Source organism: Chitinophaga eiseniae, assembly GCF_012641265.1.
GTDB lineage: Bacteria > Bacteroidota > Bacteroidia > Chitinophagales > Chitinophagaceae > Chitinophaga > Chitinophaga eiseniae_A.
Genome location: NZ_JABAHZ010000003.1, coordinates 346,029 through 807,401 on the forward strand (window position 1 = coordinate 346,029; position 461,373 = coordinate 807,401).

At 46.5% G+C, this 461,373-nt stretch carries 357 protein-coding genes, 7 tRNA genes, 1 pseudogene and 1 riboswitch (1 of these 366 cut by a window edge); of the genes and pseudogenes, 140 read left to right on the forward strand and 225 right to left on the reverse strand.

The annotated features are described in order from the left end of the window. The first annotated feature begins 445 nt into the window (after positions 1–445). Positions 446–2,794 carry a type I DNA topoisomerase gene (gene topA / locus HGH91_RS15230; protein WP_168739536.1) on the forward strand — a complete coding sequence of 783 codons (2,349 nt, stop codon included), beginning with the start codon at positions 446–448 and terminating at the stop codon, positions 2,792–2,794. Positions 2,795–2,921: 127 nt separating this feature from the next. Then, positions 2,922–3,794: a transglutaminase-like domain-containing protein gene (locus tag HGH91_RS15235; protein WP_168739538.1), complete on the forward strand. Its 873-nt coding sequence runs from the start codon at positions 2,922–2,924 to the stop codon at positions 3,792–3,794. Between the two features lie 101 nt (positions 3,795–3,895). On the opposite strand, the gene HGH91_RS15240 is transcribed toward HGH91_RS15235, so the two are convergent. The 5 genes from HGH91_RS15240 to HGH91_RS15260 all read right to left on the reverse strand — a co-directional run bounded on the left by HGH91_RS15240 (position 3,896) and on the right by HGH91_RS15260 (position 7,128). Beyond that, positions 3,896–4,114: a hypothetical protein gene (locus HGH91_RS15240; RefSeq protein ID WP_168739539.1), complete on the reverse strand. Its 219-nt coding sequence runs from the start codon at positions 4,112–4,114 to the stop codon at positions 3,896–3,898. 87 nt (positions 4,115–4,201) lie between these two features. Next, positions 4,202–5,515 (reverse strand): ribosome biogenesis GTPase Der, encoded by a 1,314-nt coding sequence (gene der / locus HGH91_RS15245; protein WP_168739541.1) that lies wholly within the window; start codon positions 5,513–5,515, stop codon positions 4,202–4,204. Between the two features lie 57 nt (positions 5,516–5,572). Continuing rightward, positions 5,573–6,442 (reverse strand): GTPase Era, encoded by an 870-nt coding sequence (era, locus tag HGH91_RS15250; RefSeq protein WP_211092308.1) that lies wholly within the window; start codon positions 6,440–6,442, stop codon positions 5,573–5,575. Positions 6,443–6,541: 99 nt separating this feature from the next. Continuing rightward, positions 6,542–6,613, reverse strand: a tRNA-Met gene (locus HGH91_RS15255). 110 nt (positions 6,614–6,723) lie between these two features. Continuing rightward, on the reverse strand, positions 6,724–7,128 hold the full coding sequence (locus HGH91_RS15260; protein ID WP_168739543.1) for a single-stranded DNA-binding protein: 405 nt from the start codon (positions 7,126–7,128) through the stop codon (positions 6,724–6,726). Between the two features lie 211 nt (positions 7,129–7,339). Continuing rightward, positions 7,340–7,433, forward strand: a riboswitch (TPP riboswitch). Positions 7,434–7,447: 14 nt separating this feature from the next. Between HGH91_RS15260 and HGH91_RS15265 the strand changes: the two genes are divergently transcribed. Then, entirely contained in the window at positions 7,448–9,823 is a 2,376-nt protein-coding gene (locus tag HGH91_RS15265; RefSeq protein ID WP_168739545.1) for a TonB-dependent receptor, read from the forward strand. A 66-nt stretch (positions 9,824–9,889) separates the two neighbouring features. Here HGH91_RS15265 and HGH91_RS15270 read toward each other — a convergent pair whose 3' ends face one another. The 11 genes from HGH91_RS15270 to HGH91_RS15320 form a co-directional block, all read right to left on the reverse strand. Continuing rightward, the gene (locus HGH91_RS15270; protein ID WP_168739547.1) at positions 9,890–11,698 is read right to left on the reverse strand and encodes an alpha-L-fucosidase; all 1,809 of its coding nucleotides are present in this window, start codon (positions 11,696–11,698) and stop codon (positions 9,890–9,892) included. A gap of 261 nt (positions 11,699–11,959) precedes the next feature. After that, on the reverse strand, positions 11,960–13,294 hold the full coding sequence (gene argH / locus HGH91_RS15275) for an argininosuccinate lyase (protein WP_168739548.1): 1,335 nt from the start codon (positions 13,292–13,294) through the stop codon (positions 11,960–11,962). 91 nt (positions 13,295–13,385) lie between these two features. Continuing rightward, positions 13,386–13,967 carry a GNAT family N-acetyltransferase gene (locus HGH91_RS15280; RefSeq protein WP_168739549.1) on the reverse strand — a complete coding sequence of 194 codons (582 nt, stop codon included), beginning with the start codon at positions 13,965–13,967 and terminating at the stop codon, positions 13,386–13,388. Position 13,968: 1 nt separating this feature from the next. Further along, positions 13,969–15,033, reverse strand: a complete 1,065-nt coding sequence (locus HGH91_RS15285) for a M20 family metallo-hydrolase (RefSeq protein ID WP_168739550.1) — start codon at positions 15,031–15,033, stop codon at positions 13,969–13,971. A 3-nt stretch (positions 15,034–15,036) separates the two neighbouring features. After that, positions 15,037–15,825 carry an acetylglutamate kinase gene (argB, locus tag HGH91_RS15290; protein WP_168739551.1) on the reverse strand — a complete coding sequence of 263 codons (789 nt, stop codon included), beginning with the start codon at positions 15,823–15,825 and terminating at the stop codon, positions 15,037–15,039. Beyond that, positions 15,822–16,778, reverse strand: coding sequence for an N-acetylornithine carbamoyltransferase (locus tag HGH91_RS15295; protein WP_168739553.1), 957 nt, complete (start codon positions 16,776–16,778; stop codon positions 15,822–15,824). Before HGH91_RS15295 ends, argB begins: the two co-directional genes overlap by 4 nt. 75 nt (positions 16,779–16,853) lie before the next feature. After that, positions 16,854–17,981, reverse strand: a complete 1,128-nt coding sequence (locus HGH91_RS15300) for an aspartate aminotransferase family protein (protein WP_168739555.1) — start codon at positions 17,979–17,981, stop codon at positions 16,854–16,856. 29 nt (positions 17,982–18,010) lie between these two features. Next, the gene (argC, locus tag HGH91_RS15305; protein ID WP_168739557.1) at positions 18,011–18,994 is read right to left on the reverse strand and encodes an N-acetyl-gamma-glutamyl-phosphate reductase; all 984 of its coding nucleotides are present in this window, start codon (positions 18,992–18,994) and stop codon (positions 18,011–18,013) included. An 11-nt stretch (positions 18,995–19,005) separates the two neighbouring features. Beyond that, positions 19,006–20,196: an argininosuccinate synthase gene (gene argG / locus HGH91_RS15310; RefSeq protein ID WP_211092309.1), complete on the reverse strand. Its 1,191-nt coding sequence runs from the start codon at positions 20,194–20,196 to the stop codon at positions 19,006–19,008. 50 nt (positions 20,197–20,246) lie between these two features. Continuing rightward, positions 20,247–21,026 carry a GNAT family N-acetyltransferase gene (locus HGH91_RS15315; protein ID WP_168739559.1) on the reverse strand — a complete coding sequence of 260 codons (780 nt, stop codon included), beginning with the start codon at positions 21,024–21,026 and terminating at the stop codon, positions 20,247–20,249. Between the two features lie 514 nt (positions 21,027–21,540). Next, a complete protein-coding gene (locus HGH91_RS15320) occupies positions 21,541–23,610 on the reverse strand; it encodes an alpha-L-fucosidase (protein WP_168739560.1) in 2,070 nt (689 codons plus the stop codon). 256 nt (positions 23,611–23,866) lie between these two features. On the opposite strand from HGH91_RS15320, the gene HGH91_RS15325 reads away from it, so the two are divergent. Then, on the forward strand, positions 23,867–25,261 hold the full coding sequence (locus HGH91_RS15325) for a Gfo/Idh/MocA family protein (protein WP_211092310.1): 1,395 nt from the start codon (positions 23,867–23,869) through the stop codon (positions 25,259–25,261). 76 nt (positions 25,262–25,337) lie between these two features. Here HGH91_RS15325 and galK read toward each other — a convergent pair whose 3' ends face one another. Together galK and HGH91_RS15335 are read right to left on the reverse strand one after the other, a co-directional pair. Beyond that, positions 25,338–26,501 carry a galactokinase gene (galK, locus tag HGH91_RS15330; protein WP_168739561.1) on the reverse strand — a complete coding sequence of 388 codons (1,164 nt, stop codon included), beginning with the start codon at positions 26,499–26,501 and terminating at the stop codon, positions 25,338–25,340. Between the two features lie 150 nt (positions 26,502–26,651). After that, a complete protein-coding gene (locus tag HGH91_RS15335) occupies positions 26,652–27,971 on the reverse strand; it encodes a sugar MFS transporter (protein ID WP_145671519.1) in 1,320 nt (439 codons plus the stop codon). Between the two features lie 197 nt (positions 27,972–28,168). On the opposite strand from HGH91_RS15335, the gene HGH91_RS15345 reads away from it, so the two are divergent. From HGH91_RS15345 to HGH91_RS15420, 16 genes and pseudogenes are all read left to right on the forward strand, one after another. Beyond that, entirely contained in the window at positions 28,169–30,085 is a 1,917-nt protein-coding gene (locus HGH91_RS15345) for an MFS transporter (RefSeq protein WP_211092311.1), read from the forward strand. After that, positions 30,057–31,022: an ROK family protein gene (locus tag HGH91_RS15350; protein WP_145671520.1), complete on the forward strand. Its 966-nt coding sequence runs from the start codon at positions 30,057–30,059 to the stop codon at positions 31,020–31,022. The genes HGH91_RS15345 and HGH91_RS15350 overlap by 29 nt, the downstream gene beginning before the upstream one ends. A gap of 45 nt (positions 31,023–31,067) precedes the next feature. Continuing rightward, positions 31,068–32,123, forward strand: a complete 1,056-nt coding sequence (locus HGH91_RS15355) for a N(4)-(beta-N-acetylglucosaminyl)-L-asparaginase (RefSeq protein ID WP_168739562.1) — start codon at positions 31,068–31,070, stop codon at positions 32,121–32,123. Between the two features lie 62 nt (positions 32,124–32,185). After that, positions 32,186–32,941 (forward strand): copper homeostasis protein CutC, encoded by a 756-nt coding sequence (locus HGH91_RS15360; protein ID WP_168739563.1) that lies wholly within the window; start codon positions 32,186–32,188, stop codon positions 32,939–32,941. A gap of 109 nt (positions 32,942–33,050) precedes the next feature. After that, a complete protein-coding gene (locus HGH91_RS15365; protein WP_211092312.1) occupies positions 33,051–33,935 on the forward strand; it encodes an alkaline phosphatase in 885 nt (294 codons plus the stop codon). 7 nt (positions 33,936–33,942) lie between these two features. Then, a complete protein-coding gene (locus HGH91_RS15370) occupies positions 33,943–34,713 on the forward strand; it encodes an endonuclease/exonuclease/phosphatase family protein (RefSeq protein WP_168739565.1) in 771 nt (256 codons plus the stop codon). 26 nt (positions 34,714–34,739) lie between these two features. Next, a complete protein-coding gene (locus HGH91_RS15375; RefSeq protein WP_168739566.1) occupies positions 34,740–37,031 on the forward strand; it encodes a beta-N-acetylhexosaminidase in 2,292 nt (763 codons plus the stop codon). Between the two features lie 238 nt (positions 37,032–37,269). After that, positions 37,270–39,201 (forward strand): annotated as a pseudogene (gene nagB, locus HGH91_RS15380) (glucosamine-6-phosphate deaminase); the annotation flags it as partial. Positions 39,202–39,273: 72 nt separating this feature from the next. Then, a complete protein-coding gene (locus HGH91_RS15385; RefSeq protein WP_168739568.1) occupies positions 39,274–39,705 on the forward strand; it encodes a phosphohydrolase in 432 nt (143 codons plus the stop codon). A 63-nt stretch (positions 39,706–39,768) separates the two neighbouring features. After that, complete coding sequence (locus HGH91_RS15390; protein WP_168739569.1) at positions 39,769–40,344, forward strand: hypothetical protein; 576 nt, start codon at positions 39,769–39,771, stop codon at positions 40,342–40,344. Positions 40,345–40,444: 100 nt separating this feature from the next. Continuing rightward, positions 40,445–40,822 (forward strand): hypothetical protein, encoded by a 378-nt coding sequence (locus HGH91_RS15395; RefSeq protein WP_168739571.1) that lies wholly within the window; start codon positions 40,445–40,447, stop codon positions 40,820–40,822. Between the two features lie 74 nt (positions 40,823–40,896). Further along, the gene (locus HGH91_RS15400; protein ID WP_168739573.1) at positions 40,897–41,739 is read left to right on the forward strand and encodes a hypothetical protein; all 843 of its coding nucleotides are present in this window, start codon (positions 40,897–40,899) and stop codon (positions 41,737–41,739) included. 94 nt (positions 41,740–41,833) lie between these two features. Further along, positions 41,834–42,790, forward strand: coding sequence for a YeiH family protein (locus tag HGH91_RS15405; RefSeq protein ID WP_168739575.1), 957 nt, complete (start codon positions 41,834–41,836; stop codon positions 42,788–42,790). A gap of 165 nt (positions 42,791–42,955) precedes the next feature. Beyond that, positions 42,956–43,801 carry a class I SAM-dependent methyltransferase gene (locus HGH91_RS15410; protein ID WP_168739576.1) on the forward strand — a complete coding sequence of 282 codons (846 nt, stop codon included), beginning with the start codon at positions 42,956–42,958 and terminating at the stop codon, positions 43,799–43,801. 38 nt (positions 43,802–43,839) lie between these two features. Further along, positions 43,840–44,535, forward strand: coding sequence for a type 1 glutamine amidotransferase (locus HGH91_RS15415; protein ID WP_168739578.1), 696 nt, complete (start codon positions 43,840–43,842; stop codon positions 44,533–44,535). 14 nt (positions 44,536–44,549) lie between these two features. Further along, a complete protein-coding gene (locus HGH91_RS15420; protein ID WP_168739580.1) occupies positions 44,550–45,518 on the forward strand; it encodes a YpdA family putative bacillithiol disulfide reductase in 969 nt (322 codons plus the stop codon). A 135-nt stretch (positions 45,519–45,653) separates the two neighbouring features. On the opposite strand, the gene murB is transcribed toward HGH91_RS15420, so the two are convergent. Continuing rightward, complete coding sequence (gene murB, locus HGH91_RS15425) at positions 45,654–46,670, reverse strand: UDP-N-acetylmuramate dehydrogenase (protein WP_168739582.1); 1,017 nt, start codon at positions 46,668–46,670, stop codon at positions 45,654–45,656. Positions 46,671–46,744: 74 nt separating this feature from the next. On the opposite strand from murB, the gene HGH91_RS15430 reads away from it, so the two are divergent. Both HGH91_RS15430 and HGH91_RS15435 read left to right on the forward strand, forming a co-directional pair. After that, positions 46,745–47,407, forward strand: a complete 663-nt coding sequence (locus HGH91_RS15430) for an oxidoreductase (protein ID WP_168739584.1) — start codon at positions 46,745–46,747, stop codon at positions 47,405–47,407. Positions 47,408–47,439: 32 nt separating this feature from the next. Further along, positions 47,440–49,413 carry a DUF3857 domain-containing protein gene (locus HGH91_RS15435; RefSeq protein WP_168739586.1) on the forward strand — a complete coding sequence of 658 codons (1,974 nt, stop codon included), beginning with the start codon at positions 47,440–47,442 and terminating at the stop codon, positions 49,411–49,413. Positions 49,414–49,417: 4 nt separating this feature from the next. On the opposite strand, the gene priA is transcribed toward HGH91_RS15435, so the two are convergent. From priA to HGH91_RS15450, 3 genes are read right to left on the reverse strand one after another with little or no spacing between them, the layout of a single operon-like run. Next, positions 49,418–51,859 (reverse strand): primosomal protein N', encoded by a 2,442-nt coding sequence (priA, locus tag HGH91_RS15440; protein ID WP_168739588.1) that lies wholly within the window; start codon positions 51,857–51,859, stop codon positions 49,418–49,420. Further along, entirely contained in the window at positions 51,856–52,620 is a 765-nt protein-coding gene (locus HGH91_RS15445) for a lysophospholipid acyltransferase family protein (protein ID WP_168739590.1), read from the reverse strand. Before HGH91_RS15445 ends, priA begins: the two co-directional genes overlap by 4 nt. A gap of 54 nt (positions 52,621–52,674) precedes the next feature. Continuing rightward, entirely contained in the window at positions 52,675–53,118 is a 444-nt protein-coding gene (locus tag HGH91_RS15450; RefSeq protein ID WP_168739591.1) for a DUF4258 domain-containing protein, read from the reverse strand. A gap of 69 nt (positions 53,119–53,187) precedes the next feature. On the opposite strand from HGH91_RS15450, the gene mtaB reads away from it, so the two are divergent. Beyond that, complete coding sequence (gene mtaB / locus HGH91_RS15455; RefSeq protein ID WP_247651754.1) at positions 53,188–54,477, forward strand: tRNA (N(6)-L-threonylcarbamoyladenosine(37)-C(2))-methylthiotransferase MtaB; 1,290 nt, start codon at positions 53,188–53,190, stop codon at positions 54,475–54,477. A 10-nt stretch (positions 54,478–54,487) separates the two neighbouring features. On the opposite strand, the gene HGH91_RS15460 is transcribed toward mtaB, so the two are convergent. From HGH91_RS15460 to HGH91_RS15470, 3 genes are read right to left on the reverse strand one after another with little or no spacing between them, the layout of a single operon-like run. Continuing rightward, on the reverse strand, positions 54,488–55,102 hold the full coding sequence (locus HGH91_RS15460; protein WP_168739593.1) for a DinB family protein: 615 nt from the start codon (positions 55,100–55,102) through the stop codon (positions 54,488–54,490). A 59-nt stretch (positions 55,103–55,161) separates the two neighbouring features. Then, positions 55,162–55,758 carry a leucyl/phenylalanyl-tRNA--protein transferase gene (aat, locus tag HGH91_RS15465; RefSeq protein WP_317166832.1) on the reverse strand — a complete coding sequence of 199 codons (597 nt, stop codon included), beginning with the start codon at positions 55,756–55,758 and terminating at the stop codon, positions 55,162–55,164. A 43-nt stretch (positions 55,759–55,801) separates the two neighbouring features. Next, positions 55,802–56,110 carry an ATP-dependent Clp protease adaptor ClpS gene (locus tag HGH91_RS15470; protein ID WP_168739597.1) on the reverse strand — a complete coding sequence of 103 codons (309 nt, stop codon included), beginning with the start codon at positions 56,108–56,110 and terminating at the stop codon, positions 55,802–55,804. 99 nt (positions 56,111–56,209) lie between these two features. Here HGH91_RS15470 and HGH91_RS15475 point away from each other — a divergent pair, with 99 nt between their 5' ends. Next, positions 56,210–58,351, forward strand: a complete 2,142-nt coding sequence (locus tag HGH91_RS15475; protein WP_168739599.1) for a cation:proton antiporter — start codon at positions 56,210–56,212, stop codon at positions 58,349–58,351. A 119-nt stretch (positions 58,352–58,470) separates the two neighbouring features. Here HGH91_RS15475 and HGH91_RS15480 read toward each other — a convergent pair. The 3 genes from HGH91_RS15480 to HGH91_RS15490 all read right to left on the reverse strand — a co-directional run bounded on the left by HGH91_RS15480 (position 58,471) and on the right by HGH91_RS15490 (position 58,764). Continuing rightward, a tRNA-Val gene (locus HGH91_RS15480) sits at positions 58,471–58,545 on the reverse strand. Positions 58,546–58,577: 32 nt separating this feature from the next. After that, positions 58,578–58,652 (reverse strand) — tRNA-Val (locus HGH91_RS15485). Positions 58,653–58,689: 37 nt separating this feature from the next. Then, positions 58,690–58,764 (reverse strand) — tRNA-Val (locus tag HGH91_RS15490). 320 nt (positions 58,765–59,084) lie between these two features. On the opposite strand from HGH91_RS15490, the gene HGH91_RS15495 reads away from it, so the two are divergent. The 5 genes from HGH91_RS15495 to HGH91_RS31515 are packed head-to-tail and all read left to right on the forward strand — an operon-like array spanning position 59,085 to position 62,909. Further along, a complete protein-coding gene (locus HGH91_RS15495; RefSeq protein WP_168739601.1) occupies positions 59,085–59,654 on the forward strand; it encodes a hypothetical protein in 570 nt (189 codons plus the stop codon). 58 nt (positions 59,655–59,712) lie between these two features. Then, on the forward strand, positions 59,713–60,030 hold the full coding sequence (locus tag HGH91_RS15500) for a hypothetical protein (protein ID WP_168739602.1): 318 nt from the start codon (positions 59,713–59,715) through the stop codon (positions 60,028–60,030). Positions 60,031–60,052: 22 nt separating this feature from the next. Next, entirely contained in the window at positions 60,053–60,925 is an 873-nt protein-coding gene (locus tag HGH91_RS15505) for a hypothetical protein (RefSeq protein WP_168739604.1), read from the forward strand. Continuing rightward, the gene (locus HGH91_RS15510; RefSeq protein ID WP_168739605.1) at positions 60,926–61,597 is read left to right on the forward strand and encodes a response regulator transcription factor; all 672 of its coding nucleotides are present in this window, start codon (positions 60,926–60,928) and stop codon (positions 61,595–61,597) included. It abuts the gene before it with no gap. Position 61,598: 1 nt separating this feature from the next. After that, positions 61,599–62,909, forward strand: a complete 1,311-nt coding sequence (locus HGH91_RS31515) for a sensor histidine kinase (protein ID WP_168739607.1) — start codon at positions 61,599–61,601, stop codon at positions 62,907–62,909. 54 nt (positions 62,910–62,963) lie between these two features. Here the strand turns inward: HGH91_RS31515 and HGH91_RS15520 are convergent, their stop codons facing one another. Continuing rightward, a complete protein-coding gene (locus HGH91_RS15520; protein ID WP_168739609.1) occupies positions 62,964–63,905 on the reverse strand; it encodes a hypothetical protein in 942 nt (313 codons plus the stop codon). Between the two features lie 131 nt (positions 63,906–64,036). On the opposite strand from HGH91_RS15520, the gene HGH91_RS15525 reads away from it, so the two are divergent. From HGH91_RS15525 to HGH91_RS15535, 3 genes are read left to right on the forward strand one after another with little or no spacing between them, the layout of a single operon-like run. Next, positions 64,037–64,696 carry a metal-dependent transcriptional regulator gene (locus HGH91_RS15525; RefSeq protein WP_168739611.1) on the forward strand — a complete coding sequence of 220 codons (660 nt, stop codon included), beginning with the start codon at positions 64,037–64,039 and terminating at the stop codon, positions 64,694–64,696. A gap of 36 nt (positions 64,697–64,732) precedes the next feature. Further along, a complete protein-coding gene (locus HGH91_RS15530; RefSeq protein ID WP_168739613.1) occupies positions 64,733–66,607 on the forward strand; it encodes an Nramp family divalent metal transporter in 1,875 nt (624 codons plus the stop codon). A 13-nt stretch (positions 66,608–66,620) separates the two neighbouring features. Beyond that, positions 66,621–67,016, forward strand: a complete 396-nt coding sequence (locus tag HGH91_RS15535; RefSeq protein WP_168739615.1) for a thioesterase family protein — start codon at positions 66,621–66,623, stop codon at positions 67,014–67,016. A gap of 192 nt (positions 67,017–67,208) precedes the next feature. On the opposite strand, the gene HGH91_RS15540 is transcribed toward HGH91_RS15535, so the two are convergent. The 6 genes from HGH91_RS15540 to HGH91_RS15565 all read right to left on the reverse strand — a co-directional run bounded on the left by HGH91_RS15540 (position 67,209) and on the right by HGH91_RS15565 (position 71,651). Further along, on the reverse strand, positions 67,209–67,946 hold the full coding sequence (locus HGH91_RS15540) for a LytR/AlgR family response regulator transcription factor (protein WP_168739617.1): 738 nt from the start codon (positions 67,944–67,946) through the stop codon (positions 67,209–67,211). Beyond that, a complete protein-coding gene (locus HGH91_RS15545; RefSeq protein ID WP_211092313.1) occupies positions 67,924–68,988 on the reverse strand; it encodes a sensor histidine kinase in 1,065 nt (354 codons plus the stop codon). The genes HGH91_RS15540 and HGH91_RS15545 overlap by 23 nt, the downstream gene beginning before the upstream one ends. Before the next feature lie 12 nt (positions 68,989–69,000). After that, positions 69,001–69,354: a DUF4288 domain-containing protein gene (locus HGH91_RS15550; RefSeq protein ID WP_168739619.1), complete on the reverse strand. Its 354-nt coding sequence runs from the start codon at positions 69,352–69,354 to the stop codon at positions 69,001–69,003. Between the two features lie 65 nt (positions 69,355–69,419). After that, a complete protein-coding gene (locus HGH91_RS15555; RefSeq protein ID WP_168739621.1) occupies positions 69,420–70,184 on the reverse strand; it encodes a LiaF transmembrane domain-containing protein in 765 nt (254 codons plus the stop codon). Between the two features lie 151 nt (positions 70,185–70,335). Then, complete coding sequence (locus HGH91_RS15560) at positions 70,336–71,004, reverse strand: FAD-binding oxidoreductase (RefSeq protein WP_168739623.1); 669 nt, start codon at positions 71,002–71,004, stop codon at positions 70,336–70,338. 41 nt (positions 71,005–71,045) lie between these two features. Continuing rightward, the gene (locus tag HGH91_RS15565; RefSeq protein WP_247651755.1) at positions 71,046–71,651 is read right to left on the reverse strand and encodes an SGNH/GDSL hydrolase family protein; all 606 of its coding nucleotides are present in this window, start codon (positions 71,649–71,651) and stop codon (positions 71,046–71,048) included. 191 nt (positions 71,652–71,842) lie between these two features. Between HGH91_RS15565 and icd the strand changes: the two genes are divergently transcribed. Both icd and HGH91_RS15575 read left to right on the forward strand, forming a co-directional pair. Beyond that, positions 71,843–73,114: an NADP-dependent isocitrate dehydrogenase gene (gene icd / locus HGH91_RS15570; RefSeq protein ID WP_145671557.1), complete on the forward strand. Its 1,272-nt coding sequence runs from the start codon at positions 71,843–71,845 to the stop codon at positions 73,112–73,114. A gap of 239 nt (positions 73,115–73,353) precedes the next feature. Next, positions 73,354–74,583, forward strand: coding sequence for an NADP-dependent isocitrate dehydrogenase (locus HGH91_RS15575; RefSeq protein ID WP_168739626.1), 1,230 nt, complete (start codon positions 73,354–73,356; stop codon positions 74,581–74,583). Positions 74,584–74,662: 79 nt separating this feature from the next. Here the strand turns inward: HGH91_RS15575 and HGH91_RS15580 are convergent, their stop codons facing one another. The 7 genes from HGH91_RS15580 to HGH91_RS15610 form a co-directional block, all read right to left on the reverse strand. Then, positions 74,663–76,267, reverse strand: a complete 1,605-nt coding sequence (locus tag HGH91_RS15580; RefSeq protein WP_168739628.1) for a murein L,D-transpeptidase — start codon at positions 76,265–76,267, stop codon at positions 74,663–74,665. A 385-nt stretch (positions 76,268–76,652) separates the two neighbouring features. Beyond that, positions 76,653–77,225, reverse strand: a complete 573-nt coding sequence (locus HGH91_RS15585; RefSeq protein WP_247651757.1) for a helix-turn-helix domain-containing protein — start codon at positions 77,223–77,225, stop codon at positions 76,653–76,655. Positions 77,226–77,228: 3 nt separating this feature from the next. Further along, a complete protein-coding gene (locus tag HGH91_RS15590; protein ID WP_168739629.1) occupies positions 77,229–78,092 on the reverse strand; it encodes a hypothetical protein in 864 nt (287 codons plus the stop codon). Between the two features lie 13 nt (positions 78,093–78,105). Continuing rightward, complete coding sequence (locus HGH91_RS15595) at positions 78,106–78,654, reverse strand: heavy-metal-associated domain-containing protein (protein ID WP_168739631.1); 549 nt, start codon at positions 78,652–78,654, stop codon at positions 78,106–78,108. Positions 78,655–78,736: 82 nt separating this feature from the next. Next, on the reverse strand, positions 78,737–79,129 hold the full coding sequence (locus HGH91_RS15600) for an HYC_CC_PP family protein (protein ID WP_168739633.1): 393 nt from the start codon (positions 79,127–79,129) through the stop codon (positions 78,737–78,739). 144 nt (positions 79,130–79,273) lie between these two features. Next, on the reverse strand, positions 79,274–81,205 hold the full coding sequence (locus HGH91_RS15605; RefSeq protein WP_168739635.1) for a putative porin: 1,932 nt from the start codon (positions 81,203–81,205) through the stop codon (positions 79,274–79,276). Between the two features lie 73 nt (positions 81,206–81,278). Further along, positions 81,279–82,100: a purine-nucleoside phosphorylase gene (locus HGH91_RS15610; protein ID WP_168739637.1), complete on the reverse strand. Its 822-nt coding sequence runs from the start codon at positions 82,098–82,100 to the stop codon at positions 81,279–81,281. Between the two features lie 127 nt (positions 82,101–82,227). Between HGH91_RS15610 and sucC the strand changes: the two genes are divergently transcribed. Beyond that, complete coding sequence (sucC, locus tag HGH91_RS15615) at positions 82,228–83,439, forward strand: ADP-forming succinate--CoA ligase subunit beta (protein ID WP_168739639.1); 1,212 nt, start codon at positions 82,228–82,230, stop codon at positions 83,437–83,439. Between the two features lie 83 nt (positions 83,440–83,522). Here the strand turns inward: sucC and HGH91_RS15620 are convergent, their stop codons facing one another. Both HGH91_RS15620 and HGH91_RS15625 read right to left on the reverse strand, forming a co-directional pair. Next, the gene (locus tag HGH91_RS15620; RefSeq protein ID WP_168739641.1) at positions 83,523–85,904 is read right to left on the reverse strand and encodes a transglycosylase domain-containing protein; all 2,382 of its coding nucleotides are present in this window, start codon (positions 85,902–85,904) and stop codon (positions 83,523–83,525) included. Positions 85,905–86,074: 170 nt separating this feature from the next. Continuing rightward, a complete protein-coding gene (locus HGH91_RS15625; protein ID WP_168739642.1) occupies positions 86,075–88,966 on the reverse strand; it encodes a tetratricopeptide repeat protein in 2,892 nt (963 codons plus the stop codon). A 462-nt stretch (positions 88,967–89,428) separates the two neighbouring features. Between HGH91_RS15625 and HGH91_RS15630 the strand changes: the two genes are divergently transcribed. The 5 genes from HGH91_RS15630 to HGH91_RS15650 all read left to right on the forward strand — a co-directional run bounded on the left by HGH91_RS15630 (position 89,429) and on the right by HGH91_RS15650 (position 91,613). Then, complete coding sequence (locus HGH91_RS15630) at positions 89,429–89,833, forward strand: hypothetical protein (RefSeq protein ID WP_145671568.1); 405 nt, start codon at positions 89,429–89,431, stop codon at positions 89,831–89,833. A 141-nt stretch (positions 89,834–89,974) separates the two neighbouring features. Continuing rightward, positions 89,975–90,397 (forward strand): polymer-forming cytoskeletal protein, encoded by a 423-nt coding sequence (locus HGH91_RS15635; protein ID WP_211092314.1) that lies wholly within the window; start codon positions 89,975–89,977, stop codon positions 90,395–90,397. Continuing rightward, positions 90,366–90,602, forward strand: coding sequence for an AtpZ/AtpI family protein (locus HGH91_RS15640; RefSeq protein WP_145671569.1), 237 nt, complete (start codon positions 90,366–90,368; stop codon positions 90,600–90,602). The genes HGH91_RS15635 and HGH91_RS15640 overlap by 32 nt, the downstream gene beginning before the upstream one ends. After that, positions 90,595–90,981 (forward strand): hypothetical protein, encoded by a 387-nt coding sequence (locus HGH91_RS15645; RefSeq protein ID WP_168739645.1) that lies wholly within the window; start codon positions 90,595–90,597, stop codon positions 90,979–90,981. Before HGH91_RS15640 ends, HGH91_RS15645 begins: the two co-directional genes overlap by 8 nt. A 5-nt stretch (positions 90,982–90,986) precedes the next feature. Beyond that, positions 90,987–91,613, forward strand: a complete 627-nt coding sequence (locus HGH91_RS15650) for a SprT-like domain-containing protein (RefSeq protein WP_168739646.1) — start codon at positions 90,987–90,989, stop codon at positions 91,611–91,613. Here HGH91_RS15650 and HGH91_RS15655 read toward each other — a convergent pair. The 3 genes from HGH91_RS15655 to HGH91_RS15665 form a co-directional block, all read right to left on the reverse strand. Further along, complete coding sequence (locus HGH91_RS15655) at positions 91,608–92,543, reverse strand: M20/M25/M40 family metallo-hydrolase (RefSeq protein WP_168739648.1); 936 nt, start codon at positions 92,541–92,543, stop codon at positions 91,608–91,610. The two genes, HGH91_RS15650 and HGH91_RS15655, sit on opposite strands and share 6 nt — an antisense overlap. 83 nt (positions 92,544–92,626) lie before the next feature. Then, positions 92,627–94,477: a membrane protein insertase YidC gene (gene yidC / locus HGH91_RS15660; RefSeq protein WP_168739650.1), complete on the reverse strand. Its 1,851-nt coding sequence runs from the start codon at positions 94,475–94,477 to the stop codon at positions 92,627–92,629. Between the two features lie 307 nt (positions 94,478–94,784). Further along, a complete protein-coding gene (locus HGH91_RS15665) occupies positions 94,785–96,428 on the reverse strand; it encodes a CTP synthase (protein WP_168739652.1) in 1,644 nt (547 codons plus the stop codon). A 335-nt stretch (positions 96,429–96,763) separates the two neighbouring features. Between HGH91_RS15665 and HGH91_RS15670 the strand changes: the two genes are divergently transcribed. Next, a complete protein-coding gene (locus HGH91_RS15670; protein WP_168739653.1) occupies positions 96,764–97,282 on the forward strand; it encodes an acyl-CoA thioesterase in 519 nt (172 codons plus the stop codon). Positions 97,283–97,381: 99 nt separating this feature from the next. Here HGH91_RS15670 and HGH91_RS15675 read toward each other — a convergent pair whose 3' ends face one another. After that, on the reverse strand, positions 97,382–98,038 hold the full coding sequence (locus HGH91_RS15675) for an HD domain-containing protein (RefSeq protein ID WP_168739654.1): 657 nt from the start codon (positions 98,036–98,038) through the stop codon (positions 97,382–97,384). A gap of 162 nt (positions 98,039–98,200) precedes the next feature. On the opposite strand from HGH91_RS15675, the gene HGH91_RS15680 reads away from it, so the two are divergent. Further along, on the forward strand, positions 98,201–98,542 hold the full coding sequence (locus HGH91_RS15680; RefSeq protein ID WP_168739656.1) for a DUF488 domain-containing protein: 342 nt from the start codon (positions 98,201–98,203) through the stop codon (positions 98,540–98,542). A gap of 4 nt (positions 98,543–98,546) precedes the next feature. Here HGH91_RS15680 and HGH91_RS15685 read toward each other — a convergent pair whose 3' ends face one another. Genes HGH91_RS15685 through HGH91_RS15695 form a run of 3 tightly spaced genes read right to left on the reverse strand, consistent with a single transcriptional unit; the run spans position 98,547 to position 102,055 of the window. Beyond that, on the reverse strand, positions 98,547–99,140 hold the full coding sequence (locus HGH91_RS15685; RefSeq protein WP_168739658.1) for a bifunctional precorrin-2 dehydrogenase/sirohydrochlorin ferrochelatase: 594 nt from the start codon (positions 99,138–99,140) through the stop codon (positions 98,547–98,549). Beyond that, entirely contained in the window at positions 99,140–99,916 is a 777-nt protein-coding gene (cobA, locus tag HGH91_RS15690; protein ID WP_168739660.1) for a uroporphyrinogen-III C-methyltransferase, read from the reverse strand. Before cobA ends, HGH91_RS15685 begins: the two co-directional genes overlap by 1 nt. Positions 99,917–99,943: 27 nt before the next feature. Continuing rightward, a complete protein-coding gene (locus HGH91_RS15695) occupies positions 99,944–102,055 on the reverse strand; it encodes a nitrite/sulfite reductase (protein WP_168739662.1) in 2,112 nt (703 codons plus the stop codon). 441 nt (positions 102,056–102,496) lie between these two features. Here HGH91_RS15695 and hxpB point away from each other — a divergent pair, with 441 nt between their 5' ends. Together hxpB and HGH91_RS15705 are read left to right on the forward strand one after the other, a co-directional pair. Further along, positions 102,497–103,252, forward strand: a complete 756-nt coding sequence (hxpB, locus tag HGH91_RS15700) for a hexitol phosphatase HxpB (protein WP_168739664.1) — start codon at positions 102,497–102,499, stop codon at positions 103,250–103,252. Positions 103,253–103,314: 62 nt separating this feature from the next. Further along, positions 103,315–104,079, forward strand: coding sequence for a cyclase family protein (locus HGH91_RS15705; RefSeq protein WP_168739666.1), 765 nt, complete (start codon positions 103,315–103,317; stop codon positions 104,077–104,079). Between the two features lie 272 nt (positions 104,080–104,351). Here HGH91_RS15705 and rpsA read toward each other — a convergent pair whose 3' ends face one another. Then, complete coding sequence (gene rpsA, locus HGH91_RS15710; protein ID WP_145671583.1) at positions 104,352–106,250, reverse strand: 30S ribosomal protein S1; 1,899 nt, start codon at positions 106,248–106,250, stop codon at positions 104,352–104,354. A 355-nt stretch (positions 106,251–106,605) separates the two neighbouring features. Between rpsA and HGH91_RS15715 the strand changes: the two genes are divergently transcribed. Continuing rightward, positions 106,606–107,484, forward strand: a complete 879-nt coding sequence (locus tag HGH91_RS15715) for a rhomboid family intramembrane serine protease (protein WP_168739668.1) — start codon at positions 106,606–106,608, stop codon at positions 107,482–107,484. A gap of 35 nt (positions 107,485–107,519) precedes the next feature. Beyond that, positions 107,520–108,749 (forward strand): 4-hydroxy-3-methylbut-2-enyl diphosphate reductase, encoded by a 1,230-nt coding sequence (locus HGH91_RS15720; RefSeq protein WP_168739669.1) that lies wholly within the window; start codon positions 107,520–107,522, stop codon positions 108,747–108,749. 260 nt (positions 108,750–109,009) lie between these two features. Here HGH91_RS15720 and HGH91_RS15725 read toward each other — a convergent pair whose 3' ends face one another. The 7 genes from HGH91_RS15725 to HGH91_RS15755 all read right to left on the reverse strand — a co-directional run bounded on the left by HGH91_RS15725 (position 109,010) and on the right by HGH91_RS15755 (position 121,432). Beyond that, positions 109,010–109,780, reverse strand: coding sequence for a LytR/AlgR family response regulator transcription factor (locus HGH91_RS15725; RefSeq protein WP_168739671.1), 771 nt, complete (start codon positions 109,778–109,780; stop codon positions 109,010–109,012). A gap of 60 nt (positions 109,781–109,840) precedes the next feature. Beyond that, positions 109,841–111,793, reverse strand: coding sequence for a tetratricopeptide repeat protein (locus HGH91_RS15730; protein WP_168739673.1), 1,953 nt, complete (start codon positions 111,791–111,793; stop codon positions 109,841–109,843). 641 nt (positions 111,794–112,434) lie between these two features. Then, entirely contained in the window at positions 112,435–113,121 is a 687-nt protein-coding gene (gene cmk / locus HGH91_RS15735) for a (d)CMP kinase (protein WP_168739675.1), read from the reverse strand. A 139-nt stretch (positions 113,122–113,260) separates the two neighbouring features. After that, positions 113,261–114,826 (reverse strand): T9SS type A sorting domain-containing protein, encoded by a 1,566-nt coding sequence (locus HGH91_RS15740; protein ID WP_168739677.1) that lies wholly within the window; start codon positions 114,824–114,826, stop codon positions 113,261–113,263. Positions 114,827–114,835: 9 nt separating this feature from the next. Beyond that, on the reverse strand, positions 114,836–116,491 hold the full coding sequence (locus HGH91_RS15745) for a hypothetical protein (RefSeq protein ID WP_168739679.1): 1,656 nt from the start codon (positions 116,489–116,491) through the stop codon (positions 114,836–114,838). A gap of 79 nt (positions 116,492–116,570) precedes the next feature. Then, positions 116,571–118,418 (reverse strand): hypothetical protein, encoded by a 1,848-nt coding sequence (locus HGH91_RS15750; protein WP_168739680.1) that lies wholly within the window; start codon positions 118,416–118,418, stop codon positions 116,571–116,573. Positions 118,419–118,897: 479 nt separating this feature from the next. Further along, entirely contained in the window at positions 118,898–121,432 is a 2,535-nt protein-coding gene (locus tag HGH91_RS15755; protein ID WP_168739682.1) for an ATP-dependent Clp protease ATP-binding subunit, read from the reverse strand. A 295-nt stretch (positions 121,433–121,727) separates the two neighbouring features. On the opposite strand from HGH91_RS15755, the gene HGH91_RS15760 reads away from it, so the two are divergent. After that, the gene (locus HGH91_RS15760; protein ID WP_168739684.1) at positions 121,728–122,102 is read left to right on the forward strand and encodes a hypothetical protein; all 375 of its coding nucleotides are present in this window, start codon (positions 121,728–121,730) and stop codon (positions 122,100–122,102) included. Between the two features lie 73 nt (positions 122,103–122,175). After that, the gene (locus HGH91_RS15765) at positions 122,176–123,084 is read left to right on the forward strand and encodes a ribonuclease Z (RefSeq protein WP_168739686.1); all 909 of its coding nucleotides are present in this window, start codon (positions 122,176–122,178) and stop codon (positions 123,082–123,084) included. A 91-nt stretch (positions 123,085–123,175) separates the two neighbouring features. Here HGH91_RS15765 and dapA read toward each other — a convergent pair whose 3' ends face one another. Both dapA and HGH91_RS15775 read right to left on the reverse strand, forming a co-directional pair. Continuing rightward, positions 123,176–124,054: a 4-hydroxy-tetrahydrodipicolinate synthase gene (gene dapA, locus HGH91_RS15770; RefSeq protein ID WP_168739688.1), complete on the reverse strand. Its 879-nt coding sequence runs from the start codon at positions 124,052–124,054 to the stop codon at positions 123,176–123,178. Between the two features lie 79 nt (positions 124,055–124,133). Further along, positions 124,134–125,087, reverse strand: coding sequence for an acetyl-CoA carboxylase carboxyltransferase subunit alpha (locus HGH91_RS15775; protein ID WP_211092315.1), 954 nt, complete (start codon positions 125,085–125,087; stop codon positions 124,134–124,136). A gap of 172 nt (positions 125,088–125,259) precedes the next feature. On the opposite strand from HGH91_RS15775, the gene HGH91_RS15780 reads away from it, so the two are divergent. Then, a tRNA-Asp gene (locus HGH91_RS15780) sits at positions 125,260–125,333 on the forward strand. A gap of 134 nt (positions 125,334–125,467) precedes the next feature. Here the strand turns inward: HGH91_RS15780 and HGH91_RS15785 are convergent. From HGH91_RS15785 to HGH91_RS15805, 5 genes are all read right to left on the reverse strand, one after another. Beyond that, positions 125,468–125,656: a hypothetical protein gene (locus HGH91_RS15785; RefSeq protein ID WP_168739690.1), complete on the reverse strand. Its 189-nt coding sequence runs from the start codon at positions 125,654–125,656 to the stop codon at positions 125,468–125,470. Positions 125,657–125,696: 40 nt separating this feature from the next. Beyond that, positions 125,697–126,257: a DUF6934 family protein gene (locus HGH91_RS15790; RefSeq protein ID WP_211092316.1), complete on the reverse strand. Its 561-nt coding sequence runs from the start codon at positions 126,255–126,257 to the stop codon at positions 125,697–125,699. A 434-nt stretch (positions 126,258–126,691) separates the two neighbouring features. Further along, a complete protein-coding gene (locus tag HGH91_RS15795; RefSeq protein WP_168739694.1) occupies positions 126,692–127,222 on the reverse strand; it encodes a hypothetical protein in 531 nt (176 codons plus the stop codon). Between the two features lie 144 nt (positions 127,223–127,366). Continuing rightward, entirely contained in the window at positions 127,367–128,419 is a 1,053-nt protein-coding gene (locus tag HGH91_RS15800; RefSeq protein ID WP_168739696.1) for a YhcG family protein, read from the reverse strand. A gap of 378 nt (positions 128,420–128,797) precedes the next feature. Continuing rightward, positions 128,798–130,165 (reverse strand): DUF4236 domain-containing protein, encoded by a 1,368-nt coding sequence (locus HGH91_RS15805; protein ID WP_168739698.1) that lies wholly within the window; start codon positions 130,163–130,165, stop codon positions 128,798–128,800. A 325-nt stretch (positions 130,166–130,490) separates the two neighbouring features. On the opposite strand from HGH91_RS15805, the gene HGH91_RS15810 reads away from it, so the two are divergent. The 5 genes from HGH91_RS15810 (at position 130,491) to HGH91_RS15830 (ending at position 132,888) form a co-directional block, all read left to right on the forward strand. Then, entirely contained in the window at positions 130,491–130,871 is a 381-nt protein-coding gene (locus tag HGH91_RS15810) for a DoxX family membrane protein (protein WP_168739700.1), read from the forward strand. A 58-nt stretch (positions 130,872–130,929) separates the two neighbouring features. Then, complete coding sequence (locus HGH91_RS15815; protein WP_145671618.1) at positions 130,930–131,247, forward strand: ArsR/SmtB family transcription factor; 318 nt, start codon at positions 130,930–130,932, stop codon at positions 131,245–131,247. Then, positions 131,247–131,750: an SRPBCC family protein gene (locus HGH91_RS15820; protein ID WP_168739702.1), complete on the forward strand. Its 504-nt coding sequence runs from the start codon at positions 131,247–131,249 to the stop codon at positions 131,748–131,750. The genes HGH91_RS15815 and HGH91_RS15820 overlap by 1 nt, the downstream gene beginning before the upstream one ends. Before the next feature lie 3 nt (positions 131,751–131,753). After that, the gene (locus HGH91_RS15825; RefSeq protein WP_168739704.1) at positions 131,754–132,167 is read left to right on the forward strand and encodes an SRPBCC family protein; all 414 of its coding nucleotides are present in this window, start codon (positions 131,754–131,756) and stop codon (positions 132,165–132,167) included. A 94-nt stretch (positions 132,168–132,261) separates the two neighbouring features. Continuing rightward, positions 132,262–132,888 (forward strand): alpha-ketoglutarate-dependent dioxygenase AlkB family protein, encoded by a 627-nt coding sequence (locus tag HGH91_RS15830; protein ID WP_168739705.1) that lies wholly within the window; start codon positions 132,262–132,264, stop codon positions 132,886–132,888. Here HGH91_RS15830 and HGH91_RS15835 read toward each other — a convergent pair. The 9 genes from HGH91_RS15835 to HGH91_RS15875 form a co-directional block, all read right to left on the reverse strand. Beyond that, positions 132,878–133,285, reverse strand: a complete 408-nt coding sequence (locus tag HGH91_RS15835; RefSeq protein WP_168739707.1) for a hypothetical protein — start codon at positions 133,283–133,285, stop codon at positions 132,878–132,880. The genes HGH91_RS15830 and HGH91_RS15835 overlap by 11 nt on opposite strands. Further along, positions 133,269–134,018 (reverse strand): class I SAM-dependent methyltransferase, encoded by a 750-nt coding sequence (locus tag HGH91_RS15840; RefSeq protein ID WP_168739709.1) that lies wholly within the window; start codon positions 134,016–134,018, stop codon positions 133,269–133,271. The genes HGH91_RS15835 and HGH91_RS15840 overlap by 17 nt, the downstream gene beginning before the upstream one ends. Beyond that, positions 134,006–134,746, reverse strand: a complete 741-nt coding sequence (locus HGH91_RS15845) for a DUF2071 domain-containing protein (protein ID WP_168739711.1) — start codon at positions 134,744–134,746, stop codon at positions 134,006–134,008. The genes HGH91_RS15840 and HGH91_RS15845 overlap by 13 nt, the downstream gene beginning before the upstream one ends. Before the next feature lie 7 nt (positions 134,747–134,753). Then, the gene (locus HGH91_RS15850) at positions 134,754–135,128 is read right to left on the reverse strand and encodes a DoxX-like family protein (protein ID WP_168739713.1); all 375 of its coding nucleotides are present in this window, start codon (positions 135,126–135,128) and stop codon (positions 134,754–134,756) included. 192 nt (positions 135,129–135,320) lie between these two features. After that, positions 135,321–136,820 carry a glycoside hydrolase family 32 protein gene (locus tag HGH91_RS15855; protein WP_168739715.1) on the reverse strand — a complete coding sequence of 500 codons (1,500 nt, stop codon included), beginning with the start codon at positions 136,818–136,820 and terminating at the stop codon, positions 135,321–135,323. Positions 136,821–136,857: 37 nt separating this feature from the next. Beyond that, on the reverse strand, positions 136,858–138,576 hold the full coding sequence (locus HGH91_RS15860) for a RagB/SusD family nutrient uptake outer membrane protein (protein WP_168739717.1): 1,719 nt from the start codon (positions 138,574–138,576) through the stop codon (positions 136,858–136,860). 18 nt (positions 138,577–138,594) lie between these two features. Continuing rightward, entirely contained in the window at positions 138,595–141,669 is a 3,075-nt protein-coding gene (locus HGH91_RS15865) for a SusC/RagA family TonB-linked outer membrane protein (protein WP_168739718.1), read from the reverse strand. Positions 141,670–141,700: 31 nt separating this feature from the next. Next, entirely contained in the window at positions 141,701–142,603 is a 903-nt protein-coding gene (locus tag HGH91_RS15870; protein ID WP_168739720.1) for a carbohydrate kinase family protein, read from the reverse strand. Positions 142,604–142,613: 10 nt separating this feature from the next. After that, positions 142,614–143,939, reverse strand: coding sequence for a sugar porter family MFS transporter (locus HGH91_RS15875; protein WP_168739722.1), 1,326 nt, complete (start codon positions 143,937–143,939; stop codon positions 142,614–142,616). A gap of 279 nt (positions 143,940–144,218) precedes the next feature. Here HGH91_RS15875 and HGH91_RS15880 point away from each other — a divergent pair, with 279 nt between their 5' ends. Continuing rightward, positions 144,219–146,999, forward strand: a complete 2,781-nt coding sequence (locus tag HGH91_RS15880) for a substrate-binding domain-containing protein (protein WP_168739724.1) — start codon at positions 144,219–144,221, stop codon at positions 146,997–146,999. A 188-nt stretch (positions 147,000–147,187) separates the two neighbouring features. Here HGH91_RS15880 and HGH91_RS15885 read toward each other — a convergent pair whose 3' ends face one another. Next, on the reverse strand, positions 147,188–148,381 hold the full coding sequence (locus HGH91_RS15885; protein ID WP_168739726.1) for an ROK family protein: 1,194 nt from the start codon (positions 148,379–148,381) through the stop codon (positions 147,188–147,190). A gap of 239 nt (positions 148,382–148,620) precedes the next feature. Here HGH91_RS15885 and HGH91_RS15890 point away from each other — a divergent pair, with 239 nt between their 5' ends. Beyond that, positions 148,621–148,818, forward strand: a complete 198-nt coding sequence (locus HGH91_RS15890) for a KTSC domain-containing protein (protein ID WP_168739728.1) — start codon at positions 148,621–148,623, stop codon at positions 148,816–148,818. Positions 148,819–148,836: 18 nt separating this feature from the next. Here the strand turns inward: HGH91_RS15890 and HGH91_RS15895 are convergent, their stop codons facing one another. Both HGH91_RS15895 and HGH91_RS15900 read right to left on the reverse strand, forming a co-directional pair. Then, entirely contained in the window at positions 148,837–151,740 is a 2,904-nt protein-coding gene (locus HGH91_RS15895) for a triple tyrosine motif-containing protein (RefSeq protein ID WP_168739730.1), read from the reverse strand. A 282-nt stretch (positions 151,741–152,022) separates the two neighbouring features. Beyond that, positions 152,023–152,865 carry a rhomboid family protein gene (locus HGH91_RS15900; protein WP_168739731.1) on the reverse strand — a complete coding sequence of 281 codons (843 nt, stop codon included), beginning with the start codon at positions 152,863–152,865 and terminating at the stop codon, positions 152,023–152,025. Between the two features lie 141 nt (positions 152,866–153,006). On the opposite strand from HGH91_RS15900, the gene HGH91_RS15905 reads away from it, so the two are divergent. The 3 genes from HGH91_RS15905 to HGH91_RS15915 all read left to right on the forward strand — a co-directional run bounded on the left by HGH91_RS15905 (position 153,007) and on the right by HGH91_RS15915 (position 156,583). Continuing rightward, positions 153,007–154,032 carry a hypothetical protein gene (locus tag HGH91_RS15905; protein WP_168739733.1) on the forward strand — a complete coding sequence of 342 codons (1,026 nt, stop codon included), beginning with the start codon at positions 153,007–153,009 and terminating at the stop codon, positions 154,030–154,032. After that, on the forward strand, positions 153,992–156,412 hold the full coding sequence (locus HGH91_RS15910; protein ID WP_168739735.1) for a hypothetical protein: 2,421 nt from the start codon (positions 153,992–153,994) through the stop codon (positions 156,410–156,412). Before HGH91_RS15905 ends, HGH91_RS15910 begins: the two co-directional genes overlap by 41 nt. 97 nt (positions 156,413–156,509) lie before the next feature. Then, positions 156,510–156,583 (forward strand) — tRNA-Asp (locus HGH91_RS15915). 321 nt (positions 156,584–156,904) lie between these two features. On the opposite strand, the gene HGH91_RS15920 is transcribed toward HGH91_RS15915, so the two are convergent. From HGH91_RS15920 to HGH91_RS15960, 9 genes are all read right to left on the reverse strand, one after another. Further along, the gene (locus HGH91_RS15920; RefSeq protein WP_168739744.1) at positions 156,905–158,053 is read right to left on the reverse strand and encodes an AhpC/TSA family protein; all 1,149 of its coding nucleotides are present in this window, start codon (positions 158,051–158,053) and stop codon (positions 156,905–156,907) included. 93 nt (positions 158,054–158,146) lie between these two features. After that, positions 158,147–159,064 (reverse strand): peroxiredoxin family protein, encoded by a 918-nt coding sequence (locus HGH91_RS15925; protein ID WP_168739746.1) that lies wholly within the window; start codon positions 159,062–159,064, stop codon positions 158,147–158,149. Between the two features lie 72 nt (positions 159,065–159,136). After that, complete coding sequence (locus tag HGH91_RS15930; protein ID WP_168739748.1) at positions 159,137–160,423, reverse strand: TlpA family protein disulfide reductase; 1,287 nt, start codon at positions 160,421–160,423, stop codon at positions 159,137–159,139. Positions 160,424–160,531: 108 nt separating this feature from the next. Beyond that, positions 160,532–161,989 (reverse strand): RagB/SusD family nutrient uptake outer membrane protein, encoded by a 1,458-nt coding sequence (locus HGH91_RS15935; RefSeq protein ID WP_168739750.1) that lies wholly within the window; start codon positions 161,987–161,989, stop codon positions 160,532–160,534. A gap of 15 nt (positions 161,990–162,004) precedes the next feature. Further along, entirely contained in the window at positions 162,005–165,598 is a 3,594-nt protein-coding gene (locus HGH91_RS15940) for a SusC/RagA family TonB-linked outer membrane protein (protein WP_168739752.1), read from the reverse strand. Between the two features lie 262 nt (positions 165,599–165,860). Continuing rightward, complete coding sequence (locus HGH91_RS15945; RefSeq protein ID WP_168739753.1) at positions 165,861–167,042, reverse strand: FecR family protein; 1,182 nt, start codon at positions 167,040–167,042, stop codon at positions 165,861–165,863. Between the two features lie 113 nt (positions 167,043–167,155). Further along, a complete protein-coding gene (locus HGH91_RS15950) occupies positions 167,156–167,755 on the reverse strand; it encodes an RNA polymerase sigma factor (protein ID WP_168739755.1) in 600 nt (199 codons plus the stop codon). A 942-nt stretch (positions 167,756–168,697) separates the two neighbouring features. Next, positions 168,698–169,027, reverse strand: coding sequence for a hypothetical protein (locus tag HGH91_RS15955; protein ID WP_168739757.1), 330 nt, complete (start codon positions 169,025–169,027; stop codon positions 168,698–168,700). A gap of 773 nt (positions 169,028–169,800) precedes the next feature. Then, on the reverse strand, positions 169,801–170,172 hold the full coding sequence (locus tag HGH91_RS15960; RefSeq protein WP_168739758.1) for a nuclear transport factor 2 family protein: 372 nt from the start codon (positions 170,170–170,172) through the stop codon (positions 169,801–169,803). Between the two features lie 413 nt (positions 170,173–170,585). Between HGH91_RS15960 and HGH91_RS15965 the strand changes: the two genes are divergently transcribed. After that, a complete protein-coding gene (locus HGH91_RS15965) occupies positions 170,586–171,479 on the forward strand; it encodes a LysR family transcriptional regulator (RefSeq protein WP_168739761.1) in 894 nt (297 codons plus the stop codon). A 109-nt stretch (positions 171,480–171,588) separates the two neighbouring features. Here HGH91_RS15965 and HGH91_RS15970 read toward each other — a convergent pair whose 3' ends face one another. The 10 genes from HGH91_RS15970 to HGH91_RS16015 form a co-directional block, all read right to left on the reverse strand. Continuing rightward, positions 171,589–173,010, reverse strand: a complete 1,422-nt coding sequence (locus HGH91_RS15970; RefSeq protein ID WP_168739763.1) for a M16 family metallopeptidase — start codon at positions 173,008–173,010, stop codon at positions 171,589–171,591. Positions 173,011–173,060: 50 nt separating this feature from the next. Continuing rightward, complete coding sequence (locus HGH91_RS15975) at positions 173,061–174,383, reverse strand: M16 family metallopeptidase (RefSeq protein WP_168739765.1); 1,323 nt, start codon at positions 174,381–174,383, stop codon at positions 173,061–173,063. A 546-nt stretch (positions 174,384–174,929) separates the two neighbouring features. Continuing rightward, entirely contained in the window at positions 174,930–176,054 is a 1,125-nt protein-coding gene (locus HGH91_RS15980; RefSeq protein WP_168739766.1) for a TlpA disulfide reductase family protein, read from the reverse strand. A 41-nt stretch (positions 176,055–176,095) separates the two neighbouring features. Then, positions 176,096–176,707, reverse strand: coding sequence for a peroxiredoxin family protein (locus tag HGH91_RS15985; protein ID WP_168739768.1), 612 nt, complete (start codon positions 176,705–176,707; stop codon positions 176,096–176,098). Continuing rightward, positions 176,704–177,213, reverse strand: a complete 510-nt coding sequence (locus HGH91_RS15990; RefSeq protein WP_168739769.1) for a DUF4369 domain-containing protein — start codon at positions 177,211–177,213, stop codon at positions 176,704–176,706. Before HGH91_RS15990 ends, HGH91_RS15985 begins: the two co-directional genes overlap by 4 nt. Before the next feature lie 74 nt (positions 177,214–177,287). Next, on the reverse strand, positions 177,288–178,724 hold the full coding sequence (locus HGH91_RS15995) for a RagB/SusD family nutrient uptake outer membrane protein (protein WP_247651758.1): 1,437 nt from the start codon (positions 178,722–178,724) through the stop codon (positions 177,288–177,290). Positions 178,725–178,833: 109 nt separating this feature from the next. Continuing rightward, the gene (locus HGH91_RS16000; RefSeq protein ID WP_168739771.1) at positions 178,834–182,493 is read right to left on the reverse strand and encodes a SusC/RagA family TonB-linked outer membrane protein; all 3,660 of its coding nucleotides are present in this window, start codon (positions 182,491–182,493) and stop codon (positions 178,834–178,836) included. 445 nt (positions 182,494–182,938) lie between these two features. Then, on the reverse strand, positions 182,939–184,147 hold the full coding sequence (locus HGH91_RS16005; RefSeq protein WP_168739773.1) for a FecR family protein: 1,209 nt from the start codon (positions 184,145–184,147) through the stop codon (positions 182,939–182,941). Between the two features lie 48 nt (positions 184,148–184,195). After that, positions 184,196–184,801, reverse strand: a complete 606-nt coding sequence (locus tag HGH91_RS16010; RefSeq protein ID WP_168739775.1) for an RNA polymerase sigma factor — start codon at positions 184,799–184,801, stop codon at positions 184,196–184,198. 183 nt (positions 184,802–184,984) lie between these two features. Continuing rightward, entirely contained in the window at positions 184,985–185,314 is a 330-nt protein-coding gene (locus HGH91_RS16015; protein WP_211092317.1) for a hypothetical protein, read from the reverse strand. A gap of 19 nt (positions 185,315–185,333) precedes the next feature. Between HGH91_RS16015 and HGH91_RS16020 the strand changes: the two genes are divergently transcribed. From HGH91_RS16020 to HGH91_RS16030, 3 genes are all read left to right on the forward strand, one after another. Beyond that, positions 185,334–186,611 carry an NfeD family protein gene (locus HGH91_RS16020; protein WP_168739777.1) on the forward strand — a complete coding sequence of 426 codons (1,278 nt, stop codon included), beginning with the start codon at positions 185,334–185,336 and terminating at the stop codon, positions 186,609–186,611. 17 nt (positions 186,612–186,628) lie between these two features. Beyond that, positions 186,629–187,396 carry a slipin family protein gene (locus HGH91_RS16025; protein ID WP_168739779.1) on the forward strand — a complete coding sequence of 256 codons (768 nt, stop codon included), beginning with the start codon at positions 186,629–186,631 and terminating at the stop codon, positions 187,394–187,396. A 79-nt stretch (positions 187,397–187,475) separates the two neighbouring features. Beyond that, entirely contained in the window at positions 187,476–188,339 is an 864-nt protein-coding gene (locus HGH91_RS16030; protein ID WP_168739780.1) for an AraC family transcriptional regulator, read from the forward strand. 33 nt (positions 188,340–188,372) lie between these two features. Here HGH91_RS16030 and HGH91_RS16035 read toward each other — a convergent pair whose 3' ends face one another. The 8 genes from HGH91_RS16035 to HGH91_RS16070 form a co-directional block, all read right to left on the reverse strand. Then, on the reverse strand, positions 188,373–189,176 hold the full coding sequence (locus tag HGH91_RS16035; RefSeq protein ID WP_168739782.1) for a phytanoyl-CoA dioxygenase family protein: 804 nt from the start codon (positions 189,174–189,176) through the stop codon (positions 188,373–188,375). 106 nt (positions 189,177–189,282) lie between these two features. Beyond that, on the reverse strand, positions 189,283–190,458 hold the full coding sequence (locus tag HGH91_RS16040; RefSeq protein ID WP_168739785.1) for an MFS transporter: 1,176 nt from the start codon (positions 190,456–190,458) through the stop codon (positions 189,283–189,285). Between the two features lie 22 nt (positions 190,459–190,480). Continuing rightward, entirely contained in the window at positions 190,481–190,990 is a 510-nt protein-coding gene (locus HGH91_RS16045) for a hypothetical protein (RefSeq protein ID WP_168739787.1), read from the reverse strand. 4 nt (positions 190,991–190,994) lie between these two features. Further along, positions 190,995–191,546 (reverse strand): TMEM175 family protein, encoded by a 552-nt coding sequence (locus HGH91_RS16050; RefSeq protein ID WP_168739789.1) that lies wholly within the window; start codon positions 191,544–191,546, stop codon positions 190,995–190,997. 26 nt (positions 191,547–191,572) lie between these two features. Next, positions 191,573–192,379, reverse strand: a complete 807-nt coding sequence (locus HGH91_RS31640; RefSeq protein WP_168739790.1) for a helix-turn-helix domain-containing protein — start codon at positions 192,377–192,379, stop codon at positions 191,573–191,575. Between the two features lie 19 nt (positions 192,380–192,398). Beyond that, on the reverse strand, positions 192,399–192,800 hold the full coding sequence (locus HGH91_RS16060; RefSeq protein ID WP_168739791.1) for a GlcG/HbpS family heme-binding protein: 402 nt from the start codon (positions 192,798–192,800) through the stop codon (positions 192,399–192,401). 67 nt (positions 192,801–192,867) lie between these two features. Continuing rightward, the gene (locus tag HGH91_RS16065) at positions 192,868–193,659 is read right to left on the reverse strand and encodes an SDR family oxidoreductase (protein WP_168739793.1); all 792 of its coding nucleotides are present in this window, start codon (positions 193,657–193,659) and stop codon (positions 192,868–192,870) included. A gap of 109 nt (positions 193,660–193,768) precedes the next feature. Then, a complete protein-coding gene (locus HGH91_RS16070; protein WP_211092319.1) occupies positions 193,769–194,635 on the reverse strand; it encodes a DMT family transporter in 867 nt (288 codons plus the stop codon). A gap of 205 nt (positions 194,636–194,840) precedes the next feature. Between HGH91_RS16070 and HGH91_RS16075 the strand changes: the two genes are divergently transcribed. Next, positions 194,841–196,922 carry an ATP-binding protein gene (locus tag HGH91_RS16075; RefSeq protein WP_168739796.1) on the forward strand — a complete coding sequence of 694 codons (2,082 nt, stop codon included), beginning with the start codon at positions 194,841–194,843 and terminating at the stop codon, positions 196,920–196,922. A gap of 20 nt (positions 196,923–196,942) precedes the next feature. Here the strand turns inward: HGH91_RS16075 and HGH91_RS16080 are convergent, their stop codons facing one another. After that, positions 196,943–197,461 (reverse strand): GNAT family N-acetyltransferase, encoded by a 519-nt coding sequence (locus HGH91_RS16080; RefSeq protein ID WP_168739798.1) that lies wholly within the window; start codon positions 197,459–197,461, stop codon positions 196,943–196,945. Positions 197,462–198,049: 588 nt separating this feature from the next. Here HGH91_RS16080 and HGH91_RS16085 point away from each other — a divergent pair. The 6 genes from HGH91_RS16085 to HGH91_RS16110 are packed head-to-tail and all read left to right on the forward strand — an operon-like array spanning position 198,050 to position 207,918. After that, on the forward strand, positions 198,050–200,371 hold the full coding sequence (locus HGH91_RS16085) for a TonB-dependent receptor (protein WP_168739800.1): 2,322 nt from the start codon (positions 198,050–198,052) through the stop codon (positions 200,369–200,371). A 2-nt stretch (positions 200,372–200,373) separates the two neighbouring features. Further along, positions 200,374–201,243, forward strand: a complete 870-nt coding sequence (locus HGH91_RS16090) for a hemin ABC transporter substrate-binding protein (RefSeq protein ID WP_168739802.1) — start codon at positions 200,374–200,376, stop codon at positions 201,241–201,243. Next, positions 201,230–202,261, forward strand: coding sequence for a FecCD family ABC transporter permease (locus HGH91_RS16095; RefSeq protein WP_168739804.1), 1,032 nt, complete (start codon positions 201,230–201,232; stop codon positions 202,259–202,261). The genes HGH91_RS16090 and HGH91_RS16095 overlap by 14 nt, the downstream gene beginning before the upstream one ends. Next, positions 202,261–203,034 (forward strand): heme ABC transporter ATP-binding protein, encoded by a 774-nt coding sequence (locus HGH91_RS16100; RefSeq protein ID WP_168739806.1) that lies wholly within the window; start codon positions 202,261–202,263, stop codon positions 203,032–203,034. The genes HGH91_RS16095 and HGH91_RS16100 overlap by 1 nt, the downstream gene beginning before the upstream one ends. Before the next feature lie 35 nt (positions 203,035–203,069). Next, the gene (locus HGH91_RS16105; RefSeq protein WP_168739808.1) at positions 203,070–203,591 is read left to right on the forward strand and encodes a hypothetical protein; all 522 of its coding nucleotides are present in this window, start codon (positions 203,070–203,072) and stop codon (positions 203,589–203,591) included. A 52-nt stretch (positions 203,592–203,643) separates the two neighbouring features. Further along, positions 203,644–207,918, forward strand: a complete 4,275-nt coding sequence (locus HGH91_RS16110; protein ID WP_168739810.1) for a discoidin domain-containing protein — start codon at positions 203,644–203,646, stop codon at positions 207,916–207,918. Between the two features lie 75 nt (positions 207,919–207,993). On the opposite strand, the gene HGH91_RS16115 is transcribed toward HGH91_RS16110, so the two are convergent. The 3 genes from HGH91_RS16115 to HGH91_RS16125 are packed head-to-tail and all read right to left on the reverse strand — an operon-like array spanning position 207,994 to position 214,317. Next, complete coding sequence (locus tag HGH91_RS16115; RefSeq protein ID WP_168739812.1) at positions 207,994–210,645, reverse strand: hypothetical protein; 2,652 nt, start codon at positions 210,643–210,645, stop codon at positions 207,994–207,996. 27 nt (positions 210,646–210,672) lie between these two features. Further along, complete coding sequence (locus HGH91_RS16120) at positions 210,673–212,517, reverse strand: DUF4157 domain-containing protein (protein WP_168739814.1); 1,845 nt, start codon at positions 212,515–212,517, stop codon at positions 210,673–210,675. Positions 212,518–212,532: 15 nt separating this feature from the next. Beyond that, positions 212,533–214,317 (reverse strand): glycosyl hydrolase family 18 protein, encoded by a 1,785-nt coding sequence (locus HGH91_RS16125; RefSeq protein ID WP_168739816.1) that lies wholly within the window; start codon positions 214,315–214,317, stop codon positions 212,533–212,535. A gap of 557 nt (positions 214,318–214,874) precedes the next feature. Here HGH91_RS16125 and HGH91_RS16130 point away from each other — a divergent pair. The 17 genes from HGH91_RS16130 to HGH91_RS16205 all read left to right on the forward strand — a co-directional run bounded on the left by HGH91_RS16130 (position 214,875) and on the right by HGH91_RS16205 (position 236,397). After that, complete coding sequence (locus HGH91_RS16130) at positions 214,875–215,447, forward strand: DUF4255 domain-containing protein (RefSeq protein WP_168739817.1); 573 nt, start codon at positions 214,875–214,877, stop codon at positions 215,445–215,447. 30 nt (positions 215,448–215,477) lie between these two features. Next, a complete protein-coding gene (locus tag HGH91_RS16135) occupies positions 215,478–216,293 on the forward strand; it encodes a hypothetical protein (RefSeq protein WP_168739819.1) in 816 nt (271 codons plus the stop codon). A 17-nt stretch (positions 216,294–216,310) separates the two neighbouring features. Beyond that, positions 216,311–217,813, forward strand: a complete 1,503-nt coding sequence (locus HGH91_RS16140) for a phage tail sheath family protein (protein ID WP_168739821.1) — start codon at positions 216,311–216,313, stop codon at positions 217,811–217,813. 44 nt (positions 217,814–217,857) lie between these two features. Beyond that, positions 217,858–218,313 (forward strand): phage tail protein, encoded by a 456-nt coding sequence (locus HGH91_RS16145; RefSeq protein WP_079467630.1) that lies wholly within the window; start codon positions 217,858–217,860, stop codon positions 218,311–218,313. A gap of 66 nt (positions 218,314–218,379) precedes the next feature. After that, positions 218,380–218,853, forward strand: coding sequence for a phage tail protein (locus HGH91_RS16150; RefSeq protein ID WP_168739823.1), 474 nt, complete (start codon positions 218,380–218,382; stop codon positions 218,851–218,853). 3 nt (positions 218,854–218,856) lie between these two features. Continuing rightward, positions 218,857–219,024 (forward strand): DUF5908 family protein, encoded by a 168-nt coding sequence (locus tag HGH91_RS16155; RefSeq protein ID WP_168739824.1) that lies wholly within the window; start codon positions 218,857–218,859, stop codon positions 219,022–219,024. Further along, positions 219,021–219,692 (forward strand): CIS tube protein, encoded by a 672-nt coding sequence (locus HGH91_RS16160; RefSeq protein ID WP_168739826.1) that lies wholly within the window; start codon positions 219,021–219,023, stop codon positions 219,690–219,692. The genes HGH91_RS16155 and HGH91_RS16160 overlap by 4 nt, the downstream gene beginning before the upstream one ends. A gap of 2 nt (positions 219,693–219,694) precedes the next feature. Then, complete coding sequence (vgrG, locus tag HGH91_RS16165) at positions 219,695–221,503, forward strand: type VI secretion system tip protein VgrG (RefSeq protein WP_168739828.1); 1,809 nt, start codon at positions 219,695–219,697, stop codon at positions 221,501–221,503. A gap of 19 nt (positions 221,504–221,522) precedes the next feature. Further along, entirely contained in the window at positions 221,523–221,825 is a 303-nt protein-coding gene (locus HGH91_RS16170; RefSeq protein ID WP_168739829.1) for a PAAR domain-containing protein, read from the forward strand. Positions 221,826–221,843: 18 nt separating this feature from the next. Continuing rightward, positions 221,844–222,254, forward strand: coding sequence for a GPW/gp25 family protein (locus HGH91_RS16175; RefSeq protein WP_211092320.1), 411 nt, complete (start codon positions 221,844–221,846; stop codon positions 222,252–222,254). Beyond that, complete coding sequence (locus HGH91_RS16180) at positions 222,251–226,048, forward strand: hypothetical protein (RefSeq protein WP_168739832.1); 3,798 nt, start codon at positions 222,251–222,253, stop codon at positions 226,046–226,048. The genes HGH91_RS16175 and HGH91_RS16180 overlap by 4 nt, the downstream gene beginning before the upstream one ends. Positions 226,049–226,071: 23 nt before the next feature. Then, a complete protein-coding gene (locus HGH91_RS16185) occupies positions 226,072–226,851 on the forward strand; it encodes a hypothetical protein (protein WP_168739834.1) in 780 nt (259 codons plus the stop codon). Between the two features lie 11 nt (positions 226,852–226,862). After that, positions 226,863–229,718: a hypothetical protein gene (locus HGH91_RS16190; RefSeq protein ID WP_168739836.1), complete on the forward strand. Its 2,856-nt coding sequence runs from the start codon at positions 226,863–226,865 to the stop codon at positions 229,716–229,718. Then, a complete protein-coding gene (locus HGH91_RS16195; protein ID WP_168739838.1) occupies positions 229,718–233,413 on the forward strand; it encodes a contractile injection system tape measure protein in 3,696 nt (1,231 codons plus the stop codon). Before HGH91_RS16190 ends, HGH91_RS16195 begins: the two co-directional genes overlap by 1 nt. After that, positions 233,398–234,735, forward strand: coding sequence for an ATP-binding protein (locus tag HGH91_RS16200; RefSeq protein ID WP_168739839.1), 1,338 nt, complete (start codon positions 233,398–233,400; stop codon positions 234,733–234,735). Before HGH91_RS16195 ends, HGH91_RS16200 begins: the two co-directional genes overlap by 16 nt. A 28-nt stretch (positions 234,736–234,763) precedes the next feature. After that, entirely contained in the window at positions 234,764–234,970 is a 207-nt protein-coding gene (locus HGH91_RS31520) for a GDCCVxC domain-containing (seleno)protein (protein WP_317166834.1), read from the forward strand. 29 nt (positions 234,971–234,999) lie between these two features. After that, on the forward strand, positions 235,000–236,397 hold the full coding sequence (locus tag HGH91_RS16205; RefSeq protein WP_168739841.1) for a hypothetical protein: 1,398 nt from the start codon (positions 235,000–235,002) through the stop codon (positions 236,395–236,397). A gap of 40 nt (positions 236,398–236,437) precedes the next feature. Here HGH91_RS16205 and HGH91_RS16210 read toward each other — a convergent pair whose 3' ends face one another. From HGH91_RS16210 to HGH91_RS16220, 3 genes are read right to left on the reverse strand one after another with little or no spacing between them, the layout of a single operon-like run. Further along, on the reverse strand, positions 236,438–237,325 hold the full coding sequence (locus tag HGH91_RS16210) for a dienelactone hydrolase family protein (protein WP_168739843.1): 888 nt from the start codon (positions 237,323–237,325) through the stop codon (positions 236,438–236,440). Positions 237,326–237,331: 6 nt separating this feature from the next. Then, positions 237,332–238,075, reverse strand: a complete 744-nt coding sequence (locus HGH91_RS16215; protein WP_168739845.1) for a GNAT family N-acetyltransferase — start codon at positions 238,073–238,075, stop codon at positions 237,332–237,334. Between the two features lie 53 nt (positions 238,076–238,128). Then, positions 238,129–238,728 carry a Crp/Fnr family transcriptional regulator gene (locus HGH91_RS16220; protein ID WP_317166835.1) on the reverse strand — a complete coding sequence of 200 codons (600 nt, stop codon included), beginning with the start codon at positions 238,726–238,728 and terminating at the stop codon, positions 238,129–238,131. A gap of 69 nt (positions 238,729–238,797) precedes the next feature. Here HGH91_RS16220 and HGH91_RS16225 point away from each other — a divergent pair, with 69 nt between their 5' ends. Then, positions 238,798–239,352, forward strand: a complete 555-nt coding sequence (locus tag HGH91_RS16225; protein WP_211092321.1) for a nucleoside triphosphate pyrophosphohydrolase family protein — start codon at positions 238,798–238,800, stop codon at positions 239,350–239,352. A 195-nt stretch (positions 239,353–239,547) separates the two neighbouring features. Here the strand turns inward: HGH91_RS16225 and bglX are convergent, their stop codons facing one another. From bglX to HGH91_RS16275, 10 genes are all read right to left on the reverse strand, one after another. Then, complete coding sequence (bglX, locus tag HGH91_RS16230) at positions 239,548–241,845, reverse strand: beta-glucosidase BglX (protein ID WP_168739847.1); 2,298 nt, start codon at positions 241,843–241,845, stop codon at positions 239,548–239,550. A gap of 17 nt (positions 241,846–241,862) precedes the next feature. Next, on the reverse strand, positions 241,863–243,629 hold the full coding sequence (locus tag HGH91_RS16235) for a family 43 glycosylhydrolase (RefSeq protein ID WP_168739849.1): 1,767 nt from the start codon (positions 243,627–243,629) through the stop codon (positions 241,863–241,865). Positions 243,630–243,634: 5 nt separating this feature from the next. Further along, positions 243,635–244,945 (reverse strand): glucoamylase family protein, encoded by a 1,311-nt coding sequence (locus HGH91_RS16240; RefSeq protein ID WP_168739850.1) that lies wholly within the window; start codon positions 244,943–244,945, stop codon positions 243,635–243,637. An 11-nt stretch (positions 244,946–244,956) separates the two neighbouring features. Continuing rightward, a complete protein-coding gene (locus tag HGH91_RS16245; protein WP_168739852.1) occupies positions 244,957–246,624 on the reverse strand; it encodes a glucoamylase family protein in 1,668 nt (555 codons plus the stop codon). 11 nt (positions 246,625–246,635) lie between these two features. Continuing rightward, a complete protein-coding gene (locus HGH91_RS16250) occupies positions 246,636–247,463 on the reverse strand; it encodes a LamG domain-containing protein (protein WP_168739854.1) in 828 nt (275 codons plus the stop codon). A 17-nt stretch (positions 247,464–247,480) separates the two neighbouring features. Continuing rightward, positions 247,481–248,965 carry a RagB/SusD family nutrient uptake outer membrane protein gene (locus tag HGH91_RS16255; protein ID WP_168739856.1) on the reverse strand — a complete coding sequence of 495 codons (1,485 nt, stop codon included), beginning with the start codon at positions 248,963–248,965 and terminating at the stop codon, positions 247,481–247,483. Between the two features lie 17 nt (positions 248,966–248,982). Beyond that, positions 248,983–252,306 carry a TonB-dependent receptor gene (locus tag HGH91_RS16260; protein WP_211092322.1) on the reverse strand — a complete coding sequence of 1,108 codons (3,324 nt, stop codon included), beginning with the start codon at positions 252,304–252,306 and terminating at the stop codon, positions 248,983–248,985. A gap of 157 nt (positions 252,307–252,463) precedes the next feature. Then, complete coding sequence (locus HGH91_RS16265; protein WP_168739857.1) at positions 252,464–253,546, reverse strand: FecR family protein; 1,083 nt, start codon at positions 253,544–253,546, stop codon at positions 252,464–252,466. A gap of 95 nt (positions 253,547–253,641) precedes the next feature. Continuing rightward, entirely contained in the window at positions 253,642–254,211 is a 570-nt protein-coding gene (locus HGH91_RS16270) for an RNA polymerase sigma-70 factor (protein WP_145675166.1), read from the reverse strand. Between the two features lie 29 nt (positions 254,212–254,240). Then, positions 254,241–255,365, reverse strand: coding sequence for a glycoside hydrolase family 130 protein (locus HGH91_RS16275; RefSeq protein WP_168739859.1), 1,125 nt, complete (start codon positions 255,363–255,365; stop codon positions 254,241–254,243). 161 nt (positions 255,366–255,526) lie between these two features. On the opposite strand from HGH91_RS16275, the gene gap reads away from it, so the two are divergent. The 4 genes from gap (at position 255,527) to HGH91_RS16295 (ending at position 259,305) form a co-directional block, all read left to right on the forward strand. Then, positions 255,527–256,504, forward strand: coding sequence for a type I glyceraldehyde-3-phosphate dehydrogenase (gap, locus tag HGH91_RS16280; protein ID WP_168739860.1), 978 nt, complete (start codon positions 255,527–255,529; stop codon positions 256,502–256,504). 31 nt (positions 256,505–256,535) lie between these two features. Then, positions 256,536–257,546: a GlxA family transcriptional regulator gene (locus HGH91_RS16285; RefSeq protein WP_168739861.1), complete on the forward strand. Its 1,011-nt coding sequence runs from the start codon at positions 256,536–256,538 to the stop codon at positions 257,544–257,546. Positions 257,547–257,609: 63 nt separating this feature from the next. Then, positions 257,610–258,566, forward strand: a complete 957-nt coding sequence (locus tag HGH91_RS16290) for an alpha/beta hydrolase (protein WP_168739862.1) — start codon at positions 257,610–257,612, stop codon at positions 258,564–258,566. 193 nt (positions 258,567–258,759) lie between these two features. After that, the gene (locus HGH91_RS16295) at positions 258,760–259,305 is read left to right on the forward strand and encodes a hypothetical protein (protein WP_168739863.1); all 546 of its coding nucleotides are present in this window, start codon (positions 258,760–258,762) and stop codon (positions 259,303–259,305) included. A gap of 78 nt (positions 259,306–259,383) precedes the next feature. On the opposite strand, the gene HGH91_RS16300 is transcribed toward HGH91_RS16295, so the two are convergent. The 5 genes from HGH91_RS16300 to HGH91_RS16320 form a co-directional block, all read right to left on the reverse strand. Then, positions 259,384–260,820: a hypothetical protein gene (locus tag HGH91_RS16300; protein ID WP_168739864.1), complete on the reverse strand. Its 1,437-nt coding sequence runs from the start codon at positions 260,818–260,820 to the stop codon at positions 259,384–259,386. Positions 260,821–260,935: 115 nt separating this feature from the next. After that, positions 260,936–262,531 (reverse strand): RagB/SusD family nutrient uptake outer membrane protein, encoded by a 1,596-nt coding sequence (locus HGH91_RS16305; protein WP_168739865.1) that lies wholly within the window; start codon positions 262,529–262,531, stop codon positions 260,936–260,938. 17 nt (positions 262,532–262,548) lie between these two features. Beyond that, a complete protein-coding gene (locus HGH91_RS16310; RefSeq protein WP_247651759.1) occupies positions 262,549–265,944 on the reverse strand; it encodes a SusC/RagA family TonB-linked outer membrane protein in 3,396 nt (1,131 codons plus the stop codon). A 32-nt stretch (positions 265,945–265,976) separates the two neighbouring features. After that, the gene (locus HGH91_RS16315; RefSeq protein ID WP_168739866.1) at positions 265,977–266,936 is read right to left on the reverse strand and encodes a FecR family protein; all 960 of its coding nucleotides are present in this window, start codon (positions 266,934–266,936) and stop codon (positions 265,977–265,979) included. Between the two features lie 48 nt (positions 266,937–266,984). Next, entirely contained in the window at positions 266,985–267,584 is a 600-nt protein-coding gene (locus tag HGH91_RS16320) for an RNA polymerase sigma factor (protein WP_168739867.1), read from the reverse strand. Between the two features lie 519 nt (positions 267,585–268,103). Between HGH91_RS16320 and HGH91_RS16325 the strand changes: the two genes are divergently transcribed. After that, a tRNA-Asp gene (locus HGH91_RS16325) sits at positions 268,104–268,177 on the forward strand. A 126-nt stretch (positions 268,178–268,303) separates the two neighbouring features. On the opposite strand, the gene HGH91_RS16330 is transcribed toward HGH91_RS16325, so the two are convergent. Both HGH91_RS16330 and HGH91_RS16335 read right to left on the reverse strand, forming a co-directional pair. Continuing rightward, entirely contained in the window at positions 268,304–269,221 is a 918-nt protein-coding gene (locus HGH91_RS16330; RefSeq protein WP_211092323.1) for a restriction endonuclease, read from the reverse strand. Positions 269,222–269,242: 21 nt separating this feature from the next. Further along, positions 269,243–270,340 carry a Fic family protein gene (locus tag HGH91_RS16335; RefSeq protein ID WP_168739868.1) on the reverse strand — a complete coding sequence of 366 codons (1,098 nt, stop codon included), beginning with the start codon at positions 270,338–270,340 and terminating at the stop codon, positions 269,243–269,245. Between the two features lie 699 nt (positions 270,341–271,039). Between HGH91_RS16335 and HGH91_RS16340 the strand changes: the two genes are divergently transcribed. After that, positions 271,040–271,372: a hypothetical protein gene (locus HGH91_RS16340; RefSeq protein WP_168739869.1), complete on the forward strand. Its 333-nt coding sequence runs from the start codon at positions 271,040–271,042 to the stop codon at positions 271,370–271,372. A gap of 375 nt (positions 271,373–271,747) precedes the next feature. On the opposite strand, the gene HGH91_RS16345 is transcribed toward HGH91_RS16340, so the two are convergent. Next, positions 271,748–273,421, reverse strand: a complete 1,674-nt coding sequence (locus tag HGH91_RS16345; protein ID WP_168739870.1) for a hypothetical protein — start codon at positions 273,419–273,421, stop codon at positions 271,748–271,750. A 186-nt stretch (positions 273,422–273,607) separates the two neighbouring features. On the opposite strand from HGH91_RS16345, the gene HGH91_RS16350 reads away from it, so the two are divergent. After that, the gene (locus HGH91_RS16350; protein ID WP_211092324.1) at positions 273,608–273,979 is read left to right on the forward strand and encodes a hypothetical protein; all 372 of its coding nucleotides are present in this window, start codon (positions 273,608–273,610) and stop codon (positions 273,977–273,979) included. Positions 273,980–274,140: 161 nt separating this feature from the next. Next, positions 274,141–274,689: a hypothetical protein gene (locus tag HGH91_RS16355; RefSeq protein WP_168739871.1), complete on the forward strand. Its 549-nt coding sequence runs from the start codon at positions 274,141–274,143 to the stop codon at positions 274,687–274,689. A 69-nt stretch (positions 274,690–274,758) separates the two neighbouring features. Here HGH91_RS16355 and HGH91_RS16360 read toward each other — a convergent pair whose 3' ends face one another. The 4 genes from HGH91_RS16360 to HGH91_RS16375 form a co-directional block, all read right to left on the reverse strand. Then, positions 274,759–275,448 (reverse strand): hypothetical protein, encoded by a 690-nt coding sequence (locus tag HGH91_RS16360; RefSeq protein ID WP_168739872.1) that lies wholly within the window; start codon positions 275,446–275,448, stop codon positions 274,759–274,761. An 81-nt stretch (positions 275,449–275,529) separates the two neighbouring features. After that, the gene (locus HGH91_RS16365; RefSeq protein ID WP_168739873.1) at positions 275,530–278,685 is read right to left on the reverse strand and encodes a TonB-dependent receptor; all 3,156 of its coding nucleotides are present in this window, start codon (positions 278,683–278,685) and stop codon (positions 275,530–275,532) included. A 94-nt stretch (positions 278,686–278,779) separates the two neighbouring features. After that, positions 278,780–279,709, reverse strand: a complete 930-nt coding sequence (locus HGH91_RS16370) for a FecR family protein (RefSeq protein WP_168739874.1) — start codon at positions 279,707–279,709, stop codon at positions 278,780–278,782. Positions 279,710–279,794: 85 nt separating this feature from the next. Beyond that, the gene (locus HGH91_RS16375) at positions 279,795–280,364 is read right to left on the reverse strand and encodes an RNA polymerase sigma factor (protein WP_168739875.1); all 570 of its coding nucleotides are present in this window, start codon (positions 280,362–280,364) and stop codon (positions 279,795–279,797) included. A gap of 180 nt (positions 280,365–280,544) precedes the next feature. Here HGH91_RS16375 and HGH91_RS16380 point away from each other — a divergent pair, with 180 nt between their 5' ends. Next, positions 280,545–281,894 carry a glycoside hydrolase gene (locus HGH91_RS16380; RefSeq protein WP_168739876.1) on the forward strand — a complete coding sequence of 450 codons (1,350 nt, stop codon included), beginning with the start codon at positions 280,545–280,547 and terminating at the stop codon, positions 281,892–281,894. A 134-nt stretch (positions 281,895–282,028) separates the two neighbouring features. Here HGH91_RS16380 and HGH91_RS16385 read toward each other — a convergent pair whose 3' ends face one another. From HGH91_RS16385 to HGH91_RS16440, 12 genes are all read right to left on the reverse strand, one after another. After that, positions 282,029–284,689 carry a collagen binding domain-containing protein gene (locus HGH91_RS16385; protein ID WP_168739877.1) on the reverse strand — a complete coding sequence of 887 codons (2,661 nt, stop codon included), beginning with the start codon at positions 284,687–284,689 and terminating at the stop codon, positions 282,029–282,031. 15 nt (positions 284,690–284,704) lie between these two features. Continuing rightward, positions 284,705–285,235 carry a DUF4402 domain-containing protein gene (locus HGH91_RS16390; protein ID WP_168739878.1) on the reverse strand — a complete coding sequence of 177 codons (531 nt, stop codon included), beginning with the start codon at positions 285,233–285,235 and terminating at the stop codon, positions 284,705–284,707. Positions 285,236–285,246: 11 nt separating this feature from the next. Further along, positions 285,247–293,310 (reverse strand): hypothetical protein, encoded by an 8,064-nt coding sequence (locus HGH91_RS16395; protein ID WP_168739879.1) that lies wholly within the window; start codon positions 293,308–293,310, stop codon positions 285,247–285,249. A gap of 29 nt (positions 293,311–293,339) precedes the next feature. Beyond that, the gene (locus tag HGH91_RS16400) at positions 293,340–294,200 is read right to left on the reverse strand and encodes a molecular chaperone (RefSeq protein ID WP_168739880.1); all 861 of its coding nucleotides are present in this window, start codon (positions 294,198–294,200) and stop codon (positions 293,340–293,342) included. A gap of 109 nt (positions 294,201–294,309) precedes the next feature. Next, positions 294,310–294,825 (reverse strand): DUF4402 domain-containing protein, encoded by a 516-nt coding sequence (locus HGH91_RS16405; protein ID WP_168739881.1) that lies wholly within the window; start codon positions 294,823–294,825, stop codon positions 294,310–294,312. Positions 294,826–295,182: 357 nt separating this feature from the next. Then, positions 295,183–296,988: a TlpA disulfide reductase family protein gene (locus HGH91_RS16410; protein WP_168739882.1), complete on the reverse strand. Its 1,806-nt coding sequence runs from the start codon at positions 296,986–296,988 to the stop codon at positions 295,183–295,185. 10 nt (positions 296,989–296,998) lie between these two features. Continuing rightward, positions 296,999–298,384 carry a RagB/SusD family nutrient uptake outer membrane protein gene (locus tag HGH91_RS16415; protein WP_168739883.1) on the reverse strand — a complete coding sequence of 462 codons (1,386 nt, stop codon included), beginning with the start codon at positions 298,382–298,384 and terminating at the stop codon, positions 296,999–297,001. Between the two features lie 32 nt (positions 298,385–298,416). After that, complete coding sequence (locus HGH91_RS16420) at positions 298,417–301,623, reverse strand: SusC/RagA family TonB-linked outer membrane protein (protein ID WP_168739884.1); 3,207 nt, start codon at positions 301,621–301,623, stop codon at positions 298,417–298,419. Positions 301,624–301,870: 247 nt separating this feature from the next. Further along, the gene (locus HGH91_RS16425) at positions 301,871–303,049 is read right to left on the reverse strand and encodes a FecR family protein (RefSeq protein ID WP_168739885.1); all 1,179 of its coding nucleotides are present in this window, start codon (positions 303,047–303,049) and stop codon (positions 301,871–301,873) included. 106 nt (positions 303,050–303,155) lie between these two features. Next, positions 303,156–303,758 (reverse strand): RNA polymerase sigma factor, encoded by a 603-nt coding sequence (locus HGH91_RS16430; protein ID WP_168739886.1) that lies wholly within the window; start codon positions 303,756–303,758, stop codon positions 303,156–303,158. 157 nt (positions 303,759–303,915) lie between these two features. Beyond that, positions 303,916–304,533 (reverse strand): hypothetical protein, encoded by a 618-nt coding sequence (locus HGH91_RS16435; protein ID WP_211092325.1) that lies wholly within the window; start codon positions 304,531–304,533, stop codon positions 303,916–303,918. 65 nt (positions 304,534–304,598) lie between these two features. After that, positions 304,599–304,799, reverse strand: coding sequence for a hypothetical protein (locus HGH91_RS16440; RefSeq protein ID WP_168739887.1), 201 nt, complete (start codon positions 304,797–304,799; stop codon positions 304,599–304,601). Between the two features lie 237 nt (positions 304,800–305,036). Between HGH91_RS16440 and HGH91_RS16445 the strand changes: the two genes are divergently transcribed. Beyond that, a complete protein-coding gene (locus tag HGH91_RS16445) occupies positions 305,037–307,406 on the forward strand; it encodes an ABC transporter permease (RefSeq protein WP_168739888.1) in 2,370 nt (789 codons plus the stop codon). A gap of 254 nt (positions 307,407–307,660) precedes the next feature. Here the strand turns inward: HGH91_RS16445 and HGH91_RS16450 are convergent, their stop codons facing one another. The 9 genes from HGH91_RS16450 to HGH91_RS16490 form a co-directional block, all read right to left on the reverse strand. Further along, positions 307,661–308,080, reverse strand: a complete 420-nt coding sequence (locus tag HGH91_RS16450; RefSeq protein ID WP_168739889.1) for a c-type cytochrome — start codon at positions 308,078–308,080, stop codon at positions 307,661–307,663. 11 nt (positions 308,081–308,091) lie between these two features. Further along, positions 308,092–309,375, reverse strand: a complete 1,284-nt coding sequence (locus HGH91_RS16455; protein ID WP_168739890.1) for a PQQ-dependent sugar dehydrogenase — start codon at positions 309,373–309,375, stop codon at positions 308,092–308,094. A 99-nt stretch (positions 309,376–309,474) separates the two neighbouring features. Beyond that, positions 309,475–312,582, reverse strand: coding sequence for a lantibiotic dehydratase (locus HGH91_RS16460; protein WP_168739891.1), 3,108 nt, complete (start codon positions 312,580–312,582; stop codon positions 309,475–309,477). 62 nt (positions 312,583–312,644) lie between these two features. Next, the gene (locus HGH91_RS16465) at positions 312,645–313,019 is read right to left on the reverse strand and encodes a response regulator (RefSeq protein WP_168739892.1); all 375 of its coding nucleotides are present in this window, start codon (positions 313,017–313,019) and stop codon (positions 312,645–312,647) included. A 42-nt stretch (positions 313,020–313,061) separates the two neighbouring features. Further along, complete coding sequence (locus tag HGH91_RS16470; RefSeq protein ID WP_168739893.1) at positions 313,062–313,244, reverse strand: hypothetical protein; 183 nt, start codon at positions 313,242–313,244, stop codon at positions 313,062–313,064. Between the two features lie 116 nt (positions 313,245–313,360). Beyond that, positions 313,361–314,113, reverse strand: coding sequence for a LytR/AlgR family response regulator transcription factor (locus tag HGH91_RS16475; RefSeq protein ID WP_168739894.1), 753 nt, complete (start codon positions 314,111–314,113; stop codon positions 313,361–313,363). 5 nt (positions 314,114–314,118) lie between these two features. Then, a complete protein-coding gene (locus tag HGH91_RS16480) occupies positions 314,119–315,282 on the reverse strand; it encodes a sensor histidine kinase (protein ID WP_168739895.1) in 1,164 nt (387 codons plus the stop codon). Positions 315,283–315,843: 561 nt separating this feature from the next. Next, positions 315,844–316,221 (reverse strand): hypothetical protein, encoded by a 378-nt coding sequence (locus HGH91_RS16485; RefSeq protein WP_168739896.1) that lies wholly within the window; start codon positions 316,219–316,221, stop codon positions 315,844–315,846. Positions 316,222–316,237: 16 nt separating this feature from the next. Next, positions 316,238–316,981, reverse strand: a complete 744-nt coding sequence (locus HGH91_RS16490) for a glycine-rich domain-containing protein (protein ID WP_168739074.1) — start codon at positions 316,979–316,981, stop codon at positions 316,238–316,240. A 103-nt stretch (positions 316,982–317,084) separates the two neighbouring features. On the opposite strand from HGH91_RS16490, the gene HGH91_RS16495 reads away from it, so the two are divergent. Beyond that, positions 317,085–317,978: a hypothetical protein gene (locus HGH91_RS16495; RefSeq protein ID WP_168739897.1), complete on the forward strand. Its 894-nt coding sequence runs from the start codon at positions 317,085–317,087 to the stop codon at positions 317,976–317,978. Between the two features lie 3 nt (positions 317,979–317,981). Here HGH91_RS16495 and HGH91_RS16500 read toward each other — a convergent pair whose 3' ends face one another. After that, on the reverse strand, positions 317,982–318,884 hold the full coding sequence (locus HGH91_RS16500; protein ID WP_168739898.1) for a DUF1266 domain-containing protein: 903 nt from the start codon (positions 318,882–318,884) through the stop codon (positions 317,982–317,984). Positions 318,885–319,173: 289 nt separating this feature from the next. Here HGH91_RS16500 and HGH91_RS16505 point away from each other — a divergent pair, with 289 nt between their 5' ends. Then, positions 319,174–320,520 (forward strand): DUF2252 domain-containing protein, encoded by a 1,347-nt coding sequence (locus HGH91_RS16505; protein WP_168739899.1) that lies wholly within the window; start codon positions 319,174–319,176, stop codon positions 320,518–320,520. A gap of 85 nt (positions 320,521–320,605) precedes the next feature. Here the strand turns inward: HGH91_RS16505 and HGH91_RS16510 are convergent, their stop codons facing one another. From HGH91_RS16510 to HGH91_RS16535, 6 genes are all read right to left on the reverse strand, one after another. Continuing rightward, positions 320,606–321,850, reverse strand: coding sequence for a DEAD/DEAH box helicase (locus tag HGH91_RS16510; protein ID WP_168739900.1), 1,245 nt, complete (start codon positions 321,848–321,850; stop codon positions 320,606–320,608). 274 nt (positions 321,851–322,124) lie between these two features. After that, the gene (locus HGH91_RS16515; protein WP_145665034.1) at positions 322,125–322,532 is read right to left on the reverse strand and encodes a c-type cytochrome; all 408 of its coding nucleotides are present in this window, start codon (positions 322,530–322,532) and stop codon (positions 322,125–322,127) included. 163 nt (positions 322,533–322,695) lie between these two features. Beyond that, entirely contained in the window at positions 322,696–324,456 is a 1,761-nt protein-coding gene (locus tag HGH91_RS16520) for a RagB/SusD family nutrient uptake outer membrane protein (RefSeq protein WP_168739901.1), read from the reverse strand. A gap of 19 nt (positions 324,457–324,475) precedes the next feature. Then, positions 324,476–327,880, reverse strand: a complete 3,405-nt coding sequence (locus HGH91_RS16525) for a TonB-dependent receptor (RefSeq protein ID WP_168739902.1) — start codon at positions 327,878–327,880, stop codon at positions 324,476–324,478. Between the two features lie 487 nt (positions 327,881–328,367). Continuing rightward, positions 328,368–329,492: a FecR family protein gene (locus HGH91_RS31525; protein ID WP_168739903.1), complete on the reverse strand. Its 1,125-nt coding sequence runs from the start codon at positions 329,490–329,492 to the stop codon at positions 328,368–328,370. An 86-nt stretch (positions 329,493–329,578) separates the two neighbouring features. After that, positions 329,579–330,154 (reverse strand): RNA polymerase sigma-70 factor, encoded by a 576-nt coding sequence (locus HGH91_RS16535; RefSeq protein ID WP_168739904.1) that lies wholly within the window; start codon positions 330,152–330,154, stop codon positions 329,579–329,581. Between the two features lie 223 nt (positions 330,155–330,377). On the opposite strand from HGH91_RS16535, the gene HGH91_RS16540 reads away from it, so the two are divergent. From HGH91_RS16540 to HGH91_RS16555, 4 genes are all read left to right on the forward strand, one after another. Next, positions 330,378–331,214: a methylated-DNA--[protein]-cysteine S-methyltransferase gene (locus tag HGH91_RS16540; RefSeq protein WP_247651760.1), complete on the forward strand. Its 837-nt coding sequence runs from the start codon at positions 330,378–330,380 to the stop codon at positions 331,212–331,214. Between the two features lie 429 nt (positions 331,215–331,643). Then, positions 331,644–332,063: an SRPBCC domain-containing protein gene (locus HGH91_RS16545; protein ID WP_168739906.1), complete on the forward strand. Its 420-nt coding sequence runs from the start codon at positions 331,644–331,646 to the stop codon at positions 332,061–332,063. Positions 332,064–332,236: 173 nt separating this feature from the next. Then, positions 332,237–336,193 (forward strand): Pls/PosA family non-ribosomal peptide synthetase, encoded by a 3,957-nt coding sequence (locus HGH91_RS16550; RefSeq protein WP_211092326.1) that lies wholly within the window; start codon positions 332,237–332,239, stop codon positions 336,191–336,193. Between the two features lie 28 nt (positions 336,194–336,221). After that, positions 336,222–336,746, forward strand: coding sequence for a GNAT family N-acetyltransferase (locus tag HGH91_RS16555; protein ID WP_168739907.1), 525 nt, complete (start codon positions 336,222–336,224; stop codon positions 336,744–336,746). An 85-nt stretch (positions 336,747–336,831) separates the two neighbouring features. On the opposite strand, the gene HGH91_RS16560 is transcribed toward HGH91_RS16555, so the two are convergent. From HGH91_RS16560 to HGH91_RS16600, 9 genes are all read right to left on the reverse strand, one after another. Next, positions 336,832–338,028 (reverse strand): glycoside hydrolase family 88 protein, encoded by a 1,197-nt coding sequence (locus HGH91_RS16560; RefSeq protein WP_168739908.1) that lies wholly within the window; start codon positions 338,026–338,028, stop codon positions 336,832–336,834. 20 nt (positions 338,029–338,048) lie between these two features. Beyond that, a complete protein-coding gene (locus HGH91_RS16565; protein WP_168739909.1) occupies positions 338,049–339,104 on the reverse strand; it encodes a LacI family DNA-binding transcriptional regulator in 1,056 nt (351 codons plus the stop codon). 17 nt (positions 339,105–339,121) lie between these two features. Continuing rightward, complete coding sequence (locus HGH91_RS16570; protein ID WP_168739910.1) at positions 339,122–339,883, reverse strand: SDR family oxidoreductase; 762 nt, start codon at positions 339,881–339,883, stop codon at positions 339,122–339,124. Positions 339,884–339,932: 49 nt separating this feature from the next. Beyond that, positions 339,933–342,149 (reverse strand): glycoside hydrolase family 88 protein, encoded by a 2,217-nt coding sequence (locus tag HGH91_RS16575; protein WP_168739911.1) that lies wholly within the window; start codon positions 342,147–342,149, stop codon positions 339,933–339,935. Between the two features lie 18 nt (positions 342,150–342,167). Beyond that, positions 342,168–343,082 (reverse strand): 5-dehydro-4-deoxy-D-glucuronate isomerase, encoded by a 915-nt coding sequence (gene kduI / locus HGH91_RS16580; RefSeq protein ID WP_168739912.1) that lies wholly within the window; start codon positions 343,080–343,082, stop codon positions 342,168–342,170. A gap of 46 nt (positions 343,083–343,128) precedes the next feature. Further along, positions 343,129–344,394, reverse strand: a complete 1,266-nt coding sequence (locus HGH91_RS16585; RefSeq protein ID WP_168739913.1) for a DUF2264 domain-containing protein — start codon at positions 344,392–344,394, stop codon at positions 343,129–343,131. Positions 344,395–344,513: 119 nt separating this feature from the next. Further along, entirely contained in the window at positions 344,514–346,469 is a 1,956-nt protein-coding gene (locus tag HGH91_RS16590) for a heparinase II/III family protein (protein ID WP_168739914.1), read from the reverse strand. 86 nt (positions 346,470–346,555) lie between these two features. Continuing rightward, the gene (locus HGH91_RS16595) at positions 346,556–348,100 is read right to left on the reverse strand and encodes a RagB/SusD family nutrient uptake outer membrane protein (RefSeq protein WP_168739915.1); all 1,545 of its coding nucleotides are present in this window, start codon (positions 348,098–348,100) and stop codon (positions 346,556–346,558) included. 18 nt (positions 348,101–348,118) lie between these two features. Further along, on the reverse strand, positions 348,119–351,178 hold the full coding sequence (locus HGH91_RS16600) for a SusC/RagA family TonB-linked outer membrane protein (protein WP_168739916.1): 3,060 nt from the start codon (positions 351,176–351,178) through the stop codon (positions 348,119–348,121). Positions 351,179–351,625: 447 nt separating this feature from the next. On the opposite strand from HGH91_RS16600, the gene HGH91_RS16605 reads away from it, so the two are divergent. Continuing rightward, a complete protein-coding gene (locus HGH91_RS16605) occupies positions 351,626–353,272 on the forward strand; it encodes a UxaA family hydrolase (protein WP_168739917.1) in 1,647 nt (548 codons plus the stop codon). 85 nt (positions 353,273–353,357) lie between these two features. Here the strand turns inward: HGH91_RS16605 and HGH91_RS16610 are convergent, their stop codons facing one another. From HGH91_RS16610 to HGH91_RS16630, 5 genes are read right to left on the reverse strand one after another with little or no spacing between them, the layout of a single operon-like run. Next, positions 353,358–354,647, reverse strand: a complete 1,290-nt coding sequence (locus tag HGH91_RS16610; protein WP_168739918.1) for an MFS transporter — start codon at positions 354,645–354,647, stop codon at positions 353,358–353,360. Positions 354,648–354,675: 28 nt separating this feature from the next. Continuing rightward, positions 354,676–355,338, reverse strand: coding sequence for a bifunctional 4-hydroxy-2-oxoglutarate aldolase/2-dehydro-3-deoxy-phosphogluconate aldolase (locus tag HGH91_RS16615; protein ID WP_168739919.1), 663 nt, complete (start codon positions 355,336–355,338; stop codon positions 354,676–354,678). 3 nt (positions 355,339–355,341) lie between these two features. Next, on the reverse strand, positions 355,342–356,340 hold the full coding sequence (locus tag HGH91_RS16620) for a sugar kinase (protein ID WP_168739920.1): 999 nt from the start codon (positions 356,338–356,340) through the stop codon (positions 355,342–355,344). After that, positions 356,340–357,734, reverse strand: a complete 1,395-nt coding sequence (gene uxaC, locus HGH91_RS16625) for a glucuronate isomerase (protein WP_168739921.1) — start codon at positions 357,732–357,734, stop codon at positions 356,340–356,342. Before uxaC ends, HGH91_RS16620 begins: the two co-directional genes overlap by 1 nt. Positions 357,735–357,755: 21 nt before the next feature. Then, positions 357,756–359,231 carry a tagaturonate reductase gene (locus HGH91_RS16630; RefSeq protein WP_168739922.1) on the reverse strand — a complete coding sequence of 492 codons (1,476 nt, stop codon included), beginning with the start codon at positions 359,229–359,231 and terminating at the stop codon, positions 357,756–357,758. 199 nt (positions 359,232–359,430) lie between these two features. Here HGH91_RS16630 and mnmA point away from each other — a divergent pair, with 199 nt between their 5' ends. Beyond that, complete coding sequence (gene mnmA, locus HGH91_RS16635; protein ID WP_168739923.1) at positions 359,431–360,540, forward strand: tRNA 2-thiouridine(34) synthase MnmA; 1,110 nt, start codon at positions 359,431–359,433, stop codon at positions 360,538–360,540. A gap of 47 nt (positions 360,541–360,587) precedes the next feature. Here the strand turns inward: mnmA and HGH91_RS16640 are convergent, their stop codons facing one another. The 3 genes from HGH91_RS16640 to HGH91_RS16650 form a co-directional block, all read right to left on the reverse strand. After that, entirely contained in the window at positions 360,588–362,561 is a 1,974-nt protein-coding gene (locus HGH91_RS16640; protein ID WP_168739924.1) for a hypothetical protein, read from the reverse strand. 2 nt (positions 362,562–362,563) lie between these two features. Continuing rightward, the gene (locus HGH91_RS16645) at positions 362,564–363,742 is read right to left on the reverse strand and encodes an AAA family ATPase (RefSeq protein ID WP_168739925.1); all 1,179 of its coding nucleotides are present in this window, start codon (positions 363,740–363,742) and stop codon (positions 362,564–362,566) included. Positions 363,743–363,832: 90 nt separating this feature from the next. Continuing rightward, on the reverse strand, positions 363,833–364,990 hold the full coding sequence (locus HGH91_RS16650) for an RsmB/NOP family class I SAM-dependent RNA methyltransferase (RefSeq protein WP_168739926.1): 1,158 nt from the start codon (positions 364,988–364,990) through the stop codon (positions 363,833–363,835). Positions 364,991–365,084: 94 nt separating this feature from the next. Here HGH91_RS16650 and HGH91_RS16655 point away from each other — a divergent pair, with 94 nt between their 5' ends. Continuing rightward, on the forward strand, positions 365,085–365,918 hold the full coding sequence (locus HGH91_RS16655; RefSeq protein ID WP_168739927.1) for a hypothetical protein: 834 nt from the start codon (positions 365,085–365,087) through the stop codon (positions 365,916–365,918). A 78-nt stretch (positions 365,919–365,996) separates the two neighbouring features. Here the strand turns inward: HGH91_RS16655 and odhB are convergent, their stop codons facing one another. Together odhB and HGH91_RS16665 are read right to left on the reverse strand one after the other, a co-directional pair. Next, on the reverse strand, positions 365,997–367,568 hold the full coding sequence (gene odhB / locus HGH91_RS16660) for a 2-oxoglutarate dehydrogenase complex dihydrolipoyllysine-residue succinyltransferase (protein ID WP_168739928.1): 1,572 nt from the start codon (positions 367,566–367,568) through the stop codon (positions 365,997–365,999). A 93-nt stretch (positions 367,569–367,661) separates the two neighbouring features. Further along, positions 367,662–370,421, reverse strand: a complete 2,760-nt coding sequence (locus HGH91_RS16665) for a 2-oxoglutarate dehydrogenase E1 component (protein WP_168739929.1) — start codon at positions 370,419–370,421, stop codon at positions 367,662–367,664. A gap of 241 nt (positions 370,422–370,662) precedes the next feature. Between HGH91_RS16665 and rpsT the strand changes: the two genes are divergently transcribed. Next, entirely contained in the window at positions 370,663–370,917 is a 255-nt protein-coding gene (rpsT, locus tag HGH91_RS16670) for a 30S ribosomal protein S20 (RefSeq protein WP_145664951.1), read from the forward strand. A 73-nt stretch (positions 370,918–370,990) separates the two neighbouring features. After that, positions 370,991–372,715, forward strand: coding sequence for a M14 family metallopeptidase (locus HGH91_RS16675; RefSeq protein WP_168739930.1), 1,725 nt, complete (start codon positions 370,991–370,993; stop codon positions 372,713–372,715). 3 nt (positions 372,716–372,718) lie between these two features. Here the strand turns inward: HGH91_RS16675 and HGH91_RS16680 are convergent, their stop codons facing one another. The 10 genes from HGH91_RS16680 to HGH91_RS16725 all read right to left on the reverse strand — a co-directional run bounded on the left by HGH91_RS16680 (position 372,719) and on the right by HGH91_RS16725 (position 382,259). Further along, positions 372,719–373,762 carry a beta-ketoacyl synthase chain length factor gene (locus tag HGH91_RS16680; protein WP_211092327.1) on the reverse strand — a complete coding sequence of 348 codons (1,044 nt, stop codon included), beginning with the start codon at positions 373,760–373,762 and terminating at the stop codon, positions 372,719–372,721. Further along, positions 373,752–374,966, reverse strand: coding sequence for a beta-ketoacyl-[acyl-carrier-protein] synthase family protein (locus tag HGH91_RS16685; protein WP_168739932.1), 1,215 nt, complete (start codon positions 374,964–374,966; stop codon positions 373,752–373,754). The genes HGH91_RS16680 and HGH91_RS16685 overlap by 11 nt, the downstream gene beginning before the upstream one ends. Before the next feature lie 13 nt (positions 374,967–374,979). After that, positions 374,980–375,237 carry a phosphopantetheine-binding protein gene (locus HGH91_RS16690; protein WP_145664939.1) on the reverse strand — a complete coding sequence of 86 codons (258 nt, stop codon included), beginning with the start codon at positions 375,235–375,237 and terminating at the stop codon, positions 374,980–374,982. A gap of 91 nt (positions 375,238–375,328) precedes the next feature. Next, complete coding sequence (locus HGH91_RS16695; protein WP_168739933.1) at positions 375,329–376,621, reverse strand: ABC transporter permease; 1,293 nt, start codon at positions 376,619–376,621, stop codon at positions 375,329–375,331. A 46-nt stretch (positions 376,622–376,667) separates the two neighbouring features. Continuing rightward, the gene (locus HGH91_RS16700) at positions 376,668–377,414 is read right to left on the reverse strand and encodes an ABC transporter ATP-binding protein (protein WP_211092328.1); all 747 of its coding nucleotides are present in this window, start codon (positions 377,412–377,414) and stop codon (positions 376,668–376,670) included. 12 nt (positions 377,415–377,426) lie between these two features. Beyond that, positions 377,427–378,431, reverse strand: a complete 1,005-nt coding sequence (locus HGH91_RS16705) for a BtrH N-terminal domain-containing protein (protein WP_168739934.1) — start codon at positions 378,429–378,431, stop codon at positions 377,427–377,429. A 101-nt stretch (positions 378,432–378,532) separates the two neighbouring features. Then, the gene (locus tag HGH91_RS16710) at positions 378,533–378,931 is read right to left on the reverse strand and encodes a hypothetical protein (RefSeq protein ID WP_168739935.1); all 399 of its coding nucleotides are present in this window, start codon (positions 378,929–378,931) and stop codon (positions 378,533–378,535) included. Positions 378,932–378,955: 24 nt separating this feature from the next. Then, on the reverse strand, positions 378,956–380,092 hold the full coding sequence (locus tag HGH91_RS16715; RefSeq protein ID WP_145664927.1) for a beta-ketoacyl-ACP synthase III: 1,137 nt from the start codon (positions 380,090–380,092) through the stop codon (positions 378,956–378,958). 186 nt (positions 380,093–380,278) lie between these two features. Continuing rightward, complete coding sequence (locus tag HGH91_RS16720; protein WP_168739936.1) at positions 380,279–381,199, reverse strand: dialkylrecorsinol condensing enzyme; 921 nt, start codon at positions 381,197–381,199, stop codon at positions 380,279–380,281. A 322-nt stretch (positions 381,200–381,521) separates the two neighbouring features. Beyond that, positions 381,522–382,259: a head GIN domain-containing protein gene (locus HGH91_RS16725; RefSeq protein ID WP_168739937.1), complete on the reverse strand. Its 738-nt coding sequence runs from the start codon at positions 382,257–382,259 to the stop codon at positions 381,522–381,524. A gap of 92 nt (positions 382,260–382,351) precedes the next feature. On the opposite strand from HGH91_RS16725, the gene guaA reads away from it, so the two are divergent. Both guaA and HGH91_RS16735 read left to right on the forward strand, forming a co-directional pair. After that, positions 382,352–383,890: a glutamine-hydrolyzing GMP synthase gene (gene guaA / locus HGH91_RS16730; protein ID WP_168739938.1), complete on the forward strand. Its 1,539-nt coding sequence runs from the start codon at positions 382,352–382,354 to the stop codon at positions 383,888–383,890. A 178-nt stretch (positions 383,891–384,068) separates the two neighbouring features. Beyond that, positions 384,069–385,382: an ABC transporter substrate-binding protein gene (locus HGH91_RS16735; protein ID WP_168739939.1), complete on the forward strand. Its 1,314-nt coding sequence runs from the start codon at positions 384,069–384,071 to the stop codon at positions 385,380–385,382. A 71-nt stretch (positions 385,383–385,453) separates the two neighbouring features. Here the strand turns inward: HGH91_RS16735 and HGH91_RS16740 are convergent, their stop codons facing one another. Then, positions 385,454–386,776 (reverse strand): MFS transporter, encoded by a 1,323-nt coding sequence (locus HGH91_RS16740; RefSeq protein ID WP_211092329.1) that lies wholly within the window; start codon positions 386,774–386,776, stop codon positions 385,454–385,456. Positions 386,777–386,919: 143 nt separating this feature from the next. On the opposite strand from HGH91_RS16740, the gene HGH91_RS16745 reads away from it, so the two are divergent. After that, positions 386,920–387,414 (forward strand): Lrp/AsnC family transcriptional regulator, encoded by a 495-nt coding sequence (locus HGH91_RS16745; protein WP_145664911.1) that lies wholly within the window; start codon positions 386,920–386,922, stop codon positions 387,412–387,414. A gap of 36 nt (positions 387,415–387,450) precedes the next feature. On the opposite strand, the gene HGH91_RS16750 is transcribed toward HGH91_RS16745, so the two are convergent. Then, the gene (locus tag HGH91_RS16750) at positions 387,451–388,035 is read right to left on the reverse strand and encodes a hypothetical protein (protein ID WP_168739941.1); all 585 of its coding nucleotides are present in this window, start codon (positions 388,033–388,035) and stop codon (positions 387,451–387,453) included. Positions 388,036–388,225: 190 nt separating this feature from the next. Here HGH91_RS16750 and HGH91_RS16755 point away from each other — a divergent pair, with 190 nt between their 5' ends. The 4 genes from HGH91_RS16755 to HGH91_RS16770 all read left to right on the forward strand — a co-directional run bounded on the left by HGH91_RS16755 (position 388,226) and on the right by HGH91_RS16770 (position 391,279). Continuing rightward, positions 388,226–388,801, forward strand: coding sequence for a porin family protein (locus tag HGH91_RS16755; protein ID WP_168739942.1), 576 nt, complete (start codon positions 388,226–388,228; stop codon positions 388,799–388,801). A 100-nt stretch (positions 388,802–388,901) separates the two neighbouring features. Beyond that, positions 388,902–389,759: a helix-turn-helix transcriptional regulator gene (locus tag HGH91_RS16760; RefSeq protein ID WP_168739943.1), complete on the forward strand. Its 858-nt coding sequence runs from the start codon at positions 388,902–388,904 to the stop codon at positions 389,757–389,759. 61 nt (positions 389,760–389,820) lie between these two features. Further along, positions 389,821–390,216 (forward strand): ester cyclase, encoded by a 396-nt coding sequence (locus HGH91_RS16765; RefSeq protein WP_168739944.1) that lies wholly within the window; start codon positions 389,821–389,823, stop codon positions 390,214–390,216. Between the two features lie 31 nt (positions 390,217–390,247). After that, the gene (locus HGH91_RS16770; protein WP_168739945.1) at positions 390,248–391,279 is read left to right on the forward strand and encodes an LD-carboxypeptidase; all 1,032 of its coding nucleotides are present in this window, start codon (positions 390,248–390,250) and stop codon (positions 391,277–391,279) included. Here the strand turns inward: HGH91_RS16770 and HGH91_RS16775 are convergent, their stop codons facing one another. Next, on the reverse strand, positions 391,280–392,605 hold the full coding sequence (locus tag HGH91_RS16775) for an NCS2 family permease (protein WP_168739946.1): 1,326 nt from the start codon (positions 392,603–392,605) through the stop codon (positions 391,280–391,282). It lies immediately after the preceding gene. A gap of 51 nt (positions 392,606–392,656) precedes the next feature. On the opposite strand from HGH91_RS16775, the gene HGH91_RS16780 reads away from it, so the two are divergent. Genes HGH91_RS16780 through HGH91_RS16790 form a run of 3 tightly spaced genes read left to right on the forward strand, consistent with a single transcriptional unit; the run spans position 392,657 to position 396,707 of the window. Further along, positions 392,657–395,110 carry a ligase-associated DNA damage response DEXH box helicase gene (locus HGH91_RS16780; protein WP_168739947.1) on the forward strand — a complete coding sequence of 818 codons (2,454 nt, stop codon included), beginning with the start codon at positions 392,657–392,659 and terminating at the stop codon, positions 395,108–395,110. A gap of 28 nt (positions 395,111–395,138) precedes the next feature. Further along, positions 395,139–395,795: a ligase-associated DNA damage response endonuclease PdeM gene (gene pdeM / locus HGH91_RS16785; protein WP_168739948.1), complete on the forward strand. Its 657-nt coding sequence runs from the start codon at positions 395,139–395,141 to the stop codon at positions 395,793–395,795. Positions 395,796–395,804: 9 nt separating this feature from the next. Next, the gene (locus HGH91_RS16790) at positions 395,805–396,707 is read left to right on the forward strand and encodes a histone deacetylase (protein WP_168739949.1); all 903 of its coding nucleotides are present in this window, start codon (positions 395,805–395,807) and stop codon (positions 396,705–396,707) included. Here the strand turns inward: HGH91_RS16790 and HGH91_RS16795 are convergent. Continuing rightward, positions 396,704–397,363, reverse strand: coding sequence for an ABC transporter ATP-binding protein (locus HGH91_RS16795; protein ID WP_145664872.1), 660 nt, complete (start codon positions 397,361–397,363; stop codon positions 396,704–396,706). The genes HGH91_RS16790 and HGH91_RS16795 overlap by 4 nt on opposite strands. A gap of 100 nt (positions 397,364–397,463) precedes the next feature. Here HGH91_RS16795 and HGH91_RS16800 point away from each other — a divergent pair, with 100 nt between their 5' ends. Further along, the gene (locus HGH91_RS16800) at positions 397,464–397,685 is read left to right on the forward strand and encodes a DUF2795 domain-containing protein (protein WP_012794455.1); all 222 of its coding nucleotides are present in this window, start codon (positions 397,464–397,466) and stop codon (positions 397,683–397,685) included. Positions 397,686–397,875: 190 nt separating this feature from the next. On the opposite strand, the gene HGH91_RS16805 is transcribed toward HGH91_RS16800, so the two are convergent. From HGH91_RS16805 to HGH91_RS16825, 5 genes are all read right to left on the reverse strand, one after another. Next, positions 397,876–398,688, reverse strand: coding sequence for an enoyl-ACP reductase (locus tag HGH91_RS16805; RefSeq protein ID WP_168739950.1), 813 nt, complete (start codon positions 398,686–398,688; stop codon positions 397,876–397,878). A 169-nt stretch (positions 398,689–398,857) separates the two neighbouring features. Beyond that, positions 398,858–400,516: a DNA repair protein RecN gene (gene recN, locus HGH91_RS16810; protein WP_168739951.1), complete on the reverse strand. Its 1,659-nt coding sequence runs from the start codon at positions 400,514–400,516 to the stop codon at positions 398,858–398,860. Between the two features lie 32 nt (positions 400,517–400,548). Next, positions 400,549–402,036: a tetratricopeptide repeat protein gene (locus tag HGH91_RS16815; RefSeq protein ID WP_168739952.1), complete on the reverse strand. Its 1,488-nt coding sequence runs from the start codon at positions 402,034–402,036 to the stop codon at positions 400,549–400,551. Between the two features lie 278 nt (positions 402,037–402,314). Continuing rightward, a complete protein-coding gene (locus HGH91_RS16820) occupies positions 402,315–403,067 on the reverse strand; it encodes a zinc ribbon domain-containing protein (RefSeq protein WP_168739953.1) in 753 nt (250 codons plus the stop codon). A gap of 3 nt (positions 403,068–403,070) precedes the next feature. After that, the gene (locus HGH91_RS16825; protein ID WP_168739954.1) at positions 403,071–404,165 is read right to left on the reverse strand and encodes a Nif3-like dinuclear metal center hexameric protein; all 1,095 of its coding nucleotides are present in this window, start codon (positions 404,163–404,165) and stop codon (positions 403,071–403,073) included. 59 nt (positions 404,166–404,224) lie between these two features. On the opposite strand from HGH91_RS16825, the gene HGH91_RS16830 reads away from it, so the two are divergent. Then, entirely contained in the window at positions 404,225–405,736 is a 1,512-nt protein-coding gene (locus HGH91_RS16830; protein ID WP_168739955.1) for a carboxypeptidase M32, read from the forward strand. A 78-nt stretch (positions 405,737–405,814) separates the two neighbouring features. Here HGH91_RS16830 and HGH91_RS16835 read toward each other — a convergent pair whose 3' ends face one another. After that, on the reverse strand, positions 405,815–406,411 hold the full coding sequence (locus HGH91_RS16835) for a methyltransferase domain-containing protein (protein WP_168739956.1): 597 nt from the start codon (positions 406,409–406,411) through the stop codon (positions 405,815–405,817). 203 nt (positions 406,412–406,614) lie between these two features. Here HGH91_RS16835 and HGH91_RS16840 point away from each other — a divergent pair, with 203 nt between their 5' ends. The 4 genes from HGH91_RS16840 (at position 406,615) to HGH91_RS16855 (ending at position 415,996) form a co-directional block, all read left to right on the forward strand. After that, positions 406,615–411,414, forward strand: a complete 4,800-nt coding sequence (locus HGH91_RS16840; protein ID WP_211092330.1) for a PKD domain-containing protein — start codon at positions 406,615–406,617, stop codon at positions 411,412–411,414. A 142-nt stretch (positions 411,415–411,556) separates the two neighbouring features. Then, complete coding sequence (locus HGH91_RS16845) at positions 411,557–414,409, forward strand: PKD domain-containing protein (RefSeq protein WP_168739958.1); 2,853 nt, start codon at positions 411,557–411,559, stop codon at positions 414,407–414,409. 18 nt (positions 414,410–414,427) lie between these two features. Next, positions 414,428–415,459: a PorP/SprF family type IX secretion system membrane protein gene (locus tag HGH91_RS16850; RefSeq protein WP_168739959.1), complete on the forward strand. Its 1,032-nt coding sequence runs from the start codon at positions 414,428–414,430 to the stop codon at positions 415,457–415,459. A gap of 213 nt (positions 415,460–415,672) precedes the next feature. Continuing rightward, positions 415,673–415,996, forward strand: coding sequence for a T9SS type A sorting domain-containing protein (locus HGH91_RS16855; protein WP_168739960.1), 324 nt, complete (start codon positions 415,673–415,675; stop codon positions 415,994–415,996). An 81-nt stretch (positions 415,997–416,077) separates the two neighbouring features. Here the strand turns inward: HGH91_RS16855 and HGH91_RS16860 are convergent, their stop codons facing one another. Further along, on the reverse strand, positions 416,078–417,250 hold the full coding sequence (locus HGH91_RS16860; protein ID WP_168739961.1) for a class I SAM-dependent rRNA methyltransferase: 1,173 nt from the start codon (positions 417,248–417,250) through the stop codon (positions 416,078–416,080). Positions 417,251–417,387: 137 nt separating this feature from the next. On the opposite strand from HGH91_RS16860, the gene HGH91_RS16865 reads away from it, so the two are divergent. The 3 genes from HGH91_RS16865 to HGH91_RS16875 all read left to right on the forward strand — a co-directional run bounded on the left by HGH91_RS16865 (position 417,388) and on the right by HGH91_RS16875 (position 420,246). Next, the gene (locus tag HGH91_RS16865; RefSeq protein ID WP_247651761.1) at positions 417,388–417,963 is read left to right on the forward strand and encodes a nucleotide exchange factor GrpE; all 576 of its coding nucleotides are present in this window, start codon (positions 417,388–417,390) and stop codon (positions 417,961–417,963) included. Between the two features lie 103 nt (positions 417,964–418,066). Then, positions 418,067–419,236, forward strand: coding sequence for a molecular chaperone DnaJ (dnaJ, locus tag HGH91_RS16870; protein ID WP_145664805.1), 1,170 nt, complete (start codon positions 418,067–418,069; stop codon positions 419,234–419,236). A 68-nt stretch (positions 419,237–419,304) separates the two neighbouring features. Next, a complete protein-coding gene (locus HGH91_RS16875; RefSeq protein WP_168739962.1) occupies positions 419,305–420,246 on the forward strand; it encodes a class I SAM-dependent methyltransferase in 942 nt (313 codons plus the stop codon). Between the two features lie 3 nt (positions 420,247–420,249). Here HGH91_RS16875 and HGH91_RS16880 read toward each other — a convergent pair whose 3' ends face one another. The 15 genes from HGH91_RS16880 to tgt form a co-directional block, all read right to left on the reverse strand. Then, on the reverse strand, positions 420,250–421,995 hold the full coding sequence (locus tag HGH91_RS16880; protein ID WP_168739963.1) for a vWA domain-containing protein: 1,746 nt from the start codon (positions 421,993–421,995) through the stop codon (positions 420,250–420,252). Between the two features lie 47 nt (positions 421,996–422,042). Next, positions 422,043–422,585, reverse strand: a complete 543-nt coding sequence (gene hpt, locus HGH91_RS16885) for a hypoxanthine phosphoribosyltransferase (protein ID WP_168739964.1) — start codon at positions 422,583–422,585, stop codon at positions 422,043–422,045. 53 nt (positions 422,586–422,638) lie between these two features. Continuing rightward, positions 422,639–424,102 (reverse strand): glucosaminidase domain-containing protein, encoded by a 1,464-nt coding sequence (locus HGH91_RS16890; RefSeq protein WP_168739965.1) that lies wholly within the window; start codon positions 424,100–424,102, stop codon positions 422,639–422,641. 24 nt (positions 424,103–424,126) lie between these two features. Then, positions 424,127–424,768 (reverse strand): O-methyltransferase, encoded by a 642-nt coding sequence (locus HGH91_RS16895; RefSeq protein ID WP_168739966.1) that lies wholly within the window; start codon positions 424,766–424,768, stop codon positions 424,127–424,129. A 224-nt stretch (positions 424,769–424,992) separates the two neighbouring features. Further along, a complete protein-coding gene (locus HGH91_RS16900) occupies positions 424,993–425,691 on the reverse strand; it encodes a TIGR00730 family Rossman fold protein (protein ID WP_168739967.1) in 699 nt (232 codons plus the stop codon). Between the two features lie 483 nt (positions 425,692–426,174). Next, entirely contained in the window at positions 426,175–427,305 is a 1,131-nt protein-coding gene (locus tag HGH91_RS16905; RefSeq protein WP_168739968.1) for a TIGR03364 family FAD-dependent oxidoreductase, read from the reverse strand. Positions 427,306–427,326: 21 nt separating this feature from the next. Further along, positions 427,327–428,004, reverse strand: coding sequence for a phosphonatase-like hydrolase (locus HGH91_RS16910; protein ID WP_168739969.1), 678 nt, complete (start codon positions 428,002–428,004; stop codon positions 427,327–427,329). Between the two features lie 211 nt (positions 428,005–428,215). Beyond that, positions 428,216–428,809, reverse strand: a complete 594-nt coding sequence (locus HGH91_RS16915; protein ID WP_168739970.1) for a hypothetical protein — start codon at positions 428,807–428,809, stop codon at positions 428,216–428,218. Positions 428,810–428,869: 60 nt separating this feature from the next. Continuing rightward, a complete protein-coding gene (locus HGH91_RS16920) occupies positions 428,870–430,279 on the reverse strand; it encodes an FAD-binding oxidoreductase (protein WP_168739971.1) in 1,410 nt (469 codons plus the stop codon). Positions 430,280–430,325: 46 nt separating this feature from the next. After that, entirely contained in the window at positions 430,326–431,348 is a 1,023-nt protein-coding gene (locus tag HGH91_RS16925; protein ID WP_168739972.1) for a PorP/SprF family type IX secretion system membrane protein, read from the reverse strand. A 6-nt stretch (positions 431,349–431,354) separates the two neighbouring features. Continuing rightward, complete coding sequence (locus tag HGH91_RS16930; protein ID WP_168739973.1) at positions 431,355–435,062, reverse strand: PKD domain-containing protein; 3,708 nt, start codon at positions 435,060–435,062, stop codon at positions 431,355–431,357. A gap of 189 nt (positions 435,063–435,251) precedes the next feature. After that, positions 435,252–437,414, reverse strand: a complete 2,163-nt coding sequence (gene recG / locus HGH91_RS16935) for an ATP-dependent DNA helicase RecG (RefSeq protein ID WP_410493800.1) — start codon at positions 437,412–437,414, stop codon at positions 435,252–435,254. 36 nt (positions 437,415–437,450) lie between these two features. After that, on the reverse strand, positions 437,451–438,776 hold the full coding sequence (locus HGH91_RS16940) for a citrate (Si)-synthase, eukaryotic (protein ID WP_168739974.1): 1,326 nt from the start codon (positions 438,774–438,776) through the stop codon (positions 437,451–437,453). A gap of 439 nt (positions 438,777–439,215) precedes the next feature. After that, positions 439,216–440,295: an LptF/LptG family permease gene (locus HGH91_RS16945; protein WP_168739975.1), complete on the reverse strand. Its 1,080-nt coding sequence runs from the start codon at positions 440,293–440,295 to the stop codon at positions 439,216–439,218. Positions 440,296–440,333: 38 nt separating this feature from the next. Beyond that, a complete protein-coding gene (tgt, locus tag HGH91_RS16950) occupies positions 440,334–441,464 on the reverse strand; it encodes a tRNA guanosine(34) transglycosylase Tgt (protein WP_168739976.1) in 1,131 nt (376 codons plus the stop codon). 139 nt (positions 441,465–441,603) lie between these two features. Here tgt and HGH91_RS16955 point away from each other — a divergent pair, with 139 nt between their 5' ends. After that, a complete protein-coding gene (locus HGH91_RS16955; protein WP_168739977.1) occupies positions 441,604–442,740 on the forward strand; it encodes a glycosyltransferase in 1,137 nt (378 codons plus the stop codon). Positions 442,741–442,767: 27 nt separating this feature from the next. Beyond that, positions 442,768–443,397 carry a 16S rRNA (guanine(527)-N(7))-methyltransferase RsmG gene (gene rsmG / locus HGH91_RS16960; RefSeq protein WP_168739978.1) on the forward strand — a complete coding sequence of 210 codons (630 nt, stop codon included), beginning with the start codon at positions 442,768–442,770 and terminating at the stop codon, positions 443,395–443,397. On the opposite strand, the gene HGH91_RS16965 is transcribed toward rsmG, so the two are convergent. After that, positions 443,394–444,272, reverse strand: a complete 879-nt coding sequence (locus HGH91_RS16965; protein ID WP_168739979.1) for a cation diffusion facilitator family transporter — start codon at positions 444,270–444,272, stop codon at positions 443,394–443,396. The genes rsmG and HGH91_RS16965 overlap by 4 nt on opposite strands. Positions 444,273–444,391: 119 nt before the next feature. On the opposite strand from HGH91_RS16965, the gene HGH91_RS16970 reads away from it, so the two are divergent. The 5 genes from HGH91_RS16970 to HGH91_RS16990 all read left to right on the forward strand — a co-directional run bounded on the left by HGH91_RS16970 (position 444,392) and on the right by HGH91_RS16990 (position 447,453). Continuing rightward, positions 444,392–444,949 (forward strand): RNA polymerase sigma factor, encoded by a 558-nt coding sequence (locus HGH91_RS16970; protein ID WP_168740031.1) that lies wholly within the window; start codon positions 444,392–444,394, stop codon positions 444,947–444,949. Positions 444,950–444,965: 16 nt separating this feature from the next. Continuing rightward, entirely contained in the window at positions 444,966–445,415 is a 450-nt protein-coding gene (locus HGH91_RS16975) for a hypothetical protein (RefSeq protein WP_211092331.1), read from the forward strand. 14 nt (positions 445,416–445,429) lie between these two features. Continuing rightward, positions 445,430–445,639 (forward strand): hypothetical protein, encoded by a 210-nt coding sequence (locus HGH91_RS16980; protein WP_168739980.1) that lies wholly within the window; start codon positions 445,430–445,432, stop codon positions 445,637–445,639. 194 nt (positions 445,640–445,833) lie between these two features. Then, on the forward strand, positions 445,834–446,400 hold the full coding sequence (locus HGH91_RS16985) for a DinB family protein (RefSeq protein ID WP_168739981.1): 567 nt from the start codon (positions 445,834–445,836) through the stop codon (positions 446,398–446,400). A 36-nt stretch (positions 446,401–446,436) separates the two neighbouring features. Next, complete coding sequence (locus tag HGH91_RS16990; protein ID WP_168739982.1) at positions 446,437–447,453, forward strand: patatin-like phospholipase family protein; 1,017 nt, start codon at positions 446,437–446,439, stop codon at positions 447,451–447,453. A 25-nt stretch (positions 447,454–447,478) separates the two neighbouring features. On the opposite strand, the gene HGH91_RS16995 is transcribed toward HGH91_RS16990, so the two are convergent. The 6 genes from HGH91_RS16995 to HGH91_RS17020 form a co-directional block, all read right to left on the reverse strand. Beyond that, the gene (locus HGH91_RS16995) at positions 447,479–449,368 is read right to left on the reverse strand and encodes a M1 family metallopeptidase (protein WP_247651762.1); all 1,890 of its coding nucleotides are present in this window, start codon (positions 449,366–449,368) and stop codon (positions 447,479–447,481) included. An 85-nt stretch (positions 449,369–449,453) separates the two neighbouring features. Continuing rightward, positions 449,454–450,521, reverse strand: a complete 1,068-nt coding sequence (locus HGH91_RS17000) for a winged helix DNA-binding domain-containing protein (protein WP_168739983.1) — start codon at positions 450,519–450,521, stop codon at positions 449,454–449,456. Positions 450,522–450,588: 67 nt separating this feature from the next. Then, positions 450,589–451,257, reverse strand: a complete 669-nt coding sequence (rsmI, locus tag HGH91_RS17005; protein ID WP_168739984.1) for a 16S rRNA (cytidine(1402)-2'-O)-methyltransferase — start codon at positions 451,255–451,257, stop codon at positions 450,589–450,591. Between the two features lie 145 nt (positions 451,258–451,402). Next, positions 451,403–451,648, reverse strand: coding sequence for a phosphoribosylformylglycinamidine synthase subunit PurS (purS, locus tag HGH91_RS17010; RefSeq protein ID WP_145664733.1), 246 nt, complete (start codon positions 451,646–451,648; stop codon positions 451,403–451,405). 46 nt (positions 451,649–451,694) lie between these two features. Beyond that, positions 451,695–452,462 carry a CDP-alcohol phosphatidyltransferase family protein gene (locus HGH91_RS17015; RefSeq protein WP_168739985.1) on the reverse strand — a complete coding sequence of 256 codons (768 nt, stop codon included), beginning with the start codon at positions 452,460–452,462 and terminating at the stop codon, positions 451,695–451,697. A 126-nt stretch (positions 452,463–452,588) separates the two neighbouring features. Further along, entirely contained in the window at positions 452,589–453,881 is a 1,293-nt protein-coding gene (locus tag HGH91_RS17020; protein WP_168739986.1) for an aminopeptidase P N-terminal domain-containing protein, read from the reverse strand. A gap of 325 nt (positions 453,882–454,206) precedes the next feature. Between HGH91_RS17020 and pckA the strand changes: the two genes are divergently transcribed. The 4 genes from pckA (at position 454,207) to HGH91_RS17040 (ending at position 459,607) form a co-directional block, all read left to right on the forward strand. Beyond that, a complete protein-coding gene (gene pckA, locus HGH91_RS17025; RefSeq protein WP_168739987.1) occupies positions 454,207–455,808 on the forward strand; it encodes a phosphoenolpyruvate carboxykinase (ATP) in 1,602 nt (533 codons plus the stop codon). Between the two features lie 238 nt (positions 455,809–456,046). Beyond that, positions 456,047–456,934: a bifunctional methylenetetrahydrofolate dehydrogenase/methenyltetrahydrofolate cyclohydrolase FolD gene (folD, locus tag HGH91_RS17030; protein WP_168739988.1), complete on the forward strand. Its 888-nt coding sequence runs from the start codon at positions 456,047–456,049 to the stop codon at positions 456,932–456,934. 41 nt (positions 456,935–456,975) lie between these two features. After that, entirely contained in the window at positions 456,976–457,602 is a 627-nt protein-coding gene (locus HGH91_RS17035) for a 7-carboxy-7-deazaguanine synthase QueE (protein ID WP_247651763.1), read from the forward strand. 112 nt (positions 457,603–457,714) lie between these two features. Beyond that, positions 457,715–459,607: an OmpA family protein gene (locus HGH91_RS17040; protein WP_168739989.1), complete on the forward strand. Its 1,893-nt coding sequence runs from the start codon at positions 457,715–457,717 to the stop codon at positions 459,605–459,607. 118 nt (positions 459,608–459,725) lie between these two features. Here the strand turns inward: HGH91_RS17040 and HGH91_RS17045 are convergent, their stop codons facing one another. Then, on the reverse strand, positions 459,726–460,532 hold the full coding sequence (locus HGH91_RS17045) for a 5'-nucleotidase, lipoprotein e(P4) family (protein WP_168739990.1): 807 nt from the start codon (positions 460,530–460,532) through the stop codon (positions 459,726–459,728). A gap of 92 nt (positions 460,533–460,624) precedes the next feature. Between HGH91_RS17045 and dprA the strand changes: the two genes are divergently transcribed. Continuing rightward, positions 460,625–461,373, forward strand: the 5' portion of a protein-coding gene (gene dprA, locus HGH91_RS17050) for a DNA-processing protein DprA (RefSeq protein ID WP_168739991.1). 358 nt of this gene lie beyond the right edge of the window; the window shows 749 of its 1,107 coding nt (coding positions 1–749); it begins with the start codon at positions 460,625–460,627; the stop codon falls past the right edge of the window.

Sequence of the window (461,373 nt, forward strand, 5' to 3'; positions counted from 1 at the left end):
TTTTTGCACACGTTCCCAAATATAAAGACTATTGTATCAACGAGGTGGATCTGGCCGCCCGGCAGCTCCCGTTTCCAAAATTGCCAGCCTGCACCGCAACGCCCCAACCTGAAAATCATCTCCCCCAGGTAATGGGCAATTGGCCGTTTTTTTCCAATATTAGCGATATTAATAGTTTCATTATCTTTAACCACCCTCGGGAATAACTGTTATCATATATATTAATGGCCGGTGTTTGATGTCTTTCTATAAGCCTGAATAGTTAATTATTTGATAACGAACCATCATGAATGGTCATCATATTGTACATCCCCGGTGGAAAATATCTGGTGGGAATGGATACCATATCAACCAATATCAATATAATTTTATATCATTGCAGAATTCATTGAAGTAATTATTTCACAGAATTTTGCGTATTTAGCAGCACATTAAAGAAGCATACATGGCAAAAAATTTAGTTATAGTTGAGTCCCCGGCGAAAGCCAAGACCATAGAAAAAATACTGGGCAAAGACTTTGAAGTCAAGTCCTGCTTCGGTCACATACGTGATCTGGAGAAGGATGACATGGGGATAGACATAGAAAATAACTTTAAGCCGAAGTATGTGATCCCGGACGACAAGGAAAAGGTGGTGAAGGAACTGAAGAAGCTGGCGAAAGATACCGATGAGGTATGGTTGGCAACGGATGAGGACCGTGAGGGGGAAGCCATTTCCTGGCATCTGTGTGAGGTGTTGAACCTGGATCCAAAAACTACCAAGCGTATTGTTTTTCACGAAATTACCAAGCCGGCCATCGAAAATGCCGTTCAGCATCCGCGCAAGCTGGATATGGACCGCGTAAATGCGCAGCAGGCCCGCCGTATACTGGACCGTATCGTGGGGTTTGAAATTTCCCCGGTATTGTGGCGCAAAATGAGCATGCGCAACTCCCTTTCTGCCGGCCGTGTGCAGTCGGTAGCGGTGAGGCTGATCGTGGAAAGAGAAAGAGAAATCAATGCATTCCAGACGGTTAGCACCTTTAAAGTAGAAGCGTGGTTTACCGGTAAAGACATCAATGGTAAAAGCATTTCCTTCAAAGCAGAAGGTCCTGGTAAGTTTAAGACCGCAGAAGACGCCGAAAAATTCCTGCAGGAATGCGTTGGCGCCGCTTATACGGTAAAAGATATCCAGGTTAAACCTGGCAAAAAATCGCCGGCAGCACCTTTCACCACTTCTACCCTGCAACAGGAAGCCAGCCGTAAACTAGGCTACAGCGTTTCCAAAACCATGTTGCTGGCCCAGAAGCTGTATGAAAGCGGTAATATCACTTATATGCGTACCGACTCGGTAAACCTCTCCGATACGGCCATCACTGAAATTGAAAAAGCGATCAAGGGCAACTTCGGTGAAAAATATCACCAGCACCGTAAATTCAAAAATAAAAACGAGTCCGCACAGGAAGCGCACGAGGCCATCCGTCCTACCTACATGGAAAACGCCACGGTGGATGACAGCGATACCCGCAAACTGTACGAACTGATCTGGAAACGTACCATCGCCAGCCAGATGGCAGATGCCGAACTGGAAAAAACCATCGCAAAAATCGATATCTCTACCAACCACGATGAGCTCACCGCCAGTGGAGAAGTATTGAAATTTGATGGTTTCCTGAAAGTATACCTGGAAGGCCATGATGACGAAGATGAAACCGAAGAACAGGAAGGATCTTTACCTCCGTTGGCAGTAAAACAATCCCTGGACCTGAAAGAAATGAAGGCCACCGAAAGATTCTCCCGCCCGGCTCCACGCTATACAGAAGCCAGCCTGGTAAAGAAACTGGAAGAACTGGGTATTGGTCGTCCATCTACCTACGCTCCGACGATTACCACTATACAGAAACGTAACTACGTAGAAAAGAGAGATAAAGAAGGCGTAAAAAGAGATTTCCGCATCCTGATACTGAAAGCCGATAAGATCAGTAAACTGACAGAAGCTGAAAATACAGGTGCAGAAAAATCTAAATTATTCCCTACCGACCTGGGTATGATCGTTACCGACTTCCTCAACCAGTACTTTAACAATGTAATGGACTATGGCTTTACCGCCAAAATTGAAGAGGAATTCGATGAAATTGCCAGCGGTAAAAAGGTATGGAATAAGATGCTGAAAGAGTTCTATTCTCCTTTCCATAAAGATGTGGAAAACACCCTGGAAAATGCCGAAAGAGTGAAAGGCGAACGCCCGCTGGGTGTAGACGCCGCCTCCGGCAAACCGGTGGTAGCCCGTATGGGACGCTACGGCCCCATGATCCAGATAGGAAGTGTGGAAGACGAGGAAAAACCACGTTTTGCCAAGTTGAAAGCTACCCAAAGCATCGAAACCATTTCTATGGAAGAAGCCATGGAGTTGTTTAAACTGCCCCGCAACCTGGGACTGTTTGAAGGCACGGATGTGATCATCAATATTGGCCGCTTCGGACCTTATGCGCAACATGATAAAAAGTTCTATTCCCTGAAAAAGGAAATGGATCCATATACCGTGGAGCTGGATGAAGTAGCTCCGCTGATCGCAGAAAAACGTACGGCCAAAGACGAACGCACCATTAAGATATTCGAAAAGGAAAAGATCCAGATACTGAAAGGACCTTATGGCCCTTACATTAAGCAAGGCCTGAAGAATTATAAAATACCGAAAGAAAAAATTGAAACGGCTGCCGACATCACCGTGGAAGAAGCCAAAGCAATCATCGAAGATGTGAAGGCCAATCCACCAAAGAAAAAAGCGCCGCCTCGTAAGAAGAAAGCTGAATAACGCCGTGGTAACAGATGATGAAAAATGAAGGCAAGGAAAATAACTGCAGTGTGAGTGATATGCGTATTATTTAATTTGCCAACAGGATCACATTATTTGATGATTATCACGGGATCATAATAATGGCATGAACGAAAACAGAGAAATAAACGCTTTGTTCCACCTGTTGGATGATCCTGATCTGGAGGTATTTGACACTGTTGCCAGTAAAATATTACTGTACGGTAAAGATATCATTCCCAATCTGGAGAATTTGTGGGAGAATACGGTTGACGAGGCTATTCAGGAAAGGATAGAGCTGCTCATTCATCGGGTACATTACCAGGATTTGCAGGCGGCGGTACGTGCGTGGGGACTTTCAGATTCCCAGGGGTTGCTGCAGGGAGCTATCCTGGCATCCCGGTACCAGTTTCCCGACCTCATAGACACACAGATTTTAACAGAAATAGATCGGATTAAACGTAATATCTGGCTGGAGCTTAATAATTACCTGACGCCACTGGAACAGATCAATGTGCTGAACAGCATGGTCTATAATTACTTTGGATTAAAAGGGGAAGAAGTATCCTACCAGCGTAAAAACCAGTTTTTCGTTAACCAGGTGATAGAATCCAAGAAAGGCAATCCCATTACCAATGGTATCATCTATCAAAGCCTGTGCGCCATGCTGGATTTGCCCGTATATGCCGTTAATATACCCAGGCAGTTTATCCTGGCGTATTTCGATAGTTACATCGATTTTTCTGCGCCGGTAGATCCTGCCGACCATCGCATCCTCTTCTTTATAGATCCTATCCAGGGACAAATTTATACACAGCAGGATGTAGATACTTACCTGAAAAGAGTATCGGTGCCTTCCGTTCCCTCTTATTTTAAACCACAGTCCAACAAACGGATTATCCAGTTCCTGCTGGAAGAATTATCCAAATGTTTCCGGGATGACAAAGATGCATACAAGCAGGATGAACTGATGAACCTGGCGAGCATACTGGAAGACTAAATATATTTTTCCCTTTTTTTATATGCAATTAAAAAGCCCACCGCATAAGCGATGGGCTTCTTAATTTCTTGCAAGAAAGATATATTATACGAAATAATATCTTACTTAGCTTTAGTTGCAGCAGCAGAATCAGCAGCAGGAGCTACAGTTGCAGCAGAATCAACGTGAGCAGCAGAATCAGCTGGAGCTGGAGCTACTGGAGCAGCGTTCATAGTGTCAACAGCTGGAGTTGCAGTAGAATCAGCAGCTGGAGTGCTACCACCGTTACAAGCTACGAAGAACATACCAGCGGCAACTGCGAATACAAATAATTTTTTCATTTTAGTTCGTTTTGTTTTTTAAAACCGGCGCAAAGGTATACAAATTTTATAAAATACAAAACCTGATAGCTTTTTTTAACACGGGTTTTACTTTTTCCTGAAGAATATCTTCACAGGCACCCCTTTAAAGTTAAAGTTTGAGCGGATCTGGTTCTCCAGGTAATTACGATAAGGCGTTTTAACATCATCGGGGAGATTACAGAAAAAGGCAAATGCCGGTGTATGGGTAGGTATTTGCGTTACATACTTGATACGGATAGGCACTCCTCTTACTACCGGTGGGTGATACGATTCGATCGCCTTCAGCATTATTTCATTCAACACGGAAGTCTGTATCCGGCGTAAGCGGTTATCATACACTTCCAGCGCGGTTTCTATTGCTTTGAAAATACGTTGCTTCTCTGTTACGGATGTAAAGATGATGGGCACATCAGAAAATGGCGCCAGGCGTTGCTTCAGTTCCTTTTCGTAATCCCGGGCCGTGTTGGTGCCTTTCTCCATCAGGTCCCATTTATTCACCAGGATCACCACACCCTTACCTTTACGCGCTGCCAGGCTGAAAATACTCAGATCCTGTGCAGTAATTCCCTTCTCTGCATCCAGCAGCAACATCACTACATCCGATTCATCTACGGCCTTGATGGCACGTATCACAGAATAAAATTCCAGGTCTTCCTGCACTTTCGCTTTACGCCGGATACCAGCGGTATCAATCAGCATAAAATCTTTCTGGAACATGTTGTAATGGGTGTGAATCGTATCACGGGTAGTGCCCGCAATATCGGAAACGATGTTGCGTTCTACGCCGATCAACGCGTTCAGCAAAGATGATTTACCTACGTTAGGCTGACCAATAATGGCAATTTTAGGCAAATCTGAGTTTACAGTTGCTTCTCCCATTTCAGGGGTTATGTAATTGACCACTTCATCCAGCAATTCGCCGGTACCGCTTCCGCTCATAGACGAGAGGAAGAAAATATGCTCAAAGCCCAGGCTGTAAAACTCTGTAGCTTCCAGCTGACGCTGACTGTTATCTACCTTGTTAACTACCAGTAATACAGGTTTGGATGCGCGGCGCAGGATATCTGCTACATCCGAATCCAGGTCTGTAATACCTGTGGTTACATCACACATAAAAATAATCAGGTTGGCCTCTTCTATGGCCACTTTCGCCTGCTTGCGGATTTCCCGCTCAAACACATCGTCACTATTGGATACAAATCCCCCCGTATCAATTACGTTGAAAGTTTTACCATTCCAGTCAGCAATACCATACTGACGATCACGGGTTACCCCACTCTGGTCATCCACGATGGCCTTGCGCTGTTCCAATAAACGATTAAACAACGTTGACTTACCAACGTTGGGACGACCTACTATAGCTACTGTAAATCCTGCCATGTTATTATATATTTTGTCGTACTAACCTGGATAATACATCCAGGAATTTTTCACTCTTTAATAGCCGTATTCCTTCAGGAAGGTGTCATTATCCCGCCACTTTCCTCTCACTTTTACAAACAGCTCCAGGAATACTTTTCTCTCTATAAACTTCTCTATATCCTGGCGTGCCAGGGTGCCTATCTCACGGATAGATTTTCCCTTTTCTCCCAGGATAATTCCTTTCTGGGTGTCGCGGGTAACGATAATCTCCGCCGTTATTTTCGTAAGGGTATCCTTCTCCTGGAATTGTGTAACAATTACCGTAGTGTGATAAGGAATTTCCTCTTCGAACAGCTGGAATATTTTTTCACGGATCATCTCTGCTACAAAAAAGCGTGTAGACTTATCCGTTAGTGTATCATCCGGGTAGAAAGCATTTGCCTCGGGCAACAATTTTACGATAGCCGCCAGGAGTTCTTTGATACCTTTTTTCTGCATGGCAGAAATAGCTACCACTTCCGTGGCTTTGCCCCAGGCTTTTGCACGCTCCAATAAAACAGCCATATCTTCTTTCATGATATTATCCATTTTATTGAGGATGAGGATTACCGGTACTTTCAGCTTCAGGGAATCGAACAGCTCCAGGTTTTCCTCCAGCGAATCTTTGGCGTCTGCAATCAATAATGCCACGTCGGCATCTTCCAGGGCAGATTTTACCGCACCCATCATTTTCTCATGCAGCTTGTATTTGGGATCAATGATCCCCGGGGTATCAGAAAACACAATCTGATAACCGGGCTCTGTCAACACCCCTGTAATCCGGTGCCTGGTAGTTTGCACTTTAGGAGATATAATCGCCAGCTTTTCGCCCATAATGGCATTCAGCAATGTGCTCTTTCCCGCATTGGGCTTCCCGAAAATATTTACAAAACCTGCTTTATGCATGATGATATTTAAAAGACTGTTGTGACAACCTGAACTGGTAGCAATAAAAAAAGCCGAATTTCTTCGGCCCTTATTTCTTGGTGCGTTGAACGCTATTTGTAGCGAGGAGCGGATTCGAACCACTGACCTTCGGGTTATGAGCCCGACGAGCTACCTCTGCTCTACCTCGCAATGAGGGTGCAAAGATAAGAATAATTTAATTGTCGCCAAATCTTTTTCAGAGAAACAGGAAAAGCCAACCATAAAAGGTTGGCTTTCATATTGGAATGCTTGATATACATTTAAAATGGAAGATCGTCAGCGGGCTGTTCCTGTACGGGCTCTGCCTCGGGAACGGGTACTTCCGTGAAAGCTTTTCTTCTTTCCTCTTCCCTGCGGCTGAGTAATTGCAAAGAAAAAACTCTCAGTCTTAATGCACCCGATAAAGCGCCGGTGTTGCTGCTTACATACGCTTCCACTTTGGGAGCGCCCTCTACATACACCATCACTCCCTGTGTCAGGTAAGGAGCTACATTGCCCTTGTCCCATAACGAACAGTCTACCCAGGTAGTTCTTTCCTCCAGTATGCCCTGCGCGTTTTTAAAACGCTCATTCACGGCAACCGGGAAATTAAATACCGTGGCCCCGTTGACTTCTTTTTTCACTACATCGCGGCCTAAATGCCCGATTAACTGAAGCTTGATCATCAGAAATAAAGATTTAAATGGTTAAAAATTTATAAAAGATGACTGAGAGAAGTATCCATGGAATTTACACCATTTTCACTCCACCAAAAAATAAATTCTGCTTTTTAATGAATACAGCTATACCTTTGTTATCGCAGGCTCGCAAAGTCGCAAAGAAGCAAAGGAGCAAAGATCCTTACTTTCTTTGTTGCTTATTTACTTTGCGCCTTTGCGTGATCACATGGGGTGCCTTACTTTCAGGCTGAGATCACACCCAATGAACCTGGACCAGGTAATGCTGGTTAGGAATGACGAAAACAGAAAACAGACATATACTTACATGAAACAGCTAATGTTATTAGCGCTGCTATCTATAGCGGGCGCTTTACATGCACAATCGCTGGTAACCGGCACGGTGACCAGCAAAACCAATGGCCAGCCACTGGAAGGCGTTACTATTTCCATCAACCAAACAGGTACATTAACCAATAGCAAAGGTCAATTCAATATACGGCTCCCTAAAAAAGGAAGTTATATCCTCACGGCCAGCTACCTTGGCTTCAGGGCTTTCAGCACCACCATCCAGGCGCATAACAATACCCTGCTACAGGATATTACCCTCGAAGAAACCGGACTGCTGGTAAAACCAGTGGAAATCAGCAGCCTCCGCGCAGGTAAAAACGCACCGTTCGTTAACACCACGATATCGGCTGCTGATATCAAAAAACAAAACCTGGGACAAGACCTGCCCATACTACTGGATCAGCAACCCGGCGTGGTAACCAACTCCGATGCCGGCACCGGTATAGGTTATACGGGTATGCGTGTACGTGGTTCCGATATCACCCGCATCAACGTTACCGTGAATGGTATCCCGGTAAATGACGCGGAATCGCAGGGAACTTTCTTTGTCAACATGCCCGACTTTGCCTCTTCTGTCAGCAGCATTCAATTGCAACGCGGCGTGGGTACATCCACCAACGGCGCAGGCGCTTTTGGCGCTACCCTCAACCTCAGCACCAACGAATTCAATGAAAAAGCTTACGGCGAAATCAGCAACAGCTACGGTTCTTTCAATAGCTGGAAACATACGGTAAAAGCAGGTTCCGGCCTGATCAACGATCACTTCACCATCGATGCACGCCTGTCTAAGATCAGCTCCGATGGTTACATCGACCGTGCTTCTTCCGACCTCCGCTCTTTCTATACCTCCGCGGCATATATCTCTAAAAAGACAGCCATACGGCTTAATGTCTTCTCCGGAAAAGAAAAAACATACCAGGCATGGTATGGTGTGCCTAAAGCATTACTGGCCACAGACAGGACTTACAACATGGCCGGCACCGACAAACCCGGCGCTCCTTATGATAATCAAACCGACAACTACCAACAGGATCATTACCAGTTGTTCCTGAACCAGGAAATCAAATCCAACTTAAACTTCAACGTAGCCTTCCATCTTACCCGTGGAAGAGGCTATTACGAAAATTATAACGGCCACAAAAGCCTCGCTGATTATGGCATTCCCATTATCAACATCAACGGCGTTAAAAGAGATTCGGCTGATTTAATCAACCAGTTATGGCTGGACAACTATTTCTATGGCAGTATATTTTCTGTAAACCGTACCGGCGAAAAGCTCAACTGGAGCCTGGGTGGCGGCTGGAACAGGTATACCGGCGACCACTTCGGTAAAGTGATCTGGGCAGATACCCAGTTTGATAAAGATCATGAATATTACCGCTACCCTGCTGCGAAAAACGACTTCAACGTTTACTGGAAAGGCGAATATAAATTTACCAGCGCGCTCAGTCTCTTTGTGGATCTGCAATACCGTAACATCATGTACAACATGGATGGCTTCGAAGCGGCGCCTGCTTATATTGCACATGTCAACTATAATTTCTTCAATCCCAAAGCAGGTATTTCCTACGCCATCAATCCTACCAACCGCGTGTTTGCCTCCATTGCCATCGCCAACAAAGAGCCCAACCGCGGCGACTTTGAAAACAACTATGGCGTAGCTACTCCCAAACCGGAAGTGCTGCGCGATGTAGAGGCCGGCTATTCCTGGAATAATAACATCGCTGCCGTTCAGGCCAACGTATACTATATGAATTACAAAAATCAGCTGGTACAAACTGGTATGCTCACTGATGTAGGAGCCTATATGCGTACGAATATTCCAAAAAGCTACCGCATGGGTGTTGAAGTAAACGGTACTGTAAAGCTGGCCAGCATAGTAACCCTGGCCGCCAATGCAGCGCTGAGCCAGAATAAAGTACTCGACTATCACGCCGTTACTTACGATTCGCTGGGCGCCACACATACACAGGTATTCAACAAAACCAATATTTCCTTCTCTCCTTCTTTCGTAGGAGGGTTAACATTATCTGTAAAGCCGGTAAAAAACCTTAACGTCGATGTATTGGGTAAATATGTGAGCCGCCAGTATATGGACAACACCTCCAACATAAACGGCAGCCTGGATCCTTACTTTGTGAGCAATCTGCGTATCAACTACGTAGTACCGCAACAGTTATTCCGCGAGCTGGGATTACAGTTTATGCTGAACAATATTTTCAATACCAAATATGAGCCCAATGGTAGTACTTATAGCAGCTACGACCTAAAAGGCAACAGGGTGGCTTACGACAGCTATTACTATCCCATGGCGGGCATTAACTTCTTTGCGGGTGTTACCGTAGGTTTTTAAAGAGATAAACATATAAACGGGGTGTTGATCGCGTAGATCAACACCCCGTTTTGCATAAAAGGTCATTTATTTTTTCACAGGAATGAGACGCACCTTTGTCAGGTTCATTACACCCAAACCAGGTTTGGTGACTGCGTCTATCACTACGTTTTGAGTACCGGCATGTTCAAAGGTAACAGTGCCCAGTGCCCAGTCTTTATAAGCAGCCCAACTATTATCGGTACTCTTTACGGTGCCGCTCAAATCAGTATTACCCGCTGCCACCCCGATCTTAGCACCAGCGGAGGCATCTGTACAGGCCATGTTTAACACCACTTTATACTCACCGGGTTGCTTTACATTTACCCGCCAGGTAACCTTGCCTTCCACATTCATCCAGTTACATAATGCTGGCACTTCCCCCTCTGAATATACAATACCGCCTGTTAGCTGTGCATCGCCGGCTGGCAACATATAGCTGCCATCCTTTTCAGGGAATATACCTTTTGAGAGCAGCGAAGTACCGGTAACATCCAGTTCTACCACGGTGGCATTATTATTTTTAAAGGCGCGGTTACTAACGTCAATGAATATACCGCGTTCATCTGTTTGTACCCGTAACGGCGTATGGGCAGCATCTGCCAGGAAGTAAGCCTGTGGCTGTACACCGGCATCCGGCGCCAGCGGCACATATAAACGGTTATCTGCCGGCCAGCTGAAGATATGCAGGAAATATTTGCCTGGCTTGGTGGTAATACGTCCCCAGTTTACACGGCCAATGGAATTGGCCCGCGTACCATAAATCGCTTCGCTATTTACCCGCATCCAATCGCCAATGCCATGCATCAGCGTGATACTCTGGCCAGGGATAGTACCATCGCCCATAGGGCCTACATTCAGCAGGTAGTTCCCTCCTTTGGATACAATGTCGATCATATTGCGCACCAGCTCTTGCCCGGTATGCCATTTATCGTTGTGCTTACTATATCCCCAGGTACCGTTCATGGTCATGCACGATTCCCAGTCCATGCCTTTAAAACCGGTTTCCGGGATAAATTGCTCCGGCGTTACCAGGTCACCGTTAGCGCGGGTGTATTCATTGTTATTATCGAAGGCATATAAGCGATTATTCATGATGATGTTGGGATGATGCTTCTTCACCATGGCTACCAACGCATTAGCACCCCATTTTTCGCCTTGAATCTCCTTGGAGCTGTAATCCCACCATACTACATCGATAGGCCCGTAATTGGAAAATATCTCTTCCGCCTGTTGATGCATGTAGGCAACATACTTCGCATTATCACGGGTATCATTCTTTACGCCGCCTGGTGCAGGCAAACCATGTTCTACATAAGCATCCGGTTGATGCCAGTCCAGCAGCGAAAAGTAAACGCCTACCCGCAGTCCCTGTTCATGCAGGGCATTCACGATTTCGCGAAACAGGTCGCGGCCGGTCACATCCATCGCATCAAAAGTGGTGGTTTTGCTATCATGAAGCGCAAAGCCTTCATGGTGGCGACTGGTGAAGATCACATAGCGGCAGCCTGCGTCCTTGGCTGTTTTAGCCCATTCCCGGGCGAAATCTTTTTTGGGCTTAAAAAGGGGTGTCAACTTGCTGGCGTATTCTGCTGCCGGTACATTTGCCATATTCTGTAACCATTCTACACAGCCGTCATAATTTTTGCCGTTCCATTCACCGGCAGCAACACTGTATAGGCCCCAGTGTACAAACATACCAAAATGGGCATCCCGGAACCAGCGCATACGTGCATCCCTGATGGCTTCCGGCTCCTGTGCATTGGCCACCAAACCGGCGTCCTGCTGAGCGTAAATAACATTGGTTGATAAAAACAGGGCGCCCGAAAGGCACGCCTGCAGCAATCTCTTTTTCATTTGTTCAAACTGTTAATGTTGTTGAAGATTAATACATGATCATCGTCCATACAGCCCGCCACAATTGAATTAACGAATAATCGGAGATTTACCGTTATCTGGGCGCTAAATTGTCAATATCTATTTATTCTTCGGGAAGATAGCATTACTGGCCTACGGCATTGCCAGGAAAACAACAAGATAGCATGGCTAAAAATAGAGAAACCGTCGCCATTATTCATGGGACGGTTTCTCTAAAAAGAATTATAGTATACTGTATGGTCAGTTATTCAACAACTGCTCCAGCGCCTTGTCTACCGATTCAAAAGGAAATCCTTTTACTACCAGGTCCATCTGCGCTGCAATCTGTTCTGTGCATAAGTTACCGATACTTCCTGCATGGGTATGCGCCACTGTTTTATCAGGAGAGAAAGTACCTTTTTCAATATCCATCCCCACCTGTTTATACGCTTCACGGAAAGGCGTGCCTTGCAACACCAGGTTATTTACCACTTCTACGCTGAACAGGTACTGGTATTTTTCATCTTCCAGGATATTTTCCTTAATACGTATATTTTCCAGCATCAAACGGCTCATACGGATACAATCCTTCAACGTTTGAAATGCGGGGAATAAGTTTTCTTTCAACAGCTGCAAATCGCGGTGGTAGCCGGAAGGCAGGTTAGTGATCATCATTGCAATTTCATTCGGCAATGCCTGTAATTTATTGCCATGCGAGCGAATCAGCTCCCATACATCCGGGTTCTTTTTATGCGGCATGATGCTGGAACCGGTGGTCAGCTCATCTGGGAAGCTGATGAAACCAAAGTTCTGGTTCATGAACAAACAGGCGTCCATGGCCATTTTAGCAATGGTAGCTGCAATGCCTGATAATGCAAATGCAACGATCTTTTCTGTTTTACCACGCCCCATCTGCGCATACACTACGTTGTAGTTCAGCGCTTCGAAGCCCAGCAAGGAAGTAGTCAACTCACGGTTAAGGGGGAACGAAGAACCATAACCGGCCGCAGAGCCCAGCGGGTTTTTATTCACCACCTTATAAGCGCCCTGTAACATAGTCAGGTCATCTACCAGGCTTTCTGCATAAGCGCCAAACCATAATCCGAAAGACGATGGCATAGCAATCTGCAGGTGCGTATATCCTGGTATCAGGTGACCTTTATATTCCTCGCTCTTTTGCTGTAAAAGATGAAACAGCGCTAATACCTCTTCAACCATGGTTTGTAACTCATGGCGCAGGAATAATTTCAGGTCTACAAGCACCTGGTCGTTGCGGGAACGGCCACTGTGGATCTTCTTACCGACTTCGCCCAAACGGCGGGTCAACAGTAATTCTACCTGGGAGTGAATATCTTCTACCCCTTCTTCCAGCTTAAAATTACCTGCCTGTATTTCATGGTAGATATTTCTTAACTCCTGCTTTAATACGGTCAGTTCTTCCGCTTCCAGCAGCCCGATACTTTGCAGCATGGTGATATGTGCCATAGATCCCAGCACATCAAAGGGTGCCAGGTAAGCGTCCATTTCACGATCCTTCCCTACCGTAAATTGTTCTACGGAAGCCAGGGAAACTTTATCTTTTTGCCACAATTTCATAATGCTATAGTTTTTTTCACGCAAAGCAGCAAAGGTGCAAAGGAATACTCCTATAAACTTAGTTCAAAAATCTTTGCGCCTTTGCGTGAACTTAAAAATCATATTTACCAAATACCCGCTGTTTCACGTCAGGCCACTCTTCCCGAAGCATACTGAAATACACGGTATTGCGTATCCTCCCGGTACTGGTGATCATGTGCCGGCGAAAAATGCCTTCCTGTGTGCAGCCGAGGCTCAGGATAGCATTGCGCGATTGTGTATTCAGCTCATCGGTTTTGAATTCTACCCGGTTCAGGTCCAGCTCCTCGAAGGCGTACCGCAGCATGGCATATTTCATGGCCTTGTTCAGCCCGGAGCCATGCAGGGAAGGGGTGATCCAGGTAGCGCCGATTTCCGTGCGTTTGTTGGGCAAAGACAGTCCCATATAACGGGTAGATCCCACCACCCTGTTTTCCTGTTTGTCGATGATTACAAAAGGAACAGATAAACCCGCCGCCCGGTCTGTCAGGGCAACCTGGATATATTTCTCCAAATCCTCCTTACGGTCGATCGTATACAGTTGGATAGCCCACAAGGAAGCATCCGACGCAATTTCCCATAAGGCATCCAGGTGCGATGCCTGTAAAGGCTGCAGCAACACGCGTTTATTCTCCAGTACGGGCTCGAAGTTCATGTTATTGTATCATTTCGAGTAAACGGATATAACTGTCAATACCATCCTTTATCTCCTGCAAATGAATGTACTCATCGGCAGTATGAGAACGGGCGGAATCGCCAGGCCCCATCTTTACAGAAGTGGCTGGAATCAATGCCTGGTCGGAGGTAGTAGGGGAACCGTAACAGGTTTTTCCTATGCTGATACCTGCCTGAACAAATGGGTGATCCATCGGGATAAATGAAGGCCGCATACGGGTAGACCTTGGCTTTACCTCGCAGGATACATTTGCCCGGATGATATCCAGCAACTCTTCCAGGGTATATTGATCTGTAGCGCGTACGTCTACTACAAAGGAGCAGTCGGCAGGCACTACATTATGTGCTTTGTTAGAAGTATTGATAACGGTTACGCTCATTTTCACCGGTCCCAGTGCGTCTGATACTTTCGGGAAGCGGTAATCTTTAAACCAGTTCAGATCAGGTAATGCTTTGTACAGCGCATTTTCTCCTTCTTCCCTGGCAGCGTGACCCGCCTTACCGGTGCTGGTGCAATCGAGCACCATCAGGCCTTTTTCTGCCACCGCCAGTTGTGTTTGGGTAGGCTCTCCCACGATGGCAAAGTCGATAGCAGGTAATCGTGATAAAATACTTTCTATCCCGTTGGGGCCGCTGATTTCTTCTTCTGCCGTGGTAGTGAGAATGATGTTATAGCTAAGATCACTGCGATGGTAAAAATGCAGGAAAGTAGCTACCAGGCTCACTACGCAGCCACCGGCATCATTGCTGCCCAGCCCGTACAGTTTACCATCTTCCACATCCGGACTAAATGGGTCGCGGGTATATTGCGGGTTGGGTTTTACCGTATCATGGTGGGAGTTCAGCAGTATATTACGCTTGGCGGGGTCGTAATGTTTATTGAAAGCCCAGATATTATTGAGATGCCGCTCATGCGGAATATCCATGGCTGTCAGGAAATCACTGATCAGTTGTGCGGTGCCGTCTTCTTCCCGGCTTAATGAAGGAGTAGCGATCATCTGTTTCAACAGCGCCACGGCCACATCATATAATTTTTCGTTCCACATAGGTTAGCATATTAAAGTACCTGCTACTTTCGCTGTTGTATTACTCAGCACATCATCTGCATGTCCTATCAGTACTTCTTTCACGCCATTGCCAATAGCTCCGAAAGCATTTTGCAGCTTGGGTAATATCCCATCTGACAATACTTTCTCTGCTAATAACTGCTGGTAAATTTCCTGGTTGATCAGGTTAATCACCGCTTCATCATCGTTCGGATCACGCAATACGCCTTTCTTTTCAAAGCAATAAATCAACCGCACGCTATAGAAGGCGGATAGGGCAATGGCCAGGGAAGAGGCAATGGTATCTGCATTGGTATTTAAGATCTGTCCGTTACCGTCGTGGGTAAGCGGTGCAAATACTGGCGTAACACCTGCTTCCAGCAAGGTTTGCAGGGGCGCAATGTGCAGTTTTTCGGTATATACATCTCCTACAAAACCGTAATCAATTTCCTTTACAGGTCTTTTTACGGCAGGGATGATGTTAGCATCTGCGCCGGTTAAACCGATCGCATTACAGCCATTGGCCTGCAATTTGGCCACCAGCTGTTTGTTTACCAGTCCACCGTATACCATGGTCACCACATCGATGGTGTCTGCATCGGTGATACGGCGTCCATCTACATATTTAGATTCGATCCCCAGCTTATCACCGATACGGGTAGCGATTTTTCCGCCGCCATGTATCAGGATTTTCTTACCGGGTATTGCTGCAAACTTCTCCAGGAAGGTTTGCAGCAATGCCGGGTTATCGATTACGTTTCCGCCTACTTTAATGATAAATAAGTCAATCATAATGATCCTTTCAGTATTTCACTCAAAACAGCCTGGGCAGCCCATACGCGGTTGCCTGCTTCTTCAATCACAATAGATTGAGGACCATCCAGTACTTCGTCTGCAATGACTACATTCCTTCTTACAGGCAAGCAGTGCATCACTTTAGCGCTATTAGTGAGTGCCAGTTTCTTATTGGTAAATGTCCAGCTGGGATCTGTACAGGTAATTTTACCATAATCATGGTACGACGACCAGTTCTTCACATATACAAAATCCGCATCCTGCAGGGCTTTATCCTGGTCGTATTCAATACGGGCATTACCGGAAAATTTCTCATCCAGCTCATACCCTTTCGGATGAGTAATTACGAAGTCTGCTTCTCCCCAGGCATTCATCCATTGGGCAAATGAGTTGGGAACAGCCTGTGGCAACGCCTTTACATGAGGCGCCCAGGTCATCACCACTTTAGGTTTACGGGCCTGCTGCCAGTTCTCCTTGATGGTAATTACATCCGTTAAACTCTGCAAAGGATGCAGGGTAGCGCTTTCCAGGCTCACCACCGGTACCCCGGCATACTTAATAAACTGGTTGATATACTTCTCTGTATAATCTTCTTCTTTATTCTTTAAACCAGGAAAAGTACGGATAGCCATGATATCGAAGTACTGCCCCATTACGGCGGCCGCTTCTTTAACGTGTTCGGTAGTATTTCCGTTCATCACTACTCCGTCATTCATTTCCAGCGCCCATCCTTCCTTGTCGATGTTAAACACAATAGCTTCCATACCCAGGTTCTTCGCTGCAATCTGTGTACTTAACCGTGTTCGCAAACTGGGATTCAGGAATATCATTCCCACTGTTTTATGCTGACCTAATTCCTTATCCCTGAAAGGATCTTTCTTGTAGTTCAACGCAATGTCCACCAACCGCGGGACACTGGGAACATCTGCTGTAGAAATAAATTGTTTCATTTCGCTTATAGGCTTTAAACAGGTAGTGGAAAGATTTTAAAGGCACACTACCTGCTATATGTACTGTTTGTATGGTTACTTACTTAATTCTTTTCTGAAAGCGGCGAGGAACTCATCGGCATGTGCTTTGGTCAACGCCAGTGATGGCAGCAAACGGATCACATTAGGTTTGGCTTCACCGGTGAATATCTTATGTGTATGCAACAGTTCCTTTCTCACATGCGCCAGTTCTGCAGGTAGCTCAATACCAATCATTAATCCCCGGCCTCTTACTTCTATTACCTTATCAAAAGTGCGCAGTTGCTCCATCAGGTAAGCGCCAACGGCAGCGGCATTTTCAACCAGCTTTTCTTCCTGGATCACTTCCAGTACGGCCAGTGCTGCGGCACAAGCCAGGTGATTACCACCAAAAGTGGTACCCAGCATGCCGTATACCGGCTGGAATTTAGGTGCAATACTGATGGCTCCTATCGGAAAACCATTACCCATTCCTTTAGCCATGCTATAGATATCGGCCTGCACGCCTGCATGATCGTGAGAATAAAACTTACCGCTTCTACCATAACCACACTGTACGGAATCTGCGATAAACACCGCATTATGCTGGTCGCATAAAGTCCGGATTGTCCGCAGGAATGATTCGCTCGCTACATTGATACCGCCTACACCCTGTATCCCTTCAATGATCACAGAAGATACTTCATATTGCTGGAAAGCCTGTTCCAGCGCTGCTTCATCTTCCCATGGCAAAAACACCACGTTGTCGGTTTCATTTACCGGCGCTACAATCTTCGGATTATCGGTGGCGGCTACTGCCAGGGAAGTTCTGCCGTGAAAGGCTTTTCTGAAAGCAATGATCTTCTTTTTACCGTTGTAAAAAGAAGCCAGTTTCAACGCATTTTCATTGGCTTCTGCACCGGAGTTACATAAAAACAGCTGGTAGTCTTCTTTACCGGATACTTTACCCAGCATGGTGGCCAGTTGCTCCTGCAAAGGCATCTTTACTGAGTTGGAATAAAAACCTACTTTATGCAGCTGGTCTGTTAACCGTTTTACATAATGCGGATGCGTATGACCAATGGAAATTACGGCGTGTCCACCGTACAGGTCCAGGTATTGTGTTCCCTTATCGTCCCAAACGTTGGATCCAAGGGCTTTTTCTATAATTATATCATTAATAGGATAAACATCAAAAAGTTTCATGTTGGCGAAAAATTAAAATGGTAAAACATTTAGAATACGATGGACTTCAGTTTCAGTCCCGCCGTTTCATCCAGTCCGCATACCAGGTTCATGTTTTGTACGGCCTGGCCGGAAGCGCCTTTCAGCAGGTTATCTTCAATGGAGTGGATCACCAGTTTATCGCCCACTTTTTCCAGTTGAATTAAGCATTTGTTGGTGTTCACTACCTGCTTCAGGTCTATCTGTTTTTCGCTTACATGGGTAAACGGATGACCGGCGTAAAAATCTTTATACAGCTTTACAGCGGCCTCCAGTGTTAAGTCGGTGTGCAGGTACGATGTTACCCAGATACCTCTTGGGAAATCGCCCCGTACCGGCACAAAATTAACTTCACCATCGAAGCCCGGCTGCAAGAGCTGCAGGCTTCGTCGTATTTCTTTCAGATGTTGGTGGCTCAGCACTTTATAAGTAGAAATGTTATTGGCTCTCCAGGTAAAATGAGAAGTGGACTGGAGGCTTTGTCCCGCGCCGGTAGAACCGGTAATGCCGGTGGTATGTACTGCTGTCAGCAGCCCTGCTTTAGCCAGTGGCAGCAGTCCGAGCTGGATGCCGGTGGCGAAGCAACCGGGATTGGCAATGTTCTGCGCGGTTTTAATTAAGTCGCGCTGCATTTCCGGCAGTCCATATACAAAAGTCCGTCCTTTCACGGTTTCGCCTAAACGAAAATCCTGGCTGAGGTCAATTATTTTCACATGGTCTGCTATATCTGTTGCCTCCACGAATTTCTTAGATTCGCCATGGCCCAGGCAGAGGAACATTACATCAATATCGTTGCTTAGTTCGCCGGTAAATAATTGTTCTGTTTCCCCCAGCAGATCGGCATGTACAGCGTATAGCGGGTTACCTGCATTGCTACGGCTATGTACATACGAAATGGTTACATCCGGGTGGTTCAATAAAAGCCGGATCATCTCACCGCCTGTATATCCTGCGCCACCGATGATACCTACTTTTATTTTTTTATCGTTTGCCATTACCTGCTGATTTAGATAGAATTTTTAACCTGGTGCCAGATCATGGTCTGGTTACCGAAAATTTTGCTGAACCCTCTTACATCTTCTCCGCTCCAGCCGCTGTTCATTTCACCATATTTACCAAACTTGCTGCTCATCAGGTCGTACGGAGAGTTGATACCGGTTACCTGGAAGCGGTAAGGCATCAGGGTAACGAATACTTCACCGGTTACATTTTCCTGGGTGTTTTGCAGGAAGGCTTCAATGTCGCGCATTACCGGGTCCATGATCTGGCCTTCATGCATGTAGTTGCCGTAGAACTGTGCCAGTTGGTCTTTCCAGCTCAGCTGCCATTTGGTGAGTACATGTTTTTCCAGGGCGTGGTGCGCTTTGATGATCACCATTGGTGCAGCAGCTTCAAAGCCTACGCGGCCTTTGATACCGATGATGGTATCACCTACGTGGATATCGCGGCCAATGGCAAACGGACCCGCGAGGGTTTGTAAATATTGAATGGCTTCAGAAGGGTGACCGAATTGCTGATCGTTCACTGCTTTGAGCTCTCCTTTTTCAAAAGTTAATTTTACTTGTTCTTCGCCTTGTTTGGTAAGCTGGGTAGGCCAGGCGGCTTCCGGCAGCATACCATTGGAAGTCAGGGTTTCTTTACCTCCTACGGAAGTTCCCCACATACCTTTGTTGATGGAGTACATGGCTTTCTCGAAGTTCATGTCTACTCCTTTGGACTTCAGGTAGCTGATTTCTTCTTCGCGGCTCAGCCTCATGTCGCGGATCGGGGTGATGATTTCCACACCGGGGATCATGATATGAAATACCATGTCGAAACGTACCTGGTCGTTACCAGCACCGGTGCTACCGTGCGCGACTGCGTCGGCACCTACTTCCTTCACATATTCCGCGATGGCCAGTGCCTGGCTCATACGCTCTGCGCTTACGCTCAGTGGATAAGTATTGTTCTTCAGTACGTTACCAAAGATGAGATATTTGATTACGCCGTCATAATAAGAACGTATCGCATTAACAGTTTTATGACTTTTAACGCCCAGGTTGTAAGCGCGCTTTTCAATTTCCTGCAGCTCTTCTTCAGAAAAACCGCCAGTGTTAACGATCACTGAATGCACTTCATATCCTTTCTCTTGGGTCAGATATTTTACGCAATAGGAAGTATCAAGTCCTCCGCTAAATCCCAGTACTACTTTTTTCATTATGACATCTTTTTTTATAATTCCAGATAACAATATTTACATACCTGTAATCAGAACAGGAAAAATTTCTTTTTAGATCCGGTGGCGCCACCTTCTTTTTTGCTGTTGAGCAAAACAAATCTTTTAAAACGCAACCATCGCTCATACAATCTTATATTTCCTTTAAATCTGCGACGGCGGCGTTCGTGGTGCATGTGCCCGCTGGCGTTGACAGACAGCTGTGGCGTAGCAGGGGTAGCTTCGGCGGCCGCTTTTTCCGCCATTGCCTTTTCTTCTGCTTCCTTCAGCTTTTCCAGCGGATCGTATAACATGGCTGTGCAGAGACAATTCTTCCGCTGCTTGCTGGTGAGGATATCGAAATTCACACAACTGCGGCATCCTTTCCAGAACTCCTCATCATCGGTCAGCTCAGAATACGTTACCGGCTCATAGCCCAGCTCTGAGTTGATTTTCATTACTGCCAACCCAGTCGTTAATCCAAAGATTTTAGCCTCAGGATATTTCTCCCTGGACAGTTCAAATATTTTCTTTTTAATCGATTTAGCTACGCCATGGCCCCTGAAAGCGGGGTTTACAATAAGACCGGAGTTGGCCACGAATTTCTCATGTCCCCAGGCTTCTATATAGCAGAAACCCACCCAGTCACCTTTGTCCGTAACAGCAATCACGGCTTTACCTTCCTGCATTTTCAGCTCTACATAAGCAGGGGAACGTTTTGCAATACCTGTTCCTCTTGCTTTGGCAGATGATTCCATCTCGTCGGTGATGGTATTTGAATAGTGAATATCGTCAGGAGTGGCTACCCTAACGATGATATGTTGATTTTCCAACTTTTTAAATTGAAATCGTGAATCAATAAACTACATTGAAATTCCATTACTGGAAGGCTCACCGGAGGATTGGGGAATCACGGTGCGATAGCGGCCAATATGTTAGACAAGCGCTATCAAATTCTAGGTCGTCGGGAAAGGAATCTAAAGACATTGAACCCAACAGAATATACCCCTTTGTTTAAAGCGGGATGATATGCAGAGATGTTGGTATGAGTTGCGGTTTTTTCCAACTTCAGTTCAGCGTTAAATTGTTATAAATATTGTCTTTAGTTTAGATTATCGGCAAAGTTATAACAATATCTTTTTAAATAGTCGAATTTTTTTTGCCGAAGCAGGAATTTTAACAAACCACCTCCCTGGTGTCCGGGTGACACGCAAAAGCAAGTCTTATATATTATCATTTTTTACGTTGAATATGAAAGAGATGGGCGAAGACAAGCACGGCATAACCCGCTCCTGTCTTCGCCCATCTCTTTTTTCATACTCACTAAATATATGGGTACCGGGCTCCTTACCGGGTAATCACTCCCAGTTCGGCAATTCCGGCCCAATCCTGCGCGGCGTCTGCCGGCGCTACCGCCACAAAACGGATATAGCGGGCTGCTGTAGCCTTGAAAGGCACATTTTGCTGCACAGGACTATTTTTAATATTGGCAAACTGCCCGCTGGCCACTGGCTTACCCCAGTTTTTACCATCGGCGCTGGTGTAAAATTCATATCCATATACTATACCGCCCAGGGATTCGCCCGTAGCTGGTGTATAGGTAAATCCTTTCAGGGAAAGGGTTTCACCCAGGTCTACCTGGAACTCATGCGGATATTTGGCCGTCGCCTGGCGATCCGTCAGATATATGGTAGCCTTGTTACCATCTATCGCAGCTCCCGCTTCATGGTCCTTTGCTGCTGCATCGGCCTGTATTACCTGCCATTTGGCAGGCGCCACATCAAAAGCAGCGGTAGCCAGGTCGCTGGCATTACCATTCTTCAGCAACGCCTTCGCTTTTACAGTACCTCCCTTCGGCAAGGATAATTGGGTATTTTTGTCAAATACGGGCGACTTCACCCCAGGCATGCTGCCATCGGTGGTAAAGTGGATCACCGGATCAGCCGACGCACAGGTAATATTAATATGCCCTGCTTTATCCCGGCTGATCTCCGGAGTAGCCAGCACGCCAGGCGCCTTATACAGCTGCACTTCGCTGATCACCGGCGCTGCCTTGGCATCCAGGATATTGATACGCACCTGCGTGGTGGTATAATCCGGTAACAGTAATATGCGTTTATGGCCAATAGTGGTTTCCCTCGCCACTTCCTTCATCTTCCCATTTTCCAGTATTTCTACACTAAAGGCCTTTACCCGCTGTCCCAGCGCAATGTATTCCTGCAGCACTACACGGTTAAAAGTAACCGGCTTTTTATAGGTCAGGGTAATTGCAGCAGTAGTGGCATCATCACTGGTAGCCCAATAGGTACTGTTAGTTCCATCGTTGAGGTGGGCTACTTTCACCGCCGCGTTATTGCTCCGCGTATGGGTGGCAGTCACCATGGCCTGTTTTGCCAGGTTGTTTTTGAAGGTAGCATCCAGCACGCGGCGCAGCTCCATCAACCGGGTAGAATCGTTTGGATGAATGAGCCCTTCCCGGTCTACCGGCACATTGAGGATCAGGTTACCATTGCGGCCCACGGAACCATAATAGATATCCAGCAGGTGGGATATTGACTTTACTTTATCGTTGGTATCCGGACTATAGAACCATCCTGGGCGGATAGACACATCGCATTCGGCAGGGATCCATTGTTCGCCGTCCTCATTACCTTCGTTCAGCGATTTGGTAGGAGGGCCTCCGGCACCGGGCGTAAAGCCCTTTACATGGAGCGTGCTCCAGTTGGTAGTGCCGGCAATACCATTTTCGTTACCTACCCAGCGGCAACCAGGACCTACATCGCTGAAAATAACGGCATTGGGCTGATTCTTATATACTACGCTGTGAAAAAGGTTCCAATCATATGGTTGTTTGATATTGCCCCCATTGGCGCCATCGAACCATTGCTCAAACACAGGGCCGTAGCCGGATAACACTTCGTTGAGGGTATTGGCAAATACCTGGTTGTAAGTAGCAGTGCCATATTCGGGGTGATTACGATCCCAGGGAGAAAGGTATACACCGAACTTCAACCCGTATTCTTTACAAGCAGCTGAAAGCTCCGCCAGCACATCCCCTTTTCCATCTTTCCAGGCGCTTTCCCGTACGGTATGCGTGCTGTACTTGCTGGGCCACAAGCAAAAGCCATCATGGTGTTTGGCCGTAATTACAATCCCTTTCATACCAGCCAGTTTGGCGGTACGTGCCCATTGACGGGCATCCAGGTGAGTGGGATTAAATACTTTCGGGTCTTCATCTCCATGTCCCCACTCTTTATTGGTGAAGGTATTGGGACCAAAATGTATGAACATGTAATATTCCATGTCATTCCAGGCCACCTGCGCTTTCGACGGCAAGCTGCCATAGGGTTTGATCTCCTGGGCCATTGCGATATTAAAGCCCAGCAAACCTGCAAGGAGTAACGTCTTTTTCTTCATTAACAGCAGTAAATTTCAGATTACGGATGAAAGCGAAGATATACCAGATAATTTTACAGATCCAATCCCAAATTCCCTATTCATAATTCAATTTTCACCTTCGCATGATATGGAGGCCTGGCGCTTTTTCCACCAGTCCTACCGTTTATCACAAAAATGTAAGAATATTGTGGGTAGGGATAGTATAGATAAAGCAATTTTTATAAATTTAGTCCCTCCTTAACGTATTAATGTATACGCTGATAAACTTTGAACAATGATTAAACAACCACTGCATCGCAGAAGCTTTCTGAAGAACACAGTAGCTGCAGGCGTAGGTCTCTCTATGCTCGGCTCTTCAGCCAAATTATTTGCCAATGAGAAGAAACCCAAAGTAAGAATCGGTGTTATTGGCGTGGGCGCACGCGGACTGGGCCACCTGAATTTCTTCCTTCACCGTGAAGATGCGGAAGTAATTGCTTTCGCAGATCCGGATACTGCATTCACTGTTCCGAAGGCAAAAGCCATGATCGAAAAAGCCTACGGCACTAAAAAGAAAGTAGCAGAATACACCAACGGTCCGGAAGATTTCCGCAACCTGCTAAAACGCGATGATATCGATGCAGTGGTGATTGCTACCCCCTGGGAATGGCACTCTATCATGGCTATTGCCGCTATGAAAGCCGGTAAAACACCTGCTGTGGAAGTATGTGGCGCCTCTGATATCCAGGAATGCTGGGAACTGGTAAATACCAGCGAACAAACCGGTATCCCTGTATTTGGTATGGAAAACGTATGCTACCGCAGAGACGTAATGGCCGTACTGAACATGGTACGCCAGGGTTTATTCGGTGAACTGATCCACCTGCAGGGCGGCTACCAGCACGACTTACGCGGCGTGAAATTCAACAACGGCAAGCAATATTATGGCGGTGGTGTAGAATTCGGCGAAAAAGGCCTGTCTGAAGCTAAATGGAGAACTAACCACTCTGTACACCGCAACGGTGACCTGTACCCTTCCCATGGTCTGGGTCCAATCAACAACATGATCAATATTAACCGCGGTAACCGTTTGCTGTCGCTCACTTCCGTAGCTACCAAATCACGCGGCTTACATAAATACATTGTTGACAATGGTGGCGAAAATCATCCTAATGCCAAAGTAGAGTTTAAACTGGGCGATATCGTATCTACCCTGATTAAAACCAACAATGGCGAAACCATCATGTTATCGCACGACACCAACTCCCCGCGCCCTTACTCCCTGAACTTCCGCGTACAGGGTACCAATGGCCTGTGGATGGACGACCAGCAGTCTGTTTACGTTGAGAAAAAAAGTAAATACGACGAATGGGAAAAAACCGGCGATTTCAAAGATGCTGAAAGCTACTTTGGCAAATACGACCACCCGCTGTGGAAGAAATATGCCAACGACGCAGCAGGCGCTGGTCACGGTGGTATGGACTGGTTTGTACTCAACTCCTTCCTGGAATGTGTAAAACGCGGTGCGCCATATCCACTGGACGTATACGACATGGCTACCTGGTACGCCATCACGCCATTGAGCGAACAATCTGTGGCAGAAAGCGGCAGCGTACAATTCATTCCTGACTTCACCCGTGGTCGCTGGATGAACAGAACGCCGATTTTTGCACTGGACGATCAGTACTAAAAACATATACCACATAAAACGAAAGCAGCGAATGAACCAGGTTCATTCGCTGCTTTCGTTTTATATTATCTTATGTTTAGGCTTCTGCTGCCACGGCAGCTCCTACCTTCACGCCATCTTCAATAGTGGTCACATATACCTCCGGTGTTTTGCCATATTGCGTTTCGTAAGCTGATTGCACATAGGCCACGAAATCATCCACCTGGTCGGCTTTTACCAGATTGATGGTACAACCGCCAAAGCCTCCACCCATTACACGCGCGCCGGCTACTTCTTTTCTTTTCTTTGCGAGCGATACCAGGAAGTCGAGTTCCGGGCAGCTTACTTCGTATAATTTGCTCAGTCCTTCGTGGGTAGCGTACATCAGCGTACCAAACTGCTGCAGGTCGCCCTGTTTCAATAAGGTAGTGGCATCCTGTACCCGCTGTATTTCAGCAATCACATAGGCACAGCGATCGTATACTTTAGGCGGCAATTGCCCCTGTACCTCGTTGAGCATAGCCATGGTGGCATCCCGCAGGGATTTTACGTCCGGGTGGCCTGCCTGTATAGCTTTTACACCCTCCTCGCATTGCTGGCGGCGAACGTTGTATTCTGAAGACGCCAGGGAGTGATGTACCATAGAGTTACACAGTACAATTTTATAATCAGGGAAGTTAAACGGGAAATATTCAAAGGAAAGGCTGCGACAGTCCAGGCGCATTACCTGGTTCTTTTTACCGTGCAGGTTGGCAAACTGGTCCATGATACCACATTTCACACCAGGAAAGGTATGTTCTGCCTTCTGACCGATGAGCGCCATATCCATCCTTCCCAGCTCATAACCAAACAGGTGGTCCAGCGCGGCTACCAGGCCACCTTCCACCGCAGCGGAGGAAGACATGCCCGCTCCAACCGGGATATCGCCTGCTACCACGCAGTCAAATCCCTGTACGGGTAATCCACGTTCCTGTAATTGGAATACTACGCCCATGAGATAGTTAATCCATCCCGGCGTAGGCTTTACATCATCCAGCGAAAATGATACGGTTTCATTCATGAATACCGCATGGGCATTACATTGCCGGGTATTATTGAGCGCAATAGCGTAGACTATTTTCTTGTCGATAGCTGCTGGTAAAACAAAACCATCATTGTAATCAGTATGCTCTCCTATCAGATTGATTCTTCCTGGGGAAACAACCATTAACGGCTCTTTTTCAAATAAGTGGATAAACTGCTCCCTGGTGTTCTGTATCATTCAAAAAATATTAAACGTAAAATTTACACCTAAAAATATAAATAATGATTCAGAAAAAAAAGCAAAAAACTATTGAGGCGAATGACCAGGGGATTTTAATATCCGCCAGGGTCATTCGCCTCAATAGCTTTATGTTTTGAGCCTTCGGCTCTATTTTCCAATCTTATCTCCTACTAATGCATAGAAGAGAATGTAGATATAGCAGGGTACCATGCAGTACAGGAAGGCGTGTCTGAAGTCGATGCTGGCGCTGTACAGGAAACTGAACATGCTGTGTTGATCGAACATGCCGCTGTAGATCTGGGGGATCACACCACCACCGGCGATACCCATGATCAGCAGGGCGGAACCGATTTTGGTAAAGCGGCCCAGGCCATCGATCGCCATGGGGAAGATGGCAGGCCACATCAGGGCGTTGGCCAGACCCAGCAAAGCGATAAAGGTTACCGCGGAAAAACCGGTGGTAAAATAAGCAGCAGTGGTAAACAGTACGCCAAGGATGGCGGAAATCTGTAATCCTTTTTTACCGCTGAGGTATTTCGGAATAGTAGCGATACCGATCACATACCCTACCAGCATAGCTACCAGGGTAAAGGTGGTGAAGTATTTAGTATCGTCGACACTCATACCCAGTGATTTACCATATTGACCAATTACGTCACCGGCCATTACTTCCACCCCTACATATACAAAGATGCAAAGCACACCCAGTACCAGCTGCGGAAACTGGAATACGCTGGTTTTGCCGGTAGTAGCGGCTGCAGTGGATTCATCTTCTGTATTGGTATCAATTTCAGGTAAGGAAGAACGTTTGAGCAGGAAAGCCAGGATGGTTAATACGATGGCGATAGCTACGTATGGCCCGATAACGCGGGAAGCCAGGCTATCCAGTAGGGCATTTTTCTGCGCCGCATCTACAGCTGCTTTGATATCAGCTTCCAGTTTTTCAGCTCCTTTTAATACGATAGAACTGAGGATCAATGGCGCTAATGCACCAGCGCTTTTATTACAGATACCCAGAATACTGATACGTTTGGCCGCACTTTCTTTAGGTCCGATGATACTGGCGTAAGGGTTGGAAGCGGTTTGCAGTAAAGATAATCCGGCTCCCTGGATAAATAACCCGGTCAGGAACATACCAAAACTACGGGCATTGGCAGCAGGGATAAACACCAGCGACCCGATGGCTATAATCAGGAGTCCTAAAGCCATCCCGTTCTTAAACCCTGTTTTATTCAGGATCATGGAAGAAGGGATAGAGAGGAAGAAATAGGCCATGTAAAAGGCCATGGTTACCAGGAGCGCCTGCGATACATTCAACTCACACACTATCTGGAAAAACTGGATCAGGGTGCCATTGAGCCAGGTAACAAACCCGAATACGAAGAACAATATGCCGATGATGGCCATTGATTGCGCATACCCGGCCTGCTTGGAAGGTACGTTCATTGTTACTGTTTGGTTGGACATAATCTGTCTGAATTATTTTTTTTGATAAGCGCGAACATAGTCAAACTTCTCCTATATTTCTTGTATATTTCGCAAATATTTTTGCTAAAACGTTTTACCTGAATAGTAAATTGCAAGAATTATTTTACTTTTTAAAAAATTTTAAAAAAATAATTATACATTTATCCGGCAAAATTTCACTGTAACTTAACACGTTTATGACTCAGCAATCAAAACAAACCGCACAAAGCACTCATCCTTCGTTCTTTGTGCTTATTCTGGTTTTCTTTTTCTGGGGATTTCTGGCTGCGTCCAACAGTATCTTTATCCCTTTTTGCAAATCGCACTTTAACCTTACCCAACTGGAGTCTCAACTGATCGACTTCTCTTTTTACAGCGCCTACTTTATCGGCTCCCTGATCCTGTACCTGGCATCTACGGCGAGAAAAGTAGATATCCTGAATAAGATCGGGTATAAAAAAGGTATTATCTACGGTTTATTGATCTCTGTACTGGGATCAGTGATTATGATTCCATGTGTCAACAAAGAAAAGATTGTTCCCATTAAGGAAACCATCGCAGACATCAACGGTTTCCAGGTAGATCAACAGTTACAGACTTCTGACCACCAGGTGAAAATCCGCCGCGAGAAAGAGGCCGGCACTTACGCCCTGCTGATCAGCAACAACGAATCAGCGGAAAAGTATACTTCTAACACCCAGCTGGCTTCCGCAGTTTCCGGAGGCTTTGCCAAAGACGATGAGCATCACCAGTATAAGGCTACCTTCACCAAAGCCAACCTGGAAAAGGTGATTACTGTACTGGATACAGACTATAAACAAACAGTTACTTTCGGTTATTTTGCCCTGATCCTCATGGCCCTGTTTATTGTGGCTTTAGGATTTTCCCTGCAGCAAACAGCTGCCAACCCATTTGCCATCCTGCTCGGCGATCCCGCCAAAGGTGCACACCGTCTGAACCTCGCAGGTGGTATCAACTCATTCGGTACTACTATCGGGCCCATTATCGTGAGCATGCTGCTCTTCGGCAACATTAAAGGAGGAGACGTAAGTACAGATATCAGCAAGATCAACACCTTATACTTCCTGCTGATAGCCCTGTTCCTGATTGCCGCAGCCATCTTTGCTTTTGTGAAGATGCCGGAAAGCCAGGACACTGAAGCGTTTGAGTCTTCGCCTAAAGCTACTAAATCGCTACTGGGTATCACCTTCATGTTCATCCTGATCCTCATGGGATTGGTACTGAAATTTGAACTGCCGCTCTTCATCGCCGGCATCATAGGTATCATCGGTATCCTGTTCTACACTAAAATATCGTCTGCCAATAACAGTGAAGGCTGGGGCGCCATGAAATACCCTCAGCTGATCCTGGGTATGCTGGCCATCTTCATTTATGTAGGGGTAGAAGTAACCATTGCCAGTAACCTCGGCGCCTTGCTGAAACATCCGGGCTTCCTCACGGAAAAAGGATTGGCAGAATCAGAACTGGATCCTTACGTTTCCCTGTTCTGGGGCAGTATGATGATTGGCCGCTGGACCGGCGCCATCAGCGTGTTCAATGTTTCCAAAACCGTACGTAACATATTGTGTGTAATCGTTCCGTTTGTGGCATACGGCGTAATTCTTGGCGCCAACAGCATTAAAGGCAACGACATCACGGTATTATTCCCCTATGCTATCTGTATCGTAGTACAGATTATCGGCTTCTTCGCAGGACAGGATAAACCTGCCAAAACCCTGATGGTCTTCGGTCTGCTGGGTGTGGCCTCTATCCTTATCGGTTTATTCACTTCCGGTCAGCTGGCTACTTTCGCCTTCATCAGTGGCGGATTATTCTGCTCCGTGATGTGGCCCAGCATCTTCGCCCTGTCTATCGCAGGTCTGGGTAAATATACAGGTCAGGGCTCTGCCTTCCTGGTAATGATGATTCTTGGTGGATCACTGGTACCTCCGGTACAGGGTGGTCTGGCAGATATTTCAAGCATTGGTATTCACGCCTCTTACATGATCCCGGCGCTGTGCTTTGCTTATCTCGCGTTCTTCGCATTTAGAGTTAAAACCATTTTAAAATCTCAAGGAATTGATTATGAGTCAGCAGTTAGCGGTGGGCATTGATATTGGAGGCACTAACACCAAATTTGGAATTGTAGATCGCAGGGGAAATATTTTATGTGATGGTCGTATGTTGACCAACCAGCATGAAGAAGTATCTTGCTTTCTCGATGAATTACACGGACACCTGGCTACGCTGATTGAGCAGGTGGGAGGTATTGAAAATATAAAAGGTATCGGCGTAGGCGCCCCCAATGGCAACTACTATACCGGTAATATTGAATATGCGCCAAACCTGCGCTGGAAAGGGGTAGTTCCTTTAGCCAGTTTGCTGGAACAGAAATTTGGCCTGCCTACCGTACTCACCAACGACGCTAATGCCGCTGCCCTGGGAGAACTGATTTATGGCGCTGCGAGGGGCATGAAAGACTTTATCGTGATCACGCTGGGTACCGGCGTAGGCAGTGGTATCGTTGCCAACGGACAGCTGATTTATGGTCATGATGGTTTTGCCGGGGAACTGGGTCACTGTATCGTGCTTCCAGGAGGCCGCTACCATCCGGGTACCGGCGCACACGGCTCGCTGGAAGCCTACGCTTCCGCTACCGGTGTTACCAACACCGCCATCGAGTTCCTGGCTACCCGCCCGGACACTCCCAGCCTGATGCGCGAACATACCAAAGAGGAAATCAATTCCAAGCTCATCTATGAAGCTGCCATGAAAGGCGATCCGCTGGCCATGGAAGTATACGAGTTCACCGGTAAAATACTGGGTGAAGCCCTCGCCAACTTCGTGATGTTCTCCAGCCCCGAAGCCATCGTACTTTTCGGCGGTCTTACCAAAGCGGGCGACCTGATCATGAAACCTGTGCGGGAACATATGGAAAAGAACCTGCTCCCCATATTCCAGAATAAAGTTAAATTGCTGTTCTCTGAACTGAGAGAAAGCGACGCAGCTATCCTGGGCGCCAGCGCACTGGCATGGGAGATGAAAGACTAGCTGCCGCCACGGTGTTGCAAGCTAAACGCATATAAAATGCTTTTTATGAAAGATAGAAGATCATTCCTGAAAACAGCGGCCCTTGGCGCCGCTGTTTTCTCTTTGGATGGAGTAACGGGAACGCCTGCACGTTCACAGGGGAAAAATAAAATCGTAAAGGGAAAGCCCATCGTGGTATCCACCTGGGATTTTGGACGTGCCGCCAACGCCGCTGCCTGGGAAATCCTGAAAAAAGGAGGACGCGCCCTCGACGCCGTGGAAGCAGGGGTTAGAGTACCCGAAGCCGATCCCAATAACCACACCGTAGGCTATTCCGGCTATCCCGACCGCGATGGCCGCGTTACCCTCGATGCCTGTATCATGGACGAACACGGCAACTGCGGCTCCGTAGGCGCCCTCGAACATGTTACCCACGCCATTTCCGTAGCCCGCATGGTGATGGAAAGAACGCCACATGTAATGCTCGTAGGCGATGGCGCCCTGCAGTTTGCACTGGCCAACGGCTTTCAGAAAGAAAACCTGCTCACGCCGGAATCTGAAAAAGCATGGAAGGAATGGCTCAAAACATCGGAATATAAACCGGTTATCAATATAGAAAACAAATCATACACACCCACCAACGGCGCTACCGCATTCAATCCGCTGATGCTGCCAGGGAATGTGTATAACCACGATACCATTGGCATGGTAGCCATGGACGCCGAAGGCAATCTCTCCGGCGCCTGCACCACCAGCGGTATGGCCTTCAAATTACACGGCCGCCTGGGAGATTCTCCTATCATCGGCGCCGGCCTCTATGTGGATAATGAAGTAGGCGCTGCTACCAGCACCGGTGTGGGGGAAGAAGTGATTAAAATTGTAGGCAGCCACCTGGTCGTGGAACTGATGCGCCAGGGTTATCCACCGGAAAAAGCCTGCAAGGAAGCAGTAGAACGTATTGTGAAAAGAAGCCCTTCCAAAGCAAAAGAAATCCAGGTGGGCTTCCTCGCCCTCAATAAAAAAGGCGAACACGGCGCCTATTGCCTGCAAAAAGGATTCAACTACGCCGCTTGCACCAGCGACACCAGCAATATTTTAATTGATGGTAAACATTACTTCTAGCAATTCATTACGGGCCATCAGCCGCTGGTAGCGGCTGATGGCTATCTCCTAAAAACAATCATATGGCTTTTACCCTCGAAATATGCGCCGCATCCCTTGCAAGCTGCATCGCTGCCGTAGAAGGAGGTGCTAACCGCATAGAACTCTGCGACAACCTGCTGGAAGGCGGCACCACACCCAGCTATGCAACCATTGCACTGGCCAGGGAAAAAGTAAAAATAGATCTCTACCCGATTATACGCCCACGTGGCGGCGACTTCCTCTACTCCGACCTGGAGTTTGAAGTCATGAAAAAAGATATTGAGCTATGCAAACAACTGGGCTGTAATGGCGTAGTGATCGGCATCCTGCTACCCAATGGCCGGGTAGACCAGGAAAGATGCCGCATACTCACTCAACTCGCATGGCCCATGGGCGTTACCTTTCACCGCGCATTCGACATGACCGACAACCCGTTTGAAGCACTGGAAGATATTATCTCCATTGGCTGCGAACGTATCCTCACCTCCGGCGCCCGCAATACAGCAGTAGAAGGCGCCGCTCTCCTCAAAGACCTGCTGGAACGCGCCAACGACCGCATCGCCATCATGGCCGGTTCTGGCGTACGCGCTACCAATATTGCACAACTCATCCAAACCACTGGCATTACCGAATTCCACACCACTGCCAAAGCTTACGAAGAAAGTAAAATGGTGTACAGAAATCCCAATGTAAGCATGGGCGGCATTCCCGGCGTTCCCGAATACGGTATCTCTGTCACCCAGGAAAAAGAAGTCGCACTAATCCGTGAAATTGGCGAGAAAACATTATTATCTTAGCCCTCATTGTTTAGCTGACTATCCTGTTTTTAGCTGGTTGTATCTGAAACCCTTATTTATTAATTATAAGCTGGCAGTCACGGGCTGACCACAAAAAGTGAACAACGAAATGAAAAGACTAATCATTGCAACGGGCTTGTTGCTTGGCGGATTTTTTGCGCAAGCCCAAATCAAAGGGGTAAAACATGTCATCCTGATTGGCATGGATGGCTTTGGGGCATACTGTTTTCCCAAGGTCGACAACCCCAACATGAAACAAATGATGCAGGATGGCGCATGGACGCTTCAGGCCCGCAGTGTACTACCTTCTTCCAGTGCGGTGAACTGGGCTTCCATGGTGATGGGCGCTGGCCCCGAATTACACGGCTACACCGAATGGGATAGCAAAAAACCGGAACTGCCCTCCCGGGAACTCGACCAGTATGGGATGTTCCCCTCTATCTACACCCTGCTGCGGGAACAAAAACCCCAATCAGAAATCGGTGTCATATATAGCTGGAGCGGAATCGGGTATCTCTTCCCAAAAGCAGCCGTGAATAAGGAACTGGCCTGTCATGATAACGATAGCCTGGCTACAGCCGCCTCTATTGCTTATATTAAAGAAAAGAAGCCGGACTTCCTGTTCATCCACTTCGATGAACCTGATGGCACCGGGCATAATATCGGGCACAATATTCAGCCTTACTTTGACCAGGTACACAAAAACGATGTGCTGTTGGGACAAATATTACAGGCGGTGAAAGATGCCGGCATGTGGGATAATACTATCATCCTGCTCACCGCAGATCATGGTGGTATCAACAAAGGACATGGTGGTAAAACTATGCAAGAAATGCAGATTCCCTGGATTATCCGCGGACCCGGCATCGCTAAAAATAAAGAAATTAAAAGCAGTGTAATGACCTATGACACTGCGGCTACGCTCGCCTGGATCTTCGGTTTAAAAACACCGCAGGTATGGACGGGCAAACCAGTAAAGGAAGCCTTTAAATAACAATGCTATGAAAAAAATGCTGCTGAGTACCCTGGTATGTTTTACCACCTTGACACTTTTTGCACAGGTACAAAAAGTAAAGGTATTGACCTATAACATTCATCATGCAGAAAACATGAAGCAGGTACTGGACGTACAGGGCATCGCCAACGTAATACTGGCCACCAATCCCGACCTGGTGGCACTACAGGAAGTAGACAGTGTTACCGGCCGTACCCACCAGTCAGATCAGCTCAAGGAGCTGGCATCCATCACGGGCATGTATACCTATTTCGTGAAAGCGATGGACTTCGATGGCGGCGGATATGGCACCGGTATCCTTTCCCGGTATCCCATCAACAGTAGCACTACCCTGCCATTACCTTCCACCAAAGGCAATGAGCCCCGGGCAGCCGGCATTGTTACCGTGAAATTACCCGGCAACGACAGCACCCTGAGCTTCGTCACCACCCACCTCGATGCAGGAAAGCGTGCCACCGATCGTATTGCACAAGCCAATGCGCTGGCCACCTACTTCAAAGAAACTGCTACTCCTGTGATCATGGCGGGCGATTTCAATGCGATCCCTGCTGCTAAGGAGATAGCTGTACTCAAAGAAGTATTTTCCGACGCTACCACCCAGATGGGACCGACCTTCCCATCGGATACGCCGAAGATCAAAATAGATTATATCATGACAGCCCCCAAACACAAATGGACCGTGGTGGCAGCACGTATTATCGAAGAAACCGTGGCTTCCGATCACCGGCCCGTACTCTGTGAACTGGAGCTGAAATAATAGAAAAAACAATCCATTATATGACAATGAAAAACTTATTACACCTATGCCTGGTCGCCGCCTTCGCAGGATTGTGGGGCTGTTCGGGCACGCAAAGTGTTACCGCTCCCAAAGGCAAGGTGAGCATCATTCCTGTGCCGGCAAGCATCAGCGAAAAAGCCGATTCTTTCCTGCTGGATAAGCAAACGATCATTGTAGCCAACAACGAAAGCGACAAAAAAACTGCCGCTTTGTTCAACACATGGCTCAAAGAACTCACCGGTTATGAACTGGCTGTTAAAGACCAGGGCGATAAAAATGCGATTATTCTCCATACCGGCAATGACACCACTAACGCAGAAGGATATACGCTGAACACTGACCACAATAACGTTACCATTAATGGTAACAGTGGCGCCGGTACTTTCTATGGCGTACAGACCTTAATCCAGTTATTACCGGTAGAAAAAGCCCATGCCCTGTACATTCCGGGCGTAAGCATTACAGATGCTCCCCGCTTTGCCTACCGTGGTATGCACCTCGATGTGGGCCGCCATTTCTTCTCTGTTGATTTCATCAAGAAGTATATCGACCTGCTGGCCATGCACAAGATGAATACCTTCCACTGGCACCTGACAGAAGACCAGGGCTGGCGCATTGAAATCAAAAAATATCCCCGCCTCCAGGAAATTGCTTCCAAAAGGAAGGAAACCATGGCTGGCCGTTACGCCGATAATAAATATGATGGCAAGCCTTATGGTGGCTATTATACCCAGGAGCAGGTAAAAGAAGTAGTGAAATATGCGGCTGATCATTTTGTAACCGTTATCCCGGAGATAGAAATGCCAGGCCACTCACTCGCAGCGCTCACTGCCTACCCTAACCTGGGATGTACCGGTGGCCCCTACGAAGTAGGCACCCGCTGGGGCGTATACGACGACGTATACTGCGCCGGCAACGACAGTGTATTCCTGTTCTTACAGGATGTGCTGGATGAAGTAATGGAGCTGTTTCCCAGCAAATACATTCATATCGGTGGCGACGAATGCCCGAAAGTACGTTGGGAGAAATGTCCTAAATGCCAGGCCCGCATGAAACAGGAAGGCCTGAAGGATGAACATGCCCTGCAGAGTTATTTCATTCACCGGATGGAAAAATATCTCAATAGCAAAGGCCGTCAGATCATCGGCTGGGACGAAATCCTGGAAGGCGGCCTGGCCCCCAATGCCACGGTGATGAGCTGGAGAGGCATTGAAGGAGGTATTGCGGCCGCTCAGCAAAAACATGGCGTGATCATGACGCCTGGCGAATATTGCTACTTCGACCACTACCAATCTAAAAGTCCCAACGAACCATTGGCTATTGGCGGCTTCCTGCCGGTAAGCCAGGTATATTCCTATGAGCCAGTGCCAACGGAACTGAGCCCTGAAGAAGGAAAGTATATCAAAGGCGCACAGGCCAACCTGTGGACAGAATACATTGGCAACACCGATTACCTGGAGTACATGGCTTATCCACGCGCCTGCGCACTGGCAGAGGTATTGTGGTCTCCTAAAGACAAGCGTAACTACGACAACTTTGTGGACCGTTTGAAAGTACATGTAAAACGGCTCGATCTGAAAAAGGTAAATTATGCCAAGCATGTATTTGAAGTAACCGGTAAAGCGGTTGATAATGGTAAAGGTGGCGTGGAAGTAGTGCTGGCCGCTAAATTAGACGGTGGCAAAATATTTTTCACGACCGATAGTACCGCTCCTACCCCTCAGGCGACTCCTTATACACAACCTGTACAGATCACCAAATCAGGTACCGTGCGGGCGCAGGTATTCCTGGATGGCAAACCTTTTGGCGGTGAGTATAACCAAACATTCCTCTTCCATAAGGGTATCGCCAAAAAGGTAACACTGGCTACCGCCCCCGACAAGAGCCATAGCCCTGTCAGCAACTTTATACTGGTAAACGGTATTGAAGGTAATGCGGCCTATAACGATGGCGAGTGGTTCGGATTTAAAGGCGGTGATATGCAGGCAATAGTAGAACTGGATAGCTTACAGGATATTCACCTGGTAGGTATTAACACCATCAACGCAAAAGGCGATTGGATTTATCCTCCCAAACAGGTTATCTTCTCTGTTTCGGATGATGGCAAAACCTTTAAGGAAGTGTATAAACAAAATACTTTCGCGCAACAGGGTATTAATAAAGTGCGGGGACAACTGCAGCAGGTGCGCGGCCGTTTTGTGAAAGTGCAAATGCAGAATTTTGGTAAGATTCCTGCTGGTGCAGCAGGAGCTGGAAATGGCGCCTGGCTGTTTGCTGATGAATTTATCATCAACTAGAAAAATAGAAAACCGTTAGTGCAATTACACTAACGGTTTTCATCTTATGACTCCTACACCAAAATATGTGATACGGCTTTCAGCCGCTGTATGCTAAACATACTAACGAGATAAAATATTAAACGGTTTCATACAAGCTAAAGAAATAAAAATTAAATATTGCTAAATAATAATGTGCATTAGCAGTAAATTCTTTAATTTTCCGGCTCGTTTTTAAACCGCATCTAATCAAAAACGTTTACAAATGACGATTAATCATCAGGAAATCGAACTGATCGACAGCTTTGAACAAATTGCTGTGGAAATACATCCTTCTGCCAAAGAGGGTTCCAAAGCAGTGGCGCAGGAAATTGCCGCGTTAATCCGCGAAAAGCAGGCTGCCGGTCAAAAATGTATCTTAGGACTTGCCACAGGCTCTACTCCTAAATACATGTACGCAGAACTCGTACGTATGCACAAGGAAGAAGGATTGAGCTTCAAGAATGTGATTACTTTTAACCTGGATGAATATTATCCCATAGAGCCGGATGCCTTACAGAGCTACAACCGCTTTATGAAAGAACACCTCTTCAATCATGTAGATATCCCGGAAGGCCAGTACTTCATTCCGGATGGTACGATCCCGAAAGATCAGATCAAAAAATACTGCGAAGAATACGACAACCGCATTGAATCTTTAGGTGGTATCGACATCCAGGTGCTGGGTATCGGTAACAATGGTCATATAGGTTTCAACGAACCAGGCGCCAATATCAATTCACACACCCGCCTGGTAACACTGGACAACAGTACCCGTTTGGCGAACGCTTACGAGTTCCCCAACATGAGCCAGGTGCCTCGTCTGGCCATTACAATGGGTCTCAGCAGCATCTTCAAAGCCAAACGCATCTTGCTGATGGCCTGGGGCTCGCACAAAGCCAAAATTGTACGCCGCTCTGTAGAAGGTCACAGTACCGACCAGGTGCCTGCGTCCCTGCTTCAACAGCATCCTAACTGCAAATTCACGATCGATGAGCAGGCTGCAGCAGACCTCACCCGCTTCAATGAACCCTGGCTCACCGGCGATTGCGAATGGACCCCTGGTCTGACCCGCAAAGCAGTAACCAGCCTGGCACTAAAGCTGAACAAACCTATCCTGATGCTCACCGATAAGGACTATAACGAAAATGGTTTGAACGACCTGATCGTACAATATGGTTCTGCTTATGAGCTCAATATCAAAGAATTCAACGCTATCCGCGATACCATTACCGGTTGGCCCGGCGGCAAACCTGGTCCCCAGTTGCCTCACCACCCGGAACGTTCAGAGCCGGCTAAAAAACGCGTCCTGATCTTCTCTCCACACCCGGACGACGATATCATCTCTATGGGTGGTACTTTTATCCGTTTGCATGAGCAAGGCCATGATGTACACGTAGCTTACCAGACTTCCGGTAATATCGCCGTAACAGATGAGTTCCTGCTGCGCTTTATTGACTTTGCCGTAGGTTTCGAAGGCATGTTCGACATTGATAAGAGCAAGAGCTCTATGATCCTGGATGAAGCCAAAGCGTTTATCCGTACCAAGAAACCAAGCCAGAAAGATACCCCGGAAATCCGCGCTATCAAAGGATTGATTCGTCGCTGCGAAGCCAAAGCTACCTGCCGTTACGTAGGTATTCCGGAAGAAAATGCACATTTCCAGAACCTGCCTTTCTATGAAACCGGCCTGGTGGAAAAGAAACCAATGGGACCTGAAGACGTAGCATTGACTGTGGAGCTGCTCCGCAAACTGAAACCACAACAGATCTATTGTGCGGGCGACCTGGCCGATCCACATGGCACCCACAAAGTATGCCTGGATATTATCTTCGCCGCACTGGAAATCGTGAAAACCGAAGACTGGGCGAAAGATTGCTGGGTATGGCTGTATAAAGGTGCATGGCAGGAATGGGATATCCATGAAATTGAAATGGCTGTTCCAATGAGCCCTGACCAGGTACTCCAGAAACGCCTCGGTATCTTCATTCACCAGAGTCAGAAAGACGTAGTGCCTTTCCAGGGTACCGACCTTCGCGAATTCTGGCAGCGTGCAGAAGACCGTAACGCCAACACTGCTGCCCTTTACGACCGCTTAGGTTTGCAGCAATACGCTGCTATGGAAGCCTTTGTACGTCATCATTTTATGTAAATAAATTTTAATTTAGGGATTTTTCCCTGTCCGCTTGAAATCCGGGCAGGGGAAAATCCCTAAATTTATACCATGAACCTGAGCAGAGCGATCGCAATCGCCACCGAAGCACATAAAGACCAGTTAGACAAATACGGACAACCCTACCTCGGACACGTATTCCGGGTAATGCAAATGGGGCGTACCGAAGACGAAAAAATAGTAGGCGTCCTGCACGACCTGGTAGAAGATACCGATTGGACCTTTGAAGCATTGGAAAAAGAAGGCCTGGCGCCACATTTACTGGCTGCTCTGTATTGTGTTACCAAATCCGATGACGACGAAGATTACAACCATTTTATAGACCGCACCCTGCAGAATCGCCTTGCCTGCGTAGTTAAACTAAACGATCTTACCGATAATATGGATATCCGTCGCATGCCAAACGTAAAAGAAACGGATGTTGCCCGGCTGAACAAATACCTGCACGCTTACCGGAGAATTGCCGCCGCTGTTATCCAGTAGAATTTTTTTATAATACCTTCCGATTAAACTATTAAATTACAGTAGAAAACAGAATAACCATCAATGGAAAACGACATCCTCATTGACTTCAGGTTCGCCAAAGAGAAGCCCAGGTTCGGTGAATTATTCTTAATTACCGGAGAAGAACATCCTAAGTTCCCGCCAAGGAATAAAAACTTCGCTACCCTGGCGCCGCTGGGTTTTGAGCAACTCGATGACTTTTTCGGTATCCTCAACGGTGAAGACACCGGAGATGATGTACTGGTATGGCTCTTCCCTATGCTCAACGGAGAAGAGGTGTTTCACAACAGTGGCCCGTTTGACGCCATCAGGCTATCTTACAGCGCCCTCCGGAATGCACCATCCAACATTACCCTGCTCCAGGAATGTTTCAACGCCATTAAAGGCATGCCCGATGTGGAAGTACAGTTCGAAGATAATACCATCCGCGACTTTACACCCATACAACAGAAAGCCGATGAAATTGTAGCCTACTGGCGCGAAAATGATATAGAACCCGGCTCCGAACAAAGTCTCCTGGTAGAAGAAGAGGAAGATGAAGACTGGGAGGACGATAACTGGGATGAAAACGACGACTGGGAAGAAGAGGAAGATGCCGGAAATAAAAAAGGAAAATAATGACAACATATAAGCAGGCCCTCAACGCCTGCTTTTTTTATTCATATATTTCGTAATTTGAGTCCACACTGTACCTGACCTATAACGCCAACAACCATTCATGAAAAAACAAGCCAACAAAAGAGGTCTCGCTGCTTTATTGCTCGTAGCCACGTTAATACTTGTATTGCTTATTTCCGGCATTCCCTCTATCAGCAAGGCCAATAAAAAAAATTGCCTTCCCACCAGCGGCGTGGTACAGGAAATTAAAAATGGCTCCCCTGGCATTGTTATTCATTTGAAGAATGATCCGAAAATTTATTACATCTCCAAAAAAGCTACCGGCCACCTGAGTTCCGACCAACTCGACCAGCAACTACGTGGTAAAACCATTCAGCTGTTTACGGCACAGGACTGGTCTCCCCTCGACCCTTTTTCCAGCATGAAACAAATTCATCGCCTTCAAACAGCCGATACAGTTATCTTTTCTGAATTCTAGGCCTAATCTTTGTGCGGATGCAGCCCAGATGGAGGCCAGAGTCCCTCCCATCTCATAAAACAGTAACTGGACATATGCATCTCAACAAAATTTCATCCTGCCTTGGATTGGCGGTATTGCTGGCTTCCTGCAACCTGACAGATAAGCACAGCAAATACGATAATGAAGAAAATGCGCACATCAGCACTAAAATACCTGCTCCTGCTAAAAAGAATATAGCCAAAACAACTACCAGCGCCCCTATACTGGGTGAAAGAATCAGCGGCAGTGCGGTAATACGCAATAGCCCCGGGGGAGATCCCATCGTTTCACTGGAAGATTATATCCCGCTGCGATGCGCCCCGTTGAAAAAAGACTGGTACCCTGTAAGCGTAGATTTTGATATCACTCCACAGGAATACAGCAAGCCTTTGTTCCGTAAAGGCCGTAAAATAAAGGTCAATGGCGTAGCCGCCGGCGTATTGGAACGCGATATCAAATTACCCGTGGCTACCAATGGCGAAAAAATGTGGGCTACCGTTAACGGCTATACGGAAAAGAAAAATATCCGGGGCGGCAGCATCATCGAAACGGCGCTCGCCAGTTATCTGAAACAGCATACTGGTCGCAGCATCGCCGATATGCAATCCTTCATCCGCAACTTTGGTCTCGAAGAAGAAAAGACCCTTACACCCTATATACTTTACTTCAATTACGAAAGTGGTATCGATGATCCCAGCCCACTATACCGGCTGGCGCTCGTATTCCAGGGTCAGCAACTGATTGGCGTGCTGCACTCCCGGCCACTGCAGGTAGACGGCAGTAGCGCCCGCCGCCTACAACGGGGTTTTACCGTCAACTATCTCAGCGGGATAGACAACAGCCTGAAAGAAGATTTTGCGCAGAAATTCAACAAGTTCATTCTCGCTGTTGATTAAGGTCATAACTAACGGTTATCACCCATTACAGATCATCATTTGACTCCGGCCGCCACTATACGGAACTTTGTACCTCATTACAATCGTTTCGTGTATGCAACATCATCAAGTAAGTGAGCACTGGTTAACGGCTTTTACACCCAAAATAATCTTTGTTACAGCAGCCGCCATCACGCTGTTGCCGGTGGTTCCGCCCCCCGTAGCATTGCTGATGGGCTTTGCCCTCGCACAAACCACCGGTAATCCTTTTGCCGCGGTCACTCCCCGGATTACCCACTGGCTGTTACAGCTGTCTATTATCGGGATGGGGTTTGGCATGAATGTACACAGCGCACTGAAAGCCGGCCAGGAAGGTTTCCTGTTTACCGTGGCAGCCATTGCCGCCACCTTACTGACTGGCGCCTTGTTAGGTAAATTGCTGGGCGTAGATAAACACACCACCCACCTGGTTTCCTGTGGTACCGCTATCTGCGGCGGTAGTGCTATCGTCGCTATTGCACCTGTGATGAAGGCAGGAGAAAAACAAATTTCCGTGGCCCTGGGTATTATATTCCTGCTAAATGCCCTGGCTCTTTTTATATTTCCGGCGATAGGTCATGCGCTGCATCTTACCCAGCAACAATTTGGGCTATGGAGTGCCATCGCTATCCATGATACCAGCTCTGTGATAGGTGCGGCCAACAAATATGGGGAGGAAGCCCTGCAAATAGCAACTACTGTAAAACTATCCCGCGCCCTCTGGATCATCCCGGTAGCCTTTATTACCACGCTGCTGTTTAAAACAGATACAGGTAAAATAAAAATCCCCTGGTTCATCGGCATTTTCATTATCGCGATGCTGCTCAACACCTGGGTTCCCCTGGTGCAATCCCTGGCATCCCTGATGGTCAAAGGAGCTAAAACAGGGCTCTCCCTGACGCTGTTTCTCATAGGCACCAACCTTACCCGGGAAGCACTCCGCGGGATAGGCAGGAAGCCTTTACTGCTCGGTATATTGCTGTGGGTATTGATCAGCACCGGCACCCTGATCGCTATCCGCTGCCTGGTATAGCATACCGAGGAAAATCCCGTGATAACCCTATTCTCATTTTACATATATTTGTTTCCGACAGCTCGAAAGCCAAATCAAAACAACCAACAGGATGTAATTCTCAGTAACCTTAATGACTACACGTTATTCATGAGCCGGTCACCCGCCAACAAATCTGGCATTTATATGGCCACCTTCAGAGCCATTGAAAGCTCCGGGCCAGAAAAAGAAAGACTTTTTCACGATCCGTTTGCTACTGCCTTTCTTTCCAAATCCTGGCAAATCATTATTGCCTGTTGCAGCATTCAGTTGATCCGGAGTATGGTAGCCGCCAGTATACAGATACGCTGGCCAGGAACCTTTACTGCGGCGGCTGCCCGGACAAAACTGATTGATGAGATGATCTGTCACGCCATCAAAAACGAGGGTATTAACCAGGTCATTATCCTCAACGCCACTTACGACACCAGGCCTCACCGGTTAAGTCCCGGCCTGCCGGTACATTATGTGGAACTGGACCATCCGGATATACAACGCCGCAAACGCAGTATCATCAATTCACTAGGAGGATTACCTGCCGTACATGTCGATTATATTCCGCTGGACATGAATACCGAAAGCATCTCCGATGTTATTCCCCAGCTCTTTCACCGCGAACATTACAAAAGCCTGTTTCTCTGGGAAGGTGTTACTTCCAGCCAGGAAGCGCGGCAGGCGGAAATGATCTTTCACTATATCAAACAATTACGTTCCGGAACACAGATCATCTTTACCTATGCAGACCGCGCTGTGCTGGAAAATCCGAAGGCATTTTATGGTTTCCCGCGGATAGACCGGTTGCTGAAACGGGCCGGCGAAAACTGGGATTTCGGCATGTGCCCCAACGAGCTGCGCACCTACCTGGATAGTTACAACATGGTACTCCACTATGAAGGCGGCGCCGCAGATTACCGTGCGCAATACTTCGGCGAAAAGAGTAAGGGCATGAAAGGATATGAATATTTCCGGCTGGCGAGAGCAGAAGTAAAATAGCGGGTGTATCTTCGTATACCAATTTTACCATGCCGCATATGCATATTCACTACTTTCAACATGTGCCGTTTGAAGGCCCGGGCTGCATTACCAATTGGGCAGCCAGCCACCAGCATCAGCTCACCCATACCCGCTGGTATGAAAGCACAGATGCGACCGCCCTCGCATCCGCCGACTGGCTGGTTGTACTGGGAGGCCCTATGGCAGTGTACGAACAGGACCAGCTCCCCTGGATGACCACAGAAATAGCGCTGATCCGCGATGCCATACAACAAAATAAAAAGGTACTGGGCGTTTGCCTGGGTGCACAGCTCATCGCTGCCGCCATGGGCGCCAATGTGTATCCACATACGCTAAAGGAAATTGGCTGGTTCCCGCTGGATCTCAGTTTCCAGGCGCAGGCCGCACCACTGGAAAACGTACTTCCACATCATTTCAATACCTTCCATTTCCATGGCGATACCTTCGATGTGCCCACCGGAGCTACCCGCTTTGCCGCATCGGCCGCCTGTAGCCACCAGGCCTTCATTTACGGCGACCGGGTCATCGGTCTGCAATTTCACATGGAATTTACCCCCGAAATCATCGATAGCCTGTTGCACCATTGTGCCAGCGATATCAGCGCCGGTGGCGCCTTTGTTCAAAGTGAAGAAAAAATACGCCAGCACATGAACCTGCTGGAAGCCAATAATGAAACCATGTATCGCCTGCTGGATTATATAGCGGCGTTATAACAAAATATGATTGTATGAATGCTGCGTTTGATGTTTTGATTGTAGGCGGAGGCCCTATCGGCCTGGCTTGCGCACTGGAAGCCAAGAAAGCAGGTCTTTCTTATGTGATTATAGAAAAAGGCTGTGTGGTCAATTCTCTCTATAACTACCCGTTGTACATGACCTTCTTTTCTACTTCCGAAAGACTGGAAATCGGGAATGTGCCATTTGTATCCATCAACCCCAAGCCTACCCGGCCGGAAGCGCTGGAATACTATCGCCGGGTAGCCACTTCACATGAACTGAATATAAAACTGTTTGAAGAAGTACAACAGATCACACCTAACGCCAACGAATATACGGTAATTACCAGTCACCGTACCTGGCACGCCCGGCACATCATCATCGCTACCGGCTTTTATGATATTCCCAACCTGCTTAATGTACCAGGTGAGCAGCTGCCAAAAGTAACCCATTACTATAAAGATCCGCACTTTTACGCTACCCAGGATGTATTGGTGATCGGTGCTCACAACTCCGCCGTAGATGCTGCCTTGGAAACGTATCGCAAAGGCGCGCGCGTAACCATGGTAATCCGCGAAGATGCCATTGGATCGAGAGTGAAATACTGGGTAAAACCGGATATAGAAAACCGTATCAAGGAGGGATCTATCAAGGCCTGCTTTAAATCGTCGGTACTGGCCATCCGTGAAAAAGAAGTAGATATTGCCACACCTGATGGCAATATCACCATCGCCAACGACTTTGTTATTGCCATGACCGGATACCAACCGAATTTTGCTTTCCTGGAAAATGCCGGGATCACCTTATCAGATGATGCGATAAAAATGCCGGTATATAATCCGCTCACCATGGAAACCAATATGCCCCGCATGTATCTTGCCGGAGTGGTATGTGGCGGTATGAACACACATGTGTGGTTCATAGAAAACTCAAGGGAACATGCAGGAAAAATCATTGCCCATATAAAAGGGAGAGCATAAAGCAGAAAGCTTAAAGCAAAAAGCTATTGTGGAGAATGACTAACGCTATTTTTAAAATATTCGCTAAACCCACTCTCCACAATAGCTTTTTGCTTTAAGCTTTCTGCTTTATGCTCCTCAAAACAGCCCTTCCATTTAAGCAATATTCACTTCCCTTTCCAGCTCCACGCCAAACTTCGCCTGTACACTGTCTACCACTTTCTGCGACAACCGGTAAATTTCTTTACCGGTAGCGCCCCCGTAATTTACCAGTACCAGCGCTTGTTTGGCATGTACGCCTGCGTCGCCTTTGCGGTAACCTTTCCAGCCACATTGTTCTATTAGCCAGCCTGCAGCCAGCTTGAAAGCATGATTGGCTACCGGGTAAGCCACCAGTTGCGGAAAAGCAGCATGTAAAGCCTCATATTGTTCTTTAGGGATAGTGGGGTTCTTAAAGAAGCTGCCGGCATTGCCTATTTCTGCCGGGTTGGGCAGTTTAGAAGAACGAATGTTGATCACCGCCTGGCTGATAGCCTGTATAGACAGTGTTTGCACATCCATGCGTTGCAGTTCTTCGTTGATAGCGCCGTAGCTGGTGTTGAAATGCGGCTTTTTACTGAGCCGGTAGGTAACCGACAGGATGGCAAACTGGTTACGGTATTGTCTTTTAAAAACACTTTCCCGGTAACCAAACTGGCAATCAGCATTGTTGAAAGTAACAATGCGGTTATCATCCAGGTGCAGGGCCTCCAGCTCATGAAAAACGTCTTTTATTTCTACTCCATAAGCGCCGATATTTTGCATAGGACTGGCGCCTACATTACCTGGGATCAGCGACAGGTTTTCCACGCCTCCCAGCTGCAGGGCGATACAATGCTGTACGAAGCCATGCCAGTTTTCACCAGCGCCCGCTTTCACATATACGTAGTCGTTATCTTCCTTCACTACCGTGATGCCTTTTAATTCATTCTTCAGCATCCAGCCGTTAAAGTCGCCGGTAAACAGGATATTGCTGCCGCCCCCCAGTATCATCCGGGGTAAATTGCTCCGCTGTTGTTGCGCTGTTAAATCCATCAGGTCTTCCACAGATGCAAAAGTTGCAAAATACCGCGCATGGGCGCCGATACCGAATGTATTATAGGATTTGAGCAGAACATTTTCTGATACCTGCATAATAACTTAAATTTATGGTCAGCAAAGATAGCCGCAAATCATTTAGAAATTTCCAAATCCATTAATCCATTTTCATGAACAAGACTGCGATTGTCATAGGAGCTACCGGACTTACAGGCACCCACCTGGTGGCGGCCCTGTTGCAAGACCCTGCCTTTGACAAAGTAAAAGTATTGATCCGCAGGCCCTGGGCACATTCCAGGCCCAGGCTGGAAAACGTGATCGTGGATTTTGAAGATGACGAAAATCTCGCTGCCGCTTTACAGGGCGATGTGTTGTTTTGTTGTATCGGCACCACCATCAAAAAAGCGGGATCGCAGGAGCGATTTAAGGGAGTAGATTACGGCATCCCGGTAAAATGCGCCAGGATAGCGCATGAGCAGGGCGTGTCGCAAATACTGGTGATGTCGTCTATCGGCGCCAATGCTCATTCCCGCAATTTTTATCTCCGTACCAAAGGAGAAATGGAAGAAGCCATACAACGAGCCGGCTTCCACAGCATTGCCATTTTTCGCCCCTCCGTGCTGATAGGCTCCCGAAAAGAATTCCGCCTGGGCGAATGGCTGGGAAAATACCTTATCCAGCTATTTTATTTCCTGTTACAAGGGAGATGGAAAAAATACCGGCCCATTAAAGCAGCCACGGTGGCCAACGCCATGATAGCAGCTGCTAAAGAAATGGAAACCGGCATCAGCGTCTATGAATCCGATGCCATTCAGCAGATGGGCGCTTCATGAAATCCGGGATTTGAGTCTTATCTTTATCCCGTATGAAAAAATGGGTCCTTTTACTGGCTGTGGCAGGCATTGCAATACTGCCAACATATATACAGGCACAGGTAAACAGCTACTTCCCTGAAATATGGAAGGAAAAACCTCAGCTGCACACAGTGCCCGCTACCAATGAACCTTATGCTGTAATTGACTATAGGATCGTCAGGGATTTCAATGTCAGCGCGGGCGACAGGGCCGCAGGATGTACACAGTACAAAACCATCTACAAAATTGTAAAAATCAATACCCAGGCAGGCGCCGACAGTCTCACCCAGCTCATCATGGATTTTGAGGCCAATGAAACCCTGAGAGGGTTGCATCTGCGAGCCCTGCATCCCAATGGAGCAATAGCCGATCTGGCCGACCAGGTACGTATGATACACCTCAGCGATGATCGCAGTGCCGTGGTAGTAACTCAGCTGGCCCTGCAACCAGGTAGCGAAATTGAATATGAACTAAACCTGAAAGTGGGCTTTAGCTACGCCGGCTCAGATTTTCTGCAATCCTCCCTCCCCTGCAACCACATCAGCTTTACGCTGGTAGCACCGAAGGGAATGTCTTTCAAACTCAAAACCACCCAGGGATTACCTCCCATCAGCGACAGTACCGGCGCCGACAGCAAACATTATTATTGGCTGAACGTACCGCATATGCCGGCGCTCAAAAACAATGACCTGTATTACATGCTGCCCCAGCTGCAACGTGTGGACTTTGCCCTGCACCAGGCTATCTATGGTAAAGATACCAGCCGTATGACCTGGCAACAGTTTGGTGAAGATAACTATATCCCTTTCGTAGCCGTTTCCAAAGCAGAATATAAACAGCTGGAGAAAGAAATACAGAAATGGCCTTTTACCCAGCAACGGATGCCCGCCACACAAATGATTTACCTGGTTGAGCAATACGTAAAATCAAATATAAAACTGGTACCACCGGAAGAAACCGGCGAAACAGTAGACCTGATCAGCATTTTACGTAACCGGCGCGCAGAAAAAGCCGGCTTCACCCGGCTGTTAAATGCAGTGTACTATGTGCTGAATATTCCTACTCAAATACTGTTTACATCCTCCAGGGACAGTTTACTGATCGATAGCCAGCTGGTGGTACGGCAACTACCGTCAAATGTACTCCTGTACTTCCCTACGGTACAACAGGCGCTTGCCCCCACAGAAATGAATACGCGCTTTCCCTGCTATCCGGCCATCTGGGCCAATATTCCCGCGATACGCTGCCGCGATACCCTCGTAGGGCAGGAAAGCAAGGTGCTGACAGATATCATTACTACGCCACAACCACCTTATACCCTTAGCAATATTACCACAGATGCTACCCTCACCTCTTTTGCCGATGCAGAATGGACGGTAAAACAATCTTTTGGCGGCTACCCCGCTGAGAATATTAAAACGGCCTTTACCATTAATGGAGGCTCCACAGAAGGGAAATTCAAAATTTACAATGCCATTTTACCTTTTCAGCCAGGGGTAAGGAAACCAACGGCGGTGACCACAGAAAACGAAATATTCAACGGTTGCATGCTGGATAAACCTGTACTGGTAAACAGTACCCTGCGTACGCCATCTCTCATAGAAAATAAAAACAATGAAATACACCTCTTCCTGGGGCAACTCCTGGGTGGCACGGTGCCTGTCGACTTAACTATGCCGGAAGGCAATCTTCCTGTACAGATCACTTTTCCATACTACCAGGAAAAGCGCGTGCATATTACGCTACCTGCCGGTTATAAAGTAGCCAACAAAGCCGCCTTCCAGGCCGATATCAGCGACACTGGCACTCAACCTGCGCTGGGGCTTAAAATGCGCTGCGAGCAGGATGGCAATCAACTCAACATCTTTGTACTGGAATGGTACCGCCAAACCGATTTTACCGGCAACAACAAACAACTGTTTTCGCAGCTGGTACACAAAGTACACGCACTGCAACAACAACACCTGGTATTGATAAAGGAGTAGTAGTTTAAACGCCGTCTACATCAGGAGTGATCACTACCGAACGGAATTTTTTCTCTGTTCTGAGCTGTATGATAAACTCCTGGAGTACCCGTTTAATATGCGCGATAAGCCGGGCTTCGCGGGGTAACTTAATCAGCATTTCCTGTAAGTAATTGTTGCGCACCTTCGCTACCAATGGAGCCGCCGGGCCTACCAATTGAGCGCCTATATGGGGTTGCAGCCAGCTGGCCAGTATCATGGCCGCCTGTTCTGCTACCTGCTGATTTTTATGCCGGATGGTTAATTTCAATAAACGGAAAAACGGGGGATAACCAAATACCTGCCGCTCAGCAATTTCCGATTCATACATCGCCTTATAATCATGCGTAGTTACATAATGTAATATAGGGTGCCGCGTATTGCTGGCTTGAATCAACACCTTACCCATGCCGTGTTTGCGGCCTGCACGACCACTCACCTGTTCCATCAGCTGGAAGGCGCGCTCATTTACCCTGAAATCGGGAAAACCCAGCAAATTATCGGCGCTGAGGATGCCTACCAGGTTTACATTTTCAAAATCCAGGCCCTTCACTACCATCTGTGTGCCCACCAATATATCGATACTACGTTCTTCCAGCAGTTGAATCAACTTGTTGTGGCTGTCTTTATTACGTACCGCATCCACGTCCATGCGCGCAATACGGGCTTCGGGGAAAATTACCTGCAGGTCGTCTTCTATCTTCTCTGTACCAAAACTCTTAGGCTCCAGCGTTTGAGAACCACAGGCAGTACAGGTGTGTACATAAGGATAACGGGTGCCACAATAATGGCAGTGCAGCTTATCCTGGTTACGGTGATAGGTGAGCGATACATCGCATTGCTTGCAGTGAGGAATCCAGCCGCAGGTGGTACAGAGCAGGAAAGGCGCATATCCCCGGCGGTTTTGAAACAGGATCACCTGTTTACCATCCGCAATACTTTGGGTGATGGCATTTCTCAATGCCTCGGTGAAATGGCCGTCCATCGTTTTCTCCGCCATTTCCTTCTTGATATCTACGATTTCAATGGCTGGCATCTCTACGCCGCCAAAGCGCTCGTTGAGCTCTACCAGTCCGTATTTCCCCTGCTGGGCATTGAAATACGATTCCAGTGAAGGGGTAGCCGATCCCAGTAGCACTTTGGCTTTAAAGAGACTGGCATAATAAATAGCCGCATCCCGGGCATGATAACGAGGCGCCGGGTCTTGTTGTTTATAGGAGGAATCATGCTCTTCATCGAGAATGATCAGCCCCAGGTCTTTAAAAGGTAATAAAAGGCTGGAACGTGCGCCCAGTATAATTTGTATCTCTCCCGACTTTACCTTGTTCCATATTTCCACCCGCTCATTGTTATTAAAACGGGAATGGTAGATACCGATGCTGCTGCCAAAATGCTTCTGCAAACGACGGATGATCTGTGCCGTAAGTCCTATTTCAGGCAACAGGTACAATACCTGTTTTCCGTTGGCCAGGCATTCTTCCATCATCTTCACATACACCTGTGTTTTTCCGCTGGAAGTAACGCCATGCAGCAGGGTTACCTGTTTATCGGTAAAGTGGCGGCGTACGGCTTCCAGCGCAGTTTCCTGGGCGGGGCTCAGTACAAAATCGATCTGGGCATCTACTTTACCGGTGGCAATACGATCCACCGTACGTTTTTCTACCCAGAGAATATTTTTATCGATCAGTCCTTTTAGTTGTGCAGTGGTAGCGCCAGATTTTTTCAGCAGTTCGGTTTGCTTTACGCTACCGGCTGTTTTCAGTAAATGCAGGTAGGCCAGCAGCAGCTCCATTTGTTTGGGAGCACGGCCCATTTCATCGAAGAGTGCCGCCAGCCGGGATTCTTCCTGGTATTCGGCGTGCAGTTGTACGTAGTTTTCTTTCTTCTCTTTATATACTTCCTTCAGTTCTTCATAAACTAGCAGTACTTTTTTCTCCAGTAATTTTTTAATCACTGAATACACTTCCGATTTATCAAGGATCAGCTGTACTTCTTCTACGCGCAGTTCTTTGCGGATCAACAGGGCTTCTGCGATGAGGTACTCGTCGTCGTCGAGTGCGGTGAAATCATCACCATATTCGTCGTTGAAGAGCAGCAGTGTTTCGCTCGACAGTTTGAGATGGGCGGGCAGGGCGGCATTGAGCACCTCCCCTTCCGTACACATGTAATAGGCGGCAATCCAGGTCCAGAAATCTAACTGTACAGGGTATACGACAGGAGCAGCATCCAGCATATCCAGCAGTGGCTTGGTTTTATATGGAGGTGCCTGTTCATGTATTGCTTTCACAATACCTGCATATTTTTTCTGTTTCCCTAACTGTACTGCTACCCGGCTTCCTGGTTGCAGGGATGCTTCCATATTTTCCGGGACCGCATAAGTATAGTTTCTGGGCAACGCCAATGGCAATATTACATCTGCGTACTTCATCCTATGGGCTGCAGGGTTGGATATTGACGGTGTTTACGTAATTCGGTGTCCATGATGTCGTGTACCTTTTGTTTCAGGGTATTGATGTCATCCATGGTGAGACCAGCCACGGGCACGGGCGGTAAAAATACCACGCGGCATTTGCCCGGGTTGATGCGCATAAAATTATGCGGCAGGCGGTCGCCCGCATCCAGGTATAATACAGGTTTGATAGGCATTTGTAATTCTATCGCCATACGGAATGCGCCGTTGTGAAACGGGCGTAATGGCTGTTCGCTTTCATTGGTGGTGCCTTCGGGGAATACCAGAATAGAAATACCAGCCCGGAGTGCAGTCATCATTTCGCGTACGCTTCTGGCCCTGGCGGCAGCGTTGGAGCGGTCGACCGCTACTACGGAATTTCTATAGATAAATCCAAAGAAAGGCACTTTCGACAGCTCCACCTTACCCAGCGGGCGAAAAGGCAGGCGCATTACTTTTACGGCGATGGCGGCATCCAGGTAAGAACGGTGGTTGACCACATAGATACAAGGATCATTGTCGCGTTCACATTCATACTTACGGGTTACCCACATTCCCACCAGCGGGAACCAGGCATGCGCCCAAAAGCGCAGGAAATAAAATATAATATTTCCCCCTTTCTGCCGTCCCAGCAAGGATGCCAGGAATATAGGGGGCAATATCAAAAACATAATGCCCAGGAAAACGGCAGCGGCGTATATCACATAAATAACACGCAACGGCTTCAAAACAAAATTCATAGACGCCTCTGTAAAGTTTTTTAAATATGCTGGAAAACTACGACAAAATCCGCGTTAATCGCAATGGCACGTCCAGTCTTTATCCAGGTCGATGCAGGTGATCACCTTTGCATTTTCTTCATCGCAGGGAGCAAAGACAATCCGCAGGTGCTGTCCTTCGCTGGAATAGCCTTCCAGGGCATAGGTAGGGCAAGGTTTATCGGCTGGGTTCGATTTCTCCGGGTTAATTTTTCCTTCGGCCAGGATTTCTTCCACCTCAGCCTTTGTTACATGACGGCAACCCATACGACAAATGGCATGGCTGGTATACTCCAGGTGAGCATGCCGGTTAAGCACTTCGTTGGTGATGGGCGGGTTAGCAGTGGCATTGCGTACCACTACAGGCCTGGCTCCGGGGCCGGGCGGCGTAGACGTACTCTTCCACCAGCGTTGCTGCCAGCCTGCCAGCAATAAAACGGATAAGAGTATAACCGGAAGATATTTTTGTATGGATTTCATATAACAACAGAACGCCGCGCAAATTACTCAAAATTCCTTACCTAACTATGACATAAAAAGTTCCTACCTTTGCCTCCCTTTATGGAACAGGTAAAAACAGTAGCATTTCATACACTCGGCTGTAAGCTGAATTTTTCAGAAACCTCCACCTTGAGCAGGTTGCTGGAACAGGATGGGTTTGTAAAAACGGATTTTGAAGATACCGCAGATGTATATGTGATCAATACCTGTTCGGTAACCGATAATGCCGATAAAGAATGCCGTATGCTGGTACGCCGCATACAACGCCGCGCTCCGGGCAGCATGGTAGTCATCACCGGCTGTTATGCCCAGCTGAAACCACAGGAAATCGCTTCTATTGAAGGAGTGGACCTGGTATTGGGCGCTGCAGAAAAATTCAATATTGCCGAGCACCTCAAAACATTGACCAAGGGCGACAGCACCAAAATCTGCTCTTGTGATATCGAGGAGGTGAATAGTTTCCATGCCTCTTACTCTCTCAACGACCGCACCCGCACTTTCCTGAAAGTACAGGATGGTTGCGACTATACCTGCGCTTTCTGTACCATCCCGATGGCCAGGGGTAAAAGCCGCAGCGACAGTGTGGCCAACGTGGTAGCACACGCCCACACCCTTGCTGCTACCGGCGTAAAAGAAATCGTACTCACCGGCGTAAACCTGGGCGATTTCGGAAAAGGCTTTGAAGGTGGTAAAAAAAGAGAAGAATCATTTTTTGAACTGGCGCAGGAACTGGATAAGGTAGAAGGTATTTCCCGCTACCGCATTTCCTCCATAGAACCGAACCTGCTCACTAACGAGATCATCGAATTTGTAGCCAACAGCCGCAAGTTCATGCCGCATTTTCATATTCCCCTGCAAAGTGGCAGTAACGAAATCCTGGGATTGATGCGCCGCCGTTATCGCCGGGAGCTCTATGCAGAAAAAGTAGCGCTGATCAAACAATTTATGCCACATTGCGCCATCGGTGTCGACGTAATCGTAGGCTTCCCCGCTGAAAGTGATGTCCACTTCCAGGAAACATACGACTTCCTCCACGCACTGGATGTTACCTACCTGCACGTATTTACCTACTCAGAACGGGCCAATACCCATGCATTGGATATCAAACCGGTAGTGCCGGTACATATCCGCAACGAACGCAACAAAATACTCCGTAACCTCAGTCATAAAAAACAACAGTTTTTCAACGAACAGCACCTGCACCAAACCAGGAAAGTATTGTTTGAATCGTTGGGTAAAGATGGCATGATGGAGGGCTACACCGATAACTACATCAAAGTAACCACTCCTTTCCGCCAGGAGTGGCATAATCAACTGATCGACTGGGAACTGAGATAATCAGTACCGCTTACTTGGGAAACCCGGCGTCTGCTTTCACTTCCTCCAGCTGCTGGGTATGCCTGTTTGTATGTGCCGCATCCAGCAGCAGTAACTGGTAGGCATCAATTGTGCCCAGGAAAGGATGATCCATCACATGATTACGCAGATCATCATTGGTATTAGTCACATACTCAATCAGCTTATTTCTTTGTTCTGTAAAGTTTTTGATCGCTTCCGCATCAGAAGAATAACCATGTTTAGGTATAGCAAAATCCGGAGCTTTCGCTTTGTGGCTGCGATCCTCTACCGATTTAATGAGTTGTTCATCAGTGATCTTGATCTCCTTTCTTTTATCAGGGTTCAATGGCTGCTGTACCAGTTGTTGTTCTCCTTCCATAATAGACTTTTCGACCAGGGTAATATGTTCTACACAGTCTATTATAGACCAGCGATCCGGAGCTGTTTTATATTCCAGTTGTGCATCGCTGAGTCCTTCTACATCTTTCAGGAGGTTGTCCCTGGTTTGCTGCAACTGGGAAATCAGCAGCGTTTTATCATCGCGTACCACCTTTTTTACAGGCGGCCTGAATGCGGCAATACCTGCACCTACAACAATAAACAGCAATAACCATAACTTTTTCATGTGAGTAAGTTTAAGTGCCAGAAAATTGGAGTTAATAAGTAAGATTGTGAAGAAGTAAGTTACGAAAAACCGATGATCTCCAGAAATTCTTCCCGGCTAATAAAAGCCGCGCCCAGCGAAGCCAGATGGGTAGTATGTACCTGGCAGTCGATCATTTTCAGCTCACTCGCATAAGTTTGTACAAAGGTAATGAAGGCCGCCTTGGAAGCATTGCTCACATCCGCAAACATCGATTCCCCGAAGAAGAAAGGGCCCGTTCTAACGCCATAGAGGCCGCCAACCAGCTGGTTGTCCTGCCAGCATTCCACCGACATCGCATAACCGGCCTTATGTAAACGGATATAGGCTTCCTGCATTTCCGGTGTAATCCAGGTACCGCTTTGCCCGGGCCTTGGAATGGTGCTGCAGCGTTGAATCACTGCTGCAAAATCTTCGTTATAGGAAATACGGAATTGTTGGCGCCGCAGTACCTGTTTCATACTGGCCGACACCTTCAGTTCATCCGGAAATAATACAAAGCGGGGATCGGGGCTCCACCAGAGGATAGGTGGTTCATCATACCAGGGGAAAATACCCGACCGGTAGGCCAGTAACAGCCGTTCTACGGAGAGATCGCCTCCTACCGCCAGTAAGCCATCCGGCTCGGCAAGCTGCACAGGAGGAAAGATTAATTTTTTATTAAGACGAAAAATGGACATATCAGGTGCCGGCCATTTCTTCAATAGTAGCACTTAGGCCTCTTTCCTGGAGGGCTTCACACAAAGGACGCAGCTTAGTATATTCTCCCTGTTTTACGGCGTATTTGCCGTTAAAATGAATAATCAGGGCACATTGCTCTGCCTGTTCATGTGTATGCCCACAAACTTCCATGAGGGAAGCAATCACCCAATCAAATGTATTTACCTCATCATTCCATACCACCAGACTAAACGGAAACTGTTCATCTTCCGCTATCAGTACGTCTACTTCTTCCTCCGGTAGTACTTTTGTACTTGTACGATCGCTCATCTTTGAAAAAAGCTTTACGCAAAATTACATGGATTATTCGTTAATTTATCCATATTTAGGACCGATACCCTGATTTTAGAGATATAAAAATGGTAATTAATGAAAGGACTGGTTTTACTCATGGACACAAATTTACCACTGAAAGATCCCGTACCGATCTTCTCGCTGGTATTGTTTATTATACTGCTGGCCCCTATCATCCTGCGTAAATTCAGGATACCCAGTATTATAGGACTCATCATAGCCGGCATGCTGATCGGGGATCACGGGTTTAAAATAGTAGAAAAAGGAAGTATTAACCTGTTTGCCAACGCAGGGTTGCTCTATATTATGTTCCTGGCAGGCCTGGAACTGGACATGACCGAATTTCGCAAAAACCGCTACCGTAGCATGGTATTCGGCGCTTTTACCTTTTTTATTCCGCTGATCATGGGATTTGTGGTATGTACCTACGTACTGCATTTCAACTTTATGGCTACCCTGCTGGTATCCAGCATGTTTGCCACCCATACCCTGGTGGCTTATCCACTGGCCAGCCGGCTGGGCATTACTAAAAATGAGGCGGTTACCGTAGCGGTGGGAGGAACTATCATCACCGACACCGCCGTATTGCTCATTCTCGCCATCATCACGGGGGCTCAGGCGGGTAACCTGAACACCTATTTCTGGGTACGTTTGGGCATTTCCCTGACCATTTTTGCTGTGATTATCCTCTGGCTGATGCCTATGCTGGGCAGATGGTTTTTCAAGAAAATAAAAGACGATAAAACGTCCCATTTCATATTTGTGCTGGCACTGGTATTTGCCGCCGCCTTCCTGGCAGAACTGGCAGGGGTGGAAGGAATTATCGGGGCTTTCCTGGCCGGATTGGCCCTCAACCAGCTGATTCCGCATACTTCCCCCCTGATGAACCGGATCGAATTTGTGGGAAATGCCCTGTTTATTCCGTTTTTCCTCATCAGCGTAGGAATGCTGGTAGATTTACGAGTATTACTCAAAGGTCCTGAAGCCCTGATCATCGCCGGGGCGCTCACCCTCATGGCCCTGTGCAGTAAATGGCTCGCCGCCTTCTTTACCCAGCTGTCGTTCAGGTACAGCAATACCCAGCGGAATGTGATCTTCGGCCTCAGCAGCGCCCATGCTGCTGCTACGATTGCCGTTATCCTCATTGGGTATAATATGGGCATTGTAGATGAAAATGTGTTGAACGGAACGGTGATCCTGATCCTCATCACCTGCCTTACCGGGTCTTTTGTAACGGAAAACGCCGGCCGCCGGCTGGCCATCCAGGAAGCAGAAAACAAACCGGAAAATCCGGAACAACCAGAACGGATCCTGGTACCGGTATCCAACCCGGAACGAATCGAATCCCTACTCGATTTTGCAGTGATGATCAAAGACACCAGCGCCCCCACGCCCATTTACCCGTTGGCAGTAGTACAGGATAACGACGAAGCCAAAGAAAAGATACACCTCACCAATAAAATGCTGGAAAAAGCAGTGATACATGCTGCTGCCACAGAAAGCCCGGTGCAGGTAGTTACCCGCATAGACCTTAACGTGTCTGATGGTATTACCCGCGCTACCAAGGAATTGCTGATCAGCGATGTTATCCTGGGCTGGACAGACAGAACCAGTACTACCGACCGCTGGCTGGGGAATATCTTCGGTACTACGCTCGACAACGTTTTACAACGGGTATGGGAAACAGTATATGTATGTAATTTCCATTCCCCATTGAATACCACCAAGAAAATGGTGCTGGTCATACCTCCCAACGCGGAGTATGAACTGGGATTCCTGCACTACCTGCAAAAAATGTTCATGCTCGCCAAACAGGCAGGCGCACGGCTGCTGGTGTTCTGTAATGCAAAAACACAGGTCATTACCGAAGCTTTTTCTGAGAAATCAAAACTCAGCGTAGACCTTAGTTTTAAACAATTTGATACGCTCGAAGATTTCCTGATCCTTTCCCGCGAAATTACCCGCGACGACCTGGTAGTAGTGGTAACGGCGCGCAAGAGTACTCTTTCCTATCATGCATATATGGATAACATTCCGGCGAAACTGGAACGTCATTTTAAAGATAATAATGTGATCCTGCTGTATCCCGAACAAAGAGAGTTTAACTCGCTGGAAGCCGGCCTGCAGCCGGAAGACCTCACGCTGGCGCCTATACAGGAACAAATTGCCAACCTGAATAAACTGGGTAAGGCGGTAAGACGAATATTTAAGAAATAACCAGATTAATATAAGAAAGGAGCAACATGGTTGCTCCTTTCTTATATTAATCTTATGATAGTGCACAAATTAAAAAGGTCCTGCAAAAACTGCAGGACCTTTTTAATTTGTGTGTAGTGTGGGAGCTACTGGATTCGAACCAGTGACCCTCTGCTTGTAAGGCAGATGCTCTGAACCAGCTGAGCTAAGCTCCCGAAAGATCTTTATGACGGAATGTTGATGGTAGTGGGAGCTACTGGATTCGAACCAGTGACCCTCTGCTTGTAAGGCAGATGCTCTGAACCAGCTGAGCTAAGCTCCCGCTAAAGATCTTTAGTAAATATGTCAAAAAATTGAAGTGGGAGCTACTGGATTCGAACCAGTGACCCTCTGCTTGTAAGGCAGATGCTCTGAACCAGCTGAGCTAAGCTCCCTTTTTATTTGTAACCATCATTCCTTTTGTTCGATGGGATTGCAAAGGTATAAACTAATTTTATTCTACCAAATATTTTTTGAAAAAAGCAGGTAAAAAAATAAACACATTCTCACAAAACCATCTCCCATAGCACATCTTCCGGAGAACAAATTTACATTTCAATTTTATAAATCATCCACTACTCTTTTTCATTTATATATATGTAGCATCAATAATGTGCATTTTTTTCGAAGATTTCCTGTTTTTCATTTTCGCTTCATCTTCGGCGGCTAGCTTTGTTCCTGATATAATTATTGAACAACCGAAAAAATCTTTGTCATGAAATCTACCACATTAATGATCGCGGCTATGCTTTTGTCCGGTGCCGCCTTTGCGCAACAAGCCAGTGTAAGCACCAATGCCAGCACCAACGTCAATGCTACGGCAGCTCCGCAACAGGGCAAGGTAACCACCGCCTCCAACAGCAATACCAACGCCACCGTATCTACTCCGCATAGCGAGGGAACAATCAACGCTTCTCATAGCAGTGCAGGTACCATCAATGCCGGCAACACCATCGCCAACAGCGCGAGTGCGGGCCAGCAAGGGGCTGTACAGGCACAAAACAGCATCGCCACCACCGTGAATAATACTGCGCAGGCAGGCCATCAAACAGCCGTGCAGGCGCATGGCATCGTTACCTCAGCTACCAATACTACAGTACAGGCAGGCCAACAGGCCGCTGTGCAATCCCATGCTGCGGTAAAAGCCACTACCAACAATTCAGTCAAAGCTACTAACCATATCATCCAAACCGGTGCAGCGGCTTCACAAAGCGTGAAAGTACACCCTGCTCCTATTAAGGTGAATACCAGCGTTGTAGGAAATGCCGGCCTTCACATCTTGTAATTCCAAAATAAAAACAGAATTTTGTTGGGATATCTCAACAAAATTCTGTTCTCTTTCTGTGATGGTAAAAGTGCTGACATCTGCTTCCGTGTTGTTGTTCGCAATAGCATTACTCCAGCCCTCCAAAGGCTATGGACGTGATAAAGCCATTGCACTTTCTACCCGTTACTTATTACCGGTGGCCGACAGCGTGCCGCTTACCAATCACCCGGCAGATAAGCCTGCTGAAAAACCAGTGGATCCATCCTCATTACCTGTTATTAAAGAAGTGCCTAAAACAAGGCGCATGGTAAAACCGATGGCCCTTCCTTCTCCATTGCCTGTCCAACCAATTAAGATCATAAAACCAAAAATCGTCATCAAAAAGCTGATCTGACGGGACACTAAAAAAACGAATCATGAGATATGCAATCATATTAACCTTGCTGGCAGGGTTATGCTACCAGTCTGTAATGGCACAAACCGACAGTACTGCCCGCACTGACACCACCCTACAGGGTGAGAAAAAGAAAACGACGTTTACCCTGGGCGCTCTTTACGCCAATAATGCCAGTTATTACGGGCAAACCGCCGCTTCACCCATGCCATACGTAGCCGCCAGCGGTGTAGTGCAGTTCCCCTGCGGCATTTACCTGAGCAGCACTGCTTACCGCCTGCTGAAAGATTCCAGTCACGCTGTATCCGCTACCAGTGCCACTGCCGGCTTCTCTTTTCCAATAGGTAAAAAACTGACCGCCGATATTGCGTATAGCCATACTTTTTATCCATCTAATTCTGCCTTCTTACAAGCCGCCAACCCGGATAACGCCACCGCCTCGCTGAAATATAAATACTGGATGACCACTGGTATCAGCGGCGACTACGCCTTCGGCAAACAACAAGACATATTTGTTACCGCCAGCACTGAAAAACTTATCCAACTGGGAAGCTTTTCCAAAAAAGACCTGATCACGCTTACACCGTCTGTCGATGTGGTTGCAGGCACCCAGCATTTCTATGAATCGTATGTAACGCAACGCTACCTGCAGTTCAAAGACCTGGGACTACCGCTGCCCTTCCTGCCAGGCGTACCAGCCGGTAGCCAAACAGTTAATAAAGAAGCTACCAGCTTCGATGTACTTTCGTATAACCTGCATATACCACTGGCCTATAATCGCGCTCACTATATGATTGAAGCCGCCTACCAGTTGTCTGTGCTCAGTGATAAAGCCCTGACCGGCGCCGGGGAAACCCATTCTTTTGTGAATTGCAGCTTTTATTACCAGTTTTAAATGAATGTACTGATTATAGAAGATGAAAGGTCGATGGCGACCGAAATGGAGGCCTTCCTGAAGAAGGCCTACCGCTGCGAGCTGGCAGCCAACGCCGCACAAGCAATCGTGAAGCTGGAAGACAACCAGTACGACTTCGTATTACTCGACCTGGGACTTCCGGATTTGGACGGCCTTCAGCTACTGCAAAAGGCACGCAAACTATGCCCGGAAGCAGCTTATATTATTCTCACCGCCCGCGGGCAACTGGAAGACCGTATCAAAGGGCTCGACCTGGGTGCAGATGACTATCTCCCCAAACCCTTTTCCCTGCTGGAACTCCAGTCACGCATGCAGGCCATTGCCAGGAGGAGATTTGGCTTGCAGGAAGCCCTGTTGCCACTCGGCGATTTTAACCTGGACCTGCAAAAAAGAAATGTATATTTCGAACAGGTAGAAATAGCGCTTTCCCGCAAGGAATTTGACCTGCTGAGTTATATGCTCCTGCACAAAAACAGGCCGCTCACCCGCATGCAACTCAGCGAACATATCTGGGGCAACCTGGCAGATGAAGATTATGATTCTAATTACATTGATGTACATATCAAAAATATCAGGAGAAAATTGTCGGCCTACGGATCGGTAGAATGGCTGCAAACCATCCGCCATGTAGGATATAAAATAAAAATCTAGCGTGAAACTTTTTACCAAGCTTACACTGTTTATCACACTGTCGAAAATGGCCGTGGCAGGGCTCTTCATTCTTATACTCCCCCTGCTGGTGGAAGACATCGCTTATAAATACAACGATTTTTATCTCCGGGAACAAAAGAAAAAAGTACTACAGGTGATACAGAAAAATGGCATCGATGCCTACCTGCAGGGAGAAGAAAATTATGGTAGTTATACCATGCTGAAAGAGGAATATATTTCCCTGGAACCCGCTACACCCCTATCTTTCCACGATACCATTGCCACCATGCGGCGTTTAGTGGAAGGCGATACCCTCACCTACCGGGTACTCAGTCACCAGCTACAGGCCAACCAGCGCACCTTCCTGCTGGAAATAGGTAAAAAAACCGCCACCATCAGCCAATATAATAAACCCTTACAACGGGTGGCGTTATATGTACTCGGGGGACTGATCATCATCACCATCGTGATTGACCTCATCTTTACCCGGCTATTGCTGCATCCATTAGGAAAAATTATCAGTACCCGGCTGCTCAACCGGCGCTTCCCCTTCAAAACGCAGGCGCCACCTATAAAAACCAGCACCACCGATTTCCGGTATCTCGATGATTCACTGGTAGAACTCATGACCCGGATCAATGCCGCTTTCGAAAAAGAAAAAGAGTTTACCTCCAACGCTTCTCATGAACTGATGACGCCCATCAGCATCCTCCAAAGTAAAATGGAAAATATGCTCGTGGATACAGCAACAGACGAAGAGCAACAAAAGAGGATCCTGGGCATGATGAAAACGCTTAACCGGCTCAAAAAAATTGTTCGTGCCCTCCTACTCATTTCACGCATTGAAAACGATCAGTTCCCAAAAAATGATACAATAGTGCCTTCAACGCTGGTAGCAGAAGTGATGGAAGAATTGGAACACCGGTTAGATGAAAAAAATCTGCACTTTTCATCGCAGCTTACACCGGATGTAGCACTGCCCCATCTCAACCATGACCTGGTTTTCCAGTTGATCTATAACCTGCTCAACAATGCTATCAAATACAACAAAACAGGAGGCAGCATCCGGGTTACCGATGAGCGGCTGCCAGGCGCTTACCGCTTAACGATTGCCGATACCGGGGTAGGCATCGATCCCCGGGATATTCCTGTTATTTTTGATCGTTTCCGGAAGGCGCCCCGTGATACGGAGGAAGGATACGGCCTGGGGCTATCTATCGTTAGCACCATTGCCCGGTATTATCACATACAAATTACCGTAGATGCAGCCATAGATCAGGGTAGTGCGTTTACCTTAACTTTTCCCCTGTAAATAAAACAGCCGCCCGTGATACACGGAGCGGCTGCATACTTTATCAGTAATATTCTATTTCTTTTTCTTCTTTTCTGCTTTCTTCACAAATCCTCCTTCAAAGAAACATTTAATTCCTCTATAGGCGCCACAGCCGCCAATCTCCCGGATATTTACCCTGCCGGCAGAAAACTGGAAGGCAATACCACAGGAAGATTCTTTGTCTTTGTATTCACCACGGTTACCAGCCAGGTAATGTCCTTTACCGCTGATTTCTCCTTTGCAGGCGCCATTATCTTTGGAGAAGGTAATAAAGAACTGGAATGTTTTATTATCCTCACCATCACGGATAGATACAATACTCATATCGCCGGCTGTATAATCACCGGAAAATTTCTGTTTCCGGGGCAGGGTATCTATGGGATTAAATATTTGTCCGGCGTTGGCAGGTCCGTTGGAGTTAGTCATAATCAGCGTGGTAGCACCTTTCGCATCTACCATGTAAAAATCTTCTTTCAACGCGCTGCGGTTACCATCCAGCTTTTTCTCACTAGTGATCTTAATTACGTTCTTGTTATCTATCAACAGGGAAGAAGTAGTACCGTCTGTGCTACCGGTACTGGCTACACGTATACGGCTCAGGTATTTACCCTTTTTGTCGAAGAAGCAGAGATAACCTACAGATTGGGAGCGGCCGTCGCCTCTTACTACCATATAGTTCACTACGCCACCGGGAATCCGTTGCAGCGGGAAATAATCAACCTGCTCGCGTTTACCAAAATCGCCCTTGCCCAGAGTATCTGTTAGAAAGTGCATGGCGGCGGTGTCTAATGCCAGCGAGTCAGCCAGCTTCAGCTGCAACGTGTCAGGAGTAAGCTTGTAGGGCAGCGTACCAGGTGTGAACAGTGTCTGAAAATCTTCAAATGTCATTGGTTCATCACCCCTGCCTGTTTTCTTCTTGGATTTGCAGGCTGCCAATACGCCAATGGCCAGTAATAATAAAAGGATACGCTTCATTCGAAAAGTTAGTTCTGTGCGAAAAGTTAGATATAATTTTTATATGTGCGCGCTAAAAATCAAAAAACATACCGGATAGATAAAAGTTCGGATTTATTATTTAGATTTGCCTAAATAATATTTTAGGCAACATGAATTTATCGATCGCGGAGGAAAACTACGTAAAATCCATTTATAAGTTGCAGGAAGGCGACGCAGTGGTGACTACCAACGCGCTGGCCTATGAACTGGAAACCAAGCCAGCATCGGTAACAGACATGGCTAAAAAGCTGAAAGAAAAAAAACTGATTGACTACGAAAAATACAAAGGTATCACCCTCACATCCGAAGGCAGAAGGGTAGCCTTACAGATTATCAGGCGCCATCGCCTGTGGGAGTGTTTCCTGGTAGACAAGCTGGCTTTCAGCTGGGAAGAGATACATGAACTGGCAGAAGAGCTGGAGCATGTACGCAGTGAAAAGTTAATCAGCCGCCTCAGCGACTATCTCGGCAACCCGGTCATAGATCCGCATGGCGACCCTATACCCGACGCCCACGGTAAAATGGCCAAGCCGCGCCCGCAAACTTCGCTGGACCAGGCCAATGCCCGGCGCCTGGTGGTGACCGCCGTTACCGATCAATCAACCGCCTTGCTGGCCTTCCTGAATGCCAAAAGCATTAAGCTGGGCACTCAATTGGAGGTAATTGCCCATTATGAATACGATAACTCTATTGAAATAAAACTGAAACAACATCCGGCCATCACGATCAGTGAACAGGTAGCCAAAAACATTATGGTAAGACCCGTATAATCCTTCGTGCAGCCCGAATTATTATCTACTATGAGCATGGAACATATACATTCAGCCACATCGCTAAGTGAGGTACATCAGAGCGTAGAAACCAACGGAAAATCCAGGTGGAAGAAAATCTTTGCTTTCTTTGGCCCCGCCTACCTGGTCAGCGTAGGTTATATGGACCCGGGCAACTGGGCTACCGACCTGGCCGGCGGCAGCCAATACGGCTATAAGCTGCTCTGGGTACTGCTGATGAGCAACCTGATGGCGCTCCTGCTGCAAAGCCTGAGTGCCCGCCTCGGTATTGTGCGCGGACGCGATCTGGCCCAGGCCAACCGGGAAACCTATCCCCCCGTTGTAAATTTCATCCTCTACATACTGGCAGAAATTGCCATTGCCGCCACCGACCTGGCCGAAGTACTGGGAATGGCCATCGGTATCCAGCTGCTTACCGGGCTTCCCCTCATCTGGGGCGTAAGCTTAACCGTACTGGATACCTTCCTGCTGTTGATATTACAACGCTATGGTATTCGTAAAATGGAGGGATTTATTATTTCGCTGGTAGCCATTGTGGGTACTTCCTTCCTGGTAGAACTGATATTGGTAAAACCGGAAATGGGCGAAGTAGTCAAAGGATTCGTCCCCACTATACCTGATAATACCGCGCTATATATTGCCATCGGTATTATTGGCGCCACCGTGATGCCGCATAATCTCTATCTCCACTCAGCCCTGGTACAAACCAGGAAGATTAAGCGGGATGATGCCGGCATCAGGCAGGCCATCAAGATGAACTTTCTCGACAGTACCATCGCCCTGAACCTGGCCTTCCTGGTCAACGCCGCTATCCTTATCCTGGCTGCCGCCGTATTCTTTAAAAGCGGCCGTACCGACGTAGCTGAGATACAGGATGCCCATAAACTGCTGGATCAGCTGTTGGGCAGCAAACTAGCCCCCATTCTCTTTGCCGTGGCATTAATCGCCGCCGGGCAGAGTTCTACCGTGACCGGTACCCTGGCAGGGCAAATAGTGATGGAAGGCTACCTGCGCCTGCGTATCAATCCCTGGCTGCGCAGGCTCATCACCCGCCTGCTGGCTATTATTCCCGCATTGCTGGTAATACTCATTGCCGGCGATGATGAAGTAGGCGCCCTGCTGGTATTCAGCCAGGTATTACTCAGCCTGCAACTCGGCTTTGCAATCATCCCGCTGATACACTTTGTGAGCGACCGGAAAACAATGGGCAATTTTGCCATCTCCCTACCCACAAAAATTATCAGTTGGGCAGTCACCATTTTATTGGTGTACCTTAACATGCGGATGGTATTCACAGAAGCCATCGGGTATATGTCAGGCACCGGAAACATATTTGTAGACGGGCTCATTATTGCCGGCTGCGCCGGCTTTGTGGTGATGCTGCTCATTACCATCCTTTATCCCCTGCGCAGACGCTACCGCGAAGATGCTGCCGCCGGTATACACACCACCCAGGTATCATTGGGCGAAATGGAAAAACCCACTTACCACCGTATCGCCATGGCGCTGGATTTCACAGCCAAAGACCGGGAAATCATTACCAACGCTATTGCTCACGGCAACGAACATACGCAGTATATCCTGATCCATATCGTGGAAAGCGCTTCCGCCAAATACTTCGGGAAAGATTCAGATGACCTGGAAACACGCAGGGATCAGGCCCAGCTCGACACTTACCTGGCCTTGTTAAAAAGCCGCGACATCAACGCCAAAGGCGTGCTCGGTTTCCGCCGGCGCCCCCGCGAAATTGCCCGCATCGTACACGAAGAAAACGCCGATTTCCTTGTGCTGGGCGGACATGGACACCGCGGCTTCAAAGACTGGCTATACGGCGAAACCACCAACCAGGTAAGACACCGCGTAAAAATACCGGTACTGGTAGTACAGTGATAATATTTTTTACATGCAGCAACGTTTTCAACCTGGCGACGCTAAAGAATTCCGCCGCATGGTACGGCCGGAAGACTGTGCCGCCTTCGACAGCGGGAACGTACATCCCGTTTATGCCACCTTCGCACTGGCCCGCGATGCGGAATGGTGCTGCCGCCTGTTTGTACTCGACATGAAAGACGATACAGAAGAAGGCATTGGGGTACAACTCACCATCGATCATATGTCGCCTGCCTTAATAGGCAGTGAGGTGCTGTTTACAGCTACAGTCAGCCATTTACGCCAGCATGAAATTTCCTGCACGTACACGGCTACTGTAAATGGCCGGCTCATTGCCAGTGGTACGCAGGTACAGAAGATTTTAAAAAAGGAAAAACTGGAGCGGTTGTTCGTAGGATTGAGCGGATAGGATTTTTCACGCAGAGGCGCAAAGCAGCAAAGATAGAAGCGAATTTTAAGCCGCAGAGCGCGAAGATTATATTAGTTCAGTAACATAACGCTGACCTACATAATCTTCGCGCTCTGCGGCTTAAAATTCGCTTTTATCTCCTCTGTCAGTCCTTTGCTGCTTTGCGCCTCTGCGTGAAAAAAAAATTTGCTATTACAGCCCCAGGGCAGATTTCAGGCGGGGATACCCTGTTTTACTCACCAACACTTTCGCCCCGCTGCGCAGGATAGCCAGGTGGTTTTCTTTTTCATACGGATCAATACGGGTTACCTGGTTTACATTCAGGATATAGGACCGGTGTACCCGCGTAAACTGTTGCGGGTCCAGCATCTTCTCAAAAAAAGACATAGTCTTGTTTTTTAGAAAACTTCCTTCCTGGGTAAAAATTTTCACATAATCATCAGCGGCTTCGATATAGTGAATATCCTGTACCGGGATGATCTTGATTTTACCATTGATCTTGATCACCACGCGGTTACTCTGTACCGGGTTAGCCGCGGCCGTTTCCAGCAAAGCAGCCGTGCTGGCGGGCGTTACCTGATATTGATCCAGCCACTTCTGGACAGCTTTATCAAAACGTTCACTGGAAAACGGTTTTAGCAGGTAATCTACCGCATGTACCTCAAAAGCCCTGATAGCATGCTCTTCGAAGGCCGTGGTAAAGATAACCGCCGGCATATTTTCTACCAGTTCCAACATCTCGAAACCGGTAATTTTCGGCATTTGTATATCGAGGAAAATAATATCCGGTTGCTGCTGCTGTATTGCTTTCAACCCTTCAAATCCATCATTGCATTCCTGCACTACCTGTATCTGCGGGAAGTTCAACAAGTATTCCTTTACTACTTCACGGGCCAATGGTTCATCATCAATTATTACTGCTTTTATCATGGGTTTGTGGTACTTTAATGATTGTCGTAAAAATGTGTTCAACGGCGGTAGTTTCCAGCAGATCCTGTCGTGCAAACAACAGGTAAAGCCTTCGCCGTATAGAATTCAGGCCAAATCCGGTGCCTTTATTAGGCTGTTGTAACTCGTTATCAAATGGGTTTTGTATAGATATATACAGCATATTGTCGGCTATCCATGACCGTATGCTGATGGTAATTTCGCCGGTAGTATCATACAGTCCATACTTAATAGCGTTTTCCACTACTGGTTGCAATAACATGGGTGGCATCCGCATCTTCTCGGTATTTTCATCGGAAACAACCTCAGTACTTAAGCGGTGCCCGAAACGTACCTTCTCAATATCAAGATACAATTGCAGGTAGTTCAACTCTTCTTCTAAGGTAATCCATTCCTCATCTTCCCGCTTAATAGAGCCCCGTAAAAAATCAGACAGCTTCAACACCATTTCCCGGGCCTCTTTCGGACGAAGCATAATCAATGCATTGATAGAGTTAAGGCTATTGAACAGGAAATGCGGTTGTAATTGCTGGCGCAGCTTAAACAACTCCGCTTCTCTCACTATTTTTTCGTTGGCCTCTTTCCGTTGCAACATTTCCTGCACATCCTCTGCATCGTACCACATCTGGCTTCTCAACCCAATACCAGTAATGATCATCCAGCCCACCAGCCCATGAATGGGGATGGCGTTGTTAAGCCAATGCAGGTAAACCGTATCCGAAACAAACACTGATTTAAGTATCCATCTGCTTAAACATACCCATAATACCGACAGCGAAAAACTTACTACGTTTACGTAACCAAACTTCATGCTTTCTACCGTTGGCCGGTAATAAGCTACGTTCTGGCTGATGATCATACTGGCCGCGCCCAGTAATATTACGTGCACGGCGCTGTCGGTAACTGCCTGCCATAGAGGAATATCAAACCAGAAGTAGAGAAGTCCTCCATATAACAACAGCCATACTCCGAAAGACATGATAAACATCCACCATGCCTTGCCTTTCATGATTTGTTTTGCCAATAGCGCGTTTTTTTATACGTTAAGCTCAAAATATTGCTGGCCCTGCAGTTGTGCAGATTTCATCTGCAGCCAGGCGATATAGGAATTAGGATCTCCCGGTTCTTCAATGCGGGAATACAATTCCATACCATCTGTCAACTGGTCCAGTGTATACACTTCCGGTACATTGATGAATTTCCATTGTACCAGCTCCTGCTGTTGATTTTTAAATGCATATTGCTCCTGCATACCAATTTCACGGGCTTTGTCACATGCATCTTTCTTGGTAACAGCGCTGATTAATCTTAATTGTTCGTCGAATTGCGGGGTATGATTTCCGTCGCCGCAAATAATCTGATATACTACTTTCGCAACAAACCAATGCATAAGAAAAGATTTTAAAGTTGGAATGAGATAGAGTCGATTGATAGGGAGCCAGGGCCTGGTAATGATCAGGAGTAGCTCTTGATTTCAAGTCCGCCGAAAATGCAGGAGCCTTTCAGGATCAGCATTTTTTCAGGACCGTTATCGGTTAACAATTCAGGATAGCGTTTATCGTCTACACCGCCCATGATGCTGGTTACATCTACTTTCAGTTTCCAGTTGGAAGGCACAATGATTTCACAGCCACCAAATATGGCGGTAACATCCAGTACAGCGGTGCCTTGTATATCGGCTTTCATAAAGTTAAGTACGGTGCCGCCGAAGATGGAAGTTACGTCTCCTCCTTTGAAGTTTTTAGACATCACCACTTTATCAACACTGCCGAAAATAGCGGTGGCATTCAAAACATCGTCACTATCGGCGCCGCTGGCGGATACTTCGCCCAGGTTGCTGGCAAAATCGGAAGCGAAATTTGCTTTTTTATCTTTCCATTGTTTAGTGGAATAACTCCGTTTTGCAATGACCGATACACCTACTGCTATCAGCACCACCGGCCAGATAAACTCTGCGCTGCTATAGGGCCAGTCAAAAATATCTCCTGCAAGGAAAATACCGCCTACCAATACCATGATGAACCATCCTATCCCTCTGAAATTATGACTAACGCCGATAGCAATACCAACAACCATCAGGATAGTTTGCCAGGAAAACAACCAATACGGCAAGTTCAGGTTTAAGCGTTGCAACAGCAGGCATACACCCACAATGATCAAAATAACGCCACCCATGCCGCGGCTTTTCCTTCTTGATGCTTCGATATCTTCGTTTTTCATTTGTTTAAATGTTTATGATACAAATGTAGAACGGCCCTCCCGCTTTTAAAACAGCGTTTAGGCTAATAAAGCACCGCTACCGGTAAACGGCAGGAAATTACCGGTGAAAATGCCCGGCCTGACTTCCCCTGTTGGGGAGATACCGGTGAAACTAGATCTCCACTGTTACCAGGGCCTCACTGCCGGCTAATTTTACCAGGATGGCCTTTAATTGCTGTACCATGGGATCGGGGCCACAGATGTAGAAATGCTGATTGAAATCACTGACTTTTTCCCTCAGATAAGCTTCATCGATAGTCCGGTGGTCGTACCCCGGTACATTGTCGGCGGTAAGGGTGTTGATAAACCGGTTGCCCAGCATGTGTTCAAATTCGTCTTTCAGGATAATGTCCTCCCGGGTTTTATTGGAGAAGATGAGCTGATTATGCCCCAGCTGCCCTTTGTGCTGTAAATCGCGTAAAATGGCGATGAAAGGCGTTACACCGGCGCCTCCGGCTATAAACACGCCTTCTCCTTTATAGTGAATGGTTCCCCATACATCGTGCAGGATCAGTTCATCGCCGGCTTTGAGCTGGCCCAGCTCGTGGGTAACGCTGTTGTGATCATCATATATTTTAATGGTAAACTCCAGGTTTTCCCAGGAAGTGAGGCTGGTAAATGTGAAAGGACGTCTTTCTTCCTCCCATCCGGGCTTATTCACGGATACTTCCGTAGCCTGGCCAGGTATATAGTTATATCCATGGGGCTTTTCCACAGTAAACCTGCGGACATTATGTGTTACGGGGGTAACATCGAGGATTTTTACGATATGGCTTTCCATTGGTTTAGGTTTACTATGATGAATGTAGCGTACGTCGGTATTTACCGTAAAGCCTGTTCCAGCCGTGGTTCCAGGGCGAGGGCCCAGCGGTGGTAATCTTTTCCTGATGGGTGCAGACCATCGGGGGCTACCAGGGAAAGGTCTTTCGATGCCTCCCGGGTAAATGGGGTAATATCTACGTATTGTACCTGCTGCTCCACGGCAATGGCTTTGTTCACGGCATTGTAAGCGTCTATTTCCCGGGCTATCTGCTCCCGGTCACGATCGGCCGCAAAGGGTGTAACACCCCAATCAGGAATAGACAGCACTACCACGTGAGCCGGGCGATGGCCTGCAAAGGCGATAGCCTGTTGTAGCAGGGTGGTAAATTCCTGTCGGTACTCTTCTACAGAACGGCCACGGTATTGATTATTCACCCCTATGAGCAATGTTACTATATCATAAGTATGCGTAATATGTGCTGCCGCAATACCGGCCGACAGTTCATCGGTAGTCCACCCGGTAGTAGCAATAATTACAGGTTTGTCCACCTGGTATCCTTTTTCACGGAGCAGGACGGCGGCTTGTACAGGAAAACATTCCGGGTAGGCAACTTGTTCACCAATAGTATAACTATCGCCCAGGGCGAGATATGTGATGGGAGTCATGCTGGTGTCTGCGATTTTGTTGTTGCAAAAAAATGTGCAGCAAAATAACATTAATACTAACATAAGCAAAAAGTTATATACCGGTGGAAAATTTGCCTGATGACGATAGAAACTTGACCGGGCTTTAAGTGGAAAAGCGTTACCTTTGCACGCGATTACAACAATTACGTAACGCATAAAGAAACCGTTTTATGCCGGCAGAAAAAATATCGATGAACAATGGCCTGTTACAGGTCCCTGCAAACCCCATCATCCCATTTATAGAAGGAGACGGAATAGGTCCCGACATCTGGAAAGCCAGTGTTCGTGTATTCGACGCAGCTGTGGAAAAAGCCTATGGTGGTGATCGGAAAATTGAATGGAAAGAAGTACTGGCAGGTGAAAAAGCCTTCCAGCAAACAGGAGAATGGCTGCCAAAGGCAACATTAGACGCGCTGAAAGAATACCTCGTGTCTATCAAAGGTCCGCTTTCTACTCCGGTAGGCGGTGGGATCCGTTCCCTGAACGTGGCCATGCGCCAGGAACTGGATCTGTACGCCTGTGTAAGGCCTGTACGTTGGTTCAACAAAGTACCTTCTCCGGTTAAACACCCGGAGAAAGTGGACATGGTGATCTTCCGTGAAAACACAGAAGACATCTATGCCGGCATAGAATACATGACAGGCACGCCTGAAGCTAAAAAACTGCTCGATTTCCTGCAAAATGAAATGGGCGTTAAAAAGATCAGGTTCCCGGAAACGTCTTCCCTCGGTATCAAACCGGTATCTATTGAAGGTACAGACAGACTGGTAAGGGCTGCTATTATCTATGCACTGGAACACAAACGTCCTTCTGTTACCCTCGTTCACAAGGGTAACATCATGAAATTCACCGAAGGCGGTTTCAAAAACTGGGGCTATGCACTGGCAGAAAGAGAATTCGGCGATAAGGTGTATACCTGGGAACATTGGGAAAAAACCAAGAAAGACCTCGGTGAAGAAGAAGCCAACAAAGAGCTGAAAGTAGCCATGGCAAAAGGTAAACTGTTGATTAAAGACGTTATTGCAGATAACTTCCTCCAACAGATCCTGCTGGCACCGCAAGACTACTCTGTGGTAGCTACCCTGAACCTGAACGGCGACTATATCTCCGATGCGCTGGCTGCAGCGGTAGGTGGTATCGGTATCGCTCCGGGCGCCAATATCAACTACAACACCGGCTACGCCGTATTTGAAGCCACACATGGTACTGCACCCCGCTTTGCCAACACCAACACCATGAACCCATCCTCCGTAATCCTGAGCGGTGTAATGATGCTGGAATACATGGGCTGGAAAGAAGCGGCAGAAACCATTGTACACGGCCTCAGCACCGCTATCATGCGCAAACGCGTAACCATCGACTTCTACAACCTGATGGACGATGCTACCCTGGTTAAAACCAGCGAGTTTGCCGATGAAGTCATCAAACAAATGCACCTGTAATAAGCATAACGCTTACAGCATATAGCAAAAAGCTACTGTAGCGAATAAACAAGGCGAAATATGATATAAAATTCGCTTTGTTTATTCGCTACAGTAGCTTTTTGCTGTAGGCTTCTTTCTTTATGCTTTCTTAATTTTGTTTTTTTCTCAGCTATTTGTATTTTTCGTGATTATCCCGCAAGGGATCGCTTAAATATTTGTTGAGAATTGCTTTTAATCTAATTTTTAAAAAACCCGAAATGGCAGAAAAAATTAAAGTTGCTAATCCGGTGGTAGAACTGGACGGTGATGAGATGACACGCATCATCTGGAAATTCATCAAGGACAAACTGATACTTCCATACCTGGACGTTGAAATTAAATATTATGACCTGGGCATGGAGCATCGCGATGCTACCAACGACCAGGTAACCATTGATGCTGCCAACGCTATCAGAGAAGTAGGCGTAGGTATCAAATGCGCTACTATTACTCCGGATGAAGCCCGCGTAAAGGAATTCAGCCTGAAACAAATGTGGAAATCACCTAACGGAACTATCCGCAACATCCTGGATGGTACCGTATTCCGTGAGCCTATCGTTATGAAAAATGTACCACGCCTGGTGCCTAACTGGACAGCGCCGATCTGTATTGGTCGTCATGCTTTCGGTGACCAGTACCGTGCTACCGATTTCGTGACCAAAGGAAAAGGTAAACTCACGATCAAATTTGAAGGTGAAAATGGTGAAGTAATCGAACATGAAGTATATAACTTCAAAGGTGATGGCGTAGCACTGGCTATGTACAATACCGACGAATCTATCAAAGGCTTTGCACGTGCATGTTTCAACCAGGCACTGATGAAAAAATGGCCTTTGTACCTGAGTACTAAAAATACCATTCTGAAAAAATATGATGGCCGCTTCAAAGATATCTTCGAAGACATCTATCAACAGGAATTCAAAGCTCAATTCGATGCTGCCGGCTTAACTTATGAGCACCGCCTCATCGATGACATGGTGGCCAGCGCGCTGAAATGGCATGGCAACTTTGTATGGGCTTGTAAAAACTATGATGGCGACGTACAGTCTGACACCGTAGCGCAAGGTTTTGGTTCCCTCGGCCTGATGACGTCTACCCTCATCACTCCTGATGGTAAAACCATGGAAGCAGAAGCAGCACATGGTACTGTAACCCGCCACTACCGCGATCACCAGGCTGGTAAACCAACTTCTACCAACCCAATCGCTTCCATCTTCGCATGGACACGCGGCCTGGAATTCCGCGGTAAACTGGACAACAACCAATCACTGATCAACTTCTGTCATGCACTGGAACAGGTTTGTATCGAAACTGTAGAAAGTGGTAAAATGACAAAAGACCTGGCTGTTTGTATCCATGGCAACAAAGTAGAACATGGTAAACACTACCTGTATACAGAAGAATTCCTGGATGCGCTGGACACTGCACTGAAAGCAAAACTGGCATAAGCGATACTTCACATTTCCAATAAAAAAAGCAGCGAAAATTTCGCTGCTTTTTTATTTAGACTTCATCGCTGAAGCCTTATTATAACTTCATTTTCTTTCTCATTACTTTATCCTCTCCATAGATATCATCATAGAAGACCAGCTCCCCGTTCTGCCCTTCTGCGGTGAAATAGCGCAGGTAAATAGGAATATGCTTAGGCAGATCTACCTGCTTCTTTTCTTCCCTGGCCAACCATACCCGTACACTATCGCCACTATGCCTTATACTATCAGCCCGTACCAGGAACTGCGCCAGGCTATCCCATTGCTGTACCCTTACGCAACCATGGCTCATGGCACGCATAGCATTCTTGAATAACCCGCGGTTGTTGGTATCATGCAGGTATACGCTGTACTTATTGCGGAAGTTAAACTTCATAATGCCCAGGGAGTTGTCAATACCATCCATTTGCCGCAATACATAAGGGAAATGCCCTTTGCTCAGCTTCGACCAATCGATAGAAGCCGGATCTACGGCATTGCCATCTTTATCTATTACTTCCAGGTTTTTAGACGCCAGGTAGTTGATATTTTTCTTGATCGCCGGTAACATCTCCTTAAACACAATGCTGTAAGGCACGCGCCAGTAGGGATACATCATGAAATTGGTCATGTAGGAGTTCAGCAACGGCGTACGGGTACGCGGCGCGCCCACAATTACACGCGATTCCAGCTTCACTTCCCCGCTATCTACCACCCGCAGCAAATAGCCAGGTACATTTACCATAATGTATTGTGTGGGCAGCGTATCCGGCAACTTCCGCCACCGGTCCATGTTTACAGCTGCCTGCATCACCCAGTCGTGCATAGAACGGTTCATCGCAACAACCGTGCGCCTGCCGGCTACGCCATCGGGATAGATGTTAAACGCTTTCTGGAATGCTTTCACACCGGCTTTCAGCAACGAGGTATCTGCGCCCCGGCCGGTAGTATCCAGGTGGCCGCTTTGTACCAGGCGGTTAATCACCAGCTGCTTGAATGCCAGCGTATCGGTATAATTTAGCGGCAAGGTGTCCCAGTGGTAATGCTCATACTTCGACTTGAATGCCTGTATTCCTTCTTTCAATGCCAGGTAACCGGCATGCGTAGGCTCCAGCGTATGAAGGGAGCCGGTAATACTGTTGTCGCTCAATGCCTGTTTTAACCTGGAGACCAGCTGTGCATCCGTAAAGGTGGAGTCTTTTCGAAGGGTAATACTATCCCTCGGCGCTACGCCAAACTTCAGGTCTGACGCCATCCGCATAAAAGCGTCTGTCATCAATACGTCTACCTTTGCCCACAGCGCAGCATCCTTTTGGGCAGCTGCATCATTGTGCAATTGCGTCCAGGCAGCCGTGAGCGCAGGCTCATGGTACTGGGCCGGTAAAAGTCCCGCATCCTCTGCCTGTTGAATCATCATCAACATAGAATCGGCAGCAGGGCTGGCCACACCATTCTTCGACCATTGGCCGGAAGGCTTGTCTTGTCCGTAAAATTCCTGAATAGCAGCGGGGTGGAAAGCTTGTAAACTGTCTTCCAGCTCTCCATCATTGTCTTTCAGGGCCGACAACCGTTCTGTGATATTATCGCTGATCACTTCGTCGAGTTGTCTGATGTTTGCTACAATTTGTTTTTGTTTTGGGGCAGTATGCTTTTTTTTATTCACACAAGAGGCTAACAACAAGCACACTCCAGATCCGCACAACAAACTAATAATTAAAATTTTGTTCTTCATCTGCAGTAAATCGCTATGGTAAAGGTAAGGGGTTTTACAAATACTGTGCTGAAAATTTTTGTAACTGCCGTGCTTTTCCCGGGATGGGCCTGATTAAAAAAGAACGGGAAACAAATGTAAAATATTCACATTCGTTTCCCGTTCGCTACTGGTTACACTGCTACTCCGGTTATTTACAGCAATCCTTCTTCATAAACAAGGATTGTAAAATCCGAAGTAAACCGGTTAATATTTTTTTCATGTCAGATTTTTTTAAAAAGAGGCTGCGATGTGCAGCAGCCTCTTTTACACTAAAACTAAAACAACTAACTTCTCGCTATATCTTGTCTAACGGTATACGCCCCGGCGCTTTTAACTGCTTAAACTGGCTGGGCGTGAGACCTGTAACTTTCTTGAATTGAGCCGAAAGATGCGCTACGCTGCTATATCCGAGCTTATAACTGATTTCGCTTAAACTTAACTCATTATATACCAGCAGTTCTTTAACCCGTTCTATCTTCTGTTGAATAATATATTGTTCAATCGTAGTGCCCTCTGTTTCAGAAAAGAGATTGCTGAGATAATGATAATCCTTTTGCAACTTCCCTGCCAGTAAAGTAGAAAAATTTTCTCTCATTTCATCCAATTCAGAATGATGCACTGCCTGCACAATAATGCTCTTTATACCGGCTATCAATTGCTGCTTCCTGTCGTCGATCAGTACAAATCCTTCCTGTTGTAATAACCCCGATAATTTTTCCTGTTGCGGCTCTGTTACTATTCCCTTCACCGTTACCTTTCCCAGCTGAATATCAAGGATATCCAACTGCTGTTCCGTGAGTATATTCGTGACCACCTTGATACAACGTGGGCAAACCATATTTTTTATATACAGATCTGTTGTAGGCATCGACTACTTTTTGATATTAAAGATGTTGTGTTCCACCCTGATTAAAAAAGAGTTGAACGTATTTCTTGGCATATCGCCGGCCACCTGCGCCCGGTACGACAAATCCAGCCGGGTGGTGCTATTGAAAATAAACTGTACAGCAGGGGCAATATCCAGGTAGGAGCCACGGCCTGCTCCATCGGTATTCGTTTTTCCCAACAGCTCCAGGTACAGGTTTAAGTTGGTTTGCTGGAAGCTTTTATACTTCACCGGCAATACCAGGTAACCTGCCGAAAGACTGTAGTTGATGGCATTCCGAGAGAAGTCGTCCGGGATATTATCTTTCACGTTATTCATATAACGGGAATATCCCAACGTGGTAGACAATGCCAGCTTATGCAGTAACTGGGTAGCAATAATCCCACCGTTTACCCCTGAGGTAGCGCCTTCCAGGTCGAGCTCCTTGTTATTATAGGGCCGCATGGGATGAGTGCCGGCAGCCATCACCGGGTAGTAAGGGTTGTCGATCACAGCTCCCCGTACATAAGCCGCCATGCGGAAATGCGCATGCTGCTGATCCAGCGACAGGAAGCGATACTTTGCATAAACGCTTCCTCCTTCCGCCCGAACCGACGACTGCATCATATTAGACGCATATCCCTGCAGGTGTAACATCAACTTCTTGTTGACGCCCCACATGATTTCAGGCTCAAAACGCATCCCGTTTTCCCCGGAATGCTCCATATTAAAAAACTTATTGGTCAGCCGTATGCCAAGAGAGTGGGCGGGCATATTGCTCGCCGGCTCCGTATTTACGTATAATTCCTGGGCAGATAGGATGCCGTTGCCAGCCATGATTGCCACTGCTATCATCAAAAATTTCTTCATATGCCGGCAAGTATTAAATGGTAACGTGATATACCCGCTTGGAAGCAACCGTTGCATCTGTTTTGCAGCAATCGCCTGTCATCATTCCCGTCTTATAGCAGGGCATACTTGTTTCGGTACTGAATTTTTTGAACTGTTTGGCAGACACAAAGTCCTTATCGATCACCGTAATATCTTTATCGCCTGTTAATACCTGGTTTTTCACATCCATGAAATGCAGGGTATTACCAGCAAAAGCCACATGGGCATCGTTTTTAATGCTTACTCCTTCAAAATTTGCGGTCATCACCAGCTTACCAACAGAAAAACCGGCGTCTTCCACTTTTGCTTTGATAGCATCGATATTCACCGGTACATTGGATTTGAAAGTGAGTACGAAAGTGGTATTATCCAGGTCGGTATCTATCTTATCTACAAAAGGCAGTGATTCCAGGGCTTCATAGGTTGCTTTTGAACACATGGCGCAGGTAAGACCCGTAGCATGTACGCTGGCTTTTTTAAATTGGGCATTGGCGCCAAAAGTCAGGCCCAGTGCGAGCAATATAATGGATATTGTTTTCATGATAAATGATCTGATTAAATAAATAAAATGAATAGAAACGTCATAACTGTACAGCTCCGTAGTAAACGGAATACAGTATGCATCAGATCAGGAAAGTGCAGTTGCGGAGGAAAATAGGGGTGGTAATGAGATCCGGCGGGTCATGCCGATCACCGCTGATCCAGGTGGCGGCAACAGCTAATGCAGGAACAGGCAGTATTCTTACTGGTAACTGCATATCTGTAGTAGTAACATTCAATGTTTGTTGCACCGCTTTGGCTGCCTGGTGCGATGCTGTTACCTTACAAAACTTGAATTCATTCTTGCAACAATCCATGCCTTTCGATGGCTTATGACATTGCTGGCAAAAATCTGCCGGCGTATCCAGCCACTCCACCGATGCCAGTTTCCCCATACAATAGTGCACGTTTACCGCAAATCCGCTGGTAAGCGTCACATACAGGATGGCAAATAATATGGTAAAAAAGCGTTTCATGTTGAACAACAAAGATAGTCGAAAAAGGCGAAAGCGTAAAGCATAATGCAAAAAGCTATTATGTAACATGATCATTGCGATGTTAAATATTTGCAAAAACCAGGTTACATAATAGCTTTTTACTTTATGCTTTATGTCTTTATACTAATTAATAAACCACCATCTTAAACCAACCCTGAAGGCGAAATTGTTGTAAGGGTATAGTGGTGCTGCAAAATTGTTGTTACCGATAAAAGTATTCAGGTTCTCCGCCCGGATATAGGCTGAAAATGATTTGATCCGGAAGTTGGCGAAAGCGGCAATATCCGGCAGATCGTTACTGATTTTTACCTTGTTCTGGTAAATAAACTGTCCGCTCAGCGGGGAATAATCATCCGCATAATAGCCGGTGTTATAACGCAGCTCAATACCCGTTACCAGGTTCAGGTTAGTATATAGCCTCTTTTCAAAGGCAAAGCGATGACGGGTCCAGATAGCAGGGACGTTTAACGGGCCATTGCCATGTAGTTGCTGGAAGGCAACATCCGCATACCAGGCAAAAGGCTTAATAGCGAATTTCTTACTGAACGTTATCTGCAGCAGGTTGAACAGCGAATTATACTGGGCGCTGTGCGTATAGTCCTTAAAATAAGTGTAGTTGGTAAACAGGAAATAGTTCACCGCCAGTGTATAGTTCAGCTTACGGTTGTCGGTGGCAAACTGCAGCTGGGTAATATTTTCCTTGGATAAGGAGGTGTTATACCAGGCATCCTTATTACTGTTGAAATACTTGTATACGTAGGATGGTTCCTTATTTACGTTGTTGACCGACAGGCGTACATCTCCCAAAAGATCATTGATATGGCGTCTGAGCATCCCGGAAACAGCATAATCGCCAATATTCTGGCCCATCAGGTAAAACTCGCCTTTGGCAGAAAAGTCCCATTGCTGGTTACGGGTTTTATTACGGTACTCTCCATGCAAAGCCAGGTTGCCGAAGTTGATATCAGCGTCCAGGAAGGTACCGGAAATAGATTCAAACCTGGCTCCTACATTAATAAAATGCGCCAGGTTGCCACGCATCGGGAACTGTATGAGCGACAAATCGTTAGAAATCATTTTCCACGTGTGTTTTGCTGTCACAGTGTCCTGGTTGCTCTGAGGATAAAAATTATAATGGGAGAAGTAAAAGGTAGAATCCGGAGAACTGTCTATAAACTGGTAACTATCGTTCTGATAGTTAAAAGTATACTGGACGCGGAATACCGGGTCGTACTTATATATATCCAGCGTATCGTTCACATGAATACTATCGCCCCTTCCCCAGTCGTATTGCTGCTGGATCAGGAAGCCTGTTTCCCGGTAACTGGATTTCACCGGCAAGCTACCGCCGCCAAAGAACGCATAGGCCTGTGACGTATTGTTGCCAAGGTTTACCGGGATGGTTTTCCGTTGCCCATACCCTCCTGCATTCAGAAACGTATCGCTCCTGATACCGCCATTTTCGCCCCCGTTAATTTTGTTGTAGTAGAAGCTCATGTAGGTATTAGCGCGCTTATTCTTGCTCTGATAACGGGCAGTAAACCGGTAAATATCGTGATTGGTATTCTGTGTACGGTAATATCCCGGTGCATTGATTTTGCGGTAGTCGAAGGCAAAATTAAAGCGTTCGGTGCGGTCCTGCGTATGCGACAGTCCTATTACCTGTTCCTGCTTACTGCCTACCAGGTATTGCAATTCCGTGTAGGGCTTGGTGGTATGATAAAAGCGGGCATCTGCATGGGAATTGGAATATATATCATAGGAATGAAAGCCCGCATCAAATCCGGGTTTCATCAGCGGGGTGTATATCATGTTATACGCGGCGCTACCGGTATTTCCCAGGGTGGTATAGGAAGATGGTATCCGCAGGTATTTTGTCTGGAAATCGTTCACAGAGGAGTCTATCCTATAATCGGTAGGCTCACCGAGTACACGGTAGGTCACTGTGATGGTATCCGGTTCGTGTGTATGCTTTGCCGTGTCCCGCTGCATTTTACTGTTGCCGCCTCCACCACCGCCCATATTACCGAAGCGGCCAGTGTTGTACTGCGCCATCAATTGATTCCCGCAAAAAAACAGCAGGGCTATGAAAATGAAAAGTTGCCTCATCCGAAAGTAACAAAAGCTTTTATAGTTGCCGGATTAATTCACTAAAGATAAGCGTAAGCTTTGGTTCTGCCTCTTTGGCAGCAGCCAGTACTTCTTCGTGGGTGATCACGTTTTCCTCTTCCCGGATACCAATATCGGTGATCACGCTCATGGCAAATACTTTCAAACCAGCATGCGCTGCTACAATCACTTCGGGTACCGTACTCATTCCTACGGCATCGCCGCCGATAATGTGCATGTATTTATACTCTGCCCTGGTTTCGAAGGTAGGTCCCTGTACCCCTACATACACGCCACTATGTAAAAATATATTGTTACCGGCTGCAATTTTATTGGCCGCCGTAATCAGCGCTCTGCTATAGGGTTCGCTCATATCCGGAAAACGGGGTCCCAGCGTATCCTCATTCTTGCCCCTGAGCGGATGTTCCGGCTGCAGGTTAATATGATCCCGGATGATCATCAGATCGCCCACTTTAAAAGCAGGGTTCATACCTCCGGCGGCATTGGATATAAATAAAGTATGGATTCCCAGGGCTTTCATAACTCTCACAGGGAAAGTGACTTCCTTCATGGAAAATCCTTCATAAAAGTGAAAACGCCCTGCCATAGCTACTACAGGCTTTCCCTGCATGTATCCCAGGATCAATTTACCCGAATGTCCCTCTACGGTCGATTCAGGAAAATGGGGTATATCGCTGTATTTGATTTCTATGCTGCGCTCTATTTCCTGGATCAGATTTCCCAACCCGCTGCCCAGTATAATGCCTGCTACTGGCTCTTCTTGCCAGAATTTACTGATATATTCCTTCGCCGCGGTGATCTTTGCTGTTAGTTCACTCATCTGTTTATACATTAGTTAAAAGTCGGATTTAAAAATCAACCCGCGCAAAGTTATTTTTTAATTCACAAATGACTGCAGTTTTATATTTAAATCATAATGACCTATTTTAGCGGCAAATTTTATTCCGATGAACTTACACGAGTACCAGGCTAAAGAACTGTTGAAAAAATATAATGTACCGGTACAGGAAGGTATCCCGGTAGATACCCCTGAAGCGGCTGCGGAAGCATATAAGCAGCTGAAAGTGCAATTTGGTAATGAATTTGCCGTTGTTAAGGCTCAAATACATGCTGGTGGACGCGGAAAGGGTAAGATCCGTGGTACAGAACAAAGAGGTGTGGCAGTAGGAAAAAATGCTGAAGATATCAAAACCATAGCTGGTAATATACTGGGCGGTACACTGGTAACCATCCAGACCGGCGAAGCAGGTAAACTGGTAAATAAGGTACTGGTAGCACAGGACGTTTACTATCCGGGCGCCAACCCTGTAAAGGAATTCTACCTGTCTATCCTGCTGGATCGCGCTAAAAGCCAAAATGTTATCATGTATTCTACCGAAGGTGGTATGGATATCGAAGAGGTAGCACACAGCACGCCTGAAAAAATATTTAAAGAGTGGGTAAAACCAAATATGACCCTGCAGCCCTTCCAGGCACGCAACATCGCGTTCAACTTCGGGTTGACCGGCGAAGCGTTCAAAAACATGGTGAAATTTGTAACCAACCTCTATAACGCATACGTAGGACTGGATTGCAGCATGCTGGAAATCAACCCGCTGTTCAAAACCAGTGATGATAAGATCATTGCCGTAGATGCTAAAGTAAACCTGGACGACAACTCCCTGATGCGTCATCCTGACCTGGAAGCACTCCGCGATATTTCTGAAGAAGATCCTACCGAGGTAGAAGCCAGCAAGTTTAACCTGAACTTCGTAAAACTGGATGGTAACGTAGGTTGTATGGTAAACGGCGCCGGTTTGGCCATGGCTACCATGGATATGATTAAACTGAGCGGTGGTGAGCCGGCTAACTTCCTGGACGTAGGTGGTACTGCCAACGCACAAACTGTAGAAGCAGGTTTCCGTATCATCCTGAAAGATCCTAAGGTAAAAGCTATCCTGATCAATATCTTCGGTGGTATCGTTCGTTGCGACAGGGTAGCGCAGGGTGTAATTGATGCTTACAAATCCATCGGTAACATCACTGTACCTATCATTGTACGTTTGCAGGGTACTAACGCTGCTGAAGCAAAAGCACTGATCGAAGAAAGCGGACTGAAAGTACAATCAGCAATCCTCCTCAGCGAAGCAGCTGCCCTGGTAAACAAAGCAGTAGCTTAATATCAGGCATACAAAAATCCTTTAAAATAAGAGAGGGCTGACTACCGGTGTAGTCAGCCCTCTTTCTTGATATATCTTTTCGTTTAGTCGTTCTTTTTAGGAGCTGGTGCAGGCATGGTTGCCTTAGGCTTATCCTTTTGTTCTTCTTTAGCTTTGGCCGGTGCAGTGGTTTCTGCCTTTTCAGGTTTGTCAGCGCCCGGCGTAGCATAGTCATTGGTATCACCGGAGCCATAATCATCTGCTGAGCCATTACCTACATTTTCTGATTCCGCACCTGGTTTTACGTTGGAATCATAATTCATATAGATATCATCTTCACTCATGTTTCTCGGTACCGGGAAATGATCGCTGGCACTAACTTTCAATGTTGGATCTGCATATACTTTTTGCATGAAATAAGCCCAGATCGGGAGACCGGTATTGGCACCCTGCCCGATGGCGGTGGTGCTGAAATGGATAAAGTTATTTTCGCAACCTACCCAGGCGCCAGCCAGCAATTTGGGGGTATATCCCATAAACCAGCCATCCGTGTTATCATTGGTGGTACCGGTTTTACCGGCAATCTCGCCCTGGATATTATAACGGGAACGCATACGCGCACCAGTACCGCCGGGAGCTATCACCCCTTCCATCATTTTCACCATGGTGTAGGATTCTTTTTCACTGATCACCTCACGTTTCACCGGTGCAAATGTTTCCAGGATATTACCGTTCCTGTCCTCAATACGGGTAATATAAATAGGTTTGGTATTGATACCCCTGGCCGGGAACATGGTGTACCCCTGCATCAGCTCATACAGCGATATTTCCACCGCCCCCAGCGCGATGGCCGGGTAAGCTGGAATATCACTGCTGAAGCCCACTTTATTCTTCGCGAAATCCGCAAATGACTTGGCTCCGATCTGTTTGATCAGGTAGGCTGCCACCAGGTTCAATGACTTCGCCAGTGCGCCCGCCATGGTAATGGAGCCACCAGTGCTACCTTCAGAGTTATGCGGCGTCCATCCATTGATATTGATCGGTTCATTAGGTAATACCGTATTAGGCGAAAAACCATTCATGATCGCAAAGCAATACAGGAAGGGCTTGAAAGTAGATCCCACCTGGCGGCGTGTTTTAGCCACGTGGTCGTTCTTGAAATAACGGAAATCTGGTCCGCCCACCCAGGCTTTTACCTCTCCGCTTTCAGGATCCATGGCCATAAAGCCTGCCTGCAAAACTGCACGCATATACTTGATAGAGTCCATCGGTGTCATGACCGTATCTGTTTCGTTCAAATCCGGTTCTGTAGAGCTCTTCCAGGCAAATACCTTCATACGGGTAGGCGTATTGAAAACGCGGGCAATGGTAGAATCATCCTCCTCGTCGTCTTTCATAGCCTTGTACCGGTCAGATTCTTTCATGTACTGATCCAGGTACTTAGGCCATTTCTTCCAGATGTTGCCGGTTTTGACATCGTTTTGTGCAGACAGGGATTTCTGCAGTACTGCCAGGTGTTTGGCCACCGCTTCTTCCGCGTACAGCTGCATTCTTGGGTTAATTGTCGTATATATTTTCAGGCCATCGCGATAGAGATTATATTCTGATCCGTCTGCCTTCTTATGCTGTTTACACCAGCCTTTCAGCTCATCGCGCAGTACTTCTCTGAAATAAGGCGCCAATCCTTTGTTATGGTCTATCTTATTATAGTGCAGTACAATAGGCTTACTTTTAGCAGATGCCGCTTCTGCCGGGGTAATAAATCCGGCATCCTGCATATTGTCGATCACCGTATTACGGCGATTTAGCGCATTTTGAGGATTACGCCGTGGGTTGTAGATGGTATTACCTTTCAGCATACCTACCAGGATGGCTGCTTCTTCAATGGATAAGTGCCCTGCATCTTTGCTGAAGAAGGTCCGGGCGCCATTTTCGATACCATATACGTTATCTCCGAAGGCTACGGTATTCAGGTAGAGTGTGAGGATTTCCTGTTTGGTAAAGTTACGTTCCAGTTTTACCGCCATAATCCATTCCTGTATCTTCTGGAAAGCTCTCCCAACAGGATTACCGGAACGTTGTTTGCCCAGGGCATCCGTTTGCAGGTTTAGTGCCAGCTGTTGGGTAATGGTGCTGGAACCGCGTTTTTTACCAATGAGCAGGTAAAAAGGAATGGCCAGGGTACCCTTGGGGTCAATACCGGAGTTATCGTAAAACCTGGTTTCTTCCGTTGCTATGAGCGCGTTGATCACATTTTTGGATATCTCGTTGTAATCACTGCTGGAACGATCTACCTGGTAATATTTACCGAGGATAGTTCCATCATCGGCGATCACCTCGGCAGCCAGGGCTGCCCTTGGGTTTTCCAGCTCCTCCATGGGAGGCATACTGCCTATCACGCGGAAGTTGATGAGTAAAACGAAGAGAACAAGTAATGCTAAGATACCAAAAGCCACCCGCCACAATATTTTCACCGATTTTTTCATGCGCTTATATAATTTGTTTTATGGCCAAACTGCCTCATTCTTCCGAATTTCCGGCAATTTATTACTATCCGTTGGCTATATATATAAATTTTTCAATAAAGTTCAACTGCAATAAACACGCCTGTTTAGGGCAGTTTGACCGACAAAGCTATTTAAAATTATAACATTACTTACTGCGTTACATAATTATCTGTAAAAAACTTACGATATCCTGTCAGGTCTTTGGTGCTGTTGAGCAGGATAAAATTATCCCGGGAAATCACAAAGAAGTTATATTCTGTGGGCCTGATCTTAGGAATAATGTTAGCAGCGGCTTCATCACGGATTTCATCGAAATAAGCCAGCGCCTTATCCTCGTTCGGGAACAACCGGAAGATCAGCATCACGTCATTAGGGGTGAGCACGAAGCTGCCCACCTCAATTTTATCGGCGGCATGTTTGGTGGCATTATACCGGGTAAACTGCGCTAACCCTTCATCCATCAGCTCCTTCGACACCCGCTGGAAGGAAAGCACCACGAAAAATGGATTATCAGGCGTGATTTTATAAGGGGTAACCGGTTTAGACGGCGCCACTGTGGCTATAGGCCCCGGAATAGGGGCTGTAATACCGGCTTTAATAGCCGAAGAATCTACTGGTGCCTTGGCGGTGGCCACATTCACTTTATCAGCCAATACCGGCTGTGGATTTTGCCAGGGATACCGCATGGTAATGTTTTCATCCAGCAATTGCCCATTGGCATCTTTCTTCCGTACTTCCAGTTTGGCCAGGTAAGCGGTCAATTCAGCCCGGTGGTCCAGTGCATCCATCAGCGCCTGGGCCTGGGTGTGGATAGGCTCATCTGCCGCATATTTGGTTAGCACAGCCTGCACTGCCTTGCGCGAACGCTGCAGGGAATCAGTAGCAAAGGCGGTATCTGTTTTTACGATCAACATAGCTTCCAGCAGATCGAATTTCGGTTTCAGGAAGCTAAAGCCATACGAACTGTCGGACTGCTGCTTCAACGCCATTGCGGTGTCATAATTACCATTCAGGAAGGCAGTATAGGCCGAATCATAAAGGGCGCTGATCTGTTTTTTCCTGGGCCCGTCGGCATCATTCAGGCCACCGGAGCGGATAATATCGGCAAAGTTGGTGTTGCCGTATTGGTTAAGCACCAATGTTTTATATTGATTTGCCTGTGCAGTGTGATTCAGTTTATTATGCCAAACATACAATGAATACAATACTTCCGGCTTACGCGGATGATCTGGGAAAAGGATAAGTAATGAATCGTAGGTCTCTATGGCCAGCGGGTAGTTCTCCAGTTTATCATGGTACAGTTTGCCCAGGTCGAACCAGGCCTCTTTTACCGACTTCTGGGAAGCAGCCAGTTTTTCCGGCGTAAGCGGCAGATCGGCGCTTAGCATATCTGTAGTTAAACTATCCGGAGAAATGCTTTTGGTGGCTGTTTTATGATCTTCGGTTATTTCAATAGGTGCATTACCATTGACCGCGTTGACAACGCCGTTTTGGCTGCGGCGCCAGTTATCGCCAGGCTGGCGGTTTCCCCACCTGCGCTTAAATTCGGAATAACCGGCCGATTTGCTGGCAGCGTTGTAAAAATACCATTCGCCTTTCTCGTCTTTGGGAGAGTAAGCCCCACCCACATTCATACCAAGTGATGCGGCATCCAGGCCATGTGCCGCTTCCTCTGATGCTTTCTTCTTCTCTTCTGCTGCCTTGGTTTTGATGCCAGCCACCATTTTGGTCAGGAAGATATTCCTGTCGGAGGGCGACATGGCGGCAATTTTCTGCAGACTGTCTTCCCTGTGAATGATTTCCAGTTTGGCTACCACATCGCTAAGTACTTCTTTACGTGTTTTCACAGTAGCGGCATCTGCAAAGTCCTGGGTCATCACTCCGGCCGTGCTGTCATAATATTTTTTTGCGTCCGGGTAATTGCGTTGTTGGTAGTAGATATCTGCAATGCCCTTATAGTTGAGTGTGCGCTGCATCAGGTTGTCGCTTGGCATTTTAAGCCCCTGCTTCATATAACCGATGGCTGTTTCCGGGTCTTTGGGCGCTACCAGGGTCCCCATGGTATAGTAAATACCATCGCGGAATTTCTGGAACCTTTCTTTCCGGAGCATATGATGGAGGCCTGCAATACTTTTAGCGATATCGCCCGTGGTTTGGGCGTTGGTTTTAGCGATTTGTACCCTGGCCTGGAAATCCATCATGGGATCGGGTTTCATGCCAATTACGTTCCTGAATTGTTCCAGGGCGGAATCCGGACGATTCAGCTGTACGTATAGCTGTCCCAGGATAAAAGACATCCTGGCGCGGGAAACCCGGTTGCGGCTCAGGTCAATGGCTTCCTGTAAAGGCGCAATCGTTTCGGGATATCTTTTCTGGATATAGTTGCTATAGGCGCGTACTTCTGCCAGTTCGCCGTCGAGCCGGTGAGGAAAGTTAGGATCGGTGTGCAGGATATTGAGCAGGGCCTGTACTTCGTCATATTCCTTTTGTTCCAGCAGGGTTCTGGCCCTCCACAAAAAGGCGTCATTACGTGCTTTGGTGTGTTTGAGCCTTCCGAAGAAGCCTTTCCTTTTTTCGTTGGTAGCGATAGAAATCTGGTCATTTTCCCGGGCGCCTACCACCGTTTTATATTCTGATTTGCTTTTAGGCGCGAATGTAATGTTGACGTACTGGAATGTTTTATTGGCGTTATCCAGGTCGCCTTCGTAAAAATAGGCCCGTCCCATCAGCAGAAAGCAGTCATCTATCCATTTTCCGCGAGGATCATGCAGTTGAACGGCCATGGTGGTTTTATCGATTACGGAGTCCAGCTCCCCTTTGTTAAAGCCCTGGCTTTGGAGGCTATAGGGGTAAAACGGGAGCAGCAGGTTGTAATTATCCTGTCCATCGCGGTTAGCCGACTTTACCACGCGGTCCAGCTTCACTTTAGCGTGAAAGTAATAGTTAAACCGGGTAGCCATATTCTGGAAAAATCGTCTTTTCCAGGTCCATTTCTTTTTCTCCAGCATTACTTCTGAAGGGGGGCGTCGATCCTGTACCACATGATTTTCCCGGGGTTTAAAAAGGGGTTTGGCAGCAGGCCTTTGTTGCTGATTGCCGGGACTTGGAGTCTGATTCTGGTAGTTTGTTTGCGATGGTCTATTTTGGGGTCTGTTCTGTGCCCAGACCGCCGGCAAACCCAGGCAAAATGACAATACAATTATTCCCAGATATTTAAGAAGCAGTTTGATGCAATTCATGGATGCCAGGGTGTATAGGCTAAATATATATAACTTATAGTTTGAAAAAATATTTTAAAGATAGTATAAAATAGTTGATTGAACGAGCGTTGGGAAGAAGTGGTCCGTACTTTTTCCACGGTGTATAATTTTTTAAGCCGCTGGTTCTCAAAGAAAAATGTTCATTTCACGGCACAATCCACAAAACACTATTTTGAGTTTTACAATAATGATTAACTTTAGCCCGCCTTAAAAGGATCGATTTCTTTAAGTAGTAACACAAACATGGCCAAGAAGGGGAATAAAAACAACAGAAGAAACCTGGAAAAACTCAGTCATAAGTACCGTTTGGTAATTATGAATGACGACACCTATGAAGAAGTGACCTCGTTCAAACTCTCCCGTATGAGTGTGTACATTGCCTTCAGTACCCTTTTTGTACTCCTGGTGGCTATTACCGTAGCAACGGTTGTATTTACCCCTTTGCGCTATTATATTCCCGGCTATGGAGACCTGAAGCAGCGCAAGGAATTTATTCATTTAAAAATGCGTGCCGACTCACTGGAAACGGCGATTAATGCCCGGGACCAGTATCTGAACAATATCAAGCAGGTGATCAACGGTGAATTTACCGGAAAACTGGACACCACTATGCTGAAAGTCCCTACTGTAGACAACAGTACCTACTAGTCACTATTTGGTTGTTTTATTATTTAATATGCGAGGATGAGCGTGCGGGAATGTGTGCATAAAGTGTCTAAACACATAAATATCAAAATATTTCATATTTTATTTATATTACATCACTAAACTTGAAAAACCTGACTCCCTATGTTTAACAGCAATCAAAAATCAAAAGGCGACAATAAGACCATGTTGCCTACCTCTACGGTTAACATTATCGGTAATGGTACTACTATCCAGGGTGATATAGTATGCGAAGGAGACATTAGAATTGACGGCCAGGTAAATGGCCTGGTATCTACCAAAGCTAAAATAGTGGTAGGTCCGGAAGGCGATATTACCGGCGACCTGGTATGCCAGAGCGCTGACATCCTGGGTAAAGTGACAGGCATTATCAAAGTAGAAGAGCTGTTGTTTTTAAAGGGCAATGCTTTAGTGAAAGGCGATGTGTATACTGCACATTTTGAAATGGAGCCTACTGCGAAGTTCAATGGCCGTTGCTATATGGACGATCAGCAGCCAGCAGATAATCTGAAACATGGAAAATCCGTCCTCCAGGAAGCAGAATAATAACGATGATAGCCGTAAAACGCTATTACGCTATGCCGGCCTGGCCTTCCAAATGATGGCTACGCTGGGATTAGGGGTGTTTGTGGGATATAAAATTGACCAGCGTATAGGCTGGCGGTTTCCTGTGTTCCTTATCATTTTTTCTTTAATTGCATTAGCCATACTTTTGTGGCAAATTATAAAAGACACCCGCAGGCATGAGTGATAGATTTTTTATTCGATTATTCGCAGTTTTTGGAATTTTAAACGGACTTCTCATCATATTTAAACCCAGGTTGCTGGATATCGGTACACATGTAAACGTACTGATGGCTGGTAACCTGATTATGGCCATTATATCCCTGGTGTCTTACCTGATAAGTCGCCAGGGACTCGCTTCTTCCAATCACAACGCATTTATCCGGGCCGTTTACGGTGCCACCCTTGCCAAACTTTTCCTTTGTGTCATCGGCGTTGCGGTGTATGTGCTGATGTATCGGCCCAACGTCAGCAAGCTGACCGTTTTCGCATTGTTATTCCTTTACCTGGTATATACTGTTTTTGAAACACTCAGCCTCTTCCGGCTAACCAGGCTTAAAAAATAATCCATTTGAAAAAAGAGGCGCCATTAAATACTTTAGCGTCCTACTTACCCGAAGGTACTTTCGGACAGGTAATGGAGTTTCTCACTACCTATAAGGTACACCTCACCATTACCCGGGAAAGGTCCAGCATCCTGGGCGACTACCGCCACCCGGATGGACAGGGCAAAGGACATCGGATCAGCGTAAACGGTTCGCTGAACAAGTATTCCTTTCTCCTTACTTTACTGCATGAAATTGCCCACCTGACCACTTTTAATAAATATGCGAACCGCGTAGCCGCACATGGTAAAGAGTGGAAACAGGAATTCAGTTATATCTTACATGGATTTGTAGGCAAAAGCCTGCTGCCTACCGATGTGGAAAAAGCCGTGCGTCAAAGTATGGCTAATCCGGCCGCCAGTTCCTGCGCAGATGAAAACCTGCTACGGGTACTCAAAAACTACGATCGCCAGAAAGAAAATCACTTTTTTGTAGAACAGGTACCGCTCGGTGGTCTCTTCAAAACGAAAGACGGACGCGTATTCCGCCGGGGAGCCCGGATCCGGAAAAGATATCGCTGCGAAGAAGTAGCCTCGCAGCGATGGTATCTTTTTAGCCCCGTATACGAGGTAGAATTAGTGGAAGTACTATGATTGCTTCTCCCCTACGTAATGTAACTCCGGGAAAGTCATAGCGCGATTAATCAATTGTATTTCCAACCGGATAATATTTGCTTCCGCGGCAGCCTGTAACTTAGGCGCATCATCGGTTGGCTTGTGATAGTCATCATGACCACCTGTATGGAAAAACATCACCGGCACCCCATTCACATAAAAGTTATGATGGTCTGAAGCTCCTTTTCCTGCTGCATCTGTGAAGAATTTAATACCAGGCTGCTGTACGTCTTTAAAAACAGCTGGCCATTCCTGTGCGCTGCCATGACCGCCAATACCGATACCTCTTTCGGGGTTGTAGCGTCCAATCATATCCATATTCAGCATAAAATGTACTTTATCCAGGGGCATCAACGGATGCGCGGTATAATACTTAGACCCCTGTAAGCCCAGCTCCTCGCCGCCAAAGGCAATAAAGAGAAAATTAAATGGCTCCCGGGTATGGTTATTCACATAGTAACGGGCCAGCTCCAGCAATCCCGCTACACCGGAGGCATTGTCGTCGGCCCCGTTATGGATCTGGCCAACGGGATATTTACCATCAAACAAAGCAGCCGTACCGAGGTGATCGTAGTGAGCACCAATGATAATCGTACGGGCAGCGCCGTTATCCAGGAATCCAATCACATTCCGGCTCGGGATGTCCTTATGGGCGTTTTTATTAAATGTAAAATCCTGGAAATAACTGTTGCCATTTACGGCTTTCAGCCCCAGCTCTTTAAACTGTTTTGCTACAAAGCGACTAGCTTTCAGTCCACCTTTTTCCGCAGTACCCCTGCCTTTGAGCTTATCGGATGCCAGGTAATTTACAATTCCCTGGATACGTTTGGCATCAGGAATCGTGTCCTGCGCCAGGGCGCTGGTATATAAACCTACCGCGCAGACTAATAGTAACCAACTCTTCTTCATATCTGGTCAAAAATAGAGAAGGCCTCCTGAAAAGGAAGCCTTCTGCTAAAAATTATGTTTGAATTGTTCAGATTGTATTAATCCTATTTCTTCTTCTGTTGTATTTCCTGCTGGCGTTTCTGTACTTCTTCCAGTCGTTCCTGCCATTTGGATTTGCTCTTCGGTTTCTTCTTATTTTCCTGGATCTGGGCGTGGATCTTATCATGGTTGATGATAAATTTCTGAATCACCCATTGCAACAGGATACTGATTACGTTAGACAGGAAGTAATAGAAGGTTAATGCTGCTGCCAAACGGTTGAAGATACCCAACAGCATGATAGGCATGATATAAGGCATGTACTTCATTACCGGGTTGCTCTGATCGGTCATTCCACGGTTGTAGAAAGCCAGGATCAAGCTGGTGATGGTCATCAGGATGGTGAACAGGCTCACGTGGTTGCCGTAGAAAGGTATGTTGAACGGCAGGTTCAGGATAGAGTCGTAGGTCGACAAATCCTTGGCCCACAGGAAGCTTTCCTGGCGCAGCTCAATGGAAGATGGGAAGAAGCTGTACATCGCTACCAGGATAGGCAGCTGCAGTAAAGCCGGTAAACAACCTCCCAGTGGGTTCACCCCGGCGCTCTTGAACAGTTTCATCTGTTCTACACCAAATCCCTGCTGATCATCGCCGAATTTAGCTTTCAGCTCATCAATTTCCGGTTTCAGGACCTTCATTTTAGCCTGGGATACATAGCTCTGGTAAGTAAATGGAGCAATGAGCAAGCGAATGAAGATGGTGAGCAGGATGATGATGATACCATAGTTCTTGATAAATCCGCTGAGGAAGTTAAATACCGGGATAATGATGCCGATGTTAACATACTTCACAAAAGCAAAAATACCAGTACCCAATGGGATGATCTTCTGCAAACCGATATCGAAAGATTTCAGTGTTTTGTAGTGGTTAGGACCGTAGTAAATTTCAACCGGGAAAGAGTAATCGTTCGCGCGGTTGTACGGAATCTGGATGGTGGTGAATGTTTGTCCTACGATATTCGGGCTTTCCGGCACCTTGGTATTTACATCCGCGTTATTGAAAAGCTCGTTTTTAGCAATCAGCGTGGTGCTAAAGAACTGCTGTTTTACACTCACCCATTTCAGTTTATTTTCCAGTTTTTCGTGGCTGGTACGGTTCAGGGTAAAGTAATCATGTTTATCGTGCTCGAACATGTAGTGTACCTGGTTGTTCAGGCGTTCGTTCTGCATGTCGTGTTCCTGTTTATCGTCCTGTGCATTCCACTGCAGGTTCAGGTAGTTCTGGTTGCCTGGCAGAATGTTTTGCAGTCCTACAGCATGGATAGTATAATCTACCACATAGCTGCCTGGTTTCAGGGAATAAATGAACTCGAGATAAGATGCCGGATTGTTGGTGTTAAGACGGTAAGCAATGGATTTAACACCTCCTGCCAGCTCCTGTGGCTGTCCGGCAGTAAAGAAGAGGTCAGCACTGTTCAACACTTTGGTTAAACTGGCCGGCACTTCTACGGATAAACGGTTGAAAGAACCCTGTACCAGCATTAATGGCGCGCCATCATATGTTTTATAGTCTTTCAGCTGTACAGTTGACGGTTGACCACCTTTGTTGCTAAAAGTGATTTTTACCACGTCATTTTCCAGTACGGTATTTTGAACATTGCCGGTAGCGGCAGTGGCAAATACGCCAAACTCTCCACTTAATAATGCCTGGTGAGCCGAGTCCAGCGGACCACCTGCTGCGGCAGCAGCGAGACTTGCGGTATCTGTAACGGGTGTTTTAGGCTTGTTAAGCTCTGCGATGGAATCTTGCCTGGCTTTTTCCCTTGCGGCTCCTGCCTGTTGTTTCTGATTATAGAATATGTATCCTACCAATAAAACGCCCAACAGTAAAAACCCAATGACCGAATTTCTATCCATGAAATGCAATTAAAATTTAGGCAGCAAAGGTAAGCATGATTTTATGAAATGACCACGCTTTTTAGGTGAAACCCCTGTTAAATGCGGCTAAAATAATAGATAAGCAATCAGAATGTGTATTCTATTGATAATCAAACCATATTTACACATAGAAGCGATGCTATTCTGAGCGGGTTGTTAATAATATAATATTTACGCTTAATATAAATCCGGGGTTCAACAAAAAACCGCCTGATAACTCATCAGGCGGTTTTTCTGCTTTTATAACGTAATGATTTTTTCTTTGTTAGTTAGTACACAACGTTGGTTATGCTAACTTTTCTTCCATTTTCGCTTTACCATTTTTGGCTTCAGCATATTGCTTAGCCGCTTTGATAAAGGATACGAAAATAGGCGCCGGGTTTTCTACGGTACTTTTCAATTCGGGGTGGAATTGAACGCCCACGAAGAAGGGATGTTCAGACAGCTCCACGATTTCCACCAGTCCGCTCTCCGGGTTTTTACCGGAAAGGCGGAGGCCTGCGGCTTCAAACTGCTGTACATAATCGTTGTTAAATTCATAGCGGTGGCGGTGTCTTTCGCTAATGGAAGTGCTACCGTATATTTCTTCCGCTTTGGTGCCGGGAGTAATTTCACACGCATAGGCGCCCAAACGCATGGTACCACCCTTAGCAGTTACTTTCTTCTGTTCTTCCATGAGATTGATAACCGGATGAGCCGTATCAGGGTTCATTTCCACGGAATGCGCATCTTTCCATCCGAGCACGTTACGGGCATATTCCACTACGCTCATTTGCATACCCAGGCAGATACCGAAGAATGGCAGCTGATTTTCACGGGCATACTGGATAGCGGTAATTTTTCCTTCAATGCCGCGATGACCGAAGCCCGGCGCTACCAGGAGCCCGTCGAGGTTCTTTAGTTTTTCGCATACATTTTCAGGAGTGAGGTGTTCTGAATGTATATTTTGTACAACTACCTTGCATTCGTTGAGCGAACCGGCATGTATAAAGGATTCCAGGATAGATTTGTAAGCATCCTGTAATTCCACATACTTACCGATCAAACCGATGGTTACCTTGGATTTCGGATATTTCAGCTTATCCAGGAACTCGCGCCACTTGGTCAGCTCCGGCTCTTTTTCCACTGGCAATCCCAGTCTCTTCAGTACGGATACATCCAGTTTCTCACGCATCATTTCCAGCGGTACTTCGTAAATAGTAGGTACGTCATTGGCTTCAATCACCGCGTCGACCTGTACATTACAGAAGAGGGCGATTTTCTTTTTCAGATCGCGGTACAGCGGTTCTTCTGTACGGCAAACGATGATATCGGGATGCACACCATATTCGCTCAGCAGGCGAACAGAGTGTTGTGTAGGCTTGGTTTTCAGCTCTTTAGCTGCACGCAGGTACGGGATCAGGGTCAGGTGTACCACCAGGCAGTCTTCTTCTCCCAGCTCCCACTGTAACTGACGAACGGCCTCAATATAAGGGAGGGATTCAATATCCCCTACCGTTCCACCCAATTCGGTGATCACGATATCGAACTTGCCATCTTTACCCAACAGGAGGATACGACGTTTGATTTCATCGGTGATGTGAGGGATTACCTGCACGGTTTTACCCAGGTAGGCGCCTTCTCTTTCCTTGTTGATCACTGTTTGATAAATGCGGCCTGTAGTAACATTATTGGCCTGAGACGTAGGCGTGTTCAGGAAACGCTCATAGTGTCCAAGATCCAGATCGGTTTCTGCTCCATCTTCCGTTACATAACATTCACCATGTTCATAAGGGTTTAATGTTCCCGGATCCACATTGATATATGGATCAAATTTCTGAATAGTCACTCTAAAGCCGCGCGCCTGCAATAGCTTTGCAAGCGAAGCCGCTATAATTCCTTTACCCAAAGAGGAAGTAACACCTCCCGTAACGAAGATATATTTTGCCATAAAAACTAAAATTCAGCTAAATGTACTTGACCTATAAACGGGGAAGTGCCGGACTGCGTTTGGTGTAATACCGATCAAGTAAACTACTTCCGAAGGTCATGCAAAGTTACACAAATTTGCGTCGCTCCCAAGTTTTTTACCAGCCGGCTTTATTTGTTTGTTAATTTTTCGGAGAATATCTTCAGCGCTCATTACTGATCTGGCGGGCGTTTTAAAGAATTTTCAAGTACAGGAAATTATTTATTAAAAACCTTTATCCGACGTCTCCCTTCATTTAAATGCTTTCGCTACTATAAATATATATACTGTAAATTTGCGTCCGAAATACATAAAAGATGACATTAACGCCAAAGAGAGCTCAAGACTCGCTGATACAAATGACCGAACTGGTTTTACCGAATGATACCAACACATTCGGCAACCTGATGGGAGGTCGTTTGATGTACTGGATGGATATTGCCGCCGCGCTGGCCTGCATGAAACACTGCAGCGCCCCTGTGGTAACTGCTTCCGTGGATAATATTTCTTTTGAAAATCCCATTAAGCTGGGCAACGTAGTACATATCGAATCTAAAGTGAGCCGCGCTTTCAACACCTCCATGGAAGTACATATGAAAGTATGGGGAGAAGATCCGGTTCAGCAATACCGCTACAAATCCAATGAAGCCTTCATGACGTTTGTGGCGCTGGATCCTAATGGTAATTCCCGCCCCGTACCCGGCATCATCACCGACACAGAAGAAGAAAAAAGATTATATGAAGGCGCTTTGCGTCGTCGCCAGCTACGCCTCATCCTGGGAGGAAAAATGAAACCGGAAGATGCTGATGAACTGAAAGCACTGTTTTCTATATAAATTATGCTCATTAGTTATTTAGATATTTATTTTTCACTCAGGGTGATAAATATCTAAATAACTAATTTCTCTCCCCATTATCTATATTAAGATAATCAACTATATCTCCCCTTCCCATTCTTTGTAAAACCGGTCCAGGAACTGCTCCATAAATGTATGCCGCGCTATCGCCAACTGCTTTCCGGTAGGGGTATTCATCCGGTCTTTCAGCAACAATAGCTTTTCGTAGAAATGTGTAATGGTAGGCGCCGTGCTGTTCTTATACTCCTCTTTCGTCATCTGCATATTAGGTTGCACTGCCGGATCATGCAGCAGCCGGTTTTTAAACCCGCCATAATTAAATGCCCTGGCAATACCAATGGCGCCCATGGCATCCAGTCGGTCGGCATCCTGTACCACGCCTAACTCAGGCGAGTAAAACGATTTTTCCTGGTTCCCCCCTTTAAAGGAAATATGCCGGATTATGTTTTCAACATGTGTGATCACGGCCTCCGGCACTACCTGCGTTTGCAGGAAGGCCACCGCTTTAGCGGGACCAATATTTTCATCTCCGTGATGGAACTTGGAATCTGCGATATCATGCAATAACGCGCCCAACTCTACCACCAGTAAGTTAACCGTTTCGGTGGCTGCAATATGTTTTGCCTGCTGCCATACCCGGTAAATATGCCACCAGTCGTGGCCTCCTTCTGCGTCGGCTAATTCCTGTTTTACGTAACTGACTGTTGCTGCTATAATCGATGAATGATCTGTCATAGCTACAATAATATTAATTTTCAGGGAGTTTTGTCACGCAAAGGGGCTAAGGAGCAAAGAAGCAAAGGAATTTATAAGATAGAAAATACCTTTGCTTCTTTGCTCCTTAGCGTCTTCGCGTGAAACGGGAACAAAATAATTCACCGGGTTGTTAATTTAGTCATGATACAGATTAAACGCGTATACGAAGATTATGCAGACACCGATGGCTACCGCATCCTGGTGGACCGGTTATGGCCCAGGGGGCTTACAAAAGAGCGGGCCCATGTAGATGAATGGGTCAAAGAAATAGCGCCCAGCAACGAACTGCGGGAATGGTTTCACCATGACCCAACAAGATTTGCTGAATTCAAAACAAAATATCTGAAGGAATTACAGGAGAAAAAAGATTTGCTGGCAGCTATCAAAAAGAAAGCACAACACCATCGGGTAACACTATTGTATGGGGCTAAAGACGAAACGCACAACCAGGCGCAGATACTGTTAACACTACTGAAAAAGTAAACTACTACAACGGATCATTTTCAGACTTTACCAATACGTCGGTAAGACTGTTCAGCTTTTTTACTTTGGCGCTGAAGTCGCCGGTTAACTTGTCGCGGATCAACGATAACTTATTCAATACTTCATCGATGGTATCCGGAATAGCTTCCTGCAGCACCTGTTTCAGGCGTTTAGCAACGGTGGGCGATTTCCCATTGGTAGAAATGGCAATTTTCAGGTTGCCTTTACGGACGATAGAACCGAGATAGAAATCGCACAGGTCGGGGGTGTCGGCTACATTGATCAACACCTTGCTGCACTTGGCAGTTTCCCATACATGATAATTCAGCTCCCGGTTGTTAGTAGCTGCAATTACCAGGTCTTTCCCCAGCAAATCTCCACAGGAAAACGATTTCTGCACGAGGGTAATATTAGGATATTGATGCGTGAGCGAAGTCAGCTCAGGCAAAAAATCCAATGACACGATGGTAACATTTGCCTGGGGGCAATTTTCCAGCATGGCATTGGCTTTTTCTAATCCGATATTACCACCGCCTACAACGAGTACCTGCAAGCGGTGCAATTTGAAAAACACCGGGAATAAATGATTTTCTTCCATTATACGGCAATTTTAAGTTCGGCTGACACTTTGGTCTGCAGTGCCTGGAACGCTTCATGGAAGCGCACCACCTCTCCTATCACCAGGATAGCAGGGTTATGCAGATCGTGTGTAGCGGCTATTTCCACGAGGTCGGCCACATTTCCCAATCCCATTTTCTGGGTGGGCAGCGTACCGTTCTGGATAATAGCAGCGGGCGTTTTGCCTCTTCCTGCATCGTTGTAGATACCAGCAATTTCCGCCAGTTTGCTCATTCCCATGAGAATGACAACGGTGGTATTGGCCTTGATGGCATGTTCCAGGTCGCGGGACAAGTTACCATTCCGGGTATTACCGGTAATCACCCAAAAGCCTTCACTCACGTGGCGGCTGGTTACCGGGATTTTGTTAACGCCAGGCACCGCAATGGCGCTGGAAATACCGGGAATCACTTCGGCAGTAACACCAAACTGTTGAGCAAAAGCTATTTCTTCCTGGCCACGGCCAAACACAAATGAGTCTCCTCCTTTCAGCCGCACTACACTGCCATAAGTTAAGGCATATTTTACAATCATCCTGTTTATTTCATCCTGCGAATAAACATGCATACCTGCACGCTTACCTACAAAACGGCGGAGGCAATTGGCCGGCGCATAGTCCAGCAGTTCGTTGCTGGACAATGCGTCATAAAGGATGACCCGGGCATTTTGAATGGCCTTTAACCCCTTAACAGTAATCAGCTCCGGATCGCCTGGGCCAGCACCTATCAATGTGAGTTTGGGTTGTATATCTTGCATGATAATAATGTTGAGATGAATGAATAATTAAGCCTGCACCAGTTCGTTTACCCGTTGACGGTATACCTGCGCTGCGGTATAAAAAGACTGCGCCTGCTCGAAATAAGACTTCGCAAAGCTCTCCGTAGGCTCGTTCGCGTTAATCTGTAACACCACCGTTTTAAAGTCAGGTTCGAAGCTGAATTTACCGGTAGCTACAAAGTGTTTGTCGAAATCATTAATGATACCTATCTGCGTATTACCACTGATCGCTTCGCTCAGCAACAATGCTTTGGCGCCCTGAACAAAGGAAGAGTACGCGTGGTAAATACCGTCGGCATAAGCGCCGCCGGCCAGTGCCGTGCTACTCAGTTCCAGCTTTTCTTCTGCTTCGAGCAGCAGGGTGGCTACCAGGTCGATAATAACGCCTGCGCACTCTCCTACACCAATGGCAGTAGCATAGTCCTGTGCCTGACCCCAGTCGATGAAATCGGCCGCAGTGAGGGTGCTCAGGTCTGCTAATGGTTTCAGCAGCTCGTAGAAATATTTTTCTGTTTTACGATCGTAGTATTGGTTAAACAGTTCATGCTCCTCTCCGTTGATTTCAAAATCGTGCAACAGGCTGCGCAGCACGTCCGGACCACGGCGGCTAGGTACTTTAATCACTTTATCTGCTACACGTCCATCGCCATTACCTACGATGCCACCACCCAGGAGTACCTGGAGAGCCGGCAATACTTTACCGCCGCTCTTCATGGAAGAACCATGGAAGCCAATGCTGGCGATGCCGTGTTGGCCGCAAGAGTTCATACAGCCGCTGATTTTGATCTTAATATCCTTATTATAGATCAGGTCGGGGAATTCTTCTGTGATCACATCTTCCAATACTTTAGCTATGCCTGTGCTGCTGGAAATACCTAGGTTACAAGTATCGGTTCCAGGGCAAGCCGTAATGTCAGCAATACTGTCGAAACCGGCATTTGCAAAGCCCGCTGTTTCCAGTACGCTGAATACATAGGGCAGATTTTCCGGGAGAATGTATTTCAACAGGAGTCCCTGGTTGGCAGTTACCCGCACGTCGTCTGCGATCACGGGCCGCAGTGCTTCAATCAGCTGGCGGCTGATGGCGGAGCCGATGTTACCGAGGGTTATTTTAACGTAGGCGCCATAGTAACCCTTTTGTTTCTGTTCAAAAACGTTGGTGATTTTCCAGGCCTCGTACTTTTTAGGGTCCTTAATGGAATATGCGGGAACAGTGCCTACCGGAGCAGGTTGGGTAGCTACCCAGGCATCAGCGTCGATAGGTACGCTTTTCAGTTTTACTGCTTTATATTCTTCTTTCACCAAACGTTCAAATTCTTCCATCCCAATTTTCTGGATGAGGAATTTCATGCGGGCTTTGTTCCGGCTGGTTCTTTCGCCATAGCGGTCAAATACGCGCAACACGTTTTCTATATAAGGAATGAGCTGATCTGTTTCCAGGAATTCATACACTGGTTTAGCCAGGAAGGGTTGTGCGCCCAAACCTCCGCCTACCAATACTTTGAAGCCACGTACTTCTTTGCCGTCGATGATTTTCACCTTGGGGATCATACCGAAATCGTGCATGAAAGACCAGGCGGTATCTTTATCTGACGAGGAAAAAGAGATTTTTATTTTACGGCCCATTTCCTGGCTCACCGGGTTACGCAGAAAATAACGGAATACCGCGTCTGCATAAGGTGTTACATCAAATGGTTCTTCCGGATCGATACCGGCGCGGTCGGAGGCGGTTACGTTACGCACCGTGTTACCACAGGCTTCGCGGATGGTGATCCCATCCTGCTCCAGTTTAGTCCATAGTTCCGGTGTTCTGTCGAGGCTAACGTAGTGGATCTGTACATCCTGGCGGGTTGTCAGGTGCAAGTTGCTGGTAGCATATTCATCAGATACTTCAGTAATACGGTGCCATTGTTGCAAAGTCATTTTACCATAGGGCAGTTTGATGCGTATCATTTGTACACCTGGCTGGCGTTGCCCATATATCCCTCTTGCCAGACGAAGACTGCGGAATTTCTCGTCCGATATATTGCCTTCGCGGAACTGGCGAATCTTTTTCTCCAGGTTTATAATGTCCTGTTCAACAATTGGATTTTCGAGTTCTGTTCTGAAGCTTTGCATAAAAAGTATTTTCAGGTGGTGGTAAAAAGCTATTTTCTGACGGGGTATGGTTGTTTTCTATAACATCAAAAAGCCCCCGGGATACTTTCGGAGGCTCGTATAATGATTTACAGTAAGCTGATCACTGGAATTTTCTATTACACGCGCCTCGCAGGTGTTGTATTACAACAGCTACATCCATTATTTCTGCGATATGACACTTCATTACCCATATTCCCTATAATTTTAGTAGAGTAATACAAAGATAGAAATGCAGTCCATCTTTCCAAAACTTTTTTGGGAATTGAATAAGCCCCCAAAAAGGGGTGGAATTAGCGATGGGCCGGGTCCTGGATGAAAAAAACAGTGAAAACACCCTACAGTAGCCGGATCTGGCAACCGGCGGAGGCATAAACCTGCAGGGAGGCAATAACCAAAATTTATCCGGTATAACTTTTTGTTATGGGAGAAGGACATAGCAGCGTCCCTTTCGCTCCTTCCCACTGCGATCTGCCGGCATATCTTCTTATCTTTGCCGCGCATAAAAAAGGGAATTTCATGATAGATACGGTAATATTTGATATGGATGGCCTGTTGATCGACTCTGAACCGCTGTGGGGCATTGCGATGCGGGAAGTATTTTCCACAGTGGGCGTTCACCTGTCGCCCGAACTGACGCACCTTACCACCGGTTTACGCACCAAAGAAGTAGTAAGCTACTGGTATAACTATTATAAATGGGAGGGCAAGTCCCCCGAACAGGTTGTCAATGAGATCATTGACAGCGTAATTGCCAAAATCGTCGCCAGCGGGCAAGCAATGGAAGGATTACATTACATTCTCGGGTATTTTAAGGAGAAAGGGTTTAAAATGGGGCTGGCCTCCTCCTCTCCGCTGCGCCTGATCAATGCGGTGTTAGATCATTTACAGGTAAAAGACCGCTTCCAGGCCGTATATTCTGCCGAGTTTGAAGATTACGGTAAACCTCACCCTGCCGTGTACCTGGCCTGTGCCCAAGCCCTGGGTAGCGACCCGCTGGATTGCCTTGCATTTGAAGATTCGGTGACCGGTATGATTGCCGCCAAGGCCGCCCGTATGACCACCGTAGTGGTACCGGAAGCCCATAACAGGAAAGATCCCCGGTATGCCCTGGCTAATATGCAGCTGGACTCCCTGCTGGAATTTAATGATGCCAAACTGGCCCTGCTCACGAAATAGTTTTTGGAAGATGATATTTTGTTGATCATCTTTACGCGCGCAATTGACGCCAAAAAACCAATATGAAAATCATAGATCTATCCAAAACCATCGCCTACAACAAACAGGATCCCTGGTTTATGCGTATCAAAATCAAACATAAAACGCATCGACAAAGTAAAGGGCTGATCCGTTTTTTCCTGGGCCTCCCTGCAAAGCTCTTCCCTAAAGGGTTTGAAGGCTGGGCGGATGATAAAATTATCGGCATGGGCGTACACGCCGCCACCCACATCGATGCCCCCTGGCACTATGCTCCCACTGTAAATGGCGCACCGGCCAAAACCATTGATGAAATTCCACTGGAATGGTGCTATGGCAATGGGGTGGTATTGGATATGACCCACAAAGCAGATTTTGAGCAGATAATGGTGGCGGATATACGTGCCGACCTTGAAAAGAGCGGCGCCGTCATTACTCCCGGCACCATTGTACTCATTCATACCGGTCGCGATAAATACGTGGGTACCAAAGAATACGCCATGCGGGGTACCGGCATGAGCGCTGAAGCCACCCATTGGCTGATAGACCAGGGCGTGAAAGTAATGGGAATAGATCAGTGGGGATTCGACCTGCCTCTAAAATATATGGCGCAGCAAGCCAAACAACTTCAACGGGACGATTATTTCTGGCAGGCTCACCTGGTGGGGCAACAAAAGGAATATTGCCATATGGAGCAGCTGGTTAACCTGGGCGCATTACCGGCTTTCGGGTTTAAAGTGAGTGTATTTCCGCTGAAGATAAAAGGGGCCAGCGCAGCGCCTGCGAGAGTAGTGGCGATATTTGAGTAAGGAAACCATCACTCATAACATTAAATCTTCTGTTGCACAAACCATTCAATATACCGGGGCATAATAGCAAGGTTCGCGGTGTATGTAACAGAATAAGGGCATATTTACGTTTTATTTGTAACAAAATAAAGGCAATAACAAAAACGCAGCATCATTCCCAATCCGGGCAGCAGCTGTCTGGAGATTTTGTACTATTTCTCCAACCTACTCAACAAAAAAATCCCGCCCCGAATTACTCGGAGCGGGATTCATTATTTAACTAAACTTAAACCTTATTGTGCGCTTTTTTCTTCGCCACCTTCAGATTGTTTCAGTTTTTCTCTCAGTTCAGCTAAAGCACCCAGATCACCTAAAGTAGCTTTTTCAACTTTACCCTGGATGTTTTTCACAGCCTTACGGGTTTTGTCAGCTTCATCTCTCTTCTCTTTCACGATAGCTTGCTTTTCTTCCGCCTGAGCTTTTTCCCAAACGCGGGTGTGAGAAACCAGGATACGTTTTTCGCTGCGATCGAATTCGATGATCATGAATTCTTTCACGTCTTCAACGTTGATTGGTTTTTCGTCTTCTGTTCTCAGGTGACGTGCAGGAGCGTAAGCTTCCAGGCCGTATTGCAGTTGAACAGTAGCACCTTTGTCATCTTTCTTCACAACAGTACCTTCGTGTACAGAGTTGATCGGGAAGATAGTTTCGAAAGTGTTCCAAGGATCTTCTTCGATCTGTTTGTGACCGAGGCTCAGTTTGCGGTTTTCCTTGTCGATACCCAGGATAACTACATCTATTTCGCTACCTACTTTAGTGTATTCAGATGGGTGGTTGAAGCGCTTGATCCAGCTCAGGTCAGAGATGTGGATCATGCCACCGATACCGGTTTCCAGTTCAACGAATACGCCATAAGGAGTGATGTTTTTCACGATACCTTTGTGACGGCTGTCAACAGGGAATTTAGTTTCGATAGTAGACCATGGATCTTCTGTCAGTTGTTTGATAGACAGAGACATTTTACGCTCTTCTTTGCTCAGGGTAACTACCACTGCTTCGTATTCTTCGCCTAATTTGAAGAATTCTTTAGCGTTGATTGGGGTAGAAGCCCAGGAGATTTCAGATACGTGTACCAGACCTTCCACACCTGGCATGATTTCCAGGAATGCACCGTAATCTTCGATGTTTACTACTTTACCTTTTACTTTAGCACCTTCAGTGATGGTAGCTGGTAAAGTATCCCACGGATGTGGAGTCAGTTGTTTGTAGCCCAGGCTTATGCGACGTTTTTCGTCATCGAAGTCAAGCACAACAACGTTGATTTTCTGATCCATCTGCAGTACTTCGCTCGGATGGGAGATACGGCCCCAGCTGATATCGGTGATATACAGCAAACCGTCCAGACCACCCAGGTCGATGAACGCACCGAAGTCGGTGATATTTTTGATGGTACCTTCCAGCACCTGGCCTTTCTCCAGTTTGCTGATGATATCCACTCTTTGTTGTTCGATATCGCTTTCGATCAGCGCTTTGTGGGAAACAACGGCGTTGCGGATGGTTTCGTTTACTTTCACCACCTTGAACTCCATAGTTTTGCCTACAAACTGGTCGTAGTCGGTAACTGGTTTCACATCGATCTGAGAACCTGGCAGGAATGTTTCCATACCGTATACGTCTACGATCAAGCCGCCTTTGGTTTTGCTGGTAACAGTACCAGTAACCACTTCGCCTGTTTTGTAAACTTCCACGATTTTTTCCCAAGCACGTTTTTGACGAGCCTGTTTACGGCTCAGGTGCAGGTTACCATCGCGGTCTTCTTTTTCTACTACCAGCACTTCCACTTCATCACCGATCTTCAGACCTGGTAAATCACGGAATTCGTTCAGAGAAATCAAACCATCAGATTTGAAACCGATGTTGATTACTACGTCTGTGTTGGTTAAACCTACTACAGTACCAGTCAGCAGGCTGTTTTCTTCAAACACCTTGAAAGTACCATCGTAAGTAGCATCGTACTTAGCTTTTTCTTCTTTGCTGTAAGAAGAAACATTACGTTTGTCAACGCTCCAGTCGAAATCGTCGTGTGCAGTTTCAACTTTCGCTACAGGCGCCTTTGGTGTCGCTGTTTCTACTGCTGGTGCAGCAGCCTGTTGTTCAGCGTTTTGTTCGTTAGGAATGATGTTTTCGCTCATAAAAAATTGAAATTTTAGCCCGGAATACCCGGACTCCCTGTTTTATGGGACGGCAAAAATACGAAAAATTACCCGTTTACCGACATATTTATTGAAGAAATAGCCGATTGACGGTAGAACAGACCGCAGTTTTCAGATATTTTTTAATTGTATTATTAAAAAATATACTACAACAATATTTTACCCTGCGTTTTCCTGGTAATTTTTTCTAAAAAAAGCAACCAGACCGCCAATTAATTGTTGATAAATATAGGGAGAAAGCTGCTGTCAACCCGCGGTCATGCGGCTTATTTTTCTATCATCCAAAATGTTAATTTGTATACCGAAATCCCGGATTTTATTTTAATTTGTGTATATGAACGGGACCTCTTTTCAATCGGATATTCGCTATTGGCTCAGGCAAGGTAACACAGTGAACCATTTGCTTTTCTGGAATATTATCGTTTTCCTGGGCATCAATATTATACACCTCATTGCTTTTCTGACCAAACAACCCGGTCCTTTTATCTGGACGTATGATCAGCTGGCCATTCACGCTCCGGTGAGCGCTTTCATATTAAAGCCATGGGGGCTTATCACCTACATGTTTACCCATGAACAGATATTTCATGTGCTGTTTAACATGATTAACCTCTATTGGTTTGGCAACTTATTCCGCGATTTCCTGGGCAACAAACGGGTGCTCCCCTTATACCTGCTGGGCGGAATTGCCGGAGGTTTGTTGTACCTGCTGAGCGCCAGCCTGTTTCCCGGTTATATGGGCTATACCATGATAGGCGCCTCTGCTGCTATTATGTGCATATTGGTGGCTGCCGCTACCCTGATGCCCAACTATGAAATAGGCCTGATGTTCCTGGGAAGCGTACGGTTAAAGTGGCTGGCCCTGGCATTGGTATTACTGGGATTGATTTCCATTCCCAATGGCAACATTGGCGGTCTTATCTCCCATATGGGCGGCGCCCTGCTGGGTTTTTTCTATATCCGCATCCTGCAGGCCGGTACCGACCTCTGTAAACCTTTAATCTGGGTATTTGACGCCAACACCCGCCAGGAACAAAGGCAGGCGGCCAGGAAGTTTAAGCCCAAAAAATCGCCACTGAAAGTAGTCCGGAAAACAGATGATAGCAGCCAGTCCCGGCTGGATCAGCTGCTGGATAAAATAAATGAAAAAGGTTATAACAGCCTGAGTGCCGAAGAAAAAGCCTGGTTAGACAAAGTGAGCAAAGAAAACTGATTAACTTTGTCGCTCAATTTTCCGTCATTTAACACATGAAAACATTTAACGTTCCGGTGATATATCGCAGTCCGCTGATCAGCGCCATTAAAAACCAGCGCAAACAGCAGGACCGCATGAAAAAGGACTTTACTCCTACTGAGCTGAATTTTGGCCCCATCAGGATTCTGCTGGCCCGCCATTTCGGCTTTTGCTACGGTGTAGAAAATGCCATTGAAATCGCCTTCAAAACAGTAGACGAAAACCCCGGCAAACGCATCTTCCTGTTGAGTGAAATGATTCATAATCCACATGTCAACAGCGACCTGCTGGACCGGGGTGTACAATTCATCATGGATACTGCCGGCAAACAGCTGGTACCCTGGGAAAGCTTGCAGGCAGATGATATCGTTATCATTCCCGCTTTCGGTACTACCCTGGAAACGGAGAAACAACTCGCCTCCCTGGGTATAGAACCACTGAAATACAACACCACCTGCCCTTTTGTCGAAAGAGTATGGAATAAAGCAGAACAGATCGGTCAGAAAAACTACACGGTAATTGTACATGGTAAGCCCAAACATGAAGAAACCCGGGCTACTTTTTCCCATAGCCAGGCTGGTACTCCGACTGTAGTCGTGAAAGACATTAAGGAAGCCGCCCTACTGGCCGGCTTCATCAGCGGGAAAAGAAATCCTGAAGAATTTTACACCCTGTTTGAGGGCCAGTATTCTGCCGGATTTGATGTTACGAAAGACCTGCAGCGGGTGGGCGTTGTGAACCAGACCACCATGCTGGCCACAGAAACCCAAGCCATTGCAGACCACATCAAACAGGTTATGATCAGTACCTTTCAGCTGACAGATGCTAACGTAGGCGAAAGATTTGCAGATACCCGGGATACCCTCTGTTATGCTACCAATGATAACCAGACCGCCGTTACCGGTATGTTGCAGGAAACTGCCGATCTGGCCATCGTAGTGGGTGGTTATAATAGTTCCAATACTTCCCACCTCGTGGAATTATGCGAAGAAAAATTGCCTACCTATTTCATCTCTTCTCCCGAACATATATTATCGGCAGATGCAATTCAGCACTGGGATTTTCACCATAAACAAACAATCCACAGTGATCAGTTTCTTCCCAAAAAAGACCAGGTAACTATCCTGCTGACCAGTGGCGCTTCCTGTCCGGACGCGCTCGTAGAAGGGGTGATTCGCCGGTTGTTATCTTTCTTCCAACTGGAGCATAAGGCAGATGAACTGGCAACAGCCAGCCAATCATAAATATATCTAACTGACTATATATCAATACATAAAACAAAAAAGACACCAGAACGGTGTCTTTTTTCTTTGGGGCTAATCACGCTAGTAATGCAGAGTATAAAATCTTTATATGGTGTTAATATTGAAATCGTAATTCAAAAGTAGCTTATCTGTCATATGCCCGCAATAGCCATTTATTATATGGTAGTTAATTTCCTGTAACTGGCATAAAAACGAATAAAATCGGAGGCCTGCTCGCTAAATCCCTTGTAAATCACCACTTAAAATTGCATGGCCTTCTTTAAAAAGTCAGCTTTACGCCGGCGGGATACTTCTACCTGGGTACCATCGCTCATCAGTGCAAACCCGCCTTCTCCCTGGATATAGGACTGCATTTGCTGCATATTGATGAGATGAGAATTATGCACCCGGAAGAAATCCACGTCAGACAATAATTCCTCAAATTCTTTCAGGGGACGGGAAACCATCAGGTTTTTCTTGTCGGTAAAGAAAATGCGGGTATAGTTGCCGGTAGATTCACACCGCACAATGTTCTGTACCGGCATAAACACCAGACCATTGATAGTAGGTAAAGCTATTTTCTTATGGGTTTGTTGCAATGTTTTCATGTTCTGTAAAAACACATCCATGGGTGATACCCCGCCCGTTTCCTTCATCCCGCGATTGTTTTTCTTCTCCTTACATTTTTCCAGGGCATCCTGTAGTTCTTTAACACTAAAGGGTTTCAGCAGATAATCCAATGCATTGAACTTAATAGCTTTCAACGCATACTGCTCATATGCGGTAGTGAATATGACATCAAAATGAACTTTTTCAAATAGTTTCAGGAGTTCGAACCCGTTCTGATAGGGCATTTCCACATCAAGGAATACAAGATCCGGCTGCAGCTCATCTATCAGCCCTTTGGCTTCTGCTACACTTTTGGCCCAGCCTACCACATTCACACCGGGACATTTTTTTTGTAGCATTGTTTGCAGTGCATCTATACAATGTTGCTCATCATCTACGATGATAGCTTTTAGTTCGCTCATATAAGTAGCTTTTAGCTATTTAGCGTTTTACAGTTATGGTTAGTGTTAGTTGTCGGTATCCTAAAATATAAATTCTGCAGGCAAAACGATGGTTACCCGGGTGCCGGTTGCCTTTCCTGACTCATCTTCCAGGTCGGTTACAGTTACTGTTGCCTCTTTATTATTGATTTTTCGTATCAGGTCTATCCTTCCTTCTGTTACTTTCATGCCCACCGAATTGTGCATACGCCCTTTCCGGTCTTTTATTTCCATTGCTTTCTTTCGTCCAATACCGTTGTCGGTGATGGTACATACCAGGCTACGCTTTTGCAAGATAATACTGATATCCAGTAATCCCTTCTCGTCCGGCAATTTATGTACAAGGCCGTGCCAGATAGCATTTTCCACATAGGGTTGTAAAATCATTGGCGGGATCAGTACTTCGTCGTCATTTATCTCTGTATCTATCTGAAATCTATATTCAAAAATACCATTACAACGCAGGGACTCCAGGTCGAGGTAAAGTCTTAACGACTCCAGTTCCTTATTGAGGGTTACAAAGGTATGTTGCGTATTATCCAGGATCAGGCGCATGAGCCGGGAAAACTTGGTGAGGTAGTCAGATGCTTCTTCCTGGTTATTACTCCATATATACCGGTGGATGGAGCTGAGGGAGTTAAAGATAAAGTGAGGGTTCATCTGGGAACGCAGCGAGCGCAGTTCCAGCTGTAAAGTTTGTTTATTTGCCTTCAGGTTACGGTGACGGATATAGAAAAAGCCGCCAACGATGGCCATCAGGAGAAAAGCCGCCAGGAAGAAAGAAATCACCACATTCCGTTTAGTACGGAGTGCTCCCAGCACTTTATCATGTTCCAGGGCACGGATCTGGTTATCCTTCCGGTCTACCTCATAGATGGTTTGCATCTGGGTCAGGGCCATGGCCGACTTTTCATCGAGGATACTGTCTTTATACAACAGGGATTTATCTACCGCCTCCAATGATTTTTTAAAATCCCCGCTTTCCTTATAATCTTCTGCGAGGGCCTTGTAGGCATCCATCAGCATTGATTTGAATCCCCAGAAAGTACTTACATCGATGGATTGCTGGATATATTTCCGGGCATCTTCATGTTTTGCCTGTGCGCCCAATAGTTTGCCTATACTGAGATAACTCTCTGCCACATGCACTTTATCCTCTACCTGGTCATTTACTTCCAGCGCTTTTTCCAGGTAATACATGGCGGCGGCATAATCTTTTTTCTCTTTATAGGCCGCTCCCAGCGCGTTGTAGCAAATGGCGATCCCAATAGGCCGGTCCATTTTCAGGTTCATATTCAGGGAGCGTTTATAATATTGGATGGCCAGGTCCAGCTTCCCCTGTCCCTGGTAGGCATAGCCCAGGTTTCCCAGGTTGATGGCCACTCCCAGGTCGTTGTGGCTTTTTTCTTCCAGTCCCAGTGCGTGGTTAAAGTGTTGAATGGCATCCTCATATTTCTCCATGGTGAGCTGGATATTGCCGATGCTGTTGGTAGCCACGCAAATATTCCTGATATCATTGATCTGCTCGGCCAATACCAGGGCTCTCATATGGTAATCGAATCCTTTCTGGAGTTTGTCGAGCCGGCGGCAATCCACCCCGGCATTGTTAAGAGAGAAAACGATCAACGAGGTGTCTTTCGCTTCTTCCGCGGCTTTCAGGGCTTTCTCGTGGTAGTCTTCTGCAACAATATAGAGAGACTTATTTCTTTTGCTGGTACCGATTTCGTTATAGGCACGGGATATTCCCTGGAAAAACCTGAGTTGCTGGGATAGGGTAAGCGCCTCCTGCCAGAAGGGGTTGTCCAGTTTATGATTATCGAAGTAACGGGCATTTTCCCCGCCCTTTTTAATCAGCAGCGACACTTTTGCCGTGTCTGCGTGGAGCTGGCGAACAGAATCCAGCAACCGGTATGTACGCAGAGAGTCCTGGGCTCTCGCTCCCAAACAGGCTCCCAGCAGGAGCCAGCATAAAAAACATACACCTTTAATAGACATTGGCTGGTCTGTGTGACTACACAATTTAAAAAAGAATTATGAATAACCGGCGGCGATTTCAGGACATACGGGAGTGATCACCTGCTACCTGCCGTTAGTAAGTTCGGATGACTATCCAGGCTGAATAAAAAAGCGAAAGGGCGAAAGAATTCGCCCCTTCTTCCTATTAACCGAATACACCTACTGAAAATATGGAACGGTCATGGCAAGCCATGCCATCCCACATTAACTTTAATGTTTGTATGCAGCACCTACGCTGCCACAAACCGGATTTTTATAATATACGCTATCAGCTAGTCGGTTAATAGCAAAGGCTCCTTGTGGATATAGCTAGGATAAGACTTTCCCGGGTACGATATATACTAACGCGTCTTACGCACTATTTCAATTTGTCTTATTCAGTTCACAACAACACGCGTCAATAGCACGACTGACTCCATTCAAAAATTACCTAAGCAGCATTTCTCAGGGAGGATAAGGTTGGTTATGCGCATAGCATCTTAAAAAGACACTTGCCGGGTATGCAAATAAAAACTATTGGAAATTCGGGAGGATGTGGAAAAAAATTATTGGGATGTTGGCGATGTTGCGCCGTACAGCAAATGTATAAAAGAGTTTTAATAAAAGAAAATAATATTTTGTCAGGAGTGCGCCATGATAGCATCTTCTACCCACTGCATCACTAAATCGAGTTGATCTTCGAGGTTTAAGTGGCTGTTATCCAGGATAATAGCATCCTCTGCCTTACGAAGCGGGCTAATTTCGCGGTTGGCATCGATATAGTCCCGGAGTTCAAGGTTGTGTTTTACTTCGTCCAGGGTAATATGTTTATTTTTCTCGTATAACTCTTTAAACCTGCGCTGAACACGGATTTCGATATCAGCTGTCATGAAAATTTTGAGTTCGCCATGCGGGAATACTACTGTACCAATATCGCGGCCATCCATCACAATGCCTTTGCGGACACCCATTTTCTTTTGCTGGGCTACCGCAAAATCGCGTACTTCCTTTACAGCTGCTACTTCGCTCACTTTTTCAGCCACCACCATTTCCCGGATCAGGTGTTCTACATTTTCATTGTTCAGGTACATTTCGCCTAAACCGGTAAGGGAATTGATCACAAAGTCCAGGTGGATATCTTTAAGGGCTGTCGCCACCGCTTCGTGGGAAAGCCAGTCGATACGGTTTTGAATAAAATAAAGGGTCACTGCACGATACATAGCGCCGCTATCAATGTAGGTATAGCCCAGCTTCTTAGCCAATTGCTTAGCTAATGTACTTTTGCCACATGATGAGTAGCCATCTATCGTGATGATTATTTTTTTCAAAACTATCTATTTAAATAAGAACCTGTTAATAGGGAAGAACGCTACAAAATTGAGGGAAATCTCTGAGAATAGCAAACCAATAACATTTGGGCACCCCATTTTGACATAGCTGCCAGCATGAGATACCCAAATTGAATGGTTACCGGGTTACAATTACTTTACAGGTGTAGGCCAACTTCATGGTGTCTTTATTGTAAATGACCAGGAAGTAGACGCCGGAAGGCAGATCTCTGATATCGATATCCATATCAGACTTCACTTCATACTGACGCATTACCTGGCTCCATACATCGCGCATCTGCAGCAGCATAGCTCCCCGAATGCCGCGAAGCTGCACCTTAAATGTACCATTGTTCGGGTTCGGGAATACATTGATCTGCACGAACGGTGGTACCGCGCGTACTTCAGAATACACTACTTTACCATTTAGGCCTATTGCTTTTATACGATAGTAAGTCCAATCGTCGTAGTCGTTAGGATCCTGCCAGGTATAGCTGAGCGGTACACTGCTATTGCCATTGACCGCCTTCGTAAGCACCACACCGATTTTTTGGAAAGCTTCCTCTCTTTCATAACGGCGTTCCACCTCAAAGGCCATATTGCGCACTTCCCGGAGGGTGGTCCAGTCCAGCTGCACCATTACCGGCGCAATCCTAAAGGCTTCAAAGTTGAGGAAGGTAACTGGTTTCACACTACCTATCAGGGCTGTCTTCGCAAAAAACTCGCTGGAGCCCAACGCGTCAAAATGCCGCAGGTGCATGGTGGCGGGGGCCAGCATAGGACTGGTGGTTAACGTACCAGCCAAAGGTTTATTGGAAATGACCGGCAACTGATCCCATACGCCTGCAACAAAGCGGGTAATAAAGCTACTGTCGCGGGAAGAGGCGTATGCAGGTAATTCGCTCGCATCCATATGCTGCAGGATAACATCCACTTCTCCCCCACTATTATCCTCCCGGCGTATATTCCAGGTTTTGTTTACAAAGCTGTCTTTATAAGCTGCACCGCCCGCTGCTACTGTAAATACGCTATCATATACCCGCGCGCCTATCATATCTTTGGCGCCGGTGATCAACACTGCTGCGGGAGCATAGCTGTTTTCGTCGGTGCCTATCGGGAATACCACTTTACCCGCGGCATTGTTGATGGCTGCACGATAGAGTAAGCCACCGGCAATACCGCTGCCAGTAACTACATATTGTTTGTCGCTGTAACCGGTAATAGTACCGGGTGATTTATCGCCGACCTGTAAATTCCATCCATTGAGATAAATATGCCCACTGGCGAAATGGAGATTATTCCTGATTTTCAGGTCACTCAGGTCATCCAGCAACAAGCCGGATATATTGTTCAGTTGCAGGTTAGGAAAGCTGGGCCCCACTTTGGTGATAAAGCTATAGCCGCCGAAAATCTTTTGCTGTGTAGTATTAGAGAAGATAAAAGTACCGCCGGTGCCTGAGTTACCATCGGCGCTTTCATCAGGCAACGTAGCTCCGTTGCCGTTAGTCCATAATTTGCTGAGGAAATAAAAGATGCTGTTAGGATTAGAGCCGAGCCTGCCGTTGTTGGTCATATCGGAGAAGATACCCACATTGGTATTACCGGAGAGCCACACAGTGGCACCGGTAGGGATGTATACGCCTTGTTGGGCGGAGCTGTTTCCCGCCAACAATAAAAGAGCCGATATGATAAATAACTTCTTCAACAACATTTTTTATTGGATAACAGTAACATCGAAGCGTTTACCTGTTCCGGTTAAAGAGTATGTGCTGCCGGTTGTATTAACGAAAATAGCCGTCACAGTATCATCGGCACTCACTCTTGAGGAAATTAGCCGAAGATTAAATGGAAAGTCAAATCTTGGATTTATTATAACATTCCCCCCCAATGTTCCGTCTATGCCTGTGACTGTGAATGTTACGGCAGTGGTTACGGTAGCACTGTTGGGGATGCTCGTAGTTACAGCATTAACATTTACCGCTCTATATACACCATTTAATACAGTTCCGCCAGTTCCTATCTTAGCCGTACCTGCTACATCCAACAAGGCTGCCGGCGTATTTGTCCCGACCCCTACGTTTCCTCCGTTCTGCAAAAACAAGCGGTAATCCTTTACATTTGTTTCCACGAAATTTAATCCGCCACCCAATATATTCCAGTGCCATTTGGGCGTGCCTGTTGCATCTTCAAATGCCAACACATCATTACCATTTGCGCGTATAATCAATGGGTGGCCATTAAACTTTGTAGCACCATTCATGAGGGTCAGAGTATAGGCAGAAAAATCTGATCCACCGCTTTCTGCAGCGGTTTGACCTCTTGATCCCCTGAAAAGCTCTTTGCTATTATATTTCACTACCATATCGACAGCGTTCGTTGTTCCCAGGAACTGTGTGCTGGTAGCGGCGTTACCTCCCGTTAACCAATTGGTGGTTGCAGGGTTATCTGTTAAAATAACGTCGCCGAAGCTATTGATTGAAAGTACTTTAGAAGTTGCTGATGTCGGTGTGGCTGTTGCCAGGTTTGTTAAACGCAGGCCGGAAGTACTGGTAGAGAAAGGTGCTGTTGTGGACGGAGGCCCCGCAATTTCCACTTTATTCACGGGAGTGTTAGTACCTACTCCCAACAATGATTTTGTACCGTCCCAGAACAACTGTGTATTATTTTCGGAGATCACATCGCCTGTTCCCACATAAGGTACTGAACCAGGTGTCAATCCTTTTACCGTTAATGTACCGCCGATGACGCCGTTTCCTGATATATTAAAATTGGAAGCAGTTTGAGTGGCAGTCGTATTTTGAATATAGGCGGTGGAGCCAGTAGGCAGATCTGCTGCTACTAACGGCCGGAAAGTGGGCGCCGCGTTAGCTGTACCACTTGCTGGTCCGGCCAGAAAAGAGTTAGGGGCTTGGGTATTTAGCGTGGCAGTTAAAGTGCCGGAGGTAGTAACCGGTGAATTGGTTACTGTAAAAATACCAGCGGTATTGGGCATCGACAATCCAATGGAAGTGACCGTACCCCCGGTGTTCCCAATAGTATTTCCGGTAATACTGATACCGGTACCGGCTGTCAGGATGGAAAAGTCTATTTTTTCCCAACCGGTTGTTTTCTTCAGATATAGTGCATTATCGTCTGTTATATATACCAGCATGCCTGCGGAAGCACTATATAAAGCACCGCCGGAGAGGATTTGCGCTTTTACAATGCGGGGGAGTAAGAATCCTTGTTTATCACTTTTCAGTTCCAGCAACGCATTTTTATCAAGCAGGGAAGGATTAGTTCCCAGTTTTAATTGCTGTGCCAGCAAACGCTGATTGACCAGGCAAAACAACATTACAGCACATACTTTTACAAGCCCTTGCAGCTTCATACATCATCCATTTAAATAAGCACGAAAGAGGGAGGAAACGGCTACGGTTATACGTAGCCGTTTCAAATACGGTCCAACCTTATTTCTTAATAATATACCAGGTATCGGTACCGTTTGATTGCACGGTGATAAAGGTCCAGTCGTTGTAGATGTCGATAGAGTTGCCATCTTCAATAAACTGTCCGGCCTGGGCTTTCACGGTTACCGCGTTGGTAAGATTGTTAGTAGCATCAAATGCGGCTTTCTTGATGGTATAGATGCGGCCTTTTGCGCCTGCGGCGGTGGGCAGGTTAACAGTAACTGCGCTACCACTTTTTACGACTACGGTATAATCGGTGGCATCAACGGTATATGGACCGGATGCAATTTCCTTAATAGCCATAGATACGGAACCCGCTACCTGTAAGGTAGAATTGGCGATGGAGGTAGTATCACCGATTTTTACATATTTCTGAACAGATACGTTGTCGGCATATCTCTTATCGCCCGCGAAAGACTGGGATACATTACTTACCAAACCGCCTACAACAGATGGATCGGCCTGTGGGATGCTCACTGTTACTTTATTGGTAGCGTCTTTTACTACTTTCAGATCCGTACCGGTGTGATCTGACGCAAAGGTCACGTCGGTGAATGCTGATTCCGGCAGGTCTCTGGTGATGATTTCCTTGCTGGCATTGAGCAATAATACTTTATGGTCGGAAGTAGTTCCCGCGGCAGTGCTACCGAGTGTAACGGTATTATCGAGCGCTGATTTACCGGTTACATGTAAGTCGCCGGTGATGCCGGTGTTACCAGTTACATCTGCGCCACCAGTGGTGATGGTTAATTTATTGTCGAGTGTGGAAGTACCGGTTACATGGAGGTTTCCGCCTGCTTCGGTATTACCGGTGATGGTGGTAAGACCGGTAATGTTAGTAGCACCGGTGATATTTGTTACGCCGGTGATGTTGGCGCCACCTGCTGTTACATCGAGCCCGTTTTTACCGGTAATTTTTCCGGCAAAGGTTTTAGCTCCACCAAAAGTTTGGGCGGCAATGTTTACACCACCTGGAGTGAATTCTGTGGCGGCATTTAATGCGATGGTAGGATTCTTGGCGGGAGTAGCATCAACACCGACAGTCAAGCCATTAGGAGCTGCAGCATCGATAAAGTTGGCTACCTGCAGTGCTTTGTTGGCCGCATTATTAAACGTATTCCAATCAGCCAGGGTCAGCAAACCTACTCCCGGCCCGGTTGTTCCACCGGTTTGGGTGGCGATACTCAGTTGATGGGTAGTAGTGGTACCGGAAGTAGTGGTAGTAAATTTATAATCGCCGGCTGCGTTGTCGGTGTTGATCTTCTGATCCAGCTCTGCTTTGCCGTTGATCATGAAGTTGGAGAAGGCAGCATTGGTGAGGGTACGTTTGTATATTTTACCGGTTGGATCCACGATCACCGCATCCATCAGGGTGTTGGCACCGGCGGTGATACCGCTGAGGGTGAGGTCATTTTTCACAATTACGTTACCATCGTCGATACGGAGCCCTTCTTTATTGTTACCTCTCAGGACGAAGGGTACGTTGTTGGTGCTTCCGACGAACTGGGTAGTAGCATCTGTAATGAAGTTACCCAGCAGATCCCAGGAGGAGGCTTTGGTGGCCATCCTTTCCCACTTGTAATTGTGTCTTACGTAGAATCCTTCTACCCCGGTTGCTGTCCAATAGATGATCATACCGTCGGGTGGATTGAGAGCTGTCATCAGCGTGGTGTCGGCCACACGTGGTAACAGTAAACCCTGTTTGTCTGATTCCAGTTCAAGGATTGCTGATTTCTGAATAGAGGTAGGATTTTTACCTACTTTCAACTGTGCATGTACCTGGGTAGCGATAAGACTTACACCACCTATTAGCATAACGCGAGCTGCGATGCGTAAAGATTTTTGCATAGATATAAGGATAAATAATTAATATTCAATTTCTTCGGCGCATATAATGCCGAAGGGTTAATTACAAGGATCTAAAGGTGTTATTCGGAGGTTATAGGAAAACCCATTCGGTTCGGTCTGTTTGTTCTAAATAATACTTAAAAAAGCATAATTTATTTATCTTTCATAAGCACCTACTTATATAGGTTATATAGAATACATACTGCAAATGTGACATATTAAATGTTTTTAAAAAATGACATGATCATACCATTTTAGTTTGGAATATTTGCCTTGGGATGCTCAAAAGCTACCCAATGAGTGTGATGACATCGATTTAAATGAGGAGAAGTAGGCATGGAAGAGGTTGTTAGGGAGGGAAAATGCTGGTAAAAACTATTAATATGTAAGGGTATTAACATGAAGATGTTATAAAACAAAACGCCCATCAAAGGTTTTATACCTTGATGGGCGTTGTTTATTGATTTATTTAGCGTGGTTTACGCTTCTGATTTTTCAGATTTACTCTTGGAAGAGTTGTTTTGCAGCGTAAAGATCAGCTTCTGGTTTTCTTTATCCAGGTCGGCTACTAATATATCTCCATCATGAATATTCATGTTGAGGATTTCCTCTGCCAGTGGATCTTCCAGGTATTTCTGGATGGCCCTGTGCAATGGTCTGGCGCCGAATTGCTGGTCGTAGCCTTTATCAGCCAGGAAGCCTTTGGCTTCGTCTGTCAGTTCGAGGCTGAAACCGAGGTTATTCAGGCGTTTCAACACGCTCTTCATCGTGATATCGATGATATTATAGATATGTTCTTTTGCCAGGGAGTTGAAGATGATTACATCGTCAATTCTGTTCAGGAACTCGGGGGAGAAGGTACGTTTCAGTGCTTTTTCGATCACTGATTTGGTATTTTCTTCTTCGCCACCGGATCTTGCGCTGGTAGTGAACCCTACCCCTGCACCGAAATCTTTCAGTTGACGGGCTCCGATATTGGAGGTCATGATGATGAGGGTATTTTTGAAGTCTACCTTACGACCGAGGCCGTCGGTGAGGATACCATCATCCAGTACCTGCAACAGGAGGTTATAAATATCCGGGTGTGCCTTTTCGATTTCATCGAGGAGGATGACGGAGTAAGGTTTACGGCGTACCTTTTCGGTCAGCTGACCACCTTCTTCGTAGCCTACATATCCTGGAGGCGCACCAATGAGACGGCTTACAGAGAATTTCTCCATGTATTCGCTCATATCGATGCGGATGAGGGCTTCATCGGAGTCGAACATGTAGCGGGCCAATGATTTGGCGAGCTCTGTTTTACCCACCCCGGTAGGTCCGAGGAATATGAAGGTACCGATTGGTTTTTTAGGATCTTTCAGCCCTACGCGGTTACGCTGTATAGCTTTGGTGACTTTGCTGATGGCATCGTCTTGTCCCACTACGGCTCCTTTCAGGTCTTCGCCCATGCGGCGTAGCTTTTCAGTTTCTGCCTGTACCATCCTTTTAACGGGGATACCAGTCATCATGCTGACTACTTCTGCGATGGCTTCTTCATCGATAGGATAGCGTTTGTGCTTCACTTCTTCTTCCCACATGGCTTTCGCGCGTTCCAGGTCTTCGCCCAGTTTCTTTTCGGTATCGCGGAGCGCAGCGGCTTCTTCGAAGCGTTGGCTTTTCACCACCTTATTTTTTTCCTGCTTAATATCTTCGATCTGTTTTTCCAGGTCGAGGATATTTTGCGGCACGTTGATGTTTTTCAGGTGTACACGGGCGCCTACTTCATCGAGTACGTCGATTGCCTTGTCGGGCAGGAGACGGTCGGTCATGTAGCGGTCGCTCAGTTTTACACAGGCATCAATGGCTGCGTCTGTATAGCTAACGTTATGGTATTCTTCATAACGCGGCTTGATATTGTTAAGGATCATAATGGTTTCTTCCACGGAAGGTGGTTCCACCATTACTTTCTGGAAACGACGGTCGAGTGCGCCATCTTTTTCGATGTACATGCGGTACTCGTCGAGGGTAGAAGCGCCAATGCATTGGAGTTCTCCCCTGGCCAGGGCTGGTTTAAAGATATTGGAGGCATCGAGTGAGCCGGAAGCGCCACCTGCACCAACGATGGTATGGATTTCATCGATGAAGAGGATAACGTCCCTGTTTTTCTCGAGTTCATTCATGATGGCCTTCATTCTTTCTTCAAACTGGCCGCGGTATTTAGTACCGGCCACCAGGGCGGCGAGGTCGAGGCTTACCACGCGTTTGTCGAACAATACGCGAGAAACTTTGCGCTGCACAATACGGAGCGCAAGACCTTCCACGATGGCGGTTTTACCCACACCGGGTTCACCAATAAGAATCGGATTGTTCTTTTTGCGGCGGGAAAGTATCTGGGAAACCCTTTCAATTTCCTGCTCGCGGCCAACAATCGGATCTAAGCTGCCGCTTTCGGCCAGCTTGGTAATATCTCTACCAAAGTTATCCAGTACGGGCGTTTTGGATTTGGTATTTGTCTGTTTGGCTTTGGATGCGTAACTCTTTCTTTCGTCCTCAAACTCTTCTTCGCCCGGATCGTCAAATTCTGACTTAGGGTCCGCAGATTTTACAAAGCCCAGTTCGTTTTTAAAAGTATCGTAGTCCACGTCAAATTGTTGTAAGATTTGTGTACAAACGTTTTCCTTATTCTTGAGTATAGAAAGCATGAGGTGTTCTGTTTCTACCGTTGCACTTTTGAGCGCTTTGGCTTCCAATACAGTAACACGTATCACTTTTTCTGCCTGTCTGGTAAGCGGGAGGCTATTAATGTTAGCAATATTCTTTCCGGTCTTATCTTTTACAGCCAGCTCTACTTCTTTGCGTAACTCGTACAGATCTACGTTCAAAGCCTGCAGAATCTTTACGGCCGTGCCCTCGCCTTCTCGAATAATACCTAACAGCAGGTGTTCAGTACCTATGAAGTCATTTCCCAGTCGTAAAGCTTCCTCTCTGCTGAACGAAATGATCTCCTTAACTTGCGGTGAAAAATTCTGGTCCATTGTGAGATTATTAAATTATAAAAACCCTTACGGGGGCTTGTCTATACAATAATAACGAATAATTCTGATTTAAGATTATCACGTTATGTGTTGTAATGAAGTTATTCCTTTTTTCAACTTAAACAACTTACACTTTAATAGTATAAGAATTATTTTTGCGTTGATGCGGGTACGTTCGTTTAAAAATATCTACGAAGAAACGGAGGTTTATGTTTCGATCTCTTGCGGTTATATTTTATAGGCGGATTCCCTCTGTTCAACATTCAATTACCAAGTATAAAACAACGTCCAACGCATGAAATTCAAAATTGATACCAAAGAAAAAATAGTCGTTTTTTGTCCGGAAATATCCGCCCTGGATGCTAATTTGGCAGAAGACTTCATTCACACGGCGACTTCCATGCCGGAGTTGGTAGGACGTAATCTCATACTGGATCTGGCATTGGTGGAAAAAACGGACGATAAAGGTATAGAAGCCATTTTAACAGTCTACCGGTGTATGTATGACAATCATTTTTCCTGCGCCATTACCGGAGTTAACAACATTTTAACAGCCAGCCTGAAGGCGGCGGGTGATGATATGTTTAATCTTGCTCCTACGATGGCGGAAGCGATTGACCTTATCATGATGGAGGAGCTGGAGCGGGAATTACTGGACGGTATGGAATAAAGCAGGGCCAGGGCGCTATGAGGGCAAATTTTGGCCAGGCGCCGGCTAACCACAGAAAGATAAAGCTATTTAAATGTTTGCAGTCACAATATTAGGTAACAATTCCGCGATCCCCACCCTGACGCGGCATCCCACCGCTCAGATAGTTACCTGCAACGACCAGTTGCTGCTGGTCGACTGCGGAGAAGGCACCCAGATACAGATGGCCAAGTACGGCATCCGGCGCAGTAAGCTGAGGTATATATTCATCAGTCACCTGCACGGCGATCATTATTTCGGGCTAATTGGTTTGCTGAATACCCTGAGCCTGATGGGTCGTACGGAGCCTCTCAGTGTATATGCGCCGCCAGAATTGGAGCAGATTATCCAGCTACAGCTGGATTGTTCCGCTACGGTACTGAAGTTTGAGTTGTCTTTTGTACCGCTGCAGCCGGGCTATAGTGGCCTTATTCTCGAGGACCGGGAGTTACAGGTACGTTGTTTCCCTACCCAGCACCGGATTTCCTGCTTTGGCTTTTCCTTTGAATGGCGGAAGCGCAAGCGGAAACTGTTGCCCGACCAGGCCAGGGCATATGAGATCCCGGCAGCGTATTACTCAAAGCTCCAGGATGGCGCTGATTATCAGCGAAAAGACGGGAGTATCGTTAAAAACGATTGGGTAACACTCCCCCCGCCGGCCGGCAAACGATATGTATACTGTGCCGACACCATTTACGATACCGGGTTATTACCCTGGTTACAGGGCGCTGAGATGATTTACCATGAAACCACTTACCTGCATGATTTGCAGGAAAGGGCAGCAGAACGTTACCACAGCACCTCTATACAGGCGGCCAGCCTTGCGGCGGCAGCCGGGGCCGGGAAGCTGCTGATCGGGCATTTCTCTTCCAAATACACAGAATTACAGCCTTTCCTGGACGAATCCAGGTCTGTTTTTGAGACTACGGAGATTGCAGAGGAAGGAGTAACGTACCTTATATAGCACGGAAAGTATAAAGCGTAAAGCCAAAAGCTATTGTGGGGATGCCCTACAATAGCTTTTGGCTTTACGCTTTATACTTTTTGCTTCCTGCTTACTTGTATTGCTCCAGGTACGCAGCAATTTTGGCGTACAGCGGATCAGAAACGGGTAATACGGGGAGACGGAAATTATTTCCGACAATGCCATCGTGGTGCAGGAATGCTTTGATGCCGGCCGGATTATTTTCGGAGAACATCAGGTCAAATCCTTCCAGCATTTTGTTGTTGAGGGAGCGGGCTGCCGGGAAATCATTTACCAGTGCGGCATGTACCATACTGGAAAAATCGGTGGCAAAGTAGTTGGCAGCCACGGAAATAACACCGTCCATACCACAGGCCAGCTGTGCGAGGGCCAGGGCATCATCGCCGCTGATCACGAGGAAGTCTTTCGGTTTATCGCGGATAATCTGCATACACTGCATCATATCGCCGGAGGCTTCCTTCATGGCCACGATGTTTTCCACGTCATGCGCGAGGCGCAGGGTGGTTTCGGCGGTCATATTGCGGCCGGTACGACCGGGCACATTATACAGGATAATGGGCTTAGGAGAGGCCGCTGCAATTGTTTTATAGTGCTGGTATATCCCTTCCTGGGTAGGTTTGCTGTAGTATGGCGCTACGCTGAGAACGGCTGCAGCTTCATCCAGCGGGCATTTCTCCAGTCTTTTTACCACATCCCGGGTATTGTAATCGCCAATACCAACCACTACAGGCACCCGCTTCGACACCTTTTCGAAAGTGAATTTTATCAAATCCAGCTTTTCATCTGCAGAAAGCGTAGGTGTTTCACCAGTTGTACCAAGGGTTACAACGTAGTTAACGCCGCCATCGATCACGTAGTTGATCAATTTTTCCAAAGCATTCCAATCTATGCTTTCATCTGCTTTAAAGGGTGTTACCAATGCCACCCCGGTGCCTTTTAGTTGTTCCATATTGCGTTTACGGGAAAATAAAAATTTCGAATTCCGAAGGCCGAAATTCGAAATTTTTATTGTGATCTCTAAATATTTTTTATTTCTCTTCGTAAAAACCCATGCGGGAGAACTTGTCGATACGTTGTTCTATGCGGGTATCGGGATCGATTTGCTTTAGTTCTGCCAATGTTTCCTTAATTCTTTTTTTCAGGATATTGGCCATTTCATCGGGATTTACGTGGGCGCCACCGAGGGGCTCCCGTACAATACCGTCTACCAGGCCGAACTGGCTCATGTAATCGGAAGTAAGTTTGAGTTCTTCGGCGGCTTTTTCTTTAAAGTTCCAGCTACGCCAGAGGATTGTGGAGCAGTTTTCCGGAGAAATAACGGTGTACCAGCTATTTTCCAGCATAAATACCCTGTCGCCGATACCGATGCCCAAAGCGCCACCGGAGGCGCCTTCGCCGATAATAATGCAGATAACGGGCACGCGGAGTTTTACCATTTCGAAGAGATTGCGGGCGATGGCTTCCGCCTGACCTCTTTCTTCGGCTTCCAGGCCGGGATAAGCGCCGGGCGTATCGATCAACGTTACGATGGGCTTGTTGAATCTTTCAGCCAGTTTCATCAGGCGGAGGGCCTTGCGATATCCTTCCGGGTTGGCCATCCCGAAGTTTCTGAGCTGGCGCATTTTGGTGTTGATACCTTTCTGTTGGCCGATAAACATCACTGTTTCGCCATCGAGGTCGGCGAAACCGCCTACCATTGCCTTATCATCTTTTACATTCCGGTCGCCATGCAGTTCCGTAAAGTTGGTGCACATTTTTTCGATATACGCCAGAGTATAGGGCCTATCTGGGTGACGGCTCAGCTGTACGCGCTGCCAGGCGGTGAGGTGGTCATAGATATGTTCACGGGTAGCCGCAATTTTTTGTTCATATTCATTTACGGTAGCCGATACATCTACGCCAGATTTTGCACCATTCTCTTTCAGCTTATCCAACTGCTCATATAAGTCAGCGATAGGTTTCTCGAAATCCAGGAATTGCATAATTTGATTAAATTGGTTAAAGATCGGGTGTAAAGATAATGCTGAAAATATTTTTTAAAAAAGATTTGCTTAATTGGGAACTTTGTTACTATCTTTGCAATCCCAAAACGGAGGAATACAACGAGTTGGGAGACAGAAAGATAGGGATATTTTATCCTTTGATTTCAGTAACGGATCGGTAGTTCAGTTGGTTAGAATGCCGCCCTGTCACGGCGGAGGTCGCGGGTTCGAGTCCCGTCCGGTCCGCAAATAAAAGTCACATCTTAAAAGGTGTGGCTTTTTTGCTTTGTGGAGATGAGGGGGGACGGTAGCCGTTTCAGGATCTAAAAAGGGATGACATAAGTCATCCCTTTTTAGATCAAAATTGAAAATATTATTATTTATCGGGCCCGTTTAACAATACTGTTAAGTTCAGCCATGAAGTTTTCAGCATCCTTTTGAGAACGAATTACCTGCGCTAAACTATCAACACGAACTGATTTAGACCGTACAGGCTTGGGATTGCTACCCAGACTCGTCTGGGCAGCTTTTTTATACTGATCTATCTTCTGTTGAATATTTTGATTCATACCACAAATATAGTTAAATAGTTTGGTCAATATCCCTGTCTTACTTCAATTGAAACATGTAGTATCGATAAAGATCATGCCTGGTTCGCTCGTAATTAAATAATTCCGGTTTAGGTTTAGATAGAATATTCCCGGTGTTATCCACCTCATAGCTCCAATCTCTATATACACGAACGTACCAGTCTACGCCTATACCCACAAAAAAATCACTCAAATATTCACGATTTGATTTAAACATAAGATGGTACATCGTAGCTCTAACATCATCAGAACCATCAATACCCAGAGTTAAGTCAGGGTTTACCTGCAAAAAGGTTAACCCGTGAAATAAAACGGTAGAAAAGACCTTACCATTTTCGGTATGCTTTAAGCGTATATCATCATGAAAGTTACCGGTTTCATCGGGTGGGCCAAAACCAAGATTAAACACATTTGGCAAGTACAGATCCGGATGCGGATCGATTTTCACTAAAATCTGTCTGATTGTTCCATCAACCTGAGGTGAATTAAAAATCATTTGAGAAAAATCATTTTCAATGCTTACCGGATCAAAAGTTTCTTCAAAATTTATTGTAACCATAGCGTATTCTTTATTATACATGATAACGTTATCATGTATAAAATATACACGTGGCAAAACGACGTAGTACTTTAAAAAGGCGGATGTTAAACTAAAAAATCTCAAACAGGATCGAACATTGCCATATACTGTCTGTAAATAAAATTACATACTAAAGAGTATGTTTTTTACTTTATAGCTTACGCAACTCGCCCCCGTCTCTGCTAAGTAGAAACGGGGGCGAGTCGTATATGGTTCGCCAATAAAAGTCACATAAAAAAAGGGGGCTTTTTTGCTTTTATGGCGATGACGTCAGATCAAGTCTTCAACTTGATCCATAAAGGCTCCGGGACAGGATACAGCGTATCCGGCATGGCTTTTCCCTACCCACCGAAAAACCAGGCATAATTAACCTCTATTTGGTTGCGCTATTTCATCTTGCAACCAAATTTGGGGAAAATGGACCTCAAACAAGGCTACTTTGTACCCGTAGCTGGCTTTTGACCTACAACAGGACACCAGTAAACTTCGTTTGTCATGTTCAGCGTAATTTCCGGATGAGTTCCCGAAGCCGCAGCCAATACCTCATTATCACTGAACAATTGGCGTGGGGTGAATCCCGCATTAAATACGATCTGCACCTCTCTCCAAATAGGATTGAAACCATCTCCAGGTATAGCATCTATCACGCTAACAAAAGGCTGGTTGTTAGGCAATCCCGGGTCGGATTGATAAATGAAATTAATGCTCTTGTTGTGTGCAATCTGGCTTGCTTCAGCCTGGGCTGAAAACTCTACAAAATGGATATTGAAAATGGAGGAATCGTAGTACGCTTGTATAGTACTTTTACTCCCCGATGTCGTGTTGCCTTGAGCAACCATTTCCGTTGAATTAGCAGTGGCAAGCTTTGAATCAGTTGTTAATTTGGCTTGGTTATCAATTTCTGTTTTACTGCAAGAAATAAATAGCAGCATAATGGCGGGAATAAGTGTGGTCACCTTTTTCATTATCTATATTTTTAAACTGTGGAAAAAAATACAATAAAAGGTCCGACAGTTTAAAGCTGCAATTTTTATTCCAGACTCCTGTTAATACTGGTATTTGGGCGGGTATATGTGCTCTTTTTCTTTACAGTGTTTCATCAGTAGTCGCTACGACCTCACTTCATTATGCTGCGCTTCAAACCGTTGCTTTGCCAAGTGTATCGCCAAATGTAACTTTTGTTGCAATACTTCCTTTGGAGGCAGTTCGAGAAGATACTGGGCAACATGTATACCTGCTGCGTCAAGTTCTAATAGTTCGACCAATTCATCATTCTTATCAGCACAAAGTATCAATCCGATCGGAGATAACTCATATGGTTGCTGCTCGTATTTAGCGAGCCAGCGAAGATATAATTCCATCTGGCTTTTATGGCTATGCTCAAATTTACCTAGTTTCAGATCTATAGCGACCAGACGCCTTAACTTACGATGATAAAATAAAAGATCAATGTAATAGTCGTTATCATCGATAGCAATTCGTTTTTGCCTGGCTAAAAATGCAAAATCATTACCTAGTTCTAAAATAAATAACTGTAATTGATATATAATGCTTTGTTCCAGATCTCTTTCATTATAGGTATCATGTAAACCTAAAAAATCCAAAATGTATGGATCTTTGAATGTAAGATCCGTTGTCATTTCTTTGCCGTTCCGTAAAAGTTTAAGATCATTTTGAATGACTAGTTCCGGCTTCTTACTAATTGCAGTCCGCTCATAAAGCATAGAGTTTATTCGCTCCTGCAATTGACGGCTACTCCATCGTTCATTGGACGCCATTGTCAGGTAAAATTCACGTTGCAGCTCATCTTTTAAATAGACAATTGTTTTTATATGTGTCCAACTTAATTGTCTCTGCACCGCGGAGACAATTTGTGCTTCGGAGAAAATCTCTGCACTGCGGAGACAATGCCGTAAAGTCTTTTCATCCCATCCCTTGCCAAAGATCTCTATCAATCGGTTGGATAATTTCTTTACAACTTGTTTCCCATAGTCAGCCCTTTGATGCCCCAAAACATGCTTATTTAATTTGGCACCCACACTCCAATATAATAATACCAGTTCCGTATTTACTCTCATCAGCGCCTTCTGCCTGCTACTTTCAATTAAATCTTTTATTTCATCAAATAACAATTGTTCTTCCTTTATCCGGGTATTCCTCATTTCAGAATAATTTAAATGGAAAATTGGGCAGCTTTCCTATACCGCCTATTCTTTCAAGTCGCTGATATAAAAGGATTATAACCGACGTAGGTATCGTACAGCAATAAGCGACTCTCTTTACACAACAACACTATCGTGTATAAAATATACACGTGGTAAAATGATGAAGTACTTAAAAAAATGGGAATTAAATTAATCAACTCAAACAGGATCAAACATTGTTCCACGCAGTCCGTAAATAAAATTCATACTTTAAAAGCGTATAGCTTTTCACTTTACGCCAGACGCGGCTTGAACCTGTAGATAGGATCGAGCCGCGCCCAGATTCAGTTAGGTAGCCGATTAAATTTTTAAAGGCTGGCCACTGTGCCCTGCCCTTTATTGATAACAATCTTCCATCCTGGATTGTAACGTACCTATCTTGCCGATAAAACCCATAAAATCATCCATGGCAGAAAGTTTCGAGGTAGCAATCATCTCAAAAATACCGGTGCCTGATGTAAACGTATATTCTGAATAGGCACATATCGGAAGCCTGCGATTATTATTGAAGCGCATGTCTGGTCCACCAGCTTTATTTACATATTGCCAGGTATAATCGAGTACCCTCGCATCCCAGGGTAGCGTTTCTGATTCAATGAACTGCGTTGCAAGGCCAGTTACGCGTAAGTTTTTATAGAATACGGCTGCAAAAGTACTTCCACGTTTTATCAGTAGACGTTCAGGTAAGAAATATAATTCCATTTTATGGAGCGAGATACATGGAATCGCCACATTGGCAATAAAATAAGGAACCGGCATTTTGTTCCCGGATAGACCTGGTATCCTTACCCTTCTTATCAGCTTACCTGCTCCTCCATTTCGCTTATAGTCCGTTGTACCTTGAGCATTCAGGTATTGCCAGATTCTTGAAGACTGGGAAAACGTAACAAAATGAGCCTGGAATTGCTGGTACACCTGTTGGTATTTATCATCCATGTCATAATGTAATTCGATGCTGAGTCTTTTCTTATCCATTTTTTTCAACCAACGGATAAATGGAACTAAGCAAAGCATATACAATACCATTTCATATCCCAGGTACTTGTTTACCAGGTATGTTTCTTCCGCTCTCACTTCTTCAGAAGACAGGTGGCTAATTTCCGACAACTCACGGCTTACGTAGCCAGAAGAATCCGACAGTCTTACTTTCAACCATTGCTGATTGGAGCTGTCCTGCAATGAAAATTTTTGATCATAATCGGCCGTTCGTAAAACCTGGGCTTTCAGATTAGGCTCCTTTCGAATATTAGCACCCTTAAATGCCAATATTCTCACAATAGTGCTGTCTACCGCCGGTTGAACTATTCTATCCCGCTTGCCAAAAGAAAAAAAAGTCAACGCCAGGACGATTAATACCAGCGGTAATTTAGCCGCTTTTACATATGAAATTTTTGCACACTTCTGATTCAATTCAGTAATAAATGCCAGCGAATCTGTATCAGTCAGTTCTTCCACTGCCGCGGAAGTTATATTATCAGATGCATCATTTGGTTGTACCTGATAGGTAGGACGCGGTAAGTGCGAAGCGGGGCCGGATATTTTCTGCCGATAGCTGATACCATGCGTACTTAAGTTGACGTATGTTCCACCCAGCCCCATATTGATGCGTGCACCTTTCACTCCCACTGAATAACTAATACCTTTTTTAGAAAAGTTCATTCTGAATGGTCCGGCACTAAAAGATTTACGGTATGACCAACCCATAACTAATGGTTAATAAATGACGAAAGGAAAAGCGTTGTTATTAATTGCGAATCAAAATTAAAAGATGAAAAATGTCGAATCTTACGGGAAACCGTATAGGACCATTACTACGTAGTAAAGTGGCTTTAAATATTCATTTCAGTCACCTTGCTAAAATCATAAGGTGCGGCTATCCTTCTTTTTAAACATATAAAAAATTGATTTTTAACACTTTATATTATTACAAGCATTCACTTCCCGAAATTTCTCTCAAATAAATTTGCGAAACTGATCAGTTGCATATATATTTGCAACCAATTGGTTTCACTACTATAATTACATCATTATGAAAAACAAAATCCTTTTTGTGTTATGCCTGCTGACAGGCCTGATGTTCATGAATGCAGGGTTAGACAAATTCTTTCACTATATGCCGATCCCTAAAGACATGCCGGAGAAAATGGTAAAAGCCGGGATGGCATTTATGGAAATAGGCTGGCTCATGCCATTGGTAGGCGCCACAGAAGTGCTTGGTGGCCTGCTGTTAATGATCCCCAGAACCAGGGCGCTGGGAGCGATTGTTATTCTACCGGTTTTAATAGGTATTTTGCTGGCCAATATCAGTATGGCCCCATCAGGGTTGCCTATTGTATTGGTGCTCATCGCCATCATTGCCTGGGTAATGATCGACAACAGGGAAAAGTACCTGCCCATGATCAGGCAATAACCGGTGGCAGGATAGCGGAGCACTTATCCTGATCTACTAAAAACGAAATGATACCTGTATGAGAAGAGATATTTTCCAGGCCATTGCCGATCCAACGAGAAGAGCGATTATCGCTTTAATTGCCATACAGGCTATGACCCCCAATGCCATTGCTGAGCATTTCGACACCACCCGGCAAGCTATTTCCAAGCACCTGAAGATATTAACAGAGTGTGAGCTGGTGAAACAGGAACACCAGGGCCGGGAGATATTTTATCAACTTGAAATTGATAAAATGAAAGAAATAGATAAATGGCTGGAACAATTCAGGAAAATATGGGAAAGCCGCTTTGACCAACTCGATCAACTTTTAGCCACTATTAAAAAGAAAAAATAATGAAACCTAATTTGCAATTCGACTTCATCGCAGATAAAAAAAATAATACGCTGACCATCCGGCGTGAGTTCCTGGCCGACAGGCAACTGGTATGGAATTGTTATACCAAAAGTGAATTGCTGGACCGCTGGTTTGCACCCGCTCCATTAACCACCAAAACAAAATCGATGGACTTCCGCGAAGGGGGTCACTGGCACTATGCCATGGTAGAACCCAACGGCACTGAGTACTGGGGCTATACCGCCTACCTCAAGATCGAAGCCATTGACTTCTACACCGCCCTGGATGCTTTTAGTAATGAAGCAGCTGAAATCAACGAAGCCCTTCCCCGCGCAGAATGGTTAGTTACTTTTACCGATAAAGGAGAAAATGCCCTGGTAGAAACTATCGTTACCTATAAATCGCTGGCAGACCTGGAACAGGTCATCCAAATGGGCATGGAACAAGGAATGACCGCTACCCTGAACAAACTCGATGAATTATTACTCACTTTAAAGTCATAAAAAATGAGCAACAAAGTTACTGTAACCGCCACTATACATGCGGACCAGAAAAAAGTATGGGACTATTACAATCGCCCCGAGCACATTACAAAGTGGAACTTCGCTGATCCCTCCTGGCATTGCCCCTCCGCCTCCAACGATCTGCGCGTAGGCGGAAAATACGCCGCCCGGATGGAAGCCAAGGACGGAAGTTTTGGTTTCGACTTTGAAGCCATATATGATGAAGTGGTTGACGGCGAAAAATTTACTTATACAATGCCTAACGGCCGACAGGCATCCGTATCGTTCAAAAAGAACGGCGACCAAACCGAGGTAGATGTAACATTTGATCCTGAAACAGAGCACCCCATTGAAATGCAGAAAAACGGCTGGCAGGCGATCCTAAACAACTTTAAAAGTTATACGGAAGCAAATTAACGATAGCGAATAAATGTATATTGGGAGGGAGATGTGATGACATCTCCCTTTTTTATTCTTATTTACACCTCCCACGATTTCCCTACCTTTAACCATGAGCCAATTAGATTTATTTGAAGATGCCACCCATCACCCTGCATCACCGGGACTACATACCATTCGCGATGGCGCCTACTATTTCCAGCCTGACTTTTTCACCAAAGCGGAAAGTGAGGCTCTCTTTACTTCGTTGAAAGAACAGATCCAGTGGAAGCAGGAGTCGATGCAGCTCTATGGCAAACAGGTGAATTTTCCCCGGCTAAGTGCCTGGTACGGCGAAAAGGGAACCACGTATACTTTTTCCGGCGTTACGCACCATCCGCATCCATGGACAGCGGCCTTAATTGATATCAATAAACGCATCAGCCCACTGGCTGGAGTTGTATTCAACAGTGTGTTATTGAATTTATACCGCGATGGAAATGACTCGATTGCCTGGCATACCGACGCAGAACCGGAACTGGGGGAGCATCCTGTGATTGCTTCCGTGAATTTTGGTGCTACCAGGAAATTTCAATTGCGGCATATGCAAACAAAAGAAAAAATAGAGATCCTTTTAACCCATGGCAGTTTACTCATCATGCAGGGCGCATTGCAACATCATTGGCAACACCAGGTACCTAAAACCAGTAAACCGGTAAAAGAGCGGATTAACCTTACCTTCCGGGTGATTAAATATTGATATCGGCCTTAAAAATCATAAAAAAGACTACACTAAAATAACTCCAGAGGCAAGAAAATATAATATGCATAGTGGTTTCAAAACGCTTGCCTTTCCATAACGAGGGAGCATATACAAAAAACTGGAAGAACAAACGACAAATCCAGAAAATGAACAAACCCAATGACAACAAGTGTCCCAGGCGGGTATGTAAAATGTCTTCTGCTGCGTAAATGCATCCTATTCCCATCAGGAGTACCACCAAGGCAATAAAGAAAGTATGCACATACATGATTTGCCGGCTTAAAAGCGTCAACGGCGCAAATTCTTTTCTCCAGTTAAAATACTTTGGAAAAAAAGCGTGTAACAGTGCCAGCAGCACAAGTATGTAACCGGTTGCTTTAAGATGCCATTCCATTTTTCTCTAATAAAAAGGCTGATAAAAAAGGAGTTATTTTAACTTCACTGACCATGTCCAAACCGGCAGTGAGAAAAGTGCGTTGCCAGGTTGACCTGGAAAAAAAGTGCAGGAATCCCAGGTTATACACCATGAAATTGCGGATATCCCTGAGATGCTCTACCACTATAATCCTTCCCTGGTCTTGTAAACTACGGCGCAACTCCCGGAAAAAAATATGCCTTTCAACCTCGTCACGGATCTCATGGGCTGCCATAAAGACCAGGATCATATCGGCCGATGCCGTAGCCACAGGCATGTTAGCCGTGGTAATGGTTTGGGTACCGGGATAAGCTGCGTATACCCTGCGTGCCCGTTCAATAGAGACTTCGGTGTGTTTTACCGGGTCATAAAAATCGAATACCGTTAGTTTACTTCCCGGGTACTTTTGTGACAGCAGGTAGCTGGTTTCATCAAATCCTGCATGTATATTCATCAGTTGTTTTCCTGGCGATGTAATCAGGTCATCTAACCAATGCAGGCTATACAACGCCGATCTGTCGTAGATATACCAGGAAGCAGCGAGCGACAACAACACACTTCCTGCGAGTAGCCAGCAAGCTATCTGCAGGAGCAGGTATTCACTGAAATAACCTAACAATCCCAACAGCAATGCCGCTATGACGTAAAAGTGCCAGTTGAAACGGATGATGTTTAAAACTCCTTGAAATGGTTTCCTTTCTATCTTTTCCATACCTCTGTTTTTCCTTTCTTCCAATAGTAGGGAATTTGCCGGATGAGAAAAGCATTGGCCAGCCGCGCCTCCCGAAAAGCTGGCTGACGCAGGAAACCGATTGCTGCGTGATTAACTTTCACTGGCTGTGGCGTCCAATGTTCTCTTACCCCTTCAATGATCAATACCCTATCAGATCCTGGTTCACAGGTAAATGTAAACGGTAGCGGGCCTGCAAATCGCCGTGCTTCTTTCCAGCTGCCAAACGGCGAAGTGGCTGGCAGCGCAGTATCGGGTTGCGCAGTATCCACCGATATTTGTATGCCTGATTGTACTGATGTTACCTCCAGCAAATTATCGGCAGTTACCACCTTCATATCGGTAGTGGTGTATTGGTAGTGTGTAAACAAATTCCCCAGGTACTGCATTTTTTTCTTATTTGTTTCTGATTTAAGGATAAACAATCCTCTTAGCCTTTTCCCCTGGCTGTTAGTATATTTTACAAAAACCCGGTAGCCAGCTAAAATAAAATCATTGCCCATAAAAGCCGGAAATCCTTTCGGCCGTAGCCCCGTTGTTTTTACCACTGCCAATGCCACAAAAGCCCATTTATCCTGGAACAACTCCAATTGAAGCGGGGCGGGAACAAGCGGCTGCAGTGCTTCGGCAGGAAGTGCATAGGTGAGCACCAGTGAATTTTCAAAAAATGCCTGTACCGCAAAGGGATGATTCTTTAGTTGGGACCACATAACCAGCTCATTTTTCTACAGACAGCCTATAGCCGTGTATATACAGTAAGATAATAAATATTGCTGCGATGACGATGTTCAGCGAGCCAAAAAGCAAGAGATCTCTCGCCATAAAAAATTCAAGAATATTCATGACACCCACCAACACTATTTGCGATAAGGTACACCATCGTGGCTTGATGCCCGATAATACCCACACCGCCATCAACACTTCCAGGAAGCCAATAATACGGGTGAGAGGCGAGGCATACGTTAGGCCCAGGATCCGTGATACTATCAGCTCGTGGCGGGGTACTCCGTTCAACAATTTGCAAAACAGCCCGTTTACCATCCAAACAATGGCTATCGCTATATTTCCGAACTTATACATTCGTTCCTTCATCTTTTTGAACCTTTATGGAAACAGCACCGGATTAACCTACACCAAGATATGATGAATAACGATACGCTCCATAGAAATTTCGGGGAATTAAGCTATGGCGCATGCAGCAAATTTATCCGGTGGCGAATTATTACAAAAAAATACGGGGCGCCGCCCGTGTAAGCAACGCCCCGTTTTGATCTTCTTCTCGTTCTATTTATCCATATTCCATACCTTCAGGGTATTCAACTGTACCCCACCATTTTCTGCAAATGCCGCACATCCAGTAGCATCTTTAGCCGGAAATATCAGGGTAGTCATTACCTTTTCGCCATCATTTACAAATACTTCCAGCGAAGATTTATCCAGCAATACCTGCAGGCGGATTTTTCCATTGACCGGCTGCACCGGCATATGCTGGGTATCTTTACCGTCGTTGATATACAATTCCTGACGTTGTACGTTGTAGCCTACTACTACCCCGCTGCCACTACTATGCTGCGCTACTTTTACGCCAAAATCGCTGGCTGTGCCCAGGGTAAATGTGGCATCTATCCAGTTAGCATTAGTATTGAACTGCCGGCCATTGCTGATAGACAATACTTTACTATTCAATGAAACATTGCGCTGCTGCCATTTTTTAGCAGCTGGCAATTTATCGAGGTAACCGTTCAATACTGCCGCCGGTTGTTGAAATAAACGTATACCCGCAGACGTAGTTTTCAGTTGCAGGTCGCGGGGAATAGACATTTGTCCACGCCAGGGCCAGGTGGCCGTTTCGAAAGGCATCAGCCATCCGATCATCATCTGGCGGTTAGCAGGCAGATGATTGTAGGGAATAGCGGCGTAAAATGTTTTGCCATAGTCTACAAAGAGCTGCGTTTCGGGAGTATGACCATTGGTAAAGGTTTTACCATCGAAGTCGCCGATAAAGTATTGCATACCCGTAGCGGCATCCTGGTTGCCAGAGGAAACCATCAGCAACCATTTCTTTTTGGCCGGATTACCATCTACGTATAGGGGTGTGAGTGAGGGACATTCCCAGATCTTTCGGGCATCACCCTGTGGCCCGAATTCACTCAGCAGCTCCCAATCCTTCAGGTTTACTGAACCGTAAAATTGCACTTTATGCTCAGCGGGTACGGCCACCGTCATCAGCCATTTATGCTGGTCTTCCAGCCAGATCACGCTGGGGTCACGGAAGTCCTTCTTGTGGATATCTACCACCGGGTTATTGGCGTAGTTCGTATAAGTAAGCCCTCCATCATTGCTGTATGCGATAAACTGGGATTCCTTTTGCTGTTTAGGCTGATCGGCGGTATAAATGGCTACAATGGGCGCTTTGCCATTCTTTCCAAAGCCGCTGCTGTTGTGTTGATCCAGCACTGCCGACCCCGAAAATATCCAGGTAGTAGTATCCCTGGTTTCTAACTCCGGAATGGCTACTGGCAGGTGTTTCCAGTTTACCAGGTCGGTGCTGGTAGCATGCCCCCAGCTCATATGTCCCCATTTATTTTCGAAGGGATTATGTTGATAATACAAGTGATAAACGCCATCCAGGTAAATCAATCCATTGGGATCGTTGGTCCAGTTTTTAGCGGGTGTAAAATGATATACGGGGCGCCATTGCGGCGTGGGTACCGTACTTTCCTGCGCCTGGAGTAGCCCGGGCAACAGTGCTGCCAACAGTAGTGAAAATAGTTTTCTTTTCATAACAAGATGAATATATTAATGAAATCGGTTTTACTTATTACCAGCCGGTATTTTGTTTATACAGCCCTTTGCTGTAATTGATCTGATTTAAGGGTACCGGCAGGTATTCATCTCTCCCCTTTTTAAAAGCCGCATCATTTAAATGCGCGCTGCGTGTTTTTTCAACAGCAAAATAAGCATTGAGATAATCGGCTGCAATACCCCAGCGTACGAGGTCAAAAAACCGGCTGCCTTCCATGGCAAATTCCAGCCGGCGTTCCCAGCGCAGGGCCTTGCGGGCAAAGTCCTGCGTCCAGGTACAGTTTACGCCAGGCTGGTAGATGCCTATTTTATAATTAGAGGTAAAGCTGCCATTGGCCTGTTTTAACAGGGCTGTACTGGCCCCGGCTCTTTCCCGGATGCGGTTTATCAGCGGCAGGGCTTCTGCCGGGCGTCCCAGCTCTATCAATGCTTCCGCTTTAAACAATAACACATCGGCAAAGCGGATGATTGTCCAGTTTTTGGAACTCGACATAAATGGCGGCACTTTCTGGAAGGACGGATCGGTAGGTAATACCACTTCTTTCAGGCTGAGATAACTGCCGTATACTTCTGGTGCACGTGCCCAGGAACGCTGATAAATAAACGCCGGATCGTATTTATATGGATGCCCGGGAATGGCCACGGTATGATCTAAACGCGGATCAAAGGTGTTGGTAAGAAAATCACTTTCCTTACTCACATTCACATTGTTGTAAGTATCGAACAGGGGCAACCCGTTGTTGTCGGTCTTGAAGGCATTGACCAGGTTGTAGCTGGGCGAATGAAAGCCGCAGCAGCCATAGTCCTGGTTCATGGGATAATTGAGCGCATGCCCATAGTCCAGGCGACCTTTGGGCGTACCATCATCTTTTGAATACTGGATGGCAAATACCGATTCGGGACCGTTTTCTGTTTTAGAGAGAAAGTTATTGGCGTAGTCGGTCGATAACTGGTATTTACCTGCGTTGATCACTTCATCACAGAGGCTGTTTACCTGTTGCAGCATAGTAGCGTCAATGCTGGCTACGTTGTTATTGTCGTCTTGCTTATAAGCCTGGTACAACAAGGTTTTAGCCAGGTAAGCTTTGGCTGCAAATTTATTGGTCCTTCCTGCTTCCGGTTGTATATCGGGGAGATGGGCAGCGGCAAAAGTAAAGTCGTCTGCGATCTTTGTCCAAAGCTGATCACTGGTATAAGTCCTGTTGGAAATAGTGTCGTAGCTTGCCTTTGGCACATACTCATCGATATAAGGCACGTATTTAAACAATTCTTTCAACAAAAAATAGTAATGCCCTCTCAGGAATCTCATTTCTGCCTGGCGTACTGTCTTCTGCGGGAAAGTGCTTTCTGTAGCTTTATCCAAACGTGCCAGTGCATCGTTTACGCGGCCAATACCCACGTATAAACGAAACCATAGCAGGTCGGACGAGCCATTATCGACCCGGTTGAGCGAAAACGTTTCATAGAAATGGAAGTCGCTGATATCGCCGGCGCCGTCGCCACCTTTGTAGGCATCGCCACTACGAATATTACCATAAGGCCACATGTTGGAATAAGGAGCGGTGTAGTGATCGTTTCCTAAAGATGCATAGGCCGCGACCACCATTTTCTCCAGGTTTTGCGGTGTGTCCAGGTCATCGCCAGAGATAACGCCCTGCGGCGCCTGGTCCAGGAATTTGCTGCATGCGCCGAGCAGCAGGCAGCTCAATAAAAGAATATATCTTGTGTACTTCATGATAGCGGTGTTAGCATGTTAGAATGACAGGTTCAGACCGATGGTACCTATCACCGGGATAGGATACGCGTTGTTTGGATTTTCAGGATCTGTAGCGGTGAACTTCCGGCTCTTGAATGTGAGCAGGTTGCTACCCTGGATATATACCCGCGCTGTTTGCAAACGCTTGCTGAATAAGTGCTGGAAGCTGTAGCCTAATTGCAGGTTCCTCAATTTCAGGTAAGATCCAGGCTCCAGGAAATAGGTAGAGGTCCTGTTTTCGTTGTTGCGGTCTACCAGCGTGAGCGCCGGGATAGTGGCATCCGGATGCTGCGGCGTCCAGGCGCTCAGCGTGCGTTGTCCCCAGTTAGTACCAGGCCATAGCGAGGAGAAGTCGGTATATGTTTTATAGGTATTATATACCTGTAAGCCCTGAATACCTTGCAGGAAGAAGCTCAGGTCAAAATGTTTGTATTCCAGCGATACATTTAAACCATAGGTAAATTCAGGATCTCCTTTACCGATATAGTCGCGGTCTTTGTCATCAATGACGCCATCGTTGTTGAGATCTTTATAACGGATACGGCCCAGGCCCTTCCCGATTTGATTGGCATAGTCGTCGACTTCTTTCTGGGAGCGAAACAGTCCATCGGCTACATAACCGAAGGTAGAGTTGATAGAGCGTCCCAGGATGGTTTTATCCTGACCGTTGCCGGGATAAGAAGTGAGTACTTCAGCAGGCAGTTTGGTTACCTTGTTGCGATAGGTGGCTACGTTGCCCGTTACAGTGAGCGATAAGCCAGGGGCTATATTGCCGTTGTAAGAAAGCAATACTTCCAGGCCTTTGTTCTGCATAGAGGCGCCGTTTACGAACTTAGTGCCACCCTCTCCTATTACCGCCAGGTACGCAGGACTGATAAGGATATCGGAAGTATTTTTCACGAAATAATCAACAGAACCGGTCAACCGGTTATTGAATAAGCCGAAATCAATTCCACCATTCGACTCCGTGGTGCTTTCCCATTTCAAGGAGGGATTGCCTTGCTGAATGAGCGTATACCCGGAAGGCAGCTGCCCCGAGCCTGCGCCATTGAGGTCATACGCGCTACCGGAATCGAAATCCCAGGTAGGATCAATGCCATAGATGGCGGAGTACAGGGTGTAAGTAGCGTTGTTGGCAATTTCCTGGTTACCGGTTTTACCCCAGCCGAAACGCAGTTTCAGGTCAGATAAAAAAGGAACATTGTCTTTCAGGAAATTTTCCTGGCTTACGCGCCATCCCAGCGATACGGCGGGGAACATACCGAAGCGGTTGTCTTTCCCGAAGCGGGAAGAACCATCGCGGCGCAGGGTTACAGAAGCCAGGTATTTATTATCGTAGGCATAGTTGGCCTTACCGAAGTAAGATAACAACGTATAGCCGCTACCGATACCTCCATTGTCTTTATTGGAGGAACCTGCATTCAGGTAAGCATAGTCGATATTTTCCAGTGCGTAGCCCTGCCTGCTGGCATAGAAATTCTGCGCCATGTATTTGATCTGTTCTGCACCCAGCAGGAAATCGAACCGGTGCCGCTGCATGGCCAGGTTGTATGTCAGCGTATTTTGCCATACCCAGTTTCCATTATAATCCTGTGAGGTTTGGGAGAAGTTGGAATTATCTGACAAAAATCCGGAGGTATAGGATTTACGCAGTACCCGCTGGTAGGTGCCGTTGTAGTCGATTCCATAACTGCTTTTAAAATGCAGGTTAGGAATAATTTCCAGGTCGGCGTAGGCATTACCGAAGATGCGCACAAAATTGCTTTTATTCTGGCGGTTGTCTTCAATCAGCCGTACTGGATTCTGGCGATCGGTCATTCCGGGTGCAGGGCCGCCCCAGCCTCCAGACACGGTATGTACCGGTACAACGGGTTGTTGTACAAGCGCAGCAAAGAGCACATCGCCGGAAGGGATTAATACATCCCGGGTGTAGGTAGCCGACAGGTTTTCACCGATTTTCAAACGTCCTTTGAAGAAAGAATAATCGGTGTTAAAGCGGGCGTTGAGCTTTTGCTGGTTGGTGGCTTTTACAATGCCTTTGTTGTTATACATGCCAACCGAAAAATAGGAGTTCCCTTTTTCGCTGCCATTGGCAATGGCCACGTTGTAAGTTTGCAGCAGGGAGGTTTGCGCGATCTGGTCGTACCAGTAAGTATCCGCCGGCTTCATGGTTTTGGCGGCATCGATATATTCGGGCAGCAATACCTTGTTGAGTACCGGGTTGTTGTAATCGCCGTTCCAGTCGTATTGATAAATCTGATTGTTGTCAGGATCGGTATGATCGTTGACCGCCGCCTGCCAGTAGGCACGGCCACGGCCTTGGGTATTCAGTGTTTTCAGCTTGGTGGTATAGTCCTGGAGGGAGGCGGAAATGTCGGCGGAGATGCGGCTATATCCTTTCTTTGCTCTCTTTGTGGTAACAATGATCACCCCGTTTGCTGCCCTGGAACCGTAGATAGTGGCGGCCGAGGCGTCTTTCAGCACTTGTATGGATTCGATATCGTTCTGGTTGAGCTCCTGCAAACCTCTTTTGGTGGGAATACCATCAATTACGTACAGGGGATCATTATTGCCCAGGGTACCGATACCGCGTATCCTGACAGTAGCGCTGGCATTGGGATCTCCGCTGGTAGTAATGAATACACCGGGTACGCGGCCCTGCAGCGATTTAACCGGGTTACCCGACGGGATGTCTTTTATTTCACTGACATTTACTACTGATACGGCGCCGGTAAGGTCGGCCTTCTTTTGTGTCTGGTAGCCCGTTACCACGATCTGATTCAGATCGGTGGCATTGTCTTCCATCTCTACCTGCATATTCCCCGTGGTGGCTTTCTGCGACAGGGGTTTCATACCGATATAGGAGAAGTTGAGTACATCGCCGGGAGCGACCGACAAGGCAAATTGTCCGCTGCCGTTTGTAATGGCGTGTTGATTGCCTGATTGCACCGTAACGCCGGGCAGGGGCGTGTGGCTTTGTTTACTGATAACAGTGCCGGTAATGCTTTTTTGCTGTGCCAGTGTACACAGGCCAAACAGCAGCATGGGTAGCAGGTAAAATAATTTTTTCATAACGGAATTTGTGGATTTGTGTTACAGATGATTAACTGTATTGTGGCGCGTTCATTAACGTGATAATTTCCGATGGATCATAGGCAGGGCAACCACCGGGGCGGGAAGCCACCAGGGCGCCGAGGGCGTTGGCAAAAGCCAGGCTGTAAGCAGGGCTTTGGCGCTGGAGCTGGCATACGAGGAATCCCGCCAGGAAAGCATCTCCGCTGCCGATGGTATCGGCTACGGTAATGGGTTGCCCTTCCTGGTAATGGAACTGCCCGTTGATATATCCCATGCAGCCTTTACTTCCCAACGTAACAACCATCACCGGGATATCGAAGCGGGTCGATAACGCCTGGATACGTTCTTCCTGTGTAGTATAGTGTCCGTACCAGGAGCTGATTAATTCCAGCTCGGCTACATTGAGTTTCAACAGATCGCAGACCTGCATCAGCCATTCCAGGTTGCTACGGGAGTAGTAAGGCGCCCGGAGGTTGATATCCAGTACCTTTTTAGTAGGCGATTCCAAAGCCTTCAGCAGCGTAGCTTTCGATACATCGTGGCGGGCCATGAGGCTACCGAACACGATATATTGTAAGGCGTCGCTCTCTAATAACTCCGCCAGTTCGGGATTCCAGGAAATAAAATCCCAGGCTACCGGGTATAGGATGTCGTATTGCATATCGTTGTGGGCGTCCATCCAGGCGTTTACTTTACCGGTGGCATATTCCAGGTCCGTTTGCACATAAGTAGCCGACAGTCCCATTTTTTCCATGAGCTGCAGGAGCCGCCGGCCATGCTCATCTGTTCCCGTGCGGGATACCATAGCTACCTGCTGCGATAGCTGCTGCAGATGGTACGCTACGTTCATTGGTGCGCCGCCTGGCAGCTCTTTATCCGGTAAAATGTCCCACAATATTTCTCCCAGGCAGGCGATGTTATACTTTATCATAGCAAAAAAATTAATGTACCATCATGGTCGTTTCTATTTCCTCCAGCGTTTGCCCTTTTGTTTCCGGCATCCAGCGCCATACGAACAGCAGCTGCAATACCATCATGAGACAGAAGAAGAGGAAAATATGTCCGCCGCCTATATGGCTGGCGAGATAAGGAAAAGTAAAGGCAATGAGGGCAGCCATGATCCAGTGGGTGAAGCTCCCCAGGGTTTGTCCCTTTGCCCGTACCTGGTTAGGAAAAATTTCCGAGATAAATACCCAGATCACCGCTCCCTGTGAAAAGGCAAAGAAGGCCATATATACCAACAGGTAGGAGATAACAGCCATACCGCCGGTGTGCATATAAAAAGAGATGGCCACCAGTCCCAGTGTAGCGATTAGTCCCCCGGTACCTATGAGCATCAGCTGCCGGCGCCCTATCCGGTCTATAAAGCGTATAGCCGTGAGGGTGAATACAAAGTTGACGATGCCCAGTCCTACGGTAGACAAAAGCGAAGACCCGGTACCCATGCCGGACATTTCAAAAATCCGGGGTGCATAATAAATGATGGCATTGATGCCCGACACCTGGTTAAAGACAGCAAACAATACCGCCAGCATTACCGGGGTGCGGTATTTACCGGAGAAGAGGCGTTCCGCCGGCACACCGGCTACAGATTGCTGTGATTGGCGGATGGTAGTGATATCGTCCTGGTAGCCATCGGGACTGATAATTTTAAGCGTGTTAATAGCGGCGGCTTCGTTCTTCCGATGCAGTAGCAGCCAGCGGGGGCTTTCAGGCACCCAGCGTAGCAGTACCAGGAATAGGGCGGCGGGTATGGCTTGTATTCCTAACATGAGTCGCCATGCGTTTTCGCCTCCATAGCCGCCAATGAAGTAATTAGACAGGTAAGAGATGAGAATGCCAAATACCACATTGAACTGGAAAAGCGCCACCATGCGTCCGCGGTAGGCTGCGGGCGATACCTCCGATATATATACCGGGGCGGTTACAGAAGAAGCGCCTACGCCGAGGCCACCAACGAAGCGGCAAATGAGAAAGAAATACCAGTTGGTAGACATGGCGGTACCCACCGCCGATACGAGGTAAATCAGTGCTACCAGCAGGAGGGTATTACGGCGTCCCAGCTTATCGGAGGGAAGGCTGCCGCCCAGGGCGCCGAAAACAGTGCCGATGAGGGCAATAGAAACGGTAAAGCCATGTTGCACTTCCGTTAGCTGCCAGTACTGTTGAATGTGTTGTTCCGCTCCGGAGATAACGGCTGTATCGAAGCCGAAAAGAAAACCGCCAAGCGCTACTACAAAAGCCCAGAAAAAAACAATGTTGTTCATCCGTTAGTCGTTTAGTTTTTTGGTAGGATGGAACCTCGCAGGCCTGTTTTAGCTTGTCCGGTTTCATAACGTGATGGGTCAAACTTACAACCTGGAGCGGGGCTGCTGTTGTGCTATTGCATCCATTTCTTTCAAAATAGTAACAAGGCTCAAAATGCAATTAATTAATTTAATTTTAATTAATTACACATTAATTAAAATATATTACGAATAGATGTCTTTCAATTTTGTATCATTGTTTTTAGAAAAAGGAACATACTGCATCAACTAAAATCAGCCATGTTGTCTGTCATAGGGAAGAGATATTTCATTTTATTATTGTTTGGGGTGTTGATATATGCCAGTGGGTGTCGTCAGGAGACGATACCGCAGCATCGTATCGGGTTTTCCCAATGTACGGGTAATGACGACTGGCGGAGGAACATGCTCACAGAAATGAAAAGGGAGCTTTTCTACCATCCGGAGATGCAGTTATTATATAAAGATGCAGCAAGCGACAGCCGGCGGCAGGTAGCCCAGATCAGGGAACTGCTGGCGCAGCAGATAGACATACTGGTGGTATCGCCCAATGAAGCAGCGCCGCTGGCGCCGGTTATTGCCGAAGTGTATAGCAAAGGTATCCCGGTAATCATATTAGATCGTAAGGCGGCTACCGACTCTTTCACCGCTTATATTGGCGGCGATAATTATAACATCGGGAAATTGGCGGCCGCCTATATTGCATCTACGCTCAAAGGCAAAGGACGTATTGTTGAGGTAACAGGGCTCAGGGGATCCTCTCCTACCGTAGAACGGCACCAGGGCTTCCGCGATGCCCTGGCACATTATCCCGGCCTGCAGGTGATTGCCACCCTGGAAGGCGGCTGGGTAGCCGACAAAACACAGGCTGCCGCAGCCGGCAATGATTCCGCTGTAGAAAAAGCAGATATCATCTTTGCCCAGAACGATGTGATGGCGTATAGTATGTACCGTTATTGTCATGATAAGGGCATTACCCATACCCGGTTTATCGGGGTAGATGCCTCGCCTTACCCTGACGCAGGCATCGACCTGGTATCGAGGGGGGTGTTGAGCGCCTCCCTCCTGTATCCGAGCGGTGGCAAGGAAGCCATCAGCATGGCCGCCGATATCCTGGCCGGTAAAAAGGTGCCCCGCAATACCCTGCTGCAAACCGTGTTGATAGACAGCAGCAACGTAAAGCTGATGCGGCTGCAGATAGATAAGATACAAGCCCAGCACCAGGAAATTGAAAAACAGCAGTCGCTGTTACAGGAACAACGCTCGCTGTACCAGGACCAGCAACACTTACTCCGCATCGTGGTAACAACGCTGTGCATTGCCTTCCTGCTGGGGATTGTGCTGTTTTTTATTTTACGGACCAACCGGCGTATTAACCGGCAGCTGAAACAACAGCGGGATGAAATACTACAGCAACGGGATCAGCTGGTGGAAATGACTGCCAAAGCGCAGGAAGCCACAGAGGCCAAGTTCAGCTTTTTCACCAACCTTTCGCACGAATTCCGTACGCCACTTACCCTCATACAGGCGCCACTGGAAAGCCTGATGGACAGCCGGCAGTTATCGGCCGCACAGAAGCAACAGCTGGAGCTGATGCGCCGGAATGTAACCCACCTGATGCGCATGGTGAACCAGCTATTGGAATTCCGCCGGATAGAGAGTGGTAAGCTACCACTGATAGTATCGGAAAATGACCTGCCCTCGTTTATGACAGATATTATGGAAGCCTATAAGGGCATTGCCATGAAGAAGCATATCGACTTCCGGCTCATTAGCCGGCAGCCGGGCATTAAAGCCTGGTTCGACCAGCACCTGTTTGACCGGGTGTTATATAACCTGCTTTCCAATGCCTTTAAGTTCACCACCGACTATGGGAAAATACATATATACCTGGAAAAGCCGGAGCATCATAGCGACGTATTGATACGCATAGAAGATGATGGAACAGGCATGGACGAGCATACGCTGGCACATGCCTTTGAACTGTTTTATCAAAGCCGCAACAACGAACATAAAGGCACAGGCATAGGCCTGGCGCTGACCCGTGAAATCATTGCCCTGCACCACGGCTCCATCGAAGTAAAGAGCAGCAAAGGAACCGGTACCACCTTCAGTATTACGCTGCCCGGCACTGCTGCGCCATTTGCACCGGAAGAAATTCAGGCGGAAGCGCCCAGCACCAATGTGATCCACGATGCGCTGCATAGTTATATTGAAGATACGGAGCATCCATTGCCACTGACGACGGGCGAGAACGGGGGAAGAGAAAATGAATGGTCGTTGCTGATCATAGAAGACCATCCCGACCTGAATAATTTCCTGGCCGATTACCTGCGGGAACAATACGAAGTTTTTCATGCTGCCAGCGGTGAAGAAGGACTGCAAGCCGCATTCCGGCATATTCCCGACCTGATTCTGTGCGATATTATGATGCCGGGCATGGATGGCATACAGGTATTGCAAACCCTCAAAAAAGATATCCGGACCTCTCATATACCGGTTATTTTATTGAGCGCCAACAATAGCGAAGAACAACGGATCAAAGGGATGCAACATAACGCCGACGCCTATATCAGTAAACCCTTTAACCTGCAATATCTCTCCCAAAGTATCAGCAGTATACTCAACAACCGGGCATTGCTGAAAGACCATTATATTGCCGCGCCAGACACGCGTGTACACAGCCCGCAGTCCAATAAAACTGACCGGAAATTTGTCAATGATTTTACAGCAATTGTAGAAGACAACCTGGGCAACGACCAGTTTACCGTAGAAGACATTGCCCAACAGCTGAACATTTCCAAGATGCAGCTATACCGAAAGGTAAAGCAATTGCTGAATGCTAACGTAAACGACTATATCCTGGAAGCCAGGATACGGAAAGGCCGTTACCTGCTGGTGAACTCTAAGTTTTCTATTGCTGAAATTGCCTATGCCTGCGGTTTTTCTTCTCCCGCCTATTTCTCTACCGTGTTTAAATCCAGGGCAGGACAAACTCCCAAAGCATTCAGGGACCAGGGAAGTAAAAAGGCCGGAGAGTAACTGAGCATATTCCAGCCGATGGGGCTTCTCTTTTGAAAATATTTTTCCGTTTCCACTACGTAGTCCTTCTTTCACAAACGTATACTTAAATGGGCATTCTCTTTAGCTGATGTCTTCTCACTAAGCAAGCAGCTACTTCAGGTTTTGAAGCAGCTGCTTGTTTTTATTGATACAGTAAGTAGTTGTGATTATACTTTATACAGTTGGGGGGAATCGAAATGTTCCATTACCAGGGCGGCAGCGCCGAGTCGTTCTGCTGCATATCCGAGTGGCGATACCATTAGTTCTATACTTTCCGCTATTTTAGGTATGCAATTTTCATTCAGTGCATGCTGAACGGGGGCCAGCCATAGTTTTCCGGCCAGGGTTCCTCTTCCGCTCAATATGATCCGGTTCGGATTCAATACGTGTATCAGTATAGCGATCCCTCTTCCGATATGGTAGCCTGCCTGCGACAATAATTCCACGGCATATTTATCTCCTTTGTTGGCGGCGGCCATTATTTTCCGGAAGGCTTCATCGCGGTTGTCCATCGACAATCCTTTCATCACTGTAGGTCTGCCTTCCTGTATGCCTGCCACTGCTTTTTCTGCGATTACAGAAAGGGAGGTTTCTGTTTCCAGGCATCCCATTTTACCGCAACTACAAATTTTGTTATTGGTGAATAGGGGGATGTGGCTGAATTCACCGGCAAATCCGTTTTCACCGCGGAAAAGGCGGCCATCGAGCACCATGCCGAGGCCGATTCCCCAGCCGATGTTGATGACCAGCGCGTTTTGTTTGCCGCGCGCAGCACCAAGTTTCCATTCGGCCAATGCCACCAGGCTGGAGTCGTTGTCGATAATCACCGGTAAGCCGGTCTGTGCCTGGAGGTATTTGTTGATGCTGGAAAAATCGGTATTAAAAAATGAATAGTTAATGCCTTTCTTCACATCTACAAATCCAGGCATTCCTATACCAATACCTGCAAATTGTTCTTTAGGGATTGCTGAGCGGTCGATGAATGCTTTCAGCTCCTCGCCCAGGATATTGATAGCCTTCGGATGTGCTGACAGATCGAGTTGTACCAGGTGTTCTTCTCCGATCATGTTATTGTGCATATCCATGATGCTGATGCTGGTAACAAACTGGTCCATCGCTACCGCGAGGATATACATGAAATCCGGTTTTATGGAATACATCTGCGGGCGGCGGCCGCCTGTAGACATGGCATAGCCGGATTCGAGCACTAGCCCGCTTTCCACCAGTTCATACAATGCCCTGGTAGTATGCGGCAGGCTTTTACCGGTGAGTACGCTCAAATCGGCACAAGAGAGCTCTCTCTTGAAATACAGCTGCTTTAATAACGTCTTTTTGTAAACTTCCTGGCGATCAGGCACCATCTGGATTTTAGTGTTTGCTTTGGCTTAAATCTACATCAAATAATAACAAGTGAAACAGCAATATCAAATGACTGTACATACAAGATAACTAAACTTCCTTAAATTCTACGATACTTCTATGAAAATTTTAATTAGTCTGATATAATTATCATATAAATGGGTAGATATTTAAAACAACTGTTAATTTTGCATTATAAAAGAGAAGAAGCTAAAGGTATGGTAATTGTGGTCTGCCAGGTATGCCTTCTACCGTTGTAGCCCATATGGATTATCATGCAGCAGCGCATATCCTGCGGATAGTATTTGTATCCGGGATGATATATGATTATAAAGAAGTACCGGAAGCCGTGTACCAGGCCATGAAATCCGCCACCTCCAAAGGTACCTTTCTCAATAAATATATAAAAGGGCATTATGCGTTTACCAAAGTCAAATAACGGAGGAGATGTTCATGATCAATCAGCTTTTGCTTCTCCAAATTCATTCAGGAAATCCGATATCGATAATGCAGTGTGTAAGTTGAGTTTCTTTCTTAAGCGGTACCGCTTAATTTCCACGCCACGTACTGAAATAGCCATCAGCTGGGCAATTTCCTTACTGGATAGCTTCAGTTGCAGGTAAGCGCATACTTTAAGGTCGGTAGGAGTCAGCGCCGGGAATGCGGCTTTTAGCTTCTTCAGGAAGTTGTTGTTGATAGCGTCGAAATGAGCGGCAAACTGTTCCCAGTTATCATTATTCTTCTCCACATCATTTAATAATCCCAGTGCATTTTTTATCTCGGGGTTATTGCCATTTTTCTTATAAACCGCTGCCAGGATATCTTTTACTTTTACCAGTGCATCGCCTCTTTCTACCAGGTGCATGGAAGCATCTGCCAGGGCATTGTTTTTAAAGTGTATTTCGCTGGCCAATTTCTCGTTTTGTAGTTTAATGATTTCTTTTTCATTCTTTTCCAGCTCCAGCTGGTGAATATATTTCAGGCGTTGCTGTTCTTCGTCGAACCGTTGTTGTTGCCTGCGCAGGCTTCTTTCCTGCCAGCGGTTCAGCAGGTAAAGTACTCCCAGGAACAACGCTATGTATAACAGGTAGGCCCAGGTTGTTTTGTACCAGGCGGGCCTTACTACAAAGCTATAGCTCACCATTGCCGATTCATGGCCGAGATTATCATGTGCTTTTACTTTGAAAATATATTTCCCATCCGGCAAATTGGTATAGTCCTTTTCTGATTTCGCCGACCAGGCCGACCACTGGTGATCATATCCTTCCAGCTGGTAACTGTATTCAATGTTGTTTTGCAGTCCGTAGGCGGGGGAACTATATTCAAAGTGAAAGGAGTTATAATTTTTTGGCAGGGAAAAAATTTCCTGCTCATCCTGGTAATAGCCCGTTGCATTGCGTTGGTGGAAGTAGCCGCCAAAAAGAATACTGTCAGATTTTCCGATGGCCTTCACCTGGCCCAGTAATACTTTTATTACTTGCTTATTGGTGGTATATTTTTCATAGTTCAGGTGGATCATTCCTTTTTCAGAACTGATGAAAATATTCTCTTTATTAAAGGGATAAATACTTTCGAAGCCCAGCAAAATTTTGCCTGTCAGTTCTGGTATCCAGGTAATGGTAAAGGGCTTACTCCCAGAGGGCTGGTGAAAGTTGACCACCCCGATGGTTTTACCGCTGCAAAACCAGATATTGCCTTCCGCATCTTCATTCAGGTAGCGTATTTCCATATCGCCAAATATGGGCGAGAGGAAAGCAGAGGGGATAAACCGGCCGGTAGCGGCATCAAACTCATATACCCCCTTGCTGGTAGCAAATACTACCCGGTTTTTGATTTTGAATACATAATTGCCGAGGGCAGAAGGCAGGCCGGCGCTATCCGTGAGGAGCCGGGAGCTGATGGCCTTACCATCTGGCGACAGCTGCAATTTATACACGCCGCGGTAGGGGTGTGAGGCCCAGATAGTGTTGTTATTATCGATTTCCAGGAAACGCAGCGATTCTGAATTACCTTCCAGTTGTCCCGCGTCGGTGAACTTGTTTTGGTTAGCTGTCAACATCCGGAGGCCGGTATAAGTGCCTACCAGGACATTATGGGCAGGAAACACCGATGAAACAGGTTTAAACAACCAGGCTCCGGTGCTATCGGACAAGGTAACGCTGCTATGGTCCTGAAGCAGGGCAGCGCCGCCATGTTGTCCCATCAGGATATGGTTATTCACTTCATCGAGGCGCCATACTTCTGATTTGCTGTTTTTAACATGGATAAAATCTCCTTTGGAAAAACTGAGATCGCCGGAAGTAGTTGCCAGCGGCACATACCAGGCTCCATCGGTAGTACCGATATACAGTTCATTATTAAATATACGGGTACTGTGTCCGGATACCTCATTGCTTTTATTGGGGGCAATGAATTTAATTGCTGCATTATAGGCGATAAAGCTGATGCCGTTATTAAGTCCTACCCACAGGTTTTGATTTTTATCGAGAAAAACGCTGATGACATCATTATTCTGTAATCCTTCTGCACGGGAAATCTTTTGTATGATCTGTCCATTGAGGTCAAAAATTATACAGCCGTCGGCCAGGGTGCCAGCTACCAACCCCATAGCATTAATCCGGGCGGTAGTATTAATATTGCTACCAGCAATAAATGGTTGATGCTTCACGATAACATCGCGATATAAAAAAAATAGGCCATTCCTCTGGGTGCTGATCAACAGGCTGTCGTTCCCTATATCCACCATCCCTGATATCAGCAGGTTATTCATTTTAGGGCTGGTATTTACAGGTAACCATTCCTGTTGCTTAAACAGCATGAGTCCATTATGCTTATCCTGCGCGTATAACTTATCGCCCACCCGTTTGAGGTACATCCATTCATTGGGATATACCCGGATGGTATTGTTACGGTATTCAAAGATGCGGTCCGATGCCTGGAAAAAGACGGACTCTTTATAGATTTCAATCTTCCAGATATCGGCAAACTTACTATGGGCTGCCGGCACCAGGTTTCTAAGGGAAGTATAAACAAGATTGCCATTGGCGCCGGGGGCAAAATAGCCGATTTCCCCCTGTCCCCCGGCATAAATGCGGTCGGTACTATCTATGGCCAGGGCACGTACAATCGTTTTGTTGGGCAGTGGATAGGCTTTCCAGTGGCTGCCATCATAGGTGAGCATCCCCTCGTTGTTGGCGAAGTACATCATACCCCTGTTATCCTGTTTGATATCCCAGGTTTGGGTACCTGCGTGGTAATCGCTTTTGCTGTAGTTGATCATCTGGGGCAATCCAATCGTGTTTTGCCCGGCTACTGGCAAACAAGCGACGACCCATAAAAAAAACAACCACAAAGGCTTCATAAAACAGGCATTAGGTGTGGTGATGTAGTAATGATGTAGTTTAAATTTATTAATAATCAATCATGTATGCAAATATGATGAAGTATAGATGTAGTCAGAAAGTTGGCTGTACCTTGCTGACTGCGTAATTTTAGCATCATCCGGCTTTCACCATTGCTTTCATAGAAACAGATGATGTGGGTTCATATACCGTGAGCCTCCGGCATTTGCCTGACCAGGAGATCCTGCCTGTACCGATGCGGGTACTGGCAGTATTTTGACCAGGTAAAGGCCGGAGGTTTTTTATTTTATCTGTTGTGAATATCTCTCAAGTTTCTCTCTTTCAGCTTTAGACAGGCTGTTGATCCCCTTTTGATGAATTTTCTCTAAAATAGCATCGAGTTCCTTCTGCCGGTTGGCTCTTTCAAAAACATACCTGTCGTCGATATCTCCCACTGCGTGATGTTGTTTGTAGAAGAAATTATCCACCAGGAGTATATGTGGTTTGGAGATGATGACATACATAAAAAAAATGCAGGGCACCATAATGGTGATACAGGTGGCCAGGTTGGCCAGCATAGCCTGTGGCGCTATGATTGCCGCCAGGCCCATGCCTATCAAAGCTCCGCCGAGATGGGCATCATGGCCTATATTATCGCGGTGGGAGGTAATGCCGTAGATCGCGTAACCCGTGTACAAAATACCATAGAGCCAGCCAGGTATAGCGAGGAGGCCAAAGAAGCTCACTTCCATACCCGGGAACAACGCAATGCAAGCGAAGATGACCCCGCAGATAGCCCCGGAGGCCCCAACGGAACTATAATCGCCCGTATGCCGGTGTATCAGCAGCGACAGTAAGTCGCCCCCGATCAGGCTTCCGAAATAGATCAGCAAAAAAGCGCCTGCTCCCAGGTCGGCCTCCAGCAACCAGCTAAAGGCCAGTAATGACAACATATTAAAGATCAGGTGTTGCCAGTTGACGTGAAGGAAGCCGGAAGTCACCAGCCTGTGATATTCCTTAAACAATAATATCCTTTCTACCCTGAAAGCGTATTTATCGAAGAAAGCGCGGTCGTTAAATCCTTTTATGGAGAAAATGAAGTTGGCGATGGTAATGGCCAGGCTTATCATTCCGGTGTTATTCATGGATCAGGGAATTTTTTATGGGTCTGATGTCGGGTATATAAGTGACATGTAAAATACTTAAAATACATCAGAATTTGCGCTAGATAACAAGGAGGTTATGTCGAAAAAACCACCTAGCTTTAAGGTACACTTCTTTACTTCATGTATCCCAAGCGATATTGCCTGTACCTCTTACTGTTGCTGCTTTTTTCCTGCAAGCCCGGGAAGAAGCACCAGAATAGTCATTCCTTTTATTACTGGAAGCCCCGGTTTGAAATGGCTTCCGAAGAGATAGAACAAATAAAGCGCTGGCAAACGGGCCGCATCTATCTTCATTATTTTGATGTTGACTGGAGCGAGTCGCTTCATATGGCAGTACCACGGGCGGCGCTGAATGGCGGCTATCCCGGAAACGACTTTTATGGCATTGACATTACTCCCGTGGTGTTTATCACCAATCGTACTTTTGAGATGCAGCCGGAAGCGGATGGCCCTTTGTTGGCTGGAAAAATGGCGCGGAAGATCAAGGCGATGAATACCCAAAATGGACCCTTCTCTCCCAAAGAAATACAGATCGACTGTGACTGGACAACGAGTACCCGGAAAAAATATTTTGAGTTCCTGGAAGCGTTCAAAAAGCAGTTTCCCGGGACCCGCCTGTCTGCCACGATTCGTTTATATCCCTACCGTTACCCGGAAAAAATGGGGATACCGCCGGTAGATAAGGGAATGCTGATGTGCTATAATCTCGGTAAAGTCAGTGCCGACGGCACCCGTAACTCCATCTTCGACCTAAAAGAATTACGTGCTTATCTCAATGGGAAAAAATATCCGCTACCGTTAGACCTGGCCTTCCCTGTATTCGGCTGGTATGCCTGGTTCCGTGATGACCAGTTTAAAAGCATTGTACACCAGGAGGAACAGTTTGTGACCGATACTACTTTGCTGACTACATCGGCGCCACATCGCTACCGCTTTCAGCGGGATACGGTGATTGACAACACCTATTTCCGCGAAGGCGATCAACTACGTATGGAATACCCCGACTCCGCTGAGCTGAAGGCCGCCATTGCGCTGATGACCCGGCGCATCCCAGATTATCAATTCATTGCTTTCTATCATTGGCATCTCCCTACAATCAATAAATATGAAAAAGTTATCCAAGAAACTTTTGATCGCTACCAGTAGCCTGTTGCTGATCTGCCTTTCTGCGACCCGCACTAATAGCTGTGGTCCGGAGTATATGCTTGATGAATGCAGGGTGATGCTGTTCCGCAGTTACCTGGCCAACATGGATAACCTGCAGCCTTATTACTACACCCCGGCCCTTACTTCGGCCGCTGACACCGATCCTTTGAGAGTGGACAATCATCGTAACTGTGAGGAATGGCGGCAGTTTACCGGCAAACAGGTGAGCGAGAAAGATGTTTATGAAGTACAGTATGCCATGACCACAGACGATTTCCTGTATGCGATTAAACACCCCTCATCGGTAGAAAGTCCTTTTATAAAATGGCTGCTACTACCCCAAAATAAAAGAGCGCTGGACTATTTTTCGTTTGCCAAAACAATAGAATTTACACAATCGGATGCCACCGATCCCTGGCAGGAACATAGCGAATCCTATAACACGGCCTTTTATGATTCACTGGCCAGTGCTGCTATCCAACAATGCGAACAGCTGCCCCCCTCTTTCCTGCAGGAGCGTTATGCTTTCCAGGCCATTAAGCTGGGCTTTTATGCTTCCTTTGCTGCCACCCGGTCAGAAACACCGGTCAGCATGCCGAAAGTGGTGTTATGGTATGAAAAATACCTGCTCCATAAAAACACCATTGTGGCCGACTGGGGATTGACCTACTATGCGCAGGCGCTGCACTCAACCCGTGACGCACAGCTGGCCATACTGCAAGCCTTTGACCGCAGCGAGGAAAAAAAGCCATTCGCCCTCCGGTACCTGACAAGAAAGGAGCTGTTGCAGTTAAAGCCAACGGTATCGGAAACGGCTACACGCAACCTGGTGAATGTGATACTGAGCATTAAAAACCCGGGCAGGGCGTTACCGGAAATCCAGGAAATCAGTAAAACAGATCCCCATAATAAATACCTGCCACTGCTGATTTGCCGGGAAGTGAACAAGCTGGAAGACTGGCTCCTGACGCCGCGGCTGCTGCAATTTCCGGCAGCACCATCGGATTATCGTGCCACACAATATGCCACGATAAACCGGGAAAAAGACCGTCAATATATGCGGGCAGTCCGGGAGCATTTCATATCCATGCAATCTACCCCCGGTCCTTATAAAGACTTGCTTACCCTGGCTATTGTGCATTTGTACCAGTTAGACCGTCAATACCATGAAGCAGCGACCTTGCTGCGCACCATGCATACCACGCAGCCCCGCTATATCCGGCAACAGGCCATTGCCCACGTCATCAACCAGGTATATGCTTCAGACATTACAAAGGCAGCAGTACAGGATACGCTTTTTCAGCAGCTCAGCAGGGTTACCCGGTACGGGGAAGAGACGTATGATTTCCAAACGGTAGGATACGAAAGTACGCCCGCCTCCAGCATCTCCCAGTTGTACCAGGCGTTAGGCTGGCAAATGAAAGCAAAAGGAGAAATAGTGAAAGCCGGGTTATTGTTCCTGAAAGCGCATATGTTGATCAATGATTACTACGGGTACTGGAGTAGTTATTATGATGAAAATGATGCAGATCCCGATCCTTACCGGCAAATTGCTTTTTTTGATAAATATGCGGGCCCTGAAACGATGGATTCCTTGCTGGCGTTTAAACACAATGCCCACAAAACCCGCTTCGAGCAATTGATTACACCGAAAGCATGGGCCGATGACAACTATTACCTGGACCTGAAAGGCACCATACAATTGCGGCAGAAAAAATACCGCGATGCGCTGGCCACCTTCAACAGGGTAGATGAGTGCTTCTGGGAAGACAACTTTGCTTACCCGGATTATATCAGCAATCGCTATATCGGTAAAGCACGCCCCCTGCTGCATATTGACAATACTCCCTACCCTGATTATCCTTATTGCAGCAAAAAGCTGGTGCTCCGGGATATGATAGCATTGATGGATACCCTGGCATTGGCGCAGCATAATGAAGATAAAGCACGGCTATCCTTATTACTGGGCAACGCATTTTATAATATTTCCCGGCCCGGGCAGGCCTGGATGATGTTTAGCTACGGTAAATGGTATTCGGAGCGTCCTTTCATGAGTCAATATGATGATTACTATCGTTGGGATGGGTTCAGGTTTTCGCCCAATGATATGACTTATTATCACAGCTACTATGAATGCGCGGATGCTATTCGCCTCTACCATCAGGCCCTGGCGCTGGCAGGCAGCAATAAAGAGATGGCTGCCCAGGCTACCATCATGCTGGCCACCTGCGACGAGGCCGTGCAGTTGTTTAAAACGGATAACGATCACTATTATTCTCCCTACCGGAAGCTGTTGAAAGCCCGCTATGAGCGCACCGAATCCTTTGCGGCAGCGGTAAGCCACTGTCCCGACATCGCTGAATGGAACAAGAAATTTTAATTTTTTTGTAAATTTATTTGGTTGATTAAAAATAATGTTGCTACATTTGCAATCCCAATCGGGGATATAGATCGGCTGAAAGGCTTATCTGTAGCAAGGATCGGTAGTTCAGTTGGTTAGAATGCCGCCCTGTCACGGCGGAGGTCGCGGGTTCGAGTCCCGTCCGGTCCGCAAATAAAAGTCACATCTCAAAAGGGTGTGGCTTTTTTGCTTGTAGCAGTAGTAGCGGTCTTTAGCCTTTTGGGTAATTTCAACCGCCGAACATTTTAATGTCAGGATAATGTTCTTCCTGATTTCTTTTGAAGGACGCCCACCTTTATTCCTCTGCTTCATTTCACTCTGCGTCATATTTCAGTTCATTTTACTTTTTGAATCCGCTGGTCAGCGGTTGAAAAAACCAGCCCACCAATGCGATAGCATGCAGTGGGTCGGGAGTTTTGGTATTACCAAAACATAGCTGGTTCTCCATAACCATCTTTTTCCATGTCAGCGTTAGTTAGCCGTGTGCGTCGGATAAAATATTTTGCTTAATGTTTCCTCCAACGCTTTTCCTGATAATGTTTTTCCAACTATAATTCCATCAGGATCGACCAAAAAATTCTGAGGAATTGCCTGGACACCATATGATTTCGCAGCCGTACTATCCCAAAATTTCAGATCAGAAAGCTGAAGCCACAGAAGTCCGTCATTTTTAACTGCCGCCAACCACAACGCCTTGCTGTCAGATTTATCGAGAGAAATACCGACAATTGTGAAGTTCTGATCCTTGAATTTATTATAGACTTTAACCAGGTTTGGGTTCTCTGCCCTGCACGGCCCGCACCAGGAAGCCCAAAAGTCGACCAATACATACTTACCACGAAATGACGAGAGTTTAACCAGCTTCCCTTCTGCATCGGGTACTTCAAAGTCCGGCGCTGGTTGCCCTATTGCAGTTACTCTCATTTTATCCAGGTTAGCGGCAACCTTTTTACCTTCCTTACTATTTTTAATTTTGAATGATAAACCGTCGAACAAGGGCTTCACTACGTCATAGCGTTGCTCATAAGCGATTTTAGGAAACAATTCTAGGCTAAGCATTGATGCAGGATGGGACCTGACGAACTTAATATAGGCATCTTTGGTCATGTCACTAAACCGCTTTCGAAAGCCTTCCACTTTTGTCTCGTAATCCTGCGTGACCTGTGGCGACAACTTCCCTTCCATGAATTGCCTGTCTTCATCGGTCATTTGTGAAACGCCGGAATCAACCAGGCTATTAAGATCATTATAATCATTATTCATGGGCGTTCCGGTTACCTGCGCTCCTGCTACCGCAGCTCCATTCGTTTTAATATGAATACTACCCGGCTCAAGATAAACGGATATCTGTTCAAGGCTGTTAGCTCTCCCAACACCTTTCGTATCAAAGGTTAATGTAGCGGATACCGGCGGAGTGGACACCGCACCGGCAAATTTGAAAACGCCATCCTTTAACCCGACGGAATCAATGATGGACTTACCTTTCATCGTATACTCCAGGTATGCCATTTCAGGAGCGTTGCCTGTACCATATTTGCCATTGATAGTAAATTTATTATTACTCTGGGCGAAAGCTGTCAACGGCATTATTGACAAACCGGCTATAATTAACTTTTTCAATTTAAATAGGATTAATTTGTATTCAGAAATCGAATTCCGGTATGAACGGCCACCGGCGACTACTGCGTTGCCCTAAGGAAAAACGCCTTTCATTTAGTTAAACAATTCCATCAGCTTTTCTTCCAACTCTTTTCCATGCAGATCCCTGGCAACAATTACACCTTTATTATCGATCAGAAAATTCCTGGGAATAGCTTTAATCTGATATCTTTTTGTAACAGGAGAATCAAATCCTTTTAGGTCTGCCAGGTTTGTCCAGGTATAACCATCCTTCTCTATGGCCTTTTTCCAGGCAGCAGCATCCGTATCAAGGGAAACGCCAATTACACCCAGCCCCTTGGTCCTATACCTGGCATAAAGCGGAACAAGCGCTTTTGCCTGCATTCTGCATGGCGAACACCAACTGGCCCAGAAATCAATAACTGTATACCTGTTCCCGGAGATGATTGTTTTGGTGGAGATTTTTTTTCCTTCTACATCCGGCAGCGAAAAATCCTCATACTGTACTGCTTCCTGCATACCCGGCACCTGTACATTTTTTTCATTTTCAGCAATAACAGTAGTACCGTTAGCATCATTTACAATCAGCACATATTCCTTTGATGAAGGAGGAAGACACATTTGATTATTACATGCCATGTACCTGATCCGGAAATGCAATACTGTCTTCTCATCTGCCCTGAGTTTGATAGTTTGTGAAAACGTAACCCCCTTCGCATAATAAGCCACCGTTTCCCCGGCAGAAGATGCTGCTCCTTTTTCCTCCATCTCTCCCATCAACTGGACATTCGGATTTTCTCCCCATGTAATAGTAGTAGGCATTCCCATTCCACCATCATAAGATGGTGGATAAATATGAAACGGTTCGTTGATAGATGCCACGAAGGCAATCTTAAAAGTAAGTGGTGCTATTGAGTCACTGCGGAACTTCCACGAAACCGGGTGGTTGTCCTGCGCAATGCCGGATAAAACTGCCAGACTGGTCAATATCAAAAAAAACAATCTTCTCATAAATACATTTTGCAGGGCAAAAGCCACATTCGTTTAAATTCAGTTATTATCATCTAACAGGCGCAAATTGCATTACCCTTTATACCTGGATTTTGTGATCTCTACCATAGACTTCAGTTTATAATACTCCCTGTCTGTGGAACCGGCGTAACCAGAACTAAAGAATCTTATATTACCTAATGGGTCAAATATGATTTTAGTAGGTGTTCCCTGGACATCAAAGAACTTGTTTTCTTCATCCTGTAAAACATCGAGGGTAATCCCTTTTTTCTTCACGAAGGTTTTCACGGTAGCCCTGTCTTCAAACAGGCTTACCACAAACATTTGAAATACATCTTTTTTATAGTCTGCCACCACGCGCTCAAATCCGCTGAAGGCAGCAACGCATGGGGTACATCCTGTAGACCAGAAATCAAGGGCCAGCACCTTGTTCTTATAGTCCCTCAGATGAACGATTTTTCCGTCCAGGTCCGGCAGCGATACCTCTTTTACAGGTTTCGTGGCGTGAAAAAGCGTAAACATTTTACCATCTCCTCCCTGGCTGGGTATTGCACCGTCGAGCGTTGTTTTAGGTGATGCTATGTACAATTTTTCCACTTCCTTATAACAGTGATGGTATGCTTCCTCCTTCAGGGATTTAAGATAGTCCTCAAATCCATTTTCGGTACCCTTTACCTTTTTATATACCAACCTGAATGTATTAACCATAAGCGGGTTTGACTCAGCATCCCTGAATGCTTTACTTAAGGTATCGAATGCCACCTGATACTTACCGGCAGCAAACATCACTACTCCATACCGGTTCAGGTAATTGGATTTTGCATCTTTGAAATAGCGCATTTCGCGCATACCGTCTTTTACTTCCGAAGATTTCGCCAATAACTGTAAGGCAGTATCTGTATTTCCCAGTTGAGCATTAGTGGCAGCATTTATCTCCAAAACGGTCTGCGTTCTGCCAATTCCATCTTTCAGTGCTCCTGTGTTCAGATCTTCCAATATCCCGGCCGACACCTTTTCCACTTCGCCCGGATTGGTATTTGCATCAAAGAGGTTGTCCAGTGCATAAGTCAGATACAGGAATTGAAGTACGTTGAATTTCGGTCTGGTGTTTTTATAATACCAATAACGTTCAAAGTTTCCTTTGGTAAGCCATCCCATAGCCAGCTGCGCGCGGTATTCCTCATACATGGAGGGTTTGGCAGGGTTTATTGGATTTGCTTTCAACATTTCATTGTATTGCTTCTCCTGGTCTTCCACGTTTACTATTGAAGTAAAATCCTGAAAGTTATACTTCGCAGAGGGCGATTGCTGCGCGAAGACGGACCCCGAAATCAGCAACAGCAGGATTAACTTTTTCATTTTCATCAGATTCAGATTAAACGGTATTAAAAATTTTGAATTATTACGATTGAAATTTCCTGCCAGGTAAATGTGGCACAACTGCATACTGCCATTAACTTACCAGGTCTATTCATTTTCCACTAATCCCTTGTTCGCGGCCAGCATCTTTTCCCCGAACTTCAGGGCAAATCTCGCGGGACTGAGCGTATAGGTTGCCACTACGTTGCCGGCATCATCATAAAGTTTATGTGTGTACTTAACCGTATTGCTGTAAACCGGGTCAACTGAAAGCCGGCGCATATCCCACCAGCGCATGCCGGAGGTGGCGAATTCACGAATACGTTCATCAAGGATATAGCGAACCAACGCGTCTTTGCTTGCCGCTATATTTGCAGGTACAGTTGCGATATTCGCAGGCATTCTTTTGGACCGCAGCGCTTCGAGATCGCTCTTTGCCCCTGCAAGGTCACCTGCCCTTGCTTTAAGCTCTGAGCGCATCAGGTAGAGATCAGGCAATGAGGGGCCGATTTCCAGTCCGGAAAAAAGTGATGCAGAGTAGCGCCTCATTCCTCCCGGAAAGGTTTTGTCGGGATTGAACATTTCAATTCCTGAGAACAGTTCCAGGCGTTTATCTGCCGGATCATATAAGGCAGCCGTTTCCGGGGAAAACACATAGGTATTGGCTTGTTGCAGCTGAAAATTAATCATACTGAGATTGTATATCACCTGTGTATTATTGGCAGCCAATGGATAATTTGAAAGTCCGAAACCGAAGTCAGGAAACCATGAATTATCGTTATTGGGATCAAGCACTATGTTATAATCGTATAACGCGAGAGGTATTGCAGCTTTGCCAAGCTCCGCGAATGCAGCATCCACATGTGTGCTGGCCTCATTAAACTTGGCCATATACAGATAAACACGGCCCAATATAAATTCTGCCGCCAGCCTGGAAAATTTCCGCCTGTGTGTTAATGGGCCAAGGTCTGGCAAGGCATCTGTTAAATCCTTTATGATAAAATCATAACATTCCTGTACAGAGGCCCGTACAAATGTTGTTTGCGTTACATCTGCCTTTGTAAGCAGCGGCACCCCCAAATCCGTAGCAGCAGTAGCCGCATTATAGGGCAACGAAAAATCATTTAGAAAATAAAGATGGCAAAGCGCCCGTCCAACTTTAGCCTCCGCGAGGATGGCACGTTTTTGCTGATCGGTTCCTCCCTCTGATTGCATTACTTCGTTTATGACCTTATTAAAGGTATAAATGTTGGTTAGTGGCCATGTTTCATTGGGAAGCTGATCTTCATCATATATCCTTGCTTCAAACCTGAACAGCCTTTGTGTTCTGATCTGGGCCGCATCCATGTAGGTTGCCTGGGCTGCCATTTCATCACCCATATACAAAGATGGGGGATAGGAAACCTGCAGGCTCACTGCATTCATTAATTGCTCGTAGTCCAGCGTTATTTTTGCCACACGGGAGCCTTTAGGTTCAATTTCCAAAAAGCCTTTGGAGCATGAAGTCTGCAGCATCAACGATATAAACAGGATGGGTAATAATGCCCTATGAATGAATTTCATCATCTTAAGCAGGTTTAATTAAAGAGTAATGTGTGCGCCAACTGTGAATGTACCTTGTCCTATACGGATATTTCTGACACCTGCAGGCGATTGAAACTCCGGATCGATGCCGAGGTGGTTCTGCTTCCAGAGCATGAGATTCGATACCTGTGCCCTGAAAGTCAATCCTTCCGCATGCAGTCTCCGAACCAACGTCTTACCCACATCATAGGAAAGTGTGATCTCCCTGATCTTTGCATAAGACGCATCGAATGAATTCAGGTTGGAGTAGGTGTAGTAATAGATATTTCTGCCGTTATCGATGGTAGTGTTATAGGCATACCTGGGGATATTGGTTTTGTTTTCATCTCCCGGCGCCTTCCAGCGATTAGCAAATTCAGGTTGAACGGTGTTCTGATAAAGGGGATCTTGCCAGAAATTATTAAAATCACGGAACAATACATGTCCTAAGTTAAAGCTGATATTAATTCCCAATTGAAACCGCTTGTAATAAAATGTATTGAATAATCCGCCTGTCGCGATAGGTTGAGAAGTTCCCGCCAAATGAACGTCTTCTGGCTTGGAGCCATTTTTATCCGACAGTATTTTTCCGTCGGCCTGGATGATCTGTGGATCTCCCACGGCGTTAAGTCCGCCGTTGATGAATTCAAATACAGCGTATGCAGGTTTGCCTTCCACGAAGGAAGTTCCAATCATTCCAGTACCGGTGGTGATGGCAGTTGCTGTTGCCATTCTTGTTATCTTATTTTTGTTATACGACAGGTTTAGGACAGTATTCCAGTTAAAATCCCGGGAAATGACATTAAGTGAGGTCAAACTAAACTCAAACCCTTTATTTTCAAGGTCTCCATAATTACCTATAACGGTGGCATATCCAGTCAACGGCGCCGTCATTAATGAGCCGATCAGGTTACTTGTCTTTTTTATATACCCGTCTATAGAACCGCCCAATCTTCCCCCCAGTACTGTAAAATCCAGCCCTGCATTATAGACAGTGGTTCCCTCCCAGGTAAGCTTATCGTTGCCGGGAGTTCCGATAACCAAACCAACTCCTGTTACATAGTTTACGTTCGATGAGGATTGCAGGATATCGAATGATGCTGCCTGAGCAGGCTTGGGTGCATTACCTGTTATGCCATAGGTAAATCTCAGGTGGAGCCGGTCCAGCCATGTAAATGATTTCATAAAGTCTTCCCTGTTCAGCAACCATTTACCACCTATGCTATAAACGGGCCTGTTTTGAGCGGATTTGGCAAGGCCAAATAAATTGCTCTCATCAATCCTCCAACTCGCATTCAGTGCATACTTCCATTGGTACATATATCCCAATGTAGAATAGTAAGAGGTGGTTCTTGTAATAGCCCCTTCTCCTCCACCCACATTATTTGATGGCAACACTCGTCCCAGCTGACCGGATACCGTTCCTGTAATCCCTTTCATGAGTGTATCAATATTTACCGGACGGGAAACCTGCAACTGATCATCCCATCCATAGTAGGTAGCGGATGATGTCAATGGTGTGGAACTTGTAGCTTCCTGTCCTGCCATTACAGTCAGCTGGTGTGGATCCCAATTCCGATCAAATATCAGCTGATTTCTTACCGTCCAGTTTTTCTGAGACGCATTATTTACGTTGAGCATCCCTCCATCCTTTGGCAACCAATACCGGGGCGTGCTGTTTACCGTTGGCGCCTGTGTAAATCCTACCAGCTGGTCTCTTACTGCGTAACTTTCCTGGTACTGAACTGTCCGGTTGTTTCTTGCAAATGTCTGGTAGCCATAAGTACCCTCAAAGCGAAGTCCTTTCAACAATTGTAATTTCGCGCTTCCCACCACTCTTGCAGATATACTGCTACTCTTTGAATATCCCCTGTTAAACTCATCAAGCGGAACGTAGTCCAGGTTAACCCGGCTCCTGGCAGCATAATCAAGTCGCAGAGAATCGCTGTAATTTCCCAGAAAATTCACTGCCAGCGGATTTCCTGCATTATCGCGAAACCGCTGATAAGGTACGAAGGAAACATCCGGGGCCCGCACTCCTATACCCGGATTTGAAGTATCCGGGGCCAGTCCTCCTATACCCAGATTTGAAGTACTTGCTACGGTATTGGTAAGATCAGTGATCACCGAGAACTGCAATTTTTTATTGAAATTGAAATCCTGTCTGACATTCACCTTATACGAATTGTTCCGTTGACCTGGTGTGCTGCTTTGAATACCGGTATAGCTCAGCGATCCATAAAAACTGTAAATGTCGCCGCCCCCTGAAAGCGAGACCGTATGATTAGTAGAGGCTGCATTTCTGTAAAAAATGCTGGAAATTTCACCCCTGTTATCGATGGCAGCCAGACTATCCAGCGCCTTATTCGCCTGTGCACCGCTGATTAGCCCCCGATATTCATCATATTGAATTTGCAGGTGCGGAGCAACCGGAGCAAAGGCCTGTACTGCATTCCAGCTATAATAAGGCGCAAATTGAGGAAAGATTTCCTTTGCGGTAGCAATAAAATCCCTGCTGTTCATTTTCGGGATATAGGACCGATCCGGTTTACCCTGAAAATTATAATAACCGTCGTAATCGACCCGTAATTTTTGTCCTGTTTTGCCTTTTTTAGTAGTAATAACAATTACCCCGTTCGCCGCTTTTGCGCCCCAGATAGACGCTGCAGAGGCATCTTTCAGAACAGTTATATCCTCAATATCCTGCGGATTGATGTTGGCGATGGGGTTAGAGGTGTTCATAATATTATTACGGGATGCCTCACTGGTATTATCACCCGGTAATTCTACGCCGTCTACCACGATCAATGGCGACCTGGTAGCGTTGAGGGAAGTCAACCCCCGAACCAGTAACGGCTCTCCACCCGGTGCATTATTTACCGCCAGGCCGGGTACAAGCCCATCCAGTCTTTGGAGAATATTGGTACTGCTGGATCTGCTGGCAACAGTGCCCATGTCCACTTTTGCTACCGCCCCCGTATTTCGTTCCCTGGTAATATTCTGATAACCCGTAGAAACAATTTCAATAGATCCCAGCTTTTGTTCCGAAGGCGCCAGAATAACCGAAATCATTTCTGCATCGGTCACCTTCACCTCTTTTTCATTGAATCCTATGAAGCTTATTATTAGCACTGCGCCTTTTTCCGCTTCTATATGAAACATCCCCTTTTCATCGCTCACAGCTGCTACCTGGCTACCTTTAATACGGATAGTAGCCCCGGGCAAAGGATTTTTATCAGAGTCAGTAATTGATCCCGACACTTTTGTTTTGGGCTCCGTAGCAGCAGATAAACTTCCATTTTTCCCGGATGCGTCAATATCTTTACGCATCACTACTACATTACCCTGCTTTATCTCGAAAGTAAGTTTCTCCGGCTTCAAAATGGCGGTAAGGAAATCATCCAATGGCATCTGCTGTGCCTCAATAGTCACAGGATGTGCATTCTTAATATGTTCATCATTGTAGAAAACAGTTACTCCCGTCTGTTTCTCAATAATTTTAAACACATTACGCAAAGGCTCTTTATGTAGTTTGGCAGTGATAGATTGCGCCAATCCTATGGCTTGTGCCTGAACTAAGACGACAGTTAATAATACAAATGTTAGTTTCATCGCGAACCTTATTTTGGTTGATACTAGACGACAGGAGAAGCCACGCCAGGCTAATCCTAGCCTCCACGGCTGGTTTAAAGCAGAAAAACGCATACTTTCTGAATAATTTTGGTTGGTTTCTGATGATCCTGAACAAGACACTTTATTGGCATACCAGGTCATTACCGGAAAGATTTCCGACATCTTTGATTTTTACCAATTGGCCTGCTCAGTGCATTATTTTGTTATCAATGACACTTGCTGAATGGCTGGTCAACCGCCATCAGGGAAGTATAATTAATGTCCTGTTTCCCTCCAGTTTGTAATGAAGTCCCACATTGCTCAGAAAATACAGCACATCAGTAAAGGGAAGGCTTCTTTTAATGGTACCTCCCAACTGTACCTTCGGAATTGTTTGCTGATAAACTACTTCAATATCATACCACCTTGCAAGTTGCCGCATAGCCTCCTCCAGCGGAACATCCTCAAAGTCAAAGACACCATTTTTCCAGGCAACAACCGAAACAGCATTTACATCGTCTAAAACCTGAACAGGCTTGTTTCTGGTGGTTGTGAGTGCCTGTTGTCCGGGCTTAAGCAGTTTGTGGGCTGCCCCTTTCATTGCAACCCGTATCGCTCCAGCCAGCAGCGTAGTTCGAACGGATTGCTCATTGTCATATGCATTCACATTAAAATTTGTTCCGAGTACTTCAACAGAAGTCCCCCCGCTAACCTCCACCCTGAAAGGAATGGAAGGGTTTTGAGCAACTTCCATGTACACTTCTCCTGTAACACTAATAAGTCTTTCCTTTCCTGTAAATACTACCGGGTACTTAATGGAACTTTCCGCGTTCAACCACACGCTGGTTCCATCAGATAACCTAAGCTGAAACTGCTTTCCCTTCGGGGTAGATATGGTGTTATACTGTACTTCCGAACCTGTTCTTTCGTACTCTAATGTCCCATTGGTGACTTTGGCAATTGTGCCCCCCTGTAATGTTATCCGGCCATTTTTAACAGTATCCAAAAGTACCTGTGATCCGTCTGATAAGGTAAGTAAAACGCTACTTTTCCCCTGTTGCCTATTTGTTATCGACTGCACAACACCAGTTGGCGTTTCCGCGTGTTTTTTCTGATATAAATAATAAATACCAACCCCAATTATCAATGCCACAGAAGATGCTACAGCCCAACGCCATTTCCGTATGAACGAATTCCTGTAACCAACATGCATACCCTTTCCTGTTTCCTTATCAACAGGGAACTCTCTGCCGGGATAGCGATCCAGGATGTTTTTGATCATCGTTTGCTGCTGAGCTTCACTAAAGAGGCCTTCATCCTGTATTTTTTCCCACATATCCTCCAGTACGGGAATAATTTCCTGTTCAGTAGAAGCCGATTGCAACATATCAATAAGCTCCCGTCTTTCTGCTTCTGTAAACCGGTCATCGGACCATCGTTCCAATAGGTGCTGTAGTCTGCTATTCACAGTCAATCAATTTATATCAACGGATTTGATCCACCTTTATCTTAGGAGAAGGCTTTTGCAAAAAAGGGGGTATTCCAATGGAAAAAAATTTACAACTTTATAATCAGGAAGGAAATTACGATTGGCAGGCCATTATTCCTGATGTAGTCAACGATAGATGAAGAGGAAATCTGGAGGTATTTTTTTACGGTTTCCCGGCTAATCTGCATTTCGGCTGCTATTTCTGCATATTTTTTCCCTTCTAACCGGGCAAGCATCCAAACCTTCTTTTGCTGCGGCGGGAGCCGATCTACTGCATTTTTCACCAATATATCGTACGCCTCCTTTAAAGAGGCTTCGTCCTGTGCCTCCAGGCCGTCGGCCGCAGCTTGTGTAATTTGATGCCACTCCTCCCGTTTTTTGTACTCTCTGTCGATGTTCTTCAGCATCCTGACTGCATGATGCCTCGAGATTACGAATAACCAGGAACGAAAGCTTTCCACTTCTCTCAGAGATTCCCTTGTTAGCCATAGCTGGGTGAAAATTTCCTGTACCACATCGGAAGCTATATCCTGATCTTTGGTAATTTTGACCAGGTATGTAAAAAGAAGGCCGGAATACGCTTTCACAAGCATAGCAAACGCCTGCTCATCCCCTTCAGAGACCTGCAGTAGCAGTTGACGGTCACTGTTATGTTTAATACCTGACAATTAATAAGTTGATTGATCCGAATTAGCCACAATGTTATTAAAAAAATCACACAGTTAGTATTAGTTTTTGGCTCATATCATAATATCTTTCTTCGACAGATCAGACCTGTGATCTTAAAAAAAATAGTGATTTTTCCGGGCTTCTTCTCACTCAGCTATCAATTGGGTTGCTGGATTCAAGATGGTATCAACCTTAATTTCAGAAAATTTTGAATGCTGCATTTTTTCAGCTTTAGAATGTTATCAATATAAGTGCAAAGTGAAAATAATAGATTTAATTTATAATGGAATCCTGAAATTCTATTTAAATGTCAAAATAACATTTTTTATCCTTATATCGTAATCTGTACAATCAGATATGCTTGGGTAATACCGAAACTTCCAACCCCTCATATTATGATCATTTCGTCGGCTTGTCTTTGTTATTCTTTCCCCGAAACATCTATAATTCCATTAGGCTTTTCGCTACCACGGTAATCAAGCTGTAAGGGCAAGTCTATCACAATCAAATCCAATAGTACTAACTGTATCAATAGTCTGCTGAAAATTCACTGATCCGCCGTGCGGGTCACTATTGACTGATGCGGAAGTAGGCATAGCTTTCGAAAAAGCATTAAAAAATATATTCATCAAGCATTCCTCAGCTTTCGACTTCTAAAACGAGCTTAAGAGAACTCCAACAATCTGGGCTAGAAATAGAATATTTTATTATTCCCGCAATTTAAATATCGTAAATTGGTATTGACAAGTCAACCCGCGTAAAACTAATTAAACCGAAACGGCAAATCCGCATTTTGATGGACTAACAAATAAACCCAAAAGATTGAAGCCCGCACTAGCGCAGGCTTCAATCTTTTCCCATGATCTCCTTGGGAAGATAATCTTGTAGAATAGGCATCAAAATGCACTATACTTTTTGAAACATAGCTTTATCAATCTTCTCTAAATCATTTCTTTGCTGCCAGATTTCTTTAATTTCACGGCCTGCTCCTCTGGAGTTATCCTTATATACTTATAAAAATCACGCAAACTTTTATGCCCACTTATTTTCATAATTAATTCAACTGGCGTACCAGCAAGAAATTCATTCGTACAAAAAGAACGGCGACATGTATGAGAAGTAATCCAGCAATATTTCGGTTTAATTACTTCAACATCATTATTTCCTTTCTTGTAAGAAAATCTAATCATCTCTTTTATTTCCGAAAAACGACCAATCTGTTTAATATTAACATTAAAATCAGGATTATTAATAATAGGTACTAGTGGCAAGTTTCAAGCCTTTTGTTACTTTCTTTCTCCTGATTTGTTGATACTTATTAGTAAGAAAATCCACAAATTGTTCATAAAAGTTGAAATCCAGGCTTTCAAACACTATAGACTTACCCCGGTAAATCTAAAATGCAGCCAACTGATCAGACATGCACCTATAGATATTTAATGACATTTTATGTAATCATCTATCGGCGGCAATACTGAATAAAAATAATACAGGTACCATCCCGGCGCACCTTGTTCTTGGGGCAAATTAGTTTAACTGGCAACAACATAATTAGTCGAGTTTTTAGCCGAGTTCAATGTTGTTAACCCTAATAAAGGTACTTTTAAAAATCCGAGGACATTGTTATAGAATACTGAAATTCAACGACTTAAAATAAGAGTAGGTAAAAAGCCATATGGTTAGTTACCTGGCTTGCAGTCCCGTCCGGTCCGCAAGTAAAAGTCACATCTTAAAAAGGTGTGGCTTTTTTGCTTTGTGCTGGTCTCTACGGATCCAGTTGGGCCACAGTATGAATGTAGACTCCCCGAAACTTCGTTGAAGACGAGTTGGATTAAAAATGCGTTACCTTCTGTTTATGAGCCGGTCTCGGGTTATTCACTTGTTCAAGTAAAACTGTGAAAAAAGTTCCTGCTGCAAAAAGGCAAGGGAAAACATTGTAACAATTACAAATTATTCAATGCTTTTCTACCAAGTTCGGCACCAACCCAAACTTGCCTAAAAATCAAACCCGGCTTCGTTTCTCCCCAAAAGGGCGTACTCAACATTAATTAGCGCTACCCACCCTGTAAAAATGTTTAGCGAAAATTTGCCAGCCATTTTCAGTTTTCATCACATTTAATTGATCCTCCATAATATTGTCGAAAAGGCGAAGTCGTACTTTTATCATAGCCATCGTTGGAGATAAAACATCAATCATCAATACCTCATCATGAAACGGATATCCGCCTTCACGTGGCGATTTTCTACCTTGTACTATCAAACGATATTCAGCAAAAGGCCTTACAATAGTTGCACCATCTTGCTGGGAATACAAGACACATGAAGAATTAAACACCTTATCAAATAGTGCTAAATCTTGTCCTTGCAATGTTTCAAAATAGTCTTTTATAAAATCGTTAAGTTCATTGATAATCATAATCTTTATTTATTTAGAATTACTGATTTCAAAGTTATTTTAAATAGCTTTCTAAATAAAATGAAATGTTCTCATCAAAACAAATAGAAATTCTCATCGAAAAATGTAAATGAATAATCTTAGCACCCATTTAAATTTTGTCCAATAATGATCAATTTTATCGCGGCGAGTTTAAGCATTCGCCACTGGCGCCCCGTTTTCACCAGGTAAGAATAGCATTCCAAATCGTTTTTTTTTCATAAATTGCCACTTGTTATCGCTTAACTCGGTCGAATATTTTTCATATTAACTGCATTTGTTGTTACCTCATAATTAGTATTTATTTAATCGGTTGGCGATGCCCTTTTTACTCACTTTCAGCACTTAACAATTTTATTCAGCCCTTTTTAAACTGGCTTTAACCAAGGTGAAAAATGGAAATAAGACATTTAAAGCTCGTAAAAGCTATTGTAGAAGAAGGTAGCATGGCGAAAGCTATTAATAAGCTATATTTAACATCTTCCGCCTTAAGCCATCAGCTCAGAGAAGCAGAATATCAACTTGGAACGCCCATTTTTAACCGTGAAGGAAAAAAAATGACGCTAACCGCAGCCGGGGAAAAACTATATGAAAGCGCCAAGGTAATTTTAGAGAAAATAGAAGTTACAGAAAAAGAAATCAAACAGATAATCAGCGGTCAAATCGGCAAAATCAGAATAACAACAGAATGTTATACAGGTTACAGCTGGCTGGCCTTAATCTTACAACAATTTCAAGCTGTTTTTCCCGATATTGATGTACAAATAGTAACCGAAGCTGCTAACCAGTCAATTAAAAATTTGCTCGACGGCACATTAGATATTGCTGTTGTTAGCGATGTGGAGAAACACGAAAAGGTTAAATATATAGATCTGTTTCAGGATGAAATAGTGATGGTGGTTTCTGAGAACCATCCCTGGACAGATAAAAAATATGTGATCGCAGAGGATTTCGCAAATGAACATTTGTATATTCATTCACTTCCTGTAAATAAAGTTAGTCTTTTTCAGTTTCTATTAACCCCAGCAAATATTACTCCCAAAAAGGTAACGCCACTGCCACTAACGGAAGCTTCACTTACAATGGTAGAATGCGGCATGGGCGTCATGTCAATGGCAAAATGGGCAGTACAACCTTTCATTAAAAATCATTCAATAAAAACCGTAAAAATTGGAAGAACGGGGTTGAAGAGAAAACATTATATCGCCATACTAAAGGACCAAAGTTATCCTGAATATTTTTACAGTTTTATAGAGTTTTGTCAAAAAAAGTTAGCGATAAAAAGTTAGAACTGGCAATAACCGAATGAAAATCCCCCGCCTCATTTAGGCGGGGGACAAATACAATCCTAAAAAGAACAATTATTTCGGAATTCTTATAATCATAGTGATCAAATAATTACTGTCCACTATGTACCGGCTTTGCATAAGGGTCATATTCTTTAATCGTAAAGGGTAACTTCTTCAGGTTATCCATGATCTGACTGGCATTACCAACAATTATCACGCGCGTGTTATCATAGCCAAAATACTTTTCTGCGACCTGCTGCACCTCTGCTACCGATACCGCGTTCATTTTCTGAAGATAAGTACGGTAATAATCCTTTGGCAGGTTATTAATTAGAATACTACGGGCGTATGTGGCAGTTACCTCCGGATTTTCCATACTTAATGCGAACATGCCATTATAAAGCGCCTTGGCATTTTTAAGTTCTTCATCAGAAACCCTTTGTGAGCGGATTCTTTTGATCTGTTCAAGGAATTCAATTACTGCGCTGTCTGTTTTCGCGGTTCGCACAGCAGCACTTGCCTTAAAAGTTTGTTGAAAATGACCGCTGCCCAGGGATGAATAGGCACCATAAGTAAATCCCCGTTTCTCACGTAGGGATTTAAATAGATAACCGTCAGCGCCACCACCTAAAATAGCATTGGCTAGTCTGGCTGCGAACACGTCAGGGGCGTTCGACTTCAGATTAACCAGGTTTGCAATCGTAATTTCAGATTGCACAGCATTCGGCAGGTCAATCAGGTCGATTTCCGTTTTAACCGGATTATTCACATTTGGAATGACTGGTTGAGTTAAATTACTTCCCTTCCAGGATGCAAATAATTTCTCTGCCAACTGTTTGGCCAATACCGGTTTAATGTCTCCTACTATAGTTAAATATGATTTTGCAGGCGTAATGTATTTGGTGTAAAAAGATTTAATGTCATCCAGTGTGAGGGCTTTTATCGTTGCTTCTGTTGAGAACTCGCCCATTGGATTATCTGTTCCATAAAGCAAAGCATTAACCACCCGGCCAGAAACCGCATTAATGTCCCTGGAGCTGTTCTGCATGGCTGTTAATGTTTGTGAACGTAGTTTTTCAAACGCATCATTTCCCAAAGCTGGTTTTTGCAATGCCTGGCTCATCAATTCAAGCGCCTGAGGAAAATAGCGGGTGAGGGCTCTAACACCGCCACCCGTTGAATTTAAGCTGACGTCGGCTCCAAGTCTGTCAACTGCTTCACCAAACTGCGCTTTGGACATTGCCTTCGTACCTTCATTAAGCATTTGTCCCATCAAACTGTATACTCCGGCCTTATTGCCTTCGGGTACCGGGCCGGCGTTTATATAAAAATCTGCCGATACGCGAGGCAGCCGGTGATCTTCCACAACTAATATGGTCATGCCATTGGAAAGCTTATATATGACAGGATCTTTAAAAGAGATCACCGGGGCCGGGCCTGCTTCAGGTTGACGTGAACGATCAACAGGGCTTTGTGCTGCAGCGTGCTGATAGCAGAATGCCGCTAATAGAATTATGATAATTTTTCTCATTTTTTTTTGCTTAAACAGTCTTTAAATACAGACCTATTAATATTGATTAATTATTTCTTCGCGGGTAGGTAATACAACACCAGGCGGGATGAAGGCTGAAGATACTTAACAGCGGCATTGCGGATATCCTCCCGTGTGATACCCCTTATCAGTTTCAGCTCCTCATTAGTGTAGTCTGTGTTTTTATGATGAAAAGTATATCCGGAAGCGAGATTCTGCGCAACACCCAAAGCTCCTTGGTTAGCTGATATGTAACTATTCTCTAACTGGTTCTGAATCTTACGATAATCCTCTTCGCTGACCAGATTAGTCTGCAATTTGGCTATTTCTTCATCAATATCCTGCAACAGCGTATCTAACGGTGTGCTATTATTGGGTATAGCATAAGTTATATAAGCTCCATAATCTTCCAGCGCACTATTGAATGAACCGATTTGTAACGCTTCTTTTTTATCATCAACCAGTTTCTTATATAATTTGGAACTTCCCCCATTTGACAAAATCGTGGAGATCATTTCCATTATTTTAGATTCCCGGCTATCCATGCCAGGCGCCCTATACGCAGTCGCTATCATCGGCAATTGTATATTGGCATCAAAAGTCGTATCCACCAGTTGACGGGTTATAGGAGCTTCTTCCACTTTTGTATAGGTTACAGGCTGGCCTTGGGGCACTTCCCCAAAATAACTACTGATCAACACCTTAGCCTGAGGAATACTGATATCTCCAGAGATGGATAAAACAGCGTTATTGGGTACATAATATTTTTTAAAGAATGCCTGAAACTCAGAGAGCTTTGCCGCATCCAGATCAGCCATAGACCCAATTACAGACCAATTATAGGGGTGCGTCGGGAACAAATTTTTAAAAATATCGGCGAGCAGATTACCATACGGCTGATTATCTACGTGCAAGCGTTTCTCTTCCTTAACCACTTCATTTTGTGTTTTAACGCCAATTTCGTTAATAACAGGATGCAGCATACGTTCACTTTCAAGCCATAACCCAAGCTTAAATTGGTTAGACGGAAAAACTTCATAGAAAAAGGTCCGGTCCTGTGAGGTATTGGCATTATTTTGTCCGCCATTAGCTGCCACAATTTTCAAAAATTCTCCGCGCTTGATATTCTCGGTTCCCTCAAACAGCAAATGCTCAAAAAAATGTGCGAACCCCGTACGACCCGGTACTTCGTTTTTTGAACCTACATGGTACATCACGCTTACCGCTACTACCGGTGCTGCATGATCTTCATGTAATATAACGTGCAGTCCGTTCGGCATATCATATTCTGTGAATTCTACCTTTTGGGCAATGGACTGATGACACAAAAATATGCCCACTGTCCAGCAAATAATCTTTTTTAATTTAAACATATAATTTACTTTTAATATAAATATAGATTGATAATTCATCTATTCATCTTCCTTCCGAATCCGTTTGAGCATGACCTGTTGTCGCCAAACCATTGCTGTATCGCCTTATAGTCCAGAAGTAAGCCCCATTCCACAAATCAAAAGAACAGTGGCAGCATAGTTGAGCCAGCTAGTTTTGTCGCCTTGTCAGCAAGAAACTTCTTCCAGAAATCTTCAATATGATTTCTTGTTGTTTCCATGGACTCGTACTATAAATAACGAAGAAATAGAAGAATGGGACTAGTTGATTACAAAAAAAGTGAAGAATGAAATTATTTTCAGACAAAAAGCCACTCAAAGATTTGAGCGGCTGATAATTTATCTCTATCATTTACCCATTCTACGCTTGTCAGGAAGGTATTAAAAAAAACCTCTCTTTCTATCAATTTTTAACTGGGTAGTAATTGCCTGGTTTTTTCAAAGGAAGGAAAAATGATGTGCGCTGAATATTTTCTGCATAAATCTTTTTCATCTTTTTTATTATACCTCACGCTCTTTGTCCCCGTATCATTGATTCGGGAACAGTTCACTCAGCTTCTTTTCCAGCGCTTCACCACGAAGGTTTTGAGCAATGATGATCCCATTGGGATCTATTAAAAAGTTCTGCGGAACAGCGCCTACACCGTATTCAACGGCAACTGCATTTTTCCAGCCCTTCAGGTCACTGACCTGTGTCCAGAGTAAACCATCTTTCTCAATCGCCTTCAGCCACGCCTCTTTCTTCTCATCAAGCGAAACGCCCACGATCTCGAAATTCTTGCCCTTAAACTTGTTATAGGCCTTCACCACATTCGGGTTCTCTGCGCGGCAGGGAACACACCAGCTTGCCCAGAAATCGATCAACACATATTTCCCTTTTAATGAGGCCAGCGAAAACGGTTTGCCTTCCGTATTGTTTTGTGTAAAAAGAACAGCCGGTTGGCCTATGCCTGTCTTTTTCGCAACATGGATCATATCAGCCAGTATTTTGCCTTTCTCCGAATGGCGCAATTCTTTAGAGAGGCCCATAAACAAAGGCTCGAATGTTGGCAGATCTAATTGGGGGCCTGCCCACATACACAGCTGGTCCAGGCTCACCCAGGCATCCGGATGCTTGCGCACAAAACCTTCTTCTGCTTTATTCATTTTCAACCGGATGGTATCCTGCCTGGATGCCACTTCTTCTACACCCGCTTCATTTTTTTCTGCAGCCAGTTTTTTCCTTTCTTCATTCAAAGCCTTTATCTGGTCCAGATAAGGCTTTTTAAAATCCACAAGCGCGAGGTAATCGGCTTGCGCTTTCCCTCCTTTTATCAGTGCCGTTCCAATTTTATCAGTGCCGCTCACCCGCGTAGTGCCTTTGTCGAGGTAAAACATCTGCATATCTCCCAGGTTGGCACCTTTCTCTCCGTTCTGTAACGATTTCAATTCAATAAAAGCCTGGCACGGATAGTCGATCTTGCCTTTTAGTATAAATGCGCCATCTTTTACAATGGCGGTATCGCTTACTCCTTTTTTATCGGAAGTATAAGACAATATTACGATAGCGTCTTTTTTAACGGCACTCAGTTTTCCTTTGATAACAAATGGCTGCTGCGCCTGCACAACCAGGATTGTTAGCACTGAAAGAACGCTCAACATCATTTTTTTCATCTGTTCCCTGTTTTTGGATCATATAATAAATGCTTGTACAATTATTTCGACAGCACCTCCGTTAACTTTTTGATGACCTCTTCACCACGCAGGTCCTTAGCAATGATGAGCCCATTGGGATCCAGCAAAAAGTTTTGCGGAATGCCAGTGATACCATATGCACGGGCCGCCGCATTGTTTGGCCCCTGCAGATCACTTAGCTGTATCCAGGGCATGCCGTCCTCTTTTACTGCTTTCAGCCAGAACGCTTTGTTATGGTCCAATGAAACACCGATTATCTCGAAGTTTTTATCCTTAAACTGGTTATACGCCTTTAGCAGATTTGGATTTTCTGCACGGCAAGGGCTGCACCAGCTCGCCCAGAAGTCAACCAGCACATATTTCCCCTTGAATGAGGCCAGTGAAACAGGCTTGCCTTCCGTATCGTTTTGAGTAAAAGGGATCGCCGGCTGGCCTATGCCCGTTTTTTTCTCGGATGCCAACCGTGTTGCCAGGTATTTGCCGATGGCTGAATTACGTAACTTCCTGGAAAGGCCCATCAGTAACGGTTCGATTATTTCCGGTTTGAGATTGACGGAGTGACTCTCCACCAAATCCAGGCTTACCCAGGAATCAGGATGGCTGCGTATAAAATCTTCTTCTACCTTATTCATTTGTAACCGTATGGCCGCAGTTGAGGGAAAAGCGCTTTCTGCGCCGCTTCATCCTTATCCTTGAACAGTTTCATCATTTGCGCGGTTAATGGCCGCATCCGGTCATTATAGGGCTTCAAACTATCCTGTAACAGCAGATAATCAGCCTGTGCCTGTCCTCCTTTTATAACGGCCGTTTCAAGCCTGTCAGTCCCTTTCAGTTGAGTAATGCCTTTTTCAATGAAAAACTCCTGTCCATCCGTCCCGGCCGTTTGCCCGTCATTGTGTAAAGGCGTTAATAATTTAACGAAGGCCTTGCCGGGCTCCTTGATGGTTCCTTTAATCACAAAGACCCCATTTTTCACGTCGACAGTATCCGGCTTTTCGCCGGAATTGAAATAACCCAGGATTACTTTCGCATCCTCTTTCAGGTTGGTTAATTCTCCTTTGATAACGAATGAACCCTGCGCCTGAGCAGCTGCTATGGTTACAAACATTGATAGAAAACAGCACATTATCTTTTGCATACTACTATTATTCTTTTACGCCTGTTGATGGCTTTTAAAAATCTGTTGACATATGGCTTCAATATTCATGGATATTAATCGTTGTTCGTCATTCCCGGGTTTTGAGCCATTATTTTGGGAGAGAATCGTAGCACGAGTCGTTGCGGCTTAAGTGTAAAGGAGTCTGTTACACCGGAGGCGTCATATACCCTGTGGGTATAGCCCACTGTAGATTTATAAGCATCGTCAATAGACAGTCTCCGCATATCAAACCAGCGGTAGCCTTCCGACGCAAACTCACGAATACGTTCCTCCAGTATAAATTTGGTCAGTGCTACCTGGTCAGCCGCAATAGCTGCGGGCACTGGTGCATCTGCCGCAGGCATCCTGTTCCCGCGCAGCGTTTCCACGTCCGTTTTAGCGCCAGCCAGGTCGTTTAACCGGGCCTTACACTCCGCCCGCAACAGGTACAGATCAGGTAATACTACACCCAATTGTATAACAGTGGGGCCAACCCTTCTTAACATGCCATCGGGATAAACACTGCTACCGCCAAAGGGATAGGGAGAATAAAAATTAAGTCGCAGATCGGAAGCGCCATACAGGGCTACTGTTTCAGGAGTAATGGTCACTGCCGATGAGAATGCAAAAGCATTAAAGATCTGCTTTGCGTAAATATTTTCCTCAATTTTAGGAGTAGTAGGATATGGAGGGCCAAAAAATCCTATGGGCGTGAAAGCGCCACCGGGGGCAAAGGTGCTGTTATAATCATATAAGCGCACCGGTATAGCCGAAGAAGCCGCATCTGTTATCGCAGCATTAAACTGAGGTATAGCATCGGCATACTTACCCATGAAAACGTACACTTTCCCCAACAAGGCTTCTGCAGCAGGCTTAGACATACGTAACCGGCTCGTTACCTGCAAGGGCAGATCGGGTATGGCCGTAACAAGATCATTCACAATAAAATCATATACTTCTTTTACGGAAGCTCTCGTAAATTTTGTTTCAGTGGCATCGGCGGTCCTCACAATCGGAAATCCCAAGTCTGTAGCAGCTGTAGCGGCACTATAAGGCTTTCCAAAATAGTTGATAAGTAAGAAATAGGTCCAGGCTCTTCCGGCAACTGCTTCTCCCCTTATACTTTTTTTCTGTTGCTCAGTGCCTTCAGCGGCGTCCATCACGTTATTGATGATCATGTTATAGGTATAGATATTCCGCATGGGTACCGTCAACTCGGCAGCATCATCTCCGGGCTCATACAGTACATCATCCCAATGGAAGCACCTTTGTGTCAGCACAGACAATGCTCCGAAATCGGGCTGTGAGGCAGCTATTTCATCCCCCATCAGGATATGGTTACCAGCGCTGGTATTCAACAGATCGAGATTATTCAACAACATATCGTAATCCGCCACTTTCTGCGCTATCAGCTTACCTTTGGGCGTAACTTCCAGAAAGCTCTTTTTACATGCCGCCAGGATAACCATGCTGGCAACGATGCTGATGATATATGAAAAGTACTTTTTCATCTGTATTTTTTTATTTTAATACTATAATAAAATGAAATGCCCATTGAAATATTCATTGTTGGTTAGTTGGTTTTTGACCATGGGCACTTCATTCATTATTTTAAAATTGTTAGAAGGTAACGTGTGCCCCAAAGGTGAGGGCGCCCTGATTAACCGGCATCGTTGTAAATCCCGTTACCGCATTCTGGAATTCGGGATCAATGCCATAATGATTCGCCTTCCACAACATCAGGTTAGACACCTGTACGCGAAAAGTGATGTTCTCTGTCTTGATCCTGTTAACCAGCATCCGGGGCAAGCTATACGAAAGCGTGATATCCCTTAACTTGATATAGGAAGCACTGACCACATTTTCCTTACCAAGGATGTAGTAGTTAAGATCTCTCCGCGTGCCGCTAACATAGGAGGAAGAAACATACGATGGGATATTGGTAAAAGCTTCATCTCCCGGCTTCTTCCATCGGTTTTCAAAATCTGAATTGATATTGCCTGTAAAAGAGCCAGGGCCACCTGTTAACCTTCCGGTGTATAAACCGTATCCATTTCTGCGCATTACATGCCCCAGGTTATAAATGGCATTGATGCTTAAACTAAAGCCCTTATATGAAAACAGGTTGGACATCCCTCCGCTCCAGATCGGCTGGTAGGTTCCTGCAAACTGAATATCTTGCGGTTTCGTCGCATTCCTGGCTTTGGTAGTCGTCTTGTCTGCCAGTGCCACCAAGGGATCTCCCATATTATCGAGCCCGGCAAAATCATAGGCAAAAACAGCAAAAGCGGGATACCCGGCAAGATATTGCTGAGCCACCTGGTCCGCGCCGGTTACGATAGGCTGCGTATTCGTGAGCTCAGTAATCTTATTTTTATTATAGCCCATCGTGAACATGGTTGTCCACCTGAAATCTTTCTTTTGAATGTTGGCTGAAGTAAGCTGTAATTCAACGCCTTTATTTTCCAGTGTACCAAAATTCCCTACCATGAATGGATAACCACTGAAACCATTTTCGGTTACCGAACCCAGGAGATCACGGGTCTTCTTTTGATACACGTCTACCGAACCGTTCAACCGGTTTTTCAATACGGAAAAATCGAGGCCCAGGTTGATCGTTTTAGTACTTTCCCAGGTCAGCTTACGATTGGCCGGCGTTGAAATCGACAACCCAGGACCCTGGTAAAAAGGGCTGTTTAATCCACTCAAAATATCAAAGGATGATGCTGTGCCCGGCGCCGGTGAATTACCGGTGATACCATAAGTGGCTCTCAAGGCAAGATTGTCAACCCATGTCAGCCCACGCATAAAATCCTCCTGGCTCATACGCCATTTACCCCCCACGCTCCATACCGGCCTGTTTTGCGCAGACCTGTCCAGGCCAAATAAGTTACTCCGGTCAATACGCCAGCTTCCGTTAATGGAATACTTCATCAGATAGGTATATGCAGCATTAGCATAGAAAGAGGTAAAACGGGTTTGCATCTCATTTTTTGAAAATGCATCGTCATGCAAAGTGCTTGCACCAAAAGAGGGTACAACCGGCGACGTAACACCAGTGGTGCCGAGGGTCTTGTAATCTACCGGGCCGTAGGTCTGCAACAATTCATTATATCCCCTCACCGTGCTACCTGTGCCCACCACCAGCTGCTCCTGGGCCTCCTGGCCCGCCAACAGCGTTAGCTGATGCACGTTATTATTCCACGACTGATCAAACACCAATTGATTCCTTACCGTCCAATTCCGTTGAGCAATATCCAGCAGGCTGTACTTTCCCCCAGTAGAAGGTAAATAATAAACAGGTGTGGACGATGCTGTAGGAGCCGACGTAAACTTTAGCAACTCGGTTCTCACCGGGTAACTTTTGGCATCATCATAGCTGGTTGTTTTGTTACTTCCCTTCACATAGCCATATACGCCCTCAAATCTCAACCCCTTCCATAATTTAACCGTAAGCCCGGCTACCAGGCGGGCCATCAAAGCATCACTTTTCGTATAGCCATAATTCAATTCATCCAGGGGGTTATAATCTAAATTGATACGGCTCCTGTTCTGAAAATCGATCCTGGAAGAGTCAGGAAAACTTTGCATGTAAGGCATAGAAATATTATTGCCCCTGGCATCCCTGAACAACTGGTAAGGATAAAATGACGGGGTAATATCTATACTCCTGGCGGCAGCAGTAATCGTATTGGTAAGATCAGATACCAGGTACAGTTTGATGTTTTTATTAAAGTTCATATCCTGCCGCAGGTTCACTTTATACTGATTGTTCTTGTCACCCGGGCGATTGCTTTGCATGTTGGTATAAGCCAGCGAGCCATAAAACGAATAACTGTTTCCGCCGCCGGATACAGCAATACTGTGATTCATCAACGTGGCATTGCGATACCACAGGTTCTTGATCTGCGACCCGTTATTAATATTGGCAAGGCTGTCTAAACTTTTATTGGCCTGCTCGGCAGAGATGATCCCCCTGTATTGATTATACAGGATCAATTCATGGGGAGGCAATGGGTTAACATTTCCCGGATTATAGGTAGATACCGTATTCCATGGATAGGTAACAGGGTCAAAAACATCTTTGGCCGCCTGTATATACTGCTGACTATTTAAAACATGTATAGCGCTGAAATCCGGCTTCCCCTGTAAACTGATAAAGCCATCGTAATTAATTCTCAATTTTTCATTGGCGTGGCCCTTTTTTGTTGTAATAACAATAACGCCATTCGCCGCCCTTGCACCCCAGATAGAAGCTGATGTCGCATCTTTTAAAACCGTAATATCCGCCACATCCTGCGGGTTAATGGAAGACAGGTCGTCCATCGCAATTCCATCCACCACATATAAAGGATTACGGCTGGTTCCCCCGTAAATACCAATAGTCGACAAGCCCCGCACCAGGAAAGGATTCTGGGAAGAACTGGGCGCATTGTTAACAGTAAGACCGGGAATCAATCCATCGAGCCGCTGCAGGATATTCATACTGGTAGACCGGTTGTTAACGATGGTCATATCCGGCTTGGAAAATGAGCCCGCACTCCGTTCTTTTGAGATAGTTTGATAACCGGTGCTTACAACGATGATACTGGTATCCAATTTAAAACTAGATCTGGCAAGCGTAATGATCAAACCTCCGGTTTGCCCATCAGCACTCGCAACAGTACCTGTCGTAACAACCGGGCGGGAACGCGATGCTTTATCGTCATTACTGGAGGGAGACAAAGCAACCGCTGTCGTGGCGGATGTCAGCTTTATGGTTGTTGTGCTGAATCCCACAAAAGATATGACTAAAACATCCCCCACATTCGCGTCAATAGTGAACCTGCCTGCGGCATCTGTAATCGTTACAACCTTACCGCTTTTTTTGGAAATAGATGCTCCCACCAACGGCTGACCGTCCTGGTCAAAGACCTGGCCCCGAACGAGTGTCAAAGGCGCTTCGGTTCCCGATATGCCCTGACGCCCAGCAGGCTCGCCCACAGCAGGTTTGGCTTCAATAAAAATACTTTTGCCTTCTATTTTGTATTCAAGCGGTTGATTTTTGAAAACCTCTTTAAGGAATTTCTCCAGCGGGAGATTTTCAGCCGTAACAGATACCGGCTTGGCGGCACGAAGAAGACGATCGGTGTACAGAAAAAGGTACCCCGTCTGTTGCTTAACTGATGAAAAAACCGTTTCTAACGAAACATTTCTCCCTGAGAAACTTACATTTTGTGACAGACTTTTGGCTGATACACTCAAAAAACCAACTGTCAGCAGGATCATACTTAATTTCATAACTAACAGGACATTAGTGAAGCGGCGGTTGCTCCCGCGAGCTGACCAGCCACAAATCGTAGTTTTTGGCATACATTTGTGATGTTTGGGTGCTTAATAAGCAGTCTTCGACGACTATTTTGTTTCTGTTGCCCATACTTGCCCCGGCAGATGCCTGAGGTAACTGGTCAGAGATGCTGCAAACGTCTCTGGCCTTTTATTTTGAGCAATATTTTTAATTCCTAATCTTTTTAAGTCTCTCCCCAGGCGGGGATTTTCGAAAGAGCCACGGTATTGGTAAGGCATAAGACGCCCTCGTCAATAATGGTCAAAAGATTTTAACCTTTACTGATATTATATACGTCCTGTATCCTGGCCGGGTTTATTCCTGGTGTTCTCTCGTGGTGATAATGATTTTTTACTGGTTGATTTTCTATATCTTTTGCAGTTTCTATCCTATATTTTCTTAATTCGTTACTATTAACGTTTTGCCATCCATCCGGAATTTAACTCCCATATTCTGAAGAAACTCCAATACAACAGAAAGATTCACATTCCTATACATTCCTCCCCGGAAAGTAATGTCCGGTGGTGTTCCCTGGTACCGGACACTGATGCCGTACCACCTTTCCAATTGCCTCATCACAGTTTGCAGATCAACCCCATCAAAATTAAATTCGCCATTCTTCCAGGCTAAAGTCTTTGTTATATCTGCGTTTGACAGGACAGCTATACCTGTGGTGTTTCCGATAGCGGCCTGCTGACCAGGACGCAGTTTCACTACTTTATCCCCTGCTTTCACATTCACAGCACCGTCTACCAAAGTGGTTTTTACTGTTGCCTCATTCCTGTATGAGTTGACATTAAAACTGGTACCCAGTACTTCAACTACCGATTTCCCGTCTACATCCACCGTAAATGGCTTCTCTCTATTCTGCGCCACTTCAAAATAAGCCTCTCCGCTAACCTTCACATGCCGTTCTTTTCCAACAAATGCTACCGGATAGGTAATAGAGCTGGCAGCGTTAAGCCAAACCCTGGTGCCATCAGGAAGCGTAACCTGGTATTGGCCGCCGTTTGGAGTGCTCATGGTATTCCATAAAATGTCTTTTTCAGATAAGCCCTTTACTTCATAGGCGATCTGACCATTGGCAAGTTTTACTACCTGAGCATCACCCTGTTTCGCAAGATTACCATTGGATGCGCTGTCGAGGGTAATTTTTGTACCATCGGCCAGCGTTAAAACGGCCTTTTCACCACCAGGCGCGATATCCGTTTGCAAGAGCTTCTTCCTGCTTGTTGTCGCCAAATCATTACGGTGGCGATTTATAGTCCAGAAGTAAGCACCCACTCCACAAATTAAAAGAACAGCAGCAGCATATTTGAGCCAACTGGTTCTAAGGAAATGTACCCGATGAACCGGAGGATCACTATTTACTGACGTAGTTTTCCGAAGGTTTCTTAACAGATTTTCCCTCTGATCGTCATCCATGCCAACAAAACCATGCTGAAGAACATCTTCTTTCAAAAACCCCTCATTAATAATGTTCCAGTCTGGATCGCCATCTGAAGCTGTATCAATATATTCCAATAGCATTTCCACCTCAGCTTTTGTTGCCTCGTTGGAAAGAAACTTCTTCCAGAGATGCTCTATATGATCTTTTGTTGTTTCCATGTACCTCTACTATATATAGCGAACAAATTAAAGGGAAGGACTATTCAGTTATAAAAAAAAGTAACAAAAAAATAAAAAAAGGCCAACCTCATGCTGCTTAAGGTATTCCCGCAGTGTACAAAGGGCGCTTACCATTTGGTTGCGGACCGTATTCTTGGATATTTTCAATTGAGTAGCTATTTCCTCATAGCTCAGGCCGGACTGCTTGAGTTCAAAGATCCTCCTGCGCTGAGGAGGCAGCTGGGTAATGGACTGGTGGAGCAGCTGCGTAATGTTATCATAATCCACCTTTTCAATGATTGGATTTACCAGATCAGTATTAAGCTGTTGCTGAAGGAAGTATTGAATCTTCAGGTCACGTTTATTTCGCCGGATCCAGTCCAGCGCCCTGTTCTGAGCCATCCTATGCAAATAGCCCAACGGATTTTCCAACAGGGCAAAATCTTTCCTCGCAAGCCATACCTGCATCCAAACATCCTGCACCAGCTCTTCTGCCCATTGTTCCGACTTAGTAATCTTTAAAATATAAGAATACAGCCTATCGGTGTGCCGAAGGACAAAATCAGCGAATGCATTTTCATTATTTTGGGCAATCCGCAAAAGCAGTTCCCTTTCATTATTTAGACTATCCGGCTGCAAATTATTAATAATCAATTAATTATAATAAAATACTAATATCACTTTATAAAGGATGTAGCCCAGGCAGGCAATATTTAATCCACAATAAGCAATGCTTTCACTTTAACATCCAGGACTTTCTGCAATATTAAACAACATTTTGGAGTTGATTGGCCATTATCCCTAAATCACCTCTCTGCTCCCATATTTCCTTGATTTTCAACCGGCTTCTTCCCGAGTAATTCTAATGCTATAGAAATCCCTTAGACTTTTATGACCGCTTATTTTCATCATCAACACAACTGGTGTACCGGCTAAAAATTCATTGGGACAAAAGAACGGCGGCAAGTATGGGAGGTTATCCATGCGTACTTCGGTTAAAATCTCAATATCTTTATTACCCTTTTTGTGTGAAAATTTGATAGGCTCATAAATACCCGCAAGTTTTGCAACTTCTTTTATATGCCCGTTAAACGCCGCATTATGTTCTTTAAAGCAAAATAGACCTAAAAAGGCGTAACTTTGACCAGTAATACCACTTCGCTTCATCCGGGTTATACTTTACTTTATGAAGCAGGCTCTTATCTCTTTCGCATTGTTTTTCCTGGTTCCGTCAATGCTTTTGGCACAAAAGGTATTTGTGATAAAGATCGACGGGAGCATCAATCCTGTATCTGCAGATTTTATTCGTCATAGCATCGACAAGGCCAATAGCGGGAAGGCCACCTGTTTGGTAATTTATCTTAACACTCCGGGTGGATTATTGGAATCCACCCGCCGCATTGTACATGACCTGCTGGAAGCTCCTCTGCCTGTTGTGGTATATGTGGCACCCAGCGGCTCACATGCAGGCTCTGCAGGCGTTTTTGTGACCATGGCAGCACATATAGCGGCGATGGCACCCGGCACCAATATCGGAGCAGCGCATCCGGTGGGATTGCAGGCCCTGGATACGGTGATGAGCGAAAAAGTGACCAATGATGCAGCGGCATTTATCCGGTCAATAGCCTCCCGGCGAAACAGGAACCTGGAGTGGGCAGAAGAGTCGGTTCGAAAGAGCCTTTCACTTACAGAAAATGAAGCCCTGAAAAAAAATGTGATAGACCTGGTAGCCGCCAACCAGGAAGAATTGTTAAACAGTATCGATGGCAAAAGTGTTACCACAGCAGCCGGTGTAAAGATATTACATACCATGCATGCGCAAACACAGGAATTGGAAATGGGCCTGACGGAAAAAATTTTAGCAGTGCTTACTGACCCCAATGTTATCTATATCCTGATGTTACTGGGTTTCTACGGCATACTATTCGAGCTGTATAGCCCCGGCGCTATATTACCAGGTATCGTAGGGGTAATAGCATTGGTGATAGCCTTCTACGCTATGCAGGCCCTTCCTGTGAATTATGCTGGTCTGGCGCTGATTATATTCGCTATTGTACTCTTTGTGCTGGAAGTAAAGATTGTCAGTCATGGTATGCTCACGATCGGTGGTATCGTTTCCCTATCGGTTGGTTCCCTCATGCTGATACATTCCGACTCTGCATTGGAATCCGTCAAAATATCGCTCAACGTGATCATTGCGGCGGTAACTGTTACCACGCTTTTCTTCCTGTTTATAATCGGCGCCGGGATAAGGGCTCAGCGGGCCAAACCAGCTACAGGAGTAGAATCCATGCTGGGTGAGACCGGCGAGGCTTTGGAAATATTGAATCCATCCGGAAATGTAATGATACGTGGTGAAATATGGAAAGCAGAATCTGTTGAGGGACAAATAGCACAGGGAGAAAGAATACGGATCATTGCGGTGAAGCATCTTAAATTGGTTGTTGGACACTTAATTACCTGATATAAAACAGTAGTGCTATGTTACCATATTACTCTACATGGATAATTGTTCTCGTTTTCTTTGCAGTCATCCTGCTTGCCAATGCCGTCCGCATTCTGCGGGAATACGAACGTGGTGTTGTATTCCGCCTGGGGCGACTGGTGGCGCCGGATGGTGTACGGGGCCCCGGATTAGTTCTTTTAATACCCATCATCGATAAGATGGTAAAGGTAAGTCTACGTACGGTAGTCATGGATGTACCCTCGCAGGATATTATCACCCAGGATAACGTATCTGTGAAGGTAAATGCCGTTGTATATTTCCGCGTAATCCAACCCAACAAGTCCGTTATAGAAGTAGAAAATCACCTGATAGCTACGTCCCAGCTCTCGCAAACCACGCTGCGTAGTGTATTGGGGCAATCGGACCTTGATGATCTTCTTTCTCAAAGGGAAAAGATCAACCTGAAACTGCAGCAAATCATCGATAAACACACGGAGCCATGGGGTGTAAAAGTTTCCAATGTGGAAGTAAAGCAGATAGATCTCCCGCAGGAAATGCAACGGGCCATGGCCAAGCAGGCGGAAGCCGAAAGAGAACGGCGTTCCAAAATTATAGCCGCGGAAGGCGAGTTCCAGGCCTCTCAACGCCTCTCCGATGCCGCCAAAGTACTGAGCGAACAGCCCAGCGCGCTCACCTTACGTTACCTGCAAACACTCCGGGAAATTGCTACAGAGAAAAACTCTACTACCATTTTCCCGATACCGATAGACCTGCTGAAACCATTTTTAAATAAGCCGGAATAACCATTTATCGTTGTCTAAAATGGTAACCTTTCTATTAAAAAATAGATACTTTCGTGGTAAGACCTGAAAACTACGATACATGAAGGCCACGTTTGAATCCATTACTGCTCCTGGTGATCAGTCATTCTTTGTGCGAAAATTTGAAACAAAGCAATTTTCAGCGCCCTATCATTTTCATCCGGAGTACGAACTAACGTTGATACTCAGCGGTATCGGCAAACGCTATGTAGGTAGTCATATTGGCGATTTTACTGCAGGCGACCTGGTATTGCTTGGGCCGAACTTACCACATTGTTGGAAAACAGACCTCTCCTCAACACAAGAACTATCCAGTTCTATAGTAATTCAATTCAGGGATGATTGTATGGGAAAAGATTTTTTCAACAAACCTGAACTAAGCCAGATAGCAGCGCTGCTAAAGAAAAGTGCCTTTGGATTGCAGTTTACCGGCAACATACCGGATTTGAAACAGGCGCTCACGGCCTTGCAACAAGAGCCTTCCTCTTTCCAGCGGTTGCTGATGCTCTTAGCCCTACTGCATACAATGGCTACCAATACTCCGCACCTGCTACTGGACGGGCAATCAGTCTATGCATCTATGTCCGCAGTAGAAAAGGCACGATTAACAAGCGTTGTAGGCTATATTGTTGACAATTTCCAACAGGAAGTATCATTAAACGAGGCTGCTAAAAAAGCCAATATGACCCCTAACGCATTTTGCAAGTATTTCAAAAAAGTGAATCGTAAAACATTTATGGAAGTAGTGAACGATTACCGGATTGACTTTGCAAAAAAACAACTGTTAAATACCAATAAAAGTATTGCTGATATTGGATTTGAAAGTGGATTCAATGATATTTCCAATTTTCATAAAACCTTTAAACAGCGCCTGAAGATAGCGCCTCTCAGCTATAGAAATCAATTCAGATCAATAGCAGAATAGCGCGGAGTGCCTGCTTTCCGTGAGAAACTACTGTCAGAGTACCAAGGGATTCAGCTCCGACGCAGCCAGCGAACCGGGTTCCAGCCCCAGCAGCCAGCGGTTCCTGTCGTTTTCCTGGTGTTTATTCTGAGGCGCTGTTACAGATGCTCCATCTGCAAAATAAATAACCGTCATCACTTCCCTGGTGACCTCGCTTTTATTACCCGGCGCAGCATGTAAGGTCCATCCATAGTGCCAGGTAGCATCCCCGGCGCTCATATAGGGAGGCCGGCTGATGGCAAACCCTTTCTCTTTAATAAACTGTTCCAGGATGGCCTCCGACTCGTCAGATATGGGTATATTTTCCGTAAAGCCCTCTTTATGTGATCCCGATGCAAACGTCAACATACCCATTTCCTCAGAAATATTAATCAAAGGCATCCACATGGTAACGGTATTCTGCGTATCCAGCGGCCAGTAATACTGATCCTGGTGCCAGGGGGTAAACCCGCCGCCAGGCTCCTTATATAGTGCCTGGTCATGATAAATACGTACATTGGGCACGCCGAGTAAAGTTGCTGCTACATGGGCAAAGCGTTTGGCCAGTGTGAATTGCCGTACCGCGTCATCTACCTCCCAAAGGTTCATTATCTGCAAAAATGCCTTACCATAGGTATCCCTTTCTGCCAATGGGCGTTTTTCAGTATTATACCTATAAGCAGCATTATTGATTATTTTTCTGCATTCAGCTACTTCATCGGCTGACAGGAGATGAGGAGTAAGCAGATGTCCGTTGTTTCGGAATTGTTGCACCTGGTCGTCAGTGATGGCTGCTTTGTCATTTAGGCTGGTAAGCATGTTATTAATTTTTAGCCCTACAAAACAACAACCCAAACGAGGCAAAAAAAAGGGCTGGAATAGTGAGAATATTGCAAATATTATCCAATAGTTGGAGAAAAAGGTGCTACATGCTTTCAGGTTCAGGAATGGTAATTAAAATGTAAATCACCACCATGACTGCAATCACCGTTGTAGTCAAAAGTGCGCTACCTGCACCAAACTTAAACCATATTAAACCGGTAAGGGAACTTGCCAACATCGTACAAACACTTTGGAATGCAGCATAAGTGCCAATAGCGGTGGCAGTATCATTTTTACTGGTTATATTGCTGATCCACGCTTTGGATATGCCTTCAGTTGCCGCGGCATATAGTCCATACAGGAAGAACAACAACCCATACCAATACCAGTCATGGGCAACAGTCATGCCGGCGTATACTATAGCGAATAACAATAACCCCGCAACAAATATCTTCTTTAATCCTATTTGATCCGCCAGCACTCCAAGCGGAAATGAGGCAATGGCATATACCATATTGTAAAAAATATATACGCCGATTGTAGCTGTATCGCTTAATCCTTCTTGTTTCATTTTCAGTAGCAGGAACACATCTGAACTATTGCACAAGGTAAATATCAGTAATCCCGCCACCAGCTGGCGATAAACAACAGGGCTACTTTTCCAGTAATGCAGGAAGGAAAAAAAACTGACCTGTGTGCCGTTCGCTGTTTTGGGTCTTATTTTGTCTTTCAGCAAAAAAGAGCAGGTAATGGCCAGCACTCCGGGAAAAAAAGCCAGTAGAAACAGTACACGATACTCAGCCGGATAAAAACATAGGTACAACAAGGCCAATGCCGGTCCAATTACAGCTCCCAGCGTGTCCATGGAACGGTGAAAGCCAAAAACGCGGCCCTTAGTTGCTGGTGTTGCTTCATCTGATAACATTGCATCTCTTGCCCCTGTACGAATACCCTTACCCGCACGATCAACTGTACGTGCAAGAAATATCCATAATGGATATACGGTTAAGGCCATCATAGGTTTCGATAAGGCGCTAAACGTATATCCCAATCGAACAAACGGCGCACGCCTGCCGGCATGATCAGATAATTTTCCGAAATATCCCTTACTTAACCCGGCGGTTGCCTCTGCCACCCCTTCTAAAATGCCAATCAGCAGTACCGAAAAGCCAATACTTTTTAAATAAATGGGCATAATGGGATAAAGCATTTCGCTGGCTATGTCTGTCAGTAAACTGATGATGGAGAGTATCCAGACAGTGCGCGTTAGATATTTCATTTGCGGAGACAATAAAGTAATTTTAAATCTGTGGAAGTACCTGCCGTAATCCATCCAATAAATGAATGACCCGGTTATGAAGGAAAGTATCAATTACCAACAGTCCGGCAAACAATACCACAAAACCAAGACACAGCCCCCTGGGGTATTCCCTTATAAGAAATACGGACAACAAAGCGCAAATCCCTGCCATCACTGCCCATATAGATCTCAGTATTATATAAGTACTATTGTCTGCTTTGGCTTTTTCATATTCCTGCGTTATGACCTGTTCTCCCTGCTTTTCAAACCATTCCGCCATTTTGTCTGCACGACTCGCCCTAGTTGATACCAGGTAGCCTCCATATCCCAGGTTGACAGCCAGCAGTAAACATACTGGAATCAACATACCCCGGGACAATCCTCCACTACCTCTAAATAAGGATATTACAACGGGAACCAGCAACAATGAAATGGCCAGCATCCATTTTCCCTGCGATATTTCTCCCTTTGTCCAGGCTTGCAATTGTTGTACAAATACCATTCTGTCCATATTGCTAAAAATTTACCCCTTTTTTTGTTTGAATAAAATACAAAACTGGTACAAATAGAAAAATACCTCCTGATATGTAAACACTCAGGTAGCTCATAGGAATACTTAAAAAATATAATACCATCACCGACCAACTCATTTTTTTGTCAATACGAACCCCTTTCCCCTTTTCCGATCTTGTGATACGCTGCTGAAAAACAGCATAAAAAAACACAATTAGGGTTGTAATGATACCATAAAATATATGATTCGACCTGTCAGAAAACGACTCGCTCAGGTGAGCCGTTGCAGTAGGAATAAATGAGATCATGAAAAGCAGGCCAAAGTTGATCCAAACGGAATTAATATCTATATTCTCTTTATGCAAAGTAATACGATGATGATTGAGCCATATGATGACGACCGTAACAAAACTCAATGCATAAATAAGGACCTGATATAAAATACCTGGTAAATGGTCAAGAGACAATTCCGGTATTTTAATTTCCATGAGCATCAACGTACTGATAATAGCCAGGATACCGTCAGTAATCGCATCTAATCTTTCTTTCTTCATCAACTACTAATGTGTAAAAAATTAATTTATTTCATTTCTGAAGTAGTTAACCCGAATTTCCTTTTAAAGGAAGAGTAAAAATGAGACAGGTTTTCAAAACCCAGGTCTAAATAAAAGTCAGCTGGTTTCTGCTGCTTATGCTTAATTAAATAGTACGCTTCCTCAAGACGTTTTTCCCGCAGCCATTGTTTTGGCGCGCAATTAAAAGTTTTGGAAAAGTCCCGCTTGAATGCTGAAACACTACGCCCGGTAAGCTTGGCAAACGATTCAACCGGAACATTAAACATGTAGTTATGATTCATAAATTCCTCTAAATTTATTTTATAAGGCTGCGTGAAATCAAACAAGATATATTTAAAATCAGGGTTGCTTTGCAGCAGCAGCTCAATAGCCTCCCTGATTTTTAAATCTGCCAGCCTGGGCGTTGCTTCTTTTGTTTTATTGATGTATGGAGCCAGGGAAATAAAATAACTATGCAAAAAATCATTGGGTTCAAAAAACAACTGCTGCTTTCCTTCATACCCGTTTTTCACAACAATTTTATTTTCCAGGGCGTATTGCTGCAATGTTTCTTCATCCAGCGTAATAGAAAGAAATTTATATTCTCCGGATTTTGAAGGATATTTTATTGTCCGGATCAGCTGGTTCTTCTTAACCAATACGACCGTATTTTCCCTAATCACGGTACTACCCTGATCATGGAAAACATGTGTTTCCCCGGACAATTGAAATCCTAAGAAATGGTCAGGATAGAATTCTTCGTACCCTCTTTGTTTTTCAAATACACAGGAGTACACTAACCTGTCAAATATTATTTCCCGTTTTGCTTCCATACTACAAATATCCTGAATTCTAATGGATGGCAGTAGCACCGGCTATTGCAATTTCCTTGTCTTGTGCTATTGTTCCCCCGGATGAGCCAATAGCCCCGACAATATTACCGTCTTTATTTTTAATAACAACGCCGCCGGCAATTGTCAGCAGGCCTTCGTTGGAATTAATCATGCCATATCCATGCATATCTGCACCAGCAATAATGGATCCCATCACTTCGCTGTCAACACCGAACATAACCGCTGTTCTTGCTTTTTTTATGGCAAACTCCACCACGCCAAAGACACTGTCTATTCTTGCAAAAGCAACCAAATGCCCGCCTGTATCTACTACTGCTATACTAACGGGCACCCCTAATGTTTTTGCTTTCGCTATTGCAGCACTCAATACACCGGATGCTTCGTTATAAGTGATATTCATCTTATTCCATTTTAATTTATGTGGGAGAAAAAACACAGATTTCCACCTCTGCTTTTTGGGTATAATGTTAGCTCTTTGCGGTCCAGGCATCTATTTGCAGCTGTTTTATAAAATCTGCTGTTTCTTTTGGATGTACGTTTCTAAAATTGGCGTTATCATCTAATACAACATTCACAATACACTCAGCCATCGACTGCGGATCGAGCTGGTTGGCCAGTGATTCTTTAGCGCCATCAAAAACGGATAAATGCGTAAAGTTGACGGCAGGATCATACCAGCGGAAAATACTGTCTACACCGCGGTCATTAAACCCGGTACCAAATACGCCGGGGTTACAGGTAGCAATTTTGATATTAAAAGCGGCCAATTCTGTTTTCAGTCCTTCTGCAATGGCTTCCATTGCGTGTTTCGAAGCACAGTAAGCGGCCACATAAGGAACTGTCCATAGACCTCCCATAGAAGTAGTGAATACAATTTTTCCCGGTTTCTTCTGCTGAACAAATTTCCTGATGAAGCCCTGTGCCAGTTCTAATCCGCCAAATACATTCACATCAAACATGGAACGAATCAATTCTATTGGCTGCTCTGCAATGGGGCCCCCTTCCATAATACCGGCGTTGCTGATTAAAATATCGATATCGTACTTTTGATGGATATAGGCAATATCACGGGAATTAGTTACATCAAGTTTATCAACAATAAGATCAACTCCCTGCTCTTTTGCTTCGCGTATCAAATCGCTCACCTGTGGATAAACCTGCGCGGTAGCAATCACTTGGTGTCCTTTTCCGGCCAAATCAAATGCTGCGATCTTTCCAAATCCGCTGGCTGCCCCTGTAATTAAAATTGTTTTGCTCATTGTAATTTTATTTAAGGTTACAATGCAAAACTACCGGGAATAAACATCATTTTTTATTTCTGTGCAGCCCAATTTTATATTGCTGTAAAGCTCTGCCCGGGTCAGGTAATCAGTTCCGGAGCAGCTTTTTCCGCTGCCCGATATACAACCCGGCAATCACCATCAGGGTACCAGCCACGGTATATAAGGTAATAGGTTCATCCAGCAGCCACCAGGCATAAAAGAAACCAAAAAGCGGGCAAAGGAAAAGCCATAGGGAAGCTCTGACCGTATCTATCTTCAGTAAATAAAACCAGCAGATCAAACCAGTTACGGATACCGCCAGGCTTAACCATAGCACTGAATAAATAAACCTGCCATCTAAATGTACTGACGAAAAATCGCTGAACACCAGGGTAAACGGCAGCAGAAAAAGGCCACCCAATGTTACCTGCCAGCCATTGATCAAAAGATTAGGCAGCGCCCATGGTACCCTGGCATAGTACACGCTGGCAAAGGACACTGCCACCATACTGGTCATTAATACTGCCACCCCTGGTAAACTGGTACCTCCGCCGTTGAGCAAAGGATAGGTGGCCAGCCCGATACCAGCCATCCCGATGACAATACTCCATATCTCCCCTTTTGCGGGCCTACGCCCCATCAGCCAGGAGGAGAGCAATACGATCAGCAGCGGGTTAGTGGAGGTGGCCAGGCTACCGATTCCGGCGGCAATGTATTTCATCGCATACACATACAGTCCCAGGTAAACCGTAGTATTTAAAGCCCCAAAAATAGCCAGCTGCCGCCATTCAACCCCATTGGGCATACGATACCGCTTATCCCGGCCTACCAGGTAACAGTAACCCAATAGGACAAAGCCTGCGATAAAAAAACGAACATTGCCAAGAACCAATGGAGGAGCCGAGTGGATCCCTATTTTTGTTGCTACAGACGCCGATGCCCATAACATCGCGAACAGTAAGCCGATCATCATATTTTTCACGCAGCAAAGATAAACGAGAATATTTCGAAAACTATACCTGCGGGGAATTGCCAGGGCCTCAAAAATCCCTCCATAGCCTCCCTGAACAGCCCAAGGTTTCCTTTATAAATTGTGAACTTAGGAACGCTAACATTTATTATATTTATACATCAACCCAATTTTTACACTTATTTTACTCCAAATGGCCGTACCAGGTATGAGCACCATATCCGCCAAACTTTCTAAATACCGGTCTGTATGCCTGGTGGCGTTTTTTTTCCTTTTGATGGCCGCCTGTAAACAACAAAAGGATAATCCTGACCATCCCCAGATTGTTGATTTCATTTCATCAACTACGGATAGTATGCTTGTTGCCGGGCAAATGGACGACGTTCCGCATTTCCTGGACTCCGCATACGCAAGGCTGAAGGATCCGGGCCCTCATGATCGCTGGATAAAATACAACCACCTGGCTGACCTTTATATCTTTTACACCAAAAACATTCCACTGGCAAAGGCAAACCTCGACAGCATGTTCCTGGTACTGAAAGGCAAGGAAGAGATGTATCCTATGGAATATGCCAGCACCTTGTACGTAGAGGGCGATCTGAGTATCGTGGACAAACAATATGCCGAGGCATATAAGAGCTATTTCAGTGGCAGGCAATTTGTCCAAAAGCACCTCGATACCTGCAACTACGGCCGGTTCAGCAGTAAACTCGGATTTACTGAATACAACCAGGAAAAATACCTGGAAGCCATTGTTCATTTCAAACAGGCTTTTTCAGAGTTCCAGCACTGTAAAGCAGGTGCAGCACGCGATTTCGACAATCGCTTTCTCCATCCCCAGTCAGCCCTGAACTCCATCGCACTCTGTTTTGAAAGAGCCAGCATGCCGGATAGCGCTATTTTCTATTATAAAAAAGCAGAACAATTCATCCAGGATGCGCTCATTCAATTCCCCCATAAAAAACAATTCGCGGAAACCGCGCTGGGAGTGGTATACGGCAACCTGGGAGGCACCTATGCCAGGACAGGAAATTTTGAGATGGCAGAACAGTATCTTAAAGAAAGTATCCGGCTCAACGACCGCGATGGCGGCGCTGTTGAAGATGCACAAACTGCCAAAATCAAATTGATCCGGCTCTACCTCGATTATCGCCGTCTGCCCGCTGCCTCTGCATTGCTCGACCAGGTTGAGCAAGACCTTCGCGCTGAACGTGGCAAAAGCATCTCAAACGATAACGTCAGATTGAGATGGCATGAATTGAAATGGCGCTACAATGACGCCATCAGCGACCTGGCCGGCGCCTATCGCTATAGTCAACGCTACTACCAGCTCCGGGATTCCCTGAATAACGTAAAGGCCGGATTAAAAGCAGCTGACCTGGAGGCAGGTATCAGGGATGCAGGACAACAGTACCAGATAACCCTCCTCCATAAAAACAATCAGCTCAAAACTGTATATCTTCTGGCAGCCATCATATTCTCTATATTAACTATCCTGATCCTCTTTTTACTCTGGAAAAATCTCCAGCGCTCCCGCAGGAATGTAGCCGAACTGATTACCCTTAACCAACAGGTAGAGGAAAAAAACCGCCAGACCATGGAAACACTCAAAGCACTGGAAGAGAGCTATGAAGAAAATACACGGATCATGAAAGTAGTGGCCCATGACCTCAGAAATCCAATAGGTGCCATTACCGGCCTTTGTTCCATTATGCTTGCCGACAAGCATCACCAGGAAAAAGACCGGAACATGCTGAAAATGATTGAATCGTCGGGACATAGCTCACTGCACCTCATCAATGACCTCTTGTATTATAGCGTACAGTACGAACTACAAAAAGAACCCGTAGACCTCAGCGAGCTGCTGCGCTATTCGGTTGACATGGTGCGACTCAAAGCCCTGGAAAAACAACAGCGTATTGAATTACAAACCATGCGGCTGATACTTAACATCAACCGGGAAAAAATGTGGCGGGTATTCAGCAACCTGCTCTCCAATGCCATTAAATTCAGTCCACACAACAGCAACATAGATATCTTTACCAGAACCGAATCGGACCACGTTACCGTATCCGTGCAGGATCAGGGAATTGGCATCCCTCCCACCATGGAAAGCAAGATCTTTGATCTGTTTACAGAAGCCAAAAGAACCGGCACCAGCGGGGAACGACCGTTTGGAATGGGACTGGCCATCTCTAAACAAATTACCGAAGCCCATGGCGGCGCTATCTGGTTTGAAAGCATCCCCGGTGAAGGAACCACGTTTTATGTTAAGCTGCCGCTTGACTGATAACAATCAAAAGCAACCGGTTATTTTCCGATACGCTTAAAATAGATGATCGTGCCGGTGAGGCCACCATGCGGCTTTAGCGCAAAATCAGGAATAAAGCCGGCCCGTTGATACTGCATGCTGTCATAAAGGAAAGCGGCGCCTTCCTCTTCTGCAGTATCGAGCGTAAGTAGTGTACGTCCCTTTTCTACCGCCATCTTTTCTGCGGCTTCCAATAACGCACGTGCAATGCCCCTACCCCGGTGGCTCACACGGGTCATCATTTTTGCGATCTCTGCCCGGTGGGGCTGATTGGGCGGGCAATCCAGCAGTAGGGAAACTGTACCTACCAGGAGCTGTTGATCAAAAGCACCGAGTATAACCCTTTCTCCACGACTAGCCGCAGCCAGCGCATTATCCCAGAATGTCGACGCTACTTCCGGCGCCAGCGGATGCATAAAGCTCACAGATCCACCATGGGACACTGTTTCAATAATCAGATCCGACAAGGCCGCTACCGTTGGAACATCTCGTGTAAGCGGAGCAATAATATATCCCATGGCATCAAGTTAAAAAAATCCCTTTGCACCACCTCATTATTTCTTCATAGTCAAAATAACCTGGCGTGCTACAGACTTCAGCTAAATATCGGTTACAGTTACATGATAATCGCTTTTTCAAAACCACGCATTATTGTCATAAAAAATAAACAAAGAATAAAAGAGGATATTCAGATAATTTTTTTTATTAACTTTATCTAGATACGAACGACCAATTTCTGAAGCGAGTTTAAGCAATCAACGTAAAAATCCTGTTTAAAATACCTGAGTACCACGGGAAAAGTAACCCTATAACAGGCCAGAACCATCAGCACAACGAGAAGAAAGACTTGAGCACTAATGTAATGGTGACATGCCAGCACACAGCAAGATATTTCTATAAATCAAAGACTCCGTGAACCTGACTTTACTGTGAACAAATGAACTGGTACAAGTTGCCTTTATCAACTTTTAATTTTGTTATCCATGTAATTAATCAAATCGCATATAAACAATGAAAAAATTTACTCCCCGGCTATAGCGTGGCTATGCCTAACGGCATTGTATACACGGTAAAACCCTTACACAAAAACCCAAATTAATACCCTGATGAAAATCCTGGTCTATTCCTTACTGGCAACAGTATGGTCACTCCATATCTATGCCCGGCAGTCAACGCATGGTAGCGTATATGATCTGTACACACAAACGCCGGTCAAAGGCGCCAGCCTGTATTCCAATGGCAAACTATTGTCTTCCACAGACATAAGCGGCCGTTTCACTGTAGACTGTCCCAACTGCATGTTAACAATAACTGCCATGGGATACGAATCCCAAACAGTGGCCGTTAAAAACAGCAGTACACAGCTGATGATCGGGCTTACCGCAGCATCGTACAACCTGAATGAAGTAAAGGTTTATGCCGGCAAGTCGGGCAATAACCTGCAACAGGCTAAATCGGTGGCCGTACTCACCCGGCAGGACCTGCACCGCAACGATGGCCTCTTTCTTGAAAATTCGTTGAACCTGGTGCCCGGTGTACGCATGGAAAAAAGAACCATGTCCGGCGGACAGCGCATTACCATCCGTGGATATGGTAACGGTACCAATTTCAATGGCACCGGCTATAAGGCTTACCTGAACGGCATTCCCGTTACCGATGCAGAAGGCACCACCATCCTGGATGATATTGATTTCTCCATACTGGGGAAAGTGGAAGTCATTAAAGGATCCGCTTCCAGCTTATATGGCAGCGGTATTGGTGGTGTATTAAAAATGTATACCCTGAAACCAGCCACCTACGGCACCCGTATCTCGCAGGAAGCGCTGGCCGGGAGCTATGGCCTCTTTAGAACCAACACCCGGGTAGAATATGCCAATGAAAAATCGGCCGTGATGCTCAACTATGGCCATCAAAACTACGACAGCTACCGCATACAAAGCGGCTCTAAAAAAGACTTTGTTTCCTTCATCGGCGACTTTCACAGCAATGATAAACAAACATTCTCTGTGTATGCAGCCTATAACAATTCCAACGATCAGCTGGCCGGGCAACTGGACAGCATACAGTTTGCACAGCGAAAAGATACCGGGGAAGTACCTTATCTGAAAAACAAAGGCTATGTAGCCTTCGAATCTTACCGCGCCGGGCTTTCTCATCACTACCAGTTTTCCACACATGTTAACAACCTGACCAGCGCCTGGTTTACGGGGTATAAACAATCGCAGGCATTTGCCGTGGGTCTGTCCAGCAACCTGGCCCAGAACATAGGCGTCCGCACCGCATTCGGACTCAATTTCACCGGCAAAACTATTACCCTCAGCGGCAGCATAGGCGCCGAACTACAGAAAACAAACTCCTTCAAAAAAAGCTATGGGCTGTCTAATAATGTCACCGGTGCCCTCACAGGAGACATCGAACTGTCGGCCATGCAGTACAACATTTTCACACAATGGGAATTGAAACTGCCGCAGGGATTTATGATCACCGCCGGCATAAGCAATAACTACATTGAATACGGCATCACCGACCGTCTCACCAACAGTGCCAATCCTGCACATAAGGACCAGTCGGGCCATAAAACATTTACCCCGGTACTTACACCGCAGATCAGCGTACTGAAATCGCTCAATGAAAATGTATCGGTATATGCTGGTATCAGCAAAGGCTACTCCCCGCCCACATCCGGACAGGTAGTTATTCCGCAGATCAGCCAGGTAAATACAGGCCTGCGGCCCGAACAATCCATACAATATGAAGCCGGCGCCAAAGGCACGCTGTTGCATAAGCACCTGTCGTTCCAGGTAGCAATATTTGATATGGAGATAACAGATAAGCTGACCTCACAGGCAGTAACAGACAATACCGGCACCGTTCTGTATACTATGACCACCAATGCCGGAGGGCAACAAAACCGTGGTATAGAAGCGGAAGCAGCCTACACGATACAGCCTGTACAAACGGGGGTATTCTCCCTCATACGGCCATTTGTAAGTTATACCTACTCCAGTTTTACCTATAAACAGTTCCGGAGCGATAATAACAACAATACCAAAACTATTGACTACAGCGGCAACAAGGCCTCCGGCGTACCTCCTCAACTCCTGAATGCAGGGGTGGACTTCATCTCCAAATGGGGCGTTTACCTGAACACTACCTGGCAGTTTGTAGACAAGATGCCGATTACTTACGACAATCAGCATTATGCAGACGCCTATACGTTATTGCAGGCCAAACTAGGCTACCGTCATGCTATCGGTCAGCATTTCCAGCTGGATGTATTTGCTGGCGGCAACAACCTCACCAGCAGCCGGTACTACACCATGGTATTTTTGAATGCCAACTTCAGCGGTGCGGCTCCCAATATTTATTTACCCGGTCCCTATAAAGCCAATTGGTATGGCGGGTTTAATCTCAACTATAAATTCTAGCCATGAAAAAAACTATACTTCTTCCATGGGTGATGATACTGCTTACTTCCTGCGGAAGATTTGGTCATCAGACCCGACAGCATAACGACAGCACCCGCATTGTTTGTTTATCCAAACAATACAATGAAGTGATCTATGCCCTGGGAGCCGAAAAGAACCTGGTAGCAGTAGACCTGTCCAGCACCTACCCTCCTGCTATCAAAGCATTACCCACCGTAGGTTATCACCGCGCCTTAAGTGCAGAAGGACTACTGGCGCAAAATCCAACGCTGGTGATACACGACAATAACATAGGGCCGGAAAATGTGATGCGCCAGCTGGAACAAATGAAAGTCCCTATGAAAACTTTTATGGACAGCGTATTTACCATTGCACAGACTAAAGCCATGATACAGCAGCTGGGCACTTATTTCCATAAAGAACCACAGGCCGACAGTCTCTGTAAAAAACTGGATGCAGAAATGAACCAGGCATTAACGAACGTGCATCAATATACCGATACCCCCAAGGTAGTCATCATTCATTTTGGACGTGCCATGAATATCTACCTGGCGCTTACGCAAAAAAGCACGGCCGCTAAGCTGATAGGATGGGCTGGCGGACGTATTCCCATCGATGGCGACAAAGGCATGCAACAGGTATCAGCAGAGCTCATTGCGCAGGCAGATCCTGATGTAATCCTGCTAACTGACTTCGGTTATGACAGGCTGGGTACGTTCGAAAAAATAAAAGAACTGCCAGGCGTTTCAGGCACCAAAGCAGCATTGCATCATCGCATCTACAGGATAGAAGAACACGACATTGTATACCTGGGGCCACGTACAGGCGCCAATGTGCTGGGTTTTCAAAAACTGATACATGCAGGTAAATAAACAATATCATGGCGTGTATCCGATCCTGATAGCATTATTGATAGTAACGGTATTGTTATCTGCCTGCTACGGCGCTGTTAACATCAGTACCGGTGAAATAGTTGATGCTATCAGTAAAACCATCTCCGGGTACGGCGATCTCTCTTTACATGAACGCATTTTTATGGAGATACGTTTACCGAGAGTACTTTTCTGCTTGCTGGCCGGATCGGCATTGTCTGTAGGCGGGGTGTTGCTACAGGCGCTTTTCAGAAATCCCATTGTGGAACCAGGACTGATAGGCACTTCCAGTGGCGCTGCTTTTGGAGCAGCGCTCTATTTCGTATTAGGGGCATCGCTGCATTTTAATGCCGGAGAATGGACACTGCCTATTGCAGCAGCGGTTGGCGCTATGGTAGCCACTTTCCTGGTGTTGGGCTTATCAGAAAAAAAACAGACAGGGAAAGCAGCCATCGGAACCCTGTTGCTGATGGGAATTGCGGTAAATGCGTTATTTCTCAGTGGCACCGGCTTTCTTTCTTATTTAGCGCGCGATCCGCAGGCCCGCTCCATTACTTTCTGGAACCTGGGTACGCTTTCCGGCGCCAACTGGCATGCGGTGACGATTACTGCTATAGTACTGGTGATCTGCTTTTGGCGCTCCCTTTCCTATGCCAAACAATTGAACCTGCTGATACTGGGTGAGGATGAAGCCATGCTGGCAGGTGTGGCTGTTCAACGGCTCAAAAGAGAGATACTGGTTATCAACGTTATCATGGTGGCCGTGGTCACTTCCTTCTCTGGCGTGATCAGCTTTGTAGGATTGGTAGTTCCTCATTTGATGCGGATCTGGAAAGGGGCCGATAATCGTTACCTGCTTATTGGCAGCGCACTGGCTGGCGCCATCCTGTTAAGCCTGGCCGATATTGCTGCGAGAGTACTGTTGCGCCCCGCCGAACTGCCGATTGGTATTGTTACTTCCGTTACCGGTGTACCTGTTTTCATCTATCTCTTAAGGAGAAAAAAATATTATTACTGATGTTGGTAGTATCTGATCTGACCTATGTAGCAGGCAACCATCCCTTGTTGCAATCTGTCAATATGCAACTGGATGCCGGCAAACTGCACCTGGTAATAGGTCCTAACGGGGCAGGAAAATCTACTTTATTAAAAGCGATAGGCGGGCAAATCCCGCCTTCTTCCGGTACGATCCGGTATGCTGATAAAAACATTTCCACATTTGGATGCAAGGAGCTGGCCCGTATACGCGCGTCGCTTTCTCAGCACCAGGAATTGTCGTTTCCATTAAAGGTATGGGAGGTAGTGATCATGGGGAGATACCCCCATGTACGGGAAAACCCCGGCCACAAGGATATCCAATACTGCCGGGAAGCGATGCAGCTTTTCGACCTGGAAGCATTGGCCAACCGGGACTATATGAGCCTTTCCGGAGGAGAAAAACAGCGGGTACACTTTGCCCGTATCCTCTCACAGATATGGGAGCCCATTCCTGATACCTGCCGTTATTTATTTCTCGACGAACCACTCACTTTCCTGGATGTGCATTACCAGTTTCAGCTGATGGAACTGCTGAAGCGGTTATTGCAACAACCCAACCTGCTGATCGTTGGCGTAGTGCATGACTTAAATATCGCTGCCCGGTTTGCCGACAACCTCCTGTTGTTACATCAGGGGAAACTAATAGCGAAGGGAAGCCGGGAAGAAGTACTTACCACAAAAAACATTCAAACTGTTTACCAGCTGGAGCCGGTGATCTATGAAAAAGACGACCGGTATTTTCTGGCCTTTTGAAAATTGTATTTATCCACTCACAACAACCAATACAAATGAAAACAAAATCCGTAAAAAGGCCGCTGTGGCGCTATGTTTTACTGGTGGCGCTTTTGCTTCCCGGTATAGCATCGCCTGCGCAGCAACATGCCCGCCAAAGTACCAAAGCTCCTGACTGGATCAAAATGATGGATGATCCGAATGTCAATTTTTTTGTCATTGAAAAATCCTTTAATGACTACTGGAAAGGAAAAGAATTGCCAGTGGAAGAAGATGAGATACTGGATGTAAAAAATAATTCCGAAAGAAAGCGGGGCTTCCTTGGCTTATTTAAACGAAAAGAATCTGAAGAAAGAAAAGAAGGGCAGCAATATGCATTTGAATATAAAAAATACCAGTGGTGGCGAAGGCAGGTACTTCCCTATGTACAACCCGATGGTACTATTCTCACCAAAGATCAGCAGATACGGATCTGGCAGCAGCAAAAAGAATTGAAAACCAATATCAACGCCAAACAGGCCAAAGACAGGATGGAAAAAGAGAAAAAAGATACGGGTAATTCCCAGCAGCGCTATTAAACATAGTCGAGGCACGAAACAATATTTTTCCCATCAACCAGAAATAACTGAAATGTATATACGTAAATACCTGTTATTACTTTTATCCGCCTGCCTGTTGTTATCATCAGCAGCACTTGCCCAAAACTATGGCAGCTGGCGGAATATAGGGCCGGTGCTTTTCCCGGTCAACTCTTCCGGCCAGATCAATGGTATCGGCCGCGTTACACAGATGAAGTTTCACCCTATTACCTCCGGTACGCTTTATGCGACCAGCGTATGGGGATTGTGGAAAAGTACCGACACCGCCAATACCTGGCAGTTACTGGGCACTGATGATCTGCCGAAAGCCACCTGCGCTTCCGTGTGTATCGACAATACCAACGACCAGGTTATTTACCTGGGCACCGGAGATCCCAACTATTACGGCACCTCCCTGGGCGTTTATAAAACAACAGATGGCGGACAGTCGTGGTTACCGGCCAACAGCAGCATCGGTACCCGTATGGCGGTGGAATTACTGATGTCGCCCACCGACCACAATGTACTGGTGGCCGCTACCAATGATGGTATCTGGAAAACAACGGATGGCGGTATTTCCTGGTCGCAGCAACTGGTCGGTGGCCAGTTTACCGACATGGTATTCAAAGCCGTTACCAATACTACCACCCTGTTTGCTGTTACCATGGACGGTAGTTTTTATACTTCCAATAATATGGGAGATACCTGGACCGCTACCACCCTCACGCTACCGGCAAATGGCGCCAAGGGCACCCGGCTGGGCGTTACCCGTGCCGATTCCAACCGCGTATATGTGGGCATGGTAGGCTCCAATAACGGTTCCGCAGGAGGCGTTATCTACCAATCAACCAATGGCGGCGCCTCCTTCACGCAGGTAAAAGGTGATGTTTCTCCCAACCTCAATGGCTACTCCAGTACCACTACCGGTCAGGGCAACTACAACTGGTCCATGTGCGGCGATCCCACCAATGCCAATACCGTATATGTGGTTGGTCACCTGATATGGAAAAGTACCAATGGCGGCAGCACCTGGACACAAATGGAACCCAACTGGGCTTCTGTCATCCATACAGATATGCATGGTATTAAAGTAGATCCCTATAACAACAGCCGGCTGTTTAACTATAACGATGGCGGCGTATGGCTCTGCACCGACGGTGGCACCACCTGGACCCCTAAAAGCAACGGACTTTCCTCCACAGAGGTGTACCATGCCTCCAATAGTCCTATCAGAAGAGATATGATCAGCATCGGCACCCAGGACAATGGCGAGCTATATTATAAATATGCCACCAATCCCTGGTTTACCAACAGGGGCGGCGACTGGGGCGCACGCTCCAACTTCGACTACAATAACAATAGCCAGGTATATTATTACAACGGGAAAAGAAGGTCCGTTACCGGCAGCGATGCCTCCTACAACCTGCCCTTTACCGGTACCAACAATATGCAACTGGAATTCACCCCGCAAAATGTCAACATAGCTTTTGCCGCAGATACCGGTTTATGGCGCAGTGCCAACATTACTGCTGCCTCACCAACATGGACTAACGTAGCCAATGCAGCGGAGAAGATTAATGCGGTACAGATCAGTAATGTTAATGCCAATGTAGTATTCTATGTAACTACCAATCAGAAAGTATACAGCTCCCGCAATGCTACGGCCACCACGCCCACATTTACCAGCGTAGCTGCGCCGTCAGCTACCAACGTATCCGCCAGCGTTACTACTATCTCCAGCGATACCAATGTTGTATACCTTGCCTGCGGCAGCCGTGTATATCGTTCCGGCGACAAAGGCAACACCTATACTGATATCAGTGGTACCCTCCCATCGGTAAACGTCATCCGCCTGCTGGAGGACCGTTATGCCACCAATGAAACCGTATACCTGGCTACCGCACGTGGCGTGTATTACCGCAATAAAACCATGAGCGACTGGGGACTATACTCCATAGGACTTCCTACGGTAGCAGATATTACAGACCTTTTCGTTTATAATAATGGTAACGCCGATAGCAGCGAATTAAGAGTGAGCTTTTATGGAAGGGGCGTTTTTGGCACCAAACTAAACAATGCCATCACGCCGTTGATCTCCTTCGCTGCTACCTCCATTGGCACTACTGCTGCCGGCACCAGCATATCCGGATGTAAACCGTATACCGATTATCCCGTGAACCTGACCATCAGCCCTGCGCCCACCGGCAATGCCAACGTGCAGCTGGTAGTAGGCTCCACCTCCTCTGCCAAAAGGGGAATTGATTTTGATGTAACTACCAACGGCAACTTCACCACGCCCAGCGATACGGTAATTTTTGCTTCGGGACAAACAGCGCCGCGAACGGTTACGATCAGGGTGTATGGCAGCAAAACAGATCCTTCCAGCAAATATGCCCTGCTTACCTTCAGCGTTAATGGCACTACCAATGCGATGGCTAATCCATCTGCGCAAACAGCGCGTGTGGATATCACCTATCCGGATGCATCGCCGGTGGGAGATACGGCTCTCGTGAACCTGACCTACGGCAACGGTACCACCGGCGGAAGTGCCTCCAGTCCGTTCAACGGCACCCAATCAGATAAGAAAGCGCAAACCATTTATCCTGCCAGTGAGTTAAGAGCCGCAGGCATACAGAAAGGATATATCAATGCCATCTCTTACCATGTTAGCTCCCGGACCGTCACCACTACCAGCACGTTCCAGAATTTCAACGTAGCGGTGGGACTCACACCACAGGTAGCCTTCACCAATACAGTATTTGACAGCAGTCCGCTGACCAGTGTATACTCCGGCACTATCAGCGTATCAGACACCGGCTGGGTGCAGGTGCCTTTCTCACAACCTTTTTATTGGGATGGTTATTCGAACCTGCTCATCCAATCCTGCTACAACAATACAGATGGTAATGACCAGGGCGATAACCTGGTAGCTTCCTTATCTGTTAGCGGAGCTAATCCTACCGCCTTCCAGCGTCAGACCAGCGGCGCCGGCTGTAGCTTTAATGCGCCGGGTTACGGATCTACCAGGCCTAACCTGATCATTAATACCAAACCCAGTGTTACACCGGTGGCCAGCGTGTTAAACCGCAGTACTACCCAGTATCTCGGCCCTAATGCCACCGTGTACTTCTCAGATACCAGCGGAGCGATCATCGCGAAAATACAGAACCTGAGCAGCTTCGATTATGGATGTACCACCGTGAAGATAGACAGGGCCGGCAGCAGTGCCGCACCATTCTGGGATAGTACGGCCGCACATTACCTGGCTTCTAAAACAGTTAAAATAACACCTGCCAACAACAATGCTTCCGGCAGGGTGAGTGTAACGCTTTATTACAACCAAACAGAAAAACAAGGTTGGGCAGCGGCTACCGCACAATCATGGGATACCATAAAGATGGTGAAAGTGCCCAGTAACATCAGCAATGTAACACCGGCCAATCCATACCCGGATGGCGCCGGCGCCTTTGAAATAAGCCGTGATTCCAGCGGTAAAAAAGGTGCTACCATTTATTATGTTTCCGCTACGTTTAATACCGGCCTCGGTGGCTTTGGCGTAGGTATTCCAGGTACACCACCTGCAACATCTGCCTGCAATACACCGATCCCACGTACGCAATTGAGAATATCGACGTTCGACAGCCAGGAAACCGTTGGGGAAAACGCGCCGGTTGCCAATGCCATTGATGGCGATATCAATACCTTCTGGCATACGCAATGGTATAACAGTACGGCGCCCATGCCACACTATGTATCCATCTACCTGGGCGGCTCCTACAACCTGAGCAAGCTTACCTACGTACCACGACAGGCAGCGGTAAATGGCCGGATTAACGCCTATAAAGTGGAAGTAAGCGCGGATAGCATTAACTGGACACAGGTAGCCACCGGCAACTTCGTGAACAGCACAGCCGCGCAGGATGTAGTTTTTAACCCTACGGTAAAAGCGAAATACGTGAAGCTTACTGCTACTTCGGAAGTAAATGGTAATCCCTGGACTTCAGTAGGAGAGCTCTCCTTTACCGGTTGTCCAGACACCAGTCCTATGCTGAGTAAGCAAAGTACCTTGTCTGTCGGCAATGTCAAAGTATATCCTACTTTAGTGCGCAGAGGAGAAACCGTTAATATCCGGAACAGTAGTACGGGCGCTATCATGATACAACTGTACGATGTGAATGGAAAAATGCTGAAGCGGGAACTGTTTAACAACAGCGGTACTATTCAAACCGGTGACCTGCCAGCGGGCATATACATCTATAGTATCTACAGTAATAAAACGAGTACGCACAAACAGATCATGAGTGGAAAGATCATTATAGCGGAATAGTATTTCACCTTTTATAATGATGAGGAGTAAGCAGCTGTATCAGAAAATGATACAGCTGCTTTTATTTTTATTGGTTTAGTGTGGTTTGATGCTATCCCATAATATAATCGACTTTTTGAGTGGCTCATTGAGATGATCTATGTCTTTCAGTTTCATTAAGAGCTCGAATACTTTTACCCAGCCTGGGAGGTCTGGCTGGTGCTTGAATTGTTGTATAGATTGCTGCAAAATGGCCAGCTGTCCCTGGGTAGCCTGATCTCCATTAAACTGCTGATGTAAATTGTCGATCCAACCGGATATGGTATTGACGGTCACATTTTGCTGTACAACATCTGTTGGCGGCAACTGCGGCTGAAAAAAAGGAATTTGAAACGATGGAGATTGCGGAGCGCCTGAAACATTTGTTTGAAGTGTAAATGCACTGGGAGCTCTTTTAACCTTCTTTCGCTCGCCTCCACTTTCTTCCTCCGAGTCTTCTTCTTCCATTTTATCTACCCGCAGGTCCACTTTCTTTTCCGAAGGCTCAAACTTGCGTTTAACAAGTTCCGTTTGTGAGGACGGTACTTTTACCTGTGGGATTGTTTGCGGGGCAAATACTTTTGCAGGAGAAACAGATGGCGGCGTAACAGCTTTTGCCTTTGTCTGCAAATCTTTTACTTTTTTCCGCGCTGACGCTAGCAATTCCTGGCGCTGGCTTTTATCAAACCTGTTCTGGGGGTTTTTCCAATACTGTTTGTAGAGACTAAAAATATCAGTCGCTCCCCTGTCGAATTCATCTTTCTGCCAACGCTCTGTTAAAGTGTTACGTTCCTCATTCATGATTTTTCCCAAGTCCTCTAAAAGCCCTTTGACAAGGTCTTCTCTTTCCCGGAGTGCCCGTGCCTTAGCGGCCTCCATAGATTGTTCCTGTACCAATTGCTCCTTCTTCTGCCGTAATTCTGTTACAAAAGGGCTTAATTGAACCTCAATGATTTTTGTATACAGTTGGTCGTCACTTTTCCACGCCGCATTTGCATGAGTGAGAATGCTCTCGCTTACCGCTTTAAATCGTTCCTTAAATGTAACCGTTGTAAATAAGTGTTCGTACTGCTCAACTTCTTTATTAAATTCGATTTCAAGTTTTGTAATGCTGTGGCTATTCCGGCTCACCTTCCAACTCGAGGCAGATTCAGCCTGGCGTTTGGCCAACTCTTGTTGTTCCTGTTGCTTTTTCTTCAATGCCAGCTGCTCCTGTTGTTGCTGCATCTGCTTTGTATTTTCTACCAATCCTGCATAAATAGTCAGGTTATTAGCCCGTACGCTGGCATCTGCTATCACAAAGGATTTTCCCTCGGGTGTACGATTTTTGATCACCTTACCATTATAGACGATCTCTATGTCTCCTTGTGGGATAGGCGTCAGTGTAAGGCCCGGCGGCAACTGGAATTCAGTAGTGACATTGAGGGGCAGATTTTCACTGGTTAACGTTGTCGGGTCCAACCCGAAAGCTTCAAAATAATGCGAGAACGAAGGGTTATTAACAGTATACGTACCGGAAAGATGGTAATTTAAATTGGCCGCCTGTTCTAACTTACCATCATGGGAGCGATAGTACCCGGGCTTAAATGTTTGTACAATAGGGGCTACTGTTCCTTGTACCACATCTGCGGCGGATGGAATGGTATGTGTTTCTGTTTTGGTGTAAATAACCGGGCCATCCTGCCAGTGAGTAATATCGCTGCCATCTGTTCCGGGAACACGCTTCATTTGCCTCACCAGGAAACGAAACCTGTTGGGTAGCTTTTGCTCATCGGGAAAGGCGCCATTATAAAATCCAGGATAAAGCCCCCAGTCGAGTGGCTCAGCCTCAAACCTGATTACTTTATTCTTGGCATTTACCGCTTCTTTAGCCGCCTTCTCCACACCTGTTTTCATCACACTATTGAATGCAGTGGAAATGGGGACCAGGTTATTGCCTGTACCCGGTCCGTGCAGGTGTTCATTCAACATATGCCCCCGCTTATAACTAATCCGCTTTGTGAGCTTTGTAAATAAGCTGGAGACAGCTGAAGGGGGAGAACCTGGCACATTATCGTCCCTGGGCAAGAGGCTGAGTGGTGCCATGATTACTTTAGCACAGAAAAGGTCGCCATCTATACTTTTGGTATCTACCTGTACCTTATGAGAAGGAGGGCGTTGTTTTTTCATCACTACTGCCGACGCTGTATTTAACTGTTGCAGCAAGTTACCGATTAACTGTAATTGTGCCAGCGCTGTTTGTCGTTGTGCTACAGTGGGAGCAACCCTTTGTGACGTTTTTTTGACGCCTTTGGAATTAATCCTGTTGGTGGCCTGGACGGTGCCATACCTTCCAATATGTACAAGCTTTGCTGCATCCTCAATATCCTTCAACAGATTCAGGAGGATAGCTGAACTTTGTACAACGGGCTTTTTACGTTTACGCTGTAAAAATACTTCCAATGTTTGCTTGTCTGAATGCAGCCATACACCCCCATCGTCGAGATCAATGAACAGGGTATGCCCTTCATCCACTTCATCGTCGTTCATATCCAGTGTTACTGGTACCTCCACTGGTGCTGCTACAGGCGTTCCCTCGGCTGTCGGCGCAGTTTCTTCCTGCGATTGCGGCCGCGAGGTAACATCCGGTATTGCCACTCCCCCGGTAGCGGGTTGGTTGGCTACGGCGCGGGAATCGGCCAGATGATCGGGCGTAACGGTTTCTTTCATCAGCTAACTATTAAATACAATACTATGCTACATCAGCAGGCATGGTTTGTCATCCCCGTTAGCAGCTTGTTGTGGCCGCGGTTGTGGGCGGGGTGCTTGTTCCGCCGCCACCTGTCTCTTTACATCGTTAAAAACATTGTCCATCCGCTGCAGGGATGTAAGCAAGTCGATATATATCCTCGGCATTTCTGACAATAACAATCTTTTCGCCGACCTGCTTTCGAAAATAATTCCCGCTTCCCCCCTCATCATTTCGCTGGCGGCATTCAGCTTAAATTTCTCAATAGCTTCCTGCGACCGGGGATTAATTTCACTGATACCGGCCAGACCATTGTGGGAAAATACATCCCCTCCCCCAGCATTATCCCCTTCTACTAATTCGCCGGAAAGATCACTTTTCTTTTTGTTGATGATGCTGAGCAGCATTTGCTCAATAGTAATGCTGTGCGCTTGTTCTTCTTTACTGGTATCCGGTGTAAACACCCTGTCGGTAGGCGCTTTACCGAAGGTTTTAGTGAGTTGGTTACCTGGCTTGGCCGACAAATACTCTTCTACCATCACAATGAAATATTGTTTTACATTGGCGCTAAGCTGACTGTATGCCATATCTAGGGAAGTCCTGCTCATGAAAGAGAGGTATTCTTTCGCATAACGTTTCGTCTCACTCCCCGTTGCGGTAACATAGTTCTTCAAAATAAACAGTAAGCCACTTAAGGCTGTCGCGGCCGGTTTCAACACTTCGTTCTTTCGTTGATCAGCAAGTACACCTCCTGTCCAGAAATCCTCATCCGGAGCTTCACCTTTGGCAAGGATCTGGTGAGTAATATGGAAGGCTTCTATGAGCGAACCCAGCGAACTTCCGGCTGTTGCCTGTGCAGATACCGCCGGATCCTCCTTATTCACCGTGATATAACTGGTAAATGCATGATGCCGCCAATCAAACTCAAACTCCTTATCATTACCATCTCCTTTGCTCGTTACACCGGGATGCGGCTGCTGATCACCGGCATCAAACTGTCCGCCTTTCCAGGTCGGATTCAGTGTATACCAATCTGGCGATACCCTGCCATGCAACAGGTCTCTGTTGTTACCTACGGCTGCCCGCCAGAAATCACCAGCCTTCTTCCAGGCGTCCGCTACTTTTAAAAACTCGCCCGGATCGGTGGACTGTGGATCCACTGCCTTTTGCACAAACTCAATCACGTATTTCCGGTAAGCAAATTTTTCATTATCTGCCTTGACCTCATTGTCGAGCGTTACATCTATCTTTCCATCTATTTCACCCAAACTGAATTCCTCCAGCGTGATATCCTCGCTCTCAATCAGGTTTTGCCCCTCTGTCCCCTTCATAGCCCCGATTAAAAAGACCCCATCCACCACTTCTGCCTCTATGCCAAACAGTCCCGTTCTCCTGGCAAATTGGGCTACACTACCGGAAACGGACATACGTTGCAGCGGCGTCATACCCGGATTTGTTTGCAATGCTTTTGCTCCCATTACATCCGCTTCGTGTTCCAGCATGGCATCATCGTTGATAGCCATACTTTTCATTTGCCGGGTGGCCTGTACCCTTCCCTGCTTTTGCTGCACCACATGCCAGGCTTCGTGCGGCAAGTGTTTTTCCTGGCCGGGCGCCACATGAATGTCGGTCCCCTGCGTATAAGCAAAGGCCTTCATTTGCGCGGGCTTATCGGAATTATAATGTACAGATACATCGTCCAGCGATATGCCGGATAATGCTTCCACCCCCGCTTTTAACTGCGCCGGCAAACCATTGGCAGCCGGGATGCTCACTCCTCCTGCAGCAACGTTGTTGGCGATCGCCTTACCGGCGGGCGTCTGCTGCTGTATCTTCCCAAATTTTTCAGCCATACAAAGCAGTATTAATTAAGGAATATCATCGTTCTTAAAAAGAGGTTGCAACAGGAAATGCATGATCGCCAGGCCCAGCATCAACCCTATACCCAGTATAATCAATATACTCATGAGCGGCACACTATGGCATTGACCGGGTATACTGCTGATGCCTACAAAAGACATCTCTTTATTCAGGAAAAAAGCCATGAAGGTGCTGACCACAGTTAGTAGTACCAGCACGATCAGTACAATCAATAATTTTTTCCTCCATTTCCAATCATCTCCCTGTGTTTTTATAAAATAAAAATAGGCTGCACTGCCGATGACCAGGAGCAAACCAAAACCAATAGCGAAATAAATAAAGTAAGTATCTCCTTCGTACTGCGATGCATCCACGCTACAGGGATCCTTGAATAAAACAACATAGATAGCCAGCTCCCGCTTAATCCGTTGCCACCACGTCAGATGCAGGGGAGGGAGCGGGCGTAGCGGAATGGTATCGAGGAAGAGCGTGTCTGTTACCACAAATTTATCTACCAGGGCATCCCATAGTTCTGTCCGGCCATCGTCGGCACCCAGCGTCCAGAGCGCTACGCCGCCAATACCATTTTTCAAAACATAATCGTATTTCATACCCATACTGATGCCATCATCAAACCAGATCTCTTCTCTTACATCGCCATATTGATCCCTTACTTCAATAAAGAAAGTGGCACTTGTTTCATCGAAGATGGGAACCGTATCAGACGGATATTGTTTACGGAGATCACTATAACTCACGTAATGACTGAATGCATCCGGGCTCCCCTTCTTTCCTTTCTTCCATACCGCGCCATAATAGGGAAGCAGCAAGGACAGTTGCGCTGGCGGAATATCTCCCTGCAGGTACCTGGAAACTGCACCCTCTATAGATCTTGCGGCATTACCGCCAAGCGGTGCAAGCGCCATGGCAGTTTCCCCGCCGGCTTGTGTAAAATCGATAATGAAATAATCGACCGAGGTACGCAGGGCACGCAGATCATAATTATAAAACTGATCGTATACAGGTACTACCACGTTTACCTTAAAATTCTTATTCGCATTCTTCAGCGTTGCTGAGAGGAAAGTAATGAAACTGCTAAAGGCAGTACGCTGATGATCCGGCAACCCCTGGAAGTAAATAGTAACCCCATCTGCCTGTTGACGCGAGAGCAAACGGGCAAGGCTATCCGCAAATACCGTTTGTGCACTTTTATTCTTCAGCAACGCGAGTATATTATCGCTTTTCTTCTCCAGGAAAAGTAACTGCAGACTACATCCGGCAGACTTTGCGGTAGCGGTTGAATGTACGTCGCTCTCCTGGAAGGCAGGCTGTATTACTCCGCTCTGGCCGTTGACCAGGTAGCCGAGGAAGCTGAAAGTACCCAATGCGTTGTAATTATAGCTGGTGTAACCTTTCTCCATCCAGTAGGGTTGAATACCCATTACATCTATTTTCTGCGAGAGCCGTAACTGGTACCTGGCGCCGATACTGTCGTTAAGCTTTAAAGTATCCATCTGCCCCGGCGGGCGGCCATAAAGGGAACGAACTGCTTTGAGATGCGCCGCTTTCGCTTCTTCCGCTTGCTGCTCCTCGCTTTTTTTCTGAAGAATGGGCATCATCTTATCTACCAACGCATCGAGGTCGGTGCCTTTAACAGATTTATCCGGCTCCTGGACAGGCACTTTCTCCGTAGTCGTATTTTTTGCGCTGGTAGCAGTATCGGCCGCATGACTTAATGCAATCTGGTTAAGTAATGCCATCAGAGAATCAAATTGCTGATTCTCTTTTTTCATTAATGCGGCATTCAATTTACGTATGTCATCCTTACTAACCACCAGCGAATCGGACAAAGTTTGATTGATGATATATAAAACGCGTGCGCGCTCGCGCGCGAGAGCATTATGTCGGAAACGGAAGAATTTTAAAACCCGCTGGATCAGTTTTAAGTTAGCAGCAGTATCTGCCGGCATTTTTGGAGGATTCGGCAACTTTGGCTCCTGTGGAGGCTTTGGTGGCTTCGGCATTTTCAACTTAGGCTCCTGAAAATTAACGGCCGCAGCAGCACGAATAGTACTGCCATTGCTAAAAACAAGGTGATTGCAATGAAACAGGATAAGGAAAGCAACTATCCGCGCGGCTATTTTCTGGGAGGGATTCATGAGGAAACTTAAGGTAATAAAAGGTAGAAAAATATTTTTTCAAATAAAAATATTTAAATCGCTTTTTTGATTTTATATTGTGATAACAATATGAAAACTCAATTCATTCTCAAAATAACGAACGTCTTTTAAGCCCGGATTTTTTTCACAACAGATATATATCACACGGTAAGCTTTAAATACTAAAGGAAATGATCTATGAGGCCCTTAGCTGTGTCACAGAAGACATTAACAATAACCTGAAGCGAAAATTACAGATCAACGAAGACAAGATGATACTCTCTGGTATTGTAAACCAGGATGGATCTATTGCTGTACCTGGCGAAAATAAAATGTTGGTAACGCTGGTGAATGTTGAAAAAGAAACAGCGAGAACATCCGTTTCTCATACAGGCGCCGGCACGTACAATACCGCATCACCAGTGGTTTGTATCAATTTATACGTATTATTTTCTGCTTATTTCAGCAGCAACAACTATGCGCAGGCATTAAGGTTTCTTTCCTACACAATTGCTTTCTTTCAGTCGAAAAATACGTTTACAGCACAGAACACACCTGCATTAGACAATGGTATCAACAAGTTGTCTTTCGAATTGGAGAGCCTGGGGCCAGAGCGGCAAAATAACATGTGGGCCACGCTGGGCACCAAGTACATGCCATCTGTATTGTACAAAGTCCGTATGCTTACTTTCGACGATTCGATCATTAAAGAATACAGGCCTGCAATTGCAGGAACAGCCGGAGATACCCTACCGGCACGGTAAATATTATCCTTGGCCAGTTGAAAATTAAAAATGAAACAGCGATATGAAACATTGACTGCTATCCGTTACTGTCATGATTTTTTCCGGGCGTTATCCTATGAGGGCATCAGCATCCGTATATCTCCTTCCACCAGCAAACAACTGCTGGATGCAGATCTTGTATTGAAGCAACAGCCGGCGGGATGCACGCTGCTGTATAACACGCTGACCACGGGGAAACGCAACAGGACCGATCTTTTACAAGATAACATCACACTTATCTTCGACCTGGTATTAAAAGATCCTTTATTTTATAACTATACAGCCATCAATGCTGGCGACATCAGCAAACAATACTTTTTTTTCAGCAATGATCCCGGCAATGCGCCGGGCGTGTTACATAAGGAATCTTATGCAGGCGTGAAAGACCTGCAAAACGGATCCGCCTTTTTTACAAAGCCCTTCGGGCAACTGGTATTGCAGCTCAACGAATCGTTACAGGTTTCTTATGACATCCGGTTTTCCGCCAAAAGTACGTACTGGTGCTACTTCCTGATGAGCGACCATCTTGCCGCGCTGGCCAACCCGGTGATCCTGGACAATAACGGCGTTTCCTGTTTCGATAAGCCAGTATTATCCGAGCTTCCCGAAAGAGGCAAAGTACCTGTGCTGGTATCCAATCATCCAATCTCTTTATCAGACAGGACTGCTAACCAATTCAGGTTAACCAACAAATCCGAAGATCAAACAGACAGGCATAACATTATCATCTCCCCGCTCCCTGTACCGGAAACCAACCGGATATCCGCAGCAGGACGATCGTGGCAGACAGGCGATAAAGTATACTCAGAAATTTTTTTATACTAAACTAAAAAACACCTGATATGGCTTCAACCTTCATGACCCCGGGGGTCTATATTGAGGAAAAAAATGCGTTCCCCAGTTCCATCACTGCTGTGGAAACTGCCGTGCCTGTATTCATAGGCTACACCCAAAAAGCAGAAAGGAATGGCAAATCCCTTGTACACAAGCCCACCCGGATCACCTCCTTCGCAGAATACCTGTCTTTTTTCGGTGCTGAGTTCAAACCTAAATTCACACTGGCGGATGCCGACCCCAAGGTGAAGCAGGAAACATTTAACATCAACGGGAAACCCACCGTGGTAAAGATCAAGGACAATAATACCGCCTACTTCTACAATAGTATCCGCCTGTTTTTCGGCAACAGTGGAAGCCTTTGCTATATCTTGTCGGTGGGTACCTACGATACACAACCCGATGGCTTTACCATTGCTGCAGACGATTTCATTGGCTCTGATACCAAGCCTAATGTATTTAAGCTGCTCGAAAAGGAATCAGAGCCTACCCTCATTGTAATGCCCGACATCATTGCATTAGGCGCGGCGGCCTATACCACCGTATATACGCAGGTATTACAGCATTGTTCCGACATGCAAAGCCGCTTCGGCCTCTTTGACCTCGCAAAGCAGCAACCATCGGATGTACTGGAAGATGTGGTGAATGCGTTCCGGGAACAGGTGGGCGTAAACTCACTCAACTACGGCGCGGCTTACCATCCCTGGCTGAAGACTACCATCGTACAACCCGATGAAATAGATTTCGAAAACCTGGATGCTACAGTAGATCTGGAGAAACTATTACCTGAACCTGCAGCTGCACAAATCACGGCCAAATATAAAACACACGCCACACCTGATAAGAATACCAAAAAGAATTATCACCAGTCGCTCAAAGCTGCCAGCCCCACGTACGTGAGTATCCTCGAGGAAGTACGCGCGCAACTGAATGAGCTGCCGCCCAGCGGCGCCATTGCAGGTATTTACACCCTTGTCGATAATTCACGGGGCGTTTGGAAGGCCCCTGCCAATGTATCGGTAAGCATGGTAACAGCCCCCACGGTCAACATCTCCAGTGAAGAACAACAAAACCTCAACATCGATATCATTGCAGGAAAGTCGATCAACGTAATCCGCCCGTTTGCCGGCGTTGGCACACTGGTATGGGGCGCCAGGACCCTGGATGGCAATAGCCTCGACTGGCAGTACATCAACGTAAGGCGCACACTCATCATGATTGAGCAATCCATTAAACTGGCTACACGCGCCTATGTGTTCGAACCCAATGATGCCACTACCTGGATTACTGTAAAAAGCATGATCAACAACTTCCTGCAGAACCTCTGGAAACAGGGAGCCCTGGCCGGCGCCACCCCGGAGGTAGCATATGATGTGCAGGTAGGCATTGGTACTACGATGACGCCGCAGGACATCCTGGAAGGTAAAATGCTGATCACCGTGAAGCTCGCACTTACCCGTCCGGCTGAATTCATCATCATCACTTTCCAGCAGCAGATGCAGCAATCTTAATGCACCACTAATTTTCATTCAATAACTTTTAAAAACTTACAATTATGGCAGATGACGGCTCCACCCAATCACAGGCCACCTGGCCAATGGTAAAGTTTTCTTTCAAGGTAATGTGGGATGGTAAAGAGATCATATTCCAGGAAGTAACAGGACTTACTTCCGAAACACAGGTCATAGAATACCGTGGCGGCAGCAACCCCGTATACTCCGTAGTAAAAATGCCCGGAATAGCGAAGTTCAATAATATCACGTTGAAGAAAGGCATCTTCAAAGGAGATACTACGCTGTGGGACAATTATGACCTGATCAAAATGAATACCATCAAGCGTTCTACTATCGTGATCAGCCTGCTCGATGAAACCGGGCAAACAGCGATGAACTGGACCCTTACCAATGCATTCCCCTGCAAGATGACCGTTACCGATATGAAATCCGACGCCAATGAAGTGGCAGTGGAAACCATGGAAGTAGCCCATGAAGGATTGCACTTAACCAAATAAAAAAGAATTACGGATTACGCGTCGTAATCCGTAATTCCTTTTGTTCACCGCCGTAAAAATATTGTCATGGCCATTCCGCCACCACCACCATCGCAGGCCCAGACACCCTATTACCCGCCGGTAGGATTTTACTTCCGGGTAATGGTACCTGGGATTAGCGGCGCCAATGAAGGTAACTTCCAGGAAGTAAGCGGAATATCTGCCACTATTACGCCACTGGAAGTAAAAGAAGGCGGAGAAAACAGGTTTACGCATCGCCTTCCCCAACCGCCCAAATATGGCAACCTGGTATTGAAAAGAGGTATGGTGACCGGTTCTTCGCTGATAAAGTGGGCACAACAAGGCATCAACCTGTTCACCTTCAAACCCGTAGCAGTAGTAGTAAGCCTGATGACCGCCAACCGTGGGCTGGTAGCCTCCTGGCAATTTGTAAACGCTTATCCCGTTGCCCTCAAAGTATCAGATTTTAAAGCACAGGAAAATGTGATTGCCCTGGAAACACTCGAGCTGTGCTATGATTATTCTCAACAAATTTCGTAAGTCATGCCGCTTGAAATAAGGGAACTGGTGATTAAAGTCACCATAGAAGAGCATTCGCCGCAGGCAACCGCCCAAACAGGCCTCAAAGATATCCAGGCGCTGAAGGACAAAATTGTTCGCGAATGCATGGATAAATTAATGACCACTATAGAAAACTTACCCACAAGATGAGCTCACCAGGCGCACCTACCAAATTGCTGTTAGCCGGCTACACAGACCCTGAAGCCACCGACCTGATCGACAGCGTTGATGCAGTGATCAATCCCGATAACTATACCCTTAACTATACGATCAACTATAAAAATACGAATGAACAGGGGGCTGTAGCACCTACCCAGATCTTCAGCAGCATGGAGTCCGGCAATTTCGACCTGGAGCTGATGGTGGATGGAACGGGCGTAATCCCTATTCCCGGCGGCCTTACCGTAGATGCCTACATCGCTAAAGTGATGAACATTGCCTACAACTACCAGGGGGTAGATCACCGGCCAAATTACCTGCGGATTTCATGGGGTAATACCAGCTTTACGGGGGTATGTAAAAACATCAGTATCAAGTATACACTGTTCAATACCAGCGGCGCCGCCTTGCGTGCCCTGATTAAACTAACGGTGATAGAATCTGTGGCCTTTGCCACGAAAATAAAGGAGTCCGGCGTATCCTCTCCCGACCTTACACACGTGCGTACCGTACTGGCCGGCGATACCCTGCCATTGATGACTTACCGCATTTACGGCGAACCCGGTTATTACATGGAAGTGGCCAGGGTAAATGGCCTGAACAGCATACACGATATTAAACCGGGAGATGACCTCTATTTTCCCCCGCTAAAGAAATAATCATGGCAACAGTTGTACCTATCAATATAGCAGATCCTACCCTGCAGTTTTCCGTGTCGGCAAACGGTTCGGAAATACAATATACCTATCCGGTAGTGGCAATCACTATCCACCATGAGCTGAACAGGATTTCTTATGCAGAAATTACCTTGTCTGATGGCACTACGTCTAAAGCAGCTACTGGCGTGATCGGAGATTTCCCCGCGAGCGACAGTGAAAGTTTTTTACCCGGCGTGGCAGTCACCATTACCGCCGGCTACGGCAATACCGGCGAAACGATGATATTTACCGGTATCGTGGTAAAACAAACCATCCAGGCTTCTGACCAGGGCTTTCACCTGGTAGTTACCTGTAAACACAATGCCGTACAGATGACCATCGGCAAAAAAGAGGCAGTGTTTATGAACCAGGTCGACAGTGATATCATGTCTACGGTAGTGAGCAACAATGGGCTGAGTGCCGACATACAAAGTACCAGCGCGGTCAATGAGCTAGTGTTTCAGAAATTTTGCAGCGACTGGGATTTCTTTTTGTCCCGCGCAGAATTCAACGGCTATGTAGTATCGCTGGTAGGCGAAAAAATAGTGGCGGCACCACCGGTAGTAAGTGGCGAACCGGTAGTATTGGTGGCTTTCGGCGAATCGTTGATCCATTTCAATGCGTCGGTGAGCGCCGAAAAACAAGTACCTTCTATTTCCGCGGCTGCGTGGGATCCACAATCGCAGGCCCTGATCAGCGCCTCGGCAACAGAGCCGGGGCTGAACGCGCAAGGCAATCTCACGGCAGATACACTGTCGGCAGCCCTGCATCAAACACCGCTGCAACTGATCTCTAATTCACCGATGGCGCAGGAAAACCTGCAATCCTGGGCCAACAGTACCCTGCTACGCATGCGCCTGGAATCTATCAGCGGCAACGTATCCTTCATGGGCAACGCCACCGTATGGCCCAATACCCTCATCACCTTAGAAGGCGTAGGATCGAGGTTTAACGGCAACGCCTATGTGTGGGGGGTAACACATACACTCAAAGAAGGCGTATGGACCACCGATGTAAGATTTGGATTAAACGGTAAGCCCATTTATGAAAGGGAAAACTTCTCCTATTCACCGGCTAACGGGCAACTGCCGGCCATACAGGGGCTCCAGCTTGCAACCGTGGTGGCTATTTCAGAAGATCCCGGCACAGAGTACCGCGTGCAGGTAATGCTGGCCTCTACTGCCACCGGGCAGCAGGGCACCTGGGCACGGCTTTCTACCTTCTACGCTACCAGCAGTGCAGGCGCCGTATTCTTCCCGGAAGTAGGCGACGAAGTAGTGGTGGCTTTCCTGGAAAATGATCCCCGTTACCCCATCATCCTGGGATCCCTGTACAGTAAGGCAAAAGTGCCGCCGGTAGTACCGGCAGATAATAATAACTACATCAAAGCACTGTACACTAAAAGCCAGCTGCAAATCAGCTTCGACGACGAAAATAAAATTATTACGGTGCTTACGCCCGGAGGAAATAGCATTACGATGAACGATACTACGCAGGAAATTGTAGTAAAGGACCAGAGCAGTAATAGCATTACCATGGCGCCCGCCGGCGTTACTATTAACAGTGCGAGCGACATGACCCTGCAGGCAACAGGACAGCTCAACCTCAATGCCATGGCGGTGAGCATTGCTGCCACTACCAGTATGGAAACTTCCGGTCTGTCTATTTCCCTGACTGCCGACACATCATTCAGCGCTACCGGTAATGCGTCGGCCAGCCTTTCCTCTTCTGCATCCACGATGATCCAGGGGGGAATAGTGATGATTAACTAAACCATAAAAACGAACGATCATGGGACAACCCGCTGCAAGGCTAACAGATATACATACCTGCCCGATGATAACTCCCGGGCTTCCGCCAGTTCCCCATGTCGGCGGACCTATTGCAGGTCCTGGCATGCCTACGGTATTAATAGGCGGTATGCCGGCTTCCGTCATGGGAGACCTCTGCACCTGCGTAGGGCCGCCGGATGCAGCGGTAATGGGTTCTGCCACCGTGTTGATTGGCGGTCGCCCTGCAGTGCGCATGGGCGATACCACTGCACATGGTGGCGTTGTTATGATGGGATGTCCCACAGTACTAATAGGAGGATAACAAACGATGACAAAAGATATGAAGTCCTTTTTAGGAACGGGTTGGAGCTTTCCCCCTTCCTTTGATAAACCCAACGCATCGGTGCTCATGGTATCAGATGCCAATGATATTGAAGAAAGCATCCGCATTATTCTCAGCACCCTTCCGGGCGAACGCATCATGTTGCCGGATTTTGGTTGTAATATCCATAAGCTGGTATTTGAAGTAGCAGATGCCCGGCTATCATCAGAACTCCATCATGTCATTTACCACGCCTTGCTGGAATATGAACCCCGCATTAAACTGGTGGAATGCGTGATAAGCGACCAAACCATGGAAAGCGGTGTGTTATATGTACAAATCAACTATACCATTATTGCCACCAACACCCGGCATAATATGGTATATCCGTTCTACTACCTGGAAGGCACGAACATCGCTACCCGATGAGTAATTATTTTGAAAATATGCAGGATGGGCTCAGCCAGTTCGAAAGACAACTGGATGCGCTAAACCCTGAATATGTGAAAGTGGATAACCGGAGCAATTTTGATCTGCTGGCGCAACTGACGGCATTGTCGACTGAGTTTAATTACTATAATTTCCAGGACCAACGGGATGGCGACTGGCAGGAGTTTTTTCATTCCGACCTGGTGATCATGTTGATCCTTGCAGCCAATATCCAGTTTACCGAATACGAAGAAAAATATCTTTTCCTTCGGGATGCACTGGGTAAGTCCGGTACAGAAGCTACGCTCTTCCGCCATACGGCCGCCTTCTTTTCCCTGCTATATGATATTGCTATTGTACTGATGGATCTGTTACAAAAGCTAACCGGCGCCGATAAGCAGCAGTCACTCCAGTATTATATACAGCAGGTGATCCACACTGTAGCAGAGGAAACGGCGAAATTATACCGTTACGAATTACAGGTAAAGGAACTATTCCCTCTCGATAATGCCCGGCACCATACGCTGCGTACGGCAGACACCTCGCGGCAACTTCAGCTGTTATTTCCCGGCCTCTTCAGTCCAACCGTTACAGGAGATGAAAGCTTCAGCGGGTTTTACTCATTGAATGAAATTTATGATACCCTGCGCACCAAATTCTACCAGATCTCCAGCGCATCCGCCTATTACCTGAAGAACCAGTTGCATCACCAGCAACATTCGCCGCATATGGGGTTGCTGATGACGTTTACAGAGCTGTACAAACACCTGCAGGATCAGATCAACGAAATTCCCCGTCGCCACCTGGACTATTACTACCACACTGTATTGAGCATGCCACAGGTAGCCGCGGTACCAGACAAGGTACATATCCTGATCAACCCGGCACCGCAGGTCGACAACCTGTCGCTCGACAAAGGAGAAGTCGTACTCGCGCCTCACAGCGCCCGCAAAGAGCCGCTGCAATACGAATTGCTGGAATCTTTCCGGACGCACAATACCAACATTATAGCGCTGCATACCCTGTATGTAAGTAACTACCTGCAGATTGCTTCCAATAACCTGCAAACCAATGATATCCGCGAAGCGGCCCTCTACCAGGCAGTTCACCCGGTAATACCTCCACCCGCTTTTGCAAAGCTCACTATACCACCGGTTACCTGGCCTTTGCTGGGAGAAGACCAGCACGACTTATCCCCATCTACCCGTACCATGGAAAACAGCTCGCTGGGATTTCTCGTAGGGTCGCCGGCGTTATATCTTACAGAAGGCGTGCGCTCCGTACAGGTAAAACTTCATTTCAATGAAGCATCCTTTGCGCAACTAATGAAGTATTTAAAGAATTTCTCCGACGTTACCCGCCGGAGCTTCACCATTATCACCAATGAGCTGATGTCTGGCGCCTTTCTATTATCGTATACAACGCTAAAAGGCTGGACTAAGATACAGCACTACAATGTACGATGCAGCGCTGTAGAGCAGGCAGACAATGCCATTGTGATCAACTTCCTGTTACGCACCCACGAAGAAGCCTTTTGTGTGTACAACCCGGAAGTACATGGCGCGCATATCTCCTCAAAATTACCGCTGTTAAAGGTATTGCTCAACAACAACAGCTTCCATCACCCTTACTCTTTTCTCCGTAGCCTGGCGCTGGAAAGAGTCACCGTTACGGCCAACGTAACAGGCTACCGCTCTGTGAAGCTGGATAACAATGTGGGAGAACTGAATGCCAGCCATTCTTTCCGGATGTTTGGCTCGCTGCCTGCGGTAGGGTCTTTCCTGGATATCTGCAATACCAATGTGTTTAATAAGTACACGACAGATTTCAGCGTGAAACTGGAGTGGCTGGATCTTCCTAAAAATATCAATGGCTTCGACAGCTACTTTTCCGCCTACGAGGCCGGCATGAATAACAATGCTTATAAAGTAGGTATCGGTAGCATCAACAACGGCGTCTGTTTGCCGGAACGGGGTAACCAGGAAGAGTTTCAGCTATTCCATACCACACGCAATAAGGAAGGAGATTTGTACCTGGCAGATATTTCCATCATCAAAAGCCCCGACTTTACCAGGATTAGTTTTCCCAATGCCATGAAAATGGACAAGGAGTCAAAACATAGCAGCAACGTGTATAAGCAGGGCGCTATCAGGCTGGAACTCACCAGCCCTTCGGAAGCTTTCGGGCATCAGCTGTATGGGATTATCTTCCCGGAAATCATTTTATATAATGCGCGGCACCCCAACCGGAAGAAGCCGTTGCCTGCGCCGCCCTATGTGCCGATGGTAAAATCCATTTCGATAGATTATACCCTGGAACATTCTGAATCATTGAAGCCGGTAAAGACCGCTCCCCGGGGCGAATGCCTGGAAGTGCACCATATCGGCATCTTTGGTCATGAGGAAATATATCCCGGTCCCGGTGTCAATTATTTTCCCTTGCTACCCGTCATTAATGAAGCCGGGTATCTCTATATCGGTTTCGACCAGCTGCAGGCGGGAGAAGAGCTATCATTGCTGTTCCAGCTGGAAGATAAATATTTCACTGATACCACTACCAAGCTCACCCCACTCAACTGGAGCTACCTGGCAGATAACAAATGGTACCCTTTTGAAAGCAAATGCCTGTTATCAGACAACACCAACAACCTGGCGCGGAGCGGCATTGTAAAGATCCGTGTGCCGGCCGGGATCAATAACCACAACAGCGTGATGACGCCCGGCACCTGGTGGATCAGGATCTCCACGCCTTCGCATGAATGTATTACCCCCAGGGTAATCGGCATTTTTCCCAATGCCGTGGCCGCAGGAAGAATACTGGATGAAGGCGGCTATTCGCTGGAAAGAGTAGTATCCATTCCCCCGTTAACGATAAAAAAAACCAGGAAAGATATCCGCACTATCCAGGCTATCTGGCAGTTATTTCCCTCCTTCGGCGGGCGCAAAACAGAGTCGGAAGATAAATACTATACCCGGGTAAGTGAACGGTTGCGGCATAAACAGCGGCCTGTTACTTCCATGGATATTGCCCAGGTGTTGCTGGAAGCTTTCCCGGAAATCCTGATTATTAAATGTGTGACAGCAGCGCCTACTCCCGGGGGAGAAGATATATGCATTATCGTAGTACCGCGGCAATCGGACAGCGGACTATTTATCAGCACTGAGCCCAAAGTTAACCTGGATACGCTTTGCCGCATCCAGGCGTTTATGCAGGAACATATCTCTCCCTTTGTCGCTATCTCTATCCGCAACCCTGTATATGAAAGTGTGAAAGTGGTATGCAGTATCCAGTTCCAGGATCCCTCGGATAATAACCAGAACAGCCATTTACAGCAGTTGCAGCTGGATATCCAGAAATATCTTTGTCCCTGGCTGTTCGATCCTGCCTCTCATTTGAAGATAGGTAGTACCCTGTATAAATCGGAGTTATTGAACTTCATCAACCGCCAGCCTTATGTAGCCTATATTACCGGTTTTTCACTCGTGCATTTTTATTTTTCGAAAGATGAGGTCACCGGCACCATGGTGGCGATGGCTACAGATACCGCCATAGGCGATCTGCAGGAAATCAGGCCCTCCCTGTCGCAGTCGGTATTGATTCCATCTACAGAACATCTCATTACCGTATTGCATGCACCGGAATACAAAGAACCGCAAGCGCTGGGCATCGATGCGCTGAAGATCAGCAACGAACTAATTATTGGCAACCACCCGGTAAACTTTACACCCGTGGATGACCGGCCGGATCACTCGCCCGACGAGGAAATGCTGACCATCTCCATTACACCACCATAAATGATCACATTAATATCTTTCACATGGATACACAAAATAAAAAAGTATACGGGCGCGATGAGCTCAAACAATATTTCAGGAACGGCGTAATGCCAACGGAAAATCACTTCGGTTACCTGATCGATTCTACCATCAACAAACAGGAAGATGGTTTTTCGAAAGATGAAGACAATGGCCTGCGGGTAGCTACCCTGGGCGATTCCAAGCGCCTGGTATCTTTTTATCGTGCTACCGACGACCTGGAACCTTTCTTCTGTATGGAAAAAGACGAACAAGACTCTCCCGGCCTGCGCATAAAGCCTGGCGCCAGCAAAGACGATCCGGCTGAACAGGAAAAAAGTTTCTTTTTCCATATGAATGGAAATTTGGGTATCGGTAAAAAAAGTGATCCCCGGTTTAAAGTAGACATCAACGGCTTCACCGGCATGCAAGGCCGCATGGGCACCTTCAAAACCGGTACAGTGCCCGCCGATGGCAAGTGGCATCCAATATTGGAGCAGTTGGATAATTGCCAGGCATTTGAAGTAATGGCCCGAACCGGCAGGAAAGGAGCTGGCAGAGTAGCTATTCTGCATGCTACTGCTTTAGCGGCATATGGCGGGGCACATAACCGCGTGAGCCAGCGCTGCGCCCACTACGGCTTTTTCTGGAACAAAATTAAACTACGCTGGAAAGGCGGTACCCATAACTATGCCCTTCAGCTCCGCTCCAACAGCAATTATGGCGAAGGCGTGGAAATCTTCTACCACATTACCCGGCTCTGGAGCGATGACCTCTTTATGCCCAACGAATACTACTATTAATTGTGTAAGATATGCCCGGTACCCCCCTTCAAATCGACAAAGATAAAGCCGTTGCCACGGCCATGGATTTTGATGCGTTAATGACAGAGGCAATTGCCCGTGTGCAGGAGCTGTCGGGCGCCGAGTGGACCGACTATAACCTGCACGACCCCGGCGTCACCATCCTGCAACAGCTGTGTTATGCCATCACCGACCTGGCCTATCGCACCTCTTTTCCCATTGAGGATATACTGGCAGATAAGAAAAATAATATCGAGCCGCTGGACCACTCCTTTTTCCGGCAGGCAGAAATGCTCACTTCTTCACCGGTAACGGTGAATGACTATCGTAAAATGGTGCTGGATGAAATAGATGCCATAGAAAATATCTGGATAGAGCCGGTGCAAACGTGGCAGTCCTCCGGTTGTACGAAAGGCGTATACCGCGTATTTATCCAGGTGGAAGATAATATCGCTCAAAACATGAAAGCCAATGAAGCGCTGGTGCAGCAATTGGCAGAGCAGGTGGATAACCTGCTGCACACTTACCGCAACATCGGGGAAGACTTTGAGCGGGCGGTGATCCTACAACCACAATATTTTTACATCAAAGCAGAAATATTTGTCGACAGCCGGCAGGATCCACAGCAAATCCTGGCGCTGATGTGTAACTCATTTGAGATGACGCTGCACCCCCCGGTGAGATTTGTATCTGCTGCTGAAATGTATATCAATGGCTATACTGCAGCAGATATATATGCAGGACCGTTGTTGAAAAAAGGCTTCGTGGTAGATAGCGACCTGCACAACAGGAAAACGGCGGTAGATCCGGCAGACCTGATGAAAAGCGTATCGGAAGTGCCGGGCGTCATAAAGGTAAAAGCAATTTACCTGGCTGATGAGGATGGCGCCTTCCAGCCCAAACCTGTAAGGATCAAAGAAGGCTGTTATCCTTTCCTGGAAATGGTGAACGACAAACATGAGATAAAGATTTCCAGCGACCGCTTTGAATATAACCTGCGTGACGCAGGCTTCCTCAACATGTACGAACAGGTGAAAACAGTGGCCCGCAGGAAATTTGCCGGGCATAAGAATGCAGAAGCTTCCAAGCCGTTGAAAGGCACCTATCGTAACTTAGGAAAATACTTTTCCATCCAGGAACAGTTCCCTGCCGTTTATGGCATTGGCAGCGAAGGCCTGGAAAAGGAGGCGCCAGCGCTGCGCAAGGCGCAGGCCAGGCAACTGAAAGGTTACCTGCTATTCTTTGAACAACTGCTGGCCAACTACCTGGCGCAGCTGAATAATATAGGACCGCTCTTCTCTCCTTATCTCCGTCAAACGCCGGCAGCTACCTATGCTACACAACCGCTATATGACGCACCACAGGTGGCTGCGCTGCTGAAGGCATTCACAGGCGGACAGCCCGGCGTTTCCTGGGACCATTTCCGGGAAGATACCGGGAACGCCTATATGAAAAAATTACAGGCAGCTATTGAACCTGACAAGATATTCCAGGACCGGAAAAACAGGATCCTCGACCATCTGCTGGCCAGGTTTAACCTCGTACTGCTGAAATACCCGGTTAACTTTTATGAGCAGGTGTATGGTCACGACACACCACCGCAAAGGATTAGCCACGAGCTGGAATGGAAAGCAGACATACTCCGTAATCTACCAACACTTAGTGCTAACAGGAACCGGTCTTTCAACTACCGGGAAGATATTTACGCAGGATCGGAGCTTTCTGGCTATGAAAATCTCCTGCATAAACTATTGCATATCAGGGTGGAGAAAAGGAAGCGTTTAACGGCAGCCTTCGATACCGGTAGCTGGAAAGTATCAGCAGGCAAGCATTCAGATACCGGGTTGCATGTACACCTGGTAAAAGAATTCAAAGTAAAAGACGAACTTATTAAGGTAAATATGGCCGAAAGCGAGTCTGGCGAGGTGATTACAGGGAAAAAATTTGACTACGGGCGGCAGTCGGTATCATTGCTCCGCTATGGCCTGGACATTAAAAACTACCGGGTGATACTCGACGACGAAGCCAATAGCTACCTGGTGGTATACCGCCAGTCGCCGCATGCCTTATGGCAGGTGGTGAGCCGGGAAAAAACCCATAAAGAAGCATTGAATTCACTGCTGGAGATGATGGACCATCTGAAAAAAATCAGTATTGATTCGGAAGGATGCTATCTGCTGGAACACCTGTTGCTAAAGCCCGCTTACGGGGACCAAAGCTTTGGTTACCGCATCTGCAGCGGCTACGATACCCTGAGGCTACAGCATGCCCGTTGGCTTACACTGGAAGAGCGGGACGAACAACTCCGGAAGCTGCTGGCTATGGTATCTTCTATGCAGGAACCAGCCCCCTATAAGCACTGGCAGCTGTTGACAGAGGATCATCGCATTTATTTTTATCCGGGCAACTCACCGGAGCTCTTAACGGCGGAACATTTCAGGCAGGATGCGTACCGGGCAGCTGCCGAACGTGCCATGACGGATCTGCTGCTGTTGCTACGGCAAATGAAAACCAATCAGCCCCGGCGTATACGCATGGAACCCTATGTAAAATACGGCGCTTCACAAATGTTGCAGGAAGACTTCTTCAAATTCGGTATCAGCATCATCCTTCCCTCCTGGCCTGCCCGCTTTCAATATAAAGAGTTCAGGAGCTTTGCAGAAGAATTATTCCGGGAGCACACCGCGGTACAATTCCGGATGCATTATAAATGGCTGGGTATTGCAGATATGCAGGCGTTTGAGTCGCTTTATTTTAACTGGCTGAAAACCATGCGGGGCGAAGGCGACCGGCCGGCGGCGGGCGAAGGGCTCATTAAATTATTGCTGAAAGACCCGGCATTTGCTCACTATGTAGTAGACGAATAATGGAAGAACACATCATCCGGAGATACAGCTTTGATATCACCTATGATTCCCGCCCCAGGGCCTTTGCCCTGCAGGATAAGGTGAGCATGCTTTTCAGGCAAAGCATCAGCACCGGCATGGATGAACTGCTGCAACAACTGATTCCTGCCGATATGATGGCGTCGATAGATGAACTGGTACTCGACATCGGGCATATTCCTTTTAACGACCTGGAAGCGGAACTGCCTTCCCGTATCCTGTCGGCCTTGCGGCAGGCATTATCAGACCTGCTACACCACAACCACGCCGGCACCCAACATAGCATTAACGGCGAAATTACCATCCGCAAGGGGGACGAACGGTTGCTGGAGCTATTGACATTCTTCCTGTTACAGGGCGTCATGCCCTGGTGGGCAACTGCTGCCGAGCGTGCACAACCCGGCGATATGGCTTTACAGTTGTCCAAAATGTCGCCGGGTAAGCTGGCAGATTTCCTCCGCAATATTGGCCGGAACAGCGCCGTACGCGAACGGATCGTGTGGCAGTTTCCGGTAGTGGTGTTACAGGCCATCGTGGAAGTACTGGAACCTGCAGAAGCGCTATTTATTATTGCCGGCAACCGGGAAATCTTACTCCTGCAACAGCAGCAACAGCTGTTACACACCGAAACCAGTGAACTGGAAAAAGCATTGTGGCTGTTCATGCTCACCTATCTCATTATGGAGCGGGGCAGCAATTTTAACAGGAAAGAATTTGTGCGCAGTAATCTCCTGAAACTGGCAGGGCATTTTAACCTGTCGTACGATACGGTGCTGGAATTATTCTTCGAGGCGCTGTCGCGCTACAGTACCGGCTTACCGGATACCGGCCTGGCTGCCTACATCAGGCAGCTATACGAAGAGCTCACCAGGAAACCCCTGCGAAAATCCATCTTCGGAAATGATCCTGCCTACAAAAAAATAATGACCGACACGGAAGACCAGATTACCATCCTGCGGTATTACCTGCTGTATGGCGCTATACCGTGGTGGGCGCCCGGCATCACAGAAGCTTCGTTACAACAGATGCTGGTGCATACAGGCTACCAGGCATCGGCAGCATTAAAACAGTTATTGCAGCAAGTACTGCAACAACAACCGGCCGTACACAGGTGGAAAAAGCTGATGCATACTCATGCAGCAACAGTACAAAAAGAAAAGTATTTACTGGAGATAAAAACATGGGCCGATGCCACGATGGCAAGCGCCCCACTTGACGCAGACACGACACCAAAACAACTGTTACTCCGCGACGTGATCCTGCATTTGCTGACCTATGGGAGTATATCATGGTGGGGCAAAGACTATGCACATTTTTCACTGAATAGCTTGCTCGAACAGCTGGCTGGCCAGCATCCGGAGCAAACAGTCAGCATCCTGGAATATGCAGGCACCTTGCCCGATGCCATGTACCGGTTGATCACCGGCGTAAGGCCCGAAATATTTTTCCGTTTGCTGAAGCACAACGGTATGGATACCACTATGGAAGAAGTATACAACAACGTATATACGTTGTTATTGACGGCACAGCAGCTGGTAACTATTACCAGCCTTCCATTAGAGCAGTTTGTATTACAGGCGCTATGGCAATCACTGGCGGCAGCGCGTTATAAACGGATCAGCAAAACGGCGTTGCTCCAACACCTGCTCACTCCGGCATGGTCGGCTACACCGGTGGCATCGCCGCATATGATCCGGTTTTTATTGCAACAGCTATTGCCCGTAATTCATCATCTCCCGGGTAATGCTTTGCTGGCAAATGACTTACAGGAATGGGATATGGCGCCACCACCACAGCAAACATTCCACTTACCAGCGGAAATACATGCGCCGCCAGCCATGGTAGCCAGCTGGCTGCAACAATTCCTGACCACGGGACAATTACCGCCCGCAGCGCATCATACAGATATTGCTTACGCCGCGCAATTACTCCAATGGCTATACGAATACCACCGGGAATATCTCAAAATACTACAGGACAACATCACCTTATCTCCACTCCTGTTCCGGCAGCTGGAGGAAATATTCCTGCAACTGGAACCGGAGGTGGCGCCCATACAGGCTTTGCTGCAACCCTGGCTGGAGAAAACGATGCAGACAGATCTCTCCTTTACCGGGAGCAGCAACAGTCAGCTTTACCAGCCATCAGTGGCATTCCGGTCTTTGTTGCAGCGCATGCAGCGCTACCATGCCATTACAACAGAGCGCCAGCAACAAACGTTGCTGGAAGAAGCGCAGCAACTGGTCGTAGCATTCCTTACCAGGCACCGGCTGCCGGAACAACTGGGAAACCTTTCGTTATCTGCCACCAATGATATCCTCAAAGCAGCGGTAATATTGCTGTTTAGAGCAGCTCCCGCAACGCTTCAGCAATTATTTACCGGTTACCGCCAACAACTGGCAGCAAGATTACAGATCTACAGTTTATTTTCCTTTTATGGGGGCTTGCCCGACAGCGATATCCGTCAAAGCCTGGACCTATACGCCGTACAGGACAGCCTGCTGTTATTCCAGGAAACAGCCGGCGCCGCGATCGCCGACAGCATCACCGATCTACGGAAAGCCATCCGTTTTTACAAGCAACGCAGTCAACAGGAAAGGAAGGTCTTCTACAGCAAAATATTACAGCACTCAGCACTCATTGAGCAAATGGCCCGGCACCTCGACGACGACTCCTTCCTGGATATTATGCAGGACACGCCCACCGGCTGGGCCGGCAATACACCCGATGCGCTCCATGAGTTACAACAGCTGTTGGCAGGTTTGCTACCAGGCAGTCTCGAAAAAGCAGCACTGCAACAGGTATTCCGGCGCTTCCACCTGATGTTGCTGGGCGCACATATACATGTGTATGACGCCAGGAGCTATGCTACCCGCTTCCTGGATTTTATAACCATGTCTGCTCCTGCCATTGCTAACTTACTTATATTGCAACTGGCTAAAACACCACAGCAGGTCACCGTATTGTCACATACACATATACGTGGTATACTACCGGTATTACAGCAACAGGCGCTGAGCCATATTACGGCCAGGCAACACCAATTGTTGTTACGGGAAAGCCTGTATGAAAAAGAACAGGCGCCACTGCGGCAGCAACCAGTCGTTCCCGGAGTGGAGATAGCAGAAAAGGAACCAGACAGTTGGTCCAGGGTAAAAAAGCCCCCGCTGGATACCATCTATACCGGAAATGCAGGATTAATCCTGTTACATCCTTTTCTTCCATTTGGCTTTAAGCGGGTAGGACTGGTGAATGATGAAGGATTTGTAAACCGGGAAGCGCAACATCGCGCCGTACACCTGTTACAATACATGGTGAATGGAAAAGAAATACACGCCGAACATGAGCTGGCATTGAACAAATTACTCTGTGCCGTGCCCCTCGAAGAACCGGTACCGGCCGAAATATTACTAACAGACGAAGAAAAACAGCTTTGCCGGGAACTGCTTACAGTCGTGATCCAGCGTTGGGAGAAAATGAACAACTCTTCGATAGAAGGCTTCCAGGCAGCTTTCCTGCAACGCGAAGGTGCACTATGGCAAAAAGAAGACGACTGGTGGTTACGGGTGGAAGAAAGAGGCTATGATTTAATTTTACAAACGTTACCCTGGGGTATTGGTATGATCAGAACGCCCTGGATGGAAAAAACAATTTATACCGAATGGGCATACAGTTAATAGCATCCAATGCAACCGTCCTGGAACAAGAGCTGGAGTGGTTCCAGTTGATGGCGACAGCACGCATGCAACAATATTTTCAGCAAACAACAGTGGATCCACCTGCTCCACCGGACCTCTCGAATGATCCATCGGTATATGCACAGGTGGTACGGCATTACGGCATGACCACCGCAGAACGTATCATTTTATTGCTGGCACTCATTCCGCATATACAACCACAGCTGCTCGATATCTTTTTCGTAAAGAACGCTACCTACGACCGCGGTTTTACAGAATTCGGCGGCATTAAAGGACAATCACACGGCGGCTTTCTGCCTACCGGCGAAACAGCCGCTTTCCTGTTGGCTACAGATGGCTTGCAGCAACGTTTTCAATTAATCCGCTATTTCAGCCCGGATCATTTTTTTGCCAGGCTCCAGGTACTAAAATTAACACCCGCCGGCGATGAACCGTTACTGAGCGGTACGCTGAACCTGTATCCTGAATACCTCAACTTATTCACCCAGGGCCAGCCACATCGCCCGGATTACAATGTACAGTTTCCGGCCAAACGGATAGAAACCGGCATGGAATGGGACGACCTGGTACTGGAGCCTCATGCCATGGAAGAAGTGGAAGACATCCGCACCTGGATACAACATGGCGGCACTTTATTGAAGGACTGGGGTATGAGCCACAAAATAAAACCGGGATACCGCAGCCTGTTCTATGGCCCTCCCGGAACAGGAAAATCGCTGACCGCCTGCCTGCTGGGCAAGACTTTCAACATGGACGTATACCGCATCGATTTATCGCTGGTGGTATCCAAATATATCGGTGAAACGGAAAAGAACCTGTCGCAGGTATTCGATAGAGCTATCCATCAGCAGTGGATCTTATTCTTTGATGAGGCAGATGCGCTATTCGGAAAACGCACACCCACATCATCGTCAAACGACCGCTATGCTAACCAGGAAGTAGCCTACCTGTTGCAACGGGTCGAAGATTTCCCCGGGGTAGTAATATTGGCCACCAACCTGAAAGCTAACATTGATGAGGCCTTCGCACGCCGTTTCCAGTCAATGGTCTATTTTTCCATGCCGGGCCCCGAACAGCGGTTACGCATCTGGCAACAGTCATTCCCTGAGCATATTACACTGGAAGACAAACTGGACCTGGAAGACATAGCGCGCAAGTATGAAATGGCCGGAGGAACTATTATCAATGTGGTACGCTACAGCTGTCTGATGGCGTTGAAACGCGGCGACAACACCATCCGCCAGAAAGATGTAATGGCGGGTATCCGCAAAGAATTCGGAAAAGATGGGAAGATTGTATAAACAGCGACGAATTATTTAAAAGCATGCCATGGACATTCAATTAACAAGTGTTATCACCTGCCCCTTCTGCGGACATCAACAAGCAGAAGAAATGCCGGTAAATGCCTGCCAGTATTTTTATGAATGTAAAAATTGCCACCAGCGGCTCACGCCTAAGCCAGGCGATTGTTGCGTATTCTGCAGCTATGGATCGGTAAAGTGTCCTCCTGTTCAACAAGGGGATTGCCATTGCTGATTCATATAGTATATTTGGTAAAAAAACCGATGAAAACAATCTGCCTTCTTCTTGTATTGTTAATCCCGTGTACCAGGGCGTCGGCACAACAGGTGGCATTTGAAGTAAAATATTCAGAACCATTGGCTGTTTTAAATTTTGTGGAAAACCTATCCAACAACGCGCCTGACAACCCTTATAAAACAGCTTTTACCAACTCCGCGTTCCACCAGGAAAAGTATACCAACCTTATTGCTGCATTTGATACGCTGAATATAGATTACAGCTACGAATTCACAGAGTATCCCTATGCACAGAAAATAGGCGGATCAACCGCCTCCCTGCTAAAGCGAAATTTAATCACTACTGATGATCTTGATAATTTCAAACACCAGTCTGTCGGCATTATTCCCAACAGCAGCTTGATAACGTTGACGGCTATCCTACGCGAATTTACCCCGGTATACCGGGAGGTAATATATACGCCCAATAAAGCGCTGTTTGAAAAACAACTAAAAGATATAACTGCGCTGATAGATTCAAATCAACTGGCCAACTATTTCAACATAGGACTGAAATTCTATGACTCGGACTGGGATCGGTCTATTCCACTGGTATTTTCGTTTTATCCGCTGCCGGCTTCAAAAAAAGGATTTACCGCTACCGCATTTTATAACCATGCCGTGAGTGCTATCCCGAGTACCTTAACGGACTACCAGCAGTTGCTGAGCGTACTGCTGCATGAAACTTTTCATATCCTGTATGATGAACAATCGCTGGCCCATAAAAGAGCCATTGAAAGCTGGTTTAATACCCATCCGTCTAAAAACAGCCGGTATGCATTTTTATTATTAAATGAGGGACTAGCCACCGCGCTGGGCAATGGATATGTATACGGACAGCTAAAGGGCAAGGAAGATACAGCATCGTGGTATAAACGCAAATACACGAATCTCATCGCTAAAAAAATATACCCGGATGTTAAAGCCTACGTTGAACAAAAGAAGCCCATGGACAAGGCATTCATTGATCGTTACATCACCCTTTACGACGAAAACTTTTCCAGCTGGCCACAGGAGCCAGACAACCTGATGACAGACCGCTATGTACTAACGGATAATGCCGCCGACTTCAATGTGATTGATGGAAAATTCCGCTACCGGTCTATGTCGCAATACGAAGACCATATATCAGAAAGTACGATTGATAAAATGAGCCAGGCGCCAATTACTAAGATCGTCATTATTTCCCGGGATCATAAAAAGAAGCTCCAGCTGGTAAAAAATAAATTCCCTGAATTGCAGCGCTGGCAGCCCAGGGAGCAGGCTGATTTTAGCTATGCGGTATTTCTGAAAGACAAGACTTATTTACTCGTGATCAACCTGGTGAAAAATACGCTGGAACAGGCGCTTGACACCTTATCGGTAAAGGAACAGCCTATACCATAAAGGCATGCCCGTACCTTGGGTACGGGCATACATTGCACCCTTACTTACCTAATTTCTCTTTAAAGAAATCAATGGTACGCTTCCAGGCTAATTCCGCCGCGGCATTATCATATCGGGGAGTGGTATCATTGTGAAAACCATGATGCGTTCCGGGGTAATGATATGCCACGTATGCTTTGTGGTACTGCTTTAAAGCCCGCTCATATGCTTCCCATCCACTGTTAATGTGTGCATCTGTTGCTGCATAGTGTAGTTGAAGCGCGGCCTGTATATTCGGTACTTCTTCCAGTGGCGCCTGTCCTCCATAAAAAGGAACGGCAGCCAGCAAGCCAGGTATCCTGGCTGCCATCATGTTGGCAATCCAGCCGCCGAAACAAAACCCTACTACACCCACTTTCCCGTTACAATATTCACTATGGCGGAGGTATTCAAACCCGGCAATAAAGTCTTCCAGCATTTCCGGCGGATTCCTTTTGCTGTGTAATTCGCGCCCGGCATCATCGTTGCCGGGATAGCCGCCGAGCGGACTAAGCGCATCCGGCGCCAGGCTTACAAAGCCGGCTAAAGCAGTACGCCTGGCCACATCTTCAATATGCGGATTCAGTCCCCTGTTTTCGTGCACCACCACGATACCCGGCAAGGGCAACTCAACACCCGCAGGTATACACAACAAGGCTTTTATAGTACCTCCGCCTTGGGGAGAAGGATAACTGATATATTTTGTAATGATGCGGGGATCGTCGGCCCGCACCTGTATCCCGCCCTGGTAATCCGGCATCAGGAAGGCAAGCAGGGAGGCTACGGTCCACCCATTTACTGCATAGGCAGATAGTTGCGCAGTGAACTCCTCCTTGCTCAGGCGGTTGTGCGCATAGTCGTTGTATAATTCAAAAACAGCGGGTTTGATATCTTCTTTTCTGAGCTCCATATCAGGCTATTTTAGTTGGTAGTTCGTCATTTTAAAATCTTCTGCAAACCCCAGCTTCAGATAAATATTTTTCCCCATGGCAGATGACTGCAAGGTAGCCATCTCCTTTTGTTGCGCAAGCGCACTATTCAGTAACATGGCCATCACTTCTTCTGCAAATCCCTGCTTCCGGTATGCCGGAACAATGCCCACTCCATGTATGCCCACCAGGTTGCCGGTTTCATGTACGATAGCAGTACCCATAGCTTCCTGCTGGTGATAAACCAGGTAATACTGTACATCTTCCCTGGTCTTGTTCAATATATCGGCGGCAATGCGATATCCAAAACTCAATGGATACAGTGCTTCCCATGTTGCTGCCTGCTCCCCTGTGTTTACGTGTACCAGGTTCAACCGGTTTGATTGCTCAAAAGCCTTATCCAATTTCAGCGACATCCCGGTTTGTTCGGATTTTATGGAAAACCCCAGCTGTTCGAAAACAGGGCGCAAGTCTTGCTGTATATGCCCCCAATAGCTGACGGTTAAAGGCACTGGCGCATTTTTGATCACATCGGCTACTGTTCTTATGGTGGCGGCATCTGCATGGCTGTTCAGCCAAATCCTGTTGGGCCATTCGGAGCCAGGCACCAGGCAATAATTAAAACCGGTCTGTTGAAAGTACTGCCCTGCCGCACTGCCGGCCAGGGTCCACAAAGAAGTTAAGTTGTGTATGTTTTTTTCCGTTACGAGGGAAACAAAATGCTGGTTCATCTGGCAAAATTACCGCCAAATCGCCTCATTACACTTTACATATGTTGATTCAGCTATTTTTTCTCCAGCTCTTTACGGATCCGGCTTAGCTGGGTAGGGGTTACCCCCAGGTGTGAAGCGATATGCTGTAGTGGAATACGTTTCTCTATATTCGGATATTCGGCCAGCAGTTGCTGGTACCGGATGCCGGCGTTTTCCATCACCAGGGAAATTTCCCTTCGCTCTTTGTCAATGATCCAGTTTTTTTCGAGATAGGCGATGTAAAAATTTTTCAGTTCCTCATGCTGGTAAATCAATGCCTTGTATTCGCTGTAATCCATCCTGATGAGGGTGGTATCTTCAATGGCCTGCAGGGTAAATTCGGAGGGTGTTCTCAAAAGCGCTGACACAGTAGATCCGGCAAACTGTCTTTCTAAAAATATATTCTTATTGTAAGTACTCCCATCCCTCCCGGTAAAATAAGCGATCACGGCTCCTTTACAAACAAAGTGAAGATGCCTGGATACCTGCCCGATATTTAACAGGATCGTTCCCCTTTCCAGCTGGTGAAAGCTCACAATATCTTTCAGCAACTGAAACGACTTGGTTGAAACTGGATAATAGCTGAGGATCTTCTCTTTAAATGCTGTTAAATATTGGGCTTCGGCTGTCACTGTTGTTATTTTATCGGTATCAAATATCCGAAAATAAACAAAAAAGGCCCTTAAAAGCCACATCATAAGATGGATACGGCTTTTAAGGGCATGGCCACCAAAGCATCGGCCATTTTCAAAACAATGCTTATTTTCGGGGCTATTAAATCTTATTCTATCATGGAAGATGTAAAGGCATTAAATAGTGTGGCGGAGTTTCACTCCACTTTCAAACACCCCATTGAAAAATCGCCCGTTATCCCCAGCCAGCAAAGATGTGATTTGCGGGTATCCCTGCTCCAGGAAGAGCTGAATGAACTGAAAGCTGCTATTGCCGACAATAATATCACCGAGGTGGCCGATGCGCTCTGCGACCTGCAATACGTATTATCCGGCGCCATCCTGGAATTTGGCCTGGGCGAAAAATTTAATGCCCTTTTCAGTGAAGTGCACCGGTCTAATATGAGCAAAGCCTGCAAGTCGCAGGAAGAAGCAGAAAAAACGATTGCCCATTATAACAACGCAGAAAATACCGAGTGTTATTACAAAAAAGTAGAAGATCTGTACCTGGTATACCGGACCTCCGACAATAAAACACTGAAGTCAGTGAATTATGCGGCGGCCCAGTTACAGGAGTTACTGTAAAGTGCGGACCGCGATTTTTTTTCTCGCAGAGGCGCAAAGCAGCAAAGATTGAAGCGAATTTTAAGCCCGCAGAGCGAGACGCTATATTGCCTCCCCGCTCTGCGGGCTTAAAATTCGCGCTCTTCTTCTTTTAAATTCTTTGCTGCTTTGCGCCTCTGCGAGAAAAAAAAATCGCGGTCTGACCAATAAACAAATTTACTGCAATTCCAGTTTCGCCTTTAAGCGTATGTCTGCAGACGAAGCGCCGATCATCACATCAAAGCTGCCTGGCTCTGCTTCCCATTGCAACTTGCTGTTGAAGAACGACAACTTCTCTTTGTCGATCGTAAAATGCAGTTGCTTACTTTCCCCCGGTTGCAACAGCACCTTTTGAAAATCCTTCAACTCTTTTACCGGCCGCGTCACAGAAGCTACGGGGTCTCTCAGGTACAACTGTACCACTTCTTCCCCGGCATAGCTGCCGGTATTGGTCAGTGTGAAAGCCACATCGACAGATTGCTGGCTGCTCATGCGAACAGCGCTGAGCGTAAGATGATCATATTTAAAGGTGGTATAGCTTAGCCCATAACCAAAGGGAAACAGCGGATCGTTTTCTACATCCAGGTAGTTGGAGCGAAACTTCTGCGTAGGCCCTTCCGGCTGAGGGCGGCCCGTATTTTTGTGATTGTAGTAAATAGGGATCTGCCCAACATTCCGGGGAAAGCTCATGGTCAGCTTACCTGATGGATTGTAGGCGCCGAAAAGCACGTCTGCTATTGCATTGCCGGCTTCCTGCCCGGGGAACCACGCTTGCAGCATGGCAGCAGCCACTTCGTTTTCCATATTCAAGGTGAGCGGGCGACCACTCATCACCACCAATACCAGTGGCTTACCTGTTTGGGCCAGCGCCTGTATTAATTTACGCTGACTCTCCGGAATACCGATATCAGACCTACTGGCTGCTTCCCCACTCATTTCCGACGCTTCTCCCACTACTGCTACCACCACATCTGCTTTGGCGGCCGTATTCACTGCTTCAGACAACATGTCGGCTGGTGACCTGCTATCAATATCTATCCTTTCACCAAATACATTTACCTTCTTTGCAAAGCTGGTATCATCGCTGATATTAGCGCCTTTGGCATACAATATATTCACCGCATTGCCTGCGGCCTGTTTCATTCCTGTCAGCACCGGCACCGATAACTGCGGATCGCCATTAACTGCCCAGGTACCCAGCATATTATTTTTATTGTTGGCCAGTGGGCCAATCAGCGCAATAGTGCCTGTTTTCTTCAGGGGTAATACCTGCTTTTCATTTTTCAGCAGCACACAGGCGCGGGCGCCAAATTCCCGGGCAGCCTGTAGCTGCTCATTGCTACGAATTTCAGTCGCTGCTGCGGCTTTGTTACAATACCGGTAGGGGTCCTCAAATAATCCCAGCTTATATTTGGCTTCCAATATCCGGCGACAGGCAGCATCAATATCCGCTATAGATACCCGGTGTGTTTTCAGCGATCGTTCCAGGGTGGTGAGAAATCCCTCTCCTACCATGTCCATGTCTACGCCCGCCTTTAGCGCCAATGCGGACACTGTTGCCAGATCCCCCAGGCCATGATCTATCATTTCATTGATGGAAGTATAATCGGTTACTACCATTCCTTTAAAACCCCATTGCTTCCTGAGCAGGTCTGTCAACAGCCACCTATTGGCGCTGGCCGGAATACCATCTATTTCATTGAAGGAAGTCATTATACTACCCGCGCCGGCATCCACGGCTGCTTTATAAGGAGGCAGGTAATATTCATACATTTTGATACGGCTCATATCGGTGGTGTTATAGTCGCGACCCGCTTCTGCGGCGCCATACAACGCAAAATGTTTCACACAGGCCATTACGCTATTCCCATCTCCCAAATGATTTCCCTGGTACCCCTTTACCATGGCTGCGGCGATCTTAGCGCCCAGGTAAGTATCTTCTCCCGAACCTTCTGCTACCCGCCCCCAACGTGGGTCCCGGGCAATATCCACCATCGGCGAAAAAACCCAGCTGAGTCCATCTGCTGCCGATTCCCGCGCCGCCAGCCTGGCACTGCGCGTTATCAGTCCCATATCCCAGCTACAGGACAGTCCCAACGGAATAGGAAAGGAAGTTTTATATCCATGGATCACATCAGATCCGAATAACAGCGGAATTTTAAGCCGGCTATGGGTCACCGCCAGTTCCTGCGCCTGGCGGATCTTATCCACGCCAATTACGCCAAACAAACCACCTACTTTACCACTGCTGATCTTTGCTTCTACATCGGTGCTCACCACCGCGCCGGTGGCTACGCCGCCGCCGGGCGTTAATAAGTTTAACTGCCCTATCTTTTCGGTCAACGTCATTTTACCCATCAACGCGGTGATAAAAGCATTCATCTTCGCCTCTTCCGGCAACGCCTTCTTTTGCGCGGTTACGCGCAGACAAGCGCAGGATAACAGTAAAGCAAAAGAAAAAAATATTCTTTTCATATAAAATCAGTTAGTGATCAATCTACTTTCATTACCGCCGTGCGGGCTGATACCCCGTTCTCATTAATCGCTTCTATGCAGAAATAATAAGGCCGGTCTTTATCCATTCCCTTGTAATAATAATCATTGTTGTTGTGCACCATGATGCAGCTATATAGCTTATCCGGTGCGATACCGGTGTAAATATTATAGGCATAGGCATTGTCTGCCGGCGACCATTTAATCCACGCACTTCGTTTGTCCTTTTCCGTACGAAGCACCAGGAAATCCTTTACCGTATCCGGCAAGGCGCCGTTACCATGGCCAAATACCCGGAGTCCGCTCAGGGCAAATTTTCCACCAGGCATATGTATATTTTCCATTTTTATGTAGCGGGCCTGTACCGGCTGCGATAACTCAATGTAGTCATGGGGCACATCTTTCTTTTGCCGGCTCTTGTCTGCCAATACTTTCCAATGCTTACCATCGGTAGAATACCAGAGTATATACTGGTGATAGATATCCGTTTGCTTGCCCATAAAGGGAGCGTCCTGGTCGGCATAGTTCACCTGTACGGCATTTACCCGGCAAATATTACCCAGGTCCGTCTGTATCCATTCGCCCTTGTTACCGGTTGCAGCGCTCCAGTAGGTTTTAATATTTTCATCCACCGCATTATTCGGAAGATAGCCGCCCAGCACAGAAGATACAGCCACCGGCTTATTGTAATTCAACAGCATCCAGCCAGTAAAGCCCGCGTTGCTGAAGCCTGCGCTGTCGGCAGCTTCCCGGGAACCACGGGAAACATAATGTGGATAATCGCCAAACACCGTGTTACAATACATAATATCATCTTTATCGAAGCCGGCCGGCCAGTACCCGATACGCCGTTCAAAGCTGTTCTTTACAGCAATAACCATGGTAGATACATGCCACCAATAGCCTTCATTATCCTGGAAAGTACTGCCATGTCCTGCTCCCCGGGCATATCCTCCCGGTTTATACGAAACAGGATTATGGGCTTGCGGAGTGAAAGGTCCCAACGGATGATCGCTCACCACTACACCATCGGCATATCCGCTGAATTCTGTTCCCGGCGCACCATATTGCAGGTAGTATTTGCCATGGTGTTTGGTCATCCACGCTCCTTCAATAAAAGGATCGAGAAAGGTATTATCCTGGTATTCGCCAAACCGCTGCCATCCATACTTGTCTGGTTCCAGCAGGTACATTTCTTTCCGCGTGCCCTTCGGCTGGAAGGTAGTGCGGTCCATCTCCACACCATAAAGAGGATAACGGTTGCTGCTCCCGTTGTACATGTACAACCGTCCATCGTCATCGGCAAAAAAGTCGGGGTCCCAGCCGCCTATCTGTAGTGAATCAATGGCTTCTTTCCATTCATTGCCTTTGGGATTGGTGCTCATCCAGATAGGAAAATCGCTGGTATAGGTAGACCCAAATACCAGCAAGGTATCGCCCATTACCCACACTGCCGGTGCGCACAACTCGTCATACACATGGTGGAACGACTTCAAAAACTTCCGGGATACAAAATGCCAGTTCAGCAAATCAGGGCTCCACCAGTATCCCCATTGGTTGGTGGAAAAGAGATAGTAGTCGCCTTTATAATTAACGATCACCGGATCGGCAGTAGCCCGGTGCTTTCCCCAGGTGGTAAAGTTGGGAATGGGACAATAACCATAATCAATATTCACCGGGTTGCAATAAGTCGTTTGTGCATTTACATTAGTAACACCGGGCATTATACTTATCCACATCAAAACGATATACAGGCATCTTTTCATGATCATCAATTTTTGGTGGCAGCTACCGTTTCAAAACCTAATTTATTCAGCCCCTGCTTAATTTCCGGGCAACTCATAAACAACTTCCAGAGCAGGCCGCTGCGGTAGTTTTCTATCATTACAATAATAGGGCCCTGGTCAATCGCCAGGTGCGAAGTAGCATACCATTCCTTCGTTTCGTTAAACGCGTCTGTAAAACCGTACTGGCTCCAGATCTTATCTCCAAGGGTATAATAAAAATGCTTCAGCGCCTGCATGGAATATTCCGGTGTATAAGGGAATGCTGATAAAGCAGCCGTTGGCGAAATAGTACCCCAGTCGTTTTCCGGCGAATGTGCATTATATCCGTCATAGGTATCGCTGGCAGTTAATCCCCAACAGTCGGCGCTGTATCCCTTAAACCCTTTAGGGTTGCGAATACAGTGCTCCCGGTTAATCAGGGTATGACGCACGTTTTGTTCCCAATAATTTGCGTAGCGGTCTTTCAGTCCACGCGGATCGAGCCCCAGGAAAGAATATTGCGAGAAAAAGAGGGGACCGCCATAATCAAGTCCCAGTGGCAGTTTGATGCCATAAAATTCCCGGTCGTTCCGGAAATAAATGTTATTCACCCAACCATGATGGTATACTTCCGGGCTAACGGCATAACGGGGAGCAGCCGCCGCCAGCACATAGGTAATCAGGCATTCGTTCCATCCCCTGATTTCATGGTTCATACTCCAGCCGTTATTGGGGCTCCAATGCCAGTATAGTACGTTCTGGCCACCTTGTGTAAACCAGTTCCATTCAGTTTCCTGCCAGGTGGCATTGATTTTATCACGCAGCTCCTTTTCCAAAGGGTTGTTGGCATCAAAATACTGCCGGGCACACAACAAGCCCTGAAGCAGAAAAGAAGTTTCTACCAGGTCGGCTCCATCATCTTTACGACTGAAGGGAATCGTTTTACCGGTATTGCCATTCAGCCAATGTGGAAAAGCACCATGATAACTATCGGCCTTCCGTAAGAAATTGACCATTTTCAGCAACCGTTCTGCTGCCGCCGTCCGGGTGATCCACTTATGTTCCGTTGCTACAACAATGGCCATTACACCGAACCCGGTGCCGCCGGTGGTCACTACCTCATCACCATATGCAGCCTGATTGCTACGTTCGCGTGCCATGCCCGATACCGGGTGTGCAAAATCCCAGAAGTAGCGGAAGGTCTGTTGCTGCACCAGGTCTAATAACTGTTCATCGGAAAGTTTTGCTTTCTTCTGCGCGTTGACAGGCATAGACGACAAGAGCAGGCAAAAGCCCATCAGTATAATATATCTCATGATTTATTTTTTTAAAGATGTGGACTGGTAAATCCCAAACGTTGCATACCAGTCTTTACTTCGGGACAGCTCATAAACAGGTTCCACAACAATCCTGTGCGGTAATTTTCTATCATCACAATGATGGGACCCTGGTCGATGGCCAGGAAAGAGTCGGCAAACCAGTTATGTTGCAGGGAGAAAGCATCGGTAAATCCATACTCTTTCCAGAGTTTATCTCCCAGCTTATAGTAAAAGAATTTCAACGCCTGCATGGATGCTTCAGGCGTATAAGGGAACGACGACAATGCCGCCGTGGGTGCAATCACGCCTACATCGTTTGTGGGTGAGCTGGCATTATACCCATTGGGCACATCGCTGGCGGTAAGTCCCCAGCAATCTGCTCCATAGCCGTAGTGGCGGTCGCGATTAGCTACACAATACGCGTAATTGATGCGCGTATGGTTAGTTACCTGTTGCTCGTAATCGGCATATGCATCTTTCAATCCACGCGGGTTAATGCCCAGGAAAGAGTAGTGCGAAAAAAACAGGGGGCCGCCATAGGCGGGGCCTAATGGCAAAAGAATACCTTCGTAAGATTGATTATTACGCATGGTACCATTCCCTGCCCAGCCATTGTCATACACACTCCGGGGAATAGGATCGGGCGAAGATGCGGCCAGTACATAGGTGATCAGGCATTCGTTCCAGCCTTTGATGGGCATGTTCATATCCCATTGGTAGTTGCTGCTCCAGTGCCAGTACAAGGTTTGTTCGCCACCTTTGCGAAACCAGGTCCACTCTACCCCATTACAAATGGTATTGATATCATTTCGTAGCTGCGTTTCCGTTATATCTGTTTTATTAAAATACTGCCGCGCAGTGAGCAGGCCTTGTACCAGGTAAGATGTTTCCACCAGGTCGGCGCCGTTATCTTTGGTACTGAATGGCACTACCGCGCCGGTGCTGCCATGGAGCCAATGCGGGAAAGCGCCGTGAAAGCGGGCAGCTTTCGTGAGCAGGAAGCTCGTCATTTGTTGCAGGCGATGCACTGCATCGGTACGTGAAACAAAACCCCGCTCTACGGCTACTACCGTGGCCATGATGCCGAAGCCAGAGCCACCTGAAGTTACCGTCTCTCCACTGGTATTCCTTTCCCGGGCCAATCCACTCACCGGGTGTCCGAAATCCCAGAAATATTTAAAGGTTTGCTGCTGTACTAAAGTGAGCAGGGCCTCATCGGTAATGCGGGGAAATTTATCGGTGGTATCTATCCCGGTAAAAACAGACAGGGTGACCGCCGATAATAACTTCGACTGCCGGGTAGACTGCAGGGAAATGCCGGCCGTAATCGTATAGGCAGTAAGGTTAGCCAATGCGGTGGTAGGCTGTAACACCAGTGTACTATCTCTATTTTCCCAGGAAATATTAAAAGGTACGTTCGTTCCATTTCCGCTGAAGGAACAAGCTGCCGCAGCAGTACTACGCTGTACCGCATCGCTGAAGGAAATCCGGATAACGGGGTGGGTACCGGTACCCATATACGAAAATCCATCGGCCTTACCATCCACACTCAAAGCCGCAAAGTTTAATGGCAGGGGGGTAACAGGCGGAGGCAACGGTTTGTCGCCCCCGCTTTTACCACAACCCACTGCCATCAGCAGTAAAGCACTATATATGATACGAGACAATCCTGTCATAAATAGCGGTATTATTTACCCCGGCCCTCCAGTTTTACCAGGGCGCCCACTTCTTTATCGCTCAATGCTTTGTTGTAGATCCTTACTTCATCTAAAGCGCCGGTAAGATAGCTGGCCCAGGGCTGTGCATCTGTTGCGGAAGTAAGGCTGGGCACCGTTTGAAACTGTGAAGTGCCAAACACCATTTTACCCGGGTTAGCAAATGCCAACTGGCCAAATCCGCTATTCACCTTGGTATCAATCTTCTGGCCGTTTACATATACCCGGAAGGTGTCTACACCGTTATACGACACGGCGATATTGGTCCATATTTTCCAGATGTTCATCACCTCATAGTTGCCCAGCCAGCCATCGCCATGCTGACCGGTGACATGTGCTTTCAAAACGGCTTTGGAATCCGTACTGCCATTTTCAAAGAAGATATCTATGTTACCCCAGAAAGACTTGGTATTACTCAGACTTATCAGTCCTACCATCCCATCGGTATTCTGCGGGGCATTTACCCACATGGTGAGGGTAAATGCTTTAAGACCGGTAATGCTGCTACCGGGCGAAAACAATGCATATGATTTGTCGGCGCCTTTGAGTGCGCCGCCTTTGATGCCCTGGGCAAAGCTGGTACCGCTGTTGTCGCAGGCGGTTTTAGAAATGCTGTCTACCAGGTTGCCATTAAATCCCCAGTAGGCCACCAGGCTGCCAGGGGCAATTTCGCTGGTGCTGGAGTATCCGTCGATAGATAATGCAGGCGCATAACTGCCGGCATCAAACTTTTTATAGCAGGCCGACAATAAGAGTGCAGCTGCTGCCAGTATTGCATATGATGAATATCTGAATTGCATGATCGTAGTATTTGAAATTAGTAGCCAGGGTTTTGTACCAGTGTGCCGGCGCTGATGTCTATTTCATCCTGCGGTACCGGCCATACTTCATTTTTGCCAGTTTTAAATCCCTTAGGACCAAATACAGTTGCAGCCCTACCCTGGCGGATTACGTCGAAATAACGGTCATTTTCCATGGCCAGTTCCACCCTTCTTTCATGCCAGATGGCTTTGCGTACGGCTTCTTTATCGGTAGCCGTAACATCCGGGAGGATAGCCGGGTTGCCCTGGCGGGCGCGTGCTCTCACTGCATTCAGTGATTGTAGTGCCTGCGCATTATTGCCGGTTTCATTGGCCGCTTCTGCATTCATCAGCAATACTTCCGCATAGCGCATTACCCGTACGTTCTGGTCGGCGCCTTCGTTATAGCCGGTTACATACAAACGGAAAGGCACATACGATTTCTGGTTAAACATGGGATTGTCGCCGCCTACCGGGATCACATCTCCCTCTGGGGTTGTTTCTCCCCTGAAAATGATAGTGCCATCTTTGCGGGGATCGCCGGGTTCGTACTCGCTTACCAGGTCGACGGTAGGCACGTTGAAGCCCCAGCCGCCGCCTACTACACCTTTTACGCCCTGCACCTGGGAGTATTGGGAGTTGGAAGCGTCTTTACTATCCAGGATAAGCTGGCATTGAATTTCAAATACAGACTCTGATGAATTTTCATTGGGAATACGGAACATTTGCTCATAGTTGGCAAAGAGCGTATATCCTAATCCCATTACCTGGTTGGTATAGCTGAGCACATCAGCCCATTTCTGCTGGTACATAGCCACCTTGGCATGCAGCGCTAAGGCAGCACCTTTGGTAGCACGTCCCTTGTCGGCAGCGGGATAGTTGGGCGGTAATACTGCGGCAGCTTCTGCCAGGTCTTTTTCAATAGCTGCCCATACCTGCGCTTTGGGCGTTCTGGCCAGGTTGTATTCGCTGGCTTCCGTAGGTACTTTCAGGCGCAGGGGCACATCGCCGTAAGCGCGTACCAGCCTGAAATATGCATAGGCGCGTACAAACTTTGCTTCTGCCAGGTAACGTGCTTTCAGTGCCTCATCCATCGTGATGGCTGGTACATGGTCGAGCACCTGGTTACAGAAATTAATTTCCTGGTATTGGCCTTTCCAGAAATCCAGTATTTGTCCTTCGGTAGCGGTAACGGAAAAGTCGTCGTACTTATTCAGGAAGCTGGCATCTGCCGTATTACTTCCTTTTTCTGCATCATCGGAGCCCAGGCTCTCAATGGCAATAGCGGCAAAGGCTACCTGCTTCCATTCCCGGAGGTTGGCATATATAGCATTCACCGCTTTGGTAGCATCGGCTTCATTTTTCCAGAACTGTTCGTTGGGTTGTTGGCCCTGTGGCGGTACATCCAGGAATGACTTGCTGCAACCTGCCAGGAGGACGGGGGCAGTCAATATAACGCTAACAGATATACGCTGTATATAAAATTGGATTAATCGTTTCATAAAAAAGCTGCTTTAGATCAGAAAGTAACATTTACACCAAAATTGTAGGTGGCATACAGCGGGTATACATTGTTATCCACACCTGCTTCCTTGGGTTTACCGCCAATTTCAGGGGTAAAGCCCCTATAGCGGAAGAAGTTGAAGGCATTTTGTGCATTGGCATATACACGCAGGTTTTTCATTCCCCACCTGTTCGCCATCGCTGCCGGGAAATTATATCCCAGCTGTATATTCCGTATCCTGAAGTAACTGCCGTTTTCTACGAAGAAAGAATTGGGTAAATAGTTATCGCGGCCACCGATGAAAGCGGAAGGATAGGTATTGGAAGTACCTTCTCCATGCCAGCGGTGATCATAGAAATCTTTGGTAAAGTTTTCATTACCAAAACGGGCGCCGAGGTTAGCATTATATACTTCCATACCGGCCACTCCCTGGAAGTCGAGCGCCAGGTCAAATTGTTTCCAGGAAAAGAAGGTATTGATACCGTAAGTGTAACGGGGATTGGGATTACCCAGCGGTACCCGGTCGTTGGCATCAATAACGCCATCAGGAACGCCTTTGGGGCCGCTTACATCCCGGTATTTGAAATCGCCTGCACGGGCTTTGGGTTGTGCGGAAGCTGCAGCTTCTGCATCTGTCTGGAAAATACCATCTACCAGGTAACCTACAAATTCACCGATAGGACGGCCATTCATGGTACGGGTGCTAAGGGCTCCGCTGGTGAGACCACCGCCACCACCGTAAATGGGATTGTTACCGGAAATTACATTCTCTACTTTGTTTTGATTATATCCCACATTTCCGCCCACAGACCAGGTAAAGTCTTTGCCTATCTTGCTTTTCCAACTCGCGGCTATTTCTACACCACGGTTCAGCAGATCGGCCTGGTTGGCGATAATACCGCCGGAATTAGTTCCCACAGAACCAGGAATCCGGATCTCAAAAATGGCAGCTTCTGTTCTCCGGTTATAATAACCTGCTTCTATATACAGGCGGTTGTCCAGCATACTGGCTTCCACACCCACATCTGTACCTACGCCTCTTTCCCAATAAGTAGTGGGTGGTACTACAGAGTTCACACTGGCGCCGGTGTTGACAATACCGCCGAAGATGGCTGTTAAATAAGGGTCCTGTGCTACCCGCAATACCGATACATCAGAAGGAATAGTGGCATTCCCCACTTTACCCCAGCTACCGCGAATTTTAAGGTTATCGAAGAAATGCTGGTGCTTCATGAAGCTTTCTTCGGTTACTATCCAGCCTATTCCCACTGAGGGAAAATATCCCCAGCGATGATCGCCAAAGAATTTGGAAGATCCATCGGAACGGAGGGAAGCATTCAACAAGTACCTGTTTTTAAATGAGTAGTTGATCCTTCCAAAATAAGAAGCCACGGTGTACAGTGTACCTTCATCTTTTACTTCACGGCCATTGGTGCTGCCCAGTTTCAGGTACATATCGCCTTCACTGTTGTTGGGTACATCAGGCGCCAGCGCCGTCAGTTTATAGGTTTGATTGCTTTGAGCGCCCTGCCCTATCATTACGCGTACGCTATGTTCATTGAATTTATTCTCATAGGTCAACGTATTCTCCACAATCCAGTTACGGGTATCCGTATTTTCGCGGGTAAGCTTGCTGTTGGTAGCGCGTTGTGCAAGGGTAGCCGCAAATACCGGTACATAGTTGCGCATCAGGTTTTCCCCATATTCGCCACCCAGGCTGGAATGGAATACAAAATGTTTGGCAAATCGCAGGTCGGCATATACATTACCGGTAACGGTTTGCTTTTTAGTGAACTGGTTGAAAAAGTCGAGCGTAGCCTGGGGATTGAAGTTAGCGCCTTCTCCCAGGTTAAAATCGTTAGGATCGCCATAGCTTCCATCTGCATAACGTACCGGCACTACAGGAGCAGCTGCGTACAGCTGGCGCCAGATAAAGTCTGGTACATCGTTGGATTTGCTGGCAGCAGCGGTAATGCTATACCCGATTTTCAGCGGTTCAAATACCTGTATATCATTTTGGAGGCGAGCGGTAAAACGGGTATAGTCGTTGGTTTCCACCAATCCCTGTTGACGGAGATATCCCACGGAGAAATTATAGGTCGATTTTTCAGAACCGCCGCTTACGGATACCTGGTGGTTCGTGATCATGGCATTGCGTAACGCCAGGTGATACCAGTCGGTTCCTTTTCCGAATTGCGCAGGGTCCAGCAATGGTGGCTTGCTGTTCCTATCCTGTAACTCATTCACCAGGGTAGCATACTGGTTGGCATCGGCCATCTTTACTTCGTTGGTTACTTTCTGATAGCCTACGTAACCATTGTAGTTCACCGCCGGTTTGCCTGATTTTCCTTTTTTAGTGGTGATCAATACTACGCCGTTGGCGGCACGTATCCCGTAAATCGCCTCGCTGGAAGCGTCTTTCAGGATACTCATATTTTCGATATCTGCCGGGTTCAGGAAGCTGATATCATCGTACCATACGCCATCTACTACATAGAGCGGACTGTTGCTGCCATATACGGTACCCATACCGCGGATCTTTATTTCCGGGGCGGCGCCGGGCTTCCCGATATTGGTGATCTGTACACCAGGCACTTTACCTTGCAAGGCGCTTACGGGGTTGGCAATGGGTTGTTTATTAATTTCTTCTGATTTCAGCTGACCAATAGCACCGGTAACATCCACTTTACGCTGTACACCGTAACCTACTACTACCACCTGTTCTACCTGGCTGATGGCTTCTTCCATTTCTATGTTCACCACCGATTGACTGTTCACGGGTATTTCCTGGTTGGAGTAGCCAATGAAAGATACCACCAGTGTGGAATTTTCAGGCACAGTGAGACTATAGGAACCATCGGGGCTGGTTACCGTCCCCCGGGAAGTCCCTTTAATACTGATGGTTACACCGGGCAACGCTGTTTTGGTTTTCCTGTCGGTGACCTTACCAGTGATCTTTATATCCTGTAGTTCAGGAGAATTCGACATGATGACCACCAGGTTATTTTCAATGACCTTATATTTCAGGCTGGTGTTAGCGAGAATATTGCTCATAAGGTCGGCCAGGCGGGTGTTGGTCACATCCACATCTACTTTCTTCCGGATATCTTTTAACGCGTTGTTGTACAGAAAACGATACTCGCCCTGTTTCTCGATGTTGTGAAGTACTTTGGCGATCTCCGCTTCTTTCAGCCGGAGTGTAATAGTTCCTTGTCCCCTCGCGTTGGCAGATACCTGGAGCACACCTGCCAATAGCAGTACGGCGGTCCAGTTCATAATTAATAGCACTTTTTTGAAGGCATGGGAGGGTCGCTTCGCAGTTGTTAGCGATTTTTTCATACATTTAGATTCAGAGGTAATAAAATGGAAGCCAGCTGCTATTTGGATCGGCGAAGCTTCCTGTTATGCTTCAGAGGGAAATGTTGACGCATTTCCCTTTTTATTACCAGTAGCTCATGACGTGTTATACCTGCTCCTTTTTTTCATAACGGAAATATTACTGGTTTATAATGATATCAGTACCGTGGATGCTATAGTTAAATACAGCGGTCATTTGTAAGGCTTTTAAGGCCTGTTGTATCGTTTCCTGGGCAAATACGCCGGTAAATCTTAGTTGTTCGAGTTGCGGGTCGCTAAAGCGGATGGTAACGCCATACCAGCGCTCCATGCGGGCAGCCAGTGAAACGAAGGACTCGTCCCGGAAAACGAGCTTATTTTCCATCCAGGAGGTTTCTACAATGGCAGCTTTATTTTCCTCGTAGTAAGTGAGGTGGCGGACCTCCATCACCGGCTCATTGCCTTTGGTGTTTTCCTGTTGGATTTTCTCATCAGTAACCACAATTTTCTCTGCGGGCCGGAGAATAATCCGCTCTCCGGGCCGGTTATGCAGCGACGCTTCTATGCTTCCCTGTATCAGTGCCGCTTCCGTCACTTTTTCGCCCGGGTAAGCACGTACATTAAAACGGGTACCCAATACCTTCACATCCATCCGGGTAGTGTGGATAACAAAGGGATGCTCTGCATTTTTTGCCACTTCGAAAAAAGCCTCCCCGGTCAGCGTGATATCCCGGTTACCATTACCAAAATCTTTATTATAAGTGAGTTTACTGCCGGCATTCAGCCATACCTGGGAGCCATCGGGCAAATGTACTGCCGTGCGCGAACCATTCTTTGTCACCACTTCATTGAGTGCCAAAGGCGAGGCTGGTTTGCCCACCGGCCGCCACCACCAGGCAGCTGCTATCAGTCCGCCGGCCACTACGGCCGCTGCTGCATATCGCCACCATGACTTTCTTTCCTGTGCCTCCAGCTGGAAAATAGCTGTTTGTTGTTCTTCGAAGGATAATCCTATGTCAATACCTTTTTCCTGCATGCGGCTAATCAGCCGCCTGTGCGCATCTTCTCCCGCAGCCTGGTCATCGGCCCCAGGGTCTGTTTTCCAGATATCCATAATGGCTTCCACCGGAAAATGCAAATCGGGATGGGCCCGCAACAAGCTGCCGAGCTCCTGCAGCTCCTCTGCAGATGCTTCCCCGGCCAGTTTACGCCCCATCAATTCCCAGATACGCTTGTGATTCATAACGTTTTGATAGCTACTTCCTATACAGGTACCTGTTTTTACAAAAATCTACTAAAGGGAAATAAAAAAAATTTCCGGCGCGGGTAAAACCGGTGTTAACGAACGGGTTTCTTTAGCTGTACATTCAATGCCCTGGCTATTTTGGCTAACGCTACAGCCAGCTGGTTATCTATTGTTTTCACAGAAATATTTAAAATCTCTGCTATCTCTTTATATTTCAATCCATCTTCCCGGATCAGCTTAAAAATAACCTTACACCGGGGCGGTAATCCTTCAATGGCAGCAGTAATACGTTCCATCATCTCCGTGGTAAGCAGCTGCTGTTCGGGGTTCTGATGCGGACTGGCCAGCTCTACAGATAAGTCATCGATGGTAATGGATACCTGCTTCTTTTGTTTGAAGAGATACTTCAAAGCAGTATTCTTCACGCTTACATACAGGTATACCTGCAGGTTATTCACTTCTTCCAGCTGGCGCCGGCGCTCCCATAAGCTAATGAATACATCGGATACTACTTCTTCAGCTACTTCGGCTACTTTCACAAAAGACACGGCAAACTTCAGCAGCGGCGGATAACAATGAAGAAATAACTCCTTGTAGGCCAACTCATCATCGTATAAACTTATACGACGTTGCCATTCTTTTATTTCATTACCGTGGGCCATATTAATGGCTCAAAGTAAAGGAAAAAAAACTATTTGGGATCATACACTGCCACGGACACTCTCGAATCAGCACAACCGTAATATAAAAACCATTGATGCTTAAAGTATACCATGCCTTCTATAAACACGGTGCCGTCTTTGTACTGACCACTTTTTTCATACGGCTGTTGTGGATACAAAAAGGGAGTATCCAACCGCGTGATCATTTTAGCCGGATCATGCTTATCAAATAAAAATTGTCCCGCGCAATAAGCGCCGGCAGCATAACGGTGATCGCCTTTATCGCCGGTAGCATTCTTTCCATTGTACAACAGTACTATGCCTTTATCGGTATAAACGGCCGGTGGCCCGCATTCCGTCAGGTCGCTATCGAAATAACCTTTCCGGGGAGATGCCAGCTCGCGCAGGTTCCCTTTTTCATCCACGAGCGGCGTCCAGTCTGTGAGATTAACAGAGGTAGCCGCATATACATGGTGTTCGCCCCAATACATCCAGTATAACCCGTTTATTTTTTTGATGACCTGCCGTCCGTTTTTCAACGCTGTTAAAATAGAAGCAGACTTACTCGGAATGTTTAAAAATTTTCCCACATAGGCTTTAGCGAAAACAGGCCCGGTTTTTTGCCACTTTCTCAGATCCCGGGAAGTGGCAGCGCCGAGACGCGGTACCTGCCGGTTCCATTGCGTATACAACATCACATAGGTGCCCTCTTCCGTTACGGCCACCCGCGGATCTTCACATCCTCCCGGCCACTCATAAGGTCTTTGCGCATCATTGCCCGGGTATAATACCGGTTTTTGCTCTCGCCGGAAATGAATACCATCAGCACTTTCGGCATAACCTATCCTGGACGTCCTGGTACCGATACGGTCGCCGGTTAAATCTTCTGCCCGGTATAATACCACCACTCTATTATTCAGTACTGCCGCAGCGGGATTAAAAGTATAATTCCCCTCCCAGCTCACCAGCTGGTTACTCATGGGGTCCAGGAAGCGGGTACTGGTATCGGGAGAAATAACAGGATTGACTGCATCTGCTCTCACAAACGGCGGGAACGCCCACTGGGTCTTAACAGGAGCCGTTGTTGTTTGCGCAAACACGGCATTAAAGGTTAATAAACAATTGGCTACCAGCGTAAAAAAAATAGGCTTCATATTGGTGGAGGCATTTAGTACGCTTTAAAGATGAAATCTTTTTCCTTTAAACGCAATAGGGATATGGCAGGAATTATCCAAATGGCAGGAATTGTATATTTTTTGTCATTGCTGCCACCCTGTTGGTTATCTATTTTTGTATTAAATAAAAACAGAAACACATGAAAGTTGCCATCAATGGATTTGGAAGAATTGGCCGGATGACCTTACGCGCCTTACAGAACAAAACCGCCGTAGAAGTAGTGGCGATCAACGATCTGACAGATGCTGCCACCCTGGCTCACCTGTTTAAATACGACAGCGCACATGGGCATTTCCCTGGCACCGTGGAAGCTGGATCCGATACGATTACGGTGAATGGTAAAACCATTGCCCTGCTCAATGAAAAAGATCCCGCACAACTGCCCTGGAAAAAATTAGGTATCGACGTAGTCATTGAATCTACCGGGCGTTTTACCGACAGGGCCAAAGCGCAGGCACATATTGACGCAGGTGCACAAAAAGTGCTGATCACTGCACCCGCGAGCGGAGGTGTAAAAACGATCGTGCATGGTGTTAACAACGAATTAATCGGCAACGATAATATTTACTCCACCGCCTCCTGCACTACCGGGAGCATTGCACCGGTGCTGCTGATCCTCGATAAAGAATTTGGTATTACTTCCGGCTTTATGAGCACCGTACACGCCTTTACGGCCGACCAGCAATTACAGGATGCGCCTCACCGGGACCTGCGCAGGGCCAGGGCTGCTACACATTCCATCATCCCCACAACTACCGGCGCCGCCAAAGCCATCGGTGAAGTATTACCCAACCTGAAAGGTAAAATGGACGGATACTCTTACCGCGTGCCTGTCATAGATGGATCTATTGTGGATATCACCGTTAATCTCAGCCGGGAAGTATCCGTTGATGAGCTGAATACGCTGTTTAAACAATATGCCGCCAGTTCGCTGAAAGGCATCCTGGCCTATACAGAAGAACAATTTGTATCTGCCGATATTATTGGTAATACACATTCCTCTATCATTGATGGCAACCTGACCAAGAGCCTTGGCAAAACTGTTAAAGTGGTGGCCTGGTATGATAATGAAACAGGTATCTCCAACCGTATTTCAGAGCTGATATCACTGCTGTAAAACGTGATTGTTTTTGTTATTTTTGTTACTTATGTCCAGATCCCGCTCTTCTGCTAAAAAAACGGTGGTCATCGTTGCCACACCAGGTATCCTGCTATTGGATATTGCAGGCCCTGCTGATGTATTTTCCATGGCATCCAAAGAGATGGCCAACCAGGAAAAGGGATATGAAATTATACTGGCATCGGTGACTAAAAACAAACATATTGCCACTAAATCCGGTATCCGTATCGCCTGCGATATTTGTGTAACGGATATCAATTTTCCCATAGATACCCTGTTGATTGCCGGTGTTTCCCTGAGTGCCCTGGATAAAATCCCCGCCTCGTTTTTCACCTGGCTCACAGCACACTACCCGGGAATCAGAAGAATGGGCTCCGTGTGCGTAGGTGCTTTTGTGCTGGCAAAAGCCGGGTTATTACACAACAAGCGCGCTACCACGCATTGGGAACATTGTACCCGGTTGCAAGCGGCGTATCCTTCGTTAACGGTAGACAGTACTCCCTTTTTTGTGCGGGACGGAAATATCTATACCTCTGGTGGTGTTACCTCCGGTATGGATCTTTCCCTGGCATTAGTAGAAGAAGATTTTGGCAGGGAAGTAGCGTTGCAGGTATCGCGCCAGCTGGTACTTCACCTGCGGCGTGCCGGCAATCAATCACAGTTCAGTAACCTATTACCTTCTTTTGAACTTAAAAGTCCACTGATCAGAAGTATCCGCGAATGGCTGCTCAAAAACCTGGATCGCGAAATCCGGGTGGAGTATATGGCCGACCATGTAAACATGAGTCCCCGTAACTTTGCCCGGGTTTTTCTAAAAGAAACCCAGCTTACCCCGGCAAAATTTGTAGAAAAATTACGGGTAGAAGTGGCCCGTCAATACCTGGAAGACACCAATCTGAGTGCAGAACAAATTGCGGAAAAATGTGGGCTCGGTAACTTAGTTTCCATGCGACGGGTATTTATCAGGCACCTGCAAATATCTCCCAGCTTTTACCGGCACGCGTTCCGCACCACCCTGGCCACTGAAATGGCCTCCTAAACATTTGGTGCTTCTTAGCGAATGTTTTATGTTGGAGAGATAATTACCGGAAAACCTGATTATATGATGCGTATTTTTTTGAAGAAGTATAGCGCACTAACGATGCTCTTTTTGCTGGGCTGCCTGGCTAATGGAATGGCGCAAACCACCCAGACCATCTATCTCTCCAAATCCGATACTACTAAAAACAAGTTTATTGCGGTACTGCCTCCTGCTGCTGTAAAAACAACCGGCTACCTGTTCCTCGTACCAGGTGCTTTTGAGCAACCGCAAGATGTGCTGGCGCAATCCGGCATTCCTGCTGATGCAGCACAAAAAGGCATACTGGTAATTATCCCGGTGCTGGAAAATGGTAATGCAGGCCTGGCCATTGATGACGCCACTCAGCAATCGCTTAAAAAGATACTGGAGTATTGCATACAGCAATACCAGTTATCTGGCAAAAGTCTCTACCTGGGCGGGTTCTCAGCCGGTGGCGCCTGCGTGATGAAGTTTGCAGAATCGCTCGTAAAAAACAATACACCTGTTCAACCAAAAGCCGTTTTCACGATTGACGCACCGCTGGATTTTGAACGGATGTATCATTCCGCGCAACGTAACCTGCGGCTCGCACCCGGAGGCCGGGTAAATCCCGAACAAAAAATGATTGCAGGCTGGCTGGAACAGTATATGCAGGCCACCGCTAAAACCGGTACTGCCTTCTTTCATGAGGTTTCGCCCTATAGCTTTTCAGACACCACACAAGCAGCGGTAAAATTATTGCGCAACATCCCGGTTACTATTTACAGCGAGCCTGATATTGAATGGTGGATGCAAAACCGGGCATTCGATTACAGTACGCTCAACGCAGTAGATGGCGCTGCCATGATCAATGAATTACATTTACTGGGCAACAACAATGCACGGTTTATTGCCACGCGCGATAAAGGTTACCGGCTCCCCAATCATAATAAACATCCTCATTCCTGGAGCATTGCCAATCCAGCCGAAGTGGTTAGCTGGTTGCTGTCATTTCAATAACCGTGTCTAAATCTCATTACTATTCATTCATATATAAATCATCTTTTCCGCGTACAACCCCGATAACAGTAATTAACAATCCCCTGAAAGCGCCGTGCAGCCTGATCCGGGAAGGATCGCTATGGTACTGTACCTGGCAATTAACAAACTGGCATTTTATTTGGCTTAGTACCTATATCTAAATCATTGTATTATGAAAAAGATAGCATTTATTGCCTGTTTGTGGATGGTTGCCGGAATATTTTACACGAATAAAGCCAGCGCCCAGGTTCGGGCAAATATCAACATCAATATTGGCAATCAACCGATATGGGGTCCCGTAGGATATGACGATGCAGAATACTATTACTTCCCGGATATAGATGCCTACTACAATATACCACAACGACAATTCATTTATTTAGACGGTGGCAGATGGGTGTTTGGTGGGGCACTTCCCGGCAGGTACCACTACGATTTATACAGGGGCTACAAGGTGGTAGTGAATGATCCCCGGCCTTACCTTCATCCTGATATATATCGCGAACGATATGGCCGGTACAAAGGATGGTATGGAAAGCAAACCATCATCAGGGATAGCCGCGACGAAAGATATTACGAAATCAAAGACCACCCGATGCACTACAAATGGAAAGGCGACAATGGTAATCATAACGGATGGAGAAAAGGCAGAGGAAATGACCAGGGAGAAGATCATGGAAATGGCCGGGGCCACGGACGTGGACATGACAAGGACTAATACCTAACATTGCAGGCAACAATTACAAAGCCGTATAAATCGTTGGATTTATGCGGCTTCGTGTTTTATTTGTTTACTTTATTTTCCGGGCATACTTATATATACCGGGCTCTCACCTATGGTGAGCGTGATGGCCGCAGGGCCGGCAGAGGTAAAGCTTGCAGCCGGCGCAACACCATCGGTGGTGGCCATCCCGGTAACGCTGACCGGCAGTCCGGGTAAGTTATCCAGTGTTACGGATATTGATTTGGGTTGATACCCCTCTTTTTTATTGGTAGGCGTGCCGGTGGGCGACCAGGCTACCCAGATGCGGGCGCTGGGATTATCGCCCCGTTCAAACTCGTATACGTATAACTGGCCTTCCTGCTGTTTTACAATGCGGCGAAAGCGGTAGGTTCCCAGTGTTGCGTACAATTGTTTCACCGCCCAAAACGACATTTTGGGAACGAAGTGGCGGGTAAGCCCGGAAGACGCATGAAAGGAGGCTTCATCCTCATCGTTGTAATAATACAGGTAAGCCCGCTGCACATCGCGGGCGGCAAACGCCATAAACGAACGTACCAGGTATTGGGCCTGCTGTAAATCGGTAGCACCCTGCCAGTTTAATTTCAATGCCCAGTCTTTCCGCAGCTTCATGGCTTCCGGCGTACAGGCATCATAACCAAATTCGGTAATCCAAACTTCTTTCTGCGGTGCGTGCTGGTTGCGCCAGGCAATGGCATCGTCGATTACTTTGAGGTATTGTAAAGACTTATCTTCCGGGTAACTCCTGTTCCAGCTGTTTTCATTGGTAGCCGACTTTTCCATCGTGGGATACGTATGCAAATTGATAACATCATACAGGGGCAGTACAGACGTATCCTGGTACCGGTCATCTAAACCCTGTGAGTAATCATCTCCCTTACCTGCCACTACTGCCGGCGTTACTATTTTAGCCTGGGAATCGGCATCCCGGATACCCTGCGCCATTTTCTTAAAAAGCGTACTAAAAAGGGTGCGGTCGAATCGATTGCCCGGTTCATTATCGATTTCGAAAGAAGTACATAGTTTTTCTTTTCCCGACGGACCAAAGTAGGCGGCCATGGCCCTGGCATAATCATAGCCCCACTGTTCCTTACCGGCCCAAAGTGTTTTGTACTGCGGATTACCTACACCGAGGCTGAGAAACTGCAAACAGATATCCGTTTCAAACCCATCCTGCTTCCAGGGGCCGTATACATCGTCTTTCCAGTTGATATGATTAAGTGTATGGGGGATATTAAGCGCGTCGCCCGGGGCTTTGGCATCCCAGTCAATGTTATGATACATGCGCACCAGGCGGCATACCTGCCCGTATAAACCGGGTTTAAAGGTAACGTGCCCGTTAAGGCCCATGAAGTCTTTAAACAGGGGTTTATTGGCGACTATAGTGGTATCATCGAATACAGGTATCTTTTTACTGGCGGAATGAGAACAGCTAATGCCCACGCTCATCATACCGATCATCATTACCGCGAATATGTATTTCTTTTGCATAGGAATTTATTCTCCCATAAAATACTTAAAATTCCGGGGAATACCATGCCCTGAAAAAAGGAATGCGGCAGGAGTTCCTGCCGCATTCGCTGTTAAACATATCGTTCACTGTATATTACCAGCCTGGTGTTTGCTTATAAGCGCCATTACTATTGGTTACTTCAGCCGGGTTCATAGGCCATGCCATGTGTTTGTTAGGATCGAAGTTACGCTTTGGCCATACTTCCTGGATGGTATAGGGAGAAGCAGGATCTTTTTTGTTAGCGTGAATACGACCATGCAGTGGTGCATTGATCTTAGCATAATCTCCCCATCTCTTCAGGTCATGAAAGCGGTCTGTCCACTCGCAGGCCAGTTCTACCCTGCGCTCATGTTTCAGATCGTCCATAGTAGGATTTGCGATAGGCGCCAATCCTACACGGGCGCGGATTTCATTCAGCGGGCTGGCAGCTTCGCCACTTCTACCCTGCTGAATCAATGCTTCCGCTTTGAACAACAGTATTTCTGCGTATCTCATCAGCGGGAGGTTGAGCATAGTGGTAGGGTAATCCGGACTCGGATTGATATATGAGTTAGTACTGCTATTCCCATCCTGACCATAAGAATACGGCTCCATATACTTATTCATCTGGAAACCAGATAAGCTGTTGGTAGAGTAGTAACTAAAAGGTAGTCCGAAATAGGTGAACTTATCATTGAATTTCAAGATAGTAGCCTCACGACGAGGGTCATTGGCTTCATATTCTTCATATAATTCTTCGGTTGGTTGAAAATATCCCCAACCATTGAACAGGTTCCATCCTGTATTTTCCAGTACTACACCGGGGAATTCAGATCCTCCCTGTACACCAGAAGTAACAGACCACATGTATTCAGAGCTCCAATTATTAGCAATGGTAAAAACCGCTTTGTAATTCTGCAGGCCAGTCCCTTTATTGTTGATAAGCGCGCGGTGCCCTTCTGTTTTGATTTTATCGCAAAGCGCCGGAATCAGTCCCCATTTGCTGTTGTCGAACTGTGCCCAATAAGCGTAAGTCTTTACCATATATCCCCAGGCAGCTGCCTTGTGTGCTCTACCCTGATCATTTGCACCATAAGTTTCGAACAAAGGCAACAGATCTGCGGCTTTCTGCATATCGCTGATTACCTGTGCATAGTTATCTTTCACCGAAGGTAACTGTGGAGGTATACGTTTTCCGAATTGGGCATTTTCCGGGCCATCAAAAGGTACGCCTTGATCTTTGTGTCCCCACATATAAGCTACCCAGAAGTGTGCAAATCCCCTGATAAAGTAGGCTTCACCAAGTGCCTGGTTACGGGCCGCTTCCGTGGTATTTTTAGAAGCAGGTACATTTTGAATTACCTGGTTGGCACGATTGATCATGGTGTACAGATCATTCCAACCACCGGTCAGGTAACCTTCTCTACCGCTGGGGATAAAGTTTTTGATGTTGGCAGCATCGGCTTTGGAGCGGCCTACAATCAGGTCATCGCTCGCATCTTGTACCCAAAAGAGGTTTCTTCCCCAGGTAGACTCGTTACGCATGATCACATACATGTCTGCGGTAGCCTTTTTCAGATCATTATCACTTTGCCAGAAGTAGGCGGTGGTAGGCGCCCCGTTAGGTTTGGTATCTACCCATTTGTTACAGGCGCTGGAGCCCACCAGCATAGCTGCCAGTATAACTATATGATTGAATTTCGTTTTCATAATACTGTTTGCTTTGATCAGAATTTAACATTTGCACCCACAGAAAATACACGGGAAACCGGGAACTGTCCACCATCCAGACCTACGCCACCTACCTCAGGATCCATACCGGAGTATTTGGTGAAGGTGAGCAGGTTATCGCCACTGAAGTATACGCGTAATCCCTGGTTCCAGCTCATTTTCTTAAACGTATAACCTATCAGCAGGTTTTTCAGTCTCAGGTAGTTACCGTTTTCGAGATACCAGTCAGAGTTTGTCTGGAAGTTTTTGTTGTTATCGTTAGCGTTGATACGGGGGATATCAGATCCTTTGTTTTCAGGAGACCAGGCATCCAGTATTTTATTCCAACGGTTGTATCCTTGTTCAGAACCACTGAGGGTAGTCATTTTAAAGGCGTTGAACAGCTTCACACCACTTACGCCCTGGAAGAACATAGTGAGGTCGAAGTTTTTCCAGGTAACACCAGCGGTAAATCCGTAGGTGAGTTTAGGGAAAGCACTACCCATATAAACACGGTCAGCATCATTGATAACGCCATCACCGTTTTGATCTACGAACTTCAGGTCACCGGCCTTTGCATTTGGCTGGATCATTTTACCCGTCTTATCGGTATAAGCCTTTGCTTCATCATCAGACTGGAATATACCGGCAGTTTTCACCAACCAGTAAGCGTTGATAGGCTGGCCTACGGTATAGCTGAAAGGTCTTAATACATCGCGGTATGAGTTGTCATTATCTACGGAAGCAGAGTTGGGATTACCATCTATGTAAGTTACCCTGTTCTTTAAAGTAGCAATATTACCGCCGATGTTGTATCCTACAGCACCGATATTGTCATGCCAGTTAACAGCTACTTCGAAGCCTTTGTTGCTGATTTTACCCTGGTTGATGTAAGGAGCTCCCTGACCAAATGTGTTGGTCCATCCCAGGTTTTGTTGTTTAATCAGGTCGTAGGTCAGTTTATCAAAGTAATCGACAGTGATGTTCAGGCGTTGTTTCAGCAGGGCGATATCGATACCGATGTCTGTCTGTTGGGAAGTTTCCCAGGAAAGGGTGGGATTAAAGGCGTTGGCTATTGCCAGTGAGTTTACGCGTGGTGCTCCGTTCCCGATCTGGTAAGTGTAGTCAGGATTGAGTTTGGCGTAACCATAGTAGTAAGGAAGAGAACCAATATTACCTATTCTACCCCAGCTGGCTCTTACTTTCAGCAAGTCCACTCCTTTCACGTTAAAGAAAGGCTCAGAGCTGATTTTCCAGGCGGCTGTTAAACCGGGAAATCCTTTACCGCGGTATCCTTCTGTTAATCTACCGGCAACATCATAGCGGTAGCTTCCAGTAACGAAATAGCGGTCGGCCCAGCTGTAGGACAATCTACCTACATAAGAAACGTTCCTGTCTTTCCACTCATCGTCGGAAGGGAAAGTGCGGTCAAAAATGCTGGCATTGGTAAAAAACTGTGCCCAATCGGCTTCATTTTCGAAGCCCATAGCAGAAGCTTTAAAATTACGGTGCGAGCTTTCCTGGGCAGTCATGGATACCATAGCGCCAATGCTGTGGCGTTTGATCAGCTTATTGTAGTTCAGGGTATTTTCCCAGATCCAGTTGTAATCTTTGTCGGTAGAATAATCTAACTGGTTTTGGTTATTAGGCTTTCCGGGTTCAGTTCTTTTTGGCGTAAAACTTTTCCAAAATCCATTTTGCTGGCGATAAGAAAAGCGGTTGATATAAGTCAACCCGGGGATGATGTCTGAAATAGTTAATTCAGTAACTGACTGCAGATCATTTCTCTTGTTATAAGGTCTGTTTCTGAGCAGGGTAGCTACGGGGTTTACCACGTCGCCGTAGATACCGTTATAAGCACCATCTCTTGGACCAGTACCTCCAAATGTTCCGTCTGCATAATAAGGGGTAGCAGAGCGGGGCATGTAGATCGCGGAAGTGATTACACCGGTGTAGCCACTGGCTGTTTCAGCATCTCTGTTATCATTGTTATTCCAGAAGATATCCTGGCGCAATTTCACATGTTTATTAAACTGGTAGTTGGCATTTAATCTTAAGGAAATATTTTTGTTGTAGGTATTTAACAGGGTACCTTCTTCATTTTCATAGCGGGCCTGGAAGAGGGTAGAAAATTTATCGGTACCGGCATTTACGCTGATGTTATGTCTTTGTACGATACCTGTGCGGAAAATTTCGCCCATCCAGTCGGTGCGTGTTACCGCGCCATATGGATTTTTAGCAGGGTCCCATCCTTCCAAAGGCTGGTTGCCGGCGGTAGTTTGTGCCAGGTTGGATACTTTGGCTTCTTCCTCTGCCGTGAGTGATTGCAAAGTACGCCAAGCATTCTTCGCACCTACAAAACCAGTGTATTGTACAGAAGGCATTCCTTTAGTGGCCTGGCGGGTAGTAACGAGGATTACGCCTGCCGAACCGGCAAAAGCACCGTAAATAGCCGCGGAAGCTGCATCTTTCAGCACTGTTACAGATTCTACATCGGCGGGATTGAAGGGAGCACCGGGTACACCGTCAACTACGTACAATACGTTTTCTCCATTTTTGGATCCCACCCCGCGGATAACGATGTTATTCGCATTGCTGGTATGACCTCCATTGCTGGTTACCGTTACGCCTGGAACTTGTCCCTGCAACATATTAGGTACGTCCATTACGGGGCGTTCTTTCAGCTTCTTCATATCTGAGATCACAGATACGGCGGCGGAGAGGTCACCTTTTTTGGCAGTACCATAACCTACTACCACTACTTCATTGAGGCCGCTGCTGCTGATTTTCATGACAGCATTGAGTACATCGGAAGTACCGATAGCGACTTCAGTCATTTCGTATCCTACAGAGCTGAAGTTCAGCACTGCTTTATCATTATCTACCGTTACTTCATATCTTCCGTCTGCATCAGTAACTGTTCTGATTTTAGTTCCTTTTACCCAAACAGAAACGCCAGGAATAGGCTCTTTATTCTCTGTAGTAATTCTACCAGAAATTTTGCGTGTGGTGATGGCCTGCGTACTTTTTATTCCACCGTCTTTTTCTGCTTTTCTCAACAGGATGGCTTTATCGCTCACGCTGTATTCGATACCGGATTTGTTCCGGAGCAGGTTCAGGGCTTCATTCAACGTGATGTTATCAGGTTTGAAGTCGTTGACCATAATCTTGTCGAAGTCCTGCTTTACATAGTTGAAAGTAAAGCTGCTCTGAGAGCCTAGCGCACTTAGCACCTGGGAAAGGGAAGCCCTGGAGATATCCAGTTTCACTTTTTCATTCAATGCATTTTGCCGGGCAAAACCCATGGTAGCGGGCAATAACGCGCATCCTACCAGGAGGAATTGTTTGAGCCGGGATACAGCAGGCCCGCCGCCACGGGTGTGCTGATCTGCAGTGGTAAATTTCATTTTCATGATTTGATTGTTTCAGGAGTGATCACGCTTTTTTAAAAAATGGTAACCTGTCTGTTGGAAATACGGTATTGTTTACGACTGATATAACATAGGTTGTTGAGCATTTTCCCGAAGCTTTCCTTTTTAAAGCTGGCAGAAATGTATTTGTCGATGCCCTGGGTATTTTCCCATTTCACGCTGTAGCCATAATCAGCACAGAGGCGGGTTACCGCGTCTTTGAAAGGGAGGTCAATAGCATTGAAGGCGCCATTTCTCCAGGCAGCAACATCTGTTACCAGGGTGGAAGCCACGCCCAGTACTTTGTCTTCATTAAAATAAGTGGCTGTAGTACCCGGCTTCAGTACCGCTGCAGTTGCATCGGATTTACTCGCCTGTACCTTTACTTTTCCCTTTACCAATGATACGCGGCTGATTCCTTCGGCCGCATAGGCTTCTACGTTGAATTGGGTACCCAATACCTGGATGGCCAGGTCGCGGGTGTGAATTACAAAAGGCTTCCCGGTTTGTCCCTGTACGTCGAAGAAGCCTTCGCCGGTGAGTTGTACGCTGCGATTCTCTTGATTGAAATCAGATCTCCAGCGCAGGGTAGCGGCGGTGTTGAGCCATATATGTGAACTATCCGGTAATACCACCAGTTTAGCCACATTGGTTTTATTGGTCACCATATTATAATGGCAGGCCAACTGGGAGGTATGTCTTGCCGTTTTCCTCCAGAGATACCCGGCGCCCGCCATTAATAATATACTGGCGGCGGCAGTCCATCGAACCACCGGCCTTTTCCACCAAACGATCCTGGCGGAGGGCAAGTTATTGCGGAAATTTTCCAGGAACTGTTGCTGGTAATGGCTGGCATCTGCCGGCAGGATATCTTCCGGCATATCGCCCAGCCCATCGTACCAGCTATCTAATAAGGCCAGTTCTTCGGGAGTACATTTCCCTTCGTAAAATTTCTTTAAAAGGGCCTGGGCCCTGGGATAATTTTTTGGTGCCATCTCAGAGTTGAATACCCGGAGATCAAAAAATGTTAACTAAGCGGTATGTTAAGGAATTGTAACCAACACAAAAGAGGTTACTAAGGTAGCTGTCAGGGCGGGATTAGCCTTAATATGCGCCTTTACCTGTTTGAGGGCACGGCTGTATAAAACCCTTGCGGAGCCTGGGTCTATGCTAAGTTGTTGCGCTATTTTCTGATAGGAATAATGATACTTTACCCGTAATACAAATAGTTGCCGCTGGCTGGGAGAAAGCACCTCCAGCGCTTCTTCCATAATTGTTTCCTTTAGCCCATGCAGGCTTTCCTGTGCCAGGGCGTCCGGTGTTTCCAGGGTATCGTTGAGCAATACTTCCAGTTTCTTCAGATGCGCCTGATAGCGGCCATTGGTGCGGTAATACTTAAATATGCGGAATTTAAGTGCGTTCAACAGGTAATATTCCAATGTTTCATCCTTGGGTACCTCCTCCCACTTCTGCCATAATGATAACAACACATCCTGTACAATATCAAATGCATCGTGCGGATTGGTTTTAGCTGCGGCAATGCCCAGCAGCTTATTCCAGTAAATCGTTACCGATGCCTCAAATGCCGCCTGTTGTGACGTGCCGGATATATTATGGAAAGATATTTTCTTCTGCCCTGACATAAATGGAATATAACAGTCCCTGCAAATGTACTTGCCTAATATTAAGTAGATATTAATTCTATAAATTCCTGGTTGATGTATTACCCGTTCACCTCCTGTTAAAAATCGATTTAGCTAAATCCTATATTAAAAATCCTGTGCGATAGTTGATCTGAAAAAATTGAATGGTATTAATTGCTGCTATTCTATGGTTGATATTCACACGTGGACAGTTGGTATGCAAATAAGTGGCATCCTCTTGTCATTTATAACAGCAATATAAAATTACTTTTTGAATATGAGCATCCTTTGTTGATATTTTATAATTTTTAAGGTGATAAAAAATAACCTATGTTATGACATGGATGCTAAATGGAATTATGGCAACAAGTCATCATCATTGACGAGTTACTATTAGGGGCAAAATATCCGCTGTCACACCAGGGGGAATAGAAATATTTGGTGATTTGGAATTATTATCTATATATTTGCAACCCCGAAAGGGGGATACCCAATGGCTGAAATGCTGATGGGTAGCAAGGATCGGTAGTTCAGTTGGTTAGAATGCCGCCCTGTCACGGCGGAGGTCGCGGGTTCGAGTCCCGTCCGGTCCGCGGAAATCTCGAAGAAGCCTGCTCAGTGAGCGGGCTTTTCTTTTTTAGTCGATTTCAGTTTAATTTTCCCCGATTTATTTTAGGACTTTAACTAAATTCTTTCTCTGTCAAGATCTTATAGCTTCTTTACACCTCCTCAAAATAATCCGTATCCAGGCGTTTAACCTCGTACATTTTTTTGGATGCCACTCCAATATTATATTCAATCATTAGCTCCGTGAGTTCCTTTCCGTCTATTAAAGCAACCTTTGGTTCAATTGAAGAAACAAACTCTTTTGCACTGGCTGGATAATTCGAAGTAGTAATAAAAATACCTTTCTTTGCTTTCTTACTCAATAATGAACCTGCAAAGTCTCTCACATGATGTATAGGAACAGTATTTTCCCATCTCTTTGCCTGAACATATATGGTATCAAGCCCTAATTTATCTTCCTTAATCAGTCCGTCAATACCACCATCCCCAGATTTACCCATTACCTGACCGGCTTCTCTCTTTGAACCGCCATATCCCATTTTAATGAGTAGATCAATGACCAATACTTCAAAAAAAGAAAAAGGGCAGCTCTTTATTTTCTCCAATAATTCTGATGCCAGTTGCTCTTTAATTGATACAAATGAATATTCTAACAACTCCTCAGGCGTTTTTCCTGTCTCATTTTCTACTTTCTCAATAACAGGAGTGATTCCATCATCTTTTGAGGAAGAAGATTCGTGCCATTCCTTGAAACCTGGCAAAGTTTTAAGGAATTTCACATCGATCCTGGATGGTTTACTTTCAAGCAACTCTCTTCCTGCCTGATTGATTCTCAGAACTCCTCTCCGTGGGTTTTCAAGTAACTGAGCTTTTTTTAAATAAGTCCTTGCCCACCCCACTCTATTATCAATAATAGGCTGATTCCCACTTGGCAATAATTCAATTTTCTCTTCTTCCGTTAAATGAAACTGGTCGCAAATTTTATTAATAACATCACGTAGCAAATATTCGTTACCATCAGATAATATCTGCAATAAAGGCAACATTATTGTTTGAAAATCCGGTATCATAATTCAGCGATTAATGAGGGATTAATTTTTCAATAGATGAAATAACCTGCTATTTATATACAATGTTTCCTTCCAGACACGTTTTGATTCCAGTACGCCGATTGCTTCCAATTCCTTAAGGTATTTAGAAGCAGTAACTCTTGATACATTCAGACGATCAATTACATAATCAATTTTACAATAGGGGTATTCAAACAGAAGCTCTACTAATTCTTTATTATATGATTTTTCCGCCTCTTTTTTAACCTTTTCCTGTATACTGGAAAATAGCTTATTAATTTCCTGGATTTGATTAATAGTTTCTTTTGCGGTCTGCTCTATTCCTTTTAAAATATATAAGATCCATTCCTCCCAATTATTTTCCATACGCACTTCCTGCAATAGACGATAGTAATCTGATTTGTTTTTTATCACAAAAGAACTCAGGTATAATATAGGGCTTTCTAAAAGTCCATGAATTATCAGGTAAAGTACATTAATGATTCTTCCAGTACGACCATTTCCGTCATAAAATGGATGTATACTTTCAAATTGATAATGCTGCACAGCCAGTTTAATCAGAGGAGAAAGATCATCCTCTGCATTTAAATACTCTTCCAGATTTTTCATCAGCTTTAATATTGTCTTGTGATCATCTGGAGGGGTATAAATGACATCTCCGGTTGCCGCATTCCGCAGAGCAGTTCCAGGTAGTTTACGTATCCCTGCATTATTTCCCTCTAATACTTGCTGGATATCAATAATAGCGTTGGTGCTTAGAAACCCCTTTTGCTTAATAAAATGAAATCCGTGCAAGGCAGCTTCTCTATAACGAAGTACTTCCTTTGTAGCTGAATCTATTTGAGTTCCGGTGGTAGATAACGCCTGGTATAATTTATCCTGAGTCGTGATTACATTTTCAATTTCCGAGCTTGCTGTTGCTTCTTTCAGGATAACCGCATTAAGTAGTATGTTTTGATTGGGCAAAGTATTGGCTAATCCCTTTAGCTCCGCTAATGCTACTGAAGAGTTTACCAATTGACGTAATATTTTTATAGATTCAATTGCTTCCCTTGGTGGTGGTAGTAACGAAAGGTCATTAAATGGCTTCTCAATCTCCTGTTCTTTCAACTTATTCATGTAAAAGGATTATACCTGAGACGTTTATCATGTAAAAATAAATAACTTTTCTTTACATGACAAGTCTGTCATGTACAAAATATACACATGATAAAATGATTTAGTACTTAAAAAGGTTGATTTTCAATAAATCTACCTCAAATTGGTTCGAACATTGTCCCGTCCGGTCCGCAAATAAAAGTCACATCTCTAAAGGGTGTGACTTTTTTGCTTTATGCTGGTCTCTACTTAATAGGTATGAATGCTTATTGTGCTCAGGAAGGGATCCCTATAAGTAGTTTGAAATATCCTGTATCCAGAATCAACAACCTACTTCCCCATAATTGGATACTGCAGCAAAAGTAAATAATGCTACCTTGTCATAAAATATGTACGTGCTCGGTTGTATACGTTAGGATAGCTAATAATAATTTTTTATTTCTAACATTCTCCTTATTTTCATGCAGATATTAATCGATAATATAGACCTCGAAATAAAAAATAACCATGGTATAAAATCCTAAAAACCTTATTTATATCTCACTATTTATTGACTATCACCATTGTAAACTGCAAAGCGTACCCGTTTGGTGGTAATGTTGATGGTTTCCTTTGTTAATCATAAAAGTAAGCTAAGGCGCTGCTGTTGGCTGCTAAACTTATATCCTGCAGGATTGTCTGTTAATTATATTTCTTCACTCTCTCAAAATTTAATCTATTATGGGTATTATCGTTTTTTATGAAGGCAACAATGGCACTCAAAACATTGTGCAGACCGTGGAAGATACACCTGGACAGAATTTCCGCCCGGTAAAGAATGACGAGATCAGATCTTGCAAATTATATGGCGTAAGGCCAGGTTGCGAGATTATGGCATATGATTCTCCCGACGGCTCCACATCAGATGATTTCACTATCATCAATGTAAAAAGGATCTCTCCTGAGTATACCGTCGACACCTTCGAACGGAGTTATGAAGACGAGTATGTAGTGGTTTCCTTTATCCGGAATAATGGCCTTGATGGTAAGATCTCCCGTATAAAGATCAACTAAGACATCCACAACAGGTAACAAGAACAGCCGGCTCCCCGGGGCTGGTTGTTCTTATATAAAGTTTTTTCCCCTGGTTGTAGCCCCGTCGCCATATCCGTGGCGCAGCCAGACTCATGATGTCTGATTGCCACATGCCTGCTTATACTTTACTGTATTGATTTTATAATGATGTGCCTGTTTTCATAGTCAACAGGAGGGCCATCGAAAATATATGCCCACAGGTTTATTCTTCTCGTTATCTTTTGCTGTGCCAACCAATACGGTAGTAGTGGAGAAATTATTGGCATTCAAAAAGAACAAATTTTCCTTCCAATAATGGATTTTCATATTTGAGTTGTTGTAACAACTTATGGCAAAGTATAAACTAAGTGCTACCTACAGCTTTTTCCCCCTAAGAAATGAAATCAAGATATTTTCTTTGTAAAACCAGCCCCGTTTTTGAACATTGTGAATCACCTGTTGTAATTCAATTTTGCTGTAATTATTCTCTAAAATTTTTGCCAGTGCTGAGATATCTGCGGAAATTTCATCGCTCTCGATATCAATAAAGTCATCAATTTTGTGGAAAAGCTCATTCAGGAAACCATTCCTATCAGCGAGTATCATCTTGTTTGCATACTTACCAATAATGCTATAAGGAGTAGAGGAATTAATATACTCAATCATTTTTTTATATTTTCCCTCATAGTCCATTAACCTGAAAGGAAATATAACTGCGGCTTTATAAAAAGAAGGCATTTGTCTGGCTCTTGCCAGCATCCTGGTTCGCCATTTCTTCCTTTCCTCTTCAATTTCCATCTGTTTACAGATGAATAGGTAATCATCGAAATCAAAGGTAAATGGAAAAAGTTCCTTTAAAACCTCCGCTAACTTCTTTTCATTCTTCTCAATCGTATATATTTCTTTCAGGAATTGCAGGTAAAGTTCATTGTATTCGTCGCGAACGTTCGCTTTTATCTGTTCCTGGCAATATTTTTCCGCCAACCTAAGATGACCGGATTCCACTAACTGTCCAATGAGTTCCCCGTTATAGTCGTTATCAAAACGGATCGGTTTAAACACGTTATAATAAGTTTTGAATAAATCACTATCCTGCACGAGACCAAAGACTGTTTTCGTATATATGTTGTTGTAATCTATCTGTGATAAATTACATTTTGTATATTGCTTCACTAGCTTGTCTGTCACCATAATCTTTCTTGTTTGACTGCTGCCATTAAGCACACTCACCACGAAAGACAAATAGTAAGTTCTGAGAGCAAAATTCATTCCGATGATCCGGTCTGCAAAATAGCCGATGGCCACCAACCAGCCTTCGTCTGTTGGCAATTGTTGTAAAGAAGTAAGCACTTTGAGCAATTGACTTTCAACATACTTACTGAACCTGTTACTGGCTGTAGCGATTTTTGCCTGTGTGTCCTCTACCGCTTCTATTAATGCGTCAAAATTCTGAAATGCGGCTTCATCTACTACATTTGAGCAATAGTCATTCACAATGGTATCATGTATATCCGTCCATAACTCAACAATCTTTTTTACCTCATTTGCTTCTGCCCTCCCTCTGCTTTTAATAACGGCTTTAACAGCATTCCGTGTATAATCCTTTACCTCTGGAGGAGTATACTTTTTTTGTTGACTGGTAAACTGATGTATAAACGCCAATTCAAGATCCTTATTCTTTACCAGCACATCTTTAATCCATAGCTTCAGTTTTGCAGGATCTATCTCTTCAATTAAAATCTCAAGTTGATTGATCCTTCTGCCTCCTTTTGCGAAACGGTCTTTCGGCTTACTTTTCAGTAAATGTAATAGTAAAGCTGTCTTATGCTGACAGAAACCAGCTTTGCTATTACAATCACAGGAATGATGGATGATTTCTTTTTCATTATTCAATGAGATAGCCACGTCAAAACTCACCTCATTTTCATCTACATAAGCCTGAAAGCTGTCCTTTTCAACTTCATCGCATTCTCTGACAATATTTTTTCCTGCCTTCTTTACAAGTTCTTTAGTTAGTACTTCCTTATAATTTCTTAGCGAAAGCTTCATAATTTAATCATATTTTCAAAAGACAACAGCCCTTCATGATTGTTTACACAGTGTTTCCCGGTTGGTGATTGTAGTTTCCACCCTATATACCCATAAAACTACCAAATTTTAATTTACACAACTTAAAAAAGCTCCTTCAGAAAATTCGTTTTAATTAACTGGGGCTATAACAACAGGAAGCTCGCTGTGGCCTTTGCTATCGGCGTTTTGTCGCATGTTATGATCGACATGCTCTTCCACGAAAAGGACATTCAGTTATCGCCGTTCTCCGTTACCCCGGTTTTGGGATTTGGAATTATCGATTACCCCATCGTCAATTTCATCATTGAATTTGCATATGGAATATTTTGCTGGTGGTATTTTAAAGGAAGCAGGGCATTACTTTGGGTCATCATTGTGTTCAATGTAATTGACCTGCCGATCATGTTAGCACACGGCGCTACGCTGACTCCTTTTATGCATTATCCATTTCTTTTGCCATCGGTTATATTATTCCAGATACTTATTACCTGGTATTTCGTTTACCGTTATGCAAATTCGAAAATAATTGAAATTTAGTTGTCACCAGGTATATCTGATTTCAGCAACGGTATAAAATGAGACAAACCAAGCCTGTCAAGGCTGAAATACAATTCAATAACCAAAATCTCCAATTCATACAATAGCGCCTAACAGAACCGATTAAAGGAAGATAGCTTTGCCTGCTAAACACCAATAACATGAATAAGATCATTGTAGTAACGGTAATGCTATTTTCTGGTCTGCTGGGCGCTTGTAAAAAAGATAAACCAGTTGCGGAAAATGTTTACGGTAACGGCCCCAAAACAACTGTTCCTGCCAGCATGCAGGGTAATTGGATGTACGGTAGCTTTTCTATGACCGAATATTGGAACCAAAACCCCATGGAGTATATTGGGAACGGACTTGAAATGGCGCTCGCTTTTAAACTAAACGCCAACGGCACTTATGATCAGTATTTTACTTACAGCACTGTAAGCGGAGGAGTGGCTACTTATCACCAATCACTTACCAAAGGTACTATTGAGATTAATGAAGGAACAAAAACACTCATTACCCACGCAAACTGGTCGCATTACAAAGAAACGAAAAAGGGTCAAACAACGGCAGACCGGGACCTTACAGCAAGTGAGATTACCAAAGTAACCAACTACACCTACGAAGAAAAGACGGAGCCTAACGGCACCAAAGCGATTTACATGACGATGAACGGCACACCCGAAGCCTTGCCTTTTTTGCAGCGATTTTAAATCGCTGCCCGACGAGCTAAGTTATACGAGGGGAGATCGGGAAGTCTACTTCCTGATCTCCCCTATAGTTTAAAGCGCTATAAAACTCGCCGCAAAAGTATATCTCCCCCTGCTAAACCTGGCCGCCGTAGCAATAATCCCATATTTCCCCTCATACGAACTAAGGCCAGCTCCCAATAACTCATTATTAAATTCGTCTTTCAGAAACTCCCCTGTAGCAATATTCCTGAATTTAAATGTATACTGGATGTAAGCTCCTGTAGCATCTTTTATGGGCACCGTTACCACATCAGGGTGTAATTTCTTTTTTGTAAACCCATGGAACACGATACCGGTTTCTACCTGTTCACCACTGGTCATATCATAATAACAAAGGTGAGCATCTATATTTACTCCGTCTGGCTGTAATACTTCCGGAAAATTGTTGAACAGCTGAAACCTGCAGGAATCAGTACTGATAGATACCGGCCCTCCCAGAAAGCCCCGTAAGCCCAATTCTTCGCTATATCCGATCCTGAAAGCAACAGCCCCGCTAAGCGGGGTAGTGATCAAAGTGTCTACGATCAAAGTATCTGTTCCCGCTTTATAAACTGCCAGCTTTGCAGTGATCCCTCCCGGTGTCATAAAGCTGAAGGAGACATCCGCCCCAAGGGAGTCTGCTACTTTTTTACTGTTAAAATATATATCCATGGGCAAAGTACCAGATAATGGAACAGTAGCTACCTCCACTTTACTATAATGAAACTTTTCATCCTGCATAGTCTTTTTTGAACAAGCAGCTAAAACAAGTAAAACAAACGAAAATAGTATGATTAATCTCATGATGGTCTGTTTTAAAACTTAAAAATTATAACTGATAGTGGTACTGAATGTGCGGCCGGGACTTGCCTCATAATCTATCAAATCGCCTTTCTGATATAGCAGTTGTTTGGTAGACGGTGTTTTGGTACCGGCGCCTATTGCCGGATCAACGTAAAAATTCCTGTATACGAGTGACCGGCTATTTAATAGATTGGAAGCATTGATGCGCAATTGCATTTTCTGTTTCAGCAGTTTAATAGAAAGCTGGGCATCCAGGCCTTCCAATGGACGCTCAAACAAGGATTCCCTGTAATACAGGGCAGGCCTGAACATGCGGTTGGAAACATAGTTATAGCTGAAACTAAGGGATACCGGTCGCGCATCATAATAAACCCCTGCATTTACGATATAGTTGCTGGCGCCAGTCTGAGGCCTATTCTCTTCTGGCCCGGTTGTTTCAACTGGCTGTATCTTTAGCGGGTTTGTGGGATCCAGCAGATTATAGTTAACACTCATCGGCACCACCTTGGCATCCAGCCAGGTGAAATTGCCATATAACGTGATATTCCTAAGCACCGACACCTTCGTAAAGGCCAATGATTTTCTTACCTCTGCTTCTATTCCCTTATTATCGGCAGATCTATTGTTCCTTAGCTCATAGATCCTGTTATCGCCTTGCTTATAGATCTCCATCGGGTAATTCAACTTTTTATAGAAGAACGATACAGATATTACTTCCCCAGGCCCAGGGTACCACTCATAACGAAAATCATAATGGTGCAGCAAAGTGGAACGCACAGGCGTTACGCTCAGGTAAGTACCTCCCAATTCAAAATCGTATTCCCTGAAGAAAGACATTTCCCGCAAATCCGGCCGTATAATGCTTTTTGAATAGGCAAGGCGTAAATTCATACCAGAATTGAGATTGTAAGTAAGGTTAGCAGACGGGAAAAAATTCAGATTCGGTTCCCGGTTCTTCAGTTCGCTGTAATCGAACTTATTATTTCCTCCCCTGCCCTTGTTGATGCCGGCAAACAGCGAATCCAACACCTGGTTCACACCATTCAGGTTATAATATTCCGCCCTTATACCCCATACCAGTCGCAGCTTATTCCCAATCCTATTGTCCATCATGACATATCCTGCGTGCAGACTGGCCGTTTTGTGCAAATCATCGCCAAATTCATCATAGCTGATATGCTTGCCATCAGGATGCAGCGTTGGTTCAAAATATTCGGTCAGCGGCTGATACTGCCCGGTATTATAACCTGAGCCTGTATTTAATACCCAAAACAAACGATCTTTATTCCAACCAGCATAACCCACTTTTAAACTGTTCTGGAAATTGAGCGCTTTGATATTGAAACGAAAAGGGGTTATCAGGTCTATGTTCCAGTTATAATTCTTTTCAAAAGCCCTGCTCCAGGTGCGCAAAGCCCCATCTCCTTCTGCTCCCTGTGCATCCTTTATACTGAAATCCACCAGTTCAAAGGGACTATCCTTTCCGCTATTTAAATAATTGGCATTCATTACATGATTATCCGGCCGCTGTTTGTCCAGTGTGGTAAAACTTCCGTTCCATCGCAGGGTGATGCCGTTCCTGGTCAACAAATGCTCCCCTTTTAATTGTTGCTGCCATAAGCTGGTTTGCGTGAAGAGATCGAAATACCCCACCGCATCTCCTACCGGCTCATTTCTCCCGGTTCCAAATATCAGCTGCTGGTCCAGCGTACGGAGGAAAAGCGTTTGCCAGGAAATTTTGTGCCTCGCTGTACTATATCCAATGCCGGCAAGCGCTCCCAGGTTAGTAGTAAATCCATATCGCTGCCCGTGAAACGCGGCCCATTCTCCCGAGGTGCTATCCTTGCCTTCATACCCACCCCTCGACATCCGAACATCTTGCGTCTGCCAGGTATTACGATAGGTTAAAGATGCCATCAGTCCCAGTTTTTGTCCGTTTTTAAACGGGATCACCCTTCCTCCCGCTACCTGGTAATTTTGAGAAGGGTTCGGTGTATAGTTATATAATGCCCAGTTATTGGAAAATGAGGCGGGGCTAAAAGCTGCTTCTATATCGCTTCTACTCTTCCAGTCCGTACGGCCCATCAGCTTACGGTCACCAGGAATGCCACCGCCATATTGTTTATTGCCGATTAGCAGCCCCTTAAAATCTCTCCCGGTTGTTTTATCATTAAAACTTCCACCGGCCGAAACAGACAAAAAATTCTCCGAAGGAATAGCGGCCGTATTTACCGTCACCAATCCCCCTCCAAACTCCGCGCTCATATCAGGCGTAATTGTTTTATACACCACCACATTATCCACCAGGTTGGACGGAATAATATCAAAGGAAAATTGTTTCCTGTTCAGTTCTGTGGAAGGCATCAACTGGCCATTCAGCATAGAGCCGTTATACCGTTCACTTAACCCGCGCACTACCACATTTTTATTATCCACCATGGCAACACCACTTACCCTTTTCAATACTTCGCCAATATTCTTGTCTGGCGTTCTGGCGATCTGCTCTGCGCTGATACCATCTGATAATGCAGCGCTATTCTTTTGCCGGGCATATAAGGCAGCTACCCCTTCTTTGTTTGCGGCAGCAGTGACAGTGACCACCTGCAATTGCCCTTTTGCCCTTTTCAGGGTTGTGTTCAATTCAACGTGGTCTTTCACCTCAAAGTCTGTAATGCGTTTTCTATCATACCCTACAGAGCTGATTTCCACTGTATATTTCCCTGCTGGTACTTTCAGGGTAAAAGCCCCGTCAATACCCGCTGTTATGCCCAGGTTGTCGATGCGAACAGTGGCTCCGATGATCGGCTCGTTATTCTGTTCGTCTATGATCCTTCCGGTAATACTGCTTTCATGTCCCTGTTTTTTCTGATAGAGTACAATAGCCCCTCCTGCTTCCTTATAGCCAACGGAGGTGTGCTGTAGCAGGAAATCAAGGACCTCCGTTAATGGGACCTGGTTAAAACTCCGGGCCTGGATAGCCCATTGCTGCAGGTTCAGGCTGCGCCCATCATACACAATGTTCACCGGGCAGGCCTCTTTAAGTTGTTGCATAGCTGCATCCGTTCTCATGGCAGCAAAGCGGATCGATAATTTCATTTTACCGGGCGATTGCGCGTAAACGCCGGCAGTGCATACTAATACCAAAAGGTATAGCAGCATTTGTTTTTTGTTCATATCTTCATGTTTAGTTTTAAATGGTAATGCTCCATAGTCCAAAACAGGCATTACCAAAACGTTTAGCAAATCCCGTTACCAGCGGGATTTGCTGTTAATAGAAAATAATGTTATTAGCTTCCTTTTTATACCGGATGTGATGCACTTCTATCAGTGCTTTGATAATATCCTCTACCGGCGTGCGGATAAAGAATTTGGCGTCATAGCGTTGTTGAAGGATATGCTGATTATCTGAAGTGAGTGTTACACCGTAAATTTCCTGCAACTCATCCGCCAGTTCGGCAAAACTGGCCGACTCCAGCAATAACACGCCCTTCCGCCAAGCCAGTGCCTGGCGCCAATAAAGGCTGTCTGAAACAAAGCGGTGATTTGTACGGTTCCATTGCAGCCGCATATGCTGCGTAAGTTCCTGCAAGACTTTATCCTTATCGCTTACCTGTACACGGCCCTGTTCTACCCATACCTGTACCTCCTGGTTTTGTGCATACGAGCGTACCGTGAAAACGGTACCCAATACTTTTGTTTGCAGTTGATCAGTATTGACGACAAAGGGATAGGTAGTATTTTTTTGCACTTCAAAACAGGCCTCACCGTTCAATAGCTCCAGCTCCCTGTCCTTTACTCCGTAATTAGCGCTGTAGCGCACGGTAGTACCTGGTTTGAGCCATACGATAGAGCTATCCGGTAACAATACCTGTTTTACTGTTCCATGGGGCGCAGCGATGGTATAATAAACAGGCGGCCGCTGCTGATGCCGCACTAACCATAAACCGGCGAGCAGGAGCACTGTTATGCTCGCCGCGGCCATCCACCGGATTTCCACAATCCCTCTCCGGGTGGTCCGGTTAACATGCGCCAATACGTATGCCTGTAAGCTGCTTTTAATGGCCTCTTTTTTACCTTGCTCATTCCAGAGATCAAGCGGCGCTGTATCATCTATTGAATGATACCATTTGTCGATGACTGCATCTTCTCGGTCGCTCGTTTTTCCCCGTAAAAAGCGGCGTAATAATTTTAATGACATCCGGTCTGTTCCTCCTTTGATGTATACATACCGAAAGGAACAGGCAGTACTATATGTTCAATGTTACCAAATTGTGAATTGATTATCACATGAAAGGAAGGAAGAAAGCCCGGTGCTGTAAACGGCTTCGTAAACGCTTCAAAGCCGTATGGAGCTGATTCTTTACGGTTTGTTCCGAGAGGGAAAGGCGCATGGCAATTTCCCTGATGGATAGTTCCTGTTCCCGGCTGAGGATAAAAATTTCCCGCATCCTGCCGGGCATGTTAGCCACTTCAAGACGTATGGTTTGTTGTAGCTGATCAAATTCCTGCCAGTCCTGCTCATAATTTTTCTCCTCATCAGGTATGTTGAATACCGATAACGGAAGTTCCATTACACCTTTTTTAGCAGAACGGTAAAGATGGCGGACAATACTGTATTTCAGCGCAGTTAACAAATAAGGGGCCAGGTTTTGGGTAACCTGTATATGATGACGGTGATCCCAGCAATGAATAAAAATGTTCTGGACAATTTCTTTTGCCTGGGATTCATCTTTCAGCCTGCGGTAAGCAATACTGAACATTTCTTCCCAATACTTTTCAAATAAGGGGGTAAACGCAGCCGGATCGTCTTGTGTAACTTTATCCCAAAATTCCTTATCTGATACTATTGACATGGAGTGGTGAAGTGATTGGCGCGAAAGTATAGTAAATATATTAAGAGGATGTTAACGATAGATGAAAAAGAAGACCATTACCTCCAACTATCGCCAGCTAACAGCATCCTGTTTGCAGAAAAGATATTGCGTATATTAGGTAATTAGCGATAATGTTATCAAGTTCACATCTTCAATGATATGACCATACCGCAAAAGACAAAAATTCTTGTTACACTATATGTGATGGCAATTATTACGCTGTCTTTGATGTTACTTACGATGATGTTCCTGAAATTCCCGATAAATGGAACAACTGCTGGAAAAACTATCCTGACCCTGAATGGTCCCTGGAAATTTAAAACGGGAGATAATCAACAATGGGCGCAGTCTGACTTTAATGATACAGACTGGGAAACCATTGATCTTACTGCACCTGCGGGAGCCCATGATGGCGATGTAGGCCTCTCCGGCTATGTACCGGGATGGACCGCCAGGGGGTATCCCACCTATTCAGGTTACGCCTGGTACCGCATGAAAGTTTCGTTGGATAGTGTAAAAAAAAACAACATCGCGTTAGCTGGACCACCCGCTATTGATGATGCCTATCAACTATTCATTAATGGAACACTATCAGGCAATGCAGGAGATTTCTCCGGTAAAGTTCCCATAACCTTTAGTATACAACCCCGCATGTTCCTGTTGCCGGAAAGTGTAAAAGCAGACAGCAATATTACCATTGCTTTCCGGGTGTGGATGAGTGCTGCTACCTTGTCACAGGCCACTGATGCGGGAGGCATTCACATTGCACCGGAGCTTGGAGAAAAAAGTAGCATCGAATCGAAATACAGGTTCCAATGGAAACAAACCATCAAAGGCTATATCGTAGAGATAGTGGAGCCTGTAATATTTATCCTGCTGGCCATATCCCTGTTTTTGCTGTTTAGGGACCAAAAACCCCGCTCCTGTAAATGGTTTATTTTGGCGTTAGTCCTGCTGGCATTAGTACGTGCCAATCAAGCTATTTACTTCTGGCTACAAATAGAAAGTACGCGTCAATACGATATCCTGACAACTGTTCTCCTGCGACCGTTGATACTTGGCAGTTGGCTGATGGCCTGGTGGGAATGGTATGAACTGCGCCAGCCAAAATGGATACCTCCAATGATTGCTGTCCTTACTTTGATCTACATAGGAACTCAACTGCTGGGACTTCCATGGATATCAGGTTCAATTGATGATACACTTTTTCAAAAACTGGCCGACTATACACGCCTGTTATTTGTTCCTTTGATGCTATTTATTATCTGCCGGGGAATCCTTCGTCAGGAGCGGAAAGAATGGTTAGTCTTATTGGCGATATTATCGGTATCAATAGGTCTCTTCTCACAGGAATTCGCTAAGCTGCATATTATTCCCGGCATTTGGTTTCCCTATGGAGTGGGGGTATCAACAACACAATACGCCTATGCCGCTTTCGCATTAGTGATGTACATAATATTAATTCAAAGAAATCGAAAAGTATTTGCCGCTGTTTATCGGGAACGATAGACCGATTTATATTTCCTTCTTTTCTACTCCCTCAAATTGAATCTGGAAAAATTTTGCATAAATCTCCATTTGTTCCTGCGAAGCCTACCACCGCCGCTACGGAATAAGCAAGACGGTGCCTTCTATACTCACCATCACTCCGTTACCACCTTCCTCACCCGGAAATTAAGCCCTTCCACCACATCGCCTTCCATCCGAAACCTGATATTAAACGGCAATTTCACCACATCCGCTTTCATACCCTGCTTTTGCAGTTGAACGGCATCAATCCTGGCAGTATAAGCTCCCGGCGGCAACCCCATATAATCAAAATAACCATCGGATTCCGTTTGCGTGCGCGCTACCAGCGTAGTATCGTTTTTATAGAAGCTAACAGTTAGCCGGCCCATTCCATTCTGGCTATCCTGACCCTCCAACAACAATTTACCGGAAACTTCCCCCATGATGCTGATGGGTACTTCTATCAGCTTCATCTGGTTAGGATCGATGGCCACACTGATAGCAGGTTTTTTAATTTGCCATGCCACATTTTCGAAACTATTTTTTGCCAGCTCTATAAAATAATATTCATACGGGTCCAAATTCACAATCCGGATGGTGGTATCATGCAGATTTTGCAATATCCTTCCTGCGTTACAGTTTACCTTCAGTCCATATGCTTTGGGCTCTCCCGGATCGCGGCGATCATTGCCATTAAGGTCCAGGAAAGGCACCAGTACTACCCCTCCTGTGCCTATGCTGGTCCGGTTGCTAAATCCAACGGACCGGGTCTTATCATCATATATCAGGCTGCCCCGGGCAGATTCTACAAGGGTACTCATATTGGTTCCCTTCCACGCGGCAAATCCGATCTGTGAAAATGCAAAATCATAACGCAACCCTACTCCCACATTGGTAATATCACTTTTATAATTGTGCTCATAAGAAACATTCACATAACCGTGTCTGAAAAGATACTTTCCCAGCTCACATCTCATCGCCATCACGCTATTGGTATTGTACTGATATTGCAACTGCGGCGTTGCAATGATAGCTCCCGGCAGGCGGAAGGTGAGTGCCAGGTTGCTATATATAAAAGCGGGTTCCGGTTTCAGGAAGATAGCATAGGTACTTAAATTAACGCCCACACGGGCAACAGCGCCGGAAATCAGCCATTCTGCCGTGGTATACCTGGTGTCGGGCATGATGATCTGGTTAAGCGTAAGGCGGTTGTAGAAAGAAAATCCTTTGGTAATAAAAGGTTTTGAAATAATAAACTTCCTTTCTTCCACATAGTTATAAATGATGGCCTGCTGCCCTTTTTTATACCGGGTATAGTATAATTCAAACTGCAGATTGGAAGGCATACGATAGGTCAGAATACCCCGCCCTCTTACACCATAGGTATAGTCTGTCGACAGCAGAAGATTAGGTGTCATGCGCAGAGATGCCATCACAAAAGGCATCAATTTACCTTTGGTGATAGATGACAGGTACTCTACGCCACCACCCAGGGTGAGCTTCCGGCTGGCGCCATAATTCATTTGCAGGCGGGAAAAAAAACTGTTATTACCATCCTCTACAACGCCGGCACTGGCAGTATACTCAAACTCATGTAAGGGTAAAAAATTGAAAGGGATGCTTATATTTTCTTCTCTCGATCTTTCCTCGCCCCAGGGGCCATAGAAACGGAGCTTTACGATTGAATTGCCATATACCAATGGTACCTGGAAAGTATAAAAACCTGCTGCATCGGCAGTGGTATAATCTACCAACGCATTGTTAACATACAGCTCTACGGTCCATCCCGGATCGGTATAATTACTCAGTGTATAGGAGCCATAGGAACGCCGGTAGGAAGTGGGTGAATTGGTAAACTGTACCCCTACTATCGGATCAAAAATAGATGCTATCGATGGTACAAATATCTTTCCGGCTATCACCTGACGCAGCAGGCTATTGTCGTTGTTAACATACCGCCACCGGTAATATTGCTGCCGCTGATCGAATGGTTTTACGGCAGATAAGGTATCATGGCTGAAAGGTAGCTGGCTTTGTGCATAGTTGTTATAGTTCAGCGATACATTGGTTTCACCGCCCAGCACCATGCCTCCCAATGCCAGGTTCACCCAGGTATCGTTCGCTTTGGTTTCCGGGCGCTGGGTAGCGATCACCGACCAGTCGGCCGTACCTATACTAAACATCGGGTGCCGGGGGCCTATGATGGTATCTGCTTTCAGCTCTCCTTTCAGGCGGCTGATATTTTTACGCATCATTTCCTGCCGCATTTCCCGGATAGCGGGTAGTTCCTGCCTTGTTTCCAGTTTCACCGAAAGAGAGCGGAAACTAAACTGGCAGGTAAGGCCAAATACAGTAGACAGGCAACCGGTACTCAGGTAGATGCTGGTTTCCGTGCCCACCATATCATTCTTATTCAGTGGCGTCAGCTTTTCCCCGTAGCGGATAACACCATTCTTTTTGTCGATCAGGAACGGCGCTTTTTCAGTAATAAAAAAGCCATATACCGAATCCATATGAGGAGTAGCAATGTTCTTTATCTTCAGAAAATTGAACAGATCTGTAACAGATAAGTAAGCTGAATCATTGTTGATCACTGCCGAAATTTCTGCGCCACCAATTCCTTGTACCACCACAAACACGGAGGTTTCATAGAAAACCGGTTCTGGTTCAGGGCCAATCGCCAGGGCCTTTTGGGGTACAGTCAGTGATAGCATGCCCAATATAACCGGGATGACTATCATCCGGGTTATACGCCACAAACGGCCGAAGGTGCTATTTTCATACGCTGCTATCATTTGACCTGCCTGGAATTATTCCTGTATAAAAGTGACATTAAACACGCCGCTATAAGCGCCTGATGGATTAGAAAGCGGGGGCCCTATCGTAAGCGTTCCCCCGATTTTCACCAGGTTCGTTGCCGGCGGTGTTGCCGTAGTGATGAAAGTACTGCCTGTACTGGCAGCTCCTATATGTAAACTGATAACACCCCCATTACTACCGGTGAGCGTTACATCCGGACCATTTAATATCGAAATAAGCGTTCCCCTATTGGCCGTTATTTCAAATATAGCCGGTGAAAAAGGATACCCCAGGTTCGCCTGGATAACACTACCGGTAACCGCGCGTGAACCATCAGGATATATGATCACGGTGCCTCCTGACATACCCTGGAAAAAAGCGCCGAATATAAGTCCCTGTGCAGGGTTCACATACACGGAAATTGGCTTTGGCGGCGGCTCCTGCGCATACCCTGTTGTATGGCCTATCAACAGGTATATGCCGGCAATTGCCAACCGGTATAGCCAATTTGCAGATATAATTTCTCTAAGCCCAAAGCCCATCTCAAAAAAAATTACTGGTTAACGATAAACACTTTCCTGGAAACCACTTTATCATTTGCATGGAAAGAAATAATATAAATACCACTACTGTATTGCTTCCCTATCACATGCTGCTGTCCATTACCCACCACCTCTTTCGACCACACCACCTGACCCAGTAAATTAGCAATGGTGATATGACATTTTTCTCCTGTTACTTTATCAAAATATCCATAAAGTGTTTTTCCGTTGAAATAAGCGCGGAATACGGGCTCCGAAGCAGGGGATATTATTTCCCCATCTTTCCGGAATACCAGGGAGAAACGCCTGTCATAGCTGCCTGCCTCCAGGTATACCCTGTACTTTGAGTCCTGCAACAGCTCTTCTATTTTACCGGTACCTTCATCCTTCAGATAAATATGTAATCCGTCGGGGATACGCACCATCTCTATGGTATTGAAAGTGATCCATCCGGTTTTTTCCGTTTTTAATCCTATTGGAATGACGGTATTGGAATCCGGGTTCGCCGGCCACGCATTGATGGAAAGATGTTGATTATCCGCCGACAAGGTATACATGTTAGGAACGGTAGGATCAGTATTCATCAGCTTCAACGCGTCCATGTCCTTTTCAAAAGACGGTGTAGCCGCTGCATCGAAATAAACCACCAGCGGATCCGCTGCCAATCCATCGTCAGCAAAGACAGCCCCCAGCCTGAGTAGCGGCATTGTTTGCGGAACCCGGTGAAAAACAGGAGAAAGATTAGTCGTTCTCACATTGTTGTTAGCAGACAAAGTACCGGATACAGGGAACGTGCCGTTGGTAACATGTATGAAAAATCCCTGCATGGAAGCAATGATATTTCCTGCGATACCATCACTGGAAACCCCATTTATATAAGAACTGTAAGTACCGGTATACTGGTCGGTGGTACCGGTATTAAAATAGTAAACGGCGTTATCAACATTGGTACGGGTCCATCCGGTAGCGGCATCCCAATCAATCGGTGAAGGATACGGATTACCTACCAGGTTAAATCCCTGTGTATACGGCTGATTATTATTGGTAACAGTAGGCGCCGTCACTGTACCGTTATTCACGGTCCCTGTCATATCTACTGTTACCGGTGAAGTAGAGGTTCCCATCTGTGCAGCATATCCCACCATGGGAGTGAGGATATTAGAAGTAGTGGTATAAGCTACCCACCCGGTAGATGTACGATTTTCCACGTATTGATAAAAAGAAGGGAACGTAGCATTGAGATTAATGTCATTGGCAAACTCATTCACTGTTGAAGCCTGGAAGGGAGAACTGAAATACCGGTATCCAAAGCCGGTAGGAAGATATCGCCGCATGGTAACGTTCCCTGACACCTGCCCGGCGCCGCTGCCATCAATCAACGCTGTTTGGCTGGCAGTGGAAAGCAGGGTTAAAAAGCCCCCGGTAGTTAACTGCCCGGCAGTGATCTTTAATATGCCACTGAGGTTCAATACGCCGCCCAGTGTTACCCCCGCGGTATTATTAACCGTAAGATGCTGTATAGTATTTGAAGAGAAAGTAGACGCTGGTATTGCCTGGGCAGACAAACCGTTTAACACGATGGTACCGCTTGTGGCAGTAAAAGTACCGCTGTTGGCGATTACGCCGCCTATCTGCAGGATGCCTCCGTTCACAGTTACGCTCGCACCACTTTGAATGGTAATATTATTGGTAATCGCTGTTCCGGTATTGATCAGCGGATAATTAACGAGACCTATAGGTATCGTTACATTCGTAACACTTACCGGTATTGCTGCCGGCGACCAGTTGCCTGTAACATACCAGCTGGTGCTGACAGCCCCGGTCCAGACGGCACCTATCGACAACTCTCCCACTGCCAGATCGCCAAAGGCAGTCAAACCAGTTGTTTGTATGGAAGTAGCCAGGGGCGCAGTCACCGACGGTTGTGTCCAGGTACCGCCACTATACCTGGCCACTTTAAAATTGGCCGTATTGGCCCCCGCATCCACATCGGCGGCGGTCCAGTTGAGCGTAGCGGTGGCAGTGGTAAACGCGGTGCCATTGTTGGTAACAGTCCAATAACGATTTACTTTTTTACTGGTATTTAAGCCGGAAGTAGCCAGGTTGGGATGACTACCCGGAGTTACCAGAGCGGTTGCATTTCCGCTGGTACCCACACTGGCAAATACCAGGGTGGCCGGTGTATAATTCAGGCTGTCGCCCACTTCATAAAGCCGGTTGATATTGGTTCCGGTGGCAATATTTTTTTGCAGCAAACCGTAAACCCATCCGGTGCTTTGTCCACCGCCTACTACACTTCCGGTGGAAGCGATGATCATGGTATTACTACCCGTCCGTATCCCTTTTGCGGTAAACGTTAAGTTACCATTGGCGGTTACATTGGAAGACAATACCACTGCTCCTGCCGTCTTATTAATAGTGATATGATTAAATGCCCCTGTGGAACTAACATTTTGATCTACGCTCCCCGAAAAATAAATAGTGGAACCAGTATTGGTAAATGCTCCACTCGTCATTGTCCAGTGTCGCCTGAGCGTATCCGTAAAACTACCTGGTACAAAGGTGCCATTGCTCAACGTAAAATCATTCAGGATCGTTAATGCAGCGATGGCCGTTTTTGTGCCTGCTGTAGAAATAGTGAGATTCCCATAGGCAGTGGCTGCAGATACCGTTTGCGTACTGCCGCCATATTCCACCGTACTTAAAGTATCCAATAGATAATTGTCAAATGCAGGGAGACTGTAAACGCCTCTCACAATCAGCCGGGTACTGTCATCGATCGTCAGCAGGCCCCCGCCGGCAGGATCTTGTACAATAGTAGAATCTCCTGTATCGAGCGTTCCGCCCACTATCGAAAGGGTTGACATTAAACTGAGCGTTCTTGTCTGTGTTACGGTGGCAGTAGCCGATTTTTGTACCTCCAGCTGCGCCAGGTTAAACGGGCTGGCCGTACCGCCAATAACAGAAGGTCCGCTGCCTGTCATAGTTGGCATACCAATAGATGCATCCAAAGCACCGTTGATCGTCAAATTATTTTGTATGTTGAAATTCGATTCTGTCTGTATGGTCCCGTTGATCACAAGATTATAGAACGTTGTACCCAGGCTGCCTGTCAACGTCCCGGAGGATGAGGTCATTGTAAAAGTAGAGGTTCCTCCATTCAAGGTCCCATTACTTTCAATATTACCATTTGCAGTAAATGTATTACCGCCCGCGTTAAAGATGGCATTTCCCGCAATATGCAGATCTGCGTTCAGGGTCCAGTTAGCGGTAGGAGTAACTCCTGCGGTATTGGTGATGTTGACGATATTCAGACTGTTGGGGGTACCATTCACCGTTATGGCAGCCGTACCACCAAATATCACTGTACCTGTACTGGAAAAAGAAGTGCCGGTGAGCTGTATGTTCTGAGGAGAGGAAGGATTAAAATTCAGGGTACCACTGCTGGTTACCGTGCCATTGTTAGTAAAACTGCCGTGAATAGTATGCGTAGGCAGCCCTCCATTGAAAATAGCGCCATTGCTTATATTAAATGCTACCAGCACGGTCCACCCTACGCTGGGATTGATACCCGCCGTATTATTTACGTTCAGTGTGGCATATGTAGGAGAACTGGTAGAATTTAAAACCGGGGAAACATTCCCGTTAAAATTGATAACCCCTGTTGAGTTAGATACCAGGGCATTGATAAAACGGATCGTTTGTAAAGCCGTACCGGTAAACGTGGTAACGCCATTGCTGGTAAGTGATCCGCTGTTAATCAGATCTCCGCTTACAGTGGCTGACCCACTGCCCCCATCGTATGATCCTCCCGTGATTATTTGTAGTAACCCATTATATGTAATATCACTTCCAGCTACGGCATAGCTGCCATACACGGTAAGCCGGTTGAAGGTAGTATTGCCAGTGATTGTTTTACTACTTCCGTTTAGAGTAACCGTTCCCGTGCCTCCCGAAAAAGTGCCGCTGTTAATCCAGTTACCATACAGATTAGTAGTAAAGGCACCTGCACTATAGGTAACGCCACTGCCAATTGTCAGGTCGTTATTAACGGTAAAATTTGCTGCCTGGGTCTTGGTACCACTTCCACCTAACGTCAGGAATCCATATGAAACACCGCCGGCAACCGTTTGTGCACCGGCGGCATTATAATTGACCGTACTCGTATTACCTAACTGGTATTGGGAGTAGTTAGCCGGAAAATTGGCTGTACCTCCCACTGTTAATAAGCTGCCATTTGCCACCGTCAATATCCCGCCTTGTGTAGCACGGTTGGCTGCAAAGGTGGCTAGTCCAAGGGTACCGGCATTCACGGAAATATTTCCGTTTACCACAATGTTCCCGGTGAGCGACGCTGTTCCCCCCGTTTTGTTGACCACCAGGTTATTAAAGGTAGTACTGCTGATATTCTGCGCATTACTGCCGGTAAAATTAACTGTCCCCGTCGACGGTGTAAACGTGCCGCTATTGTTCCAATTGCCGCTGAGCGAAATAGCAGCGCTGCCTCCGTTTGCAGTCGCTCCTGCACTGAGTGCTATATCACCGGTTACCGTGGTAGCGGCATTCACACTCAAATCGCCACTACTTACTGTGAGGTTGCCGTTCACCGTGGTACTGCTATTGATTTGAGCGCTGTTGGCCGATTTATTAACGGTAAGGTGATTATAGGTAAGACCTGCCACCGACTGCAATGCGGCGCCATTATATATCACCGTGCCGCTGCCGGCGGTAAAGGTGCCACTGGTATAATTAAAATTGCCACCAATGCTGAGAGAACCTGTACCGGAACAGGCAATTCCTGCTCCGCCTGACTGCGTAACGGATCCTCCCACGGTAACACTACCATTACCAACGTTTAACTGGATGGTATGCCCGGTAGTGCCGTCGCTTAATCCCAGGTTGCCATTTACGGTCATTGTTTGATTATTCACATTAATGGTATGCGCGGCACTACCCGACCATACCCCGCCAATATTTCCCTGGGTTGTCAACGATCCTCCCGACGCCAAGGTAAGCGTAGCCGCCTGTACACCGCCAAAGGAAATACTTTTCACATTCACACTGTTGCTGATCGTCGGCTGGTTGGTAAATGCAATAGTCCCTATTTCCGCGATATCGTTAACGCCTGGCGGGCGGGACGGGCTACCCTGTGCAATTGTCCAGTTGCCAGCAGTGTTCCAGTCAGTGCTCACACTACCATTCCACCGCACCACATTGGCCGTTGAGGAAAGTGTGTAACGTCCGTCAAAAGCCGCCAGCGGATTAATGTTCGTAAATTCTACATAGTTAGCTGTAGTGCTGCTGGCAGAGTTACCATATGCCCCCCAGCTGGAACCGGCATTGCGCCAGATAGTGAGGGCCGACTCTGTATTACCGTTCAACTCCGCATCCTCATAATGAAAACGCAGAGTGGTAGCTGCAAGTGTGATCCCTCCGCCAACAGTGATATCATATTCCCGGTTAATAGCCGCGCCGGATGGAAAATCTGCTACCGGCTGCGGAAGCACCGTGATCGTAATAGAGCCGCTGGTGGTAAGGCCCGTAAGTGTAACGGTATTATTGGGCCCTTCAAAAGCATAGGCAGTACCTAAATTAAAGGTATGGGAATGTTGAATGGTGCCCAATATAATGCCGTTGCCACTTCTGTTACCAGTAATGCTTACAGTATTAGCCCCTGTATTCATGGTCCCGCTGGTCATCGTGAGCGTTGTCACAGAAATATTATTTACCAGCGTTACCTGGGTAGCTGAAGTCGATTTATTTAAAACGAGTGTACTGAAAGTTGTAGCCCCCGTGATAGAAGTATTGGTACCACCTGCAAGCGTTACGGTACTCGTAGCCTGTGTAAACGTACCGTTATTGATCCAGTTACCTGATATCGAAATAGATTGACTCGAACCACCAAATGTAGTACTGGAAGCTATGGTAAAGTCACCATTCACCGTTACCGTTCCCCCCAGTGTTTTGGTATTGCCCCCGCTAACTGTCAGGTTGTTAAAGGTACCTGTGGGTATCGTTTGAGCTCCTGCGTTATTAAAATTAACCGTATTAGGTACAAAAGAAGTAACATTCAGCGTGCCCGCGGTAACGGTATAGGTACCGGCAATGCCCAGTATTGAATTGGCCGATAACTGTAAGGAGGTCCCATTCAGGGTAACGTTAAGAAGATTGGCAGTGCCATTGAGCACGCTGGTGCCGGTAAAGGTGGCAGTGCCAGCACTGGCCGAAAAACTACCGGATATATTCAGCGAATTATTAACAGAAAAACTCGCAGTCGATGTAATGGTACCTGTTGGTATCAGGCTTCCGAAGGTGAGCGTACCTGCGCCGGAAATAGTCTTTCCCGTACCGCTCATAGTAACGCTGCCGGATGTGTTGGTAAAGGTGCCGCTGGCAGAAATATTACCCGTTAAAATAATATCCACCGCCGCTGTCACGGTTCCTGATATGGCCAGGTTTTCGAAAGAAAAGCCGGTACCGGTAATACTGGTGCCGGTACCACTCATGGTAACCGTGCCACCAGTTTGATGGGTAAATGTTCCCGGCGCAGTGCTGGCAAAATTACCGGAAAGGTTAAGTGATGTACTGGCCGCTGCCGTAATATTAGTGGCAGCTACCGTCAGGCTGTTAAAATTATGCGTCCCCGACCCACTGATAGAAGTACCTCCTCCTGTCATCACCACGGTGCTGGTACCTCCACTGAAAGTACCATTGTTGACCCAGTTGCCTCCGGTAGTTATTGTAAAGCTGCCTCCACTAAACGTAGTACTCGCGCCTATATTAACACTGCCACTCACGATAATATTGGAAGCGGCGGTATAGGAAACAGCGCTGCCACTGCCAATGGTCGAAGTCAGGTTGCCCGCAACCGTAAAAGCAGTAGATGCCATCGTTTTCACGGAGGCACCGCTACCGGAAGACAAAGTAAGATTACCATAAGTTTCTGCCGCCACGGTCTGGGTAGTACCGTTGTACTCTACAGTACTGGTCAAACCAAGGGATACGGTGCCATAATTAGCAGGAAAGGTATTAGTCCCACCTATTTTCAGCGACGTGGTATTGGCTAGGGATATGCCTCCACCAGCCACAGTAGTTCCCCGGCTGGCAGTAAACGTCGATAGGTCGAGCGTACCAGCCAGCACTTCTATAGTGCCTGCTGTTGCTGTAGTGGAGTTGAGCGGGTTCAGGTTACCACCCAGTGTTTTTATGCCGCTGCCACTAGTTCTCAGCGTGGAATAAGTCAGGTTATTTTTAATCGTTTGATTTACCAGGGCGCCGCCATAGTTGACTACGCTACCGGCAGCCAGTGTAATAGTCCCCGTCGAGGCATAGTTGCCGGCAAATGTGGAGGCATTCACCTGCAAAATACCACCCGCACTCACAGTAATATTGCCACCTCCTGAAGTAGTAACAGGCGTGGCAACATCTGCAGGAATAAATGTACCATTGACCGTCAATGTACCGGCAATCGTCATGTTCGTGTTCTGGGTGGTAGTACCTCCTACTCCAATGGTCAGACTACGGAAAGCGGTAGTAGTAGTCCCTCCGATGCTCTGGGTTACGCCCGCAAATGTTACTTTAGCATTGTTGGCGGTAGTAGTATAGGTCCCGTTATTTGTCCAGTTCCCATTAACAGTAAGCGTAACCCCCTTTTGGCTAATGGTGCTGCCGGCAGCAATCACCAGGTTACCAGCAACGGTGAGGTTCTTACTAACCGTAAGCGTCACGTTCACCCCGGCCCCTACGGTAAGTGATTTACAACTGGCAGCGCTGCTGATAGTTGGACTGAAGGCTCCTGTAAAATTGGCATCGCCAATCACCGCATCCAGTGTAGCGCTGGGCACACCAGCCGTCCAGTTGGCACTAGTAGACCAGGAAGTGCTGGCATGCCCCGTCCAGCTGGTTTGCGCCAATGATAATATGGGCAATAGAAAAAGCCCGGTTATCATGAGCCAACCAGTGATGAATAGGATACGGCGCGGGCCCATAGCAATATAGGGGCGGCCTATGTGGGAAATCCGGAAATATTTATCGATACCAAACTGATGAATTAACCAATGTATAATCACTTCCATAGGAGCGTTATTTGGTTGATGCTTCCCCGCTACAGTACCAGCTCAGCCGCGGCAAGTTGCTGCGTGGCCGTCTTTAATTTCGTAGTATATGCTACCCGTAACTTTCCTGCGTGATAATTAATTCCTGGCTTGTTTTCGAGGGGGAGGCGGAGATAACGTTGTTTATTGGGGGTATATACTGCTAATCCTCTGGCCACGGCCACTTCCGTCACTTTTCCCTGGGGAGAAATATGTTCTACGGTTATATCACCATACACGGAGGCATTCCCTGACCGGTTGAGCAAAATGCTAAGCATGGGTGACGCAGCCTTGGAAAGTTCTACAGAAAGATCTGACAACTGCACATTAGCCGTAGTTTCCCCCACTCTTATGATAACCGGGATCGTAATACCAAAGATCGGCGTAAGCTTTACATTAATGCTGTTACTGTCTGATGCTGGCCTGTTTTCGCTGGAAGCCTGCTCACCGGGTACTGCTCTGAAATAAAGATGAGAGCGGTATTCGCCCGTTGTAAGCTCGCCGTTACCGGTTAGCTGCAGCTTTATTACCTGTGCTTCATTGGGGCCCAGGACAACGCTTCGGGGGAAAAAACGAAGGTACTTACTGGCAAATTGTTGCCCTGAATCCGGTTCATTAATCTGGTCAAAAGTGCCGTTTTGATTCATCCGGATTTCCACGAATGAAATAAGGTACCTCGCGGTATCTGTACCGGCGTTTGCCAGGTTCAATTCCTCCGCGCGCTTCTGTCCTTCGAAAACAACTCTTACAGGCGTCACCAGGAGGTTACCCTGTGCGTTTGCCAGGAGTCCGCAACAACATAAAATAGCAGTAAAAACAAAACGGAAAGTATATCCGATATTTAAAATATCCGGTCTTACCGATATCCTCATGGGTTCATACTTTAAATAAAAGCGTATAGCCGCAGGCATACCACGTACTACACAGGAGGTTAATTAAGTTTACCTGGGGAAAATCAGACGGCTTTATCCAATCCCTGCGTCAGTTATAATTAACAGTTACATTAAAAGGAGTGCCTGACACATAAGTACCGGCTGGTTGAGCAGCGGTAACATTCAGCGTGGCGCCCACATTGAGTGTTTGCGTACCGGCAGTGAGCGTTCCCGTGCCTGAGGGGGTACTGGTAAAATTGGTTACTGTCATCGTATTCGATCCACTGGTAATGGTCAGCGCCGAAGATGGCAGGGTAATAGCGTAAGTATAATTGCCTGTTCCATTCACGGTAAAGGAGGCGGCTGTAACCGTTCCGGTAGCCGTTGAGGGCAGCGTTACTCCTGCTGTGGAGGAACGGACACCGGCCGGGGTAAGCACGACTGTACCTCCGGTGGTAGACTGAACAGCTACATTACCGAAGTTCATGTCAACGGTCTTGGTAATACTTATGGGAGTTACAATAGTGGCCGTAGCAGTGGCGGAGGCTGTTTCCTGTGCTACAGCGTGGGCGCCCACAGCAAGAAACACCAACGTAATGAGTGCTGTAATTTTAGTCCTTTTCATTTTGCGGTTATTTTAATTTTGAAGGTATATTCGTTAAACCACCAGCAAATAATAATTAAAGATAGTTTTGGCTATATCACATGCCTGCTTTCTGATTATGGTTGTTCATTCATAGATTTTCATTCTCTCGTCACCGTTAGGCTGGTCGTTTCTATAATGAAGATAATATAAATATTACATGCCGGGCAAATATTTATACCCGCCAATCAGGATAAGTTAAGCCTTTATATATCAAATCTTAACGGTAGAGCAGTCCCTTCTTCTCTCCTCCTTTAAATACGTTAAAATGAACAAAATGTTCATCACCAGCGCCTACCCATAAAAAAGCCCCCGCCTGGGCGGGAGCTCGACAACCATCTATTTACTGCTTTCCTGCAATAACAACTCCAACTGCCCTTCCAGCCTGGGCAGTACCTCCGGTCCCTCAAACCCAATATTGCTAAAGCGGATATTCCCTTTTTTATCGATCATATAAGAGGCAGGAATGATATTAAACCGGAACTTTTCTCCTATTTCCGGATCCGTATTGTAATATACCGGGAAGGAATATTTTTTACGACCACTCCATCTCTGTGCATCGGCCAACGTATTCCTGGCGCCGCTGTTGGTGATCATAAACACCACCTCAGGATGATTTTTATATTGGTCGTATAACTGCTGCAGGTAGGGCATTTCCTGCATACACGGAACACACCAGGTGGCCCAGAAATCAATGACAATAATTTTCCCACGAAGCGAAGCTGCAGACACCGGTTTTCCCTCCATATCCACAAAGCTGTTGAGCACAGGCGCCGGCTTGCTGATCTGTTGTTGCAGGATCTTCTCCAATTGTATTTTCTTCCTGAACTGTGCCAGCTTCGCTAGTTTTTCAGTGTTACCTGTTTGCTGGTAAAAAGTGGCGGCATCATCCAGGGTGGCTTTATCAGCATCGGCGTGTACGGCCAGCTCCATATGCCTACCGGCATCTTCCAGGCGGTGTTGTTGCAGGTCTATCAGTCCCAGCAGGGCGTGCAGGCGGTAACTCGCCTTACGGTATACAGCCCGTTTGGTACTATCATCTGCATAGGGATAGATATAACCTGTTTCCGGAAAATAACGGATCACGCCCACCGGGTAGGTACGTACACTATCCAGGGCACGTTGCGCATAAGCCCGGGCGCTGTCAGGTACAATACCACCTTCCAGCAGGGTTTGCGCTATTTCTTGCCAGGTCGTTGCTTTGTAAGGATCGGGTTGCTGCGAAGTCAGGAACCGGGCATGGTACAAGGCCTTGTCGCTATTTTTACGGGCAGCGTAATAATGGAATAATTTATCATGCATCTCTACAAAGGATTCCCGGTTGTCAGCAGTCTCCTTTTGCAGCTCTTTCTCAAAAAAAGCTATTTGCGCGGTCGTATCTTTTCCTTTGGCCCGGGCGGCGGTATTGAGTTCCCGGCCAGGAGCCGATTCCGGATAACGTTCCATCACCACTTTCCGAATGGAGTCCAACCGTGAGTTTTCACCGATAATAAGATATCCCATCGTTACCTTATTAAGATTCCCGCTGTTGCCGGGATCAGCATTAAAGCGATCAGCAATCACCTGGTGTGCCTGTTCCCTCAACTGTAACTGTTGTGCGGGAGATGTGGACTTTTTGATTTCATAAGTGAGCAACCGGAGCTTCGCCTCGTAGTTCCCCGGGTACAACGTTAACTCCTGTTTATAAAGCGTCTCCTGCTTATCTGCCAGCAGCGGGGATTTGCCCATTTGGGCACTCAGACTGTAGGCTTTATAAAGGTACCCGTTTTCCACGGGCACCTTGTTTTTATAAACAGGAACTTCATAATGTTGATCTTTAGCTGGCTTATCCACCGCTTCACCGCTTTCGAGGTAAAAAGTGGCAAAAACGGTATAATCTGCCAACACAAAGGAAGTAGTCCATTTACCATCCTTTGGGTGCATTTTCACGCGCCAGGGCAGGTTGTAAAAGTTGGAATAGGAAAACACCAGCGTGATATCCGTACTGCTGGCCGGTATGCCACTGCCGGACGCCGATGGATCGTAAGTAACGGTAACCGTTTGCCCACGTTCGGGGTAGGCAGGCGTGATCGTTACCCGCTGCTGCGCATAAACGCCGGTAATAGCCAGGAGGATAAACCCCATCATAGCAATCATCTTCTTCATCTGGCTGGCTTTAATTATAACCTGGATTTTGTGTCAGGTGCTGGTTAGTGCTGATAGCATCTGTCGGAATGGGATACAGGGTGTCGGTCGGTTGCCAGTTGGCGCCTTTCAACGGCCCCAGTACCGCATCGGATCTTTTGGTACGTTTCAGGTCAAACCAGCGGTGGCCCCATTCTACAAACAGCTCCGACCGGCGTTCGCGTTCTACTGCCAGCAGCAATGCTGCCTGGTCCAGGTTAGCAGGCAAATCAGCCAGACCGGCTCTTTCCCGTATGGCATCCAGGTCACTGCGGCCTTCATCGCGTTTATTTTGCCGGATACGCGCTTCGGCGCGGATCAGATACTGCTCTGCCAGGCGCATCACCATGGAATACTCCGTTAATGCAGCGGAAGGAGCGGTACGTATTTTATACTTATAAGGGAAATAATACACGCCGGAAGCAGTGGTCCTGAAATCTGTCCATTTAGCTGCACGCTGATCACCGCTTTCAAAAGCAGCCACCAGGCTGGGATGCAGCCGGAATACAGCAGTACCGGTGGCCGTAGCTGGCGTGGAGGTAAAACCTTCCCAGGTATTGCGGCCTCCCAGCACATTCAACGGCTGTAACTGGAAAAGCGCTTCCTTGCTATTGGCCAGGAATACGGTATTCAGGTCTTTCAACAACGTATAGTCGTTATTGTTAATCACCAGGGAAGCAGTGGCTTCTGCCTGTGACCAGTTTTCCGTATAGAGATATACCCTTGCCAGCAGTGCATTAGCAACGGCCCTATTGGGGCGGTTACGCTGCGCAGCGGGGTATTGATCGCCCATCAGCTGCACAGCTGTTTTGAGGTTGCTGATAATGGAATCGTATACTGCTGCACGTGGCGCCCTTGGCAGTTGCCCATTTACCTGGTAATCGGTGCCTGTCACCATAGGTATATCTCCATACATATTTACTAAGTAAAAGTAAAAGAAGGAACGCATAAAATAGGATTCTCCCAGCAACTGGTTCTTTACAGCAGGAGTAAGCGTGGTAGCGCCGGACAGGCCTTCAATACAGGCATTCATCTGGTAGATATAACTATATACATCGGCAAACATGCTCTGTACATATTGACTGCCCGGCAGCAGCCTGTTTTCCCGGAACACATCGTAGTTGGCAAAGCTGGCGAAATAGTATAAGTCATCGGCCTGCATGGCGGTGAGGTAATTCATCAGCACATTGGCAAACTGGTAGTTGAAGGAATACATGTTGCCATATACGCCGGTTACCGCAGCTGTAGCCGTTTTATCATCTTTAAAAACAAGACCGGATACCAATTCATTCTTTGGCAAAGGCGTATCCACATACTTGTTACAGGACGTGGCCGTGAAAAGGAGAATACCGGTTAATAATATATGAATGCGTTTCATGTGATATCTTTTATCTGACGTCAGAAAATTTATTAGAACCCAAACTGTACCCCGATGGTATATGACTTCAATGGCGGCATCACAATGCCCTGCGTTTCAGGATCCAATCCTTTATAGTTGGTGAAGGTGAGCAGGTTCTGTCCAAGTGCATACACGCTGGCGCTGGTGATTTTCCATTTTTGGGTATACCTGGAGAGGTCATATCTCAGGGAAACATTCTTTAACCGGATATAGGAAGCGTCGCCCCAGTTGGCGGAAGACAAACTATAGTTACGGTAAGCAGAAGAACCATCGGTGGTGGTAGCGCCGGGAACAGTGGTGATATCTCCTTGCCGATGCCAGCGGTCTAATGCCCTGGTATCCTGGTTGCTGAAAGCCCCAATGGTGGTAGTGCTGTAACCGTAGTTGATGCCCGGTCCATCCTGTTTCACAAACTGCCACAGGAAATCCAGGCTAATACCTTTCCAGGTAAAGCTGTTCAGCAGCCCTCCGTAAAAGTCGGGCGCCCGTTTACCTAATATCACATAGTCATCAAACTCAGTAGGTGTGCCACTCTTGCTTAAAAATTGAGGTACGCCGGTATTGGGATCTATCCCCAGGAACTGGTAACCTTTTACGATAGACAGCGGTTGTCCTACTACATAAGTGTTTTTGTAAGTAGATGACTCAATGCCAGGGAATGATTTTAGTTTATTCTTGTTTACAGAAAAATTGAGTGAAGACTGCCAGGTAAATATTTTGCGCTTTACATTGGTAGAGGATACTTCAAACTCCCAACCGCTGTTCATCACGCTGGCAGGGAGATTGGCCGTAATAGAGCCGAAACCTACCTGCGGTGTGAGCTGGTAAGGCACCAGCTGGTTATTGGAAATATTGTAATAGTAATTAGTATTAAAGAGAATGCGGTTTTTCAGGAAGCCCAGTTCCAGTCCAACTTCTTTCTTATGATTTTCTTCCCATCTGAAATTCGGGTTAGGCAGGCGGGAAGGTGTTAATCCCGGGATACCTGCATAGGGATAAGGATTGGAGCTCCATGCATCGAGATATTGGTAATCGCTGATATTATCATTACCAGCATTACCGATGCTTGCACGCAGCTTACCAAAGCTCAGGAAGCCCTCTTCCCCGATAAAACGTTCCTTACTGAAAATCCACGCTGCACCTACGGCACCGAAGTTGCCAAAGCGATTACCCGGCCCGAAGCGGGTAGATCCATCGCGACGGAAAGACGCATTGATGATATACTTTTCTTCCCAGTTATAATTTACCCTACCGAATATGGAAGTGTACCGATAAAAAATATATTGGGAAGGGCGCGGCACTACCAGGCTGGCAGCTTGCTGGTCTTCCAGCAATGCATCGCTGGAAAACCCGGAAGCAATCACCGATTGGCCTTGTGTAATGCTCTGCTGGAAGGTGGCGCCGGCCATTACCTGCAGGTTGCCTTTGGCAATAGCCCGGCTATAATCCAGTTGTGGTTCTATGATGTAAGACCCCATACTCGACGACCCAAAATAAGATTCACTGCCGGCAGAAGTAAGTGGATTAAGGCTGGCATCCGGCGTGATCCGCATTTGTTTCATATCAGTGCGGGTATAGCCCAGGCTGGCCTTTGCATTTAAACCAGGTAAAATGGTATACCGGATCACGGAATTAGCCAGCAACATGTTGGTGGTCAGTTCCGATTTTCTTAACAGGTAAGCCTGCGGATTCTGGGCATTGGAGAACCAATACAGTTTACCGGTGGAGTCGTACAACGGGTAGTTGGGTGGCAGGTTATAAAACATCGTCAGATCCACCGGCAAAGAATTGTCCTTGCTGCTGGTATAGTTAACGGATGCGGTAATATTGAATTTGCTATCCTGGCTGGTATGGTTCACATTGAGATGTCCGGCGCCGCGCTGGTAGCCCAGGCTGCCGGGCATTACGGTGGTTTCTTTATGGTAGGTACCGCTCAGGAGGAACTGCGTTTGTGCCGAACCACCGGATACAGCTCCCTGCGCTTCGGTGATATGCGCGGTATTCCCCATGATAAAACGATGCCAGTTGCTCGTTTGCTGCTGATCCCAGATGGTCAGGTCCGGCGCGATGTCCCTGTCATAGGGCTTATTATCATGCGCATAAGCCTCTTTACGCATGGCAATGTATTGCGGCGTATTCAGCATAGGCATGGTATTTACCACTTTCCCTGCACCCGTATATACGTTGAAGTTAGTTTGTGTTTTACCGGCCTTTCCTTTTTTGGTGGTAATCAGGATCACGCCATTACCGCCCCTGGAGCCATAGATAGAAGTAGCATCGGCATCTTTGAGTACGTCGATACGTTCTATGTCGGCGGGGTTAATTGATGCCATGGGGCTTTGTTTGCCATTGGCCGAGGTAAATTGGTTGAGGGGTTCCGAATAAAATGGAACCCCATCTATTACATACAATGGATCATTCGGGCCGGATAAAGAGCTTTGTCCGCGTAATACTACGCTGTAGCTGGCGCCAGGCAAACCGCTGGAAGAATTCACAAATACACCGGATACCCTGCCCTGCAATGCAGCAAGGGCATCGAGTACCGGTTGGGAGGCAATATCGCTGGCTTTCACGCTGGATACTGAACCGGTGTTAAATCGTTTACTGGTGGTACCATAGCCAATTACCACGGCCTCATCGAGTCCGCTCGCCTGTTGTTTCAGCACGATATACAGCTGACTTTTTAAATTTACAGGCATCTGCCTGGTTTCATACCCCACATAGGAAAAAACCAATGTTTCGCCGGGATTAGCAGCAATGGAGAAATAGCCGTTCTCGTTAGTGACCGTACCGGCAGCGCCATTCAATACTTTCACCGTTACCCCGATCAGGGCAGTGCCGGCGGCATCCTTTACTATGCCGGTTTGCATTTGCTGTGCCGCCTCGGGGCTTACGATCTCCGTTTCCTTCTTTTCCACCGGCAATATCTTCTTCCGGATAAAAATTGTTTTGTCTTTGATCGTAAAATCCAGCAAGCGGTCTTTAAACACATCGGTTAAAAAGGTAGCGAGCGCAGTATGTTCCGCATGAACGGTGACCGGCTTCACATGGCGCAACATTTCCCTGTCGTAGAAGAACAGGTAACCTGTTTGTGCTTTTACGGCGTCGAATACTTCCTCCATGGGCGCATTCTTTACATGAACGGTGACCGCCTGCGCAAATGCGCCGGCAGATACTTTGAGTGTAGCCACCATCATGAGAATAATTGTCAATCTCATAGTGAGTGCAATTTTGGTTGAGATAAGCCCGGGCATAGAAAGGGCTTTACCATGAAAATTCAATTGCATAGATTTGCATTTGTCTGGTTGGATAATCGGTATTAAGTATTTGCGTGCTTATGGCGAATGACAGCCGGACTTTATGCCGGGGGTGGCTCCAATCACCTCCGGTTTTTCACGGCTGTCCTTTCACACATCTAAAATTGGCGGTACATAATGTTTTGTTGACTATAGCTATAAAAAATGATTATGGCTCCACGATGATATTGCGTCCTTGTACGCGAAAATGTACGCCGGTGGTTTCCAACCCCTCCAATACATCTGAAAGTGGTAACCGTCGCTGGATCTCTCCCTGGAACCTCCTGACCGGGATGTTGCCGGCATATATAATGTTCACATCATACCACCGGGCCAACTGGCGCATCACAGCAGGAATGTCGGCATCGTGAAAATAGAAGGCTTCCCTTTTCCAGGCCAGGATGGCGGTGGTGTCGGCATGAGCAATAATGCCGATTTGATCCGGGCTGGTTATCCTTGCCTGCTGGCCGGGTAATAATACCCTGGAGGCATGTCCGTTGTTCACCTTTACTGCGCCGCGGATAAGGGTGGTGGCGATTCCCTGTTCATCCGGGTAGGCGTTTACGTTAAAGCTGGTTCCTAAAACATCAATGGTGGATTGATGATCGGTGTTGACGCGGAAAGGCCCCTGCGGCTCTCCGGCTACTTCAAAATAGGCTTCGCCTTTTACAGATACTTCGCGTTTATCCTGGCTGAAAGCAGTGGGATATGTGATTGCAGAAGCGGCGTTGAGCCACACCCGGGTGCCATCCGGCAGGGTAAGACGGAATTGCCCGCCCCTGGGCGTAGTCAGCGTATTGAGACTATAAGCGCCACCAGGTTGGGCAGCGCTATACTGCAACTGGCCATTGTTGAGTTTTACGATACTACCCTGTTGGGTAATTACCTGGCTGGCATTACTATCGAGCGGCATGGTGGAACCGTCGGCCAGTGTGAGTATGGCTTTGGTGGAGCCGGGCAATATCGGCGATGTGTTTACCGCCACCGGGTGTACCGGCCTGGTAGTGCTGCGCCGGGATAAATAAATGCCGGTTCCCAGCAATAATAATAGGGCGGCAGCGGCAGCCCACCTGTAGTATATATGGCGAAGACGGCCTTTTGCCGCAGCAGGATAATGCCGGTCACGAAAAATTTCCCAGCCGGCATTTGCATCAAAATGGCGGTATTGCTGCAATCTCCTCTGCAGTATAGCCGTATCGGTTAATTGGTCAAAGAATACACGGTTCTCCGGGGCAGCCTCCAGCCATGCTCCCAGCTCTGCCTGTTCTGTTTCCGTTAATGATTGCTGCTGGTATCCATATACCAGGTATGCGATCCGCTGTAAAAAAATAGTATCCTTATGCTCCATATTCTTTGGCACTCCCTACCCCGCTTTTCTATGAAAACAAGAAAATTATATTTTCGATTAAAGATTCGGTTAACTTTTTTGAAAAAAAATTCAGGCCGGCTATCAATTAGTGATGGTAGTAATATTTAAGCAGGGAAATATATACCCCCAGCAAGGGTAAAATGTTCTTTTTGATCAGGCTGCTTCTGATTAACTTCAAAGCACGCAGCTTCTGTGCCCTGACGGTATTGTAGGAAATCCGGAGCGCAACAGCAATGTCCTCGTTTTTCCTCCCTTCCAGGTAGCTCATCTTAAAGATCTTCCTGCACTGGGTGGGTAATGCCTCAATTTCGTTATATAGCTGCTGGATGACTTCTGTTTCTGTTAATAGTGGATCAAAGCCTGTATCAACTGTTTGCAGGTAAGAAAACTCCTTCTCTTTGATGGTGAGCCTTTCCCGGCTTTTCAGGAAATTGAGGCAGGCATTCTTGGTAGCAATAAACAGGAAGGCTTTTATATTAGCGGCGGTCTTAAAGTCGGTCCTTTTGTTCCATAATTTGGAAAAAGATTCCTGTACCAGGTCTTCCGCCTCCTGGTCATTAGCTACAATACTGTTGGCGAAATAGCATAACGCCTTGTAGTGTTGATTAAATAAAAACTGAAATGCGGACTGTTCCCCGGCAGCGAGTTTTTGTAATAATAAATGTTCGGCTTGTAAATACTCCTCCATTATCTACGGAAAACACCCCCTTATATAAAATGACATATCGGTATAAAAATACCCAAAAAAGATGATTTATTATGGAACTGTTCCCCCGTGATATGCAGGCAGGAAAATATTACATCCGCGTTGAGAAAATGTTTTCGCCACCACTATAATGACCTTACTAAGGCCACTTGACTGTTTTACGGGGGACAAAGAATGCCTTAATCAGATTAGGATTTCTTATACAAATCTGAACATGGGTTTTATCCAGAAAGCCCGCGCCCTCATAGAGTTCTGCGCCTTCAAAGAATACCGCCCGAACAGATTCAAATGGAGCTTCATTACCTTTTTCCATTAAGGAATGAATATTGTTTATTACTGCACAATCAAGCCTTCTAATAATTTTATCCTTTGAATCCTTACTCCCCTTAGGATTGGCATTACGTGGCAATTCTTTTTTTTCTTGTCCCGCTGATTTACTTAAACTTTCATGAGAGAGCTTTACCAGGTCAATTCCTTGTTTATCAGTAAGGTCCAGGCAGTGACCCAGATTAAAAATTGCCCCAAGTACTGCAGGGGTTTCTATTGCAGATTTTGCAGGAGGGTTCTGCGCATAATGTAACGCTCTCTCATAATTATTTTGCCAGAAATACATACCCTCTCCTAGCCAATCCCACTTATTTTTACTTGGTCTAAGTGTAGATTGGCCTGATATAATATTATCTCTAACACCTTGGTCACAGCCATGAAAGCCGACTATTAATCCGGGATCGGATGAATAGATATATTGGTACGCCATAAATGGTTGGTAAATTGTGGAATTACTTGGGGAAGTTTTTGGGGAATTGCTTGGGGTAAGAAATGTTATCTTACAACAACTTTTTTAGGAGCAGCTTTCTTTCCACCAGCTTTTTCAGGGGCAGCCTTTGTAGCCGGAACATTTACTAAGATATCCCTTATACCCAAATCTGTAATCAGCTGGGATGCAACCTCAGATGAACTGGTCACCTGGCGCCTTTGCTCTATTAATAAAGCTCTTATTCTGTTGTAAGCGGAAATTGTCATAAGCGAATTTATGAATTTTTAGACAATTTTAACCTCGTTACAATTTGAGATTGATTATTAATAATTATAAAACTACCATACGTATTATTCCATAGCTGGTTTGCAGCCCTGCACATATCCGAACAACCCCTGTATTAAAACCGAACAAATTATAAAAATCAATATATGTATATATTTCACAAACAAATCACACCCCCGTGGCACTTCCTTTGTCCGCAAAAGCAAAATTCCTAAGCTATGTTTGTCACCTATCTTAAAACAGCCTGGCGCAACCTGTTAAAAGACCGCAAATTTGCATTCCTGAATCTCATAGGATTGGCCACAGGGTTAGCTTGCGCTCTGCTGATTTATATCTGGGTGATGGATGAACTAAGCATGAACAAATTTAATCGGCAAGATGCACAACTCTACCAGGTACTGGAAAACCGCGTGCAAGCCAGTGGTATATGGACCGCCAAGTCCTCTCCCATGCCCATGGCCGACGCTCTCGCCAAAGAAATGCCCGAAGTAGCCTATACCACCCAAACTACTTTTATAGACGACGTTGTACTCTCCACCGCTAAAGAACTAAATATCACCAGCGATGGAAAATATGCCGGCAAGGATTTTTTCCACCTGTTTTCATACCAGCTCATTGCGGGCAATCCCGACCAGGTACTGGCCGACAACAATGCTATCGTGCTCTCTGAAGCCACGGCTATCAAACTGTTTGGCACTACACAAAATATAGTAGGCAAAACGGTGGAGTTTCAACATGAAAAATTCTATACTGTATCAGGTGTTTTCCGTTTACCCGAACAACATAACAGTGACCTGTTCGACTTCCTGTTACCCATGATGACCATGAAATGGGCACAGAATAATAAAGACAATTGGGGAAATACCGCAGCACATACCTTTGCATTACTGAAACCCGGTACCAATGTAGATAAATTGAATGCCAAGCTGGCAGGCCTTATCAAACAAAAAACAAATGGGGATATCACCCATCGTACCCCATTCCTGCAACGATATTCCGACAACTACCTGTACGGCCGCTTCGAAAATGGCATTCAGGTGGGAGGCCGTATCGAATATGTGCGCTTGTTTTCCATTATTGCCATTTTCATTCTCCTCATTGCCTGTATCAACTTCATGAACCTTTCTACTGCAAAAGCGGCCAGCCGGGCCAAAGAGGTAGGAGTTAAGAAAGCCCTGGGCGCGGGCAGAAGTACCCTGGTTTTGCAATACCTGGGCGAATCGGTATTAATGGCCTTCGCTGCCCTGCTCCTGGCTATATTACTAGTATACTGTTTATTGCCTGCTTTTAATCATATCACACAAAAACAATTATCCTTATCGGATCTCAATATCAATTTCATTTTATCAGCAATCGGCATCACCCTATTCACCGGCCTGGTGGCCGGCAGTTACCCGGCCTTCCTGCTATCAGGCTTTAAACCGGTAATTGCCCTGAAAGGAAAGTTCAGCAACTCCATTGGCGAATTACTGATCCGCAAAGGGTTGGTCGTTTTTCAATTTACCCTGTCTATCGTATTAATTGTGGCCGTACTGGTGATATACCGGCAGATCAGTTTTATACAAACAAAGAACCTGGGCTATAATAAAGATCACATTGTTAGTATATACAAACAAGGCAAACTGGAAGATACCCACACACAAGATGCCTTCCTGGCGGAAGCCAGGAATATTCCCGGTATCACCAGCGCATCAGGTATAGGTCATGAACTGAGCGGCCATAGCAGCGGCACCTCCGGCGTATATTGGCCCGGGAAAAATCTTAAAGACAGAACAGAATTTGAGTACGTTCCGGTCGATTACGATATGCTGCAAACGCTCAACATCCAGCTTAAAGAGGGAAGGGCCTTCTCCCGCAGCTTCGGCGCCGACAGCAGTGCTATCATCTTCAATGAAGCGGCCATTAAATTCATGGGATTGAAAGACCCCATCGGGAAACAAGTGAGGTTATGGGACAACGATGTCACTATTGTAGGCGTGGTAAAAGACTTTAATTTCCAGTCGCTTCATGAAAAAGTAAAACCGCTCCTGCTCAAACTGGAACCGGGAGGCACTTATCGTTTTATGATGAAAATTGAAACAGGCAAGGAAAAATCAGTGATGGCCGCATTAGAGAAACTGTATCAACAGTTCAATCCCGGATTTCCTTTTAAATATGCCTTCCTGGATAAAAACTATGAAAAGCTGTATGCCGCCGAAAACCAGGTATCGCTGCTATCCCGCTACTTCGCCGGATTAGCCATCCTGATATCCTGCCTCGGATTATTTGGACTGGCTGCTTTTACCGCACAAAAAAGAAATAAGGAAATAGGTATCCGGAAAGTGCTGGGTGCTACTGTTAGCGGTATTGTGATGCTGCTGTCGAAAGATTTTCTTCGCCTCATTCTGTTGGCCATTCTCATTGCGGTGCCATTTGCCTGGTGGGCTACCCAGCAATGGCTAAAGGGATTTGCTTATAGCGTGCATATAGGCCCGGGCGTATTTATCACTGCCGGCATCACCGTGATCGTACTCACCTTCATCACCATCAGCTTCCAGTCTATAAAAGCTGCATTGGCTGATCCAGCCAAAAGCCTCAAAACAGAATAACTACGCTGACATATGTTAAACTGATGGAAAGGACTATATATCCTGCAAGTGAAGAAACCAACAACGGCAAAAACTTCCTGGCAGTGAAACCATTTAATAATTATACCTCCCCTGTTTGGTGGACCGGTTGAAAGTAATACCCGACCCCAAATTACAACGCTGCCTCGCATTAACCGTAACGCTGATCTCCAGGAGTTATGGTTAATACGAGGCAACTGCTTTTAGTGTATATATCGCCGTTATATACGTAATTATCAGTTCTTTGCTCTCGCTGTTTTTACCTCGGCAGCAGTTACAGCACTGGCTTTATTACCGAAATTACGGCGCACATAAGTCAGCACATCGGCAATCTCCTGGTCTTTCAGGAAATTATGCGGCGGCATATTATTGGAGTAATATTCGTCGTCAATAGGCTCAGACGCCTGCATCCCCTTTAAAATAACCTGTATCAGTTTGGCTTTATCACCCAGTACAAACGATGTTTTAATCAACGGAGGATTCAAATGCGGTACACCGCTGCCATCTACCTGGTGACAGGTCAGACAATACTGCTCATATACTTTCTTTCCCCGGGCGGCCGACGATTGGCTAGCAGCAGGCTTCTTCGGCGTTTGCGCCGACAAAAAAGAAAGTGTTGCACAAAGTGCAACACCTATCATAGTTATTTTCTTCATACGAAATTCCATTATTTACCGCTGTAAGAAATCTTATACACCGTGCCCTTCACATCATCCGTTACATACAACGCGCCGTCAGGACCCTGAGCTAATCCGCAGGGACGATGCTGTGCCTGGCCGGGTGACTGGATATTTTCCACGCCGGTAAAATTGTCGGCAAATACTTCCCAGTTGCCGGAAGGCTTGCCATCTTTAAATGGTACAAATACAACATAATATCCCTTCTGCCCTTTCTGCCGGTTCCAGGAGCCATGAAAAGCAATGAAGGCGCCGTTCTTATAACGTTCCGGGAACTGGTTACCCGTATAAAACAATAACCCATTAGGCGCCATATGCGCCGGGAAGGCAACTACCGGATCAATCGCATCGTCGCCACCGGTTTTCTTACCATCGCCGCCATACTCCGGCGACAGCATCTTCTTATGCTGTATACCGTCATAGTAAATATAAGGCCAGCCGGCGTTGTCGCCTTTCTTCAGGGCATACATACATTCAGCAGGTAATTCATTTCCTTGCTGTAAATCATAGTATTCCGGGAACATGTCAAACAATCCATCACGGCCGTGCTGCATCACAAATAACTGGTTCTGTGCTGTATTCCAATCCAGGCCTACTACATTGCGCAAACCAGTGGCATAACGAACACCATCGCCGTAGGTTTGGTTCAGCTTATCCGCTTTAAATTGCCAGATCCCCGCCGCAGAATCCAGTATAGGACAACCAGGTATTCCTTTGGAACCTTTGGCCCTGTCCTGCTGCTGGCAGGAATTGGAATAAGCGCCAATATTCACATAGATGTTACCCGCATTATCCAACGCAATAGATTTCGACTCATGTTGGTGACGGTTAATTAAACCGGTCACTATCTTTTCCGGCTGATCCGGATACATCACCTCAAATTTATCATCTAGTTGGTAACGATAAACGTCTTCATCGGAAGAAGTATACAGGTAATGATCTTTGATCACCATACCCGTACCCCGGTAAGCGCCAAAAGTTTTTACGGCGTCAGTCTTTCCGCTGCCGGTGGGATGTAAAACAGCAATGGCTTTACCGGGTTTGGAACTTTGTATTTTTACATAGATGTCGCCCAACGGGGTCACCGCTATGTGACGGGCAGCACCCAGGTTTTCCGCTACTACCTGTGCTTTAAAACCAGCAGGCAGCTTCAGTCCTGCATTTGCCTGATCTGCTCCCGCAGAACGATGAATGGCGCTGCTGTCGCCATTATCTGCCAAACAGGATGCAGACAACAGTGATAAGCATCCCAGCAAAACTACATTTGTTTTCATGCTACTAAGTTTTTCAATGATTTTATACGGATTTTCACGCTCTATGCTGTAAAAATAATAAGGTTTTAATGGAATCTGTAATTATTAAGATGAACGGTATCATCCCCGCCTCGCCACCTCTGAAGTATAATATTTCATGAGATAATGGTAAATCACCAGTTCATGCAACCGGGCGTTGGCAGCAAACATCCGGTTCAGGAACATATGCAGGTAATGTGGAGGCAACGCTATAACCGCATCGGCCTGCTGCACCTTTAACTCCGCCACCAGCTTCCGGGTGGCGACAGAGCGGCGGTTAAAAATATCCCGGCTCTTTTCTACCAGCGTAGGTACATGCTCGTTATCCCGTAATATGGCCGTTACTAAAGGGGTATCCTGCCGGTATTTATTATTCAGCTGTTGCAAAAGATCAGCATCCCCCTTATGCTCTGTAAAAAACTGTTGCTGCAAATGCCGTAGCAGCTGTAATTTCATAGCAGGCGTATAGCCAAAATCGTCGAGCAACACATCGGCCCCCTTCAATGCCAGTAACCACCACTCGATAGCGGCTGTGCCGGTATCGATAGCCAGCAAACGGGTAACCGCCTGGCTGTCATGGAAAAATATCTTTTCGCTGATCATTATTTGCTGGGGCCCATATCGCTCCAGCTCCCGTATATAAGTGTCAAACTGTACTTTCTGTACTACATCATTGTCCAGGTAAGGTGTCAGGACTTTATTCAATAACCCGATTACCTCACTGGTATGCTGCGCGGGCTGTGGCAGGTGAAACCGGATCCGGATATGATGATCGGGGTCCTGGAAACGGATAAAAAACCAGCGATCCACCATTCCCTCTTCCTCTAATTGGGCGGTGAGGGGCATCAGCTCCCTTAGCAACAGCCGGTCCATCCATTTGGGACCGCAATAGATCTTTGCATATAACCACTCGCTGCCGGGCGAAAAGCTACGTTGCACATGCGTGGCAGCGGGCGCTCCAGGCCGGCCGGCAACGGGCCGATAATCGGTGTTATGCAACGGGATAATCACCTCATTACAAAATGCACCGCTATCGCTGGCCAGCAAGCGGGTATCTGCACTAAACAAATGCTCGTATAACACAATATCTCCTTTCTTCAGTTTTTCAGCGAGTATACCTATTGCAAAAACGCTGGAAAAATCTATCAGCAGCTCATTATCCCCCTCCGATAGTAATACCCTATCCGGGATCTCATACTGGTCTTTCAACAACTGCAGCGCTGTCACCGCGGTATGCAACAGCTGCAACTCCTGAAAGGCTGCCTGGGTAATCTTCCACCGGGCCCGTTCTATAATAATCTGCTTATATACCACCCGGGGTAAAAAAGGTTGATCCAACAGCAAGCCCCAATTCCATTGTATCGACACTGCCTCCTGCTGCTGCAGATCACATAAAAATTTATAAACCGACAACCCGCGGGTATAGTTATGTGCGCTGGTGAGCCGGGGCACCACTTCTTTCCCCAATCGCACAGAACGTAATATCACCCGGTTACCACGTACCGTAACATACAGGTCATTGACCGGCAGCTGGTACACCTCCGGTTTGTTGCTTTTCCCCAGGAAGGGTATTTCATATTCGTACAGGTCAGGACGTAGCAAGACATTGCCCGTACGCCCTTCCGGCAAATGCACGATTTCAGCAAATACCTTATCGGGTTCCATTAGCTGTTCCTGTTGCACCATCGCTTTCAATTTGACTTTCAGAGCATCATCTCCTGCCGCAAAACGTCCCAGCAACGCAATAGCATTGGGGCCATAGCAGGATTTAAACAAAAAGCGAAAGTCGCCCTTATCGAGGGCATCAGCATCTGCAGCCAGCAGCGCCCCCATCAGGCAAAGGTTAGCCGGCAGCGAGGGTACCTCCGTGGCGGCCGATAACTCGTCCAGGTCAGCATCCGTAAGCGTTATTTCCTTATGACGGCCACTTTGGGCAAGCAGGAAATGCTTCAATACAAATTTCGTATGCTCGTTCCAGTTAGCTGTGCCTTTTTTCTCTCCTGCTGGCATCACCAGGTCGTCAATCAACGGGGTATAGCTGGCATTATCACCGGATACAATACCATAACCGATACCCGATTCACTGTCCAGTGCCGTCATCAGCGGGATTTCCCTTTGTTCATACATTTGCAGGAAACGTTCCTTAAAAGTTTGCAGGTCGGTCGGCGTACTGTGGCTACCCAGCACCAGCAAACGCTCCAGTTGCGGTAGCAGCAGCTCCACTGCCCTTGCCGACAAGTGGTGCCGGAACGACGGAAAGAAGAGATCCACCTGCACCGGGTCTTTGACGGCAATGTTGGGGAACTGTACCTGCAGCAGGGACTGTATCTCAAGATACCGTTGCGCCCCATCTGTTTGCTCCTGCAAAAGCTGCCGAACCCGCTGCAGGGTGGCCACCGCAGCATGGCCTTCCGGCAACTGCCGGATCAGGTGTGCCAGGTTATCTTCCCCACTCACCACCGGGGCCAGGTGCGCCACCAGTATCTGGTTATGTATCAGGGTTTCGATGAAAGCGGCAACTTCCTTCTCCGGAATGTCATATTGATGCAACACTTCCACCAGGTAAGCGATACGGGCTCCCTGCCGGGCAACGGCCAATATCTCGCGGATATAGTCCCGCTGCAAAAATTCACTGAGAAAATAATGTCTTTTGTCATTCCGTAGCTGGTATTCGTAGTAGCGGCTGGACGGCCCCGCGTTGTAGAGGCTGTTGTTAGGGTAAAAATCCAGCTGTGACCGGATTTCCGGCCATGTTACCAGCTCGTCCATAAGTGCAGAGAGGTATTCCATATCCAGGCGGGCTACCTTGTAACGGTGATCCGCATCGGGAGGCGTTAAATGAGTTCCTCCCGGGCCAATAGTACCGGTAGCGCAGCCGGCAAACAGCCCATAGGGCGTACAGCGCGCGCTCATTCTCAACAGGTAACGGTAAAGTGCCAACGGCAATTTCAGGGAGCTGTCGGGTTCCTGCAGCCATTTCAGCATTTCAGAGTAGAGGGCAGGACTGGCCAGGAAAACAGCTTCCTGTAGCAACGGGAGCGTGAAGAGCTGCCGGATGGCCGCAACAAAAGACACCGGGTCATTAAAGGTACTGCGATGTAAGCGGAGTACTTCTTCACATGACAACAGTGGCATTCTGAGGAGGTAGAAATCGTGAGCTTTTAGCGGGCGTATGAGCGATGAACCCATTATCACGTATAGTGTTAAGCCGCTAAGATACTATATAATTTGAAAGCAAACTGGACCTGCTTTCAGGTCATGGCCAATTTAACAGCCGGAATCACTCTCTCCATTTCATTCACAAATTTTTTATAACTCGCAGGTTTACCGAGGTATCCTTGCTGCTCTTTCCAGTAGAGATTTTGTATTTCCCGGCTGGAGTAGGCAGTAACAAGAATAAAAACGCAGTCCTGCCGAAGGAACTGCGCTATAATGTCCCTGGTGTTACCTCTCAGGTTTACATCGAGGAAAACGAGGTCCACTTTTCTTTCGGCGATCAGGTTTTCTACTGTTGCCAGTTCTGATGCCTTCTTTACGAGTTTCAAATAGGAAGTTCGTTGGATATAGTTTTCCAGTATGTCTAATGCCAAGGGCTCGTCATCTACTATGGCACATCTGTATTGCATTGCTGACGGGGGTTAATCATGAAGAATAGTAAACAAATTGGGTTAAGCTTCGGCACCTAAGATGCCCCATGTAGTGGGAATAGTGGGTACGCTGGAATGCAGCTTTCCTTTTCCGGACCTGTCAGATGTACGCATGTTTTCAATCGCATAAACATCTGCTTTGGAAATAATTTCCTTTTCCAATAATAGTCTCGGACGGCTGTTCATAGATTTTTTGTCTACCATAAAACAGTATTTTAGATGAACAGATAAGTATATCTGCTATCTAAGCTCGCCCATTCATAGTATATGGCATATTTTATTAGACGTAATTACCCTAATTTTCGACCAACGATAATATTTCACTCATCATCTTCTCCATAGTTGGCAATCCCAAGTAATCGCTTCAGCTCTTGCCGGGAGGACTTTGAGATAATTACTGTTTGCCCGTTTATTACCTCCACCGTATTGCCCATAAGGGATTTGACAGCCTGGAGGCGGATAATGTAGGATTTGTGAATCCGCATAAATTGATCGGCCGGCAACACATCTTCCATTACTTTCATGCGCATGTAGGTGATCACCGTTTTATCCCCGCATACGATTTTTATATAATCTTTCATCCCTTCCACGTAGTAAATATCATCGAAGAGGATCTTGGTTAACTTATTATTATCTTTTACAAAAAGGTGATTCGTATTGCTGATTTTGGGTTTGGCAGCTTCCACGGGTACGGCTTGTTGCTGCCGCTGGCCAATATGGACCCTGGCCTTGTTCACCGCTTTCAGGAATCGTTCAAAGGAAATCGGTTTCACCAGGTAATCCACAGCATCCAGCTCAAAACCCGCTATGGCATGCTCCCGGGAGGCCGTCGTAAAAATCACGAATGGTGGATTGCTCAAGGAACGTATCATTTCAATACCGTTGATATTGGGCATTTGTATGTCTGAAAAAAGCAGGTCTACCGGTTGGCGCTGTAACTCATTAATAGCGTCAAATGCGCTCTCACAGAAGGCCACAGGTTGCAGGTAAGGCACCCGTCCAATGTAATTTTCCATCAGATCCCGTGCAAAAGGCTCATCATCAACTACCAGACAGGTAATTATTTGATCCATAGTTTTTAATTCAACGTTAATGTCAAGACAACTTTGTAATATTCGGGATTATTTTCAATATGTAAGGTATGCTGGTCGGGATATAGCAAAATAAGCCGCTTACGGGTATTGCTCAATCCTATTCCTCCGGCCACTTTTTTGCCTGCCGGCTGTTCCCCCTTGCTATTGGCAATTTCAAACCGCAACTGCCGCTCCACTACTTCCATAGATGCATGTATCCAGCACTTATCGTTGGTGGTGCTATGGGAATACTTAAAGGCATTTTCCACAAAAGGGAACATCAGTAGCGGCGCTACCAGGTGATCACCTATTTTGTCAGTATCGCAGTTAAACTGGATACTGGCGTTTTTGCCATACCGCACGCTCTCCAGCTCCACATAATTTTTCAGAAACTCTGCCTCCATATCCAATGGCACCTTGTCGGTATTGGAGTCATAGAGGGTATAACGCATCATTTCTGATAAGTGCATAATCAAATCCGAGGCCAATGCGTCATTTCTGATCGACAAAGAGTAAATATTATTCAGGGTATTAAATAAAAAGTGTGGATTCAGCTGAGATCTCAGAAAGCTTACTTCCAGGTTAAGGTTATCTCTTTCCAGCCGCAACGTACGGGTGGAAGAGCGGATAATATCCAATACCAGCTTCAGGGATACCGGCGGCGCAATGACCATTAACACCGGCAGGAAGATTTTTATCATATGATGCAGCCCAAAAGTATCCGACCAGCCGGCATCTACCACCCGCTTCAGGAATTCCCGCAGCGAAGTGTCATTGATTTCCAGGAAAGCCACTGCATACAGGGAGCATAGGTAGTTGATGACCGACCAAAAGAAAAAGGGAACACAGAAACATAGCAGGGCCAGGAAAAAATACCCCTTCTGCAATACTTTGGGGATAATAAAATAAAACGCAGTGTAAAAGAAAAACATAGCCCCCAGTATGTTCCGCAGCATAAATAGCACACTCACCCCAATGGATATAGTGAAATTAGACGCCATCATCAGCCCGTACAGCACCGACAGGATAGCCCACATGAGTATATGTGCCCATACCCTGATATTGGTCTTATAATATTTATCAGATAAAAAGAAAGAAATCCACTCCATCAGCTTCCGGCTAACATCAAGTGGCTTTCCATTGGTCTTGTCCCTGAAAAAAGCTAGCATCGTACCCTATATATAAAATGACAGTAAGCAAAAGGCAAGTAAGATAAAAATACTTTATCAATCCGAAATTTCTTTTATCTTATAATAAATAAAAATTATATAAATTCACCTTTCCAACTGCAACTTACACATTATGAATGAATTCCAGCTCCATGAATGATATACAATGTTGGAAACAACCGCATTTTCATCGCGTTTATGGGTCAATTCATCTAATAAGTTTAAATGGCTCCCGCTTTTTGTAGACTTTTGATATAGATCAGTGAATCAGACCACAGATACTAAGTTCTTTGTTACTAACATATTGAAAACAAGGATGAAGTCGCGCAAAGCTCCAGAAAGCAGCCTTTCATCCATTGTTGTTACCATTGTCATACTATTACAGTTGATAATTTCGTCATCGAATAATATTTATACCAATCTGGTCAGAAAACCTAGCACATTTTATCCAGCAGTTACTCCAAAAAAGAATATATAGCTGAGCGTAAGAACATCTACCTGCTAACACTATTCTATTCTATGTAAACACTATGAAACCCAAAGCTCCTCAAGAGATGGACGTCAGTCTGTCTCTTTTTTTATAAGGGAAGCCTTACTCAGTCTCCAACATAAAAATTGTCCCAGTAATATCAGCAACAGGTAACCCACAGGTTTTGCATGATACATGCCCTGGCACCATCTTGCCAATCCCAATACCCATATGCCGGCCAACCACCACCGTATAAAAACCGGGAAAATAACCGGGCGGTGTATATAACCCGCCAACAACAGTATGAAGTAACTCCCACCGGTGCAGAGCAGGTAAAACCAGGTAAAATGTTGGCCGTTCATGGCAAAAGGATTCCACTGAGCGGTTACCAGGTTCACATATAATAAGGGAAGCAGCCCCCCGGGGAAAAATAATATCAACAGCCAGTAATATGGAATTTTGTTGTGCATAAAGTGAGTTTTATCGTCAGGAACCACTGCAACCACCGCAACCGCTGCCGCAACCTCCTCCACAACCGCTGCTGCAACTGCTGCTATCACTACCGCAGTTACTGGAACAGCTGCTGCCACCGCCGTCATTAGAGGACTTACCGGGTTTGCTGGTGGCTGTTCGCACCGCCCAAAATACCAGGAAGCCAAACAGTATGAAATTCGTAGGGCTGGCGCCGTTACACCCGGGAAATAGTAAAAGGAGAAGAAAGAAGAAAAGGATGGTTAACACACGCCGGAATAACCCGGATAAAGTAGCTAATACAGCAGAGGGGAAATTAACTTTTTCATCCAGCCAGAAGGCCGCGGGAGGATCTTCACCAAAACATCGCCGGTACTCCTTCCAGGTACTTTCCTGCCATGCCTCATGCCGCTTTTTTTCTGCCGGCCCGCCCAACGAGGGGTAGTGGTGAATGTACCGGCCCAGTGTTTGCTCACAGAATGCGATCCAATAATTTTCGGTATAAAGCAAATGCTGGTGCCATACCTTGTCTACAATGGCCGAAGGCGATGCACCGCCGGGAGAAATACAACAGAGGTAAATGAATCGCTTATACTCCTGTATGGCCCGCTGGGTAAAGGCCTGATCCCATCGTTGCTCCCTGGCCAATTTCCTGGAGAACGGTAACGCTGCCTGGGGATCATCCAGCCGGAAAGCGCTGATTTGCTGCCAGAGCAGCGAGCCCGTCGACAGGGCCGCAAATGATGCCTGTTTCTTCATATATCGATCTTTTGTTCATATACGAAAGATGGAAAAAAAAGACAAGACTCGCGTATTCTTTGTATCTTATACCGACCTATAATCGTATTACAATCGTATTATTATGAGTAAAGAAGAGTTGCTTAACCTGGAACGATTAATGAACTACATTGCGCATCAATATCTCAAAAAAACAAGCTGGGAAGATGTTTCAAAGGCAGAGTGGACCTATGTTGTCCAGGAGTTTAACATACAGATAGAGAAACAGCACCGCCGCAAAAAAATAACTGCGCCACGGGTATTATTCGGAGATAATTATTTATACGAACATCTCATCATAAAAAAATTAAAGTCCGCCCGCGTCAAATCCGCGCAAACAATCAGCAGTCCTAACTTCTCTAAATTAAATATCATTGCCACTACCCTGGGATTCAGCAGCTACATCGACTTTATTAATAACGCCACCACACAGTTTCCTTTCCACGAACTTAAAATCAATATTCCTATTACCGGCAGTAACCGCTTATTACTCGACAACCTGGTCGGATACTGGTATTGCTATAACCGTAACCTCCCCTTCAAGCCCGGTAAGAAAGCCCATGAACGTATCTGGCGATCGGCCCTGGAAATATATAAATCAGGAGATGAATACCTGGTAGAGCGCTCCGGAAGAGACAATCATATGTACTATGGCAAAGTAACCGCGTTTGCCAACTATATCTTTATTATTATGAATAGTACTACGTTTATCCGTCAACGTCATTTTATCGGGCGACTCCCCGACATAGAAGATAACATCGGTAAAGCGGGATACCAGATCAGGGAAATGAGCTTTGTAAGCACCTGCGTGGGCTTCAATGAAGAACCCATTGCACTCTACGAAATATTTCATCGCGTACCCAGGGCAAAAGACTTCCAGAAAAAATCGGTCGACCTGGCCTTCGACAGTCCGCTCCTGCCCAAGCATATCCTGCTGCACCTGAAAGACAGCGAGCAAAACAGGATCCGGCAACATTAAGACTTATCTGAAAGACAACCGCTTCCAGGGACTTTCCGGCGCCAGCAGCAAGTATTCCATATTGGCATGTAGTGTTTCAAAACTTCCCATTTCCACGCCGTTCCATACGCAGCGGGCAAACTGGTAAGAAAGAGAAAGGTGCCGCCAGGAAGTATAACTCCGCTTAATCAGCGGCACACACTGCATCATATAATCCAACGCCGCTTCATAGGTAAGATAACCCGCATCGTAGCCGGCCCGGCTAAGATTAATAATACGGGCAAAATCCCATATCAGCATATCCGGTTGCAATGATTTATCAATCAGCTTCCGTTCTTTAAACAGTTCCAGGGCATCGCGGGTATTGCGCAAACGCTCCATTACCACGGCTTCTTCCAACTCATTGCTGGCAATATATTCTCTTAAAAAGGCCTTGCTTTCCTTCATGGATACCATGTTGATAGCCTGCCAGATAATATCATATTCAATCCTATGACCGCTTTCCCGAAGCCAGTTCAACATATCTACCAATTCGGCGGTACTGTCAATATCCCACCATTCAGACAACTGCTCCCGGCAGTCAGCCTTGCTCATCCCCGTAGTAATATCATTCAGGTATTGTTGATTTACGAACGCTATGTCGGCCCCACAAGCAATGGCCCATTGCTGCTCCGGCATTAAACGACTGCCGGCATGCAGGCGAATAACGGGTGGCTGATCATCCATGTCACATACGTCAGCATCATCGCCACCAAACATCTGGTTGAACTGCTTAATATTTTCCGTAAATACGCTCATTTGTGCATTCCAGCTGTCAGCCTGACTCATCGACTGCTCTACCTGCTGCTTGTAGAGGTTAATCATATCTTCGCTAAATCCCATGTTACGCAATTGCTCCCAGTACTTGTCCATGTATTGCTGGTCCATAGTATATGGTTAAGGTTAAGGATATATGGTTTATATTGGTGGTTATGGTCTGGTTAAAATGACTGGTACACTGTTACTTACGTATAAAATTAGCGAAAAGTTTTCTAAAAATAATTTTACATATCAAATATAATTAATGTTTATAGAAATTTATAATATTAATATTTAATGAGATAATCGCGATCTCATTGCCAGAAATCAGCGTTGGCCTACCAGCGAAAGATGTAACTTCCGGGTATAAATAAAACAAGTCGTGTAGTCCTAACGTTTAGTTATTAACAAAATCCCAATGAACACGAATACCACTACCACCCTATCTAATCCGGGTAAACAAATCAGGGACAGCATTCCCCGCACTTCCCAGGGAATATTTAAACTACCGAAACAACGCCCTACTATTTTACAGGCCATACAGGCATCCAATGCGGGCCGGGTGGAAGAACTGATTCCCATCCGTTGCGGCAGAATGAGCACTTCGCCATTTGCCTTTTACAGGGGCACCGCCGATATTATGGCGCGCGATCTGGCCGGACTTCCGCATACAGAGCTACAGGTACAGGCGATGGGCGACTGCCACCTGATGAACTTCGGCGGCTTTGCTACTCCCGAGCGGAACCTCATCTTCGATGCCAACGATTTCGATGAAACACTACCCGCACCCTGGGAATGGGATATCAAACGGCTGGCCACCAGCTTTGTGCTGGCTGCCCGGCATAACAGCATGCGCGAAGCCGATGCCCGGCAAATGGCCATAGACGTAGCCAGTGCCTATCGAAATGCCATCGCCGAATATGCACAGATGAACACACTCGATCTGTGGTATATGAAGTTTGATATACCCGGCCTGTTAAACAACAGCAAAAGTGAAAAGGTGAAAACCATGCTGAGAACCGCCATAGACAAAGCAGAAAAAAGCACGCCTGAAAAGGTGTTATATAAAATTACAACAGGTGTTTTAGGCAACTTCGAAATAGCGGATCAACATCCGCTGGTATATCATACGATCGACCTGGTTAAACAAAAGGAAATGGTACACCACTTCCTGGAATCATATCTCAATACCCTCCAGGACGACCGGCGCTACCTGATGAGTCAATACCGGATAGTAGACCTGGCCCTGAAGGTAGTAGGAGTAGGTAGCGTAGGCACCCGCTGCTATGTGGCCCTGATGATGAACGATAAAAATGAGCCGCTCTTTATGCAGGTGAAAGAGGCCCGCAACAGTGTACTGGAAGCCTATACAGCCAAGTCCAGATACAAACACAATGGAGAGCGCGTAGTACAGGGGCAACGCCTCGTGCAGGCAGCCAGCGATATTTTCCTGGGATGGAGCACCGGACTGGAAAATCGCCATTACTACCTGCGACAGCTGAGAGACCGTAAAATAGCCCCGGATGTAGAACATTTCGATAAAGAGGTATTGGGCGCCTATGCAGGCCTCTGTGGAAGGGTGCTGGCCAGGGCCCATGCCAAAACAGGCAAAGGCAATATGATCAGTGGCTACCTGGGAAAAGCCGATATCATGGATGAAGCCATTGGCAAATTTGCGGTAGCCTATGCCGATCAAACGGAAAAAGACTATGCCGACTTCCTGAAAGCCATCAAAGCCGGTAAACTACCCGTAAAAAGGGAATAAGTTTCACGCAAAGGATTATAAGAAGCAAAGGCGCAAAGAGATGTTATACTCTTTGCGCCTTTGCTTCTTATAATCCTTTGCGTGACTAGAAGGTTCTGTCGCGCTTATCGATCTTACCTCTTCTGTTCTTCGGCTTAGGTCTCCGGGGTTCTGCCTTGGGCAAATCCGGGTTAGTATTGTGGGCCTCTATGAGCGCAGCCTCTTCAAAGGGGTGCGAAACAGAAGGAATCGTTTGCCGGGTCAGTTTATTAATACTGTGGAGATACGGTCTTTCTTCGGTATCACAGAAAGAAAGCGCATATCCTACGGCGCCTGCCCTACCGGTTCTGCCTATACGATGTACATAGGTTTCAGAAACATTCGGCAGGTCATAGTTGATCACGTGTTCCAGTGCATCCACATCTATTCCACGGGCGGCAATATCCGTAGCCACCAATACGCGCAAACGTCCGTTCTTAAAATTGCTGAGCGTATTCTGACGGGAAGCCTGTGATTTATCGCCATGCAACGCATCAGCGTTGATATTGCGCTTCTTCAGGTTTTTAGCAATCCTGTCGGCGCCATGCTTGGTTTGTGTAAATACAATCGTACGCTCTATCCGTTTATCTTTCAACAGGTGATCCAGCAATTGCTGTTTATCTTTCTTCTTCACAAAATATACGGATTGTTCAATCCTTTCCGCAGTAGTAGATACCGGTGTAATGGTTACCTTTTCCGGCTTGTACAGCAGGGAGTTGGCCAGTTGTGCAATGCTTGGCGGCATGGTAGCAGAAAAGAACAGGGTTTGACGCTGCTGCGGCAATTCCCGGATTACCTTCTTGATATCATTGATAAAGCCCATGTCCAGCATACGGTCTGCTTCATCCAGCACAAAAATCTCGAGGTGGTTCAGGTAAATATAGCCCTGGTTCATCAGGTCGAGCAGGCGGCCGGGTGTAGCAATCAGTACATCGGTGCCATTACGCAGGGCAATGGTTTGCCGGTGCTGCGGTACGCCACCAAAAATAACATCGTGCTTCAGCCCTGTATATTTCCCGTAGGCAGCAAAGCTTTCATCGATCTGTAAGGCCAGTTCCCGGGTAGGGGTCAATATTAAGGTACGTATATGCTTATACCCCTGTGTAGCCGGGGTGCTGTTGTACAATAACTGTAAAATCGGAATAGCAAACGCGGCCGTTTTACCAGTGCCCGTTTGTGCGCAGCCCAGCAGGTCTTTACCTTCCAGTACAATAGGAATAGATTGTTGTTGTATAGGGGTAGGTGTGGTATAACCTTCGTTTTTAACAGCTTTTAAAATGGGCGCAATAAGCCCTAATTGCTCAAATAACATATTGATATATCTGATGTAATAAATATTAAATAACGCTTCTTCGTCTTTAGCGTTATCACAATTGAGGGAGAGCAGTAAAGAAAAGATTTCCGGACTGGAGAGAGTGAATAACTGTGCTTTATGCTTTTAACTCAACAGACGGATGCAAAGATACTGATTTTCCCGCCAGGATAGCCATAAATTAATAAAATAACATATGAATCCCCAAAAACGGGGCTCAAAACAGGCTAAATGGTATAAAAAAAGCCGCTTTGCAGCGGCTCCTTTTAAAAATCTACTTGGCAGCTTCGGGAGCTGCATCTGGTTTGGTTTTCGGTTCTTCATTACCATGGTGACAGGTATAGCAGCTTACTGCCATTACCTCCGAACCCTTGAAGAACTTCTTGTTGATCCTTTTGGTCATCTTCATCATATCCCGTGCAGTGCCCTTGTGAGGATTGGCATCGCTGGCAAAATCCAGTTTCTTGGGATCATCTTTGCTTGGCTCGTGACAGAAATTACATTTTACACCCAGGGCGGCATTGAAACCGCGCATGGTTGCAATCAGCTCTTCGTGGCTGATATCCTTAGGCAATACCTTCAGATTCTTTGCCTTTTCAGGCTGCTGAGGCAATGCGAGAGAACATAGGGTGCCGACAGCCACCAGTGCCGCCACCACTACAAAACTTTTCCTGATTTTCATGACCATGGGTTTAAATAGTATTAAAAGCTTCCTTCTGAACGGGAATCTACAAAAAAGAATCATATGTTGTAATGATCCCTGCCTGATTTTTCGCTACCACTAACGAAAAATGACAGGCATGATGCCTGTCATTTTTCGTATAAACGTTGAGGTTATTTAACACTTACCAGTTGGGATTCTGTTCCATCACACTGTTCGGCACCTGTAACTCCGACAGTGGAAGCGGGGAAAGATAATCCCTGTTTATATTAAACTTATAGCCGGAAGCCATCGCCGGAGAGTTCTTATACAGCTGGATATAACCCGCTGCATTGGCAGGATAGCCAGACAATTGAGAGGCCGGAACTACCGTTGCCCATTGATTCAATTTGGCGCCCAATGGCTGCCATCCCACAAATAATCTGCCTGCAGCGCCCCATCTCAACACGTCGTCATGCCGGAAACCTTCGCAGGCCAATTCCACCCGTCTTTCCCGGCGTACCTCGTTAATAACCGGGCTGAGATTAGGAAATATCCAGTTAGGATCTGTAGGCAGCGCCCCGATATTCATATCGGGCATACCTACCCGTTGCCGGAGTTTATTAATCGACATATCTACATCGCCCTGCGTCAGCGTACCCAGTTCAGCTTTAGCCTCTGCATAGTTGAGTAATACTTCTGCATAACGGAACAGGATTAAACCGGTAGTGCCAATTTCGGCAGCATACTGTTGATAGTAATCCGGGTTGTTGCCTTTGTATACCTGGTAACCGGTAGCAGGCTTATTTTCATTGGCTGAGCCAAAAGTGGGCAGCGTGAAAATCAGGTTTGGTACACCTCCAGGTTGATTGCTGGTAACAATGTGGTTACCATCGTTTACATACATCGTTTGCGCCAGGCGGGGATCCCGGCCACGTACTACGGTAGTCAGCGAGTCATCGCCCTGGTAAAGTGGGCTGAGGGCAATAGGATTGCCATCCATACACAGGTAATCGTCCACCAGGCTCTTGGTCAATCCACGTCCTGCCCCGGAATTCGTATATCTATGCCAGTTATGAGCCGGCCCGGTAGTGGCATTATACTGGCGCCAGAACATCACCTCCTTGCTGCCGGCGTAATCTGTTTGGTTAAACAGCGACCAGTAACCATAATTTTTCCCCACATTGTCCAATGAAAAAATACCGGTACTCATTACCTTATTGGCTGCATCTGCCGCTTTCTGCAGGTATTTACCACCATTACCACCGGTTACACCAAAGGGGGTACCGGCCAGGTATTTTTCCCAGGTGCCTTCAAACAAGGCTACGCGCGACTGAAAAGCCATCACGTATTCTTTATATACCCTGCCTGCCGGCGAGGCCGTTTTGGAAGGCAGATAGCTGATAGCGCTATCCAGGTCGGCCAGGATGGAATCGGCTATGATATTGCGCGCCAGCCTTTTACTGTATAGTTCCGGCGACGTGGATGTTAATGGCTTGGTTACCCAAGGCAATGCACCGAAACGCTTCATCATGCCAAAATAAAAGTAAGCCCTGAAAAATAATGCTTCTCCTACATAGGGCTTCATATTACTCCAGGAATCTCTCACCTTCCCGTAATTCGCCAGCAGGTAGTTGATATTACGCAGGGTGCCCCATGACGACCATCCACCACCAGTGGAGGGCACAATCGTTTCCCCGTTCATCCAGGTATTGTAATTGATGTAAATCATATTATCGCTCCCCTGGTCGGCATCATCACCATATATACCAATGGTACCAAAACCAGTATAGGAAGGCAACGCAGTATAGAAACCATTGGCGTACAATTTCAGATCATTGGCACTTTGCCAGTATTGAGCATCACTGATCACACTTTCCGGCGATCTCTCCAGGAAGTCTTTCTTACAGGAAAATAACGTAAAGCCAATGATCACGCAGGCCAGCAATATTTTAAACGAACGCATATCTCTGATATTAATTGAATTAAAGAATAACATTGATGCCACAAGAGAAAGTCCTTTGTAATGGATAAATTTTAGCATCGCTGATAGATAGTTCCGGATCTATAGTCTTAATCAGCTTCGTGAACGTAGCCAGGTTTTCCACATTGAAGTATACCCTTACCTTTTGCATACGAATAGGAGACAGCATACTGGCGGGTAAGGTATATCCCAGCTGTACACTTTTAATACGGAGATAGGCCGCATTCTGCAGGTATCTTGACTGTACCTGTGTGTTCTTGCCATTTTCACTGCTCATATAATATTTAGGGAAATAGCCATTCGGCGTACTGGCAGTATAACGGTTATTGGCCTGTACAGTAAATGGAGAGCTTTGCCATTCATCGCCGGTAATTCCCCAGAAATAGTTAGATCCTACCCAGGCATCGCGTTTGGCAATACCCTGCAGGAAAATACCCAGGTCAAATCCTTTATAATCGAAATTCAGATTCAGGCTGTATTGATAGCGGGGCGTGTTGTTACCGATCACACGCAAGTCGCCGCTGCTATCTACGGTATTCTTTCCGTTGTTAATCTGTCCGTCTCCATTGAGGTCGGCGTAGCTTACATCTCCTGCACGCCATCCGTTTTTCCAGAAGCTGGCCACCGGCGCTTTGGCAGCATCCGCATCTGACTGGTACAATCCATTGGTCGTATATCCCCAGATCTCTCCCATCTGCTGACCTACATACCAGGTACTGAGTGAGCGGGGAGGATTATTGTAGGCAACCACTTTACCACGGTAATCAGACAAAGAAGCACGGGCACTGTAATGCAGTTTACCGATCCTGTCAGACCATTGGGCCGTTACTTCAAAGCCCTTTGTCTGAATAGCGGCATTGTTTACGCTGGGAAGGCCTGTTCCAAGTAATACAGGCACTACTGCAGCGGGGCCGGCAAAATCGTTGGCCTTGCGGATATAGTAATCGTAAGAAACAGTTAACCGGTTATTCAACAAAGACATATCAGTTCCAATACCATAAGACGTAGTGGTAACCCAGGTAAGATCAGGATTTACCAGCGGTGGCTGGCTTACAGATGCCTGCTTGTTACCACCAAATAACCAGGAGGTATTATTAGGACTGGTAGTTCCCAGCAACGGGTAAAAAGGATAGTAACTACCAATGCTTGGATCACCCAGGAACATCTGGTCAGGAGACGATCCGTAGGAAGCCCTCAGCTTAAACGCATTGATGACTGGGCTGATGGACTTCCAGAAATTTTCGCGGTCAAGGTTCCATCCGGCAGAAACACCAGGAGATAATTTCCAGCGACGACCTGCCAGGAACCGGGAGGTACCATCATAACGGCCATTGATTTCCAGGAGATATTTACCGGCAAAGTTGTAGTTAAACCGGCCAAAATAACCTTCCACTGCTAATCTCCGTACCTGATCGCCCACAGAAGGAGTAGGATTATAAGTAAGGTTTAAAGCAGGAATATCATTAGAATACAACTGGGTGTTGGAAGCAGAATACGACGCATAGCTGGTCAGCTCACTCGTAAAACCGCCCATAATCCTGAAGTGATGGCGATTGAAATCCTTTTCGTAAGAAGTAAAGGCATTTACGATATGGTGTTCATTGCGATAATTATTCCGGGTAAAAGAGTTGGGCGATGTACCGGAAGAAGGCGCTGTAGTACCATCCGGCAAAAACACATATACGGTTTTGAGTTGATTTTGCCGGTCGTATATATCACCGTCAAAAGTATAGTTCATGGTAATATCCCATCCTTTCAGCGGCTTAATCTGGAATTCACCGGTCAGCATAGGCTGATCTTCTGTACTCTTATCTCTTCCTCCCTGCAGGTGTAGCAACACATTGCTTTCATCTGAATAATGACCATCCGGGTTAATCAAAGCCACGGTGGGATACTTCCTGGCAATCTGGTGCATGTAGTTGCCGCCGGTCTGGCCAGAATATACGTTGGGCGTATTATACAGCGAACGTGACATTGTACTTCTGAAGTTGAAGGTGAGCCAGTTGGTGACATTAGACGTCAGGTTGGCGCGGATATTAAAACGTTTAAAGTCGTCTTTACCGAAATTGTACATACCTGACCGGTCATTGTAACCTACGCTGATATAATAATTACTTTTCTCGGAGGCGCCACTAACGCTAATATTATGCTGCTGGCTGAAAGCAAAATCCTTAAAGTATATTTTAAACCAGTCGTTATTCGCATTGCTGCTGGCCCAGCTATTCCAGCCATTGGGCGTATTGGGGTTTTTGATCGTTTGCGTGGCCAATGTGCCGTCCTGGTAGGCTTTGATACGCGCAATGGTTTCATCGTTAAAGTCGGGAGCTTTACCGGCATTCACAAAGGCTTCATTATACAGGTTAGCAAAGTCGAGTGAATTGAGCATCTTAGGCAAATTAATCGCCTGCGCCCAGGAAAGATTGTTATTATAGGCAATCTTTGTAGGCTGGCCCAGCTTACCTTTCTTAGTGGTAATTAAGATAACGCCGTAGGGCGCGCTGGAACCATAGATGGCCGTAGAGGCAGCATCTTTCAGTACAGAAATACTTTCTACATCATTGGGGTTAATGGCATTGATATCGCCACCCTGTATACCGTCAATTACTACCAATGGTCCGCCGGTAGTACCTAAACCAGTATACCCGCGGATATTGATATTTTGTGTGGCATTAGGTGCACCACCTCCGGTGTTGGTAACGATATTCAATCCCGCTACCATACCTTGCAGCCCTTGGCTGATACGGGTTATCGGGCGATTGTCCAGCACCTCGCCGGACACCTGTGTTACAGCGCCGGTGAGGTTTACTTTTTTCTGCGTGCCATATCCCACTACTACCACATTTTCCAACATAGATACTTCAGGCACAATTTTAATATCCAGGTGACTTCTACCGCCGGTAGCTATTTCCTGGCGTTGAAAACCAATATTGGAAACAATAATGGTCACCTCTCCGGAAATACCTGGTAACCGGTAATAGCCATCTGCATTGGAGATAGCGGCTACCTTGGAACCCTTCACCAGGATAGTGGCGCCGGGAACGGGGTTGCCGGTATTATCCACGATACGCCCGCGTAAGGTATCAGCCAGTGGCACGGCGGCGGGCGCCGGCGTAATAACACGATTCAATACAATCGTTTCCTTAATAATTTTCCAGGAAAGTCCCTGGCCATTGAAACACATGTCCAGTACCTGCGACAACGGCAGGTTACGGGCTTCAATGTTTATAGAATGCGTATCATCCAGATCACCGGAATGATACCAAAACTTGTAGCCGCTTTGTTGCTCTATTTTGTGCAGCACCTCGCCGATAGGCTTATCCCGCTCTACCAGGGTAATTTTTTGTGCTAATCCTTTTGCACTGATTTGAAGGAATGAAATCAGGAGAATAAAAGCCGTGAGTTTCATGATTTTCCAGATTTTGGTCAATAGGCGTACACGCCTGCCATTGTTGATTAAACAAGCAGTTAGATACATAGATAGATAATTAAGGATGCTTAACAGATAGTCATGAGCGTAGCCTGGCGATATCGGGCATATTAGCGTATGCCGGAAGTGCTATGCTCATGTGTTGATCATAACATAAGTAGTAATTACATGTGTGCTTTTAGCCGTTGAATGTTCACTGTTGATGGTTCACTGTCGAATGCCGTCGTTATGCCATAGCATATCTGCCGGTAATAAAATAATGATCTGGAGATGGATGAACGGAAAATACTCCGCCGTGGCAGGCTTGGAAACGAGAATTTAATAACATAAATTTGATTTAGGTAATGAAAAATGCTTAACAGATGTATGTTTTATTGCCTTTTACAACCGGGAAATGTTAGCGCATTCCCGGTTTTTTTTAGCGATTTTGGTGTCGATCATTTGTCCTGGATAATTTCAATAACGCTTAAGCGGGCAAAACAATAATTTTTCTGCCATCTATTTTAAAATGAATCCCACTTTCTTCTAATATAGCCAGTACATCGGCCAGTTCATAACTTCTCTTAATACTGCCTTCAAATTTCAGATCTGGTACTTTACCTGCATATACTATTTCCGCATTATACCACCTGGCCAGCTGCCGCATCACCACTTCGGTACCTTCTCCTTTCAATGAAAAGAATCCATTCTTCCAGGCAACAATTTTTTCGGTATCGGCATGCGGCACCAGCTGTATCTGCCGGGTGTCCGCCAGTTTGGCCTGTTGGCCCGGCTTCAGCAAAGCCGTATCTGCTCTGTGTATCACTTTTACCGCGCCTTCCAGCAACGTTACATCTGTACTCGGTTCCTCCTGGTAGGCCATCAGGTTAAAATGGGTGCCCAATACCTGCACCTGATTATCGCCCGATTGTACAACGAAAGGCGTCTTAGTATCCTGGGCCACCTCAAAATAGGCTTCCCCACTGAGTTCCACCCTTCTCTCTTTTCCATCAAATCCTGCCGGAAAACGTAAAGAAGAAGCGGCATTGAGCCATACTTTAGTACCATCCGGTAATACCAGCTGATACTGTCCTCCTGCCGGCGTAGTTAATACGTTAAATGCCTGCTGTTGCGAAGTGGTATTATTATACACCACCTCTCCATTACGCAGATGGATGGTAGCGCCTCCCTGCTGCATTACCCGGTTGCCAATGCTATCCAGCACCACGCTTTCTCCATTGGCCAATGTCAATACCGCCCTGTTACTCCCCGGCACCATTGCTTTTCCTGCCAGCAGCTGATCACCCTCTTTTTGCCGGTTACCTGTTTTCCAGAATTTAATACCGGTAAATACCACCAGCGCCGCTACTGCTGCAGCTACCGATGTTTTCACCAACATGCTCCGCAGCATGTTCCTGCGGATACCGGCACGTTGATAAATACGCTGACGTAATAGTTTTTCTGTTGCCGTTCTGTCACCCAGTTCCGCTTCATCCCAGTCCGCTCCAGTATCCACTTTGCTCAACAATTCATTATACAGCGAAATATCCGCTGCTGTTGCTGTCCCATCGGCAATGCGTTGGGCTAATTGTGCCAGTTGATCATGATTCACGTGAAATGGACGTTTATATACCAAGGCACCTGAAAAAAGGTTTCCCCCCAAAGTCCCGGTACTTTTTTTTAAAAAAATAAGATCGCCTATAAATGAGAAAGCAAGCAGGAGATAATAATCATGGAATGCCCAATGAATAAGCGTATCCGCTTCAGGGCAATGGTGATCTGGTTTTCCACCGTTTTAACGGTAATATTCATTCGGGAGGCAATTTCGGCATGCGACAATTGCTCGTTCCTGCTCAGACTATATACTTTGCGGCACTTATCAGGCAAAGCATCTACCGCCTGTGCAATAACGGACGTCAGTTCCCGCACTGCCAGCTCATCTGGTGTGGTACTGCTGTCACTGGTGTATTGCAGATCGTGGATAAATATTTGCCGCGTCTTGCTGGCCCGTAGCAGATTGGCCATTTTAAAACGTGTGGCCGCTTTGAGGTAATGTTTTAAAGAGGTAATGACCACCGTTTCCCGGTGCAGCCATAGCCACGTAAATACTTCCTGTACTACATCCATGGCCAGGTCGCGGCTCTTCAGCGTATAATAAGCATGTTTAAATAAATCAGACCAGTAGCGGTCATAAATAGTATCAAATGCACGTACTTCCCCCTTCCTAAGGTGGCTCAAAAGTTCACTGTCTTCCATAATGGCCCAACCAGACATTATATGCTATTTAATCAGCAGTTGCCGCTGCCAGGATAAAGGATGATAAAACGCGTTGTTTGCGCAAGCTAGTGTTTATTCATTTAAATTTATCCTATTTTTTAATCAAAAAACAGTTGTATTTTAACTAGTCTTTCTCCCACCAACCCATTTACTGATTCCGCAATAACCGGGTTTTTTGCCGACATTCATGGAACTAACTTTGTCTTCAAATGATAAAGCCATGAACAATTACGATAAAATAGCCACTGCAATAGATTACATAAAAAGTAATTTCAAAACGCAACCCGATTTACAGGAAATAGCGGCCGCCGTACATATGAGCCCATTTCATTTTCAACGGGTGTTTTCGGAATGGGCGGGTGTAACGCCTAAAAAGTTCCTGCAATATCTCACGCTGGACTACGCCAAAGGCATTCTACGTGAAGAGAAAACCACCGTATTTGACGCTGCTTTTGAAGCAGGCCTTTCCGGCACCGGCCGTTTACACGATTTGTTTATTAACATTGAGAGTATGACACCCGGAGAATATAAAAATGGTGGCAAAGCCCTGCATATCAACTATAGCTTCGCGGAAAGTCCCTTCGGCAATATCCTGGTGGCGTCTACGGCCAAAGGCATCTGTCATATGGCTTTCGCCGATCAGCCGGAAGCAGCCCTGCAGGCGCTGAAAGAACAATTCCCCCACGCGGAGTTTACGCAAATGGTAGATGTTATACAACAAAATACCCTCTATATATTTACCCAGGACTGGAGCCGGCTGTCTGAGATAAAACTGCATCTCCGGGGCACCGACTTTCAGCTGAAAGTATGGGAAGCCCTACTGAAAATCCCAATGGGTAATCTCACCACCTATTCCCGGTTGGCGGAAGAAATCAACCATCCCCGCGCCTCCCGCGCGGTGGGTACGGCAGTGGCCCAAAACCCGGTAGCTTTCCTGATCCCTTGTCATCGCGTGATTAAAGCGTCGGGCGAAGCCGGCCAATACCATTGGGGAATCTCCCGTAAAAACGCCATGATAGGCTGGGAAGCAGCTCGTACGCAATCCACCGGGTCATAAACAAAAGGGCTGCCCGCTTGTGAAGGACAGCCCCGTTTTTGCTTATGAAAAAAAAGACTGGCACTGAAAAATGCCTGCCGGTTAGACGAGGAAAAAAAGAAGTTATTATGGGCACAGGGAAATAAAAGATAATAACGACATGCCGCACGGCATGAGTAGTGATTTTCTCATGGAATCAGATTTTGGTCTTTCGTACTAATTAATCAACTCAATTAATGCGCTGGAAATATTGTTCAGAATTTTGGTCGTTTCGTTTTATCCCGCCGAAGTTGAACTTTAGCGTTACTTAAAAGTAAAAAAATATTTTACATTTTCAAGTATTAATATGCTTGTTTTATTTCTTTCTCGCTATCCTGGCAGCATACCACACATTATCAATAGTTTATACATCTCAATATCTCCCGCTTTTCGTAACTTCCTGTAAAAAGAATGACCACAACGAAAAACCCGGTAGGCCGCACTACCTCCCAGGGCTGGGAAATAGGGATCAGGCGCACTTTTTCCATTGAGCCCCATCAGGCATGGGAGCTGCTGTTTACACAACCCCTGCTCAGCTCCTGGCTGGATGACAAAGCGGACCTTCCATTTGAAAAAGGGAATACCTATACTACCCAAACGGGTATCACGATCATGGTATCTTCTGTGACAATAGGGAAAGTAATTCGCATAAAATGGCAACAGCCCGGCGATCCGCAAACTTCTACCCTGCAAATACGTATTATCCCCGCCAAAGAAAAGACGACGATCAGTTTCCATCATGAGTGGTTGAAAAATGAGCAGGAAAGGGAATTGATGAAAAACTACTGGAGCCGTGTGCTGGATGAGATCAGCCGGCAGCTCAACGCATAAATACCCTGCTGCGTTTATAACGGTAATACCTATACGACCGCCTGGGTTGCTGACAAGAGCCGTCGGCATATCACTTATTATAAGAAATTTTTAGCAAATAATCTATTATTTTTAAGGATATTATAAGACTATACACCGATTCTTACCAGTAACTTTGCGCATACGTAATACCAATGAACCTACGGGAACGCGAATTTATGAATGTTTATAGTATAGTTAAGGGGCCCCAGTTGCCAGATTTGCTCCACCATGAAACCCTGGCAGATATATTCTCTGGTACTGTGCAAGCTCACGCCCATCATACGGCGTTGATCTTCCAACAACAAACGCTCACCTACAAAGAACTCGATCACTGGAGTGATGCGGTAGCCGCCTTCCTGCAATCAAACGGGATAGGGCCTGGTAGCGTAGTAGGGGTATGGTGGTCGCGGGGACTGGAATTACATGCCGCCATACTGGGCATTATCAAGGCCGGCGCCGCCTACGTGCCGCTGGACCGGGAGATGCCGGCAGAACGTGTAGAAGGTGTACTCACAGAAGTGAAAGCAGCTGCCTGCTTCAGCGAAGAACCCCTTCAGCTGGAGGCAGCTGTACTGAAAGTTCCCCCCGTTCCCGATAGTACAGAAGTGTTTACCCTCAGCCAGGGCCCTTCTCCCGATAACTTCGCCTACGTATTATACACTTCCGGCAGTACCGGCAAACCCAAGGGCATCCCCATCAGTCACCGGCAGATATGCCACCTGATCCGGGCAGAACAAACGGTGTTGAACATCCGTAGCAACGATAAGGTATACCAGGGCTTCTCTGTATCATTCGACATGTGGTGCGAAGAAACCTGGCTCAGTTACTTCGTGGGCGCTACCCTCTGGGTAGCCGATGCCACTACCGCCAAAGCCATTGACGAACTGGGAGATGTGCTGCACCGCGAGAAAATTACGGTACTCCATGCTGTGCCCAGCTTACTGGCCATCATGGACGATAACGTCCCATCCCTGCGCCTGATCAATGCCGGCGGAGAAGCCTGTACCCCGCAGGTACTGGCCAGATGGGCCGCTCCTCCGCGCCATTTCTTCAATAGCTATGGCCCCACAGAAACAACGGTAAGCGCCACTTTCGCCGCACTTAAACCCGGCGATTATATCACCATCGGCCAGCCGTTACCTAACTATAACATGGCTGTAGTCAATGAAAAACTGGATATCCTGCCCGTTGGAGAACGGGGAGAACTGGTGATTTCAGGACCAGGCGTAGGCGCCGGTTATATCGACAGACCCGAACTTACCCGGGAAAAATTTGTGGATAAGCCAAGCTCCATGACCGAATTACCCGGCGATCGCCTGTACCGCACCGGCGATGCCGCTATCATACTGCCCGACGGCAGCATCGATTTCCAGGGCCGGCTCGACGACCAGATCAAACTACGCGGTTACCGCATAGAACTGGGAGAAATAGAAAACCAGCTGCATGCTGTAGACGGCGTTGCCGCTGCGGCCGTTGCCGTTAAAAAAGACGGTAACGACCAGGATCAACTGGTCGGATATATCGTAAGAGAAGATAATCAACCGGTAGATGAATCGATGCTGAGAAGCCACCTGGCCAAAGTATTACCTACCTACATGGTACCCGGTATCATTATGGTGCTCGACGATATGCCCAGGCTCCCAAGCGGTAAAATAAACCGGAAGGCACTGCCGGTCCCCCCTGCCTTTACCCAGGTAACCAGCCACGAAGCCATCGATCCAAATGCGCCATTGCAGGACCGGGTGATGCTGATCCTGGCTAAAGTATTCCCTGATCGTAATATTGATCTGCAACAGGACTTCTTTACCGACCTGGGAGGCCACTCCTTGTTGGCCGCCGCCTTTGTATCCCGCTTACGCAAGGAAGCCAATATACCACAGGCATCTCTGAAAGATATTTATATACACCGGCCTTTACAGGAGCTGGTAAATGTATGGTCTGCCCAACCACAGGCTGGTCAACGCAAAGAGAAAGTATTCAATAAAGTGCCCTGGTGGCGCCACCTTACCTGCTGGTTCTTCCAAACGATCGCCATCCTGGTGATCTTCGGTTTATTTGCCATGCAGATATTCCTGCCCTACCTGGGCTACTACTACGTAGAACAAGCCACCAGCAGCCTGGGATATGCCATCCTTACTGCCCTGGCGATGTTCTGCCTGCTGCCGCCTGTATTTTCTGCACTTATCATCACCACCAAATGGCTGGCCATTGGTAAAATGAAAGCAGGCGACTACCCGGTATGGGGCAACTACTATTTCCGCTGGTGGCTGGTAAAAACAAGTCAGCGCCTGATGCCTTCACAGTTCCTGAACGGTACGCCCCTATATCCGGCCTACCTGCGTATGCTGGGAGTAAAAATAGCTTCTGATGCACAACTCGGCGCAGTAACCATTGGCGCGGAAGACCTGGTCACCATTGGCAGTGATGTAAGCATCAGCTCCCAGGCGGTGATCAACAATGCCTTTATTGAAGACGGGTTCCTGAAACTCCGTGCGGTACACCTGGGCGATCACGCCTACGTTGGCAGTAGCGCCATTATTGGAGGCGACACCGTTATGGAAGCCTGGAGCGAACTCCAGGACCTCAGTTATCTATCTCCCGGTACTACCGCTAAAAGCGGGGAAGTGTGGCAGGGAAGTCCCGCTACCCTGAAAACCACCAAAAGCATCAGTGAGTTGCCGCAACCACTTCCGGTATCCGATGCTACCCGCTTCAAATACAGCATCATTTTCTCTTTATTCCTGCTGGTGTTTCCTTTCACCGTGTTATTACCGTTATTACCCACCATCATTACCCTCAACCAGATGGATAATGCGGCGCCGGATTATAACTTCAACTACATGGTGATTACACCCGCGCTGGCACTGAGCTATATCATACTGTTTACCGCTCAAACGGTATTGCTCACCCGCTTGCTGCAATGGGGTATAAAACCGGGCACCTATCCTGTGTACAGCATTTTTTATGTACGCAAATGGTTTGCAGATCAACTGATGTCCCTCACACTGATTGTGATACATCCCATTTTTGCTACAGTATATATCTCCTCTTTGTTCCGTGCATTGGGCGCCAAAATTGGAAAAAATACCGAAGTATCTACTGCCAGCAGCGTTACCCATCCGCTCCTGGAAATAGGCGACGGCGCTTTTATTGCGGATGCCGTTACCCTCGGCGAATCGGATGTACGCGGTCAGCAACTCATCCTGGAAAAAACAGTTATTCATAATACCAGCTTTGTGGGCAACAGCGCCCTTATTCCACAGGGATATGTGCTGCCGGAAAACATGCTGATCGGTGTGTTGTCTACCCCGCCTTCTAAGGAACAAATGGCAGGCGACAAGGCCCGCGATTGGTTTGGTTCACCTGCCATCGCACTGCCCCGCAGGCAGGAAAGCCATTTCTTTCCACCGGAACTCACTACCACGCCTTCGCCACAACGCCGGCTGGCCAGGGCTTTCGTGGAGTTTGTACGTATACTCATTCCTGAAACCGTAGTGATCTGCTGCAGCATCCTGTTCATCGCCTATGCGCACGACCTGGTAACAGATAAGCCCTGGTGGATGATCCTACTGCAGTTCCCCTTCTATTACCTGTTCTTCCTCGGGCTCCCTGCCTTCCTCTTCACCGTGATACTGAAGTGGGTGTTAACAGGCGTGTATAAACCATTGCAAAGCCCGATGTGGACATCTAAAGTATGGCGCAGTGAAGCGATCACTTCTACCTACGAAGCGCTCTCTATTCCCTTCCTGCTGGAATACCTGAAAGGGACTCCCTGGCTGCCGGTTTTACTGCGGCTGCTGGGCGTAAAAACAGGCTACCGCGTTATACTCAACACCGCCGATATCACCGAATTTGATATGGTGGAAATCGGATCAGACAGCGTATTGAATGAAGACAGCGGACCGCAAACCCACCTGTTTGAAGACAGGGTCATGAAAATAGGCGCCATCAAAATAGGCCGCAGAAGCAGCATAGGCGCCAGGTCTATCATTTTATACGATAGCGAAATCGGGGATGACGTAAACATTACCCCGCTATCGCTGGTGATGAAGGGAGAAAAATTACAACCTGGTACCAACTGGACAGGCAGCCCTGTAAAACCAGAATAATTGATATAACGATGACGGGTAAACGAAAATGATCACCATCCAACCCATACAAATCCGCGAACATTATGCGCTTATCAACAGCATGATGGAACAGCTGCATATCTCGGAAAAAGAATTTTTCCTGAAAACAGCTGCCTGGGAAAGTATTGCGTCCGGCTACATGCAGCATGTAATAGACACCCAGGAAGCCTGCGATGGTACCTGCCTGCTGGCATACGTCGATAATACACCGGCAGGCTTTATCTTTGCTTACCTGGAAGAAACAGATGAAAGCCGTATTGAGGATTATACCAATGATACGCTGTATGTTTCTGATGGTTATGTAGACAAAGCCTTCCGTCGCCAGGGCCTCTACCGCCTGATGAATGAAGAGCTGGAGAAAATCTATATCGCGAAAGGCATACGCAGGATCGTCAGGTATACCCTTACCAATAATCACCGCATGCAGCAATTCCTGTCTACCCAACAATATACTCCCGTAAGACTGGTGTACGAGAAATGGTTAACCGACGATGGGAAAAATACGCTGCCACTGTTTCCGGAGCAACCTTAAATCTTTAGACCTCATCCCAAAAAATACAGCGGGAGAAGATATATTTACCTATATCTTCTCCCGCTATAAAAATTTATTACAATAGTTACTTTGCCCATTGCTTATACCGCAGCAACGCCTCTACAAAGTAATAGTCGGCATAAGTCAGCGGCACATCCACTTCCGATTTATGCGGCAGGGAACCTACGCTATGCATTAATATAAAGTCGTTGTTCTCTCCTTCCTTAGCCAGGTAAGCCGGGCTGCAAAGACTGTTCAGCATCTTTTCTGCTGCATTCCAGTAACGTTTACCATCAGCTTTATTGGTGTAGCCACTCAGTTCCAGTAATGCAGATGCGGCTACTGCTGCAGCAGATACATCGCGGGGCGCATTCGGAATACCGGGTGCATCATAATCCCAGTAAGGCACCCCGTCTGCCGGCATCTTCGGATTGTTGAGGATATAATTTGCTATATGGCGGGCTTGTTCCAGGTAAGTTTTGTCTTTAGTGTCCCGGTACATCATGGTATAACCATAAAGTCCCCAGGCCTGACCACGTGACCAGGCAGAGCTGTCGGCCGCTCCCTGGTGGGTTTTACGCTCATGTACAGCACCGGTGGCCGGATCGTAATCCACTACGTGATACGAGCTATAATCCGGGCGGAAATGATTTTTGATAGTGGTGTTGGCATGTATGCGGGCAATCTTTGCAAACTGTGGATCGCCGCTTTCACGCGTAGCCCAGTTCAGCAGCTCCAGGTTCATCATATTATCGATGATCACCGGGAACTTCCAGCTGCCATGGTCCCATGATTTGATACAGCCCACTGTAGGGTTAAAGCGGGAAGATAAAGACCTGGCACTGGTGAGCAATATGCTTTTATAGGCGGTATCTTTCGTGATGCTTAACGCGTTGCCAAAAGGGCAATACATCATAAATCCCAGGTCGTGTGTATGGGTATTAAATTGCTCTTTTTTTACCAGCTCCATACGCTTCAATGCTTCTGCTTTGAATGCCGGGTCTTTCGTGTATTCATACAGGTACCAGGTAGTACCGGGATAAAACCCGGATGTCCACCAACCGGAATTGGAAGTCATTAAGCTACCATCTTTGCTGTCGGTAGTGCGGGGCAATACGCTATCCGGCACATGGGTCATCATCAGTTTATATTGCCGTGCGGCAAATTGCAGGGTGGCATCGGCTTTTGCCAATAGGGCTTTGTCCGCTTTACCGGATTGTGCATACGTTTGCAATATCAGTACCGGCAATAGTAATACCGTAAAGAACAGGTTCTTTTTCATAACCGTTGATTGTAAGATGATCATTTCTTTTTTCCGCCAGCCTTTACCATTCCGGCAGTAGACTCGCGGGCTATCAGTTGAATAGGTATTATTTCCTGTGAATAACGGGGTGCTGTAGCAGAAGCCTGGCTGGTGATCAGCTCCATTAAAGCAGCTACCACCCGCTCGCCCATCATAGTCGGGTACTGGTCTACGCTGGTAACGGGAGGCGTTACTATTTCCGTACGCGGATCATTGGAATACCCTACAATTTTCAGGTCTTCCGGCACCCGCACATTTATTTTACGGCAATACTCCATAATGGTAATAGCAGTAGTATCATTGGAAGCAAAAATACCGTCGGGGTAAGGCGTTTGAGCGAATATCTTTTCGCAGGCCTGCCAGGCATTATCACGGGTTAGCTCCTGGTAAAAAACACGTGTCTTTTTGAAGGGCAGTTTATTCTCCTGCAAAGCGTGCTTATAGCCTGATACCCGCTCTACATACAGGTTACAGGTAAGCGGCCCGGAAATATGTACAATATCTTTACATCCCCTTTCTATCAGGTGGGTAGTAGCGGTGTATCCTCCTACGTAATCATCTCCCTTAATTACTTTCACATTGTAATCTTTGGGTACCCGGTCGAAAAATATCAGGGGAATATTGTTATCCTTAAATACATCAAAATGCGAAAAGTCGGTGGTATATAAAGTGGTAGACACTACCAAACCATCCACCCTGGCGGAGTACAGGGTATTTACCAGCGCCACCTCCTGGTCATAGGAATCGTTCGACTGGCAGATGATCAGGTTATACCCGTACTCCTGCAGTTTATTCTGAATAATGGTACTGATCGTCGCCGGGAAGAACATGGAAATACGGGGTACGATAAGACCGATGGTCTTACTTTTGTTATTGCGCAACCCCGCTGCCAGCGCATTGGGGCGATACCCCAGTTTGCGGGCCATTTTCTTCACCTTATCCTTCGTACGTGCGCTGATGTTAGGATTATCATTCAGGGCACGTGACACCGTAGATACAGAAAGCTTTAACTCTTCTGCAATATCTACTATCGTTTTTTCAGTACGCTTGCTCATGTGTGGAATATAAATTTTTATCTTCCCATCCAGCCGCCATCAACGGTGAGAATGGTACCATGTACATAGTCTGCCGCCTTGGAAGCCAGGAAAATAACTGGTCCTGCAAAATCTTCCGGCTCTCCCCAGCGCCCTGCCGGAATACGCTCCAGGATGGAGGTGCTCCGCTGCTGGTCAGCCCGCAATGCCGCGGTGTTATCCGTAGCAATATATCCCGGGGCAATGGCGTTCACGTTCACTCCCTTTGAAGCCCACTCATTGGCAAATGCCTTTACCAGCGATCCTACAGCACCCTTACTGGCTGCATAACCCGGTACGTTAATACCTCCCTGGAAAGTGAGCAAAGAGGCTGTAAAGATAACTTTTCCGCTTCCACGTGCAATCATTCCTTTTCCAATTTCACGGGTCAGGATAAATTGGGCGTTCAGGTTAATGTTAATCACCTCGTCCCAGTATTCATCCGGGTGCTCTGCTGCCGGCTTCCGGAGAATAGTACCCGCATTGTTCACCAAAATATCTATTACAGGCGCTTCCTGCCCTAGTTGCCTGATAAAAGTATAAAGGGCTTCCCGGCTGGAGAAATCGCACTGGTATGCCTTAAAATTACGCCCCAGGGCCTTTACTTCGTTTTCCACCTCACTGCCGCTCAGCTCCAGGGAAGCGGAAACGCCTATAATATCAGCACCTGCCGATGCCAGCGCCACCGCCATCGCTTTACCAATACCCCGTTTACATCCTGTTACCAGCGCCGTTTTTCCTTTTAACTGAAATAAGTCCATAAAAATAGGTTAAGCTCTTCCTCCCACGTGTGGCGGGAGAAAGAGAATATTATTGAATATTCACCTGCAAAGGTTGTTTGATCTTCTGTGAAAATGCCTCCAGGTAGCTGAACCAGGCATCAGCCGAGGTAATCCGGCCTCCCTTACTCCAGGCTGCTCCGAAATAATATACATACGGCTGCTGACTACTGGCAGTACCAGGACTAAACAGGTGTACATTATCTGTCTTCATACCAGGTACTTCACGGGCAAATACACAGCCCGTACCAATGGTACCATCTTCGCCATGTACCGGCTCCCAATAACCCATCACCCCATTTTTCTCGTCCAGCAACATAGCACCCGGATCTTTACGCTTCACCAACCCTGTTACTACCGGGAGCTCATTTCCCTTGAAATGATACTGCACCGACATTTTATTGAGCTGCGAACCCGCATCCAGCGAAATTGTTTTGGTAACGGTAACGGGTATACTACCAGCCTGCCAGCTATCGTAAGTCAGTGCAAACGTAGTACGCAACGGCCCATTGTCAAGCGATTTCCACTGACGGTAATTCTTTGGATAGTAAATGGTATCCTTCCCGGCAGGCGCGGTGTCACCCGCTCCCAATGTCAGGCCCACACTGAAATAATCCAATCCCTGGCCGTTGTCGTGATGATAATTATCCAGTTTATACCAGGTATCTATCACCATATCTGTAGTCCGCTTCGCCCATACATCAATACCATAAGCCATTTCCTTCGGAACCTGCTCCAATGCCTTACCGTACATGCGATAAGCCATCCGGTCGTTCTCCCAGGCATAGTCATCTTTACGCTCCGGTACATAACGGCCATAGGTGGCTGTTTTCACAGGTGCGGGACTACCCTTTTCCAAATGTGCATATACATGCGATGCCGCCGGTACGGTTACCTGCAACAACAGCTGCCTGGCCGTTTTACCACCTTCATAGATCAGCTGGTAAGGAATTTCCTGTCCGCTCAACGCATCCACTACCTTAAAAGGCGATGGTAAAGACTTTCCCATCTTAGCTGTCAGCGAAGCATAAGGAATCTCCACAAGATCCCCTTCCCGGTTAATACCAGTATTATTGGAGATGGTAAGCGCCGCAGGGTTTTTCTTTAAATCATATTTAATCAACTCTGACCCGGCCAACAGGAACGCACCTACGCCATATACCTCTGTATCATCTGCGGTGGCCTTTCCCGGGGCAGCGCCTATTTCCTGTACAAAACCCAGTTTGCCGTTGGGATGCACGCAACCCACCAGTCCCTGCCATCCTTTTTGTATTACCGGCATAAATTCCTTCTCCGGCAACAATCCGTTATTCACCCCCCACATCAACGCATATACGTAAAAGCCTGTACCGCTTGTTTCCTTGGCAGGGTAGTTAGCCGGATCCAGCAGGCTCGCATGCCAGGTGCCATCTGCGGTTTGCAATGCAGCAATACGATACGCCAGCTGCTTGTACAGCTCCTGGAAACGCGCTTTGCCGGCGTATCCGGCAGGCATATTATCCAGCATACGGACCAGTCCACCCATTACCCATCCGTTACCGCGACTCCAATACACATTGGTACCATTCTTTTCTTTCTTACCGATATAGCTACCATCGCGGTAGTACAAACTATCCTGCTTGTTGTATAGAAAATCGGTCGTCTTCCACCATAGTTTATCGGCAGTTTCCAGGTACCGGGGATCGCCTGTGGCAGTGGACAAATAAGCCAGTGCGGGCGGGCCCATAAACAAGGCATCGCACCAGGCCCATTCGCGGTGATGAATCCCATTCTTCCATTCGAGCGACTCGGTGTGCGGCTGCGCCACAATACTATCCGCCAGCTTACGGAAGCGATCTATCATCACCGGGTCTTTATATACGCTGTACAACTGCGCATACAACTGCCCTACGCAGTATTCGTCTGCAAAAAAGCGATCAGGCCCGGTATTCCATTCATTATCCCTTCCTACCTGTAACAGCCGGTCTACAAAAAATGAACGGCCGGTTACCTGTGCCAGCGACATCATACCGGCATACATAGCGCCGTTGGTCCAGTCGGTGGGTGCGTGATTCCAGCCCTGTTCCGTAATATGACGCCACTGCCAGGAAGCTACTTTCTCCATCTGTGCTTTTACAACAGGCGCTGTAAACACATCTTCGAATACCGTGGCATGCTTTACTGTAGCCGGACCGGTGGCATATACCGGTAAGCCGGCCTGCAGAAAAGACAAGCCCAGCAAGCTTCCTGCGATAATTTTTTTCATCATGATAACAACTATTATCAGTTAACGTAAATCCGTGATCTTGCAATGATCCATATCCCCGTAGTCCAGGTTTTCACCAGCCATCCCCCAGATAAAGGTATAGTTGCTGGTGCCTGCGCCGGAGTGTACCGACCAGGGGGGTGAAATCACCGCCTGCTCATTCTGCATCCAGATATGGCGGGTTTCATGTGGCTGCCCCATAAAGTGACATACCGATTGCCCTTCCGGTACTTCAAAATAAAAATATACTTCCATTCTCCGGTCGTGCGTATGCGCCGGCATAGTATTCCACACGCTGCCAGGTTGCAGCTCTGTCATACCCATCTGCAGCTGGCAGGTTTCCAGTACACTGTTCACCAGCAGCTTATTGATAGTACGGTGATTGGAAGTTTCTAAAGCGCCCAGCGTTACCACTTCTCCTTCTTTTTTCGATACTTTACGGGTAGGGTAAGTATGATGTGCCGGGGTAGAGTTCAGGTAAAATTTAGCCGGACTTTGTGCATGCTTGCTATGGAAGACGATGTCCTTACTTCCTTTCCCGATATACAACGCTTCTTTAAATGCCAGCTCATATTTTACACCGTCTACTTCTACCCAACCATCGCCGCCTACATTGATCATGCCCAGCTCCCTTCTTTCGAGGAAATAGCTGGCTTTCAGCAGGTCGATGGTTTCCAGTACCACCGGGCCTTTCACCGGCATAACACCGCCAAACAGGTAACGGTCATAATGTGTATGTGTCCAGTGAATATGATCTGCTTCAAAAAGTTTCTCCATTAGAAAAGCCTGTCTCAGCTGTGCAGTATCCATGTGCTTCACTTCTGTGGGACTACTGGCATACCTGGATACTAACGTGAGGCTCGTATGCTGTGCAGTATCTGCATGTTTTACTTCTGCCGGACTACTGCCGTACTTTGAATCTATCGTGGTGCTCATATAGTTAGTATTATATGTTTTATTTCAGAAAGCCTACTGCTTTCTGCTAATAATTTACGTGATAATCTTTCTTTATTTTCTTTCCTGACCATACCTTTTGCGCGGTCCATTCTGCCGCAGGATCTGTCCAGAAAGGGTCTGTGGCGGGCAATCCCAATGCCAGGAAGCCATTGGTGCAGATATATAAACTACCGGTGGAAGTATATACATCCGCTACTTCCGGCTGATGCCCGCAAATGCCCAGTTGTAGCCATCCCTGCTTATCGAAGGTGCCTTCCATTTCGAAAATGTTTTTCATGATGGCGGTCATGGCGCAACGCACCTGTGCAGGCGTAACGCCTTCGGGCAACTGGTGCTGAAGCGCCAGCTGCACCAGTGGCTGAAATGCAGCCGTGCGGTAGGTCATGGATCTTCCCAATGCGGGGTAAGTACCATCCGGCGCAATCATGCGTTCCTGTAATTCGGCATAACGCTGCATCCGTTTGATACCTTGTTCTAAATCAGCCTTGGCCCATTGTCCTTTATCTACCAATACTTTTAGCATATCGGTAAACATAGGATGCATCACATACCCGTTGTAGTAGTCTAACGAAAACTGCGGACCATCGCTATAAAAGCCATCCCCTGCATACCATTCCTGTATTTTTTTAGTAGCTACCATGGTGCGCATCGGTTCCCATTCTTCGTTGATCGACAACAGGAAAGCCTCTACCATGGCAGCAAACAACAACCAGTTATTATAAGCCGGGCGTATACGTCTCAGTTCTTTCAGCTCTTTCACCACATTGGCTTTGGTGGTATTGTCGAGCGGTTGCCATAACGCTTCCGGCGCCCGCATAAATGTCTGGCACAGGTAAGCGGCATCCACCAGTGGCTGGCCTTCTGAGCGGAAATTAAGATAGTCGGGAGAAGAAGGATTTACGGCGTTTACAATGCCCTGCAATACCTGCCCACGTACTTCCTGCCGCAGCTTGCCTTCCGCCGTAGTATCGTCGGGCAATGCCAGCCAGGGCGCCAGGCCGGATATACAACGGGCAAATGCTTCGAGGTAAGTCACCTTTTCGACTGCCAGCCCATATCCCGGGCCTTTCTCTAAAGGCATATTTTTCTTCAACGTGCCTTTACTCATATTTTCTACCACCGGCCGGGCAATACGATGTAATAAATTTACCTGGTACTGCCGGTCAGGTATAGCGGCTCCCATGGCGGAAGCGCTACGCTCATTCATGGCGGAGGCCAGTACGCCGGCCGGCGCGATGGCCCCGGCTAAACCAGCCAGCGGCGCTATTTTGATAAAGTTTCTGCGTTCCAATGTAGAATTACTTTGACGTGGTTAATGTGACTCTTTCGCGGATATACGGCTGTAACGGCACTAATGTAATGCAAACGTTTGCAAAAATCAAGCTTTTTTATAAAAAAAGCGGAAATACACTAGGACCGGCGCATCACAAAACTAACGCTGTGCTGCCCCGATAAAGCCTGTTTACGCGCTTTTAAACTGATACGGGTAACATGATCGCCCCATACCGGAGATAGCCGCCCATCGGTAACTTCCTGCCGTTCCGTGATCACCTCAAATAATGCAGGATCATAAGTCATCTCCAGGTTGGCCGTACTACCTTGCAGGACCACCTTACCGAGAGTATGGGCATCCGCTGGTAAGCAAGTCATAAAGTGCAGTAAGAACGGTTCTTTCCAGGCGGTCAACTGGTAAGTCTCCTCCAGCAGCAAAGATTGCTTCGCCGGAGCAAAAGTGAAAGTGCGCTTCCACGACTGTATCATAGCCGTTTCAGGATACGCCGCGCCAATGTCCATGCTGAGTTTATTATTACTGTAATGTACATCCCTGGCCTGGAACCGGCGCCCATCGTGCTGCTGCACACCGTTTATAGTAGGACAGTTATGCCATTGCGATTGCATAAACCACAATTGATAACGGTCAGCACTAAACGTTTGCTTCGTATAAGTACCCACACCCACATCTATCAACGCCGGTGCTCCATCCATATACAATACAAAATTGCCTACATCATTATGGTTATGGCTCTCCGCGTTATGGCCACCCTGCGCCGCAAAGAACAGGCCCTTAGCCGTACCTTGTTTTGAACGGAGCGATAATACCTGTAAATCAGGTAACCAGTTTTCGGTGGTATAAGGGGCTACTGGCTGTTCTCCTTTCAACTTATCCCGCAACAACAGGTTATAAAGAAAGAAGGCCAGCGAAGGCGCCTTTATTCTTGTAGTATCCGCATTATCCAGCTGTGCCAGGTAGGCAGAAAAACTTTTCAGGGAAGGATCATCAAAAGCTTTTCCATATAAATATACGGTATGTGGCGGAGGAATGGTGCTGGCAGAAGCATCTGCAAAATTCACAAACCGGCTGCTGTCAACATGCATCTTATAAATATAGGCGCCTATGCGGTGGATCAGCTCATTCCTTTTCCAGTTTAACATACCGCCGGAAGCATCTGTGAGCCAGGTAGTAAACTCTGCCAGCTTACCGCCTGCATGTCCCCAATAGGTAGGTCCTTCATCACATCCTCCATCTTCCGGATAACCATTGAGAAAATTATCGGCGCTATGAATTGCCTTTTCAATCACCTTATTACGTATATCCGTTTCATTTATACTCAGCAAGGCCGTCTGCAAAACGTTCGTATTAATCCAGATATTCCAGTTATTCACCGTCTGGCCTTTGAAGCCCATCCACCAGAAATCATTGCGTTGCAGGTAAGGCTCCACAATACGATGTTGCAGCTCATACGTGATCCGCTTGTTCACAATGGGAGAGAATTTGTCCAGCTGGTCATGCAGTAAAAACTGCGCCCAGCTAAGGGTAGCAGATGTTTCGCCGGCAAACAGATCTACCACCGGCTCTGTAGGGTCGGGCAAATCGGTACCCGCCTTTTGGGCGCCCACATGTGCCGGCAATACCCAGGTACTCTCTTCCAGGATAACCCATAAGCCATTTGCAATCTGTGGTATATACTTACCATTACCACCCGCCAGCTCTCCCGCTACCAGGGCTGCCAATACCTTACGCCGTTCAAATTGCGCATTCTCAAAATTGACCCGGTTACCATTATCCCGGTATTGCAGGTATAACGTAGCCGGCAGGGAAGGCCAGGTAAAAGACATCGCTTTGTCGGCCTCCTTTAACAGGTTCGCCTTTACAGACGCCGGTAAATTGTTCATTTTCCCAACAATACCCTGTAAACATTGTGCTCTCCATGCGGCGATATTCTTGAAAGCAGCAGCGCCGCCTTCCTGCTGATATTCGTTATACAGGTAGTTTCGTTCTTTCGCATGTTCCTGCGCCATTGCACCGGTAAACACCCCGGAACTTACGGTCAGTAACAATGCACCAACAATATTTTTAATGTACATAGGACATTTATTTTCAGAAAGATAAAAAATACATGCCACCGCTAATAGCGGTGGCACGATATATTTATTGTTCCCTGCTATTTTCCTTACTTAACATAGTTCGGGTTTTGTACCAGGTTGCTGTTCAGATCTATTTCCACCTGCGGAATAGGCCATAAATTAAAGGCATCTACAAAATTAATCTTGTCAATCTGCTGACCGGCAATATTAGTCACCACCAGGCCGTTCATCAGCTGTGTGGCAATGCCCCAGCGGCGAATATCTGAATAGTAGGTTCCTTCCATGGCAAATTCTATCATCCTTTCATGACGGATAATGTCCCGCATCTCTTCTTTTGATTTACCGGCAGGAATAGGTGGCATATCCACCCCTTTACGTGCCCTTACCCGGTTAATGGCAGTGTATACGGCAGCATCCGGGCCAGCGGTTTCGTTTTCTGCTTCTGCCAGCATCAGCAATACATCGGCATAACGAAAAATGATAAAGTTCAGCGGTGAATCACCCGCACCAAAGCCATCTACTTCCAATACATATTTCCTGGTAAGATAACCGGTAAAAGTAGCCGCGTTATCGAGTCTCAGGTTGGCATAAGGAATATTCTTCCAGGTAGCCCCAGGTCTTACTACGGTATAGTCTAAACGTGGATCACGGTTGTTGTACGGGTTGGCAGGATCATAACCAGAGCTGGGATCTGTAATCATCTTACCGTTCTTCATCTCATAGTTATTCACCAGGTTCACAGAAGGATACACGTTGCTCCAGCCACTGGAAAAGGAACTACGGGTAGATAAACGTTTATCCAGCAAGCTACCCTGCCCTAATCCCGGCGCCAGGTATTGTATATCAAAAATCACTTCCACATTATTTTCTGCCGCAGTAGAAATAAACATGCTCCTATAATCGGCATATAAATCATATCCTAATCCGGCAATCGTTTGACAGGTAGCGGCGGCATCCGCATATTGTTTAGCCAGCAACTGGGCCTTGGCTTTCAACGTTAAAGCAGCGCCCTGCGTAGCGTGGCCTACCTGTGCGGCCGGATAGCTTTTAGGCAGTGAATCGGCCGCTGCCCCTGCTTCTTTGATGATAAATGCCAGCAGGTTTGCCCTGGTTTCTTTGGCCAGCAACGGCGCTCCCAACGGCAGGGTTTTAGTGATCAACGGTACGTCACCATAAAAATCTGTTAGCTGATAGTAATACAATGCCCTTAAAAAAGTGGCCTCCGCTATCAGGCGGTGATTAACAGAAGTACTCATATTACTGATACCCGGCAGTTTTTCCAGCGCCAGGTTAGCCCGGAAAACACCATTGTACAGCGCTTTGAATTTATTCACCACGGCGCTGGTAAACGGATTCATATTACCCTTTGTAATAGGTCCCATACCAGTGCCTCCATCATCCCAGATATAAGCAGAAGGTGTTAGTCCATCATTGTATACATACAATCCAAAAATATCGTTGTTCTGGAGATCATTGTAAATGGCGCTCACACCCGCATTCGCATCCTTTTCTGTTTTCCAGAAATTTGCATCAGATACTTTATCAGAAGGAGTAGTATTCAGAAAATCTTTTTTGCAGGCACCCAGCGCTAATAAACTGCATGCACATATTGCGGTTAATATCTTGTTCATTACTTACCCTTTAAATAGTTAGAAGATCACGTTTACACCACCTGTTATCACCCGCACGTTAGGATACTGTATTCCCGGCTGCGTATAGTCGCTTACTTCCGGATCCAGCCCCTTGAATTTAGTCCAGGTAAATGCGTTCTGTGCATTCACATATACGCGGACGCTGGAAATAGTGCTGGTAAACATTTTCTTTGGCAGGGTATAGGATAACTGGATATTCTTCAGTCGCACGAAAGAAGCATTCTGTACCCAGAAAGTATTAGCCTGCGTGTTGTCTGTATTGGCAGCAGCGGTCAACCGCGGTATATTGGTGTTGGGATTGTCCGGCGTCCACGCGTTCAGGAAGTCGGCATTAATTTCACGGCCTGCACGGATACCGGTGGTATACCAGTTATCCTGGTAGTAACGGTTTACGCCACCCACACCCTGGAATAACAAGGCCAGGTCAAATCCTTTGTAACCTGCATTCAGGTTCAAGCCATAGTACCATTTAGGAATGGTATTACCCATGTTGATGCGATCATTACCATCCACCACGTGATCTCCGGTCATATCCACAAATTTCAGGTCACCCGGTTTGTTTGTTCCGGCAGTACGTTGTTTAGCCCAGGCTTTCACTTCATCATCGTTCTGGAAAATACCTGCTGTCTGTAAACCATACAGGGTGCCGATAGACCAGCCTTCTTTCAGTACTGAAGCACCATTGAGCGTACCAATGGCATTGCCCTGGTATTTCACCACTTTGTTGTTGATGTTGCTAACATTACCGGATATGCCGTATCTAAAGTCACCGGCTTTATTGTTGTAGCCTAAGGTCAGCTCCCATCCTTTGTTATCTACAATACCTACGTTCTGGAAAGGAGGCGTAAGGCCGCCATACAGCGACGACAGGTTCAAACGTACCAGGATATCGGAAGTACGGCGATTAAATACATCGAAAGTAAGGTTGAAATGATCGTTAAACAGGTTGGCGTCTAACCCCAGGTTGGAGGTCGTTGTTTTCTCCCACGTGATGTTGGGATTGGCCATCACCAAAGGCGCCAGGCCTGCGGAGATGGTACCGCCATAGTTATAGTTTACACCGGCAGAATACAGGCTCATGAAGGCATTCAGCGGGATACGGTCGTTACCCAGTTTTCCCCAGGAAGCACGCAGCTTTAAATTATTCACCCATCCCGGTATCGCGTTCTTGATAAAGGGTTCTTCTATTAAGCGCCATGCAGCAGAGAAGGAAGGATAAACGCCGTATTGCAGGCCGGAGCGGAATTTAGAAGACCCATCTCTACGGAGATTGGCTTCCAGCAGGTATTTACCTTTATAGTCGTAGTTGATACGTCCGAAGTAGGAAACAATTTTATAGATGTCGGAGGTCCCGCCAACTTTCGGTTGTTCCAATCCAGCGCCCAGTTCCCAGGTATTGTTGGTAGGGAAATTCTGTATGCTACCGGTAAACAGCGTCCCCCTGATAGATTCCGTGCTCATACCGGCCAGTACATTGATATGATGATCGGCGCCAAAATTCTTATTGTAGTTCAGTGTAGCGAAGTAGGTCAGGTGCAGGTTGGTACTATCCAGTTGTGCCAGGGTAGCGGGTTGCTGATCGAGCTGTTGTGCCACTGCATTCTTCTGAAAGTTCCACCTGTTCTGAATAGCGCCGGCTAAGGCATAACTTTTCTGGCCCATATTGAAATAGTCGCCGGCTCCGTTTACCTGTAATTTCAGGCCATCAATGATATTCCATTCGCCCCATACTTTGGCAAACGCACGTTGCTGGCGGTTGGGACGGGACCAGGTTTCCACGTATTGCAGAGGGTTATCCAGCTGTCCGTTTTCATCATCGGTATTGCGGCCACCGTAGCGGGTACCACTGGCATCCACCACTTTGGGTGTCATACCGGGTGTAGTACTGCCTGCAAGCGACAGTATGCTACCTACGTCCTGTGGTTCGCGACGTTCTTTCCAGGTTAAGGCGATGTTGGCGCCTACCTTAATTTTTTTGCTGATCTCCTGGTCTGCATTCAGGCGCATCATATACCTGTCCTGGCTGGTATTTTTAACGATACCATCATTATGCAGGTAGTCGAGCGACATATAATAGCTATTCTTTTCAGAACCGCCGGATACTGATACCGTATGGCCTGTCAGTTTTCCCTGTCCAAAAAGCACGTCCATCCAGTCGGTGTTGGGATACAGGGTTCTGTCGGTGGCATTTTTCCAGGCATCAATAGTAGCCTGTTTAAAAGGCATGGTATTGCTTGGATTATCTGCCGTGGCAACGCGGTTCATGAGTTGCATGTAGGTGGCATAGTCACTGACTACATTAAACAACCTGGTGGCTTTTTGTACGCCATAGTAGCCATTGTAGGATACCGTTGCTTTGCCTTTCCTTCCTTTTTTAGTGGTAATGAGCACTACGCCGTTCGCTGCCCGGGAACCGTAGATGGCTGCAGCGGAGGCATCTTTCAGTACCGAAATGCTTTCCACATCGGCCATGTTTACGTCGCTCATGCTGCTTTCAATACCATCTACCAGGATAAAGGGATCTGCATTATTCAGCGTACCTACGCCCCTGATGCGGATGGTAGCGTTTTCACGGCCCGGTTGTCCGGACGCCTGTGATACGCTTACGCCGGGCGCCATACCGCTGAGCGCGGTGCTCAGGTCAGTTACCGGGCGGCTTTGCATGGTTTTATCAAAATTTACGCTGGTAACAGCGCCGGATAGGTTTATTTTCTTTTGCACACCATACCCTACTACTACGGTTTCATTGAGACTGGTGGCGCTGGATTCCAGCTTTATTTTCAGATCTGTTTGATTATTAATGGCTATTTCCTTTTTATTATACCCTACGAAGCTGAATACCAGGGTATCTTTTTCCGCGGCATTGAGATGGAAGGAGCCATCGGGCCCTGTTACCGTACCGGTGCCGCTATGCTTAATTCCCACGGTTACGCCGGGAACGGTAGCGCCTTGTTCATCTCTGACAATTCCTTTGATTGATTTTTTTTCCTGGGCAATGGCTGTCTGAACTACACATATTCCCCATATGCATAGCGATGCCCCTAGCAGTTTTTTCATAAACGTGTTTTTATGTAAACGTTTGCATTAAAATGAATGAGACTACAAAATTCTGTTCACCTGATTGTTCACTGATCCTGCGTATTTCTCTAAAATGGAATTAAATTTAGATTTGGCTTTAAAAAGTTATAAATACCTGTTTGTAAATTACTTACGAAGCTATAAACACCGTTTTTCTCTCGTTATCTGCCCTAATAGATGGCCTGTTGAAATCAAAAATATCGAATTATTTGAGAATTACAAACGTTTGCATAAATATTTTCTGCCAGCGCAGATAACTTTGGCCGGAACAAGGCTATACAGATGATAGCGATTTAACATTTTATAATCCTTTCCTAACATGCCACCAACTGCCCTTTCAGCAGTATCAGCAAATAGTCAAAATCTCATCAAGGATTAATATTTTAGTATCACCAGCCAGAGCGCATATTTACTACTTTAGCTGTTATGAACACGTACTTACAAATTCATCCGAGTGACAACGTGCTGGTAGCTCTTCAGGATATACCGGCTGGAACCAGCATTTTATTCAACGGACACGACATTCAAACGCAGCAAAATATTTCCGCCAAACATAAATTTCTCATAGAAGACATACAGGCAGGTGATCCTATCACCATGTATGGTGTGCTGGTTGGTAAGGCCAATAAAACCATTTTGCAGGGAGAAAGCATCACCACCGAAAACGTGGTACACGATGCCAATGCTTTCCATGAAAAAGACGGCTCCCTGGAATGGCAGGCGCCCGATGTAAGCAAATGGAAAGACCGCAGCTTTATGGGCTACCACCGTAACGACGGACAGGTAGGCACCCGTAACTACTGGCTGGTTATTCCGCTGGTATTCTGTGAAAACAGGAATGTAAGCGTTATTAAAACCGCCTTCGAAAAAGGACTGGGCTTCGCTCCCGCAGAAGTATACAACGAACAGGTAACCGACCTGGTAAACCTCTACAAGGGCGGCAACCTGGATGCGGTAAAAAATTACGAAGCAGGGTCACTAACGGAAACGGATAAACGTAACCCGGTATTTCCTAACATAGATGGTATTAAATTCCTCACCCACGAAGGTGGTTGCGGCGGTACCCGCCAGGACTCAGACGCGCTATGCGCCCTGCTGGCAGGCTATATCCACCACTCCAACGTCGCGGGCGCTACTATCCTCAGCCTGGGTTGCCAGCACGCACAAGTGTCGATATTACAGGAATCCCTGAAAAAGCTGAATCCAAATTTTAATAAACCGGTACTGGTATACGAGCAACAAAAGAGCCCTTCTGAATTTGCGATGTTATCAGCCGCTATCAAAGATACGTTCCTCGCCCTGGTGGAAACCAACAAGCAAACCCGTCAGCCTGCCCCCCTTTCCAAACTGGTAATAGGACTGGAATGCGGCGGTTCTGATGGTTTTTCCGGCATTTCTGCCAACCCTGCGGTAGGCCATACCTCTGATCTGATCGTGGCACTGGGTGGTACTTCTATTCTCTCTGAGTTCCCCGAACTCTGTGGCGTAGAACAGGAGCTGATCAACCGCTGCCAGAACGATACCACTTCTGATAAATTTATCCGCATCATGCGGGCATATGAAAGCCAGGCCCAATCTGTAGGTTCCGGCTTCTATATGAACCCTTCCCCGGGAAATATCAAAGATGGTCTTATCACCGATGCAATCAAATCTGCCGGCGCAGCTAAAAAAGGTGGTACCTCCCCGGTTACAGACGTGCTCGATTATACTGAGTACGTTACCAAACCAGGGCTCAACCTCCTCTGCACCCCCGGCAACGATGTGGAATCTACCTCCGCAGAAGTAGGATCCGGCGCCAACGTAGTACTGTTTACCACCGGCCTGGGTACCCCTACCGGCAACCCAATTTCCCCGGTGGTGAAACTCGCTACCAATACCAAACTGGCTACCCGGATGAAAGATATCATCGATATCAATACCGGTACCATCATCAGTGGCGAACAAAGCATTGCTGAAATGGGTGAAGATATCCTGGAATTCGTCATCCGCACCGCCAGCGGCGAGGTGCACACCAAAGCAGAACAACTGCACCAGGACGACTTTATTCCATGGAAAAGAGGTGTTTCTCTCTAAACAAAACAAAAACTAATCATAATAAAAACGTCCGCGCAGCTGCACGGACGTTTTTTTGTTTTAGTAGTTGTGTTATAAAAAGTTATTAATCCAGTTTTACCTGCTCCATTTTAGGCGCAAACAGGTGCATTACCCCCCAGGCCAATAGGTAAGCCACGCCACACATAGTAAACAAAATATTATAGCCGATACCAATATTGCCGATCACCTTATAATGGTCCAGCATAGTACCAATAACTATCGGGAATAAAGTGCCTCCAATAGACCCCGCCATACCACCAATGCCTACCACAGAGCTCACCGCCCGCTTAGGGAACATATCAGAGGCTGTGGTGAAAATAGTGGCAGACCAGGCCTGATGCGCAGCGGTAGCCAGGCTAATTAAGCCGATAGCCAGCCATAGGCTGTTGGTATACTGTATCAACATAATAGGCACCACACAAAGCGCAAAAATCAGCATAGATACTTTACGCGCCCTGAACACCGGCCAGCCGGATTTAATCAGGTGGGACGACAGCCAGCCCCCGCCAATACTACCGAAACTGGTGATTGAATAAATGATAATAATTGGTAACCCAAGATTGGTTTTCATATTTACATGGAAGATAGATTCCAGGTATCCCGGCAACCAGAAAAGGAAAAACCACCATACCGGGTCAGTAAGCAACTTACCGAATACAAATGCCCAGGTTTGCCGGATACCCAGCAAATGGCCCCATTTCACCGGCTTAGGTTTTTCTACTTCTACTTCCTGGTCAGAGTGAATATGGTCGAATTCTGCCTTGGATAATTTTTTATGGCGACTCGGCACCTCATAGTAAAACCACCACAATATCAACCAGATAAAACCAATAGCACCGGTCCATACAAAAGCACTTCTCCAGCCATGATTCCTGGCCAGCCAGTATACCATCACCGGACCTACCACAGCTGCAATATTAGATCCCGAATTGAAAATACCCGTCGCTAACGCACGCTCTTTCTTGGGAAACCACTCCGCTGTAGCTTTGATAGCCGCAGGGAAATTACCCGCCTCACTTACTCCCAGTATCGATCTTACAAAGCCAAACCCCAATGTAGTGCGCACCAGTCCGTGTGCCATGGCAGATAAACTCCATACCACAATAGAAACACTGTATCCCAACTTGGAACCAATCTTGTCTACCAACGCACCGAAAAAAAGCAGCCCGATAGAATAGGCTGCAGAAAACACCATGACCAGGTTACTGAAATCTTTCTCCGTCCAGTTAAACTCCGACGACAAATCAGTTTTTAATAACCCCAGTACCTGCCTGTCTATATAATTGATGGTAGTGGCTACGAATAACAGTGCACACACCCGCCACCGATACTTACCTAAAGTTGTGGAATTCATTGTTGATGGAATTTATAAAATGCTTAAGTTACTTCATGGCACGGAGAATTGCAAACGTTTGCATTATTTTCTCTTTCAGCCCTTGCCAGTCCTTACTTTCAATGAGGGATTTAGACAGCAGGTTAGATCCCATACCTACGCATACCACGCCCGCATCAAACCAGGCGTCCATGCTTACCTGTGTGGGTTCTACTCCCCCGGTAGGCATAAATTTCAGGTTAGGGAATAATGGCATAATAGATCTTACATATCCCGGTCCCAGCACATTTCCCGGGAATAATTTCACCAGTTGCGCCCCATTTTTTTCCGCGACACTTATTTCGGTAGGCGTCATACAACCAGGTATCCACACAATATTTGCTTTTTTGCACCAGGCGGCTGTTTCCGGGTCTGTTACCGGGCATACAATAAAGTCGGCGCCCAGCGCTGCATAAGCCGCTGCATCTGAGGCCTGCTTGATAGTACCGATCCCCAGGTATAAATCAGGCATGGTGACTTGTTTACGGTCGCGCAGGATCTCAAAGTTTTTACGGGCATTCGCTCCCCGGCTGGTAAACTCAAATACACGCAAACCGCCATCATAACAGGCTTGCAATACCTCCAGGCAAATGTCTGCATCATCGTGGTAGAAAACAGGAATAATCCCGCTTTGCTCAAACGCAGCAATAATTACGTCAGGACTCGGTGCCATATGTTATATCAGTTTTATAATGTCTTCAGCGGAAGTGGTATTGAAATCCCCCTTCACAAAAAATTTAGAATAAGCAGCGGCGGCAGCATAGGAAATGATCTGCTGATCATCCAAACCCGCCAGCTGTGCATGTATCAATCCCGCCATGAAGCAATCGCCGCTTCCTACACGGTCCACCACATCATGGGTATCGTATTCACGGGAAATGCTTACCTGTCCGGCATGATAATAAAATGCGTAATAACGGTTATGCGTAGGGGCATCGCTGAAACGGAAGGTAAAGGCAATCCGCTTACAACGTGGAAAACGTTGGCTGATTTCTGCGGCTACCTTCTCTGCCTGTTCCAGGTATACCGCTTTGGTATTGGCTTCCAGCGCAACGGTATCCAGGGTGGTATCCAGCATATTGTTGGCCGCCCAGATATTCCCCATCACCACATCACAATATTGCACCAGCTCCGGCATTACGTCAACCGGTTTCTTGCCATATTGCCATAGCTTGCTGCGGTAATTAAGATCGGTGGAAATAATCAGTCCTTTCCTGCTGGCTGCCTGTAATATCTCCCGGCAAATGTCTACCGCATCAGGATTCAATGCAGGCGTAATAGCGCTCCAGTGAAACCATTCGGCATCGCCCAGCAAGGCCTCCCAGTTGACAGTGCCCGGAGTGATCCGGCTAAATGCCGACCAGGCCCGGTCGTATACCACCTCTGCATGCTTCAGGTCACTGCCCTGCGCCAGGTAATAAATACCTATGCGCTCGCCTCCCCACAGCATCCGGTCGGTATGAATACCTAAATGGCTCAACTGCTGCAATACATCTCTTGATAAGCCATTTTCAGGCACTTTACTGATATAGGCTACGTCGGTACCCCAATTGGCCAGCGCCGCGGCTACATTTGCTTCTGCCCCGCCTACATAGATAGCAGCAGTATGCTGTGACAGCTCAGGCGACAAGCGTAATAATATTTCCCCGAATGTGATGACTTTTACCGGTTTCATTAAAATCCAAAATATGCTTTTGCGTTATTGTAACAAATATCCTGTACCATCTTTCCCAACCAGGCAACATCATTCGGTAGCTCTCCCTGCTCCACATCATTGCCCAACAGGTTGCACAAAATACGGCGAAAATATTCATGCCGGGAATAAGATAGAAAACTTCTGGAATCCGTGAGCATTCCCACAAAACGGCTCAACAATCCCATATTGCTCAATGTGTTCATTTGTTTTTCCATGCCATCTTTCTGGTCCAGGAACCACCAGCCCGACCCGTATTGGATTTTACCGGGTATGGTGCCGTCCTGGAAATTGCCGGCCATGGTAGCAAATACTTCGTTATAAGCCGGGTTCAGGTTATATACAATGGTTTTAGCCAGTTGATCGGATTTATCCAGCGTATCAAAAAAACTGCTCATCGCGTCGGCCACATTCCAGTCGCCAATGGAGTCTACGCCGGCATCTGCACCAATACGCTGCAGTAGACGGGAGTTGTTGTTGCGGATGGCGCCCACATGAAACTGCTGGGCCCAGCCCCTGGCATGATTCCAGCGGCAAACCGCCAATAGTACGGCCGTTTTAAATTGTGCATTTTCATGCGGCGTGACAGCCTGTTGCTGGCGCGCCCGCTGGAAAATGGTATCCAGTTCGGTAACGCTGGCAGGCGTGAAGTAGAAGGTGTTCAACCCATGATCACTCAATCTGCCACCTGCTTCATGAAAATAAGTATGCCGGCTTTCCAGCGCTTCCAGCAGCTCATCGAACTTGTGGATGTCTTTATTAGTTACGGCCGACAGCTGATCTACAAACTGGTTGAAGGTAGCTGGATTATCTACTGCCATGGCCCGGTCGGGGCGGAAAGTAGGCAGCACACGGGTACCAAAAGGCTGTTTAGCAATAGCTCGGTGATGCTCCAATGAATCTACCGGGTCATCGGTAGTACACAAAGCCTCTACTTTATAGTGCTGCAACAAAGACTGGGTGCTTAATTGCGGTAATTGTGCATTACAATCCCGGTAAATTTTCTCCGCGGTTTGCTCGCTTAGCAGGTCAGTCACCCCAAACGGATTTTTCAGCTCCATATGCGACCAGTGGTACAACGGATTCCGTATGGTATACGGCGCTGTAGCGGCCCAGTGGCGGAATTTGGTATAGTCATCGGCGCTTCCCGTAATAAATTCTTCCGAAACACCATTGGCGCGCATGGCCCTCCATTTATAGTGATCTCCTTTCAGCCAGATCGCGTACAGGTTATCAAATGTTTTATTGCTGGCTATTTCATCCGGTGGCAGGTGGTTGTGGTAGTCGATAATGGGCATGGAGGCCGCGTAATCGAAATACAACCGTTTAGCCGTTTCTGTTTGTAGTAAAAAATCCGCTGATAAGAACGCTCTCATAACGATGAATATTTATCTATGCTACAATTGAATAAATGCTTTTACACCTTTGCTTTTTAACGCTATCAGCAAATCCGTTACCTGCTCTGCAAAACCCGGGATCGTGGTCAGATCGACCTCCCACAGGCGCTTGTCGCTGCAAATACCGTTTACCATGGTGGCCGTATGCTGTTCCTGCCACCACGCCGCAAAGATAGCGGCATTGTCGTCTGTAATGGTATAGCTTTCTCCATCTCTGGCGCCAATATACTTCCCGTCTTCCTGCTTTTCTGGTCGCAAAAACAGCAGCATCGCAGCAAATCCCAGGCAGAGGTAAGGCGGTAAGGACTGGAATTGCTCGTGATAGCGCAACAATGTACGCACATTGCGTGCATTCATCTTCGAGCTCTCCTGGAAGGTGATGCTGATCAGTTTATGTGCAATAAAGGGGTTGGCAAAACGATCCAGCACTTCCGGCGCAAAGGCAGTAGCAGTAGGACAATCGGCGGCAATGGTAGGCAGGATTTCGCGCAATACTACTTCCTGGAAGAAATGCTGCATATAATTATCCTGCATGGCTTCATACACGGTATTTAAGCCCGACAGGAAAGCCAGTGGCACGGCGGCCGTATGGCTGCCATTCAGGAGCCGGAGCTTTTGCTCCCGGTAAGGCGTAATACTGTCAGCAATCAACATCCGGTTGTCGGCCTGATAGAAAGATAATGCGGTACGGATATCATCGCCGCCTTCTATGGCCCACAACAAGTAAGGCTCTACTTCTATCCACAGCTGGTCGGTATAACCGGCTTTCTCGTTGATTTCGGCCAGGTTACGGGGCTTGCCCGGTACAATACGGTCTACCAGTGAATTACAGAACTGATTTTCGTGTTGTATCCAGTCGGTAAACGCCTTTGGCATCTCGTTGTAGGCTGCCAGCTGTAATACAATGTCTTTTAACAACCGGCCGTTGTCTACCACCAGTTCCGTAGGTACAATCACAAAGCCGGTGTGGGCTTTTCCCTGGAAGTGGTTGTACCGCTCCCATAGTACGGCCAGCAGCTTGCCCGGGTAAGATTCAGGTACCCCGGTAGCTATCTTTTCGGGGACATATTGAATGCCCACTTCTGTGGTATTGGAGACAATTATTTGCATGGCAGGCTCATGCACTGCCAGCAAAATCTCCTGCCATTGTGCATTCGATTGCAAAACCCGGCTAACAGAAGCATTAATCAGTACCTTATCTACCAATTCCCCCTGGGAAACACCTTTGATATGCGTGGTATACAAATTATCCTGGCTGGAAAAATCATGGGTATCGCCATCGGTGGATTTCACCACTACGACCCTTCCCTCGAAAATGCCCTGCTTATTGGCCTGATCTACCAGGTAATCGACCAGTCCACGCAATAGCACGCCGGTGCCAAATTGCAGGATCTTTTCCGGGTAGCTGAATATCGCTGCTGTAACGCCGTACTCCGGTCGTTTTAATATAAAATCTTTGTTTAATATAGGAAGCATCATAACGGATTTATGCCCAAAAGGTGGCTAAAACTAATAAATATATTATTCACAATTAAGAAATTATAGCTCCCGGTGAAATAATCACCCATCCGGGTCATTATATAGTCAGAATCAATCACCACATTGTCAGGATCAATACCCGGTAGCTGGTCGATGACCGGAATTTAAGTAATTTTGCATCCTTAAACTATTTCAAATGAGCAAGCATGGTAAAGTACTGGTAGCCATGAGCGGTGGTATAGACAGTACTGTTACAGCGCTGATGTTGCATGAGCAAGGGTATGAAGTGGTGGGTATCACCATGAAGACCTGGGACTATGCATCTGCAGGTTCCAGTAAAAAGGAAACCGGCTGCTGTAACCTGGATTCTTTTAACGATGCCCGCGCGGCGGCGGTACATCACGGTTTTCCACACTTTGTGCTGGACATCCGCGATGAGTTCGGTGATTTTGTGATCAATAACTTTGTCGATGAATATATTGCAGGACGTACACCTAATCCCTGTGTGCTTTGCAATACCCATATAAAATGGCGCGCCCTCATGAAACGCGCCGATGCCATGGACTGCGAATTTATTGCAACAGGTCACTATGCCCAGATCCGCCAGCACGACAACGGCCGTTATGTGATCAGCAAAGGTATCGATGAAACCAAAGACCAGAGCTACGTGCTCTGGGGCATCCAGCAAGACGTACTGTCACGTACCCTCCTGCCACTCGGCACCTACCGCAAAACCGCCATCCGGCAAATGGCCTTCGATTTCGGCTACCCCGAACTCGCCAAAAAAGCAGAAAGCTATGAGATCTGCTTCGTACCGGACAACGACTACCGCGGATTCCTGAAACGTAAAGTAGACGGACTGGAAGAAAAGGTAAATGGTGGTAACTTTGTATTAGCAGATGGCACTATTGTTGGTCATCATAAAGGGTATCCTTTTTATACAGTAGGACAACGGAAAGGACTCGATATTGCGCTCGGCCGCCCGGTATTCGTTACCGAAATTATCCCCGAAACCAATACCGTAGTACTGGGAAACGAAGATGAACTGCAAAAAAGCGAAATGTTTGTAAGCGGTATCAACATGGGTAAATACGAAACCATCCCCGACGGCATGGAATCCATTACCAAAATCCGCTACAAAGACAAAGGCGCACTCAGCAACCTTTACAACGAAAACGGACAGGTGAAAGTGAGCTTTTATGAAAATGTAAAAGGCATCGCCCCCGGGCAATCAGCCGTTTTCTACGAAGGCGATGATGTAATAGCCGGAGGAATTATCCAACGCGGTGCGTCGATTTTAAAGTGATTAATTTCATAAGATAGATAAAGAAAAAGGTGGGGAGAGGGATCTTCTCACCTTTTTTGTTGGGTGCGCTCTTCTTCTATTAATTTTCTTACCAGCGAGATAAAATCAACTTTTGTTAAAATTAATGAGGCTTGTTCCTCTCCTAAATCAAAGATTACATCTTGTTGATTGGATTCCATATAGGCATTTACTCGACGCCACGTACTAACTTCCTCTTTAGAGAATGGCATCTTCTCAAATAGCATATTGGCTAGCGAATGGAATTTCCCTGCATGTAAGAAAACGATGATTCTTTCGAAACTAGCTCGTTCTTCTGTTGAAAGTTCTAACCCCTTAAAATACGGTAATAAACGAACCAACACTGATACGAAATATTCAATTTTGTCCTGATAGTTTTTTGCGATTGCTGCAACTAAACTTAACGCAACTAAACGAAATGCCACTATCGTTAGAAAATATGAATTGTTTAATTTCACATTTTTATCAGATGTAGTAATCTTTTTTGCAGTTTGACTCCAAAAGGCTTCTGAAAGTAGTTCCAAATTTGTTTCAATAAACAACCAAAGCCTATCTTTTTCAGCAATGCTTACAAATCTGCGCGACGATGCTATTTTTTGAAGAACATCGAGTTTTTTTTCTCTTAATGTCTCACGTAATAGCTGATAAAACTCATCCTCTGTTAAATCAATATTCGAGGCAACATAATCTGGAGTACTCTCTTTCAATAGGAATTTAGTCTCAGGATCGAGATCTTTAAAAAACGTATAAACGTGCCCGTATGTCTCCAATACATTATTCGCCAACATCCCCTTCTTCGCTTTCTCAATATAATCCTTCACTCGCCGCTCTATTTCATCTTTATCACACCATGCCTCCAAAAACTTAACCAGCCATACAACCCGATTCCTATCCTGCTTTCTCCCATATCTCATCAAATACCAGATATTAAAGAATCTTTCCCGCAACAGGTAAATATGATTCTTGGTTTTGGTAGCTCGTTTCTCAATTACCTGGTTCTTCTCTAACTGTCGTAACTGTGCAGACACCAGTTTACTATCCAGCCTGGTTTGTTTCGCCAGGTCCTTTACGCTCACCGCTTCCCAATGCAGGGCCACTGCATCCACGATCTTTTGTTGCTGTGCGGGCAGGTCATCCATGCGATGCTTGTATAAAGGCGTTACTGCATCCAGCACCTGTTCCAGGTCGCTCAGTGCGGTGCCGTGTTCATGATCTACAAACACCTGGAATAATAATACCATGGTTCTGGGTACGCCACCAGACAAGGTGCGCAGCGTAGTAATGCGTGACGGGCTATTTTTAATAATCCTTTCAATCTTAGCTTCTTCATGATGCAGTACAGCCAGCTGCCTTAGTAACGCAATACTTTCCTCATCTGTCAAGCCTTTCAGCTGGATCACTTTGAAAAACTCAAACAGTGGTTGCTGGTAGTCCAATATACTTTCCAGTACCACCGGCGATCCGGCTATTAACCGGAAATGAGGAATAGTTTGCAGTATTTCTCTTAACCGCCGTACTTCCAGGTCATCGAACTTGGCCAGCAGCTGGCCAATATTGTCAATAAATAGAATGACCTTCTTCTTATGCCGATCCAGGTGATGGATCAGTACTTTTAATGCTGCTTCTTCGTAGTTGTCTTGCTGTATGAACGGGATTATTTCATTCGTGATACCATCAAAGCCATGGTAATCTTCCAGGTATTCGGCTATTCTTTCCCATAGATTCCCTAATTCCCCGATATTATATTGCTCTTCGCTGAATATAACAGGGATCAGCCATTTAGATAATTTCGCATCATCCTCTACGGCATACTTTAATCTTAGTAACATGGTAGTTTTTCCGGCTCCGCGCTGTCCCAGTAACAGGTAATGCTGTTCTGGAGTGGTCATTTTACCTGTTTTGATATCCGCCATAATCTCGTCAAAAATCTTGGTACGGATTACAAATTCAGCAATAAAATCAGCCTTGTTCTTTCGGTCCGGATTATACAATAGAATGCTCATAACTAACAAATAAATCGCTCCCACCATCGTTTTAGGATGGGCGAGTTAAAAAGGTAGACGCCTTGCGCGGTATTAAAATGGATGTACCCGTCGTACATCAGGTTCTCTATGATTTTCCTGTACTCAACTTCCTGCTCGTACTGCGCCGCCAGTTCCAGGCAATCTCTTTTGTTCAGGAGATGCTTTTCTGCTAACGCTTTGAGCAATGCATCCGCATACTTAAACGCCCCATTCTTGAAATGTGTTCTTAAACGGGAGTAATAGTGATCAAAATGATTCTTATGCCTCAAACTTAATAATTCTTCGATAGCATTTTCCACAATTTCTGCTGTCACCTCCGTATGCGCCTGGGTGGCCTGGATAATCTCCTGTACAATCAACTGAATGTGAAAGGGGATGTACCATTGCAGGATATCCTTCAATGCGCTGATAGCGCCTGGATGCAGCGTCCGGCTATTATAGGCCAGCAACTTGCCAAACAGGTCAATCGCCTCCTGTTCTGACAACGGCTCCACTTCAATAGACGCCAGGTCGTTGATAGTAGCAGTAGCATTAATGGAAGAAACGGTCTGATTAAGTCCAATCGAACCGGTATATATAAATCTTACTTTCCTGGAAATCACCGGGTCTATCCTCAATTCGCGCTTCCGTTGAAGAAAATTAACAGCGGCTTCAGTATCCTTGTTCCGGATATTTTCTATTGTCTGTGGAAACTCGTCGATCAATAATACCAGTTCAGATTCTTCCACGCTGGCATACGCCGTTAAAAAATGCAGGAACTCTTCGTAATAATCACGCACAGCAGCTTCCTGGTTGAATTCCAGGGCAGCATTAAAAAGTTTGATGCTTTTTATTTTCTGGAAAATACGGTTGGTCTTATCTTCCAGGCCTGATTTTAATTTAAGGGATCTGGAAATTTTGGGATCGTTAACTATTCCTTCCAGGATCTTCTTATAAAAGTGTGAGGCATCAGCCACGCTCTCTGTATCTACATATACATAGTGCCTTTCTTCAATACTATTGTCTAGCAAAAACCATAAGATAGAGGTTTTTCCTACCCTACGGGGAGCTGTGATCTGTATATTATTTCCATTAGATAGCGCCCTGGTAACTTTCTCTACCTCACGGCTACGCTGATAAAAATTTTCTCCCCGGGCTGGAAGTCCAATAACGTTTTTCATGACAATAGAATTTTTGTCAAAGTAAATGACAAAAATTCTATTGTCAAAATTTTTGACAATAATTTTATTGTTAAACTAGCAACCTGCTGATTACGAAAGCCTTACCGCATACATCGTATCCGCTCCCTTGTCATACCCTGCAATCACCCCACCGGCCTGCCGGCGTAAATCACTCATACTTTCTATATAGCTCACCACTTCTTCATTCTCCTGTTTAAATACGGAACAGGTAATGTAAATCAAACTACCTCCTTTTTTCAGGAACGGCACTACATTATGAGCAATCTTTTGCTGTAGTTGCTGGTACTTCCCGATCTCTTCAGTTTTAAAAAAACTAATGCTTTCGGGAGTACGTCCCCAGGTACCGGAGCCACTGCAGGGCGCATCCAGTATAATGCCATCAAATTGCTGATGCCCCATAGACGCAGCGAAGCCGGGCGCGGTAAGGTCAGCAACCCGGGCATCATAGTGTTTGATACCCGCTGCGGCGAAGCGCTGCTGCAGGTTTTCCAGGATAGAGCGCCTTACATCAGATACCATTAATTGTACGCCTGGCTGCTGATCTTTCAGGAGAATAGACTTTCCCCCACTGGCAGCACAGCAATCCCACCAACGCTGCCCGGCAGCGGGCAAAAAGAGCGCCCCGGTTTGCTGGCTCGAAGCATCCTGTACCTCGTACCAGCTCTTCTCTGTTACAATGGTTTCTATCTTAGTGCCATTGGGTAAAGCAATGGTAGTATTGTTGGCAAACACCTCATATGCTATACCCGCCTTATCCAGCAGTGCTTTTACCTTATCCAGCTTCTGCTGACGCACCCGTATAAATAAGCGGGGCTGGGTCAGCATCGTATAAGCGTAAGCGTTAGCATCAATGGAATCAGACAAGGAAGTGATCAGCGGAAAGAGGGCATCGGGCGTTAGTGGCACCGGTAATAATACTGCCTTTTCAGATAATGGCAACGAAGCCCGCTCATTCCAATCGGGTTGCAATGCCGCGAGAAAATCGTTGGGCGCGGTTTCACACAAAAATGTTCCTGCAATAATACGTTCCTTTAAGGGAAGCGCTTTTCCCCAATGTCCTAACCGGAAATAATGATATACCAACTGTGATATCCAGCGCCGGTCGCGCCCACCCATATAAGGATGTTCCTTGAAAAAAGATTTCAGGAAGTGATGTAATGGCAGGCTGCCGGTATAGGCGCCAATAATTTTTTCTGCGGATGCTAAATAATTTTCCCAACGGGTCATACGCGAAGATACAGCTTCTGTCAACGCCAGCCCATAGCAGTCACATGCCCTATTTTCAATCACTGTTATTTAACTTCCTAAACTATACCCAATCATGAAACGATTCCACCCCTTTCTGTCACTGGCAGCAACTACTTATTTACTGTTCACATTTTCCTGTAGCAAGATACCACCACAATATGCCTGTAATACGCCGGTCAAACGCGTAACGGTATACGACACGGCTACCGGCATTATTAGTTTTGTAAGGCACTATACGTACACGTCACAACTCCAGGTAGACAGTATCATCGATACTGAAAACAGCCATCATCCCACTGTGCCCACTATCTATGTCATGCAGTATAACGTGCAACATCAGCTGACTAATGTACAATTCAGCGGCCCCGGCGGCGTGTATAATATCCAATACAACTATGCCAATGGCAATATATCCGGTATTGCTTCCCCACTGTTTGTGGCCACTAACTATGCCTATTCGTTTATAAGAAATATTCCCTGGTATAATGGGTCTACGCCTACACTGCTGGTAAGCAATGGTCATTCCAAGCTAAGAGAAATTGCCTGGTTCATGAATGCCAACACGCCCGCCAATGCGGATTCTATCATCACTTCCTCCCGGTATCAAAATTCTGTACAGGAAAGCAGGTATTACTATACATACAGCCAGCAGCTCAATCCGGAATATGAGGCCTTTCGTGCAGGATGGTTTTATGCGTACAGCATTAATCAGCATTTCCCACTGCAATCGGACCCGGCAGCTACCAGCCTGCATTTACCGGCATCCAGCAGCAATTTACTATGGAGTATGCCACCATCAAGCATTACTACCTATAGTTTTGTAAAAGATCACTGTGGCAGGGTGATAAAAGTATACGCCCAGCAAAATGGCGCTACCAGGTTGTGGAAAAGCTATCAATATTATTGATGGGTAAAAACGAAGGCGGAGATAAAAGCAATCCCTGCTTTCATCTCCGCCTTCAAAAACATTAGTCTTATGTAACGGTTACAGTTTCAGTAACGCTTTCAGTGGATCTTTACCGAACAGCAGCTGCTCAGGATTTTCCAGCATTTCTTTCACTCTTACCAGGAAGCTTACAGACTCGCGACCATCAATGATACGGTGATCGTAACTCAGCGCCACATACATCATTGGACGAATCACTACCTGTCCATTAATAGCCATCGGGCGTTCCTGTATTTTGTGCATACCCAGGATAGCAGATTGCGGGATATTAATGATAGGGGTGCTCATCAGGGAACCAAATACGCCACCGTTAGTGATCGTAAAGGTACCACCGGTCATTTCCGGTACGGTTAATTTGTTGTCGCGGGCTTTGGTAGCCAGTTCCAACACTGCTTTTTCGATGCCGGCCATATCCAGGCTTTCCGCATTGCGGATAACCGGTACTACCAGGCCCTTAGGTGCAGAAACAGCAATGGAAATATCACAGAAGTCGTGGTATACCAGTTCATCGCCATCAATGTACGCATTTACAGAAGGGAACTCCTGTAAAGCGAAGCAGCAAGCTTTGGTAAAGAAGCTCATAAAGCCCAGGTTTACCTCATGCTGTTTTTTGAAGACATCTTTGTATTTAGCACGCAATGCCATAATCTCTGTCATGTCTACCTCATTGAAGGTAGTGAGCATGGCAGTAGTATTTTTAGCTTCCACCAGGCGGCGGGAAACAGTTTTACGCAGGTTGCTCATCTTCTCACGGCGTTCCTGGCGGGTAAACATTTCCTGTCCGATGGCTACACCCGGATTTTTCAGGGCAGCATATACATCGTCCTTCATGATTTTACCGTGCGCACCGGAACCTTTGATGCTGGACGGATCTACTTGTTTGTCCGCAATAACGGCTGCAGCTACTGGTGTAGTTTTAATATCATTCGGGATGCTGGTAACAGGCGCCTGCTGTGGTTGTGGAGCAGCGGTTGGCTGGGCTGCCGGAGTGGCTGCCACCGGGGCTGCTTTACCTGCTGGTCTTGCTACACTGGTATCAATCTTACAGGCCACATCACCAATTTTTAAGGTATCTCCTTCTTTAGCTACGGTAATCAGGGCGCCAGCTTCTTCTGCGTTCAGTTCGAAGGTAGCTTTCTCTGATTCCAGTTCACATACCACTTCATCACGCTCTACATAATCACCATCTTTCCGTATCCATTTTACCAGGGTTACTTCACTGATAGACTCTCCTACTGTAGGCACTTTCATATCAATCGTCCCTTTATTCACTGCCGGAGCTACTGGAGCGGATGATGCTTCCGCTACAGGCGCAGCTGTAGCTGCCGGTGCTGCGGCTGCTGGTGCTGTTGTGGAAGCTGGCGCAGCGGCGTCTGTATCGATCGTACAGGCTACCTCACCAATCTTCAAAGTAGCGCCTTCCTGGGCTGCGGCTGCAATCTTCAGAATACCCGCTTTTTCTGCATTCAGTTCAAAGGTTGCCTTCTCAGATTCCATTTCACATAATACCTCGTCCTGCTGCACATAATCTCCGTCTTTCTTCAACCACTTTGCAATTGTTACCTCGCTAATAGATTCTCCTACCGTAGGGACTTTGATTTCGATAACCATATTTAATCAGTTGATGGTGATACCGGGCTTCCTGCTTTCGGCGCTAGCTTGTCAACACAAACCCCGGTTATTCTGTTTATTCGTTTAATTTTTTTAGATGTTAAAAGCCGTATCAATAATCTGTTGCTGCTCGCGTGCATGCACTTTCGCATAACCGGTAGCAGTGGAAGCGCTCGGATTACGGCTGATAACGCCGTAATTGATCTGTTTCAGATTCATTTGCAGATACGCTGCTGCTCCCATATTCAACGGCTCTTCCTGTACCCAGAAGAAAGTGGCACCCTTATATTTCTGCGCAATCACTTCCAGCTGTTTTACCGGCAATGGATACAGTTGTTCCATGCGAACGATGGCCACATCTTTACGGTCATCCTTAGCTTGTTTATCACTCAGGTCGAAATACATTTTACCAGTACATAACAACACTTTCTTCACCACCGCTGCATCATCGATAAACGGATCATCCAGCACCTCTTTAAATCCACCCTGCGTAAATTCAGCCATGGTAGAGTAAGCACCTACGTGACGCAGGTTAGCTTTGGGCGAGAAGTTAATCAGTGGTTTGCGGAACTGCCAGGTTAGCTGACGACGCAACGCATGGAAGAAGTTGGCAGCCGTAGTGATATTGGTAATCACCATGTTTTCCTCAGCACATTGTTGTAAGAAACGCTCCGGACGGGCATTAGAGTGATCTGGTCCACCTCCTTCATATCCGTGAGGCAACAACATCACCAAACCATTCTGGGTAGTCCATTTCTGCTCTGCACTGCTGATATATTGGTCAATCACTGTTTGCGCACCGTTTACAAAGTCGCCATACTGTGCTTCCCACAATACCAGGTTGTTAGGGTTGGCCATGGCATAACCATATTCAAAGCCCAACACACCATATTCGCTCAACAATGAGTTATAAATTCTGAATTTGCCCTGGTTTTCCTGGAAATGACTAAGACGGTTATACGTTTCGTTGGTATTCTCATCAAACAAAACCGCATGACGGTGAGAGAAAGTACCACGCTTCACATCTTCCCCGCTCATTCTTACGTCTTTTCCTTCGATCAGGAGACTGGCGTAGGCCAACAGTTCACCGGTGGCCCAATCTACCTTACCTTCTTCTTCGTACAGTTTTATTTTATCCTGCAGCAGTTTGCTCACTTTCCGCAGTGGTACGAAGTTTTCCGGCCATTTCATCAATCCGTCGAACAGGCGTTTGAAATCCTCTTCCTTGATGGCAGTTACCGGGGAAGCGTCAAAGTCCTGTGACGTGGCTTTACGGAGGGCCAGCCACCATTGTTCCGGTTTCTGGTTGGCGTAAGGCAGCGGATGCTGCTTCACTTCATCCAAACGAGCCTGCAAATCGGCCCAGAACACGGTTTCCATTTCCTTTGCCAATGCCTGTGCATCAGACTCGCCATTCTTCAGCAGGAACTGGGTATATACTTCACGCGGATTGGCGTGTTTTTCAATCAGTGCATACAGGCTTGGTTGCGTGAACTTAGGCTCATCGCCCTCATTGTGTCCATGCTTACGGTAACACACCATGTCGATGAACACATCTTCATTGAATTCCTGGCGGTAACGGGCAGCCAGCTGTGATACTTTTACCACGGCTTCCGCATCATCGCCATTTACGTGAAATACCGGCGCCTGTACGATAGAAGCCACGCTGGTGCAATAGTCTGAGGAGCGGGCATCATCGAAATCGGTCGTAAAACCGATCTGGTTATTGATTACAAAATGAATGGAACCACCTACGTAGTAGCCTTTCAGTTTGCTCATCTGCTCTACTTCATACACAATGCCCTGACCAGCTACGGCAGCATCACCGTGAATAAGGATAGGCAGTATTTTATCGTAATCGCTGTTATAGATCACATCGGCTTTACTGCGGGCAAAACCTACTACAATCGGATCTACCACTTCCAGGTGGGAAGGGTTAGGCATCAGTTGCAGGTTTACCTGGCTGCCGGCAGGAGTAGTTACCTGTGACCGGAAACCCAGGTGATATTTCACGTCGCCGCTACCCATGGTCATATCCGGGGTAGCCAGTCCTTCAAATTCGTTGAAGATCTGTTCGTATGTTTTTCCGAGGATGTTGGCCAATACGTTCAAACGGCCGCGGTGAGCCATACCGATCACAGATTCCTGTACGCCATATTCTGCGGCCACGTTGATGATCGCATCCAGCGCAGGAATGGTGGACTCGCCTCCTTCCAGGCCAAAACGTTTTTGCCCGATATATTTTGTGTGAAGGAATTTTTCGAAGATAACACCCTGGTTCAGCTTCTGCAGGATGCGGCGGCGCTGTTCAAGCGACAGGGGCTGGGTCATCACAGTTTCAAACTCCTTTTCCAGCCATTTCGCTTTCGTGCGGTCGTTAATGTAAGTGTATTGCAAGCCTACGGAAGCAGCATAGATCTGGTTCAGGTAAGCAACGATTTTTTCCAGCGTAGCCTTGCCTACACCGATGGTAGTGCCGGCAAAGAACTCAGTTTTCAGATCAGCGTCCCCTAATCCAAAACTGGCGAGGTCCAGGTTGGCTTTCCGGTCTTTTCTCTCACGGATGGGGTTGGTTTTAGCAATCAAATGGCCCTTTTTGCGATACGCCTGTATCAGGCGGTATACACCCAGTTCTTTCGCCAACTGGTCATCACTCACCGGCAATGAAGTGCTGCCCCCTGCTACGGGCGCTGCTGCCCCTGCATGACCGTTTACATTGGATACTGCAAAATCAAATCCTTCGAAAAATTTAACCCAATCCGGGTCTACAGAGTTGGGATCTTTGCGGAAATCCTGGTATAACGATTCTATGTAAGCAGGATGTGAGTTAGTGACGAATGAGAAGTCCTTCATTTACAACGAGTTTTGCTGATCTTCAGTTCAAATACTTTTCTGTTGGTCCCAATACATTAATATATGGGATTGCAAATATCGCTCGTTTTTCGATACGCTGGTTGGAAAAAATGAGAAAAAATCAAGTGATTATCTGTGATAAATCAGCCTTATATTTGCACTTTGACGGAAAAACTACATTTAGTTTGTTTTGTAAATGGAATATAGTTACCTTTGCCGTCCGAAACTTGAAATTTGAAAAATGGCAAACCATAAAGCAACAAAAAAAGACGTACGTCAAAGCAGAAAGCGTAATGAGCGTAATCGTTACTATGGTAAAACTACCCGTAACGCCATCCGTGACCTGAAAGCAGTGACTGACAAGGCAACAGCGGAGAAAGATTTAGCTGAGGTAGCTTCCATGATCGATAAGCTGGCTAAACGTAACGTTATTCACAAAAACAAAGCTGCAAATCTGAAAAGCAAGCTGGCTAAGAGAGTTCTGACCCTCGCTTAATTGTTTCAGTAACAATATTTATAGCTCTTCCTCCAAAAGGAAGGGCTTTTTGTTTTTCCTCTCACGATCGTATATGAAAAAGATACTTATCCTCCTCGCCTCCCTGTTGCCATATTGCGGCTTCGCCCAGGACCTGGCCACCCGGTACGAAAAAACCAACGGCCGCGAAACAGCTACCTACCCGGAAGTGATTCAATACTACCAGCTGCTGGCCAAAAGATTCCCGCAAATCAACCTCCGAACCATCGGTACCACCGATGCCGGGTTCCCCCTTCACCTGGTTACCTATTCCCCCAAACGGGATTTCGACTTTAAAAGCCTGCATAAGAAAAATAAACGCATTATACTTATTAACAATGGCATACATCCCGGCGAACCCGACGGCATAGACGCCAGCATGATGTTGCTCCGTGACCTGGCCCTGGGAAAAACCAAGCTGCCCGATAACGTAATCCTGGCGGTGATCCCGGTGTATAATATCGGTGGCATGCTCAACCGTTCGCCCTGGTACCGGGTTGACCAAAATGGCCCCGATGCCTTCGGTTCACGCGGTAACGCACAAAACCTCGACCTGAACCGCGACTTTATCAAGGCCGACTCCAAGAACGCTTTAGCGTTCCAGCAAATCTATCACCTGACCGACCCCGATGTATTTGTGGATAACCATGTGAGCAACGGCGCCGACTACCAGCATATTATGACCCTGCTCACCACCCAGCATAATAAACTGGGCGGCCCTATGGGCGAATTCATGAACAAAACATTTGAACCTGGTCTCTATAGCCTCATGAAAGAAAAGGGCTACGACCTCGTTCCCTATGTTAATCATTTTGGCGAAACACCCGATAGCGGATGGGTAGAATTTGCCGACGGCCCCCGCTACTCCACCGGCTACACCACCCTCTTTCATACCTTCGGGTTTGTGCCGGAAACACATATGCTCAAACCTTATCCACAGCGTGTAAAAGCTACTTATGCCCTGATGGAATGCTTTATACAGTTTACTTCTACCCACAGTGAAAACATCCGGCAGTTAAGAGACGAGGCTAAACAAACTTCTCTTACCCAGTCCAGCTTCCCGCTGGCCTGGCAGTTTGATATGAAGCAATACACGAATATTACGTTCCGTGGCTTCGCTGCCGGGCACAAGCCCAGTGCCATTTCCGGCCTGCCGAGGTTATATTACGACAGAACCCAACCCTATGTCAGGCAGGTAAAATTCTATAACCAGGCCGTAGCCGCCAATTTTGTGGAAAAGCCCGTGGCATATATCATCCCACAGGGGTGGTGGGCCGTTATTCATCTCCTTAAAAATAACAACGTACAAATGCAACCGCTAGCCAGGGATACCACCCTGTATGTGGAAGTATATCATATAGCCGACTTCCAGACCTATAACAAACCGTTCGAAAAGCACTACGTGCACACCAACATCAAAGTCAACAGCACCCGGGATTCCATTCGCTTCCGGAAAGGCGATTGGTATATTCCGATGAATCAGGCGGCCAACCGCTTCCTCATGGAAACGCTGGAACCTACCGGCAGCGATTCGTTCTTCGCCTGGAACTTCTTCGACGCAATACTCGGGCAAAAAGAAGGCTATTCACCCTATGTGTTTGAAGATACCGGGGCAGCGTATCTGAAAGAGCACCCGGAATTACAGGAGCAGCTAAACAGGAAAAAAGCGGCTGATACCGCCTTTGCCAATAATGGCAGCGAGCAGCTGGAGTTTGTTTTTAAAAACTCGCCTTATGCAGAACCGGAGTACATGCGCTACCCCGTGTACAGGGTGCGGTAAGCGCTATACCCGCTCCAGCCGCAGCATCACGTGCTGCTCTCCAAAAAAGTGATTGTAAAATAAAATGGAATGGACCGGCGCAGTCAATTGCTCCTGCATGGGAAACCAGGAAGCTGGCAGTTGCTGCGCTCTCAATATCCGGGCCCCCAACCAGAGACCAAATGCACCTGCCGTATCATATTCGCCACATAAATGCTTGAAGGGCAACTGGGGTACACCGGGGAAACAGGCATCCAGTACCTCGTAGTAATGTTCGTGGTTGCTGTCGCCATTACGGCCACAAATAATCAAATCTGCACCCTCACTAAAATCCCGCAAGGCGGTTGCCAGCTTTTCTTCACTGGGCTTATACAACATCCTAAACCCGGAAATAGCCGCATAACTCTGTGGAGTAGCAGCACCGGTAAGCGTAAAGAAAGTGGCACCCTCGCCTGCTATGGTACCGGGAGATAAATGCTGGTATACCTCCTGGCTGTTGACGGATGTCGACTTCCAGCAGCCAATCCGGCTCTTGATATAGAAATGTTCTTTGGTAATTTCTTCAAAAGCGCCGGTAAGCGTATGGGATGCTCCCTCCTGTATCATCATGATACTGTCGAGCAACGCATTTTCAAAGGAGAAACCGCGATGTACAAACGTATTGTTATAGGCCGTGCATTTTTGCTGGAGGGCAATCAGACCATTCACGGAATTGTAGGTAGATTGAATAAATGGCGTAGGATTTAAAGCAGTTTCTTTATACTCGACAATTTCTTTAATGAACTTTTCGGTATCCTGTAAACTGCCTTTCCCGGTGCCAGTGATAATCGGACCAGGTGTGGAGATTCCGCTATCCTGTATACATTTCAGTGCGGCGGTGAGTCCCATTTTCAGCGTACGCGTCATACGACGCAGGCTGTTGCCGGGAATAAACGGTTTGTAGTCAGGTTCTATACAGGCAAGCAGGTTACTATCTGTATGCACCAGTGGCGCCTGAAAAATATCTCCCTCAAAAGTTGGCTGAGGAGAAATGGCTGCCATTCCTTGTATATAACACTTACCCTTCATATTTACTGATCACCAGGGAAGCATTGTTGCCCCCAAAGCCGAATGAATTTGAAATAACATTGTTGACGGGGTATCCCTCCAGTAATTGTGTTACCGGCGTAATGCTCAATTCTTCCATTTTTTCCGAAAAATTGAGATTTGGGAATATTAACCCGTGTTGTATCGCTAATATGGAATAAATGGCTTCGATTGCACCTGCTGCCGCCAAAGTGTGCCCGGTAAAGGGTTTGGTGGAACTGAACAGGGGTACTTTGTCGCCAAATAATCGTTCCAGCGCTTTTCCTTCTGATACATCGTTGTTGAGCGTGGCGGTACCATGCACATTGATATATTCCACCTGTTCCAGGGAGTGGCCACTCATGGCCAACGCGGTTTTCATGGCTTCATAAGCGCCATCTCCATCCGGCGAAGGAGACGTGGGGTGGAAAGCTTCATTGGTATTACAATATCCGCTCAATTCTGCGAGGATGCGACTATTGTTGGCTTTAGCAAAAGATTCGCTCTCCAGTACCAGGTAGGCCGCGCCTTCTCCCAGGTTCAACCCGGTACGTTGCTGATCAAAGGGACGGCAAAACTGCTTATCCACATTTTTCAGGGAGTTGAAACCATTCAGCGTAAAGCGGGTCAGCGCTTCTGTGCCCCCGCATACCACACGGGGTAACATGCCCTGCCTGATCATACGCGCGCCAAACATCAATGCATTGGCGGAAGAAGAGCAGGCCGTGCTGATGGTGGCAATATGTTCGCTGAATCCAACAACATCAGCTATACGTTGTGTACAGTCGGCGCAATCCAGCGTATCAATGTATTGTAAAAAGGCGCCGTTTTTTTCGGGATCTATGATATCGAAATATACTTTTTCGGTATCACACATTCCACCAACAGTACTGGCATTGATAAAGCCGGTAGGGACAGATTGCACCTCCTCAATCCCAGCATGCTGCAAAGCTTCCCGCATAGCGATCAATCCCAGCAAGGTAGTACGGGTATAACCGTCTTTCACCGGTACCCCAGCCAATGCAAACAGCGATTCGCTGGGATGTTTTACTTCCGCCACCGGCAGCACCTGCCGGTAAATGGTATCGATATATTCGGTATAGCCCAGGCCACTGTGCTGAGACCGCAGACTGTGCAGGTTTCCGACCACATCATCACCAATGGCGGTGATCATTCCTACCCCTGTTATAAAAACTCTTTCCGCCATGCCGCCAATTTACCTACGCGGGTTGTTTGGATGTAATAAATTCTGCCATTGACTGAACAGACTGTAAGATCTTACGACCTTCACGGGGATCTTCTACCTTTATGTGGTATTGTCTTTCCAGTAATACCATCAATTCAAGGGAATCAATACTATCGAGTCCTAAACCTTCGCCAAACAGGGGTGCATTGTCATCAATGTCTTCTGGTTTGGTATCCTGCAGGTTCAGCGCCTCAATGATTTGTTCTTTCAGTTTCTTTTTTAATTCTTCCATAATGTTGTAGGTTTATCACCTGCTGTTCACACAGGCGAACGCCCTTGTGGGGGGTAAAAATACAGTTTTACTATTGTTTTGAAAACATTTATCAGTTCAATCTTCGTTTTTCCATCCACCCGGCTACGGCCAGCATAGCCAGTCCTGTGAGTATCAGTTTTACTACATTCTTCCACACATAATCAATATCTCCATTACGCAGGTAAATATCGTTAATTGCATCCAGTCCCCAGCTCAGGGGAGATAAATGCCCCAGCAGCTGCATTTTTGCCGGCATCACTTCTAACGGAATCCATATACCACCAATGGCCGATAAAATGACAATGGAGATAGCCCCGAAGTTAAGCGCCTGGTTAGGCGTTTTAAATATCGTGCCCACCAGGATGCCATAGGCCGTAGCTGCCAGTCCGATACCTGTCGCTACCAGCAAAGTAGCCCCGTGATGCTGACCCATTTGCAGGGTAGGCAGATCCAGTAAAGGCATCACATAAATACCTACCAGCATCATCAGGTAAAATTGTAATACACAGATGCCTACGAAAAAAAGCATTTTTCCCGCCAATATCGCCAGGTAAGATCCTGGAATCAACTTCATCCGCAGCAGGCTGCCATCTTCCCGTTCCCGGATCATATTCCCTGCAATGGGAATAACGATAAAAAACATCGCGAAAATGCTCCAGGCCGGCACATTGTGCTGTACCGAATTGGAAATAACATCCAGCTGTTTGCCTGTACCGGTGCTGTGCTCCTGTAATCCAACGGCCTGCAAACGAATAGGCAGCGTATCTGTGGCGTTGGCCACCGAATCTTTACTTTTCAATTGCTGTTTGATACGACCCAACAACATATCGGTTTCCACCTGCGTCAGGAAATTATCCAATGCCTGGTGAATAGCCCCTTTGAAGGCTTTCTTCGCAGCCGGATCAAAGTAAATGATCACGTTCAGCGAGTCGGCCTGCCGTTTTACCGGCAAAGAAGCCGACATGCCCATCCGCTTTGTAATATCATTTACAATATGGTTGGCATTGCTCACAATAGCCGCTGTAGCCCCTTCCGGTACAATGATGCTGATCTTGTATTTACCTTCGTTGACCAGTTGCCGGGCCCGCTCTGCCGTGATAGGCTTACCTTCCAGCGAATCAATAATATTGAATTGCCCGCCAGATTCCAACCCTTCCCTGATATAACGGCCCAAACGGCCATGGTCATTATCTACCGTTAATATGTCAAACTTGATATCCTGGTAATCTTTGAACGGCGCATCCTGTATCAGCGCCATCACCGTAATTAATACTACAGGCATTACAAACAGCAATATCAATCCTGTTTTATCGCGCAACAACAGCTGCCATTCTTTTCTTATTGTTGCCAGTAATCTTAACATAGCTGTTACAGCGCTTTTTGTATTCGTTTAATGTAAATGCCAAAAGCTAGTCTCTCACCGCATGTCCTGTGAAATGCAGGAACACATCTTCCAGGTTATTACATGCTGCATGTTCGCGGATCAGGGTAAGGGGATGGCCATGTACAATCATTTTGCCGGCATCCATAATCACCACTTCTTCACATAAAGACTGGGCTTCTTCCAGCAGATGGGAGGTATAAAGTATACTGGCTCCCTGCCGGTTATAGTCGCGCAGAAACTGTAATATCATGCTACGGGACTGCACGTCCACCCCTGCGGTGGGTTCATCCAGTACCAGCAATTGGGGGTCGTGCAAAATAGCGGCAATAATATTTGCCCGCCGCTTCATACCACCGGAATATTTATAAATTTCTTTATGCGCACTCGCTTCCAATCCAAACAGCTCCAGGTAGTGCATAATTTTCTGCTGTAATGCCTTGCCTTTGAAGCCATAGAGGTTGCCAAAGTAGGTGAGGTTTTCCACAGCAGATAATTGTGGATACAGGGCAATCTGCTGGGGCACTATCCCGATGAGCCGCTTAATGGCTTCCCGGTGTGCTGCATCCTGTTTTAAACCATGGATGAACACATCTCCGGTATCACTCTTCACAATACCACATAAGATAGAAATAGTGGTGGTTTTTCCTGCGCCATTAGGTCCTAATAAACCGGCAATTTTTCCCTTTTCAAACTGAAACGTCAACCCTTTCAGGGTAGGCTCTGCGCTTCCTTTGTAGGTTTTATATAGTTCGTTGACAGTTATGCCGGACATGCTTATTCGTATTTAAAACTTCACCTGTGCCAGCTTCCGGAAGAAAGCCTCCTCGGAGGCAGCACAAGCCATCAACATCTCACTTAATTCTTTATAAGATACATCGCTGGTAGACCGGCTTTTACAAACCCGCCCTGCTGCAAATGCAAAATTACGCCACAAATCCCCGGTTTGCGTAAGCTCTCCGGCCAGCTTGCTCAGCTGGTTGTTTTTCAATACGACCGACGCTTCCTGTAAAAAAGCGGCATACAGGAAGCGGAAACCTGCACCTCCGGTGCCTATTTCTTCCTGCATACGGATAATATTTCCCAGGTACAACGTGGCTTTACGGTCGCCCGGGTTGGTAGCATAGTTGGCTACCCTCTTAGCCAGAAACCGTATTCCTTTTACGCCAAACATAGGCAGCGGTACCTTCAGCATAAAGTGGCAGGCCTGCGCAATACCTTCCTGGATTGGTTTTTCCAGGGATACTTTCGCCGGTACATGCACGGGATAATACATCTTTCCTTTGGGGGCAGGAAATCCTTTGGCAAAGCGCGCCTGGGAAAGGCTTTCCGGATCTATGGTCGTCACCGTATCCATTACCGGGTCGCTCACCAGGTATTGATCTTCCTGCTTACCATATACCACCAGGTTATGCGCGTTAAAATGAAAACGGTAGGAAGGCGGGAAATAGGGCAGATAATACACGCTGGACTGCAATCCCACCGGGATACCTGCTGCCACTACTTTGTCGAGCGCCAGCATCCCCTTCTCCGGTGTGGAAAACTTTTCAGACTCCATTTTCACCCCCAGGCGTTTACATACCCGCTGGAAAATAGCGCCCGGCCAGATACGATAGGTAGTTCCGGGCACACCATTCACCTTTACGAAGGGCAGGTGTCCGAAAAATATACCGGCGCCTATACCAAATGCCATTGGTTCGCTGATCTGCAAACCCTGGTGTCCCAGCAGGTTTGATATTACTCCACTCTCACAATGAGCTGTCTGTTTGTGTTGGAAAATAGAATTACTCATATTATTATTGGTCGTAAAGACACAAAGCAGCAAAACGCACAAAGAAAATATAAACAATCTGTTCTTTGCGCGTTTCGCTGCTTTGCGCCCCTGCGTGATATTTATTTTATCTGTAACAGCTCCGTTACACTCACTTTGAAGGCATCGGCATACCGTTGCAGCATTTTAGGCGAGAGTTTTTTAAAGACGCCGGGCTTCATATGCTTTTTTACCTGCCACTGGAATTTTCCCACATAATTGGCCAGTAGCGCGAGGTCCATCAGGTTCTTTTCCATGTAGTAGGCTACGGGGCTGATTTCCCCTGCTTCCACACGGGCGCGGGCAGCCTTTACCTTTTCATTTACTTCTTCCCAGGCCTGGTCCAGTGCAATGTTTTCCGGCTCCCAGCCTGCACTTTGCACCTGCACATAATTGCCGGAATTATCCACCGCATACATAATCTGTTTGAATGTACCTTCATGCAGGTTGTCGCTGTCTTGTGGTACTTCCTCTTTTTTCATGATAGCAGTTTTTAGAAGTGATCCTTATACTACAGTAATATGCGCGTAGGCATAAGAGAAACGTGCGCTCTCCGGTACCATCAGCACTACTTTCTGTCCTTTCTTCAGCCGACCGGTATTCATCAGCTCTTCCAGCATCAGGTAAGGCGATGCCGTACCTACGTTACCTACATTGGCCAGGTTGGTAAACCATTTGTCCAATGGAATAGGCACACCCAGGCGGGTAATTTCCTCATCGATCTTTAATCTGAAGAACTCGGAAGATAAATGCGGCAGGAAGAAATCTATTTCATCCAGGTTGATCTGGTGACGTTCTACCAGCTCTTTCCACATTTTTGCTCCCGAAGGAACTATATTCTTACCCAGTAAACGGGTATCCTGTTTAAAAGAAAAAACGCTATGCTGTGCCCACTCTTCCGGTGTCATATCTATCCAGCCGGTTGTGTTACCATCCGGTTGCTTAATAGCACCTGCATACATACAGGTTTCCAGCTCGTTGGCGTAAGACAGTATTTCTACCCAGTCAACCCGCAGGGATAATCCTTCTTCATTAGGCTTATCCTGGAACAGCGCGGCACTGGCGCCATCGGACAGCATCCAGCGGAGGAAGTCTTTTTCAAAAGCGATGATAGGATTTTCGTCCAGGCTTTTCAGGTTTTCTGCTTCCGGCTGAAATTTCTGTGCCAGCATCCAGGCGGAAAATTTTTCTGAACCAGTACTTACCGCGTTGGAAGTATTGCCACAACGAACAGACATCCAGGCATATTTGAAAGCCTGCATACCGGCTGCGCAAGCGCCTGTAGCAGCAATCAGTTCTACCGGCTGACATCTTAAAATACCATGTACCATCGCGGCATGATTGGGGAGCAGCTGGTCGGGAGAAGTGGTACCACAGGCCAGCAACTCTAATTTGTTGATGGGGAATTTCTCATCGAACAACTGTTCTACTGCTGTTGCCGTCATTTCGGCATTGGAATGCGTTGATTTGCCATCCTTGTCTAAAGAGTAGTAACGCGTCTTAATTTTATTGTTACCTAAAATCTTTAAACGTGCACGAGAAGGTTTTCCGTCTACCATGCCGAGAATGCTCTCCATTTCATCATTTTCAACAGGCTTGTTAGGTAAAAATTTCGACAGCCTGGTAATATAAACTTCCTTCATTTGAATATTATTCGTCTTTAAAGGCTACATGTAATAACCTGATCAACACTGACTTGCCTTACCAGACAGCGCTCAGAGATAAATATGTTTTTTATTTAAAATGCGTTATACACCGGACGTAAATATAGAACTCTAATCGGAATTACAACTATCACGCCGTAGCGTAAAGCTACCTAATAAAGCAGGTTACCGCAAAGAAATACCTTTATAGTAGTCCACTTCCCTGCGTAGCTGGTTCTTCTTCAAATTGAGCTTTATAATAGAAGTAATCAGGCTAATGGGTGTTAATACAAAGATACCGGCTAACAGTAATCCTCTGTACATACTTACCCGGCCCTGGCGGGAAGCCGCTCCTGGTCCGCCTTTGGCGCTAATGAACTTTGCCCAGAAACGGAAAGCCCTGATCCCTTTGGCTTCCAATACCACCAGGTTAGGTTTCAGTTCTACGGCATCGAGCGCCAACAACTGCGGATGTAAATCATTCCATTGTTGTTGCAATAGCGCTTTTTCCAGCGGCGCGGCAAAACGGTTGGAGGTAATGATTTCGTTTTCCTGTATACCTGCCTGTGGTAAAAAGCGGGTGGCCTCCTTCTTTCCCTTGAATGCCCAACGGAGGATGGTAATTACAGAGATAAGATTAGGAGATTTATCTACCAGTACAATATTGCCGACCAGCTGAGCGCCGGCCTGCTGCAAATACCCTTTTACTTTTTCCTGTGCATTGAGCCACATATTCCTGCTGCCCAATAATGTCACTACGTTCTTCCCTTTCAATAACTGCCTGCCTGCATCGCTTTGCAGAAAAGCGGCTGTAGGCTGGGAAGGCGACAGGAACCAGGGCTGGTATGCCATGATCACCAGGTCGAAATGAGCATTCACATCCACTTTCAGCGGTTGTATGGCACGCGGGGTCAACTGCACCGTTTCCGGCATAGTATCATAAAATTGCTGTTTCCCCCATGGAAAAGGGAACGGCGTTACTGGTACCAGCTGCTCAAATGTAATATCGGCTTTGCCTTCCAACGGAGCCAGCACATGATCAATAACCCTTTTCAATTGCCCTGTCTGGGTATAATATACCACCAGGATCCTCGGTCTTTCGTTCATAAAAGGAATAGGAGTTCAACAATTCAAAACGTAATTCCAACAACTTAATTGGCGAAAACTACAAATCAAACCGTAAACATACAAAAAAACGGTCATCATTCATGTGATTTAATGATAATTTGATGCGAATCGTTGATGGGGTGGGGTATTTTTAATTGAGGTAACTGCTTGTGCCCCAGCCAGGTACAGCATCAGCCGGCATAAAATTGCGAATGCTGTACCTGGACTCAAGGACTTGTTATGTTTGTAAAACTTCCCCTATAAACATCGAAAGGGTGCGAATTATGATATTCGAAGTGTTAAAAATTTGCAAATGTTGATTTTATTTCTTCTGTACGGTACCTGAACCGGTAACGGAAGAATTAACGGAAGGGGCGCCTCCGTAGTTTACATTTCCGGAGCCTGTAATCTTTGCATCCAGTTTCACGCTGGCATATACATCTGCATCGCCGCTACCCGCAATTTTAACGCTGGCATTTTCCGCCAGGAGCTTATCTCCTTCAAAATTGCCGCTGCCGGCAATCACCAGGTCCATATCCCGGGTTTCACCTTTCAGCTGGATGTTACCAGAACCGGCAATAGATGCTTTTACAGCCGGGGCATTGATTTCACCACTGAGGTTACCAGAACCGCTCAGGCTGAACTTCACGTTGGACTTGGTGTTAAATCTATCCGTTAATTTCAGATCACCCGCTCCGGCCAGACTGGCCTCGTCTACCTCCGGGGTGGTTAAATATACATTGATGTCTCTATGTGTGCTGACAGAAATACCTCTTTTAAAACGTACTATTAACCGGTCACCCTCCCGGGCAAATTCTATCAACGGTATAATGTTATCTTCTGCCTCAATAACGGCAGGCTTAGCCTCGCCCTGGGACAAGAATACATTCATACTACCTTCTACCTTGAGTTGATGGAAAGCTGCTGACTGTCTTTCTTCTTTAGTGACATGCCCGTTTCCTTTTACCCGGTTCTGGCCGATTACATCGCAGGAATTTAACAGTAAAACAGTAGAAAGAGCCACAGTGGCCTGACATAGGAGAGATTTTGTTGATATCATGGGTCAAGATTATTGCAGAAAGATACGCCAGATTTCTGAATTTCGAATTTCAAAATCTGAAATTGACCGAAGGGCTTTATCTTTGCACCACCATGACAGAAAAGATACTTATCCTCGATTTCGGTTCCCAGTATACACAGCTGATTGCACGCAGCATCCGTGAACTGAATGTTTATTGCGAAATTAAGCCTTGCCTTCAGCCCATCGCCTGGGATGAAACGATCAAAGGTGTTATATTATCAGGCAGTCCTTTCTCCGTAAATGATGAAAAAGCGCCCAACATCGACATTGCAGCCATTGCAGCAAAAGTACCTGTACTGGGCATCTGCTACGGCGCCCAGATGATGGCCAAAAATTTCGGCGGAGAAGTAGCTAAAAGCAACATCCGCGAGTATGGCCGCGCTTTTATGGAACACCAGGACAGGGAAGAGAAATTATTATATGATATCTCCCCCAAAAGCCAGGTATGGATGAGCCACTCCGATACCATCAAACGTATTCCGGAAAATTTCGATATCATCGCCACTACAGAAAATATCCCGGTAGCTGCCTTCAAAAGCACCACTGCTGCGGCTAATCCTATATTCGGTTTACAATTCCACCCGGAAGTAACCCACTCCCTGGAAGGCAAACAAATTTTACGCAACTTCCTGGTACATATCTGTAACTGTCAACAGGACTGGACACCAGCTGCTTTTGTACACGAAACAGTAGAAAAGATCAAAGCACAGGTAGGCGAAAAGAGAGTGGTAATGGCCCTCAGCGGTGGCGTAGATTCTACTGTAGCGGCAGAACTGATCCACAAAGCCATTGGCAAAAACCTCTTCTGCATCTTTGTAGACAACGGTCTCCTGAGAAAAGATGAGTTTGAAACCGTACTTGAATCCTATAAACATATGGGATTGAATGTAAAGGGAGTAGATGCGAAAGCACTGTTTTATGGTCAGCTCAACGGCGTTTCCGACCCTGAGCAAAAACGCAAGATCATTGGTCGCCTCTTCATAGAAGTCTTCCAGCAGGAGGCTACCCAGCTAACAGACATTTCCTTCCTGGGCCAGGGTACTATCTATCCTGACGTGATTGAATCCGTTTCCGTGAATGGTCCTTCAGTAACGATCAAATCGCACCACAACGTAGGTGGATTACCGGAAAAGATGAACATGCAACTGGTAGAGCCCCTGCGCTTCCTCTTCAAAGATGAAGTACGCCGCGTAGGCCGTGAAATCGGTATCAGCGAAATATTCCTGGGCCGTCATCCTTTCCCGGGTCCAGGTCTTGCCATCCGTATCCTGGGCGCTATCACTCCAGAAAAGGTACATATGCTGCAGGAAGCAGATGCTGTATATATTGAAGGCCTGAGAGAAGCCGGCCTGTACGACAAAGTATGGCAGGCAGGCACCATCCTGTTGCCAGTGCAAAGCGTAGGCGTAATGGGAGATGAACGCACCTACGAATTTACGGTAGCGTTACGTGCAGTAACCTCGGTAGACGGCATGACCGCCGATTGGGCGCATCTGCCTTACGAATTCCTCGCTAAAATGTCTAACGACATCATTAACAAGGTAAAAGGCATTAACCGCGTGGTATACGACATCAGCTCCAAACCACCGGCCACCATAGAGTGGGAATAATTTATTTTTGATATAGCTTAAAGCAAAAAGCTATTGAAGCGGAGATAGATGCGGGTATTGTTAAGGTATTGCGCTGGTTGTTCGCTTCAATGGCTTTTTGCTTTTTTACGTTAAGCTTTCTGCATTTTACCGGTAGCTTTCAGCTACTAGGAATGATTTTTGTAAATTAGCGGCCATTATGAACCATTTAGTTTCCATAAAGAACCTGTTATCCGGCTTCGTACTCCTGGCATTGATCAGCTCCTGTTCTTCTTCCAGGAAAAGCACTTCCCGGGTAGACGGGCCACCGCCATCATTGAGTAAACCTACCCCGGCCAAAAAGCCGGAAGAGAAAAAAGAAACCGCCAAAGCAGCTCCCTTCAACGTGCCAGCGTTTGCGAAGGAAGTAAAAAAAGGTACTTACAACATTGCCTTCTTTGCACCGCTCTACCTGGATTCTGCTTTCGCCAACTCCACTGATATTCCCGGCCGCACTATTCCAAGATATGTATTACCCGGACTCGAGTTTTACGAAGGCGCCCAACTGGCACTGGATTCATTGCAACAGCAGGGATATAACCTGAAAGTAAACGTATACGACAGCAAAGCCAGGCAAAGTGTATCCTCCCTCATCCGGAGTAAAGCACTGGATGCAACAGACCTCATCATAGGTGCGGTCAATAACCCCGAACTGAAGGAGCTGGCCGATTTTGCCAAAGAAAAAGAAATCAATTTCGTGTCGGGTACCTTCCCGAATGATGCAGGTATCACTGATAACCCATTTTTATATATCTCCAACAGCACACTCAAAACACACTGTGACGCCCTCCAGAACTATGTACAGGATGCTTTTGCCAATAAAAACATTGTGCTGCTTCGCAGGAACACCGCTTTCGAAGCCCGCCTCGCCGCCGATTTCAAAGCATCCTACGAAAAAATGCAGAGCGCTAAAAAAGTAAGGATCAAAGAAGTAATATGGAGCGACGCTACGACTACGGATGAAATTTCCAAGTACCTGCTCACCGACCGTACCAACGTAATATTGGTAACAGCGCTCGATGAAGCCGGCGCCAAAAGCCTGCTGCGTAAGCTAAGCGTTTCTGCGGCTACCTATCCCCTGCAGATATTTGGTATGCCCACCTGGGATGTATTTAAACTAAAAGAGCCGGAATTCAAAGGGCTGCAGATCTATTACTCTTCGCCGTATTTCAACGATAAAACAGATGCTTACAGCAAATATATAAACGACTATTTCCGCAGAACCTACAAAGCCCGTCCGTCAGACATGGCCTATAAGGGATTTGACCTGACCTATTACTTTGTAAGGCTGCTGCACAATAACGGCGTTTATTTTAATGGTATGGTAGAAACGGCGCCTAAAGTAATTACCAGCTATAATTTCCAGCCGGTTTACCTGAAAGAAGGTGAGCAAATGCCCTCCTACTTTGAAAACAAAAATATCTTTATCATCCAGAAAGGAGATAGCTCGGATATTAAAATGAATAAACAGTAGGCGCAATACCTGCGTACTTTATAAATGAAAGCGCCTCCCATGCTATAGCGTGGGAGGCGCTTTCATTTATGTTAACCTATTCTCCGGTAAAACCATAATAGCTGCCCGATGGCCAATAAACCAATTGCCACCAGGATACTCAAACCAGCACCATAAGCGCTCCATCCTTTCAACGTAGCCATTTCCATGGCCAATCCTACCAACGATAAACCCAAACCACCACCCAGCGCATTGGCCGTACCATTAATGCCTGATGCCAGTCCCTGCTGCCGCTCGGGTACACTTTGCACTGCCAGGATAGTTACACAAGGGAAAGTGATAGCCATTCCGAATGAATTGATACAAGCTACTGCTCCTAAGATGAGTAATAAAGGATAGGCAGTGAAATAACTGGCAACAAAAAACAAGATGCCTCCCAGCATACACGCATAGCCTAAAATGCCCGTTTTCGCCACTCCCAGCCGGGTAAACAATCGCGGTAATACAAATTTTGAAATGATACCGGATAAAATACTGAAAGGAAAGAGCAGCAATCCTGCCTGCGACGGGCTGAAGTGAAGATCGTGCTGCAGGTATAGCGTCAGCATAAATATATAGCTCAGGAACATACTGCCCAACAGCGCGGCGCCAGCATTACCGGTAATGACTCCCCGCAGCCTGAATAAACGGAAATCGACCAACGGAGATACATGAGCAAGTTCCCGGCGTACAAAAAAAATAGCGCCGCCAATAAACAACAACAGCCACGCGCCATATTTCGTATAGTGCTGGCCAATGTTTACCAGGTCGTGGATCAACCAGGCTGCCAGCATCATCAGCATAGTAATCAGCAAGGCACTGACAGCGTTGTTCGGCATTTTTACCACCGGCGTTTCATCGGCAGGGATATATATTACCGCCAGGAGAATGACCACACCAATCACCGGTACATTGATGAAAAATACCCATTGCCATCCCAGGTAATTGCTGATGAGTCCTCCTATAGCCAGGCCGGTAGCAAATCCAATTCCCGCCATCGCACCAAAAATTCCCAGTGCCCGGTTCCTGGCAGTGGCCTCGGTAAAAGTGTTGGTAATAATCGCCATGGCTGCTGGAATGGCCAATGCCACACCGGCCCCCTGCAAGCCCCGGCATACCAGCAGCCAGGCAAAACCTGGAGAAAATCCCGCCGCCAGCGATGCCAGCACAAAAACGAATGCACCAATAATAAAAATGCGCTTCCTGCCACGGGTATCAGCCAGGCGCCCGCCCAGCAACACCAACCCCGCATAGAACAATACATATACTGTTTGCACCCACTGGATAGCATCCGGCCCAAAATGAAAGAACGCTTCCATCTGGGGAATAGCCATGTTTAATACAGATACGTCTAATGCTTCGAAAAAAATAGCCATACAGGCCACCGTTAAAATAATACGTTGTTTCATCAGGTGCAAACCTAGTAAATCATATCACATGTAATTTTTTTGCAAAAAATTTAGAACAAACACCTATTATTAGCATAAAAAATAGAATTTTGTCTTAAATAGAAAATAAGATGGTCAACAAAAAAGAAAATACTACCGACGCCCCACTTTCCCTCGACGAAAAAGACATGGGCATCCTGAAGCTGTTGCAGAAAGATGCCAAGATGACCATCCGCGATATTGCAGCGCAGCTCAACCTGAGCACCACACCAGTGTATGAACGCATCCGCAAAATGGAGCAGGCTGGGGTCATTAAGCAATACGCTGCTATTGTAGATCCCCGGAAAATAAATAAAAGCCTGACCGTGTTATGTTATATTACACTCAAGGAGCATAATAAAAAATGTGGTAAGAAGTTTATCCAGGAAATCCTGAATTTCACAGAAGTAACGGAGTGTCTGAATATCTCCGGTGAATTTGACTTCATGATAAAAGTACAGGTAAAGGATATGGATGAATACCGTGAATTTTATGTAAATAAATTGGGAGAGCTAGACAACCTGAGTCATACGCAAAGTATATTTGTGATTTCAGTGATCAAAGCTACCCACCAGGTAGTTTTTTAGCCGCATGTGCTACACTTCCAGATACCGATGTTCAAACTAAGGTTCCACCGGGTTCATCAGGTCGAAGCCAACGTGAAAATCGAGGTAGCCCGCGGCCGATTCTCCCGGATCAAATACTACTACCATAGAGCAAACTGGCTTCCTGCTACGGGAATTAGCCGTTTCAAAAGCAATACCCTGCTGGGTATCTTCATATACTGCAATACGCCTTGCCTTATTGGCTGTTTCGTATAGCCGTACCAGTTTAATACCCGGATAAGCTTTTTTGATGGTCGACAAAGTACTGCCGGCCCCTACTCCTTTTGCCGTTTTGAATTTGGGTGAATTAACCCGGATCTGCTTTACATACTGCGTATCCTGTGTACGCATGGCAGTGAATACCGCCAGCATATGCGTTGAATCAATGCTGTTATCTTTCTTCCGGCTATACCAGATACGCCAGGCTTTCATCATAGCGGCATCTCCTCCATCCGGCTTACCTAATACTGCCAGGCTCTGTGCCGGCGCTTCCAGCTTTATTTGCCCGATACGCTGTCCGGGAACAATCGTCCAGGCGCTTTGCTGTGCACTGCTTTCCAGTGTAAACAACAGAGTAGATAAGAATAAGGTAAGATATCGCATAACAAGAGTATTTAATAAAGTAAGACAAAAACACTGCCATCCTTACATGAAAATTTTGGTAGTTAAAGTGATGCAAAAAAAAGAAAGTAAGGATTTTCTTAACATTTACAACTCTAATTTTATCCCTGTAAGGCCTTACTGTAGCAACTTTTAATTAAACCACTCAACTATCACCTGAGAACTTACAGACATGAAGAAAATTCTATTGCTCCTGCTTCCGTTCGTAGCAGCAGCGCTGATTACCCGTGCCCAAACCATTCACTATGGCGTTAAAGGGGGACTTGGACTTTCGTCTAAAACCTCCAAGGTATTTCCATCTTTTTACGGAGGTGGCTTTGCCAACTTCAAATTGAATGACCATTGGTCCCTGCAACCCGAAGTACTATATTCCTATAATGGTCAAAACCAAAAATTTACGATACTTGATCCGGGAGAACCACTTCACACCGTGACATTCAAAACCAGAGAAAAATATCTCAGCGTACCCCTAATGGTACAATATCATATCACGTCAAAGCTATACGTGGAGGCCGGTCCGGAAGTAAGCATGTTGTTGGATGCCAAACAGGGCTCCGCAGGCAACTGGCAGCACTATACCAGCTATTATCACCGGTTTTCCCTGGCTGGATCTGCCGGCGTTGGTTATAAACTACCCTTCGGGCTTGGTGTTTCCGCCAGGTATATGTATGGCATTACGAAATCAATCGGCGCCGAATACAACTCAAATCTAAGAGTTGGTATCGACTATACCTTCGGAAAAAAATAAGCCGGCCGCATCCATTTAACCTGTTACTGTCACCCGGTGGTATAGCCATTTTTGGTTATACCACCGCTTATAGAATCCAGGGAATACTTACATTTGAAACATGTTACTCAAATTCCCGAAAGATCAGGACGGACAGCAAATACTCAAAGCAGGCAATACCCATTTTGCCATGCTGAAACAACGCAGCATGGCCAATAAACGTACCATCTTCCTGAAAGAAAATGTGATCATTTTTGTACTCTCCGGGTATAAACTGCTACATTTTGACCAGCAAACCGTAAAAGTAGAAGCCGGCTCCCTGTTGTTGATGAAACGTGGCTTTTACGTGATGTCTGACTTCGTGGAAGAAGGGTTGCAATTCAAAAGCCTGTTGCTTTACTTTTCTGACGAACTGCTACGCCGGTTCCTTCATAAATTCAACTATATCACTCCTCAGAAAGCTGCGGCAACAGATCATTTAGTTATACCGATTAATCCGTTGATGGAAGCATTCCGGGAACAATACATCCACTATTTCCACCAGGAACCAGCTACCTTACCGGCGCTTTTACCGGTAAAATTATATGAGCTGTTCCTGCTGTTGTTAGCTACTCCGCAACACGCTACCATACTTGCTTTCCTGCAACAAATCGTCCATGCCCAGCCCCAGGACCTGGCCTTTATGGTACGGCAACATTTATTTCAACCCCTGACACTGGAAGAAATGGCCAGGCTTTCCGGTCGCAGCCTCGCTTCTTTTAAACGGGATTTTCAGCAACAGTTTCATACTTCTCCCCGCAAATGGATTAATGAACAACGGCTTTCCTACGCCTACACGTTGTTGCAAACCACTCCATTGCAGGTGGCGGAAATAGCCTTGTCATGCGGATTCGAAAGCACCTCACACTTTATCCGGATCTTCAAACAAACCTACGGTATTACACCTAATCATACCAGAGCCAAAAAAGCAATGATCTGAGCTTTTTGCGTTACCCACGGGTATGACTTCCACAGTAGCTTTGCTGTTATAAAATGATAACATGCAAACGACACAGGAAAAAAACAAAGCCGTAGTAAGACGCTTCAATGAAGAATTTATTATTAGAGGTAACCTCGATGCCTTCGAAGAGATAGTGGCACCCGGATTCATTAACCACACCGGCGTACCCGGCTACAACGATCGCATAGGTACCCGCAATTTTATCACCCAACTCCTGCACCCTGCGCTCCCCGATATCCAGCTGGAGATTTTTGATATGATCGCGGAAGATGATAAAGTAGTTACCCACAAAGCTTTTACAGGCACCCTGCAGGCAGTGTTCATGGGACAAGCACCTACTGGCCGTAAGACTACCCTGCGTATCATTGATATTATCCAATTGAAAGACGAACAATATATTGCCCATTGGTCGATACGTGAATTGATCACCACCTGATTGTTTGCCAAATTATGCTTACTTTAAGCGTATGAACCGCAAGCATTTTTTATCCTCTCTTGTTACCTCCGGCGTGGCGCTTTCGTCGCTGCAAACATTGGCCGGCATGAGCTTACCCGCAGTTTCAGATAAAAAGGAACCACTTGTTCCTCCTTACCTGAAACCCGGCGACATTATCGGTATTACCTGCCCCGCAGGATATATCAAAAGAGAAGAGATACAACCCGCCATCCGTATTATGGAAAGCTGGGGATTTAATATTCGTATAGGCAAAACCGTAGGAACACGCGACTTCAGCTTTGGCGGCACCGACACGGAGCGACTGGCCGACCTGCAAGCCATGCTGAATGATGATAACATCAAAGCTATTATGTGCGGGCGTGGCGGATACGGTACCGCGCGTATTATCGACCAGCTCGACTTTTCCCGGTATCAACGCAAACCTAAATGGTTGATTGGTTTCAGCGACGCCACCGTATTACATTGTCACATTAACCGGCACTTCGGAATTGCTTCCCTGCATTCCAAAATGTGCAACAGTTTCCCTGATGAATTCAGTAAAGCGGAGCCTATTGTGCAGGATACCATCATGTCTATCTACCAGGCATTAACCGGTAAAAAAATGCAATACAACGCCCCTCCAGATACCCAAAACAGGAAAGGGAAATCCAGGGGCGTAATTATTGGCGGCAACCTGTCTATCATCCAGAGTATGTGTGGCACCGATTCTGAAATAGATACCAACGGTAAAATATTGTTTCTCGAAGAAGTAGGAGAATACCTGTATAGCCTGGATCGTATGCTGGGCACCCTGCAACGGTCACATAAACTGGACAACCTCGCAGGCCTTGTCATTGGCGGATTTAACCGGATCAAACCAGACGATCCCGGCGAAGAATTCGGAAGAACCATTTATGATATGGTTTTCGAAAAAGTAAAAAATACCAACTACCCGGTTTGCTTCAATTTTCCTGTAGGACATCAGAAGAATAACTATGCACTCAAGTGTGGTATGATGCATACGCTCAACGTTACCGACAACGGAACTACATTGGCGGAATAATTATTTTACGAGAAAAGTAATGATAAACAGTACGGCCAGTACATACATCACCGGGCTGATACTTTTATACTGCCCGGTTAATACCTTCAGTAGTACATAAGACAACATACCAAATACAATCCCTTCTGCAATACTATAGCTGTAAGGCATCATTACAATGGCGAGGAAAGCAGGAATAGCTTCCGTTACATCGTTAAAGTCTATTTTGGTGACAGCGCCCATCATCAGCATACCTACTATGATCAAAGCCGGCGCTGTAGCGGCTTGTGGGATCATGGCAAACACCGGCGCAAAAAACAGGGATAACAAAAACATGATGGCTACGGTAAACGAGGTTAATCCCGTTTTGCCACCAGCAGCAATACCGCTGGCACTTTCTACGTAAGCCGTTACCACACTGGTACCCAGCAACCCGGCGGCGGTGGTGCCGATGGCATCGGCCATCAGCGCCTGCTTGGCACGGGGCAAACGTCCCTGTTCATCCAGCAAACCCGCCTTATTGCAAAGTCCTATCAGGGTACCTACGGTGTCAAACAAATTTACCATCAACAGGGTAAACAGGATCATCACCATGTCCAGCGAAAATATTTTATCAAATTGCAGCTTAAAAGCTATAGGCGCCAGGGATGGCGGTAAGCTTACCAGGTGTCCGTTTTCGGGGAGATGGGTAATACCCAGGGGTATACCAATTATGGTCGCCGCCAGGATGCCTATCAACAAGGCAGCATTCACCCCCTTGTACATCAGCACCGCGCTGATGATCAGTCCTATCAACGCAATGAGCGGCCCTACGCTGGTGATATTTCCCATTTTCAGGATCACGCCGCCCAGCTTACCATCTCCCACATGATGCATGCCCGTTTCAATAATACCCGCATTGGCCATGCCTATCAGCGCAATCAATAACCCGATACCCACTGATATAGCATGTTTCAGGTTGCCCGGGATACTGTTGATAATAGCCTCCCGTATCCGGAACATAGATAGTACAATAAAAATAAGTCCTTCCAGGAAAACAGCTGTTAGCGCAAACTGCCAGCTATAGCCCATCGCCGATACAATCGTATAGGCAAAGAAAGCATTGAGGCCCATGCCGGGCGCCACGCCAATGGGCAGCCTGGCATACAAGGCCATCACGAGGGTACCAATGGCAGCCGCCAGGGCGGTAGCCGTGATCAGTGCCTGGAAGTCCATCCCTGTCTGAGAAAGGATACTGGGGTTTACCGCCAGTATATACGCCATCGTGGAAAAGGTGGTTAACCCTGCCAGTACTTCTTTCTTAACGGTTGTATTATTTTCGGAAAGCCGGAAAAATTTTGCGAGCATGCTGCAAAAATAGCGTTTCGCCATTTAGCATTTTATCCTAATTTCATTGTCATGCAACAACGTTCGGGAGGCTGGAAAGTGATCCATCAATGGCTGGAGGGAAATGAATTTAAACCCTTTAAATTCCAGGAAGATGCCTGGAAGGCTTACCTGCAGGGTAAGTCGGGTATCGTAAACGCACCCACCGGTTTTGGCAAAACCTTTTCCCTGTTCCTCGGTGTACTGATTGCCTGGATAGATGCCCATCCAAAAGATTATACCCACAAAACCAAAAATGGCTTACAGTTGCTGTGGATAACCCCGCTGCGGGCACTGGCCAAAGATATAGCCCGGGCCATGGAAGCCGTGCTCCAGGAACTGAACATTCCCTGGCAAGTGGGCATACGCAGTGGAGATACCTCCCTGGCCACCCGCGCCGCACAGAAAAAGCAAATGCCGGAAATACTCCTCATCACCCCGGAAAGCCTCCACCTGCTGCTCGCTCAAAAGGAATATCCCAACTTGTTTAAACACCTGCATACGGTGGTGGTAGACGAATGGCACGAACTCATTGGCAGCAAACGCGGCGTGATGGTGGAGCTGGGACTCAGCCGACTGAAAGGTTTGCGTAAGGAGCAGCTGAAGGTATGGGGCATATCGGCCACCATCGGCAACCTCGATGAAGCGCTGGAAGTATTGCTGGGGCCATATCACAACGATGGATTGATTATCCGCGCCAAACTGAAAAAAAATATTGCGCTGAAAAGCGTGATCCCCCAAGAAATCGAAAACTATCCCTGGGCCGGGCACCTGGGCATTAAGATGCTGCCACAAGCGCTGCCGGTGATTCATGACAGTCAAACTACCCTCATATTTACCAATACCCGCTCCCAGTCGGAAATCTGGTACCAGGCGCTGCTAAAGGAAGATCCCATGCTGGCAGGCGCCCTGGCATTGCATCATGGTTCTATCGACATGGAGCTGCGTATCTGGGTGGAAGAGGCATTGCACAATGGTATCCTCAAAGCGGTGGTATGCACCGCCAGCCTGGACCTGGGCGTGGACTTCCGCCCGGTTGACAGTGTTATCCAGGTGGGCAGTCCAAAGGGGGTAGCCCGCTTCCTCCAAAGGGCCGGGCGTAGCGGACATCAGCCGGGCGCTGTGAGTAAGATTTTCTTCCTGCCCACCCATGCCCTGGAGCTGGTGGAGGCCGCAGCGCTGAAAGCAGCCATGGAAGAAGAGTTGATAGAAAGTCGCATGCCGGTGCTCCTCGCCTACGATGTATTGTTGCAATACCTGATGACACTGGCTGTTTCCGACGGCTTTCATGCGGCGGAAATATGGGAGGAAATAAGTCGAACCTTCTGTTATCAGCATATTACAGAAGATGAATGGCTGTGGCTACTCTCCTTCCTCACCACCGGCGGCGATGCCCTGGGTAGTTATGATGAGTTCCGCAAAGTGGAGCGTGAGGGCGACTTCTTTATCTGCCGCAGCCGCATGATGGCCATGCGCCATCGTTTACATATCGGAACAATTGTCAGCGATGCCATGCTTAAAGTAAAGTTTATGACGGGCGGTTATATCGGCGTCATTGAAGAAAGCTTCATTTCCCGCCTGCAACCCGGCGACTCATTTACCCTGGCCGGTCGCAACCTGGAATTCACGCTCATCAAAGATATGACCGTACTGGTACGTAAATCAAATTCCAAAAGATCTATCGTACCCAGCTACCAGGGCGGACGTATTCCGCTGTCGTCCAACCTGGGACGCATGCTCCGGCAGAAATTCAACGAAGCCCTGTCGGGGAAATCCCGCGATCCGGAACTGATAGCGCTGCAGCCCTTGTTCCAGTTGCAGGAAACATTATCACATATTCCGAAAGATAATGAGCTGCTGATCGAAAAAATAAACACCAAAGATGGTTACCATCTCTTCGTATATCCTTTCGAGGGCCGGCTGGTACATGAAGTAATGGCGGCATTGCTGGCTTATCGCCTCAGTCTCATTCAACCTATTACCTTTTCCATTGCCATGAATGACTATGGGTTTGAATTGTTGTCAGATCAACCGATTCCACTTACCCTGGAAAATGCCAAACAATTATTTTCCACCGACAACCTGTTGATAGAACTGCAAACCAGTGTTAATGCTACAGAAATGGCACGGCGCAAGTTCAGGGATATCGCCGTGATAGCCGGGCTTATCTTCCAGGGATATCCCGGGAAACATAAGGCCAACCGGCACCTGCAGTCATCGGCCTCTTTGCTGTTCAATGTGTTTAAAGATTACGATCCGCAAAACCTGCTGCTGAAGCAGGCCTTCAATGAGGCCTTTTTTTACCAGATGGAAGAAGCCCGCCTGCGGGAAACGCTGGAGCGCATTGCGGTGAGTAAAATTGTGATCACCACCCCACAGCGACTCACGCCTTTCTGCTTTCCTATTAAGGTAGACAGCCTGCGGGATACGATGACCAGCGAAAAGCTGGAAGACCGTATCAAAAAATTGATCACCACAAACGATTAAGAAATCTATAATTTGCAGCTCATAAAAAATGGATTCAGTGGTCGGGGAAATTTTTCATTTTCAACAACAGCATTGGCATTTACTGCCCCAACGGGCTATTTTTTGGGAGGAAGAGAAAACGCTGATTGTGTCAGATATGCATCTGGGCAAGGCAACGCATTTCCGGAAGGCCGGTATTGCTGTACCTGCGGGGATAGAACAGGAAGATCTTTTCCGCCTGCAACAGCTGATTACCCGTTATCTGCCGCAACGCATCATCATCGTGGGAGATATGTTTCATAGTACCGAAAACAACGACGTACAATATTTCCGCGTATGGCGGCAGCAATTTGCCAACATCTCTATTAACCTGGTAAAAGGAAATCATGATATTATGCCGGATGCTGTTTATGAACAGCTGCAAATCCAGGTAAATACGACGCTGACCATTTCAGGTATTCATTTTATTCATGAGCCTTGTGACGATCACAACGGTTTTCAATATACTTTTTCCGGGCATTTCCATCCCGCTTTTGTGATGCAGGGCGCCGGCAAACAACGCCTGCGTTTACCCTGCTTCTATTTTGGCCCGCATTGCGGCATTTTACCGGCTTTTGGACACTTTACCGGCTCTGCAACACTTGACCCTGCCGCCCATGATCCCGTGTTTGTAATCGCCGGAAAATCGATTATCCGGGCACAATGAACCATCCTCATGAAAATTGCTTATCACGATAGCTATACACATCCCTTACCGGCCGATCATCGCTTTCCGATGCTCAAATACGAGCTCATACCTGCGCAACTGCTCCGGGAGGGCGTTATTACCCATGAACAACTATTTGAGCCGCAACCGGCTACTGAGGAGGTGATCCTGCTCACCCACACGGCCAACTACTGGCAGAAGCTGGAAGGCCAGACACTGACGCCCAGAGAGCAGCGGAAAATAGGTTTTCCGCAATCCCCTGCCCTTACTTACCGGGAAATCGTTATTGCCCGGGGTACGATCGATATAGCCCTTCATGCCCTGGATCATGGCATCGGCTTCAACGTAGCCGGTGGCACTCATCACGCATTTGCCGATCATGGGGAAGGGTTCTGTTTATTGAACGATTTTGCCATAGCCGCCAACTACCTGTTGCACCGGCAGCACATCAAACAAGCGCTGGTACTGGACCTGGACGTACACCAGGGCAACGGCACCGCAGCCATATTTGCGGATACCCCTCAAGTATACACGTTTAGTATGCATGGAGCGCATAACTATCCTTTTCATAAAGAAACATCCGACTGGGACATCCCGTTGGCCGATGGCATGGACACAGCTACTTACCTGCAACTGCTGGAACCGGCATTACCCCGGCTCATTAATCGGGTAAAACCCGATATTGTTTTTTACCTATCGGGCGTGGATATACTGGATACTGATAAGTTCGGGAAACTGAAAGTAACGCCGCAGGGTTGCCGCGAGCGGGATGAGATGGTATTCCATGCGCTGAAAAAGCATGATATCCCCTGCGCCGTAGCCATGGGCGGCGGCTATTCCACGCATATAAAGGACATTGTGAATGCACACTGTAATACCTTCAAGGCAGGTATCAGCATTTACGGGTATTAATCACCGGAAATAATTTTGCCGTCTTTCATCACCAGCTGCCGGTCGCTCAACGGCGCCAGTTCTTCATTGTGGGTAACGATAATGAAAGTTTGCTGCAGCTTATCCCGGAGTTCCAGGAACAGGTTATGTAATTCGCGGGCGTTGCGGGAGTCGAGGTTACCGGTAGGTTCATCGGCCATCACCACATCGGGGTTATTAATCAGGGCCCGCGCGACGGCTACTCTTTGCTGTTCTCCTCCTGAGAGGGCGTTGGGCTTGTGATCAAGCCGGTCTTTCAATCCCAGTGTTTCCAGGAGGAACTCCGCTCTTTTCCTGACATCCTGTTTACGGGTACCGGCAATATAAGCAGGGATACATACATTCTCCAGGGCGGTAAACTCGGGCAACAGGTGATGGAACTGGAAAATAAAGCCAATATGACGGTTCCTGAAATCAGCCAGGGCGTTTCCCTTCAAACCGGTCAGATTGACATTATTCAGCCACACCTCACCACCAGTGGGTGTATCCAGGGTTCCCAGTATATGCAAAAGGGTACTTTTACCGGCTCCGGAAGACCCTACTATGGTAACAATCTCTCCTTTACTGACAGTAATATCTACCCCCTTTAATATGGGTAAATTGGAATAATTTTTGGTAACATTGCGAGCGGTTAGCATAACCCAAAGAAAAGTAATTAACCGATAAAATAGTAAAAGTTGTTTATTTCAAATTAAATAATACTTTTGCGAAAAATTAAAAAGTAAAAATTTTAATACGATGTACTGGACCTTAGAATTAGCTTCATACCTGGAGGACGCTCCATGGCCAGCTACTAAAGACGAACTTATCGACTACGCCATTCGTTCCGGTGCACCGATCGAAGTAATCGAGAACCTCCAGGAGCTGGAGGATGAGGGAGAAATTTACGAGGGGATTGAAGATATCTGGTCTGATTATCCGTCGCAAGACGACTTCTTCTTTAACGAAGATGAATATTAACCAGCGCTGCTGATAGCGACTCCCGTTCACACTATGACACATAATTTTTAAGCCGCTCCCGGACAGGGTGCGGCTTTTTCTTATAGCAGAAGGCTAAAAGCAAAAAGCTATTGTGGGGAATGATTAGAGCGAATTTTAAATACTCGCTAAGATCATTCCCCACAATAGCTTTTTGCTTTTAGCTTTACGCTTATTTTTCCATTTGATCAATCACCGGCTTGGAAACACCAGTGAAAGAGAAACCACCGTCGTGGAACAGGTTCTGCATGGTCACCATCCGGGTAAGGTCGGAGAACATGGCTACTGCGTAATTAGCGCATTCATCGGCGGTAGCATTACCCAGCGGGCTCATATTTTCCGCATAGGCGATAAAGCCGTCAAAACCTTTTACACCAGCACCTGCGGTTGTTTTTACAGGAGATTGTGAAATAGTGTTAACACGTACTTTTTTATGTGTACCATAGTGGTAGCCAAAGCTGCGGGCAATAGATTCCAGCAACGCTTTAGCATCCGCCATTTCGCCATAGTCAGGGAATACCCGCTGTGCAGCGATATAAGACAATGCAATTACAGAGGCCCATTCGTTCAATGCATCCAGTTTGTAGGCTGTTTGCAGTACGCGGTGCAATGACATCGCAGAGATATCAAATGTTTTGTGATTAAAGTCGTAATCCAGGTCGGTATAGCTTCTGCCTTTACGGATATTCATACCCATGGCTACAGAGTGGAGGATAAAGTCCACTTTACCACCAAAGTGCTCCATAGATTTGTTGAACAGGTTGGTCAGATCATCCATGTTGGTAACATCAGCCGGAATAACAGGTGCTTTGCAGGTTTCGGCCAGTTTGTTGATCTCTCCCATACGCAGGGCAATAGGGGCATTGGTAAGCACAATTTCAGCGCCTTCTTCCACGCAACGCAGGGCAGTTCTCCATGCAATAGACTTTTCATCCAGTGCGCCGAAGATGATACCTTTTTTCCCTTTTAATAAGTTATGAGCCATTTGGTCAAAAATTAATTTCGGCAAAAATAGTCGTTATAGTTGAAAAAAAAAGCTGTTAACTCCCGGTGAAACGGTTTTAGCCGGGCGCCTACCCGCTAAAGCCGCATTACCAGTGGTTAACAGCTAAATATGCCTTCAAAGCCAGCAACGGCTTTTTTGCTATTATACCTTAAGAGGGAATCGCCAGCATCTCCCGCGCATTCTCCAGGGCCGCTGCTGTAGGCTTTTCCCCACTCAGCATCTGGGCAATCTTGTTCACCCGCTCCTCTTTCGATAATAAGCGCACGCTGGTAGTTACTTTCTCCGCTTTGGCTTCCTTGTATACAAAGTAATGAGCATCTGCCTTTCCAGCTATTTGCGGCTGATGGGTGATACAGATAATCTGGTGCGATTTGGCCAGGTCTTTCAAAATGATACCTACCTGGCGGGCAGCTTCTCCCGAAATACCGGTGTCTATTTCATCAAAAATAAGCGTAGGTAAGGAAACAGATTGCGCTACCAATGATTTAATGCACAACATCAGGCGGCTTAACTCACCACCGGAAGCTACTTTCCCTACCGGCGCAAACTGGTTACTCTTATTGGCATCAAATAAAAAGTCGATGGTGTCCTGTCCATATGGATTCAATTCGCCGGCCACCATATCCACTTTCAACCGGGCATTAGGCATACCTACCTGTGCCAGCAACACATTCACCTGTTTTTCAAACGGACTGGCCTGTTCCTGGCGATAGGCACTGATCACACCTGCGAGCTGCAGGAGTTGCTCCTTTAAACGGGTTTGCTCCTGCTCCAGGCTAGCCAGTTGTTCATCGAGATTTAATACATTATCCACTTTTACCGTCAGCTCGGCTTTGATAGCCAGCAACTCATCGGTGGTTTGTACAGCATGCTTTTTAAACAGGCGATATCCCAATGCCATTCTTTCATTTACCAGCTCAATACGTTGTGCGTCGTATTGCACCTGGTCGTTGATTTGCTCTACCTCGCCTGCAATATCCTGCAGTTCCAGGTAGGACGACAACAAGCGCTCAGCAATGGCTGGCATCTCTTTATGAAAAGCAGCCAATCCCTGTAAGGAAGACTGCAGCTGTTTCAATTGTTGCAGGATAGGCTGTTCATCTTCCTTCAGCTGAAAATATACCCGGTTCAGCGTATTCTTTATTTCTTCTGCATGGCTCAGCGTTTGCAACTCTGACTCCAGGTCTTCTATTTCATGTGTGCTGAAACCCGCATCTGTTAACTCTTCCAGCAGGAAGCGATTATAGTCGAGTTCTTTATTGGCGCTATCGCGGCTGTCAAACAGCTGCTTGTATTTCTTTTGTACCTGTACGTACTGCACAAACACCTGGTGATATTGCTGCATTTCTGCCGGTTTATTCACCAGGGCATCAATCACTTCCTGTTGGAAATCGGCGTTACCCAGCGCCAGGGTATCAAATTGCTGGTGCAGGTCTACCAGGTAGCTGCTCAGTTCCGATAATTGGGAGATATTAACGGGGGTATCATTTACAAAAGCTCTAGACTTACCGGTAGCACTAATCTCTCTTCTTATGATCAACTGGTCTTCCAGGTCCAGTTCATGTTCCTGGAAGAAGGCGGCCACCTGGGATTTCTTTACTTTAAAGAAGCCTTCGATAATGCATTTCCCGGTTTTATCAAACAATACTCCGGGGTCGGCCCGCTCGCCCAGGATGAGGGAGAGTGCGCCCAGTAATATTGATTTACCAGCACCGGTTTCCCCGGTGATCACATTCAGGTTTCCTGAAAAGTCTACTTCCAGGTGATCGATAATGGCGTAGTTCGTAATGGTTAATCGCTGTAACATAAGTAAGGAAATTCCTTTATGATGTTGAAAGCTCAGGTTCCGTTCACCCGCTGAATGCCTGCTTTGGCCCGCTGGTCAAGGGAATTTTTATAATCATGCCCTTTCATGCTCAGGCAACGCTGATAACATTCCAGTGCTTTGGCTTTTTCATTTCTTTTTTCATAAATGTAACCCATCTGTAGGGAGGCCCTGGCCGCATAATATTCCGGCCGGTTAGCGCCCACTTTCACGGTTACATCATACATGGCAATGGCCTGGTCGTCCTGTCCACTCTCATCGTATATCCTTCCCAACCGGTAGGCATATTCCAGTTTATCTTCCATGGCAGGAAAATCGGCTGCTTTCTTTGTCAGCAACATTCCTAACGCTTTGCTGAAATATCCGCCATCGCTCAACAGCCGTACCCTCAGCAGGAACGGATTCGGCCATTTACCTGCTTTGGCTTCTTTCAGCGCCTGTTTATCTGCATCGGTTTCCACACCTCCTTTCGTCAGGATCATAGCCCGGTACTTATCCGCTGCTGCCTGGTTGCCTTCCAGGTAATAATACCAGCTGAGTCGCTGTAAACACTCCTTCACATAAAACTTACCCTTGAAGTTATTAACAAACCGCTCCAGGTAAACATGTGCATCGGGATCCAGCCTGGTTAATTTCAACAATCCCATTACATAATTGTAGTACTGGATATCTTCATACTCCGGCGTGTCATTTCTCTCCTGTAATACTTTAATCCCCATGGCAGCTTTCTGGTTGTTAAGCGCCAGGTTAGCCACCATTAACGCAAACAGGTAATTATTTTTGGTATCCAGTTGTTTACGTTGCAGGAAATCCCAGGTATCTTCCGGTTTATTCACAATAAAGAGTGTCAGGTAGCAATAATAGTAGTAGGATTCCTCCCTGAACATTTTTGCTTCCGGGCTATTGCTTTCAATGAACTTATTTACATTGGCCATGCCTTCCTTCATGCTGCCTTTCAGGCCAAGGATATTGGTGATCCACCGGTATCCTTCCGGGATAGTGCCAAATACCGTTTGCATGGCGCCCATCAACAGGTTGTTGGGGACAAAGTCGGGGAAAAGCCGTTGATTCTCTTTCAGCATCATATATGCTTTCCGGATTTCCCAGGTAGCATCCCACTTTTCATCGAACTTTATCTTGATCATGGCCCACTGAAACTTTACGGCCGCCTGTGTATACAAAAAATAAGGAGAGTCTGAAGGGCCTTCCGACAGCTTATTGAGCCGGAACGACCTTAAACTTCTTTTCTTCGCATATTCCCCTGCATCTTCATTAAAGAAAAGGGGAAAGAAGTCTGCGTAATTTTCCAGGAAATAAGGCGCCAGGTTGTCCGGGTGCTCTTTTTTTTCCGCTTCCAGCAAAGCTCTTCCCGTACTTATGCGTAATTGCATAATCGCATCATACGCCTGTTCGCAACGGGTATTAAAATCATATACTTTCTGCCTGGCACTTACATTCAACCCTACACCCAACAGTAACAACAAAGAAAAAATAATACGCATATGGGGAAAATTCCGGAATTAAAGGCCAAATCTCACATATCATCTCTCAAATCCCAAATAAACAATTCATTTTTTTAAAGTTGCATTGCTTCATCCAATTCCCTGCCACAAAATAAAAGAACTACTACGCAAGGTACCTGCGCAACCGCAGTGATTACAAAGCTAATATAATTAGTAAAACAAAACTAAATAAATTAGTATATTTTTTACGGAGAGGGCTATACGAAAAAAGGGCATCCATGGATGCCCTTTTAATTTCTTATGACAAGTGTTACCGGTTAGATCGTTACGGTAGCTTCCAGGTCGTTGTCTACCAGGATACGGCCGCAGTGTTCACAAACGATAATTTTCTTGTGCTGACGGATTTCTGCCTGACGTTGAGGAGGAATAGCGTTGAAGCAACCACCGCATGAATCGCGTTCTACGGTTACCACCGCCAGACCGTTACGGTAGTTCTTACGGATTTTTTCGTAAGCCTGCAGTAAACGTGGGTCTACCTTTGATTTCGCGTCTTCGCTGTCTTTACGGTAAGCTCTCTCTTCTTTATCAGTTTCAGCAATGATCTTTTCCAGTTCGCCTTTCTTGTGCTTCAGGTTAGCTTCTTTATCAGCTACTGCTTTCTTAGCCATTTCAAGAACGCGACTCTTGTCTTTTACTTCTTCATTCGCATCCTTGATATGCTTTTCAGCCAGCTTGATTTCCAGCGCCTGCATCTCCATTTCCTTGGTGATGGCTTCAAACTCACGGTTATTCTTCACATTATCCTGCTGCTTCTCATACTTCTTGATCAACGCTTCAGCCTCTTTGATGGCGTTCTTCTTGCTGGCCACGAAGTCCTGGATACCTTTTACCTCGTTCTCGATGTGAGACTGACGGGTGTTCAATCCTTCGATTTCGTCTTCCAGGTCCTTTACCTCCATCGGCAACTCCCCTTTCAGCACCTGGATTCCATCCAGTTTGGAATCAATCTTCTGTAATCTGAGTACAGACGCTAATTTTTCTTCAACGGAGTATTCTTTTACGGTTGCCATGTATTATAAATAATTTACCGGGTTTGTTTTAATCGTAGATTTAAGAGGCGCAAAATTACGGAATTTTTCGGTCAATATATGATAAAATAATTCCACTGTAAACTGCTCGCTCTCAAAATGTCCGATATCTGCTATAATTAATTGATTTTCAGCATCAAAAAATTCGTGATATTTAAAATCTGATGATATGTAGGCATCTGCCCCCGCCGCAATCGCCTGCTTCAACAGGAAACTTCCCGCTCCTCCACATAAAGCTACCTTTCTTACGGATTTGCCCCGCAAAGGGGTATATTTCACACAACCTGCCTTGAACTGCTGCTTCACATATTGCAAAAATTGCATCTCTTCCATCGCCTCTGACAACTCTCCTATTAACCCCGAACCTACCTCCTGGTAAGCATTATCCAGGCTTACCACATCATGGGCCACCTCTTCATAAGGGTGACTTGCCTGCAGGGCCTGCAAAATTTTGCCTTCCAAATATACCGGAAAAATTACTTCCAACTTTATTTCTGCCTCAAAATGTCTTTTTCCCGGGATACCTACATAGGGATAAGTCCCTTCGCCCCCCAAAAATGTGCCCTGCCCCATACCGTTAAAGCTGCACTCGCTGTAATTACCAATATGCCCGGCACCCGCAGCAAATAAAGCGTTCCTCACTGCCTCCACATCTGCCGATGGTACAAATGTGAATAACTTCTTCAGCAGTCCCCGTTTGGGCTGTATTACCCGGCAATGTTCCAGCCTCAGCCGGTCTGCCATCTGCATACATACACCATTCCGCACATTATCCAGGTTGGTATGAGCAGCATATACTGCGATATCATGCTTAATCGCCTTGATGGCCACCCGCTCGACATAATTTTTCCCATTAATCTTCTTAAGCCCTCCAAAAACAATCGGGTGGTGGGCTATCACCAGGTTACACCCGTTGGCAATAGCTTCGTCTATCACCTCTTCTGTGGCATCCAACGTCAGTAATGCATTGGTGACCTCCCGGTCTGCATTCCCCAAAATAAGCCCCGCATTATCATAGCTCTCCTGGTACTGCAAAGGAGCAAACTGCTCAATGACTTGTATGAGTTCTTTTATTTTCATATCCACAAAATTTAATGGTTCATAGCCGGCATCAACTAAATTTGCAAAAATTATACTTTATGCCTGGAAGCAAATCTACAGCAGAACTATATGCCGATTACAAAATAAAGTTGCAAAAAATTGCAGATGTCAGAAATGCCCTGGCTGTCCTGGGCTGGGACCAGGAAACTTATCTCCCGGAAAAAGGCGCCGGATTCCGTGGCCAGCAAATTACCACCCTCAGCACCATCGCACACGAATTGTTTACCTCCCCCGAACTTGACGCGGTGCTGCAAGCCCTCAAAGGCCAGTCATCGCTCGACGCCGTGGCACAAAAAAATATCCTGCTCTCCACGGAAGATTTTGAGAAAAATAAAAAATATCCGCCCGCCTTTGTAGCCGAAATGTCTAAGGTTACCAACGAAAGCTATCATGCCTGGATAAAAGCCCGCAAAGCCAATGATTACAATCTCTTTGCCCCGGCACTTTCTAAAATGATTGCCCTTAAAAAGCAGGAGGCCGACCTCCTCGGATATGAGCACCACCCATACAATGCACTTCTCAACGAATACGAAAAAGGTGCAAACACAGCGATGATCGATACCATCTTCGAAGAAGTAAAAACAGCCTTATCTCCCCTGCTGGCACAAATAGAGCAGCAACCTGCCATCCATAAAGATTTCCTCCATAGTCACTACCAGCGCGACACACAGTGGCAATTCGGTATCTCCCTGCTGGAAAATATGGGATATGATATGCAGGCAGGCAGACAGGATATTTCCGAACATCCGTTTACCACCAGCTTCAACCCGCATGATGTAAGAGTTACCACCCGCATCGATGAAAACGACTTCGGTAACATGACCTGGAGCTGTATCCATGAAGGCGGACATGCCCTGTATGAACAGGGACTCCCCACCGAACAATACGGGCTCCCCTGCGGTGAAGCCACCAGCCTGGGCATCCACGAATCGCAATCACGCCTTTGGGAAAACAACGTAGGACGCAGCCTTATTTTCTGGCAGTATCATTACCCCCGTTTACAGCAACTATTCCCGGAAAACCTCGGCAACATTACGCTGGAGGCGTTTTACCGTGCTATCAACAAAGTACAGCCATCCCTGATCCGTACGGAAGCCGATGAACTGACCTATCACTTCCATATTATGATCCGGTATGAAATTGAAAAAGGATTGATAGACGGTAGCATACCAGTGAAAGACCTGAAACATACCTGGAATGAATACTACCGCCGATACCTGCACGTAACAGTACCCGATGATGCACAGGGAGTATTGCAGGATATCCACTGGTCGCACGGCAGCTTTGGCTATTTCCCTACCTATTCCCTGGGCAGCTTTTATGCCGCACAATTCTTTACTGCTGCACAACAACAGGTACCCGGACTGGATAACAGCATAGCCACTGGTAACTATCAGCCCTTACTTGATTGGTTGCGTACTAATATTCATCCTTTCGGCAGGTTCTATACTTCTAACGAATTGTGTAAAAAGGTAACCGGAAAACCACTGGCATTCGGCGATTTCCTGGCCTATGCCCAAAAGAAATACAGCGGTATCTATCAGTTTTGATGATATAATATTTATATAAAAAAAGGGGAGAGATGCATATGATCTCTCCCCTTTTTTATCGGTTATCGGTAAGATATACTAGTAGTCGCCGAACATTTTCTTCAGTTTCGGCATAAAATTAATAAACACTTCGGATCCCTGCCGGGCAGGATGAGAATTATAACAGGCCTGTAATACCTTAATATCGAAAACAGGTGCAAACAATTCCTCGTATTCCGCAGCTGATCCTCCATATGGCGGTCCTTCCTGTGGGAAACTACGGTCAAACAATACACCCACCAGGTGCCCTCCGGGACGGATCAGCGAATGCATATGCCTTACATAGTCCAACCGGCGGGACGGGTCTATGGCACAAAAGAAAGTTTGCTCCAATACCAGGTCATAGGTACCGGTATGTGCAAAAAAATCCTCCTCCAGCACCTTTACCCGGGTACGGTTAAACGTTGTACGCAGTTTTTCTATCAACACCGGGGCAATATCCAATACCGTTACATCACTGAATGCCTGCCCTGCCAGGTAGGCGGCTTCATAACTGTTGCCTCCACCGGGAATGAGTATACGAATATCCCGGTTATGTACCTGGTCGATATACGCCTTCAACGGTGGCGATACTTCTCCCATATCCCACCCCGTAGTGCCACTGATATACCTGTCATTCCAGTACTGACTATCCATATTCAATTTTCTTTTATGCTAAGTTACGGCCATTCAACAACATACATAAAACCCAAGGTTTTCCAAACATTATTACTATTTTTATACTTTATAAATATACCTATGAACCGGCCTTAATGCCAACCTATGCCATGAAAAGCCTACATCGTCATCTGCGGATTGTCACCAGACACATTGCCCTTTGTCTGCTCCCCATATTTATCATGGCTGTTGCCGTCCATGCACAATCTGTTTCCATCAGCGCAGATAAAACAGCCGGCTGCCCCCCGTTCCTGGTTAACTTTTCTGCCACACTGGATCCTGGTTATCAACATATTGAATGGGATTTCGGCCTGGGCGCCAATGTTACCAATGAACTGACCCCTTCCAAAACTTTTCAGAACCCGGGAGTTTACCATGTGAAAATGATGGCCACCTATGGCGCCAACATCATCACCAGGCAGGTAGATATCCAGGTATATAATAAGCCGGTGGTGAATTTCACTACCGTAAACCTCAGCGGATGTGCCCCATTTATGGCCGCTTTCAAAGACCAGTCCACACCCGGAGATGGTACCATCACCGATATTACCTGGGATTTTGGAGATGGTGGTGGCGGTAATGGGGCCAACGTTACACATACCTTTACGCAACCGGCCACTTACAACGTAGTGAGCGTAGTGACCAACTCCAAAGGGTGTTCCAGCGCAGGCGGGCCAGTAGCAGTAAAAGTACAGAGCGCCCCTGCACCCTCCTTTACGGCCGACAAAACACAAAGCTGTACCGCCCCGTTGACCGTCAACTTTTTCAATACAACAGTTAATAACTCGCCCGATCCGGTTACCTATGCCTGGGACTACGGCGACGGCAGTACGGGAACTGCTAACCAACATATTTATACGAAACCAGGCAGGTACACCGTAAAGCTTACCGCCACTACCAATGCCGGCTGCGCAGCCCCGCTGATCAAAACCGACTATATCGTTATAGAACAGGTGAAACCGTCTTTCACGGCTTCACTGGCATGTGCCGGGCAAGCAGTCAATTTTAAAAATACTACCCAGCCGGTACCAGACAAGGTTACCTGGGCATTTCCAGATGGCACTACGCAAACTACTACGGATGCGGCAAAACAATTTTCTACACCCGGCGATTACCTCGTTAAAATGCAGGCCTCCCTGGGCGCCTGTATGGAAGAAGTACAGCAGACCATCCACGTAAATCCCATACCACAGATCGACCCGGTAGCAACGCCTGTCAGTGCCTGTAATACGCCCTTTACCACCCAGTTTAACGCTACCTCTTCCAACGCTACTTCCTGGAACTGGAATTTTGGAGACGGCACCAGTGCTACATTGGAAAATCCATCGCATACTTATACGAAAGAGGGTACCTATTCCATTAGCCTGACCGCTACCAATACCCTGGGATGTAGCAATACCGTGAGTAAACGCAATTATATCAGCATTGTAAAACCTAATCTCAGTGTATACCGCAGCGCCGCAGAAGGATGTATTCCCCTGCCGGTAGACTTCTATGCAGAAATTGACCTTCCCGATCCTATCACCAGCTATCAATGGAATTTCGGAGATGGTTCGACTTCTACGGATGCCAAACCTCATCATATTTTTACGAAAGAAGGTATCTTCTTTGTGACCTTAACTATTAAAACAGCGGGCGGTTGTACCGCCAGCGGCCAAACCGTCATCAGCGCCGGTCAAAAGCCAGTAGTAGACTTTGTAGCTACCCCGCTGAAATCGTGTGCAAAAGACCCTATACAGTTTACCAATCTCTCCACCCCCCGCGGTACATCCTGGAACTGGACCTTCGTACAGGACCAAAGCACCAGCACCGATGAAAATCCCAACCACCGCTTCAGTGAAATCGGGAGCCATGATATCATACTAGAAGTGAATAACTACGGTTGCCGCGTGCAGTTAATGAAAAAAGACTACATACAGATCATTCCGCCTATAGCCCGTTTTAATACTGCACCGGATTGCGTAAACCCCTATCATCGCAAGTTTACAGACAATTCTACCTTTGGTCCTATTCCTACTGCCGTAAAAACATGGCTCTGGGAATTTGGCGAAAATGGCGCTACGTCTACCGATCAAAGCCCAGACTTCACCTACAAGACCACCGGTATCAAACAGGTAAAACTCACCATCGACAACGGCATCTGTACTTCAACTACCACCCAGTCGGTCAATATCATTGATGAACATCCAGTCATCACGCCCAACAAACCGCGCATCTGCCGGGGCGAAAATATCAGCATGACCCTGGGCCCGATCAATAATGACAATATCAATGAATACAGCTGGGACTGGGGCGACGGCACTGCCCCCCAAACCATTCCGGCGTTTAGTTTTGATCCCAGCCAACCGGTAACGCATCCATATAACAAAACAGGTACGTTTACCATTCAACTGACTATTACTGATAAAAACAGCTGTACCAGGACGTCGGCCCCGGTTAGCATCGACGTCAACGGATCAGATCCCGACTTTGACTATGTGGGTAAAAAATGTAAGGACGAGATTTTCACCTTCACCGATAAATCCACTGCCAATGCCGGCAACCAGATACTGAGCTGGCAATGGGACTTTGGAGACCAGAGCGCCAAAGAAACCTATACCACTCAGCCGGTAGGTATTAAACATACTTATACTAACGCCAACGATTATACGGTGATACTCACCGCAACGGATAAATTCAGTTGTGTGGTGAAAGCGCAGAAAGTGATCGCGTTTGAAAAAGTAAAGGCCGATTTCATGGTCCCCACCAACATCGCCTGCCTGGATAAAGCTTTTACTTTTGTTGACCAGTCGCAAGGCAACATACAACAGTATGCCTGGGATTTTGGTGACAATACCACAGGTAGCGGCAGCAATCCCAGCAAAATATACAGCGCTCCCGGCACGTACCCGGTAACACTTAAAGTAACTACCGGAGGCGGATGTACAGACCAAATCACCAAACCTAACTTTATTACGGTTCCTGATCCAAAGGCGTCTTTTAAAATCCCCGATAACCTCGACTTATGTCCACCAGTGAAAGTATTGTTTACCAATACTTCCACCGGTTATAAAAATGCCAACTGGGATTTTGGAGATAACGGCACTTCTACGAAAAATGATCCGGATGTGCATATTTACGCCCGTGCCAAAACATACAACGTGGTGCTTACTGTTTATTCCGAAGGAGGATGTGCCAGCTCTGCTACTTTACCTATTACCATAAAAGGCCCTGATGGCACCATGAAAACTACGCCTACCCAGGGTTGTGTACCGTTAGATATCAGCATCAGCGCCACCTCGGTAAAAACGGACAGCTATATGTGGGACTTTGACGATGGTACCGTATTAACGTCAAAAACACCTGTTTCTCCCGCTCACACCTATACAAAACCGGGTATTTATTATCCCAGGGTATCACTGCAGGATGACCAGGGTTGTGTGGTAAAAGCAGATGGGAATGATAAAATTATTGTAGATAAAGCAACCGCTGATTTTACCACGGATGATTTTAAAGTGTGCGGTGGCGGCAAGGTTACTTTTACCAATAAAAGTAAAACCCTTACCAAAGATTCACTGGCGCTGGACTTTAGCAATGCGTGGGATTTCGGCGTACCCGGCGATCCCAATAACAACACCGGCACCTTAAATGGCACCTTCAATTATCCACAGCCGGGTACTACCAATGTAACGCTGCGGGTAACGAGCGCCTATGGCTGCAAAGACGATAAAACATTGCCGGTAGTGATTCCGCCGCAGGCCGTGCCGGTCATCGCCCCTATTGCACCTTTGTGCGTTTCCGGTAAAATACAGTTATCTGGTAGCGATAGTAAAAATGTGCCAGGCACCAAATGGCTATGGCAGGTAGGCGCCAATCAAACATACGATCAGCCCGTACCACCAGCAATTACATTGAGTGCAGCTGGCACTACACCTGTTACATTAACCATTACCAACGCCGATGGTTCCTGTCCGGCTACTGCTACCGCCAGTATGGTAGTTAATCCTTCGCCGGCATTGAACCCGTCGCCGGATGTTGCCTCCATTTGCCGTGGCGCCGCCTTGCAGCTGCAAGCCAATACCACTGCCAATGTTAAGGTAGTGTGGACTAACTATAATATCTCGGACCCGGCCAGTGTATCTCCTACGGTAAAGCCGGATATAGATACAGTATACCATGTATTGGCGACTAACGAATACGGTTGTACGAATAAAGCCGAAATACCGGTGAGTGTAACGCAACCGTTTCGCATCTACGCGCTGGATGCAGAGATGTGTGAGGGAGAAACCGTGCAAATGCTGGCTGGCGGCGCCTTGCGCTATCAATGGATTCCAGCGCGCGGACTTAACCGCGCCGATATCGCCAACCCGATGGCAAGTCCGGACGGCAATATTACCTACCAGGTAGTAGGATATAACAACAGCACCTGTTTCACCGATACGGTACTGGCCAGGGTATACGTTCGCACCGCGCCGAAAGTAAATGCCGGCCCGGATATCGTTACCGCCACCGGCTCCGTGATTCCGTTGCCTGTTACCGGTAGCGATGATATTACCCAGGTAGAATGGACTCCTATCCAGGGCCTCAATTGCTATAACTGCCTGGCGCCAACAGCTACGCCTACCGACGATATTACTTATCATGTGAAAGTAACCAACCGCTTTGGGTGCGTAAGTACAGATGAAGTGGCGATTAAACTGGTATGCGATGAAGGCAATGTATTCATTCCCAATTCCTTTTCTCCTAATGGTGATGGTCAGAATGATGTTTTTTATGTACGTGGAAAAGGCATGCAAACCATCCGGCGTTTCCGGGTATTTAACCGTTGGGGACAATTGGTATTTGAACGACTCAATGCCAATACCAATGACCCCGCAGCCGGATGGGACGGACGTTTCAACGGAACGCCGCTCAGTCCTGATGTATTTGTTTACTACGTGGAAGTAATATGCGATAAAGGTGCAGTAAACCTGTTGAAGGGCAATATTACCCTCATCCGGTAAACCGGATTTTCGGATATATTGGCAACCGAACACTACCGTTTACTGAAGTCAATCGTCAAAAAATCTGAAAAATCAAAAATTTTATATATGTAATTTTTATTAATTTGTGCAGTCATTCAGTCAATGGAAAACCTGTGTACCTATGAAATCCCTACAGGCAACGTGTTTACGGACATTTCTGCTCATTGCAAGTCTTTTACCTGCCAATAGCTTACTGGCGCAGAAAGCGGATTTTACCTATACCGCATCGCCGGGTAACTTATGTACACCCGTTACCCTTACTTTAAAAAATAACAGTACTGGGACACCTATTGCCTATAACTGGGATTTTGGAGATGGCAGGACGTCTCACGACCCTGAGCCACAAATCACCTATACCAACGGCGGACCGGTTAAAATTACGCTGGAAGCTCAGTATAAAGTAAATGGCGGCGTTATTACCAGCACCTATTGGCGGGATATTATTCTTGGCAGCACCCCTGTTGTCAATTTCTCTGCTGATGTTACCAAAAGTTGTAAAGCTTACACCGCCAATTTCACAGATGCCACACCTGGCGCAGCCAGCCGCACCTGGGACTTTGGAGATGGAACAGTGGTTACTACCAGCAATGCCTATATGCCACACAACTATACCCAGGCAGGCAAATATGATGTAACCCTCACCGTTACCAACAGCAACGGCTGTACGGGCACCTTGAAAAAAACAGCCTATATCAACATCTCGCTGCCCTTGCTGGACCTGGCCACCCCATTGTCGGGCTGCGTACCTTATACCGCTGTATTCAATGGACTCTCTTCCAATGACATGCACGATCCGGTAATATCTTATGCCTGGAATTTCGGAGACGGCAATACGCAAACCACCAGCGGAGGTAATGTGAGCCATGTATACACACAAACAGGTACCTACAATGTAGGCGTTACCATTACCACACAAAACCAATGCGTAGTAACAAAGTCGTTCGATAAATTTGTACATACCGGCAATCCCCCTTCCAATGTAGGTTTCACGATATCGCCTACCAGCAGCTGCGTGGGAGAGCCTGTACGCTTACTGGCCAACGCTAACTTTGCAGACACCTACAGCTGGGATTTCGGAGATGGTACTACCAGCGAAGGCAGTAATAATGATATCAAACACTCCTTTGCCACCAACGGCACGCTGACCGTGCAGATGAAAGCAGGCAGCAATGGTTGTTTTACCGCAGCCCCCCCGGCTACCGTGGTGGTCACCGGGCCGGTTTCACACTTCGGCCTGGTGCGCGATTGTACAGATAAAAGCAAATTTATTTTCACCAACCAATCTACCGGCATCAATGCCAACAGTACTTTTGAGTGGGATTTCGGAGATAATTCACCTGTTGTGAATACACAGGATGCCGTGCATAATTACACCACGCCCGGCAACTATACCGTGCGCCTGACCATTGGAGAAAACGGTACCAACTGCAGCCACAGCAGCTTCCAGACAGTTTACTACTTCAAAGCCGACTTTACTAGTGGCGTAAGTTCTATCTGCCGGGGCAACAATGCTACCTATGAAGTACTCAATGTGCCGCTGGCACTGGTGTCCAGCTATACCTGGCAACTGGGCGATGGAACGGTATACACGACTACCGATCAGAGTTACGTGAAAACCTGGACCATGGCCGGCACCTTCAATAATAAACTAACGATCCGGTATAAAGATCCTGCCTATTGTGATGATATTGTGTTTAAACCCAATGATATCAGCATACTGGCGCCTATAGCCAACTTCTCCACAGGCTGGCCTACCTGTGCTGGTCAACCGGTCAGCTTTACCAATACTACGGTTACTTCCCCCAATATCCCTATTACCGACTGGTATTGGGAGCTGGGCAACGGACAAACCTCCAAATCACAAACGCCTCCGGGTACAAAGTATACTACCTCCGGTCCACAACAGGTAAAACTGGTGGTAACCGACGCCCGCAATTGTAAGGATTCCATCACTCAAACGGTGAATATCAATGCAACACCTTTTGTAAAGGCATCTGCCCAGCAGCCTAAAATCTGTGAAGGCAACAGCGTATCGCTTAATGCCTTATCTGATGGTACGGTGCAATGGTTGTCCGGTGCAGGGCTTAGCTGTACGTCCTGTACTGACCCTATAGCAACACCGCTGGTAAATACCCGTTACCTGGTGCAGGCTACTAACGCCAACGGATGTACGGTATTTGATTCTACAGATGTTGCGGTTGTTCCTAAAGTCAATCTCACGGTCAGTAAAGATACCATTGCCTGTTATGGCACTTCCGTACAACTGAAGGCCAGCGGCGCTGCTATCTATAACTGGACACCCGTTACAGGACTGACCAGTAACACCATTGCCAATCCAATTACTACACCAATAGCAGATATCACCTACCAGGTAACCGGCACCAACGATCCACTGTGCCCTATGAGTGCACCGTTGTCAGTAAAGGTGGCGGTGAAGCCCGTACCACAGGTCAGTGCAGGAAAGGACCAGACCCTTACCGTAGGCGATGTGGTAAAGCTGATGGCCAGCGGCAGCACAGATATCGTACAGTGGAAATGGAGTCCTGAAGATTATCTCGATAATCCCAGCTCTCCTTACGTTACCGCTGCAGTACGTAAACCAATGACCTACAGCATTACCGGTACCAACCAGTTTGGATGCAGCAAAAGCGATGTGGTAAAAATAGACCTGATCTGCAACACAGATGTCATATTCATTCCCAATACTTTCAGTCCTAACGGCGACGGACAAAACGACGTTTTTTATCCCCGTGGCAAAGGCATCAGCATGATTAAATCTTTCCGCATTTTTAATCGCTGGGGACAAGAGGTATATCACCGGGAGCGTATTAACATAGACGATATTACTACGGGCTGGAATGGCACGCTCAATGGGAAACCGCAACCTGCCGATGTATACATTTATTTCATCGAGGCATATTGTGACACCAATGATTTCTTTCAGCTAAAAGGCAACGTAACATTACTCAGATAATTATTTAACCTGGTTATTATGAAAACCGTATACCGCATATTACTGGCGATTATTGGCACTACAACGGCCACACAATTGTATGCACAGGATATACATCTTTCCCAGTTTTATGAAACGCCCATACTGCGTAACCCAGCGCTGATAGGTATTTTCAACGGCGATGTGCGCGTGCAGGCGGTGTATCGCAACCAGTGGAACAGCGTAACCATTCCCTATCAGACGGGGACCCTGAGCGGCGAAATAAAATTCCCCGTTGGACGCAGCAACGATTATGTGACCACTGGTTTACAACTTACCTACGACCGGGCAGGTACATCCAAACTACAGTCTACCCAGATATTTCCGGCTATCAACTACCATAAATCGCTCAATGAAGACAAAAGCAGTTTTCTTTCGTTAGGATTTATGGGGGGTTATGTACAGCGCCAGTTTGATCCTAGTAACATGACTTTCAACAACCAGTATACCAATGGGCGTTTTGATCCGGCGATGCCCACCGGTGAGGAAGGGAAGCTGGCATTTAAGGGATACAGCTATCTTGATATGGGTGTGGGTCTCAGCTACAATGGTGTGATCAGGGAAGATGTGAATTACTTTATCGGGGCTGGCTATTTCCACTTCAATGGAGCTAAAATTTCCTTTTACAACGATCAAAACATAGTACTACAGCCTAAAATAACGTTCAACGCCGGTATTACCATCCCGGTAGACGAGCGGGTAAAAGTGATTGCGCACTACAACCAATTGCATCAGGGAACTTACTCAGAATATATCGGGGGAGCACTGATCGGGTATGGCCTGATGAACCAGGGACTGGAGTCTACCCGGGCTATTTATGGGGGAATGTTCCTGCGGTGGAATGATGCTATTATCCCTACGATCAAAATAGACATGGATAAATACGAGGTGGCCATGAGTTATGACACCAATATTTCCAAACTACGTACTGCCAGCCAAACTTTCGGGGGCTTTGAAATCTCATTGGTTTTCAAGGGCTTCCTCAATAGCCGGAACTCAACCTTGGAAAGTTTAAATTGTCCAAGATTTTAAATAACAGAAAATCAATTACTTATGAGGAGAATATTCAAGCGTTAAAATTTACATAAAAAAGCAGGAAAAGCTAACAAAATGGCGCCTGGTTTGTTATTTTTATGTAGAAAAGGTCTTTATGGGGCCTAATTTGTCAAACAAAAATTAGGAAATATTTGAAAAAAACTTTATTTTTATAATGCTATGTGGAAAACCTCTACCCTGATTCTCATAATGGTTTTAAGCTTGCTGCCGGTTACCGGCATTGCACAAAGCGAAAAATCCCAACCTAATACGGAGGGGGGTAACAAAATCGTGAAACTATATCCCAACCCCGCTACTACCACCATCAATTTTGAAATTCAACAGCATAATAACGATCGCTTATACGATCTTATTGTATACAATTTCCTGGGAAAGAAAATAGACCAGTTAAAAGGCATCGGTCCACGTACTACCGTAAGCCTTGACAACTATTACAATGGTCTGTATATTTTCCAGTTGCGCGACCAGCGCGGCAACCTGATAGAGTCGGGTAAATTTAATGTCGTCAAGTAGTTCAGATACATCTGGCATCAAAATAAAAGGGAAAAGTCACGATACACATCGTGACTTTTCCTTTTTTTATGTGTGTTATCCTCAGGATACTTCTACAATGAGGAACTTCAAATAAGTCGTATTCTCGATGTTTCTCAGGATGGGGTGATCCTGGGCCTGCGTCTGGAAAGTTACCTGGCGTAATCTTTTCTTGGCGTCCCTGGCCGCCGCATCGATGGTTTGGAGAAACAGGTCGGGTGATACCAGGTTGGTGCAGGAAGCTGTTACCAGGAAGCCTCCTGGCTTCAGCAGTTTCATGCCGCGCAGGTTAATTTCCTTATAACCCGTTACGGCTTTCTGGATATTTTCGCGGCTTTTGGTAAAGGCGGGAGGATCCAATATCACTACATCAAATTTCTTCTCTTCCCGGGTCCATTGTTTCAGCTGATCAAATGCGTTGACAGCCTGGAACTGGCAGATATCCTGGAGATTATTCAGCTCCGCATTTCTGCGGGCGGTGTGAACAGCTGTTTCAGAAATATCCAGTCCCAGTACACTTTTGGCGCCATAAAAACCCGCATGGCAGGAGAAGGTACCAGTATAGCAAAACGCTTCCATAACGTCGGCGTCTTTCACGATATGTTTTATTTCGCGGCGGTTATCCTGTTGATCGAGGAAGTAGCCGGTTTTCTGGCCATTTACCACATCTACATGGAACTTCAGTCCATTTTCATTGATAATGAGGTTCGTGTCGAAGGGCGCGCTGAGGAAGCCTTTTTGCTGGGTCATGCCTTCGAGTTCTCTTACAGGTACATCGTTTCTTTCGTAGATACCTTTGGGAGAAAAGATACGGTTGATGGCATCCACGATGGCATCTTTCCACCGTTCCATTCCCAGGGCCAGGGTTTGTATAACAAAATAATCATTGAACTTGTCGATCACCAGTGCAGGCAAATCATCTGCTTCTCCATATACCAGGCGACAATTTTCCACATAGCCCAGTTTCTGCCGGTATTGCCAGCATTTCAGGAGGCGGTGGTAAAAGAATTCCGGGTTAATTTCTTCTGATTTATCGCGGGTAAGCAGGCGTACCAGTATCTGCGATTGGGGGTTAATATAACCACGGCCCAGGAAAAAGCCTTTATGTGTATATACATCTACAATTTCACCGGCATTCACCTCTCCTTTTATTTCAGCTACCTCGTTGCCAAAAATCCAGGGATGTCCTTGTAATACCCTGTTTTGTATCTGCTTCTTTAAAAAAACTTTAGTCATTTAGCGTATTTCGAGGGGCAAAGGTAGCTATTTAGCCGGGAAGCTTTGCATTTTCGGCTTTTTCTGCCTTTTTGTCGCCAAAACTCCTGTTGGCAAAGAAATTGACTGGTACCCATTGCAGACAATTATTACTTATTATGACAGAAAACGAAAAAGACATGCAGACAAACGGACAGGCTAACGCTGGTAGCGAAAACGAACAAAGCATGCCAGAAGAAAATATAAGCAATAGTTCAAATACGAATAATGAATCAGATGAAGTGACCGCACTGGAGAAAAAAGAACAGGAAGTCAACGAAATTCGTGATAAATACCTGAGATTACAGGCAGAGTTTGACAACTATCGTAAACGTACCGCCAAAGAGCGTATAGAGCTGATGCAAACCGCCAGTAAAGAAGTTATCATATCTTTGCTGGATGTACTGGATGATAGCGACAGGGCTGTTAAACAGTTAGAAAACGCCACTGATGTCAGTGCTGTAAAAGACGGTGTGATGCTGGTGTTTAACAAACTGAGAAATACCCTGCAAGCGAAGGGACTGAAGCCAATGGAGAGTATCCACACCTCATTTGATCCGGACCTGCATGATGCCATTACTGAGATCCCTGCTCCTACGCCGGAGCTGGTAGGAAAGGTAGTAGACACCTTGCAACCAGGTTATTACCTGAATGACAAATTAATCCGTCATGCTAAGGTAATTGTGGGTAAATAAATGACGATGTGGCATTATCTCAGATGATTGCCTATGCTAAGCTGACATATTTTTTACCGAACAAAAAGCTGGTGCTTTGCACCAGCATTAAGTGATTATTATAATGTCTACCAAGAGAGATTATTACGAAATACTGGTTGTTGCCAAATCGGCCTCTCAGGATGAAATCAAAAAGGCTTACCGTAAAGTGGCCATGCAGTATCACCCTGACCGCAACCCAAACAACAAAGAGGCCGAAGAAAAATTCAAAGAAGCAGCCGAAGCTTATGAAGTACTGAGCGACCCCGATAAAAGGGCGCAATACGACCGCTTTGGCCATGCTGGTATGAATGGCAACCGTGGTGGTGGATTTGGTGGAGGTGGTATGAACATGGATGATATCTTCTCCAACTTCGGTGACATATTTGGTAATGATGATATTTTCGGCAGCTTCTTCGGCGGCGGTGGACGTGGCGGTGGTGGAAACCGTCGTGGACGCGGTACCCGTGGCTCCAATCTCCGGGTAAAAATTCGTCTTACCTATGAAGAAATCGCCAAAGGCGCCAACAAAAAAATCAAAGTAAAAAAATATGTACCCTGCCAGCATTGCGGTGGCCTCGGTGCAAAAGATAAAAACGCATTCCAGTCCTGTAATACCTGTGGCGGTTCCGGCCAGGTAAGAAAAGTGACCCAAACTTTCCTGGGACAAATGCAAACAGTAACTACCTGCCCTACCTGTCATGGTGAAGGCCAGATCATTACCAGCAAATGCGGCCACTGTAAAGGAGAAGGCCGTATGTATGGCGAAGAAATGGTAAGCATCGACATCCCGGCAGGCGTACAGGAAGGTATGCAGCTGAGTATGAGCGGTAAGGGTAATGCCGGCGAAAGAGGCGGCGCCCCCGGCGACTTACTCATCCTGATCGAGGAAGAACCACATCCGGAACTGCAACGCGATGGACTCAATGTAGCATATGATCTCTACATCTCCTTCCCCGATGCGGTATACGGCACTTCCCTGGAAGTACCTACCATTGATGGTAAAGCCAAAATTAAAATCCCTGCCGGCACGCAAAGCGGTAAAATATTCCGCCTGAAAGGCAAAGGATTCCCTTCTGTTAATTCCTATGAAAAAGGCGACCAGCTCATTCATGTGAATGTATGGACACCTCAGACGGTGACCGCAGAAGAAAAAGAAATGCTCGATAAATTACAGTCCTCCGATAACTTTAAACCCAATCCTGAAAAGTCTGAAAAAGGATTTTTTGAGAAGGTAAGAGATATCTTCAGCTGAGGATAAATATCATTCTTGGTAAAGGGGAATGCCGTTGGCGTTCCCCTTTGTTTTCATTAAAAGTACCCATGAGTTCCAAACTGCAGATGTTCGAAAACCGGCTGACGAAAGTTTACCGGCATATTTCCAAGCTGGCCAGACGACAACATATCACCTGCTACCGGGTATATGATGACGATATCCCTGAATTTCCCTTCAGCATAGAAATCTATGAAGATCATGTATACATCGCTGAATATAACCGCAAACACGGTATGGAAGAAGAGGCCCATGAAGCCTGGCTGGACAGCTGCCTGGAATTGATCAGCAAAGTACTGGAAATACCACCGGGTAAGATCTGGGTAAAACAACGCCAACGCAAGGAAAACAGGCAAAGCCAGTATGAAAAGCTGAGCATAGAAAGTCATGTAATGACAGCCAACGAAGCAGGGCTGCAGTTTAAAGTGAACCTTTCCGATTACCTCGATACTGGCTTATTCCTCGATCACCGCATTACCCGTGGTATGGTCAGGGACGAAGCCAAAGACAAAAAAGTACTGAATCTCTTCTGTTATACCGGCTCCTTTTCCGTATATGCAGCCGCTGGCGGCGCTGCGGAAGTAACTTCAGTCGACCTGTCAAAAACCTACCTGTCCTGGGCAGAAGAAAATATGCGACTCAACGGATTTGACAGCCCTCAGCATACTTTCGTTCACGCAGATGTACTTCAATACCTGGATACCCTTAAACTAAATACGTACGACCTGGTCATTATAGACCCTCCCACTTTCTCCAATAGTAAGCGCATGAAGGATTTCCTGGATATCCAGCGCGATCATGTGGACCTACTGAATAAAGTACTGCTGGCCACCAAAAAGGATGGAATAGTATATTTCAGTAATAACTATCGCAGGTTTATATTGGAATCCGATAAGATCAATGCCAGCAGTATTAAGGATATCACCAATCAAACTTTACCTTTTGATTTTCAGCAGAAGTTGATCCGGAAGTGTTACCGGCTGATCAAATAAGGGTCAGTGCTTACTTTTGCGCAACATTTTTATCATCTTCAAAAATTCTGCCCGGTCGTTGCCTTTATCGTTTCCCAGCGCATCCCGGGCTATTTGCATCACCATATCGGTATTGCCATTGCCGTAATAAGACGACTTACGCAGGAGCATGCCGAACAGCGCTACCGACGCTGCGAAGCGGCAATCCACGGAGGCATCTTCAAACTGGATCAATGTTGCCGGAATCATACCAGGTAATGTATTGATCAATGTATCCTGCGGGTTGCGGTAAGTAATATTTACACTGGCCAGTAGCGAATCTCCCGGTGGCACATGCTCTGCCGGCACAATTTCGTAGAGCGCTACCGAACAATGCCCGCTGCCGATAATGCCACCGCCGTAGTCTGTGCCGGTAGTGGTATCTACAGGCAACATCTTATTTTCATAACCGATAAGCCTATACGCTTTTACCTGCGCCGGGTTAAAACATACCTCCGACTGCACATCCCGGGCCACGGTAAACAGTGTACTGCCAAATTCACGGGCAAATATCTTATTGGCTTCTTCCAGGTTATCTATGTAGGCAAAATTGCCATTCCCCTTTCCAGATAGGGATTGCAGCTTGGAGTCTTTATAATTCTTCATGCCAAATCCAAGACAGGTAAGCAATACGCCACTTTCCTTTTCCTGGATAATGAGTTGTTCCATTTCCTCATCGCTGCTCTGGCCCACGTTAAAATCGCCATCTGTGGCCAGTATTACGCGGTTGTTGCCGTTGGGAATATATTGTTGTGCGGCGATGCGATAAGCCATCTTAATAGCGGCTTCGCCAGCGGTGGCGCCGCCGGCGGAAAGGTTATCGATAGCATTTAATATCTTTTCCTGCTGATCGCCGGGCGTGGAAGGTAAAATAATGCCTGGCTCACCGGCATAGGCTACAATGGCCACTCTATCTACCGGCCGGAGGTTATGTACCAGTATCCGGAAGGCAGCCTGCAGCAACGGCAATTTATTAGAGGTGCCCATAGATCCGGAAACATCTATCAGGAAAACGAGGTTGCAGGCAGGCAGGCTGTCGGTAGCCAGGGCCTTCGCGCGGATAGCTACCTGTAACAGGCGGTGCTTGTCGTCCCAGGGACAGGTAGTATAATGGCTATACATGGCCATGGTGTTGCCGGCTTTAGGCAATGGGTAATCATACTGGAAATAATTGACCATTTCTTCGATACGCACGGCATCTACGGGGACAGCTTCCTTCAACCGCAGGAAGCGACGAATATTACTATATGCGGCGCGGTCTACGTCGATGGCAAAAGTAGATACCGGGCGGGTAATTGTGCGCACAAACTTATTCTCATAAGTGGCGCCATAAGTTTCATTGTAAAAGGAGTGGGTGCCCATGCCCACATTGCCGTAGTTGGGGTTGCTGCTATGCAACATTTTAGACCGGGCTTTGGCCATGGCAACAGGGTCTGTATCTTTTCGTGCGGGCGATAACGTTATTAACAGCCGGTCGTATTTAGTCACCTTTACCTCTCTGGGAAGATAACCGGCTTGTGTAAACAACAGTGTAGCAGTTGTTGCAGGAATGGCTATTTTAAAAAGACCGAAAGCGTTAGTGACTACCTGTGTGGTGTCGTTTACCACCTTCACAACCACGCCGGAAACAGGGCGATGTGATATACTGTCTTCGACTGCTCCCGATACCCAGATTGTTTGCGCTTGCAGTCCTCCACCCCATAATAATAAGAGTAAAAGGAACTTAGGCATGTATTAAGTTAAGATTTTTTCCGGGCAGTTGCCCGGAAAAAATAATACTATTCTGCTCCGACCAGCTGGTAGATTTCCGGCAGGTTGCGGCCCAGACCATCGTAGTCGAGTCCATAGCCCAACAGGAATTTATTGGGAACGGAGAAGCCCAGGTAATCTATTTTAATGGGATGTACCATCGCTTCGGGCTTGGTGAGCAGGGAAGCCACGAGTAATTTCTTAGGTTGCTGATGTTCCAGCTGTGGCAGGAACTGGCTCAGGGTTTTACCGGTATCCACGATATCTTCCAGGATTACCACGGTACGACCAAAGAGGTCTTCATCCAGGCCGATAGCCTGTACTACGTTCCCGGTAGATTTAGTGCCTTTATAGGAGGCCAGCTTAATAAACGATATTTCCGCCTCGATCTTCAGGTACTTAAATACATCTGCGGCAAACATAAAGGAGCCGTTGAGGATGGCAATAAACAAAGGGCGCTCTCCCTTCAGATCTTCGTTAATTTGTTCGGCCATTTCTTTAATACGCTGCTGCAGCGTTACTGCATCGATGTAAGGCTCGAACTGTTTGTCATGCACCTTGATTACTGACATAATACTTCTACATTTCCATATTTAACAATCATAAGCAGGAAAAGGATCACTGCTTATTTATTCACAAGCAGGCGTTGTCCGATTTTTATATCGTAGCCCTGCAAATTATTCCATTCCTGTAGCTGGGCAATAGACCGGTTGTACATTTTTGCAATGCCATACAATGTTTCTTTGGGTTGAACATCGTGGTATTGCAGTCCACCCCGGGATGCGGGGGCAGGAGCCGGTTTGGTGGTTACCGGGGCTGGAGCCGGCGTTTGCGGCAGGGTAGCCCTGGGCGCTGTGGCAGCTCCACCGGAAGTAGTTACCTGGCCGGCTTTTTTCAGGTCTTCTACCATTGCTACCGGAACACCTCCCTGCTGTTGGGCAGCGGGTTTGTTTTCCGGTGTAGCGGTAGCCCCGGAGGCTTTAGCTACTTCCTCTTTAATACCTTCTATTGCTTTACGTGGAGAAAAATCTTCCGGTGGTTCCTGGTCTTCTTCTTTCAGTACACGGGTATTTTTGGCCAGGCGGGGCGCATTAGAAGCAAAACCATCAAGGGTTAAACGCTGTCCGGCAGCTGGTTCTTCTCCTTCGTTCATTTTATTGCGCCTGCGTAACCATCTGAGCTGGATACCTTCCGCCTGTGCTACATCGTGCATCGTTTCTCCATTTACCACAGGGTGAAACTCTTTACCGCCTCTTTTACTTTTCTTCTGTAAGAAAACAATCATATCCCTGGTGGGAGGATTATCGCTATCCAGGTCATTGAAACGTACCAGCTTGCGAAGACGTTTATTGTATTGATCAGCCACTTTTATCAGGGAGGTGCCCGCCTTTACGAATACGGCTTTCCGGCCGTTGATCTCAAAAATACCTTTGGGATAGTTACCTGCCTGTTGTTTGCTGCGTGTATTATGATTAGCTCTGCTACCGGACGACCGGGGTTCTGCTCCAGGCGTTACCTCTGCATAGGATGTATTATCAGAAGATATGTTTATTGAGCCAGGCGCCATTTTACCCATAGCAATCAACGAGTATTGCTGCAGGTTATAATCTTCAATTACTTTTATCAGTTGCTGGGGATATGTTTTATTGGTAGCATACCCGGCTTGTTTCAGGCCAAAGGCCCATGATTTATAATCATCTCCATCAAACTGGAAAAGGAAAGCATAACGGGGGTTGCTATGCAAAAAATCAGAATGGTCCCTGTAGGAGTCTACTGCGGAGTCGTATACACGGAAACATTCCTGGGCGGCATCGTCATCGTATTTGATGGTTTTACCAGTCCAGGTATTTTTACATTTAATACCGAAGTGGTTGTTTGACTGTAAACACAGGGTACCGTTGCCGGATTGTGTTTCTACAATACCCTGGGCCAGTTTAATGGCGGCGGGCACGCCTGAGCGGCGCATTTCCTCAATGGCTAAGTTTTTATAGGTAGCAATATACTGCTGGGTCGTCATGGTTTGTGCCTGCAGTACGGTAACGAAGCCAATAAGAAAACTGACTACTAATAAGAATTTTCTTACTTGCATGTATTTTCGGATTTAATGGGCGTTTTATTTCTTCCTGATTATTAGTACTCCATCGCGGATGGTCAGGAGTACCTGTTCGGCGCGGTCATCTGCCAGCACTTTTTCACAAAAATCAACCATTGCCTTTGCCTGGCGGCCCCGTTCATTTTCAGGCAACAATACCTGTCCATGATACAACACGTTATCTGCCAGGATAAAACCGCCAGGACGCAGTTTTTCCCATACCAGGTCATAATATTGCTCATATCCGGCCTTATCGGCATCTATGAACACCAGGTCAAAAACTTCGTCCAGTTGTTCGATGACCTCAGCAGCCTTGCCTATGTGCATTTTAATCTTATGTGCATTCCCACTTGCCTCAAAGTACTTCTGGCAAAGGGTTTCCAGCTCTTCATTCACATCTACCGTGTGTAAGATGCCGTCTGGGGTAAGACCTGCCGACAGGCAGATAGCGGAATATCCCGTATAGGTACCCAACTCCAGGATGCGGCGGGGACGGATCATATAGCTCGCCATCCGCAGGAATTGCCCCTGTACCTGTCCGCTCAACATATGTGGCAACTCTACTTTCAGGTGTGTTTCCCTATTCAGTTTATACATCACTTCACTTTCCGGGCTGGTATACTTCTCTGAATAAGCCTCTACTGCCGCTGGTATGAGCTCCATATATTAAAATTTCTGCAAAGCTAAGGAAAAAGCAGAAAGCGGAAAGCAGAAAGCAAAAAGCTTTTACCACGAATGAATGGGATATATCCCTGAAATAGCATGACCGGCATATATTCATAAACGTTATTCACGGTGATTTTATTCTCACACTAAATAATGTTCATAAGCACTCCTCTGTCTGCTATCTTCCTTCGCAGCAATAGCTTTTTGCTTTCTCTTTTATGCTAGAAATTAGGCCGCAGCTTATTGGTAGTATAGAATACCCGGAAATATTCCACCACTTCATCGGCGGTGTCGAATAACTGGAGAAGGTCCAGATCCTGGGGATTGATGTTACTTTCTTTTTCCATCATTACATTACGGATCCATTCGAGCAAACCGCTCCAGTATTCACGTCCTACGAGTACCATAGGGGTTTCTTCCATTTTCTTGGTCTGGATAAGGGTAGCCACCTCAAAGAATTCGTCCATGGTACCAAAACCGCCAGGCATCATTACAAAGCCCTGGGAATATTTGGTAAACATGACTTTACGCACAAAGAAGTAGTCGAAATTCAGGCTATTTTCCGGATCGATATAAGGATTGGCATGTTGCTCATGGGGCAGGGTGATATTGGCGCCAACTGATTTTCCATGGGCCACCTGGGCGCCTTTGTTGGCCGCTTCCATTACCCCGGGGCCTCCACCTGTGATAATTCCAAAACCTTCATCTGCCAGTTTGGTAGCTATTTCCTGGGCCAGGTCATAATAACGGTTACCCGGCTTTGTACGTGCCGAGCCAAATATGGATATACAGGGGCCTATTTTTGCCAGCTTCTCAAACCCCTCAACAAACTCCGCCATAATTTTGAAAATCTGCCAGCTGGAATGCGCTCTTGTTTCCGTCCAGTCTCTCTCTTTAAGATTCTTTATACTACTGTTCATACGATGACTAATTTTAAGCCAATAAACACTTTCCCGGCATATACGCGGGTGGTGTAATTTATACAATAATTAGCTTACTGTCATCTCATTAGAAACAAAAAAGCAGGTAACTATAAAGAAACCCGCTTTACATTTAACACGTTATGAACGTGCAGCAATGTTTGAAACATTGCTGCAGAAACGTTGCTAATGCTGGCAATTGAAATAAATATTGTTGAAAATTTTTCGAATGCTACTATCGTTTTATTCAACAGGTGTTCTCATAACGCTTAATCTGCATTTAATTTATTAATTATTTGAGCAATAACCTAATTTAAATTTATCCAGATTACGCAAAGGTCATTCCCGCAGAGACGCAGAGAAACAAAGCAGCAAAGAACTGGGATTGGAGCGGATTTTAAGCCTGTTTTGCTGACTTAAAATCCGCTCTCTTATCTTTTAAATTCTTTGCTGCTTTGTTTCTCTGCGTCTCTGCAGGAAAAATTATAAGCGGCCGGTTACTTCCTGTGCCAGTCCGAAGGATAGGGTCATCCCCGCGCCACCCAGGCCATTGACAATAGTGACATTTTTCTCCGGGGAAAACACCAGGTCTGTTTGTCCATTGGTGAGTTTAGGATAAATGCCATGCCATTGTTCCTGGATCGTGTAAGCCGGTGCTTCCAGGAAGGTATGCATATACTTCAGGATCAGGTCATTGATAAACGCTTTATCAAATGGTTCGAAATCCGGACCATATTCATGAGAATCACCAATGGTCAATTCCCCGTCCCCGTTTTGAGAAATCAACAGGTGAATACCCCACTTTACGTAATCCGGCATTTCCTGCGCGTAGCGTTGTTTCAGCGATTGCAGGGCTTTGCAGCTTTCGAAGGAGGCATAATGGCCCAATGTTAAACCGGCACATAAAGCGGGCCCCAATTGCCAGTTGCCCGGTTGAGGAATGGTGCGCATCATCTGCAATTTGCACTTCTTCAGGGGCGCCTCCGCAAATGCCGCCGGGTACAGGGTTTCAAAATCCGCTCCGCTACACACAAACACTTCATCCACCTTCCATTTTTCATTCCTTGTTTCAATATAAGGCATGCTGATACCGTTTACGGCAGTACCAAAACGCACGGTTACCTTCATTTTCTCCTCCAGGTATTTTGCAATGGCAGCACTGGCCTGGCGTGGATTTACTGTCATTTCGGTAGGACTCCATAACGCGCCTTTTAGTCCTGTTGTTTTGATCGCACTGGTATATTTCCCTACCTGGGCAGGGGTAAGCAGTTCACACAGATAACCATTTCCCGGCGCCGCCTGTCCAAACTCTTCTAACACGGCCAGTTCATCCCGTTCGTACACGAGATGCAGCGAACCTGTTTCCTGGCATTGTAGCCCTGTAGCGACTGCCAGCTCCTTCCAGGTAGCGCGGCTGCGCATGGCGCGGTCGTACATTTTACCGGCAGTTTGACCGATAGGCCATACCAGTCCGAAGTTGCGGATAGAAGCACTGATGGCTTTACTGTTACGTTCAAATAAAACTACTTTTTTCCCCTGGGATGCCAGGTGATAAGACATGGCCAAACCTACAATACCAGCGCCTATTACCGCTACATCTGCCTGTTGTTGCATGATATGAAAAGTATATAAAGATTAAAAAATTGAGAGCAATTCATCCAGGGAAGCCACCAGGTGCGTATGCGGTCCTTTTTCGAGTTCCTCCCGGCTGTAAGCCCCGGTGGTAACGCCAATCACGTAGCGGCAACCTGCGTTGGTGCCTTCATCCAGGTCGGAAATGGTATCGCCGGTTTTAGCTACCGACTGAATACTGCGGATTTCCAGTTGTTCCATGATACGATAAATCATATATGGATAAGGGCGACCAAAAGGTACTTCATCACTTGTAGCTACAGCATCAATCAGTCCCTGCTGCTGCCAGCCTACTCTTTCCAGGATTACATTGGTGATGGCACGGTCGAAGCCCGTATCCAGCGCCACTTTGATGCCACGGGCCTTTAACGCCGCAAATACTGCGGATACACCGTCTTTTTCACGTACAGTGGGATGAGTGGCGTAATGTGATTTCATGTCGGCCACAAAACGGTCATGTAATTCATGAATGAAGGCCTCGTCGCTATGACGGCCATCCTGGCGTAATTGCAGCAAACAGCGAATAGCATATGGTTTGGCATATCCCATCACTTCATTTATTTCTTCCAGTGTTACCGTTACACCTGCCAGTTGCAGGGTATGTTGTAACACCTTGGCCACATTGGATTCATCGTGCAGGGTGGTGCCTGCAATGTCAAAAACAACTAACTGTATTCCCATCTTTCCTGATTTATTATGGCGCAAAGATAATCTCTATGTAAAATAAAGTTTAGCATTTATAAACATTTAACATGCGGATAATATACCTTCTAATCGGCCGGGTTACGCAAACCCGCTATGGCAGCAGCAGGATGCAAAACAAGAAGCCGGACCATCTTTTTTATCAGATGATCCGGCTTCTTGTAATATATCTCTTTAAAAAAATATCCGCTTAAAACCCTAAACCTGCGCCCACCCGGTATATCAGGTTGCTGCGATAAGGCGAACGGGCATCCTGTATCACATCATACAAAATGGAAATCCCTATACCTACTCTGCCACCTACACTCTGGGTATAACCGGCGCCTACCAGCAAACTGGGCACACTGTAGTTGGTTTTATAAGTCTGTTTCATGTTACTGCCATCATTGGCATACACCGTGGTAGACTGGCTAATAAAATTATACTCCGGCTGTATATGCACAAACACCATAGGTAAAGGATATACACGTCCCCATATACCGCCTCCGAAAATAGTATACTTATCGCGGGAATAGGTGGTATTGGAATAGATATCACGGGAACGGTATTGTCCGTACTGCGCATTCACGTTGATACCGGCTGCTATATAATCTGAAAAACGATAACCTACCAGGGGAGACACATCCACATTGGTATAATCCCCAAACACCATTCCCAGCGAGCCTCCCAGCACCAGGCGGGAAGGGTCGAATCCCTTATGGGTCATAGTATCCGTTTTATAATACTGTGCATGCACCAGCTGCCCGGCAGCCAGCAGAAAAAAACATATCAGTAATCGTTTCATGTTCAGATGTATTAAGTTTGGTATTTACCAGCAGTTTAAACTATCTGCTGGTAAAAAGGTTTAACAATCAAAAATTTTACCCCTGTTCAATATATTATTCGGGTCAAATATCTGCTTTATTTGTTTCATGAGATGCATGGAAGTCTGATCGAAAATGATATCCATATAATTTTTCTGTACCAACCCAATACCATGCTCTCCGGAGATAGTACCGCCCAGTTGTTTCACCAGCTCAAAAATTTCGCGTATACCTTCCTTGAGGGTACCATTCCATTGTTCTTCTGTGAGCTCGCCCCTGATGATGTTTACATGCAGGTTGCCATCACCGGCATGCCCGTAGCAAACAGAATGGAATCCGTACCGGTTGCCTATTTCCTTTACACCTTTCAATAGTACCGGTAATTCAGCCCGGGGTACTACTGTATCTTCTTCTTTGTAGATAGAATTGGCTTTCACAGCTTCCGCTACCCGGCGACGTAACCTCCAGAGTTCATCCTTTTGCTGGGAATCTTCCGCAAACAGGATTTCCCCGATATCAAAGCCCTCTACCACCCCTGCAATTCCCTCCATTTCCTGCATCAATACTTCAGGGTAGTTGCCATCTACTTCAATCAGCAGATGGGCCTGGATATCGTCTTCAATGCTTACCGCGCTGCTTTGTACATATTTTGTGACCCAATCCAAAGCATCTCTCTCCATAAATTCCATGGCAGAGGGGGTATATCCTGCGCGGAAAATGGCGCTCACGGCGGCACAGGCGCTTTCTGCGGAGCGGAAAGGCACCAGCATCAACAAATCATTTTTAGGTAACGGGATCAGGCGCAACACGATTTTGGTAACAATACCAAGGGTGCCTTCACTGCCTACTACCAGTTGGGTAAGATTATAGCCTGTGGCGTTTTTCAAGACATTAGCACCGGTCCAGATGATCTCCCCATTGGGCAATACCATTTCAAGATTTAAAACATAATCCTTTACCACGCCATATTTAACGGCCTTTGGGCCACCTGAATTTTCGGCAATGTTACCGCCTATAAAACAGGTTCCCCGGCTGCTTGGATCAGGGGGATAGAACAGTCCCTTTTCCTTTACGGCGTTCTGTAATTCTTCCGTAATAACGCCTGGTTCGGTGATTACCTGGAGATTTCTTTCATCTATCAGCTGAATGCGGTTAAAGCGCTCCATGGAAATGAGCACGCCGCCGTATTGTGCCAGGGCGCCGCCACTGAGCCCCGTACCACCACCACGGGGCGTTACAGGTAGTAATGCCTCATTACATAACCGCATAATCCGGCTTACCTGTTCGGCCGTATCCGGCTTTACTACCACTTCCGGCAGGTAATGCAGGTCTTCGGTTTCATCCTGTGCATAACGGCTCATACTTTCTTCGTCGGCCAATACGTATTGCACTCCGGCTATTTCGCGTAATGCCGCGATATGGGCGGCAGTTACTTTATTAAACGTTGTCATAAAACAAAAGTAATCATAATGCCGGTTAGGTGGTAATATGGGCCTGTTAAAATGAGGGGCAAATGGTGGATCGCCTTGCGTTGGAAAATGTGCGGTTGGTATACAAACCGGTGTATATAATACCTATTTCGTAGGCTCCCCTGCGGTTGGTGGCAGCAGATAATCCTGAAGTATTAATATCGTAGTTAAACATCAGTTTCAGCGCGTTGATCTGGTACCCTACCAGGAAAATAGCGGCATCGTTTGCACGGTAGTAGATACCGCCAAACAACTGTTGTACGCCATCGCCTGATAAGTTATACGCAGCATTTCCCCCCAACATAATTTCACGGGCACCTGCCTGTGTGGAATAGTACGCGGCGGGGTTGATAATCACTTTATCACTCATCTTAATGCTGGCGTTCAGAAAACCGATATAGCGGCGGGGCACTTTATTGTTGCCATCAAAGAACGTTTCGCGGGGAGTGTTAATATGTTGAACGGAAAAACCAGCGTTGATATAAATATTGTCGGTAGGGAAATATGCATAATTCATCCCTGCCTGCAAGTCGAAATAATTAATACTGCTTTGGGTAATGGGTTCACCGGTAGGTATCTGTGAGTCGAAGAACTTACCATTCCACTGATCGCCAAACGTCAGCTTACTGATATCCACTCTTTTGCCCGCGGAACCGGCATTAAATCCCAACGACAACAGGCTGCTTTGTCCCAGTAACTGGTGATAGGCAATAGATGCATATGCTTTGGTAGAAGTAAGATTGCCGGCCCCGGCAACGTCCCTGAGTACTACACCGCCCAGGCCTACCCAGCCATATTCCAGCTTGTCGCGGAATAGTTGGAAATCGCCATAAGCAGACATCGTTTTATACGGTACCGGAATGCTGGCCCACTGATCGCGGTAATTGATGCCAATACGGTAATTCCCATCAGGAATAAAGCCTGTATTAGCTGGGTTAGTTGTCAGCGGTGAATTAAAGAACTGCGAAAAGTGGAGGTCTTGCGAAAAGCCACTCACTGCAACAGTTAATAATAACGCCAGACATGTTGATAATTTAACGATCTGATTCATGGCTCATCATCTTAACAAGGTTACACTTCCGGATCTGCTGCCTTTGGTGCCGTCTGTAAACTCGAGGTTTACAATATAGGCATAAGCGTCCATTGGCTGAAGGTTCCCCTTAAACCGGCCGTCCCAGCCGATCCGGGGATCTGAACTTTCAAATACCAATTGGCCCCAGCGATTAAATATTTTAAGATTGAATTTGGTCGCTCCAAAAGCTTTTACATAAAAAATATTGTTCTTTCCATTCGGTGCAAAGGCATTAGGCACATCGAACAACGGCACTACAATAGCGCTTACCTCTTTACAGATAGTAGCGGCACAACCGGCCGAATTGATAGCCGTCAGGCACACGTTGTAATTACCTGTTCTTAAATACTGGTGCGAAGGTTCTGCTACCGAAGTGGTATCTCCATCTCCAAAATTCCAGAGATAGTGTATGGCATCTTTGGAAGTATTGGTGAACTGCAATGGCGTATTTTCAATCGGCGTTACCGGCGTGAAAGTGAAACCAGCCGTAGGAGGCGGTACTACCATTACAGATTTTGTAATACTGTCTTTCTTGTTACAGGTGTTGGGATCTTCTACCACCAGTTTAACATCAACATTACCGGGGATATTAAACGTATGTAATGGATAAGGATCTGTGGATGTTTTACCATCATCGCTGAATGTCCACAGGAACGATTCTCCACCGAGGGTGGTATTATTCATTTGCATGGTGACGCCCTGGCAAATAGTATCCGGCATGGTAAAAGCGGCTACCACGTTAATGGCTACACGCAATGGCCGCGTAACGGTTTGCGGCGCATTACAAAAGTTGGTATCCACCAGCGTTAAGCTGGCATTGTATATGCCGGCGGCTTTATAAAAGTGCATCACCGGCGTCATCATACTGGTATATTGCAACGGACTGCCGTCGCCAAAATCAAGTATAAATGAGCTATCCCTGTAGGGGTTGGAGGCAGGAGGCGGAATCGGATTGGTAAAAGAATATTTTAACTGGTCGCAGGGCTGCTCGCGTTTGGCTACCAGGTCAAACTTGGCTTCATTATTTCCCAGCTTTACATCGATATAAGCAGTATCGGATCCGTTACAGCTACTGGGATCAAACTTTACTACCCTGACGCGATAGGAACCTACTTTACTAAACAGGTGTTTTACGGTATCCAGCTCCGGACCGCCGGTCAGCAGCGGGGAACCATCGCCGAAAGACCATTCGTAGCTTTTGCCCGGGCGACCGGTAGTATCTACAAACGTAATTTCTTCCGGTGCACAATAGTTTTTACGGCGATCCAGCGTTTTGGCGCCAACTTTCACACCGTCCAGGTTAAATGCTATTTTGAGCGCGCCAAAGTTACACCCACGCGGAGGCGTGCTGGAATAAGCACCCGGCGTGGTAGGATATGCCGGTTTAAAACCCGACTGACTCACTTCGCACCAGGCACAAATACCCTGGTAAATAATACCGTTTCTATCGAACCGGCTGGTGCCTCCATCTACGTGTTCGTATAAACCATTTCCGCCAAAATAACTGCCGTACAGGGGTGCAACACCATCGCGCTGCAATACAAAGAAATAGAAGTCCATTCCATCTGTACTGCGCTGTAATGCGTCAGGACTTACATACATACCGAATGTAGTGGAATTGGGATAGCCATCGCCCTGGTTGATTCCTCCTCCCCAGCCCGACACATACACATTCTCACACCGGTCTACCAGGAAGGCAGTAGGGGAAATATTGGGAGAAGATACCAGCGCTCTGCTTTTACCAAACGTGGTAGAATATACGAAATCAGATAAATCTGCATTCAGCTTGGAAATAAACTGTAATCCGTTACCATTGTAATAATTGCTGGCCAGCAATTTAATGGGCCAGGCTCCTTCCGTGGTGCCCATTACATATACAAACCCCTTCTTATCGAGCTGAATACCATAGATCTGGTCAGCTGAAGGGTCATCAGATCCAAGGAAGGTGCTTTGTATGATGGACTGTCCGTCGTTGGTAATATGGGCAATAAAGCCATCACATACACCACCGCGATACGTTGTATACTTGGTATTGCCTTTAATCGGGAAGTCGCTGCTGGCCGTACCTCCGGCTACATACAGCGTATTCAGGCCATTTAATGCTATCACATAGCCTGCATCTTCCTTAGATCCTCCCAGGTAGGTAGACCATACCAGGTCCTGGCAGAGTGGATTTATTTTCATGACCACAGCGTCTTGTCCGCCACCAAAGGATGTTTGGAGCACGTTGCCCACTATAGGAAAATCGGCAGAGCGGGTAGAGCTGGTCATGTAAATATATCCTGCATCATCTATCACCACTTCACTGCGGGCATCGTCGCCATAATTACGTAACAGTACGCGGGCGCCGCCGGAACGCACGTCGCTGATATTTACACCGTCCTGGCCGGTACCGCCAATCACCAGCGATCCTATTATCTTGGTGGCGTCGGCATTGAATTTAGTGACTACAATATCCCATCCACCGCCGGGGCCTTTCTGCTTATCGGCGGGATAATCGCGGGAAGTGGTTCTACCGGCTACCACCAGGTTACCATCCTTATCCACAAACAAGCTGTGGGGCTGGTCGGCGCCATTTCCGCCCAGGTAAGTAGCATAAATCAATTTGTTCCCGGTGGGATTGAATTTGGAAATACCAATATCAAAACCTGTTTGTCCACCGGGGCCAATAAAAACGCTTTGCACTACGCCAGGTGTGGTAGGATAGCCAGCGCCAAACACAATACCTCCTCCGTAAAAATTACCGGCATCATCATAAGTAGCGGTAAAGCCCCAGTTATCGGCCCGGGAACCGGATACGGTGGAGAAAACATAAATCGGATCTATCACAAGCGGGTAGGCCGGGTTATAGTCGCCTGAAATCTTGAATCCCAGTTTATTGCCATTCAGTTTATAAGCTACCTTTACGGTTATACGTTCATTGTTAACATATTGATATGCAAAAGGCAACTGTTCTATTACATCTCCAACAGAGGTATGCACATACAGTTGTCCCTTTTTTAATTCCATGCCGGTAGGACCATCGTATTGCAACTGAATCTTGTCTGGATTAGCGCCGGGATGAATGATCAGGTCGTATTTCAGCTGGGAGCCTTCTGAGTAAATATGTGCATCGATACCGGGATACAGGGAATTGTAGTGAATACCCTGGAATGCTTTAACTCCGGCGGCCCATTTACTGCGATCGTTCCCGATAAAATAGTTGCTTACTACATCCTGTTGCTTTTCCGGTACCATTTCCGGGTTAGGGTTGGCATTCAGGAAAGTGATGTTATAGGCATGTCCTCTTACATCGGGGTAACTTCCAGGCCTTGGAGGCGGCTTTTCTCCACCGTTATCTCCCGGCAGGTGGGTGTCGGGCGTATTGGTGGAAACATTGGATTTGTTACTGAAGTCATTACGGTGAATGTACTTGATAGAATCGGCCCGGTGGGAATGTCCGTGCACTGCTTCATCCAGTGCCCACATATCATCCGGGTTATACATCAGGAACGTAAATCCGGTTTTCCTGAGAAAGACAGAAGCGCCATCAAACTCAGTTTTATAAATAACATCCGGGTTCCATTGTCCTTTGTTTTCTTTGAAATCCAGGGGAGTAAAATTCAGCGGCCGTTGCTGCGCCAGAGCAAGTCCTCCGGGAAGCAAGCAGCATATCATCCATCCAATAAGGCCGGTCGGGAAGGTAAATTTCAACGGGATCAGATTTATTTTATAGTTAAAAACCAATATAATACTATAAACGCAGAAGCCACTCAAATTGTTACGGTCCTGGAAAGCAGAAAGTGTTGAAAACGAAGAAAAACAGGTTAAACGGGATGCAAGTGACTTACTACTTCAGCAGCTTTTTGCTAACGCTTCATCAATTAATAAACGTTAAAATACTCAGGAAATTTTACTCCATGCGGATTTACTTCGCTGGGCGGCTAAAAAATCTTTTAATGCCTGATTTTCAGGCAACAGCAAATCGGTGTCTTCGGACAATATTTTCTCCGCGCTGGCCCGGGCAGCGTCCAGGATCGGTTTATCGGCTACAATATCGGCCAGTTTAAAATCGAGCACCCCGCTTTGCCGGGTTCCTTCAATATCGCCGGGGCCCCTGAGTTCCATATCTTTTTCGGAAATAATGAATCCATCGTTGGTTTGTACCATCACGTTGATACGTTCTTTGGAATCCTGGCTGAGTTTATTGCCGGTCATGAGTATGCAGAACGATTGTTCGGCGCCCCGCCCTACCCTTCCTCTCAGCTGGTGCAGCTGCGACAAGCCAAAGCGCTCTGTGCTTTCAATCACCATCACAGAAGCGTTGGGTACGTTCACCCCCACTTCAATCACCGTGGTGGCTACCATGATATGGGTATCGCCGGTAACAAAGCGCTGCATGTTGGTCTGGCGCTGATCTGCCGGCTGCCGGCCATGTACCATACTGATATAAAACTGCGGTTCGGGGAAAAAGGCTTTTACTTCCTCATAGCCTTTCATCAGGTTTTCATAGTCCAGCTTTTCCGAGTCTTCAATCAGTGGGTATACAATGTATGCCTGCCTGCCCTTCTTTATTTCTGTCCTGATAAAATCCATAACCTGCGGACGTTGATACTCCGTACGATGCACGGTGGTAATAGGTTTACGTCCGGGAGGCATTTCATCAATTACAGACACGTCAAGGTCGCCGTAAATAGTCATCGCCAGTGTTCTTGGGATAGGCGTTGCCGTCATAACGAGGATATGCGGTGGTATATGATTCTTTTCCCATAGGCGTGCCCGTTGTGCCACCCCAAAGCGGTGTTGTTCATCCACAATGGCCATTCCCAGGTTTTTAAACTGTACTTCTTTTTCCAGCAGGGCATGTGTTCCTACAAGTATGTCGATGCTGCCATCGAGTGCGCCTTCCAGTATTTTTTTCCGGGCCTTTCCTTTGATGCTACCGGTCAACAGGGCAACATTTACGTTCATGCGTTCCAGTAATTCCGCGATGCCCTTGAAATGTTGCTGGGAAAGGATTTCTGTAGGCGCCATCAAACAGGCCTGGAAACCATTGTCTTTCGCAAGCAGCATGGTTAATAAAGCTACCATGGTTTTGCCGCTACCTACGTCTCCCTGCAGCAGGCGATTCATCTGCCGCCCATGCATGGTATCCGTTCTGATTTCCCTTAATACCCTTTTTTGTGCGCCAGTTAAGGAAAAAGGCAGGTGTTGGTTGTAGAATTCATTAAACGAATCGCCTACGGCGCCAAATACATATCCCTGCGATTGCTTGTGCCGCTTTAGTTTCAGCCGGCAGATACGTATCTGTGCAATGAATAATTCTTCAAATTTCAGTCGTCTTTGCGCCAGGCGAGCTTCGTCTTCATTAGCCGGCAAATGTATTTTGAAATACGCCATCGACCTGGGCATCAACCGGTACTGCTGCAATACATCCAAAGGAATATTTTCCCGGATTTCGAGCGGTGACAACTGCTCCAGCAAGTTTTTGGTAAGTTTTCCTATAGCCTTTGCCGTTAGTCCGCGGGCTTTCAGTTTCTCAGTGGTATAATATACCGGTTCGAGAAATTGTTTACCGGTAGCAATTTCCTCTGTGAGCAGGTCCATCTCAGGATGTGCCAGCTGGGTAACGCCATTGAATACAGATATACGGCCATATACCAGGTAGGCTACATTTTCCTGCAGCGATTTCTGCATCCATTGCCAGCCCTGGAACCACACCAGGTCGATGGTACCCGTTTCATCGCGGAAAGTAGCTACCAACCTTTTCGACCTGTTTTCTCCCATCACCACCATATTGATAATTTTTCCACGGATCTGCACAAAGTCTTCATACCCACTCAGGGTAGCAATTTTATCGATCTTGGTGCGATCTACATACCGGAAGGGAAAATACTGGAGCAAGTCTCCAAAGGTATATACCTTGATTTCTTTACGGAGCAGTTCACCCTTCTGTGGGCCCACTCCCTTCAGGTATTCTATTGGATTGGATAATATGGCGGTAAAAGTAGAAATGATATACGCTTTTAGTGAATGACAAAAATAAAAAAGGCAAATGGTAAAAATTCACCACTTGCCTTTTTTAGTAAAAAACAATTATAACTATTCGGCTACTGCATCTACTTTACCTTCTGCAAACTGCTTCATCCACTCAGTGGTAACAGATTTCGGTCTTTCCAGGGAAAGTCCCAGCGCTCTGTCCCAGCAAAGAGAAGCCAATACGCCCAATGCACGGGATACGCCAAACAATACGGTATAGAATTCATATTCCACCATACCATAATGTACCAGCAATGCACCGGAGTGAGCATCTACGTTAGGCCATGGGTTCTTTACTTTACCCAGGTCCTGCAGAATGGGCGGTACTGTTTCGTATACGGTCCACACAATTTTCACCAGCTCATCGTTTGGAAGGTGTTTCTTGGCAAATTCCATCTGTGCAGTAAAGCGCGGATCTGTTTTACGCAATACTGCGTGACCATAACCCGGCACTACTTTACCTTCGGAGAGTGTTTTTTGAACATAGGCCGTAATTTGCTCTTTGGTAGGCACGCCACCACCCAGTTCTTCACGCATCTGGAGTATCCATTTGATCACTTCCTGGTTAGCCAAACCGTGTAAAGGACCGGCCAGACCGTTCATACCGGCAGCGAATGACAAATAAGCATCGCTGAGGGCAGAACCTACCAGGTGCGTCGTGTGTGCACTCACGTTACCACCTTCGTGATCGGCGTGAATCACCATGTACAGGCGCATCAGCTCTTTAAATCCTTCATCAGAATAGCCCAGCATATGTGCAAAGTTACCTGCCCAGTCGAGCATGCCATTAGGCTGTATATGTTGGCCACCTTTATATTTGCGACGGTATACATAAGCTGCAATACGCGGTAAACGTGCAATGAGGTTCATAGTGTCCTCATAGGTGAAACTCCAGTAATCTTTTTTGTTCATTCCTTCCGCATATTCATGTGCGAAAGAAGATTCTGTTTGTAATGCCATGATACCCACGTTGAACATGGTCATTGGGTGGGTAGTGATAGGTAATGCGTCAATAGCAGCGAAAACGTGATTAGGTACATGAGAACGACGGCCCCACATGCTGGAGAGATATTGAACATCTGCTTCCGTAGGCAGTTCACCGATCAGCATCAGGTAAAATAAACCTTCCGGCAATGGTTCTGCACCTCCCGGCGCTTTTGGTAAATGTTCTCTTAACTCCGGAATAGAATATCCGCGAAAACGAATCCCTTCGTTGGCATCCAGTAAGGAAGTTTCAGTGACCAACCCGGTAATACCACGCATACCCTGGTAAACCTGCGCCAGTGTTACATCTTCAATTTTTTTGTTACCGTGATTCTTTACCAGATCTTTTACTTCAATGTTAAGTTCATCTGCTTTAACCTTGAATTTCTCTTTTATGTACCCCATTTTACTGCTATTGTTATTAATGAAAACAAAATCGATCAATAGTCAAAAGTAATGATTTGTTAACGAAGTTACCACCATTTCATGGTATTTAATGCCAAATTAACAACGATGAATAAGCGTTGCCGCAGCGCAATAAGATCGCATTAATACATCATAATGTATTAATAATAAATCATTAATATAGTTTTAATTAATTATATTTATATAGACGTTAAAGAAATGTAAAATTTTCAGAATGGATTGAAAATTTTGAAAGAAAAATCGGTAGAAAAATCTCGCAAAGGGACAAAGGGGCAAAGCAGCTAAGAAATAAAGACCGAAGCGAATTTTAAGTCTGTAAAGCTGGGAGATTAGATATCAGACCTTCCTGCTCTGCTGACCTAGAATTCGCTTCGGTCTTTATTTCTTAGCTGCTTTGCATCTTACTCTCTTTGCGAGATCATTTGGGCGCCCGGCGATATAGGTAAAAGGCAAGCCCCCCGAATATAAAATTGGGGATCCACACTGCCAGCAAAGGATCCAGGTCGGCCTTAACAGAAAACACGGTAGCAAACTGAAGGAAGATAATATAACTCGCGCTGATCACAATGCCCAGGGCCAGGTGTAATCCACTTCCTCCCCTTACTTTTTTGGCAGCGATAATGCCTCCAATCAGCGTCAGTACTACCACGGCAAAGGCAGCCGCTGTTCTTCGGTAATATTCTACCCAATAAGTATTCAATCCCTCTGATCCACGGATGCTTTCACGTTTGATAAACTTCCTCAGATCTGGGGTGGTCATCGCTTCCTGCAGGTTCTTTTCATCTACCAGGTCTTTCGGCAGCAGGGCAATCTTCAGCATCGTATCCTGTTTATTGCTCCATTGCTCTTTTAAGCCATTCATGGTACGCATGGTCACATAATCCAGCCGCCACTTTTTGCTGGTGGAGTCCCAGGTAATCCTGTCTGCCTTCATTTTGAATGACATGTTCTGTTTATTTACGGTAGACAGTACAAAGTTACTCCCGCTCTTATAGTTAGGGTCGTAGCTGCCAAAGGTAACGTACGTAAAACTATCGATACGGGTAGTACGGTTGTACTGTGCCTTTTCATCGTCGTGGCTATGCAGGTACTTGTTTTCAAAAGTGGTGCGGATGCGGTTGGCATTGGGCACCACCCAGTAGTTGGCCAGCCAGAGGATACCGCCAAACAGGAAAGCACCCATCCAGTAGGGGCGCAGAAACCGGCGGAAACTGACGCCAGCCGCCAGGATGGCGATAATCTCCGAGCGATATGCCATCTTGGAAGTGAAAAATATAACCGACAGGAATATAAACAACGGGAATAATAACGCCAGGATATGCGGAATAAAACCAAAATAATAGTCCACTATAATTTCATGCAGCGACAGATGATGCTTCATGAAATCATCTATTTTTTCCGTGGTGTCGATCACCACGGAAATCAATAGGAATATCATCAGGGAGTAAATGAAAGTACCTATAAGCTTGCGTAAAATATACCAGTCAATCTTAGTCATGACCCCAAAGATATTAGTTTATTTTATAGTCCGAACTTTTACAGGCGTGTTTTCAGCTGTTGTACCATTCCTGTTTTCCAGGTAGCAAAAGTACCCGCCAGTATTTGTTTACGGGCTTCCTGTACCAGCTCGAGGTAGAATGCCAGGTTGTGAATACTGGCCAGCGTCATTCCCAGGATTTCCCCGGCCACAAACAGGTGGCGCAGGTAGGCGCGGGAATACCGGCTGGTAGCAAAGCAGGGGCTGTTTTCATCTACCGGACTAAAATCGGTGGCCCATTTTTTATTACGGATGTTCATCACCCCATTCCAGGTGAAAAGCATGCCGTTTCTACCGTTGCGGGTAGGCATTACACAGTCGAACATATCTACCCCCAGGGCAATATTTTCCAGGATATTCCATGGCGTACCCACTCCCATCAGGTAACGGGGCTTGTCTGATGGCAATACTTCGCATACCAGTCCACACATTTCATACATATCTCCTTCCGGCTCTCCTACGCTCAACCCGCCAATAGCGTTACCGGCGCAGTTGCGGGAAGCAATAAATTCGGCCGAAGCCTTACGGAGATCTTTATAGGTACTGCCCTGTACGATGGGGAATAACGTTTGTTCGTGACCGTAAGCCGGTTGCGTATCGCTCAGGCGCTGGATACAGCGATCGAGCCAGCGGTGTGTGAGGTCCATCGACTTACGTGCATAGCGGTATTCAGACGGATAAGGCGGGCATTCGTCAAACGCCATGATAATATCAGCGCCGATGGTGCGCTGGATATCCATCACATTTTCAGGGGTAAAAAGGTGACGGGAGCCATCAATATGGGATTGAAACACCACCCCTTCTTCCTTGATTTTACGGTTGGCTGCCAGGGAAAATACCTGGTAACCACCACTATCTGTGAGGATGGGCCGGTCCCAGCCATTGAATTTATGGAGTCCTCCCGCCTGGGACAATACTTCCAGGCCTGGTCTTAAATATAAATGATACGTATTCCCCAGGATGATCTGGGCCTGCACATCCCCCCGCAGTTGTTCCTGTGTCACCGCTTTTACACTGCCAACAGTGCCAACGGGCATAAAAATGGGCGTTTCTATTTCGCCATGGGCGGTGGTAATTTTCCCGGCCCGGGCATTGCTGCCACTATCTGTAGTTATCAGTTCAAAATTCACGCAACAGTATTTCAGGCCGCAAAGATAAGGTAAAGCAGAAAGCGGAAAGCAGAAAGCAAAATGCTTTCTGTTTTCCGCTTTCTGCTCCCGAATAATATTCTTTTACAGATAATAAAAATATTATATTTTTGCCAGCATTATGCTGGACCATCTAGGTGAAATTGCCTTATACTTTTTTGCTACCGTTGCAGGGATACAGATCATTTATTTTCTTTTTATCTTCTCCCGTGTAGCTTTTTATAGACGTAAATTTGACCTGGATCATACGCCTGACGGGTCTTTTTCAGTCATCATCTGTGCCAAGGATGAAGAGTTGAACCTGCAGAAAAATCTGCCGGGGGTTTTGCAACAGCGTTACCACCAGCACATGAAACCGGAATACGAGGTGATTGTGGTAAACGATAACTCCGAAGATGATACGAAATATTACCTGCGTTCCATAGAACCCGGGTATCCGCATTACCGCCATATTGAAATTAAGCAGGCGGCGAAGTTTATCCCCGGTAAAAAATATCCTTTATCCATCGGCTTAAAAGGCGCCCAGTTTGATACCGTATTGCTGACAGACGCGGATTGCAAGCCTGGCAGCACTTACTGGCTGTCGCTAATGAGCCAGGGATTTACCAACGACAAAGAAATTGTGCTGGGATACGGAGCCTATCACAAGAAGCCCGGCTTCCTCAATAAAATCATCCGTTACGAAACCTTCTTCAGCGCTCTGCAACACCTGTCTTTTGCCATGAGCGGTATGCCTTATATGGGCGTAGGACGCAACCTGGCTTATAAAAGAGAATTATTCTTTAAGCATAAAGGCTTCACCAGTCACCAGCATATTGCGAGTGGCGATGACGACCTGTTTGTAAATACAGCTGCCAACAGGAAAAATGTTGGCGTGGTAATCGATAAACAGGCGTTTACTTATTCAGAGCCTAAACAGAACTGGAACAGCTGGTTCAGGCAAAAAACCCGGCATATGTCTACCGGCAAGCATTACCGCTTCGGTCACAAGTTCGTATTGGGCTTATTTTCCCTGACTCACTTCCTTTTCTATCCTGCCTTTATTATAGGACTGTTTTTCCCGCCTCCTATCCTTTGGTACGTACTGGGGATCTTTGGACTTAAAATAATGGTACAATCGATCATTACCTATGCCGCGATGCGTAAACTGGATGAAAGTGATCTTTTCAAGTTCAGCTGGTTGATGGATATCTTTATGGTACTGTATTATATCATATTTACCCCAGCTTTACTTTTCAAGTCAAAGAACCGGTGGTAAGAAAGGCGGAAAGCTTATTTTTGCGGCATGGAAATTATTTTAAAGTATTTCAGCGAGTTTACACCGGAGCAGCTGTCGCAACTAGCCGCGTTGAAAGGATTATACGAAGAATGGAATGAGAAGATCAATGTTATATCCCGCAAAGACATTGATGCCTTGTATGAAAAGCATGTATTACACTCTCTCAGTATAGCTGCCATCGCAGATTTTCAGCCGGGCACCCAAATCCTGGACCTGGGTACTGGTGGCGGATTTCCCGGCATACCGCTGGCTATTTTCTTCCCGGAGGTACAGTTTCACCTGGTAGATTCTATTGGAAAAAAGATAAAGGTAGTGCAGGGAGTAGCGGAAGCGCTGCAACTCAAAAACGTAACGGCCGCGCATAGCCGGGTTGAAGACATTAAAAACCGGAAGTTTGATATCGTAGTATCCCGTGCCGTGGCGCCCCTGGCCGATCTTTGGCGTTGGAGCAAACCGGTACTGAAAAAATCGGCTGTTCCGGGCAAACAGTTTGAAAAAGGACTGATCTGCCTGAAGGGAGGCGACCTGGCCCAGGAGATATCTGACAGTGGCCTGAAACCACGACTGGTAAAGATATATGATATTTTCCCGGAAGAAAGTTTCCTGGAAAAGTTTGTGGTACTGGCCAAGAGCTAGCAGCCAATTTCCAATGTCGCGTGGCGGATGCCCAGGTGTTCCAGTTCATGACGCAGCTCTTTCTTCAGGTCCTCAATGGCCAGGGCAGTTAACTGCGGATCCACTTTCACCTGGGCAGTCAGTGCATTTTCGGTAGTGCTGAGCGCCCATACATGGATATGATAGATATCCTTTACCCCATTTATGGCCAGCGCCATTTTCCGAAGCTCCTGTATATCAATATCTCTGGGCACCCCATCCATCGACAGGCGCAGGCTATCCCGCAGCAGCCCCCAGGTACCTATAATAATTACCACCATTACAATAAGACTTAGCAGGGGATCCAGCCAATACCATTTTGTATAGATGATGACCACGCCGGCTACCACGGTGGCCAGCGATACCCCGGCATCGGCGGCCAGGTGCAGGTAGGCGCCTTTTATATTTAAGTCTTTTTCCTTATCCTTGAAAAACAACCAGGCCGTGAAGGCATTGATCAGGATACCGATGCCGGCTACGATGGCAATAGGGCGGCCCTGTACTTCATAAGGCTCCGAGAAACGCCTCACCGCCTCGTACCCGATAATACCTACCACCACTAATAACAACATGGCGTTAAAGAGGGAAATAAGTATTGTACTTTTGCGGTATCCGTAAGTATAGCCCGGGTTGGAAGTAATTTTAGCCAAACGAAAACCGAGGAGGGATAGGGCCAGACTGGCCACATCGCTGAGGTTATGCCCAGCATCGGCCATCAGGGCGAGGGAATGTGTGAGAAAACCCGATATGAATTCTGTCGCCACAAAGGCCAGGTTAAGGGCAATTCCCCAGATAAAAGCCCGGTTCACCTGTTCACCATTCAGCGCAGGAGTATGGGCGTGAGCATGGTCATGCATAGCTGACAGATTTCGTTATTTGTAATTTAAGTAGTTTTTTTTCTTCCATCATAAAATATCCGCTTTGTTGTTTCGTCATCCTTATTAAGATGAAACAGCTGGTCCTTACAAATAGCATTATGGCCATAGAGCAAAACGAACGCATACAGGCAACCGTAAAGCAGGAACGCAAGCGATTGCTTCACTTTATCCGGCAACGGGTAAATAATGCGTCTGATGCGGAGGATATTTTACAGGATGTTTTCTACCAGTTTACAGAGTACCTGCGGCTGGGCAGCCAGGTCGACTCCATTACCGGGTGGCTATTTGCCGTTACCCGCAACCGGATTACCGACTTTTTCCGTAAAAAGAAAGAAACACCTTTCTCTGACCATACCCGGGAAATAGAGGGGGAAGAAGTATTATTTCTGCCGGAATTACTGGCCGACAAAAATATGGAAGCCGATAACCCCATGATAAAGAAAATCATGTCGGAAGCCATTATGGAAGCTATTGACGAGCTGCCGGCAGATCAGCGACAGGTTTTTCTGCAACATGAACTGGAGGGTAAATCTTTTAAGGAGATGAGCGAAGAAACTGGTATTGGCGTAAATACCCTCCTGTCCCGCAAACGTTATGCGGTATTATTCCTGCGGGAACGGTTGACAGAACTATACCGCGAATTATTAAATGACTGATTAATTTATTTAAGATATGAAAAACGATTTCAGAAGAAGCAGAAAGGGACTTCACATACTCAAATTTATGGCGATGGGAGCCGCGTTTATCCTGGCCATTGGATTTGTAACCATGACATTATGGAATTGCCTGATTCCCGACCTGTTTCACGGCCCGGTAATTACCTTCTGGCAGGCATTGGGGCTGTTGTTGCTCGGTAAACTGTTGTTTGGCTGGCATAATCATCACAACCGCTCCTGGGAAGACAAATGGGCCCGTGGCCGGGAATGGAAAGCCAAGCTCCGGGAAAAGATGGCGCACATGACACCGGAAGAACAAGCCAGGGTAAGAGAACAATTGCGCAACCGCTGCGGACGCGGGTTTGGGGGCTCCAGACGGGAAGGATGGGAACGCTATTGGAGCGATATGGACGAGGCACAGCGGAAACCGGAAGAACCCAATAAAGACGAACAAGCTACTTCATAAAAAACTTCTGTACGATGATAGGTATATTCAAAACCAATATAGACAGCCAGGAAAAACGCCGTTATGTCATCCAGGCTATTTCATCCAGCTTTAGTGTTGGCTCCTGTCATGTGGACCTGGACGACTGTGATAAAGTATTGCGCATTGCTGATTTACAGGTGGAAGAGGATATTATAGTAGAATTTGTACAAAAACAGGGTTATGAATGCGCCATACTCGAATAAATTGAATTTTTATTAACCCAATATCAATATTCCCGGGCTATAAAGCCATTTTATTATAGATAAAATATTTTTATATATGATAAAATCTTGGCTGGCTCGCAAATCTGGCGTAACTTCAAAGAGAATGCAGTGGCCCGGGTATATTGCATACAACAACAGGTAATGTGTTATTGAAATCTCTAAACTTGATTCCTATGTACCTGAACCAGCACGAGATCCGCTCTCTCATAGATAAGAGTTTCGACAATTTTGTAGATTTTGTCAATACGCTGCCGGATATACGTTTTACCGCTTCCCCTTACGGTAAATGGTCGGCTGGTCAGCAACTCGATCATCTCACTAAATCCATCAGGCCTGTTAGCAGTGCGCTGGCCTTTCCTAAAATAACGCTGCGTTATTTTGGCACCACGGTGATGCCTTCCCGCTCTTACGAAGCACTGGTAGCAGATTACCAGCGGGTATTGGCCGGGAGCTTCAGAGCTCCCAGGGCTTATCAGCCCGGGGTGATCTACCCGGCACAACGACCGGCGCTATTACAAGGTTTTCTTCTTCAGAAAAATAAATTATTTAACAAGCTGGCCGGCTGGTCGGAAAAAGACCTGGATAAATACCGGCTTCCTCATCCCCTGCTGGGAAAAATTACCATCCGGGAAATGCTTTACTTCATTGCCTATCACAACGAACACCACCTGGAAAAGTTGAAAGACCAGGAGCTACAGGGTCATACCTGGCAAAATCAACTCCAGCAACTTATTTTTTAATTTTTTAATTATATTGTCTTACCATAAAAAATCCCCATGGCTAAGACTGCGTTAGTCATCAGCGGCGGCGGCTCCAGGACCGCGTTTGCTGTTGGCGCCCTGAAGTATCTGTACACACAACGACCAGCAATTGAATTCGATATCATCTGCGGGACCGGCACCAGTGCACTCATTGCGCCACTGGCAGCATTAGGAGAAATCGACCTGCTGGAGAAACTCTTTACCAGCAACAGTACCGCAGACATCGTTAATACCTCTACCCTGATGCAGCGTTTTCCCCACCACAATTCCCTGTATAACGCCACCGCACTAACGCTCAAAATCAATAATATTTTTAGCGAAGCAAGATTCCACGCACTGGAACAACTGGATAAAGAGATTTTTGTAACCGGGTACTGCCTGCAAACCAATCGCACCACCTACTTTTCGCCACGTAGCAGGAATACAGTACAAAAGGATTACGACGTCGTAACGCTCCATGATAACAACTCTTTCCGTGAAGCGGTACTGGCTTCTATCAGTATGCCGGTGTTTATGCCACCGGTAGCAGTAGCCTCGCTACCTGATCATGTACAGCAATTCACCAATGGCGGCGGTGAGTACTACAATCCTATTAAACTGGCTATCGATAAAGGTGCTACTACTATATATGCTATCCTCCTTACTCCGGCCGATCCCGAAGAAGATGGGATCGAATTTAAAAGCCTGCTTGATGTATTGGAAAAGCAGATAGATATCCATACCAACGGAATGTCGCCCACCGATCTGAAAATGACGCAATTTTTTAATGAAGCCATCACCTACCTCGATGCGGTAAAAGAAAATATGAAACAAGCCGGCATTCCTGCACCTGCGGTAAATAACTACTTTGACCTGCCGGCCAATAACCCGTTCCGCGATAAGAAAGTGATTAACCTGCATATTATCCGTCCGAAAGCGGCACTGCGGGTACAATTGGGGGGATTGGAATTTATACCGGAAGAAATGAAGATGATGATGAAAAATGGGGAGGAAACGGCAGCCGAAATCCTGGAAAAAAAAGGGATGCAGTGAGCACTCACTACATCCCATAGATTATTTAAGAAACTGCTTTGTTATTGCTTCTGTCTACATCAGCCATACGCTGACTGGGATCAATTTCCAACTCCTTAATATTTGATAAAGGTATATCCAGTTCTACTTCGTACGTAGTGTTTGTCCAGTACCAAACGTTATCGACTATACGTTTAATAACAGGATTTTCATTTGGTTTTTCGCCATACATGATAGACAATGGAATATAGTGCAGTACTTTATTTCCGCTCTTATCTGTTACCAGGAAATCTACCGGCATTGGCATCAGCCCAATCCTGCGCAGGCGAACAACAGTTTTGTTCCCTTTTTCATATACGCTGTCGATACCGTAATCGATATGCTTCACAGCGTTGATAAAGTATTGTTTGTACCAATCCAACGCAATACCGCTCTCCTTCTCCATTACCCGGATAAAGTCGTTGGCATTGGGATGTTTAAAGCGCCATTCCTTGTAGTAACGCAGTAATCCGGCATCGCGATTGGCAGCTCCGATCACATATCCCAGCTGTTCGAGGAATACGGCGCCCTTGGAATACGCCGTGAGGCTATATCCGTAGTTGGTGTTGTAGTGATCGGAATGTGTAGTAGCCGGTTCTTCAAAAGGACTTCTGGCCAGTGCGAAATAGCCTGCATATGCATCTTCCTGGGCATTGGCATCTTTCAGTGAATCGATGGTATTATGAATCACATTATTTTCTGCAAAGGTGGTAAATCCTTCGTCCATCCATGGATACAGGCTTTCATTGGTAGCCAGCATTCCCTGGTACCAGCTGTGCATCCATTCATGCATAGCCACTCCATATAAGCCATCCATTTTACCATTACCCATAATCAGCGTAGCCATGGGGTATTCCATACCGCCATCACCGCCTTGAATGAAAGAGTACTGCTCATACGGATAAGGGCCATAATGTGCTTTGATGTAAGCATAGGCAGCAGGAATCATCTTTGCCAGCTGAGGCCACGTATTATGGGTATGTTCATTATCGATATAGAAGAAATGAGCCGTAAATCCATCTACCCGCTGGGTAATGTGCTTATAGTCGGGATCGGCCGCCCATACAAAGTCGTGTACATTAGGCGCTACAAAGTGCCAGGTAAGCGTGTTGCCAGCTGGCCTGTTTACTTTAGTACCGGGCTTTTCATAGCCATAGCCAATCTGTTCTGGATTTTGCAGGTAGCCGGTTCCAGCCAGTACATATTTTTTATCGATGTTAATTTTCACATCATAATCACCCCATACGCCGTAGAATTCACGGGCAATATAAGGCGTAGCATGCCAGCCCTCGTAGTCGTATTCGCACATTTTAGGATACCACTGGGCCATGGAAAAATCCACACCTTCGGAGTTATTGCGGCCACTACGGCGAATTTGCACGGGCACCTGTGTTTCAAACTCCATATCAAATTCTACTTTGGAATTAGGCAGGATAGGTTTATCCAATGGTACCTCGAGGATAGTTTCCACTACTTTGAAATCCTGCGGCTTTCCATCGCGTTTCAGTGAAATCACTTTCTGGTAGCCTATTTCATCGGGCTTCAGCTTGGAAATACGATCACGTACGCGGTTGTCCCAGTCGCGGCGTTCATTGCCATTACGGTCTTTTCCCACTACTATTTTTCCCAGCTCACGGCTGCGGACATCCATCATACTATTGGGTTGAAATGCGTTCCAGTACAGGTGATAGAACACTTTCTTCAGGGTATCGGGAGAGTTGTTGTAGTATTCGAGATGCTGCTTTCCCTTGAATTGATTCGCTGCTGCGTCTACCTTTACATCCATGGAGTACTTCACTCTCTGTTGCCAGCGATCTGACTGTGCATTTACTTGTAGCCAACTGCCTGCCAGCATGGCAATAGCCAGGCAGCCACCTGTTGTAACCCGATACTTCATTCTTTTCACGTTTGATTAAAGAGCTAAAATAAACATCATTTGCGGAATTTGATGTACCGTTCGTGGGTTATTTCAGCACAGGAGCTCAGCTGAAACTGTTGAGGGTAAGCCCCAGAAAGTCGGCATATTGCCTGGCCGCCGGTTCAAACGCTTTAAGCAGTGCTTTTCCGGCTTTAAACAATTCCGTGGTGATGGTCACGGAATCCTTTTTCAGCGTACGTTTCCACGTACCTATCACCTGTCCGTTGTGGACCATAATGGGATTAAAAATGCCGTTGTTCGTCATTACCTTGCTGGTAAACCGACTATCTATCAGGGTGCTGCGGTCTTTATATCCTATAAAATATTCATCGAAAGCAGGTAACAGGAGATGGGTATCCGTTTCGGTCACTTTCTTCGCCGGGGCCATCCAGTAAGTGGTTTCGTGGATTTCCTGCGACCGAAGGGAGGATTGAACGCCCTGCAAACCGGTTTTGGCATCGGCAACGGATATTCCGGCCCACTGTGCAAAATCATGGACCGTAGCAGGGCCGTGGCTGGTAAAATAGCGGCCAGCCAGTTTATGCAGGGCCTCTTCCCGCTGTAATGGGGTATTGTTGGGTACCCATTCGTGCAACAGGGTATAAGTAGATTGCTTTCCCCGCAGGGGGCCATTGCAGATAATGCGTTCCACGGAAGCATGGTAAATGATATGATTCATGCGGTTTTCCGAGGTATCAATCCCATTTTTCTGTAGCAGGTCTGTCAGCTCCTTACGGGTATGGTGGTTGCCGTTTTTCAGGGCTTTGGTGATCAGCTGATTGGTTTTGGCCAGCCCGGCCTCATCCAGTCCCAGTTTCCGTTGCATGCTGCTCATTTTTGCTTTTACGTTGGGCGCTATGAGTTGCAGCATCCAATGAATATCTTCGGCTGCTACCAGGTGTAAGGTGCCACGAAAAACGGTGGTGCGGACAATGGATTTATCCAGGATGGCCTGTTCCACCTGCGTTTCCCGGCATCCTGGCAAACGGGCGCCTATGCCCCATTTGCTGCTCGCATATTCCTGCGACTGCATGGCGCCAAAGAAGGACACTATTTCCCGGGGAGTTTTAAAAGCGGTTTTAATGAGTTGCTGGTGCCGCAGGCGCTGTGCAGGAATACTGGTCATGTGCATGGATAGCTGTTTTGTTATACAAAGCAACGATAGGGCTATGACAACAGTATGTCAGCTGCCGAAAAAATTATTCTTTGCCCTGTACCACCACTACTATTTCGCCTTTCACGCCCTTTTCCGCGAAGTAGTCGTGCACTTCCTGAAGGGTACCACGTTTATTTTCCTCGAACATTTTGGTCAGCTCGCGGCTAACGCAGCAGGGGCGATCCGGCCCGAAGTACTGGATCAGGTCGGAGAGGGTTCTGACCAATCGCATGGGCGATTCATAGAAAACGATGGTCCGTTCTTCTGTGGCCAGTTGGGTAAACAAGGTATGGCGGCCTTTTTTCAGGGGAAGAAATCCTTCAAAGGCAAAGCGGTTCATGGGAATACCGCTGTTGACCAGCGCGGGTACAAAAGCGGTGGCGCCGGGCAGGCATTCTACCGGTACGCCGGCACGACTGCATTCCCTGACCAATAAAAAGCCCGGATCGGAAATACCCGGAGTACCGGCATCTGTGAGCATAGCCATCGTTTTACCTCCCTGCAGCTGTTGCAGGAGATGTTGTACTATTTTATGCTCATTATGCTGGTGGTAGGACGTTACCGGCTTATTGATCTGGTAGTGCCGGAGCAGTACACTGGAAGTGCGGGTATCTTCCGCGAGGATCAGGTCTGCTTCCTCCAGCACTTTTACGGCCCGATAGGTGATATCGGCCAGATTGCCAATGGGAGATGGAACGAGATATAATTTCATAATTGAATTACAAAGTAAAGGAAGAATTTCACGCAAAGAGGCAAAGAAGCAAAGCCGCAAAGATTTTCTTAATATTTTATATTCCTTTGCGGCTTTGTTTCTTTGCCTCTTTGCGGGAAACGCCTCTTTTACGCGGCGTAACTAATTATTGTATATGTACTTCAAAAGATTCCATTACCTGGTTTGCCAACAGCTTCTGGCAAGCATTTTCAGCGATCTGCCTTGCTTCTTCCTGGCTGGCGGCTTCAATTTGCAGGGTAATGTGTTTACCAATACGTACATCTTGTACCTGGCCCAGGCCGAGGTTCTTGAGACCACTCATTACCGCTTTACCTTGCGGGTCTAATAATTCTTTCAGTGGCATCACATTGATATGTGCAGTAAAAGTCATTGTACTAGAAATTTTGCCGCAAACCTACATCAAAAAATCCAAAATGTTAAACCGCTTGTATTTTAGGCGGTGCCACAACGGATAATATCACGTAACAAATAAATACAAATGGTACGGCGGCAAACCGCAGGAAAGGTATGCTCACAACGGTTAAACCGATTAAAAGGAAGCGGGGCCAGTTGTCGGCCAGCGACTTACTTTTAAATTTCAGGCTGATCATGGGAATTTCCGCCACCATCAGGTAGCAGAGCAGGGCGATGGTAATATATAACACCCAGATATTCTGGAACCAGTGGGCCAGGTTAAAGGGATTAAATAAGAGGATCAGGGGAAAAGAGGCCACCAGTATGGCCACCGCCGGAGTAGGCACGCCGATAAAGTTTTCCGACTGCCGGGTATCTATATTGAATTTAGCCAGGCGATAAGCGGCAAAACAGGGCACCAGTAAAGCCGGAGCCAGGTTAATGATCGATACATCAAACACATCGGGTTGCTGGAAATAGGCGCTGCGCAATAAACGGTACAGCATCATGCCGGGTACTACTCCGAAAGTAACAACGTCTGCCAGTGAATCCAGCTCCTTTCCCATAGGCCCGGATACCCGGAGGAGGCGGGCCACCATCCCGTCAAAAAAGTCGAAAATACCAGCGATCAGCACCAGGGCTGAAGCCCAGTAAACCGGTTCGGGGCTGATAATCGTATAGTCTGCTCCGTTAATTTCCGCGCGATACTCCGGCGCATGTAAAATGCAGATAATCGCCAGCGCTCCGCAAAAGAGGTTACATAGGGTAAGAATATTGGGTAGTTGTTTCATCTAATCGATTTATGGCATGCAAAGTACGAATTACGGGATTTGTGAGGAGATCGCGAACATAAATATTTTCTGTTCAACAGCTCTCCTTACAAATCCCGTAAAATACATGCGGCATACCGGGGTATGCTATTTCTTCATCAGGGCTTCTATTTCATCGGCCGTGATAGGAATATGCTTCATCAGGTCTACATTGCCTTCGGCAGTAAGCCAGATATTATTTTCGATGCGGATACCCAATTGTTCTTCTTCAATATAAATACCTGGTTCTATGGTCATTACCGCACCTTCCGGGATAGGTTGGTACATGGAAGGCCCCAGATCATGTACATCCACGCCGAGGTGGTGGGAGATGCCATGGTACAGGTATTTGCGGTAAGCCGGTGTTTCAGGATCCTGGTTTTTCACCTGTTCTTCCGTGAGTAAGCCCAGTTTAATAAATTCCTTAGTAGCTTCCTCTCCTACCATTTCATGGTATTTGGCAATGGTAATACCCGGGCGCAGGATGGATTTGGCGTAGTTATGCAGGTGTAAACAGGCATCGTAAACCTGGCGCTGACGGGGGCTGAATTTACCGTTAACCGGTATGGAGCGGGTCAGGTCCGCATTGTAACCACCGTATTCGGCGCCGAAGTCCATCAGGATTACTTCTCCATCTTTACATTCCTGGTTATTGGCTACATAGTGGAGTGTACGGGCACGATCACCGGAGGCGATAATAGAGCCATATGCCTCACCAGCAGAGCGGTTGCGCAGGAATTCATGCATAATTTCGGCGTGAATTTCATGTTCCCATACACCTGGTTGAATGAATTTCAGCAGGCGTTCGAACGTTTTCCCGGTGATATCCATCGCTACCTGCATCACCTTAACTTCTTCCGGTGTTTTTACTGCCCGGAGCTGTTTAAAGAGTACTGCTGCGCGGAGGTAGTTATGGAGTGGATAACGCGCTTTCATTTCTTCCGCATACCGGTAATCCCTTACTGGTACCAGGTTTGATTTGCGGTTATTTTCATTGGAGTTGAGGTAGATGTTAGCCGCATCGTTAACCCACTGCTGCAACAGGCCGTCCAGTGCATCCAGCCACACAACAGTAGACATACCGGAAATGGCGTATGCTTCATCTTTGCGCAACCGGTGGCCATCCCACTTTTCCTTTAACTCGTTAGGGCGCACCAATACCAACACTTCCCGGTATTTGGGATCTGGGTTATCGGGAAACAATACCACCATCGTATCCTCCTGATCAATACCTGTGAGCCAATACAGATCTGAGTTCTGCTTAAACTTATACAGGGCGTCACCATTGGTGGGCAGTTCATCATTGGAGTTGATAATAGCTATAGACTGTGGCTGCATTTTAGCCACAAAACGCTGACGATTCTTCACGAAAAGCTGCGGATCTAAGGGCAAATTCTTCATATCTCTTAATTTCAAATGAGGGTTCAAACCTATGTAAAATTTCGGAGGTAGAAATCATGAAATCATGTCGGATTATCAAATCGGTTAATATCAGAGGGGATAAATGACAAAATCGTACTAATATTTCCTTGCAAATAATTAATGCTATATTACCCTGCAAATGGTTTGACAATCCTGCAACGAAACAAACACATATTGAAGATATCGCAACAATTCACCCCGAAACGATAAGTAATTTCTAAATTTCGATGGTGTAACGCCTATAAAATTTGACGATATCAAAAAAACCCTAGTTTTGCTATTACACCAAAACAATCTTGCTTTTATGCAAATGAGTAGCGTAAGGAATCCTGTTGCTGACTTACGGGGACTTGGCATAGAGAACGTATCGAACGTCTATTACCAACTTTCACCCGAAAAACTGGCGGAGCAAACGGTCGCCCGGAATCAAGGGGTTTATGCTGACACAGGAGCACTGGCCGTAAACACTGGCGAATATACCGGTCGCTCACCGAAAGACAAATTCATCGTCAAAGACAACATCACAACGAACACTGTAAACTGGAACGACTTTAATCAACCTATCTCAGAAGAAAATTTTGATCGTTTATACAGTAGAATAACCCGTTATTTCAGTGGGAAAGATGTGTGGGTACGTGATTGCTATGCCTGTGCAGATGAAGATTTCCGGATTAACATCAAAGTGATCAGCGAACTTCCCTGGTCCAGCTTATTTGCCTATAACATGTTCCTTCGTCCTACGGAAGAAGAACTGGATTATATGCATAACGACTGGACGGTGATCCAGGCCCCCGGCTGTTTAGCAGACCCAGCTACAGACGGCACCCGCCAGGGTAACTTCTCCGTAGTCAACTTCACCAAAAAGATGATCCTGATTGGTGGTAGCGCCTATACCGGGGAAATTAAAAAAGGCATTTTTACTATCCTTAATTATGTATTGCCACACAATAAAAATGTGCTGAGCATGCACTGTTCCGCCAACATCGGGGAAGAAGGCGATACCGCCATATTCTTCGGACTGAGTGGCACCGGTAAAACCACGCTGAGTGCAGATCCTGCCAGGAAACTGATAGGTGACGACGAACATGGATGGACCGCTACCGGCGTCTTTAATTTTGAAGGCGGTTGTTATGCCAAATGTATTGACCTCTCCGAAGAAAAAGAACCACAGATATTTCATGCGGTAAGAGAAGGAGCATTGCTGGAAAACATCCAGTTCTTCCCTGGTACCCATACCGTGAACTATGCAGATAAAACCATCACGGAAAACACCCGGGTGTCTTATCCCCTGCATTATATCGACAATGCCCAGGAACCTGCTGTAGGTGGTATTCCAAAGAACATATTTTTCCTGACCTGCGATGCTTACGGCGTACTACCTCCTATTTCCAGGTTAACTCCCGGACAGGCCATGTACCAGTTTATTTCCGGGTATACTGCCAAAGTAGCCGGTACAGAAGCGGGTGTAACAGAGCCTAAATCCACTTTCAGCGCCTGTTTTGGTGCACCTTTCCTCCCCTTGCACCCCGCGCAGTATGCGCAGATGCTGGGAGAAAGAATGCATGAACATAAGGTAAATGTATGGCTGATCAACACTGGTTGGACTGGTGGCGCCTATGGCACCGGCAATCGTATTAAGCTGAGCTATACCCGTGCTATGATTGCCGCAGCTTTGAGCGGTAAGCTGGATAAGGCTTCCTTCCACGCTCACCCGGTATTTGGCTTTGCCATTCCCGACAATTGTGAGGGCGTGCCTGCCAATATCCTGGATCCGCGCAATACCTGGGAAAACAAGGCTGCCTATGATGCGCAGCTGAATGACCTGGCCGGACAGTTTATCCGCAATTTTGAAAAATACGCCGCAGCAGCCGATAAAGAAATACTGGATGCAGCGCCAAAAATTTAAAGGAATACTGTGATCTGATTCTTCGGTTTTTAACATCCACCTGAAGATTTATATTTAAGTTTTGCCTTATAACTTCCACTGATGAATACGTAAGTTCCTGACGGGCGCAATGCCCGAGCAAAGCAAGTTCCTTTACCGGGGCTTGTTTTGCTGGACTTCGGACAGCTCCTTCTCTTCCCCATCGTAAAAAGCCGTTCGTTGGTGAGGGAATGCTAACAGCTTTTCCTTACCTTTGCACATGCAAATTTTAGACGGTAAACTAGTTTCTGAGGCTATTAAGGCCCAATTAGCCGCCCAGGTGGCTGAATTAAAGGCTGCTGGTAAAAAAGTTCCTCACCTGGCAGCGATCCTGGTGGGTAACAATCCCGCCAGCGAAACCTACGTGGCATCCAAAGTAAAATCATGTGCAGAATGCGGGTACAATTCCACCCTGCTGCGCTTTGATGCACAGATTTCCGAAAAACACCTGCTGGATCAAATCATTTTGCTGAATGAAAATCCTGATGTAGACGGGATCCTCGTACAATTGCCTTTGCCCAAGCATATCAACGAAGAACTGGTGATCAACACCATCGATCCCAGCAAGGACGTGGATGGCTTCCATCCGATGAACGTGGGTAAAATGGTGAGCGGCCTCCCGGCTTTCATCCCTGCTACGCCGTATGGTATTATGCTGATGCTGGAACATTATAATATTCCTACAAAAGGCAAACATGCCGTAGTTATTGGACGCAGCCATATCGTAGGTACCCCGATCAGCATATTGCTAAGCCGCAATACCAATCCCGGCAACTGCACCGTTACCTTAACACATTCCCATACCCCTAACCTGGCTGAAATTTGCCGTCAGGCCGATATCATCGTCGCAGCTATTGGTCGCCCCGACTTCGTTACCGCCGACATGGTAAAAGAAGGCGCCGTGATTGTAGACGTAGGTATTAACCGGGTAGAAGATGCCAGCAAAAAGAGCGGTTTCCGCCTGAAAGGTGATGTGAAGTTTGATGAAGTAGCTCCTAAATGCAGTTATATCAGTCCCGTGCCTGGTGGCGTAGGACCTATGACCATTGCCGCGCTGCTCAAAAACACCTATCATGCCAGCATCGGATTGAAGGGGAGTATGAATTAAATGTAGACCGATAAAAAAATCGGACCTTTGCGAAGTAAGTCATGTCTGTAATAACAACAAATATTAAAACCGATACGCTCCCCCTGATGGAACGTTTCTATACCATCCAGGGAGAGGGCTATCACCAGGGGAGAGCGGCCTATTTCATCCGCCTCGGCGGCTGCGATGTAGGCTGTGTATGGTGCGATGTAAAGGACAGCTGGGACGCTGATAAGCATCCGCAGGTATCTATTACGGACATTGCAACAGAAGCAGCCCGTTACCCCGGACGAATTGCCGTGGTAACCGGTGGCGAACCGCTGTTGCATAACCTGGATGCACTCACCAAAGCATTGCATAAACAAGGGTTTAAAACGCATATGGAAACATCCGGCTCCTCGCCTCTTAGCGGCAGCTGGGACTGGATTACCTTATCTCCCAAAAAATTCAAAGCGCCTTTACCCGAAGTATGTAAAGCTGCCCATGAATTGAAAGTAGTGATCTATAATAAAACTGACTTTGCCTGGGCAGAAAAATATGCTGCACTGGCGGATAAAAACTGTAAACTCTATCTGCAGCCCGAATGGGAACGCAGCGCTGAAATGACCCCGCTGATCACGGAGTATATCAAAGACCATCCGGAGTGGACCATGTCTTTACAAATCCATAAGTATATTAACGTACCGTAAGGTAGCATATAGCAAAAAAATGACGTCCAGGTTCCCTGGACGTCATTTTTTTGCTATATGCCTTATGCATTTCTTATGCTTTTTTGCGTTATTTACAGGACGAATACTGACTATGAAAAAACATATCCTGTTGATACTAAGCTGCCTGCTGGGCATGGGACTGCATATACAGGCTCAGACGGTTACCTATGAAAATGCTCCCAAAAAAGCCAAAGCCAGCTTTGACCGTGCCGTTGATGCCGTAAGAAATTATCAAAGCAAAGCCGCCATCGGCTTCCTGCAGGAAGCGATTAAAGCAGCCCCCAATTTTACAGATGCCTACGGACAAATGGGGTTATGTTATGTAGAAATGAAAGATTATGCCGCCGCCAATACCGCTTTTGAAAAGTTAAAGCAGCTGGACAGCAGCGGGTTGCGTCCTGTAATGGTGGCATATTCCAAAGCAATGGCCGGCACCGGAAATTTCGTAGGTGCGTTACAGTTAATTAACCAATACCTGTCTGTCATTAAATCAAAAAGCGTGATTGCCGAAAAGCTGAAAGCGAACTATGAGTTTGCCGTTAATAACAGCCGCCAATCCGTTCCCTTTCACCCGGAAAACCTCGGTGATCCGGTCAACAGTGCAGATCCCGAATATTTTCCCTCTCTGACCATCGACAGTAAAACATTGATTTTCACCAGGCGCGTAAATGGCCGCAATGAAGATTTTTATATTACCACCCGGGAGGACCATAAATGGTCAACGGCGCAGAACATGGGCGAACCCATCAACTCCTCGTTCAATGAAGGCGCACAAAACATCTCACAAGATGGTACCATGCTGGTATTTACCGGCTGTGAATTTCCGGAAGGGAAAGGTAGCTGCGATCTCTATTACTCAGAAAAAACGGCTACCGGCTGGACCGCACCAAAAAATTTTGGAAGCCCCATTAACACGCGCGACTGGGAATCGCAGCCCTGCCTCAGCGCCGACAAACAAACGCTTTATTTTGCACGTGAAACACCAGATCATGGTGCAGATATATTTGTAAGCAGCCGGCAGGCAAACGGTCAGTGGAGTATACCTCAGCGGCTCGGCCCCAATATCAACACCAATGGCAGGGAAACCACCCCTTTCATTCACGCAGACGGACAAACGCTTTATTTCGCTTCCGATGGGCATCCCGGCTATGGCGGGCTCGATATTTTCTATTCCCGGCGTCAGCCAGATGGTAGCTGGGGCCCTGCTACCAACCTGGGCTATCCTATTAATACCATTGATGAAGATGCCTCCCTGGTAGTTGAAGCCGATGGCAAAACGGCCTACTTTGCCTCTGACAGGTCGGATAGCCGCGGCGCGCTGGATATCTACAGTTTTGAACTATATCCGGAGGCCCGTCCGCTACAAACTTTATATGTAAAAGGCTATGTGTACGACACCCTCACCCATGCCCGGTTAGCCACCAGCATCGACGTAATAGACCTGCAGGGCGGCTATAATATTGCTACGGTAAAAACCAATGATAACGGCGATTACCTGGCGCCACTGCCGGTAGGTAAAGACTATGCGCTGCATGTAAACCGCAAGGGGTACCTGTTTTACTCAGATAACTTTTCGCTGAAAGACCACAATCCGGGCGTGCCTTTCGAAAAGAATATCCCGTTACAACCGCTGGCCGCCAATGCAAGTATCGTATTGCACAATATCTTCTTTGATACAAAACAATACAGCCTAAAACCGGAATCCGTAATAGAGCTTAACAAGCTGGTAAAATTATTACAGGAAAATCCAACGTTGACGATTGAAATTGCCGGGTATACCGATAACGTAGGTACAGATAAGGATAACCAGGTATTGTCTGAAAACCGCGCCAGAGCAGTAGTACATTATTTAACAGAGAAGGGAATTACAGCCAGTCGCCTTACTGCTAAAGGCTATGGTGAAAAAGACCCGATTGCTACCAATGATACCGAAGAAGGAAAAGCGGCTAACCGCCGTACCGTGTTCCGGATCATTAGTTTGTAGATAGGATGATACCTATCGGTATCGTCTATACGAAAATATTTTCATCTAATATAAGCGCGTCTATTTTTCCTGCTTTGCAGGAAAAATAGACGCGCTTACTAATTTAAAATATGCTGTACTAATAATTTCTCAACCGGCTTTTCATCACTGAATCTTTCTGCGGTGTACTCAGTTTATATTGATAGTTATAAAGAGCGCCTTCCCAATCGCCGTACATGGGATTAGGGAGTACGATGAACCGGCTACCGAAGCTGGCAGCAGATTGCAGCGCGGCTGCATTTCTTTCATCAAAAGGTTTTTTGTCGAAAATGGCAGAAAAATCGCTCAGGTTATCTCCAAATAACATCACGATATCATATTGCTGTAACACCTGCTGGCGGCGGGGTTCTTTACCAGAAGTAGTCGTTTTCAGCATCAGGTGCTGATCGTCGGCATCGGGGAACTGGTATTGCTGCAGGTTGCGAAGTGTAACCGCTCTTTCGCTTTCCGCACGGTTGGTGATATAAAACACTTTTACTCCTTTGGATGCAGCGTATTTAAAGAAGGAAGGGGCGCCGGGAACCGTATCGGCGGCGGCTTTGGCGGTCCATTCCATCCAGCTCCTGTCGTCGTATCCTTTGCCTGCCAGGGCCTGATGTACCGAATAAGGGCTGTTGTCGAGCACCGTTTCATCTATATCTGTTACTACTGCCAGTGGTTTGTTTCCTTTTGTGGCAAGATACTGGTCTAGTCTTAAAGCCGCCAGCTGATAGGCTTGTAGGCATAAGGCCTTGTATTCGCCGGATTGTTGTTGCCAGAGAGCTGCCCAGGCAGGGCCTCCCGGCACCAGGGTGGTAGCAGCTGTTTTTTCTGCTACCGGACGGGTAGTTTTACATGCAAACAAAGCCATTAACAAGGCTCCTGGTAATATCCATTTCATCTTCATAAAATATCCGTTAGTCGCTGCAAAAATAATTCATGTGGCGCACAATAAGTGCCGGCAGAAAATTGTAAATTATGCCGAAATATTTGTTTGTTATGCCCCAGGAATTAATGTACCAGATAGCATTAACCCGGATTCCCCTGATTGGAGATGTCATCATTAAAAAATTGCTCGAACACTTTGGCTCTGCCGGAGAAATATTCAAAGCCAAAAAATATGCGCTGGAAAGAATTGAAACAGTGGGCGCCCTTCGTGCCTCCGCGCTATTGAATTTCCGCGATTTCGAGGCAGTCGAGGCCGAGATGGCATTCCTGGAGAAATACAGGATACAGCCCTTGTTTTTCCGGGATCCGGGCTATCCCCAACGGTTGTTGCATTGTTATGACAGTCCTGCTATGCTGTATTACAAAGGTCATGCTTCCCTGAATCCGCCGCGTATGGTGAGCATAGTAGGTACACGGCATCCATCGGTATATGGTCGCAGCGTTTGTGAAGCGTTGGTAAAGGACCTGGCGGCGGCGGGTATTACGATTGTGAGCGGATTGGCTTACGGCATAGATATCATAGCTCATAAAGCGGCCTTAAAAGCCGGGATACCTACTATTGGAGTGCTGGCGCATGGCCTGGACCGGATCTATCCAGCGGCACACAAGCAAATTGCTACCGATATGCTGGAGCAGGGCGGATTGCTGACCGACTACAGCAGCCAAACCCTGCCGGACCGGCAAAACTTTCCGAAGCGTAACCGTATCGTAGCGGGGATTTGCGATGCTACTATCGTGATAGAAAGCGGTATCCGGGGAGGTTCTCTTATCACTGCCGACCTGGCCAATGGGTACAACCG

What these genes read in the sequence shown, in the direction of transcription:
- topA (WP_168739536.1), top strand. Translation starts at nt 446, where the DNA reads ATGGCAAAAAATTTAGTTATAGTTGAGTCCCCGGCGAAAGCCAAGACC.
- HGH91_RS15235 (WP_168739538.1), top strand. Translation starts at nt 2,922, where the DNA reads ATGAACGAAAACAGAGAAATAAACGCTTTGTTCCACCTGTTGGATGAT.
- HGH91_RS15240 (WP_168739539.1), bottom strand. Translation starts at nt 4,114, where the DNA reads ATGAAAAAATTATTTGTATTCGCAGTTGCCGCTGGTATGTTCTTCGTA.
- der (WP_168739541.1), bottom strand. Translation starts at nt 5,515, where the DNA reads ATGGCAGGATTTACAGTAGCTATAGTAGGTCGTCCCAACGTTGGTAAG.
- era (WP_211092308.1), bottom strand. Translation starts at nt 6,442, where the DNA reads ATGCATAAAGCAGGTTTTGTAAATATTTTCGGGAAGCCCAATGCGGGA.
- HGH91_RS15260 (WP_168739543.1), bottom strand. Translation starts at nt 7,128, where the DNA reads ATGATCAAGCTTCAGTTAATCGGGCATTTAGGCCGCGATGTAGTGAAA.
- HGH91_RS15265 (WP_168739545.1), top strand. Translation starts at nt 7,448, where the DNA reads ATGAAACAGCTAATGTTATTAGCGCTGCTATCTATAGCGGGCGCTTTA.
- HGH91_RS15270 (WP_168739547.1), bottom strand. Translation starts at nt 11,698, where the DNA reads ATGAAAAAGAGATTGCTGCAGGCGTGCCTTTCGGGCGCCCTGTTTTTA.
- argH (WP_168739548.1), bottom strand. Translation starts at nt 13,294, where the DNA reads ATGAAATTGTGGCAAAAAGATAAAGTTTCCCTGGCTTCCGTAGAACAA.
- HGH91_RS15280 (WP_168739549.1), bottom strand. Translation starts at nt 13,967, where the DNA reads ATGAACTTCGAGCCCGTACTGGAGAATAAACGCGTGTTGCTGCAGCCT.
- HGH91_RS15285 (WP_168739550.1), bottom strand. Translation starts at nt 15,033, where the DNA reads ATGTGGAACGAAAAATTATATGATGTGGCCGTGGCGCTGTTGAAACAG.
- argB (WP_168739551.1), bottom strand. Translation starts at nt 15,825, where the DNA reads ATGATTGACTTATTTATCATTAAAGTAGGCGGAAACGTAATCGATAAC.
- HGH91_RS15295 (WP_168739553.1), bottom strand. Translation starts at nt 16,778, where the DNA reads ATGAAACAATTTATTTCTACAGCAGATGTTCCCAGTGTCCCGCGGTTG.
- HGH91_RS15300 (WP_168739555.1), bottom strand. Translation starts at nt 17,981, where the DNA reads ATGAAACTTTTTGATGTTTATCCTATTAATGATATAATTATAGAAAAA.
- argC (WP_168739557.1), bottom strand. Translation starts at nt 18,994, where the DNA reads ATGGCAAACGATAAAAAAATAAAAGTAGGTATCATCGGTGGCGCAGGA.
- argG (WP_211092309.1), bottom strand. Translation starts at nt 20,196, where the DNA reads ATGAAAAAAGTAGTACTGGGATTTAGCGGAGGACTTGATACTTCCTAT.
- HGH91_RS15320 (WP_168739560.1), bottom strand. Translation starts at nt 23,610, where the DNA reads ATGAAGAAAAAGACGTTACTCCTTGCAGGTTTGCTGGGCTTTAATATC.
- HGH91_RS15325 (WP_211092310.1), top strand. Translation starts at nt 23,867, where the DNA reads ATGATTAAACAACCACTGCATCGCAGAAGCTTTCTGAAGAACACAGTA.
- galK (WP_168739561.1), bottom strand. Translation starts at nt 26,501, where the DNA reads ATGATACAGAACACCAGGGAGCAGTTTATCCACTTATTTGAAAAAGAG.
- HGH91_RS15335 (WP_145671519.1), bottom strand. Translation starts at nt 27,971, where the DNA reads ATGTCCAACCAAACAGTAACAATGAACGTACCTTCCAAGCAGGCCGGG.
- HGH91_RS15345 (WP_211092311.1), top strand. Translation starts at nt 28,169, where the DNA reads ATGACTCAGCAATCAAAACAAACCGCACAAAGCACTCATCCTTCGTTC.
- HGH91_RS15350 (WP_145671520.1), top strand. Translation starts at nt 30,057, where the DNA reads ATGAGTCAGCAGTTAGCGGTGGGCATTGATATTGGAGGCACTAACACC.
- HGH91_RS15355 (WP_168739562.1), top strand. Translation starts at nt 31,068, where the DNA reads ATGAAAGATAGAAGATCATTCCTGAAAACAGCGGCCCTTGGCGCCGCT.
- HGH91_RS15360 (WP_168739563.1), top strand. Translation starts at nt 32,186, where the DNA reads ATGGCTTTTACCCTCGAAATATGCGCCGCATCCCTTGCAAGCTGCATC.
- HGH91_RS15365 (WP_211092312.1), top strand. Translation starts at nt 33,051, where the DNA reads ATGAAAAGACTAATCATTGCAACGGGCTTGTTGCTTGGCGGATTTTTT.
- HGH91_RS15370 (WP_168739565.1), top strand. Translation starts at nt 33,943, where the DNA reads ATGAAAAAAATGCTGCTGAGTACCCTGGTATGTTTTACCACCTTGACA.
- HGH91_RS15375 (WP_168739566.1), top strand. Translation starts at nt 34,740, where the DNA reads ATGAAAAACTTATTACACCTATGCCTGGTCGCCGCCTTCGCAGGATTG.
- HGH91_RS15385 (WP_168739568.1), top strand. Translation starts at nt 39,274, where the DNA reads ATGAACCTGAGCAGAGCGATCGCAATCGCCACCGAAGCACATAAAGAC.
- HGH91_RS15390 (WP_168739569.1), top strand. Translation starts at nt 39,769, where the DNA reads ATGGAAAACGACATCCTCATTGACTTCAGGTTCGCCAAAGAGAAGCCC.
- HGH91_RS15395 (WP_168739571.1), top strand. Translation starts at nt 40,445, where the DNA reads ATGAAAAAACAAGCCAACAAAAGAGGTCTCGCTGCTTTATTGCTCGTA.
- HGH91_RS15400 (WP_168739573.1), top strand. Translation starts at nt 40,897, where the DNA reads ATGCATCTCAACAAAATTTCATCCTGCCTTGGATTGGCGGTATTGCTG.
- HGH91_RS15405 (WP_168739575.1), top strand. Translation starts at nt 41,834, where the DNA reads ATGCAACATCATCAAGTAAGTGAGCACTGGTTAACGGCTTTTACACCC.
- HGH91_RS15410 (WP_168739576.1), top strand. Translation starts at nt 42,956, where the DNA reads ATGGCCACCTTCAGAGCCATTGAAAGCTCCGGGCCAGAAAAAGAAAGA.
- HGH91_RS15415 (WP_168739578.1), top strand. Translation starts at nt 43,840, where the DNA reads ATGCATATTCACTACTTTCAACATGTGCCGTTTGAAGGCCCGGGCTGC.
- HGH91_RS15420 (WP_168739580.1), top strand. Translation starts at nt 44,550, where the DNA reads ATGAATGCTGCGTTTGATGTTTTGATTGTAGGCGGAGGCCCTATCGGC.
- murB (WP_168739582.1), bottom strand. Translation starts at nt 46,670, where the DNA reads ATGCAGGTATCAGAAAATGTTCTGCTCAAATCCTATAATACATTCGGT.
- HGH91_RS15430 (WP_168739584.1), top strand. Translation starts at nt 46,745, where the DNA reads ATGAACAAGACTGCGATTGTCATAGGAGCTACCGGACTTACAGGCACC.
- HGH91_RS15435 (WP_168739586.1), top strand. Translation starts at nt 47,440, where the DNA reads ATGAAAAAATGGGTCCTTTTACTGGCTGTGGCAGGCATTGCAATACTG.
- priA (WP_168739588.1), bottom strand. Translation starts at nt 51,859, where the DNA reads ATGAAGTACGCAGATGTAATATTGCCATTGGCGTTGCCCAGAAACTAT.
- HGH91_RS15445 (WP_168739590.1), bottom strand. Translation starts at nt 52,620, where the DNA reads ATGAATTTTGTTTTGAAGCCGTTGCGTGTTATTTATGTGATATACGCC.
- HGH91_RS15450 (WP_168739591.1), bottom strand. Translation starts at nt 53,118, where the DNA reads ATGAAATCCATACAAAAATATCTTCCGGTTATACTCTTATCCGTTTTA.
- HGH91_RS15460 (WP_168739593.1), bottom strand. Translation starts at nt 55,102, where the DNA reads ATGAAAAAGTTATGGTTATTGCTGTTTATTGTTGTAGGTGCAGGTATT.
- HGH91_RS15470 (WP_168739597.1), bottom strand. Translation starts at nt 56,110, where the DNA reads ATGAGCGATCGTACAAGTACAAAAGTACTACCGGAGGAAGAAGTAGAC.
- HGH91_RS15475 (WP_168739599.1), top strand. Translation starts at nt 56,210, where the DNA reads ATGAAAGGACTGGTTTTACTCATGGACACAAATTTACCACTGAAAGAT.
- HGH91_RS15495 (WP_168739601.1), top strand. Translation starts at nt 59,085, where the DNA reads ATGAAATCTACCACATTAATGATCGCGGCTATGCTTTTGTCCGGTGCC.
- HGH91_RS15505 (WP_168739604.1), top strand. Translation starts at nt 60,053, where the DNA reads ATGAGATATGCAATCATATTAACCTTGCTGGCAGGGTTATGCTACCAG.
- HGH91_RS15510 (WP_168739605.1), top strand. Translation starts at nt 60,926, where the DNA reads ATGAATGTACTGATTATAGAAGATGAAAGGTCGATGGCGACCGAAATG.
- HGH91_RS15520 (WP_168739609.1), bottom strand. Translation starts at nt 63,905, where the DNA reads ATGAAGCGTATCCTTTTATTATTACTGGCCATTGGCGTATTGGCAGCC.
- HGH91_RS15525 (WP_168739611.1), top strand. Translation starts at nt 64,037, where the DNA reads ATGAATTTATCGATCGCGGAGGAAAACTACGTAAAATCCATTTATAAG.
- HGH91_RS15530 (WP_168739613.1), top strand. Translation starts at nt 64,733, where the DNA reads ATGGAACATATACATTCAGCCACATCGCTAAGTGAGGTACATCAGAGC.
- HGH91_RS15535 (WP_168739615.1), top strand. Translation starts at nt 66,621, where the DNA reads ATGCAGCAACGTTTTCAACCTGGCGACGCTAAAGAATTCCGCCGCATG.
- HGH91_RS15540 (WP_168739617.1), bottom strand. Translation starts at nt 67,946, where the DNA reads ATGATAAAAGCAGTAATAATTGATGATGAACCATTGGCCCGTGAAGTA.
- HGH91_RS15550 (WP_168739619.1), bottom strand. Translation starts at nt 69,354, where the DNA reads ATGCATTGGTTTGTTGCGAAAGTAGTATATCAGATTATTTGCGGCGAC.
- HGH91_RS15555 (WP_168739621.1), bottom strand. Translation starts at nt 70,184, where the DNA reads ATGAAAAACGAAGATATCGAAGCATCAAGAAGGAAAAGCCGCGGCATG.
- HGH91_RS15560 (WP_168739623.1), bottom strand. Translation starts at nt 71,004, where the DNA reads ATGGAAAGCCATATCGTAAAAATCCTCGATGTTACCCCCGTAACACAT.
- HGH91_RS15565 (WP_247651755.1), bottom strand. Translation starts at nt 71,651, where the DNA reads ATGACTCCCATCACATATCTCGCCCTGGGCGATAGTTATACTATTGGT.
- icd (WP_145671557.1), top strand. Translation starts at nt 71,843, where the DNA reads ATGCCGGCAGAAAAAATATCGATGAACAATGGCCTGTTACAGGTCCCT.
- HGH91_RS15575 (WP_168739626.1), top strand. Translation starts at nt 73,354, where the DNA reads ATGGCAGAAAAAATTAAAGTTGCTAATCCGGTGGTAGAACTGGACGGT.
- HGH91_RS15585 (WP_247651757.1), bottom strand. Translation starts at nt 77,225, where the DNA reads ATGCCTACAACAGATCTGTATATAAAAAATATGGTTTGCCCACGTTGT.
- HGH91_RS15590 (WP_168739629.1), bottom strand. Translation starts at nt 78,092, where the DNA reads ATGAAGAAATTTTTGATGATAGCAGTGGCAATCATGGCTGGCAACGGC.
- HGH91_RS15595 (WP_168739631.1), bottom strand. Translation starts at nt 78,654, where the DNA reads ATGAAAACAATATCCATTATATTGCTCGCACTGGGCCTGACTTTTGGC.
- HGH91_RS15600 (WP_168739633.1), bottom strand. Translation starts at nt 79,129, where the DNA reads ATGAAACGCTTTTTTACCATATTATTTGCCATCCTGTATGTGACGCTT.
- HGH91_RS15605 (WP_168739635.1), bottom strand. Translation starts at nt 81,205, where the DNA reads ATGGCGCAGTACAACACTGGCCGCTTCGGTAATATGGGCGGTGGTGGA.
- HGH91_RS15610 (WP_168739637.1), bottom strand. Translation starts at nt 82,100, where the DNA reads ATGAGTGAACTAACAGCAAAGATCACCGCGGCGAAGGAATATATCAGT.
- sucC (WP_168739639.1), top strand. Translation starts at nt 82,228, where the DNA reads ATGAACTTACACGAGTACCAGGCTAAAGAACTGTTGAAAAAATATAAT.
- HGH91_RS15620 (WP_168739641.1), bottom strand. Translation starts at nt 85,904, where the DNA reads ATGAAAAAATCGGTGAAAATATTGTGGCGGGTGGCTTTTGGTATCTTA.
- HGH91_RS15630 (WP_145671568.1), top strand. Translation starts at nt 89,429, where the DNA reads ATGGCCAAGAAGGGGAATAAAAACAACAGAAGAAACCTGGAAAAACTC.
- HGH91_RS15635 (WP_211092314.1), top strand. Translation starts at nt 89,975, where the DNA reads ATGTTTAACAGCAATCAAAAATCAAAAGGCGACAATAAGACCATGTTG.
- HGH91_RS15640 (WP_145671569.1), top strand. Translation starts at nt 90,366, where the DNA reads ATGGAAAATCCGTCCTCCAGGAAGCAGAATAATAACGATGATAGCCGT.
- HGH91_RS15645 (WP_168739645.1), top strand. Translation starts at nt 90,595, where the DNA reads ATGAGTGATAGATTTTTTATTCGATTATTCGCAGTTTTTGGAATTTTA.
- HGH91_RS15655 (WP_168739648.1), bottom strand. Translation starts at nt 92,543, where the DNA reads ATGAAGAAGAGTTGGTTACTATTAGTCTGCGCGGTAGGTTTATATACC.
- yidC (WP_168739650.1), bottom strand. Translation starts at nt 94,477, where the DNA reads ATGGATAGAAATTCGGTCATTGGGTTTTTACTGTTGGGCGTTTTATTG.
- HGH91_RS15665 (WP_168739652.1), bottom strand. Translation starts at nt 96,428, where the DNA reads ATGGCAAAATATATCTTCGTTACGGGAGGTGTTACTTCCTCTTTGGGT.
- HGH91_RS15670 (WP_168739653.1), top strand. Translation starts at nt 96,764, where the DNA reads ATGACATTAACGCCAAAGAGAGCTCAAGACTCGCTGATACAAATGACC.
- HGH91_RS15675 (WP_168739654.1), bottom strand. Translation starts at nt 98,038, where the DNA reads ATGACAGATCATTCATCGATTATAGCAGCAACAGTCAGTTACGTAAAA.
- HGH91_RS15680 (WP_168739656.1), top strand. Translation starts at nt 98,201, where the DNA reads ATGATACAGATTAAACGCGTATACGAAGATTATGCAGACACCGATGGC.
- HGH91_RS15685 (WP_168739658.1), bottom strand. Translation starts at nt 99,140, where the DNA reads ATGGAAGAAAATCATTTATTCCCGGTGTTTTTCAAATTGCACCGCTTG.
- cobA (WP_168739660.1), bottom strand. Translation starts at nt 99,916, where the DNA reads ATGCAAGATATACAACCCAAACTCACATTGATAGGTGCTGGCCCAGGC.
- HGH91_RS15695 (WP_168739662.1), bottom strand. Translation starts at nt 102,055, where the DNA reads ATGCAAAGCTTCAGAACAGAACTCGAAAATCCAATTGTTGAACAGGAC.
- hxpB (WP_168739664.1), top strand. Translation starts at nt 102,497, where the DNA reads ATGGGAGAAGGACATAGCAGCGTCCCTTTCGCTCCTTCCCACTGCGAT.
- HGH91_RS15705 (WP_168739666.1), top strand. Translation starts at nt 103,315, where the DNA reads ATGAAAATCATAGATCTATCCAAAACCATCGCCTACAACAAACAGGAT.
- rpsA (WP_145671583.1), bottom strand. Translation starts at nt 106,250, where the DNA reads ATGAGCGAAAACATCATTCCTAACGAACAAAACGCTGAACAACAGGCT.
- HGH91_RS15715 (WP_168739668.1), top strand. Translation starts at nt 106,606, where the DNA reads ATGAACGGGACCTCTTTTCAATCGGATATTCGCTATTGGCTCAGGCAA.
- HGH91_RS15720 (WP_168739669.1), top strand. Translation starts at nt 107,520, where the DNA reads ATGAAAACATTTAACGTTCCGGTGATATATCGCAGTCCGCTGATCAGC.
- HGH91_RS15725 (WP_168739671.1), bottom strand. Translation starts at nt 109,780, where the DNA reads ATGAGCGAACTAAAAGCTATCATCGTAGATGATGAGCAACATTGTATA.
- HGH91_RS15730 (WP_168739673.1), bottom strand. Translation starts at nt 111,793, where the DNA reads ATGTCTATTAAAGGTGTATGTTTTTTATGCTGGCTCCTGCTGGGAGCC.
- HGH91_RS15745 (WP_168739679.1), bottom strand. Translation starts at nt 116,491, where the DNA reads ATGAAGCTGCAAGGGCTTGTAAAAGTATGTGCTGTAATGTTGTTTTGC.
- HGH91_RS15750 (WP_168739680.1), bottom strand. Translation starts at nt 118,418, where the DNA reads ATGCAAAAATCTTTACGCATCGCAGCTCGCGTTATGCTAATAGGTGGT.
- HGH91_RS15755 (WP_168739682.1), bottom strand. Translation starts at nt 121,432, where the DNA reads ATGGACCAGAATTTTTCACCGCAAGTTAAGGAGATCATTTCGTTCAGC.
- HGH91_RS15760 (WP_168739684.1), top strand. Translation starts at nt 121,728, where the DNA reads ATGAAATTCAAAATTGATACCAAAGAAAAAATAGTCGTTTTTTGTCCG.
- HGH91_RS15765 (WP_168739686.1), top strand. Translation starts at nt 122,176, where the DNA reads ATGTTTGCAGTCACAATATTAGGTAACAATTCCGCGATCCCCACCCTG.
- dapA (WP_168739688.1), bottom strand. Translation starts at nt 124,054, where the DNA reads ATGGAACAACTAAAAGGCACCGGGGTGGCATTGGTAACACCCTTTAAA.
- HGH91_RS15775 (WP_211092315.1), bottom strand. Translation starts at nt 125,087, where the DNA reads ATGCAATTCCTGGATTTCGAGAAACCTATCGCTGACTTATATGAGCAG.
- HGH91_RS15785 (WP_168739690.1), bottom strand. Translation starts at nt 125,656, where the DNA reads ATGAATCAAAATATTCAACAGAAGATAGATCAGTATAAAAAAGCTGCC.
- HGH91_RS15790 (WP_211092316.1), bottom strand. Translation starts at nt 126,257, where the DNA reads ATGTATAATAAAGAATACGCTATGGTTACAATAAATTTTGAAGAAACT.
- HGH91_RS15795 (WP_168739694.1), bottom strand. Translation starts at nt 127,222, where the DNA reads ATGAAAAAGGTGACCACACTTATTCCCGCCATTATGCTGCTATTTATT.
- HGH91_RS15800 (WP_168739696.1), bottom strand. Translation starts at nt 128,419, where the DNA reads ATGAGGAATACCCGGATAAAGGAAGAACAATTGTTATTTGATGAAATA.
- HGH91_RS15805 (WP_168739698.1), bottom strand. Translation starts at nt 130,165, where the DNA reads ATGGGTTGGTCATACCGTAAATCTTTTAGTGCCGGACCATTCAGAATG.
- HGH91_RS15810 (WP_168739700.1), top strand. Translation starts at nt 130,491, where the DNA reads ATGAAAAACAAAATCCTTTTTGTGTTATGCCTGCTGACAGGCCTGATG.
- HGH91_RS15815 (WP_145671618.1), top strand. Translation starts at nt 130,930, where the DNA reads ATGAGAAGAGATATTTTCCAGGCCATTGCCGATCCAACGAGAAGAGCG.
- HGH91_RS15820 (WP_168739702.1), top strand. Translation starts at nt 131,247, where the DNA reads ATGAAACCTAATTTGCAATTCGACTTCATCGCAGATAAAAAAAATAAT.
- HGH91_RS15825 (WP_168739704.1), top strand. Translation starts at nt 131,754, where the DNA reads ATGAGCAACAAAGTTACTGTAACCGCCACTATACATGCGGACCAGAAA.
- HGH91_RS15830 (WP_168739705.1), top strand. Translation starts at nt 132,262, where the DNA reads ATGAGCCAATTAGATTTATTTGAAGATGCCACCCATCACCCTGCATCA.
- HGH91_RS15835 (WP_168739707.1), bottom strand. Translation starts at nt 133,285, where the DNA reads ATGGAATGGCATCTTAAAGCAACCGGTTACATACTTGTGCTGCTGGCA.
- HGH91_RS15840 (WP_168739709.1), bottom strand. Translation starts at nt 134,018, where the DNA reads ATGGAAAAGATAGAAAGGAAACCATTTCAAGGAGTTTTAAACATCATC.
- HGH91_RS15845 (WP_168739711.1), bottom strand. Translation starts at nt 134,746, where the DNA reads ATGTGGTCCCAACTAAAGAATCATCCCTTTGCGGTACAGGCATTTTTT.
- HGH91_RS15850 (WP_168739713.1), bottom strand. Translation starts at nt 135,128, where the DNA reads ATGAAGGAACGAATGTATAAGTTCGGAAATATAGCGATAGCCATTGTT.
- HGH91_RS15855 (WP_168739715.1), bottom strand. Translation starts at nt 136,820, where the DNA reads ATGAAAAGAAAACTATTTTCACTACTGTTGGCAGCACTGTTGCCCGGG.
- HGH91_RS15860 (WP_168739717.1), bottom strand. Translation starts at nt 138,576, where the DNA reads ATGAAGTACACAAGATATATTCTTTTATTGAGCTGCCTGCTGCTCGGC.
- HGH91_RS15865 (WP_168739718.1), bottom strand. Translation starts at nt 141,669, where the DNA reads ATGAAAAAATTATTTTACCTGCTACCCATGCTGCTGTTTGGCCTGTGT.
- HGH91_RS15870 (WP_168739720.1), bottom strand. Translation starts at nt 142,603, where the DNA reads ATGATAAAGTATAACATCGCCTGCCTGGGAGAAATATTGTGGGACATT.
- HGH91_RS15875 (WP_168739722.1), bottom strand. Translation starts at nt 143,939, where the DNA reads ATGAACAACATTGTTTTTTTCTGGGCTTTTGTAGTAGCGCTTGGCGGT.
- HGH91_RS15880 (WP_168739724.1), top strand. Translation starts at nt 144,219, where the DNA reads ATGTTGTCTGTCATAGGGAAGAGATATTTCATTTTATTATTGTTTGGG.
- HGH91_RS15885 (WP_168739726.1), bottom strand. Translation starts at nt 148,381, where the DNA reads ATGGTGCCTGATCGCCAGGAAGTTTACAAAAAGACGTTATTAAAGCAG.
- HGH91_RS15890 (WP_168739728.1), top strand. Translation starts at nt 148,621, where the DNA reads ATGCCTTCTACCGTTGTAGCCCATATGGATTATCATGCAGCAGCGCAT.
- HGH91_RS15895 (WP_168739730.1), bottom strand. Translation starts at nt 151,740, where the DNA reads ATGAAGCCTTTGTGGTTGTTTTTTTTATGGGTCGTCGCTTGTTTGCCA.
- HGH91_RS15900 (WP_168739731.1), bottom strand. Translation starts at nt 152,865, where the DNA reads ATGAATAACACCGGAATGATAAGCCTGGCCATTACCATCGCCAACTTC.
- HGH91_RS15905 (WP_168739733.1), top strand. Translation starts at nt 153,007, where the DNA reads ATGTATCCCAAGCGATATTGCCTGTACCTCTTACTGTTGCTGCTTTTT.
- HGH91_RS15910 (WP_168739735.1), top strand. Translation starts at nt 153,992, where the DNA reads ATGAAAAAGTTATCCAAGAAACTTTTGATCGCTACCAGTAGCCTGTTG.
- HGH91_RS15925 (WP_168739746.1), bottom strand. Translation starts at nt 159,064, where the DNA reads ATGAGAAGATTGTTTTTTTTGATATTGACCAGTCTGGCAGTTTTATCC.
- HGH91_RS15930 (WP_168739748.1), bottom strand. Translation starts at nt 160,423, where the DNA reads ATGAAAAAGTTAATCCTGCTGTTGCTGATTTCGGGGTCCGTCTTCGCG.
- HGH91_RS15935 (WP_168739750.1), bottom strand. Translation starts at nt 161,989, where the DNA reads ATGATGAAATTCATTCATAGGGCATTATTACCCATCCTGTTTATATCG.
- HGH91_RS15940 (WP_168739752.1), bottom strand. Translation starts at nt 165,598, where the DNA reads ATGAAACTAACATTTGTATTATTAACTGTCGTCTTAGTTCAGGCACAA.
- HGH91_RS15960 (WP_168739758.1), bottom strand. Translation starts at nt 170,172, where the DNA reads ATGATTATCAATGAACTTAACGATTTTATAAAAGACTATTTTGAAACA.
- HGH91_RS15965 (WP_168739761.1), top strand. Translation starts at nt 170,586, where the DNA reads ATGGAAATAAGACATTTAAAGCTCGTAAAAGCTATTGTAGAAGAAGGT.
- HGH91_RS15970 (WP_168739763.1), bottom strand. Translation starts at nt 173,010, where the DNA reads ATGAGAAAAATTATCATAATTCTATTAGCGGCATTCTGCTATCAGCAC.
- HGH91_RS15975 (WP_168739765.1), bottom strand. Translation starts at nt 174,383, where the DNA reads ATGTTTAAATTAAAAAAGATTATTTGCTGGACAGTGGGCATATTTTTG.
- HGH91_RS15980 (WP_168739766.1), bottom strand. Translation starts at nt 176,054, where the DNA reads ATGAAAAAAATGATGTTGAGCGTTCTTTCAGTGCTAACAATCCTGGTT.
- HGH91_RS15985 (WP_168739768.1), bottom strand. Translation starts at nt 176,707, where the DNA reads ATGAATAAGGTAGAAGAAGATTTTATACGCAGCCATCCTGATTCCTGG.
- HGH91_RS15990 (WP_168739769.1), bottom strand. Translation starts at nt 177,213, where the DNA reads ATGCAAAAGATAATGTGCTGTTTTCTATCAATGTTTGTAACCATAGCA.
- HGH91_RS15995 (WP_247651758.1), bottom strand. Translation starts at nt 178,724, where the DNA reads ATGAAAAAGTACTTTTCATATATCATCAGCATCGTTGCCAGCATGGTT.
- HGH91_RS16000 (WP_168739771.1), bottom strand. Translation starts at nt 182,493, where the DNA reads ATGAAATTAAGTATGATCCTGCTGACAGTTGGTTTTTTGAGTGTATCA.
- HGH91_RS16005 (WP_168739773.1), bottom strand. Translation starts at nt 184,147, where the DNA reads ATGGAAACAACAAAAGATCATATAGAGCATCTCTGGAAGAAGTTTCTT.
- HGH91_RS16015 (WP_211092317.1), bottom strand. Translation starts at nt 185,314, where the DNA reads ATGAAGCGAAGTGGTATTACTGGTCAAAGTTACGCCTTTTTAGGTCTA.
- HGH91_RS16020 (WP_168739777.1), top strand. Translation starts at nt 185,334, where the DNA reads ATGAAGCAGGCTCTTATCTCTTTCGCATTGTTTTTCCTGGTTCCGTCA.
- HGH91_RS16025 (WP_168739779.1), top strand. Translation starts at nt 186,629, where the DNA reads ATGTTACCATATTACTCTACATGGATAATTGTTCTCGTTTTCTTTGCA.
- HGH91_RS16030 (WP_168739780.1), top strand. Translation starts at nt 187,476, where the DNA reads ATGAAGGCCACGTTTGAATCCATTACTGCTCCTGGTGATCAGTCATTC.
- HGH91_RS16035 (WP_168739782.1), bottom strand. Translation starts at nt 189,176, where the DNA reads ATGCTTACCAGCCTAAATGACAAAGCAGCCATCACTGACGACCAGGTG.
- HGH91_RS16040 (WP_168739785.1), bottom strand. Translation starts at nt 190,458, where the DNA reads ATGAAATATCTAACGCGCACTGTCTGGATACTCTCCATCATCAGTTTA.
- HGH91_RS16045 (WP_168739787.1), bottom strand. Translation starts at nt 190,990, where the DNA reads ATGGACAGAATGGTATTTGTACAACAATTGCAAGCCTGGACAAAGGGA.
- HGH91_RS16050 (WP_168739789.1), bottom strand. Translation starts at nt 191,546, where the DNA reads ATGAAGAAAGAAAGATTAGATGCGATTACTGACGGTATCCTGGCTATT.
- HGH91_RS31640 (WP_168739790.1), bottom strand. Translation starts at nt 192,379, where the DNA reads ATGGAAGCAAAACGGGAAATAATATTTGACAGGTTAGTGTACTCCTGT.
- HGH91_RS16060 (WP_168739791.1), bottom strand. Translation starts at nt 192,800, where the DNA reads ATGAATATCACTTATAACGAAGCATCCGGTGTATTGAGTGCTGCAATA.
- HGH91_RS16065 (WP_168739793.1), bottom strand. Translation starts at nt 193,659, where the DNA reads ATGAGCAAAACAATTTTAATTACAGGGGCAGCCAGCGGATTTGGAAAG.
- HGH91_RS16070 (WP_211092319.1), bottom strand. Translation starts at nt 194,635, where the DNA reads ATGATGATCGGCTTACTGTTCGCGATGTTATGGGCATCGGCGTCTGTA.
- HGH91_RS16075 (WP_168739796.1), top strand. Translation starts at nt 194,841, where the DNA reads ATGAGCACCATATCCGCCAAACTTTCTAAATACCGGTCTGTATGCCTG.
- HGH91_RS16080 (WP_168739798.1), bottom strand. Translation starts at nt 197,461, where the DNA reads ATGGGATATATTATTGCTCCGCTTACACGAGATGTTCCAACGGTAGCG.
- HGH91_RS16085 (WP_168739800.1), top strand. Translation starts at nt 198,050, where the DNA reads ATGAAAATCCTGGTCTATTCCTTACTGGCAACAGTATGGTCACTCCAT.
- HGH91_RS16090 (WP_168739802.1), top strand. Translation starts at nt 200,374, where the DNA reads ATGAAAAAAACTATACTTCTTCCATGGGTGATGATACTGCTTACTTCC.
- HGH91_RS16095 (WP_168739804.1), top strand. Translation starts at nt 201,230, where the DNA reads ATGCAGGTAAATAAACAATATCATGGCGTGTATCCGATCCTGATAGCA.
- HGH91_RS16100 (WP_168739806.1), top strand. Translation starts at nt 202,261, where the DNA reads ATGTTGGTAGTATCTGATCTGACCTATGTAGCAGGCAACCATCCCTTG.
- HGH91_RS16105 (WP_168739808.1), top strand. Translation starts at nt 203,070, where the DNA reads ATGAAAACAAAATCCGTAAAAAGGCCGCTGTGGCGCTATGTTTTACTG.
- HGH91_RS16110 (WP_168739810.1), top strand. Translation starts at nt 203,644, where the DNA reads ATGTATATACGTAAATACCTGTTATTACTTTTATCCGCCTGCCTGTTG.
- HGH91_RS16115 (WP_168739812.1), bottom strand. Translation starts at nt 210,645, where the DNA reads ATGAAAGAAACCGTTACGCCCGATCATCTGGCCGATTCCCGCGCCGTA.
- HGH91_RS16120 (WP_168739814.1), bottom strand. Translation starts at nt 212,517, where the DNA reads ATGGCTGAAAAATTTGGGAAGATACAGCAGCAGACGCCCGCCGGTAAG.
- HGH91_RS16125 (WP_168739816.1), bottom strand. Translation starts at nt 214,317, where the DNA reads ATGAAAAAAGAGAATCAGCAATTTGATTCTCTGATGGCATTACTTAAC.
- HGH91_RS16130 (WP_168739817.1), top strand. Translation starts at nt 214,875, where the DNA reads ATGATCTATGAGGCCCTTAGCTGTGTCACAGAAGACATTAACAATAAC.
- HGH91_RS16135 (WP_168739819.1), top strand. Translation starts at nt 215,478, where the DNA reads ATGAAACAGCGATATGAAACATTGACTGCTATCCGTTACTGTCATGAT.
- HGH91_RS16140 (WP_168739821.1), top strand. Translation starts at nt 216,311, where the DNA reads ATGGCTTCAACCTTCATGACCCCGGGGGTCTATATTGAGGAAAAAAAT.
- HGH91_RS16145 (WP_079467630.1), top strand. Translation starts at nt 217,858, where the DNA reads ATGGCAGATGACGGCTCCACCCAATCACAGGCCACCTGGCCAATGGTA.
- HGH91_RS16150 (WP_168739823.1), top strand. Translation starts at nt 218,380, where the DNA reads ATGGCCATTCCGCCACCACCACCATCGCAGGCCCAGACACCCTATTAC.
- HGH91_RS16155 (WP_168739824.1), top strand. Translation starts at nt 218,857, where the DNA reads ATGCCGCTTGAAATAAGGGAACTGGTGATTAAAGTCACCATAGAAGAG.
- HGH91_RS16160 (WP_168739826.1), top strand. Translation starts at nt 219,021, where the DNA reads ATGAGCTCACCAGGCGCACCTACCAAATTGCTGTTAGCCGGCTACACA.
- vgrG (WP_168739828.1), top strand. Translation starts at nt 219,695, where the DNA reads ATGGCAACAGTTGTACCTATCAATATAGCAGATCCTACCCTGCAGTTT.
- HGH91_RS16170 (WP_168739829.1), top strand. Translation starts at nt 221,523, where the DNA reads ATGGGACAACCCGCTGCAAGGCTAACAGATATACATACCTGCCCGATG.
- HGH91_RS16175 (WP_211092320.1), top strand. Translation starts at nt 221,844, where the DNA reads ATGAAGTCCTTTTTAGGAACGGGTTGGAGCTTTCCCCCTTCCTTTGAT.
- HGH91_RS16180 (WP_168739832.1), top strand. Translation starts at nt 222,251, where the DNA reads ATGAGTAATTATTTTGAAAATATGCAGGATGGGCTCAGCCAGTTCGAA.
- HGH91_RS16185 (WP_168739834.1), top strand. Translation starts at nt 226,072, where the DNA reads ATGGATACACAAAATAAAAAAGTATACGGGCGCGATGAGCTCAAACAA.
- HGH91_RS16190 (WP_168739836.1), top strand. Translation starts at nt 226,863, where the DNA reads ATGCCCGGTACCCCCCTTCAAATCGACAAAGATAAAGCCGTTGCCACG.
- HGH91_RS16195 (WP_168739838.1), top strand. Translation starts at nt 229,718, where the DNA reads ATGGAAGAACACATCATCCGGAGATACAGCTTTGATATCACCTATGAT.
- HGH91_RS16200 (WP_168739839.1), top strand. Translation starts at nt 233,398, where the DNA reads ATGGGCATACAGTTAATAGCATCCAATGCAACCGTCCTGGAACAAGAG.
- HGH91_RS31520 (WP_317166834.1), top strand. Translation starts at nt 234,764, where the DNA reads ATGGACATTCAATTAACAAGTGTTATCACCTGCCCCTTCTGCGGACAT.
- HGH91_RS16205 (WP_168739841.1), top strand. Translation starts at nt 235,000, where the DNA reads ATGAAAACAATCTGCCTTCTTCTTGTATTGTTAATCCCGTGTACCAGG.
- HGH91_RS16210 (WP_168739843.1), bottom strand. Translation starts at nt 237,325, where the DNA reads ATGGAGCTCAGAAAAGAAGATATCAAACCCGCTGTTTTTGAATTATAC.
- HGH91_RS16215 (WP_168739845.1), bottom strand. Translation starts at nt 238,075, where the DNA reads ATGAACCAGCATTTTGTTTCCCTCGTAACGGAAAAAAACATACACAAC.
- HGH91_RS16225 (WP_211092321.1), top strand. Translation starts at nt 238,798, where the DNA reads ATGGATACGGCTTTTAAGGGCATGGCCACCAAAGCATCGGCCATTTTC.
- bglX (WP_168739847.1), bottom strand. Translation starts at nt 241,845, where the DNA reads ATGAAAAGAATATTTTTTTCTTTTGCTTTACTGTTATCCTGCGCTTGT.
- HGH91_RS16235 (WP_168739849.1), bottom strand. Translation starts at nt 243,629, where the DNA reads ATGAAAAGATGCCTGTATATCGTTTTGATGTGGATAAGTATAATGCCC.
- HGH91_RS16240 (WP_168739850.1), bottom strand. Translation starts at nt 244,945, where the DNA reads ATGAGATATATTATACTGATGGGCTTTTGCCTGCTCTTGTCGTCTATG.
- HGH91_RS16245 (WP_168739852.1), bottom strand. Translation starts at nt 246,624, where the DNA reads ATGACAGGATTGTCTCGTATCATATATAGTGCTTTACTGCTGATGGCA.
- HGH91_RS16250 (WP_168739854.1), bottom strand. Translation starts at nt 247,463, where the DNA reads ATGCAATTCAGATATTCATCATATGCAATACTGGCAGCAGCTGCACTC.
- HGH91_RS16255 (WP_168739856.1), bottom strand. Translation starts at nt 248,965, where the DNA reads ATGAAACGATTAATCCAATTTTATATACAGCGTATATCTGTTAGCGTT.
- HGH91_RS16260 (WP_211092322.1), bottom strand. Translation starts at nt 252,306, where the DNA reads ATGAAAAAATCGCTAACAACTGCGAAGCGACCCTCCCATGCCTTCAAA.
- HGH91_RS16265 (WP_168739857.1), bottom strand. Translation starts at nt 253,546, where the DNA reads ATGAATCACAAGCGTATCTGGGAATTGATGGGGCGTAAACTGGCCGGG.
- HGH91_RS16270 (WP_145675166.1), bottom strand. Translation starts at nt 254,211, where the DNA reads ATGGCCCACGGTAATGAAATAAAAGAATGGCAACGTCGTATAAGTTTA.
- HGH91_RS16275 (WP_168739859.1), bottom strand. Translation starts at nt 255,365, where the DNA reads ATGAAGCCTATTTTTTTTACGCTGGTAGCCAATTGTTTATTAACCTTT.
- gap (WP_168739860.1), top strand. Translation starts at nt 255,527, where the DNA reads ATGAAAGTTGCCATCAATGGATTTGGAAGAATTGGCCGGATGACCTTA.
- HGH91_RS16285 (WP_168739861.1), top strand. Translation starts at nt 256,536, where the DNA reads ATGTCCAGATCCCGCTCTTCTGCTAAAAAAACGGTGGTCATCGTTGCC.
- HGH91_RS16290 (WP_168739862.1), top strand. Translation starts at nt 257,610, where the DNA reads ATGATGCGTATTTTTTTGAAGAAGTATAGCGCACTAACGATGCTCTTT.
- HGH91_RS16295 (WP_168739863.1), top strand. Translation starts at nt 258,760, where the DNA reads ATGAAAAAGATAGCATTTATTGCCTGTTTGTGGATGGTTGCCGGAATA.
- HGH91_RS16300 (WP_168739864.1), bottom strand. Translation starts at nt 260,820, where the DNA reads ATGCAAAAGAAATACATATTCGCGGTAATGATGATCGGTATGATGAGC.
- HGH91_RS16305 (WP_168739865.1), bottom strand. Translation starts at nt 262,531, where the DNA reads ATGAAAACGAAATTCAATCATATAGTTATACTGGCAGCTATGCTGGTG.
- HGH91_RS16310 (WP_247651759.1), bottom strand. Translation starts at nt 265,944, where the DNA reads ATGAAAATGAAATTTACCACTGCAGATCAGCACACCCGTGGCGGCGGG.
- HGH91_RS16315 (WP_168739866.1), bottom strand. Translation starts at nt 266,936, where the DNA reads ATGGCACCAAAAAATTATCCCAGGGCCCAGGCCCTTTTAAAGAAATTT.
- HGH91_RS16320 (WP_168739867.1), bottom strand. Translation starts at nt 267,584, where the DNA reads ATGTCAGGGCAGAAGAAAATATCTTTCCATAATATATCCGGCACGTCA.
- HGH91_RS16330 (WP_211092323.1), bottom strand. Translation starts at nt 269,221, where the DNA reads ATGATACCGGATTTTCAAACAATAATGTTGCCTTTATTGCAGATATTA.
- HGH91_RS16335 (WP_168739868.1), bottom strand. Translation starts at nt 270,340, where the DNA reads ATGAATAAGTTGAAAGAACAGGAGATTGAGAAGCCATTTAATGACCTT.
- HGH91_RS16340 (WP_168739869.1), top strand. Translation starts at nt 271,040, where the DNA reads ATGGGTATTATCGTTTTTTATGAAGGCAACAATGGCACTCAAAACATT.
- HGH91_RS16345 (WP_168739870.1), bottom strand. Translation starts at nt 273,421, where the DNA reads ATGAAGCTTTCGCTAAGAAATTATAAGGAAGTACTAACTAAAGAACTT.
- HGH91_RS16355 (WP_168739871.1), top strand. Translation starts at nt 274,141, where the DNA reads ATGAATAAGATCATTGTAGTAACGGTAATGCTATTTTCTGGTCTGCTG.
- HGH91_RS16360 (WP_168739872.1), bottom strand. Translation starts at nt 275,448, where the DNA reads ATGCAGGATGAAAAGTTTCATTATAGTAAAGTGGAGGTAGCTACTGTT.
- HGH91_RS16365 (WP_168739873.1), bottom strand. Translation starts at nt 278,685, where the DNA reads ATGAACAAAAAACAAATGCTGCTATACCTTTTGGTATTAGTATGCACT.
- HGH91_RS16370 (WP_168739874.1), bottom strand. Translation starts at nt 279,709, where the DNA reads ATGTCATTAAAATTATTACGCCGCTTTTTACGGGGAAAAACGAGCGAC.
- HGH91_RS16375 (WP_168739875.1), bottom strand. Translation starts at nt 280,364, where the DNA reads ATGTCAATAGTATCAGATAAGGAATTTTGGGATAAAGTTACACAAGAC.
- HGH91_RS16380 (WP_168739876.1), top strand. Translation starts at nt 280,545, where the DNA reads ATGACCATACCGCAAAAGACAAAAATTCTTGTTACACTATATGTGATG.
- HGH91_RS16385 (WP_168739877.1), bottom strand. Translation starts at nt 284,689, where the DNA reads ATGATAGCAGCGTATGAAAATAGCACCTTCGGCCGTTTGTGGCGTATA.
- HGH91_RS16390 (WP_168739878.1), bottom strand. Translation starts at nt 285,235, where the DNA reads ATGGGCTTTGGGCTTAGAGAAATTATATCTGCAAATTGGCTATACCGG.
- HGH91_RS16395 (WP_168739879.1), bottom strand. Translation starts at nt 293,310, where the DNA reads ATGGAAGTGATTATACATTGGTTAATTCATCAGTTTGGTATCGATAAA.
- HGH91_RS16400 (WP_168739880.1), bottom strand. Translation starts at nt 294,200, where the DNA reads ATGAGGATATCGGTAAGACCGGATATTTTAAATATCGGATATACTTTC.
- HGH91_RS16405 (WP_168739881.1), bottom strand. Translation starts at nt 294,825, where the DNA reads ATGAAAAGGACTAAAATTACAGCACTCATTACGTTGGTGTTTCTTGCT.
- HGH91_RS16410 (WP_168739882.1), bottom strand. Translation starts at nt 296,988, where the DNA reads ATGAAGAAGATGATTGCTATGATGGGGTTTATCCTCCTGGCTATTACC.
- HGH91_RS16415 (WP_168739883.1), bottom strand. Translation starts at nt 298,384, where the DNA reads ATGAAACGCATTCATATATTATTAACCGGTATTCTCCTTTTCACGGCC.
- HGH91_RS16420 (WP_168739884.1), bottom strand. Translation starts at nt 301,623, where the DNA reads ATGAGATTGACAATTATTCTCATGATGGTGGCTACACTCAAAGTATCT.
- HGH91_RS16425 (WP_168739885.1), bottom strand. Translation starts at nt 303,049, where the DNA reads ATGGAGCATAAGGATACTATTTTTTTACAGCGGATCGCATACCTGGTA.
- HGH91_RS16430 (WP_168739886.1), bottom strand. Translation starts at nt 303,758, where the DNA reads ATGGAGGAGTATTTACAAGCCGAACATTTATTATTACAAAAACTCGCT.
- HGH91_RS16435 (WP_211092325.1), bottom strand. Translation starts at nt 304,533, where the DNA reads ATGGCGTACCAATATATCTATTCATCCGATCCCGGATTAATAGTCGGC.
- HGH91_RS16440 (WP_168739887.1), bottom strand. Translation starts at nt 304,799, where the DNA reads ATGACAATTTCCGCTTACAACAGAATAAGAGCTTTATTAATAGAGCAA.
- HGH91_RS16445 (WP_168739888.1), top strand. Translation starts at nt 305,037, where the DNA reads ATGTTTGTCACCTATCTTAAAACAGCCTGGCGCAACCTGTTAAAAGAC.
- HGH91_RS16450 (WP_168739889.1), bottom strand. Translation starts at nt 308,080, where the DNA reads ATGAAGAAAATAACTATGATAGGTGTTGCACTTTGTGCAACACTTTCT.
- HGH91_RS16455 (WP_168739890.1), bottom strand. Translation starts at nt 309,375, where the DNA reads ATGAAAACAAATGTAGTTTTGCTGGGATGCTTATCACTGTTGTCTGCA.
- HGH91_RS16460 (WP_168739891.1), bottom strand. Translation starts at nt 312,582, where the DNA reads ATGGGTTCATCGCTCATACGCCCGCTAAAAGCTCACGATTTCTACCTC.
- HGH91_RS16465 (WP_168739892.1), bottom strand. Translation starts at nt 313,019, where the DNA reads ATGCAATACAGATGTGCCATAGTAGATGACGAGCCCTTGGCATTAGAC.
- HGH91_RS16470 (WP_168739893.1), bottom strand. Translation starts at nt 313,244, where the DNA reads ATGGTAGACAAAAAATCTATGAACAGCCGTCCGAGACTATTATTGGAA.
- HGH91_RS16475 (WP_168739894.1), bottom strand. Translation starts at nt 314,113, where the DNA reads ATGGATCAAATAATTACCTGTCTGGTAGTTGATGATGAGCCTTTTGCA.
- HGH91_RS16480 (WP_168739895.1), bottom strand. Translation starts at nt 315,282, where the DNA reads ATGCTAGCTTTTTTCAGGGACAAGACCAATGGAAAGCCACTTGATGTT.
- HGH91_RS16485 (WP_168739896.1), bottom strand. Translation starts at nt 316,221, where the DNA reads ATGCACAACAAAATTCCATATTACTGGCTGTTGATATTATTTTTCCCC.
- HGH91_RS16490 (WP_168739074.1), bottom strand. Translation starts at nt 316,981, where the DNA reads ATGAAGAAACAGGCATCATTTGCGGCCCTGTCGACGGGCTCGCTGCTC.
- HGH91_RS16495 (WP_168739897.1), top strand. Translation starts at nt 317,085, where the DNA reads ATGAGTAAAGAAGAGTTGCTTAACCTGGAACGATTAATGAACTACATT.
- HGH91_RS16500 (WP_168739898.1), bottom strand. Translation starts at nt 318,884, where the DNA reads ATGGACCAGCAATACATGGACAAGTACTGGGAGCAATTGCGTAACATG.
- HGH91_RS16505 (WP_168739899.1), top strand. Translation starts at nt 319,174, where the DNA reads ATGAACACGAATACCACTACCACCCTATCTAATCCGGGTAAACAAATC.
- HGH91_RS16510 (WP_168739900.1), bottom strand. Translation starts at nt 321,850, where the DNA reads ATGTTATTTGAGCAATTAGGGCTTATTGCGCCCATTTTAAAAGCTGTT.
- HGH91_RS16515 (WP_145665034.1), bottom strand. Translation starts at nt 322,532, where the DNA reads ATGAAAATCAGGAAAAGTTTTGTAGTGGTGGCGGCACTGGTGGCTGTC.
- HGH91_RS16520 (WP_168739901.1), bottom strand. Translation starts at nt 324,456, where the DNA reads ATGCGTTCGTTTAAAATATTGCTGGCCTGCGTGATCATTGGCTTTACG.
- HGH91_RS16525 (WP_168739902.1), bottom strand. Translation starts at nt 327,880, where the DNA reads ATGAAACTCACGGCTTTTATTCTCCTGATTTCATTCCTTCAAATCAGT.
- HGH91_RS16535 (WP_168739904.1), bottom strand. Translation starts at nt 330,154, where the DNA reads ATGTCTGGTTGGGCCATTATGGAAGACAGTGAACTTTTGAGCCACCTT.
- HGH91_RS16540 (WP_247651760.1), top strand. Translation starts at nt 330,378, where the DNA reads ATGAACAATTACGATAAAATAGCCACTGCAATAGATTACATAAAAAGT.
- HGH91_RS16545 (WP_168739906.1), top strand. Translation starts at nt 331,644, where the DNA reads ATGACCACAACGAAAAACCCGGTAGGCCGCACTACCTCCCAGGGCTGG.
- HGH91_RS16550 (WP_211092326.1), top strand. Translation starts at nt 332,237, where the DNA reads ATGAACCTACGGGAACGCGAATTTATGAATGTTTATAGTATAGTTAAG.
- HGH91_RS16555 (WP_168739907.1), top strand. Translation starts at nt 336,222, where the DNA reads ATGATCACCATCCAACCCATACAAATCCGCGAACATTATGCGCTTATC.
- HGH91_RS16560 (WP_168739908.1), bottom strand. Translation starts at nt 338,028, where the DNA reads ATGAAAAAGAACCTGTTCTTTACGGTATTACTATTGCCGGTACTGATA.
- HGH91_RS16565 (WP_168739909.1), bottom strand. Translation starts at nt 339,104, where the DNA reads ATGAGCAAGCGTACTGAAAAAACGATAGTAGATATTGCAGAAGAGTTA.
- HGH91_RS16570 (WP_168739910.1), bottom strand. Translation starts at nt 339,883, where the DNA reads ATGGACTTATTTCAGTTAAAAGGAAAAACGGCGCTGGTAACAGGATGT.
- HGH91_RS16575 (WP_168739911.1), bottom strand. Translation starts at nt 342,149, where the DNA reads ATGATGAAAAAAATTATCGCAGGAAGCTTGCTGGGCTTGTCTTTTCTG.
- kduI (WP_168739912.1), bottom strand. Translation starts at nt 343,082, where the DNA reads ATGAGCACCACGATAGATTCAAAGTACGGCAGTAGTCCGGCAGAAGTA.
- HGH91_RS16590 (WP_168739914.1), bottom strand. Translation starts at nt 346,469, where the DNA reads ATGTACATTAAAAATATTGTTGGTGCATTGTTACTGACCGTAAGTTCC.
- HGH91_RS16595 (WP_168739915.1), bottom strand. Translation starts at nt 348,100, where the DNA reads ATGAACAAGATATTAACCGCAATATGTGCATGCAGTTTATTAGCGCTG.
- HGH91_RS16600 (WP_168739916.1), bottom strand. Translation starts at nt 351,178, where the DNA reads ATGAAAAAACTGCTAGGGGCATCGCTATGCATATGGGGAATATGTGTA.
- HGH91_RS16605 (WP_168739917.1), top strand. Translation starts at nt 351,626, where the DNA reads ATGAACACGTACTTACAAATTCATCCGAGTGACAACGTGCTGGTAGCT.
- HGH91_RS16610 (WP_168739918.1), bottom strand. Translation starts at nt 354,647, where the DNA reads ATGAATTCCACAACTTTAGGTAAGTATCGGTGGCGGGTGTGTGCACTG.
- HGH91_RS16615 (WP_168739919.1), bottom strand. Translation starts at nt 355,338, where the DNA reads ATGGCACCGAGTCCTGACGTAATTATTGCTGCGTTTGAGCAAAGCGGG.
- HGH91_RS16620 (WP_168739920.1), bottom strand. Translation starts at nt 356,340, where the DNA reads ATGAAACCGGTAAAAGTCATCACATTCGGGGAAATATTATTACGCTTG.
- uxaC (WP_168739921.1), bottom strand. Translation starts at nt 357,734, where the DNA reads ATGAGAGCGTTCTTATCAGCGGATTTTTTACTACAAACAGAAACGGCT.
- HGH91_RS16630 (WP_168739922.1), bottom strand. Translation starts at nt 359,231, where the DNA reads ATGCTTCCTATATTAAACAAAGATTTTATATTAAAACGACCGGAGTAC.
- mnmA (WP_168739923.1), top strand. Translation starts at nt 359,431, where the DNA reads ATGAGCAAGCATGGTAAAGTACTGGTAGCCATGAGCGGTGGTATAGAC.
- HGH91_RS16640 (WP_168739924.1), bottom strand. Translation starts at nt 362,561, where the DNA reads ATGAGCATTCTATTGTATAATCCGGACCGAAAGAACAAGGCTGATTTT.
- HGH91_RS16645 (WP_168739925.1), bottom strand. Translation starts at nt 363,742, where the DNA reads ATGAAAAACGTTATTGGACTTCCAGCCCGGGGAGAAAATTTTTATCAG.
- HGH91_RS16650 (WP_168739926.1), bottom strand. Translation starts at nt 364,990, where the DNA reads ATGACCCGTTGGGAAAATTATTTAGCATCCGCAGAAAAAATTATTGGC.
- HGH91_RS16655 (WP_168739927.1), top strand. Translation starts at nt 365,085, where the DNA reads ATGAAACGATTCCACCCCTTTCTGTCACTGGCAGCAACTACTTATTTA.
- odhB (WP_168739928.1), bottom strand. Translation starts at nt 367,568, where the DNA reads ATGGTTATCGAAATCAAAGTCCCTACGGTAGGAGAATCTATTAGCGAG.
- HGH91_RS16665 (WP_168739929.1), bottom strand. Translation starts at nt 370,421, where the DNA reads ATGAAGGACTTCTCATTCGTCACTAACTCACATCCTGCTTACATAGAA.
- rpsT (WP_145664951.1), top strand. Translation starts at nt 370,663, where the DNA reads ATGGCAAACCATAAAGCAACAAAAAAAGACGTACGTCAAAGCAGAAAG.
- HGH91_RS16675 (WP_168739930.1), top strand. Translation starts at nt 370,991, where the DNA reads ATGAAAAAGATACTTATCCTCCTCGCCTCCCTGTTGCCATATTGCGGC.
- HGH91_RS16680 (WP_211092327.1), bottom strand. Translation starts at nt 373,762, where the DNA reads ATGAAGGGTAAGTGTTATATACAAGGAATGGCAGCCATTTCTCCTCAG.
- HGH91_RS16685 (WP_168739932.1), bottom strand. Translation starts at nt 374,966, where the DNA reads ATGGCGGAAAGAGTTTTTATAACAGGGGTAGGAATGATCACCGCCATT.
- HGH91_RS16690 (WP_145664939.1), bottom strand. Translation starts at nt 375,237, where the DNA reads ATGGAAGAATTAAAAAAGAAACTGAAAGAACAAATCATTGAGGCGCTG.
- HGH91_RS16695 (WP_168739933.1), bottom strand. Translation starts at nt 376,621, where the DNA reads ATGTTAAGATTACTGGCAACAATAAGAAAAGAATGGCAGCTGTTGTTG.
- HGH91_RS16700 (WP_211092328.1), bottom strand. Translation starts at nt 377,414, where the DNA reads ATGTCCGGCATAACTGTCAACGAACTATATAAAACCTACAAAGGAAGC.
- HGH91_RS16705 (WP_168739934.1), bottom strand. Translation starts at nt 378,431, where the DNA reads ATGAGTAATTCTATTTTCCAACACAAACAGACAGCTCATTGTGAGAGT.
- HGH91_RS16710 (WP_168739935.1), bottom strand. Translation starts at nt 378,931, where the DNA reads ATGAAAAAAGAGGAAGTACCACAAGACAGCGACAACCTGCATGAAGGT.
- HGH91_RS16715 (WP_145664927.1), bottom strand. Translation starts at nt 380,092, where the DNA reads ATGAAGGAAGTTTATATTACCAGGCTGTCGAAATTTTTACCTAACAAG.
- HGH91_RS16720 (WP_168739936.1), bottom strand. Translation starts at nt 381,199, where the DNA reads ATGAACGAAAGACCGAGGATCCTGGTGGTATATTATACCCAGACAGGG.
- HGH91_RS16725 (WP_168739937.1), bottom strand. Translation starts at nt 382,259, where the DNA reads ATGATATCAACAAAATCTCTCCTATGTCAGGCCACTGTGGCTCTTTCT.
- guaA (WP_168739938.1), top strand. Translation starts at nt 382,352, where the DNA reads ATGACAGAAAAGATACTTATCCTCGATTTCGGTTCCCAGTATACACAG.
- HGH91_RS16735 (WP_168739939.1), top strand. Translation starts at nt 384,069, where the DNA reads ATGAACCATTTAGTTTCCATAAAGAACCTGTTATCCGGCTTCGTACTC.
- HGH91_RS16740 (WP_211092329.1), bottom strand. Translation starts at nt 386,776, where the DNA reads ATGGCTATTTTTTTCGAAGCATTAGACGTATCTGTATTAAACATGGCT.
- HGH91_RS16745 (WP_145664911.1), top strand. Translation starts at nt 386,920, where the DNA reads ATGGTCAACAAAAAAGAAAATACTACCGACGCCCCACTTTCCCTCGAC.
- HGH91_RS16750 (WP_168739941.1), bottom strand. Translation starts at nt 388,035, where the DNA reads ATGCGATATCTTACCTTATTCTTATCTACTCTGTTGTTTACACTGGAA.
- HGH91_RS16755 (WP_168739942.1), top strand. Translation starts at nt 388,226, where the DNA reads ATGAAGAAAATTCTATTGCTCCTGCTTCCGTTCGTAGCAGCAGCGCTG.
- HGH91_RS16760 (WP_168739943.1), top strand. Translation starts at nt 388,902, where the DNA reads ATGTTACTCAAATTCCCGAAAGATCAGGACGGACAGCAAATACTCAAA.
- HGH91_RS16765 (WP_168739944.1), top strand. Translation starts at nt 389,821, where the DNA reads ATGCAAACGACACAGGAAAAAAACAAAGCCGTAGTAAGACGCTTCAAT.
- HGH91_RS16770 (WP_168739945.1), top strand. Translation starts at nt 390,248, where the DNA reads ATGAACCGCAAGCATTTTTTATCCTCTCTTGTTACCTCCGGCGTGGCG.
- HGH91_RS16775 (WP_168739946.1), bottom strand. Translation starts at nt 392,605, where the DNA reads ATGCTCGCAAAATTTTTCCGGCTTTCCGAAAATAATACAACCGTTAAG.
- HGH91_RS16780 (WP_168739947.1), top strand. Translation starts at nt 392,657, where the DNA reads ATGCAACAACGTTCGGGAGGCTGGAAAGTGATCCATCAATGGCTGGAG.
- pdeM (WP_168739948.1), top strand. Translation starts at nt 395,139, where the DNA reads ATGGATTCAGTGGTCGGGGAAATTTTTCATTTTCAACAACAGCATTGG.
- HGH91_RS16790 (WP_168739949.1), top strand. Translation starts at nt 395,805, where the DNA reads ATGAAAATTGCTTATCACGATAGCTATACACATCCCTTACCGGCCGAT.
- HGH91_RS16795 (WP_145664872.1), bottom strand. Translation starts at nt 397,363, where the DNA reads ATGCTAACCGCTCGCAATGTTACCAAAAATTATTCCAATTTACCCATA.
- HGH91_RS16800 (WP_012794455.1), top strand. Translation starts at nt 397,464, where the DNA reads ATGTACTGGACCTTAGAATTAGCTTCATACCTGGAGGACGCTCCATGG.
- HGH91_RS16805 (WP_168739950.1), bottom strand. Translation starts at nt 398,688, where the DNA reads ATGGCTCATAACTTATTAAAAGGGAAAAAAGGTATCATCTTCGGCGCA.
- recN (WP_168739951.1), bottom strand. Translation starts at nt 400,516, where the DNA reads ATGTTACAGCGATTAACCATTACGAACTACGCCATTATCGATCACCTG.
- HGH91_RS16815 (WP_168739952.1), bottom strand. Translation starts at nt 402,036, where the DNA reads ATGCGTATTATTTTTTCTTTGTTGTTACTGTTGGGTGTAGGGTTGAAT.
- HGH91_RS16820 (WP_168739953.1), bottom strand. Translation starts at nt 403,067, where the DNA reads ATGGCAACCGTAAAAGAATACTCCGTTGAAGAAAAATTAGCGTCTGTA.
- HGH91_RS16825 (WP_168739954.1), bottom strand. Translation starts at nt 404,165, where the DNA reads ATGAAAATAAAAGAACTCATACAAGTCATTGAGCAGTTTGCTCCTTTG.
- HGH91_RS16830 (WP_168739955.1), top strand. Translation starts at nt 404,225, where the DNA reads ATGCCTGGAAGCAAATCTACAGCAGAACTATATGCCGATTACAAAATA.
- HGH91_RS16835 (WP_168739956.1), bottom strand. Translation starts at nt 406,411, where the DNA reads ATGGATAGTCAGTACTGGAATGACAGGTATATCAGTGGCACTACGGGG.
- HGH91_RS16840 (WP_211092330.1), top strand. Translation starts at nt 406,615, where the DNA reads ATGGCTGTTGCCGTCCATGCACAATCTGTTTCCATCAGCGCAGATAAA.
- HGH91_RS16845 (WP_168739958.1), top strand. Translation starts at nt 411,557, where the DNA reads ATGAAATCCCTACAGGCAACGTGTTTACGGACATTTCTGCTCATTGCA.
- HGH91_RS16850 (WP_168739959.1), top strand. Translation starts at nt 414,428, where the DNA reads ATGAAAACCGTATACCGCATATTACTGGCGATTATTGGCACTACAACG.
- HGH91_RS16855 (WP_168739960.1), top strand. Translation starts at nt 415,673, where the DNA reads ATGGTTTTAAGCTTGCTGCCGGTTACCGGCATTGCACAAAGCGAAAAA.
- HGH91_RS16860 (WP_168739961.1), bottom strand. Translation starts at nt 417,250, where the DNA reads ATGACTAAAGTTTTTTTAAAGAAGCAGATACAAAACAGGGTATTACAA.
- HGH91_RS16865 (WP_247651761.1), top strand. Translation starts at nt 417,388, where the DNA reads ATGACAGAAAACGAAAAAGACATGCAGACAAACGGACAGGCTAACGCT.
- dnaJ (WP_145664805.1), top strand. Translation starts at nt 418,067, where the DNA reads ATGTCTACCAAGAGAGATTATTACGAAATACTGGTTGTTGCCAAATCG.
- HGH91_RS16875 (WP_168739962.1), top strand. Translation starts at nt 419,305, where the DNA reads ATGAGTTCCAAACTGCAGATGTTCGAAAACCGGCTGACGAAAGTTTAC.
- HGH91_RS16880 (WP_168739963.1), bottom strand. Translation starts at nt 421,995, where the DNA reads ATGCCTAAGTTCCTTTTACTCTTATTATTATGGGGTGGAGGACTGCAA.
- hpt (WP_168739964.1), bottom strand. Translation starts at nt 422,585, where the DNA reads ATGTCAGTAATCAAGGTGCATGACAAACAGTTCGAGCCTTACATCGAT.
- HGH91_RS16890 (WP_168739965.1), bottom strand. Translation starts at nt 424,102, where the DNA reads ATGCAAGTAAGAAAATTCTTATTAGTAGTCAGTTTTCTTATTGGCTTC.
- HGH91_RS16895 (WP_168739966.1), bottom strand. Translation starts at nt 424,768, where the DNA reads ATGGAGCTCATACCAGCGGCAGTAGAGGCTTATTCAGAGAAGTATACC.
- HGH91_RS16900 (WP_168739967.1), bottom strand. Translation starts at nt 425,691, where the DNA reads ATGAACAGTAGTATAAAGAATCTTAAAGAGAGAGACTGGACGGAAACA.
- HGH91_RS16905 (WP_168739968.1), bottom strand. Translation starts at nt 427,305, where the DNA reads ATGCAACAACAGGCAGATGTAGCGGTAATAGGCGCTGGTATTGTAGGT.
- HGH91_RS16910 (WP_168739969.1), bottom strand. Translation starts at nt 428,004, where the DNA reads ATGGGAATACAGTTAGTTGTTTTTGACATTGCAGGCACCACCCTGCAC.
- HGH91_RS16915 (WP_168739970.1), bottom strand. Translation starts at nt 428,809, where the DNA reads ATGAAACGATTACTGATATGTTTTTTTCTGCTGGCTGCCGGGCAGCTG.
- HGH91_RS16920 (WP_168739971.1), bottom strand. Translation starts at nt 430,279, where the DNA reads ATGACAACGTTTAATAAAGTAACTGCCGCCCATATCGCGGCATTACGC.
- HGH91_RS16925 (WP_168739972.1), bottom strand. Translation starts at nt 431,348, where the DNA reads ATGAATCAGATCGTTAAATTATCAACATGTCTGGCGTTATTATTAACT.
- HGH91_RS16940 (WP_168739974.1), bottom strand. Translation starts at nt 438,776, where the DNA reads ATGGGGTACATAAAAGAGAAATTCAAGGTTAAAGCAGATGAACTTAAC.
- HGH91_RS16945 (WP_168739975.1), bottom strand. Translation starts at nt 440,295, where the DNA reads ATGACTAAGATTGACTGGTATATTTTACGCAAGCTTATAGGTACTTTC.
- HGH91_RS16955 (WP_168739977.1), top strand. Translation starts at nt 441,604, where the DNA reads ATGCTGGACCATCTAGGTGAAATTGCCTTATACTTTTTTGCTACCGTT.
- rsmG (WP_168739978.1), top strand. Translation starts at nt 442,768, where the DNA reads ATGGAAATTATTTTAAAGTATTTCAGCGAGTTTACACCGGAGCAGCTG.
- HGH91_RS16965 (WP_168739979.1), bottom strand. Translation starts at nt 444,272, where the DNA reads ATGCATGACCATGCTCACGCCCATACTCCTGCGCTGAATGGTGAACAG.
- HGH91_RS16970 (WP_168740031.1), top strand. Translation starts at nt 444,392, where the DNA reads ATGGCCATAGAGCAAAACGAACGCATACAGGCAACCGTAAAGCAGGAA.
- HGH91_RS16975 (WP_211092331.1), top strand. Translation starts at nt 444,966, where the DNA reads ATGAAAAACGATTTCAGAAGAAGCAGAAAGGGACTTCACATACTCAAA.
- HGH91_RS16980 (WP_168739980.1), top strand. Translation starts at nt 445,430, where the DNA reads ATGATAGGTATATTCAAAACCAATATAGACAGCCAGGAAAAACGCCGT.
- HGH91_RS16985 (WP_168739981.1), top strand. Translation starts at nt 445,834, where the DNA reads ATGTACCTGAACCAGCACGAGATCCGCTCTCTCATAGATAAGAGTTTC.
- HGH91_RS16990 (WP_168739982.1), top strand. Translation starts at nt 446,437, where the DNA reads ATGGCTAAGACTGCGTTAGTCATCAGCGGCGGCGGCTCCAGGACCGCG.
- HGH91_RS16995 (WP_247651762.1), bottom strand. Translation starts at nt 449,368, where the DNA reads ATGAAGTATCGGGTTACAACAGGTGGCTGCCTGGCTATTGCCATGCTG.
- HGH91_RS17000 (WP_168739983.1), bottom strand. Translation starts at nt 450,521, where the DNA reads ATGCACATGACCAGTATTCCTGCACAGCGCCTGCGGCACCAGCAACTC.
- rsmI (WP_168739984.1), bottom strand. Translation starts at nt 451,257, where the DNA reads ATGAAATTATATCTCGTTCCATCTCCCATTGGCAATCTGGCCGATATC.
- purS (WP_145664733.1), bottom strand. Translation starts at nt 451,648, where the DNA reads ATGACTTTTACTGCACATATCAATGTGATGCCACTGAAAGAATTATTA.
- HGH91_RS17015 (WP_168739985.1), bottom strand. Translation starts at nt 452,462, where the DNA reads ATGAAACAACTACCCAATATTCTTACCCTATGTAACCTCTTTTGCGGA.
- HGH91_RS17020 (WP_168739986.1), bottom strand. Translation starts at nt 453,881, where the DNA reads ATGAAGAATTTGCCCTTAGATCCGCAGCTTTTCGTGAAGAATCGTCAG.
- pckA (WP_168739987.1), top strand. Translation starts at nt 454,207, where the DNA reads ATGCAAATGAGTAGCGTAAGGAATCCTGTTGCTGACTTACGGGGACTT.
- folD (WP_168739988.1), top strand. Translation starts at nt 456,047, where the DNA reads ATGCAAATTTTAGACGGTAAACTAGTTTCTGAGGCTATTAAGGCCCAA.
- HGH91_RS17035 (WP_247651763.1), top strand. Translation starts at nt 456,976, where the DNA reads ATGTCTGTAATAACAACAAATATTAAAACCGATACGCTCCCCCTGATG.
- HGH91_RS17040 (WP_168739989.1), top strand. Translation starts at nt 457,715, where the DNA reads ATGAAAAAACATATCCTGTTGATACTAAGCTGCCTGCTGGGCATGGGA.
- HGH91_RS17045 (WP_168739990.1), bottom strand. Translation starts at nt 460,532, where the DNA reads ATGAAGATGAAATGGATATTACCAGGAGCCTTGTTAATGGCTTTGTTT.